Source organism: Pseudarthrobacter sp. MDT1-40-2 (assembly GCF_059383595.1).
Map to the genome: position 1 here is coordinate 1 of NZ_JBWZCL010000004.1, position 348,504 is coordinate 348,504.

The window sequence follows — 348,504 nt, forward strand, 5'->3', positions numbered from 1 at the left end:
CCCCCCCCTACCCCCCCCCCCCCCCCACCAAACCCAAACGCCTCCCCCCCCGCCACCCCCCCCCCCCCCACCGCCGTCGTGCGTTTAGTTCAGGTGTTGCCGGAGCACTAGCTCTGCGCGGATACCTTCTCGCGCTCGGCCGGCTTGTAGGACTCCCAGAAGGTGGCCCCGACGATGCCCAGCGGCTTCGGGTCAAACACCGGGTCCAGGCCCAGCTTCTGCTGCCGTTCGAAGTCCTTGAGCGCCTTAAACGCCGGCTCCTGCAGGACCAGGATGCCGATGATGTTCAGCCAGGCCATGAGGCCCACGCCGATGTCGCCCATCACCCAGGCGTCGGCGGCGGTGTTCACGCAGCCGTAGGCGACGGCGATCAGGATCGCCACCTGCAGTGCCATGGTGGTCACGCGGCCAATGCTGACCTTCAGACCCGGGATCAGCTTCTTAGACGAGGTGCCCACCAGGAAGCGCAGGTTGGTTTCCGCCATGTAGTAGTAGGCGATGACCGTGGTCAGGCAGAAGAAGATCAGCGTGATCGCGATAAACGCGGCACCGAAACCGGGGAAGACCGAATCGAAGCCGGTCTGCACATACTGCGGGCCCACGACGGCAGTTGCCGAAAGCAGGCCGCCTTCTTTCAGGATCCCGCCGTCCTCGGTGCCTCCGGAGAAGACGCGGTAAGCGCCGGTAGAGAGGATCAGGAAACCGGTAGCCGAGCAGACGAACAGCGTATCGATGTAGACAGCGAAGGCCTGGACCAGGCCCTGCTTCGCCGGGTGCGAGACCTCGGCGGCGGCAGCGGCGTGCGGGCCCGTACCCTGGCCGGCCTCGTTGGAGTAGACGCCGCGCTTGACGCCCCACATCACGGCAAGGCCAATGATGGCGCCGAGGGCCGAGTCCATACCCAGGGCGCTGCGGAACACCAGCGCGAGCATCTCCGGCAGCTGGCCGGCGTTAACGAACACGACGATCAGGGCCAGGACGATGTAGGCAATGGCCATGAACGGCACGACGAACGCCGCGACGCTGGCGATGCGCTTCACGCCGCCGATGATCACGAACGCCATGAGGATGACGGAGCCCACGGCAACGATCCACGGTTCAATGGTCCAGGCGCCGCTGATTGCGGTGGCCATCGAGTTGGTCTGGACGCCCGGCATCAGGACGCCGCAGGCCAGCACGGTCACGGCGGCGAAGACGTAGCCGTACACCTTGAAGAATTTGGCGCCCTTGGTGTGGGCGAACGCGCGGGAGAAGTAGTACGCGGGGCCGCCGCGGTACTCGCCGGTCAGCGGATCGCGGGTCTTGTAGATCTGGCCCAGAGTGGATTCGATGAACGACGTCGACGCGCCCAGGAAGGCCACTGCCCACATCCAGAACAGTGCGCCCGGTCCGCCGAAGGCGACCGCGGTGGCGACGCCGGCGACGTTGCCGGTGCCCACGCGGCCGGACAGGGACATTGCCAGGGCCTGGAACGAGGAGACGCCGGCGGCGGACTTCTCACCCCCGATGATCTGCTGGATCATGCCCTTGACATGCCGCACCTGCAGGAAGCGCGAACGGACGGAGAAGTAGACGCCGGTAGCGAGGCAGAGATAAACGAGCCAGTCGCTCCAGATCACGCCATTGATGGCTGATAAAACATCGCTCATAAGTGTGGGGTCCCTCCATGAAGAGCGCGGGTGATGCGGTGGATGCCAGGTGCTGCGCGCAGTCGGTTGACTCGGTGGCGCGCACCACACCAAAACCTGTGAAGTCTCTCACGAAGTTTTGTGCGGGTCCATTTGGGCTGCTATCCGCCCCACAAGAATGTCAGCGCAGGTGTGAAATCACGAGGCGGCCACCCGCGCAATGTACTCCGCCAGCGGGGCCAGCGCCGGCTGGGACGAGGCGTCGCCCACTGCGTCGGCGCCCACGGCGTTGGCCACGGCGAGCGCCTCGGCGTAGGGGAGTCCGGAGCCAAGTGCCAGCACCAGGGCGGCGCAGAACGCGTCGCCCGCGCCGATGGTGTTCGCTACCGTCACCACGCCGGCCGGCGCCTCTGCCACCTTGGTACCGTGCTCAAACATCGCCGCGCCGTCCTTGCCGTAGGTAACGGCCACCAGCCTCGCTTTTGCCAGGGCCGGGATCAGAGCGTATTCGGTCTCGTTGACGATCACCAGGTCGCAGCGCTCCAGCAGTTCCGCCGGCAGGTCCAGAGCCGGTGCCGCGTTCAGTACAAAGAAACCCTCGGACCGCCGGGCCGCCTCCAGCACCACGGGCACGCCCACCTCAAGCTGGCACAGCACCGTCTCCTCCGGGCGGAACGTCATGCCGTCCACGGAGAGCCGCGAGTTGGCACCAGGGCACACCACAATCTGGTTTTCCCCTTCGGCGTCCACCACGATCAGCGCGGTACCAGTTGCGTCGTCGTCGAGCATTGCCACGGCGGAGGCGTCCACACCAGCGCCGGACAGAGCCTCGATCATCAGGCGGCCGGAGGCGTCAGCGCCCACGGCGCCGATCATCCCCACGCTGCCGCCCAGCCGTGCTGCGGCAACGGCCTGGTTGGCGCCCTTGCCGCCGGGCTGCTGGTGCAGGACGCCGCCGCCAATGGTTTCGCCGGCGGTGGGAAGCCGGTCCGTGGTGGCGATGATGTCCAGGTTGATGCTGCCGACGACGGTGACGGCAGGAAGTGCGGTGCTCATGGAAGTCCTAACGGGCCGGGGTCTGAGTAAGAAATAGTGTACGGCACGGTTGTACTTGTGTGTCATACATGGTTGTATAACAACTCACGTCCCAGATGCAGGATCCTGCCTGCCAAACAAAGGAGTTTGATGTGAACACCCATACCTCGGTTGCCGCACCGCCACCGGAGACCGAAAAAGAAACACCCAAATTCGCCGGCCGCCGCGCCGCGCTGCTGATTTCCACCCTGCTGCTGGGCGTCCTGTCCTTCCAGCTCAACGCCAGCATGGTCACCCCTGCGCTGCCGCAGATCGCCGCCTCCTTCGGCCTGGGCGCGGACAGCGCAGCCCCGGTCCAGTCCATGTTCTTCCTGGCCGGCGCCATCGCCGGGCCGGTCATCGGACGCTGGAGTGACTTCATCGGCCGACGCACCGCCCTCCTCGTGGTACTCGGCATCATGGGAGCCGGCACCGTCCTCTGCATCGTCGCCCCCGCCCTGCCGCTGCTGGTGGCCGGCCGGTTCCTGCAGGGCGTCTCCAGCGCCGTCTTCGCCCTGGCCTACATTGTGCTCAGCGAAAACCTGAACGCCCGAGTCTTCGGCACCTCCGTAGGCATCATCGCCGCCATCAACGGCGGAGTGGGCGGGGTGGACGGCTACGTGGGCGGACTGATGGCCGAGACACTGGGCTTCCGGTCCATCTTCGTCGTCGTCCTGGTCCTGACGGCCGTCGCCGCCGGCTGCATCCTCAAAATGGTCCCGGGCGGGCGGCCCCAGGGCGTCCGCGGCGCCATGGACTGGTGGGGCGCCGGATCCCTCTCCGTGTTCCTGGTCTTCATCACCTACTTCGTTTCCGACGGCTCGGCCGCCGGCTGGACCGCGCCCAGCACCCTGGCCCTGCTGGCCGGCTCCATCGCCTCCTTCACCGCCTTCTGGATGATCGAGAAAAAGCGCAGCCACCCGCTGATCGCCGTCCACCACCTGCGCTCCCGCCAGGTCTGGCCGGTCATCGCCACCACCGTGCTGACCCTCGCCGGCATCTTCGCCATCATCAACTTCACCGTGGTGCTGCTCAGCCAGGACACCCTCAACGGCTTCGGCCTCAGCGCCTCCGTCTCCGCCCTGCTGTTCCTTACGCCCGCCGCGCTGATCGGCGTCTTCGCCGCACCGCTGGCCGGCTGGCTCGCAGACCGCCGCGGCTGGATCAAAACCCTCCGGATCGGCACCGGCCTCAGCCTGGCCTGCGCCATCACCGCCGCCACGTTCTCCCACAACCAAGTAGGCGTACTGATCGCCATCGCCGCCCTGGGCATCTTCTACAACGGCTTCTTCCTCACCGCCATCAACGGGCTCTCCGTCCTGCTCTCACCCAAGGAAGCCCCGGCCGCGCTGCCGGGCATCAACGGTGCCTCCTTCGGCATCGGGGCGAGCCTCGGCGTCGTGGTCGTTGCGCCGTTCGCCGCCCAGGCAACGTCCGCCGGCTACGCCACCGCCCTCTGGATCTCGGTGGGCATCACCGCCGCCGCCTTTATTGTCAGTCTCTTCGTGGCCGCGCCCAAGGGCGAAACGGTCTGACCTCCACACCCCGCACCAACCGAAACGAGAAACACAGCATGACCACCCCTCCCAGCAGCCCGATCTACCTCGACTGCGACACCGGGATCGACGACGCCCTGGCCCTGGCCTACCTGCTCGCCTCCCCGCAGGCGGACCTCCTCGGGATTGGCACCGTCAGCGGCAACGTCAGTGCCGCCGTCGGCGCCCGCAACACCCTGGACCTGCTCCAGCTCGCCGGCCGCGCGCACATCCCCGTCGCCCTCGGCGCACACGACCCCCTGGTGGGCGGCTTCCGCGGCGGCGCCCCGCACGTCCACGGCGCCAACGGCATCGGCGAGGTATCTCTGGAGGCATCCACCGTCCGGCTCGCGCCCGAATCCGCGGCACAGATGCTGGTCCGGCTCGCCCACGAACACCCCGGCACGCTCCGGATCCTGGCCGTCGGCCCGCTGACCAACATTGCCGAGGCCCTCCGGCTGGATCCGCAGCTGCCGCGGCTGGTCCACAACGTCACCATCATGGGCGGCGCCGCTTACGCCCCCGGCAACATCACCGCGGTGGCCGAAGCCAACATCGCCAACGATCCCGAGGCCGCCGCCGAGGTCCTTGCGGCCGACTGGGACGTGACCCTGGTACCGCTGGATGTCACCATGGCATCCGTCCTGGAAGAGAGCCACCGGCAGCAGCTGCTCGCCGCGCCGGGGCCGGTGCCGCGGGCGCTGGGGGAGATGCTGGGCTACTACTTCCGCTTCTACGAAAGCCAGTTCGGCCGCGCCTGCTCCGCCATGCACGATCCCCTCGCCGCAGCCATTGCGATGGGCGGCGTGGTTGCCGCGCTCGCGCCGGTGGTGAGGGTCGACGTCGACACCACCCAGGGTCCCGGCCGCGGCCAGACCATCTGCGACCTCCGCGGACGCTACGTGGGCTACCCGGAGCAGGCAGGCGCGCGTTGCCGGGTGGTGCTGGAGTTGGACAGCGATTTCGCGCCGCACCTGGTGGAGACCCTGCTGGCCTATTCGGTGGTTGAGCCTGCCGAAACCACGACGGCGGCACTCGCCTCAGCGGATTCGGTCGCCTAGGCCCGGATGCCGTCTAGTTCAAGCAAGGTAAATCCGCCGTCATCCTCCACGTCCTGCTGGCGGTGAGGTAGAGGACGGCGCCGGCTCACCCTGCCTGTCCGCCCTCGAGTAACTCCACAGAGAGCAGGTCACCCGTAGCAGTGCCTGGGAGGGCGTGGACGGCAAACACGAGTTCCCCGGAGGCTGCAGTCTTTGCCTCCGCGGGGACGGCGTACTCGGAAACCTCTGCGCCACGCTCGACGCCAGAGAGCAAAGCCTCGGTAAGCGGCACACCGTTGAGGCTGATTCGCTGCCCGCCTCCCGTGTCAGGCCGCATCCGTACCCGTACGGAGGCGGCCCGGCCGTCGGAGTCCTTCAGCAGGTAGGAGAACCAGCCCGTCGCGTTGCGCCAGTGCACCCCGTCCTGGCCGCCGGCTCGGGTGGCTTCGCCGGCAAAGAAGTGGTCGGACTCCGGCTGCTGCTCGCCCGCGGTCACGGCGTCGATGACGCCGCCCCCCTTGTCCGCTGCCGCATCAGTTGCGGCAAGCTCGGCAAGCCGCATCTCGGAGGAGCCGGTGGGCCAATACACGGTGTAGCGTTCGTCGTGGATCCCGACGAACGGCTCCAGCGTGAGCCGGACGGTTGTCCCGTGCCGGACGGCGGTCAGTTCTGCGGTGATGGCCTCCCGATCGGACAGTTCGACGGCGGCTGCGGGGTCTGCGGCAACCACCACGGCGGTGCCGGCCAGGGGTTCCTGTAATCCGGAGGCAACATGGCCCATTCGTTCGTCTTGCGCCTCGAAAGCATCCACACCGGCAGTCCCCTCCCTGGCGGCGAGAACTACGGGACCGTAGAGGAAGGAAACCCAGGGAGAACCATCGGGCAGGGCTTCGGCGCGAATCTCAGCCTGCAGCCGGACGGTGACTGTAGTGGTTCCCTCCCACATACGACAGATGCTGCCAGTGTTCCCGTGCACCGCCTGCACCTCCTGTGACCCTCCGCTGGCCGGCTGTACACCCAGCATCATTGCCGTGGCCCATTCCGGACGGCGGAGCTGCAGGGTGAACTCTGTGGGGCTGTCTGCTGAGACCGTCAGCCGGACGGTATCCGAATACGGGAAATCCGTCTCCATCCGGACCGTCACTCCGCGTTCGGCCCAGTTAAGCTCCGAGGCGATGTAGAGGTTCACTGCCAAGTTCCCGCCTTGGCGGCTGTAGATCAGCTCGCCGTAGCGGGCATGGTTCTCCAGTCCGGAACCCACGCAGCACCACATGGATTCGTGGACAGTGGAGTACACGCGGTAGTGGGACGGACGCATCGGCGTGAAGTACACAAACCCGCCACGCTCGGGGTGCTGGGAGGAGAGGATGTGGTTGAAGGTAGCGCGCTCGTAGAACTCCAGCGCTCCCGGGTCGGCGGTCCGCTCGAAGCGCAGCTTGGCCAGTTTCAGCATGTTGTAGGTGTTGCAGGTCTCCGGGCCCTGGACGTCCAGGACCATGGGCGTGAAATCGCGCGACGGGTGAAAATGCTCCCGTACGCTGTTGCCACCGATCGACACGGTCCGCTCACGGGTAACCGTCTGCCAGAAGAAGTCGGACGCCATGAGGTACTCCGGATCGCCCGTGGCCTGCGCGTACCGTTCGTACCCCACCACCTTGGGTATCTGCGTGTTGGCATGGAGCCCGTCCAGCCGGTCCTGTCCTGCGGCAAGGGGTTTCAGGATGGCCCGATGCGCGAAGCGCTGAGCCTCCCGCAAATACTCATCCCGCCCGGTCAGCTGGGCAAGGGATGTCAGGGTGTCATTCATGCCACCAAACTCAGTAATCAGGACTTCCTCGAACACGTCATCAGCCAGGCCGACGGAAACCGTCAGCCACCAGTCTGCAAGCCGGACCAGCATTTGCAAGGCGGATCCCAACCCCGCATACGTGTAGGCATCCAGAAGCCCGGCAAAGGTCTTGTGCAGGTTGTACAGCGGGACCCAGCGCCCATTCAGCGTGAACAGGTCCGCATCAACCTGCCCTGCACGGAGTTCTTCCCCGAGCTGCCGGCCGCCGGGAACTCCGCCCAGGTACCCGGTACCGGCCGCGTTCTGGCACTCTTCGAAAAGGCTCAGCACGTACTGTAGCCGTTCGAGCAACCGGGCATCGTCCGTCGCCGCGAACAACTGCGCGCACGCGGAGAGGTAGTGCCCGCCGATGTGTCCCCCCATGCCGTCGGATTCCCACCCGCCGTAGCCGGCCACCGTCGTCGTGAGTCCTGCTTCCCTGCGATACGGCGCGCAGAGGCGGTCAGCGTCAAGTGCCAGGACATAGCGGACGTCCGTGTCCTGCGCCCTTTTGAAATCGCTGGGCAGCAGCCGGACGCGGTCCAGGGGAAAGGACGACGGCGGCGCGGTGGTCTCCGCGAAGGCGGTGGTGTGGTGCATGGGAGGTGCGGCTTTCTCGGTTTGGGGCTCAAAGCGTGGGGGCGCGGGAGGAAGGGACGGCGTGGGTTTAGCCCTTGACAGCCCCTGCGACGAGGCCCCGGACATAGTAGCGCTGGACAGCTGCGTAAAGGAGAAGGCAGGGGAGCATGAGCAGCACCGCGCCCGCGATCACGTAGCCGTAATTCACCGTGCCGAACGCGCCGGAGGCGACGTTCTGGACGGCGACGGGCAGGGTGAACAGCTCCTGCTTGGTCAGGAAGGTCAGCGCTCCCAGGAAGTCTCCCCATGCGCCGAGGAACGCGAAGAGGAAGACAGTAACCGCCCCGGGGACAATCATGGGCCGCAGCACCGAGAACAGAATGCGGAGGGGGCCCGCGCCGTCGATTCGGGCCGCTTCCACCACCTCTGTGGGAATCTGGGCAAACGAGTTCCGCATGAGAAAGACGCCGAAGGGGAGGTTGAAGGTGAGGTGGAAGACGATGATGCCGGCCAGCGAGTCGGTCAGGCCCAAGGCGTTCATCTCCAGGAAAAGCGGGGTCAGGATGGCCTGGAAGGGGACCATCATGGTCAGCAGGATGAGCGCAAATGCCAGGTTGGATCCCCGGAACGGGAAGTTGACCAGGGCGTAGGCGGCAAGGGTGGTGATGACCATGCTCAGCACCGCCGATCCCAGCGCAATGATCAGGCTGTTCCAGATGTAGGAGCCTGCGCCGATGTTGTTGATGAGGCCTTCGTAGTTGTCGAAGGACAGGTCCGTGAAGGTCTGCCCGGTTGCCGGTCCTGCGATCTGGTCTCCGGGCTGGAGGGACCGGAGGATGGACCATAGGACCGGGGCCACGAAGACAAGGGACACCACAGTGCCAATCACCGCGTACAGTGCCGTCCTGAACCTTGCCCACGCCGGTGCCTTCTTGGTGGACGGGGTGTTGGTGGGAGTGTGGGGCCGCCGGGTGGTGACCGGCGGCGCCTGGATGGAAGTTGTCACGATATCTCCTTTGATCGGACGCGGACTACAGGGTTTCGTCAGTCGTCGCGCATGACGCGGAACTGCACCAGGGTGAGACCTGCTGCGATGACGACGACGACGAAGGACAGGGCGGTTGCGTAGCCCACCTGCAGGTCGCCGAAGGCCTTGTTGTAGACGTAGAGCATGGTGGTGAGGGTTCCTGTGCCGGGGCCTCCGCCCGTGATGATGAAGAACTGGGTGAAGGCGAGGATGGCGCCGATGAAGCCCATGATCGTTAGCAGCCCCAAGTACCGCTTGACCAGCGGAACAGTGACCAGGAATTCCTGCTTCCACCGGCCGGCGCCGTCGATCTGGGCGGATTCGTAGAGTTCCTCCGGGATGCCCTGCATGCCGGACATCAGGATGATCATGGTGAAGCCGGAGCCCACGTAGGCGCCCAGGAGGATAATCAGCACCGTGGCGCTCGTTCCGTCGAGGAGCCAGGCCGTGGGCGTGGCGGTGATGCCGAGCTTCAGGAGCAGCTGGTCCAGCGCGCCGCTGTCCGGCCGGAACTCCAAGAGAGCCACAAAGCTCAGTGACGTGATGCCGATGACGTAGGGCAGGAACACTGCTGTGCGGATGAGCCCGGCACCGCGGCGGTTGGACCGGACGAGCATGGCCAGCAGGTAGCCCACCGTGATCCCCAGGGCCGTGGAGGTTACGGCAAAACCCAATGTGTAGAGGATGGATCCCCAAAACACGGTATCGGCGAAGGCAGTGACGTAGTTGTCGATCCCGCTAAATCTAACCTCACCGACGAGGGGCCAGCTGGTCAGGGAGATGACCACGGCAAAAATCAATGGAACGATGACAAAAACAGCTACCAGCAGCACGGCCGGGGCGAGCATGAACATCCCGGTGTAGGAATCGCGGCGCGATGCCCGCCTAGGTGCCTGCCCTGTTCGGGGTTGGGCCTGTTGGGCGGTTGTGGTGTTCATACCTGGTTCACCTTCAATACTCGGGCAGTCTCTTCGTGTGCCCGCTGAAGAACGTCGTCGAGGGCGTTTTGGGTGAAGACTGCGTCGCGGAACATCGCAAGCCAAGGGGACTGCACGGTGTTGGTGAGCTGTGTGTAGAGCGTGGTTGGAGCGGCGAAGCCTTCGTTCATGCGCTCCATGCCTGGAACCATGAGCGGGAACTTCTCGCTGAAGCCTGTCTGGAGGATGTCGCTGCGGACCGGGTACCAACCCAGTGCCGCCAGTTCGGACTGCTGTTCCAGCTCGCCGACGAAGCGGATGAAATCCCAGGCGGCACCGGGATTCACCGCACCCCGGGGGATGGACAGCACCGCTCCGCCGGAAAACTGGGAAAAGTTTCCGTCGGGGCCCGGGAAGGCGCTGACGCCGAGCTTGCCCAGAAATTCGGGCGTAGCACCGCCGACCACCAGGTCGTAGGATCCCGGAAAGAGGCCCACAGTTCCGTTGAGGAAGTCCTGACCCCAGGCCTCACCGCCGTCAGCCTCCGCTCCCGGCTGGGCCAACCCTTCGGTGTAGAAGCCGCGGTAAAGCTCCAGCGTCCTGCGGAGCGGCTCATTGCCCCATACCGCCGCCTGCTGGTTTCCCAGCGGCCCGTCGTAGAACGGGCTCTGGTCCGCCCAGAAATGCGGTTGGATCACGTAGCCCAGGATGCCGGCGGAGTTGCCGGTAAAGGTCACTCCGGAAACCCCGTTGATGGACTGCACCGCCTGGGCATGCTCCAGGTATTCGGTGTAGTTGCTTGGGCCCTTGTCCGGGTTCAGCCCGGCTTTCCCGTAGAGCTCTTTGTTCCAGAATAGCTGCGAGACGTTAGACAGAGCCGGGAGCCCATAGATCTTTCCGTCGAAGGAGGCCACGTCCAGGAGCGGCTTGTTAAGGTACTGCGCGTAGGGAAGCTCGTTGATCAGCGGGGTGAGGTCCGTGAAGGCGTTCCGTGTGGTGAAAACGGGGGTAGTGACGGAGTCCGGGGCTACGACGTCCGGCACCGAGCCGCCCCGGATGGCTGTGGCCAGCTTTGTTGTCATCTGGCCCTCGGGCAGGACCGTGAGCTCGATCCTTACCCCCTGCTGGGCGCGGTGGTACTTGTCCACGATGAGCTGCGCTGGTTTGAAGGCCGTGGCCCGGCACCAGAAGCGGATGGTGCCGGACGGGTTTTTCCCGAAGTTCGCTGCAGCCACGTTCGTTTCCGGCAGGACAGCCGAGCATCCGGATAGGCCGAATGCCGCTGCCAGGGCTGCGGTTCCGAGCGTCAGAACGGAGCGGCGGCTGAAGTCCGGGCTGCCGCCGTTGCGGGTTTCCAGGGCACGGCGAAGTCCGGCCGGTGGGGAGTGCATCATTGGTCCCTCGTTGTGGTTGACGTTCGTGGAGCTGAATGGGTTCTTAGGTGGAATCGCGCACAATGAGCTGACAGGGCTGTGCTTCGACCCCGGGCCTGCTGTTGCCGCCAATGGCATCAATGACGCGTGCTCCTGCCACGCGGCCCAGTTCTTCAAGGTTCATGTCGATAGTCGTCAGGGCCGGCCTGCAGTTCACCGCCGCCGCTGCCCAATTGTCGAAGCCAATGATGGCGACGTCGTGGGGCACCACAATGCTTGCCTCGCGGAGTCCATCAGCTACACCGCGGGCGATTTCGTCACTGCCGCAGAGCACGATATCGACGGGTTCCACCCGCTGGCGCAGCATCTGGGCGGCCTGCCTACCCCAGGCCTCGGACCAGTTTCCGTAGAGTGGACGATCGCCCACCAGCGTAAGCCCGAACGCCGCGGCATGCTCCTGTACCGCTTGAGCGCGGATGCGCGCCGAGTAGTCCTGGCGCGGTCCTGCGACATATGCGATGTTCTGGTGGCCCAGATTGGATGCATGTTCCAGCGCCAGGAGCATGCCCTGCACTTGGTCCACCACCACGGACATGTCTTGAGGGTCGGAAGAATGTCCCATGACATAGACGATCGGGACCGATGTTGGGGGCAGGGGAGCGCGCGGGCCAGTGAGGTTGGTCATTACCACGATTGCATCTACGTTGCGGGAGGCCAGCGTCTCCACGCCGTGGCGCTCGCGGACCAGGTCTCCCCGGGAGTTGCTGATGAGCACGGACGCCTGGTCCGGGCCGAACGAGTCCTCAAGCCCGTACATGACGGGAATGCTGAAGCGTCCGATGTCGTCAGAGGTCACCAGCCCAATGGTGAGGACGTCGTTGCCGCTGCTTTCAGGAATTTGGGCCTCGAAACCGAGTTCCCGGGCGGCAGCCAGGACGCGGTCCCGAGTGTCTTCACGTAGCTGGCCCCGCTTATTGAGAGCCTTGGACACCGTGCCAATGGAGACACCGGAGGCACTGGCGACGTCAGCCATGGTGACCCTGCGGGACGTGAAGCTCACGGATCCTCCTGAATGCGAATGAGATGTACAACACATTCATCCTAGGTTGCGGAAAGTTTTCCTGTCAATAGGAAACATTTCCGTCGCACGCTAGGCCGGCTTCGCGAGCCCAGGCTGAGGCATGGTGGGATCACCGGCCTAACGCTCTTGCTGCAGGACTAAAGCTGCAGGGACGAATTTTCCGCGGCCTCAGGATTGAAGCGACTGCATTACGGAGAGGTGCCCGGCCCGCGCCGCGATCAGGCACTTGGCCAGGTAGAAGGGCCGGTTGCCCTGGCGGACGTACTGGGTGAGCACCAGCACCGGATCTGAGGGCCGCAGGTCCAGCAGCTTGGCGCGGCTGGGTCCCACCTGGCTCAGGCTGATCTGGCACTCGCCCGGGCCCGGAACCCGGCCCATCGCTGTGCTGAGCGTGGCCAGCAAGGTGGCTCCGCCGTCGTCCTTCAGGTCCAGGGGCGCGGCGGGGCCGGTGCCCAGGCTCACCGGCTGGGCGGAGACGTGCTCCTGCAGGTGGGCGATGGCCTCACCGTCCCGGATGAGCACGGACTCCCAGAGCCAACAACCGATGCCCGGTTCCACCCCGACTCCCGGGGCGACGAACTCAGACGCAGGCTGCAATTCCTTTTGGATCCGCTTGATCTCCAGGTGCTGCCCGGGGCCGCCAAGGACATCCTCGAAAGGCCGGATCCGTTCGATGCCGATGCGGGGGAGGGTGTCCGAGACAAACCGGCCTACCCCGCGCCGCGCCCGGATCAGGCCGTCCTCCTCCAGCAGCATCAGTGCCTCGCGGACCACCGTACGGCTGACCTTCATGTCCGCGCCGAGCTCGGTTTCCGTGGGGATCATGGAACCGGGCGTCAGGAGGTTGTTCCGGATGGCCTCGGCAATCCTCGAATACACCGCCACGCGCAGGGGTGAGCCGGGCTGGGCGGCCACCGGCCGGGACAGGAAGCTCGCGGCGTCCTCGTGCACGTTATGCCTCGCTTTGCTGCTGGTCTCAGGAATTCCCAGCCTACCGGTGTGACGCGTTTGTTGGACAACAACGCCGGCAGTGCCTGCACCCTGTTTTATCCCGGGGACTCACAAATGCCTGTGGCAGGATGGGCGCGTGCTATTCACCTCCTTTGCCGCCTACGCCCGCCTGGTACTGGACCCCGCCCACGTCCGGCACAGCGTCGAAGCGGAGCTGGAGAATGCGGAGTACCAGGCCGGAATTGCCACTATCGGCGGGCAGCGTTGGCGGATCCGAACGGCAAAAGTCACACCAACCAAGCCGGGAGCATTCGTTTCGGTCTGGCGGCGCGCGCAGGACGGCTCGACGGAACCATTCCCGTTCAATGAACCGGTGGACGGATTGCTGGTGTTTGTTGAGCACGAGGGCAGGTCCGGGGTGTTCCGGTTTCCGCGCGAGATGCTCGCCGGCCTCGGTGTCTCCAGCTCCGCCGCCGGCGGGGGCAAGCGCGGTTTCCGGGTCTACCCTGCGTGGTGCGGCGGGTTGAACCCTCAGGCGGCACGCACGCAAAAGGCGCAGGCGCACGGGTTCGCTGAACTGTCCGTCTAGGCGAACGCCTCCAGCCGCCCATCCGTGCCGCTTCACCCGCCGCCGGGCATTGATCAGCCAACGGGCAGCCATCGAATCAGAGAGAAAAATTCATGACAAAAGCAGGTGGCGGCAAACGCTCCGAAGAGCATCTGCCGCCACCTGCCGGGGCTTTTCCTGCGCGGGACCTGCCGCGGCGGAGGGTTACGGGTGAAGGCTGCTGCGGCCCCGGGTGAGGATCATGGCCAGGGCGATCATGCCGACGCCGAGCGCCAGGTGCAGGATGTTGTCGAAGCTGTTCAGGGGCACGAAGTTTCCGGCCGAATCCTGCGGGACCACCAGGCCGTAGACGAACAGGACCAGGTAGATGATGCCGCCGTAGAGCAGGAAGGACCTGGCACCGCCTGTGCTGCGGGCCAGCACCAGGCCGGCGACGCCGAAGAGCAGGTGGACGATGTTGTGCAGGACCGATACCTGGAACAGGCCCAGCAGCAGGGCCTCCGAGTGGGCGCCGGCGAAGTGCAGCTGATCGTGGTTGGCAGTGATGCCGGGGATGAAGCCCAGTACGCCGACCAGCAGGAACACGGCGCCGACGGCCATGGATGCCTTCTGGACGTTGGTGCGGCCGGTGGTGGTTCGGGAATGTGTGTGAGTAGCCATGGTGATCTCCTGGATGCGGTAGCTGTTTATGGAGCAGAGGCTTGTGTTCGCCAGCCGTTCCAAAGGGGTTACGCCATTCATTCGATGCACTCCGTAGAACGGATGGGTCATCGAGAAGAACTTTCTACAGTGGGGTTCCAAGGTGTAGCCGGAACAGCACAAAGCCCGGGTACCTGAGCCTCGTTGGAAGGCTCTGGTACCCGGGCTTCGAAACCCGCTACAGGTTCAGGCGTGCGCCGTCAGGCGTACGGCAGGCTAGGCGCCCAGCGGGGCTGCGGCAACCGTCGGCATGGTGGGTGATGGAGATCCGCCGTCAGGTTCCACCGTGATTCCCAGTGCGGCGGCGGAGCCGATTCCAGTGACTACGGCCGGGGTGGACAACGCCTCGGCTTCCATCAGACCCTGGGACACCGGCGCGGAGCCGTCTTCGGGGATCAACCACATCTGGTAAACCTTGCCCTCGGGCGGCGGCGGGACATCCTTCATCCGCAACACCACGGCGTCCCTGGATTCGGAGATCGCCACCGTCGCGGTACCGCCGCCGGATACGGCCACCGTCGCTTCGCGGACATCCTGCGCCTGCAGGACCTGGTTCACCGGATCGTTTTGGGTGACCACATAGGAGCCAATACCCAGCCCGCCCAAGGTCAGCACGCCGGCAGCAACAGCGCCGATCAGCCACTTTCGGGCGGCGGACGGGTTGCGTCGTTCTTCCCGGCGGTGCCGGGCCGCCTGCAGGTCATCTATTGGCTGATGTCCGGCGGCCGACGGCGGAGCATAAGCAGGTGCGGTGGCAGCTCCGTCGGCAGGTGTCACCGCAGCCGGCCTCCCTGAGGCGGCATCCGGTAGTTGTGCCAGGGCTCGTTCCAGCAGTCCGGCGGGCGGCTCTTCCTCCACGGCAAAAGCCCGCGCCAGCGTTTCCCGTGCCTGGCGGACCCGCTCGTTGAACTCTTCGCGCTCAGCCTGCGGGGCGGCCAAGATGTAGGTGTCAATCACATCGCGCTCGTCATGGTCAATGGCGTCCAGCGCATAAATCTCCGCCAGCTCTACCGCTCGGCCTGCCTCCAGGTCAGTGGCAATATCGGCGGCGAAACCGCGGAAGGCTGTACCGCCGTCGTTCGAGTCCATGCTGTTCATCTCAACTCACCTCCAAACAGGTCTTAAGCCGGATCAATCCATCCCGGATCCGGGATTTGATAGTTGGTATTGCGGAATTCAAGCGCTCGGCAACTTCCCGGTAGGTCAGGCCGCCGTAGTAGGCCAGCCGTACGGATTCCTGCTGCGTCTCCGTCAAGGTCCCCAGACAGCGCACCACGGCCTCGGCCTCGAGCCGGCTGCCCACCTCGTCGGAGACCGAATCGTGATCGATCTCCTGGCTGTTGGCTCCATACTTGGCCTCGCGGTCCGTGGAAGCCTGCGCGGAGCGGACCTTATCTACGGCGCGGCGGTGTGAAATGGTCATGAGCCAGGCCAGCGGAGTGCCCGCTGCCGCGTTGTAGCTAGCTGCCTTTTGCCACACCTGCAGGTAAACCTCCTGGGTGGCGTCCTCGCTAAGCTCCACGTCCACCAGGACGCGCCGCGCCATGCCAAAGACGCGGCGGGAAGTCAGCCGGTAAAACTCAGCAAAGGCTGCTGTGTCGCCGTCGGCCATCCGGGTCAGCAGCCCGCCCAGTTGCCTGTTCAGGTCCGGGGAGGCACCGGGCCCCGCGGGGACGGCGTCGGCCGAAGGCGCAGAGTTCGAAGCATTGGGAGTTTCCATCACTGTCCAGCATAGGACGCTCGCCTGTAACGTACTCACTTATTTCACCTGCCGCTCCATGTGTCTTGAGGGTTGTACAGGGTATTCGGCGCTGCGGGCCGTTTGGATCGGTGTGCGTGCGGTCACGAATCCAGTGCAGCGACAAAAACCGATCCAGCCTCGGGCGATGGAAAAAACTTTTTTCCATCCGGACCCATCCGACCGGAAACGTGATCCGAAGCACCTGTGTCCCCTTCCGGGGAAGCGACCACATCACTTGCAGTTGTATGAGGAGATTTTTCAAATGAACAAGACACTTCGCTACATGGCAGTCCCCACCCTGGCCCTCGGCGCACTGGCTCTCTCCACCGCTCCGGCCATGGCTCATGACGGTCCGCACTCCTACCAGTCCACCCTGGGGCAGATCAACGGCAGCTCGGCATCAGGAACCATCACCGTGGACGTCAACGGCAATGAAGCCCACGCGGTGCTGCAGGTCTCCGGCCTGGCCGAAACCTTCATGGACGCGCCGTACCCGCACGTCCAGCACATCCACGGCGGCGCCCAGGGCACCTGCCCGGACCCTTCCGTTGATGCAGACGGCAACGGCGTCATCTCCACCACCGAAGGCGCCCCGAACTACGGCGGCATCGTCACCACCCTCTCCACCAGCGGTGACACCAGCCCCGCAGCCGGCCTTGACCTTAAGGTCGCCGGTCAGGGCGGCAGCTACACCATCGACAGGACGTTCGAGCTGAACGCCGAAACCAAGGCAGCCCTCGAAGCCGGCACCGCCGTCGTCGTTGTCCACGGCCTTGATCCCGCCACACTGACCAAGGCAGGCGCCGAAGCCAAGAGCGATCTGGTTCCGGAACTGCCCCTGGCCGCTACCTCACCCGCTCTGTGTGGGACCCTGACCGAAGGAATGGCCATGCCTGTTGGCGGCGCTGACACCGGCGTCACCGAGACCGGTACCGACACCGGCACCCTGGCACTGGGTGGCGGACTGGTTCTGGCCGCACTTGCCGGCGGAGCCTACGTCATCCGTCGCCGCACCGCCGTAGCCTAAGCCCCTCCCAGGACTGGTTACCATGAGGAAGATTCCCGGCCGCCGCGGAGGCCCTGTTGCCTCCGCGGCGGCCGGGGCTCTGCTCCTGCTGGCGCTGGCCGGTTGCGGCAGCGCAATGCCCGACGCCGGAGCCGCGCCTACCGCCTCCGCTTCAGTTTCTGCGGAACCGGCTACGCCGTCGGCCCCCGCTCCCACCACCCCTCCACCTGCTCCGGCAGCCGCCCCCGCTCCGGCGAAGCCGCCTGTTCTGGCGGAATCGGCACCGGTCACGGTGGCTATTCCTTCGATTGGCCTCCGCAACGACCTGATCCATTTGGGTCTGCGGGAGAACGGCTCCCTTGAGGTTCCGCAGGATACCGGCAGCGGAGCACCCGCCAGCTGGTACACCGGGTCACCCACACCGGGGGAGCGCGGACCCTCCGTACTGCTGGGCCACGTGAATGCCTTAGGCGGAGCCAAAGGTGTTTTCGCGGACCTGCGGCAGCTGACGCCGGGGGCCGAGATCAACGTGACCCGCGTTGACGGCAGCGTTGCGGTGTTCACCGTGGACCGCGGGGCGCTGTACAGCAAAAACAGCTTTCCCACCTTCGAGGTCTACGGCAACACGCCAGGATCCGAGCTGCGGCTCATCACCTGCGACGGCTACGACGCCGCCACCGGCCTCTTCAACGACAACTACGTGATCTACGCCAAGCTCAAGGCCTGACAACACACTGTCCCCCCTGATTAGGGTGCGTGGCAAAGGATGGACATGGAAATGAACAACCGTAAGCACGCACTGGTCTTGTTGACCGCCGCGTCCCTGCTGCTCACAGGCTGTGCAGCAGGGTCCGGCGGAAATGGCGGGCACGACGGCGGACACGCTGCCCACGGCGCCGGCTCTGAGAGCCTCACCCCTGCAGGCTCCACCACGGCCGATGGCCCTATGGAGGCCTCCAAGATGGTTTGCGGGGACCAGGTGATGGGCAATGTAGTGTCCATCCTGGGCCTCGCCGAAGAACCGCACACCATCAATGACTGGGCCAACAGTACCTTCAGCTGCACGTACCACCTTGACCAGGGGGACCTGGACATCACCGTTCAGGAAGCCAAGGATGAGGCTGCAGCCCTTGAGTACTTTGACGCAATGCAGGCCCTGGCCAAGGAGGCCGAGCCCATTAAGGGGCTGGCGAACCTGGGCTTTCCGGCCTACGAAACTGCTGACGGCTCTGCGGTGTTCCAGAAGGACCGGATGATCCTGCAGGTGAACGCCTCCGACTTGCCCAACGAGCTGGGTCCGGAGAAAATCACCAAGAATGCCTTCGCCTACCAGCTGTCCACCACCATCCTCGGCTGCTGGATTGAGCACCCCTAGGGTTTGCGCTCTGATTCATTCCCCGCTGGAGGGGACGACGGCGGGCGACCGGTTCGAAACCGGCCGCCCGCCGTCGTGCTTCCTGCCCTAAGGCTTGGCCTTTTTACTTGGCCTGCAAGCCGGGGACGCCGTCGAGGATCTCGTAGGAGGCCTTGGTGGAGACGGGGGCACCTGGAGTGGTCACGTGGCTCACCACCCGGAAATCCGCCTGCATGAAGTCCTTGGTGATGGTGGTGTTCACGTAGCCGCGGTTGTCGTTGTAGAACTTCAAGTGCGGGTTCCACGCCATGACCGGGTCCACAGTGGATCCGGAGCCGTTTCCGGTGGACGTGATGGACGTGCACACCAGTTCGGAGCCGACCACCGGGGACTCGGGATCCTTGTAGTCGATTTTGACGTCGGCAGCCCAGTTGCGGTGCACGTCGCCGGTCAGCACGACGGCGTTACGCACGTTCGCGTCCACCCAGCCCTGCGTGATCCTCCGCCTGGAAGCGGCGTAGCCATCCCACCCGTCCATGGAGACGTCGTCGACTGCGGGATCCATGGCGCGGTCGCGTTCGGTGAAGAACACCTGCTGGCCGAGGATGTCCCAGCGCTGGGTGGAATTCTCGAAGCCGTTCAGCAGCCACTGTTCCTGCTCCGCGCCGGTGATGGTGCGGTTCTCGGCCAGGCGTTCGGCCACGTTTTTCTTCCAGCCGTCGCCGGCGAGCTGGTCATCGCGGTACTGACGGGTGTCCATCATGTGGAAGTTAGCCAGTTGGCCCCACTGGAGCGTGCGGTAGATCTTCATATCGAAACCGGCCGGCACCGAGGACGTGCGCAGCGGCATGTTCTCGTAGTACGCCTGGAAGGCTGCAGCCCGGCGCTGGCGGAAGCGCTCGGTGGTGTCGTTCAGCTGGTTGGCGTCACGGTTCTCCGGGATCTCATCGGCCCAGTTGTTATCCACCTCGTGGTCATCCCACACCACCAGCCACGGTGCCACGGCATGCGCTGCCTGCAGATCGGCGTCGGACTTGTACTGCGCATGGCGCTGGCGGTACCCGGCAAGTGTGGTGGTCTCCGGACCTTCGTGGTCGCGCGGATTGCCGCCGCCGATCACGTAGCTGTCCTTCTTGTATTCGTAGAGGTAGTCACCCAGGTGCAGGACCAGATCCGGGTGGTCCTGGGCCAGGTGGCGGTAAGCGGTGAAGTAGCCGTGCTCGTACTGTGAGCAGCTGGCGAAGGCCATGGCGAGGGCCGCCGGTGTTTCGTGCAGGGCGGGGCTGGTCATGGTGCGGCCGACGGCGCTGAGATGCCGTCCGGCGCGGAACCGGTAGTAGTACTCGCGGCCGGGCTGCAGTCCGCGCAGTTCCACGTGCACTGAGTGGCCGCTCTCGATTCGTGCGCGCTCGACGCCGCGCGCCACCACCTTCCGCATTCCTTCGTCTTCGGCGACTTCCCACGCCACAGTGACGCTGCGGTTGGGCATGCCGCCCAGGCCGTCCTCGGCGAGCGGGTTCAGGGCGAGGCGGGTCCAGAGGACAAAGCCGTCAGGCCACGGCTCGCCCGAGGCGATGCCAAGCGTAAAGGGGTCAGTTTTGAGGCCGGAATCTTCGGCGGTGGAAACCGCGACGGCGGCACCGGGTACCGCGGCGACGATGCCGGCGCCGAGGCCAACAGAGAGCAGGGACCTGCGTGAAATGTTTTCCATGGATTCGACCGTATGCAGGCAGATTGGACGCCTGCCGACGACCAAGTGAATCGAATATGAACGGAGGGCCAGCATCAGGATGGCGCGATTTGTGAAATTGCGGAGCCTCGTATTGGTGCTATTCGGTGTTCTTACGGGCGTTGGGTGAGCTTTGTTTTGGGCGCTTTGGGAGGCTTAGGAGGCAGGGTCGCGACATGCGTGAAAGCCTTGTTCACCCAGTCGGCCGTCTGTTCGCTGTAGTTCCCGTCCTGCCACGCTTTCGGCAGGCCGGTGTACTCTCCCAAGGGCCGCTCCTCAGGGCCGAAGGGAACGGTAGCTTCGCTGCTTTCCAGCTCTGCCCTGTCGGCGGGAGCCAGCCTGACGCCGACCACCGTGCCGAAAAGGCCGGCAAACATATTGCGGTTCACAAAGGCGCCCAGGTTGCCGAACATCGGCTTCACCACAACGTCCGGATGCTGAGGCATGGCCCGTAGGAAACGGTTCTTGTCTGCCTCGGACGCCTTGGGCATGTCCATCGTTGACTCCTTAGTGTGCCGCCGTCAGCCGCAGCTGTTGACCTGCCAGAAGAGTATGCCGAAGCTGCCGGTTCGGGAATAGGCTCATCCCTCCTCGGCACCGACCCCGGAAGTTAACCTCCCCGGCTATGGCTTCTGGGAGGAAGTCCTGTATAGTCATATTTGTTGTTGTGTTTATGCAGTGAGTAATTCAGGCAGTAAGCGCGGTCGAAAGTCCGCGTTCTTCTGAAGAAGCGGTTTTGAACACCCCACGCCGGAGGGCCCGAAAGTCGGGACTTTCCCTCCACCTTCAAGAAGGACAAAAATAATGGCTACTGGCACCGTCAAATGGTTTAACGCTGAAAAGGGCTTCGGCTTCATTTCCCCCGATGACTCCTCACAGGACGTTTTCGCACACTACTCTGCGATCAACTCCTCCGGCTTCCGCTCCCTCGAAGAGAACCAGAAGGTCTCCTTCGAAACCGAGCAGGGCCCCAAGGGTCCTCAGGCAACGAACATCCAGGCTATCTAATTTCCTAGATCTTCTGGAACCGTAAGGTTTCCGAGCAGGGCCGGTTCATTGCGAACCGGCCCTGCTTTTTGTTTAACTCGCAAGAGGGTGGGTGCGGGCAGAGCGCGACGGCGGCCACCACTATATTTTGCCTGCTTGACTTGCGCGCAGCGCCCGGGCTGTGGATAACTTTGAGAGGCCCAGCAGGCGCACGGTTACCCTTGCTTCAGCAGCTTTGCTTTTTCTACCTTGAGCTTTAACGGTCCTTCCGTTTCTCAATAATGTCTGGGGGACATTTATGAATATCCGTACTGCTCTTTCGTCCCGACCAAGAGGCCTGGTTGTGGCGTTCCTCGCCGCCGGCGCCTTGGTGCTGGCGGGCTGCCAGGGCGGAGAGGGCCCGGTAGCGGAGCCGACATCGACGTCGACTGCTGCCTCGGCGACTCCGACGCCTACGCCAACTCCGACCGCTGCCTACAAGCCGGCGGACGCTTCCGGCAAGGCCCAGAACGTTCCGGTTCCCGTGAAGCCTGCCCTGGCCGACGAGAACTCGAAGGCAGGGCTGGAGGCGTTCACGAAGTACTGGTTTGAGCTGCTGAACTACGGATACGAGACGGGTGACCTGACGAATTGGAGTGCTCTGTGGCGCTCCGGCTGCGACTATTGCTCCAACATCAAAGCGAACATTGATGAAAGTTATGAGCCAGGAGGATGGCAAGCAGGCGCTCTGATAACCCTAGGGAGCGTGGAGACGGAGTTCGCGCCTTCGAAACCTACGCAGCAAGTAGCCGTTCAGGTCATTCAGGAGCCCACCACTTATTATTCGCCAAGTGGTACTGAACAGAAGCCGGCAAGCTCAGCGGGCAATAGCGCTGTTGTGGTAATTGCGACCTACAACGGCGGCTGGTCGGTCGATGGCATGCACCCACTGCGATAGGGCCTGAGAGTGAAGTCCTTATTCTCATTCACTTTGGCGCTTCTGCTACTTGTACTTGCGACTATTGTCCCTGCCGTTGCCGAAGGGCCAGCCAAGTCCTCCTCAGGTGGACAATTCGACAACGCCGGTAAGGGCATAGTCGTTTGGACTCTGAACCCCGTGACGGGCGAAATGGTTGAAGCCGCCCCTGGCGCGCCAGTCAACGACGATCCCAATCGGTACGACTACATCTTCGCCTGCCAGGTTGGCGAAGACACCCTCCATGCGAATTGCGACAGAACACAATGCCCTCCGCGTGAGGATGGCACCGAAGGCACGTTGGTTATTTGGCGGTACGCGCCAAAATCCATTGCAAATCCAACCTGGACCGAGTGGACCGCTATGGGCGGCCCCACCTGCCTCTATGACAGCCAGCCTGAAGACGTTCTGCCCCGCATCGCCGCCCGAATTCTTGAGGACTTCCGCAATCTTCCAGTAGCGGCTGGCGTCATTTCAGCCCAGCCGTCCCCGCACACCCTCGTCGGTGCGGAGACCAACGTTTTTGCTAGCGCCGCTGAGCAGCAGTTCGACGTCACCATCCTCGGCCAGCAGGTCCACCTCACAGCAACACCCGCCCAGTACACGTTCAACTACGGCGACGGCACCACTCTCGGACCCAGTGCAACGCACGGCGGCCCCCTCCCGGAAGCTGAATGGGGAACCAAAACCCGTACCAGCCATGCGTACAGCACCACCGGTAACTTCGACGTCACCGTCACCACGTCATTTACAGGGACCTACTCCGTGAACAACGGTCCAGCGCTCCCGATCACGGGCACGGGTGAGTTTACGTCGGCTCCGCAGACGCTTCAGGTCTGGCGCTCGGTCACCAGGAACTACGCGGACGACTGCAACGTCAATCCGCTGGGTGAAGGCTGCCGGACCAGGTAACCTGCAATTCCCTCCGCCTATTCACCTTGCCGTCGCCACGGGTTCACCGGGCCCGGCCACGATAGGTGCATGACTGCTTTCAATCGCCGCACCGTCCTGAAGGGAGCGCTGGCAGCCGCCGGTGCCGCCGTCGTTCCTGCAACTGCCGCCACAGCAGCCAATCGCCCGCCGGCCGTTCCGCTGGTCCGCAACCGGCTCACCCTCCCGTACGGTATTGCCACGGGCGACGTCACCACCAGTTCCGGTGTGCTCTGGTCGCGTGCCTCCGGTGCGGGCCGGCTGGTGGCGAACCTTCTGGCCGTTGACGACGCCGGTACGCCCCTTCGCGGAGGCCGCGCCTTCCACCGGGTACTTCGCGGCACCACCGCAAGTGAGGCATCGGACTTCACCTCCAAAATCCTGGCTGAGCGGTTGCCCGGCGGCACCCGGTTCGACCTCTCTCTGAGCTTCGAGGACGCGGACGGCTACGCGGGCGAAACGGTGAAGGGCATGTTCACCACCGCCCCTGACATGTCCGCGATGAAGCGGGACAGGACACCCCGGCGCCAGAGCTTCGTCTGGTCCGGCGACACCGCCGGCCAGGGCTGGGGCATCAACGAAGCCATCGGCGGCATGCGCGGTTACGCTGCCATGCACGCCACCCGCCCGGATTTCTTCATCCACTCCGGCGACACGATTTACGCGGACAACCCCATCGCTGCCCAGGTCATCGAGCCGGACGGGCAGATCTGGCACAACCTGGTCACCGAGGAAGTGTCCAAGGTGGCCGAAACCCTCAACGAGTTCCGTGGCCGGCACCGCTACAACCTCATGGATGCCAACGTCCGGGCCATGTACGCAGAGGTTCCGGTCATCGCCCAGTGGGATGACCACGAGACCCACAACAACTGGTACCCGGGCGAGATCATCGCCGACGCCCGCTACACCGAGCGGAACGTGGACGTCCTCGCCGCACGCGGCCGCCAGGCCTGGCAGGAGTACCAGCCGATCGCCCAGCTCAGCGACGGCAGCACCGGCTTCGAGCCGGCCCGCATCTACCGCAAAATCTCCCGCGGCCCCCAGTTGGACATCTTTTGCCTGGACATGCGCAGCTTCAAAGACCCCAACACGGACGGCAAGGAAGCTGACCTCACCGCCATCCTCGGCCAGGAGCAGGCCGACTGGTTGATCAAGGAGGTCAGCCGCTCGCGGGCAACCTGGAAGGTGATCTCTGCAGACCTGCCGCTGGGGCTGATCGTGCCGGACGGCGCCGCACAGGAATCACTGGCCAACGCGGACAACGGCGCGCCGGCGGGCAAGGAGCTGGAGATCGCCCGGGTGCTCGCAGCGTTCAAGCGCAACCGGGTTAAAAACATCGTGTGGCTCACGGCCGACGTCCACTATTGCGCCGCCCACCACTACGCACCCGAACGCGCCGCGTTCCGTGACTTCGATCCGTTCTGGGAGTTCGTGGCCGGGCCCATCAACGCAGGTACGTTCGGACCAAGCGGCCTGGACGGCACCTTTGGTCCCGAGGTTGCGTTCTTCAAAGCCGGCGCCTACGCGAACCAATCGCCACGCACGGGTACCAGCCAGTACTTCGGCCACGTGGACCTGGACGAAGACGACGTCTTCACCGTTACCCTCCGCGACGCCACCGGCGCCGTCCTCTGGGGCAAGTCGCTGAACCCCGAGCGCTAAGTGTTACCGCTGCGTCCAACGCGGTCCGGTGGACGCAGCGGAACACTGCCCGGTCATCCTGCGTTGTACCAGCAGGTAGCTGTACCGGCAGATGTCCGTGTGTATGCGCTGCGGCTACCGGCCTAGCAGAGGAAGTTCATGGAGCAGAGAACCATCGTCATCACCGGAGCCAGCGACGGCATCGGAGCAGCAGCTGCACGTACGTTTTCCAAGGCTGGCGACAAGGTGGTGATCGTGGGCCGCTCTGAGACTAAGACCAAAGCCATCGCCACTGAACTGAATGCCGACTACTTCCTGGCAGATTTCTCTGAGCTGGCCCAGGTCCGTGCCCTGGCTTCGCAACTGCAGGAAAACTACCCGCGAATTGACGTCCTGGCCAACAACGCCGGAGGCATCATGGGTAAGCACCAGCTCACCATCGATGGCCACGAAAGCACTTTCCAGGTCAATCATCTGGCCCCGTTCCTGCTCACCACGCTGCTGATGGATAAGCTGCTCGCCAGCTCCGCCAGGATCATCAACACCTCAAGCGCCGCCAACGGCTTTGGCCACCTGGACCTGTCGGACCTCGCCTCCGAACGCAAATACAGCACCAACCGCGCCTACGGCACCGGCAAGCTGGCCAACATCCTCTTTACCTCCGAGCTCCACCGCAGGTTCGGCCCGGGAACCTCAGGCGGAAACTCAATTACGACGGCGGCGTTCCACCCCGGGGTGGTGCGCACCAGTTTCGCCAGTGAGTCCAGCAGCGCCATGCGGCATATCTACACTACGCTGCTCAATCGCTTCATGCTCAGCCCGGATGAGGGAGCGGACACCCTGATCTGGCTGGTCAACGGAACTGCCGGCACGGATTGGGTGTCCGGCGCGTACTACGCGAAGCGTGCCCTGGCGAAGGCAAACAAACAGGCTTACGACGCTGACCTCGCCCGCGTCCTGTGGGAGCGCAGCGCGGAGCTGGTCAGGGCCTGACCCCACGCTTCGAAAGGCGGCTGACCCGCAAGGGGTTTGCAGGGCCTGCCGTCCAGGGAATGGTCAGGAGGCCAGCAGGCCGTAGGTGCTGACGAGGTTCCCGTTGCTGGTGCGGTACTCATCGTGCAGGGTCAGCCTGGTCTGCGGATCGCCGGGTTCGAACAACCGGCGTCCGCTGCCGGCGATTACGGGATGCGTCATCAGCGTCAGTGAATCAAGCAGCCCGGCAAAGAGGAGTTGACGCGTCACTGAAATGCTCCCGCACACAGCGATCTCGCCGCCGTCGGACTCCTTCAACCTGGCCACGAACTCTACCAAGGGGGCATCCATCAGGTGCGAGTTCTCCCACTCGAGCGGGCCGGTCAGGCTGGTTGACGCGACATACTTGGGAACAGGATTGATGAAGCCTGCGAAGTCCTGGTCCACAGGAGCCGTAGGCCAGTAGCCGGCCCACTCCTGGTAGCTCACCCGGCCCAGCACCACACTGTCAACCCGGCGCATCATCTCGTCCATGCCGTTGCCCAGTTCGTCGTCGAAGGAATCGAACTGCCACAGGAAAGGATCGGACACCACGCCGTCCACCGAATGGAACAGGCCGGCTGTTAACTTACGCATAAGAATCCTCTACGGACGGGATCAACGGTCAGCTTCACCCTAAAGGGCCGCAGAGGTCCGCGGAAGGGGCGCAGCAACACCAGCCCCGGTACCCAGGCCGCGCACTGTCCACCCGGCAGCACGCCAGGCAGCGGCATCGAGGACGTTGCGGGCATCCAGTATCGCCCGGCGTCGCACCAGACTGCCTGCGGTGACGGGGGAGAGCGCCCGGTATTCATCCCATTCCGTCAGCAGCAGCACCAGCTCGGCACCGTCAAGGGCCCGCTGCGTTGACTGCTCGAAGCGCAGCTGCGGGAAGCGCATCCACGCGTGGTTGATGGCTTTCGGGTCCGTCACCGTTACATGGGCGCCGGCCTCGGCAAGTTGCAGGGCAACGTCCAGGGCGGGGGAATCGCGGATGTCGTCGGTATCTGGTTTGAAGGCCGCGCCCAGCACCGTCACCATCCGGCCGGAAACCGATCCGCCGCACAGCGAGGCTGCGAGCCCGGCCGTCCGTGAGCGCTGGCCCAGGTTGATTGAATCCACCACGCCCATCCACTCCTCCACAGACGACACACCCAGTTCAAGGGCCTGGGTACGGAAACTGCGGATGTCCTTGGGCAGGCAGCCACCGCCAAAGCCCAGACCGGCGTGCAGGTACCGGCCGCCGATCCGCGGATCCATGCCCATCGCCTCGCCCAGTTCGGTCACATCGGCGCCTGACGCGTCGCACAGTTCGGCCATGGCATTGATGAAGCTGACCTTCGTGGCCAGGTACGCGTTCGACGCCGATTTGATCAGCTCGGCCGTAGCGAAGTTGCACACCAGGCGGGGAATTCCGGCGTGCAGCAGCGGTTCGTAGACCGCGTCCAGCGCCGCAGTGACACCGCGCGGCGCTCCGCTTACAGGATCCAGTCCGGCGTCCTTCCCGCCGTCGACGCCGTACACCAGCCGGTCCGGCACCAGGGAATCCTTCACCGCTGTGCCCTGCCGCAGGAACTCCGGGTTCCAGCCCAGCCGCACGTCCGGCCGCGCCGCCAGGACCCCGCGCAACCGCTCCACGGTGCCCACCGGAACCGTTGATTTGCCGACGACGACGGCGCCCGCGGCCAGGTGCGGGAGCAGCGCCTCGGTGGCGGAGAACAGGTAGCTGAGGTCGGCGCCGTCGGACGTTTTGGACTGCGGCGTCCCCACGCACAGAAAGTGCACCTGGGCGGCGGCCGCGTCGGCGAAGTCGGTGGAGAACCGGAGCCGGCCGGTAGCGCGTCCTTCCCCGAGGAGCTCTTCCAACCCAGGTTCGAAGAACGGTGCGAAGCCGCGGCCCAAGTGGTCCACCTTGCCGGCGTCGACGTCGATGCCCACCACGGTGTGACCCATCGAGGCCAGTGTTGCCGCGTGGACGGCACCCAGGTAGCCGCAGCCGATAACGGAAATCCTCATGTCAGTTCCTCACGTCCTGCCGGGCAGGCAGCGAAGCCGCCTCCGGCTTGGGGAAGGCCGGCCCAGGGAAGACCGGCTTAGGGAAAACGGCCGTTCGAACTGCCGGACCGCCCACAGCGACCACATGCTCCTGCAGCGCACGTCCGGCGATCACGTCCTTGTAGTGCTCCACCAGGTCGGCGCTGAGGGCGGGCCAGGTCCGGCCCTGAACCGAATCATGGGCCGCAGCAGCGAAAGCCCGGCGCTTGGCGTCATCGCCAATCAGGTCCTCCACATGGCCGCGCAACGCAGCGAGGTTCCCAGGTTCGTAAAGCCAGCCCGTGCGCGAATTCTCCACGAGGTCCAAGGGCCCGCCCCGCCCGGTCGCCACCACCGGCACACCCGATGCCATGGCTTCCTGGATGGTCTGGCAGAACGTTTCGAGCTCGCCGGGATGGACGAAGAGGTCGAACGATGCCACGGTCCTGGCCAGCGCCTCCCCGCCCAGAAAACCGGTAAACACGGCCCCTGGCAACACTTCCTCAAGGGCAGTGCGTTGCGGCCCGTCGCCCACAATGACCAGTCTGGTGCCAGGTATCCCGGCCAGGGCGGCCAGGTCCTCCACCTGCTTTTCGACGGCGAGCCGGCCTACATAGCCGATGATCCGCTCACCGTCAGGGGCCACCGAAGCCCGCCAGCCGTCGTCGCGCTTGTCCGGGCTGAACCGCTCAGTATCAACCCCACGGCGCCACATTCCCACCCTCAGAATTCCCCGGCCGCGCAGCTGGTTCAGCGCGAACGTGGAGGGCACCAGGGTCCGGGTGGCCATCAGATGGATGTTCTCCACCCGGTTCCAGGCCCAATTCTCCAGGAACGGAACGCCGTAGCGGGCCGCGTAGCTGGGCACCTCGGTCTGATAAATGGCCACGCTGGGGATGCCCAGCTGGTGGGCGGCCTGGACTGCCCGCCAGCCCAGCACGAACGGCGACGCAAGGTGGACAACATCAGGTGCGTAGTCGGCAAGGATTCGCTTGACCCGGCTCACACCACCCATCGCCACGCGCACGTTCGTATACCCGGCCAGCGGAACAGCGGGCACCCGGTGGATAAGGGCCCCGGTAACAACATCGGAAGCGGCTGAATCCTGGGTGGATGGTGCGATCACCAGGACGTCGTCGCCCCGTTCCTGCAGATGGTCCAGTACCCGCAGGATGGAGTGCGTAACCCCGTTCATCAACGGCAGGAATGATTCGGCAACAATTGCGATCCTCACCCCTCCACGGTGCGATCCGGGGCTGACGCGGCGGGGGAAAGGGCGTGACGCCGAGGGAAAGCTTCGGTGAACAGCTGGCTTGGCCGGCGAGCAGGCGCGGGCCTTTCGCTGTCCTTCCAGAGTGGCCCATGGGCACTTCTCCCCACCGACAGACAGGGAATTCTCTGGTGAACTGGGACGATCATGACAGCCCGCCGAATCCTCCGCCTCCTGCTGGCGCCAGCCCTCGTGCTGCTGGCCGCCGGCTGCAGCGTCGAGGTCCCGATGCCGGCCAACGACTCAGTCGGAATGCTCCAGCTCAGCGACCAGCGTGCAGCAGTTCCGGCACCAGGTGCCGTCCCGCCGTCGGGCATTCCTTCCGTGACCCCGTCCGGCGCGCCCGACCTAACGGCGCCCGCATCCCGGCCGCTGAACCGGGCCGAGCAGATGCTGCCGCAGGTCAACATAAAACCGTGGGCAGGGAGCCTGCCGGTGGTGGTGCAGTCGCCGGCCAAGGACATGCAGTGTTCCATCGACAGGGACGGGGCCGCCTGCTACCTGCTGACCGAGGTTGCCCCGCGGCCGGCTGACCTGAAGGGTTTGTGCACGGGAACGGAGCAGTACTACGGCGGTTACGCAGTAGTCACGGGCCAGGCAGGGTCCCAATACGGCATCTGCGGGCACGGTGTATCGCCCATGGAGCGGGAAACGGCCGCAGGGCAGACGTTTGCCGGGCCCATGATTGACGACGGCCAGACTGTGCGGATTGGGAACATGGTCTGTGAACGCGCCCCGGAGTCCATGAAATGTGCTCACCTTCGGACCGGCCAGGGCTTCATGATCAGCGCCTCGGATTACGAGTTGTGGTAGATCGATCGTTGCCCAAGCGGCCCTCCTCAGAGGTGCGTTGAAGCCCCGGCCGTGGTCCCTTCCGTGACACCATGGAAACCGATGAAACTGCGTGCTGATCAAACCGGAGACCGTGGCCTGCCCATGCCCTTGTGGCTGCAGGGAGCCCTCGAATCCGCGCAGGCAGCCATCATCTCAGCCATTATGGTTGCCGCCCCGATTGCGCTCGTCTGGCTGACCGGCGGCTTCGCCAGCCAGCAGCCGGACTTTGTGGCCAGGCTGGCAGGCCAGGCGTGGCTGCTGATCCACGCGGTGCCGATGGAGCTCGCGGCCTTTGGTGGAGCGGCCACCGCCCAAGGCATGGGCGGAACGCTGTCCCTGGTTCCGCTGGGCCTGACCCTCCTTCCGTTCCTGCTGGCATGGCGCGCCGGCCGCAGACTGGCCCGCGCGTCCTACACCGACCAGCTGTGGCAGGCCCTCCTGGGCTCGTGGGCCGTCTATTCCGCCTTCGGAGCCGCCACCGGATTTGTCTGCCGGACGGCCGACGTCACGATTAATCTCTGGTTCGCCATGCTGATGCCGCTCATCCCGTTCGCGCTGGGGATGGTGGTGGGCGCCCGCCGCGAAGCCGGCTCGTGGAGCCGGCTAATCGGCGTCGATGCCGTGGACTGGATAGCGGCCACCAGCCAGCATTCTCGCTGGGCCGGTTCATACCTTTCCTCGGCGGCGAAGGCCGGTTTCGTGGCGGTCATGGCGGCGCTGGCACTGTCCTCGGCCCTGCTGGTAGTGGACCTGTTTGTCCACTGGAACCTGATCATCTCGGTCTATCAGGCGCTCGACGCCGGTGTTGCCGGGGGTGCCGTGCTTACCATGGCGCAGCTCGGCTTCCTCCCCAACCTTGCCGTGTACGCGTTGGCGTGGGTGTCCGGTTCCGGGTTCATGCTGGGCATGGGCTCGCAACTCGGGGCGCTTGGAACCGCAACGGGACCACTCCCGTCCATACCGCTGCTGGCCGCGATCCCGGCAGGAAGCCTGGATTACGGCTTCGTAGCGCTGGTGGTGCCAGTCCTGGCCGGAATGCTTGGCGGTTGGTGGTTCCTGCGCGAAGGTGAGAATCACTTTGACGAGTGGCTGGCTATCAAGGTGGATGCCCGCTGGTTCACCGCGTCCGCGTCCACCCTTGCCCTCGGGGCGATCATCGGGGTGGTTGCCGGTGCCTTGTCGGCGCTGTTGGCCTGGATCGCCGGCGGCTCGGTGGGCATCGGCCGGCTGACGCAGATCGGCCCGGACCCGGTGTGGATGGGGATCTGGATTGCTGCGGAAGTGGGTATCGGCGTCGTCATTGGCTATGCTGCCGGGCCGTGGCTCGAACGCCGGCAACTGGTCCAGGAGGCCGGGCTTCTTAACGCGTGAGCCGCCGTCGTGCAGGTCTCTAAAGTCAGCGGACCTGCGAGGGCAGCGCGTCTTCGAGCTGGATCCGGCACGTGGATGCAGCTTTTTGGGTCAGTGCCGAGCGGGCGCACTCCTGGTATTCGGTGATGGCCGTGAAGAACAGCGCGGTTACCAGCACCAGCAGCACCATAACAGCGGAGAGCACCAGGCCGGCGATAGTTCCGAACAGCACCAGCCGGGACTCTTTAGACCTGGCCGACCGCACCAGCAGGACGATTCCCAAAGCAATGCTCACCACCGTCAGCACGGCGGAAAGCCACAGGTAATTGACGTCCAGCTGGAAGATGAAAAACGAGCCCAGGACGGTCAGGATGAAGACCCGGAACAGCCTGTGGGTGGTCATCCGGGACGCCTTGGCAGCTTCGCTAAGCGGTTCTTTAGTGCGCGGGGAACCGGCCGGATCCGGGGTGTTGTTCATGTTTTCCAGCCTACGCGAGCCTGCCATTAAGCTTGACCAATGCGCATCGTAGTCCTTGTTTCCGGAACCGGCTCCAATCTCCAGGCCGTCATCGACGCCGTTCAGTCGGGAGAACTGCCTGTGCAGATCGCCGCCGTGGGAGCGGACAGGTCTGGCACGTACGGCGTGGAGCGGTCTGCGGCCGCCGGGATCCCCACATTTGTTGTGGACTTCAAGGACTATCCGGAGCGGGCCGACTGGAACGCCGCGCTGACGCAGGCCGTGGCTGCGTACTCCCCGGACGTCGTCGTGTCTTCAGGATTCATGCGGATCGTCAGCCCGGCGTTCATCGATGCCTTCCAGGGCCGGTATCTCAACACCCATCCCGCCCTGTTGCCGTCTTTCCCCGGCGCGCACGGCGTCCGCGATGCGCTGGCGTACGGCGTAAAGGTGACCGGCTGCACGGTGCACTGGGCGGACGCCGGCGTGGACACCGGGCCAATCGTCGCCCAGGAAGCTGTGGCGGTTGAGCCGAACGACACCGAGGAAACCCTGCACGAACGTATCAAGGTGGTGGAGCGGCGCCTGCTGGTGTCCACGTTGGCTGCACTGGCGGCTGAACCCTCCAGCTGATCGTGCTTACTGGCTGATTACTCCAGCCGCCGCTGCTTCGTTTCCGGCGAGAAGAACGCCATCCACATAACGGCAATGACCACCAGTCCGCCCGCCAGCACAAAGGATGTTGCCAGCCCCAGCTCAGGCCAGAAGTAGTTGGCAAACACCAGGGGACCAATTCCGGCCCCGATCCGGGAGAACGTGGAGGCCCAGCCAAAACCGGAACCGCGCAGTTCGGTGGGGTAGAGCTCGGAGACGTAGGTATACAGCACCGGGATGGCAATCTGGACCACAAAGCCGAACACCAGCAGCCAGAACACTGCGGCCGAGGGGATGTCCACCACAAAGGCCACGATCACCAGGGTCAACGCGGAGACTGGACCCGTGATGGCAAGGATCCACTTACGGCCAACCCGTTCCACCAGCAGGGCAGCAACTACAACGCCCAGAAGCCCGACGGCGGCCATGGACGCCGTGGTGACGAACGCCTTGTACTCGGCAAAGCCGGCGCCAATGAGGATCCGTGGCATCCAGGTCAGGGCCAGGTAGTAGACCAGCAGGATACTGAAAAACAGGGCCCACGAGGCGGCGGTGATTTTCCAGTTGAACGCCCATACAGCCCGCAGCTGCGTCCAGGCGCTTCCTGGCGAGAGCCGGGGGACTGACTGTGCGTCCGGCAGGCTGTAGGCGCGGGGAGCGGCGCCGGTTGCCTTGACCAGGCCATCAATGACCTCGGACGCTTCCTCCCGGCGGCCCTTGCGTATCAGGAACAGCGGGGATTCCGGGACGCTGCGCCGGACCCAGAACACCAGCAGCGCGGGCAGCACCATGACCAGCATGGTGAACCGCCAATCAGCGAACACGGCCATAATTCCGGCCGAGACAAAGCCCGCCAGAGCAGCGCCGATGGGCCACCAGCCGTCCATGGCCGTCAGGACCTTGCCGCGCTGCTTCCGCGGGGTGAACTCACCCACCAACGCGTAATCCACCGGAATGCAGCCACCCAGCCCGACGCCGGCCATGAACCGGAAGATGCAGAACCAGACGAAGTCGGGGGAGAACGCGCCCAGCACGGTGAAGAGCGAGAATATCAGCAAGGTGGCCGAGAACGCCTTTTTGCGCCCGATGGTGTCCGCGATGGTGCCCCACACAAATGCGCCCAGTGCCATGCCAATGAGATTGGACGTGGCGACCCAGCCGGCCTCACCCGGGGTCAGGGACCAGTGGCTGGACAGCAGCGGAATGAGGATACCGTTGAGCGTCACATCCCAGGCGTCAAACATAAAGCCGAGCCCGCCAATCAGGAAGATCCGCCCCTGAACCTTCCAGCGCCACGGCAATTCCTGGACAACCTGCTCACCACTGGGAACCGCGGTGTATGTGTTCATGTAAGCCTCCTGAGAAAACCCTAGCGCGAAGCCCTAGATGCGGGGATTCTGCTGGATGGCCTGGCGCAGGAAGCCGCCCGCCTGTTCCAGCGCAGAAACTGCCTGTCCGGGCTCGAAGTCCGCCAGCAGGACCAGGATAGCCGCCTTCACTGAACCTCCGACGGCGTCCAGGGCTTCTGCGGCAGCGCCCGCATCTACGCCGGTCGCCGCTTGAACGGTCCGCTGGGACCGGGCCCGCAACTTGGCGTTGGTGGCCTGCAGATCCACCATGAGGTTGCCGTAGGTCTTGCCGAGTTTCACCATGGAGAGCGTGCTGATCATGTTCAGCACCAGCTTCTGTGCGGTGCCGGATTTCAGCCGGGTGGAACCTGCCACGAACTCCGGACCCACCACCACCTCGATCGCAACGTCCGCTTCCTGCCCTATTGCCGAGCCAGGATTGCACGCCAGCCCTGCCGTAAAGGCACCGCGCGCGTTCGCTTCCTTGAGCGCGCCGATCACGTACGGAGTCCTTCCCGACGCGGAAATTCCGACGACGGCATCGCCCGGTCCCGCACCCGCCGCAGCTACGTCCGCAGCCCCCGCGTCGGCGTCGTCTTCCGCGTTCTCCACCGCCTGCTCCACAGCCTTGCGGCCACCGGCGATGATCCCCACCACCATCTCCGGCGGGGTTCCGAAGGTGGGCGGGCACTCACTGGCGTCCAGGATGCCCAGGCGCCCGGCAGTCCCGGCACCGATGTAGAAGAGCCTTCCGCCCGCCGCCAACTTCCCGGCCACGGCGTCCACGGTGCGGATGATGTCCGGCGCCGCCAGCGCAACGGCGGCAGGAACGCCGGCGTCCTGCGCGTTCATCGCTGCCACCAGCTGGGCTGTGTCCATGGTGTCCAGCAGGTTCAGCTCCGGGTTGGCGGCCTCGGTCTGCAGCCCGGCGAGCTCGGCGCGCAAGGCGGCCAGCTCGTCGGTCGGGGCGATGGTCCCTGGCTCCGGGACGTCAACGGTTTCAGGATTTTCCGTCACGGTGGATGTACCTTTCGTGCAACAGTTCGTGCCGGGTCGCGGCCAGGGCAGCACCGGCCAGTCCGTCGCCCTGGGCTGGTATGACGCCGATTCCCGCGTTGTTAAGGTCGGCGGCCAAGCGTCGGGCAAAGTATGGGGAATCCGCGACGCCGCCCAACAGCGCCACGTGCCGCAGGCTGCTGTCCGCGATCGACCGGCCGACAGTCTCTGTGAGGTGCCGGCAGGCTTCGGAGATGATGTGCCCGGCCACAGCATCACCGGACTCCGCCTCGGCCAGGACAAAAGGTGTGAAGCCGGCCATGGCCCGGTACGGGTTTTCCTGGCCGGCCAGCCACCCCGGCAGCTGGCTCAGCGCCGGGCGTCCAGGGCCGGGTAGACCGGAACCGTCAAGACCGGAGCCGTCAGGACCGGAGCCTGCCACGGCTGAGCCGAGATACTGCACGGCAAGACGCTCCAGAGAAGTGGCCGGGCCGCCGTCGAACGCTTCCAGCGCCGCGGACAGGCCCCGCTGGCCGATCCAGCGGCCGCTGCCGCGGTCCCCAAGCAGCGGACCCCAGCCGTCGCCGCGGTGCAGTACCCCGGCATTGCCCTGCCGCGGATCGGCCTCGAAGCGGAAGGATACGGCCCCGGTGCCGACGATCAGAATGGTGCCGGCTCCGCCGTTGAGTGCCCCCAGATGAGCGGCCGTTGCATCGGAGAGCACCGCGGCGGGGGCCTGGAAATGCAGGGCGAGCAGGCTGGCGAGTTCCCGGGACTGCGCCGTGCTGGCCTCTACGCCGGCCACCGCGGCACCCACCCCGGCAAGCCTCCCGGCCAAAGAACCAGCAACAGCGCCGGAGCCGTCCAGCTGCCCGGCGGCACTGGCAATCAGCCGGAACGCTGCCGCGGCGCCGCCGGAGATTCCCAGCCCGGCGAAGCCCTCGGCGCCTGCACTGCCCAGCACCGTGGAGGAGCCTGCGGTACCGACAACCCGCAGCTCCACGCGGCAGCGGCTCTTGCCAATGTCCGCTACCAGCACCAGGGGTTCGCGTGTCATCCACCCACCTTAGGGGGTGTGGGCCGGGGGATCCCGGCAACACGATAAACTGGGCGCATCCCCACCACCCGCGGCCGCAACCGCGTAAAAAGACGGAGACTTTTGTGAGCTTCACGCAGCTTGACCGTGTTCCCATCCGCCGGGCCTTGATCTCGGTCTACGACAAAACCGGTCTGGAGGAGCTCGCGCAGGGCCTGCACGCAGCTGGCGTTCGAATCGTTTCCACCGGTTCCACGGCCAAGAAGATCGCCGCGGCCGGGATCCCGGTCCAGGAAGTCGAAGAAGTCACCGGCTCCCCGGAAATGCTGGACGGCCGTGTCAAGACCTTGCACCCGCGCGTGCACGGCGGCATCCTGGCGGACCGCCGCGTCCCCGCGCACATGGAAACCTTGGCCGGTATGGAGATCGAAACCTTCGACCTGGTGGTGGTGAACCTGTACCCGTTCGTGGAGACCGTCAAGTCCGGCGCAGGCCAGGACGACGTCGTCGAGCAGATCGACATCGGAGGCCCGGCAATGGTGCGCTCGGCTGCGAAGAACCATGCCGCCGTCGCCATTGTTGTGGACCCCACCTTCTACGGTGACGTAATAGCTGCCGCACAAGAGGGCGGCTTTGATCTCGCGGCCCGACGCCGGCTGGCAGCCAAAGCCTTCGCACACACCGCAGCCTACGACACCGCCGTAGCCACCTGGACCGCCACCCAGTTCCTGGACGAAGACGGCGACGGCGTCATCGACTGGCCCGCCTACGCGGGCCTGTCCCTGGAGCGCTCCGAGGTGCTGCGCTACGGCGAAAACCCGCACCAGCAGGCTGCACTGTACGTGGACCGGGCCGCCCCGGTGGGCATCGCCCAGGCCGAGCAGCTGCACGGTAAAGCCATGAGCTACAACAACTTCGTCGACGCCGATGCTGCCCTCCGCGCAGCCTTCGACTTCTCCGAGCCTGCAGTCGCGATCATCAAGCACGCCAATCCGTGCGGCGTTGCCGTTGGTTCCGCGGACGCCGCGGATCCGATCGCTGACGCACACGCCAAAGCCCACGCCTGCGATCCTGTCTCCGCTTTCGGTGGCGTCATTGCCGCCAACAGCACAGTCACCGCCGGCATGGCCCGCACTGTGGCCGGCATCTTCACCGAGGTTGTCATTGCCCCGGACTTCGAGCCCGAAGCCGTGGAGATCCTGTCCAAGAAGAAGAACATCCGGCTGCTGGCCCTGCCTGAGGGCTACGGCCGCTACCCGGCTGAAATGCGCCAGGTTTCCGGCGGCATGCTGGTGCAGATGACGGACAAGGTGGACGCCGAGGGCGACGACCCCGCCAACTGGACCCTTGCCGCCGGGAAAGGAGCGGATGAGAAGACGCTCGCAGACCTCGCTTTTGCATGGACCGCCTGCCGGGCCGCCAAATCCAACGCTATCCTGCTGGCTGACAATGGAGCCGCTGTTGGCATCGGCATGGGCCAGGTTAACCGCCTGGACTCCTGCCGTCTCGCCGTTGAGCGGGCCAACACGCTGGGCGTCAGCGTTGTCTCCGATGCTGCTGCCGGCAGTGACACCCCGGGCGGCGCGTCCAATGCCGACGCCACCGACGCTCCCCAGCGCGCCCGCGGTGCTGTTGCCGCTTCCGATGCGTTCTTCCCGTTCGCCGACGGCCTGCAGATCCTTATCGACGCCGGCGTCCGCGCAGTGGTCCAGCCCGGCGGTTCCGTCCGTGATGACGAAGTCATCGCCGCAGCCAACGCTGCGGGCATCACGATGTACTTCACCGGGGCCCGGCACTTCTTCCACTAATCCCCACCGGCTCCCAAACCTCGCTCCGCTCGGCCTGGGTCCCTCGCCGGCGTGGGCCCACCACCGGCGTCCAGACACGCCGACGGCGGCTGCCCCCTGTCAAGGGGACAGCCGCCGTCGGGCATTAAGGGAAGCGGTTCAGTCGGTGGATTCCGGACCGTTTTCCGTGCGTGGCCGGTCCCGGTTTTCGGGCCGCACCTCGCGGGGTACTGCTTCAGCCATCCGCTCCGGCGTCCAGTACTCCCGTACCGCGTCCGGGTCCTGGCCTGTCTCGCTGGAGGTTACATCGCTGGAACCGGCAGGGAGATTGCGCTGGAACGGCTTTCGTCGCTGGTGGTCAGGCTGCGGCTGCATTGACGTAAACCTGCTGGATGGCCGTTCCCCAGTACGGGCCGTACATGGTGGTGGACCGGGTGCCGTAGCCGTAGCTGTTGACGGAGTTCTGGTAGCCGGAGGAGTTGGTTCCGATGAACCACGGGCCGCCTGAGGAACCGCCGGTCATGTCGCAGGGGATGCCCTGGGTGGTGCCGCCGGGGTTCACGGTGTCGTTGATCGCCTTGCCGGTGCAGCTCTTCAGTGACTGTCCATCGAAGGGGCTCGCGGCCGGGTAGCCGTACGCCTTGTAGGTCAGGCCGCGGGCGGCGTTGAACTGGACTCCGGAGGCGCCAACGGTATCGGAAAGCGTCTGGCCGTTCAGGGGCGCGACGACGGCGAACCCGGTGTCGTACTGGATGTCACCGTTGGAGCTCCACGCCGTGGGGGCGTAGAGCGCGCGTGCGGCCCACTTTCCGTAGGGGGCTGCGCCGTTGAGGTAAGCGGGGACGAACACGAAGTTGCTGGCAAACGCTCCCGGGCCTTCGTTGAGGCAGTGTCCGGCGGTGGATACGGTGCTTTCATTCGTGGAGGCCACTGAGTTGCCTGAACAGACGTAGTTCTGGCCGCCCAGGGTGAAAAACACCTTGCCGATGTGCGAAACCGGGCTTTCACTGGCGTTCAGCACGGGCTTGCCGGGGGCTGCCTTACCGTCCACCTTGCTGTTGGTGCCACTCTCGACTGTTGTCCCGCCGGCAGATCCCCTGCTGCGCTCCACTGCCTTGGCTGCCAGGACATCGCCGGGAACGGCGGATTTCATCCGCTCCGGCGTCCAATAGTCCGCGGCCGCCGTCGTGCTTTCAACGGTGGTGCTGGTGACGGAGGGTTGCGTGTCCTTCGTTGCGGGTGCCGCTGTGGCGCCACCTGCCGAACACAAGGCGAGGATCGCGGCAGTGGACAGGCTGAGCAGGCTGGTTGCCAGCATCTTGGAAGTCATAAGGTTTCCTGACTGTTAGGTGCAGCGGCCATCTGGATGGTAGGACCGCCGCGTGATGGACAGAATCTATCCCAGTGTGACAAACCTGTAAATAGTAGTGACATATCATGTAATTGCATATGGCTGGACTGGACCGGAGGCCGGGCGGCCCCGGAGCGCGAGTAACGTCACGTGATTAAGCCCATCGAACGGGCGTCTGCGGGGCCCGCTCGGGTAAGTTATACGTGGTGCATTAAGACCGGATTTCCATCTACAGCCGACCTCCAGGGAGACGCCCGCGCATGTCCAAGATCATCTATACGCACACCGACGAAGCGCCGATGCTCGCCACGTATTCATTCCTTCCGATCATCGAGGCCTTTGCTTCCACTGCGGGTGTGGCGGTGGAGACCCGGGACATTTCCCTGGCTGGACGCATCATTGCCGTCTTCGGTGACTACCTGACCAAGGAGCAGCAGCTGGGCGACGCCCTGGCCGAACTTGGCGAGCTGGCGAAGACGCCGGAAGCCAACATCATCAAGCTGCCCAACATCAGCGCTTCCATCCCGCAGCTCAAGGCAGCGATCGCTGAACTCCAGTCGCAGGGCTACCAGCTCCCGGACTACCCGGACAACCCGTCCTCGGATGAGGAAACGGCCATCCGCTCGCGCTACGACAAGATCAAGGGCTCCGCCGTGAACCCGGTCCTGCGTGAAGGCAACTCGGACCGCCGCGCGCCACTGTCCGTCAAGAACTACGCGCGCCAGAACCCGCACTCCATGGGCGCCTGGACCGCGGACTCCAAGACCAACGTGGCCACCATGGACAAAGATGACTTCCGCTCCAACGAGAAGTCGCTCGTCATCCCCGCCGATGGCACCATCTCCATCCAGCTGGTCCGCCAGGACGGCAGCGTCAAGGTGCTCAAGAAGGACTTCAAGGTCCTCGAAGGTGAAGTCATCGACGGCACCGTGATGCGCGCCGCTGCCCTGGATGAATTCCTCAAGGCCCAGGTAGCCCGCGCCAAGGAAGAGGGTGTGCTGTTCTCCGCCCATCTGAAGGCCACCATGATGAAGGTCTCGGACCCCATCATCTTCGGCCACGTGGTCAAGGCCTACTTCTTCGAGCTGTTCGAGACCTACGGCAAGCAGCTTGCCGCTGCGGGCCTTAGCCCCAACAACGGCCTGGCCGCGATCCTCAGTGGCCTGGAGGAACTCCCCGAAGACGTCCGTGAAGGTGTCCAGGCGCTGATCAAGAAGGGCCTCGAAGAAGGCCCCGCCCTGGCCATGGTCGATTCGGACAAGGGCATCACCAGCCTGAACGTCCCCAGCGACATCATTGTGGACGCCTCCATGCCCGCCATGATCCGCAGTTCCGGCCACATGTGGGGCCCGGACGGCAAGGAAGCCGATACCCTGGCGGTCCTCCCGGACAGCTCCTACGCGGGCATCTACCAGGTTGTCATCGATGACTGCCGTGCCAACGGTGCCTTCGATCCCACCACCATGGGTACCGTCCCCAACGTTGGCCTGATGGCCCAGGCTGCAGAGGAATACGGCAGCCACGACAAAACCTTCGAGATCCAGGAAGCCGGCAAGGTCCAGATCCTGGACGGCTCCGGCAACGTGCTGGTGGAGCACGAGGTTTTCGAAGGCGACATCTGGCGCGCCTGCCAGACCAAGGACCCCGCCATCCGTGACTGGGTCAAGCTGGCCGTCACCCGCGCCCGCGCCTCGGCGACGCCCGCAGTGTTCTGGCTGGATGAGACCCGCGCGCACGACGCCCAGCTGATCGCCAAGGTCCGCCAGTATCTGCAGGACCACGACACCGAGGGCCTGCAGATCGAGATCATGTCCCCGGTGGATGCCACAGCCTTCACCCTCGAACGCATCCGCAAAGGCCAGGACACCATTTCGGTGACGGGCAACGTGCTCCGGGACTACCTCACGGACCTGTTCCCCATCCTGGAACTGGGCACCAGCGCCAAGATGCTCTCCATCGTTCCGCTCATGAACGGTGGCGGACTGTTCGAAACCGGTGCCGGTGGATCCGCACCCAAGCACGTTCAGCAGCTCCTGAAGGAAAACCACCTTCGGTGGGACAGCCTGGGCGAGTTCCTGGCACTGGCCGTCAGCTTTGAGCACCTGGCCAGCACCACGGGCAATGCCCGCGCGCAGATCCTCGGCGACACACTGGACAAGGCCACCGGCACGTTCCTGCTGGAAAACAAGTCCCCCAGCCGCCGCGCCGGCGAGCTGGACAACCGTGGAAGCCACTACTTCCTGGCCCGCTACTGGGCCGAAGAGCTGGCAAAGCAGGCGGACGACGCCGGCCTGGCCGCCGCGTTCTCTTCGGTCGCCGAGGCACTGGGCAGCAACGAAGACGCAATCGTTGGCGAGCTCGCAGCGGTCCAGGGATCCCCGGTGGACATTGGCGGCTACTACCACCCCGACATCGCCAAGGTGGCCGCGGTAATGCGTCCGTCGGAGACCCTGAACAAGGTCCTCGCAACGCTCGGCTAGCAAGTAGCCGGCGCGGATCTTCGTCCGCGACACGCGAAAGCGCTGGTGACATCCGAATTCCGGGAGCCGCCAGCGCTTTTGCGTGTGTCAGGGAACGCGGAAGAACGCAGCCGCAGTCAGCGCCGGGCCGTCAGTGCTGGTCGTTCGGGTAACTGGTTCCCAGCTGGGCCCGCACGCCGTCGAAGAGGCGCATGGTGGCCAACGTGTCCTCCAGCGGCATGACCGGGCTTTCGGTGAGCCCCTGCTGGATGCACCGGGTGACTTCGCGGAGTTCGTACGTGTAGCCCTTACCCACGATGTCGAACTTTTCAGTCCGCCGCTCGCCGTCCCAGCCGACGGATACATGGATTTCCCTGGGGTTGTTGATGGAGCCAATCGCCTGCAGGTAGCCCTGGCTGCCGGCCACCGTGGCTGTCCGCGGTCCGTGCGCCAGGAGTGAGGACGTCAACTGCGCCTGGCCGCCGTGGTGGTAGCCGAGGGTGAGTGCATTCTGGGCGTCCACGCCGTCGTCGTTGACAAAGCCGGAGGCGCTGACCGTCTGGGGGAAGCCCATGGTGCCAACCGCCCACAGCAGCGGGTAGACCGTGATGTCCAGCAACGCTCCACCGCCGTCTTCCTTGGCCCACAGCCGCGCGGTAGGGGAGTACGGTGCAGGGAAGCCCAGGTCCGCGCTTACCCAGTGCACATCGCCCAGTTCGCCGGAAGCAGCAATCTGGAAGGCGCGCTGCATGCCGGGCACGAACCGGCTCCACACCGCCTCCATCAGGAACAGATTCCTGGCCCTGGCCAGGTCGATGAGCTCGCCCGCTTCCCGGCCGTTGATGGTGAATGCCTTCTCGCAGAGCACGTGCTTTCCGGCGTTAAGCGCGGCCTGGACAATCTCGTAATGTTGGGCGTGCGGTGACGCCACATAGACCACGTCCACGGCGTCATCGGCGAGGAGCCTGTCATAGCCGTGGACGCCGCCGTCGTTCCCGTACGCCGTTGCGAACCCCAGCTTCGAGGCGAATTCGTCCGCCTTCTCCTGGCTGCGGGAGCTGACAGCGTAGAGTTCAGCGTCGGACAGCAGTGCCAGGTCAGTGGCCACAGCATTGGCGATGCTTCCGGTGGCGATCACGCCCCAACGGAGGGTACGGCCGGTGGCAGAACGCGGGTCCTGGTCCGCTTGGCCCGAAAGCCATGGCGTTGCAATAGGTGAAGTCATGCGCCTATCTTGCCACTACAAGCCAGGGGGGTCCGGAACCGTGGGAAGCGGCGTTGGAAACCCCTTGACATAGCTGTCACAGCGGACGTAGAAATGAAGCGTCAGCAGAGAAATCGTTTTCTCGCTGAGAAGGTCTCCAACCCGAACACCCGCACCCACAAGGCATGTGGCCTATTTGGCATGCCGGAAAAAAGGCCGATGACGTCCCTGATCCGCAAAACTCCACCATCCCCACAGCCGTTTTCCCTTCCGCTGTTCCGCAAAAAGACGGCGGCCTGGGGAGCAGCCTGCACCGCCGTAGCCCTCGCCGCCGGGCTGGCACTCGCAGCGCCCTCGGTTGCCTGGCCTGGCGGGGGCATTATTGGTCCCGACGATGCCGCACCTACCGGTTGGGCCGCCGTCGACGGTGTCACCAACGGCGGTGCCGGCGCACCCGCCGCGAACCGGTATGTGGTGGAAACCTTCGCCGAACTCAAGACCGCCCTGGCCAACCATGGCGAATCCAAGGCTCCGAAGATCATCTACATCCGCGGCACCATCGATGGAAACCAACGGCCGGACGGTTCCATCATGGGCGAGCAGGACTACGCGCCCGGCTATGACATCCACAAATACATGTCCTGCTTCGGACCGGAGGGAAAGACCTGGAGCGACCAGACCTTCGATTACTGCAAGTCCCAACGCCAGCTCCGGCAGACCGGCAGCAACAATATGAAACGGCAGATCGAAGTGAGCCTGCCCTCCAACACCTCCATCATCGGGCTCGACGCCGACGCCGGATTCGTGGGAGCGAACATCGTGATCCTCAGTGCCACCAATGTGGTGCTGCGCAACGTCAGCGTGGAGGCGCCCGTGGACTTCTTCACCAGCTGGTCACCCGACGACGGCGACCTCGGCGCCTGGAATGCACGGTTCGACGCCGTCTCTTCCGTGACGTCGAATCATCTGTGGATTGACCACGTCACGCTGAGCGACGGCCGGTACCCGGACAGTGAAGCGCCCATCGGCTTCCACGGAAAGCCAGCCAACCGGCACGACGGACTCCTGGATCTCAAGGACGGCACGGACTACGTCACCGTCTCCAACAGCCGGATCATGAACCACGACAAGACCATGCTTCTGGGTTCCGGCGACGAGCACGTGGACAAGGACGGCGGGAAGCTGCGCGTCAGCTACATCGGCAACCTGATGGAAAACATCCAGCAGCGCGGGCCGCGGGTCCGCTTCGGCCAGGTACACGTGCTCAACAACTACTTCGTGGGCAGCACGGACCACCCGGACTACCCGATGATCAGCGAGGCCCAGGGCGGCAGCAGTTACTTCCTCGGTGCCGGCTACGCCTCCCGGATCTTCTCCGAGAACAACGCATTCGACTACGCCGGCCCCGGTACGGATCCGTCCGTGGCTGTCAGCAGCTACAACGGCCACCGGTTCTTCGACCAGGGGTCCTGGTTCAACGGCGCCGACGTGGACCTGAACGCGATCGCGGAGTCATCATTCGAAGCGAACAAGGCCAAAGCCCTTGCTGAAGCCGCGGAAAACGGCGCCGTGGCTCCGGACTGGACCGCCTGGGAATTCAGCACGGAAGTGGGCTGGCACCCGGCCTCCGTCTACGACTACAAGGCCTTCACGGAGTATGAATCAGTGAAAGACCACGCCCTGAAGTTTGCCGGCACCGGTGTGCTGAAGGTCAAGGCACCAGCGGGCCGCTAGCGCTGCCGCCGTCCTGCCCGCCCACCTCAAGCAGCAGAGCCCGGCTTCCCCGTGACAATTCACGAAGGGGAGGCCGGGCTCTGCTATGGGTACTGCCGAAGGGCTGATTGCTACTTGGTCAGCGGTCCCAGGATCGGATCATCAACGTAGGCCGTCTTCACGTTGGCCGAGGTGACGATCACCGGTTCCAGCAGGTAGGCCGGAACGCGTTTGAATTCGTTCTTGTAGTTGCGGTTGTCGTTGATTTCCAACGCCAAGCCAACCTGGAGGTCCTTGACCATGGTGACAGCGTGCTCCACCAGTTTGCGGGTGTCCTTGTTGATGGTGGAGTACTGCTCGCCTTCCAAGATCGACTTGACGGACTGCACCTCAGAATCCTGCCCGGTGACGACGGGAACGGACTTGCCGGCACTCTTGACCGAGGTGATGATGGCCCGGGCCAGGGAGTCGTTGGGGGAGAGGACGCCGTCCAGCTCACTGGCGGCGTAGCTGCCGGAGAGCAGCGAGTCCATCCGGCGTTGTGCGTTCTCCGGCTTCCAGTCCTGGGTTACAGCCTTCGTGAAGTCGGCCTGCCCGGACACAACCTTGAGGGTGCCGTCGTCGATCTTGGGCTGGAGGACGCTCATGGCGCCGTCGAAGAAGACCTTGGAGTTGGCGTCATCCGGGGAGCCCGCAAAGAGCTCGATGTTGTAAGGGCCGGCCTTCTTGGCTGCCATCCCTTCAAGCAGCGCCTGGCCCTGCAGTTGGCCCACCTTGAAGTTGTCGTAGGCGACGTAGTAGTCGATGGCCTTGGTGTTGGTCAGCATGCGGTCGTAGGCGATGATGACGGCGCCGGCGTCCTTGGCCTGCTGCAGCTGGGTTCCCAGCTGCGCGCCATCCACGGCACCGACCACAATGACCTTCGCACCGGAGGTGATCATGGTGGAGATCTGGTTCTGCTGCTCGGACACGCCGTTGTTGGCAAACTGCACGTTCGGCTTGAACCCGGCTGAGGTGAGGCCCTCGTTGAACAGGGTTTCCGCCAGGGTCCAGTTCTCGCTGGTCTTCTTGGGCAGCGCGACGCCGATCACGGAATCCTGCGGGAATCCGGAGAGCGCGGTGCCCGGCTTCGCCGCTTCAGCGTCCACGTCGGACCGGCCGCAGCCTGTCAGCGTCAATGTGGTGACAGCCGCGAGGACGGTCAGGGTTTTTGCGAATTTACGCATGTGGATTTCTCTTTCTTCGGTCCAATGGCGACCAGCTGTACGGGCCGCCGTCGCGGTCTATTTAGTGGTCCCTGCGGGTTCGGGAACGATGACCTCGGAGGTCTTGGTGGCTTCCGTGGCCGTGGTGGCCGGTTGGTTCGAGCGCAGACCGTTCATCATCATTCCGATGAGCGAGCGGCGTCCCTGGCTCTTGTTGTACACGTCGATGGCCACGGCGATCAGCAGGACAAGGCCCTTGATGATTGACTGCATGTCAGCGCCGACGCTGAGCAACTGGAGGCCATTGTTGAGGACGGCCATTACCAGGCCGCCAACAATTGAACCAATGACGGTGCCGACGCCGCCGCTGACGGCCGCGCCACCGATGAAGACGGCGGCGATCGCATCAAGTTCCCAGCCGACACCGTCGGCCGGGCCGGAACTGGTGGACCGGGCCACGAACATCATGCCGGCCAGTGCCGCCAGGATCGACATGTTCATCATCACCAGGAAATTGACCTTCTTGGACTGGACGCCGGAAAGCTCCGCCGCGTGGCGGTTGCCACCCACAGCGTAGACATGGCGGCCCAGGACGGTTTTGGTGGTGATGAAGACGTACAGGCCCACCAGGCCCACAAGGATGAGTCCGGAGACGGGGAATGATGTTCCGTAACGGCCGGTCGAGAACAGCCACGTGACGTAGAGGATGGCAGCTGCCAGGAGGGTCAGCCGGGTGATGGGAACCCAGATTGGATCCGTGACGGATCCCATGCGGGCCTCGATGCGCCGGGTACGGAACTCTGAGAACACCACTACGGCGATCAGCAGGAAACCGAGGATCACAGTGGGAGCGTTGTACCGGGCGAAGTCACCGATTTCAGGCAGGAAGCCAGCGCCCATGACCCGGAACGCGTCAGGCACGGGAACGGTGAGGGAGTTGCCGACGAACTGGTTCAGGCCACGGAAAAGGAGCATGCCCGCCAGCGTGACGATGAAGGCGGGGATGCCGACGTAGGCAACCCAGAACCCCTGCCATGCCCCGATGACGGCGCCGAGCACCAACCCCAGCACGATGCCCATGTACCAGGGGATGCCCCAGTCACGCATGGCAATGGCCACGACGATTCCGACGGCGGCAGCCACAGACCCCACCGAAAGATCGATGTGGCCGGCGATGATCACCAGTACCATCCCGATAGCCAGGACCAGGATGTAGGAGTTGCCGTTGAACAGGTTGATCATGTTGGTCGGCGTCAGGACTTTTCCACCCGTGAAGAACTGGAAAAACAAGACAAGCGTCACGAGGGCAATGATCATGCCGAACTGGCGGGTGTCACCGCCGAAGATCCTTTTAAGTGCATTCATAATGATTCCGTTCTGGGGCTTATGCGAGGTGCGCAGTGGGAGCAGCGTTGGTGCCGTTGCGGGGAACTGAAGTCATCAGGCGCATCAGGTTCTCCTGGGTTGCCTGTTCTTTATCCAGGACCCCTGTGATGGTGCCTTCAAAGATCGTGTAGATGCGGTCTGAGAGTCCAAGCAGTTCGGGTAGTTCGGAGGAGATCACGATCACGGCCTTGCCCTGCTGTGCCAGCTGCTGGATGATGCCGTAAATCTCGAATTTGGCGCCAACATCGATGCCCCGGGTGGGTTCGTCGAGAATGAGCAGGTCCGGGTCGGTGAACATCCACTTGGCCAGCACAACCTTCTGCTGGTTTCCACCGGAGAGCTTGGCAACGCCTTCGTTGACGGTGGGCGCCTTGGTCCGGAGGCTCTTCCGGTAGCTTTCCGCCACGGTGAACTCCTCGCGCTCGTCCACCACGAGTCCCTTGGTGATGGCTTTGAGGTTGGCCGAGACGGTAGTCGTCTTGATGTCGTCAAGGAGGTTCAGGCCAAGGCTCTTGCGGTCTTCCGTGACGTAGGCCAGTCCGGCCTTGATGGCCTGCGGTACGTTCCGGATGTGGATTTCCTTGCCGTTCTTGAAGACCTGGCCGGAAATGAAGTTGCCGTAGGAGCGCCCGAACAAGGACCGGGCCAGTTCGGTGCGTCCTGCCCCCATAAGCCCGGCAAAACCAACAACCTCGCCCCGGCGTACCGTGAAGCTCGCGTTCTTGCAGACCAGCCGGTCCGGCACCTGGGGGTGCGCGACTGTCCAGTTACGGACCTCGAACAGGACTTCCCCGATGTTGGGGACGTGCTCGGGGAACCGGGACTCCAGGGACCGGCCCACCATGCCTTTGATAATCCGGTCCTCATCCACACCGTCAGCCTTGACGTTGAGAGTCTCGATGGACTTGCCATCCCGGATGATGGTGATTTGGTCAGCGATCTGTTCGATCTCGTTCAGCTTGTGCGAAATGATGATCGAGGTGATGCCCTTGGCCTTCAGGCCCAGGATCAGGTCAAGCAGGTGCTGGGAGTCGGATTCGTTCAGCGCTGCCGTGGGCTCGTCCAGGATCAGGATCTTTACGGACTTGTTCAGCGCCTTGGCGATTTCCACCAATTGCTGCTTGCCGACGCCGATCTCCTTGACGGGGGTATCGGGATCGTCGCGGAGTCCCACCCGTGCCAGCAGGTCAAGAGAACGACGGCGGGCTTCCGCCCAGTCGATGACCCCGCGTCTGGCGGGTTCATTGCCCAGGAAGATGTTCTCGGTAATGGACAGTTCGGGGATGAGGGCCAGTTCCTGGTGGATGATCACGATGCCTGCGGCCTCGCTGGCCCGGATGTCCCGGAACCGCTGGACCTCGTTCTGGTACACGATGTCACCCGAGTAGGTTCCGTAGGGGTAAACGCCGGAGAGCACCTTCATCAAGGTGGACTTCCCGGCACCGTTCTCGCCGCAGATCGCGTGGACTTCGCCCGCCTTCACCTGAAGGGTGACATTCGCGAGGGCTTTCACGCCGGGGAATTCCTTGGTGATGGAACGCATCTCCAGGATGACGGGGTCTCCGTTGGTTCCTTGCGACATTGCCGTAGCGCCTCCAATGTATGACTTCGTTGTCGCCCCGCACATCGCGAAGGCCGTCTGAGGAAAAAGTAAACTTGATCAGGACGATTGGCGTCAACTCTTGAACGCACTGCCCGGATAACGATCGGGCGTCAGGAAGTTCGGAACCTTGCGTGCTGGAACACCAGGGCAGCTGCTCCCAGGGCCTCCGCACGGTCCCCGAGCGATGACGTGGTGAGGATCGTGGATTCGCCGATCACGGGCACGGCATGCCTGATCAGGCCGCGTCGGATGGGGTCCAGCAGCAGGTCGCCCAGGTCCGCCAGCGGACCTCCCACCACAATCACCTCCGGGTTGATCAGGTTGGCGACATTGCCAAGGGACCGGCCAACGGCAAGCCCGGCATCGTCCAGTACCCGCAGCGTCGCGGGATCACGGGCCAGGGCAAGCCTGACGAGGTCCGCAGGGGTTAGCTGTCCGCCCGAACTTCGGTTCAGGAGTTCGATCATGGTGGTTGTGGACGCGATAGTTTCCAGGCAGCCCCGGTTGCCGCAACGGCAGATCAGGCCCTGTTCGTTGATCGTCGCATGGCCTATTTCGCCGGTGATTCCGACTGTTCCGTAGTACGGTGCGCCGTTGAGGATCAGCCCGGCGCCAATGCCGGATCCGATCTTGATGAACAGCAGGTTGGTGACCGATCCGTGCTTGCCCCAGGTGACCTCTGACAGGGCGCCAAGGTTGGCGTCATTGTCCAAATACACCGGCATGTCAAGGGTTTCTTCGAGGTGGTCCAGGATATTGATGCCCACCCACTCCGGCAGGATGGCGCCCTGGGCGACAGTACTTGTGCGCCTGTCGATGGGGCCGGGGATGCCGACGCCGGCACCCACCAGGGCGTTCCGCTCTACACCGCAATCGGAGAGCAGGCGGGAGAGCAGCTGTACTGCCGCCTGGATGCCCTCCTCGGCGTGGTGGCCGAGCGGCAGTTCGACGGATTCTTCGGCGATGATGTGGTAGCTCATGGACGCCAGGACCACCCGAAGGTGCCGTCTTCCGAAGTCGATGCCCACCGCTACTGCACCATTGCTGTTGAGCCGGACGTTCAGCGCCCGCCGCCCCGAACTGGTGATGGGCTCAGTGGAGGCCAGCCCGGATTCCTGCATGATTTTCACGATGTTGGAGACTGTCGCTGTGGACAGCCCCGTCTGCCGGGCCAACTCCGCCTGGGTGGCTGGCCCGCCCATCAGCGCTTCGATGATCCGTTGCTGGTTGAGATGGCGCAGCGCGGACTGGGATCCGGGATTCCGGGCCCTGCTCCTCGTTGGGCGTGATGTGGCGGCCATGGAAAGAAGCGTGCCTTATTCGGCGGCTTGTAGTCAAGAAGTTAACGCATGGCGGGCGGGAGGTCGTCCTTGGGTGGGTGAAACGTCCTGCCCGGCCACGTTCCAGGTGCAAATGGACCCGGAAGAAGCCCGGAGCCAGTGGCTAGGCTTTGACGAGCGGACGCTTTTCCTGCGCCCGCCCCCGATGTCGTGAGGTGGTAACGGTGCTGCTGGCGCTGATGCAGGCAAACTCTGCCGTACTGGATATTGAAGCCAACTGTGCCGCCGTTGACGAGGCCGCCCGGGCCGCGGCCGCTGCAGGTGCCGCCGTGCTGGTCACGCCCGAGCTCTTCCCGGTGGGCTACGCTCCGCGGCGGCTCCGCGCCGAACTTGACCCCTCCCGGCTTCCTGCCATCAGGGACACCCTTGCCGGGATCGCCCGAACGCACCATGTCGGACTGGTCTACAGCCTTCCTGCCGTAACCCGCAGTGGAGAATGGAACATCAGCTCAAACCTCCTGGACGCGCGGGGCAACACGCTCCTGCACTACGCCAAAGTCCACCTTTTTGGCGAGGACGAGCGTGCCGCGTTCAGCCCCGGAACGGAACGTCCCGGCGTCGTTGACTTCAACGGACTCCGGACCTCCATGGTGATCTGCTACGACGTGGAGTTCCCGGAGGCTGTCAGGGCAGCAGCCGACGGCGGAGCGGAACTGCTCCTGGTCCCTACGGCGCTCGCCCACGGTTTCGAGTCCGTGCCGCAGGTCCTGCTGCGGGCGCGGGCGCTGGAAAGCCAGTTGGCCATCGCCTACGCCAACCATTCCGGTGTTGAAGACGGCTGTAGATTCCTTGGCGGCAGCGTCATCGCCGGTCCCGATGGCGCTTTGTTGGCAGCGGCAGGGGAAGGCAGCCAGCTCCTGTTCGCCGAGGTGGACGCCGACATGGCCGGCCGGGCCCGCGCGGCTGTTCCCTATCTGGCCGAGCGCCGCCCGGATCTCTACCGCGCCTGGGAGTCCTGAGGAAGCGGCTATTCCTGCAGCAGTACGTCAACGTACTGCAAGGCGATCCACAGTTCCGCCCGCGCCTGGGCCTGACCAAGATCCAGCTCAAGCAACTCTGCAAGGGCGGTGATCTGGCGGCGCACACTGTTCCGGTGCAGGCCCAGGGCCTTGGCCGTGGCGTCCCAGTTTCCGTTCTCGCCCAGCCACGACTTCAGCACCCTAAGCTGGGCTGAGCGGCGCTCGGGCTCCTGGTCCAGGACCGGTTCCAGCAACCGGCCGGCCAGCATGGCGCCGGCATCCTGGCCCAGTAATCCCGTGACAGTCCACGTGACCTCATCCACCCGAAGGCTCTTGCCGGTGCTTCGAACCCTGGACCGCAGGGACGTGGCCCGCTTGTAAGCAGCAGGCAGCTCTGCCAGCTCCGCGGGTTCCCCCACCACCAGGCGCCAGCCAAGCTGTTCCACCTCGTGCAGCAAGGCATCGTCCACCTTCAGCCTGGTCACCGCGGCAAACCCGTAGTCCGTCAGCTCCACCATCTTGGTGTCGAAGAGCCGCCGCCACTGGAGCAGTTCACGGACAGGGCCATCAGCTGCAGCGGGCCCTTGCTCCTCAGCACGCACGCCCTGGACCACCCTCAGCGCACCGGACCTGGTACCGGAGACGCTCTGGGCCAGCAGATCCTTCAGGATGTTCAGCTCCCTGCTGCCGCCCGAGGCGAGGCTTTCCGGATGGAGCAGCAGTGCCGTGGCAAGTTGGCTGGGCGCCAGCGATCCACTGGTGCGCTGGCGCACCAGCAGTTCGAGCAGTCCCACCACCGAGGACACTACGCTGTTCTGCGCCGGCGTCAGGGGCATATCGGTGCCCAGCACCAGTCCGCCCAGGGTGGCGTCCTTGGCACTGCGCAGCGGATGGCCGTACACCAGGGCGGAACCAGGAGTATTGAAGGATTCCGTTTCCACGCGCGGGCCGTTGCCGGTGAGCAGCCGTTTGAGCAGGGGCTGCAAAGCGGAAAGTTCGACGCCGGAACTTGCGCTGATGCCCCGCGCAACCGTTCCGGGTGGCGCTGCGGCCGCTGCCGCCCTGGCCCGCACCCGCCCGTCTGCCCCGATCAGCAGCGCCCACACCGGAACCCGCTGGGCCAGTGCAGACAAGAGTTCGTGTTCGGGCCGGGCTGACAGCACTGCCCGCATCAGCTGCCTGTTGGTCTCTGCCAGCTGCCGGAAGACCCGCGCATTTCCGGATTCCAGCAGCTGGGAAAATGCCAGTCCCAATGCTGCGAACGGCACGGTGTGGGGGATTCGCACCAGGGTCAGGCCGTGTTTCCGGCAGGCAGACACCAACCGTTCCGGCACATCGTCAAAATACGGCTCCAGCCCAAAACCGAGGGCCGCCACTCCGGCCTCCACAAGTCTGCGCACGTAGGCATCAGCAGTGTCCGCCGCGGCATCAACACGCCCGGTGCCGCCATCGAGGAAGGGCAGTCCGGCGGTGAGCACAAACTCGCCGTCCAGCAGGTAGGGCGTAGGATCCTCGAGTTCGCTGGGTTCCACCCAGCGCAGCGGCATCGCACCGTTGCCGCCGTCGACAAGCACCGAAAGGTCCGGCGGCAGGGCGTCCAGGAATTGCCCCAGGGTCACAGCGTCCAGCGGTCCCGAGACGGCAATAGAAGGGTCTGCTGCGGCGCCGGGCCCCCCGGGGGGCTCAACCGCAGCTGGTGCACTTTGTCTCATGACTGAAAACTATAGGTCACTTTGCACCTCCTTGAGATTCGGGTCACAGCCCTACTGTTGATGAGGGGAATTCGACCAACTACTCACGAACGGACGTCAACGATGACTGTGCCTACACTCTCCGGGCCGGCGCCGGGCAAAGCGACTGGACCAACCGGCCGTCCCGGACTGGCCGCCCAGCTGCTGCGCCGTAAGCCCATCGCCCAAATGGTCCGGGAAGCAGACAGCGGACACGGCGGACCGCGGCTGGTCCGCAGCTTCGGAGTCCTGCAGCTGACCATGATCAGCGTTGGTGCCACCCTGGGGACCGGCATTTTGGTGATCCTGGGCGAATCAGTCCCCCTTGCCGGACCGGCCATCTGGATCTCCTTCGCCATCGCCGGCCTCGCCGCCCTGCTTTCAGCGGTGTCCTACGCCGAAATGGCCGGAATGGTCCCGGTTTCCGGTTCCAGCTACTCCTACACGTACGCCACCATGGGTGAGGGTATGGCCTGGATTTGTGGCTGGTGCCTGGTCCTTGAGTACGCCGTGTCCGTTGCTGCGGTTGCCGTAGGTGCCGGGCAATACGTGAACGAAAGCCTCGCCGTGTTCGGCCAGGTCCTGCCGGACGCCATGTCCCAGCCCCCGGGCGATGGCGGCGTCTTCAACCTTCCCGCAGTTGTGATCGTGCTGCTCGCTACCATCTTGCTGGTGCGGGGCGCAAAGGAAAGCGCCTGGATCAACACCTCGATCGTTGTGGTCAAGGTGGGCATCCTGCTCTTCTTCTGCGCCGTGGCGTTCACCGCCTTCAACGCCGGCAACTTTGAGCCGCTGCTGCCCATGGGTGCTGCCGGTGTTTCCGCCGCGGCCTCCCGCGTATTCTTCTCCTACATCGGCTTCGATGCCGCCTCCACCGCCGGCGAAGAAGCCCGCAACCCGAAGCGCGACCTGCCCCGGGCCATCATGCTGTCCATGCTGATCGTCACCACCATCTACGTCCTGGTGGCCGTTGCCGCCATCGGCGCCCGTCCCTGGGGCTGGTTCGACGGCACCGAAGCCGCCCTGGTGAAGATCCTCGAGGAAACCACAGGACAGCCGTGGATTGCCCTGGTCTTCGCCGTGGGCGCCGTCCTGGCCATCGCCAGCATCGTGCTCACCGTCCTCTATGGCCAGACCCGCATCCTGCTCTCCATGTCCCGTGACGGGCTCATCCCGAAGGTCTTCAGCCGCGTCTCCCGCCGTACCGGCACCCCTGTTGCCGGGACGATCCTGGTGGGCACCGCCGTCGCACTGACCGCGGGCCTGGTTCCGCTGGGCTCCCTGGCCGACGCCACCAGCATCGGCACCCTGTTCGCCTTCGCCCTGGTCAACGTGGCCGTTATCTACCTGCGCCGCAGCCGGCCCGAACTGGAGCGCACCTTCCGCGTACCGCTCTTTCCGCTGACCCCTGTCCTTGGCGCCATCATGTGCGGCTATCTCATGCTCAACCTTGGCGCTGACACCTGGTTCGTCTTCGGCCTCTGGATGCTGGTGGGCGTGGCAGCCTATTTCGGCTACGGACGCCGGAACTCCAGGGTGGCGGCACTGGGCGACGACGAATACCGTGAGCTGAGCGGAGAAGCAGTTTCAACACCGTCCAACTCCAACCCCAAAAAGGCTGAGACTCCATGACCATCGCCACTGAACTGCCGGCAAGCGACCCGTCCAGCACCTCAACACTGCTGGCACCCGAGCCACCCTTTGACGGCGGGACTGCCGCACCGATCACCATGCTGAATCCGGACTTCCCGTTCAGCTATGACCACTACCTGGCCCACCCGGATGGACTGGGCACTGTGCCGCCCGAGCTTTACGGCACCGAGGTCGCAGTGGTTGGTGCAGGGCTTTCCGGGCTGGTGACTGCGTACGAGCTGATGAAGCTGGGCCTGCGCCCGGTTGTTTATGAGGCGGACCAGATCGGCGGGCGGCTGCGGACGGCCAGCTTCCCCTCGGCACCCAACGTCGTGGCCGACCTCGGCGGGATGCGGTTCCCCGTCTCAGGCAAGGCGTTCTACCACTACGTGGACCTTCTGGGCCTGGACACCCAGGACTTCCCGAACCCGCTGGCCCCCGTCACATCCAGCACGGTGATCGAACTTGCCGGCCAAAAGCACTACGCCGCCACCACCGAAGACCTTCCGCCCTTCTTCCGCGAGGTGGCTGACGCCTGGAAGGCGGCAGTCAATGACGGCGCCAGGTTCCAGGAGATGCAGGAAGCCATCCGCGCCCGGGACACCGCCCGGATCAAGGAACTGTGGAACGAACTCCTGCCGCTGATGGACGAACAGACATTCTACGGCTTCATCGCCGGCAGCGACTCCTTCAAGCAGGCCGGCTTCGCCCACCGTGAGGCCTTCGGCCAGGTGGGCTTCGGAACCGGTGGCTGGGACACCGACTTCCCCAACTCCATCCTCGAAATCCTCCGGGTTGTCTACACCGACGCGGACGACCAGCACCGGCTCATCAGCGGGGGAGCGCAGCGGCTCCCCGAGGCACTCTGGCAGCACTCGCCGTCGGACATGGTGTATTGGCCGGAAGGCACCTCCCTGGCCTCACTGCATTCGGGAGCACCCCGCGGGGCCGTGGGCCGGATCAGCCGCGATCCCAACGGCGACCTCCGGGTCGCCGAGCGCTGGGGCCGCGAAGCCAGCTACCCGGCGGTGGTGACCACCTGCCAGTCCTGGCTGCTGTCCACCCGCATCCACACCGAGGAAGCGCTGTTCCCGGCCGAGCTGTGGACGGCCATTGAGCGCTCGCACTACATGCAGTCCTCCAAGACGTTTGTGATGGTGGACCGGCCGTTCTGGAAGGACATCGATCCGGAGACCGGCCGCGAGGTGCTTTCCATGACGCTCACGGACCGGCTCAACCGCGCCACATATCTGCTCGATGACGGCCCGGACAAACCGGCCGTCATCCTGCTCTCCTACACCTGGAACGACGACGCCCTCAAATGGCTGGCGCTGGACGCGGACGAGCGCGTGGAACTGATGCTGCACTCGCTGGAACAGATCTACCCGGGTGTGGACATTGCCAGCCACATTGTTGGCCAGCCCATCACGGTTTCCTGGGAAGCGGACCCCAACTTCATGGGTGCTTTCAAGGCCAACCTGCCGGGTCATTACCGTTACCAGCAGCGGCTGTTCACGCACTTCAAGCAGGACAACCTGCCGGACTCCCAGCGCGGAATCTTCCTGGCCGGCGATGACGTCTCCTTCACGGCCGGCTGGGCAGAAGGCGCCGTCACCACCGGCCTGAATGCGGTCTGGGGAGTGGTGAACCACCTCGGCGGCTCCTCGGCTCCGGGCAATCCCGGTCCAGGCGACCTGCTGGACGAGATCGGCCCGATCAGCCTCGACTAACGGTGGTTGAGCTTGTCGAAACCTAGTGCATCTCCCGGTGCACGAGTGCCAGCTCCCGGTAGTGGGCCGCATTGTTGAGTACGCCGTCGTACTCTTCGTCGGTGAGCTGACGGCGTACCTTCCCCGGCACGCCGGCCACCAGGGACCGTGGCGGGATGATGGCGCCTTCCAGGACCACCGCTCCGGCGGCCACGAGCGAACCGGTGCCGATCACTGCGCCGTTCAGGACAGTGGCGCTCATGCCGATCAGGCAGTCGTCCTCCACGGTGCAGCCATGCACGACGGCGGCGTGGCCCACACTGACGCGCGCACCCAGGCTGCAGGGGAAGCCAGGGTCCGCGTGCAGTACCACGTTGTCCTGCAGGTTGGTGCCGGGGCCGACGCTGATGGCGGCGGTATCTGCGCGGACCGAAACGCCGTAGAAGGCGCTGGAGTCTTCGGCCATTGTGGCGTTGCCGATGATCGACGCGGAGGGTGCGATGAACACTGATTCGTGGATGTCCGGCGTGTGGCCGGCAAAGGGATACAGGGGAGCCATGTCCCCACCCTAATCCGGGGAGGGTGCTAGTTGAACACCACGGTCCGGTTGCCATCCAGCAGGACCCGGTGCTCGGCGTGCCACTGAACAGCCTGGGCCAGGGTGCGGCCTTCGACGTCGCGGCCCATCTGCACGAACTGCTCGGGCGTGCGGGCGTGGTCCACCCGAATGACTTCCTGTTCGATGATGGGCCCCTCATCCAGGGCTGCCGTGACGTAGTGAGCGGTGGCGCCGATCAGCTTGACGCCGCGGGCGTGCGCCTGGTGGTAAGGCTTGGCGCCCTTGAACGAGGGCAGGAACGAGTGGTGGATGTTGATGGCCTTGCCGGTCAGCTCGTTGCACAGCTCATCGGAAAGGATCTGCATGTAACGGGCCAGAACGGTCAGTTCGACGTCGTGCTCCGCCATGATGGCCCGCAGCTTGTCCTCCGCCTGCACCTTGGTATCCGGCGTCACGGGAATGTAGTGGAAAGGGATGCCGTAGAACTCGGCCAAGCCGGCAAGGTCGCGGTGGTTGGCCACGATCGCCGGGATCTCGATGGGCAGGGTGCCGGAGCGCTGCAGGAACAGGATGTCGTTGAGGCAATGTGCTGACCTGCTGGCCATCAGCAGGGTACGGACTTTCTGCCCCACCGGGAACAGGTTCCACTGCATCCCGAACGCCTGGGCAACGGGTTCGACGGCGGCGTGCAGCTCTGCATGCGACGCCGCCGTGGTTGCCTCCACCCTCATGAAGAAGTTTCCGGTGGCGGGGCTGCCGTACTGCTGGGAGTCCGCGATGTTGCAACCGGCAACCAGCAACGCCCCAGCCACGGCGTGGACGATTCCGGGACGGTCCGGGCAGGACAGGGTCAGTACGTACGCTTCGTTCAGTTGCTCATTACTCACACGTACCAGCGTACCCGCGCACGGCGACGGTTTTTGGTAGTCTGGGGACGTCGCAACTGGCGTTGGGTGGCTTACCACCAGGGAGCGGCAATCACGAAGACCACGGATCGTACGCCTGGGCCGAGGGTCATGTTTTGCCGGTGGATTCCTGCAGCAGCCGCGGCAGCCGCTTCTTAACGCCATTCCCGTCATCAAGCGGGCGTGGAAACGCGCCAACCGGTAGCCTGACCTAAGCAGTGCCCGTACCCCCAGCCAGGAGTTATTCGTGACCACTATCGCCACGTCCGCGTCCGTCAGCAACCAGTCCCTTGCCGAACTGGACCCCGAGATCGCGGCAGTCCTCAACCAGGAGCTTGGCCGCCAGCGCGGCACCCTGGAAATGATTGCCTCCGAAAACTTCGCCCCTCGCGCCGTGATGGAAGCCCAGGGCTCCGTCCTGACCAACAAGTACGCTGAGGGCTACCCGGGCCGCCGCTACTACGGTGGCTGCGAATACGTCGATGTCGCCGAGCAGCTGGCCATCGACCGCGTCAAGGATCTCTTCGGCGCCGAGTACGCCAACGTCCAGCCGCACTCCGGTGCGCAGGCCAACGCCGCGGCGCTCGCCGCCATGATCACCCCGGGCGACAAGATCCTGGGCCTGTCCCTCGCCCACGGCGGACACCTCACCCACGGCATGAAGCTGAACTTCTCCGGCAAGCTGTACAACGTTGCCGCTTACCAGGTTGAAGAAGGCGACTTCCGCATCGATATGGACAAGCTGCGCGAGCAGGCCATTGCCGAGAAGCCGCAGGTCATCATTGCCGGCTGGTCTGCCTACCCGCGCCACCTGGACTTCGAAGCCTTCCGGTCCATTGCCGACGAAGTCGGCGCACTGCTCTGGACGGACATGGCCCACTTCGCCGGCCTGGTGGCCGCCGGACTGCACCCCAGCCCGGTGCCGTACTCCGACGTAGTCACCTCCACCGTGCACAAGACCCTCTCGGGCCCGCGTTCCGGCGTGATCCTGGCCAAGCAGGAATGGGCCAAGAAACTCAACTCCAGCGTGTTCCCGGGCCAGCAGGGCGGCCCGCTCATGCACGTCATTGCGGCCAAGGCAGTGGCCTTCAAGATCGCCGGCAGCGAGGAATTCAAGGAACGCCAGGAGCGCGTCCTTGAAGGCGCCCGCATCATCGCCGACCGCCTGAACCAGCCGGACCTGGCTGAGGCAGGAGTCTCGGTGCTTACCGGCGGTACGGACGTCCACCTTGTCCTGGTGGACCTGCGCAATTCACAGCTGGACGGCCAGCAGGCTGAAGACCTCCTGCATTCGGTGGGCATCACCGTCAACCGCAATGCCGTGCCGTTCGATCCGCGCCCGCCTATGGTCACTTCCGGCCTGCGGATCGGTACCCCCGCACTGGCAACCCGTGGCTTCGGCGCCAACGAGTTCACCGAGGTGGCGGAAATCATTGCCAGCGCCCTGAAGTCCGGCCAGGCCACCGAGGTTGAGGCGCTTCAGGCCCGGGTGGACAAGCTCGCCGCTGACTTCCCGCTCTACCCGCAGCATGAGCAGTGGTAGGCGCAGCCGTGTCCAGCGCCACGATTCTTGACGGCAAAGCCGCTGCGGCACAAATCAAGACGGAGCTCGCTGAACGGGTGGCGGCGCTCAAGGCCAAGGGTGTTACGCCCGGCATTGCCACCGTCCTGGTAGGAGCCGATCCGGCATCGCACCTGTACGTGTCCATGAAGCACAAGCAGTCCGCGGCGATCGGCATGAACTCGATCCAGCGGGAACTTCCGGCAGATGCCACGCAGGCAGACGTGGAGGCGTTGATCGACGAACTCAACGCGGACCCTGCCTGCCACGGCTACATTGTGCAGCTGCCGCTGCCCAAGCACCTGGACACGGATGCGATCCTGGAACGGATCGATCCCATGAAGGATGCGGACGGGCTGCACCCCACCAACCTGGGCCGCTTGGTGCTTAACGTCAACGGCGAAATCACGTCGCCGTTGCCATGCACGCCGCGTGGTGTCATCGAACTGCTGGAGCGCAACGGCTACAGCCTCGCCGGCAAGCATGTTGTGGTGGTGGGCCGCGGCGTGACCATCGGCCGGTCCATCGGCCTGCTGCTCACCCGCCGTGCCGTCAACGCCACCGTCACCCTGACGCACACCGGGACTGAAAATATGTCCGAACTGCTGCGTCAGGCGGATGTCATCGTCGGTGCGGCCGGCGTCAAGCACATCGTCAAGGCTGCCGACGTGAAGCCCGGGGCAGCCCTCCTGGACGTCGGTGTGACCCGGGAAGTGGATCCGGAAACCGGCAAGAGCAAGGTGTACGGGGATATCGATCCCGCGGCAGCCGAGGTGGCGGGCTTCATCTCGCCGAACCCCGGCGGTGTGGGCCCCATGACCGTGGCGCTGCTGATGACCAACGTGGTGGAAACCGCGGAGCGCATGGTGGCGGAAGCCAGTCAGCGCTCACCTGAGTGAAATGAAGTGAACTGAAGTCCGACGGCGGCACCCGGCTGGGGTGCCGCCGTCGGACTTTGGCATGTTCGCCCCGGGTGGAAGATGGCCGAAGCGGGTCCGCCGGTTTGAGAGAATAGAGCCATGCAATCTGTGGGCACTTCAAAGTTTTCGTCCGGTACGGCCAAGGGCGGCATGTTCCGCATCGGCGGACTGGGCATGACGGTCTTTATCATCGCGTTCCTGGTGGCGGTCATCTTCGCCGCAAACCAGAATGACGTTGTTGGCTGGGTCGTGGCCATCATCGCGCTGTTCTGGCTGCTGCTGGCATCGTTTGTGGTGTTCAGCATCCAGAAAGCTGCCCGCAAGGCCGGCGCCAAGTTCAGCGAGGCCCAAAACGCGTTCAGTAGCGCTGCCGGCCGCGCGCCGTCGTCGGAGTCCTCGGACCATGGCGGCACCCGTGTGGTCTCGGAGGCCCGCGCTGACGGTGTACGGGATTTGAAGCTGGACCACTCGTTCAAGATCGTCCAGGTCCAGGTCCGCGTCATCAACGACGAACGGGCCAAGGGCGCTGCCGCGAACCAGGACACCATCTACAGGGCGCTGGAAACCATCGAGATTACGGCCACCAATGCAAGGGACATGATCAAGTCCTCGGGCGGCACTGACGAGCCGGTCAGCGGCACCATCATCGACTAGAGTAGAGCGGGTGAGCTCGGCATTGGAGAAGGACCACCTTCGGATCGCATCAGTCAACGTCAATGGCCTCCGGGCTGCCTACAAGAACGGCATGGCGGCGTGGCTGGAGCCGCGCGATGTAGACATCCTCTGCCTCCAGGAGGTCCGCGCGCCTGACGCGGTGGTGCGCCAGCTGCTGGGCGAGGGCTGGTATATCCTGCACGCCGAGGCCGAGGCAAAGGGCCGTGCCGGCGTGGCCATCGCTTCCCGGCAGGAACCCACGCTGACCCGCACCGGCATCGGCGACGATTACTTCGCCACGGCAGGCCGATGGGTTGAAGCGGATTTTACGGTTCCCACAATGTCCGGTACCCCTGCCCAGCTGACCGTGGCGAGTGCCTACGTGCATTCCGGTGAGGTCGGCACGCCCAAACAGACGGACAAGTTCCGCTTCCTGGATGCCATGACCACCCGCCTGCCGGAGCTGACCAAGCACAGCGACCACGCACTCGTGGTGGGGGACCTGAACGTTGGCCACACCGAACTGGACATCAGGAACTGGAAGGGCAACGTCAAAAAGGCGGGATTCCTGCCTGAGGAGCGTGCCTACTTCGACCGCTTCTTCGGCGAAGAGATCGGCTGGAAGGATGTGCACCGGGCCCTGGCGGGGAACGTCAACGGCCCCTACACCTGGTGGTCGCAGCGCGGCAAGGCGTTCGACACCGACACCGGCTGGCGCATTGACTACCACCTGGCCACTCCCGGGCTCGCGGCCGCGGCTGTGTCCGCGGTGGTTGACCGGGCGCCGTCGTGGGACACCCGCTTCTCTGACCATGCTCCGCTGGTAGTGGATTACCGGCTCTAGTTTTAAGGCACCTCCATGACGAGTTCCACCACAACAGAACCTGCTGCAGCTCCCGCGCCGGCATCTTCCACCAAGCTGGCCGCCGGCCAGAAGCACCGCGTCCTGTCCGGGATGCAGCCCTCCGCCGACTCCCTGCACCTGGGCAACTACCTCGGCGCACTGGTCAACTGGGTCCGCATGCAGGACGAGTACGACGCCATCTTCTTCATCCCTGATCTGCATGCCATCACGGTGCCGCAGGATCCCGTGGAACTGGCTCGCCGTACCCGCATCACTGCCGCCCAGTACATTGCCGGCGGTGTGGACGTGGAGAAGTGCACCTTGTTCGTCCAGTCCCAGGTACCCGAGCACGCGCAACTGGCGTGGGTATTGAACTGCATTACCGGAATGGGCGAGGCAGCCCGCATGACGCAGTTCAAGGACAAGGCGCAGAAGCAGGGATCGGACCACGCCAGCGTGGGGCTTTTCACGTACCCCATCCTCCAGGCCGCCGACATCCTGCTCTACCAGCCCCACGGCGTTCCGGTGGGCGAGGACCAGCGCCAGCACGTGGAACTCAGCCGCGACCTGGCTACCCGGTTCAACAGCCGCTTTGGTGAGACCTTCCAGGTGCCGGCGCCTTTCATCCAAAAGGAATCCGCCAAGATCTACGACCTGCAGAACCCCACGGCCAAGATGTCCAAGTCCGCGGAGTCGCCCGCAGGCCTGATCAATCTGCTCGATGATCCTAAGGTCACGGCCAAACGGATCAAGTCCGCCGTCACTGACACTGAAACTGAGATTCGTTTCGACCGTGACGCCAAGCCCGGTGTTTCCAATTTGCTGAGCATCTACTCCGCAATCGCAGGACGGCCGGTGGAGCAGATCGTTGCAGAATACCAAGGCAAAATGTATGGGCATCTCAAGGTCGATCTGGCGGAACTTGTCGCCGGCCACCTCGCCCCGATCCGGGAGCGCGCCAACGAGCTCCTGGCGGACCCCGCGGAACTGGACCGGCTCCTGGCACACGGTGCCGACAAAGCCCGTGAGATTGCTTCGGCCACCCTTCGTGATGTCTATGCCAAGGTAGGGTTCCTTCCCTATGGCGGCACCCTGGGAGTCCGCTAGCCCCATGACGTCCAACAGCAGTGCCGGCGAAGGAGCGAATGTAGGGGTCATTCTGGGCTTCCCGCCTGCCATCGCCGAAGAGCTGCAGCGCTGGCGGGCCTCCTTTGGCGATCCCATGGCCGACGTCATACCTGCGCATATCACGCTGGTCACCACCACGCTCACCGAGGACTGGGAAGCAACCCACCGCCACGTTCGTGAAGTTGCCCGCCAGCAGGAACCCTTTATGGTCACCATCGCCGGTACGGGCTCCTTCCGGCCTGTATCCCCGGTGGTATTCCTGAACGTAGAGGACGGCTTCGGGGCGTGCGTGGAGCTCCACGAGAAGCTCCAGTCCGGCCCGCTGGAACGTGAGCTGCCCTTCCCGTACCACCCGCACGTCACCATCGCCCATGACGTTGCCCCCGAGAGCCTCGATGAGGCCGAAACGGCGCTCCGTGACTACAGGGCCACGTTCCCTGTGGTTAGCATGGGACTCTACGAGCACGACGCGGATGGAATTTGGCAGTTACGGGAAGAGCTGGACTTTGGGACAGAAACGGACGACGACGCGCCATGGCTCGCAGACAGCGGCAAACCCACCACTACCCACTGAGCGGGCCAGGCTGAGGCTGGCGGTCATCCAGCGCAGGATTGACTGGGGCCGTGCCCGCAGGTCGGGCGCGGGATTCGCCGGTGAAGCCATGTCCTTGCTGCAGTGGCTCCTTGCCTCGCTCAACGCCCTCCGGCCAGTGCGCGCCTTGCAGCAGTACACCAGGCAACGCGGACCGCTGATGAGCGCCGGAATCGGCTTCACCATGTTCTTCTCCATTACGGGCCTCCTGACCACGGGCTTCTCCATTGCGGGGCTGCTCCTTCGGGGGCAGCAGGTGCTGCTCGACCGGGTCGTGGCCAGCGTGGCCGAGGCGGCACCCGGGCTGCTGCAGGTGAATGGCAGTCAGGGGCTGGTGGACCCGCAGGAACTGCTTGATCCCATCGGTTTGGGCTGGACCGTGGTAATCGCCGCCGTCGTTACCGTGATTACCTCGCTCGGCTGGCTGGCCCGGGTTCGGGAGGGCCTGCGCGGCGTCCAGCAGTTGCCACCGCTGACAGTGAACCCCATAATCCTGAAGCTGCGCGACGCCGGCATCCTGGTGCTGCTGGGCATTGCTGTGGTTGTCAGTTCGGGCGCATCGCTGATCTTCGGGACGGCTGCCGGCTGGGTGGCAGATTTCCTGGCGTTGGACGACGCTGTGGCCGGACCGTTGACTACCTCAATCAAGATCGGCGTGCCGCTGGTGCTTAGCTGGGTCACTGCCTTGTTAATGTTCAGGTTGGTGGCCGGTCTGAAGCTGGCCATGCGGGCGTTGCTGGAGGGCACAATCCTTGCTGCCATCGGAACCAGTGTCCTGCAGATCTTCAGCACTGAGCTGCTGGCAGGGGCGGGCAGGAACCCGGTGCTGGCGCCGTTCGCGATCATCATTGGCCTGCTTATTTGGTTTAACCTGGTCAGCCAGGTCTACCTGGTGGCCGGTTCCTGGGCCGCTGTCCGCCAAGCCGACCTGACGTCCGAAGCCGGCGGACCTGCCTCCGTGTGGGGGGCACGCCGGGTCCAGCCGGGACGGGTGCCCCAGGGTGGTGCCCCCGGAGGACACAAGGGGGCGGAAAACCGGCCGGAGTGGGCTACTGCCCGGCGTCGAGGTACTGGTCTGCCCAGGCAGCAATAATTCTTGCAGCCCGCGCTGCCTGCCCTTTGCCCGTCAACAGGTGGTCACTGCCCTCCAGTGAGACGAAGCTCCGAGGGTGTCGGGCCGTCTGGAAAATCGTGCTGGCATTCTCGATCCCCACGGTGTTGTCAGTGGGGGAGTGCAGCACCAGCAGTGGCCTGCGCAGGCCCTTGATGCACTCGGTCAGGTCCGCATTCTCCAGGTCCTCGACGAAGTGCCGGCGGATCTCCACACGCTTGCCGCCCAGGTCTACCTCGGCGCTGCCTTCGCTGTTGATGCGGTCCAGTGCAGCATCGAACACGTGGGCCACGTGCTTGGGCGAGAACGGCGCACCGATGGTGGCGACGGCGTCGAGCTCCGGGATTTCGCGGGCGGCTGCGAGCACGGCGGCACCGCCAAAGGAATGTCCGACGAGGAGGGAGATGGCCTTGCCGCTGTCACGCATAAAGCCTGCAGCCCGGACTGTGTCTGCCACCTTGTGACTGAAAGATCCCTCCGCCCAGGTGCCTGCAGATTCGCCCAGCCCCAGGTTGTCGAAACGGAGCATACCAACGCCACTGTCTGCCAGGGCCTTGCAGATCCGCGACGCCGCGGGGCTGTCTTTGCCCAACGTGAAGCCGTGCGAGAAGACCCCCCAGCCCTTGACCGGCCCCTCGGGCTGGTCAAGAATGCCGGACAGCAGCTCGCCGGTGGTGCCTTCGAACTGTACTTTCACGGAACGGGACATTGCATGCCTTTCAATACAGGGCCACTGAGCGCCCTAAGGGTGGAAAGCACGACGGCGCCGCGCACCAAAACTGGTGGGCGGCGCCGTCGTGCTTTCCCGTCACCGGGACGGAATCAGATCTTGCGCGAAAGGATTGCCTGCTTGACCTCGGCAATGGCCTGGGTGACCTGAATGCCGCGCGGGCACGCTTCCGAGCAGTTGAAGGTGGTGCGGCAGCGCCACACGCCTTCTTTGTCGTTCAGGATTTCCAGGCGCATGTCGCCGGCGTCATCACGGGAATCGAAGATGAAGCGGTGAGCGTTGACGATCGCGGCAGGGCCGAAGTACTGGCCGTCCGTCCAGAACACCGGGCAGGACGACGTGCACGCGGCGCACAGAATGCACTTGGTGGTGTCGTCGAACCGCTCGCGGTCCTCGGCGGACTGCAGGCGCTCCTTGGTGGGCTCGTGCCCGCGGTTGATCAGGAACGGCATCACTTCGCGGAAGGACTGGAAGAACGGCTCCATGTCCACAATGAGGTCCTTTTCCACCGGCAGGCCCTTGATGGGCTCCACTGTGATGGGCTTGGAGGTGTCAAGGTCCTTCAGCAGCGTCTTGCAGGCCAGGCGGTTGCGGCCATTGATGCGCATGGCATCGGAACCGCAGACGCCGTGAGCGCAGGAGCGGCGGAAGGAGACGCTGCCGTCGTGCTCCCATTTGACCTTGTGGAGGGCGTCAAGCACACGGTCCGTGCCGTACATGGTGAGCTCGAAGTCTTCCCACGTGGCGGCCTCGGAAACCTCAGGGTTGTACCGGCGCACACGCAGCGTGATGTTGAACGTGGGAATCTCCCCGCCACCACCAACGCCGGCGGGCAATTCGATTTTGGATGCTGGCTCAGCGAGTTCAGCGGTCATCTTAGTACTTCCTCACCATCGGCTCGTAGCGTGTGAAGACCACCGGCTTGGTAGCCAACCGGATACCCGCAATAGCCTCGGCAGAGCCGTCGGCCGGAGCGTGGTCATCCTTGTACGCCATGGAGTGCTTCATGAATTTCTCATCGTCACGCTCAGGGAAGTCCTCACGGAAGTGCCCGCCGCGGGACTCTTCACGGTGCAGGGCCGCCACGGTCATGACTTTGGCCAGTTCCAGGAGGAATCCCAGTTCCACGGCCTCGAGCAGGTCAAGGTTGAAGCGCTTGCCCTTGTCCTGGACGCTGATGTTGCGGTAACGCTCCTCAAAGGACGCAATGTCTTTGAGGACCTGGTTGAGGGTGTCGGCGGTGCGGAACACCTGCATGTTGGCATCCATGGTGTCCTGCAGGTCCTTACGGATCACAGCCACCTTTTCCGTTCCGGTGCCATTGCGGGCAATGTCCAGCAGCTCGACCGTGTAAGCCTCCGGGTTTTCCGGGAGCTCGACGAAGTCTGCGGTTTTGGCGTATTCGGCGGCAGCAATACCGGCCCGCTTGCCGAAGACATTGATGTCCAGGAGCGAGTTGGTGCCAAGGCGGTTGGAGCCGTGGACGGAAACGCAGGCCACCTCACCGGCGGCGTAGAGGCCGGGGACCACGGTGTCGTTGTCCTGCAGCACCTCGGTGGTGATGTTCGTGGGGATCCCGCCCATGGCATAGTGCGCCGTCGGGAACACCGGAACGGGTTCCGTGTAGGGCTCAACGCCAAGGTAGGTGCGGGCGAACTCGGTGATGTCCGGGAGCTTGGCGTCGATGTGTGCCGGCTCCAGGTGGGTCAGGTCCAGGAGGACGTAATCCTTGTTCGGGCCACAACCGCGGCCTTCCCGGACCTCGTTGGCCATGGACCGGGCCACGATGTCACGCGGCGCCAGGTCCTTGATGGTGGGTGCGTAGCGCTCCATGAAGCGCTCACCTTCAGAGTTGCGGAGGATGGCACCTTCACCGCGGGCCGCCTCCGACAGAAGGATGCCCAGGCCGGCAAGGCCGGTCGGGTGGAACTGGAAGAACTCCATATCTTCCAGGGGGATGCCGCGGCGGAAGGCGATGCCCATGCCGTCGCCGGTGAGGGTGTGGGCGTTGGACGTGGTCTTGAAGACCTTGCCCGCTCCGCCCGAAGCGAAGACCACTGACTTCGCCTGGAAGACATGCAGCTCACCGGTGGCGAGGTCGTAGGACACGACGCCGGCGACCCGCTTCTGCTTGTACGGGGTGCCGTCCTCGCGTACGGCGTCTTCCTCAACCGTCAACAGGTCAAGGACGTAGTACTCGTTGTAGAACTCGACATTGTGCTTGACGCAGTTCTGGTACAGGGTCTGCAGGATCATGTGGCCGGTACGGTCGGCCGCGTAGCAGGCGCGGCGGACCGGAGCCTTGCCGTGATCACGGGTATGGCCGCCGAAGCGCCGCTGGTCGATGCGTCCCTCCGGGGTGCGGTTGAACGGCAGGCCCATTTTTTCCAGGTCCAGTACGGCGTCGATGGCCTCACGTGCCATGACTTCAGCTGCGTCCTGGTCCACCAGGTAGTCACCGCCCTTGACGGTGTCAAAAGTGTGCCACTCCCAGTTGTCTTCCTCGACGTTGGCCAGTGCCGCGCACATGCCGCCCTGTGCCGCACCGGTGTGCGAGCGGGTGGGGTAAAGCTTGGTCAGTACTGCTGTTCGTGCCCGCTGACCGGATTCAATCGCTGCACGCATGCCAGCGCCACCGGCACCAACGATCACGACGTCGTACTTATGGACCTGCATACCAGACGCTCTTTCTCTCAAAATTCGCTATAAAACCACGGGCTGGCGTTGCCGGCACCGCAAAGTATTCCCCGGATAATCACTGCATGGAGACAGCGTGGCCGGGTCTTAGGCCGGGCAGAAGCCGCCCGGCAGCGGCACGCCATTCACCACGGGGCAGGGGTCGAAGGTGAAGATGACCAGGGTGCCAAGGACCACGATGACGATGGTGGCCGCGTAAAGGACAGTCTTGAGCCACATGCGCGTGGCATCCTTTTCGGCGTAGTCGTTGATGATCGTGCGGACGCCGTTGGTGCCGTGCAGCATGGCCAGCCACAGCATGGCGAGGTCCCAAATCTGCCAGAACGGATCCGCCCACTTCCCGGCAACAAAACCAAAGTTGATGGCATGGATACCTTCGCCTACCAGGAGGTTGACGAACAGGTGGCCGAAGATGAGGACAACCAGTACAACGCCGGAGAGCCTCATGAACAACCAGGCAAACATCTCAAAGTTGCCCCTCGAGGCACCCGTACGGCGGTACTGCGGATCGATCCGTCCGTTTTTGTTGTGTGCACTGCCGCCGTGCGCGCTGCGTGGGTTGGGAATCGTTGCAGTCATGGCTTAGTGGCCTCCAGAAGCGGCGAAAGCGAGGGACAGGTGGCGGATCGCGAAAGCCGCGATGGTGACGACCCAGAGTCCAAGGACAACCCACAGCATCTGGCGCTGGTACTTGGCGCCCTGCTTCCAGAAGTCCACTGCGATAATCCGCAGGCCGTTGAACGCGTGGAAGACGATTGCGGCGACCAGGCCGGTTTCACCCAGCGCCATCAGAGGGTTCTGGTAGGTGCCGATCACGGCGTTGTAGGCCTCCGGGGAAACCCGGACCAATGATGTGTCCAGCACATGGACCAACAAGAAGAAAAAGATCACGACACCGGTAATCCGGTGTCCAACCCAGGACCACATGCCTTCACGGCCGCGGTACAAGGTGCCAGCTGGTTTCGTCGGCACTGAATAAACCTCCCTGCAACACAGCGGCGCTGGCGTGGGATCCACGCGGGGGAAACGCCTGCTGCGAGAGCACTCGTAGCTCAAGCCTAAATCTAGGCTTCGCTCACAGCTTATTCAATTTAGGAACCCCTTGGTCACTGGCTGGCGGCCGGTTTTTCGGCGGTTTGAGACTAAAGACACATTTGGTGGCCGGGCAATGAGGGGGTATGGCCTGAGGGCAGCTTCACTTCCGGGGTCGTAGTGGGGAGTCGGCTAGAGTATGCCTTGATGACTACAGACAACACGACAGGCCAGCCATCACCGTTGGACCGCTTTATTGCGGTTATTCCGGCGGGCGGCGTGGGAACCCGACTCTGGCCACTTTCGCGTGCAGCAGCCCCCAAATTCCTTCACGACCTGACGGGCTCCGGCAGTACGCTGCTTCGGGCTACCTATGATCGGCTCGAACCCCTGGCGGGCAGCCGCATGCTGGTCGTCACCGGCACCGCCCACCGTGAGGCGGTTTGCAGGCAGCTTCCAGAGGTTAACGACGCCGATCTGGTGCTGGAGAGTGAACCCAAGGACTCCGGTGCCGCCATTGGGCTTGCCGCCGCCATTCTTCACCAACGCGATCCGGACACCATCATGGGTTCGTTCGCTGCAGACCACGTCATCAGCCCTGACGGGCTTTTCCAGGAAGCTGTGCGGGAAGCAATCCATACCGCTGCCACCGGCAAGATCGTCACCATCGGCATTATGCCCACACACCCGTCAACCGGGTTCGGTTACATCCGCGCAGGAGTAAACCTGAACGTGCCTTCGGCGCCCAGCGCGCAGGCGGTTGTCCAATTCGTGGAGAAGCCCGATGAGGACGTGGCCCGCCAGTACGTCGAAAGTGGCGAATACGTCTGGAATGCCGGGATGTTCGTAGCCCCCGTGGCCCTCATGCTTAAGCACCTTGAAGCCAACCAGCCTGAGCTGTTCTCCGGATTGCAGGAAATCGCCCAGGCCTGGGACACTCCGGCGCGGGACGAAGTAACCGCCAGGGTCTGGCCGGAGCTGCCCAAGATCGCGATCGATTACGCCGTCGCTGAACCCGCTGCCGCCGCCGGTGACGTAGCCGTGGTGCCGGGCACGTTCAGCTGGGACGACGTCGGGGATTTTGCTTCGGTGGGCCGCCTCAACAGTGCCCGCGAGGTCGACGACGTCACGGTCCTTGGTGTGGGCGCGCGCGTCTTCACCGAGAACTCCAGTGGCGTGGTGGTCTCGGACACGAAGCGCGTGATCGCACTGATCGGCATCGAGGACGTAGTCATCGTGGATACGCCCGATGCCCTACTGGTCACCACCATGGCTAACTCGCAGCGCGTGAAGGCGGCTGTGGCAGCACTCAAGGCCAGCGGCGACACTGACGTCCTTTAGTCCGGATCGTCAGTTTCAGCCCGGGTCCGCCCGGACGTAGCACCAGTTAGCGCGCCGTAACGCACCGCGTGTGATGCCGCCATTGGCGGGCGGCTCGCTAGAGTGTCTTAGTGCGCAATTACACTACCGAAGCCGAACCCACCGTCCTGGTGGGCCCGTGGCTGGAACCACTGCTGCCCGAGCTGATCGATTTCCGACGGGATCTGCACGCACACCCTGAACTGTCCTTCAAGGAATTCCGCACCACTGACAGGCTTGTGGCACGGCTAGCGGCCGCCGGCCTGAAGCCGCGCCGGCTTGAAGGCACGGGCGTTACAGTCGACATCGGCCAAGGCCCCATCGCCACGGCACTCCGCGGCGACATTGACGCTCTCCCCATCATTGAAGAAACCGGGCTGCCTTTCGCCTCCCGGAACCACGGCGTTACACATGCGTGCGGCCATGACATCCACACCGCCACCATGCTGGGTGTGGCACTGGTACTGCAGCGCATAAATCTGGAAGCCCCGCTGCGTGGCCGGGTCCGGATCATTTTCCAGCCCGCCGAGGAAACCATGCCCGGCGGAGCCCTGAGTTGCATCGAACAGGGAGTGCTGGAAGGTGTGCCGCGCATCCTGGCGCTGCATTGTGATCCCCGGATCAACGTTGGGCGGATCGGAACGCGTATTGGTGCCATCACGTCCGCGTCGGACACCATCAAAATTGAACTGAGCGGCCGCGGCGGCCACACCTCGCGCCCCCACCTGACTGAGGACCTGGTGTTCGCCCTGGCCCAGATCGCCGTCAATGTCCCGGCAGTCCTGTCCCGCCGCGTTGATGTTCGCAGCGGTGTCTCGGTGGTCTGGGGACAGATATCTGCGGGCTCGGCACCCAACGCCATCCCCGGGACCGGCTACATGGCCGGCACCATGCGCTGCCTTGACCGAGATGCCTGGCATGCCGCCGGCGAACTTTTGGACGAAGTCGTCCAACAGGTCGCAGCGCCGTATGGCGTGGAAGTGCGCCTGGAGCACACCAGGGGAGTGCCTCCGGTGGTCAATTCCGAGCACGAAACCGCGCTCATCGAGGCCGCCGCACGTGCAGAACTGGGTGAAGGTGCCGTGGTGCTGACTCCGCAGTCCATGGGAGGCGAGGACTTTGCCTGGTTCCTGGCAGAGCGGCCGGGCGCCATGATGCGGCTGGGAACCATGACTCCCGGCGGTGAGGAATTCGACCTCCACCGTGGCGACTACGTTGTGGACGAGCGTGCCCTGGGCTACGGCATCCAGGTCCTCACGGCCGCAGCCCTGCGCACCATCCGCGACCTCTAGCAGGACAGAGGGAACTTCCTTCCCTGCACCCTTGCCTCATATAAGTTGTGCCCAATTGAATTGCGCGTTAGCCTTCTTGGCATGACCGAAGCTCCCCGCCTGGACCGCCAGGTTTGTTTTGCCCTTTATTCGGCATCCCGTGCAGCAACAGCCCTGTACCGTCCGCTTTTGGAGGATTTGGGGCTCACCTACCCGCAGTACCTGGTGATGCTTGTTCTGTGGGAGGACCAGCCACGGGGCGTCAAGGAACTGGGTGGAGAACTGGGCCTGGACTCGGGCACGCTGTCGCCCTTGCTCAAACGCCTCGAGGCCCTGGGTCTGGTGGAACGGCGGAGGTCCGGAGAGGACGAACGGCGCGTGGCCATCCACCTCACCACTAAAGGTCAGGCCCTCAGCAGCAAAGCCGGCGGAGTTCCCCAACGCCTTGCCGAGGCAGCAGGGCTGTCCGCCGCCGAACTGGATCAGCTGCACAGCACCCTGGAACGGCTCACCGCGGCCCTGCACCATGCACGCTAGGCCTGCAAACCCCGCAGTGCCGCTTCCACATATTCCTACAGGACGGACTTTCCTTTGAAGACTCTTTACACTGCCCACGCCCTTGCTTCCGGCGAAGGCCGGGACGGCAATGCCCGCAGCAGCGACGGCAAACTCGATGTTGCGCTGGCCAGCCCCGTCGAACTTGGCGGGAACGGCGAGGGGACCAACCCGGAACAGCTGTTTGCCGCAGGGTACGCCGCCTGCTTCCACTCAGCCCTCCGGCTGGTAGGGCGGCAGGCAAAGGCAGACCTGACAGACTCTGCCGTGGCCGCACGTGTCCACCTCGGCCCCCTGGACGGTGGTGATGGCTTTGGCCTGGCAGTCGAACTGGAAATCGCCCTGCCCGAACTGGACCTTCCTACAGCCGAGGCCCTCGTGGCCAAGGCGCACGCGGTCTGCCCGTACTCCAACGCCACCCGCGGCAACATCACTGTTAGCATCAAGATCCTGGAATTCGCGGCATGAGCGCCAAACCAGGGCTGCCCGCCACGTCCCGTGAGATCCGGCTCGCCTCACGTCCGGCAGGCCGTCCCGTTCCGGAGAACTTCGCGCTGGCGCAATCGCCGGTTCCCGCGCTGGAGGAGGGCCAGATCCTGGTCCGCAACCTTTATATGTCGGTTGACCCCTACATGCGGGGCCGCATGAACGACGTCAAGTCCTACTCGGCCCCGTTCGCACTGAACACGGCGCTCGACGGCGGTGCTGTGGGTGAGGTGATCGCGTCCCGGTCCGAGGAACGCAAGGTGGGTGACGCCGTCGTTCATGCCCTGGGCTGGCGGGAGTATGCGGTCCTGGACGCCAGCAGCACCACCGTGGCGAGGACTGACCTGGCCCCGGCATCGGCGTTCCTTGGAGCACTGGGAATGACCGGGCTGACGGCCTACGCCGGCCTGCTCAAGGTAGCCGAATTTAAACCCGGCGACGCCGTTTTCGTCTCAGGCGCCGCGGGGGCAGTGGGTTCGCTGGTGGGCCAGATTGCCAAAGCCATGGGCGCGTCCAGGGTGATCGGCAGTGCGGGGACTCCGGAAAAGCTTGCCAGGATCCTGGAGCTGGGCTTCGATGCGGCGTTTAACTACCGGGACGCGCCGGTGCGGGAGCAGCTCAAAGCTGCCGCGGGTGAGGGTGGGATCGACGTCTACTTCGATAACGTCGGCGGAGACCACCTCGAGGCCGCACTCGCAACACTGAACGTGGGCGGCCGGGTAGCGTTGTGTGGCGCAATTTCGCAGTACAACTCCACGGAACCCGCTCCAGGACCGCGTAACCTGGCACTTGCGATCGGTAAGGAACTGACCCTGCGTGGCTTCCTGGTGGGCGGACAGCGCCAGCATCGCGCCGAATTCTCCGAGCGGATGGCCGGTTGGCTGGCGGACGGGACGGTTCGTTACGACGAAACCCTTGTGGACGGCCTAGAGAATGCACCCCAGGCCTTTATCGATCTCCTCGACGGCGCTAACACGGGCAAGATGCTTGTGCGCCTCTGACTCTCGATGGAGTAGTCCGGCCGCAACTGCTTGGTAACAAATTCTCATCGATCTGCGGATTCCCGGCAATGTGTGATAGGCCACGTGGCGCAGCGCACTACAGTGGCATTCATCAGTGCGCCTCGGCGCAGTGCTGCGAAGCCTCAGTGAAAACAGAATTTCAGTGCAGAAACGGACACTCATTGAATTCAGGTCGTAGCGCCACTCTCTTCATCATGGAGGAAAATTGAAGACATCACTGCGTGCCACCCTCAAGCGCGGTTCAACGGCCGGACTGGCCACCGTAGGTGCTACGGCACTCCTGCTCACGGGCTGTGGCGCAGCCCCGGAGACAGGCGGGCCCACCGAGGCCGCCAGCGACTACACCGGCTGCATCGTCTCCGACTCCGGTGGGTTCGACGACCAGTCCTTCAACCAGTCCTCCTACGAAGGCCTGAAGAAGGCCGAGGCGGACCTGGGCATCAAGATCAACCAGGTCGAATCGAAGACCAACAACGACTTCGAGCCCAACCTGCGAGCCATGGTCACTGCCGGCTGCAACCTGACGGTAACCGTGGGCTTCCTCCTCGGCGACGCCACCAAGACCCAGGCCGAGGCCAACCCGGACAGCCACTTCGCCATCGTCGACTACACGTACGAGACGCCGATCGAGAACGTCAAGCCCATCATCTATGACACCGCCCAGGCGGCGTTCATGGCCGGCTACCTGGCAGCCGGCACCACCAAGACCGGCACCGTGGCCACCTTTGGCGGCATCAAAATCCCCACGGTCACCATCTTCATGGACGGCTACGCGGACGGCGTGAAGTACTACAACGAACAGAAGGGCAAGGACGTCAAGCTCCTTGGCTGGAACAAGGAATCCCAGGACGGAAGCTTCACGGGCGACTTCGAGAAGCAGGACGTCGGCAAGCAGCTCACCCAGAACCTGCTGGACCAGGGCGCTGACATTGTGATGCCGGTTGCCGGTCCGGTGGGCCGCGGCGCAGGCGCAGCCCTCCTGGAGGCCAAGGCGGCCGGTAAGGACGTCAAGCTCATCTGGGTTGACTCCGATGGCTTCCTGACGGCTCCCGAGTACAAGGACATCATGCTTTCATCCGTGATGAAGCAGATGGGCGACGCCGTGGAGAACGTGGTCAAGGAAGACGTGGAAGGCAGCTTCAACAACGAGCCGTACGTTGGCACGCTGGAGAACGACGGCGTCAGCCTGGCCCCGTTCCATGACCTGGAGTCCCAGGTTCCCGCCGAACTGAAGACCGAACTCGAGCAGATCAAAAAGGACATCGTCGACGGCAAGCTGACCGTCGAGTCAGCCGCCAGCCCTAAAGGCTGACCAGCAACGCCAGGCGCCACCCCCGGTTGGTCACTGACCGACCGGGCGGTGGCGCTTTTCGTTGGGAACAAGTCCACTAGGCTGGTGCTGCAGCCGCATATCCTGTCCGGGTCACGGACGCTTCGAGAATGGTCACCAGTTGTGAAACTTGAACTCAGAGGGATCACCAAACGCTTCGGTTCCCTGCTCGCCAACGATCACATAGACGTGGTGGTTGAACCCGGACAGATCCACTGTCTGCTGGGCGAGAACGGGGCCGGCAAATCCACCCTGATGAATGTGCTGTATGGGCTGTATGAACCCACGGAGGGGCAGATCCTCATTGACGACGCCCCGGTTTCCTTCCGGGGCCCCGGTGACGCCATGGCGGCCGGAATCGGAATGGTCCACCAGCACTTTATGCTGGTCCCGGTCTTTACCGTCGCGGAAAACGTAGCGCTCGGTGCCGAATCAACCAAGGCCGGCGGCTTCCTTAACCTGGAAGACACCCGGCGCAAGATCCGGGAGATTTCCAACAAGTACGGGTTCGACGTCGATCCGGACGCTCTGGTGGAAAACCTTCCCGTGGGCGTCCAGCAGCGTGTTGAAATCATCAAGGCGCTGGTCCGCAACGCCAAGGTGCTGATCCTTGATGAGCCGACGGCTGTGCTGACGCCCCAGGAAACCGACGAACTGCTGGACATCATGCGCCAGCTCAAATCCAACGGCACCTCCATCGTTTTCATCTCGCACAAGCTCCGTGAGGTGAAAGCGGTCTCGGACACCATCACGGTGATCCGCCGCGGCAAGGTCGTGGGTACGGCTGATCCGTCGGCAGCTACCACCGAGCTGGCGTCAATGATGGTGGGCCGCGCCGTGAACCTCACCCTGGACAAGGCCCCGGCAAAGCCGCAGGAAACCACGTTCCAGGTCCGCGACCTCACGGTCATCGCCCCCAACGGTACTCACACGGTGGACGGCATCAGCTTCGACCTCGCCAGGGGTGAGATCCTGGCCATCGCCGGTGTCCAGGGGAACGGCCAGACCGAGCTGACGGAAGCCATCCTGGGCCTGCAGGACCGGGTTACCGGCTCTGTCACGCTGGACGGCAAGGAACTTCTGGGCTGTTCTGTCAAGGAAGTGCTTCGCGCCGGGGTTGGCTATGTGCCGGAGGACCGCAAGGTGGACGGGCTGGTAGGGACTTTTTCGGTAGCCGAGAACCTGGTCCTTGATCTCTACGACCAGGCTCCGTTCGCCAAAGGCATCAGCATGAGCCCGGTTAAGGTGCTGGAGAACGCCAAGTCCCGCATCGAGGAGTTCGATGTCCGGACCCCTTCGGCAGGAGCGGCGGCCGGAACGCTTTCCGGTGGTAACCAGCAAAAGCTGGTCATGGCCCGTGAGCTGTCGCGGCCCCTGCGACTCTTTATTGCTTCCCAACCCACCCGCGGCGTGGACGTAGGTTCCATCGAGTTCCTGCACCGGCGCATCGTGGCCGAGCGTGACCAGGGAACACCCGTCATGATCATCTCTACCGAGCTCGATGAGGTGATGGAGCTGGCGGACCGGATTGCCGTGCTGTACAAAGGCAGGCTTGTGGGCATTGTTCCTGCCGGCACCGGCCGCGACGTGCTGGGCCTGATGATGGCCGGCATCGGGCCCGAGGACGCCGCCCACGCCAAGGCGGCACATACCCACGCTGTCCACCCCGGCGCTGTCCGCTCCGACCCGCCGTCCGGAGCTGCCCCATCGGGCAGCTCCACCTCCACCGCCAGCGCCGAAGGAGGCGACCATGCCTGAAAAACGCCAGGATGCTGCAGACGATGCAGGTACACCGCAGGACACCGGCGCAACAGCGGAAGAAGCGGCCGCCGTCGTTTCCGTAGACACTGCCGGAGGTGCCATTGCACCTTCAGCCGTCCCCGCCACTGCACAGAGCGGGCAGCTGCCCGGCGGTGATGACAGCCTCATGCGGAAAATCTTCACGGGCAGCGGCATGGTTTCCGTCCTGGCAGTGCTTCTGGCACTGATCATCGGCGGACTCCTGATCGCGAGCACCGATGCAAGGGTGGCCGCTACTTCCAGCTACCTGTTCGCCCGGCCCACGGATTTCCTGGGAGCTGTCTGGAACGCCGCTACCCGGTCCTACATAGCGCTCTTCCAGGGGGCTGTCTTCAACCCCCGGGGCAATGGGGTTGCGTTGCAGTTCGCACCGCTGATGGAAACACTGACCATTGCCACACCGCTCATCACGGCCGGCCTCGGCGTTGCCCTTGCTTTCCGGGCCGGCTTGTTCAACATCGGTGCCCAGGGCCAGATCATCATGGCCGGCATCCTGGCCGCCTGGGTAGGTTTCGCCCTGCATCTTCCCGCGGGCCTGCACCTTCTCCTGGTCCTCGTGGCGGGCATCATCGGTGGCGCGGTGTGGGGCGGCATGGTTGGCCTGCTCAAGGCACGTACCGGTGCCCACGAGGTCATACTCACCATCATGTTCAACTACATAGCGCTGTATTTCCTGCGCTACCTGTTGAGCACTCCGGCATTCCAGCGGCCGGGCGTGTCCAACCCTATTTCGCCCATCCTGGACGCCTCCGCCGTGTATCCGCAGATCCTGGGCTCCCAGTACCGCTTGCATCTGGGCTTCATTCTTGCCATCGCCGCCACTGTAGGGGTCTGGTGGTTGCTGAACCGCTCCACCGTGGGCTTCGAGTTCCGCGCAGTGGGGGCAAATCCGCAGGCGGCACAGACTGCGGGCATCAATGTTCCGCGGGCCACCATCTTAGTGATGGCGCTCGCCGGAGGCCTGGCGGGCATGTCCGGCGTAGCCCAGGTAGCGGGTACGGAGAAGGTGCTCACAGACGGCGTGGCCGCAACCTACGGTTTCGACGCAATCACCGTGGCACTGCTGGGGCGTTCGACGCCGTGGGGGACCTTTGCTGCAGGCCTGCTGTTTGGAGCCTTCCGCGCCGGGGCTGTCCAGATGCAGATTCAGACGGGTACACCTATCGACATCGTGCTCGTAGTCCAGTCGCTCATCGTCCTGTTCATTGCGGCTCCGCCGCTGGTCCGGGCCGTCTTTGGATTGAACCCGCGTAAGAAGCGCAATAAGCCGCGCCAAACCGGATCCAATCCGGAATCCCGCCAGGCACAGAAAGCAGCAGCCACCGGAGGTGCAGCATGAGCACAACAGCAATATCGCCCGGCCCGGGGACACCCGGACCAGAGGCCGCTGAGACAGGGAAGCTTCAGTCCACTTCCGCCAAGCCCGTCACCTGGAAAACCCCGGTACTGCTTGGTGCGCTGGGCATTGTGGCATTGGTGATTTTCGGCCTGACGGCACCCAACCGCACGGCAACGTTCGGGATCTCCACGGGCAGTGATTTTTTCCAGTTGCCTGCGCTGGACGTCAATGCCCTTTCCGGCGGCATCGTCCTGTCCGCCCTGATGCTGGGGCTTGCCGCGTATTCCGTCTACCTGAAAATAAAAAACCGGCCCACGCCGGTCTGGGTGGTCATTGTCTTCGTCGTCCTGTTCGCGGCCGCGTTCCTTGTCTGGGTCGTCGGCGGCGCCCGCACTCCCAGCATCTCCCTGGCCGGGCTGATCGCCGGCAGCGTCACGCTGGCAGTTCCGCTGGTCTTCGGTTCCCTGTCCGGAGTGCTCTGCGAGCGGGTAGGCGTGGTCAACATTGCCATCGAAGGCCAGCTTCTGGGCGGCGCCTTCACGGCCGCCATCGTTGCCAGCATCACCCAGAACGCCTTCGTTGGACTGTTGGCTGCGGCCATCGCCGGAGCCATCGTTTCCATGGTGCTGGCACTGTTCAGCATCAAATATCTCGTCAACCAGATCATTGTGGGCGTGGTGCTCAACGTCCTGGTTTCCGGTATCACAGGGTTCCTCTTCAGCACGGTAATGCAGGAGAACCCCGGACGCTTCAACTCGCCACCGGGCCTGGGTGTCATTGATATCCCGGTGCTTTCCAGCATCCCCATCATCGGACCCATCCTGTTCAAGCAGTCCCTGGTGGGATACCTGATGTACGTGGCAGTGGCCGTGGTGTGGGTGGGACTCTACAAGACCAGGTGGGGCCTGCGGGTCCGGGCAGTGGGGGAGCACCCGCAGGCTGCTGACACCATGGGCATCAAAGTCAACGCCACCCGGTTCTGGAACGTGACGCTTGGTGGTGCCATCGCCGGCATCGGAGGTTCCTTCTTCACCCTGGTTGCCATCGACAGCTTCACCAAGGAAATCTCCGGTGGCCGCGGCTTCATTGCCCTGGCAGCCCTGATCTTCGGCCGCTGGAACCCCATCGGCGCGTTTTTTGCAGCCTTGCTGTTCGGTTTCGCAGACAACCTGCAAAGCATCGTCACCATCATTGGAACCCCCGTACCCAGCCAGTTCATGGCCATGCTGCCGTACCTCGTGACAGTCCTGGCCGTGGCCGGGCTGGTGGGCAGATCCAGGGGACCGGCCGCCAGCGGCATCCCCTACGTTAAGGGTTGACGGTCATGCCTGCTCCGTTGGCCCACGAGACGGCCATTGACTGGAAGGTGCTGGAGGCTGCGGCTAAAAGCGCCATGGAGAATGCCTACGCCCCGTATTCGAAGTTTCCGGTAGGGGCTGCAGCCCTGACCACCGATGGCAGGATTGTCAGCGGCTGCAACGTGGAGAATGCCAGCTATGGCCTGACTCTCTGCGCCGAATGTGCCCTGGTAGGCAACCTGCACATGAGCGGGGGTGGCCGGCTCCGGGCCTTCTACTGCGTGGATGGGGCCGGCAACGTCCTGATGCCGTGCGGCCGCTGCCGTCAACTCCTGTACGAATTCCGGGCTCCCGACATGGAGCTCATGACCACCCAAGGCATTAAGAGCATGGACCAGGTGCTACCTGACGCCTTCGGTCCCGAACACCTGGAGGATCCCCGGTGACTGACAGCAGCGCAGCCCACGCATCATCAAGCAAGACTGGCCACGAGGCCTTCGATGCCGTCGATATCATCCGCATCAAGCGGGACAAGGGCACTCTGAGCCCGGACCAGATCGACTGGACCATCGATGCCTATACGCGAGGTGCCATCGCGGACGAGCAAATGGCGGCCCTTAACATGGCCATTCTGCTCAACGGCATGGACGGCAACGAGATTGCGCGCTGGACCAAGGCGATGATTGCGTCGGGCGAGCGAATGGACTTCTCCAGCCTCCGCAGGCCCGACGGCGGCGTCAAAGCCACCAGCGACAAACACAGTACAGGGGGTGTAGGGGACAAGATCACGCTGCCGCTGGCGCCGTTGGTTGCCGTCTTTGGCGTGGCTGTTCCCCAGCTCTCAGGCCGCGGCCTGGGGCACACCGGCGGAACCCTGGACAAACTGGAGTCCATTCCGGGCTGGCGGGCGTCACTGAGCAACGACGAGATGCTGGCCCAGCTTCAGGACGTGGGCGCCGTAATCTGTGCTGCCGGTGCCGGTCTGGCCCCGGCGGACAAGAAGCTGTATGCCCTCAGGGACGTGACCGGCACGGTGGAAGCCATCCCGCTCATCGCCTCCTCCATCATGAGCAAGAAAATCGCCGAGGGAACCGGCTCACTGGTCCTGGACGTGAAGGTGGGCTCCGGTGCGTTCATGAAGGATGAAGCCATGGCCCGCGAACTCGCACGGACCATGGTGGAGCTGGGCAAGGATGCCGGCGTGAACACCGTTGCCTTGCTCACCAACATGAATACGCCGCTGGGCCTGGCGGCGGGGAACGCCATCGAAGTGGAGGAATCGGTGGAGGTACTCGCCGGCGGCGGTCCGGATGACGTCGTTGAACTGACCGTCCGGCTGGCCGAGGAGATGCTGGCCTGCGCTGGAGTGCCTGACGCCGATCCTGCCGCGGCACTGAAGGACGGCCGGGCGATGGACGTCTGGAACCGAATGATCGAAGCCCAGGGCGGCGATCCGCGGGCTGCGCTCCCGGTGGCTCGGGAATCAGAAACCATCTATGCACCGGCTGACGGGGTCCTGGTTGAACTCGACGCCTTGGCGGTAGGCGTCGCGGCCTGGCGCCTCGGTGCAGGGCGGGCAAGGAAGGAAGACGCTGTCCAGGCCGGCGCAGGAGTGCGGATGCATGCGAAACCTGGCGCGCTTGTGCGCGCGGGTGAGCCCCTGATGACCTTGCTGACGGACACACCTGAACGGTTCGACCGTGCCCGGCAGGCCCTGGAGACTGCCGTTGTTATTGCCCCGGAGGGTGCCAGGCCTGCCCAGCAGCTCATCATCGACCGAATCGCATAACAGCAATGCAGGCCATCAACGACTTCATTCTGGCAGGAGCATCCCAACCCTGGGTGCTGCTGCTGATCCTGGCCTGCTGCATTATTGACGGTTTCTTCCCCCCGGTTCCCAGTGAATCAGTGGTGGTAGGGCTGGCCGCCGTGTCAGCCAGCGCCGGCCAGCCGAACGCCGGCCTGCTGATGCTTGTGGCGGCTGCGGGGGCCTTCACCGGAGATAACATCGCCTACCTCATTGGCCGCAAGGTCGGTACCAAGCGGTGGCGCTGGATGCGTGGGCCCAGGATGCAGTCAGCGTTCAGATGGGCGGGAGGAGAATTACGCAAGCGCCCCGCCTCCCTGATTCTGGTTGCCAGGTTCATTCCCATTGGCCGAGTGGCAGTGAACCTCACGGCCGGGGCCACCGGATACGCCCACTTGCGGTTTGTGCTGCTGACGCTGCTTTCAGCTGTGCTGTGGGCAGCCTATTCAGTGTCCATTGGCTTGTTCTTTGGCAACTGGTTCAAGGACAACCACCTGCTGGCTGCAGTCATTGCCATTGTCTGCGCCGTGGCGCTGGGCATCATCGTAGACATTGTGATCAACAAGATTCGCGGGAAGGATCCCGTAGTGGACCGCATCCGCGACACAGGACCCTGATCAGGACCCTGGTGGGACCCTGAGCCGACCCTGGTTTCCCGGCGGCAGTCCACCCGCGTGTACACCCCTGGGAGGAGCCTGAAGCCCAGTAAATCAGCCTCCGGGCCGACGGTTTCACGACCCTGAGCCGATAGTTTTGGATGCAGTGTCCCGCGGTTGGAGCGTAGCGAACGACGTCCCTGCCGTGGGACACTGAATCACCCGTCAATTAGCTGTGGCAGCATCACTTTTCGCTAGGAGCGAGACCGCGTGGAGTTTATCAATGAGGCAGTGCTCCATGCAGCAGGACAATGGTGGATTTATCCCATCCTTCTGCTGTTTTTCTTTGTTGACGGCTTTGCCATGGTGGTGCCCAGCGAGACCCTCATCGTTGCCCTCGCGGCGTTCGCCCGGGTCAGCGGCGAGCCCAACCTGTGGATCCTTGGAACCACTGCACTGATCGGTGCCATCGCGGGCGACAACATGGCCTTTTTGCTGGGCCGCAAGATCGGGCTGGAACGCTGGAGATGGATGCGCCGGGCAAAAGTCCGGAAGGTGCTTGGCTGGGCCCGGTACGAGCTGGACAAGCGGGGCGCTGTCCTCATCTTCACCGCCCGTTACATTCCCTGGGGGCGTGTGGCAGTCAACTATGTGGCCGGGAGCACGGGGTTCTCCCACCGGCGGTTCTTCCTGCTGGATGCCTTCGCCTGCATTACCTGGGTGGGATATTCGATAGGAATCGGCCTGCTGGCCAGCTCCTTCCCCTGGCTGCACCACAACCCGCTCCTCAGTGCCGGAATCGCCGTCGTTTTCGCCATTGTGCTCGGGATCGCCCTGGACCACCTCCTGCGCTGGTGGCACAAGCATCTTGCCCGCAAGGACGCGGAAGTGGTGGACGAATGGCTCGACGGCGGCCAGGCCACCGCCCAGCCCACCGTCGCTTCGCCTACCCTGTTGGCCGCCGCCGCGGCAGAACCGGAGCCTGGCACCAAGTAGCGGCTGGCGTTAGTTGCCTGCCAACCCTAAGGTTGGAACGTGACTGAGCCAATAGCTGACACTGCCCCTGCCATCGATTTCGATTTGAAGAGCCTCCCGAAGGTCTCCCTGCACGACCACCTGGACGGTGGGCTGCGCCCCGCCACCATCATTGAGCTGGCGGACGCCGTAGGGCACCAGCTGCCCTCCACTGACCCGGTTGCGTTGGGTGAGTGGTTCCGTGAGTCCGCAAACTCAGGGTCTTTGGTCCGGTACCTGGAGACCTTCGACCACACAGTCGCCGTGATGCAGACCAAAGAAGGTCTCTTCCGTGTGGCCAAGGAGTTCGTGGAGGACCTGGCAGACGACGGCGTTGTGTACGGTGAGGTGCGTTGGGCCCCCGAACAGCACCTCCAGCAGGGCCTCACCCTCGACGAAGCAGTCGAGGCGGTGCAGGCGGGGCTTGAGGCCGGCACCGATTCCGTAGCCGAATCCGGGCGCGAGATCCAGGTGGGCCAGCTCATCACCGCCATGCGCCATGCCGACCGCGGCCAGGAGATCGCCGAACTTGCTGTCCGGCACCGCAACAGGGGAGCGGTTGGCTTCGACATCGCCGGCGCCGAGGACGGATTCCTGCCTTCCCGGTTCCGTGACGCGTTCACCTACCTTGCCCGGAACAACTTCCCGGCCACCGTCCACGCAGGCGAGGCCGCCGGACTCGAAAGCATCCAGTCCGCCCTGGTTGACGGACGCGCCCTCCGCCTGGGCCATGGTGTCCGGATTGCCGAGGACATCCTCGTGGAATTCGGCGACGATGATGATGAGGCGGGAGACCGTGGCCACGACGAAGAGGACATCGGCCTGGTGACCCTCGGAGACCTGTCCAGCTGGATCCGCGACCGCGGCATCGCACTGGAAATCTGCCCGTCCTCAAACCTGCAAACGGGAGCCATTGCCGGGTTTGGTGAAGGAATCGACAGCCACCCGGTGGATATGCTCTACCAGCTGGGTTTCAACGTCACCATCAATACGGACAACCGGCTGATGAGCGGGGTCACCCTGACTGACGAGTTCGAACTCCTGGTGGAGACTTTCGACTACGATCTTGACGATCTGCTCGAGCTGACCCTGAATGCCGCCGAAGCCGCCTTCCTGCCGCTGGAGGAAAAAGAGGCGCTGGTGGAGTACATTAACGACGCCTACGGCAGCCTTGGCTAACGACTTCGCTGGCACGTCCGGTTCAGCCGCGGCTCCCTCCCCTTCCGGGGCCGTGGCTGACCTGGTGGAGAAGATTGCAGCTTTGCGCGAGCGTTGTCCCTGGATGGGTGCCCTCACCCACGCTTCACTGGTGGAGTACCTGATCGAGGAAGCCTATGAAACGGCCGAAACCATCGAAACCGGTGGCCCGGATACCGAATTGCGCGGTGAGCTGGGCGATGTGCTGCTGCAAGTGGTCCTGCACGCGCGGCTCGCCGAGGAGCGCGGTGCATTCGACCTCGCGGACGTAGCCCGGGCGCTGGCGGCGAAGATGGTCCGGCGCAATCCGCACGTGTTCCGCCCGAACGGGACCCTGCAGGATTCGTTTCCGGCCACGGTCCAGGAGATCGAGCGCACATGGGACGCCGTCAAGAGGGAAGAGATGCCCGGACGCGGCAGCGCTTTCGAAGGAATCCCTGACTCACTGCCGGCACTGGCCAAAGCACAGAAGACGCTGGACCGTGCGGAGCGGTCCGGGACCCCGGTAGACCTGGCTGAGGCGCCCACCGCAGATACGGAAGAAGAACTGGGTGACTACCTGCTCGCCGTCGTCGCTTCCGCGCGTACTAAAGGTCTCGACGCAGAGCGTGCCCTGCGCGCCGCCATCAGGCGTGTAACGCTGGGCTCTCCGGATTAGTTTTGCCGTAACGCTGGACACTCTGGACTAGGCTAGTCCGTGACGAGGTGGTCCACCTCTCCCAAGTTTCCCAGTAGATCGCTTCCACCATAAGGAGCAAATTCATGGCGCTTATCGATGCCATCCACGCCCGCGAGATCCTCGATTCCCGCGGCAACCCGACCGTAGAAGTTGAAGTACTGCTTTCCGATGGCCAGATCGGCCGTGCGGCTGTTCCTTCGGGCGCTTCCACCGGTGAGCACGAAGCCGTTGAACTCCGCGATGGAGACAAGGGACGCTACCTGGGCAAGGGCGTACAGAAGGCCGTTGACGCTGTCATCGACCAGATTGCCCCCGCCCTGTCCGGATTCGACGCAACGGACCAGCGCAGCATCGACCAGGCCATGATCGACCTCGACGGCACGCCGAACAAGAGCAAGCTCGGCGCCAACGCCATCCTGGGTGTTTCGCTGGCGGTGGCTAACGCCGCTGCCGCCTCGGCGGACCTGCCGCTCTACAAGTACCTCGGCGGCCCCAACGCCCATGTACTGCCCGTTCCGCTGATGAACATCCTCAACGGCGGCTCCCACGCCGATTCCGACGTCGACATCCAGGAATTCATGGTTGTCCCGATTGGCGCCGAAACCTTCTCCGAGGGCCTTCGCTGGGGTGTTGAGGTGTACCACGCCCTCAAGGCAGTGCTGCAGGCCAAGGGCCTGTCCACCGGCCTGGGTGACGAGGGCGGCTTCGCCCCGAACCTGCCGTCCAACCGTGCCGCCCTGGACCTGATCCAGGAAGCCATCAAGAATGCCGGCTACACGCCGGGAACGGACATTGCCCTTGCCCTGGACGTTGCCTCCTCCGAGTTCTTCAAGGACGGCGCCTACCAGTTCGAAGGCAAGGCACTGAGCGCGAATGACATGAGCGCCTACTACGCCGAGCTGGTTGCAGACTACCCGCTGGTCTCCATCGAGGACCCGCTGGATGAGAACGACTGGGACGGCTGGAAGACCCTCACGGACACCATCGGTGACAAGGTGCAGCTGGTAGGCGACGACCTCTTCGTCACCAACCCGGTCCGCCTGCAGCAGGGCCTGGACACCAAGACCGCGAACTCGCTGCTGGTGAAAGTCAACCAGATCGGTTCGCTGACCGAGACGCTTGACGCCGTCAGCCTGGCGCAGCGCGCCGGGTACACCACCATCACCTCACACCGCTCCGGCGAGACCGAGGACACCACCATCGCTGACATTTCGGTGGCAACCAACGCCGGGCAGATCAAGACCGGCGCGCCGGCCCGCTCCGAGCGCGTAGCCAAGTACAACCAGCTGCTGCGTATCGAAGAAGAACTCGATGATGCCGCCCGCTACGCAGGCCGCAGCGCCTTCCCGCGTTTCAAGGGCTAATACCGGCTCAATCGACAGGCCGGTAGCTATGGTGGAATGACCATGGCTGCCGGTCTTGTTGTTGGATCGACATCCCGGCCGCCGGCTGGACCACGTTACAGGAGTGTCATGGCTACCCGCCGTCCCAACGTTCCCAGGGTTTCCCAAGCGGCCCGGGCATCCGATGCCGAAGAAGGCGCTGATGTCATCCGCGCCGATTTTGGTGCTGGTGCGCGGACTGTTGCCGGGAGGACCGAAGGCACGGCGGCAAATTCCCGGATATCGCCAGTCCGGGAGAGCACAGGCCGGGTTGGTACAGCACAGGAAAGCGAGTCCGGGAACGGCGGCTCCAAGAAACAGGAAGCATCGGGCACAGACACTGCGCCCCCTGAGGACCAGGACCCGATTCCTGCCAAAGCCTTCTCCGGCAGGATGCTGGCACTCGCCGTCGTGATGATCGCCATCACCGTCATGCTGGCACCCACCGTCAAGATTTACCTCGATAAGCGCGCTGAAATATCCGCCCTGAATGCCGACATTGCCAGTAAGCAGGCGGAGCAGGCGGAGCTCAACCAGCAGATCTCGCGGTGGCAGGATCCCAACTACGTCAAGCAACAGGCCCGCGACCGCATTAACATGGTCATGCCTGGTGAGACCAGTTACTGGGTGTTTGGCAGCGACGTTACGGCAGAGACCCCGCCGGATGCATCGGCCGGCGCAGCTGCCGGAAGTGCCATAGATGTCCCGTGGGTGGACGCCCTGTGGGAATCTGTCAGGCGCTCCGGCACGGACTGACCGGCGCACTGCTTCACCATCATTCCGCGGCGCCCGCCGCGTGTCCTGCGGCAAACCGCCGGATAATCCCGGGCAGGAAGGACAGCCATGGAACGGAACCCGGTACCAGCAGCAGAGGAATCGCGCCGCCCTACGCCGCACGATCTCGAGGTGCTCAGCCGCCAATTGGGCCGACCGGTCCGCGACGTCGTCGAAATACCTGCCCGCTGTGTCTGCGGGAATCCGCTGGTTGCTGCCACCGCCCCCCGGCTCAGCAACGGAACCCCGTTTCCCACGACGTTTTATCTGACACACCCGGTGATCACGGCTGCGGTTTCCCGGCTTGAGGCCGGTGGCACCATGAACGCCATGAACGAGCGCCTCGAAGCGGAAGACGCCCTGGCCGCCCACTACCGGGCCGCCCACGAGGAATACCTGCAGGCCAGGTCCGAAATAGGGCAACGGTCCGGCATTGGTGCCGTCCCCGAGATCGACGGCATTTCCGCCGGAGGCATGCCCACACGTGTTAAGTGCCTGCACGTCCTGGTGGGCCACTCCCTGGCAGCAGGTCCCGGCGTGAACCCGCTCGGTGACGAAGCCCTGGCCCTCATCACGGACTGGTGGACGGCGGACCGCTGCTACTGCACCGGAGCCTGGGACACCACGGGAGAGGCTCCTGACCGTGACCTGAGCAGGCATGGCCCGCAGGGACTCCCGGAAATTGTTGGCCGTCCTGCCCCTGTTCGCAAATCGGCTACAGAGAGGAATCACCAATGACACGTGTTGCAGCCATTGATTGCGGTACTAACTCCATTCGCCTTTTGATTGCGGACATTGAACGTTCCGAAGGGCAAAAGTTCCCGACGCTGACGGATGTGGTCCGTGAGATGCGCGTGGTCCGGCTGGGCCAGGGTGTGGACGCAACGGGGGAGTTTGCCGCAGAAGCGCTTGAGCGCACCCTCGCAGCAACGGCGGATTATGCTGAACTCATCAGGGAGCACCAGGCCACAGCAATCCGCTTTGTAGCCACCTCGGCCACCCGTGATGCCCGCAACAGGGAGATCTTTATTGACGGCGTCCGGGAACTCCTCGGTGTGGAGCCGCAGGTAATCTCCGGTGACGAGGAAGCCGCCCTTTCCTTTGCCGGTGCCAGCAGCGTACTGCCCATCGCCGACGGCGACCACGTCCTGGTCGTGGACCTGGGCGGCGGCAGTACCGAATTCGTGCTGGGCACCGCCGCCGGGGTTACCGCCGCGCTGTCTGTCGACGTCGGCTGTGTCCGGATGACCGAACGGCACCTGCGCAGCGATCCCCCCACTGCAGCAGAAATTGCAGCGGCAGAAAAAGATGTGGACGCTGCCATTGAATCGGTGAGGCAGGTGGTGCCGCTGGAGAAGGCCACCGCCGTCGTTGGTGTTGCCGGCTCCGTCACCACGATCACAGCGCATGCCTTGGAGCTGCCGGAGTACCTGCCATCGGCCATCCATGGGACCGGGCTGAGTATCAAGGAACTGCGTGCCGCCGCTGATGACTTGCTGGCCTCCAGCAGGGACGAACGGGCGGCGTTGCCGTACATGCACCCGGGCAGGGTGGATGTCATTGGCGCCGGCGCCTTGGTATGGCGGCGCATCCTGGAACGACTGGCCGGCCTGACCGATGGCAGGATCGATTCAGCGACAGCGAGCGAGCACGATATTCTTGACGGGATTGCCCTGAGCATCGGCTAACTGCATGTCAACCGGCCGGGTTCACCGCACGAGCATTGGAATTGAATGACCAGAGCACCAGGCCGGCTTCGACGGACCACAGCGTCACTGCTGGCAGCTGTTCTGGCGGGCGGCGGATTGCTGATCGGCAACGCCCTGCCGGCGGCCGCAGACGCACTGCGCGACAAGGAACACTGGCTGACCGGTTCCGGTATCACCAAGGCCTGGGAGGTTTCCAAAGGCGCGGGCGTCACAATTGCCGTCATCGACAGTGGTGTGGATGGTTCCCACCCGGACCTCAAGGGAGCTGTCGCCGGTGGCTACGATGCCTCCGGTGCGGGCAGCCCTGATGGCCTCAAGAGCATCGGCATCAAGCCGGAGCATGGCACCTTGGTGGCAACCATGCTGGTCGGCCGCGGGCACCAGCCGCCCCCCAGCACGGAAAGCCCCAGCCCCAGCCCCAGTGCCAGTCCGTCGTCCGTTCCGGCCCCCGGCCCCGGCGGGCCGGATGGCGTCATCGGCGTGGCGCCGGAGGCGCAGATCCTGGCTGTGTCCACGTGGCTGGGTTCACAGAATCCGGGCGGCAAGAGCGATCTGGACCAGATTCCCGACGCCGTTCGCTGGGCCGTGGACAACGGCGCGGACATTATCAATATCTCCCTTGGCAGCACCTCTCCTCAGTGGCCGCAGAGCTGGGACGCGGCTTTCCTGTATGCCGAGCAAAAGGATGTCGTCGTCGTCGCCGCTGCAGGCAACCGCGTGGGCGGCAACGTCCAGGTGGGCGCCCCTGCCACCATTCCCGGCGTACTGACCGTAGCCGGACTGGACAGGGCCGGCGTCGCAAGCGTCGACTCGTCCTCCCAGGGCATCGCCATTGGAGTTGCAGCCCCGGCCGAGGACCTTGTGGGCGGACTCCCGGGTGGCCAGTATGCGGAATGGGAAGGAACCTCCGGAGCCACCCCGATTGTTTCCGGGGTCGCCGCGCTGATCCGGTCGAAGTGGCCGGATATGCCCGCCAGGGACGTCATCAACAGGATCGTCAGCACTGCCAAGGACGCCGGCGCGCCCGGCAAGGATCCGCTGTACGGCTTTGGCGTCCTTGATGCTGAGGCGGCACTAACAGCGGACGTACCAAGGGTCAGCCAAAACCCGTTGGGGACGATTGCAGCATGGATTCAGGTGCACCGCCGGGGCCAGGCCCCCAGTGCATTGCCTCTGCCCACCTCCGATGCCGCACCGGCCCAGCCCACCTTGCCGGCCGCGACCGTCCCGGCCGCAGTACCGCCCTCCGCCCGCGATTCCATGGTCGCGGGCGCCGTGGTCATAGGTTTTGCAGCCCTGTTCGTGGTGATGATCGCGGTGGCCGCTTTCCAGTTGCGGCGGGCGTACCGGAACCCCGCACTGTTTCGGGAAGAAGCCGATACCGGCGTGGTGGAGAAGGTCGAAAACGTAAGGCAAACGTAGTTAGTGAAGATTTTCACAAAGTGTTGTACTCTTAAATTATGGCAACCACCCCAGAGCTCCAGGACCGTCCCCGGGTACTCGTCGTCGGCGGCGGATACGTCGGCCTGTACGTAGCACTCAAACTGCAGAAGAAGATCGCGAATGCAGGTGGCATCGTCACCCTCGTGGATCCACTGCCCTACATGACCTACCAGCCCTTCCTCCCCGAAGTAGCCGGTGGCAACATCGAAGCGCGCCACGCTGTGGTCTCGCACCGCCAGCACCTCAAGCAGACGGAGCTGATTCAGGGCCGGGTTGCCTCCATCGATCACGCCAACCGTACTGCCGTGATTTCTCCGGCGGACGGCGGCGCCAACTTCGAGATTCCTTACTTCGACGTTGTCCTGGCGGCAGGCGCCATCACCCGCACCTTCCCGATCAAGGGCCTCGCGGACAAGGGCATTGGCCTGAAGACCATCGAAGAGGCCGTGGCGCTGCGCAACAAGGTGCTTGACCGCATCGAGGTTGCCTCCGTCATGACTGATCCTGCGGCCCGCGCCAAGGCTCTGACCTTCGTTGTTGTCGGCGGCGGCTTCGCCGGCATCGAGTGCATCACCGAGATGGAAGACCTCGCCCGCGCTGCCGTTCGGAACAACCCGCGCATCAGGCAGGAGGAAGTCCGCTTCGTCCTGGTTGAAGCCATGGGCCGCATCATGCCTGAAGTCACCCAGAAGCAGGCCGAATGGGTCGTGGAGCACCTGCGCAGCCGCAATATCGAAGTACTGCTGAACACCTCGCTGGATAACGCAGAAACCTCCATCAAGCTCATCAACATGGCAGACAAGTCGCCTGCCCAGGAGTTCGAAGCGGACACCCTCGTCTGGACTGCCGGTGTGCAGGCCAACCCGATGGTCCGCTCCACTGACTTCCCGCTGGAGCCCCGCGGCCGTGTCCGCGTCCTGCCTGACCTCCGCATCGCCGGTGATGAAGGCATCATCGAGAACGCCTGGGCCGCTGGCGACATCGCCGCCGTTCCGGACCTCACGGGCAGCGGCCTCCCGGACGGCACTTGCGTCCCCAACGCCCAGCATGCACTGCGCCAGGCCAAGCGCCTCGCAAAGAACCTGTGGGCCTCCCGCTGGGAGAAGCCGCTCCACGACTACAAGCACAAGAACCTCGGCGCTGTCGCAGGTTTTGGTGAGTGGAAGGGTGTTGCCAACATCAACCTGCTGGGCCGCATCGGGCTCAAGGGCGGACTTGCCTGGCTTGCGCACCGTGGCTACCACGGCATGGCAATGCCCACCTTCGAGCGTAAGTTCCGCGTAATTTTCGGCTGGATTCTGTCCTTCTTCATGGGCCGCGACACCACGCAGCTCCTTGACTTGGACCGCCCGCGCGCTGCATTCGTTGCCGCTGCCACGCCTGCACCCAAGCCGGCCGCGGCCGCTCCGGAGAAGTCCGCCGAAGCGCCGGCAGCAGGGGCGCCCGGTTCTGCCGAAGCCACCAAGGTGGACGCACAACAGAGCGTACCTGCCAACGCAAAATAGCATCAGCCACTGATGTACGACGGCGGCCGCTCCCTTCGGGGGGGCGGCCGCCGCTATGTGTGGGCTGCTTTTAATCCGCCTGTCCTCCAAGTGTCCGGGCAGGCAGTTGCCTACACTGGCCTCATGATCGACGAAAAACAACTCGCTTCCCTGTTGTCATCCCTCAGACCGGCACTTCGCGCAGAGGAGTATGTCTACGCCAAGTGGCCGGAGGGCGAGCCGGTGGAAGAAGGCCTCGCCGCCGTTATCCGGGAAGCGGAAGGAACGACGGCGGTCCTTGCCAGGGAGCGGGCGGACCAGCTTGGCCTGGATTATTCCTTCATTGCCGCCTGGATCACCCTCGAGGTCCGGTCCGCCCTGGACGCTGTTGGCCTTACAGCAGCAGTCAGCAGCGCACTGACGGCAGCGCACATCAGCTGCAACGTCCTGGCCGGACTCCACCACGACCATCTCCTGGTGCCGGCCGCTGATGCCGCCAGGGCCATGGAGACCCTCCGTGAGCTGTCCGCAGCCCACTCGGGAGGCCAGCCTGCGCCTGACGCGGCGTCGCTGGTGCTCCGGAGCGAGGTGTCGGCAGACCGTCCGGCGATCCTTGAACTCGTGGGCCAGGCGTTTGCGGTGTCTCCCGCGACCGGCCAGCCCGTTGACGGTACACCCGTGGAGGTCGGCCTGCTGCAGCAACTGTTTGATGCTGAGGAATACCTTCCCGAGCTCAGCATTGTGGCTGAGGTGGGCAACGAGATTGTAGGCTACTCAATCAGTACCCGCGCCGTGGTGGACGGTCTGCCCTTGCTGGGGCTTGGACCGATTGGCGTGGTTCCCAGGCTGCAGCAGCACGGGATCGGCTCCGCCCTGATGGCGGAAACCATCAGGCGCGCCAACACCGCAGGGGAGCTTGGCATTGCCTTGCTGGGCAGCCCCGACTACTACGCGAGGTTCGGCTTTGTTCCTGCGGAATCGTTCGGGATTGCTGCACCGGACGAAGCATGGGGACGCTATTTCCAGTTCCTTCCGCTGGCACTCTGGCCCGGGGGAGTCAACGGTACCTTCCGGTTCGCGCGGCCGTTCGCCCGGCTCTGACGGGATATCATGGACGCGGCGCCCCAGTAGCCCAATTGGCAGAGGCAGCGGACTTAAAATCCGCGTGTTGTGGGTTCGAGTCCCACCTGGGGTACAAAATGTGTCCTTCATGCGCCGCGCCCTGATTTCCCCTAGGCAACGACTGTTATAAGGATGTGACCGTAGTCACTTATGTTCGGGGGAGAATTGCATTAGCTTGAGTTAAATCAGGAACACCTGACCCACCGCATCAAAGGCCGTTCGCACCTTTCGATCGAGGAGATTCTCAATGATTTCACTCCACCCGGGGGCACCCCGAGCAGCCAAGCTCACAGCGCTTGGCATCGGTTTCGCCCTTTTGGCTACTGCATGTGGTGGCACCACCACCCCCAGCGCCACCGAAACCTCCGCCCCAACGTCCGAATCAGGTATCTCCTGCCCGGCTCCGGGTGAGACTGCAGGCGGGTCGGCGCCCGCAACAGCCGGCGGGTCCGAAGCTGTTCCGCCTTCTACCACCACAGCCCCCGTTCCGCTGAAGCTCGGATCACTGCTGCCTACCACAGGTTCGCTGGCATTCCTCGGCCCGCCCGAAATCGCCGGCGTTAACCTCGGCATCAAGGAAGTCAATGACGCCGGCGGCGTCCTCGGCAGTCCGGTGGAAGTAATTCACCGCGATTCCGGCGATACCAAGACCGACATTGCCACGCAGTCAACCACCGCCCTCCTGGGCTCGGGAGTGAGCGCCATTATTGGTGCGGCTTCTTCGGGTGTTTCCAAGACTGTGATCAACCAGATCACCGGCGCAGGTGTCATCCAGTTCTCCCCGGCGAACACTTCCCCGGACTTCACCACCTGGGACGACAAAGGGCTGTACTGGCGTACTGCACCCTCTGACGTCCTCCAGGGAAAGGTGTTGGGCAACTACATGGCAACCTGTGGTGCGCAGACTGTCGGCATGATCGTCCTTAATGACGCTTATGGCACCGGCCTCGCCACCAACATCAAGTCGGCCGTTGAGTCTGCCGGCGGTCAGATCGTCGCTGAGGAGCTCTTCAACGAAGGCGACTCGCAGTTCAGCAGCCAGGTGGATGCCGTTATATCGGCTAAGCCGGATGCGATTGCCCTGATCACCTTCGACCAGGCCAAGAGCATTGTTCCGTTGCTGGTGGGCAAGGGCATTGATCCCACCCAGCTGTTCCTTGTCGACGGCAACACCTCGGACTACAGCAAGGATTTCGACCCCGGAACACTGAAGGGCGCGCAGGGCACCATTCCCGGTACGTTTGCCAAGGATGCCTTCAAGCAGTCCCTGCTGGCTATTGATCCGGCCCTGAAGGACTTCAGCTACGCCGGTGAGTCCTACGACGCCGTCAACCTGGTCGCACTGGCCTCAGAGGCCGCTGCGAGCACCAACGGCGTTGACATCGCCGCGAAGCTCAAGGAAGTCTCGGAGGGCGGTGAGAAGTGCAACAACTTCGCCTCCTGCGTGACTCTGCTCCGCAACGGTGAGGACATTGACTACGACGGCCAGTCCGGTCCGATCACCTTCTCGGACGCCGGTGACCCCACCGAGGCCTTCATTGGCATCTACGAGTACCAGGAAGACAACACCTACAAGCCCGTCAGGGAAGAATTCGGCAAGCTGTAACACCGCGTTCTGACTCTCAGGAACCCCCGTTCGGAGCAATCCGGGCGGGGGTTTCCGTGTTCCGGGGTGATCCTGCTTTGCCGGTTCCTTCTCTCCGGGCCCGCGCTGTCTTGCCGCCCATCGCCAGCAGGAAGCAAAGAAAGGGCCGCTCCATCAGTCGATTGGAGCGGCCCTGTCTGGTCTCGACGGGCCCCGTCTGGTCTGCCGGTAGCTGCGCCGGTAACGGCGTTGCTGGCGGAACCCTAGTTATCGTCCGCCAGTGTTCCCAGGTACAGCTGGATCACCTTCGGGTCCTTCATCAGCTCGCGGCCAGTGCCGGTGTAGGCGTCGCGGCCCTGGTCCAGAACGTAGCCGCGGTCGCAGATCTGCAGGCAGCGGCGGGCGTTCTGTTCCACCATGATCACCGATACGCCTGCACGGTTGATCTCATGGACCCGCAGGAAGGTCTCATCCTGTCTGACAGGGGAGAGGCCGGCCGAGGGCTCATCAAGAAGCAGTACTGCCGGATCCATCATCAGGGCACGACCCATGGCAACCATCTGGCGCTCGCCCCCGGACAGGGAACCAGCCCGCTGCGCCCGCCGCTTGGCGAGGTCCGGGAAGAGCCCGGCTACAAAATCGAACCGTTCCGCAAAGTCCTTGGGCCGTTGGAACATGCCCATCTGCAGGTTCTCTTCGATGGTCAACGAGGCGAACACGTTGTTATTCTGCGGCACGAACCCCACGCCCTGGGTAACCAGCTTGTTGGCTTTCAGACCGGTCAGGTCTTTCCCGCGGACCACTACGGTACCGGAGTGCACCTTGACGAGCCCGAACATCGCCTTGAGCAGGGTGGACTTGCCGGCTCCGTTGGGCCCGATGATGCCGATCAACTCACCCTTGCGGGCTTCAATGCTGCAACCGTTCAGGATGTTCACACCCGGGAGGTATCCGGCCACCAGGTTGGTGACTTTGACGACAGAGTCGTCAGCAGGTGCCGCAGCGGCGGCCGCTGCCGGGCTGGTGGCGCTCATTCTGCCTCCTTGCTGTGGCGGCGGTCCGGTTGTTCCGGATCCGCACGGTCGGGCCTTTCCTTGTGGCCCTGTACAACGGTGTCCACAGCGATGATTCCGGCATTATCGGTGCCGACGATCGATTCCTGGTCCGCTTCCAGTTCGGCCTCAAGTTCCTTGATGCCTTCGGCGTCGCCGAGGTCGACGTCGTGGTGGGCACCCAGGTACGCATCGATGACGGCAGGATCCTTCATGACCTCGCCGGGCGGTCCTTCCGCAACGATCCTGCCTTCCGCCATCACCACCACCCAATCCGCAATGTGCCGGACCATGTGCATGTCGTGCTCAACGAACAGTACGGTCATGCCCTCGGATTTGAGGTTCTTGACGTGGTCCAGCAGGGACTGGGTCAGGGCCGGGTTCACACCGGCCATGGGCTCGTCCAGCATCACCAGTTTGGGCCTGACCATCAAAGAGCGTGCCATCTCGAGCAGTTTGCGCTGTCCCCCGGAGAGGGAAGCCGCGTAATCGTCCTTCTTGTCATCCAGTTTGAACTTCTTCAGCAGGACCTCGGCCTGGGCCGTAATCTGCTTTTCCTGGCTGCCCCAGATGCCCTTGAACAGGGCCTTTGACAGCTTCTCGCCGGCCTGTTTCGACGCGCCCAGCCGCATGTTCTCCATAACCGTGAGCTTGCCCATGACCTTGGTCAGCTGGAACGTGCGCACCATGCCCATACGGGCCACCTTGTAGGAGGAAACGCCAGCCAGGCTGTTGCCTTCAAACTGCCACTTTCCACTGTTCGGAGTGTCAAAACCCGTCAGCAGGTTGAAGAGCGTGGTCTTGCCGGCACCGTTGGGGCCGATCAGTGCCGTGATCTTATGTCGCGGAATTTCGAGGTATTCGACGTCGACGGCGTTAATGCCGCCGAAGGTCCGGGTGACGTTCTCCGCCACGAGGATGGGATCGCGTTTCTTGCAGCCCGGAGTGTTCGCTGCTGCCGCGATCGGCCGCGAATCAGTCATGTAATCCACCGTGTCATCGGTGAAACCGTGTGTGGCGTTTTCGCCGCTGGTGCTCATGCGAATGCCAACTCCTTCTTATTGCCAAAGACGCCTTGCGGCCTGAATATCATCAGGAGCATCAGGGCGACGCCCACCAGGATGTACCGTAATTGGCCGGCCTGGACGGTGGTCAGCCAGGTTATTGCGCCGGATTCGATGAGTCCGTAGAGGAAACTCTGGGTCAGGGACAGGACTACCCAGAAAATCATGGCTCCGACGACCGGACCAAGGACTGTAGCCATGCCGCCAAGCAAGAGGCAGGTCCACAGGAAGAAGGTCAGCTCCGTTCCGTAGTTGGCGGGCTGTACGGCGCCGCGGGGAAGGGTGAAAATCATCCCCGCCAGGGCACCCAGCACGCCACCGATGATCAGGGCCTGCATCTTGTAGGCGTAGACATTCTTGCCGAGCGAACGGACGGCATTTTCGTCTTCGCGGATGCCCTTAAGTACGCGGCCCCAGGGACTCCGCATCAGAAGCCACACCAGGACGCAGCAGACGACCACGAGGGACCATCCCACCACCCTGATGAAGAAATCGCGGTTGTTCATGCCCAGATAGAGGCCCTCAGGGAACGGGTTGAGCAGGTAGAAGCCGCCCTCGAACGCGGCCAGGCCGTTGGCTGAACCGGTGACCGACGTCAACTGGTTGGTGGTCACGACGTACCGGACAATTTCTGCGGACGCGATGGTCACGATCGCCAGGTAGTCAGCCCGCAGCCGGAGCGTAGGGATACCCAGGATGAGGGCGAAGAGGACGGCACAAATGATCGCGACCAGCAACCCGACTAAGAAAGGGACACCGAACGTCAGCGTCGAGATGGCGAAGCCATAGGCGCCTACGGCCATAAAACCGGCCTGACCGAAGTTCAGCAGGCCCGAGTAGCCGAAGTGGACGGCGAGGCCAAGCGCCGCGAGTGCGTAGGCCGCCGTCGTGGGACTGAACAATTCACCGAAAGCACTGGAAAAAATGAATCCGTAATCCATGGCGGTCTCCTAACCAACACGCTCACGGCGACCCAGGATTCCCTGGGGCCGGAAGAGGAGGACAACGATCATGATGACAAGGGCGCCGACGTACTTGAGGTCGGCGGCGAGTCCGAAGACCGTGGTGAGCTCTACGAAGATACCCACCACGACGGAGCCGATCAGCGCCCCGAAGACTGTGCCGAGGCCACCAAGGGTGACGCCCGCGAAGATGAGGAGCAGAATCTGGGAGCCCATGTCGAACGTAACGCCTGGGCGGTAGTAGGCCCAGAGGATGCCCCCCAGTGATGCGAGGACACCGCCCACGATCCACACCAGCCGGATGACGCCGTCGACGTCGATACCGGAGGCGGCAGCGAGTGCGGGGTTGTCCGCCACCGCACGCGTTGCCTTTCCGAGACGTGTCTTCAGGAGCACTATGCCCAGGATGGTGATGACAATTGCGCTGATCAACAGGGACCAGAGGTTGTTCGGTGATATGGAGACAGGGCCGATCTGGACTTCCGCGCTTTGGGCGTAAGGCAGCTGCTGGGTGGCCCCGCCGAAGTACAACTGGATGACGTAGCGAACGGCAAGGGCAAGGCCGATGCTGACGATCATCATAGGGACCAGGCTCATGCCCCGGCGCCGCAGCGGGCGCCATAGTCCGGCATCCTGGGCGTAGCCGAAGAGGCCACCGCCCACCATGGCCAAAATAATGGTGAGCCAGAACGGCAGCCCGATGGCATTGAGCGTGAACACCAGGACAGCGCCCAGCGTCACCATCTCGCCATGGGCGAAGTTTGTGAGCCCGGTGGTGCCGAAGATCAGTGAAAGCCCGACGGCGGCAAGGGCCAGCAGGAGGCCGAAGCTCAGTCCTGCCACCAGGCGGTTGAGCAGGTTCTGGCCAAAGTTCTGATCCTGCACCACGATGCCCTCGCCGAAAGCGAAGATTACCGAGAGGTTGGATGTCTGGCTGAAGGTCACGGTGCGGGGATTTTCCTGGCCCTCGGCCAGTTCGATGCCCTCCGGGAGGGTGGACTCGTCCAGTTCCACCTCGTACGTTCCCTGGGTGGGAACACCGATCCGCCAGGAACCGTTCTCGGCAGATTCGGTTGTTCCGGTGAAATCGCCGCTCTTGGCAGTGATCGTTACGCCAGCGAGCGGTGCCCGGGTGTCATCCCGGAGGAATCCGCTGATGGCGTTTTGGAATGTCTGCTCCGCGGGGGATGGTGACGGGGCAGGGGACGTGGCCTGCGATGCCGGGGCGAGGACCAGCAGGATTGCGATGACCGAGGCCGGAAGGGCTACCAGCACCTTAAGCAATCCGCGGGGCCGCCGGCGGGGCGGGCCTTGGGGTGCGCTTCTCAAGTTGTTAACCTCCACATGGGGTGGAACGGGTGCGCCGGTGGGGACGCTGCGAACGGACGGCACGGACGGGGGCGACTCCCGCAGACAAATGTGAGAATCATCACCCCGCTTGGCTCATGGTACAGCCGCAAACGATGAAAAAAGCGCCGAAAATCTGCTGATAGATCGCGATCGGGTAACAACTGGGGGTTGGCGGAGCGGATCCTACGGGGAGACGCCGGCGAAACTTTTGTTGTTCCAGCCCGCGTCAGCAGTTGCGCGGTGAACTGGTGCATGGCCTGGAAGAGTCACATTTGGGTTGCGCTCACAATTCCCGGGAACCAATGGGCCCGGCAGGGCGTGGGAATTGGTACCGTGAACTATACGTTCGCTTAAGTACGGTACTTACGCTCTCTACGTCACCTATATGGAGGAAAACCGCAATGGCACTTGGCGGAAACCCGATCTTCAACGGAAAGAATTTCCGTGGAGCCACCCAGGCACCGCCTGTCCCGCAGGCTCCGTATGGCAACCAGGGCGGCTACGGCACCCAGACCCAGTACGGTATGCCGCCCCAGGCCATGAGCCAGGAGCAGCTGCAGGATCTTTACAACCGCCCTGCCGCCGGTCCGCTCGACACCGGCCGGATGAGCTACGACGACGTCATCATGAAGACCTTCCTGTGCCTCGGCGCGGTACTTGCCGGCGCAGCCGTCACTTTCGTAGTGGGCATGGGCCTCGCCAGCCTGCTGATGATCGTCGGCGCGCTGGGCGGCTTTGTGTTGGCCATGGTGAACACCTTTAAGAAGCAGCCGTCCCCGGCGCTGATTCTGGCCTACGCCGCTTTGGAAGGCCTCTTCCTGGGTGGCCTCACCCGTATCCTTGATGCCCAGTTTGAGGGCATTGGCCTGCAGGCCGTCCTTGGCACCCTCTCCGTGTTTGCCGTGACTCTCCTCCTGTTCAGGAGCGGCAAGGTCCGCGCCACGCCCAAGGCCATGCGCTTCTTTATGATCGCCATGGTTGGCTACGCGGTCTTCTCCGTCCTCAACCTCGTGCTGATGATGACGGGCCTCAATGACAACCCGTTCGGCCTGCGCAGCGGTATGGTCGGCATCCTCATTGGCGTCTTTGCGATCGGCCTTGCGGCGTTCTCGCTGATCATGGACTTCACGTCCATTGAAGCAGCAGTCCAGGGCGGAGCCCCCGAGCGCTTCTCCTGGACGGCTGCGTTCGGACTGACGGTCACGCTGGTTTGGCTCTACGTGGAGATCATTCGCCTCCTCGCTATTCTGCGTGGCGACGAGTAGTACTTTTTCCAGTAACGGCAATGGCCCCGCCTTCCCGGCGGGGCCATTCTTGTCTTTGTCGAATCTGCTTCTGTTGCACGTGCCTCCATTGCCATGCTGCTGGCCGGAGCCACGCTACTAACTGACCTGGTGCGCTCCGGCAGCGGGAGTAACGGTGAAGATATCCGGTTCCCTGTAGCCTGCATCAGCGAAAGCACGTACGACGGCGGCCCGGACTTCCGCTTCTGCCGCCACGGGGGTGAGGGCGATGGCAGCGCCACCGAAACCCCCACCGGTCATTCGGGCGCCGATTGCACCATGGCCACGGGAGACGTCCACCGCAAGGTCCAGTTCAGGGCAGGAAATCTCAAAATCGTCCCGCATTGAAACATGGCTCGCATCAAGGAGGGCGCCGATGGCTCCCGGTCCTTGGTTTGCCAGCAGCTCTGCGGTCTGCAGGACCCGATCGTTTTCCATCACCACATGGCGCACCCGGCGGAAGGTGACCTCGTCCAGCAGTCCGGACGCCTCCTCCAGGTCTTCCACGCTGACGTCCCGCAGCGCAGGGACCCCCATTACCTCGGCACCCAGTTCGCAGGAGGCGCGGCGCGAGGCATAACCGCCGTCGGCGTGTGAATGCTGCACCTTGGTATCGATGACCAGCATGACGAGGTTTGCCGGTTCAACCTCGAACGGCACCAGCTCGACATTCTGGTTGCGGCAGTCCAGGAAAACGGCGTGCCCCTTGGCGCCCCTCAGCGAGGCTGATTGGTCCATGATGCCCGTGGGCGCACCGACGAAGTCATTCTCCGCCTTCTGCGTCGCCAGGACCATCTCTTCGGCCTGCAGGCCGGCGCCGGTGAGATCGTTCAGCGCCGAAATAACTGCGCATTCGATGGCGTGCGAGGATGACAGCCCGGCACCCAATGGAACATCTGAGTCCAACAACAGGTCAATGCCGGGTACTACGATGCCGCGTTGCTGCAGAGCCCATATGACGCCCAGCGGATATCTGGTCCACCCCTTGGCCGAAGCGCTGTCCAAGGAGGCAGCGTCGGCCGTCGTCAGTCCCTGGCCGCCGTAAGTGGACAGCAGCCTGATAGTCGAATCGGTCCTGGTGGCCACGGCAACCCGTGCCGTTCTATCGATGGCGAAGGGCAGGACGAAACCTTCGTTGTAATCGGTGTGTTCGCCAATCAGGTTCACCCGCCCCGGTGCCTGCCAGACCCCATCGGGGAGCCGACCGAAAGTTTCCTCGAAACGGCGGATCAGAGCATCCGTGTCCAGCGGCGCAGGTACTGCACCCGCCTTGTTTTCATGACTCATGCCAGGGCTCCTTCTGGGGATTCTGTGGCCACAACCGGGGGATTGGCAGGGGTCACTGCCGGAACCTGGACGGACCGAAGCCGCTCAGCCACGGCTTCGGGAGTGGTGTCGTTGATAAAGGCTCCCATGGCGGCTTCTGATCCGGCCAGGAATTTCAGCTTGTCCGCCGCCCGCCTGGGCGAGGTGATCTGAAGATGAAGGTACCCGGACTGCCGCAACGCCGCGTCCGTCGGGGCCTGGTGCCACGCTGAGATGTAGGGCGTGGGGGTGGGGTAGAGGGCGTCAAAGCGCTTGAGCAGTTCCAGGTAGACAACCGCCAGTTCATCCTTTTCTTCGCCCGTCAGCGCGGCAAGATCGGCCACCTGACGGTGCGGGACCAGGTGAACTTCCAGTGGCCAGCGGGCGGCGAAGGGAACATAGGCGCTGAAGTTGGTGCCCTCCAGGACCATGCGGCTGCCGTCTGCGCGTTCTGAGCCGAGGAGCGAACCGGTCAGGGTGGAGCGGCCTCTGGCCTCATCATGGAACTTTTGGGCAGCTGCTGCCATCACTTCGGCGCGGGGGGTGACGTAGGGGTAGGCATAGATCTGCCCGTGAGGGTGGTGCAAGGTGACGCCGATGTCGGCGCCACGGTTCTCGAACGGGAAGACCTGCTTGATACCGGGCAGGGCGCTCAGGACCTCAGTGCGGTGCGCCCAAGCCTCAATGACAGTACGCGCACGGGTTTCACTGAGTCTGCTGAACGAGCCGGTGTGCTCCGGAGTGAAAGCCACAACCTCACAGCGGCCAAAAGCCGGTCCCGTCGTTCCCCATGCAGGATCCTGGGGAATGTAACCCACGGCAGGGCCAAGTGACGGAAACCGGTTCTCAAAGACCACAACGTCGTAGCTGGCTGCTGGAATTTCGGACGGATTTCCGGCAGTAGTGGGGCATATGGGGCACTGATCCGCCGGAGGCAGGTGCGTCCGGCTTTGCCGGTGGGCTGCAACGGCGACCCATTCCCGGGTCAGGGCGTCGTACCTGACCTCGCCGGGTTCACCGCGTGGCGGAAGGGTCCGCAGATCGGTGACGGACTCAGGAGTCCGGAGGGTTCGGGTTCCGGGGTCATCATAGTAAATGAGTTCCCGGCCGTCTGCGAGGCTGGTGGCGGTGATGTTGATCATGGTGCTTGTCCTTTGGGGGCGTGGCCGGGGAACTGGCAGCACTATAATTGTGCCATAAGTCACCACATGGAACATGCTTTCTACCAAAATGTAACATTTAAGATCAATAGATCACTGTTGGGTGTGAGGCCTGTCGAGCTGGAGCGGAACGGCAACGCGCTGTAACTTGTACCCATGACCCCTGCGACCTCCAATGCTGCGGCCCCTGCCGTGGCGACTCCTGCCGTAAACCGCCCTGCCACCGGGCGGCAATTTGAACTGGAGCGCGGTCAGGCCAGGGCCGTCATTACTGAGCTGGCTGCCGGGCTGCGTTCATACAGCGTCGCGGGCACGCTCTTCACGGAGACCTACGACGACGACCAGATTCCGCCTCGTGCCTGCGGCATTACACTGGCTCCCTGGGCCAACCGCATCCAGGACGGCCTCTGGTACCTCGATGGCCGCAAGCAGCAGCTCGATATCACCGACGTGGCCCGGAACAACGCCATCCACGGACTCTTGAGGAACGCGGCTTACACCGCTGTGGCGCAGCAAAGCGATTCTGTGACGCTTGAGGCCATTATCTTTCCGCAGCACGGGTACCCGTTCCTGGTCCGCCACCAGGTGGAGTATGCATTGGCGTCCGACGGTGGCCTCGTAGTGCGCCAGACCCTGATCAACGACTCTCCCAAGCGTGCGCCCTTCGTCCTGGGCGCCCATCCGTACCTGCGGATCGGCGACGTGCCCGTGGCCGACCTGGTGTTGACGGTGGACGCCGGCACCACACTGACCGTTGATGGCAGGCTCATCCCGCGCGGGGAAGAGCCGGTCAGCGGAGATCTTGATTTCCGTGCGGGCAGGCGCATCCGCAACATCCGCATTGACGCTGCTTTTACCGGCCTGACCTTCGAAGGCGGTATTGCCCGGCACACCCTGGTTGCTGACGATGGGCGCAGCGTGAGCCTTTGGCAGGACGAAAACTGCGCCTACGTCCATGTCTTTATTTCCACAGAGTATCCGGGCCGGGAACTGGTGGTGGCTGTTGAGCCAATGACGGGGCCCGCGAACGCCTTCAACAGCGGCGCTGGCCTCCGCTGGCTGGAGCCCGGCGCGAAATTCACCATGACGTGGGGCATTGATGCCGTTTCGCAAAGGGACCAGCCTGCGCAAGGATAGGGCTATGACTCCGGAAAATGCTTCAGAATCCATGCCAGGAGCCACACCGGGAGCTGCACCGAAGTTCGGGCCGGCAGGGCCGCTTCGGGTAGTCACCGACAGGCAGCTTGAACAGGACATCCCCTACGGCATCCGCATTGCGGCCGCCTGGGCCTGGCGCCTTGGGCTGATCCTGTTGATGATGGGCGCCCTGGTCTGGTTGTTGAGCAAGATCAGTTTCCTCATCATTCCGGTGATGGTCGCTGCCCTGTTGGCCGGGCTCCTGGCGCCGGTGGTGAACTGGCTGGCCGAGCAACGGGTTCCTAAGGGAGCCGCTGTTGCAATCACCATCCTCGGCTTCCTGGGCATCATCGCCGGTGCCCTGACACTGGTGGGCCGCCAACTTGTAACCGGCTTCGGGGAGCTGTGGTCCGAAGCCCTGGCCGGCATACAACAGATCCAGGGATGGATGGCGGACGGCCCGCTGCAACTCACGACGGCGCAGATAGACACCTACATCGAAGAGGCTGCCGCTGCCCTGCAGGACAACAGCAGCAGCATCCTCAGCGGTGCATTGTCCTTCGGCAGCACAGCCGGGCATTTTGCGGCGGGCCTGGTGCTGTCCCTCTTCATCCTGATTTTCTTCCTCCTTGAGGGGGAGCGGATCTGGGCATTCCTGGTCAGACTGCTGCCGCGAAAGGCGCAGGCAGCAAGTTACGGTGCCGGGCGCCGGGGCTGGGCCTCCATGGTCAGCTATGTCCGGATCCAGATGTTCGTGGCTTTCGTTGATGCCGTGGGCATCGGTGCCGGAGCAGCAATCATCGGCGTCCCGCTGGCGCTGCCGCTGTCCGTCCTGGTGTTCCTGGGCTCCTTCATACCGGTGGTTGGTGCGCTGGTCACGGGCGCCATTGCCGTCCTCTTGGCCCTGGTGGCTAACGGCCCTGTGAACGCGCTGATTATGCTGGCCATCGTCCTGGCAGTCCAGCAACTGGAAAGCCACATCCTGCAGCCCCTCGTCATGGGTAAGGCAGTCTCGCTGCATCCTGTGGCCGTCATCTTGTCCGTCGCTGCGGGGTCCTACCTCGCGGGAATTCCAGGGGCCTTGTTCTCAGTACCGATCCTCGCCGTAGCAAACACCTCAATTCGATATATCTCTGCCAGAACGTGGGAACATGAACTGGTGCCGGTAAACCCGGAGGATCCGCCAGCGGAGGCAACCCTGGGCACTATCCGGGAAACAGAAGGCCCCGGCGATGGCCGGGACGGCCAGGCCGCCGGAAACTCATCCACCAAAGGAGAATAGTTAGTGAATAACCTCGAGAGCCTGCCTGTCACACTGGACGATGTCCTGGAGGCGCAGAAGCTGCTCGAAGGCATTATTACCCGTACGCCCGTGGAGACATCGCGCGCGCTGGGCACACTGGTGGGGGGCGACGTCTTCTTTAAGTGTGAAAACCTGCAGCGTGCAGGTTCCTTCAAAGTCCGGGGCGCCTATGTCCGGATGGCCAAATTGTCTCTGGAAGAGAAAAAGCGTGGAGTAGTGGCGGCTTCGGCAGGCAACCACGCCCAGGGCGTTGCCGTTGCAGCTAAAAGCCTCGGAATCAAGGCCCGGATCTATATGCCCCTGGGCGTTGCACTTCCTAAACTTGCTGCCACCCGGAGCCATGGCGCAGAAGTCATCCTGCACGGCCACAACGTGGACGAGGCCCTTGCCGAGGCACAGAGATATGCCAACGAGTCCCGGGCTGTTTTCGTGCATCCCTTTGACAACGTGGAAGTGGTGGCAGGACAGGGCACCATCGGCCTGGAAATCCTTGAGCAGATTCCCACAGTCGATACCATCCTGATGGGCGTCGGCGGTGGAGGCCTGCTGGCGGGAGTGGCCATTGCCGTCAAGAGCCGGGCGAAGGAGCTGGGCCGAGATATCCGGATCATCGGCGTTCAGGCTGAGAACGCAGCTGCCTACCCGCCTTCATTGGCTGCCGACGCCCTGGTGCCGCTTAAAAAGGTATCCACCATGGCGGACGGCATAGCCGTAGGTCGCCCCGGCCAGTTGCCGTTCAGCATCATCCGCGAACTGGTGGACGACGTGGTCACTGTCAGCGAAGACTCACTGGCCCGTGCCCTGATCTTCCTCCTGGAACGCGCCAAGATGGTGGTTGAACCTGCCGGCGCCGTCGGAGTGGCGGCTCTGATGGACGGCAAGATCGAAAACCCCGGTACTACCGCCGTGATCCTGTCCGGCGGCAACATCGACCCCATGCTGATGCTTAAGGTCATCCAACGGGGCCTTTCCGCGGCCGGCCGCTACATGACCGTGCGCATGATGCTGGACGACCGTCCCGGCTCCCTGGCCACGATTGCCCGGATCATTGCGGAGAACGACGCCAACGTAACCGGGCTGGACCACACCCGTGTTGGCGGTGCCATCAGCATGGGCGACGTTTCCATCACGGTGAACCTGGAGACCAAGGGCCACGAGCACGGCGAACAGGTGCTGGGTGCACTGCGGGCCGAAGGCTTCCAGCCCATCGTGGTGCACTAGGGCCTGCCATGAAATTGCCGGGACCAGGACCCAGCGGGCCGCGCGCAGCCGCCAATACGGCAGGGCGCGCAAGAACGGGCTTGCTGGTGGTGGGATCTTTTGTGGCGTTGTTGTTTATCGTGGAGCTGATCAACTTCCTGACGCTTCGCAGCCTCAACATGATCTTCGGCCTGCGGCCGCGTACCCCGGACGGCTTACTGGACATCCTGACCTTTCCGTTGCTGCACGCAAATCTTGGCCACCTGACCTCCAACGCCCTGCCACTGATTATCTTCGGCTTCCTGGTTTTTTTGTCCGGGACAAGGGTATTTGTCACAACGCTGGGTTTGAGCTGGCTTGGGTCCGGAACAGCGGTCTGGTTGCTGGGCGGCGGCGTGACGATAGGCGCCTCCGGGTTGGTCTTCGGATTGTTCGCGTTCCTCCTGGTCCGCGGCTTCCTCAACCGGAGCTGGTGGCAGATACTGCTCTCGGCGGTCCTGTTCCTGACCTACGGGGGCATCCTCCTGGGCGCGCTACCCATAGTGGCCGGTTATGTTTCCTGGCAGGCTCATCTTGGCGGTGCCGTTGGTGGCGTACTTGCTGCACTGCTATTGAGGCCCGCCAGCCCAGTGGCGGCATCGCCACGCGCCTGATCCTGACTGATCTGCCGGAGGGCGCCGCATCCGCAGGGAGTGCCGGCAGGCGGCTTGCTTAAGCAAAAAAGTCCGGCAGCCCCGTATCGAGGGCTGCCGGACTTTCGTGCTGATGGGAAGTGGTGCTGCTAGCCGGTGTACGGCTTGGCAGAAATGATCTGCACGGGGATGTCCTTGCCGTTCGGGGCGGTGTAGGAGATCTGGTCGCCCTCCTTATGGCCAATGATGGCGGCACCCAACGGCGACTTGTCGCTAAAGACGTTGAGATCGGAATCGCCGGCGATTTCACGGGAGCCGAGCAGGAACGTCTCTTCGTCTCCGGCAATCCTGGCGACGACTATCATGCCTGGTTCCACCACGCCGTCGTCAGCCGGAGCAGCGCCGACCTGGGCGTCACGGAGCAGGGCAGTCAGCTGGCGGATACGGGCTTCGATCTTGCCCTGCTCTTCCTTGGCTGCGTGGTAGCCACCGTTCTCCTTGAGGTCTCCCTCCTGGCGCGCGGCCTCGATCTTCTGAACGATTTCCGCCCGGCCAGCGCCGGAAAGGTGGTCCAGCTCTGCCTTCAGACGGTCGAAAGCTTCCTGGGTGAGCCAGGCTGCGGACGGACTGTTGGTGGTAGACACGGACTTCTCCTCTAATGGTCTTACATGCAAGACACCCCGCCACGGTGGCCACTTGTGGAACTCAGTAACCAGCTCAGCGGGGTGAAGGTATTAGACCATTGTAGACAACACTGTGGATGAATCCCAATATCCAGGGGGCACCCGTCACATCAGGCGGCGGTGTCAGGCACCCAGCAGTTGTCGACCACGCCGGTGGCCGCCAGCGATTCCGTGCGGACCACTGCACGCTGCGCAACAGTCCGGCCGGAGTCGGTGCTGCCTTCAACCACACCTGCAGGGACGTCCACAACCTTCCAGCCCACAATCGCGTACTTGGAGTCCAACGCCTTCACCGCACACTTCACGGCAGTGCCCGGATCCCGGGTTACCTGGAAATCGATCTCCGTTTGAGTGGCGTCGGTGGTGCTGTAGCTGATGTCCTTGAAGGTCACCGAGTCGGTGGCGTTTGAGGTGGCGATCCACGCCATGAAGCCCACGCCTGCAGCGAGGGCGACGGCGGCTGTCACCTTTTTGCCCTTGGCGCTAAGGGTGCGCTTTTGACGGCCATAACGATTGGCTAGGCTAGTGTCTGCGGTCGGTGATGAAGCCGGACGATCCTGGGAAGTCACCACTCCAGTTTAGTGGGGATCTGCCCGCCTGAAATTCCACCCGCCACATGCAGCAGAGACAAAACCGGCGCCGTAGCGGCACCGGTAGCAGAAAGAGGAACCGCCCTATGACCGCGTCAAGTTCCACGCCGGCGCCGCTGCGCCTCCTGGCGGTCCATGCCCATCCCGACGACGAATCCAGCAAGGGTGCCGCCACGATGGCCATGTACGCGGCCAGCGGCGTCGAGGTTATGGTCGCAACGTGCACCGATGGTTCCAGGGGAGACATCCAGAACCCGGCGATGGAGAGCGCTCCGCAGCCAAAGCGGGACATGGCGGGTGCCCGGCGCCTGGAGATGGAGCGCGCGGCCCGGATCCTTGGCATCCGCCAGCAGTGGCTTGGTTTTGTGGATTCCGGGCTGCCCGAGGGCGATCCGCTCCCGCCACTGCCGCCGGCGAGCTTTGCGATGCAGCCCCTGGAGCGGGCAGCCGCCCCGCTGGTCCGCCTGGTCCGCCGGTTCAAGCCGCACGTGATCCTTTCCTACGATGAACTTGGCGGGTACCCGCACCCTGACCACATCATGGCGCACAAGGTTGCTGTTGAGGCCTTCGAGGCGGCAGGCGATCCCGCAAGGTATCCGGAAGCAGGAGAACCATGGGAGCCCGCCAAGCTGTACTACGACAGGGCGTTCAGCCCGGAGCGGTTCCGTGCCCTGCATTTTGCCCTCGAAGAGGCAGGCCTGCAATCGCCTTACGCCGAGCGCCTGGCAGCCTGGCTGGAGAGCGACCCCGAGGGCCACATGCCGCCACCGCCCGCGCACCCCATCACCACGCAGATTGACTGCGGAGACTACTTTGAGGCCCGCGACGACGCCCTGCGCGCCCATGCAACCCAGGTTGATCCGCTGGGATTCTTCTTTGCCGTGTCGCCGGAGATGCAGCGTCGCGTATGGCCCTGGGAGGATTACTCACTCATCGAGTCCCGCGTGGAAGCAGAGTTGCCGGAGAAGGATCTGTTCACCGGGCTAAGATAGAGACAGTTTTCTATGCTGCGTAGAAAATGAGGTTCCGTTCGGGGCCGCATTCATCGCGCCTGCGTCTTCCATCCTCCAGAAGGTATACCGTGCATCACATCTTCGTGTTCCTGACCGCTACGCCCTCGCCCAGCCCATCCCTGCGCCCGGGCATCAGCCAGGACGACATTACGCCGGGCACGCTGGGTTTTATCATGACGGCGTTCTTCGTACTGGCTACCACCCTGCTGCTCGTGGACATGGTCCGCCGCGTCCGCCGGGTCAGGTACCGCGCGCAAGTCGAAGAAGAACGCCTCGCAGCAGCAGCGGCAGCTGATGCCGCCGCTCAGGAAGCTGCGGATTCCGGGGCAACCCCAGGTGGGGCCGGCGCAGAAGGCATATCCGCGGAAGGGGCCCGCCGGGAAGGCGGGGAAGAAACCCGCCGTGAGGAACCCGGCGCCCGTTAACTGTCCTGTCCAGCGGGTACCGCTTGGCGCTGGCAGGCCGCCTTGGCGATGCCCGGTTTTCGATGGTGGTCACCGTCAGCGGTCCGTCAGGATCTGTCGGCGGCGGATTTTGGCCGCTGCGGTCAACTCGCTGGCGGCCTGGGAAGACCGCGACGCCGGTGGTTTCGGCCCCGCCTTCAAATTCCCGCCGTCGTCCGTCCTTCATGCTGCGGCAACTCTAGGTTGCCGGATGCCCCAGGACTGCCAGTGCGATAGCCACAAAATGTGCGGCGAAGGCTATAACGGTGAAGGCATGGAAGAGCTCATGGAAGCCGAAATGCTCGAAGCTGAAGTTGGGTTTCTTGAGCGCATAAAAAATAGCACCGGCAATGTACAGGGCGCCGCCGACGCAAATAAGGATGGCTGAAGCGGGGTTCGCCTCGAAGAATTCCGGCAGGTAGAACAATGCCCCGCAGCCGAGGGCGATATAGATGGGCACATACAGCCATCGCGGCGCATGGGTCCAGAGAACCCGGAACAGGGCGCCCAGAATCGCGCCGCTCCAGATGACCCAGAGCAGCAGTATCGCCTTGGGCCGATCCAGGAGTGCCCAGGCCAGGGGCGTGTAGCTTCCGGCAATGACCAGCATGATGTTGGTGTGGTCCAGCCGCTTGAGCACCATTCTTACTCCGGGGGACCAGTTGCCCCGGTGGTAGACGGCACTGACGCCGAACAACAGGAGGCCGGTGAAGGCGTACACGGCGCTGGCGACCCGCAGCCCGGCATTGGGTGCCAGAGCCACCAGCACCACGCCTGCCACCAGGGCCAGCGGCGCGGAGACAGCGTGAATCCAGCCACGCCATTTGGGTTTGATGGTGAGGAGTTCTGCGATCCGGGCCGCGGCATCGTCCACGGCTCCCGACCGCTCCGGTTCCCGTGGCCCGTGGCCTGCATCGGGAGGTAAGTTGGGCGGAATGCTGGTCATGCATTAAGCCTAACTTACGCCCGGGTAAGTTACTGGTGGGTAGGAATAGGGAGCCGGAAGCTAACGGTAGCCTAGAAGTAATTGCCCATCACACACCAGGAAGTCAGGTGAACCGCCGCGTGGAACTGCCCGGGCTCCTCTATGGCTTTTACGAGCGCAGGCTTCTCCGCAGCCTTTCCCGGGATCGGATTCCGAAACATATAGGCGTCATGGTGGACGGGAACCGGCGCTGGGCCAAGCAATTCAACGCTCCCACCAGCCAGGGACACCAGGCCGGAGCGGACAAAATTCACGAGTTCCTTGGCTGGTGCCAGGAACTCGGCGTTGAAGTGGTGACGCTGTACATGCTGTCCACTGACAACATGAGCCGTTCCTCAGAGGAGCTGGATTTGCTCATGGGGATCATCGCCAACACCTTGGACCGGCTGGACGGGGACTCAGATATTTCGGTACACGCCATGGGTGCACCGGAGCTGTTGCCCGATTACCTGGCTGAACGCCTCAACAAACTGACGGCGCGCACGCCGATCCACGAGAAGATCCACGTAAACGTCGCCGTGGGCTACGGCGGACGCAGGGAAATTGTCGACGCAGTCAGTGAACTCCTGCGCGATGCTGCAGACCGTGGCGTGGGACTTCGCGAGGTTGCCGATTCGCTGACGGTCGAAGATATTTCGCGTTTCCTCTACACCCGCGGACAGCCGGACCCGGACCTGGTGATCCGGACCTCTGGTGAGCAGCGGCTCTCCGGTTTCCTGATGTGGCAGAGCGCGTACAGCGAGTTCTATTTCTGTGAGGCCCTGTGGCCGGCCTTCCGCAAAGTCGATTTCCTCCGCGCCCTCCGGGATTACGCCGGCCGGCAGCGCCGCTTCGGATCCTGAACCCCGGCGGCTGCGTTTACCTCAAATTCACACGGCGGCAGCAAGAATCGCCGGGGGATGAAACCGGAAAGTAGGGCCGTTGGATTTACGTTGTATTCATCAGCAGGCACTAACGCCGGCTGATCGGGGAGGCCACTACATGGAGCGTATTCACGCACCTCATGTTGGGGAGGCCGCGTCCGGCCTCAAGGCCGAGCCGCCTCACCAATAACAAAGCCGGGCGGAAGCCCGGGGCTGGAGTCGATGTGGCTACTTCTGAAGAGCGTCCCACCGTTTCTACCGACGGCGGCAAGAAAGCTACCTCTCGCGCCAAGCGAGCCACCACCAGGACCGGTGCAGCACAAGATGATGCTGCGGCCGGTCTTTCTGTTTCCGGTCGGGACCCGGGCGTCCAAAGCTTCGTGATCGATACCTCCGTGCTCCTGTCCGATCCGCGGGCGCTGCTGCGCTTCGCCGAACACGAGGTGATTGTCCCGATCGTGGTGATTACGGAACTGGAGTCCAAGCGGCATGACCCCGAGCTTGGCTACTTCGCCCGCAAGGCGCTCCGGCTCCTGGACGATCTACGTGTCCAGCACGGTGGCCTGAACAAACCGCTGCCCATCGGTTCCGAGGGCGGCACCCTCATGGTGGAGCTGAACCACATCTCCTCCGAGGTGCTACCTGCCGGATTCCGCAGCGGTGACAACGACAGCAGGATCCTGGCCGTGGCCAAGAACCTCGCCAACGAAGGCCGTTCCGTCACTGTGGTTTCCAAGGACCTGCCCATGCGCGTCAAGGCCTCCGCCATGGGGCTCACCGCCGATGAGTACCGGAACGAACTGGTGCAGGACTCCGGCTGGACCGGCATTGCGGAACTGGACGCCACGGAGGACGAGGTGGGCACGCTGTACGGCCACGAACCGGTCTACATCCCGGCCGCGGCCGAGCTGCCTGTCAACACGGGCCTGGTGCTGCTGTCCAACCGCGGATCGGCCCTAGGCCGGGTGGGGGCAGACAAACAGGTCCGCCTGGTCAGGGGGGACAGGGACGTCTTCGGCCTGCATGGGAGGTCCGCCGAACAGCGGCTCGCCATCGACATGCTGATGGATCCGGGCGTCGGCATTGTCTCCATCGGCGGCCGCGCCGGCACCGGAAAGTCGGCACTGGCATTGTGTGCCGGCCTGGAAGCGGTCCTGGAGCGGCGGGAGCACCGCAAGGTGATTGTGTTCCGTCCGCTCTACGCCGTAGGCGGCCAGGAGCTTGGTTACCTGCCGGGTTCCGAAGCGGAGAAAATGAACCCCTGGGCGCAGGCTGTGTTTGACACCCTGGGCGCGTTGGTCAGCCAGGAAGTGGTGGAGGAAGTCATGGACCGCGGCATGCTCGAGGTCATGCCGCTGACGCACATCCGCGGCCGCTCACTGCACGACGCCTTTGTCATCGTGGACGAAGCCCAGTCACTGGAGAAGAACGTCCTGCTGACGGTGATGAGCCGCATTGGCCAGAACTCGAAGATCGTGCTCACCCACGATGTCGCCCAGCGCGACAACCTGCGGGTGGGCCGGCATGACGGCGTTGCCGCAGTGGTGGAGACGCTCAAGGGCCACCCGTTGTTCGGCCACATCACCCTGACCCGGTCCGAGCGCTCGCCGATCGCCGCACTTGTGACCGAACTGTTGGAGGGTGCGGAGATCTAGGTGCCGCCCGAAGGTCCGCTCTCCGGTGCACCGGAGGGCGGACCTTCGCCGTCTGCTCCGAGGAAACCAGCGGCAGCCTCATGGCCGGAAACCTGCAGGTTCCATTCGGGCCGCTTCAGGAGCGCCGGGGTGACGCGGACATGCTGGACATCGCGGGCCACGCCGTCCCAGGAGTGGCGGTGGATGCCGTTCAGCTCGTAGCCGAGTGATCGCGATACGCCAAGTGAAGCAGCATTCCACACTGCCGCATCAGACTCAGCCACCTCTGCTCCGAGCCAACCGAAGGCATAAAGGACCACGGCGGCGCGCATCTCTTTGCCCAGACCTTGGCCCTGCGCGGACTTTTTCAGCCAGGAACCGGTGGTGACGGTTTTCAGGCTAGTGAAGTTCCTGGCCGCGATGTCCTGGCAGCCGACGAATTCGCCGTTGTGCCAGATGCCCAGCAGCAGGGTCCAGGATTCAGGTGTGGACTCCGCACGGCACCGCCAGTACCACCGGGCCATTGCCGGTCCCAGTTCCCCGGCTGGAAGTTCGGCCCAGGGGATGCTGAAAGGACTCTTCCCGGCGTCGTGAATCCCACTCAGCGCAGCCTCTACGGCGGCCGGAATGTCGTCATCAGTTATCGGCCTCAGTAGCAGCCGGGGCGTGGTCAGGGTGAGGCCGTGAAGCGGCCAGATAGACGTCAGCGTGCTCATCCGTGAAGCCTAACCGTTCCTCGGGACTGCGGGTTCGCCGTGAGGCCGCCGGCCGGCCTACTCCGCCGGTCCGATGTCCCACGGGATGTGGCGCCGGACATCGGTCAGGTTCATCGACTCTGCCAGGAAGAGGTCGTCCAACATGTATTCGTCGACGGCCAGGATCTTCAGCCAATGCCCGACGCCGGCCGTGTCACCGTCCAGCGAACGGCTGGCGACGCAGACACCGGTCCCGGTGTCGATCCTGATCAGGGTGCGACCAGGATGCGCCAATGGCGCCGCGGGATCGGCGGGGGAATAGTTCCGGTCGGCGGTAACCACGGCCTCCAGTGCGGGCCGCCCCTCATCATCGACTTTCCGCAGGGCTTCCAGCTGCACCGGGTTCAGATGGGGAAACTCGAGTGGCGCGGGAGCGTTACCTGCGAGCTCTACGGGATCCAGCGCCGCGGCCAGCCTGCTGTTGCCGAAGGATGGCTCGCCATAGGCGGCTGCCGGCCGGCGACGGACCAGCCCCACCTCGTCGTAAACGGGCGCGACGAGGTGGGCAGGCAGAAGCCAGGACCTCTTCGTAGAGCTGACGTAGAAGTCATCCCGGGAATCGTTGATGCCGGTGGTGCTGTGCAACAGGAGCCCGTCCCGGCTTTCCAGCCGCAGTGCTCCAGGCCGGCGCAGCCAACCACGAACCAGGTTGTCGCCACTGCCGGGCAAGTCCAGGTATTCGAATCGCAGGCTGGTCCATTTCCACGGCGAGGAACGGCACAGGTTCCTGAAGGCCCCAACCAGGCCGGCTTGGGTGTTGCCGCCGGCATCGGCCTGTTCCGCTGCGCTGTATCGCCCCATATCCACAGCTTACGCGGGGAACCAACGCGCATCATGTGAAGCCCGGTAGCATCGCGAGAGTGATCCGACGACTCGTGGCCCTCTGGGAATCCAGCCCTCCGGCGTTCTGGCTGGTGCTTGCGGCGTGCCTGTATTTCCTCGTGATGGCCGCCCGGCTGACCGTGATCGATGTTCGGAGCCACCTCCTGCCAAACCGCATCGTGTTCCCCTCTTACGGTGTGGCCGGGGTATTACTGGTGGCTTCGGCGTTGGTGTCGGCCTTTGGCGGCTCTGGGAGCAACACGGCGATCAGCGGAGGAATTGCCGACGCCGGCGCCGCCCTTTTCGGGGTACCTTCGCTGCGCATCCTGGCTGGCGGCGCAGTCCTGTGGCTCCTCTACTTCGTGCTGCGCGTTATCTATCCGCCGGGTATGGGCTTCGGAGACGTGAAGCTCGCCGGCATCCTGGGAATGTACCTGGGTTATCTCGGCTGGGAGCACATTATGTATGCCACGTTTGGCGCTTTTCTGCTCGGCGGGCTGTGGGGGATCGGCATCATCCTGGCACGCCGCGGGACCTTGAAATCAACCATTCCCTTTGGCCCTTTTATGCTCCTGGGTGCCGCCCTGGCCATGCTCCTGCCGGCCGCTTGAGGACTGCCGCCACCTGCCTTGTTGCTGGAAAACATGCCTGACGGGTCCGGCAATACGATGGGTGGAGCGGCACCCATTCGCCATCTCTCGAGCTGCTCTCACTCGTCCTCCTCGGCCTCTGCATGAAGTGCGGGGGGCGGCCCGCCCTGCTGCGCCCGCACGTCGCTTCGAGTTTGACCGTCCTCAACGAAAGTAATCCTGATTTGGCTTCCCCACTCAAGAATCGACCCTGCGGAAGGATCTTGGGAGGTCACCCAGAACAGCCCCGGCCACGTACGCGAACGCAGCCCCGGCCCGTCAAGGTCCCCATCCGTGAGACCAAGCCCAATGTTCGCCGCCATCTCTTGCACAATATGCACGGGCTGCCCAATGAGATCAGGAACAGTCACCGTGCGGCGTTTAACCATCTCTGCAACTCCCGTGAGCCTGAACAGCTGGAACGGTGAAACCAAACCTTCTGCCCACCAGAATAACGCCGGTGGCTCAGCCGGGCTCCCGATTAACCTGAATCGGCGGACAGCCATGCAGTAAGAAGCCGGGCTGCCCATCCCAAAGGCACCCCGGCTTCGGTGCCGTTGGCGGAAGGTCAGCCGCGCCGGGAGACGAGGTCGTCGTCGTCCTTCCGTGCAGTTGCTTCAGCAGTGGCGGTGCCTGCAGCGTCTCCGGCCTCTGGCCTGCCGGCCGCCAGTTCAGCTTCCAGCCGGACAGCCTCCGCACCGCCGATTGCCTCGCCGCGCGCCACCATACCGGCGGTATCGGAGAGCGGAATCTGCTTCAGCGTGATCGCCAGGACCAGGGCCAGGGCAATGAAGGGCACGAGGTACCAAAACACCGGCGCCAGTGACTCCGCGTAGGCGTTCACAATGGCATCGCGCAACTGGCCGGGAAGCTGCGCCAACGCCTGCGGATCCAGGGTGCTGGTGGATTGCGCGGCCTGCTCGGCTGAGGCGCCGGAGCCCGTGAAGGCATCGGTCAGCGACGTGGACAGCCGGTTGGTGAAGATGGAACCGAACACTGCCACGCCCAGGGCGGCACCTACTTCGCGGAAGTAGTTGTTGGTGCTGGTGGCGGTGCCGATCTGGTCTGCCGGTACCGCATTTTGTACCACCAGGACGATCACCTGCATGATCAGGCCAAGTCCGGCACCGAACACGAACAGCTGGATGCAGATGACCCAGATAGGCGTAGCCGCAGAGAGGGTAGTCATCCACAGCATGGCGATGATGGTCAGTGCCGCGCCAAGGATCGGATACATCTTGTACTTGCCGGTCTTGGAAATCCGGATGCCCGAGTAGATGGACGTGCCCATCAGGCCGGCCATCATGGGCAGCATCAGCAGCCCGGACTCAGCGGCCGAGGTTCCGGAGGACATCTGCAGGAACGTGGGCACGAAGGCGATCGCAGCGAACATCCCGAGGCCCAGTGTGAAACCAATGGCGGTTGCGTTGACGAAGATCCTGTTCTTGAACAGGCCCAGCGGAATAATGGGATCCTCCGCGCGCCTCTCTGCCATCACGAACCCCACGGCGGACAGCACAAAGGCGGCGCCGAATGCCCAGGTCAGCGGGGAATCCCAACCCTCGTCCTTCTTGCCACCGAAGTCCGTGAAGAAGATCAGGAACGTGGTGGCGGCGGAAAGGAACAGCACACCCAGGAGGTCGATGCGCTTCTCCGCTTTTTTGTTGGGCAGTGTCAGGGCAAACCAGGCGGTAATAAAGGCCGCGATGCCGATGGGGATGTTGATGTAGAAGGCCCATTCCCACGTCATATGGTCAACGAAGAAGCCGCCCAGCAGCGGGCCGGCTACGGCGGAGAGGCCGAAGATGGCGCCCAGCGGACCCATGTACTTGCCACGCTCGTTGGCAGGCACAATGTCCGCGATGATCGCCTGCGAGAGGATCATCAGGCCGCCACCGCCTAGTCCCTGCAAGGCGCGGAAGAATACAAAGCCCCAGAAATCGGTGGCAAGAGCGCAGCCAACGGAGGCCAGCGTAAACAACGCGATGGCCACGAGAAACAGGTTGCGCCGGCCCAGGATGTCGCCGAACTTGCCGTAAATGGGCATCACGATCGTGGTGGCCAGAAGGTAGGCCGTAGTGATCCACGCCTGATGCTCCACGCCGCCCAGCTTGCCCACGATGGTGGGCATGGCAGTGGAAACGATGGTCTGGTCGAGGCTGGACAGCAGCATCCCGGCGATGAGCGCCGAGAAGATGATCCAGATTCTTTTCTGGGTCAGCAGCAGCGGCTGGGTTGCTTTTGAGGGACCTGCGGTGGTGGTCATGGTGTTCCTTCGGTGCTGGCGGGAAGGTTCTGCGGTGGAAGCGACTGGGCGAACAGGGTCTTGAGCGCCATGGCGTCGTCGAGGAGAATTTCGCGGAAAGTGCGGATGTTTGACGCCGAGAAGTACGTTTCGTGGGCATGGTGGGCCATCGCGCTGATCATGGTTACGGCCATGACAACTACTGGATGGTCGGCCGGAACGCCCTCGCGCTGCGCTATCAGCTGGCGTGATGACGCCTCGCGTTCGGCGCTGGCGCCCACGATCTTGGCTACGAGCTGCGGTTCTTTCTTGATCGCTGCGATCAACTGGCGGACGTCGGTGGCCGACTCGGAATCCACCTTGGCGGCCCAGATGTCCAGCGTGAGCTGGATGAGATCGGCCAGGAGCGTACCGGAAATGGTCCCCGGCTCACCACCGCCCTTGAGGAATTTGGCCATCAGTTCGCCGGGATGTTCGTCGTCGTGATGACCAAGGATGGCGTCCTCTTTGGACGGGAAGTAGTTGAAGAATGTCCGGCGGGAAATGCCGACGTTCCCGCAGACTTCCTCCACCGTGAAGCCGTTCAGGCCCTTTGTGGCGGTCAGCGAACGGGCAGCGGCGGTGATGGCCTTGCGTGTTTGCTGGCGCTTGCGCTCGCGGAGCCCGCCGTCAATGTTTGCACTCTTATCCACAAAGTAAAGTTTTGCACTGTATAACTCAGAGTGCAAAAGATTGGTCCTGTGTCATCTGACACCTTCTCCGGAAACGCAGACGGCGGCCGGTACCTCCCTGGGGAAGGTGCCGGCCGCCGTCGTGATTCAGGAGGCGGTCTGGACTATGCCTTGTGCGGCGGACGGGTCATGGACATGACGTCCAGCGCGGTGTCCAGCTGCTCTTCGGTCACTTCGCCGCGTTCCAGGAAGCCCATGGCAACCACGGTTTCCCGGATGGTGAGGCCCTCGGCCACTGCTTTTTTGGCGATCTTGGCAGCGTTTTCGTAACCGATGTACTTGTTGAGCGGGGTCACAATGGACGGCGATGCCTCGGCCAGGAAGCGGGCACGTTCCACGTTGGCGGTGATGCCATCAATCATCTTGTCGGCCATCACGCGGCTGGTGTTGGCCAGCAGGCGAATGGATTCGAGCAGGTTCGCAGCCATCACGGGGATGCCTACATTCAGCTCGAAGGCGCCGTTGGTTCCGGACCAGGCAATGGCGGTGTCGTTGCCGATGACCTGGGCGGCCACCATGATGGATGCCTCGCAGATCACAGGGTTGACCTTGCCGGGCATGATGGAGGAGCCCGGCTGCAGGTCCGGAATGGCGATTTCGCCAAGACCGGTGTTGGGGCCCGAACCCATCCAGCGGAGGTCGTTGTTGATCTTCATGAAGGAGATCGCGATGTTGCGCAGCTGGCTGGACGCTTCGATCAGGCCATCCCGGTTGGCCTGGGCCTCGAAGTGGTTCCGTGCTTCGGTCAGCGGCAGGCCGGTGTCGGTAGCCAGCAGTTCGATGACGCGCTCGGGAAAGCCTGCAGGCGTATTGATGCCCGTGCCCACTGCGGTTCCGCCCAGCGGTACCTCGGCAACGCGGGGAAGCGAGGCATTGATGCGCTCGATGCCGAAGCGGACCTGCGCTGCATAACCGCCGAATTCCTGGCCCAGCGTGACCGGGGTGGCATCCATGAGGTGGGTACGGCCGGACTTGACGACGTCCTTAAATTCAATTTCCTTGCGTTCCAGCGATTCTGCCAGGTAGGCAAGGGCGGGGATGAGGTCGTTGATGAGCGCGGACGTTGCAGCGACGTGGACAGAGGTCGGAAAGACGTCGTTGGAGGACTGCGAGGCGTTGACGTGGTCGTTCGGGTGAACCACTTTGTCACTGCCGGAAGCCTTGAGGGCACGCGTGGCAAGCTCTGCAATGACCTCGTTGGTGTTCATGTTGGAGGAGGTGCCGGAGCCGGTCTGGAAGACGTCGATCGGGAAGTCGCCGTCGTACTTTCCGGCGGCTACCTCATCAGCTGCTTCTGCAATGGCCTTGGCCAGCTCGCCGTCGAGCACCCCAAGTTCTGCGTTGGCCTGCGCCGCAGCTTTCTTGACCCGCGCCAGCGCTTCAATGTGCGCACGCTCCAGGGTCTTTCCGGAGATGGGGAAGTTCTCGACTGCACGTTGCGTCTGCGCGCGGTACAGGGCGTTCACGGGGACGCGGACTTCGCCCATCGTGTCATGTTCAATGCGGAACTCTTCAGTGGAAGTCATGGAGCTAGCTTAGGGCGATCCGGCATTCCATCGAAAACCGTGAACGGCAAACTACACCTCCGGCGGGACGCCGGTTTTAGAGCTCGCCGATTCCCGAAACCACGTTGACGCGGCCCTCTGCGAGGCTGTAGGACAGGCCCAGGACGGCCGCCCGGCCGCTGTCGATTGCGTCGGAAATCACACGGGAGCTGTCCACCAGCCGGTGCGACGTCTGTTTCACGTGCTCCACCACCATGTCGTTGACTTCGTGCTGTTCATTGCGCAGCGAGGTGAGGACGGATGGCGTAATCCGTTCCACGAGGTCACGGATGAAACCTGCCGGCATGTTTCCGGTCTCCACTGCGCTCTTGGTGGCACTGACGGCACCACAGCTGTCGTGACCCAGCACAACGAGCAGCGGCACCTCGAGCACGCCGATGCTGTACTCGAGAGAGCCCAGAACGGCGTCGTCAATAACCTGCCCGGCTGTCCGCACTACGAAGGCGTCTCCGAGGCCGAGGTCAAAGATGATTTCCGCAGCAAGCCGTGAATCAGAGCAGCCGAAAATCACGGCAAAAGGATTCTGGTTTTCCACCAGTGAAGAACGCCGTGAAGCGTCCTGGTTGGGGTGCGAGGACGCTCCGGCGACGAAGCGTTCATTGCCTTCACGCATGCGCCGCCAGGCGAGGGCGGGAGTCAGGTAGGTAGCCACCCGCCTACCTTACGATGCTGACGGGGCGGAGGGGGAAACCGTTACGGCGGGGGAAGCATCCATGGAAACCACGACGGCGGCAGCCAAGGTGGAGAATTCGTCAAGGCTGGCGGGGCCGGACAGCACAACGGTGGTGCCGTTGTGATCCAGGATCAGGTTCTTCTCGCCCTTGCCGGAGTCGCGCAATTCCCAGGTTTTACCGCCGGCATCACGGGTTCCCGTCACGGGTGCGTTCGCTGTTACCTGGGCTAACCAGGTGGGATTGGAAGCACGGGTCTGGACCAGCCCGATGAAGGAACTGGCGGGTGTCAGGTAGCCGACCTCCCAGGTGGGCACGCCGTCAGCAGTTCCTGTTTCCCAACGCGCGTAGTTGGGCCGGTACGAACCGTTTGTGTCCGGAGTAGCGGGTGTGAATCCTGCCACATCTGCGGCGTTTGCAGCCGTGCCATTGACGTCCACGGTGGAAACGAACCCGCCCGGATCCGGAGCGGGGTTCATCAGGACCACGGGCAGAAAGGCCAGGATGCTGACCGCAAGAGCAAGTATCATCCCGATTACTGAGGCGTTGGCGCGCTTAGCGGCGGCCGCCGGGATGACCGGCTTGATCTGCTGTTCCTGCCGCGCCGGCCGCCGCGCTGCCGGCTGGTCGGGGGACGATTCCTGCGTTTCACTCACCCTTCTATGATCGCCCATGCACGGGCTGATCCCACATTTCGCTCCGGCGTCATTCAACGGTGCCTGTTCCTGCCCGCGACTATGATCAGTAACAGAGGAATCACCGCGGCCACCAAAACCCGGCAGGCGCGGGCTCAATGATCGTCACTCGAAGAAGAGGTTTCCGTGTCACCTGCGCAATTTGACCAGCAGTACTCCACCATTTCCCCGTCACTGGCTGTGGGTAACGATGAGCCGGACCGCAACCTTGCGCTGGAACTCGTCCGCGTCACCGAAGCTGCCGCTATCGCCGGCGGCCACTGGGTGGGCTTCGGTGACAAGAACACCGCTGATGGTGCTGCCGTCGATGCCATGCGTTCCTTCCTTCAGACCGTGCACTTCAACGGTGTTGTGGTCATCGGCGAAGGCGAAAAAGACGAAGCCCCTATGTTGTTCAACGGCGAGCGGGTGGGCGACGGCACAGGGCCTGAGTGCGACGTGGCAGTGGACCCCATTGACGGCACACGGCTCACCGCCCTTGGTATCAACAACGCCCTGGCCGTACTGGCGGTGGCAGAGCGCGGCTCCATGTTCGATCCTTCCGCAGTGTTCTACATGGAGAAGCTGGTCACCGGTCCCGAAGCCGCTGACATGGTGGACCTCCGCCTCCCCGTCAAGCAGAACCTGCACCTCATCGCCAAGGCCAAAGGCGTCAAGGTCAACCAGCTTAACGTGATGATCCTGGACCGTGACCGGCACCGCCCGCTGGTAGAGGAGATCCGCGAGGCCGGTGCGCGCACCAAGTTCATCATGGACGGCGACGTCGCGGGAGCCATCGCGGCCGCCAGGTCAGGTACCGGAGTGGACGCCTTGATGGGCATTGGCGGAACGCCTGAGGGCATCGTTGCTGCGTGCGCGATCAAGTCGCTGGGCGGGGTCATCCAGGGCCGTCTGTGGCCCACCAGCGACGACGAGAAGCAGAAGGCATTGGACGCCGGTCACGACCTTGACCGGGTTCTGTCCACCAACGACCTCGTGACGAGTGACAACTGCTACTTCGCAGCCACCGGCATCACCGATGGCGATCTTCTCAAGGGAGTCCGGTATTCCAAGGACAAGGTCCTCACGCAGTCCATCGTGATGCGCTCCAAGTCCGGCACCATCCGTTTTGTGGACGGCGAGCACCAGGCCAGCAAGTGGGAAGGCTACGCCCGCCGGAGCTAGTTGTAGCTCCGCCCAGAGGGGGGCGCGGTACCTGTTCAGCGCAGGCACCGCGCCCCTTTCTCGTGGGGCCGTTGGTATAGGGTTGAAGCCATGAGTCTTGCCGTTGTGCCCTGTACTGACCGCGTCCTGTGGGACGAAATTGTCGACCGGTTCGAGGGGCACCCGCAGCAACTGTGGGGCTGGGGCGAGACCAAGGCCATGCACGGCTGGTCGGTGGACCGGGTGCAGGTCAACGATGGCGGCCAGGCCCTCGGAGCTGCGCAACTGCTGGTCCGGAGGCTGCCGTTCCCGTTCCGCTCTCTGGTCTATATCGCCCGCGGTCCCATGTGTTCGGCTCAGAATGCTGCGGCGGTGCTGGAGCGTCTTTCCGGGTATGCCTCCTCACGCCATGGTGCCGTTGCCCTGAGCATCGAGCCGGACTGGGATGCCGAATCGGCCTATGCCGATGCCGTTGCCGCCGCGGGTTTCAGGGCCTCGGCAAACACCATCCTGATCCCGCGGACGCTGATCCTGGACCTCACCAAGTCAGACGACGAGCTGATGGCGGATATGTCCAAGTCCACGCGTGCCAATATCCGCAAAGCAATGCGCAGTGAGATCCAGTTCCGCAAGGTGGCCAACGACGACGAACTGGAGCAGGTGCTTGCCGTCTATCACGAAACCGCGGACCGGGCCGGCTTCGGGATCCACGAGGACCAGTACTATCGCGACATCTTCCGGAACATGGGAGACGGCTCACCCATCATCGGGGCCTTTGACGGCGATCGGCTGCTCGCTTTTGTGTGGCTGTCGCGAAGTGGCACGACCGCTTTTGAGCTTTATGGCGGCGTGAGCTCCGAAGGCCAGAAGCAGCGGGTGAACTACGGCGTGAAATGGGCTGCGATGCAGTCCATGCGTGAGGACGGTTGCCGGCGCTACGACTTCAACGGACTGCTCAATGACGGCATCTCCGACTTCAAGAAGCAGTTCGCCAAGCACGAAAACCTGCTGATGGGCACCTGGGAGCAACCGCTCTCCCCGCTGTACCCGGCTTATACCAAGGCAATGCCCGCAGCACGGCGCGGCCTGCAGACCGCGCGCCGCCTGCTGCGTACCGCGGGGAGCCGGCTGCGGCCCGCCGTCCAACGGCTGGGCGGCGTGGCCGCTGGAGCACTGAAGCGGAGCTAAGCGTTCCGCGGCAAACCCGTGGTGACCGCGAAAGCAACTGCACGCCCGCTTGAATCAGCCACGGGATGGGCATTCACGGGTGCTTCCGCTGCGCCGATAAACGCGCTTTCGCCACGGTCCAGAAAGAGGTCTCCCGTGGGCGAATCAAGGTACATGGAACCTTGGGCGACTATCACCACTCCGGCTCCGGCCTGCACCAGCGGGACAGGCTTGTCTTCCGGGTTCAGCTCAATGCGCTGCAGCTGGAATTCATGGAACGGCGGCTGGTAAAGCTCCTGGCCCAGCGCGGTGGCAACAGGCTCCAGCCGGGGGACCGCCACGGACTCGAACCGGATAGTCTTCAACAGCTCAGGCACATCGATGTGCTTGGGCGTCAGGCCGCCCCGCAGGACGTTGTCCGACGCCGCCATCACCTCCACGCCCAGGCCACGCAAGTAGGCGTGGACGTTTCCAGCGGGGAGGTAAATGGCCTGGCCCGGCGCCAGCGAGACGCGGTTGAGCAGAAGGGAAATCAGGACGCCCGGATCCCCGGGATACTTCCCGTTGAGATTTACGACCGTTGAAAGTTCCGCCTGATAGGGGGACATTGGTGCGCCGGAGATCAGGGCCGCCGCCACCATAGCCGTAGCGTGAGAGACGGGTTCGCCACCCTTGATCAGTCTTTCGAAAGCGGTCCTGAGACCGTCAGCCTCAACCGGAGCGTCCAGATCATCCAGCAGTTCGGTCAACAGCTGCGGGATTTCCGTTTCAACCAGCTCAAAACATGCGGCGAGGTGGAGCAGGATCGCCCGGCTTTCCGCCGCCGGACGGAAGCCGCAAAGGGCTTCGAAGTCCGTCAGGGCGAATATCATTTCCGGTTTGTGGTTGTCATCCCGGTAGTTGCGGTCAGGCGCGTCGGCGGGAACACCGGCGTCGTTCTCCTTCTTGAATCCTTCACGGGCCTGCTCAAGGCTCGGATGGACCTGCAGGGACAGCGGGGCGTCGGCGGCCAGAATCTTGGTTAAGAACGGAAGCCTGGGGCCGAATTGCTGTATTGACGCCTCCCCCAGGAAGTGTCCAGGTTCGCGGGAGATCAGCGTGTCCAACGGTTCCGCCGAACCATCACCCAGCTGAACCGTCGAGGGCGAATCCGGATGCGCCCCGATCCACAGCTCCGCTTCAGGGCCGCCGGAAGCCGGACGTCCCAGGAAATCTGCAATCGCACTGGTTGATCCCCAGGCGTAGTCGCGCAGGACGTTTTCGATCTTGTACAAAACTGACATCCTTAGGGTTTTAGTGGAGAGGGTCAGAGCGGGGCGCACTGGCCGTTGCTGGCTACAAGCTCATGGATGGCCTGTTCGTCACCCTGGCGTTTCAGCTCGTTCAGCATTTCAGCCGTGATCAGCTCGCCACCGGGGGTGTGGGTGACGGGCGTAAAGTCGGACGGCGGAACGGTCCCGGGCACGGTAAGTGCCGCCCGTCCGCCCTGCGCCGAAAGCGCGCCCCCAGAGGCGCCGTAACTGACGAGTGAGTCAGGACCTCTGTTAGGAACCGGGGCGGCGGCAGGCGCAGTTCCGGAGGCTGATGCCAGCAACTCCCTCACTCGTTCGTGGATGATGTCGAAATCCGGTGCGGTGGAGAAATACGGTTCGAAATCAGGCGGGCCAATGGTGAGCCGTTTGGCCTCGTGATTCTTCGCTTTGATGGCCAGGTCTACAAAGCTCCCCAGCTGCCCGGAGGAGATGTTGGAATCAACCACCTTGGTGCCGGCACCCGCGATGTCCTCAAACTTGGCCAACAGGGTGCCAGGATCCAGCTGCCGCAACATCGCCTGCTGGACGCACTGCTGCCGGGAGATGCGGGCGAAGTCGTCGACATACTCGCGGGAGCGGCCGTACCAGAGCGCTTGATGGCCGTTGAGATGGGTTTCGCCGGCGGCGATCCAGCCCTCCGGCATACCGTAAGTGTTGGTGTCTTCATCCTTGATACCACTCATGGGAACCCAGCCGCCGGCCTTGACGCGGATACCGCCCATGGCATCAATCAGCTTGGCAAAGCCGTCCATGTCCACCAGGACGTACGCCTGAACGGTGATGCCCAGGGTGCCGGATACTGCCTCCATAGTGGCTTGCGCTCCGGGATCCGGCGCCTCGGGATAGAGGTCTGCGTATTGTTCTGTGACCTCGGTGTTGATGGCGTTGATCAGGCATTCGTCGCCGCAGTTATAACCGTCGGGATAGATCCCGCGCATCGGTGAATCCTCAGAGAACCGGGCGTTCTGCAGGTTGCGCGGGACCGAGATGATGGCGCTTTCACCGGTTCGGGCGTCGACGCTGAGCACGGACAAGCTGTCAGGGCGACGACCGGTCCGGTCATCGCCGGCGTCACCGCCCATCATCAGGAAGTTGTAGCGGCCATCAATCGGATCGATGGCCGGGCCGCTGGAAAAGATGTTGCCGATCGCGTTGCGGCTGACGTTCAGGAGATAGGCCGAGTAGCCCAGGGTTCCGCTGCTGATGAGCATGGCAGCCAGGAGGGAAACTCCGACGATGGGACGCATGCCAGGGGCCAAAAGGACCGGCCGAATAATGCGCAGGGTATTGATGAAGAGCAGCAGCCAGCCGATGGCCAGCACGACGAGGACCAGGATGATCAGGAGCGACGAAAAGGGATTGGTGATGATGTTGATGAACGCCGTACGGTTCATCAAAGCCAGCAGCAGAGCCAGGATGGACACTGCCCATACGGCGAACGTGACCTTTAGCGCCAGTCGGCCCAGTTTCCGGTCGCCGGCAACAATCTGGGCACCACCTGGAACCAGCAGCGTCAGGAGCAGCAGCACGAACGCCCGCTTGGTTCTGACCGGGTTCGAAGCGCCGGCGGGGTAACGGACGGGATCCGTCATGGCGCCGGGCACGCGGTTACCGCCGGTACTGCCGCCGGAGCGGTGCTCGCTGATCGTCATGCCTGCTCCCTAGGATTTTGCCCGGCCGCCAGGCTCGGCGTCGTTGGCAGCATCACCGAAGACCTCGCTGACCTTTTGCCTAAGGCTGGCGCCCTTGCGGGAAGCCACGTCATTGAGTTCCCGGGCGAACTCCAGCAGCGAAGCGCGAAGTTCGGTTGCGAGTTCATCAGTTCCTGCCGCGAGCATCCGCACCGCCAGCAGGCCGGCATTCCGGGCGCCCGCGATCGAGACAGTGGCCACCGGAACTCCCGCAGGCATCTGCACGATGGACAACAAGGAGTCCATACCGTCAAGGGTCTTCAGCGGTACCGGTACACCGATGACCGGCAGCGGCGTCACCGAAGCCAGCATGCCCGGCAGGTGTGCAGCGCCACCGGCTCCGGCGATAATCACCCGGATTCCGCGTTTGTGGGCGTTTTGTCCATAGCGGATCATTTCCACCGGCATCCGGTGGGCGGACACAACGTCGGCTTCAAACGGGATGCCGAACTCGGCCAGGGCGTCGGCGGCCGCCTCCATCACGGGCCAGTCCGAGTCGGAGCCCATAACAAGGCCCACCAGGGGAGCATTCGAGGTGCCTGCGCTGCCGGAGCCTGACGTCATGGTTTCTCCTCGGTATTCGGATTCTGCTGCTGTGAGTCGACAGACGCCGCGCTGCCGTCACGAATGATGGCTGCAACACGGCCGGCCCGACGGCGGACGTCATCGACGTCGTCAGGGGAACGGCCCACCAGGTTTACGTGGCCGATTTTCCTGCCGGGGCGCACTGATTTGCCATAGCAATGCACCTTGGCGGCCGGCTCTTGCGCCAGAGCCGTCGGGAAAGCGGAGAAGAGATCCTGGTTTTCGCCGCCGAGGAAGTTCTTCATCACAACAATCGGGCCCAGGATGTCCGTGGCACCGAGCGGGAGGTTGAGGACTGCACGGAGGTGTTGTTCGAACTGGCTGGTCACGGAACCGTCCTGCGTCCAGTGGCCGGTGTTGTGCGGTCGCATGGCAAGTTCGTTGATCAGGAAGCCATGTCCAATACCGGGAGTCTCGAATAGTTCCACTGCCATCACACCGGTGACGTTGAGTTCGTGGGCGATCCGCAGGGCAGCTTCCTCGGCGGCCGCGGCCACCTCAACGGGGATATGCAGCGCCGGGGCAATGACTTCATCGCAAACGCCATCCACCTGGATGGTGTGCACCACGGGCCAGGCCCTGGCCTCGCCATCCGGTGTCCGGGCCACCAGGGCTGACAGTTCGCGGCTGAATTCGACCTTGGCTTCGGCCAGGAGCGGGCTCATGGCATCGAACCAGTCCTGTGCCAGGGCAGCAGCGGCGGCGGAGTCAACAATCCTCACGCCTTTGCCGTCGTAGCCGCCGCGGGGCATCTTCAGCACCACGGGCCAGCCGTTCCGCTCGCCAAAGTCAACGAGGGCGGCGACGTCGGCGACTTCCGCCCAGGCAGGGTTGGGGAGGTCCAGCCGGTCGATAGCGGCCCGCATGACCAGCTTGTCCTGGGCATGGATCAGGGCGTCGGGTCCGGGCTGGACATTAACTCCTCCCGCAAGCAGTTCGCGAAGGTGCCCGCCGGGGACGTGTTCGTGGTCGAAAGTGAGCACGTCCACGCCGTCCGCGAATTCCTTCAAGGTCGCCAAATCCTTGTAGTCGCCAAGGGGAGCCTGGCGCACCGCGGACACAGCGGAAACATCCGGGCCCTCTGCCAGCACCCGTAGCTCGAAACCCAGGGCAGTAGCCGCGGGGGCCATCATGCGGGCCAACTGGCCGCCGCCAACAACACCTATTACTGGAAAAGTCACAAGGGTCAGCCTACAGAAAAGAGGCGCCGATCCCGTCTTCCGGCATGCACGGAGCGCATCTTTACAGTCCAAATACAGGAAGAGGGGCTAAAATGAGGTTTTTGGCCCGATGGCCCACAGCACAGAAGGCCATGGAGGGTCATGATCAATTCACTTGCAGATCGAATTCGCGGACTTGCCTCGCTTTTTTGGCGTGAAGTCGCCAAGTTCGGCGCGGTTGGCGGAGTGGCGTTCGTCATAGACAACGGGCTGACCTATTTCCTGATGCATGGCCCCATGACGGACAGCGAAGCCAAAGCACGCTTCGTCGGTGCCAGCGTAGCCACACTCTTTTCCTGGATTGCCAACCGCCTGTGGACCTTCCGGCACCGGCGGCAGGTCAACGTGATGCGGGAGTTCCTGATGTTCATCCTGATCAACGGCATCGGCATCGGAATATCGACCGGCTTTACTGCCCTCGCCAAATACTCCTTCAACGTCACCGATAAAAATATGTTGTTCGCCGCGGGCGTCGTGGGAATCCTGGTTGCAACAGTGGTGCGGTTCTTCGCTTACCGCTTCCTGGTGTTCAACAATGAACTCGACCAGGAGCCGGAGTTCTCGCATGACCACGCACTCATCGAACTCCACCGGGACGACGACGAAGAAAACACAGAGGAAGCCGAGCGGGCTGCCGAGGGCATGGCCGGCTCCCCGGCGAGGCCGGTCAAAGGTCCCGAGCAGGCCTAGCCGGCATCTGAACCGGTAACCCGTTCGGCTGCCAACAGGTTTTCTGTGACGGAAACGTCCGGGTGGACCAGGACTACCGAGCCATCCGCAGCCCAGGCCCCCAACGCTTTCCCGAGGGCCTCCTCCAAGCCGTCTGCCGCACGCACCAGCAGCCGGATTCCTTCAGGCTGGGGAGCGGCGAATCCGGACAGCAGTGCGGAGTGTGGGTACACCACGCCGCCGGAGTTGACTGCCGCTGCCGCTGGATCACCATCTACGTGGGGCATAAACACGTCGCCGTGGGAACGCACCTCCGACGAGAAATCGATCACACCACGGGGCAGTTCACCTGGCCACTTCATGGCGAGTGCAGGAAGGGCAACGGCGACGACGGCCGGAGCCTTAGGGGCCGATTCGGGGTCGGCTGTGACTGCAACCTCCGCGGCCGGATCTTCGCCTGCGGTGTCAAGCATGATTTCCATACCCAGCTGCCAGCCGGCGAGGCACCAGACAAGCGATTTCCAATGGGCGGGCATGTCCAGCAGCAGCCGCGTTCCCGGTTCAGCGTCAAGCTCGTCCTGGAGCAGGTTGCTGGTCTTGGCCACCCAGTTGTCCAGGACCCGGCCGGAGAGTTCAACGCGCTCACTGTCGGGGCCGTACCAGGTGAGCCTGGGGGAGGACGAGTTTCCGGAACGAAGGCTGGCCAGCAGGGCAGAAGCCGGGAGGGCGGCGTCGGGGATGCTCATTGTTTTATCCTGCCACGCAGGCCCTGCACGTACTTCATATTGCGTCCTGCCTCGGCGAACACCACGAATGGAGTTGTGATCTGCATCACGGGCGATTTCTTCTCGTTACCTCATCAACGTACTCTTCGCGGTCCGGAGTACGCGTCGTTTGGGGGATAGCAGGGTAATTGCGCGCTCCAGGGCCGTCATGATGTTGCATGCCGCGCGGCCGGCTTGAAAATATCCATGGCGTGGCGCGCCGGAATATTCGGCCTGTCGTGATTATTATCCCGGCGCGGCTTGACTCCCATCTAGTTACACGCGTGTAATTAGGTGCAGAACACCCTGACGTAACTACCGGCACACAACCGAGTGTCCATGTATCCAGTTTTGGGGCTGCAATACCAGGAGGGTCGCCATGGGGCAAGCAGAGCGTATCCAGGATGAAGCCGTCGTCGCAGGCCAGGCCGCGGCTAAGTACCATTCCCGTGGCGTACCGAGTGATTGGTACGTGGATCCGGCAGATCCGGGCGCGGCAGAGCGTTACAGCAGCAGTACCAGGGATGCGTTAGAGGACCAGGCCACGGCCTTCCTTGCCGCCCATGAGGCCTTGCTGGACGGCAACGGTGAGGCGGATCCGCTGGACCCCCCGATGGAGCTGCAGGCAACGCCTCGGCCCATAGCCCAACCCGTGTGGATAGGATTGCCGTCCGGCCAGGAGTTCGACGACGAAGGCGAACTCGGCTGGCAGACTGACGCGCTGTGTGCCCAGACCGATCCGGAAGCGTTTTTCCCGGAAAAGGGAGGATCCACCAGGGATGCGAAGAAAGTGTGCGGCGCATGCAATGTCCGCTCGCAGTGCCTGGAATACGCATTGGCAAACGATGAACGGTTCGGCATCTGGGGTGGCCTTTCCGAGCGCGAGCGCCGTCGGCTAAGGAAGAGAGCGGTCTAATTCTTCAGGAAGTCCACGTCACCGCCATTGTGGTAGCCCACAATGGCGGCGACTATCTCCCCAGAACCCTGTCTGCCCTGGCAGGCCAGACCCGACCAGTTGATTCGGTGATCGGCGTCGATGCCGCTTCCCGGGACAATTCGGCATCACTCCTTGAAAGGGCCTTCGGCGCTGCGCGCGTGGTGAGCTATGGCGGGAAGCCAGGATTCGGGGCATCGGTCCAGGCCGGACTTCAAGCGTTGTCGCCGAGGCGCCGCGACGACGCCCAGGACATTGGCAGCCACCACGGCAATGAGTGGATCTGGCTCCTGCATGACGACGCCGCGCCGGCACCGGAAGCACTCGCTGAGTTGCTGGCCGCCGTCGAGCGTGCTCCTTCAGTAACTGTTGCCGGCTGCAAGCAGCTGGACTGGGACGCTCCGCGTCGGCTGATCGACGTCGGCCTCTCCACCAGCCGCTGGGCGGAACGCCTCACCCTTATTGAGGCAGACGAACTGGACCAGGGCCAGTACGACGGACGCAGCGATACCTTTGCGGTAAATTCGGCAGGAATGCTGATCCGGCGGGACGTCTGGGAGCACCTGGGAGGCTTTGATTCCGCACTTCCGGGTACTGGCGACGACGTCGACTTCTGCTGGCGCAACCGGCTGGCCGGCCACCGGGTGGTAGTGGTCCCCAGCGCCAAGATCCACCACGTCAGCCACCGTCCCCATGGCCTGGGTACGCCGGCTGCCGCGCGAAGGGCCCAGGTGCACCTCAGGCTCAAGCACACTGCGCTGTGGAAGCTCCCCATCCACGCCCTGGGTGCCCTCCTTGGCAGTCTCTTTAAGCTTGTGCTCAGCATCGCAGTGAAGGATCCGGGCCATGGATTCTCGCAACTGCTGGCAACTTTTGCCGCGCTCGGCCGTCCCGGCGCCATCGCCCGGAGCCGTCGCAGTGCAGCGAAGACCCGGCGTATCCACCGTTCCGTTATCCGCAAGCTCCAGACACCTCGCCGTGAAGTATGGAACCACCGGCGCTCCCTGATGGAAGCGATAGGTGCTGAAGGTTCGCCCGCCGAACGGTATGGAACCGACCTCCTCTCCGACCAGCCCAGCGGTGACTCTGCCGACGACTTCGCGGCCCTGACCACCACGGACAAGGGCTGGGTGGGCACGGGAGCGGTGCTGGCCATTGGTGTTACTGCCGCCGCTTCGTTCGCCGGCCTTTCCGGGCTCTTCCGGGCGGATTCGGTAACCGGCGGTGCGCTGTTGCCCGTTTCCGGCAATCTGGCCGAGGTCTGGCACCATGCGTCGAGTTGGTGGATTGGCCTGGGGGCCGGGCTGCCGGGCCATGGTGATCCCTTTGGTTACGTCCTCTGGATGTTGGGCCTCCTGGGGGCCGGGGATGCCAATGGTGCCGTCGTCTGGCTCCTGTTCCTGGCCATGCCGCTGGCCGCACTGGGGGCCTGGTTCGCCGCCGGCGCCCTGACAAGGCGTCGAAGCTTCCGGTTTGCTGTTGCCCTGATCTGGTCTGCCGCCCCGGCCCTGCAGGTCGCGCTTGACCAAGGCCGGCTGGGTGCTTTGGTGGCGCATGTCTTGATGCCGCTCCTTGCCCTGGCGCTCCTTCGCGCTACCGGAAGCGCGGTGGGGCATGGCCGGTTCGCGCTGCCGGCCTCCGGCGAGCGTCGCTTTGTCGAGTTGCCGGCCATCAAGGCCGGCATCAACGGCACCCCGTCATGGACAGCCGCTGCCGCCGCCGGCCTGGTCCTCGCCGTGATCGCGGCAGGAGCTCCGTCGCTGCTGGGCCCGTTGATCCTGATTGTCGTGCTGGCGGGCCTCTTGCTGGGGCGTCGCGGCCGCACCGTATGGTGGGCGCTGCTGCCAGCAGCAGCACTTTTTGTTCCGTTCGCACTGTCGGTGCTGGACCGGCCCCGCGCCATGCTCGGAGATCCGGGCCTTCCGTTCGGGTTCGACCCTGCGCCGCTATGGCAGCAGATCCTGGCACAACCCGTGCGCTTTGACCTCGACGGCGGCCTTGCCGGGCTTCCCCCTTTTGAAGGCGGACCCTGGGCCATGGTGCTGGCCCTGATGATCGGTGCCCCGGTTCTGGTGCTCGCCGTCGTGGCGCTGTTTGTCCCAGGCAAGCGCACGCGCCTGGTCCGCGCATTCTGGGTGGCAGCACTGATCCTGCTCGCGGGCGGCTGGGCCGCCGGCCACGTGGCCACCGCAGTCAATGCCTCCAGCCTGGTTACCCCTTTCCCCGGACCGGCTGTATCTGCCGCAACGTTCGCACTGCTGGGGGCTGCTGTCATGGGGTGCGAGCGGTTGCTCGCCTTGTTTGCCAACAGCGTCAAGGGTACGACGCCGGCCCGGCCTTCCGGTGTGCCCAGGACCATTGCGGCGGTCACGTTGGTCGTTGCCCTGGCCGGGCCACTGCTGGGCCTTACCGCCTGGACCGCCCGCAGCATTCTGGAACCATCAGTACAAGCGGCAGCCGCACCCGGGCAACTCAGCCTTGGGACGCAGAGCCTGCTTGAGGCATCCCGCGGCAGCACTCTTCCGGCCACGGCCTCGGACCGGGGGGAAGGCCCTGAGCAGACACGCACGCTCGTGATCAGCACTTCCGAGGAGGGCAGTTACGGCGCCAGCCTCATGCGGGGTTCGGGCACCACCCTCGATGCACTCTCCACGGTGGCCTCCGCGGCCGTCATCATGGGAGAGCCAGGCAGCGAAAGTATTCGGGAAGATGATCAGGTGACGGCGGCATTGCGCGGTGTGGTTGCCACCATCGTGGCGGGCCAGAGCGTTGATCCACGCCCCGCCCTGGAGACCCTGGGGGCGGGATTTGTGGTCCTCAAATCCGACGACACCGCAGCCCAGCTGACCGCCAGCAGGATTGATGCGGTGCCGGGTTTGGTGGCCGTGGGCGAAACGGAAGCAGGCTGGCTATGGCGGGTCACACCCCTGAATGCCGCCGCCCTGCAGCCTGCCGACGTCGCGCATCGTGCACGGATTATCGACGCGGGGGGCTCGACCGTCACGCTGCTGCCCTCTGCTTTAGAGGACGTCGAGGCAGCAGTTCCGGAAGGGAGCGAGGGCAGGCTGGTGGTCCTTGCCGAGCGTGCCGATCCCCGCTGGACAGCCTGGCTGGACGGGCAGAAGCTCACCTCCACCACCTCCGGCTGGGCACAGGCGTTCACCCTGCCGGCGGCAGCCGGAGATCTGGTGGTCAGGTACCAGAACCCGTGGGCGACGGTCAGCGCGGTGGTCCAGTTCACCGTCATCGGGCTGACCATCCTCCTCGCGATTCCCATGCCTGCGCGGCGCCCGAACACCGGGCTCTCACGCGACGAAGGCTCACTGCGTAAGGAACGTCAGAATGCATAAGGACCCATCCGCAGACCCGGGCACTGCCCATCGCCGCGCTGCCGCTGAGCCTGCTGCTGTTGAGCCTACTGTCACTGAAGGCAGCAAGGTGAAGGCCCCGGGCAGCGAGGGCACCGGCAAGGAAAGCGCCGGGTCCCGGGAAGAGGCCGGCGCCGTTTCCGAGGCGAAGCTCGAAGGTGTTCCAGCCGCAACAAAACCCGCCCGGCGGTCCCGCCGTCAGAAGGCCGCAACGCGCGGGGTCCTCACCGGTGTGCTTTCCGCCATCGCAATTGTGGCGGCAGGCGGTGTGGTGGTAGCAGGCACTACAGTGGCGGCGCCCACTGTGGGGACACGTCCCCTGGAAGCAGCATTGGCGCCCGTGCCCGCCGGAATAACCCAAGCCGTTTGCCCGGGACCGGCCCGGCTTCTTGAGGGATCAGCCGACGCCACTGATCCGCAGTTCAGCCCCGAATCAGGAACTGCGGCGAGTGCCGTGGATGCCGTGGTGGTCAGCGCCCCGGGCGCTGCCCTGCCAGCCGGGCAGGTTGCCGGACTGGACGGAAGCGCCGCAGTAGACATCACCCAGGGGCCAGCCGCCGCGGCGCCGGAGGCAGCAGCAGTCTCGGCCGGTGTACTGGCAGGCCGGGAGGTGTCCGGTATCAGCGTTCTGGACGCCCAGGCCGTTGACAACAACCAAGCGTCCGCAGCAGCCCTGCTGCGCTACAGTGCCAGTGATGGAGACCTGCGCGGCATCGCAGCCGCCAACTGCCAGCAGCCGGCCAACGACTTGTGGCTGGTGGGCGCCAACACCAGCCTCGGACGCACGGCAGTCCTTACCCTTACCAACGCTTCCAGCAACCCGGCAACCGTGAACCTGGAACTGTTCGGAGCGGAGGGCCAGATACAGGCCCCCGGCAGCCGGGGACTGCTGGTTGCGCCCGGCTCCAGTCGTTCGATAGTCCTGGCGGGCCTGGCGCCCGGTGAGGAAGCGCTGAGCGTCCATGTGCGCAGTTCCGGTGGCCCGGTTGCCGCTGTTATCCAGCAAAGCGTATTGCGTGGCCTGCAGCCGGGCGGTGTGGACTATATCTCCCCTGGTGCGGGCCAGGGCGCCCGCCAGATCATGACCGGGGTGGACATCCAGGATGCGGCAGGAATTTCCGCCATGGCCGCACGGCCGGGATTCTCCGATGCCGGCCCTGTACTGTACCTGACCGTTCCCGGCTCCACGGACGCCGTCGTCGAAGTTAAAGTGTTCGGAAAAGACGGCCAGCAGGCTCTCCAGGCGGGCGGCGTGGTGACCGCCAAGGCCGGTTCCGTCACCGAGGTACCGCTGGCCGGAGTCCCCGCCGGGCACTACACGGTGGCCGCTTCTTCCGACGTCTCATTCGTGGCCTCCAGCCGGGTGACCCGCGGCGCCAACCCGGATGAGCCCTCGGACGTGTCATGGTCGCCGTCGAGCCTGCGGCTGGGCAGCCAGCATCTGGTTCCGGTCCCTTCATCGGGGGAGCGGCACCTGGTTTTCGGCGCGCTGGATGGCAGGGCCGCGGTAACGTACACCCCGGTCACGGCGGATGGCCGCATCCAAAATGCAGCCACCGCAGACATCGCAGGCGGTACCACTGCCACTATCACCATCCCGGGCGAAGTGGCCGGATCGGCAGTGACGGCCTATATCGTGTCAGCAACAGGCGACGCCGCCTACGGGGCGTTGGTGCTGCAGGACGGCAATGGCGTTTCCACCGTTGCACTCACCCCCGGCGCCGAAGGGCAGGAACACGTTCCGGTCAGGCTCGGTTACTGAGCGCCGGTACCGGGGCTCCGCTGTGCCTGTTCAGTAGCGACGGCGGTAAACCGGATCCAGTGTCTCCGGCGCCACGCCCAGCATTTCCGCTGTGTGCTCAATGACGACGTCGTGCACCAGGTCCTGGAGTTCCTCCCGGGTATCGCAGGCCTGCTCCACCACCCGGCGGTAAACAGTGATCAGCGGGCCGTCGGCCTGGCCGGCCGGGATGTAGGCGCCCATTGGCGCCGGTTGGCCGGCCGCCACCAGCTCCTCCAAGTTGGTCGGGATCTCATCCACCGCAAAGCGGACGCCATCGAGGGTCTTACCCCAGATGTCGTGCAGGCGCTGGGCTGAATCCATCACAAGCTCGTCGAAACGTTCCGCCCGGGTGCGGAAACCGGGCAGGGTGGGCAACATCAGTTCGCCGCGCAGCCCGCGGCCATGGCGGTTTCTCCGCTTGGTGCGGAAACTTCTGGCCGACGTGCCCGAGAGCGGATCCTGTTGCCCTGACCGCTCGTCAGCCAACCGGACCGTAAAACCTGAATCATGGTTCGATGACTGCATATACCGACTCTAATCCTGGGAAGGGGATTCCGCGACACTCCCGGGCCTCTGGGTTGCTGCGCCGTCGGTGTGCCATGGCATCTATTGCGGCAGGGGAGGGTACTCTGGGGTGTCGTGGGTGCCATTCGTCAGTGTTCCAGATCAGCCTGCCGCGAAGCGGCCGTGGCGACTTTGACGTACGTCTACGCGGACTCAACAGCCGTACTTGGTCCGCTGGCAACTTACGCCGAGCCGCATTGTTACGATTTGTGCTCGCGGCACTCGGAATCACTGACAGTGCCCCGTGGTTGGGAAGTGCTCCGCCTGGCCATGCCAAACACTCCCCAGCAGCCGGGCCCCGATGATCTGCTGGCGCTTGCCGACGCCGTGCGTGAAGCTGCGTCCAAGCCGTCTTCCACGTCCGCTGAGCGCCGTACGGGACCATCTCCCCTCGAAGCCCCTGCGCCCACGGAGGGCGTCCGTCGAGGCCATCTGCGGGCCCTGCGCGAACCCTCCTAAGCGCCGGATCGCGGTACGCTGATAGCTGCACACCAGTCCCCAACGGCCATCAGCCAGACCACGGCACCATGGCCCCCGCAGGAGCAGCAAGCATGCCCAAGATCAGCCCTGAACTGTTGTCCGTCCTTCGATGCCCGGTCACTGCTTCGCCGCTGAAGCAGGAAGGCGACGTCCTGGTCGCAACGAAGGCTGCTGCAGACGGAAGTGTTCCGCAGTACCGGATTGAGGACGGCATCCCCCTTCTCCTCCGGCCCGAACTTCTCCCCGCCGCCACTGCTGCGGCGTCGGACCAGCATGATCCCGCCACGGGCCAGGGCAGCTAGCCTCTCCCCATCCGCGCGTACTTGATTTCATTCAGCAAAGGAACTCCATGACTTTCGATTATAAAGTTGCCGACATCAGCCTCGCGGAGGCCGGCCGGCACCAGATCCGGCTGGCCGAGCACGAGATGCCGGGCCTGATGTCACTGCGCGCTGAATATGGTGCGGAACAGCCCCTCAAGGGCGCGCGGATAGCAGGATCGTTGCACATGACTGTGCAGACCGCGGTCCTCATCGAGACGCTTACCGCCCTGGGCGCGGAGGTCCGCTGGGCTTCCTGCAACATTTTCTCCACCCAGGACGAAGCCGCTGCAGCAGTCGTCGTGGGAACCGGCACCGTGGAGAACCCGCAGGGCGTTCCCGTCTTCGCCTGGAAGGGCGAGTCGCTGGAAGAATACTGGTGGACGGCTGAGCAGATCCTGACCTGGCCGGGCGCCGAGGCCAACCCTGAGCTCGGCCCCAACATGATCCTTGACGACGGCGGCGACGCCACCATGCTGGTACACAAGGGTGTTGAGTTCGAAGCTGCCGGCGCTGTTCCGGCCGTTGAGGCTACCGACTCCGAGGAGTACGGGGTCTTTTTGGAGCTGCTGCGCCGTTCGCTCGCGTCCGATCCGCAGAAGTGGACGCGCGTCGCGGCTGGAATAAAGGGCGTCAGCGAGGAAACGACTACAGGCGTACTGCGCCTGTACCAGCTTGCCGCGCAGGGCAAGCTGCTGTTCCCCGCCATCAACGTCAATGACTCCGTCACCAAGAGCAAGTTCGACAACAAGTACGGCATCCGGCACTCGCTGCCGGACGGCATCAACCGGGCCACGGATGTCTTGATGGGCGGCAAGGTCGCCGTCGTCTGCGGTTACGGCGACGTCGGCAAGGGTGCCGCCGAGGCCCTTCGCGGCCAGGGTTCCCGGGTAATCGTCACCGAGATCGATCCCATCTGCGCCCTGCAGGCTGCGATGGACGGCTACCAGGTGGCCAAGCTGGAAACCGTCCTGCCCATCGGAGACATCTTCATCACCACCACGGGCAACAAAGACGTCATCATGGCCGAGCACATGGCCGGGATGAAAAACAAGGCGATCGTTGGCAACATTGGCCACTTCGACAATGAAATCGACATGGCGGGCCTGGCCCGGATTCCGGGGATCCGCAAAGTCGAGATCAAGCCGCAGGTCCACGAGTGGGTCTTCGAAGGGGACACCGCCGACGACGAAGAGGCCCGCTCCATCATCGTGCTCTCCGAGGGCCGCCTGCTGAACCTCGGCAACGCCACGGGCCACCCGTCCTTCGTGATGAGCAACTCTTTCGCCAACCAGACCATTGCCCAGATTGAACTTTGGACCAAGCACGGGCAGCTGGAGGAAGAGCGGGAATACCGCAACCAGGTCTACGTTCTGCCCAAGATCCTGGACGAAAAAGTGGCGCGGCTGCACCTGGACGCCCTCGGCGTGGAGCTGACCGAACTGACCAAGGACCAGGCTGAGTACCTCGACGTTGACGTGGCCGGGCCCTACAAGTCGGAGCAGTATCGTTACTGAGGTGTGACGGGGACCGCCGCCGGCCTGGCGGACCGGAACGGGTGCAAGGCTTAACATTGTTCAATGACGTCTGATTCAAAACCACGCCGTTCCGGTCCCGCCGGGAAGATCGCGCTGATCGTAGCGCTGTGCCTCCTGGCTGCCGGTGGCGGCGTTTTCGCCGCCGTAGCCCCCGGATTCGCCGGTGCCGCGATTGAATCAGAGGCTTCTTCCCCGGTCCGGTCCGAGCCCGGCAAGGCCGCTCCTGTGGTGCCCCCGCTGAAGCTGGACGTTGAACCGGCGAACGGTGCCCGGCAGGTCAATCCCGCTGCACCCGTCACCCTCAAAGTAGGTGCCGGCAGCATCGAGAAAGTGACGCTCACCAGCACGGCGGGCGAGACAGTCAAGGGTGAATTCGCTGATGGCGGCAGCAGCTGGAAGACGGTCGATCCCCTGAAGTTCGACGCCGAATACAGTTACAGCTACGTGGTCAAGGACGGCGCAGGCCGGGAAACCAGCGCCACCCATTCCTTTAGCACCGTGGCGTCTACCCACGAAGCGGATGCCATTATCTACCCGCTGGACGGAATGAAGGTCGGCGTGGCCCAGCCCTTGCAGATCACGTTCAGCGAGCCGGTCCTGAACCGTGACGCCGTGGAAGCGGCCATCAAAATCACCACCACAGCCGGCCAGGCCGGCGCCTTCCACTGGTACAGCGACACCATGGTCCGGTACCGTCCGGAGACCTTCTGGGCTGCCAACTCCACCATCACCATGGACATGCAGTTGTTCGGCGTGGACCTGGGCAACGGACAGATTGCCAACTTCAACAAGGTGCATACGGTGAACATTGGCGACAAGGTTTCTGCGGTAGCCGATGCCGCAGCCCACACCTTTACGCTCAGCATCAATGACCAGGTGGTCAGGACCCTTCCGGTCAGCATGGGCGACGAACGCTTCCCGTCCGCCAAGGGCTTCGCCGTCTTGATGGAAAAGCGCCGCTACGACCACTTCCGGGCCGACAGCATCGGCCTGTCGCGTGACGACCCCGCCCACTACGGTGAGGTGGACGTCGAATACACCATCCGGCTGTCACTTAGCGGTGCCTACATCCACCAGGCGCTGGAGTCGGCGTATCCCTACATCGGGAACAAGAACGTCTCCCACGGTTGCATCGGCTTCTCTCCTGAAGGAGCCGCCTGGGTCTTTGACCGCATGACCACCGGGGACGTGGTGGAAGTGATTAATACCGAGGGTGATTTCGCTGCCTTCGAGGACGGCTTTGGCGACTGGAACATCCCCTGGGCCGAGTACGACAACTGACAATCAATCAGCGAAGGGCAGCCGCCGCAGCCTGGCGCCCAGTTCGTCGCTCCGCTCGTGGTCCCGGGAGAGCCTGGCCGTTTCCCGCCGCCGCCGTTCGGCCAGCACTGCTGCCAGGAAGTCGTGCGGATTGGTTCCGGGCGGGGGGAGCGGCGCAACATAGTGTGAAAGCTCGGTGGCCAGCGAGCGGACAGTCTCCTCGCGGGACAGAGGCGACATCCGGCCAGCCTGGCGGACGAACATCGCCGCCCGCCGGGCAGTCCCGTCCGGCACCCTGCCGATGTCCGCCACAGCGGCCCATTGCCGCAGGTGCGCCGGTACCGTAGCCAGGACGGTCGCTTCGACGGGGACTCGCCGGCGCAGGGAATACGTCCCGGCCATAACGTCTCCTTGCCGTCGGGACTTGTCACTGAAGAGCGCCACGGCGATGGCCAGCCCTCCGAAGGTGGCGTAAATCTCGAGGAATCCGGTGAGCCCGCGGATCAGCGCATGCCGGAACCGGATGGCCCCGCCGTCGTCCCTGACGATCCTGAGGCCCACCGCGAGTTTCCCCAGGGACAGGCCGCGGGTCAGCGTCTCCACTGCCACGGGGACAATAACCAGGAAGAACACCACGGCCAGGAGCATGAGTGCCTGGAATGCCGCAGGGTCCATGTCCTGGCCGGCAGACACCACCGTCAGGATGGCAGCAACCAGCAGGAGGACGTTGAGGACGACGTCAATCAGGAGTCCCAGGGCCCGTGCCCCAAAGGACGCCGGGCGGAGCTCAAGGGCCACCGCCTCACCGGTAATAATCGCGCTCACGTTCTCCCCATTCCCTGCTGTAGGGCCTGTCGAGAGGCCCGAATCCAATCTACGGCACCATTCCTATGGCAGTGCCGGTCTTCGGGTCTAGGCTGGAGCCGTGGATATGGATGCCTTCTCAGCCGTGAACTCCGGCACGTGGGCCAGACTGCATACGCTGGCCTACCAGCGCCGGCTCAGCGGTGCCGAGGCTGACGAACTGCTGCACCTCTATCAGTCCACCTCGGCGCACTTGTCCCTGGTCCGTTCGCTCGCCCCCGAGAGCGGCTTGTCGGCGTCGTTATCGGCCACCCTCGCCCAGGCGCGCACGCGCTTCACCGGTGCCCGGTCCAACTTCATGGAGGACGTGGCGGGGTTCTTCGCCATCGCGCTTCCGGCGGCGTTCTACCGGCTGCGATGGCTGACCGTGGCCTGTGGATTGGCTTTCTGTGCCATTGCCGCAGGTTATGCCTCCTGGGTGGCGGGTTCCCCTGATGTCCTGAGGGCGTTGGCCCCGGCTGACATGCTGCAGCGGTACGTCGAGGAAGACTTCATCAACTACTACTCGGAGAATCCGGCAGCATCATTCGCCGGCGCCGTATGGACCAACAACGCGTGGATCAGTGCGCAGGCAGTGGCGCTGGGAATCACCGGGATCTGGGTGCCGATGATCCTGTTCAGCAACGCCCAGGGCGTGGGAATCGCTGCCGGGGTTTTCGCCGCCGCAGGGAAAAGCGACGTGTTTTACAGTTACATCCTGCCTCACGGCCTGATGGAGCTGACAGCCGTTTTCATCGCCTGCGCGGCCGGGCTGCGGATCTTCTGGGCAATGGTCTCCCCGGGACTCAGGACCCGTGGCCAGGCTATTGCGGAGGAAAGCAGATCCCTGATCACGGTGGCGCTTGGACTGGTGCTGATCCTGCTCGTCTCGGGCCTGGTGGAGGGCTACGTGACTCCGTCGCCACTTCCGGTGTGGGTAAAAATCGCCATTGGCTCCCTGGTCCTGGCGTCCTATTGGCTGTACGTCCTTGTGCCGGGGCGAAGGGCCTTCCTGGCTGGCGCTACCGGGGGCCTCTCCGACATCGATGCCGGGCCACGGGAGCTCGTCGCCTGAAAGCGGCAGCCACCCGGCGGGAGGTGACGGCATGGCATCCCTGTCCTGTCCGGGCATCAACGGTAGGCTCTAAGGGAGAAAAAGTGGCGTTGCCTGCCTGTGCAGCAACGTAAAAGCCCGACGGAAGAGACGCTGCAGTGAACGACAAATCCCAGCCGCCAGGCAAACAGCCGGACCCGGTCCTAAACGCCTCGTCCGATGATGACGTTGCGTTTGACTGGATGAAGCCAAAAGTGGACACCTCCGCGAAACCCGGGCCGGTCGCCGTCGATCCCGCTCCCACCCGCGCGGACCGCAAAGCTTCGGAAGCCGCCGCCGCAAATTCGGATGCCACAGAGCCGGGCCGTACCACCTCAGACCCGGCACTGCCCACCGCCGTGAAGTCCGACGGCGCAACGAGCGTTCCGCCCACAGCTTCCGCTGGTGCCCACTTCAGTGAGCCCCTGCCCACCTCGGCCCTGCAAATCCGGCCGCCGGAGGCAGAAGTGGAACGGCGGAACGCGGAGCGCGAGAGCGCGGCAAAGGCCAAGCCCGTCCTGCCCCGCTTGATGCAGGTCCTGTTGGCCGTCTCCTTCCCCGTGATCCTGCTGGTCCTGGCTGTGCGTGCCGTGGCCACGCCACTGTTCCTCTGGGTGGAGTACTACCGGCCGGGCTTCCCGGGTGACGGTTACGGCTTCAATACTGATGACCGCATCACCTACGGGTCGTACGTCGTTGACTACCTCAGCAACTGGGCAGGCCCGCGCTACCTGGGCGACCTGGTAGCTCGAAGCGGTGAGCCCCTGTTCAAGCCAGAAGAAGTCAGCCATATGGCAGACGTCAAACTCGTGTTCCTGACTGCCCTGGCCGCTGGATTCCTTCTGCTGCTGCTCAGCACCGTGGCAATCAGTTACCTTAAGCGCCGCAGTACCGGGGGAGTCCGCCGTGGCCTGTTCGCCGGATCGATCATCACATTGGTCCTCATCCTGGGGCTTGGCACCCTGGCGGTGCTGGGGTGGCAGCAGTTCTTCACTGAATTCCACCGGCTGTTCTTCGCCAGTGGAACCTGGACCTTCGCCCTCGAGGACACGCTTATCAGGCTGTTCCCCGGCCAGTTCTGGATGGATGCGGGCATGGTGATCGCTGCCCTGGTGCTGGTCACCAGCGCAGTCACCCTGGTTCTCACCTGGCCCACGCGCCGGCGACGGGGCCTGCCGCCGCGCCAGGGCAGAAAGAACAAGAAGGCCGCAGACCCCGCTGGTACTCCTGCAGACCAAACCGAAGCCCGTGAGGCCGGGTGATAATGCGGTTCGCAGCGAGTCCTAGTTCAGGGGAACCGCGGGATTTCGCCCTGTGACGGTGAGGTAGCCGTCGCCGTCGAGGCTCCCCAGTTCGCCGGTGCGGATGAAGCCATCGGCAAATGCTGCAGCAGTCGCCGCCGCGTCGACATGGTACCCGGCGAAGACGCCAATGCCTTTGACCAGGATTTCGCCACTGGCGGTCACCCGCACAGTGGTTCCCGGAACTGGCAGCCCCACGGTTCCCGAGCGTTTCCGGGCCGGGGTGTTGACGGTGCAGGGCCCGGTGGTCTCATTGCGGCCGTAGCCTTCCAGCACCGAAATTCCGGCCCCGTCGAAGAAGCGGGCCGTCTCCGCGGACAACCTTCCGCCCGCTGCATAAAGACAGGCCAGATGCCCTCCGAGGGCCGAGCGCAGCCGCCGGTAGACCAGCGCTTCATAGACGGCGTGACGGAGCGTGAGCAACTTACCGGGACTGCCGGCACCGGTGCCCGGCGCCCCGGAAGCGAGTGAGTACTCGACGGCGGTGCGCGCGGCAGATGCGAACAGCCGCCGCCGGCCCGCTGTTTCTGCCTGCCGGGCGGCTTCTGCATAAATCGCCTCAATGAGACCAGGACCTGCGGCCAGCAAGCCCGGCTTGAAGGATCGCAGGTCGGTCGGCAATTCATTGGCGGTGCTGTGCCCCACCGTGATGCCGGCACTGAGGAGCATCAGTTGTGCCGACATTGCCAGCGTAGTAGCGGCGGGCAGGGAGATCAGCGCCCGGCCGCGGGGGTCAAGCCGGGTTTCCGGCAGCAGCGGCGCCGTGTTTTTCGCCAGCAAGGCAAGGTTTCCGTGGGTGATCCGACACCCCGGGACACCGCCTGACAGAGGCTTCGGCGAGGAACCGTGCACAGCGCCGTAAACGACCGACGCAACGTCGGCCAGCGTTGCGGTGCTGCGGTAGCGCTCGAGCTCGGCGTCGGAAACGCCGGTCCCTGCGGCGGCGAGGCTGGCCAGATTGGGCGCATCGCCGTCGTAATCCATCCGCACGGTACTGACAATCCGCTCAACCGGCAGGTCGGCCGTCCTGAGCACCTCTGCGACCAGGCCTGCCGTGGCGGCGTCCTCCACGAAGATCCGGCGTGCGCCGGAGTCCTGCAGGACTCTCTCGAGCTTCGCGGCCTGTGGTTCCGGATCCCTCGGTTCCGGGTCCAGCGGGACGGTGACACCGCCGGCAAACCACACGGCAAAGTCCACCAATGTGCGCTGATAACTGCTGGCGGACAGGATGGCCACGGGATCACCGGGGCTGATCCCGCCGGCGATAAGGCCCTTGGCCAAGGCGTTGACCTCCAGCACAAACTGCCGGGCGGAAACGTCTGCCCAACCGGTAGTTCCCTTGCGTGAGTAGAGTGCGTGCGCAGGGTTTCTCTCCAGCTGTTCCAGGACCAGCCGGGTCACGTTGGATCCGGGGTCCATCTCAACCAGCAGTTCCGTGCTTGCTTCTCTCACGCGGTTCTCCATTCCGCAGCCACGCCGTCCGGGCCTGGCTTGGTCGTCAAGGCTTAGGGCAATCGTGCCCTAGATCCAGGAGGGCATCCAGATCCGGAGACGCCAGTCCGTATAGCTGATGACCTCCGCGGTCCAGATTGGATAGAAGAACGCACTCAGCAGCAGTACCCCGGCAAGGAAGACGGCCACCAGGTACAGGCCGGAACGCCACCGCCAGCCCGGGCTATCCCGCGGGCCAAGCACCAGTCCCACGCAGTACGTCAGGGCAAGGACCAGGAATGGTTCGAAGGAAACGGCGTAGAAGAAGAAGGTGGTCCGCTCCGGATACATAAACCACGGCAGGTACCCGGCGGCCATGCCGGCAAGAACGGCCCCCGCACGCCAGTCCCGCCGGCCAGCCCACCAGAAGAGCAAAACTATCAACGCGATGGTGCCGCTCCACCAGATCAGCGGGTTCCCCACCGAGAGAATGGCCGACGTGCAGTCGGACAGCGTGCACCCAGGCGTTCCCTCTTTGGGCGACTGGTAGTAGAAAGAGGTGGGCCTGCCCATGACCAGCCACGTCCAGGCGGTGGCTTCATAGGGATGATCTGAGCTCAGGCCCTGGTGAAAGTTGAAGGCCTCAAGGTGGTAGTGGAACCAGGACCGCAGGGAGTCCGGCAACCAGCCCCACTCCCCGGACGGGTTGGTTTGGGCCCAGTTGCGGTAATAGGCGTCGGTGGATCGGAACCAGCCCACCCATCCGGCGGTATATGCCAGTGCGGCCACCGGAACCACGGACATGAAGGCCGGCAGCCCGTCCTTGATGACCGCTCCAGGAAACCAGTTCCGGATGCCGGCAACCCGGCGGGCACCGAGGTCCCAGCAGACTGTAAGGATGCCGAAAACTGCAAGGAAGAACAGTGCCGACCACTTGGTTCCCACGGCGAGTCCCAGGCAGAGGCCGGCGAGGACCCGCCACCAGCGGATGCCCAGCCAGGGGCCGGTAAGCAACTGCAGGGGAGTCGGTAAGCCGGTGGGGGAGGCAAGGCCCTGCCGCGTGAGCCGGTCCGCCAGGCGTCGCCTGCCGTCGTCACGGTCCACCAGGAGGGCGCCGAAGGCGGCCAGCACCCAGAACATCAGGAAAATATCCAGCAGCGAGGTGCGGGACAGCACCAGGTGGTGGCCGTCCACGGCCAGCAGCAGGCCCGCCACAGCGCCAAGGGTTATGGAAGAGAACAGCTTCTGTGCGATCAACGCCACCAGCAGCACCGACAATGTCCCGGTGAGGGCGGCCGCAAAACGCCAGCCGAAGGCATTGTCTGCGCCGAAGAGCCACATTCCGGCAGCGATCATCCACTTGCCAACCGGCGGATGAACCACATACTCCGGGGTGTCCAGCAGCACGCCGGGGTTGCCGGCATTGAAGGCATCGTTGGCCTTGTCCGGCCAGTTCCGCTCATAGCCGGCCACCAGGTAGGAGTATCCGTCTTTGACGTAGTAGGTCTCGTCGAACACCAGGGTGTTGGGTTCTCCCAGCCTGAAAAAGCGCAGGACGCCGGCCAACGCGGCGGTAAGGACCGGTGCCAGCCAATACCACAGGCGCAACGACGGCGGGTAGTCCCGCCAGCTCCGGATACTGCCGCTCAGGCGCTGGATCAGGGCCCCGGCCGTGAAGGCCGTACCGGGGTCCAGGATCCATCCTGAGGCCGGCCCGGTACGGCCGGCATGGGAGCCTGGGCCAGCGGGAAGGTTTACGGCCGCTGAGGAGTCGGGAACGGCAGGACCGCCGGCAGCAGTACCGGCGGTGGGCTGCCCACCGCCAGCACTGCCGGGTGCATTCGCCTCCGAGGTCTGGGTCACCCGCCCATGCTACCTTTTTGCGGCCCTGTTGCCCCGGCAGGACTAGTGTGGACGTGTGCACCGCAACTCCAACTCAGAACATGCCGGCCCTGATTCCGCTCCGGCCATCCCCGAAGACGGCGTCCGGGCCTTGCGCGACGACGACCTCCACGCAGTTCCGCAGACGGCCGTTGCCGGTGGGCCTGGCCGGATCGTGCTGGCCGCCACCCCCATTGGCAACACCGGGGACGCCTCAGCCCGCCTGGTGGAACTGCTGGCGACGGCGGACATTGTTGCGGCCGAGGACACCCGGCGCTTGCACCGGTTGGTCCAAAGCCTCGGCGTGACGGTGGCCGGTCGGATTGTGAGTTACCACGAACACAACGAAGCCGCCAAGACCGGTGAACTGCTGGATCAGGTCCGCCAGGGCAAGACACTGGTGATGGTGACCGACGCCGGCATGCCTGCCGTGTCGGATCCGGGCTTCCGGCTCGTGGAAGGTGCCGTGGCGGCCGGGCTGAAAGTCACCGCCGTGCCTGGCCCCTCGGCGGTGTTGACGGCGTTGGCACTTTCCGGGCTTCCCACCGACCGGTTCTGCTTCGAAGGATTCCTGCCCCGCAAGGCCGGCGAGCGTTCGGGCCGGCTGGCTGAGCTTGATGCAGAACGCCGCACCATGGTGTTCTTTGAGGCTCCGCACCGGCTGGAGCCCATGCTGCGCGCCCTCCGTGAACGCTTCGGACCGGACCGCAGAATTGCCGTCTGCCGTGAACTGACCAAGACCTACGAAGAGGTCCTGCGCGGCACTTTAGCCGAACTCCTGGACTGGGCCGAAAACAATGAAGTCCGCGGCGAGATAGCTGTTGTGGTAGGCGGCGCTCCAGAACGGGAACCCGGAACTCCGGAGGACCATGTGGCAGCCGTCAACGAGCTGGTCGCGAAGGGCGTACGGCTCAAGGAAGCCGTAGCCACCATCGCCGAGGATGTCCGGGTCAGCAAGCGGGAGCTCTATTCGGCAGTCCTCGCCGCGCGGTGACCCTGCTGTGCGATTGCACAGTCGTTGGGGTCCGGCATGGTGCGTGCAGGCGTAGACCCTGCGCGAACGGCCGCAGTACTGTGGCACTAAATCCACCCGGCACAGCTTGAAGAAGCCGGGTAGCCAGTCGATTCCAATGAGGGAGTAACCGTGACCGAGACTGCCACCCCTACTGTCAGTGCGGACCGCGAAAGCGAGCTGCTTGCCTCCGTGCCCACGGGCCTTCTTATCGATGGCAAGTGGCGGCCCGCGGCGTCCGGCAAGACGTTCGACGTCGAGGATCCCTCCACTGGCAAGGTACTGCTCAGCATTGCCGACGCCGGCCCCGAAGACGGTGCCGCTGCACTGGATGCCGCCGTTGCCGCACAGGAGTCCTGGGCGAAGGTACCGTCCCGCGAGCGCGGTGAAATCCTGCGCCGCGCTTTTGAAATGATTACCGCCAGGGCTGAAGACTTCGCCCTGCTGATGACCCTGGAAATGGGCAAGCCGCTGGCAGAGGCCCGCGGTGAAGTGACATACGGTGCGGAATTCCTGCGCTGGTTCTCAGAAGAAGCCGTGCGTGCCTTTGGCCGGTACTCGGTCTCGCCGGATGGTAAGTCACGCCTGCTGGTCACCAAGAAGCCGGTGGGCCCGTGCCTGCTGATCACACCCTGGAACTTCCCTTTGGCCATGGCCACCCGCAAGGTGGCCCCCGCCGTTGCCGCAGGCTGCACCATGGTGCTGAAGTCTGCGAACCTCACCCCGCTCACCTCCCAGCTGTTCGCTGCCGTGATGCAGGAGGCGGGTTTGCCGGCCGGTGTCCTGAATCTGATTCCCACCTCCACCGCAGGCGCCACCACCGGGCCTCTCATCAAGGACACCCGGCTTCGGAAGCTGTCCTTTACCGGTTCCACCGAAGTGGGCCGGCGGCTGATCGCAGACGCCGCGGACACGGTGCTGCGGACATCGATGGAGCTTGGTGGAAACGCGCCGTTCGTGGTGTTCGAGGACGCCGATCTTGACGCCGCCGTTGCCGGTGCGATGCTGGCAAAGCTGCGCAACATGGGAGAGGCCTGCACCGCCGCCAACCGGTTCATTGTCCACGAGTCCATAGCGGCCGAGTTCGCGGAGAAATTCGCCGCGAAGATGAAGGACATGACTACCGCCCGCGGCACCGAGCCCGAGTCCAAGGTGGGCCCACTGATCGATGCCAAGAGCCGTAACAAGGTCCACGAACTGGTCAGTGATGCCATTGCCAACGGTGCCGTGGCGGTCACCGGCGGCGGACCCGTGGACGGCCCCGGATACTTCTATCAGCCCACAGTGCTTAAGGGCGTCACCGAAGGCACCCGGATCCTGTCCGAGGAGATTTTCGGGCCGGTTGCTCCGGTGATCACGTTCGGCACCGAGGATGAGGCGGTGCGCCTGGCCAACAACACCGAATACGGCCTGGTGGCCTACGTCTTCACCAAGGACCTCAACAGGGGCATCCGGATGGGTGAACGGCTGGAAACGGGCATGATGGGCCTGAATGCCGGCGTCATTTCCAACGCAGCGGCGCCGTTCGGCGGCGTCAAGCAGTCCGGGCTGGGGCGCGAAGGAGGCCTCGAAGGCATCGAGGAATACCTCTACACCCAGTACATCGGCATTGCCGACCCCTACGCCAGCTAACCCTGACGCAGGCGCCGCAGGCCGTCGCGTGTTCCTTCCCAGGAACGCACGGCGGCCTTTGCCGTTCTGCGGATCAGGGCCGCGGTGCCGTGCAACGGGGCGGCGGCGAACTGCCCCAACCTGCTCATAGTCGACGGCGGTATCCACTCGGCGCGCAGCCGGGCAGCCTTGCCGGCGTTGGCACGCATGGTGTCCTGGACGGCCGCGATGGTTCCTGCTGTCCGCCTGGCTGCTGCCTCCCCGGCAGAAAGACCCGTCCCCTGGCTGGCGGTCGCGTCGGGATCAGATGAGGGCCGGCCATAGATAGTTGCCTCATACGCGCTGGTGAGGGCAAGCACGCCCTGGTGCCCGGCCTCATCCAATCCGCCTGGTTCGCCCAGTGCACCGGAGCTGCGGAGCCTGGCAGAGTAGTTCCGGGGCGTTTCGCTGGGTTGAGGTGGCACGCCGTAGTCCGTGCCGAGGTCCTCAAGTTCGGACCAGGCAGCGGTGGTCCTGGCCGCAGGACCGTAACGCCCCGCGCGCAGCCTCGATGAACGCAGGGCCCCGCGTGCTGCGCGTGGTGCGGCTGCGAGGAGCAGGATACCCATGGTGCCGGCCAGTGCCGCGAGCCACGGCCTGATGCCAGGACCTTCGTCAGCCACGGAACCGCCGCCACCGGGGAGCGGAAGAGCTGAGGCGCTCGGGGCGGGGACAGGGACTGCGGGCGTGGGGGCCACCAGGGCTTCGTCGTCCTCCAGCGACTGAGGAGAGCCCGGCGCGGCGGAGCTGGACGAGGCATAGGGAGGCAGGACCCCGCGGGACGGGGTGGGCTCGAACGGCACCCAGCCCAGGCCCTCGAAGTACAGCTCCGGCCAGGCATGGGCGTCGCGGGCGTCTACCTCATACTGTGCGATGCCGTCCAACCCTGCCACAGTCATGGTCTCGCCTGTCAACCGACCGGGGGCATAACCTACCGCGATCCGGCTCGGGATGCCCTGGACGCGGGCCATCACTGCCATGGCCGAGGAAAAGTGGATGCAATAGCCGCTTTTCTGGCCGAGGAAGTCCGCGAGTACGGACAGGCCGTTGCCGTCGTAGCCCGCCCGTGCCGGGGTGTCCAGCGAATAGGTGAAGTCCCCTGACCTCAGATAGCTCTGGATGGCAAGGGCCTTGGCATATTGATTGGCGGTGGAGCCGGCCACTAAATCGGCAGTGGAGCGCACGATCTCCGGGACCTCGGCCGGGACGTTCGTGAAATCCGGGGAGATGCCTTCCTGCGGTTGAGTGGAGCGCGCCAGCAGCTCGGCCGTAATCTGCGGGACAGATGAGACCACCGTGTATTCCTGGCCGCGGGTAGTGGTGTCGGAACTCCTGATGCTCAGCGTCATCGGGTCCCAGTCCCACTGCCCGGTGAGTCCTTCAACCGACTCCGGTGCATAGGGAACAGGAAGATAGGGGCTGGAGAAGTTGCCGGGATTAATTTCGGTGACGTTGCGCTGAAGCTCCTCCGGCACGGCAGTCCTTTGCCGGATCTGCGAGGTACCGGGCTGCCTGGCGGCTGGACGGTCGTCAGGTCCCCAGGACTCGCCGGAAAAATTGTCGATCGTTACTGAGCGCAGGTACGGCGGACTTGAGGCCGTGGTGCCATACGTGATCCGGCCGCTGCCGCTGGGAGCGCGGAGGCTGTTGCCGAGGGTGATCATTGGATTGAGGCCATTGCCGGTGCCCCAGGCATTCATCCGTGAGCCTTGCGGGAAGGTACCCCGGTCGAAGCCGGGAATGGCGACCGGCAGGACGAGCGTAGCTGCCAGCGCTGCAGCTCCGGTAAGCACCGCCCGCCGTGACTGTCCGGGATTCCGGGTGGTGTCCACTGCACCCCTGGCGCCGGCGTCGAACCACTGGCTGCAGGACAGGATCACGAGGTAGCCAACCGTGGCCAGCAGGAAAGCCGGCCAGCCCACGCTCTGCGGTTTGAGCATGGCGGGCACTACCAGAATGGCCAGCAGTGCGATTCCGCTGGTGGCGGGCATGCCCAGCGGAACGGCAAGGGCATCGATCAGGATGACCAGGATGCCGACGGCGGCACATGCGAGCATCACAATGCCGGCGTTGGGTGCCACCGGAGTGCTCTCGGACAAGATGGTCTCGCTGGCACGCTGCAGAAAACTATCCAGTGCCGACAGGGTCCCGCCGGTAGGGACAAATCCCGCCAAGGCCGTGCCGCGGAAGAACGTGAGCGTCAGGACGGCAATAAGGGCAGCGACGCCGCCGGCTGTGACCACGAGCGGACGGGCCCGCAATGATCGCAGGGTGGCCATGACCACGCTGACGACCAGGATAGTGGTCAGCAATGGCAGAAACCAGGCCCAGCCCCGCATCACGCCGTTGAGGGAGAGTGACGCCCCTGCCGTGGCCACCACAATGCCGACCGCCATGATCCATGGCTGGTACCCGGCACGGGGCCCGGCAGGCCGTGCAGGCCGCAACGTTTTTTGCGGCTCCTGCGGGGCCGCCGGGGAGTTCCGGGATCGTTCCGGGGCGAGGGTCATTTGGCCACCTCCGCACCACGGCGGACGTCCACGGCAGCGGGAGCCGCGGAACTGCCGGGTACGCCGTCGTCGAAATTCCTCCACGCGTCCTGCACCTGGGTGGAGGGCTGGAGGGCTACCCCCCTCCAGCCGCCCAGCCGGAGTGCTTCCAGGGCTTCTTCACAGTCGTCAGGGTTTTCCGTGATGAGCATGGCAAATGCATTGGCCCCGTAGCCCGCTCCGGCGGCCAGCGACCGTGCCTCGGCGAGCGAAATCCTGCCCAGCAGGGCAACGAGTGGTCCCCTCATGCGGTGGGCGGAGAGCTTGTCCATCAGCTGATCGGTGAAGGCGGCGGGCCCGTGCTCGTGGCCGGCCGGGGCTTCCCGCAGACCTGGCCGGTGATGACCGGTCAGGCCCGGCCGGTGATGACCGCTCAGCCCGATGGCGGCAAGGCTTTCTGCGATGCTCTGCAGCCCCGCGACGCCGGAAAACTCTTCAAGCTCCGGCTCGGGAGCCGACGGCGAGCGGCGGAACGCTGGCTCTCCTACAGGATCCAGACAACGCAGGGCATAGCTCCTATCCATCAAGTGGGCCGAGATGGACATGGCTGCCACGACAACCCACTCGAAGCAGCGGCTGGTCACGGGCTGGTCCGGTTCTGACAGGCCTGCGGCAGGACCGTCGGGAAACGCTGCCAACCGCTGGTCCAGAATGATGGTGGCCTCCGGAGTGGTAACCGACTCCTCCTGGCGCACCATCAGCGTTCCGTGCCGGGCTGTTGCTGCCCAGTGGACCCTGCGCATGGCGTCACCGTGGCGGTACTCCCTGGTCATGACGTCGTCTTCGCTGGGATTGGCCCGGATCCTGGTGGCCGTCACGCCGTCATTCCCGCGGGCCCCCGCCAGCCCCGTGGGCGGAAGTTCGACGGCGGCGGGCGTTACGGTGAGGGTGTCGCCGTCGTCAATGGCGTGGCGGTGCAGCGACAAGCCGAAGGGGTCCGTGAACTCGGCGGTCACCGGGCCGATCACGTACTGTCCCCGCCGTGTGGACCTGAGGTGGTACTCGTAGCGGCTGCTGCCGCCGGAAGCGGACCGGGCAGGGAAGCGGAACGCCGGTGACTGGCCGAAGCGGGGCGGCAGTTTCTCCTCCATCAGCGTGTGGCCGGATCCGTTGCCGGACTTGGCCACCGCGAGCTTCACAGTGGTGGTGGCGCCTGTCTCCACACTCTCCGGATCGAACTCACGGTACACACTGAAAGACGGCTTCAGGAGCCGGACACCGGCCAGCGAGATGAGCGGAAGCACCACCAGCAGCACAGCCAGTGTCAGCAGGTCCCGGCGGCCCATGACGCCGGCCGCGAGCAGGCAGGTGGCGCCGGCCAGCAGCAACCCCCAACCCCGCCGCGTAAACAGATGGCGTCGCACGATGGCCTCCTAGTGGCCCCGGCCGGCCGCGGCTCCGGCGACATTGGGAGCACGCCCGGCCTCCTGATCTACCGGCAGCCGGGCAATGATGTCGCGGATCACGCCGGCAGGGGTATCGCCTGCGCTTGCCGCCTTGCGGTCAAGGATGATGCGGTGCGAGAGCACGGACGCGGCAACGGAAACCACGTCGTCGGGGAGCACGAAGCTCCGACCGTCCAGGGCGGCCGTCGCCTTCGCCGCGCGCAGCAGCTGGAGCAAGGATCGGGGAGAGGCTCCCAGGCGCAGCAACGGCGAGGTTCGGGTGGCCTGGCCCAACGCGACTGTGTACTCCTTAACCGCCTGCGAGACGTAGACGTGCTGGACGGCCACGATCATGGCGGCGACATCGGCGGCGCTGACTACAGGACTGATGCCAGCCAGGGGGGAAGTGGACTGATGGGTCTCCAGCATTTCGATCTCCGCCGCCATATCCGGGTAGCCCATCGAGATCCGGGCCATGAAACGGTCCCGCTGTGCTTCAGGCAGCGGATAGGTACCCTCCATCTCGATCGGATTCTGGGTGGCCACTACCATGAACGGCTCGTCCAATTTGAAGGAGTGGCCGTCCACGGTGACCTGGTGCTCCTCCATGCATTCGAGCAGGGCAGACTGGGTCTTGGCAGAGGCGCGGTTGATTTCGTCGCCGATGACGATGTTCGCGAAGACAGCGCCTGGCCGGAACTCGAACGCGCGGGACGACTGGTTGTAAATGGACACGCCCGTAACGTCCGAGGGAAGGAGGTCCGGGGTGAACTGGATGCGGCTTACCGAACAATCGATGGTGCGGGCGAGGGTCTTGGCCAGCAAAGTCTTACCGACTCCGGGGACGTCCTCCACCAACAGGTGGCCCTGCGCCAGGAGGACTGTCAGCGCCAGGCGGGCTGCGTCCGCTTTACCATCAATCACGGTGCCGATGGCGGTAAGGATCTGTTGGCTCGCATCGTGGAACGCTTCGGCTTCCATGGCCTGGACAGGGGCGTTGGCCCCTGTTGCCTGCGGCGCCCGGGCCTGGTGGCCGTTGCTGCGCGCGCGTTCCTCTGCCGGGGAAGATTCGACCGTGATTCCTTGGTGCGGGTCCATCCGTAACCTTTCATCCCTGCAAGCGCCTGGGACGCGGCTATGAGCCAGCCGATGCCCATCGGTGGGCACACGCCATTCCTGATACCAGACTACTAACACAACTGCCCCGGCTGACAGGTAGTTCCGGAATTCCGGTTCCGGATTCCGCCGGGTCAACAGGTAGTTTGGTTCCCATGTGTGATTCCAGCGTTCCCGTTCCCTACCGCCGGCTGACAGCAGGGACTGGCCAGGAAACCGCGCAAAACGGGCAAAACGGGCAAAACGGGGAAAACGCAGGCAAAAAACAGAAGAACGGCTACCCGCCGGCGCCCGAGCCGTTGCCGGTACCCGTGATGGATAATCACACCCACCTTGATTTTGGTACGCCGCAGGAGGGCCGAGGGCATTTCACGGTAGCGGTGGCGGAAGCCCTGGATGCTGCCGCTGCCGTGGGGGTCCAGGGCGCCGTGCAGGTCGGTTGTGATCTGGAATCCTCCCGCTTTACTGTCCAGGCCGTCGACCAGGACCACCGGCTGCTGGGCGCCGTTGCCCTCCATCCCAATGATGCTCCTGACTACGCGGCCCGCGGCGAGCTGGAATCAGCGCTCGCGGAAATCGAGGAGCTGGCCCGCCACCCCCGGATCAGGGCCATCGGCGAAACCGGGCTGGATTTCTTCAGGACCACAGGCGAACGGCTCGCTGACCAGCGCTATTCGTTCCGCCGCCACATCGACATCGCCAAGCGGTTGGGGCTCACCCTGCAGATCCACGATCGTGATGCCCATGACGACGTCGTGCAGGTTTTGCGTGAGGAAGGTGCACCCGAACGGGTGGTTTTCCACTGTTTTTCCGGCGACGAATCCCTGGCCAGGATTTGCAATGACGAAGGCTGGTACATGTCCTTCGCCGGAACGCTGACCTTCCGGAACGCCGCCAACCTGCACGCCGCCGTCGGGATCGCGGAGCCCGGACTGCTGCTGGTGGAGACAGACGCCCCGTTCCTCACGCCACACCCGTTCCGCGGCCGGCCCAACGCCAGCTATCTGGTCCCGCATACCGTCCGGTCCATGGCCGAATTGACAGGAATCGAGCTGTCCGACCTGTGTACACGGATTGGCGAGAATTCCGTGCGGGCGTACGGATCGTGGACGTGAGGCGCGGCCAGTGAAACCTGAACGTTATAAATACCCGGTATAGCGTTTTCTTGGCCCCTTTATAACGCTTCGGTTACAGTGAGTAACTATTAGCCGGGGTCGGGGAAGGCCTTCGGATAATTCACTTCACCCGTAGCTCACGAAAAATGGGCTTTAGCTGACTCTGCCCGGGTGCTGTGTGGCGGCGCACTGGTGCCCCGGACATCCCTTTTTAGGGTGCGTGCGCCGGGACACTTTTGCGCGTTCCCCGTGCCCGGATGGTCCTAGAGTTACGGACAATCGTGGTCAAGCTATTTACATCGGACGGAAAGTTCAGCGCCCTCAAAGTCGGTACCCAGCTGGTAGTTCTCCTGGCCCTCGTGGTGGGCCTGGTGGCCTTCGTCGGGAACAACAAGACAGTGACGCTGAACGTCGACGGCAAGGTCAGCTCGATCCAGACCTTTGGCGGCACTGTTGGCCAGGTGGTCAAGAGCGCTGACGTTGAACTGCAGCCCGCAGACCGGGTTTCCCCGGCCGCCGATGTATCAATCCGTAACGGACAGGTCATTAACGTCAACCTGGCCAAGGTGGTGACGGTCAATCTGGATGGTTCCAGGAAAACCGTAAACACCACTTCGCCGGACGTTGCCGGACTCGTCAGCGAGCTCGGCGTAGCCAGCAGCTCCGAAGTTTCGGTCCCTGCGGAATCGCAGCTCACTGTCCAGGGTTCCTTTGTTTCAATCTCCACCCCCAAGAACATCACCCTGGTTGCAGACGGTGCATCATCCACCCTCACCACCACCGCAGTCTCGGTCGGCGACGTCCTCGAAGACGCCGGTCTGGTCCTTGGTGACAATGACCGCACTTCGCAGCCCGTGAACGCCCCTGTCGTGAACAACATGGTGGTCAAGGTTTCCCGTGTGGATACCAGCCAAACGGCAGGAATTACCGAGGACATCCCCTTCGAGACGCTGAAGACGGACAGCGCCGAGCTCTTCGTCGGCGAGGAAGAGGTTTCCCAGGAAGGCGTCGCCGGCAAGGTGGACAAGAAGTTCAGCCTGGTGATGGTAGACGGCCGTGAAGCCTCCCGCACCCTGGTCTCTGAAACCGTGACTGTTCAGCCCGTGACGAAAAAAATCACCGTGGGTACAAAGGCCAAGCCAGTGGCAGCGAAGGCACCGGCCGCCAGTAACACCGGGGCGGCCGCACCCGCCATGATGAATGAGGCCATGTGGGACGCCATCGCCATGTGCGAATCCACCGGCAATTGGTCCATCAACACCGGCAACGGCTACTACGGCGGCCTGCAGTTCGACATCCAGACCTGGCTCGGTGCAGGTGGCGGCGCTTACGCCCCCAACGCCAGCCTGGCCACCAAGGCCCAGCAGATTGACATCGCCAACCGCGTGTACGCCCAGCGCGGCCTCCAGCCTTGGGGTTGCGGTTGGGCGGCCAAGGGATAATTCCCGGCCGCACGCCACCAGGGACCGATCCGGCAACGGACCGGTCCCTGGTTCGTTAATGCAGCTCCCGCGGTCCGGCGCTCACCATGCCGCACGCTGAGGGCGGGATAGGATACCTAAGTGACTGAACCGATCCCCGCCGCGCCCGCACCCCTGTTTGGTGCAACCGATATTCGCAGGCTGGCAGAGGAAATCGGTATCCGTCCCACCAAGACACTCGGCCAGAACTTCGTGATCGACGGCAACACCATCCGGCGGATTGTGGCCGCTGCGAACATTGGTCCGGATGAAACGGTGCTCGAAGTAGGCCCCGGCCTTGGCTCCCTGACGCTGGGGCTGCTGGATGCGGCCCGTGAGGTGGTCGCCGTCGAAATTGATCCCGTGCTCGCGGGCAGGCTTCCGGCCACGGTGCAGGAATGGCGGCCGGACGCCGTCGAACGCTTCCACCTGGTGCAGTCGGATGCCATGCGCGTCACCGAACTGCCCGTGGAACCGAGCGCCATTGTGGCCAACCTGCCCTACAACGTTGCTGTGCCTGTAGTCCTCCATCTGCTCCAGCATTTCCCTGGACTGCGGCACGGACTGGTGATGGTCCAGGATGAGGTCGCGGACCGCCTGGCTGCGGGGCCTGGTTCAAAAACGTATGGGGTGCCGTCGGTCAAAGCCGCCTGGTACAGCTCCATGCGCAAGGCCGGGGTTATCGGCATGAACGTTTTTTGGCCCGCGCCGAAGATCCACTCCGGCCTGGTGGCTTTCACGCGACGTGAACCGCCGGTCACTACTGCATCGCGTGAACAGGTCTTCGCGGTGATCGATGCCGCCTTTGCCCAGCGCCGGAAGACCTTGCGGGCTGCACTTGCCGGCTGGGCGGGAAGCGCCGCCGAGGCTGAGCGCTGCCTGCTAGCTGCAGGCGTGGATCCGACGGCGCGTGGCGAAGTGATTGACATCGCCGCCTTCGCCCGTATCGCTGAAGCCCGCAACGGGGACGCCGGGTGAGCGCACTCCGGGGCAGCTTTGCCCCACGCATGGTGCGGGTTAAGGCGCCCGGCAAGATCAACGTTTCCCTGGATGTAGGGCCGTTGCGGCCGGACGGCTACCACTCCGTGGCCAGTGTGTACCTGGCAGTGTCACTGTATGAGGAGGTGGCTGCCTCCAGCACGGAGACCCCCGGGATCACCGTCAGTATCAGCCCGGCCAGCACCCTTGACCTCGACGGCGTCGACATTCCGCTGGACTCCGGGAACCTCGCCTACCAGGCGGCAGCGATGATGGCCGAGGTGTCGGAAAACCCCACCGGCGTGCACCTGGAGATTACCAAGCGGGTGCCGGTCGCCGGTGGAATGGGGGGCGGCTCTGCCGACGCCGCGGCAACATTGCTGGCCTGTGACGCACTGTGGAACAGCGGCCTGTCCAGGGACGAGCTTGCCAGGCTGGCTGCCGAGCTCGGCGCGGACGTGCCGTTCGCGCTCCTGGGCGGTACCGCCGTCGGCCTTGGTGTGGGTGATGATCTCTCCCCGGCCCTTGCCCGCGCCCAAACCGACTGGGTGCTGGTAGCGGCGGATTACGGGCTGTCCACACCGGCGGTGTTCAAGACCCTGGACCGGTTGCGCGATGCCGAAGGGCTCGGCATCGAGGAGCCCATGGCCGTTGATCCCCAGGTCCTGCAGGCGCTGCGCGACGGCGATGCCGAACGGCTGGGCACCGTCCTGGTGAACGATCTGCAGCGGGCGGCGATTGAACTGGCCCCGGACCTCCGGAACACCCTGGGGCTGGGGGAGTCCCATGGGGCGGTAGCGGGCATGGTCTCGGGATCCGGGCCCACCATAGCTTTCCTGGTATCGCATCCCGCAGCGGCCGAAGCCCTGGCGGAAGACCTTGGCCATTATGGCCTGAGGGCCATGGCAGTGCACGGGCCGGTTCCCGGTGCCCGGATCATCTCCGATATCCTGCTGTAGAACGTCAGTACCGGTTCTCCGTCTTCCGGACCCGGCGCCTCCACAGCATTGCCCCACGATTCCTGATGATTCCTGAAGCACAGATTTCCTGATCACAGCAGAAAGCAGTTTCCCTTTGGCACACCTTCTTGGCGGCGAAAACCTCATGGTTTCCTACGCAACCCGCACCGTCCTTGACGGCGTCACCCTCGGCCTGGAAGAAGGGGACCGGGTAGGAATGGTGGGCCGCAACGGCGACGGTAAGTCCACCCTGATGCGGCTGCTGTCGCAGCGGGCAACCCCGGACTCGGGCCGGGTTACCAAACGCGGCGACGTCGACGTGGCGTACCTGGACCAGGGAGACGTCCTCGACGGCGACCTGACGGTAGGTGCTGCGATCGTCGGCGACCAGGCTGATTACGAATGGGCCCGGAACCCGCAGATCCGCGAAGTGATGGGCGGTCTCGTTTCCGACGTCGACTGGCACGCCAACGTACACGCCCTTTCCGGTGGCCAGAAGCGCAGGGTAGCCCTGGCCAAGCTCCTCATCGGCGATCACGATGTCATCATGCTGGACGAACCCACCAACCACCTCGACGTCGAAGGTGTTGCCTGGCTGGCGAAGCACCTGAAGACCCGCTGGCGTGCCAACCAGGGCGCATTCCTGGTGGTCACCCACGACCGATGGTTCCTGGATGAAGTGTGCACGCGCACCTGGGAAGTACACGACGGCATCGTGGATCCTTTTGACGGCGGCTACGCGGCCTATGTGCTGGCCCGCGCCGAACGTGACCGTTCGGCCAGCGTCGTGGAATCCAAGCGCCAGCAACTGGTCAAGAAGGAGCTCGCCTGGCTGCGCCGCGGCGCACCGGCCCGAACCGCCAAGCCAAAGTTCCGGATCGAGGCTGCCAACGAACTCATCGCCGACGTCCCGGCGCCCCGCGACTCAATGGCCCTGAGCAAAATGGCCACCGCACGCCTGGGCAAGGACGTCCTGGACCTGGAGAACGTCAGCCTCGACCTCCGGGGCGGCGAAGGCGCCAAGCTCTTTGACAACATCACCCTGAGGCTTGCACCGGGGGAGCGGCTCGGCCTGGTGGGAGTCAACGGCGCCGGCAAGACCACCCTGCTGAAACTGCTCAACGGCGAGATCACGCCCACCTCAGGCAAGGTCAAGCGCGGCAAGACGGTGGTCACCGCCGTCCTCACCCAGGAAGTGAAGGAGCTCGACGACGTCGCGGACCTCCGCGTGATTGAGGTCATTGAGCGCGAGAAGCGTTCATTCAACGTGGGTGGCAAGGAATTCAGCGCCGGACAGCTGGTGGAGCAGCTGGGCTTTACCAATGAGAAGCAATGGACGCTTGTAAAGGCGCTCTCCGGCGGTGAACGACGCCGGCTGCAGCTCCTGCGCCTTTTGGTCGGTGAGCCGAACGTCCTGATGCTTGACGAGCCCACCAACGATCTGGACACCGACACCCTCGCCGCAGTCGAGGATGTCCTGGACGGCTGGCCGGGCACGCTTGTTGTGGTGAGCCACGACCGCTACCTGCTGGAGCGCGTCACCGACCACCAGATGGCGCTCCTGGGCGACGGCAAGATCCGCGGCCTGCCCGGCGGTGTGGACCAGTACCTCGAACTGCGCGAATCCGCGCTGGCGGGTTCCACTGTGTCCGGCGGCGGCAACCCGGTGATGGGTGCCAGCGGCAGTGCGGCCGCAAACACGTCAGGTGCCTCAGAGTCTGCGAAACGCGACGCCCGCAAGGCCAAGAACCGCATCGAACGCCAGCTGGGCAAGCTTGAACAGCAGGAGAAGAAGCTTCACGACCAGATGGTCAAGAGCACCAGCGACTCAGATTTTGACGCCCTGGCCGAACAGAACAAAAAGCTCAAGGACCTCGCAACAGAACGCGAGGCCCTGGAACTCGAATGGCTCGGAGCCCTGGAGGTCCTGGGCGAGTAGCACGCCCGGAAGGGGGTTGGCAGGTGCCCGGCAGCGTGCGTCAAAGCGACGAAGGAGCAGCACGCCGAGGACGGCTGCACCCCGACACCCTTTACCCGCTCAGCAGCTCCGGGTCCTTCTTGAGGCCAGTGAGGCCGTTCCAGGCGAGGTTGACGAGGTGGGCGGCGACTGTGTGTTTGTCGGGTTGGCGGCTGTCCTGCCACCATTGGCCCGTCATGGCCACCATGCCGACGAGCATCTGTGCGTACATCGCCCCGTCCTGGGCGCTGAGCCCGCGCCGGTCGAACTCATCCGACAGGATGTGCTCCACCTTGGCGGTGACGTGGGACAACAACGTCGAAAACGCACCTTCGGGCTGTGACGGGGGAGCATCCCGCATGAGAATGCGGAAGCCGTCCGTGCGCTCTTCGATGTAGCCAAGAAGCGCAAGTGCTGCCCTTTCCACCAGGACGCGGGGTTTGGCTTCGGTTGAGAGGGCGCCGGTGATGGAGTCCAGCAGGATGATGAATTCGTGCTCAACCACCTGGGTGTAGAGCCCCTCCTTGGAACCGAAGTGCTCATAGATCACCGGTTTGGAGACGCCTGCCGTTGCCGCGATCTCCTCGATGGTGGTGCCGTCCAGGCCTTTGGCGGCGAAGAGTCCGCGGCCCACTTCCACCAGTTGCTGCCGGCGCTGCGGCCCCGTCATCCGGATGCGCGCACCTTCTGTCCTGCGGGAAGCGCGCAGGGGAGCGGCTACGCGGCGCCCGGGTGTTTCAGCCATCATTCGCACCGTTCTGTCATGTTTCCACCCTGCCATCATCCCGTACAAAAGCACCCTTCCGCCGGCCATGTCGCAGGCATCCCCGGGGGCATGGCAAAATAGGTTCTTGTGCCCGGCGCATCTGCGTTCCAGGCACAGTCCGCTCTGGTGTAATGGCAGCACCCCGGCCTTTGGAGCCGTGGAGTATAGGTTCGAATCCTATGGGCGGAACTGGCGTAAGGCCGTCCAGTAGGATGGAGCCGGCGCAGTCAGCGGTGGGCGACTTCCGGATGACGGATGCTTCCAGCGCCAGTGCAACCGAGCAAGGAGAGCCTGTACGTGAGCCTCGAGTCCACCGGCCCAGCCGCCGTCATTGTTCTAGCTGCAGGTGCCGGTACCCGGATGAAATCCCGTACCCCTAAGATCCTCCACGAAATTGGCGGCCGTTCCCTTGTGGGTCACGCCCTTGCGGCCGCCCGGAGCCTCCAGCCGCAAAACCTGGCCCTGGTGGTCCGGCACGAACGCGACCTGGTGGCCGAACACCTGCGCAGCCTCGACCCCGACGCCCTCATTGTTGACCAGGACGACATACCGGGCACCGGCCGTGCCGTTGAAGTCGCACTGAACGCGCTCGACGCCGCTGCGTCCAAGGATGAAGCGGCCGGCAGTGCGGTGGCCGGCACCGTTGTGGTCACCTACGGTGATGTCCCGCTGCTGACCGGAGCACTGTTGCAGGAGCTGGTTTCTGCGCATCAGGCCGGCAATAACGCCGTCACCGTCCTCACTGCAGTCCTTGACGACGCCACCGGCTACGGACGCATCCTCCGCGCCGCCGACGGAACAGTCACCGGAATCCGCGAGCACAAGGATGCCACGGACGAGGAACGTGCCATCCGGGAAATCAACTCCGGCATCTACGCCTTTGATGCCCGGGTGCTCCGCGAAGCCCTTCCAAAGGTCACCACAGATAACAGCCAGGGCGAGAAGTACCTCACAGACGTCCTGGGGCTCGCCCGCGAAGCCGGCGGCCGGGTTGCTGCAGTAGTGACCGAGGACCGGTGGCAGGTGGAAGGCGCCAACGACCGTGTGCAGCTCTCCGCGCTCGGCGCCGAACACAACCGCCGTACGGTAGAGGCCTGGATGCGCGCAGGCGTCACTGTCGTGGATCCGGCAACCACCTGGATCGATTCCACCGTCGTGCTCGACGAGGACGTCCGGATCCTTCCCAACACCCAACTGCACGGCCTGACCACGGTGGCGCGTGACGCCGTCGTGGGTCCTGACACTACGCTCACGGACGTGCAGATCGGAACCGGGGCGAAGGTGGTCCGCACCCACGGTTCCGGATCGGTCATTGGCGACCACTCCGCCGTCGGGCCGTTTACGTACCTGCGGCCCGGCACTGTGCTGGGTGAGACGGGGAAGATCGGCGCGTTCTATGAAACGAAGAACGTCACGATCGGCCGTGGCTCCAAGCTGTCCCACCTCGGGTACGCCGGCGATGCCGAGATCGGTGAGGACACCAACATCGGTTGCGGCAACATCACAGCCAATTACGACGGCGAGAAGAAGCACCGGACGGTGATCGGCTCGGGCGTTCGGACCGGTTCAAACACTGTTTTCGTAGCTCCCGTCACGGTTGGCGACGGCGCGTACAGCGGCGCCGGAACGGTGATCCGGAAGGACGTGCCCGCCGGCGCACTCGCGCTGTCCCTTGCAGCGCAGCGAAACGCTGAAGGCTGGGTGGCGGCCAACCGTCCCGGCAGCCGCTCCGCGGAACTGGCTGCAGCAGCCTCCCAGGAATCCCCCACCCCGGCATCTACAGAACAGGGCAAGTAACAATGAGTGAAATTACGGCGCGCGGCGAAAAGAAGCTGGTGCTTGCGGCCGGACGCGCACACCCGGAACTTGCACGTGAGATTGCCAAGGAACTCGACACCGAACTCCTCCCGGTGGACGCTTATGACTTCGCCAACGGAGAGATCTATGTGCGGGCCGGCGAAAGCGTCCGCGGAACCGATGCCTTCGTGATTCAGGCGCACCCGGCTCCGCTGAACAACCACCTCATGGAACAGCTCATCATGATCGATTCGCTCAAGCGGGCCTCCGCCAAGCGCATCACGGTGGTGTCGCCGTTCTACCCCTACGCCCGCCAGGACAAGAAGGGCCGCGGCCGCGAACCCATCTCAGCCCGGCTGGTTGCGGACCTGTACAAGACTGCCGGCGCTGACCGCATCATGAGCGTGGACCTGCACACCTCGCAGATCCAGGGTTTCTTCGACGGCCCGGTGGACCACCTGATGGCCATCCCGCTCCTGGCGGAGTACATCCGGACCCGCGTCGACGCCGAAAACATCACGGTGGTTTCCCCGGACACCGGGCGCGTCCGGGTAGCAGAACAATGGGCCGAACGACTCGGCGGCGCACCATTGGCCTTCGTCCACAAGAGCCGTGACCTCACTGTTCCCAACCAGGCCGTGTCCAAAACCGTTGTAGGCCAGATTGAAGGCCGTACCTGCGTCCTGATTGACGACATGATCGACACCGGCGGAACCATCTCCGGTGCCGTCCAGGTGCTTAAGAACGCCGGCGCCAAGGATGTCATTATTGCTGCCACGCACGCCGTGTTCTCCGATCCCGCCGCCCGTCGGCTGGCAGAGTCCGGTGCCCGCGAAGTGGTGGTCACCAACACCCTGCCCATCACGGCTGACAAGCACTTCCCGCAGCTGACCGTCCTGTCGATCGCACCGCTGATCGCCCGCGCCATCCGTGAAGTATTCGACGACGGTTCCGTCACCAGCCTCTTTGACGGCAACGCCTAGCATTTCCCGGCAGTTCCCCAGCAGGGTGGGGCCGGTTTCAGCAACCGGGCCCCACCCTGCTATGGTTTAACCCGAAACCTTGGCGAGGGAGAGTATCCCGGGAAACCGGCGTGCATGTCTCCGTAATCGACTGGGTCTGAATCTCCTTCTGGTAGGGCCGCTCCGGCCCGGCGTTGAAGGTCGTAAACAGACCTCCGCCCTTGCCCGGCTAACCACTGAAGCATCCAAGGAGAAAATATGTCTGAGCAGAAGCTTGCCGCAGAAGTCCGTTCCGAGTTCGGCAAGGGCTTCGCCCGCCGCGCCCGCGCAGCCGGCCGCATCCCCGCCGTCATCTACGGTCACGGCGAAGCGCCCATCCACATCACCCTGCCTGCCAGGTCCACCACCCTGGCCGTCCGCGTTGCCAACGCCCTGCTGTCCCTGGACGTTAACGGCGAAGAGCACCTGGCCCTGGTCAAGGACATCCAGCGCGATCCGATCAAGCAGATCATCGAGCACATTGATCTCCTGACCGTCCGTAAGGGCGAAGTTGTCACCGTCGAAATCGCCGTGCACCTGGTGGGCGAGCTGGCTCCGGGCACCACCCACAACCTGGAGCTCACCACCATCTCGGTTGAGGCCGACGCCACGGAGCTGCCCACCTACATCGAGGTCAGCATCGAAGGCCGCACCGCCGGCGAGCACATCCACGCTTCGGACCTGCCGCTGCCCAAGGGCACCGTCCTGCTGACCGACGCCGACGCGCTGGTTGTCAACATCTCCGAGGCCAACGCGGCCGAGGAAGAGCCTGCAGCCGACGAAGCAGCCGAGTAGTCTGCCCGGCTTCCAGTCAGAACTGTCGGCAATGGCCGGGTCCCACGGGGCCCGGCCATTGCTTTGCCTGTCCCGATGGCTTTCTGATTGCTTTCCCAATTGCTGCGTTCCCGACTCTTAGGATGGATCCATGACTGACACCTGGCTGATTGTGGGACTCGGTAATCCTGGCCCGGAATACTCCGGGAACCGGCACAACGTGGGCCAGATGGTGCTGGACGAACTCGCGTCCCGCGTCGGCGGCAGCTTCAAGAGCCACAGAACCCAAAGAACGCAGGCGCAGGTACTCGAGGGACGGCTGGGGATCGGCGGGCCCCGGGTTGTGCTGGCCAAGCCCATGACTTACATGAATGTTTCGGGAGGTCCGGTCGCAGGGCTGGCCAGGTTCTATGACATTGCCCCGGATCACGTGGTGGCAGTGCACGATGAAATCGACATTCCCTTCAGTGCCGTCAAGCTCAAGACCGGCGGGGGAGAAGGCGGTCACAACGGCTTGCGGGATATCTCCAAGGCGCTTGCGACCAAGGATTATTTCCGGGTACGGGTGGGGGTAGGGCGTCCACCGGGACGGATGGAGACAGCTGACTATGTGCTGCGGGATTTCGGATCCCAGGAGAAGAAGGAACTGCCCTTCCTTCTGGATGAAGCGGCCGACGCCGTCGAACTTCTACTGCGCGAAGGTCTGCTTGCCGCCCAGCAGAAGTTCCATCCCGCCAAGGTGTGAAGTGACTGCTCCTGTCACTACGGGCGCTTCGGGGGTACTGTACTCCTAGGCGTGGGGGAGCATGTCATCGTCCTCCCCGCAGTACCTTTAGGGACGAGTTGTATGACAGTCGAACCACTCAACTGGGGACGTGGGTCTACTCAACGATCCGTGCTGCCGTCCCCGGCAGCTGCACTGAACGACGATGCACAAACCTGGTCTGTGACTGCCCGCAGCGCCGAGGTACAGGCAATCCAGCGTGCGCTCCGTGAACCCGGGTCCGTGGGGGTGGCGCTGACCGGTGCGCGTGGAGTGGGGAAATCCTCGCTGGCCAGAACTGCGATTGCCGAGCTGGGCGCGGACATCTATGCCGTCCAGCTGCGGAGTAATCCCGCAGGGTCCAGGACTCCGTATGGTTGCCTGTCGTTTCTGCTGGCCCGCTTGCCAGCATCATCCATGGCCTCACCCACCGCGATCCTCCAGGGAATCACTTCCCTGATCCGGCAGGACGCTGCTGGCCGGGAATGCGTCATCACCCTTGACTCCGCCGCTGATATTGACAACATGAGTTCCGGGGTCCTGCTTAACATCCTGCTGACCGGCACCGCCCGTGTTGTCGCTATCGCCCCCGAGGTCGGGGCTCTCCCGGCCGATTTCCATTGGCTGCTCAGCGAACGGCGGTTGACGGAGGTCCGGCTGGAGAACCTCAATGAACCACAGACGCGCCAGGTTCTGGTCTCCCTGCTCGGCCACCATGTCGCGTCGTCGCTGGTGCGCAGCTACCATTCCCTCGTCGGCGGTAACCCCCTGTTGCTGCGGGCGCTGGTTTCCGAACAGCTCCAGTGCGGCAACCTGGTGCTGTCGGATGCCGTCTGGACCCTCCAGGACAAAGTGGTCCTCTCCGGTGCCACCAGACTGGAGGATATTGTGCGTTCCCGCTGGGCCCGGGAACGGCCGGAGTGCCGTGAAGTCATCGAGATGCTGGCCTGCTCACGCCGGATTCCGCTCGTGAAGCTCACCGACCTCTTCGGCGCGGACATTGTCGCGGACATGGAGGACACCGGCGAGATCGTCGTGGGCACCAGCGAGGCCCGCTGGGTGACGCTGCAGGCGCACTACCTTGGTGAAGTGGTCCGATCCTGGTTGAGCATCGCCAGGCAGCGGGAACTGCGGAGCCGCCTGCTGGATGGCCAGGAACCGGACATTTCAGCGATGTCACACGAAGACCTGCTGGATTTCGCCTCGTGGACGCGGGAGTGTGAGGCTGGCCTGGTGCCGGGGCTGGCGATCGCCGCGGCGGAGGCCGCGGTCCAGCTGTTTGATCCGCGCTTTGCCCTCTCCTGCCTGGAAGATCTTGAAGACTCAGATCCGGAATGGATTGCCGGCCAGCGCTGTAAAGCTGCCGCCTACCTGCAGCTTGATCTGCCGGAGCGGGCCTGGGCGGAACTTGAAGCCATCCCTGCCGCGCAGTCCGCCGCGCTGCCGCCGCTGGAACTGGCACTTTTGACGGAGGTCCGCTGCAGGGTGTTGGCCTGGCTCCCTGGTCGCTGCGGACAAGTGCCGGATGTGCTCAGGCAGGCGAGGCAGCAGCTGGGTATTGAACATGGTGATGGCGGCGCTGCCACCGCCACCTGGCCGGCCCCCATGGCAGCGGCAGCAAACCGCCTGAAATACGCAGAATTCGAATACAAGGCATTTGTTGGGGACTTCGCCTCGATGGTGCCGGACCTGGAACGTGCAGCTGATCCCCAGATCACTGCAGATCCCTGGTTCCGCACCCACTCGTCCATGATCCTGATGACCGCACTGTCCATCACCGGCCGGGAAATGGATGCCCTCGAACTGATGGAGACCATCGGGAGGCAGCTCAACGACTTGGGCTACGAGCCCGGCTTGCGGGAGAGCTACTCTCTGCACCGCTTCCACGTCCTGCTGAGCGCGGGCCATTGGCGGCGTTGCCTGGAGGTGGCAAATTCAGGCGGCGAGGCGGCTGTTTTTGTGCTGCCCCAGCACGAAGCGCTGCCGGAACTGCTGACCGGCATCTCGTACGTCTACGCTGGGCGCGGAGCGGCGGCCCTTGACCCGCTGCTGTCCGCCATTGCCCAGCTCGAACCACGGCCGGGGAACTGTATGCTGCGGGAGGCCTACGCGGCGATTGCCCTTGCCTACGCACAGCAGGGAAAGGCCGTCCAGTCCCGCTCGTACCTTGACAGGTTGGGCGCGCTTTCAGGTCCGGTCCCGTTTATTGCCCTGTGCGTGATCGAATTCTGCTCATTGGTGGCATCACGCTGGCTTGATGATCCTTCTGCAGCAAGCCTGCTGGAGGCCTCGGCCCGCGAGGACATGGAAAAAGGACGTTATACCCGCGCCGGTATCAGCCTGCTGGCTGCCAGCGTTGACGGAACCGGGCGGCAGTTTGCCCTGATGGAAGAGACCGCCGGCCACCGGCAGGGTCCCCTTGCGGAAGTATCCCGGCTTCTTGCGATCGGCAGCCGGAGCCGGGACGCCAAGGTGCTTCTCGAGGCAGCGGAACTTGCTGCGGGCCTGGAACTGGACGCGGTAGAGGCGCGCTGCGTGGCCTTGGCCCTGGATTGTGCGCGGCAGGCGGGGGACACGATGTCCGCACGGACTGCCCAAGCGCGCCTGGACAAGGTTTCCGTCAGCCTGGCCGCCCTTCCCTTTGTTCCCAGGAGCGGCAATCCGTTGCTCACCGGCAGGGAACGGCAGGTGGCCCGGCTGGCCATGAACGGAGCCTCCAACCGCGAGATCGCCGAGGAAATGGGCGTCTCCGTCAGGACCGTGGAAGGGCATCTGTACCAGGTTTTCACAAAACTTGGTGTGACTTCACGGGGTGATCTGCCTGGACTCGTCTAAGGGCAGGAAATCCGGTGATGCCGCCCGGGCTGCCTGGCGCACCATAGCAGGCAGGCGGGAGGCAATCGACCGTGCCGGCGGACTGATGGCAGGACGCACCCCGCAGGCTGTCCTGGTGATGGCCGGTCCCGGCATCGGCAAATCCATGTTCCTTGACGCCGTGACCGAAAGGCTCGGGACCTCGACGATCGTCGAGCGCATCCATGGCAGCCCTTCATTGAAACATGTTCCCTTCGGAGTACTGGCCCCCTACACCTCAGAACTCACGGGCGAGGATGCGGCTTCGCCGGTGGCAGTGCTGCGGTCGGTGTGGGCACATTTCCAGCAGTTGAAAGGCGGACGTGAGGAGCCGCTGGTCCTTGTGGTGGACGACGCACACTATATTGATGAATCCAGCGCAGCCATACTGGTGGACATGGTAGCGGCCGGCTGGTCGAGCGTCATGGTCGCTGCGCGTCCGCGGCCCGGACTCCCGCAGCCGTTAAACCAGTTGTGGTACGACGGCCTCGCGGAGCGGATAGACCTCCATCCGTTGGACCATCAGCAACTGGGTGAGGCCTTGGCGGCGGCTCTCGAAGCAACCGTTCCGGCTCCCATCACTGAAGCATTCTGGCAGGCCACGGAAGGCAACCCCCTCTTGGCGGGCTGTCTGCTGAAGGATGCCCGAAGCGCGGGAATCCTCGTTAAGCGCAACGAACTCTGGCACCTGCAGGGACCACTGCCGGCCGACGGGCCGGAACTGACTTCGCATGTGGCAAGGGATGTGGCCCGGCGTTCCGCTGAGGAACAGGAAGCGCTGCGGCTGATTGCCCTAGCCGGACCCGTGAACCGGCGCTCGATTGAGGAACTTTACGGGGCGGAGGTGGTCCGTGAGCTGATCGACCAGCATCTGGTGGCGGACAACGGCGGGTACCCCGCCGAACTGCAGGTCCGCCATCCCATCGTTGCCGAGGCAATCAGGAAACAGGTAAACGTCTCCCGGAGCCTCCACCTGCGTCTGAAGCTGCAACGCGGACCCGTCATTCCTGAAGGAAGTGATGACGCGCACCTCAGGGACGTCGAATGGGCCCTCGAATGCGGCCAGTCCGTCGCGGACCCTGCCCTCCTGCGGGCAGCCATCATCGCCCTGAAGTCGAACAAGAGCTCCGTAGCGGTGCGGCTGACGGGCAGGATGACAGCCGGTCATAAAGGCCCGCTGGCCCGCGCTGTTTCAGCCAGGGCCCGGTTCAATATGGGGGATTATGCGGCGGCGAGGACGTTGCTGGAGCATGCATGGACCGGCCTGGGACCCGGGGAGACCGTGGCTGCCGCCATGCTGCGGACGGCGTCGTACATGGCGGGCGGCCTGCCCCCTGAACAGGTTTTGCAGCCAGCCACCGACCTTCCGGCCGGAGTGGACCCCGACCAGGCCCGCACGATGGCACTGGCTTCAGGCGACGCCGTGGCAGCTGACGGGGAACCCAGCCAGGACCCCGCGTCACGCGTCCTGGAACGGGCCCTCACGGCGGAACAGCTCGCTGACGGCGGGAGGCTCCAGGAGGCGCTGGAGCACGTGGTCGAGGCTGCGGCTGCTGCGCCGACGGTCGATAACACACTGTACTTTTTTGAAGAATTCGTGGTGTTCCGTGCCGTCTATGTGTATCTGGGAATGGGCGAGTGGGCGGCCGTTGACAGGGAACTGCAGGGCTATAGCAACCGCCACGGCAGCGCGCAAGGGCTCTTCGACGGAACCATGGATGCCCTCCGCGGCTACTCCTGCATACGCCAGGGAAAAATAGAGCAGGGCGGCCAGGTGCTCCAGCCTGCAGCGGAATCGCTACGGCACACCGATCCCCTGCAGCTGTACCGGTTCTCCGCATCGCTTGCCTTCTATGCAGCTGCCCGGGTGGGGGACAAGGGCCAGGCACGCCGTCTGGCCGCGGACATCGCCGGCATCGGCCATCTGGACCGTCCCGGTATAGGGCTCAGGGCGGAGGCCTATCTCAGCGCCGGCAGCGAGTACCTCGACCGTGACGGCAAGGGGCTCGCCGCACTACGCGAACTCTGCACCAGGCCGGAGGTAACAGCCCGGCCGGCGGTGCAGCTCGAATGCCTGCTCCTGTGCACCGAGCTGGGGGAACAGCCCGTGATGCAACAGATTGCGGGGGTGGCGGCCGGCATGGATGGCCGTTGGGCGGCAGCAGTAGCCGGGTTGGCCGGGCAATGGATCGGAAACGATGCCAATGCGTTGTTGGAAGGAGCCAAACGGCTGGCCGCTGCAGGCTTTGTTAACCTGGCCCGCGAGGCTTACGTCCGGGCCGGGACGCTGTTCCTGGGAGCCGGTGACACCCGCCGGTACCGCCAGTCAATGAGCCTGCGCGAGAAATGTGACGACATCCTGGGCCTGAAGTTTCGTGAGGGCAATAGCACCCCTGGGCCCCGCATCAGGCTGACGCGGCGCGAACGCGACATTGCCGAACTGGCCGCCCAGGGGCTGTCGGACAAGGACATTGCCCAACGCCTGATGGTTTCGGTCCGAACGGTGGAGGGCCACTTGTACCGCGCCTACGTCAAGCTCGGTGTGCGGAGCCGCGACGAACTTTCGCCTGTGCTGCCCGTGCACGGCCGCTAGTGCACCGCTTCACACCGCCCGGTCCCTCGCCGGTCGTCAACGAAACCAAGTATTGCGTCGTTTCCGGACCCCAAAAACGAGTACCGGGTACTCGTGCCGTGCGGGCGGCAGCACGGAAGACTGGAGAAGCACCGACGCGTGCCCCAGGCACGGGGTGTGGTACGGGAAGGTGCGGACCCGTCCGGTACGTCAAATGTACCCGGCGCACTAGTTCCCCGGCCCTGGCGGGCCGGGATCTGGACGGGGCCGGCGGCGTCAGAGTCTTCTGAGACCGAGACTCTCCCCCCAGCCGTCGTCGGCCCCTTAATCTTTGCAGTTGCCATCATTTGCTTCAGCAATTGCCGAAGAGCCCGACGGCGGAGCTCGCGCTGCCTTCCCGTGGGACAATTGAGTGTCTTCCAACGGCACCAAGGAGTTCGTTTTGGCCCTCGTTACCACCCCCGCCACACTTTCGCACGCAGCCGCCGATCTTGACGACGCCGAGGTGTTGCGGATCAGAAACGATTTTCCCGCCCTGCAGCAGACGATTGACGGCCAGCCTCTGGTCTACCTGGATTCCGGCGCCACATCCCAGAACCCCATCAGCGTGATGGAAGCGGAGCAGGAATTCTACGAACAGCGAAACGCTGCCGTCCACCGTGGCGCTCACCACCTGGCTGTGGAAGCAACAGACGCCTTCGAGGAGGCCCGGCAGACCCTCGCCGATTTCATGTCGGCCGGTTATGAAGAAACCGTGTGGACTTCCAATGCCACCGAAGGCTTGAACCTGGTTTCATATGCTTTGTCCAATGCCGCCCTCTGGGCGGCGCAGGGCAGGGGAGACGAGAGGCTCCGCTCGCTGGCGGTCAGCCCCGGTGACGAGATCGTCGTAACGGAAATGGAGCATCACGCCAACCTGATTCCCTGGCAGGAACTGGCCTTCCGGACCGGGGCAACGCTCCGCTACATTCCGGTGGACGAGTCCGGTGCCCTGCTCATGGATGAGGCGGCACGCATTGTGGGTCCCCGGACCAAGGTCCTGGCCTTCACCCACGCGTCCAACGTCCTGGGTACCATCAACCCGGTAGAGCAACTGGTATCGCTGGCCCGGGACGCCGGGGCGCTCTCCGTTCTGGACGCGTGCCAGTCCGCTCCGCACCTGCCCCTGGACGTCAAGGCGCTTGGCGTCGATTTCGCGGTGTTTTCCGGCCACAAGATGCTGGCACCCACGGGGATCGGCGTGCTCTACGGCAAGCAGGAACTGCTGGATGTCCTGCCGCCCTTCCTGACCGGCGGCTCCATGATTACCACTGTCACCATGGAGCGGGCGGAGTATCTTCCCGCCCCACAGCGCTTTGAGGCCGGCACCCAGCGGATTTCACAGGCTGTGGCTTTGGCCGCAGCTGCAAACTACCTCAACGAAACCGGACTGGACCGCATCCACCGGTGGGAGGCGCGGCTTGGACAAAGGATGGTGGCCGGGCTTCAGGACATTCCCGGCATCCGTGTGCTTGGCCCGTCGGCAGGCCAGGACAGGATCGGCCTGGCCGCCTTCGACGTCGACGGTGTTCACGCGCACGACGTGGGGCAATTCCTGGACTCACGCGGTATCGCCGTCCGGGTGGGGCACCACTGTGCCCAGCCGCTGCACCGCCGCTTCGGGTTGACTGCCACCACGCGGGCCAGCGCGTACCTTTACAACACCACTGCCGACGTCGATGCTTTCCTTGATGCCGTTTCCGGCGTCCGATCCTACTTCCGCGTGTAAGGACCCTGTATGAGCCTGGACCAGCTGTATCAGCAGATAATTCTTGACCATGCCAAGGCCCGTCACGGGAGCGGCCTGGCAGGGGTGGATGTCCCCGCCGGTACTTCCAGCGGGCAATCGCACCAGCTTAATCCTGTCTGCGGGGACGAGGTGACGCTGCGCGTGGCGGTCAAGGACGGCGTGGTGTCCCAGGTTTCCTGGGACGGTGCCGGATGCTCGATTTCGATGGCCTCGGCGTCGGTCCTCAGCGACATGGCTGAAGGAATGACCGTCGAGGAGTTGAGGTCCGTCATCGGAACGTTCCGTGAAGTGCTGCGATCCCGCGGGAAGATGGCTGCCGATCCGGAGGTTTTGGGCGATGCCGCGGCCTTCGAAGGGGTGGCCCGCTACGCCGCCCGGGTAAAGTGCGCCATGATCTCCTGGGTCGCCGCAGAGGATGCCCTCAACCAAGCCTCTTAGGCCGCCAGGAGGCCAATCACTCCGATGGCCAGAACGGCCGCTGCCAGGATCATGGAGACGCTCACCAGCACCAGGTGCACTGTCAGGAATTTTGTGGCCTTGCCGGCCGAATCCATGGCGCGAGGATCCTTCATCACCCGGCGCAGGAACTGAGGCCAGACGATCAGCGACCACAGTCCTGCCAGGATGAGGACAATCGTGGGAAATACGGGGATAGTCACGGACTAGTGGCTTTCGAGCCAGGCCTGGGCCTGCTTGGCCTGCAGGTTCAGTGCCTTGGCAACCATTGGCTCGGCAGCATCAGCAATCTTGCTGCCCAGGAACGGTACCGATGACTTCACAGTGCCCTCCAGATCCACCCGGGTTCCGCCAGCCTCAGCCACGAGCCGCTGTACGGCCGAGACGTCCACAGGAGCACCGGCAATCTTCACCGTGATGCTGCTTTGGCGTGAACCGTCGGCACCGGGGGCCTCCCAATTTTCTGCCTGGGTCACTTTCAGATGCTCGCCCACAAACTTCCGGGCCATTTCGGGAAGGCGCGTGGTGGGCAGGGTTCGGACGATGGTGGCGGTGAACGCCCCGGCAGTGTCGCCGGAGACGGTGAAGGAATCCAGGACCCCGCCCACCAGCTGGCTGACATGGCGCTGGAAGTCCTCGTTCACCAACACTGCCGTTACATCGTTGACGGGGTGCGGGATGCTGGTGGTTGCGCTCAGGGCCATGAAGTCCTCCTGGGACGTCGGGAACGGTTTGGACTCCCCATATCCTACGGCGTGTCCGGGCTCTGCCCGGAATCCGGAAGCCGCTGCGCCGCTGCAGTGATATTGCGCGCCATGGCGGGAAAGATCAGGCTGTGGAACGGCAGGACCGCCAGCCAGTACAGCTTGCCGCTGAGGCCCTTGGGAAAGAAGATGGCGCGTTGCCGGTAGCGGCTGCCGTTCCCGTCCGGTTCCACGGACAGCTCCAGCCAGGCCCGGCCGGGGGCGCGCATCTCCGCACGCAGCCTAAGCAGTCTTCCCCTGTCGATGCTTTCCACCCGCCACCAGTCGACGACTTCACCGGCGGCCAACGTGCCGGGATGACGGCGGCCGCGCTGAAGACCGGCGCCGCCCGTGAGCTTGTCCAGCCAGCCACGGATACGCCACGCCAGCGGCAGTGAGTACCACCCGTTTCGCCCGCCGATGCCCTCGATAATGGTCCAGACTTTGGCAGGGTCCACATCATCATGGAAGGTCCGCTCATCGGTGTAGACCTTATGCCCTGCCCAGTCCGGATCACTGGGCAGCGGATCTGCGGCAGCGCCGGCGTTGGCCCAGGTGGTCTGCACCTGGGCGTCACGTTCCTTGTCCAGAGCCAAGGCAACTGCCTCGCGGTAGGGGGTGAGGCCGCCGTCGGGCTGTGGAATGTAGCGGTCAATGTCGTGCTCGTCGGAGACGGCGTCGTGTTGCAGGGACTGGACCAGTGGCAGGGCCATGGACAACGGGATGGGAGTGGTCAGGGCAACCCAGAGTCCGGCAAGCTTAGGGGCCGGAACCGGCAGCGCCAGCACCATCCGGCGGGGCAGGCCTGCTTCTGCTGCATACTCGCGCATCATGCCGGCATAGGTGAGCACCTGCCGGCAGCCGACGTCGAACGTGCGGTTGACGGGGCCGTGGACTGTGGCTGCCGCCGTCAGGTAGTACAGCACGTCACGTACCGCGATGGCCTCGATGCGGTTCCGCACCCAACTTGGTGCCGGCATGACCGGCAAGGCCTCGGCAAGGTGCCGGATCATCTCGAACGAAGCCGATCCGGAACCTATGACCACCCCGGCCTGGAAAACGATGGCGTCCACGGGGCCATCCAGGAAGATGGTGCCCACGGCCTCCCGGGACCGCATATGGGTGGACAGTTCCACACCGGATGGGTGCAGCCCGCCCAGATAAACGATCCTGTCCACTCCGGCAGTGGAAGCGGCCTCTGCTGCCGTTAGCGCCATGGCCTTTTCACGCGCTTCAAAACCTGATCCGGTGGCCATCGAGTGCACCAGGTAATAGAAGACGTCGACCCCGCTCAGTGCTTCCCGCAGGGCACCGGAATCGTCCAGGCTGCTTTCGACGAGCTCCACGTCATGACGCCACGGAACACCGGCAATCTTGTCCGGAGAACGCACGAGGACTTTGACACGGTGCCCCGCCTCAAGGAGCTTAGGCACCAGCCGGCCGCCTATGTAGCCCGTGGCGCCGGTGACGAGGACGGTCCGGCCGCTTTCTGCGGACCCAGCGTATTTTGCGGACCCAGCGTCTTCCGCGGATTCAGCGCCGCTAAAGGTACCGTTACCGGAGGTGGTGTTCATGGCAAATTCCTCGCTTCTACCGCCGGATGCCGCCAGGGCAGGCGCGTAGGGCAACCTTAGCAATAAGCGTCCGTCAGCCCACGGCGCAACCGTTCCGGCGACGCGCAGGGCGGGGGTAGGCTGGGATGACCCGGGATTCGAAGAGAATTTCGGGTTTTCGCGTTGCCTGCGATCAGTTGACTTACCAGGAGCTTTGCCATGAGCCTTGCCGGCCCGCCCACCACCGTTCCGTCGCTGGACGGACTGCGCCGCGTTCTCGCTGCGGACCGGACCTTCGCCCGGGTCCGCGCAGAAGCCAGCCGTGGATTCGACGTCCGTGGACAGGATTACCAGATCAGCGCACCCCCGGGACTGCGCGCCGCGCTGCTGGCTGAAATGGCCGATGGCCTTCGGGACGGCAAACCAGGAGTGGTCCTGGCCGTTACGGCTACGGGACGCGAAGCAGAGGATCTCAGCGCCGCACTCCGCGCCTATCTTCCGTCCGGCTCGGTGGCGGAATTCCCCAGCTGGGAAACCCTCCCGCATGAGCGCCTGTCGCCGCGGTCGGACACGGTGGGCCGCCGGCTGGCGGTCCTGCGACGGCTGGCACATCCGGACAGCCCGACGTCGGCCGGAACCGATCCGCTGCGGGTGGTGGTCGCGCCGGTGCGCGCCGTTGTCCAGCCGATCGTTGCCGGGTTGGGGGACCTGGAGCCGGTCACCCTGAAGACCGGGCAGGAGGTGCCGTTCTCTGACGTGGTCCGCAGCCTCGCCGATGCCGCCTATGCACGTGTGGACATGGTGACGCACCGTGGCGAGTTCGCAGTGCGCGGCGGAATCATCGATGTCTTTCCGCCCACCGAGGACCATCCCATCCGCGTCGAGTTCTTCGGCGACGAAGTGGACCAGCTGCGCTGGTTTGCCGTCGCGGACCAGCGCTCGCTGTCCGGCCCCGGTATCGTCCATCCCACGGAGCTGCATGCCCCGCCCTGCCGTGAATTGCTCATCACGCCTTCGGTGATGTCCCGTGCGGCCGCTTTGAAGACCCAACTGCCCGCCGCCGCGGACATGTTGACCAAAATCGCAGGCGGCATCGCCGTCGAAGGTATGGAATCCTTGGCTCCCGTCCTGGTGGACGCCATGGTGCCCCTGGTGGACCAGCTCCCGGCCGGATCCATCACCGTCGTCATCGAGCCGGAGAAGGTGCGCACCCGCGCCCACGATCTTTCCGCTACGAACGAGGAATTCCTGGAAGCGGCCTGGTCAACAGCGTCCGACGGCGGGACCGCACCTCTTGACCTTTCCACTGATCTGGGGTCCCACGCCGCGGAGGCGCTGCACTCAGCCAGTTTCCGCACCCTGGCGGAGACGCGCAGCACCGCGCTGGCGCACGGTGTCTCCTGGTGGTCCGTCACCAGCCTGGCAAGTGATGAGGAACTGCTGCCGGAAATCGATGTGCTGAACCTGCATGCCCGCGAACCGCGTGGCTACCAGGGCGACGTTGCGGAAATGATGGAGTTCATAGGGTCCCATGTCCGGGACCAATGGCGGATCGTGGTGGCGACCGAAGGCCCCGGCCCCGCCCAGCGCCTGGCGGAACTATTTCATGATGCGAATATTCCGTGCGCACGGGTGGACGCCCTCACCGAGGAGCCACAGCCCGGCATCATCGAGGTGACTACAGCCGCCGTCGGACGCGGTTTCGTCATGGAGAGCCTGAAGACGGGACTGCTGACGGAAGCTGACCTGCTGGGCAGGACATCGGCCGGCTCCACCAAGGACATGCGGCGGATGCCCTCCAAGCGGCGGAACGCCGTGGACCCCCTGCAACTGGTAGCGGGCGATTTTGTTGTCCACGAGCAGCACGGAATTGGCCGGTTCGTTGAACTCATCCAGCGGAAGGTTGCCGGCGGTGGCGACGGCGTCCGTGAATACCTGGTCCTGGAATACGCGCCGTCGAAGCGCGGCGCCCCGGGGGACAGGCTCTTTGTCCCGACGGACCAGCTGGACCAGGTCACCCGCTATGTTGGCGGAGACACACCTGTGCTCAGCAAGATGGGCGGCGCGGACTGGGCCAGCACCAAGACCAAAGCCCGCAAGGCCGTCAAGGAGATCGCCGGGGAACTGATCAGGCTGTACTCGGCCCGGATGGCCTCGCGGGGCTACGCGTTCGGCCCGGACACGCCCTGGCAGCGCGAGCTTGAAGAGGCGTTCCCGTATGTTGAGACCCCTGACCAGCTGACCACCATCAACGAGGTCAAGGCCGACATGGAACGGGAAATCCCCATGGACCGCCTGGTCTCCGGAGATGTTGGCTACGGGAAGACCGAGATCGCGGTGCGGGCGGCTTTCAAAGCGGTGCAGGACGGCAAGCAGGTGGCGGTCCTGGTACCTACCACACTCCTGGCGCAGCAGCACTATGAGACCTTCACGGAACGGTTTTCCGGCTTCCCGCTGCGGGTCCGCCCGCTGTCCAGGTTCCAAAGCACCAAGGAGGCCAGGGAGACGGCTGAAGGCGTGAAAAACGGCGCTGTGGACGTGGTGATCGGAACGCACCGGCTGCTGTCCAAGGACTTCCAGTTCAAGGACCTGGGCCTGGTGATTGTGGATGAGGAACAACGCTTTGGCGTGGAACACAAGGAAGCGCTGAAGAAGATGCGCACCAATGTGGACGTCCTGGCCATGAGCGCAACCCCCATCCCGCGCACCCTGGAGATGTCACTGACCGGCATCCGTGAAACTTCCACGTTGGCCACGCCACCGGAGGAACGCCACCCGGTCCTGACCTACGTGGGTCCGTACACGGATAAGCAGACCTCCGCAGCCATCCGGCGTGAACTGATGCGCGAGGGCCAGGTGTTCCTGGTCCACAACCGGGTGTCCACCATCGAGCGTACGGCCGCGAAGATCCGGGAACTGGTTCCCGAGGCCCGGGTGGAAGTTGCCCACGGGCAGATGTCCGAGAGCCGGCTGGAGCAGATCATCGTGGACTTCTGGGAGAAACGCTTTGACGTCCTGGTATGTACCACCATCATCGAGACCGGACTGGACATCTCCAATGCGAACACGCTGATCGTGGACGGCGCGGACAAGTACGGCCTTTCCCAGCTGCACCAGCTGCGCGGCCGGGTGGGCCGCGGACGTGAGCGCGCGTACGCCTACTTCCTGTACCCCTCCGAGAAGCCGCTGGGTGAAGTGGCGCTGGAACGGCTCAAAGCCGTGGCAGCGCACAACGAACTTGGTGCCGGCATGCAACTGGCCATGAAGGACCTTGAGATCCGTGGGGCCGGCAACCTGCTGGGCGGCGAACAGTCGGGCCACATCCAGGGCGTCGGCTTTGACCTGTACATCCGCCTGGTGGGCGAGGCTGTGGCCGAATACCGCGGGGAAGCCGAGGAAAAGGCTGCGGAAATGAAGATTGAGCTGCCGGTCAACGCGCATTTGCCGCACGACTATGTTCCGGGAGAGCGGCTGCGGCTGGAGGCCTACCGCAAGTTGGCCGCCGCCTTGACCCTGGAGGCCATCGAGGAAGTTCGCTCGGAGCTGGTGGACAGGTACGGCGAGCCGCCCCTTCCCGTGCAGAACCTCCTTGCCGTCGCGCTCTTCAGGGTAGGTGCCCGTGAAGCCGGCCTCACGGACGTTGCGCTCCAGGGCAACTTTGTCCGCTTCTCCCCGGCACACCTTCCGGAATCGAAGGTCATGCGGCTGAACCGGATGTACCCGGGAGCGCAGATCAAGCCGGCGATGGATGCCGTGTTGGTGCCAAAACCCAAGACAGCCCGGGTGGGCGGCCGGGACCTGCAGGACGCCGAAATCCTGGAGTGGGCCAACAACGTCATCAGCAATATTTTCAGCGAGGCGCCTGCTCCCGCTGCTGCTGCCTCCGGCATGAAGTCCGGGTCCTAGCCCGTGATGGGTGGACACCACGCCGCGTCGGGAGCCGCGGCGTGGGTTGCTGTTGCCTCGACGGGGCCGTACACGCTGGGCTGGTACCCGCTGGACGCTATGGGAATCGTGATCGGCGCGATGGCCACCGCCGGAGCGGCTCTGGTTTGCGACTGGGACCACCGCTCCAGCACCGTTGCCCACTCGCTGCCGCCGTTGTCCAACATGATCGCTGTGGGGATCGAGAATGCCAGCGGCGGGCACCGCCAGGGAACACACTCCATCCTGGGGGCGGCAGGCTTTGTGCTCCTGGCAACCATGGCCGGGCAGTTCCAGCTGCACACCCGCTGGGGATTGCTCTCCGTGGGAGCCGGCCTGCTGTGTATGTTCATGATCAACATCGCGGCCAAAGCACTGAAGCTGTTCCCCAAATCAGGGTGGATCAGCAACTGGGTCTTCGCGCTGCTGATGGCAGGGCTGGTCACCTGGTACGCGCCGGATCAGTGGACCTGGTTGCCGCTGTCCATGCTGATCGGGGTAGGGGTGCACATCATCGGCGACTTGATTACCACCGGCGGCGTCCCGCTGCTGTGGCCCATCGTCATCAAGCCGCCGCGCCTGTTCCGCAAAGTTCCGCTGCTGCGTCACGTCTGGCGGCCCAATGGCGCTTTGTCTCTGCCGCTGCTGGGCAGGGCAGGTTCCCGGAGGGAATGGCTGCTGCTGATTCCAGTCAGCGCCTACGCCATGGTGGGGATGGCTATGGCAGGATGGGAGGTGACCCGGGGCCTGTGGGCTTAGTGCTCGCCCGCGGAGTCGGAGCGGCCCATGATGGCCTGCGGGATCCAGAAGGCCAGGAACACCAGGAGCAGGCAGGCGCCCATCGGCCAGACGGTGTCCAGCGTCAGGAATGTCAGCACGTAGATGCCGGCCAGGAACAGGGCCATCATGATTACAAAGGACACGACGGTGGGCGCCAGTTTGTTCTCGTTCTCAGGGGTCTGGACGGTGTTGTTCTGGGACATTCTTTCCTCCTTGGCCCCGCGGGGCTCAAAATCTGGCCTAACCGGCTGCTGTCAGTACCCGGATGTACCTTGTTCACCCTTGACGATTGCAATGCCGGAGCTGGCGCCAATACGTGTTGCACCAGCAGCAATCATAGCCTGAGCGTCCGCAAGGGAGCGCACTCCGCCGGACGCCTTGACGCCCAGCTCCGGCCCTACGGTACGGCGCATCAGGGCGACGTCCTCGACCGTTGCTCCGCCCCCGTTGAAGCCCGTGGAGGTCTTGACGAAGTCCGCCCCTGCCTCCACTGCCGCCTCACACGCGAGGACCTTCTGCTCGTCGGTCAGGAGGCCCGTCTCGATGATGACCTTAAGGATTGCGTTGCTGGAGTGCACGGCTTCCGCCACGGAGGAGATGTCATCCACCAGGGCGCCCTTGTCGCCGGCCCGCGCCGCCGCGATGTTGATGACCATGTCCACCTCGTCAGCCCCGTCCAGCACCGCGCCGCGGGCTTCAAAAGTCTTGACGTCCGTGGGCGTGGCACCCAGCGGAAATCCCACTACGGAGCATGTCAGTACGCCGCTGCCCCGCAGGGCATTCTTGACGGTCTTGACCCAGACCGGATTGACGCACACTGACTTGAACGAATACTCAGCAGCCTCTGCGCAAACCTTAAGGACGTCGGCCTCGACGGCCTCCGGCTTGAGGAGGGTGTGGTCAATATAGGTGGCAATTCCCGCGGCTGCGCCTGTGTCGCTCATGGCTTCCTTTCCGATGGGCCAGAGTGGCCGGATGGCTTGCAAACCACGGGTCACGTGGCTGTTCCGCTGACCATCTTGCCATAGGGCCGCTCCGGACCGGGCGTCCCGCCGAGGCTGCGGACGACCGCTAAACGGGGCCGGGGAGTCGGGTCGTCAGGCGGCCGCCGGAATCCGCTGCGTCGGAACCGTGCCCATCAGTTGGGCCGCGCAGGCTCCTGCCGCGGAATCTGCGGCAACCAGCAGTCCCAGCCGTACGCCGTCGAACGCCGCGGCATCGCCGATGGCCCAGATCCCCGGAACCGAGGTGCGGAAATCGTGGCCGATCACAATACCGCCATCTGCGGCGGTTACAAGGCCGGCGGTCGCCGCCAGCGCATCGTGGGGAAGCCGGTCCTCCGCGATGATCACCAAATCACCGAGCATGGTGCTGCCGTCATCAAAGCGGATCCCTGCCGCTTCCAGCGGGGAGCCTGCCAGGGAAGCAACGACGGCGGCCGGGCGGGCACTGGTGCGCACCGGCCGTACACCACGGGCGCGCAGGACAGCCTCCGCCTGCCCGGCTGCGGCACCGGTTCCGACGAGGATTCCCAGCGGGCGCCGGCCCAGGACCCTGGTGGCCTCCTTCACGGCACCGCTGATCGCGGTGGCGTCGTCAATGGTTGAGTAGCTCAAGCCGCGCCCCGCGCCCTCTATGGGGGTATGCACGGGTGCGGAGCCGGTAGCAATCACCAAGTGGTCGTAATTGACTTCCAGCCCGCCTTCGGTGGTCACACACTGCGTTGCCGGGTCGATGTGCGTTGCCGGCTGCCCGAACCGGACGGAAACCCCGGGGAGCACCGCAAGCTCCAACAGCGCGTCCGGGGCGTCATCACGGTTACTGAGGATGGTGATGGTGCCGGTGAACTGTGCCCGGTGCAGGTGGCTCACCAGGGCCTGGGCGGCGGGACCTGCGCCGGCAATCACGATCCGCGGGATTGTGCCAGAGGCAGGAACAGACGTAGAAACAGGTGTAGGAGCCGTGGCACGGGTCGAAGGAATCGAAGGAAGGGAGGGTGTTGGGATGGACATGGTTGGCCCTTTCACTGGTGCAGCCATCATGTGGCCTTGGAACGTGATGGTTCCAGCGTAGGGATCAGCTTTTTCCGGGGTGTTTCGCGTGTGTTGCTTCTCGGAGCAGCCGCGTTCGCCAGTATTTACCCACCGGTAACACTGGGCGTGACGTGGATCTCAGGGGCGCTAGACGCGGAGCCGGTAACCGCGCTTGACCACGGTTTCCACCAGTTTGCCGTCAGGCAGTGAGGAGCGAAGCCGGCTGACCGTCATGTCCAGTGCATGTACTGAACCCCGCAGTTCGAGCAGTTCGGACAAGGATTCCCGGGACAGGACGGAACCGCCTGCGCCGAGCAGGGCGCGCAGGAGCAGCAGTGGCGCAGGCGCGAGGTCCACCGGCTCACCATCGATCCGCAGGCTACGGCCGCGGAGTTCAATGCTGCCGGACCGGGTGTCCAGGCGGCGGACGTGGTTCAGGGCCAGGTGCTCGCAGACCAGCCGGATCAGCGCGCCCATCCGGTACCGTTCCGGAACCAGCGGTTTGATACCGACGCCGAGGAGTGGCTGCGCGGTGACGGGACCTACGACTGCGGTGGTCACAGTGGTCTTCAGGCTCTCGATGAGCTGCTGATACATTCCCATCTCGTGCGCAGTGCTCCAGAGCGCGTCCACGGCGGGAGCGCTGGTAAAGGTCAGGACGTCGAGGCTGCCGTTGCATGCGGCCTCGATCAGGCGCGGCAGCCGGTCTTCGCCGTCGGGTTTGACCCAGCGGTACGGCGTTACGGTGAGGACGTTGGCACCGGACATCCGCAGCCGCTCAAGCTGCCTGACATCCGTGTAGCCATGTAATTGAACGGCTACGGTCTTTCCCCGGACACCTTCCGCCAGCAGCATGTCCACCAGGGTGGCGGTGGTTTCGTCGCTGCTGATGCCGACGTCGGCAAGGCCGGCCGCGCGAACAGCCCCACGGGCTTTGGGCCCCCGAACAAACATCCGGCAGGCGCCCAGGGTTTCGAGGAGTTCCTCGCCGATTCCGAAGGTGTCCGCGGCTTCACACCAGCGGCGCATCCCATAGGCAGTGGTGGCGATGCAGATGTCGGGGCGGGCAGCGATGATGGCCTTGCTGTCCTCGATGAGGCTGATGTCCTCCTGGACGGGGGCAATTTTCAAGGCCGGAGCATGCAACACCTCGGCGCCACGGCGTTCGAGTGCTTCGATCAAGTCCCGGGAGCGCCGGTGGGACGTGACGCCGATGCGGAAGCCTTCCAGCGGCGCATCCGCTGCCTCGAGGGCGGAGGCGGGGGCGTCCGGCACAGGGGAACCGGCAACAGGGTCAAGGGGGGCAATGGCGTTCATCGGGTCCAATCTATTCACGCGCCGAGCAAGGAGGCGGCAAGCCTGTCTAAGTCTGCTGAGCTGTCAGCGTGTTCGCGATTTGCTTCGGCGACCCGTACTACCTCGCCGATCACCAGGACGGCGGGATTGGAGCAACCTGCGGCCGCGGAGGTGATGGTGCCCAGGTTGGCAATGGTGGTCCGCTGGCCCGGCCGGTAACCGCGTTCGACCACAGCCATCGGCATGTTGTCGCGCATGCCGGCCTTCCGCAGGCCGGCTGCCAGCTGGTGGAGGGTACCAATGCCCATCAGCACCACAATGGTGCCGCCCAGGCCGGCGAGGTGGTGGAGCTCGTCCTTGGTGAGCGGGGCGTGGCCGGACACCACCGTGAACATATGGCTGACTTCCCGGTGTGTCACGGGGATGCCTGCGGCGGCGGGAACCGAAATGGCGCTGGTGACACCGGAAATAACGCGGACCTTGACGCCGGCGGCGACACAAGCTGCCACTTCCTCGCCGCCGCGACCGAAGACATACGGGTCACCACCCTTAAGCCGGACTACGTTATTACCGGAAAGGGCGCTTTCCACCATCAGCTTTTCAATGTCCGACTGGCCCACCTTGTGGTGGCCGGGACGCTTGCCCACATCGACGAGTTCCGCCGTCGTAAGCCGTGACAGTGCCTGGTACGGGGCCAGTCGATCGTAGAAAACAACGTCAGCATCGCGTAGTGCAGCTACCGCCGCCACGGTCAGCAGGTCTGCGGTACCCGGGCCGCCGCCCACCAGCGTGACCTGGCCGGCGGAACCGGCCGCAGGTTCGGCGGCGACCGGAATACCGGCAGTACGGCAGCGGTCCAGCAACGTCTCCCACCCCGTTTGGCCGTCGTCGACGGCGGCAACCAGGAAGGGCCGTTCGGGAAGCGGACCGTCGTGCTCGCCGCCGTTCGGGGAGCTCAGCCGGTAGACGACCGCGCCGGCAGCCTCATAGCGGCGCACGGCCTGGCGGGCAGCCAGGTCTGAACCGGTGACCAGGACGTCGCGGCCGGAGAGATCGATGCTGAGCTGCATGGTTATGCCTCTGTTCCGTCGTTGGTGCTGGGCCGCATCGGGATGGATGCGCCGACCAGGACCGGCTGTTGGCCGATGCGGGCTTTTTCCTCAGGCGTGGCCGGACGCATCTGGCCGCGTTCGTCGGAGACAAAGGTGATGGATTCGTCCTTCTGGTCGGGGGCGTTGACGAAGGACCGGAAGCGGCGGAGCCGCTCGGGATCCTTCAGGGTGTCGGCCCACTCGTCGACGTAGGTGTCCACGTGCCGGGCCATTGCAGCTTCCAGCTCGTCGGCAATACCGAGGGTGTCCTTTACTACGACGTCTTCAACGTGCTTGATGCCGCCGTCGAGCTCTTCCTGCCAGCGTGCGGTGCGTTGCAGGCGGTCAGCCGTGCGGATGTAGTACATGAAGTAGCGGTCGATGTACTTGATCAGCGTTTCATCGTCGAGGTCCTTGGCCAGCAGCTGGGCATGCGCCGGGGTGGCTCCGCCGTTGCCGCCAACGTAGAGGTTCCAGCCGTCAGCGGTGGCAATCACGCCGACGTCCTTGCCGCGGGCTTCGGCACATTCGCGGGCACAGCCGGAGACGCCCATCTTGAGTTTGTGCGGGCTGCGGAGCCCGCGGTAGCGCAGCTCAAGGTTGATGGCCATGGCCACCGAGTCCTGGACGCCAAAGCGGCACCAGGTGGAACCGACGCAGGACTTCACCGTGCGCAGGCTCTTGCCGTAGGCCTGGCCGGACTCAAAGCCGGCGTCCACCAGTTCCTTCCAGATTTCCGGAAGCTGCTCCAGGCGGGCCCCGAACATGTCGATGCGCTGGCCGCCGGTGATCTTGGTGTACAGGTTGTACTTCTCGGCCACGGCGGCGATCACGCCAAGCTTCTTGGGGGTGATCTCCCCGCCGGCAATGCGCGGCACTACCGAGTAGGTGCCGTCCTTCTGCATGTTGGCCAGGGCGCGGTCGTTGGTGTCCTGCAGGGTTCCCCGGCCGGCGTCCAGTACGTAGGCGCTGTTCTGGCTGGCCAGGATGTTGGCGATGGTGGGCTTGCAGATGTCGCAGCCGTGGCCGGTGCCGTACTTGGCCATGATCTCTTCGAAGGAGGTGAGGCCCAGGACGCGGATGGCGTCGAACAGTTCCTGGCGGGACAGGGCGATGTGCTCGCAAAGGGCTTTGGAAACCTCGACGCCGGACTTGGTCAGCTCGCCTTCGAGGAGCTTCTTGAGCATCGGCACACAGGAACCGCACTGGGTTCCGGCGCGCGTGCAGGCCTTCAGTTCGCCGAGTTCCTGGACCGGGGCGTTGCCCTCGCAGGCGCCACAGCCATTGACGGCGTCGCGGATGGCTCCGGCGGTGACGTTGTTGCAGGAACAAAGCGTTGCATCATCCGGAAGTTCGGTGTCCGGGGCGTCACCGCCGCCGGCAGCCGTGAGGTACGCGCCGGGTTCTGCGGGCAGTTCGCGGCCCAGCAGCGGGCGGAGGCTCGTGTAGGGAGCGGCGTCGCCGACGAAGATGCCGCCCAGGAGGGTCTTGGCATCGTCAGTGGTGACGATCTTCTGGTACACGCCGCGGGCAGGGTCCGCGTAGACGATTTCCAGGGCATGTTCGGTCTTGGCGAAGGCGTCGCCGAAGCTGGCCACATCCACGCCCGAGAGCTTGAGCTTGGTAGCTGTATCGAAGCCGGGGAACTGGGCCTGGCCGCCATGCAGGCGGTCAGCCACAATCTCGGCCATCGCGTTGGCCGGGGCCACCAGGCCCAGGCACATGCCGCCGAAGTTGGCCACTTCACCGATGGCGAAGACGCCCGGAATCTCGGTTTCACAGAAGTCGTTGATGACAACGCCGCCGCGGGGGCCCAGTGAGAAAGTTTGCTCCTCGCCTTCGGCGGCGCGGAAGAGCTCATCCCGCGGCCTGACGCCGATCGCGACGATCACCAGGTCGGCGTCGATGATCCGGCCGTCAGCCATGAGGACCCCGGTGACCTGGCCGTCGTCGTCGGAAAGAACCTCGGAAGGGAACACTCCGCTGTGGACTTCGAAGCCCTTGGCCTTGATCAGGCGGCCCATGGCCTGGCCGGCGCCCTCGTCCAGCTGGGTGGCCATCAGCCACTGGGCGCCATCGATGACGATCGGTGTGGCGCCGAGCTGCTCGGTGCCGGCAGCGGACTCGAGGCCCAGGAGGCCACCGCCGATGGTGACTGCCTTGACCTTGCGGCCAAGCTTTTCGGTAAGGCCGGCAATAGCCTTGTTGATGGCCCAGACGTCTTCAAGCGTGCGGTAAACGTGCGTGTGCTCGGCACCCGGGATGGGCAGTCGGGCCGCGTTGGAGCCCGTTGCGACTACCAGGGCATCATAGGCAAAGGTGTTGCCGGCCGCGGTTTCCACGCACTTGGCTTCATGATTGATCTTGACCACGCGCTCGCCGGTGCGAAGTTCCAGGGCCTCGTGGTCCCACATGGTGGCCGCACCCAGCGTGAGGTCATACTCCATGTCGGTCAGGGCCTTGCTTAGTGCCACGCGGTCGTAGGGGAGGTGTGTTTCTTCCGTGAGGACCGTGACATGCCAGCCGTCGAGGCCGCGGGCATGCATGGCGTCCGCAAAACGGTGGGCCGCGGGGCCGCCGCCGGCGACGACGATGCGGCGCGGTGTCTCTGTGCTTGGTGTCTGTTCGGTCACTGTGGGCCTTTCGCAACGGATGCGGGCAGGTACGCCGCAGCCTTCTCTGTTCGAGCTTGTCAATCCAGACTAGGCAGCCGCAGTTTCGCTTCAGTTTCCCTTTTGTTTCGTGAACTTAACTTCTGCATCACGAACGCATTTCTGGTCGAGTGAGGTGTCTTTTACGCAATGGACACATTGGCAGCATCAGTGTGAAACACCCGGCGCCTACCTTGGTGGTACTGCCGGACTTACGGCCAGGCTTAGCACTTCAACCAGAATTTGCAGGGAAGGAGCCGTCATGACGGCAACACTGGAACACGAGGAACTGACTGCCAACGCAGCAGTCGCAGCAGTCGCAGCCACGGGGTGGCAGCGCGTGTGTGCAGTAGCTGACCTTGAGCCGGCCTGGGGTGAAGCTGCCCTTGTGGATGGCCGCCAGGTGGCGCTGTTCCGCGTCGTCTCCGGCAATTCCGAGAGCGTCTACGCGGTTGACCAGCGTTGCCCCGCCACCGGGGCACACGTCATGGCCCGCGGTATCCTCGGCTCGCGCGGCGAGCGGGCCACTATCGCCTCGCCGCTGCACAAAGAGGTTTACGATCTCCAGACCGGCGAGTGCTTCAACTCGCCGGACCTGCGCCTGGCAACGTTCAGCACCAGGGTTGTTGACGGCTTTGTTGAGGTAGCGGCTTAGGGACTGCAGCCGGATAAGCGTCGCCGTGCTTGTTGGGCGCCGTTGTGCGGCTTTAGAGCCCCAGGGCCTCACGGACATCGGCGAGCACCGCATCCAGGGAAGCCCTGGCACTCAACCGTACTGCGGGCAGTTCCGCGGCCGATTCCACACCCTGGATGACCTCGAGGTAGCACTTGAGCTTGGGCTCGGTGCCACTGGGCCTGATGATCACGCGGGTCAGGTCGCGCGTCACATACAGCAGGCCGTCTGTGGGCGGCAGGTCACCGCTGCCCTCCGCGAGATCCACTGAAACCTCCACGGCCGAGCCCGCGAAGGACTCCGGGGGGCTCACCCGCAAGCGGTTCATCATGGCATCCAGCAGTCCCAGGTCGCCCACACGGATACTGAGCTGATCGCTGGCGTGCAGGCCGTGGACCAGGTACAGGGCGTCGAGGGTGTCGAACATGGTCCGGCCCTCCGCTTTGGCTGCCGCCGCCAGTTCCGCGACCAGCAGCGCGGCCGAAATCCCGTCCTTGTCCCGCACCAGATCCGGTGCCACGCAGTAGCCAAGGGCTTCTTCGTAACCGTAGAGCAGCCCGGGAACCCTGGAAATCCATTTGAAACCGGTAAGGGTTTCCTGGTGGGCGATGCCTGCATTTGCGGCCACGCGGGCCAGGAGCCGGGAGGAAACAATGGAACTGGCGAAAACTCCGGAGACCCCGGACTCGCCAGAGATGCCTGCCTCGCCATCACCGGATTCGCCACGGAGGGCGGCCAGTCGCGCAACAATGTGGGCGCCGAGCAGTGCGCCTACCTCGTCACCTCGGAGCATCCGCCATTCGCCGCTCTCCGGGTCCTTGGCGGCAACGGCCGCCCGGTCCGCATCGGGGTCGTTGGCCAAGACAATGTCCGCATCCAGCCGCTCCGCTTCGGCCAGTGCCAGGTCCAAGGCGCCGGGTTCCTCCGGATTGGGGAAGCTTACGGTAGGGAAGTCCGGATCCGGCAGGGCCTGCTCCCTCACCAGGGTGACATCATTGAAACCCGCGGCAGCCAGTGTGGCTACCGCGGTTTCACCGCCTACGCCGTGCATGGGAGTGAGCACGATCCGCAGGTCCCGGGCCGGGAAGGTGGACGGCATGGCCAGTGTGGCGACCGAGAGCCGGTAGTCCTCAACGATGGAGGGGTGCAGCACGGTCCACCCGTCGCGGGCGAGCGGGATCGACTCCAGGCTGCCCACGGCACTGATTCTTGCCGCAATCCGGGTATCGTACGGTGTGACGATCTGGGCACCCCTGCCGTTCTCCTCCACGGCGTGGCGGCCCAGGTATACCTTGTAGCCGTTGTCCTGCGGAGGGTTGTGGCTTGCGGTCACCATCACGCCGCCGTCGCAGTCCAGTTCCCGTACCGCGAACGCCAGCAGGGGAGTGGGCAGCGCCGAGGGCATCAGGAACGTTTCGATACCGGCGGCGGTGAAGATCGCGGCAGTCTCCGCAGCGAAAACGTCGGAGTTGTGCCGGGCGTCATAGCCGACGACGGCGCGCGGCCGGCTTCCGGGCCACGCGGCGGCAACTGCATCGGTCAGGAACGCCGCGAGCCCGGCGGCAGCCCGGCGCACCACCACACGGTTCATTCTGTTGGGCCCGGGTCCCAGGGCGGCGCGGAGTCCGGCTGTGCCGAATTCCAGCGTGCCGTTGAAGCTGTCCGCCAGTTCCTGGGCGGCGGCCGGCTCACCACGCTCCGCCCTCGGGATCAGTTCAAGGAGCTCCGCGGCGGTCTGCGGATCCGGATCCTGGGCAGCCCAGTCGCGGGCTGCGCCGATCAGGAGAGAGTCGGCATCGGAAGAAGTCATGGGACCACGCTATCGTCGTTGGGGACGGGTAGCCGTCCGGCCACCGCCGGGCAGCCACATGGTGACGTCCGTCTGCTGATGTCTTGTTGCTGGCTGCAGAAAACGCTAGAGCCGGCCGATGATCTCCGCCAGCAGCTTGGAAATCCGCGCACCAGCAGCCTTGCCGGCGTCGAGCACTTCCTCGTGGCTCAGCGGAACGGGGCTGATTCCCGCAGCAAGGTTGGTGACCAGGGAGATACCGAAAACTTCCATGCCCGCGTGGCGCCCGGCAATTGCCTCCAGCGCTGTGGACATACCGACGAGGTCTGCCCCGATGCGCTTGGCGTACTGCACTTCGGCAGGTGTCTCGTAGTGCGGGCCGCTGAACTGGGCGTAAATCCCTTCGGCCAGGGTGGGATCTACCTCCCGCGCAAGGGCGCGGATGCGGGAGGAGTACAGATCCGTGAGATCCACAAACGTGGCGCCTTCCAGCGGCGAGGTGGCGGTGAGGTTGATGTGGTCGCTGATCAGTACGGGCGTACCGGGCTTCCACTGCTCGTTCAGGCCGCCACAGCCATTGGTGAGCACCAGGGTTTTGCAACCGGCAGCTGCTGCAGTGCGGACGCCGTGGACCACAGCGCGGACACCCTTGCCTTCGTAGTAGTGCGTGCGTGCGCCCAGTACCAGGGCCCGCTTGCCGTCCTGGGTGAGCACGGAACTGATGGTGCCGACGTGTCCGGCAACGGCAGGGGCATGGAAACCGGGAACTTCGTCGGCGGACAGGGTTGCGGTGGTGTCACCGATAAGACCGGCAGCCCCGCTCCAGCCGGAACCCAGGACCAGGGCGACGTCGTGCTGGTCCACTCCCGTTTCCTCGGCGATGTATTCGGCGGCGGCGCGGGCGGCTTCGAAAGGATCCGTTTTGAGGAACTCTGTATTACTCACGGGTATAAGCTACCGTGCCGCCGGCGCTGTGCCCAGCAGGAGGCCTGACTCCCTTAGCCGGATTCTTGGTGCTGGGCGGGCCATAGGAGAGAATGGATGATTGTGACTACGCATCCTGATTTCAGCCCATCCCGGATCGCAATCCTGGGCGGTGGCCCGGGTGGATACGAAGCAGCCATGGTCGCAGCCTCCCTGGGAGCGCAGGTCACCATCATCGAACGGGCAGGCCTGGGTGGCTCTGCTGTGCTGACTGACGTGGTCCCCTCCAAGACACTCATTGCCACAGCAGACCTGATGACGCGCGTGGCAGAGGCCGGCGAGCTGGGCGTGAAGTTTGACGTCGATGGCGGCGACGTTGTACCTGTCATGCGGGCAGACCTCAAGCACATCAACCACCGGTTGTTGAACCTGGCCCGCAAGCAGTCCAGCGACATCCACGATGCATTGGTGCTCCAGAATGTCCGCATCCTGATCGGCTCCGGCAAACTGCTGGACAACCACACGATCGAGGTCCTGACCGCAGACGGCGTGGAGACGGTCGAGGCGGACGCCATCCTCCTGACCATGGGCGCCCACCCACGTGAACTGCCCACCGCGCGGCCGGACGGCGAGCGCATCCTGAACTGGGCACAGATCTACAACCTGGATGAATTACCGGAAGAACTCATTGTGGTGGGCTCCGGCGTCACCGGGGCCGAGTTCGCCTCCGCCTATAACGGACTGGGCTCCAAGGTCACCTTGATTTCCAGCCGTGAGCGCGTGCTGCCCGGTTCGGACGTGGATGCGGCCGAGGTTTTGGAGGAAGTATTCGAACGCCGCGGCGTGCGGGTCCTGTCCGAGTCCCGGGCAGAGACCGTCGAACGCACCGATAACGGCGTTGTGGTGACCCTCAGCGATGGCTCGACCGTGACGGGCAGCCACTGCCTGGTCTGCGTCGGTTCCATTCCCAACACGGCCGGCATTGGCTTGGAAGAGGCGGGCGTTGCATTGTCCGACAGCGGACATGTGAAGGTGGATGGCGTTTCCCGAACTACCGCCCCCAACATCTATGCGGCCGGCGATTGTACCGGCGTGCTGCAGCTCGCCTCCGTGGCCGCTATGCAGGGCCGGATCGCGATCGCCCATATCCTTGGCGACACCGTCACCCCTATCAAGCTGCATCAGGTGGCTTCGAACATTTTCACGTCGCCGGAGATCGCTTCTGTGGGCGTCTCGGAGGCCGACGTGGTTTCCGACAGGTACCAGGGCGACATCATCAAGCTATCCCTGCGCAGTAACGCCCGCGCCAAAATGCGCAACCACCGCGATGGCTTCATCAAGATCATCGCCCGTAAGGGTTCCGGGACGGTGATCGGCGGCGTGGTGGTAGGACCCAACGCGTCCGAGCTGATCTTCCCGATCGCCATTGCCGTCAAACAGAAACTCCATGTGGACGACCTTGCCAGCACCTTCACCGTCTACCCGTCCCTGACCGGCTCCATTTCGGAAGCGGCCAGGCGCCTGCACGTGCGCTTATAGGGCGGAAGTCTGGACCCCGCGGGCGCGCATGCATAGACTCCTCGCAGGACCGGCTGGTCATGGGTACCGATGCAAGGAGGAACCATGGAACTCAACGATGTGAAATGGAACGAGCAGGCCCGGGAAAAAATACTGCTCGATGCAGACCGTGCGCTCCAGGAGGCGGTCAGCACAGCAGCAGAAACCATGGCCGGAGCCGACCGCGAGGAAATTTATAAGTTCCTCTTTGAGAGGCTGAAAGACCAGTTCGTCGATTTCAAGCCGGGTCCGGACCTATCGGAGTATGCGGACGCCGTGGCGAACGGAGAGTTCAGTCCGCATACCTCCGCAGGCCCGGGAAGCTAGGACAACGGCTATGACGACGGCACTGGTACGGCCCCGCAACGGCAAAATTCTCGCAGGGGTTTGCGCAGCCCTTGCGGCCCGCTTCGGGCTGCCTAAGTTCCTGGTGCGGCTGGGCTTTCTGATTTTTGGTTTGGTGGGCATCGGCGAGTTGGTCTACATAGCGCTGTGGATCATGATCCCCAAGGCCCCGCTATAGGGCATTTCTTTCAGCCCCTGGCAGGCTTACACTGATGCCAACTGCGGAGGTTGGCCATGGAGAGTCCCCAAACGGTGGTAAATGCTGCGGAGCGCGATGGTGTTCTGCCGGGAGGGCCCAGGGAGCGGTTCGCCGGCTACGGCATCATGGGCGTAACCTTCAGTACCGGCTACATCCTGGCACTGCGCCGTTTTGACCGCTCCTCAGTCGGACCCGCCTACACCTCCGTATGGCTCCGGGACCCGGCAGGCAAGTGGTCCATTGTCAGCACTGTGGCACCTGAGCTCTCCTGTGCGCGCTATTTCAGTAGCGGACTTGAGCGGTCACCGGTGGCGCAGGTGTCCATCCGGTGGAACGGGCCGGCGTCTTTCACCGTCCGCGTGGAAGGTCCTGCGGAGCTCACCTGGGACGTTGGCCTGTCCGAAACGTCCGTCACGCGGCTGCTGTCCGGAGCTTGCAGCGCCGTACCGGAGAAGCTCTGGCAGAACAGTATGTTTCTCAGCGCCATGGGGTTGATGGCCGGGCCCCTGCTGCAGGCGGGGAAGATCGGGCTGACCGGCAAAGTTCCCAACCGGCAATCGTTCCAGGCCCGCCCACTGCGCATCTGGCTCGTTTCATCCTCGACGGCAAGGCTTGATGGTAAGGACCTGGGCACACCATCCCCGCTTGCACTGCAGGACCGGCTGGGTGACTTCTGGATTCCGCAGAGGGGCATTTTTATCATCGGTTCGTCGCTGTTTGACCAGTTGGATCCGCACCACCACGAAGTGGTTCGGTAGCGAGTGGTTCGGTAGCGAGTGGTTCGGTAGCGAGTGGTTCGGTAGCGAGTGGTCGGGCCGCCGGTTCAGGCGACGGCTGCCTGGAAGTGCTGCTCGATCATTGCCTTGATGTCGTCGTGGCAGCCGCCACAGCCGGTTCCGGCGCGTGTTGCCTTGGACACCTCTGCAACGCTGGCACAACCTTCTTCCAGGGCGTTGCGGATGCTTGCGCCACTGACTCCTGCGCAGCGGCACACCGTACCGTTGGGATCGCGGGGGCCGCTATCCGCAAGCTGGTCCGGCCCGTCCAGCCGCAGCATCAGGGACCGGTCAGCGGGAAGCTCGGAGCGCCGTTCGAACAATCCAACCAGTTCCGCGGCGGTCCTTGGCATGCCTACTGCGACCAGGCCTTCCAGCACGCCGCCGCGGGTGGTCATTTTGACGTACCGGCCGTGCTCGGGGTCGGCCCACTGGGCCACCTGGAGGCGTTCGCGGCCATGTCCCACGCCGGCGGTGAGTGCCTCCTCGTCCCACGGCTCGGCGTTGTTGCTGCCTGCGACGGCGAGGTTCATGCCGTTGGCCTTCAGGACGATCACGCCGGGAAGTTCCTGCGGCAGGGGAGGCTGGGTCTCGGCCGCCGCCGGATTGCTGCCGGCAAGCAGCAACAGATGCTCCGCGAGCCATTCGGCCTGCCGCCAACCCGGGCCTACAAGCCCCAGCGGCCCGGTGGCGCTGCGGCATTCGATACAGGACTTGTCGGTGCAGCGGACCTCGGCGCAGTCGCCAATCGCGAAGATGTGCGGTTCGTGGTGGGCCTTGAGCTGGTGGTCCACCAGGATGCCGGTGCCGGTGCTCAGCCCGGCACCCTCGGCCAGTTCTGTCCGGGGCCGTACCCCGCACGACAGCACCAGGAGATCTCCGTCGATGGCGGAACCGTCATCGAGCAGCAGTGCCGAGAAGCCGCCGTCGGCCGCGTTGTGTTCCACTCCGGTGGAACGGGCATTGCCTGCAATCCGTACGCCGCAGCGGCGAAGACTGCTGGCCAGCACGGAACCGCCGCCGCGGTCGATGTTGCGGCCCAAGGGGTGGGGGCCGTTGTGGACCACGGTGACGGTGGCGCCCTCCTCGGCGGCTGCCAAGGCAATCTCCAGTCCCAGTACGCCACCGCCCAGCACCACCACACGCCTGTGGCCCTCGACGGCCTGGCGGAGCTGCCCGGCATCGCGGAGATCGCGCAGTGCCGTAACACCGGCGGGGAGCACCGGGTGGGCGGGATCGGGGTTGATGCCGGTCAGATTCGGAATGACGGGCCGTGAGCCGGTGGCGAGGACCAGCCGGTCAAAGTGCACTTCTGAGCCATCCATCAGCAGTACCCGTTGCCGGGGACGGTCGATTCGCCGGACGTGGACGCCCAGCCGAACGTCAACACCGTCCGCAGCCAAGGCCTCGGCATCGGCAAGGGCCAGGGTGTCGGCGGTGGTGTGCCCTACACCAACGGAACCGATCAGGACCCGGTTATAGGCAGCCACTGGTTCTTCACCAATCACCGTGAGGGTAACGCTGCCGTCGCGGACGCCCGGGAGCAGTTCGTCCACGAGCCGGGCGGCCACAGGCCCAAAGCCCACCACCACAATCTGTTCGGTCATGACGCCTCCATCGTTGCGGGAACGCGGTCCGGTGCGGCTGATTGAGTTGCTGCCAGCCTGACGTGGACGGTGTTGAATTTGAACTCCGGCATTCCGGAGATTGGATCCGTGGCGGCCTCGGTGAGCCGGTTGGCGCTTTCCAGTTCAGGGAAGTGGAAGGGCAGGAAGACGGTTTCCTGGCGGATGGCCGTGCTGAGTTCGGCCTTGCACAGCACCTCGCCGCGTGTGTTCGCAATGGAGACGTAGGCACCCTCGGTGATGCCGAGCCCCGCTGCGGCAGCCGGATGGATCTGCACGGTGGCTTCGGGCCTCGCGGCCAGCAGATCGGCCACCCGCCGTGTTTGCGAGCCCGACTGGTAGTGCTCCAGCAGCCGCCCGGTGATGAGAGTCATGGACTTGCCGATGGCCGTTGTGCCGGCGGCAGTTCCGGCAGCCGTTTCAGCCGCGGCAGGTGCGGAACCCGTACCGGAAACTGCAGTGCGACGCCGGGGAGTCACCGGGGTGAGCACCGCCCTGCCGTCCGCATGGGCGAAGGACTCCACGAACAGCCGGGGCGTTCCGCTGCTGCCGGCCGGGTAGGGCCAGTAGGCCGCCTCGCCGCGGTCAAGTTTGTCGTAGCTGATGCCCGAGTAGTCAGCCAGGCCGCCGGCGGATGCCATCCGGAGTTCCTCGAAGACCGTTTCCGGGTCCTCGCTGAAGGTGGAAGGCGCGTCGAGGGCCTCGGCAAGCCGGGCCATGATCCAGAGTTCGCTGCGCGCACCGGCAGGGGGTTTGATGGCACGCCGGCGCCGGAGAACCCGGCCTTCAAGGTTGGTCAGAGTGCCCTCCTCCTCGGCCCATTGCAGGACGGGGAGCACCAGATCGGCTTCAGCGGCAGTCTCGGACATGAAAAAGTCACACACCACCAGGAAGTCCAGGCTGCGGAGTCCGGCGATTACGGCATTGGCGTCCGGGGCGGCCACAGCGATATTGGAGGCGTGCACAAAAAGGCAGCGGACGCCGTCGGGCTTTCCCAGTGACTGCAGGAGCTGGACTGCCGGGAGGCCGGGACCGGGAATGCTCTCCTCCGGAACACCCCAGACGGCAGCCATATGCGCACGCGCCGCGGGGTCTGTGATTTTACGGTAGCCGGGGAGCTGATCGGCTTTCTGCCCGTGCTCGCGGCCACCTTGGCCATTGCCCTGGCCGGTGAGGGTGCCGTAGCCGCTGCGGGCGGAACCGGGAAGGCCCAGCAGCAGGCTGAGGTTGATGGCGGCGGTCGCGGTGTCGGTGCCGTCAATGTGTTGTTCCACGCCACGGCCGGTGAGGATATAGCTGCCGCCTTGGCGGGTGCCGGCAGCCAGCCTGCGCGCGGCCTCGCGGATAAGGTCGGCAGGCACTCCGGTGAGGGACTGCACCCGTTCCGGCCAGAAGGCGTTCACACTGCGGACGACGGCGTCATGGCCGGAGGTGCGCTCCTGGAGGTAGCTGGAGTCACTGAGGCCTTCATGGATCACCACGTGGCTGATGCCCAGCAGGAGGGTGAGGTCAGTTCCGGGAAGAGGCTGCAGATGGAGGCCGCCGCCGTCGGCCGTGAAGGCGGCTGTAGCGGAACGGCGGGGATCCACTACGATCAGGCCGCCGTTGTCGCGGGCGCCCTGCAGGTGCTGGACGAAGGGCGGCATGGTCTCTGCCACGTTGGAGCCAAGGATCAGAATGGTACTGGCAGTTCCCAGATCTGCGAGTGGAAAGGGCAGGCCCCTGTCCACCCCGAAGGCGCGCATGCCCGCGGCTGCTGCCGAAGACATGCAGAACCGGCCGTTGTAATCGATCCTTGAGGTGCCAAGGGCAACACGGGCGAACTTGCCCAGGAGGTACGCCTTTTCATTGGTGAGGCCACCGCCGCCGAATACACCTACGGAATCGGCTCCGTAGAAGGCTTGGGTTCTTTGGACCTGGTCCGTGACCAGGGCCAGAGCCTGGTCCCAGCCGATGGGACGGTGGACGCCGTCGGCGCCGCGAAGCAGTGGCTCGGTGACCCGGCCGGGATGGTTCAACAGGCTGGCGGAGGTCCAGCCCTTGCGGCAGAGGCCGCCGCGGTTGGTGGGGAATTCGCGTCCGGTGACCTCCAACAACACCGGAGGCGCGGCGGGAACCGGGTCGCTAGTGGAAACTCCCGCAACGGGCGCTGACCCCGGCTGTGCGGCCGGGGTCAGCGCCTTGGTGGACGTCAGCGTCATGGCGCACTGCAAGGCGCAGTAAGGGCAGTGCGTGGCGGCGCTTTTGGCCATGTTAGACGTGTCCCATCGCGTTTCGGCTGGCATTGCGGATGTAGCAGGCCCAGCACACGGTCAGCATCAGGATGTAGGCGCCGACGAATCCGTAAAAAGCTGGGGTGTAGGAGCCGCTGGCGGAGTTGGAAGCGTTGAGTACCTGGGGAATAACGAACCCGCCGTAGGCGCCGATTGCGGAAATCAGGCCCAGGGCAGATGATGCCAGGCGCTGGGTAGCCACTGAGTCTGCACCGTTGCGTGCTGCCCGGCTGGACGTCGCAAAGATGATCGGAATCATGCGGTAGGTGGCACCGTTTCCGAAGCCGCTGGCGGTGAAGAGCAGCAGGAAGAGGAACAGGAAGAGCCAGAAGTTCTTGACTGGCAGGGTCCAGATCATGGTGAGCGTGATGATTGCCATGGAGGCGAAGGCGGCCACGGTCATCCGGGCGCCGCCCATGCGGTCGGCCATCCGGCCGCCATAGGGGCGGGCCAGGGAACCCACCAGCGGGCCAAGGAACGCCAGCGACAGTGCCACGGTGCCCACTCCGATGGTGGAGAAATCGGGGAAATAGTCCTTGATGAGCTTGGGGAACACGCCGGCGAAGCCGATGAACGAACCAAAGGTGCCAATGTACAGCAGGGCCATGATCCATAGGTGCGGTTCCTTGAGCGCAGCCACCGAGCCGGCCACGTCACCCTTGGCGTTGGTGAGGTTGTCCATGTACTTCCAGGCACCGAATGCGGCCAGGAGGATGAACGGTACCCACATCAGCCCGGCCATTGGCAGGTTGACGGTACCGGCGGCCAGGAGGGTGATGACGATCGGCACGGCGAGCTGTGCGACGGCGGCACCAAGGTTGCCACCGGCAGCGTTCAGGCCCAGCGCCCAGCCTTTTTCGCGCGCCGGGTAGAAGAAGGTGATGTTGGCCATGGAGCTGGCGAAGTTGCCGCCGCCGAAGCCAGCCAGAGCCGCGACCAGCAGGAGCGTGCCAAAGGGGGTGTCAGGGTTGGAAACGCAGATGGCGAGCCCGATGGACGGGATCAGCAACAGGAGCGCCGAGACGATGGTCCAGTTCCGGCCGCCGAAGCGGGGCACCATGAAGGTGTAGGGAATGCGCAGCGTGGCACCTACCAGGCTTGGCATGGAGATCAGCCAGAAGATCTCGGACGTGGACAGAGTGAAACCCGCCGCCGGAAGCTGGACAACAACAATCGACCAAAGTTGCCAGACGACAAAACCCAGGAACTCGGCGAAGATGGACCAGTTCAAGTTCCGGCGCGCAATGGAGCGGCCTGCGGTTTCCCACTGTTCGTGGTTTTCCGCGTTCCAGTTGGCGATCCAGCGTCCCGGCCGGAATTCAAGTGCGGGGACGTGGCCTACGGTTGCGCCTGTGGCTGGCGCGGTAGCTGACTCGGTGGCACGATCAACAGTCACGGTGTCCCTCCTTTGAGGATTGATTGGGAAAAGTTGTTTCCTCAAAGGTAGGCAGCCGGCGTTTCGTGGACGGTCCCGGTTTGTTAACGTGCTGTGACATTTGCCTATCGGCGCCTTCGGCCCAATGTTAGAAGTCAGCCGACCCGCAGGCGCGAATTGAGGCTGCGATAGCTGCACGCCAGATTGGCGCACTTGCCGTCGCGCCTGAACTCAGAGGTCCATTACGTGGGAGAGATGACTGCTCAGTTCATCTGAGAAAGCGGGACAGTCCCGAAACGCCGCTCTCCGAGTGACGCAACTGCCGGATGACCCGATTCCATCCCACAGAACTCAGTACGCGGCGAACCAAATCGGTACCTGATATTGCGTATATGCGTGGTTCAACAGGTTTGACCCGGTGCCGGGACCGACCGACGTCGGTCAGTGCAGGCCCTGCGAGCAGCGCCATAAAGAGGAAGGCTCCCTGCGCAACGACGGCAAAGACCAGCTGTCAGGCCCTTATCTACTGTCTGGGTGGGTGAGAATCGAAATGATGATGTTGATGAGCCCGGCGATGGCTTCTTCGGTTGGAAGGGACTGGCGTGCGGCGGCTTGAGCCAGTGCCTCCGCAGCTCCCACGATCGCGATCATGGAAGCGGTTGGAACCCTGCCGGTTTCCGAGAAGGGGTTTAGAGCACTCCGGCATAGGTCGATGTAGGCCGCTTCGGTATCACGTTTGAGCTGTTCGAGGTCGGGGGATCCTTCGAGTGCACCGAGGATTCCAGCCAGTTGGCGTCCGTGCGCTATGACGCACTCCACATGGGATTGAGCAATCGCCGTTGCCTGACCGCGCACCGTGGGCTCGGCGTCCGCAAGGGACCGCTCCAGCTTTTGCGTCTGCAGGGCGTCGAACTCAAGGTACATAGCTATTAGCAGCGCAGAACGTGAGGCGAAGTGGTCATACACAACGGGTTTGGTGATGCCAGCGCGCTCAGCAAGACGGCCAAGAGTCAGGGAGTCGGTTCCGCCGTCCTCGAGGACTGACCAGGCGACGTTCATCAGCTGTTCGCGCCGTTCATCCTTGCGCATCTTTCCTGATGCCATGCTTCCCCTCACCCCGTTAGGTCTATCTTCAGATACTAACCTACTGTTGGTAACCTACCGATGGTAGGTTGGAGGCCATGAGGGTGCCCCGGACTAATCAACCAGGAGATGTAGTGACCAAAGCGCTGATCGTGATTGCCCATCCGGACCAGAACTCGTTGACCCATTACGTCGCAAAGGAACTGCAAAGCGCGTTCGGTTATTACGGGATGTCCAGTGAGGTGGCAGATCTTGCAGCGGAAAACTTCGATCCGCGGTTCACTAAAGAAGACCGTTCGTCGTACCAGCAGGTGACAACGTTGCCGGTTGATGTGGTGAGCGAACAGGAACGAATCGATCGGGCTGATCACCTCATCCTGGTCTTCCCGGTCTACTGGTGGTCGATGCCGGCTCTGCTGAAGGGTTGGATAGACCGTGTCTTTGTCAGTGGATGGGCGTTCGAACAGCCCGAGGGGAGTTCGTTGAAGCCCAAGCTGGGCCGGTTGTCCGTGCACCTTGTCCCCATCGCGGGAAGTGACGCTGGTGCGTATGAGCGGCACGGCTACCGAGCATCGATCAGCAGGCAGATTGAGCATGGCGTCATAGACTTCTGCGGGGCAAAACGTGGATTAACCACCTACCTCTATGAGTCCGAGACAAAGGGGCGGTCGGTCATTGCCCAAGAGGTGAGCTCGCTTGCCAGGGACATCGCTATCAGAGTGAGCCAGCCATCGTTGAGTGCTGTACCCTCCGCTTGAAGAGTCCACATAGTGGACTTTTTGTCCGCAGCTTGGACCGCGGGAACTAATATTGAACTCTAACTATTTGCGGCCCGGAAAGCGGAAGCAGCCCGGCCTGACGTCAAGAAAGCGTTTTTCATGTCATCTACTGAAACGACAGCCGGGCAGGGAACGCCAGCGCCGGTTAACTCGCGTGGGCGGGTCATCGTCGCGAGCCTGGTCGGCACCACGGTTGAGTTCTACGACTTCTATGTTTATGCCACGGCCGCCGTGCTTGTTTTCCCGCGCCTGTTCTTTCCGGGCCAGAACGAAACCACTCAGCTGCTAAGCTCCTTCGCCGTCTTTGGCGTTGCTTTTGTTGCCCGCCCCCTCGGCTCCATCGTGTTCGGGCACTTCGGCGACAAGTTTGGCCGCAAGGGCACCCTGGTGGCATCGCTGCTGACCATGGGCATTGCGACCTTCCTCATCGGTTGCCTGCCCACGGCGCTGGTTCCGGGCTGGGAGTTCTGGGCGCCGGCGCTGCTGGTGGTCATGCGGTTCGCCCAGGGCCTGGCCCTTGGCGGGGAGTGGAGCGGCGCGGCATTGCTGGCCACGGAAAACGCTCCTGCCAACAAGCGCGCCATCTACGGGACTTTCCCGCAGCTGGGCGCTCCCATCGGCTTCATCATCGCCAACGTCATCTTCCTGGTCTTCAGCTACGCACTGTCCCCGGCGGACTTCGAGTCCTGGGGCTGGCGTGTTCCGTTCCTGCTGAGCGCGGTGATGGTCATCATCGGCCTGTACGTGCGCCTCAAGCTGATTGAGACTCCTGCTTTCACCAAGGTGCTTGAATCCAATGAAGTAGCCAAGCTGCCGCTGGGCCGGGTCTTCAAGTCCAGCTGGCGCCAGCTCATCCTGGGCACGTTCATCATGCTGGCTACCTATGTGCTGTTCTACCTGATGACCACGTTCACGCTGACGTACGGCACCCGTCCGGCTTCCCTGGACGCCGCCCGTGCGGCCGCCGAGAAGGCGGGCAAGCCGATGACTGAGGCTGCTGCGGCTGCCTTCGTGCCAGGCCTGGGCTACACCCGCAACGACTTCCTCTGGATGCTGATTGCCGGCGTCGTGTTCTTTGGTATCTTCACCCTGGTGTCCGGTCCGCTGGCCGAGAAGTACGGCCGCCGCAAGATGCTGATGGCCGTCACTGCTGGCATCTTTGTCTTCGGCCTGCTGTTCGTGCCGCTGTTCAGTGGCGGATTCGTGGGCACCATGGCACTGCTGGTCCTCGGCTTCTCACTGATGGGCCTGACCTTCGGTCCCATGGGTGCACTCTTGCCGGAACTGTTCCCCACGAACGTGCGGTATACCGGCTCAGCTGTCAGCTACAACGTTTCCAGTATTCTGGGCGCGGCTGTTGCACCGTTCATCGCTGTGGCCCTGTGGGAGCTGGCTGACGGCAGTCCGGTGCTGGTCGGTATCTACCTGACCAGCATGGCGGTGCTGACGCTGATTGCCCTGTACATCAGCAAGGAAACCCGGGACCTGGATTACACCAACAACGTGTCCTGACCCGGTCAGCTGAAGATGCCCGGCGTGTTCCTTCTTGGGAAACATGCCGGGCATTTTTACTTCGCGTAGCGTTCCACAAAATTCCGCAGGACTTTCATGGGCTCTGTGACTGTGCTCAACCTGGCTTCCCTGATCAGGTCCTCGGCTGCTTCGGGGGCGAAGTACCCCGAGTGCCGGTAGACCCGGATTCTGGTCACCAGGCCATCAGCATCAAGTTCCGGGTGGAACTGGGTGGCGTAAAGATTCTGTTTGATCCGGAACATCTGGACAGGGCAGGACGCCGACGTCGCCAGCAGCACTGCATGGTCCGGAAGGCGGGTGCACGCTTCCTTGTGGCCGACGAAGGCGCTGAACTCCCGGGGGAGGCCTGCCAGCAGTGGGTCGGTGCCGCCGTCGTGGTTGATCCTGACCTCTACGGCTCCCAGCGGTTCGCCAAAGGTCCTGTCAATCACCGCACCCTGATGGGCGCCCAAGGTCCCTACTCCGTAGCAGGCGCCCAGGAACGGGAAATCCTCAGCGACCAGCGTGTCCAGAAGCCCTGATAACTCCCGCTCCACCCGCTGCTGGGTTGCCGACTTGGACTCCGGAGGATCGCTGGAGGTAAACGGGCTGCCGCCAACGATGATGCCGGAGACGGTGTCCAGGTCCAGGCGGGGCATGGGGCCAGAGTCGAGCCTGATGCGCAGCAACTCTTTAGGTTGCAGTCCGCAAAAGCGCAGGTAGGCCGCGTATTCTTCGTCCGCGGCGGCTTCCTCGGGGCGGGAAGCCAACAGCACAAAGGGCAACAACCTGCTCACCACCCTTCAGTCGGGAGACTGCCTCTTAGGTAACCGTAGCGCGTCGTGCCTGTGGATGGGCATTGGTGTCGGCATGACGGTGGGCCAGCTTCCAGAAGCCTTCTTCCCGCCGGAAGATGCTGGTTACCCGCAGGGCAAATTCCTCTTCCGCCTGGCCGGCGCCAACCCGGGCACGGAAATGTTCAGTCTCCACCAGATACGCGGTGTCCTGCGCGTGATACGCCGTGATGGTCTCAAACCCCAGCATCTCGCCGTCTGCGTAGTAGCGGGACGCCTGGTCAAGGCGTGCCTCTACCTGCGCCCAACCACGGGCGATCCCACCCAGGGGATTGGCCAGGGTGACGTCGTCGAGCCGGGAATAGAGCTCTTTTACGGCCTGCGGGTTGCCCCGCATGATCTCCGGGATGGCCACGTGATAGCGGGCAACTTCTTCTTCAAAACTTGGTGCAAGCACGTGCTGGTCTCCGCCTTAGTCTTCGATAGTGGCAATGACGGCACCGGCAGCCACCGTTTCACCGGCGATGGCACTCAAGCCGGTGATCGTTCCGGCGCGGTGGGCGGTGAGCGGCTGTTCCATTTTCATGGCTTCCAGCACCACCACGAGGTCGCCCTCGGCAACAACGTCACCGTTGGCTACGGCAACTTTGACGATGGTGCCCTGCATGGGAGACGCAAGGGAGTTGCCAGTGGCGGCTTCGGCGGGGCCGGCGGAGCGGGTGCGCTTCTTGGACTTCCCTGCCTTGGCTGCGCTTGGGCTGGCCATTGCCAGGGAACTGAGCGATGCGGGAAGCACCACCTCAAGGCGCTTGCCGCCAACCTCGACGACGATCCTCTGGCGATCTGCGGCGTCTGCCGCTTCTGCGGTCCCCTCCGGAGTCCAGGCCGGAAGGACGTTATTGAATCCGGTCTCGATCCAGCGGGTGTGGACAGCGAAGGGGCCGCTTTCCGGCGCAAAGGCGGGGTCGGTGACCACGGCGAGGTGGAACGGGATAACAGTGGGGATGCCCTCCACCACCATTTCCTCAAGGGCACGGCGTGAGCGTTCCAGGGCCTGGCGGCGGGTGGCGCCGGTGACAACCAGCTTGGAAAGCATGGAGTCGAAGTTGCCACTGATCACGTCACCCTGCTCAACACCGGAGTCTATACGGACACCGGGGCCTGTCGGGTTCCGAAGCGTCCGGATCGTTCCGGGCGCCGGCATGAAGTTGCGTCCCGGATCCTCCCCGGTAATGCGGAACTCAAAGGAGTGGCCGCGGATTTCGGGATCGTCATAGCCGAGTTCCTCGCCACGGGCCAGCCGGAACTGCTCGCGGACGAGGTCGATCCCGGTGACTTCCTCCGAGACGCAGTGCTCCACCTGAAGCCGGGTGTTGACCTCAAGGAAGGAAATGGTGCCATCCTGCCCCACCAGGAACTCGCAGGTGCCCGCACCGAGGTAGCCGGCTTCCTTGAGGATGGCCTTTGAGGACTCGTAGAGCAACCGGTTCTGCTCTTCAGTCAGGAACGGGGCCGGAGCCTCTTCGACAAGCTTCTGGTTGCGGCGCTGCAGCGAGCAGTCACGCGTGGAAACCACCACGACGTTGCCGTGCGCATCTGCCAGGCACTGGGTTTCCACGTGGCGCGGGGCGTCCAGGAACCGTTCTATGAAGCATTCGCCGCGTCCGAAGGCGGCCGTGGCCTCGCGGACGGCAGACTCAAACAGTTCGGGGATTTCATCACGGGTGCGGGCCACCTTGATGCCCCGGCCGCCGCCGCCAAAGGCCGCCTTGATGGCAACGGGAAGGCCGAACTTGTCAACGAACGCCAGGATTTCCTCGGCGGATTCGACCGGATCAGCAGTGCCGGGAACCTGTGGAGCGCCCACTTTTTCCGCGATATGCCTGGCCTGGACCTTGTCCCCCAGAGCGGAGATGGCTTCGGGGGAGGGGCCGATCCACGTGATGCCGGCCTCGATGACCCGGGCTGCGAACTGCGCGTTTTCAGCCAGGAAACCGTAGCCCGGGTGGACGGCGTCGGCGCCGGAGCGGACAGCGGCGTCGATAATCTTGTCCATCACGAGGTAGGACTCTGCGGCCGTGCTGCCACCCAGCGCGTACGCCTCGTCAGCAAGACGTACATGCAGTGCGTCCTGGTCTGGGTCTGCATAAACGGCGACGGAGGCGATGCCTTCGTCGCGTGCTGCCCGGATGATCCGGACGGCGATTTCACCGCGGTTGGCGATCAGCACCTTCGTGATTTTTGATGGTGCCTGGGGGCCGGACTGCTCCGAAATTGCTGACAAGGCGTCTCCTTCTTTCTTCAGGGAGCCTAGCGCTATTTTGAGGGTTCCGCCGATGTTACTTGCGGAATCCGCGCGTGCAGCGGTCATCCTTTGTAGGGAAGCTACAACTTTAGCTGAATTGATCCCTTCAGGCGGAGGTCCACAGTTCTGTGATGCCGACGCCGGCCTGGGCCAGCAGCCTGCGCAGGGTGGAGATGGAGAGGCCCACCACGGCATGGGGATCGCCATCGACCTTGCTGATGAAGGCGCCCCCCAAGCCGTCGATGGTGAAGGAGCCGGCGCAGTGCAGCGGTTCCCCGGTGGCAATGTAGGCGTCGATTTCGGCTGTAGTCATGTCTTCAAAGGCCACCTCCGCCGAGGCAACTGCACCAAGCGTGGCGCCGGAGCCGAGCCCGGAGCCGGTGTCCCTGCAGTCAATCAGCCAGTGCCCGGTGTGGAGGACCCCTGCGCTCCCGCTCATCCTGAGCATCCGTTCGCGCGCCACAGCTGCCGTGTACGGCTTTCCGTGTGCCTCGCCGTCGAACTCGAATACCGAATCGCAGGCAACCACCAGGGCGCCATCCGCTTCCGGAAGCGCCGCCACCGCTTCACCCTTGGCCCTGGCCAGCAGGAGGGCGGTGTCATGCGGGTCAGTCACCCCGTACCGCGCCTGGACGGCGTCCTCGTCCACATCGGACACCATCACGCTGTGGGCTATGCCGGCGTCGGTTAGCAGTTTAGTGCGGGCGGGGGACTGGGAAGCGAGAATGAGCCGGGTCACGTCAAACAGCCTAGTGGACCCGTTGGGGCTGGGAATCCGCGGGAACCTGTTGATGGCTGAGCCGGGCTCCCTCCACGTCCACATCCGGCAGGATCCGCTCCAGCCACCCCGGCAGCCACCAGGCCCTGGCTCCCAGCAGGTACATCACGGCCGGGACAATGGTCATCCGCACCACGAAGGCATCAAGCAGCACCCCGAAGGCCATGGCAAAGCCAAGCGGCCGGACCATGGTCAGGTGGCTGAAGATGAAGCCGGCGAACACGCTCACCATGATGATCGCCGCAGCAGTCACCACGGCGGCTGCATGCCGGAAGCCCAACTGCACGGCATGTTTGGCCGGCTGTCCATGGACGTAGGCCTCACGCATTCCGGATGCGATAAACACCTGGTAGTCCATAGCCAGGCCAAACAGCACGCCTATCACAATGATGGGCAGGAAGCTCAGCACGGCACCGGGATTGGCGACGTCGAACACCCCTCCCAGCCAGCCCCACTGGTAAACGGCTACCACACCACCGAAGGCAGCCGCGAGGGAGAGGAGGAACCCGCCGGTGGCCAGCAACGGAACCACAACGGACCGGAAAACCAGCAGGAGCAGGACCAGGGACAGCCCGACCACGATCAGCAAGTAGGGCGGAAGGGCGTCTGCCAACTTGGAGGAAACGTCGATGTTGCCGGCCGTCTGCCCGGTCAAACCGATGTGGACGCCCGTCTCGTCTTCGATCTCGGCGTTGCGTTCCCTCAGTTCGTCCACCACCTGAACGGTGTTTTCACTGGCTGCTCCCTCGCTGGGGATCACCTGGAACACTGCCGTCCGACGGTCTTCGCTCAATGCCACGGGGGCTGCAGCCACTACGTTGTCCAGACTGCGGAGAAGGTCTGCGACGTCGTATTGCAGATCCTGCGCTGCGGGCTCATCGAGTCCTTCGGGGAACTCGCCCACCACCACGATGGGTCCGGTCATGCCTTCACCGAAACTCCTGGCAGTGAGCTCGTATGCCTGGTAGGCCTCAGAGTCCACGGGCTCTGACCCGCCGTCGGGCAGGGCGAGCTGCAATTGCGTGGCAGGAATCGCCATGGTGGCCAGGAGGGTCACGCCGGCGACCAGTGCCACGACGGGATGACGCGTGACGATGCCGCCCCAGCCGCGGGTGCTGAGGGCTTCATCGCGTGCCTGGTCTTCCTTCGCATGGCCGGGAACGGCGTTATGGGCCTCGGCCCTGGCCCACGCCCGCCTGGACACGACGCGGCGTCCCAGCAGCGCCAGCACAGCAGGGGTAAGCGTCAGCGCCACGGCTACCGCTACGGCCACGGTGGCGGCTGCGGAGAGGCCCATGACTGCGAGGAAGGGAAGGCCGGGGACCACCAGGGCGGCCAGCGCGATGATGACGGTGAGACCTGCGAAAAGGACGGCGTTTCCGGACGTGCCGGTGGCGCGGGCCACCGACTCCTCGAGGTCCATCCCGGCCAGGAGCTGCGTCCGGTGCCGGTTGACGATGAACAGGGAATAGTCGATGCCCACGGCAAGGCCCAGCATGAGACCCAGCATGGGGGAAATAGAGCTCATGCTGATGGCGCCGGAAAGGGCAAACGTGCCACCCACGCCCACAGCCACACCGACTACCGCCATCAGCAGCGGCAGGCCGGCGGCGATTAGCGTTCCCAGCATAATGACGAGCACCAGGGCCGCAATGACGATGCCGATAATTTCAGCAGCACCGAAAAGCTCGGAGATGTCTTCCGTAATTTCCTTGGATGCGAAGGCTGTGACGCCTGCCCCGGATACGCTGTGTGCGATCTCCTGCACCTCATGGCGTACCTCAGGCGTAAGGCCGTTGATGGAGGAGTTGAACTGGACCTGCGCTATGGCCGCCATGCCGTCTTCGGAGACAAAACGCAGCCCCGCGCTGGCTTCGGCCTGGCGCTTGCCCAGCTCCAGCTTGGCTTTCGAAGCCTCAAGCTCCGCAGTTCCGGCTTCGTATCGAGCCTGGCCTTCCGCAAGGGCGGCCCTCTGCCCGCCCAGCTGGGCTTCGATCACCGCGGCCGGAGCTCCGCTGGCGGTCAGCTGCTGTTCGGCTGCCGCGAGCTGGGCCGCGCCGGCATCGAGCCGGGCCTTGGCGGCGTCGAGTTCGGCCTGCCCCGCCGCGATCTGTGCCCCGCCGTCCGCGATCGTTATCACCGCGCTGTCCAACTGTTCCTGAGTGGTGAACGGATTGACGGTGCCACGAACGTCCGGAAGGGCTTCCAGTTCAGTCAGGGCGCCTGCGACGGCGGCGCGGCTCTCCGCGGTGAAACCTCCGGCTGGCGCCTCAAAGACGATGCTTGCCGAGCCGCCGGAGGCGGACGGCAGCTCCTCCTTCAGCTTGTCCGCCATCTGCTGGGTTTCAGTGCCGGGTATCTGGAAGTTGTTGGACATGGTGCCGTGGAACGCCGTGGCGGACCCGCCGACGGCCACCAGGATGGTAAGCCAGAGCGAAATGACCAACCAGCGGCGACGGTAGGAAAATTTGCCAAGTCGATAAAGCAGGAGTGCCATGTCAGAGCCGTTCTTTTCGGGAAGGTGGCGAAGGGGAGGGGCTGGTGGTCAGCTGGCGCGTGGTGCGGCCCGGGGGCCAGCGGGGGCGGAACGCGTGGTGAATCCGCCGGACAGGAGGCTGATGGATTCGATCAGGAGTGCGCGCAGAGTTGCCAGCGAATCGGGGGAAAGGTCAGCTCCGCAGCGGGCGAACCAGGTGTCGAACGCCGCCTTGCCGCAGCCCATGACGGAGCTTGCCAGGGCGCGGACGAAAAGGTCGTCCGCCTCGGCGCCCGATTCGCGCAGGCGATCCTGGATGGCGTCAATGATCTGGACGGTGCAGGCATCCCAGGCCTCAAGCTCCGAGCGGAATATCCCTGGACTGGACTGGGCCAGGCTGTGGAACTCCGCGATGGGAGCGACGGTCATGGGGTCGGCGAGCTCGGCCAGCGCTGCCCGGGCGGATTCAAGGATGGGCTCATCAGCCGGCCGCAAGCGGAAGCGGACCAGGACGTTGTCCAGGAAACCGTCGGCGACCGATGCCAGCGCTGCTTCGATGCCGTTGAAGTAGTTGAAGAAGGTGCGCCGCGAAATGCCGGCAGCGTCAGAGATGTCCTCCGCGGTGAAATTGCCGTGGCCCTTGCTGCGCAGCAGGTGCAGGGCAGCGGTGGCGATGGCCTGGCGGGTGGCGGCCTTGTTAAGTTCCCGCCGGGATGGTGCTGCTGACGGCGGCTGAGCGGCGGAGTCCATATGTTTACACTATGTGCAACTTTGCACTACGCGCAAGTTTGTACGTTTGGCGGGACCTGCTGGATCAGCAGGAACGGAAAAAGGAAGTCCCCGGGAACTTCCCGGGGACTTCCTTTGCGCAATAGCTCGGTTAGGCCTTGACGTCCGCCAGCTCGCGGCCCGAGGCAGCGGAACCCGTGCTGGCACCAGGACCGGCAGCCGGCTCTGAAGCATCAGCGTCATCGTCCACGAACGGTGAGCCGTTACGCGGAGCGTTGTAAAGCGCTTCGTCCAGGATGCCCTGCCGGCGCGCCACGATGGTCGGAACCAGGGCCTGGCCGGCCACGTTCACCGCGGTGCGGCCCATGTCCAGGATGGGATCGATGGCAAGCAGGAGTCCGACGCCGGCCAGCGGCAGCCCCAGCGTGGAGAGCGTGAGCGTGAGCATCACCACGGCGCCGGTAGTTCCGGCAGTAGCAGCTGAACCGAGAACGGACACCAGTGCGATCAACAGGTACTGGGTGAAATCGAGCTGGATGCCGAAGAACTGGGCCACGAAGATAGCTGCGATCGCGGGGTAAATTGCCGCGCAGCCGTCCATCTTGGTGGTAGCACCGAGCGGTACGGCGAAGGAGGCGTAGGCGCGGGGCACGCCCAGCGAGCGCTCGGTGACCCGCTGGGTCAACGGCAGCGTGCCGATCGAGGAACGTGAGACGAAGGCCAGCTGCACTGCCGGCCACACGCCGGTGAAGTACTGCTTGACGGACAGTCCATGGCTGCGCACCAGGACCGGGTACACCACGAACAGCACCAGGGCCAGGCCAATGTAGATGGCGATGGCGAACTTGCCCAGTGAGCCGATGGTGTCCCAGCCATAGACGGCCACCGCGTTGCCGATCAGGCCGACGGTGCCCAGCGGGGCAATTCGGATGATCCACCACAGGACCTTCTGGATAACGGCCAGGGCCGAGGCGGTGAAGTTCAGGAACGGCTCGGCAGCCTTGCCCACCTTGAGGGCGGCAATGCCAACGGCGATAGCGATGACCAGGATCTGCAGGACGTTGAAACTGAGTGAGGTGGTAGCGCCGGTTTCGGCGACCGTGGTGCTTGCGCCCAGGCCCAGGAAGTTTTTGGGGAAGAGTCCGGTGAGGAAGGCCCACCAGCTGCCCACCTTGCCGGGAGCGTCGCCTTCGCTGGTGATGCCGGTGTTGGCGCCCGGCTGGAGCAGTACGCCCAGTCCAATACCGATCAGCACTGCAATCAGCGAGGTGATAGCGAACCAGAGCAGAGTGTTCCAGGCCAGGCGGGCCGCATTGGAGACTTCACGCAGGTTGGAGATGGAACTGACGACGGCGGTGAAGATCAAGGGCACGACGGCGGTCTGCAGCAGCGCGACGTAGCTGGACCCGATGGTCTGCAGGGTTGCGCCGAGGGCGTTGGGATCGTCCTTGGTGCTGCCGGTGTACTTGGCCAGGAGGCCCAGGGCCAGGCCGACAATCAGGGCCGCGATGATTTGGACGCCGAAGGATCCGGCCCACTTGGGCAACTGGAAGCCGGACGTTCCCGGTTTTTTAGGGGTGCTGGTTGATGTGCTCACCTGAACACGCTAGGTCCAACCCCCATACCACTACTAACGAACGTTGAGAAATGTTACGCCCGGCCAGGCCCGACCCAACGTGAATTCCCCAGCAAAAAGCCACCACAAGCCACTTTTATGAAGATATTCCCCGCGCGGGTGTGTTAAAAGTCTCGCTGCAGCTAGGGCCCGGAAGTCACGCATCCGGCAGCGTGCGTCAAGCGACGAAGGAGCAGCACGCAGAGGTGTGGGCCTTCCGGGCCCTCTAACGGCAGAGGGGACTAAAGCAACGCCCGTCGGAGGGTGTCTAGGCCTACGGACCCGATGTTCAACGCCCGGGTGTGGAAGTCCTTGAGGTTGAAGCCGGGGCGGGCTTCGAGTTCGGCGCGGATTTCTTCCCAGAGCCGCTGGCCGATCTTGTAGGACGGGGCCTGGCCTGGCCAGCCGAGGTAGCGGGTGAACTCGAAGTTGAGCTGGCCTTCGCTGATGGGCAGGTTGGCGCGGAGGAACTCATAGCCCTTCTCCGGCGTCCAGGTTCCGGAGCCCCAGGCGGAAGGAACCTCCAGTTCAAGGTGAACGCCGATATCGAAGACAACCCGGGCGGCACGCATTCGCTGCATGTCGAGCATTCCCATGTGGTCGCCAGGATCGGACAGGTAGCCCAGTTCCTGCATGAGCTTTTCAGCGTAGAGTGCCCAGCCTTCGCCGTGCCCGGAGGTCCAGCAGACGTTGCGCCGCCACTTGTTCAGCAGTTCCCGGCGATAGGTGGCTGTTCCGACCTGGAGGTGGTGGCCGGGAACGCCTTCGTGGTAGACCGTGGTGGTCTCGGCCCACGTGGTGAAGGTGTCTTCGCCGGCGGGGACTGACCACCACATCCGGCCGGGTCGGCTGAAGTCGTCGGAGGGGCCTGTGTAGTAGATGCCGCCCTCGTCGGTGGGAGCAATCCGGCACTCAAGAGTTTGCATTGGTTCGGGGATGTCAAAGTGCACGCCTGCCAGTTCGGCTACGGCCTTGTCGGAGAGCTCCTGCATCCAGGCCTGGAGTGCAGCCGTGCCCTGAAGCCGGCGGGCGGGATCATTGTCCAGGATTTCTTTTGCCTCGGCGACGGTGGCTCCTGGCTTGATGGCTTCTGCCACGGCCTGCTGCTCGTCGATCAGGCGCTGCAGCTCCTGCACGCCCCAGGCGTAGGTTTCCTCCAGGTCTACCGTGGCACCGAGGAAGTTGCGTGAGGCCAGCGCATAACGATCGCGGCCCACAGCGTCCTTGGCCGGGGCTACCGGCAGGAGTTCGTCACGAAGGAATCCGGCAAAGTCAGCGTAGGCACTCCGGGCGGCGGCAGCGCCGGCGTCGAGCGTTTCCTGAAGAGCGGAAGGTAACGGCTGTCCGGAGATTCGGGCCTGGGCAGCAAGCTTGGTGAAGAAACCATCCTCGGCGGCGTATTTCCGCGTCTGCTCAATAACTGTTTCCACCTGGCGTACAGCGGAAACCCGCCCGGCCTCCTTGCCGGATCTCAGGGCGGCAATGTACCCGGCCAGTGCGGCGGGCACATTGTGGGCACGGCCGGCGATGTGCTCCCAGTGTTCCGGCGTCTCCGTTGGCATCAGGTCGAAGATGGCACGGATTTCCTGGGCGGGGGACGCGATGTTGTTCAGGTCGGCGGCATCCCAACCGGATTCGTGGATTTCCAGCAGGAGCCCCAGCCGCTCGCCCATGGCGTCCAGGGTAACGGCGTCAACGTCATCAGCCGGCGCCAGGCCGTCCAGTTCGGCGAGCGTCTTCCGGGCCTCGTTGGCCAGTTCGGCAATTCCGGCGGGGGAGTAATCGGGGTACTCAGTCTCACGGCCAGGAATACCCAGCTCCGTGGCGAAGCTCGGATTGAGCCTGATCAGCGTGTCTGTGTACTGGTCCGCGACTGCGTCAATAGGTGTCCGGGGGCGCGCAACAGGTGCAGCAGGGTTAGTCATAAAACGAGACTAATGGCGGTGCATCCCCCTGTGCAGGCCCGCCACGCCAATAGCTGGGCCCGCGCCGCCAAGGTTCCCTGGCCGCACGAAGCGAGGTTAGGGAGGCGGCGGGGATCAGCCGCGGCTGCGCCGCCATGCTCCCGGACCGGGCGTGGGCGCGAGCCGCAGCTGCTGACGACGCACCCAGTGCCGGGTGGTGGGCCGCAATGGTGGCGCAACCTCGCTTTCCTGCAGGGAAGCGACGACGACGGTCAGCGCCGCCAGCTCCTCGGGGGTGGGATTGCCTTTGACGACGGAGAGGACGGGCGGGGCGAGCGCGCCCCGGGGTCCGGCAGACTCAACGGTTTCGCCAGGCTCGGTTTCGGCAGGCTCAATCACCGGTTTACGGGACGTCACAGCGGGATGTTCCCGTGCTTTTTGGTGGGCAGTGACGCGCGTTTGTCACGCAATACCCGCAGTCCGCGGATGATCTGCGGGCGTGTTTCTGAAGGGGCGATCACTGCGTCGACGTAGCCTAGCTCGGCTGCCTGGTACGGGTTGAGCAGCTCTTCCTCGTACTGCTTGATCACTTCTGCACGGCGGGCCTCGACGTCCCCGCCCGCTTCGGCGACTGCTGCGAGATCGCGGCGGTACAGGATGTTCACAGCTCCCTGGGCGCCCATGACGCCGATCTGTGCAGTGGGCCAGGCCAGGTTCAGGTCTGCGCCCAGTTTCTTGGAGCCCATCACAATGTAGGCTCCGCCGTAGGCCTTGCGGGTAATGACGGTGAGCTTGGGGACTGTGGCCTCGGCGTAGGCATAAAGGAGCTTGGCGCCGCGACGGATGATGCCCTGGAATTCCTGGTCCTTGCCGGGCAGGAAGCCGGGGACGTCCACCAGGGTGATGATGGGAATGTTGAAGGCATCGCAGTTCCGCACAAAGCGGGCGGCTTTCTCGGACGCGGCAATATCAAGGGTGCCTGCGAACTGCAGGGGCTGGTTGGCGACGATACCAACGGTGTGACCTTCGATCCGGCCGTAGCCGATGATCACGTTCGGGGCGTACAGGGACTGCATCTCCAGGAAATGGGCATCGTCCACCAGCTGTCCGATCAGCGTGCGCATGTCATAGGGCTGGTTGGCGGAGTCCGGGATGAGCGCGTCCAGGGCGAGGTCGTCTTCGTCGATCTCCAGTTCCTGGTCGTGTTCGGTGACCGGCGGCTCCGAGAGGTTGTTGGAGGGCAGGAAATCCAGGAGTTCGCGGACGAATTCCAGGGCGTCAGCCTCATCGGCCGCCAGATACGTGGAGGTTCCCGTGGTGGCGTTGTGCTGCCGTGCACCGCCCAGGGTTTCCATATCCACGTCCTCGCCCGTTACGGTCCTGATGACGTCCGGGCCGGTGATGAACATGTGTGAGGTCTTGTCCACCATCACCACATAGTCAGTCAGGGCAGGGGAGTAGGCGGCGCCGCCGGCGGAGGGGCCCATGATCACCGAGATCTGCGGGACCACTCCGGAGGCGTGGACGTTGTTGCGGAAAATATCCGCGAACATGGCCAGCGATGCCACGCCTTCCTGGATGCGGGCGCCGCCACCGTCCAGAATGCCCACCACGGGGCAGCCGTTACGGAGCGCGAACTCTTGTACTTTCACGATTTTTTCGCCGTTGACCTGGCTCAGTGAGCCGCCGTAGACGGAGAAGTCCTGGCTGTAGACGGCAACGGGCCGGCCGTCCACGGTGCCGTAGCCGGAGACCAGGCCATCGCCCAGAGGCTTCTTCTTTTCCATGCCGAATGCTGTGGAACGGTGCACAGCCAGGGCATCAAACTCCACGAACGAGCCCTCGTCGAGCAGCAGGGCAATCCGCTCGCGCGCCGTATTCTTACCCCGGGCATGCTGCTTCTCGATAGCTTCCGGCCCCGATGGCTGCTCGGAACGGGCCTGGCGGTCGCGGAAGTCGGCAATCTTCCCAGCTGTGGTGGTCAGATCGTGGCTCATCAGGGGTCTCCGGCTCTGTTTCGGGTTCAGTGCAGTTCTTCAGGGGCAACACGCGCATAAAAACGTGGTTCACGGCGGGATTAAGTAGCTTGTGTACAAGCTCCCGAACTCCGGTACGCGCCTGTTGGCTAGTCTAATGACGCTTGATGCCGGGGCCGCTGTAGAAATCCTACAATTTTGTGGCGTTCGGCCCTTTCGGCTGCGCGGACCGGATGTTACTCGTCAGTAACATTTGTCCGTTACAGTATGCCTATGACTGCCAGCAACGATGCTCGAAGTACCCTCTTCCCGTCTACGGCCACACCATACCGGCCGAAGGGATCGCTCAAGGGCCGCACCATCCTGATGTCCGGCGGCAGCCGGGGGATTGGCCTGGCGATTGCGCTCCGCGCCGCACGCGACGGAGCAAACATCGTGATGCTGGCCAAGACCGGCCAGCCGCACGCCAAGCTGGAAGGCACGGTCTTCACCGCGGCCACGCAAGTGGAGGAAGCCGGCGGCCAGGCGCTGCCGCTGGTGGGAGACGTCCGGAACGACGACGACGTGGCGGCCGCAGTTGCCGCAGCCCTGGACAGGTTTGGCCGGATCGACGTCGTCATTAATAATGCCTCCGCTATTGATCTCTCCCGCACTCCTGACGTTGACATGAAACGCTACGACCTCATGCAGGACATCAACGTCCGGGGTACCTTCCTGCTCTCAAAACTGGCGCTCCCGGCGCTGCTGGCATCCGGCGACGGGCAGATCCTGACGCTCTCTCCACCCCTGAACCTGGATCCCAAGTGGGCCGGCGAACACCTCGCCTACACCATGGCCAAATACGGCATGAGCCTGACCACGCTGGGCCTGGCGGAGGAATTCAAGGACCAGCCGCTCAGCGTTAACTCACTCTGGCCCTGCACCCTGATCGACACGGCCGCCATCCGCAACATGCCCGGCGGCAGCAGGATCGTCCAAGCGGCGAGGGGGCCGGAGATCATGGCCGATGCCGCGCATGCCATCCTCACCGGTGCCCATGTACCGCCCGGCGCCGGGCGCGAAACCGGAAGATTTTATACAGACGAGGAAGTTCTCGCGGGCGCCGGTATCAGGGACTTCGCCCCCTACAGCCTGGGAGCGGCCGAGGACCAGCTGGTACCGGACATCTTCCTCTGACGCCGCGACTGAGCCGAGTCGCTAGGATTCTGTCTATGGATGACGCACAGAACCCCGGCCCCGAGACCACAGCCGGCTCGGGTCCCGCCGGTTCTGTCCCCGCCCGTTCCGCCCTGGACAGGGCTGCGCTTACTGCCCCGGACTTCCTGGCAGCACACGGGATCAGCAGCCTCGCCGTGGTCGAGACCACCGGCTCCACCAACGAGGACCTGCTGCGTGCCGTGACCGTCGAGCCAAAAGCCTGGCCTGACCTGTCCATCCTCACCGCCGAACACCAGAGTTCAGGCCGCGGCCGTCTGGCCCGCCACTGGGAGGCTCCGCCCCGCAGCTCGATTGCCGTGTCAATGGTGCTGCGGCCTGTTAATTCCCAGGGGCTGCCGGTTCCCACACACAGTTATTCCTGGTTGTCGATGGTCGCAGCACTGGCCCTTCGCGAAGCCCTGATGGAAACCGCGGAGCTTCCGGCCGAGATCAAGTGGCCCAACGACGTCCTGGTCCACGGCCGGAAGATCTCAGGCATCCTTGCGCAGCTGGAGCCCCTGAGCGGACCTGGCGTGCCAGCCGTCATTTTGGGAACGGGTGTCAACGTCACGCTGACTGAACCGGAACTGCCGGTTCCCACCGCCACCTCGGTCCTGCTGGAGCAGTCAAGGGCGACTGACCGCACCGAACTGCTTAGGAGTTATCTTTCCCGCTTCGCCGCCCTCTATCGCGCGTTCTGCAATGCCGACGGCGATCCTACGGCAGGGCTTGCGGGTGGCCCTTCGTTGCACAAGCGGCTGGAAAGCGTGATGGTCACCCTCGGCCGGCAGGTCCGGGCCCAGCTGCCCGGCGACCACGAAATCATCGGCCATGCGACCCGCCTGGACCCGTACGGCTCGCTGCTGGTGGTGGATGAGGCCGGGCACGAGCACGTTATCACCGCCGGGGATGTTGTACACCTCCGTCCGTGGTCGCGTGAGGCCGGCGGCGAAAGTGGTTATGCGTAAGGACTTGCTTGCAGGCGAGCAGGTCATTGTCCTTACCCGGCCCCAACCGCGGGCGTTGACCGTTACCGCCGTCGTCTTTATCCTCACGCCGGCCCTGGTCGCCTTTGCCTGGGCCTGGATTCTCAGGGGCGGGGCGGCAGCGCTCCTTCCTGTGGTTTCCGGACTGGAGTTCTGGCTGGTGGCCGCCTGCGCGGTGCTGGGGGCCTGGATCTGGCTTGGCTTCTGCCTCCCGCGCCTGATGCGCTGGAGTGCCACGCGCTACATCCTGACCAGCCGTCGGGTCATCCACCGGTCCGGCACCGTGCGGCGGCACGACAGCCAGCTTTCCCTTGCCGCGGTCCGCAACGTGTCGGTCAGCCAATCGCTCCTTCAGCGGGTATTGCACTCGGGGAATATATCCTTGGAGTCCGGCTACGGCGGGAGCCTGGGGCTTCCGGACATGCCGGAGGTTGCCCGGTTTCGGAATTTCGTCCTCGAAGCCATCGATGACCTTCCGGAAGAGGAATTCATTGAAGTTGAACGGATGAACAGTCCTGCCGAAGGGGCAGAGCCATGGGATGGGAGAGCAGGTGGAGACAATGAGCGATGAGGACCTGAACGACGCCGGCACGGAAGTTACGCCCTTAGCGCCCCCTGCTGCGCCCGCGGCTGACGATGTTGTTCCCGGGAACCTTCCGGAACCAGCGCCCGCAACCGGCACAATCTCCGCAGAGCGGATGGCTGCCAAGGCCCTGGAAACCCGGTTGCTGGGCGGTGAACGCAAGCTGCGGCGTCGCGAAGTAGCTGCCGGTGCGGGGCTGTCGCTGCTGTCCGCACGCAAACTCTGGCGTGCCCTCGGCTTCCCCAATTACAGCGACGAGGACGTGGCCTTCACCGAACGGGACCAGGCGGCGCTCAGCACAGTGGTGGATCTGGTCCGCGCGGAAAAGCTGACCGAGGAAGCTGCCATTTCCGTTACCCGGGCCATCGGGCAGATGACTGACCGCATGGTCGTGTGGCAGATCGAGGCGCTGATCGAAGACATGGTCCACGAGCAGGGTGTAACAGACGCCGTAGCGCGTAAACAGTTGGTGAACGATCTTCCCGCGCTGGTCGATGCGCTGGAGGAGATGCTGGTCTACTCGTGGCGCCGCCAGCTCAATGCCGGGGTCCAGCGCCTTGCGGTGCGGGCCGAAGCCGGATTGCAGGCCAGCGAAGAAGGCCGCGAAGGGGACGAAGATGACGCCCCGCTGCCGCTGGCCCGCGCGGTGGGCTTCGCAGACCTCGTCTCCTACACCAGCCTTTCGCGCCGAATGAATGAGAAGACGCTTGCCCGGCTGGTGCAGCGCTTTGAGAACAAGTGCGCCGAGATCATCTCCGTGGGCGGTGGCCGGCTGGTGAAAACGGTTGGCGACGAAGTCCTTTACATTGCAGAGACACCGGCAGCGGGTGCAGAGATTTCGCTGGCATTGGCGCAGGCGTTCACCGAGGATGAAATCCTTCCAGAGGCCCGCGTGGCCATGGTCTGGGGCCGCATCCTGTCCAGGCTTGGCGATATATACGGTCCCACAGTCAACCTCGCTGCCCGGCTCACCTCGCTGGCCAATCCCGGCACCGTCCTGGTGGACTCCATGACGGCCGCCGCCCTGGAGAACGATGAGCGCTTCGTCCTGACGCCCCAGCCTGCCGAGGACGTCCGCGGCTTTGGTGAAATCCACCCGGTCCTGCTGGCCCGCGGGCGGGGTAAGGGCCTGGTCCTGGACTGAGTCTGAGGTCGCCTCCGGAGTTTATCCAATTGGTGGTGATCGAGTATCGTTGTACCTGTTGAGCCGAAGCCGGCAGGGTCCCCGACCACGCGGGGTGGCGATTTTTTGGGGGAATTGACGCATGAAATTCCGTGGTGATGCGCGCGCCCGAAACCGTGACGAACGGGCGGTCCGCGGGCGTAGTCGGTCCCGCTCGCGACTGATGGCCATGACTGCTTTCGGGATCTCCGGCGTTGTGCTGGTCACGGCTGCAATCCTGTACCCGGGGTTCAAGACCACCGAGGTTGAAGTCAACGATGGCGGCGTGTGGGTGGTTTCAAAGTCCCGGAACGCTGTGGCTCGGCTGAACTATCCCTCCCGCGTCCTCGACGGCGCCGTGACCCCGGCCAGCACCACCTTTGACATCCTTCAGCATTCCGGCGACGTCTTCGTGGACGACGAATCGGGGTCAACTCTGAACCAGATTTCGCCTGCGAATATGCGCCTGGGCGGAGACAAGGAGCTCCCGGGGGCCTCTGATGTGAGTTTCGGCGCCGAAGTCATCTCCGTCACCGACCCATCGTCCGGGAACGTGTGGGCGGCATCGCCGTCGACCATTAGTGGTTTTGATGAGGAAGCTTCTGAGCCGGTGTATGTGGGTTCTGAGGGTGTGGTGTCGGCGGTTGGGTTTGATGACCGGATTTATTCGGTGGATCCTGAGTCCGGCGAGGTGACTGTTACCGAGGTTGATGCGTCCGGGGCGGCGGTGTCAACGGATTCGTCGACGTGGAGCGGGCTTAAGGGTGCTGGCGATATCCAGTTGGCTGTGGTGGGGGATAAGCCGGTGGTTCTTGATGCTGCCCGGGGCAAGTTGTTTTTGCCGGGTGGGCGGGAGTTGGCGTTGGCTGAGGCTCATGATGCGGTGTTGCAGCAGTCCGGCCCGGAGTCGGGTTCGGTGGCTTTGGCTACAAAAAAGGCGTTGTTGTTGCAGCCGTTGGATGGTTCCACTGCCAGGACGGTGACGTTTGATGGGGAGGGTATTCCTGCGGCGCCGGTGCAGTTGGGCGGGTGTGTGCATGCCGCGTGGTCCGGGGCGAACAAGTATGTGCGTGACTGTGCCAATCATGCTGACGATAAGAACGTTGATGTTCCGAAGGCCAGTGCGTCGCCGTCGTATGTTTTCCGGGTGAATCGGGATCTGGTGGTCCTTAATGATGTGAATTCCGGGAATGTGTGGCTGGTCAACCAGAACATGCAGCTGGTCAACAACTGGGAAGACGTCATCCCGCCAAAGGAAACCTCGGATGACGCGGACAAGGACTCGGCAGACGAGGTCCAGCAGACCGTGCTGCCGGACCGCACCAAACCCAACAGCGCTCCGGTAGCCAATCCCGACGCCTTCGGTGTGCGCGCCGGCAGGACCACCATCCTGCCGGTTCTGGATAACGACACCGATCCCGACGGCGACATCCTCACCCTCCGCCCGCCCGCTGAGCTGCGGGCCGGAGCACTGTCAACGATCTACGGTGCAACGGGCTTCCAGATTGCCGTCCCGGCAGACAAGACCGGCGGTGATACCTTCCAGTACACCGTTGACGATGGACGCGGACTTTCAGCAACCGGCGCCGTCAACCTCACCATCGTGCCACCCGGCGAAAATTCAGCGCCACGCCAGAAACCGGGCAGGAGCACGTCCCTGGTGTTGCAGGCCGGCAAAAGCCTGACGCACAATATCCTGCCTGACTGGATTGACCCCGACGGCGATGACCTGTTTGCTGTGTCGGCCACAAGTTCTGACCCCGCCGACCAGGTGAAGATCAGGCCGGACGGGCAACTGTCTTTTCAGGACTCTGGCGCCTCGCCGGGCCGGAAGGAGCTGACTGTCGCATTGTCGGACGGACGGGACACAACCGAGGGAAGAATCACCGTTGACGTGCGCCCGGCCGGGGCACTACCGCCCATCGCCAACGCCGACCACGTCACGGCGGTAGCCGGGATGGACACGGTGATCACCCCGTTGACGAACGACACCGATCCCCAAGGCGGTTCCCTGCGGCTGGCGCAGGTCACGCCGGACGGCCAGAGTACGGCCACGATCGGCGCGGACCAGCAGACCTTCACCTTCAATTCGGCCAGCATCGGCGCGCACTACATCACGTACCTGGTGACCAACGGACCGGCCAGTGCGCAACAGCTGGTCCGTGTTGACGTTGTTGCCGGGAATGACCAGGGTGCCCCTGTAGCAGTTCGGGACATGGCGTTGCTGCCCACCGGCGGCAGCGTCCTGGTGGACGTACTGGGCAACGACTCCGATCCCGCCGGCGGGGTGCTGGTGGTGCAGTCAGTCACCGCGGACTCCAGCCTCCCGGTTGCTGTTTCGGTGCTTGACCACTCTGTCATCAGGCTGACGGATATCCGGGCGCAGGGGCAATTGAGCCTGAAGTACACCATTTCCAACGGGCGCACCTCCGCCGTCGGGGAGATTTCGGTGCTGGTGGTGCCGGCGCCCACCAAGCTCGAGGCACCGCAGGCCAAACCGGACGAGGCCACCGTGCGCGCCGGAGACGTCGTATCAATCCCGGTCCTGGAAAACGACGTCGATCCCAACGGCGGCGAATTGACCCTCCTTCCTGAGCTGGCGCAGCAACCCGATGACCAGGACGGGCGCACCTTCGTGTCCGGCAACTCTTTGCGTTTCATCGCCGGCGAGACGGCCAAAACGGTCTATGCCATCTACAAGGTCCAGAACCAGTCCGGCCAGGTTGATTCACAGCAAGTCACCATCCGGATCCAGCCGCGCGACGACGAACGAAACTCCCGCCCCGAGCCCCGAAACCTCCAGGCCCGGCTGGTGTCCGGAATGACCGTCAAGATTCCCGTGCCACTGGACGGCATCGACTCTGACGGCGACTCCGTGCAGCTGATCGCCATCGACAAGGCTGCCACCATGGGCACCGCAGTGGTGCGCGACGGTTACCTGGAATTCACCGCGGCCGGCAACGCCGCTGGTACGGATACCTTCACCTACCGCGTCCGGGACCGCATCGGTGCCGAGAATACCGGAACCGTCATTGTCGGCATCGCACCGCCCGAGGCCAGTAACCAGAAACCGATCGCCGTTGACGACGCCATCGATATCCGCCCGGGACGAAAGGTTGAGGTTGACGTGTTGGCGAACGACTCTGATCCTGACGGTGATCCCATTGCCCTGCAGGCCAACACCTTTGAAGCTGAACCCGAGCTCAAGGTGGACGTCACGGAGGGTTCGAAGGTGCGTTTCTCGGCGCCGTCCACCCCTGGGCACGAGAGCATCGGGTATCAGATCCAGGACGACAAAGCGGCGCAGGGCAATGCCGTGGTCAGGATAACCGTCAGCGCGGACGCCGAACTGAAGCGGCCCGTTGCCAAGGACGACAGGGTCACCCTCTCTGAAACGCTGGGCAAGACGGCCGTTGATGTGCCCGTTCTGAAGAATGACGTCGATCCGGACGGCGTCATGGATGACGCCAAAATCAGCCTGCCGGCTGCCAACCCCAACGCCCGTCCGGGCGGCGCAGGGAACGTGGTGGTGGACCTCACCCCTGAAGACCAGATCATTCCTTACACGGTGACCGATGTCGACGGACTGACGTCCACTGCCATCATGTGGATTCCGGGCCAAGGGGCGCAGTACCCTACGTTGGCCAAGACTGACCCGATCGAGGTCGTGGCCGGCAAGGAAATCACCGTGGACCTGGACGAATACGTTCGGGTCCGCGAGGGAAAGCGGCCGCGGATCACGGTTGCAGAGTCCGTCAACGTCCAGGGGGCCTCCGCCGAGAACGTCATCGTCGACGACGGTACGGCTTTGCGGTACGCGGCCAACGACGATTACGTGGGCCCCGGTTCCATCACCTTCGAGGTCACTGACGGCAGCCGGGCGGATGACCCTGACGGCTTGAAATCCACCCTGGTCATCATGACCAACGTCCTTCCCGATCCTGACGGCAACAACCCGCCGGTGTTCCGTGGTGCATCGCTTGATGTTCCCAAGTCGGAGGAGGGAACCCTGGACCTGGCACCGCTGGCCTCCGATGTAGACGAACGGGACCGCGGCAACCTGGCCTTCGAGCTCGACGGCGGGTTGCCCGCCGGTTTCAGCGCCGGTCTGGATGGCAGTGTGCTCACCGTCCGCGCAGAGAACTCAGTGGGAGTGGGCGTCGTCGGAAACATCCAGGTTCGCGTGACGGACGGCAGGTCACCGGCTGTCTCTGCCACCATCCAGGTCCGGCACGTGGCCTCGAACCGGCCGCTTCCGGTGGCCAATGACGACGCCGTGGAGAAAGCCAACGCCGGAAAGACGGAGAGCGTGAACGTCCTGGCGAACGACTTCAATCCCTTCAGCGACACGCCATTGAAAATTACTGGAGTCACGGTGGAGACGGGCTCTGCCTCCGGGCAGCCGGCCGTCTCCGGTGACTCGTTGGTGGTAACGCCGGCACAGGACTTCAAGGGCGTTATGGTGATCCGCTACACGATCGCGGACAAGACCGGTGACTTGTCCCGCCAGGTTGATGGCCGGCTGCGGCTGACTGTCCGGGCCGCTCCGGACGCTCCGTCTGCCCCTACTGCCACCGATGTGCGAAGCCGCACCGCCGTGTTGAAGTGGGCGCCGCCGTCGGACAATGGCGCTGCCATCACCGGATATAAAGTGACATCCAATAACGGCTTCTCACAGGATTGTGCCACCACAACCTGTACCTTGAGCGGCCTCACCAACAATGTGAAGTATGTCTTCACTGTCCTTGCCATCAACGAGGTGGGGGACTCCAAGCCGTCCGCAGCGTCGAACGAAATCCGGCCCGATGAAAAGCCCTCACCACCGGAGGCGCCTACGGTCAGGGCCGGAGACAAGGACCTGGTAATCGCTTGGCCGGCCGCCAAAACCGAGGGCTCGCCGGTGAAGCACTACAACCTGGAGATTTCACCGCCACCCACCAGTGGAGTCGCCGTCAAGAACGAGGTAGCGGGCCTGAACTACACCTGGCCGGGACTGACAAACGGGGTGAAGTATAAGGTGCGGGCCCAGGCGGTCAATGAGTTGGGTCCCTCGGACTGGGGCACCTACTCCCTGGAAGACCACCCGGCGGGCATTCCTGCGGCACCGCCTGCGCCTACCTCATCGGTGGTGGACTCGGTGGGCAGCCAGAATCAGCTCAAGGCGGACTGGGCAGAGCCGAACACCAACGGTGATCCCATCAAGGCCTACTACGTCACCATGAGCGGAGGCGGTGCCGCACCGCAAACGCAGACCGTTTCCGGCGCTGTCCGTTCTGCGGTGTTCACGGCACAGAATTCCGAGACGGCGTACACTTTCACGGTCCAGGCCGAAAACAAAGCGGGCAAAGGTCCTGTCAGTGCCGCTTCCGCTCCCAGGCGCGCCACCGGCAAGCTGGCTCAAGTCACCGGGGTGACTGCCACGCCTGCCGCCACCGGGGGCGCGGGCCGGGAAATCACCGTCAACTTCAATCGACTGAACGACCAGCAACGCAACGGTTCAGCGGAGAATGAAGTCAGCTACCGTTACAACGCCGCAGGCAGGTCCGGTCCTGTCACTCCCGGGGCAACGATTGGCGGGTTCACCAACGGCCAGGCCGTGGCGGTCACCGTTACTGCTGTTTCCAGCGTGGCTCCCAGTTCGGATGCCAGCACCCCGTCCCACGTCACTCCGTACGGCTCGCCGGGTACCCCGGCCGCGTCCGGACAAGACGGCGGGATCAACCAGCAAACCGTGACCCTCAATTGGTCCTCGCCGTCGACAGCGACCAACGATGTTGCAGCCACCAAAATCAGCATCAACGGTGGCGGCTGGGAAACAGTGGCGGCATCGGGAAGCCGCACGGTCAACACCGGCGGCTGGGAACAGTCGGCGTCTATTGCGGTGCAAACCTTCAACTCGTTGGGCACTGGAAGCCCGGTAGTAACGGCCAGCGCACGCTCGGGTAGGCAGGGAGTCTGGGAGACCACGATGAATCCGGGGACGGGAGTTCAGCGTTCATGCTCCTTCACCTTGGGTGGAGCCAACTACAACCCGGACAATTTCACCTGCGATGGCGTGGGCGGCAATAACCCACCGTGGTTCTACACAGCGGACCAAGGCAGATTAGTGGTGCGTTGCTACATCGACCAGACGGACCACTGGACGGGCATGGGCCGATGGTGGCGGATCGAATCCGGTTCCTACCGGAACGTAGGCCGCTACATCATCGCAAGTCATACCCACTTGCCGGATCCCGCGGCGTTGGGAGCACCACCATGCTGACGTCCTTGGAACCATGCGCAGCTGAACCCGTGGGAACAACTGCCCATCGCGGCGTTTGGTGGCCTTGGGTAGGCTTGCGGACGGATCAGAACTCCATACGGGGTCTTGCACGGACAGGCAGGCCCTTGGGCTGCAAAAAATTTGAGGAATTCGTAACGCTGTGACAACTCTGCTGGGGAAGCTTGGGCTGAAAAAGCGCCACAACAAACTCATATCTGGCACCGCCTTTGGCGTAGCCGTCGGATTCCTGGTAGCCGGCGCCGTGCTGTACCCGGGGTTTAAGACCACTGAGGTAGAGCTGAACGACGGTGGCGTGTGGGTGGTTTCCAAGTCGCGGAACGCTGTGGGTCGCCTCAACTACCCGTCCCGGGTCCTGGACGGTGCAGTCACTCCGGCCTCCACATCTTTCGATGTCCTGCAGAACGGCCTGGATGTCCTTGTTGATGATTCGGCGGGATCGACGCTCAACCAGGTGTCCGCAGCCAACCTGCGCCTGGGCGGCGACAAGCAGCTCCCGGGGGCCTCTGATGTGAGTTTCGGCGCCGAAGTCATCTCTGTGACTGACACCGGCTCGGGCAAGGTCTGGGCTGTTTCCCCGTCCACGGTCAATGGTTTTGATGAGGAAGCTTCTGAGCCGGTGTATGTGGGTTCTGAGGGTGTGGTGTCGGCGGTTGGGTTTGATGACCGGATTTATTCGGTGGATCCTGAGTCCGGTGTGGTGACTGTTACCGAGGTTGATGCGTCCGGGTCGGCGGTGTCAACGGACTCGTCGACGTGGAGCGGGCTTAAGGGTGCTGGCGATATCCAGTTGGCTGTGGTGGGGGATAAGCCGGTGGTTCTTGATGCTGCCCGGGGCAAGTTGTTTTTGCCGGGTGGGCGGGAGTTGGCGTTGGCTGAGGCTCATGATGCGGTGTTGCAGCAGTCCGGCCCGGAGTCGGGTTCGGTGGCTTTGGCTACGAAGAAGGCGTTGTTGTTGCAGCCGTTGGATGGTTCCACGGCCAGGACGGTGACGTTTGATGGGGAGGGTATTCCTGCGGCGCCGGTGCAGTTGGGCGGGTGTGTGCATGCGGCGTGGTCCGGTGCGAACAAGTATGTGCGTGACTGTGCCAATGATGCTGATGATAAGAACGTTGATGTTCCGAAGGCGAGTGCGTCGCCGTCGTATGTTTTCCGGGTTAACCGGGATCTGGTGGTCCTTAATGATGTGAATTCCGGGAATGTGTGGCTGGTGAACCAGAACATGCAGCTGGTCAACAACTGGGAAGACGTCATCCCGCCGCAGAATGAATCCGATGAGCAGGACCAGGAATCGGCGGATAACAACACCATCAATGTCCTCCCGGACCGGACCAAGCCCAACCGGCCGCCGGAAACCAAGCCGGACAGCGTGGGCGTCCGGCCCGGCCGCACCACGGTGATGAGTGTTCTGGATAATGATTCGGATCCGGATGGTGATGTTCTCACTGCATCGGTCGGGACTTCCGGTCCTGCCAGTGGCACGCTGCAGAGTATCTACGGCGGTACCGCTTTTCAGATCAACGTTCCGGCGGACGCCAAAGCCGGCACTGAAACGTTCAGCTACACGGCCGACGATGGCCGTGGACTCTCGGCCGCGGGCCAGGTCACGCTTAACGTGGTGGGGCCGGAGGAGAACCACCCCCCGCAGTTCAAACGTGGCGGCAACGCCACCACACTTTTGGTGGAGCAGGGCAAAACCGTCAGCCAGAACATCCTCACGGACTGGATGGACCCCGACGGCGACGACCTGGTGCTGCTCGATGCCAAGGCGGACAACGAACAGGACCAGGTCAAAGTACGCCGTGATGGCCTGCTCACCTACCAGGACTCCGGAGCCACCGCCGGCAAGAAGAACGTCACCGTTACCATCTGGGACGGCATAACTACCGTCACGGGAACCGTGGTGGTCAACGTCCAGCCGCCGGGTGCCCTGGCGCCCGTTGTGAACGCTGACCACGTCACGGCTGTGGTGGGCCAGGACCTGGTGATCTCGCCGCTGAAGAACGACGTCGACCCCAACGGCGGTGCCCTCCGCCTGGCCCAGGTGGAAGCCAGTGGTCCGGCCGACATCGGTCCGGTGACCGATGGTGGAACGTTCACGTTCAACAGCACCTCGACCGGTCCCATGTACCTGACGTACATCGCCAGTAACGGGCCACAGAGTTCGCAGGGGCTGATCCGGGTGGACGTCGAATCCGGCGAGGATGGCGGCGATCCGGTGGCCGTGCACGACGTGGCCCTGATGCCGGTGGGTGGCAGCGTTCTGCTGGACCCACTGGCCAACGATTCCGACCCGGCCGGCGGCGTGTTGGTGCTCCAGTCCGTGAAGGTACCGGAAAATTCCACAACTTCCATCAGCGTGATCGACCACAGCGTCATCCGGATCACGGATCTTGGCGCCACTGCTGAGCCCTTCCGGTTCGAATACACCATGTCCAACGGCAACAAGTCCGCTACCGGCAGCGTCGCCGTGGTGCCAGTGCCCGCGCCGGCCGTAGTGGAGGCTCCACAGCCCAAGCCCGATGAAGTCAACGTCCGCGTTGGCGACGTCGTGACCATTCCGGTGCTGGAGAACGACACCCATCCGCAGGGCCAGGAACTGAGCGTGGACCCGGTCCTCCCGCAGGGCATTGACGAGGTGGATGGCAAGGTGTTTGTTTCTGAGAACACCGTCCGGTTCATCGCCGGGCCGCTGCCCAAGACTGTCCGGGCCATCTACAACGCTGTTGATCCGCAGGGCCAAAAGAGCGCGGCTGCCGTCACGATCCACATCCTTCCGCTGGAAGGTGCCGAGAACTCGCGTCCGCAGCCGAAGAACCTGACGGCCCGCGTCGTGGCCAGCGGAACGGTGCGCATTCCGGTGCCGCTGGACGGCATCGATCCCGATGGCGACTCCGTGCAACTGACCGGCATCGACAGCACGCCATCCATGGGCACGGCCAGCGTCGGCAGCAACTTCATTGACTTCACCGCAGCCGGTGACGGCTCCGGCACTGACACGTTCCGCTACAAGGTAGTTGACCGGCAAGGGGCAACGAACTCCGGCACCGTTACCGTCGGTGTTGCTCCCCGCGGGGACATAAACCAGAACCCGACGCCGGTTGATGATGAGGTTAAGGTCCGGCCCGGGCGCCAGATCGCCGTCGATGCCAGCGGCAACGATACCGATCCCGACGGCGATCCGATCCGGATCATGACGGATGGCATCATCGGTGACGCATCCCTGGAAGCCACCGTCAGCAAGGCCAGCGGGAGGATCATCCTCCGGGCCCCGGCGGAAGAAGGGACCGTCAACCTTCAGTACACGATCGCCGATGATCGTGATGCCACCGCCCAGGCGGCAATTACGGTCGTGGTGGACAGCACTGTTCCGCTGAAAGCCCCGATTGCCCGCGACGACCGCGTCACCTCGGCGCAAACCCTGGGCAAGACCGCGGTCGACGTTCCGGTGCTGAAGAACGACGAGGATCCGGACGGCGTCGGCGAAAACCTCAAGATCAGCACCGAAGCCCTCACTGCCAGGCCGGGCACCGATGGCAACATGATCGTGGAACTGACAGAGGGTCCGCAGCTTATTCCGTACACGGTCGAAGACGTGGACGGCCAGAGCGCAACGGCCATCATTTGGGTACCAGGCCTGGGCCAGCAGGTTCCCACCCTGTCCAAGGATGAGGTCCTGGAGCTGGTTTCGGGCCAGTCAGTGACGATCGATCTGAATGAATGGGTGAAAGTCCGTGAAGGCCGCACACCCCGGATCACGCAGGCGGACCGCATCAAGCTGATTGGCGGGAACGGCAGCGATCCATTAGCCAGCCCCACCTCGTTGAAATACACCGCTGGCACCGAGTACGTGGGACCGGGTTCCCTCAGTTTCGAAGTCACCGACGGCACTTCCGTCGATGACCCCGCCGGGCTAAAATCAACCCTCAGCATCCGCACGAAGGTGCTCCCGGACCCGAACAAGAACAACCCGCCCGCCCTGCTTGGCGCGGGGTTGACCGTGCCCAAGGGTGAGACCCGAAGCCTGGATCTGTCCCGGCTCACCGAGGATCCTGACAAGGATGACGTCGCCAACATGAAGTACCGGCTTGAAGGCGGCAACACTAACTCGTTCGACGTCAGGCTGGACGGCAAGGAGCTCAAGGTTTCCACCGATGCCGGTACCGCCACCGGGGTCACCGGTAGCGTGCAGGTCAAAGCGACGGATCCCCGCGGCCTGGAGGCTACCGCCACTTACCAGTTGTCCGTCACAGCCTCTGACCGGCCCAAACCGGTGGCAAACGATGACGTGGAGGACAACGCTGCGGCAGGTAAGCAGGTGTCCATTAGCGTGTTGGCCAACGACACCAACCCTTTCCCGGAAACGGCGCTGAAAATCATCGAGGCAACCGTGGAGACCGGTCAGGGCACGGCAGTCGTGGCAGGAGATTCCGTCCTGGTGACGCCAGCAGGCGGTTTCTCGGGCTCCATGATCGTGGCCTACACAGTGCAGGACAAGACCGGCGAGGTCTCACGCCAGGCCACCGCCCGCGTTCGGCTCAGCGTGAAGGACAAGCCCCTGGCTCCGGGCACCGCCCAGGCCCAGAGCGTCGGGGACAGGACGGCCTTGCTCACCTGGACGGCGCCCGCGGACCGCGGTTCGCCCATCACCGGTTATACCGTGTACGGGGAGGCCGGCTTCCAGCAGGCGTGCCCGGCCAACACCTGTACCCTGACCGGCCTGACCAACAACACGAAATACCACTTTGAGGTCACCGCCACGAATGCCTTCGGGGAATCTGACCGCTCACCGGCCTCTGCCGAGGTGCGCCCCGACGTCAAGCCCGAGACCCCGCTCGCTCCAGCCACGAAGTTTGGCGACAAGGAGGCCACCATTACGTGGACGGCCCCTCTCAGCAAGGGTTCACCCATCAAGGGCTACGACCTTGAGATCTCGCCGGCCCCGCCCGGGCAGAATGCCCAGGTCCAGAACCTGACCTCCACCAGTTACCTGTGGAAGGGGCTCCAGAACGGCGTTTCCTACAAGGTACGCGTCCTGGCCAGGAACGACGCCAAAGAACCCTCGGAATGGAGCCCCTACTCAGCTGCCGTTGTTCCGGCAGGCCCGCCCATGACACCCGCCGCACCATCTGCCAGTTCGGCGGCATCAGTGGGGCCGGAAAGCCAGATGAAGGTTTCCTGGACGGCGCCCAACAACAATGGTGACGCCATCTCCGCGTACACCCTGACCACGCTTCGAGGCGGCGCCGTTGTCTCCTCGCAGCAGGTTGCCGGCACCTCCCAGAACGTGACGGTGGACAACTCCGAGGCGAACTACACATTTACGGTTTCGGCGACGAACAAGGCCGGAACCAGCGAAACCAGCGCACCTTCGGCGCCGGTACGGGCTGCCGGAAAGCCGGGCATGGTCAGCGGCGGCAGCGTGCAGGAGAACGGCACCAGCGGCCAGCTGGTGGTGAAGTTCACGGAGCTTACACCTGCGCAGCGGAATGGTTCCACGTACGACGAAATCCAGTACAGCTACACCACCAGCAGCGGCAGCCGGGGCGCCATTCCCCGCGGAGGCGGCACTATAGGTGGCGAGCCCAATGGCACGAACGTCACGGTGAATATCATTGCCTCCTCCACCAAGACCGGGCAGGCCGGCGATGCCCAGGCGGTTGGTACCGCCAGCCCCTACGGCCCACCGAACGCCCCGAACGTTGATGGCGGAAAGTCTTCTCCCGAAGACACAAAGGTCTATTGGACGTGGAACAACCCCGCCACCAATGGTCGGCCTCTCGACTACTACGAAGTTCGTGTCAACAACGGTGGTTGGGAAAATGTTGGCAAGCGCAATTCGTTCGAAGTGAATACGGGTGGCTTCAACGAGGTCCGGAACCTTGATGTTCGTGCTTTCACCGTTGTCTACGGCCCGGCGGGCAGTGCCAACTCAACGTCAGGCAACCCGCCGCCGCCGCCGGTCAAGAACACGGTAAAGGTTCACAGCAGCACAGTGAACAGCTGTACTGACGTGTCCGGCCAACCCAGCGGCTTCGACGATTCGACCGCGAACAAAACGTGCTGGGGTAAGCAAGGCGGCGGAGACGACGCCCCGTTCCCGTGGCTCAACCGCCACGACGCGGCTGTAGAGGTCGACAGATGCGGCAGCCCATGGGGTACCAGCGGCTGGTACCACATCACGGGCGGCGCCTACAACGGTCGTTGGGTCCGTGCCGACACCGTGTACTTCGCCTCCGGAAAGTCACCGTGCTAGGCACCAGGCGACCGCAACCCGACAACCCCCCCCCATGCAATGCAGCAGAAACTAAGGAATCAGCCATGACAATGACAAGCGAGCAGGCCACCTGGTTTGCAGGCACCTTCGAGAAACTGGTGGCAAACGTTGGCAAGGCGGTGTTGGGCAAGGAGCACGTTATCCGCCTGACGTTCACCGCCATGCTCGCCGAAGGCCACGTTCTCTTCGAGGACGCACCCGGTACCGGCAAAACCTCCCTGGCCCGGGCTCTCGCAGCCACCGTGCAGGGCTCGAACAACAGGATCCAGTTCACCCCTGACCTCCTGCCGTCCGACGTCACCGGCGTCACCATCTATGACCAGAAAACCCAGAAGTTCGAGTTCCACAAGGGGCCGATCTTTAACAACATCGTCCTGGCGGACGAAATCAACCGGGCCTCGCCCAAAACACAGTCCGCTCTCCTGGAAGTCATGGAAGAGTCCCGGGTGACCGTGGACGGAGTAACCTACGAGGCCGGCAGGCCTTTCATGGTGCTGGCCACGCAGAACCCGATCGAGCAGGCCGGTACCTACCGCCTTCCCGAGGCCCAGCTGGACCGCTTCCTGATCAAAACCTCCATAGGCTACCCGGACCACGCCTCCACGGTTCAGCTGCTGGGCGGGGCCAACCTCAAGAACCGGGCCAGCGACCTGACTCCTGTCATCACCACCCAGGCCGTGGCGGACATGGCAGACCTCGCGGCAACGGTCCACGTGGACACCGCCGTACTGGAGTACATCTCCCGGCTGACCGAGGAGACGCGCAACGCTCCGGAGAGCCGGCTGGGTGTCTCGGTGCGTGGGGCCCTGGCCATGGTCCGGGCCGCCAAGGTCTGGGCCGCGGCCCAGGGCCGCAACTTCGTCCTCCCGGACGACGTGAAGGAACTGGCGCCCGTGGTCTGGACACACCGCTTCGTGATGGATCCGGAGGCGGAGTTCTCCGGAGCCACCCCTGAGGTGATTCTGGCCCGCGTCCTGCGCGACGTGGCAGCACCGCAGCAACGCGCCACCGCCTGACCCGCACGTCCACGTAGTCCCATGCCAGCACGAACGAAGGTCCATCTATGTCCAGCAGCACACCGCTGACCCGGCTTGCTGAGCGCGCCAAGCAGCCGTTCAGCAAGGGCGGTGCCGTGTCACGCCTCGGGGAACAGCTGCGCCGGCCGTTCGTCCGTGACGGCCGGCAGACCCGGCTCCACCCCGCAGCTGTCTGGGCAGAGGCCAGCAGTACGCTGGGCCTGGTTCTGCAGCCGGGCTGGCAGAGGCTCCGGGAACTGTGGCTCCGCTACGTCTGGCCTGTACTCTCCGTGGTCAGCGTGCTTGGCTGGTCGGTGCTGGCAGCGTCCATCCTGCTGTGGAGCATGGGGGAGGCTTTCGGGTGGCAGGAAGCCAAGGCCGCCGCCGTCGCAGCCTTCGTGTTGTTCGTCATCGCCATTGGCTTCATCCTGGGCCGTTCGTCCTACGGCGTCGTCCTGGATCTCGCGCGTACCCGGGTCGCCGTGGGGGACAGCGCTGTGGGAAGCATCGCCGTGTCCAACACGTCCGCCCGTCCGCTGCTGCCGGCCGCCCTGGAACTGCCGGTCGGCGCTGCCACGGCATTGTTCCACCTGCCCCGGATGAAACCGCAGCAGGTGCACGAGGACCTCTTCACCATTCCCACCGCCCGGCGGGCAGTCATCTCGGTGGGGCCGGTCCGCTCGGTACGGGCGGACCCGCTGCACCTGCTGCGGCGCCAGGTGCTGTGGACCGAACCGGAGGATCTTTACGTCCACCCGCGGACGGTTGCCCTGGCCGGTTCCGCCGCGGGCTTCATCCGGGACCTGGAAGGCATGCCCACCACGGATCTCTCCAGCGCTGACGTGTCCTTCCATGCCCTTCGCGAATACGTGCCCGGTGACGACCGCCGCCACATCCACTGGAAGACCACAGCCCGGACCAACAAGCTGATGGTGCGCCAGTTCGAGGAAACCCGCCGCGCGCACCTCGCCATCTCGCTCTCGATCAATACTGACGAGTACGACTCCGAGCACGAATTCGAGATGGCCATTTCCGTGGCGGCCTCCATCGGCCGGCAGGCGATCCGCGAACAACGGGATCTGGACGTGATCACGCAGAAGGGCCCGTTGCGCTGCGAAACCGGCCGAAACCTCCTGGATGATATGACGAGGATTGTGGGGGCACCCCACCGCCGCTCCGCCGTCGACCTCGCCCGCAGCGTGGCTGACACCGTGCCCAACGCCTCGGTGGTCTTCTTTGTGGTGGGCCAGCGGATAACCCCCACCCAGCTCAGGAGCGCCGCCGCGTCGGTAGCTCCCGGCGTCCGCGCCCTCGCTGTCCGGGTGCAGGCCGGCGCGGCCCCGTCCCGGGCCAACATCGCCGACCTCACCGTCCTGACCGTGGGCGACCTGGACGATCTCGGCATCATTCTTCGAAAGGCAGCAGCATGAGCACCGCACCCGGACTCCGGCCCAGGCGCGCCAACCGGCAAGGGGGCCTGCCCTCCTTCCAGTCGCCGTTCACCGACGGCCGTCCTGCCTGGCATATTGTGCTGGACGCCGTTGTCCTGGTGATTCTGCTGGGACTGGGCGTGCTGGGCTTCAGCCTGAGCTTCGGCGGCAACCCGTACTACCTCATTTCCGGTTTTGGTGGCATCCTGCTGGGCCTGGCTATTGCCGCAGTCAACGCGCACTTGCGACTGGGGCTGCTGATCACCACCGCCCTGACCCTGGGCGCCTACCTGGTTTTCGGAACTGCGCTGGCTGTGCCGGATTCGGCCATCGCCGGTTTTGTGCCCACCCTGGATTCGCTGCGGATTCTGCTGCTGGGTGTGGTGTTCTCCTGGAAGGACATGCTGACGGTTGGTGTGCCCGTTGGCACAGCCGGCGGCGTCCTGATCGTGCCCTTCCTCAGTTCGCTGGTCTCAGCCCTGGTTGCCGGCGTTCTCACCTGGCGGCTGCGGACCCCGTACTGGCCGTTGCTGCCGGTGCTGGTCCTGTTCGTCACCGGCATCGCTTTTTCCACCAACGCCTCGTTCCTCACTGTTGAGCGCGGCATTGGACTGACGGTGGTGGCCATTGCGTGGGCCACCTTCCGCCGCGATGAATTACGACGCCGCGACACCAGGAAAATCTCCGTCAACAGCCCCCAGGCGGACACCGCCACAGCCCGGCGCGCGCGGCTGCGCAGGCTCGGCACCGCAGCCGGCGTCATCGCCGCCAGCGTTGCCGTCACGGCATTGACAGCACCCCTGATCACCGCAGCGGATGACCGGAAGGTGCTCCGCAACGTCGTCGTACCGCCTTTCGATCCCAAGGACTACATCACACCCCTGGCGAGTTTCCGCACGTTCGTAAAGGACCAGAAGGACGACACCCTGTTTGTGGTCAAAGGGCTGCCCAAAGACGCCCGGGTGAGGCTCGCCGCCCTGGACGCCTTCGACGGGACCAACTACAACATGGACCCTAACGGTTCCGGCAGTTTCAGCAAGGTTGGCGACACCGATTCACTGAACACCCTGGCGGATGCCTCGGGGGTGGTGGGCACGAATGATTACACCCTGGACATCACCATCGCCGACTACCAGGGTTACTTCCTGCCCGGCGGCCGGCAAACCACCGGGATCAGCTTTGACAGCGCCGGTTCGCGCGCAGCTTCCGGCCTGTACTTCAATGCCGGGACGGACACCGCAGTAACCACCCAGGGTGTGGCACAAGGCGATTCCTACAGCGTCCAGGTTTCGGACCCAGTCAAACTCGAACACGGACAGCTCACCCAGTACGACTTCGCCAAGGTGACACTGCCCGAAGCATTCGAAGTCCCGCCAGTGGTGGGTTCGCAGGCCAACGACCTTTCCGTCGATGCTCCCACGGCAATCGACCGGATCCGCCAGATTGAAGCCCACTTCCAGAAGACCGGCGCGTTCAGCAACGGCCTCATTTCCGAAGGCCAGCTGCCCAGCGTTTCCGGACACAGCTCGGCCCGGATCCGCAGCCTGCTCACGGCCAAGCAAATGCTGGGCGACGACGAACAGTACGCCGTCGCGATGTCCCTGATGCTTCGCCACCTGGGCATTCCCTCCCGTGTGGTGATGGGTTTCTACCCGGACCCCACCAGCCCGGAGAACGGGGCAAGCGAGGTCAACATTACGGGCAAGAACGTCCACGCCTGGGTTGAAGTAGCGTTCGAGCGTGTGGGCTGGGTGCAGTTCGACCCGACACCTCCCAAGGACAATGTGCCTATCCCGCCGGACCCGGAAAACAAGTCCAAGCCCAAGCCGCAGGTGCTGCAGCCACCGCCCCCGCCGCAGGAGCCAGCTGACTTGCCACCGGACTCTTCTCCCGATGCTTTGGACGCCGACGAGAAGAAGGACAACCCCTGGCTGTTCTGGGGACCGCTCCTGGCCGCGATCGGCATCGCCATGATTCCGTTGGTGATCCTGGCCATTCCGCTGATCCTCATCGCCGTGCTGAAATCCCGGCGCCGTAAGGCCCGGTTCGCGGAGGGTCATCCGGCCCAGCGCGTTGGCGGCGGTTGGAACGAAGTGGTGAGCCTGGCCACTGACGTCGGGGCCGGCGTGGACCACAGGGCAACGCGCCGTGAAAGTGCGGCAGTCCTGGCGGACGCGTTCCCGCAGACCAGGACGAACACGGCTCTGCTGGCCAACCGGGCCGATGCCGCGATCTTCGGCGCCGGCCAGCCCAGCGAACAGGAAGTCAAGGAGTACTGGGCCATCGTGGACTCCTCGCTGAAGGAGATGACGGGCAGCCTCGGATTCTGGCGCCGGCAGGCGGCAAAGTTCTCCCCAAGGTCGCTGTTGGCGGACGGCCGTGCGGCCATGGCGGCGCGGCGGGCAGGCAGGGGGCAGGGTTCCGGTTCCGCTCACAGGCTAAAAGCTGGCGGTAAGGTTGCAACTGGTCCGTCCGATCCGGGCCCCAGCGCGGCCGGCAATACATCCGACAGGAAGAGTCCCCCCGAACAATGAGCCAGGAAGCCGAGCGTTGCGTGCGCTGCCAGCAACTGATCCGCCCCGGCGCCGCTTTTTGCACTGCGTGCGGCTCCCCGCTGAGCAACCGAGCGGCCCGTAACTCACGAAATGTGGACTCCGCGCACCGGAACCATCCGGACCGCGGCACTGAGCATCCGGGGCAGAATCCCGGTAATATCCCGGTAACACCGGCCGTGGCGGTCCCGACGCTGGCGGGTCACAGTCAGGGGCATGGTCAAGTGGGAGGAATGAACGTGGCTACGAAGCTCGAGCTCGTACCGGCAGCGGCGCCTAAACGGTTGGGAGCAGCGGTCCTGGACTGGCTGCCGCCCTTCGCCGTGCTGGTGCTGGCCTTCGCCATCGGCTTCGCGGGGGTGACCCGGAGCCAAAGCGGCGGCTTCATTGTCTACGACACAAGTTCGCTGGTGCTCTTTGGCAGCATCGGCGTCGGCATTGCGCTGGTCTATGCATTCGTCATGATGGGACTGGAAGGCCGTTCCGGCGTCACTCTCGGCAACCGGCTGATGGGGATCCGCAGTGCCGACAGCGACGGTTTCGCGCCCGGCGCGGGTCCGGTCTTCGTCCGCGGCATCATCACCGGAGCGGGAGTCTTCCTTGCCCTGATCGCCGCAATCCTGGTAGTGATCTTCCGCTGGTTCGATGCCGCCCTGATCATCCTTGGGCCCCTTTCCCTGCTGGCCGTGGCGTGGGCCGTGCTCGTCGTTATTTCCAATTCCTGGGACCGGAACAACAAGCTTCGGGGCTGGCACGACACCGCCGCCAAAACGCTCGTATTTGACATTAAGGCCGGGCGGAATCCTGTAGCTACCGGCGGAATCCAAGGCCCGTACAGTTTTGCTCCCATGGATCTTCCCCCGGTCCAGGCCGTTGTTTCTCCCGTAGCCGGTGCCCGGCCAGCCCCGAGCGTAATCAACGCCCAGGCACCCGTCGACGGCGGCACGTGGGTACCGCCCAAGGCGTCGGCCACAGCCGCCGGGCACGTACCGGTTGCGGCGGCGGTCCAACCGGCGGCAGTCCAACCGGCGGCAGCAGTCGTGGCCACGCCCGTTCAGGTTTTCCAGCCTCCACGGGCCCAAGCCGCACCCCACCCTGACGACGACCTTGACCGTACGCAGATGCGCGGAGATGCCGCCGCAGTAAAGGCTCCCGTGGCCGTACTGCGCATCCGGCTCGATGACGGCAGGGATTTCCAGCTGGACCGCAACGTCCTGGTGGGCCGGAACCCGGTGGCCCAGGGCGGCGAGCAGAGCGCCATGGTCCTGGCGGTAACCGATCCCGGCCGGTCCATCTCCAAAACGCACCTCCACCTCCTCACCGATGGGGCCGGAGTGTGGGTTACTGACCGTAACTCGACCAACGGCAGCGCCGTCAGTACACCTGACGGAACGCGTTCACCCCTGCAGCCGGGCGTTCCGGTGTTTGTCACCCCCGGTTCCACGGTCCACTTCGGTGACCGGTACTTCGTTGTTGGCCAGTCATGACGGCGGGCGCAGCGGAGCCAGCCGCAAGCAGCCATGCCGGGTTGAGCCTGAGCTATGGCTACGGAACTGACCGGGGGCTGAGGCGTGAGCTTAACGAAGACTCCTTCATAGCCTCGGATCCGGTGTTCGCGGTGGCCGATGGCATGGGCGGACACGAGGCCGGTGAAATTGCCAGCGGTATGTGTGTGCGCGCCCTGGCCGCCATGCCGCAGCTGGCCAAGGGGGAGCGGAGTGTCACCGCCGGGGTGCTGCAGCAGTACCTGGTGCGCGCTGACCAGAGCATCCGGGAGGCAACAGGGGCCAGGGCCGGGACCACGCTGACCGGCGCCGTCGTGGTTGAACAGATGGGCATGCCCTACTGGCTGGTCATGAACATCGGTGATTCGCGGACGTACCGCCTCAGCCAGGGGCGGTTCAGCCAGGTCAGCGTGGACCATTCCGAGGTCCAGGAACTGGTGGACGCCGGAAATATCACCATGGAGGAAGCCGCGGTGCATCCGCGCCGCCATGTGGTGACCAGGGCACTTGGTACCGGTGACGAGACCGAGGCGGATTACTGGTTGCTGCCCGTCGAAGAGGGTGACAGGATCCTGGTCTGCTCCGATGGCTTGAACGCTGAGCTCACGGACGAGCACATGTTCCGGATCCTCAGCACCGTGGGCCATCCGCAGGATGCCGTCGATGCACTCATCCAGGCGGCCCTGCGCAACGGGGGACGGGACAACGTCACCGTCATCATCGTGGACGCCAAGAACGTACTGAACGACGCCGGGATTGCCACCACCGCGCCGCGGCCCGCGGTTGACGCCGAGGAAGGCACTACGCTGCCGCGGACCCAGGTGCTGGCCGCGGACACTGGTCCGGATACCCAGGCTGAACCTGATGCAGCAGAGGAGAACCGTGATGACCGCTAACTATGGTCCCGGCCCCTGGGTGGGAATGGTGCGTGGCCGGACTGCCGTGCTGTTGGAGCCCGGAACCTCGCCTGAGCTGGTGTTCAGCCTTTGGGACTTGCTTGGAAATGGCCCGGAAGTCCATGAAGTTTTGCACGCCGTCACCACCGGGTTCGGCGGGTCGCTCACTGATATGCCGTCCTTCGGCATTATCGGATTCAAAGACTCGCTGCGGGTCTTCCTCCGCGGCGACATAGACCTTGAAATTGCCGGACCTGACGGTGGAAAGGAACCGGAGGACCGAAGCGGACTGCTGCGACTCAATGGCCGCAATGTTTCCACATGGGCCGAGCGTTGGCTGGCCGAACCCGGCAATTTCCGGCTCTCATTCCCAGACGTTTCGGCAGATGCTGCCTGGCCGCTTGTTGAAGGACTGGTCCAGCTGGGTGCCCTTGCCGTCACGGTGGGTGGTACCTCGTCAGGAGCAGAGGTTGTGGAGCGGAACTCCGGTGCGCACCGTTCTGCCGGCGCGTTATTGGGCAGCCAGGGCGCCGCGCCTGTCCGCGCACCTGTTGAAGCTGCACCATCAGCAGCGCCTGCAGCGGAGCCGGAGCCGGACTCCGCGCCGGACCGGCAACCGGACCTCGACTCCGGGGCCACCCCAGCGGAACCCTCCCTGGTGGAGCCGGAGCTGGAGTCCCCTGAACTGGACTCTCCCGTACTGGACACCGCCGTGACGGAAGCTGCCGCTTCGGAGACCGCCCTTCCGGAGCCTGACACCGAACCTCCTGCAGCCGAAGCTCCCGCCACCGAACTTCCTGTGTCGTCATCCGACGCCCGCGAAGTCTCGGCCGAAACCATGATGGCGCTCTCTGACGAGGATTTGGACTACACCGTCGCGCCTGCTGACGTGCACACCAGCACTGCGGATACTGAGGAGGCTGTTCCTTCCCCACCGGACGTGGCAGAGCCGGTCCACGAAATGACCGGCAATTACGATCACCTCTGGGAAAAGACCGTGGCCCGCAGCATCGAAGACGCCGCCGTCAGGGAAGATCCTGAGGAGGAAGAAGAGCCGGCCGGGGAAGAGTCCGCAGAAGAAGTTGTTGCAGCTGCCCCTGTTGACGCAGGCGCGGCGGTGCCCTACCCCGTCAGCGACCCTGCAGTAGGGCCTGCCCAGGCCAGCCAGCCTGGTCCACCGGATCCCGAACAGGAACCGGGGGCGGGCTCCGGCCTGATAGATTCCGTTCCCTGGCGGACCTCCAGCAGTCCTGCCGCGCCCTGGGCTCCACCAACTCCAGAGCCGGTAGTGGCGCCCCAACCTGTCCCGGCTCAGCCCGCACAGGCGCAGCCTGGCGGAGCCTGGCCTGCACCGCCCCAGGCTGCGCAGCCCCACTATGCGGCATCGTCCTTTGACGAGGACCATGACGGCCAGACCATCATGAAGGGCGACCTCGCCGGCATGATGGCCCACCCCGCGCCTGTCGTCGCCGATCCAGCAACAGGGCCCATGGTGCTGGCAAGGGTTTGCGACCAGGGCCACGCCAATCCGCCTACGAATGCCCAGTGCGCCTCCTGCGGCCGGCAGCTGCCGGCCGACGCCATCCAGGTGCCGCGTCCGCGGCTTGGCGTCATGCGGATTTCCACCGGTGAAGTGGTGGAGCTGGACCAGTCGCTGGTCATCGGACGCCAGCCTTCGGTCTCCCGCGTGCAGGGCGGCGGCATGCCGCGGCTGGTTCAGGTTGCCAGCCCGAGCGGCGATATTTCCCGCTCCCACGTCGAAGTGCGGCTGGAAGGCTGGCACGTCATGCTGTGCGATTTGAAAGCCACCAATGGCACGGTCCTGGTCCGCCAGGGCCAGCCTCCGCGTCGCCTCGCCCAGAACGAGATGGCCATTCTCCTCGACGGCGACATCGCCGAGCTTGGCGACGATATCTCTCTGCGGTTCGAGGAGATCCGGTGAGTTCGAAACGCCCCATTGCTCCACCGCCCCATATCCCGGGTTTCACCTACATCAGCCTGCTCGGATCGGGTGGCTTCTCTGATGTCTACCTCTACGAGCAGGACAGGCCGCGCCGCAAGGTTGCCGTGAAGGTGCTGCTATCGGACCTCAAGACCGAGGGCGCCCGGCGCCGGTTCGAGTCCGAGGCCAACCTGATGGCGCAGCTGTCTTCGCATCCTTACATCGTCACCATTTACGAGGCGGAGGTCACTGAGGACGGGCACTCCTACCTGGCGATGGAGTATTGCTCCCGGCCCAGCCTGGACGTCAGGTACCGGCGGCAGCGGTTCAGTGTGGACGAGGTACTGGCTGTTGGAATCCAGGTTGCTTCCGCAGTGGAGACTGCACACCGTGCCGGCATCGCGCACCGCGATATCAAGCCCGCAAACATTTTGGTGACCGACTACAACCGGCCCGCGCTGACGGACTTCGGAATCTCCGGCACGCTGGGCAGCGATGCGGATGAGGATGCCGGTATGTCCATCCCATGGTCCCCGCCGGAGCAGTTCCGGGATGGGGCAGTGGACGGCGTCATGGTGGATGTCTGGGCTCTCGGTGCCACCCTCTACACCTTGCTGGCCGGCCGTTCGCCGTTTGTGATGCCGGGTGCGGACAACTCCCAGCGCGAGCTCATCTCTCGGATTACCTCCATGCCGGTTCCGCGGCTGGGCAGGGCCGACGTGCCGGCATCCCTGGAACTGGCCCTTTCCACTGCCATGGCCAAGTCACCCGCGTCGCGTTATTCATCGGCCCATGCGTTTGCCCTGGCCCTGCAGCGGATCCAGGCGGAACTCAATCTTTCGGTGACGCCCTTCGAGGTCCTGGAAGAACCCAGCCACGAGGAAAGCCACCCGGACGACGGCTTCGAAGAAACCCGTGTCCGCAGCATTGCCGCGATCGATCCCGAACGAACGGGCAGCTCGCCCACCTTTCCTGCCCGGACCAGGCCAAACGCTCCCGCGCCTGCCGCCCCGCCCGGTGCCGCCGTTGCACCGGCGCCTGGCCGTTCCGCTGCTCCTCAGGTTCCCGGGCAACTGTTCGACGGCGGCACGCCAGCCGCCGGCGCGCCGCACGCCGGTGGCCAGGACGCTCTGGCCCGGAACCTGGTTGTCCCTAACCCGCGGACACGTGATGACTGGGCACATGCAACCATGCTTCGCAGCAGCACTGCCGCCGCACCACCTGAGTTCGACGAAGCAACAATCCAACGGGGTGCGCCGTCAACAACCGGCAGTCCAGCCGCGGGCCAGGCCGGTGACTCCCGCTGGAGTTCGGCAGGACCGGAAATCGATGCCACCGTCAGCAGGGCTGCGCTGCCGGAGGAAGCAGCGACCGACCAGGCGCCAGCCCCTGAGGCCCATCCGTCCCACCGTAACCTCTGGCTGGCCATCACGGGCGGCACCCTGCTGGTGCTCGCCGTCGTCGTCGGAATCATCGTTGCCGGCAACGCACCCGAAACGAAGGCTCTGCCCCAGGAAACCGTTAGCAGGCCCCCGGCCGACGCCCTGGACAATGGCACCGTTCCGGACGTCAGCGGGCTGGCCGGCAGCATCGGAGGAGCGGGGAAGGTGACCTTCACCTGGACCAATCCGCAGCCGAAAGACGGTGACACCTACAAGTGGCGGGTGTACGCGTTGACCGGCAGCGGTGAGTTCCAGTCCACGGAGGTGCCCACGGCAGAGGTTGCGCTCAACCCTGCCGAGCCCACGTGCATCCAGGTCATCCTGGTGCGAAGCGACGGCGCTTCTTCACCGCAGGAGCAGGATTCCATCGCCTGCGTGCGGCCTTGAGCGCCTACTTGAGCAGCGACGTCAACACAATGAGAGAGGTATCCGGCATGGGGGATCTAAGCCTGGATTTCTGCGGCGAATGGTACGAACCGTCCGACGAGGACATTTTCAACATTGGCCGCGAGGGGGACCTGGAAGTAGATGACAACCCGTACCTGCACCGGCAATTCCTCCAGATCGCCCGCTACGACGGCATCTGGTGGCTGAGCAACGTCGGCAGCATGCTGTCTGCGACCGTGGCCGACGCCTCGGGCGGCATGCAGGCGTGGCTGGCGCCGGGAGCCCGCATCCCGCTGGTCTTCAGCCACACCAACGTCATTTTCACTGCCGGACCTACCACCTATGAGTTTGCCGTGCACTTGCGGACCCCTTCGTTCCGCCAGCAGTCACGCGACGATGACAGCGACGGCGAAACCACTATTGGTCCGGTGGTTTTCACGGACTCGCAGAAGGCCCTGATCGTGGCACTGGCCGAGCCGATGCTGCGCCGCGAAGGCACCGGCTTCAGTGCCATTCCGTCCTCCGCGGAGGCGGCCAGGACCCTGGGCTGGGCTCTCACCCGATTCAACCGCAAGCTGGACAACGTCTGCGACAAACTGGACCGCGTGGGCGTTGTGGGCCTCCGCGGCGGAGGCGGCAAGCTCGCCACGAACCGGCGCGCGCGCCTCGTGGAACATGCCGTCACCTCGCACCTCGTCACGGCCGATGACCTGTACCTGATTGAAAAAATGAGAGGGGTCGACGAAGGGTGAGGATCCGACTCACGCTCCGCCGCGAACCGGCCGAAGCAAAGAACCTGGCAGTAACAGTGGACGGCCTGGCCACGGTTGCCGACATCGCCGTCCAGTTGTGGGCCGCCGATCCCGACCGCAAGGGCACACCACCGCCGGAAGGCCTGTCCCTGCGCATCGATGAAGCCTTCGTTGCAGGTGGTATGCGCGGCCTGGTCCTGGAGCGCAGCGACAACCTCCTCGAATCCGGGCTGCGGCCGGGGTCGGTTGTGTCCCTCACCCAGGTGAGCGAGCAGTTCAACGTTCCCGGGGCCAGCCGGGGGCCGGCCGCGGCGACCTTACGGGTGCTGTCCGGTCCCGACGTCGGGCAGGAATTCTCCCTGCCGTCCGGTACCAGTTACATCGGCCGGGACCACGACGTCGACATCCGGCTTTCGGACCCGATGACCTCCAAACGCCATGCGCGGATCACGGTGGGGGAGACGGTGGAAATCGTGGACACGAATTCCGCCAACGGCCTGCTGATGGACGGGCTGCCGGTCACCCGGGCCACACTGAATTCCTCGGACACCGTGACCCTGGGCGACACCACCGTCACAGTAGTGGCGCTGTCCCGGAACCAGGCGGCAGCTCCGACGTCGCCGTTGGTAGATTTCAACCGTTCGCCACGGGTGGTTCCGCGGTTCGACCCCATCAAAAAGATGCTGCCCGCCGGACCGAAGCGGCAGGACCACCACCCGTTCCCGTACATCATGCTGGTCGCCCCGCTGTTGATGGGTGCAGTCATTTTCGCCATCACCAGGAACGTGCTGTCAGTGGTGTTCATGGGCATGATGCCGCTGTTCATCATTGGCCACTATGTGGACCACAAGATGCAGAACAAGCGGGAGCGCAAGGAACAGGTCAAGCATTTCCGCGAATCCATGGCTGCCTTCCGTGAGGACATCACGGAGCTCCAGCAGGTGGAGCGTGCAGTGCGGCTCCAGGAAGCGCCATCGGTAGCCGACACCGTTGACTCGATCTACAAGCTGGGCCCGTTGCTCTGGACCCATCGTCCTGAACATTCCGGGTTCCTGGGCCTGCGCTTCGGGCTGGGAACCAGCCCCTCCAGGATCAACTTCGAGGAAGCCAATTCCAGCGACACCGAAGTCGAATTCACCCGCGAGATCCAGGCCTGCATCCGGCAGTTCCAGGACATCGAAGGTGTTCCGGTCGTCTCCCAGCTCCGCTCAGCCGGGTCCTTCGGCATTGCCGGGTCCCGTGGGCTGGTGGACGATGTCGCTCGTGGCATGGTGCTGCAGCTGGCAGGGCTGCATTCCCCGGCCGAAGTCGCAATCACTGCCATCACCTCCGCCCAGTCCCGCGAACGCTGGGACTGGCTGCAGTGGCTCCCCCACGTCGGCTCGGGCCACAGCCCGTTGGCCGGTGACCACCTGGCCGCGGGCTCCGCGGGCGGCTCTTCACTGCTGGCCCGCCTAGAGGACCTGGTCGCGTCCCGCGAAGCGTCGGCGCAGGGGCCCCGTCCGCTTCCGCGGCCGGCGATCGGCCAGGAGAGCGTTCCTGTTCCGGGACCCGTCCTTCCTGTGGTGCTGGTGATTGTCGAGGACGATGCGCCGGTGGACCGCGGCCGGCTGACCCGGCTGGTGGAACGGGGCCCGGACTCCGGCGTCCACGTGATGTGGGTTGCCGCCGATATCCAGTCCCTGCCTGCAGCGTGCCGCGACTTTATGGCCGTTGACGGCGATCACGGCACCACGACGGGCCAGGTCCGCCTGGGCCGGCACACCTACCCGGTCAGCTGCGAGAGCGTTGACGCCGAACTGGCTGGACAGCTGGCGCGCATGCTGGCGCCGGTAGTCGACGTCGGCAAGCCCCTTTCGGATGATTCTGACCTTCCCCGGGCGGTGTCCTACGCGACGCTGATCGGCAAGGACTTTATGGACAACCCGCACGCGGTGGCGGACCGGTGGAAAGAAAACAACTCGGTCCACGCGTTCGCGGTACCGAACCGGAAAGACAACGGAACACTCCGTGCCCTGGTTGGTTCCAAAGGCGTTGAGCCCTTGTACCTTGACCTGAAGAACGAGGGCCCACACGCCCTGGTGGGCGGCACCACGGGTGCGGGCAAATCCGAATTCCTGCAGTCCTGGGTGATGGGCATGGCCGCGGCCTACAGTCCGGACCGGGTCAGTTTCCTGTTTGTGGACTACAAGGGCGGTGCCGCCTTCGCCGACTGCCTGCACCTGCCCCACACCGTGGGCCTGGTAACCGACCTCAGCCCGCACCTGGTCCGCCGTGCACTGACCTCGCTTCGCGCCGAACTGCACTACCGCGAACACCTGCTCAACCGGAAAAAGGCCAAGGACCTGCTCGGGCTCCAGCGGGAAGCCGACCCGGAGGCTCCGCCATACCTGATCATCATCGTGGACGAATTCGCCGCGCTGTCCACCGAAGTGCCCGAGTTCGTTGACGGTGTGGTGGACGTTGCCGCCCGTGGGCGTTCGCTGGGCCTGCACCTGATCCTGGCCACGCAGCGGCCTGCCGGCGTGATCAAGGAGAGCCTGCGCGCCAACACCAACCTTCGCGTTGCCTTGCGGATGGCTGATGAGGACGACGCCAGCGACATCCTGGGCGTCCCCGACGCCGCCTACTTTGACCCCTCCATTCCCGGCCGTGGTGCCGCGAAAACCGGCCCCGGCCGGATCCAGGGATTCCAGACCGGCTACGCAGGCGGCTGGACCACGGAGAAGCCGCAACGCCCGCAGATCGACATTGTGGAGATGGCGTTTGGCTCCGGACCCAGCTGGCAGGAACCAGCCCCGGAGAAGCCTGCTAAGGAAGAGCCCGCCGGCCCCAACGACATCTCCCGGATGACGTCCAACATTGTCCGTGCCGCGGAAGTCCTGGCCATCAACCCGCCGCGCAAGCCGTGGTTGAACGAGCTGGCCGTGACCTACGATTTCTCCAAACTGCCCAACCCGCGTACCGATGAGCGGCTGCTGCTGGGCGTCGCTGACGATCCTGCCCACCAGGACCAGCCCACGGTGTTTTATGAGCCCGACCGGGACGGCAACATGGCCATCTACGGCACGGGCGGATCAGGCAAGTCAGCAGCCCTTCGCGGGATCGCCATCGCGGCCGCCGTGACCCCGCGCGGCGGGCCGGTGTACGTTTATGGCATCGACTGCGGCTCCTCCGGGCTGAAGATGCTTGACGGGCTGCCGCACGTTGGTGAAATCATCAACGGCGACGACGTCGAACGCGTGGGCAGGCTGCTGCGCTGGCTGCGTGACATTGCCGATGACCGGTCCGCGCGTTTTGCCGAGGTCCGGGCCTCCACCATCGTCGAATACCGCAAGCTGGCGAACATGCCGGACGAAAAGCGCATCTTCATCCTGGTGGACGGAATGTCCGCCTTCCGGGAGGCTTACGAATACAGCCGGCTGTCCGCGTTGTGGGATATCTTCCTGCAGCTGGCAACCGACGGCCGGCCCCTGGGTATCCACCTTGTAGTATCCGGTGACCGCACCAACTCCGTTCCGGCGTCGTTGCTGGCTTCCATCCAGCGCAGGCTGGTGCTGCGTCTGTCCTCTGAGGACGATTACATCTCCATGGACATCCCCAGGGATGTGTTGAGCCCGGCCTCACCGCCAGGACGTGGCATGCTGGGCGGCTTCGAAGTACAGCTTGCCGTCCTGGGCGGCAACTCCAACCTGGCGCTGCAGGCCCGCGAGGTCAACAGGCTCAGCGAGGCGATGCTGCGCCAGGGCGTCGAGCCTGCCCCCAAGATCCAGCGTCTTCCGGAGCAGGTGGACCTGGACATCCTGCCCACCGGCAGCACCGACCTGCCCGTCATCGGAGTCGACGACGAGACGCTGCAGCCGGCGGAGATCCTGGCCAAGGGCACTCTGCTGCTTGCCGGTCCTCCAGGCGCCGGGCGCACGGTGGCCCTGGTGACCATGGCCTACGCGATGCGCCGGTCCAACCCCGACACCGAGCTGGTCTACATTGGTTCCCGGCGCTCAGCCGTGGCGTCGCTGCGGCTCTGGAGCCGGTCTATCGTGGGCGCAGAGGACCTTGAGGCAACCGTGGAAGAGCTGATGGAACACTCGGTGGCCAATCCGGGCCAGCTGGCTTTCTTCATCGAAGGCCTCACCGAGTTCACTGATACCGGAGCGGAGTCGGGGCTGGAACAGCTCGTCTCGGCCTCGATCAAGGCAGACCAGTGGGTGGTAGGCGAATCCGAGACCTCCACCTGGTCTTCAGCCTGGTCCCTGTCCCAGCCGTTCAAGTCCGGCCGGCGCGGCCTGCTCATCAACCCTGGGGACATCGAAGGAGACAGCCTGCTCAACACCTCGCTGGGCAGGATCAGCACCGACTTCATTCCGGGCCGCGGCTACATCGTGGGCCGCGGAAAGGTCCGGAAACTGCAGATCGCCCTGCCTCCGGAAAACCGCTCATGATCCCTTGCCGGAGCCAGGTCCATTTGCTCCCTCGCCACAAGGTGTAGCAGACTACACCAAAATCATGTCAGCTGCGGAGGGGGGCCGCACGACGTCGAAAAGGTCTCCATGAAAACTCCTTTCGTCATCCGGAGAGCAGCCATGTCCGGGTTGGCCGCCGTCGTCCTTGCCCTGTCGACGGGTGCGGTGGCAGCGGCTCCGGCAGTGGCCTTTGAATTCTGCATTGGGCCCTGTCCGCCTGATGACAAGAAGAATCCTCCCCACGACCCGCCAGGTAAATCAAAACCCCTTGACCCCCAGCCCGGGCCTTCCGCAGAGCCGCCCGCGCCGCCACCGGCCCCCGCACCAGCACCGGCTCCGCCACCGGCGCCGGTACCGGCGCCCGCACCAGTCCTGCCGCCGGCCCCCGAACCCGCTCCGTCAACGGAAGCGGCCGTGGCCTCCCCGGAGCCGACAGTTGAAGAGACGGCGACTCCTTCTCCCGCGCCGACTGCCTGGACACCTTCATCAGGGCCCAGCACGGAATCAAACTGGAACAAGCCGATCAAGAGGTCGGCTGAGCCAAGCAATGAGGCAGCGTTGGTTTCCTTCGACGCGCCGGGTCACGGACTCGGCGGTCTGATAGCCATCATGGGCGGCGTCTTCCTGGTGGGAGTTGCCGGCTTGGCCTTCGCCTGGTGGGCGCGGAGCCGGTTCTCCAGCCACTAATGTCGGGCCCTTAAGGCAAGATAGGTCTGTGAGCACAGCACCAGGAACGTCCCCAGCAGCCGCAGCAGCCTCCGGATCCGAAGTGGTTCCGGCCGGGTCGCTGCGGGAGGAATACGAGAACGTGGCGGACCTGGTCCGTAAGTACCGATTTGCGTACTACCAGGAGGACACCCCGCTCGTCTCAGACGCGGAGTTTGACGCCCTCTTCCGCCGCCTTGAGGAACTTGAGGCGCTGCACCCGGAGCTGGTGTCCAATGATTCCCCCACCCAGGAGGTGGGCGGCGAAGTTTCGGCTGCTTTTGCCGCCGTGGAGCATCTCCAGCGCATGTACAGCCTGGAGGACGTCTTCTCGCTCGAGGAACTCGAAGCCTGGATGGTCAAGGCGCAGGCCGGAATCGAGCGGGTGGGCGGCGTCCAGGGTGCCTGGCTGACCGAGCTCAAGATCGACGGCCTTGCCGTCAACCTTCTTTACCGGGACGGGAAACTGGTCAGGGCCGCCACCCGCGGTGACGGCACCACCGGCGAAGACGTCACCCATAATGTGCTGACCATCAAGGAAATCCCGCAGCAGCTCAAAGGCAGCGGCTTTCCTGCCGAGATGGAAGTCCGGGGTGAGGTCTTCATTCCGTCCCGGGCGTTCGCGGAATTTAACGAGGCATTGATCGCCGAGGGCAAGGCGCCGCTGGCCAATCCGAGGAACGCCGCCGCCGGCTCCCTGCGGCAGAAGGATCCGGCCGAAACCGCCAAGCGCCCGCTGCGGATGTTTGTGCACGGCATTGGTGTCCGCGACGGCCTTCCAACTGCCAGCCAGTCCGAAACCTATGACCGGTTGGCCGAATGGGGTTTGCCCGTCAGCCCGTACTCGCAGGTCCTGGGCGGGCTGGAGGACGTCCTCAAGTTCATCGCCGAATACGGCGACAAACGCCACAGCCTGCTGCACGAGATCGACGGCATCGTTGTCAAGGTCGATGACTTCGCCACCCAGCGTGCACTGGGCTACACCTCGCGGGTTCCCCGGTGGGCCGTTGCCTACAAGTACCCGCCGGAAGAAGTACACACCAAGCTGCTGGACATTGCAGTCAACGTCGGCCGCACAGGCCGGGTCACTCCCTACGGGGTGATGGTGCCGGTAAAGGTTGCCGGGTCCACCGTGGAAATGGCCACCCTCCACAACCAGGAGGTAGTCAAAGCCAAAGGCGTTAAAATCGGCGACGTCGTGGTACTCCGCAAGGCCGGAGACGTCATCCCGGAAATCGTGGGACCGGTCCTTGCCTTGCGCGATCAGCAGGACCCGCCCGTGCGCGACTTCGTGATGCCAACGGCATGCCCGTCCTGTGGCACGCCACTGGCACCTGCCAAGGAAGCCGACGTCGACATCCGCTGCCCTAACGCACGGTCCTGCCCGGCGCAGCTGCGTGAGCGGGTTTTCCACCTTGCCGGCCGCGGCGCCTTCGACATCGAGGCGCTTGGCTGGGAAGCTGCCATCGCGCTGACCTCCGGTCCCGGCCCTGATCCGGCCACTATCGGCGGCTACCCTAAGCCGGAGGGCCCGGGGCCGCTGGAAAACGAGGCCCGGATCTTCGACCTCGCTGCGGACGCACCGGACCCGGAACTGCGGGACAGCCTGGCGGACGTTAATGTCTGGCGCGAGAAGCGGGCCAAGGGCATAGGCACGGGGGAGTGGGAGCTGGTTCCCTACTTCTGGACCAAGCCCACGGCCAAAGCCCCTTCAAAGCCGACGGCATCCACCGAGAAGCTGTTCGCCGAAGTGCAGAAGGCCAAGACCCAGCCGTTGTGGCGGGTGCTCGTCGCGCTGTCCATCCGCCATGTGGGACCGCGGGCCTCGCGGGCGCTGGCCATCCGCTTCGGCACCATGGATGCCATCCGCAGCGCCTCCGAAGAGGAACTTGCCGGCGTCGACGGGGTTGGTCCCACCATCGCCGCAGCCCTGGTGGAATGGTTTGCCGAGGACTGGCACCGCGAAATTGTTGATCGCTGGGCGGAAGCCGGAGTGCGCATGGCTGACGAGCAGGACGAATCGACGCCGCGCACCCTTGAAGGGCTGACCATCGTGGTCACCGGCACGCTGCCCAACTTCAGCCGCGACGAAGCCAAGGAGGCCATCCTGACGCGCGGGGGCAAGGCGTCGGGCTCCGTTTCGAAAAAGACCGACTACCTGGTGGCCGGTGAAAGTGCCGGCACCAAGCTGGACAAGGCCGAGCAGCTGGGGGTGCCTGTCCTGGACGAGGACGGCTTCCGGAAGCTGTTGACGGAAGGCCCCGCACCTACAGAACCTTCCGCCGAAGAAGCAACCGAAACCGACGACGACGGAGCAACCGAATGAGCGAACCTACCCCTGAGTCGCTGCTTGCCGTAGCCCGGGACGCTGCCCGGGCTGGAGCCCTGGTCCTGGCCGGCCGCAGCACGGCAGGACTGGAACCCACCAACAAGGGGGAAGCCGGTGACTGGGTTACAGATTTCGATATGGCCGCGGAGAATGCCGTGCGGGGAGTCATTACCGGAAAGCGCCCGGCGGACGCCATCACCGGCGAGGAACACGGCACCACCCAACCGGAGAATCCCAGCGGCTACCGCTGGTCCATCGACCCGCTGGACGGGACCACCAATTTCATCCGCAACATCGTCTACTACGCCACCTCGGTTGCCGTAGCAGATGCCGACGGCACGTGGCTGGCTGGAGTGGTGGATGCGCCCGCACTGGGCAGGGTCTACTACGCCTCCCGCGGCGGCGGGTCCTGGCTTGAAGAAGGCGGCATCCGGACGCAGCTCACCGGGCCGCAGCCCGGCAGGAAGGGCCAAATCCTGGCCACCGGTTTCAGCTATGACCCTGCTGTGCGGAGCGAACAGGCGGCACTGCTGGGCGGCCTGATGGACGGTTTCGCGGACGTGCGGCGTCTGGGCTCCGCGGCGCTGGATCTCTGCATGGTGGCTGACGGGACCCACGATGCCTACGGCGAGCGCGGACTCAATGAGCACGACTTTGCGGCCGGAGCGCTGATAGCCGAGGAGGCTGGGTGCTGGGTTCGCCGGCCTCGCCTCACCAGCCCCCTGGACGGGGGACCGGACCACGGCCACCGGTTGGCGGCCTGGACCTGTGCGGCCACACTGGAGTTGTCCGGCAAGTTCCCGCTCTGACATGATCCGGACCCTGGCCATAGCCAACTACCGTTCGATCCGTGACCTGTCCTTGGAACTGCACGGGCTAGACGTGGTGACCGGGGCCAACGGGAGCGGAAAATCCTCGCTGTACCGGGCGCTGCGCCTGCTGGCCGAGTGCGCCGCCGGCAACATCGTCGGCTCGCTGGCCAGGGATGGCGGGCTGGAATCGACGTTGTGGGCAGGGCCGGAGACCATCAGCGACGCCATGCGGCGCGGCGACGTTCCGGTCCAGGGCACAGTGCGGCGGGAGCCCATCAACCTCAAATTAGGGTACTCCGGGGATGCTTTCGGATACCTGGTGGACCTCGGTATTCCCGTGCCCAGCGGGGCAGGCTTTGACGAAGTAACCGGCAAGCCCAGGCCTTCCGCCTTTGCCCGTGACCCCGAGATCAAGCGGGAGCAGATTTTCTCCGGGCCCGTTGCCCGCCCCGGAGCCCTGCTGGTGGACCGCAGGGGCGGGCACGCCAGGCTCCGGGGACAGGACGGCGAATGGACGGAATTGTCCAGGCGCCTGGATACCTTCCAAAGCATGCTCACCGAAGTATCCGACCAGGACAAGGCACCCGAAGTCGCGCGGGTTCGGGACTCCGTGCGGTCCTGGCGCTTCTACGACCACTTCAGGACGGATGCTGAAGCTCCGGCGCGGCAGGCACAGACCGGTACCCGCACCCTGGTGCTGCACCACAGCGGCAGAGACCTCGCCGCCGCCCTGCAGACCCTGCGGGAGGTGGGCTTCGAACGGAAGCTGGACTCCGCCGTCGGGCACGCCTTTCCTGGCAGCCGGCTGGAAATTGCCGTGCAGGACGGCCGGTTCAGTGTGGAACTGCACCAGCCGGGCATGCTGCGCCCCATGAAGGCGGCGGAGCTTTCGGACGGAACATTGCGCTTCCTGCTGCTCACTGCGGCGCTGCTGACCCCGCGGCCGCCCGAGCTCATGGTGCTCAATGAACCTGAGACAAGCCTCCACGTTGACCTGATGCCGGCTCTTGCCCGGCTGATCGTCGAGGCCAGCGCCAACAGCCAGATGATCGTGGTGACCCATTCAACGGCACTTCTCCGGGAACTCCGCCTGAGCGGAGCAGCCCACGAACATGAGCTGTACAAGGACGTGGGCGAGACCAAAATAAGAGGTTTGGGATCTCTTGAGAAACCGCAGTGGAGTTGGCCGAAACGCTGAGCCGTGGCGGACGCAGACGCCGCCGCCCTGGGGCTGAAGCGGTCCAGGACCGGCGAATCAACCGGTGAAGATGATAGTTCGGTCACGGAAAGTGCTTGTTTCGCCGGTTCGCGGCCCCGGCGCGACTACCATTGATAGGTGCATCCGCAGATCATTGTCCGTCCAGCCGTTCCTTCCGATTTCGAGGCCGTAGCCCGAATAACCCGCGACTCCTACCTTGCCGCCGGATACTTTGAGGACGCTGACCACCCGTACATGCGCCAGGTCCAGGACGTTGCAGCCCGCGCCGCGGAGGCTACCGTCTGGGTGGCGGAACGAACCGGCCAGGTTGTTGGCTCGGTAACGCTGGCTCTGGCGGGCGAACCCTACGCTGATATTGCGCTGGCGGACGAACTCGAATTCCGGATGCTGGTGGTGGACCCGGCGGTGCAGCGGAGCGGCGCCGGCAAGGCCATGGTGGAAGCCATCATTGACCATGCGAAGTCCCTGGCCGGGGTGAAGGCCGTGGCTCTGACTACCGGGATGAGCTGGGAAAGCGCCAGGGGGCTCTACAACAAGACCGGGTTCGGCCGGGCTCCGGAACGTGACTGGTTTGTTCCGGACACCGACATAAAGCTGCTGGTTTACCGCCGGGAGGTCTAGCGCGCCTAGGGTAGTGCCGACTCATTCAGCACTGAAAGGCACCAGCATGCGAAAGACATTCGGCACCGGCTCCGTGTGGGAACAGACCCTTGGCTACTCACGCGCCGTCCAGGTGGACAATACTCTTTACATTTCCGCCACGGCAGCCAGCGGTGACGATGGAATTGTTGGCGACGACTTCTACACCCAGACCCGGTTCATCCTGCAGAAGCTGGACGCTGTCCTCGCCGATGCCGGCTTCAGCTTCAGCGATGTCGTGCAGTCCAAGCTGTACCTGACGGACATCAGCCAGTGGGAAGAAGCGGGCCGTGCGCACGGCGAGGTCTTTGGTGAGATCCGTCCCACGCTGTCCGTGGTCCACGTGCTGCCCTTCCTGGATCCGAAGATGCTGGTGGAAATCGAGTTGGTGGCCCAGAAGTCCGCCAGCTAGGACCCCTCCTGCCGGGCCGGAACGCCGTAGCGGTGTTCCGGCCGGCCGGTGGTTCCGTAGCGCAGCTGAATTTCGACGGCGCCGTCATCAGCCAGCGAGGACAGGTACCGTTGGGCTGTGGCACGGGAGACGCCAACCCGCGCCGCCACCTCCGCCGCTGAGTACTGTTCGCCGGGCAGCAGAGATTCCAGCACGGCCGCTTCCGTGGCGGACCGGGGCTTGGCTGACGGCGTCACGTCTCCGGGTATGAGGGCCCGTTTTGCCCGTTCCACGGTTTCCTGGTCCAGCGACCCTGCCTGGTTGAGGATCCGCCGGTACCGGGCATAGGAGCGCAGCTGTTGGGACAGGGATTCCCCGGTAAACGGTTTGAGCAGGTAGCCCAGTGCGCCGCGGCGGAAGGCGATCCGCAGTGAAGCCCCGTCCGAGGCTGCGCTGAGCATGATGGTGTCCACATCCAGCTGGTGCAGCAGGTCCAGTCCCGAGGCATCCGGAAGGTAGACGTCCAGCAACACCAGGTCGGGCCGCAGCGAGTGGATGGCCTGCAGCGCCAGCGACGCGCTACCCACCGGCGCCAGGGCCATAAAACCTGCAACCGAGTCCACGTAGGTGGCGTGGAGCTTGGCCACGTGGAAGTCGTCATCCACGATCAACACCCTGAAGTCCTCAGGCATTGCGATCCTCTCCCTTGAAGCCGTTGGTTTGAGCCCCGTTATTCAGCCTGGTGACTCCCGGCAGCGTGGCCATGAACACGGCGCCGGGCCCGCCGGGTTTCCCCGGTTCCAGGACCCGGACGTCCCCGCCGCGGCGCCGGGACAGCGAGCGGGCCAGAGCCAGCCCCAGGCCCTGGCCGCCGGCGGCACGCACCGGGCCTGCCGCCGTCGTAAACCCTTCGGCAAAAACCTGCTCGGGATCGGCTCTCAGCGTGGCGCCCAGCCCATCACCGGAATCGGCGACGACGATGTACAGCACTCCGCCTGCAGCGCCGCCCTCACCGGGTTCGTCCAGCAGCTCCACCTCCACCCACCGGTCTGTGGCGGAACCGGCGACGGCGGCGTTGACCGCATTGTCCAGCAGGTTCCCCAGCACAGTAGTGACGTCCTGCGGCTCGCTGACCTGGCCCCGGACCAGGGTCTCCGGGCCGATCCGGAGCGTAACCCCCCGCTCGTGGGCCTCAACGCCCTTGGCCCCGACGAATGCCTGCAGGTACGGATCCTGGAGCAGTTCTGCCTGGTCAACAGGAAACTTCAAAGGGCCCGTAGCAGCCAGCCGGGCCAGATACTCGCGTGCCTGGCGGTGCTGTCCAATGCTGAGGAAGCCGGCAATGCTGTGCAGCTGGTTGGCGAACTCGTGGCGTTGGGCGCGAAGCGCTGTGGACATGGTGCCGACTGCGTCCAGCTGCCGGGTCAGCTGCTGCAGTTCCGTCCTGTCCCGCAGCATGAGTACCCAGCCCAGGTCCTCGCTCCCGTGGAGGGCCTTGCGGGCACTGGCCACAATCACCTGGCCCCCTGCCACCAGTTCCAGGGCATCTGCTTCGCCGGCCTCGGGCCGCGTCAGCGACTTCAGGATCTCCGGGACCGGCGCGTCCGCCCACTGGGTTCCGGCGAGGTCGGGCAATGCCAGCAGGCGCTGCGCGGCGGCGTTGAAGACGCTGACCCGGCCGTCCGACGAAACACCGATCACGCCGTCGTCCACACCCTGCAACACCGCCACCTGGTCGTGGACCAGGGTGCTGATTTCCTCTGGTTCCAGGCCGAGCGTGAGGCGTTGCAGCCGGCGCCGCAGCAGGAAAGAAGCCAGCACGCCGGCCAGCAGGGCGGCCAGGGCGGTGAAGGCCACCGGGCCGATGTCCCGGGCCAGGCTCTGGCCCACGGTCTCCATCGAGTATCCAACGCTCACCTCACCCACCACCGTCTCAGATTCCGGCGCGTACACCGGCACCTTAGCGCCGGCGGAAGGCCCCAGAGTCCCGATATTCCGGGTGGTCACTTCCCTTCCGGCGAGGGCCTCGGCGGGGTCTGTGCTGACCTGCTCGCCCAGCCTCCCTGCGTCAGGATGTGCCAGCCGCAGCCCGGTCTCGTCTGTCAGGACCACAAAAAGCGCCCCCGTCCTGGCACGGGCACCCTCGGCAACGGCCATCAGCGGTCCCGCGGCCAGTTCCGCTGCCGGGGGAGTGCCGGGTTGGCTGCTGATGGCGGCAACATCAGCCCTGACCCGCGGGTCTGAAGCCACGGTCCTGGCCAGGGTAAGCGCTTGGTTCTCAGCCTCGCGGCCGGCACGGTCATAGCTCAGCCAGGCGTGGACAGCTGCGCTAAGCAGCACCACCAGCAACACCACGCCGAGTTGCAGGAGCAGGGTCTGGGTGGAGAACCGCAGGGGCTGCCGGGTTGCGGAACTCCTCATGGTCCTCCTTCGCCAGCCGTGAGCACAATGAGCAAAATGCTCCCAATAAGCAGTATGCCAATCAATTGAGCCAAACGCCCAGCCGTGATGCCCGCCACCCTACAGTCTGTAGCACGCGTCACACTGTAGTGTCGCCGTTCATAGAAGGAGCCGGCCGTGCTGGTATTACTTGGATTCGCCATGATCGCGGTATTCATGGTGCTGATCATGACGAAAAAGTTGACGCCAGTGTTGGCATTGATCATCGTCCCCACCGTTTTTGGCCTGTTCGCGGGGGCCGGGCTTGGCCTCGGCGACATGGTCATGGAGTCGATGAAGTCCATGACTTCCACCGCGGCCCTGCTGATGTTCGCCATCATCTACTTTGGCCTGATGATCGACGTCGGGTTGTTTGATCCGCTGGTGAAGTTCATCCTGCGCAAACTGGGCAACGACCCCGCCAAAGTAGTGCTGGGAACCGCACTCCTCGCCGCCGCCGTTTCCCTGGACGGGGATGGCTCCACTACCTTCATCCTCACCACCGCAGCCATGCTGCCCATCTACCTCCGCCTGAAAATGAGCCCGGTGGTCCTGACCTGCGTGGCCGGCCTGGCCAACGGAACCATGAACATCGTGCCGTGGGGCGGTCCCACTGCCCGGGCCGCCACCGCCCTGGAAATCGACGTCAATGACGTCTTCGTTCCGATGATCCCGTCCCTCATCGGAGGCATCGCAGTCGTCCTCGCATTCGCCTGGCTGCTCGGCCTGCAGGAGCGCAACCGCCTCCGCGCCACCATGCCGGAAATCTGGGGTGTGCCGTCCACGGCAGGGCCTTTCACGGGGGAAACGTCCGACGGCGGTGCTTCCGCAGCAGGAGCCGGCAGCGGCACCGGGAGCAATACCTCGCCTGCCCGTGGAGCCGGAGGCCCCGCCACAGGCGGTTCCGTTGCTGTCCTGGATCGCACGGAAACGCTCGTTGACGAGAACGACACCGCGATGGCTGACACCGCCCTGGATCCCAACCGGAAGACCCTTCGTCCCAAGCTGCGGTGGTTCAACCTCGGCCTCACCGTAGCCGTCATGGCAATGCTTATCGCAGATCTCGTACCCCTGCCCTACGTCTTCATGGTGGGTTCCGCGATTGCGCTTTTGGTCAACTTCCCGAGCGTGAAGGAGCAAGCGGAGCAGTTGATTGCGCACGCACCGTCGGTAGTGGCAGTGGTCAGCATGGTTCTGGCGGCCGCCGTCCTGACCGGCGTCCTCACCGGCACCGGAATGGTGGAAGCGATGTCCGCCTGGCTGGTCCACATCATCCCGTCCAGCATGGGCCCGTTCCTTGCCGTGATCACCGGTGTGCTCAGTATCCCCATGACGTTCTTTATGAGCAACGACGCCTTCTACTTCGGCGTCCTGCCGGTGCTGAGCGAAACGGCCGGCCATTACGGAATCAGCGCTGCCGAGATGGCCCGCGCATCCATCACCGGCCAGCCCTTCCACATGCAGAGCCCGCTGGTCCCGGCAATCCTGCTCCTGGTGTCCCTGGCCAAGGTTGACCTTGGTGATCACCACAAGAAGGTGCTGTGGCGCAGCGCCGTGGTGTCCCTCGTGATGCTGGGAATCGGCATGCTGACCGGAGCCATCGGCGTCGGCTGAGCGGCTGCCGCACAGCACGTCGGTACCGGCCGGACGCACTAGACTGGATCGGAAACCAATTCGAACGTGCAGGGGAGATCCATGGCTGCGATCAACCGTGAGGATGTTGCGCATCTGGCGCGGCTTGCTCACATCGAGATGAGTGCTGAAGAGCTGGACAGGATGGCGGGTGAACTCGCCGTCATCGTCGAGTCCATCAAGTCAGTGAGTGAGGCTGCCGGCGACGACGTCCCGGCAACGTCGCACCCCATCCCGTTGACTAACGTGTTCCGCGAAGACGTTGTGGGCCACACCTTCACCGCTGAGCAGTCGCTCTCCGGCGCACCGGACGCGGCGGAAAACCGCTTCAAGGTACCGGCAATCCTGGATGAGGCGTAACCATGACTGAACTGAACACCCAGGACGCGGCCGCGCTGATCCGTTCCTCCGCCGCCACCCTTGCCGGCAAGCTGGCTGCCGGCGACGTCTCCGCCGTCGAAGTGACGCAGGCACACCTAAACCGCATTGCCGCCGTCGACGTTGGGGACCGCGGTGTCAACGCCTTCCTGCACGTGAACACGGAAGAAGCGCTCGCCGTTGCCGCGGAGGTTGACTCCATCCGTGCCGCAGGCGGCGCTGAAGCCGACGAGCTGCATGCGCTGGCCGGCGTTCCCATTGCGGTCAAGGACCTGATTGTCACTGTCGGCCAGCCCACGACGGCGGGCTCGAAGATCCTCGAGGGCTGGCACAGCCCGTACGACGCCACGGTGGTCAGGCGCCTCCGTGCTGCCCGGATGCCCATCCTCGGCAAAACCAACCTGGACGAATTCGCCATGGGTTCCTCCACGGAACACTCGGCGTACGGACCCACCCGCAACCCCTGGGACCTGGACCGGATCCCGGGCGGTTCCGGCGGTGGTTCCGCTGCCGCCGTCGCCGCGTTCGAAGCTCCGCTGGCCCTGGGTACGGATACGGGCGGTTCCATCCGCCAGCCCGGAGCGGTTACCGGCACGGTGGGCGTCAAGCCCACCTACGGCAGCGTTTCGCGCTACGGCGCCATCGCCATGGCGTCCTCACTGGACCAGATCGGTCCTGTTTCGCGTACTGTCCTGGACTCGGCTTTGCTGCACCAGGTGATCGGCGGGCACGATCCTTTCGACTCCACCTCGCTGCCGGACCCGCTGGGAGATCTTGTGGCCGCCGCGAGCATCGGCAACGTCGAGGGACTGCGGATCGGCATCATCAAGGAACTGCACGGCGAGGGCTACCAGGCCGGCGTCGAAAACCGCTTCAAGGAGTCGCTGGAGCTCCTCAAGGGCGCCGGCGCGGAGATCGTCGAGGTTTCCTGCCCCAACTTCCAGTATGCGCTGGGCGCCTACTACCTGATTATGCCGTCGGAAGCGTCGTCCAACCTGGCAAAGTACGACGGCGTCCGGTTCGGGATGCGGGTCCTGCCCCAGGATGCGCCACTGACTATTGAGCGCGTCATGGGCACCACCCGCGCCGCCGGTTTCGGCGACGAGGTCAAGCGCCGCATCATCCTGGGCACCTACGCCCTCAGCGCCGGCTACTACGATGCCTACTACGGTTCCGCGCAGAAGGTCCGGACCCTGGTGCAGCGCGACTTCGAGGCCGCCTTCGCCAAGGCTGATGTGCTGATTTCCCCCACGGCGCCCACCACGGCGTTCAAGCTGGGCGAGAAGCTGGATGACCCCCTGGCCATGTACCTCAACGACGTCGCCACCATCCCGGCCAACCTGGCCGGCGTTCCCGGACTTTCCCTCCCCGGTGGCCTGGCCGACGAGGACGGACTGCCTGTAGGCATCCAGTTGCTGGCCCCGGCCCGCCAGGACGCCCGCCTCTACCGGGTAGGTGCTGTCCTTGAATCCCTGCTTGAAGCCAAATGGGGAGGCCCGCTGCTGGACCGGGCCCCGGACCTTGCAGCCGAACTAACGGTCCCCGCTGCTGCCACCCACGGAGGTTCACACTGATGACTGACGCAATCCTGAGCTTCGAAGAGGCCATGGCCAAGTACGACCCCGTGCTGGGCTTTGAAGTCCATGTGGAGCTGAACACCAAGACCAAGATGTTCTCCTCCGCGCCGAACGTCTTCGGCGACGAGCCCAACACCAACGTCAACGAAGTGGACCTGGGCCTGCCCGGTGTCCTTCCAGTGGTGAACAAGACGGCCATCGAGTCCTCTATCAAAATCGGCCTGGCGCTGAACTGCAAGATCGCCGAAAGTTGCCGCTTCGCCCGGAAAAACTACTTCTACCCGGACACCCCAAAGAACTTCCAGACGTCCCAGTACGACGAACCGATTGCCTACGACGGCTACCTGGACATCGAACTCTCCGACGGCACCGTCTTCCGCGTGGAAATCGAACGGGCCCACATGGAGGAGGACGCCGGAAAGCTGACCCACATGGGCGGGGCGGCCGGCCGCATCCAGGGCGCCGACTATTCACTGGTGGACTACAACCGTTCAGGTGTGCCCCTGGTGGAAATTGTCACCAAGCCCATCGAAGGAGCCGGGTCCCGAGCCCCGGAACTTGCCAAAGCCTACGTGGCGGCCGTCCGGGAAATCGTGAAGAACCTGGGGGTTTCCGACGCCAGGATGGAGCGCGGCAACGTTCGTTGCGACGCCAACGTATCCCTTCGTCCGCACGGCCGGGAACGGTTCGGCATCCGGTCCGAAACCAAGAACGTCAACTCCCTGCGCGCCGTCGAACATGCCGTCCGTTATGAAATCCAGCGCCACGCCGCCGTCCTGGATGCCGGCGAGCCGGTTGTCCAGGAAACCAGGCACTGGCACGAGGACACCCGGACCACCACGTCCGGCCGTCCCAAGTCCGACGCCGACGACTACCGCTACTTTCCGGAGCCGGACCTGGTGCCGGTCGTGGCTTCGCGCGAATGGGTTGAAGAACTCCGCGCCACGCTTCCCGAGCCGCCGGCTGAGCGCCGTAAGCGCCTGCAGGCAGACTGGGGCTATTCGGACCTGGAGTTCCGCGATGTGGTGAACGCCGGCGTCATGGACGAGATCGAGGAGACAATTGCTGCCGGAGCTTCGGCCACCGTGGCACGCAAGTGGTGGATGGGTGAGATCGTCGGTCGTGCCAAGGCAGCTGACGTTGATCCCGGCCAGTTGGGCGTCCAGCCTGCCACGATCGTGGAACTGAGCAAGCTGGTGGAGGCCGGCAGCATCAATAACAAGATGGCCGTCGAGGTCCTGGATGCCGTCCTGGCCGGTGAGGGCACGCCGGCCGAAATCATCGACAAGCGCGGCCTCGCTGTCGTCTCGGATGACGGACCCCTTCTCGAGGCAATCGATACCGTCCTGGCTGCCCAGCCGGACGTGGCGGACAAGATCCGCGGCGGCAAGGTGCAGGCTGTCGGCGCGATCGTGGGCGGCGTGATGAAGGCTACCCGCGGGCAAGCGGACGCCGGCCGCGTTCGAGAGCTGATTCTGGAGAAGCTGGGCGTCACCGTCTAACACCCAAAGCCAGGTAGCTCGCACTTAACGCTCTCAAAGCAGTCTTTGACGACGTTAAGTGCGAGCTACCTGCGCTTAACGGGCGCCACGGCCAGTTCGGTCATGACCGCCCGCAACCCGTCGCAGACCGTCAGGACGGACTGGCGCTTCAGCGTCTCCGGCCGGGACAGCACGTCGATCTTCCGCAGCGCGTTCACCCCGGTCAACGGCCGCAGCACAACGCCCGCGTCGAGCACCCGGCGCGAGGTGAAACGGGGGAGCAGGCCTATAGCGCCGCCGTCGGACACCAGTGCCGCGACTGTGGAGTAGTCGTTGATCCTGTGCAGCACTTTCGCGGGCCGCCCGCTGACGGCAACGACGGCGGCCAGCACGTCAGCGGGCGAGTAACCCGGGCGGCTGGTCACCCAGGGCTCCGCGACGACGTCATCAGGCGTCAGGATGGAGCGGTCCAACAGCGCGTGTCCGGCCGGGAGCGCAACGTCGAGTGGTTCGTCGGCCAGCGGGATCACGGTCACTTTTTCTTCCGGCCAGGGCGGGCTGTTGTCCAGCCGGTGGGCCAGCACCAGGTCGTAGCGGGCGGTCAGTCCGGGGAAATCCTCCTGTGCAACGTCCTCGTCGGCCAGGCGCAGTTCCGGGGTGGTCCCGTGCGCTCCAAGCACGCCAAGAAGCGGCGCGAAAAGTGCCTGCCCCGCACTGTGGAAGGCGCTGATGGAGACCGGCATTCCCGGGGATTCGTGATACGCGCCGATTGCTGCCCGCGCATCTGCCATGGCATTTACGACGGCGGCACCCGCCTCGGCGAGCACTCGCCCGGCATCAGTGAGGACCAGTACCCTGCCTTCCTTGCGGGTGAGGGGAACGTCCACTGAGCGCTGCAGGAGCGCCAACTGCTGCGAAACGGCCGACGGCGTGACCATCAGGGTTTCGGCTACAGCCTTGACGCTGCCCAGGTCACCGAGTTCGCGAAGCATCTGAAGCTGGGAAATTTCCATTAGCGAATACTAAACCGTTGCTTCAGTAAATATCGTTTGTGCTTAACCCTGCAGGGGGATTCAATGGTCTCACCACGGCAGCAGAGCGGCTGCCCCCTGCACGTTAGGAACCCATGAAGGCTCTCTACAAGTCCGGCCCGCATGCCGGCTTCGAACTCGTTGACCGTCCCGAACCCGAAACAGGGGCAGGCGACGTCAAGATCCGGGTTATGACCACCGGCATTTGCGGCACCGACCTGCACATCCAGTCGTGGGATGCCTGGGCGCAAGGCATCATCGAAGCTCCGTTGATCGCCGGCCACGAATTTTACGGCGAAGTGGTGGAGGCAGGTGCGGACGTCCGCGACGTCAAAGTGGGCGACCGGGTATCCGGGGAGGGCCATATTGTCTGCGGGATCTGCCGGAACTGCCGGGCAGGGCGGCGCCAGATGTGTATCCATACGGTATCAGTGGGCGTGCAGCGTGACGGAGCCTTCGCCGAGTTCGTGGTGATACCGGAGACCAACGTCTGGGTCCACCAGGATGCTTCAGTCACCCCCGAACTCGGCGCCATCTTCGATCCCTTCGGCAATGCTGTCCATACTGCGCTGAGTTTCCCCCTGGTGGGCGAGGACGTGCTCATCACCGGGGCCGGGCCCATCGGGCTGATGGCTATCGCCGTAGCCCGCCACGCCGGAGCACGGAAGATCGCCATCACCGACGTCTCCGCACCCCGCCTGCAGCTGGCCCGCAGTCTCGGAGCCGATCTTGCCATCGACGTTTCCACCACGAGGGTCAACGAAGCGCAGCAGTCGCTGGGCATGCGTGAGGGTTTTGACATCGGTCTGGAAATGTCCGGCCACCCCACGGCGCTGCCTGAGATGATCGACAATATGAACCACGGGGGACGCATCGCCATGCTGGGCCTGCCCAGCCAGTCCATAGACATCGACTGGGGCAAGGTGGTCACCCACATGCTGACCCTCAAGGGAATCTACGGCCGGGAAATGTTCGAGACCTGGTATGCCATGAGCGCCATGCTGTCCTCCAACCCCGCCCTGCACGCCACGATCTCGGCAGTGGTGACGGACAAGCTTTCCGCCACGGAATGGGAACGGGGCTTTGACATCGCCCGCGCCGGCACCGGCGGCAAAGTTGTCCTCGACTGGACCGAACTCTAAGGAGCACCATGTACACGTCACTGAAGGACGAGCTCGAGGAAGAGTTGGCCGGCCTGCGCACTGCCGGCCTGTTCAAGACTGAGCGCCACATTGATTCACCCCAGGCCGGCCACATCAGTGCCGGACAGCTCGGCGCCCCGGCCCGTCCGGTCCTTAACTTCTGCGCCAACAACTATCTGGGCCTGGCCGACCACCCGGAGATCATCGCGGCGGCCAAGAAAGCCCTGGACTCGCGTGGATTCGGGATGGCCTCGGTCCGCTTCATCTGTGGAACCCAGGACCTGCACCTGGCACTCGAAGCAAGGGTCTCCCGTTTCCTGGGCACCGAAGACACCATCCTTTTTTCAAGCTGCTTCGACGCCAACGGGGGAGTCTTCGAATCACTCTTCGGCCCGGGGGACGCCATCATTTCCGATGCCCTGAACCATGCCTCGATTATCGACGGCATCCGGCTCTGCAAGGCCAGCCGCTACCGCTACGCCAACCGGGACATGGCCGAGCTTGAGGCACGGCTGATCGAGGCAACTACCGGGGTCAACCCGGCCCGCCGCACGATCATTGTCACGGACGGCGTTTTCTCCATGGACGGCTACCTGGCCCCGCTGGAAGCGATCTGTGACCTCGCTGACAAGTATGGCGCCCTGGTCATGGTGGACGACTCGCACGCCGTAGGCTTTATGGGCTCCACCGGCGCCGGCACTCCTGAACACGCGGGAGTCTCCGATCGGGTGGACATCTACACCGGCACGTTCGGCAAAGCCCTGGGCGGAGCGTCGGGCGGCTACGTCTCGGGCCGCAGCGCCATCGTGGCCATGCTGCGCCAGAAGGCCCGGCCGTACCTGTTCTCCAACTCATTGGCCCCCTCGATCGTCGCGGCGACCCTGACGGCCCTGGACATGGTGGAGAACTCGGGAGAGTTGCGCAGCCGCCTCTTCGAGAACGCGGCCCTCTTCCGCAGCAGGATGATTGAGGAAGGTTTTGAGCTGCTTGAGGGTGAGCACGCCATCATCCCGGTGATGTTCGGCGACGCCGTCATGGCGGCCAGGGTGGCGGACCGCATGCTGGATGACGGCGTCTTCGTCACCGCCTTCAGCTATCCCGTGGTCCCGAAGGATGCCGCCCGCATCCGCGTCCAGTTGTCCGCCGCCCACAGCCCGGAAGACGTGGAGCGCTGCGTCCGGGCATTCGTGGCGAGCCGTGCGGCTATTGCCGGCCAGGGCAGCTAGAAAGTACGACGGCGACGGGCCCTGTTCTGCGAGGATGTTGCCATGGCGGCGAATTATGACGTGGTAATCGTTGGCGGCGGCATTGCCGGACTCTCCCTTGCTTCGGCCCTGGCGGGGGAGTGTTCTGTTGCCGTGGTGGAGGCCGAACAGGAGCTGGCCTACCACTCGTCCTCCCGCTCCGCCCGCCAGCTCATCCCCAGCTACGGTCCGGACATCGTGCAGGAGCTCACCCTCCGGACCCTGGAGCTGATGGCAGCACGGGACGCCGAGCTGAAATCCGGCCACGTGTTGTCGCCGCGTGGATTTATGCTGATCGGTTCGGTGGCAGACGTAGCGGCCAAAGCCAGCGGCCAGATGGAACCCATCAGCCACCCGGCTGCCATGGCACTCTGCCCGGTCCTGCGTCCGGAATGGTTCGAAGCCGCCGGCTTCGACTCGGGTTCGTTCGCCTGTAACGCACCCCTCCTCATCGAGGATCATCGGCAGCGCGCCATGGCCGCCGGAGCTGACATCATCACCGGCGCCCCGGTACATTCTGCACAGCCTCTCGGCAGCGGTTGGCAGATCGGGGCCGGGCAGGAAGCACTTCATGCCGGAGTGATGGTCAATGCTGCCGGAGCGTGGGCTGACGAACTGGCTGTTATCAGTGGTGTGGAGCGGCTGGGCCTGCAGCCGTACCGGCGCACCGCGGCCATCGTCGACGTCGAAAATCCCCTGGCTCCGGCCTCACCGATGGTTGCCGCGGCGGATGACACTTTCTACTTCCGGCCGGAGGACGGCGGTGTGCTGATCTCCCCGTCGGAGTCCCAGCCCAGCGGTCCGGAGGATGCCCGGCCGCGGGCGGCGGACGTCGACGGCGTGGTGAACAGGCTTAACCAGGCAACCACGTTGGGGATCACGGGTGTTCGCCGCGCCTGGACCGGCCTGCGTACCTCGCCTGCAGATGGGATACCGGTGGTGGGCTTCGACGCCGAGGCACGCGGCTTTTTCTGGTTGGCCGGCCAAGGGGGCTACGGTTTCCAGACGTCCTCGGCGATCGCCGAATTCGCGGCAAACCTAATCCTCGGCCGCGGTGCCGGTGGGGGTGCGCGTCCGGAATCCCGGACGGCACAACTGCTGGGTCCGGCCCGGTTGTCGATCCGACGCTGAAGAATGTCCCTATGAGCACTCTGATCAACAACATCGGCGAATTGATGACCCAGGATGCCGACGGCCGCATCCTCCACAACGCAGCGGTGGTGTTTGAGGGCGAACGCATTTCCTGGATCGGTTCCGCAGCCACTGCCCCGCCGGCGGACGAGGCCGTGGACGCCGGCGGCCGGGCCGTCCTGCCGGGGTGGGTGGACTCCCACACGCACCTGGTGTTCGCCGGCGACCGCACCGCCGAATTCACCGCCAGGATGGCCGGAGAGGAATACACCGCAGGAGGCATTGCGGTGACCACGGGCGCCACCCGGGCCACTTCCGACTTCGATCTGACCCGCCTGCTGCTGGGCCGCGTGGCGGAAGCAGCCTCGCTGGGCACCACCTACATCGAAACCAAGACCGGCTATGGGCTGGACGTCGAGCACGAGGCCAGGAGTGCCCGGATCGCATCCACCGTGGTCGACGAGGTGACGTTCCTGGGCGCCCATCTCGTTCCTAAGGGTATCTCCGCCGAGGACTATGTTGACCTGGTCTGCGGTCCCATGCTGCAGGCCGTCCGGCCCTACGTTTCCTGGGCCGATGTCTTCTGCGAAACCGGAGCTTTCGACGCCGAGCAGTCCCGGCGGGTCCTTGAGGCCTGCAAGGCTGCCGGACTTGGCCTGCGTGTGCATGGCAACCAGCTGGGCGAGGGACCGGGTGTCCAGCTGGCCGTCGAGTTCGCCGCTGCCAGCGTGGACCACGTCAACTACCTGTCAGACGCCGATTTCGACGCCCTCGCCGGCAGCTGGTCAGGGGGCAGCCGCGGGACAGTAGCAACATGCCTCCCGGCCTGTGACCTGTCCACCCGCCAGCCGTTGGCTCCCGCCCGCCGTCTCCTCGATTCCGGTGTTCCGGTGGCACTGGCCTCCAACTGCAACCCGGGCACTTCCTACACCAGTTCCATGGCCTACTGCGTCACCACGGCGGTGCTGCAGATGGGCCTGTCGGTAGCGGAAGCAGTGCGCGCTGCCACGTACGGTGGCGCGCTGGCCCTGCACCGGGAAACGGGTGAGGACGTTGATGGTGCACGCGCAGTGGGTTCGTTGGCCGTGGGACACCGGGCGGACCTGCAGATGCTTAACGCACCGTCAGCCACGCATCTTGCCTACCGGCCGGGGATGCCACTGACTTACGCGGTCTGGCGCGCCGGCGCCCGTACGCCCCTGCACGCCGGCCAGTCCAGGCGCTGAGCTGCTGCCGGGCCTGCCCGGTGCCATTTTCGTTCCCCCGGTTGCCGTCACTTCGGCGTCCGCAGCTGACTGCTGCCCATTTCTGAAATGTTCGCCATGATTCTTGTTAGATAGTTCTTGCTCGTTTACTGTTTGTATCAGTCAGAATACGTCATCGACGTTTCATTCTGACGTCACTTACGGCCGTTAAGGAGCACTCTCATGACGCAAGGCACGCCAGGAGCATTCATGGAGGAGGAACTCACCTCCCAGCCCGAGATGTGGCAGCGTGCCATTGCCCAAGCGGCACGCGAGGAGCTCCTGCCCGCGGACGGCGAGCGCGTGGCGGTGGTTGGCTGCGGCACGTCATGGTTCATGGCCCAGAGCTACGCCCAGGCGCGCGAATCCAAGGGCAAGGGCCTGACCGACGCCTTCGCCGCCTCGGAAGCCTTCCTGAACAGCAACAGCCCGGTACGTACTTACGACGCCGTTATCGCCATTACGCGTTCCGGCACCACCACGGAAGTACTCGAGCTGCTGGGCGCGCTCAAGGGGAAAGTCCGCACCATTGCCCTGATCGGTGACCTCCAGTCGCCCATCGTCGGCCTCGCCGATGCGGTGATTGGGCTGCCTTACGCGGATGAGCAGTCCGTGGTCCAGACCCGCTTCGCCACTTCGGCCCTTGCCTACCTGTTGGCCAGCCTGGGGGAGGACCTGGACGAGGCGGTGGCCGAGGCCCGTGCCGCCGTCGTTGAACCCACCTCGCCAGAGCTCCTGGAAGCAGGGCAGTTCACCTTCCTTGGCCGCGGCTGGACGGTTGGCCTGGCCTATGAGGCGGGCCTGAAGATGCGTGAAGCAGTGCAGGACTGGACGGAATCGTACCCGGCCATGGAATACCGGCATGGCCCCATTTCCATAGCGTGCCCGGGGCGGGTTACCTGGCTTTTCGGAGAGCAGCCGGAGGGCCTGGACCAGGACATGGCGGCCACCGGAGCGCTTTATATCAACACCGGCAAGCACCCTTTGGCCGAGCTTGCCCGGGTCCATAAGGTGACCCTGGACCGGGCCCGGGCCCGTGGACTCAATCCGGACCTGCCGCGCAACCTGACGCGTTCGGTTATCCTCGGCGACTCAGCCTAGGAAGCGGCATGATCCTTGGTGCCGCAGAGTCCGCAGTGCTCGCGTTCGACGTCGGCGGCACGGATCTTAAAGCGGGCATTATCAATACTGACGGCAGCGTCCTTGGGATGCGCCGGGTTCCCACCCCGCGCGATCCGGACCGCCCGGCCGACGCCATCCTGGACCGGCTGGCCGAACTGGCCGGGGACCTGGCAGCCGAATTTCCTGAGACCACGATTGCGGCAGCGGGCGTCATTGTGCCGGGAATCGTAGATGAAGTGGCCGGCATTGGCAGCTACTCGGCCAACCTGGGCTGGCGGAACTACCCGTTCGCCGCAGAGGCAGGGCGCCGGCTGGGAGTCCCGGTGGCCTTTGACCATGATGTCCGCTCGGCCGCTGCAGTGGAACACCGGTATGGCGACTCGCGGGAATTTGGCGACGTGGTGTTCATGGTGGTCGGCACCGGCATCGCGGCGGCTGTTTTCTCGGGTGGGCACCTGGTGACTGCAGGCGGCTTCGCGGGGGAACTGGGACATGCCCTGGTACCGGTACCGGACGGTGCCGGCAGCACCATCCTTGAAGCCGTAGGTTCCGCCGGCGGCATTGCCGGACGCTACCGCGCGGCAACGGGTGAAGTGGTGGCCGGGGCCAGGGACGTGCTGGAGCGCGGACGCTCCGGAGATGCTGTGGCGGCCCGGATCTGGGCGGATGCAGTAGACGCGCTGGCGTTCACCATCTGCCAGTGTGTCAGCATCATCGGCACCGAGGCAGTGGTGATCGGTGGCGGCCTGGCTGAAGCCGGCGAGGAACTCCTGGAACCCATCCGGAAGCGCGTGGACGCGTCATTGAACTTCCACCGCCGTCCGGTGATCCTCCGAGCCAGGCTGGGCCAGGACGCCGGGCTTCTCGGCGCCGGCCTGAACGCCCGCAAGCTGCTGGCGGACCCGGGGCGGGCGCGCCGTAAAGGGGGCGGTCGGTGAATCGGATTATTACCGTGACTCCGAACCCTGCGGTGGATGTGACCTATCACGTGGCGGGAATCGTCCCTGGCGGAAGCCACCGTGTGGAGGCGCCGCAGAGCCACGCCGGAGGCAAAGGCATCAACGTCGCCAGGGTGGCCCACCAATTGGGCAGCAACGTCCTGGCCATTGCGCCTTGCGGTGGCAGCACGGGCACGGAATTTTCTGCGGACATTGCCGGTTCCGGAGTTCCGCACCGTCTGGTCCAGGTGCAGGTTCCCATGCGCCGCAGCGTTGCCTTGGTGGACACCGAGGGCGGGCAAACCACCATCTTCAACGAAGCCGGCCGGCCGCTCCGGCCCGAGGACTGGCGGAGGCTGGCAGACGCCGTCGTGGCCGGTCTCAGCGGTGAGGACGGTTATCCGCCCGGCGTGCTGGTGGGCGCCGGAAGCCTCCCACCAGGGGCGCCTGCCGATTTCTACGCTTCGCTCGTGGCACTGGCCGCAATGGCCGGGATTCCGGCGATCATCGACACCTCAGGGCCAGGTATCCTCTCGGCTGCGGCAGCCGGTGCGGACCTCCTCAAGCCCAACATCGACGAACTGCTTGAAGCTACAGGTGAAACAGACCCCGTCCCTGCCGCCCGGAGGCTCCTTGCCCTCGGCGCCCGGCGCGTGCTGGCAAGCGCCGGGGAACAGGGGATGCTCCTGTTTGATGCAGCCATGCCTGGCCAGTACCTCACGGCACGGCTTCCCAAGCCACTGACCGGCAACCCCACAGGGGCCGGAGACGCGGCCGTGTCCGCTGCCGCCGTCATGCGGGCCCGCGGCGATACCAACGCCGAGGCACTTCTCCGGGCAGCGACGGCCTGGTCCGCAGCCGCCGTTCTGATGCCTGCCGCCGGTGAGATATCACCGTCGTTCCGGGACTTTGAAAGTCAGCTCATTCTGTCCCGGAAGGACACCGTATGACCCTGGTCAATACCCGTGAGCTGGTCCAGGATGCTGCCGCCCGTGGCACCGGACAAGGAGCGTTCAACATTATCCACCTCGAAACGCTGGAGGGGTTGGTAGCCGGTGCAGAGGCGGCTGGCCTGCCGCTGATCCTGCAGGTCTCCGAGAACTGCGTGGCCTATCACGGCGGGCTTGAACCTCTCGCTGCAGCAGCACTGGCAGTCGCCAGGGAAGCGGCGGTTCCGGTGGCGCTGCATCTAGATCACGCAGAGTCCGAAGAACTGGCGGTGCAGGCGGTGGAGCTGGGGTTCGGATCGGTGATGTACGACGGCGCCAGGCTGGCATATGCGGCAAACGTCGCCGCTACCCGGCGCATCGTGGAATACGCCCACGCCAGGGGTGTTTACGTCGAGGCGGAGCTGGGCGCGATCGGCGGAAAGGACGGCGCCCACGCGCCCGGGGTGCGGACGGATCCGGCCGAAGCGGCGCAGTTCGTGGCAGCTACCGGTGTGGACGCGCTCGCAGTAGCAGTTGGCTCTTCGCACGCCATGACCCGCCGCGACGCCACACTGGACCTTGCCCTGATAGCCAGGCTGCGGGACGCATCGGCGGTTCCGCTGGTGCTTCATGGCTCGTCCGGAGTGCCAGATGACGTGCTCGTGGCAGCAATTCGCGCCGGCATGACTAAAATTAATGTATCCACTCACCTCAACGGGTTCTTCACGCGCGCCGTGCGGAACTACCTTGACGGCCATCCGGACGTGGTGGACTCGCGGACGTACTTAAAAGCAGGCCGGGAAGCATTGGTGCCGGAGGCCGCACGCTTGTTAACACTCTTTGCGAAAACCACATAGTCCACACCCGGAGGTAGTGATGACACGCACCGAAAGACTCACCGCAATCCTGGATCTCCTGGCTGTTTCAGGCCAGGTGGACGTTGAGGACATTGTCACGCGCCTCGGGGTTTCGCCGGCAACAGCGCGCCGCGACCTGGACAGCCTGGCCAAGCAGCGGCTCCTCAGCCGCACCAGGGGTGGGGCAACCACGGGAGTGGTGTCCTATGACCTTCCCGGCCGGTACAACAGGGACGACCACGCCCAAGCCAAACACCAGATCGCACTGGCAGCCTCGGCCCTGATTAAGCCCGGCGCGGTGATCGGACTCAGCGGTGGAACCACCAGCACAGCCCTGGCGCAGGTGCTTGCCACCCGGCCGGACCTGAACACCACCTCCCAGCGGGCAACGCTGACGGTGGTTACGAATGCCATCAACATCGCCTCCCAGCTGGCTGTCCGGCCCAACATCAAGATCATGGTCACCGGCGGGATCCTCAACCCCCGCTCCTACGAGCTGGTGGGGCCCTACACGGACATCATCATGGAGAAGGTAGCGCTGGATATTGCCTTCGTTGGAGTCAACGGCATCGATCCGGAGTTCGGACCCACCATCACTGATGAAGGCGAAGCCTCCGTCAACGCCCTGATGGCCCGGCGTGCGTCAATTTCCTACGTCCTGGCTGATTCCTCGAAGGTGGGGAAGAGGGCGTTCGCTACCATGGCCGGCTACGAATTCCGCCGGTTAATTACCGATGCCGGGATATCCGCCAGCGACAAGGAAGCCTTTGAAGCCGGGGGCACCGAGGTGATCCTGGCTCCCACCGACTCAGAGCAGGACTGACCCGCCTCTGCCGGCGCTCCCACACCACCGGCATAAAGCTCCTTCAGCGAACTGCCGGGTAGAACAGGCAAGATGGGAACATGCTGGTTACGTCCCGCCGTCGGTTGCGGTTTGAAGTCTGGATTGTCCTTGGCCTCTCGCTGGGCCAGTCAGCCGTGTATTCAGTGGTCCAGTTGCTGGACAAGATGAGCCGGGCTCCCTTGGCGGAGGGAACGTCCACCCTGAACCGCTCGCAAAGCAGCCGGGAGTACTTTGACCTGACCTACCAGCTGCTTGACATCATCTTCGCGCTGGTGCCGGTGGCGCTGGTGCTGTTCTTCCTTAGCTCCGAGCGGCAGGGATCTGTTGCGGGCCTGGCCCCGGGTGCTGTCTCAAGAACTGCCCCGGGCATGCCTGCCCAGCCGACTCCGGGGCTGGAGAAAGGCAATTTGCCGTCGGTATTCCGCCGGCTCGGCATGGACGCCACCAGGCCATGGCGGGACCTCCTGCAGGGCGCCGGCCTCGCTGCGCTGATCGGGATTCCTTCGCTGGGCCTGTATGCCGCCGGCAGGGCGCTGGGAATCACCACGGCCATCATCCCCAGCGCGCTGGACGCCTATTGGTGGACCGTTCCCGTTCTGGTCCTCTCCGCTGTCAGGCACGCGCTTGTTGAAGAGGTCATTGTGGTGGCGTATCTCCTGGACCGGTTCGGCCGGTTCGGCTGGAGCGTGCCGCTGGCCATCCTGCTGAGCTCCGTGCTGCGCGGCAGCTACCACCTCTACCAGGGCTTCGGGCCGTTCATCGGCAATGTGGTGATGGGCGTTATCTTCGCCTGGCTATACACCAGAACCGGGCGGGTCATGCCGCTGATTGTCGCCCATGCCCTGCTGGACATCGTGGCATTCGTGGGGTTCAGCCTGATAGGGAGTGCGATGGGGCTCGGCTGAGTTATCGCTAGGCCCGTTAAGCGAATCGGCCGCCGGCTGCGGGTGGCATCGTTGGCACCCGCAACAGGCGGCCGAAGTATTGGAGATGGTCAGATGGTCACGGCGCCGGATGCTGTTTCGAACGTGACAGACAGGATACCGGGGGTACCGTGCGGTGCCATCCAGTCGACGGAAACGTCCTCAAGTGGCTTCTCCACCGGTTCGCCCAGCCACTCGGTGACGCGTTCGGCGGAACCGGCGATGGTGAGGCTGGACATCTTAACGTTGCTCTCGTACGCATTGGACGGGTGCAGGGCGGGATCACCCTCCCACTTGAGCAGGTACGGCACCTGGGGATCGGCAATGAGTCCCAGGATTCCGATCTGCTTCCATACGAGTTCGCGGCCATCCGGGAACTTGCGGTTGCCGTTCACGGCGGAGCGGCCCAGCCTGGCCTCAAAAGGAGTCAGGTCCTCCACTTCGACGCACCATCCCATCCAGCCGCCGCCGGCGGCGGAGCGGGCGCGGACGGCCTGGCCAAAGGGGGCCTTGTCTGATGCAGGGTGGTCAAGCACTTCCACTACTTCTAGGTACTTGTGGCCGGCCAGCGGAAAAATCATGTTCCGGGTGCCAAAGCGGGGGTGGACTCCGCCCTTCACAGCGTCGACCCCCAGTGCAGCGGAGATGCGTTCGGTGGTGGCAGCGAGGCCATCGTGTTCACAGGCGTAAGAGACGTGATCCATGCGCATGCCTTCATCTTGGCACTTTGTGATCGGGCTCTCAGCTAAGGGTACCCTTAGCGGCTTACTCGTCTAGGCATTGGGAGAAAGTTCGTCACAATTCTGGTCATCCTACTGACTGCTTCCTACACTGGGTCCAGGTCATGAGTGCCAGCGTTTTGCCCCGGCTTGCTGGCCGGCAACCCTCCATCCGCGGTGGGGTGCCCCGGGTGAAGACCGGGCTGTCCGGCAACCGCCGGGTGGCAAGCGCGCCCCGGCCCATGATGGGACCGGGCATTCTCCAGGAGCTTTAATGTCCAATGCATGGTCCTTCGAAACCCGCCAGATCCACGCAGGCCAGGAGCCGGACGCCGCAACCGGCGCCAGGGCACTGCCCATCTACCAGACCACCTCGTTCGTCTTCCCGTCCGCCGAAAGCGCGGCCAACCGCTTTGCCCTCAGCGAGCTTGCACCGATTTACACCCGGATCGGAAACCCCACCCAGGACGCGGTCGAACAGCGCATCGCCAGCCTTGAAGGCGGTCTTGGCGCCTTGCTGCTGAGCTCCGGCCAGGCGGCGGAAACCTTTGCCATCCTCAACGTCGCCGAGGCCGGCGATCACGTGGTGGCCAGCCCCAGCCTCTACGGCGGCACGTACAACCTCCTGGCGCACACGCTCAAGCGCTTCGGCATCTCCGTGACGTTCGTAGAGGATCCGGACAACCTGGACCAATGGCGTGACGCCGTCCAGGACAACACCAAGCTTTTCTTCGGCGAGGTCGTGTCCAACCCCCGCCAGGACGTGTTGGACATCGAAGGTGTCGCTGCCGTGGCGCATGCCGCCGGGGTGCCGCTCATCGTGGACAACACCCTCTCCACGCCCTACCTGATCCGTCCCATCGAATGGGGCGCCGACATCGTGGTGCATTCCGCCACCAAGTACCTCGGCGGGCACGGCACGGCAATCGCCGGTGTCATCGTCGATTCCGGGAACTTCGACTTCGGCAAGGACCCTGAGCGCTTCCCCGGATTCAACACCCCGGACCCCAGCTACAACGGCCTGGTGTACGCCCGTGACCTCGGCGTCAACGGCATCCTCGGCGCCAACCTGTCCTACATCCTCAAGGCCCGCGTCCAGCTGCTCCGCGACCTCGGTTCTGCTGTGGCTCCGTTCAACGCCTTCCTCATCGCCCAAGGGCTGGAAACACTGAGCCTGCGCGTGGAACGCCATGTTGCCAACGCCACCGCCGTGGCGAACTGGCTGGAGGCGAGGTCCGACGTCGAATCGGTCGCCTATGCCGGCCTGCCGTCCAGCCCCTGGTTCGAGCGCGGGCAGAAATACGGTCCGCGCGGAACCGGCGCAATCGTCGCCTTCAACCTTGCCGGTGGGGCCGAGGCAGGCAAGGCGTTTGTTGATGCGCTGGAGCTGCACTCCCACGTGGCAAACATCGGGGACGTACGCTCCCTGGTGATCCATCCGGCATCGACAACCCACAGCCAGCTTTCCCCGGAGCAGCAGGCAGTAGCCGGGGTGACCCCCGGACTGGTCAGGCTCTCTGTCGGCCTGGAGCACATCGATGACATCCTCGCAGACCTTGAGTCCGGCTTCAGGGCAGCCAAGGAAGCCTGAGTTCCCGCAGCACAAAGGCGGAGCGTACGTCAAAAACGTCATACGCTTCGCCTTTTTGCTGCCCTGTTTCGTAGAATCGTGGCAGGTCATGAGTGCCAGCAACAGCCCCGGCTTGCTGGCCGGCAACCCTCCTTCGCGGCGGGGTGCCCCGGGTGAAGACCTGGCCTGACGTCAGCCGACGCCAGGCAATCGCGAAGAAAAGGCACCACTCATGACGATTACCGTCTCCCGCACTGCCGCTGCCGGCGCAGTACCCGCCGCCGGGCAGCTTGACGGGACCCTCCGCTACCACTCCATCGGCGGGCTGGACCTCGAAGGCGGAGGCCACCTCCCGGACGTCATCCTGGCTTATGAGACCTGGGGCCGGCTCAATGAGGACCGAAGCAACGCCGTCCTCATCGAGCATGCCCTGACCGGCAGCACCCACGTCACCCGGGGCGGCAGCGACGAAGAAGGCTGGTGGGAGCAGCTTGCCGGTCCCGGGGCGCCGGTGGATACGGACCGTTTCTTCGTTGTGTCGGTCAACATTGTGGGCGGCTGCTACGGATCTACTGGTCCCGCGTCGCCTGCTCCGGACGGCTTGCCCTGGGGTTCCCGCTTCCCGTTAATAACCCTGCGTGACAGCACCGAGGCGGAAGCGCGGTTGGCGGACCAGTTGGGGATCGATTCCTGGTACGCCGTGATCGGCGGATCCATGGGAGGCGCCCGCGCCCTGGAATGGGCAGTGACGTACCCGCAGCGGGTCCAACGCTGCGGCGTGATCTCGATCGGAGCGGCCAGCACCGCCGAGCAGATCGCTTTTGCTCAGGCGCAGACGCTGGCCATCCGCCAGGATCCCCACTTCAGGGGCGGCGACTACTACGACGGTGCGCAGCCCGAAGCCGGGCTGGCTCTGGCACGCAGGATCGCCCACATCACCTACCGTTCGGCACTGGAACTTAACAGCAGGTTCGGGCGGGAGGCGCAGGAGCCGGAATCTCCCCTGCAACAGCAGGCGTTGGGGGAGCGGGGCCGCTACCAGGTGGAAAGCTACCTTGATCACCAGGGAACGAAGCTGGTTAAGCGGTTCGACGCCAACAGCTACATCGCCATAACAGAGTCCCTGATGAGCCACGACATATGCCGGAACAGGGGCGCCCTGCCGGATGTCCTCCGGCGGGTGACTGCCAAATTCTTCATTGCCGCTGTAGATTCCGACCGGCTGTATTTCCCGGAGCAGTCCCAGGAACTGGCCAGGGCACTGCCTGGCAATGTTCCGGTGCATGTCATCTCAGCGCCCATTGGGCATGACGGCTTCCTGACGGAAATCGGCCAGCTGGACCGGGAGCTACGGAAGCATCTCTCGGCCTAAGCCCGGCCAGGCCAAGACGGCAGGAACGGTCCGCTAGCCCTTCATGATTTCGTCACGCTGGGCCATATAGTCCTCCATGGCCAGTTCACCGGCACTGAACTTCGCGTCGAGCTCCGCAAGCTTCCGGGCGCGGTAGCCCTGTGGAGCGGACGGAACAGCAGGAGCCGGCGGCACCACGGGCGGCTGGGAGTCCCGTGGATTGGGTGTTGCCTGCTGCGGGGGAAGCTGTTCAGCCGCCGGCGCATCCTGCCACGCGGGAATGATGGGCGGCAGGTCTTGCCGGGGCTGGATCTGGCGGTAGGGACCTGCGAAGTAGTCCTGCTGCGTGTAGCCGTCCCGGTGCTGGGGCTGCCCGGGGGCGCCAGGGCCGTTGGCCGGGCCGCCGAATTCGCTGGGCGCGCCGGGCCCGCCGAAGTACCGCTCGTTCCGGCCCTTGGTGGAGCGCCGGTACCAGCGCATCAGGAACGGGATCAGGATGGACAGGATAATAATCCAGAAAAACAGGGAACTCACGGTGCCTGACCTCTCATCGGTGTACTCCCAGTTTAGTCCCGCAGAACTGTCCCGGAGTCTCTCAGCGGTGAGCCACCTCGTCGCTTCCCTTCGGGCCTTCCCCCGAACCCAGGGGAACACCCGGACCAAAGACCGGGCCCGGCGTCGGGCGTTTCGCGGTGATTCCGTCACCGGAGGAGCGGTTCCGTAGCCTCCGGAGCACCCATGGGACAAAGTACTCCCTGGCCCACACGAGGTCATTGGAACGGGCCTCCCGCCAACTGCGCGGTGGCAGCGGCTTCGGTGCCAGCGGCTCCAGCGAGTGCTGGACGTTCAGCGAATCCAGCACCATGGCCGCAATAGTGTGGTGGCCCAAAGGGGAGAAGTGCAGCCGGTCGACGTCCCACATCTGCGGATCGCTCAGCTGGCGCAACGACCACATATCGGCAATGACCGCGTCGTGGCGCGCGGCGACGGTGCGCAGGTTTTCGTTGTAAATCGCCACCTTGCTGCGGACCCGGCTCAACACCGATGATCCGGTGTCGGGGCCATTGAACAGGACCACGGTGGCGCCGGTCGTGACCAGGATCTGCACCACCGAGTCCAGCTTCGCGGCCAGGGCGTCAGGGTCGCCGCCGGGCCGGATGAGGTCGTTCCCGCCAGCAGAAACCGTCACCAGATCCGGCTTCAGCGCGAGACAGGGTGCCAGCTGCTGGTCCACAATCTGCTGCAGCAGGCGTCCGCGGACGGCCAGGTTGGCGTAGGCGAAGTCTTCATGGCCCCTGCTGAGTTCCTCTGCCACACGATCGGCCCAGCCGCGATACGCTCCGGGCCGGGAAGGGTCGGGATCGCCAATCCCTTCCGTAAAGGAATCCCCGAGGGCAACGTAGCGGCTCCAGGGATGGGTTGGGATGGCTTCCAAATCGCTCACGCCCCTATCCTGCCTTCTACACTTCAAGCTACGCCACCGTAGGTTGTTACCCGCGGGTAACTGTAAGAATGGGAACCATGACAAACGCCCACGTATTTCCTGATCCAGTTGTTGTGTGGTCCCAGCCGGAAGCCGACCGCGCAGGGAAGCCCCTGCTGGTGCTGCTGCACGGTTATGGTGCCAATGAACACGACCTGCTGAGCCTCGTGGACATGCTTCCCGCCGGGTTCGCCGTCGCCTCAGTGCGTGCGCCCATAGCCATGGGCGCAGGATTCACCTGGTTCCCGCTGACAGGCAACGTGGACTACTCGTTGGACGCAGTGAAAAAGGCGGCAGAGCACGTGCAGGACTGGCTGGATACAGTCAGGGGCAACCACCCCTCAGTGACCCTGCTCGGATTCTCTATGGGCATGGCCATGGCCACCACGCTGCTGCGCTTCCGGCCCACGGACTATGCCGCCGTCGTCGGACTTTCCGGGTTCGTGGTGAATGCGGGCGGGGATCCTGACTTCCGCGACGACCAACTGGACGGAAAGGTGCCGTTATTCTGGGGCCGGGACCAGCAGGATCCGGTGATCACGGCGGACAAGATCGAATACACGATGGGCTGGGTCCGGAACCACGTCAAGCTCACTAAGGTGCTGTACACCGGCATGTGGCACGGCATCAACCAGCAGGAAATCGGCCACGTGTCGGAGTTCCTCACCCACGAGGTCCTGAAACCCTGACGACGGCGGCCCGGCAGGGGAGGCAGTGCCTTCTCCGCCGGGACGACGGGTCAGTCCGCGGCGGGAGCGGAGATACGCACCGTCCGGCCGTTGACAGTGACGGTATCGCCGTCGTGCAGCTGGCGGCCGCGCCGCTCATCGATCTCGCCGTTGACCTTTACCAGCCCGTTCTTTATCAGCTCGGCCGCTTCCACTCCGTCTTCCACCAGGTCAGCCAGCTTCAGCAGCTGGCCAAGCCGGATCATATTGTCCCGCAGAGGAATTTCTTCAGTCGTGTTTACTTCATTGGTGTCTTCATCCATGCCCATACAAACCATCATGCCCGAGACCTGGTCCCGCCCGTGACCGCGCGTGCACTCCCTGCTTTGGCCGGCCTGCCGCTCGCAGTGGCAGCCGGGCTCGCCATCCCTGTCCAGGCCAGGATCAACGGGGCGTTGGGCGTACGGCTCAATGATGGCTTGGGTGCCGCCGTCGTCAGTTTCAGCACGGGGCTGCTGCTGATGCTGGTGGTTTCGTTCGTGTTGCCGGCCGGGCGGGCAAGCCTGGTCCGCGTCCTGCCGGCCATCCGGAACCGGGCCTTTCCCCGCATCTACGTCCTGGCCGGCACCATCGGTGCGCTGTTCGTCTTTGCCCAGTCCTTCACGGTCGGGATCATCGGAGTGGCACTGTTCACGGTGGCGACAGTCACCGGCCAGACGGTCAGCGGACTCCTGGTGGACAGCATGGGGATCGGGCCGGCCGGCCGAAGACGCCTCACACGGATCCGGCTCCTGGGCTGCTTCCTGACGGTTGCGGCCGTACTGCTGGCCGTGTCGCCGCGGTTAGGGACCGTAGGTGCCGGAGGTGCTGCAGTGGCTTCCGACGGCGGTCCGGAAGCAGGCGGGCTGGCTGCCCTTCTGCTGGTGCTGCTTTTGCCGGTGCTGGCCGGTTTCATGATGAGTTTTCAGCAGGCAATGAACGGTACGGCCACCATGCACTACGGCAGCCCACTGGCCGCCACCCTGATCAACTTCGTCACCGGAGCCGCGGTGCTCTGGATCGCATGGCTGGTTAAACTCGCAACCACAGGCGCCGGCAACCCGCTGCCGGGGGAGTGGTGGTATTACCTTGGCGGCCCCACGGGATGCATCTTCATTGGGATAGGTGCCCTGCTGGTCCGCAGCCTGGGCGTCCTGCTCACCGGGCTGGGCATGATCGCCGGCCAACTGGTCGGTTCCCTGGCCCTGGACCTGGTGATTCCCACAGCCGGAACTGTGGTGGCACCGGCAACAGTGGCCGGCACCCTGCTGACGCTGGCGGCTATTGTCCTCGCCACACTGCCCTGGCCGCGGGGAGCTTTCAGGCGCCGTGGGCCGGTAGGCTAAGACACGCAGGTTTTCTGCAGTATGTCCCACGCACCTCCCCGCCTGCATTTCGCCGGATCCGGGGCCAGAACCACGGACCGCACCCAGCGGCCCTGTAGAAATCGGAGTCTCCTTATGGCAGCAAAATCCGTCCTCGACCAGGTCATTTCCCTCTCCAAGCGGAGGGGCTTCGTGTTCCAGGCCGGTGAGATCTACGGAGGCTCGCGTTCTGCCTGGGATTACGGGCCCCTTGGTGCCGAGCTCAAGGAAAACATCAAGCGCCAGTGGTGGCAGTCCATGGTCCGTGGCCGTGAAGACGTAGTCGGCCTGGATTCCTCGGTGATCCTGCCCCGCCAGGTCTGGGAAGCCTCCGGCCACGTGGAGGTCTTCTCCGACCCGCTGGTGGAATGCCTTTCGTGCCACAAGCGCTACCGCGCGGACCACCTCGAAGAAGAGTACGAGGAAAAGAAGGGTCGCCCCGCGGAAAACGGGCTCAAGGACATCGCCTGCGCCAACTGCGGTACCCGCGGTGAATGGACCGAGCCCCAGGAGTTCTCCGGGTTGCTCAAGACCTTCCTTGGTCCGGTAGCCAACGAAGAAGGGATGCACTACCTGCGCCCGGAAACCGCGCAGGGCATCTTCGTCAACTTCAACAACGTCCTCACCACGGCCCGGAAGAAGCCGCCGTTCGGCATCGGCCAGATCGGCAAGTCCTTCCGCAACGAGATCACGCCTGGAAATTTCATTTTCCGCACCCGCGAGTTCGAGCAGATGGAAATGGAATTCTTCGTCGAGCCCGGCACGGACGAAGAATGGCACAAGTACTGGATGAACGAGCGCATGTCCTGGTACACCGGGCTGGGCCTGCGGGAAGAAAACCTCCGCTTCTTCGAGCACCCGCTGGAGAAGCTGAGCCACTACTCCAAGGGCACTACGGACATCGAATACCGTTTTGGTTTCCAGGGCTCGGAGTGGGGCGAGCTGGAAGGCATCGCCAACCGTACGGACTTCGACCTCTCCACGCATGCGAAGGCCTCGGGCACGGACCTGAGCTACTTTAACCAAGCCACCAATGAACGCTACGTTCCGTACGTGATCGAGCCGGCCGCCGGCCTGACCCGTTCCTTCATGGCCTTCCTCATTGACGCCTACACCGAGGACGAGGCCCCCAACGCCAAGGGCGGCGTTGACGTCCGCACCGTCCTGAAGCTGGACCCGCGGCTGGCTCCGGTCAAGGCTGCTGTCCTGCCGCTGAGCCGCAATGAGGACCTGTCCCCGAAGGCCAAGGCATTGGGCGCCCAGCTACGCAAAAACTGGAACATCGACTTCGATGACGCCGGTGCCATCGGTCGCCGCTACCGCCGCCAGGATGAGATCGGCACGCCGTTCTGCATCACCGTCGACTTCGACACCCTCGAAGACCAGGCCGTCACCATCCGTGAACGGGACACCATGGCGCAGGAACGCGTGTCCCTGGACAAGGTGGAAGGCTACCTGGCCGCACGACTGATCGGCGCCTGAGCAATGGGCATTGAATACCGTGAATGGCGCGACGGCGATGACCTCGCGCTGCTGGAAATCTGGGGCGATCCGGAAACCCACCAGGCGGGCCAGTTCCGTGGGGCACTCACCGTCTCCTCGTCCGGCTCTGCAGGTTCCCCGTGGCGCCGCTGCATTGTGGCCGAGGACGTGGTGGACGGCATCGGTATCCCGGTGGCGGCCGGCGTCGTCTATGAGGCATCCCTGCACCCCGAGCGCCTGTGGGCCTACATCGAGGTGGCGCGGGACCACCGCCGTGCCGGCGTCGGCGCCACGCTGCTGACCATGCTGCGCCGCGAAGCGCAGGAGTCGCCGTCGGGTGTTTCGCGGCTGCGGGCCAAGGTGCAGCCGGGAACTCCGGGCGCCGCCTTCGCTGAAGCTTTCGGGCTGACGCCGATCCAGCGTTCGCGCCTCGTTGTGGTGGATGCGGCGGCCCTTCGCCTGCCGGTCTTCCCCTCCTCCGGTGACGCCGGGGGCGGACTGACCAACGACGAAGACGCCGGCTCCGACGTCGTGATGGACCTCGCCACCGGCTCGGTGGAACTCACTGATGTAGTGGGCCGGTATTACAGCTCCATCCACGGCTGGGATTCTCCCGGTGCGCTGAGCATCGGGCAGGTCCAAAAGCTGTTCCTGGACGAGCTCACCGGAGCGCATGGCGCGATCGTGCTGCGCGCGCGGCCCGAATCAGCCTTCGGAAGCTCCGTCGCCCCTACCAAAAAGGGCCGGATCCGTGCCTTTGCCGTGAGCTACGCAGAGGCAGGCCAGGTGGAAGAAGCCCCAGGGACGGGGCAGCCCACGGACGTCTTCATCGGCCATGAGCCTGATCTTGATTCCGAGGACGCTGCGGAGGCTGTACGTGACCTGTTGTCGCTGATCGCATACCAGCACCCGGTCATGGTGGAACTGGATGACTCGATGACTGCCTTGCGTGCCGCCGTCGAACCTTTGCTTGCAGGTGGAAAGGCCCGGCTCGCGGTGCCTGAAACGCTGATCGTTTCCGACTGACCCGTCACTATCCAATGTCAAGCGTTAAGAGGTCAAACAACTGATGGGTGCAGGACACTCGCACGGCCACGCCGAAGGCCCGGAACTGACTGTCCGGTCGCTGGCAGTGCGGCGGAAGGCGAACGTTGTCCTGGCCGTGATCCTCATTCCGTTGGCCCTGCTGACCCTGGCCGGGATGGCTATGTTGTGGCCATCCGGCAGCAAAGAAGGAATGACGTTGTCCAGCCCGTACTCGGCTGCGCCAGGAGTCACCTTCGACACCGGCAGGGTCCAGCGGGTGGCCACCGAGCCGTGCGTCGAGACGATGCCAACCACGGACCCCAATGCTGCCCCCAGGCCACAGGGCTCGGACTGCCTGTTCGCCTACACCCAGCCGGACGCCGGCGGCAGCCCGGTCAAGGTGGTGATCAATCCGGACGTGGCCAAATCAGGAGGGGTTTCTGCCGGGGACGACATCCGGTACCTGAACCTTTCCAACGCCCAGGGCGTCACCGAATCCCAGGGCTCGCCGGCGTATATCTTCGTTGACTTCGTCAGGACCCTGCCAATTGTCTTCCTGGCCATCCTCTACGCCGTGGTGGTGATAGCGGTGGCCCGGTGGCGCGGCTTCAGGGCCCTGGTGGGGCTGGTAGGTGCCTACTTTGTGCTGGTGAGTTTCATGCTGCCCGGCCTGGCAGAAGGGAAACCGCCGCTGCTGTTGGCCCTTGTTGGGTCCACTGTGATCATGATCGGGGTTCTGTACTTTGCGCACGGGTTCTCCGCCAGAACGTCCACGGCACTGCTGGGAACGATCTTCGGCCTGCTGATCACGGCATTACTGGCCGCCTGGGCCACCGATGCCGCCAACCTGGTGGGTGTCGGCAGTCATGATGCCACCACGCTGATCAATATCTCCGGCAACATCTCCATCTCCGGCATCATTTTGTGCGGACTGATCATTTCAGGATTGGGCGTGCTCAATGACGTCACCATCACCCAGTCCTCGGCCGTCTGGGAGCTGTATGAACTGGCCCCGGAAACCAGCGCCCGCAAGCTCTTCACTTCCGCCATGCGGATCGGCAGGGACCACATCGCGTCCACGGTCTATACCATCGCTTTTGCCTACGCCGGTGCCGCGCTGCCGGTACTGATCATCGTGATGCTTTACGACCGCCCGTTGGGGGAGACCCTTACCAGCGCCGAGCTCTCTGAAGAAGTGATCCGGACACTCGTGGGTTCGGTCGGGCTGGTGCTGGCCATTCCGGTCACCACGCTGATTGCCGTCCTGGTGGTCAAGGCCACCGGCGCCAGCACCGGACTTTCCGCCCTGTCCTCCAGCCCGCCGTCGCCATCGGGAACGTCAGTGGCAACGGCGTCGGGAATGGAAAGGCCACTTCCCCCGGGAATTAACGACGCCGGATCGTTGGCCGCCGCTGCCGGCTCCGGTCAGGAGGGGGAACAACCGCGGCGCCGCGGCCGCCGGGCCGACCGGCGGGAGTAACGGGCTGCCCGATTTGCCCGGCTTTGCGACAATGGACAGGTGACTGTTGTAGCAACCCCTCCCGCCCCCAAGCTGGAACTCCCGCCCCTTAAGCTCGGCCCCATCACCGTGGACACCCCGGTGATCCTGGCGCCCATGGCCGGCATTACCAACTCAGCCTTCCGTCGTTTGTGCCGTGAATACGGCGGCGGCATGTACGTGGCCGAGATGGTGACCTCCCGCGCCCTGGTGGAGCGGACCCCGGAATCCCTGCGCATCATTTCCCACGACGAGGATGAGGCGGTCCGCTCCGTCCAGCTTTACGGCGTGGACCCGGTGACAGTAGGAGCCGCGGTGCGCATGCTGGTGGAGGAAGACCGTGCAGACCACATCGACCTCAACTTCGGCTGCCCCGTACCTAAGGTGACCCGGCGCGGCGGCGGTTCGGCGCTGCCCTGGAAGATCGACCTCTTCACATCGATCGTGCAGACCGCCGTGAAGGAAGCCGGCAAGGGGAATGTTCCGCTCACCATCAAGATGCGCAAGGGCATCGACGACGACCACCTCACCTACCTCGACGCCGGCCGGATTGCCCGCGACGCCGGCGTGGCCGCCGTCGCCCTGCATGGCCGCACAGCCGCACAGTTCTATTCAGGGCAGGCCGACTGGTCCGCGATCGCGCGTCTCCGCGAGGCCCTGCCGGACATTCCGGTGCTGGGCAACGGCGATATCTGGTCCGCCGAGGACGCTGTCCGGATGGTCCGCCAGACCGGAGTGGACGGCGTGGTGGTGGGCCGCGGATGCCAGGGCCGGCCATGGCTGTTTGGTGATCTGCAGGCGGCGTTCGAGGGCAGTGATACGCGGTACAAGCCAAACCTGGCCAAGGTGGCGGAGAGCGTCTACCGGCACGCCGAACTGATGGTTGAGACCTTCGGGGACGAAGGCAAGGCCCTGCGCGAGATCCGCAAGCATATGGCTTGGTATTTCAAGGGCTACGTGGTGGGCAGCGAGCTCCGCACCAGGCTTGCCCTGGTGACCAGCCTTGAGGTGCTCCGTGAAACCCTGGACCAGCTGGATCTGGAATCACCGTATCCCGGGGCTGACGCTGAAGGTCCCCGCGGCCGGGCAGGTTCGCCCAAGAAGCCTGCGCTGCCCAAGGACTGGCTGGAATCACGGGCTCTGAACTCTGAACAGTCGAGGGATATCTCCGCCGCGGAGCTGGATGTTTCCGGTGGCTGATACCGGAACCGCCAGCCAGCTGCTGGGATCCGCAGTGCCCGGTTATGAACCGCGTGACTCGGAGCGCTGGGTCAAGGAATCGGCCAAAACCACTTACCGCTCCGATTTCGAACGTGACCGGGCCAGGGTGCTGCACTCCTCAGCCCTGCGCCGGCTCGGAGCCAAGACCCAGGTGGTTGCGCCGGATACTGACGACTTCGTCCGCACCCGGCTGACGCACAGCCTCGAAGTTGCCCAGGTGGGCCGGGAACTGGGCCGCACCCTTGGCTGTGATCCGGATGTTGTGGACACCGCCTGCCTCAGCCATGACCTGGGCCACCCTCCCTTCGGCCACAACGGCGAGTCGGCGCTCAATGAGATGGCGCAGGCAATCGGCGGCTTCGAAGGCAATGCCCAGACGTTGCGGCTGCTGACCCGCCTGGAACCCAAGGTGCTGGACGCCCAGGGCCTGCCTGCCGGACTTAACCTCACGCGGGCAAGCCTGGATGCGGCATCAAAGTACCCGTGGTCTGCCCTTGAGGCGCCGGTGATCCACGGACAGCGCACCAGCAAGTTCGGTGCCTACGAGGACGACCTCCCGATTTTCAACTGGATCCGGGAGGGAGCCCCTGAGCGCCGTACCTGCCTGGAAGCCCAGGTCATGGACCTGGCGGACGACATCTCCTATTCAGTGCACGATGTCGAGGATGCGATCGTGGCCGGGCATTTCCAGCTCCGCTGGATGGACAACCCGGACCATCGCGCCCGGGTAGTGGGATACACCAGGCAGTGGTACCTGCCCCACAACGATCCAGCTGCCATCGACGCCGCCCTGGCCCGATTGGAAGCAACCGATGTGTGGGTCCCGGAGGCGGATGGCAGCCGCAAGTCCATGGCCGCCCTGAAGAACATGACCAGTCAGTTGATAGGCCGGTTCTGCCAAAGCGCGCTTGAAACCACCCGCGCCGCTTATGGTCCGGAGAACCTCACTCGTTACAACGCGGAACTGATGGTTCCGGACGAGACCGTGTTGGAGATCGCGGTGATGAAGGGCCTGGCCACCACCTTCGTGATGACCACCGAACACCGCCAGCCCATCTATGAGCGCCAGCGCGAAGTGCTGCACGCGCTGGTGACTTCGCTCAACGCAACAGGGGACAGGCACCTGGAGCCGATGTTTGCAGCGGACTGGCGGGAGGCGCCGGACGATTCAGCGCGCCTGCGCGTTGTCATCGACCAGGTGGCATCGCTCACTGACGCTTCTGCGCTGGCCCTGTACGAGCGCCTGGTAGGCAGCCTGCCCTCGCTGTGGTGAGCGCTTTTGTGTCTGCAGGCGGAGCTAGGATGGCTACGTGGCCGGCCTGATCAAACGTGAAGACATTGAAGAAGTACGCCAGCGGACGGACATCAAGGAAGTCATTGACGGTTACGTCACCCTGAAGGGCGCCGGACTGGGCACGTACAAGGGCCTGTGCCCCTTCCACGACGAACGCTCGCCGTCGTTCACTGTTCGTCCGCAGGTGGGCCGTTACCACTGCTTCGGCTGCGGCGAGGACGGCGACGTCATCTCCTTCGTCCAAAAGCAGGACCACTCATCCTTCTCGGAAGCCGTGGAGAAGCTCGCGGCCCGGATCGGCTACGAGCTTCGCTACGAAGACGGCGGCAGCGGCCCCAGCCGGGAGGAAGTGGGCCGGCGCCAGCGGCTGCTGGACGCCCATAAAATTGCTGCCGAGTTTTTTTCCGCGCAGCTGCTCACCGCCGGCGCCGCTGAGGGCCGCAGTTTCCTGCAGGGCCGTGGTTTCGACAGGGCTGCGGCCGAGCAGTTCGGGGTCGGCTATGCTCCGCAAGGCTGGGACGCGCTGCTCAAACACCTGCGCGGGCGCGGGTTTACTGAGGCGGAATTGAAGCTGACCGGCATGTTTTCTGAAGGCAATCGTGGCATCTACGACCGTTTCCGCGGGCGCCTGATCTGGCCCATCCGGGATATTGCAGGGGACACCATTGGTTTCGGCGCGCGCAAGCTTTACGAGGATGATCAGGGCCCCAAATACCTGAACACCCCGGAGACCGCCCTTTACAAGAAATCCCAGGTGCTCTACGGGATCGACCTCGCCAAGCGGACCATTGCCAAGGAACGCCAGCTGGTGGTGGTGGAAGGCTACACCGACGTGATGGCCTGCCACCTTGCGGGAATTACGACGGCGGTGGCCACCTGTGGAACTGCCTTCGGTGCTGAGCACATCAAGATCGCCCGGCGCCTGCTCTCCGATGATGGAACAGGGGGCGAGGTGATATTCACCTTCGACGGCGATGCTGCCGGCCAGAAGGCGGCCCTGCGGGCCTTTGAGGAGGACCAGCGGTTTGTCGCCCAGACCTACGTAGCCGTTGAACCCTCCGGCGCTGATCCCTGCGACCTGAGGCTGAGCCGAGGGGACGAGGCCGTCCGGGAGCTTATTAACACCCGCAGGCCGCTCTTCGAGTTCGCCATCAAGGCGTCCCTGCGCCGGCACAACCTTGACACCGTGGAAGGCAGGGTGGCCGCACTTCGCGAGGCCGCTCCGGTGGTGGCGCAGATCCGTGACGCCAGCATGCGGCCCGCCTACGCCCGGGAGCTTGCGGGGTGGCTGGGAATGGCGGTGGAAGAGGTAAACCGTGCAGTTGGAGTTGCCATCAAGCGGTCCGGAACTCCGGTGCCGTCCGGCACTCCAGCACCGACGGGTGCTGCCGCAACCAACGGGCCGGGCCAGCACAGCCAGCGCCCAATGAGAACCGCTCCCGGCGTTGCCGACGCGCCGCCGTCGGGAGCCGTTCCCTCCCTCCACCGGCCTGATCCACGGGACCCCGTGGCGTCCATGGAACGGCAGGCCATCGAGGTAGCCCTCCAGGAACCCTCAGTCCTTGGCGGCGGCAACTGGGAGCGGTTCAGTGCTGCCCGGTTCGCCACCCCCGTCTTCCAGGCCATCCATGACGCCATGCGCGCGACGGGGATAGGCATCATCCATGATCCCGCCCGGTGGGTGGAACAGGTGATGCACGAAGTCCCTGAGCCGCTGCGCCCGCTGGTGTCCGAGCTCTCGGTGGTGCCTCTGCCCGCCAGCAATGAGGATGCCGTGCAGCGGTACTGCCGCGATATCCTGGCACGGCTGTTCGAGCTGCAGATCACCCGCATCAAAGCCGACAAGATGGGGCAGTTGCAGCGGCTTGATGCTGCAGCACATCCTGAAGAGTTCCAGCGGCTGAACCGCGAGCTGATGATCCTTGAGATGGAGCGCCGGACCCTCCGCTCGGACACCTGAGCGCCCGGAGCGCCATCCCGTTGGCCGGGCCCGGGAATATCAGTTCGATTTCGTACCTGGTCGGGTGTTTGCTAGGCTTGTATCCGCTTCATTCCTCCTTAGCTCAATTGGCAGAGCATTCGACTGTTAATCGAAGGGTTGCTGGTTCAAGTCCAGCAGGAGGAGCGGCAGTCCCCGTTCCGGGTTCCGGAACGGGGACTTTTTTTGTAGCCCGGGGGTAACTCCCGCCTTCGTTTGCGCCGATTTCCCATAGCCGCAGAACCTTTGCTAATGTCATACCTGCTTCATTCCTCCTTAGCTCAATTGGCAGAGCATTCGACTGTTAATCGAAGGGTTGCTGGTTCAAGTCCAGCAGGAGGAGCCAGGGCAAAAACCCCGCTTCCATTCCTGGAAGCGGGGTTTTTTCATTGACCAAATAGCCGTGCGTTTTCCTTGCTGTCGCTGGTCCGCTACACAAAGTCCATTTCCACCTGCAGGAAGCGTTCCGCCTCGGTGACGGCGGCGGCGAAGGCCCCGTACTCGGTGGGTGGCTTCCGCGGCTCCCGGGGATACCACTCGTGGAGTCCGGAGTACACGCGGACGAATCCGGCATCCGGCGGCGCATAGAAGATGGCGAAGCGCTGGACAGGCCATTCCGGTGTGGTTTCGGGGGCAACCAGGAGGGCCGCTTTGAAGGCCGGATTGAACCATTGCGCTATGGGACGGCGCCGGTCCTCCGTGAAAAGCCCGCCGGCGAAAAGGGCCGCTGACTGCGGGCTGGTTTGGGCGCAAAGCCGATCCCACCACAGAGGCAGAATATGGTCATCACAGCGCTGCCACGTGGCCGGATGCGGCGGATTTTCCTGCCGGTTGGGCACCCTTCCATTTTACCGTCGCAGCCCATACCCCCAGCAAGACCCTCACCCAGCGGCAAGAGTGTGCGGGCGCCGGCGTCAGTCCCTGCTCCACGGGCCTGGGTTGAGCCGATACAGCAAGGCAGAGCCAACCAGGGCGCCAAAGATCATCCCGTAGCCTGGGCTGCCTGCAAGCCTTCCAGCGAAGAAACCGGCGATGCCGCCCAGGACTGCGCCGAGGAACAGGCCGCGCGGGTTGCGGTGCAGCTTCCTGGGAGGGGTCTGCCGGGCCGTCGCAGGCTGCCTGCGCTTGAAAATGTTCATCATGGATCGCCTGCTGCCGCGTAGGAGGGGTATGCCGGACCCATCCTAGATGAGTTGCTCCTGTCGGCGGGGCAGCCCGTTCCGGCAGGCGGCAGGCGGGCCGTTGGCAACCCTCGCGAAAAGCCGGCGAACGCTGAATGATAGTTTTGTGGGCGGGACTGTGCACCGGCACGAGCCCGGCACCTGCGGAGGCAGAAACAACGATGGATCCAGTTAGGCGGTACCGATGAGCGGACGTCACAGCGGGCGCACAGGCCAGGGACTGCGCTTTACAGCGCTGCCCGCGACCCTGCGGCTGATCTTCAGGCTGGCCCCCCGCCAGCTCAATGATGAAATTGCCTTCGCCAAAGCAGAACTAAAGCGAAAGGGCGTTCAGCTCGGAACTGCTGCGGTCTTCCTTGGTGGGGCGCTGGTTTTCGTCGGACTTCTGGTCATTGCGCTGGTGGTGGCTGCCATCATGGGGCTCGCAGCCATCATGCCGGCCTGGCTCGCCGCACTGCTCGTTGCAGCATTCTTCCTGGTCGTAGCCGGAATCGCGGCCCTCGTGGGGGTGTCCAGGTTCAAGAAGGCGATGCCGCTGATGCCGGAGGAGACCATCCGGGGCATCAAACACGACCTCGGCGTGGCCAAGGAGGGTTCGGCGTTCAACGCCGCCGTCCTGGACCCCAAGAGCCCCGAGGCAAAGGCTGCCAGGGCCGCCAAGAAAGAGGCCGCAGCAAAGGAGAAGGCCGAAAAGGAAGCCACGGCAGCTGCCCAGGAGAAGGAGCTTCCCCCGGCAAGCGAGGCCGAATTGCATCGCAGGCTCTCAATGCGCCGTAACCACCTCAGCGACCTCCGCGACGATCTCGGCGAGGAACTGGACGTCAAGACTCAAGTGGGTGTTGTCAAGGAGGCCGCCAACCTGCAGCTCAAATCCGGGCAGCACCGGCTTCAGGACAGCAGGGAACTCCTTGCCGGGAGCGTCCGGAACCTGGGCGGCTCCGAAACCCTGAACCGCCGCTGGAAGCCACTGCTGGCCCTGGCGGCCTCGGGAACAGCGCTGGTCGTCCTGCTCCGCAGGCTTTTCAAAGGCCAGTAACAGGCTACGGGCAACAAGGCACCAACAACCGCCCGGAGCAACGTGCGGCAACAGCTATGAATAATGGGGGAGTGATGAGATTCATCGGTGCCGGCGCTCGTCCGGGCTACGACCAGGTCGATCATGACCTGGTCTTCACCGTGCCCAATTTCCTCACAGTCCTTCGTTTCATGGGCGTCCCGCTGTTTATGTGGTTGATCCTGGCACGGCAGGACTACGGACTGGGGATAATTGTGCTGGTGATCATGGCCGGGACCGATTGGGTGGACGGCTACATCGCACGGCGCTTCGACCAGGCCTCCAAGCTGGGCCGTGTGTTGGACCCCCTGGCGGACCGGCTCGCCCTGATCACCGTGGCCGGCACCCTGGTGGCCGCAGGGGTGGTCCACTGGCTCTACCTGCTGGCCCTCATCGTTCCGGACGCTGTCCTGCTGGTCATGACGCTTTCCTACTTCCACGGCCATCCCGATCTCCCGGTCAGCGCGGTTGGGAAAGTCCGTACCGCGCTCCTGCTCGTAGGAACGCCCCTGCTGCTGTTGTCCAAGCTGGAGACAGCGGCGGCCGGCGGGCTGTACACCGCCGCCTGGATTGTCCTGGGGCTTGGCCTGGTGGGCCACTGGATTGCGGCCTACAACTACTTCTGGGCAATCCTGCGGAAGGGACGGCAGCTCCGCGCCGCCCGTTCCGCGCGGCACCCCGGGGCCGGTGCCAACTGATGGTGTGGCTCGCCGTCGTACTCGCCGTCCTGGGTGCGTTCTGCCTCGCGTTCGGTGCCCAGCGCCAGGGGAGTGCCGTCAAAGCCGATACGGGAGGCCTGGCACTGAATTCCGCGGGATTCCTGCGGCTCCTGCGTAACCCCCGGTGGGTCTTCGGCCTCCTGCTGTTATGTGTCGGCATGGCCTTGAACGCCGTCGCCCTCGTCTCGGCGCCGTTGACCGTGGTACAGCCGATCGGTGCGATCGCACTGGTGATCACCACCGTGGTGAACGCCAAGGACCAGGGCATCACGATCAACCGGGCCACGGTGGTCGCCATCTCGGCCTGCGTCACCGGCTCGGCACTCTTTGTGTTGCTGGCCGTGAACGCGACGCAGGAAAACCATCACGTCAACGCCGAGAACGAGCTGACGATCGTGCTGCTGCTGGTCCTGGCCGTTGGCTTCTTCGGTTCGCTCGCCGTGGTTTTCAAGCAGCGGATGAGCGCCTTCATTTACATTCTCGGTGCGGGCGTGCTCTTCGGATTTGTAGCGGTGCTGACCAGGATCATCGGCAAACACCTGCTGGATCCCAACGGACTGTTCCTGGCCAACGTGCCGTGGTACAGCGTGGTGGCCATCATTGCTGCCGGCGTCCTGGGTTCGTGGTTTGTCCAAAGTGCCTATTCGGGCGGGCCGCCGGACCTGGTGATCGCTGGGCTTACAGTCATCGATCCGATTGTGGGCATCGCCATCGGCATTACTATCCTGGGAGAGCTGCGCGCTGATGTCCACGCCGTGCTGGCGATTGCCATGGCCACAGCGGCCTTCATTGCTATCGTTGGTGTCATCGCACTGTCAAGGCACCATCCCGAGGTCACCAAACGCAAGAAAGAAGCGCGAAAAACCGCCGGCAGTCCGAGCCACTAGCCGATACTTCATCAGCGGCCCGGCGAACCACGCCAACGGCCAATGGGCGGCGGGCGCATCAGCCCCGGCGCCCTGACCACCAGGAGCACTTTACGTGACGACGCCCGCTAGCCAGCGCCCCCTGACCATCCTGATCGCAGCGGACACCTACCCGCCACACGTCAACGGCGCCGCCCAGTTCGGTTACCGCCTGGCCAAGGGAATGACATCCCGGGGCCACGACGTCCACGTCCTTGCCGGCCGTGCGGACCGGGGTAAACCCTTCAGCGAGTTCCGCTCCGAGGCTACCGTCCATCGGCTCCGCTCACACAAAGCCTTCACCCACGAGTACTTCCGGCTCTGCCTGCCCTGGGAGATCAAGAAGGACATCAGCCTGCTGTTCGACCGCATCAATCCTGACGTGGTGCACATCCAGAGCCACTACATGATCGGCGAACAGGTGCTCTATGAAGCCGTGAGGCGTGGCGTCCGCGTGGTGGCCACCAACCACTTCATGCCAGAGAACCTGAACCCGTTCCTGCCGTTTCCGCAATGGTTCAAGAACATTGTGGGCAAAGTTTCATGGCGGGACATGGGACGGGTCATGGGGCAGGCGGACGTCATCACCACGCCCACGCCGCTCGCAGCCAAGGCTATGCACGACCACGCTTTCCTGGCCAAGGTCCTTCCCCTGTCCAACGGCATAGACTCCGCTGCGTATGAGCTGAAGCCAGGCGAAGAGATCGAGCCCCACCCGTACCCCACTGTGCTCTTTGCCGGCCGGCTTGCCGAGGAGAAACATATCGACGTATTGATCAAGGCCGTAGCCGCGACGCCGGCGGAGCTCAACGTCCACCTCGAGATCGTCGGCGGCGGTGAGGTCCGTCCCGCCCTCGAATCCCTCGTGGAGCGGCTGGGGATGCAGGACCGCGTGAAATTCCTTGGGCTGGCCAGTGACGAAGAGCTCAGGGAGGCCTACATCAAAGCCGATCTGTTCTGCATGCCCGGCACTGCGGAGCTCCAGTCCCTGGTCACCCTGGAGGCTATGTCCGCCTCCACCCCTGTGGTGCTGGCCAACGCCATGGCCCTGCCGCACCTGGTCAGGGACGGCGAGAACGGCTACCTCTTTACACCGATGGACAGCGCGGACCTTGCCGAGAGGATCACCACCATCCTGGAGCTGCCGGACGCAGAAAGGGCAGCAATGGGCAAAGCGAGCCGGGCAATGGTGGAGCCGCACAGTATCGACTCCACTCTGCGAACGTTCGAGGACCTCTACCGCGGAGCCGGCTTCGAAGACAAGGTGGTCTGAGGCGGCCGTCCCGTTTGCTAGAGTGTTTTTGCCCCTGACGCAGGCGGGCCGCCGATGTGCGGCCCGGATGGGGCGGAGGGGCTATAGCTCAGCTGGTTAGAGCGCGGGACTCATAATCCTAAGGTCCTCGGTTCAAGTCCGAGTAGCCCTACAGCAGTAAACCGAGGAATATTCCAGTTCTTGGAGGGAACCCGGGCAGTGCATCATCTGCCCGGGTTCCTTTTCTTTTTCCCGGGCGTGAGGTATGTTACTGGTCAGTAACATACCTCTTGCCGTTCCGGGTTTTCCGGTCAGTGCTGATCCTTGTGGAGGAACGCCATGTCCAAGTCCGCTCCCGACATCAACAACCTTCCTTACGCGGACGGCGATTTTTTCGCCTTCGAGCAACTGCTCAGCGAGAAGGAACGCGACAGGCTTGCCGAAATCCGTGAGTTCCTGGCCCGTGAGGTCAAGCCCATTGCCGTGGACTACTGGAACCGCGCCGAGTTCCCGTTCGAGCTGATCCCGAAGCTGGCCGACATCGACCTGGTCAGCCCTGTACGGCGCCAAGGCCACTCGAACCTTTTTGCCGGGCTGGTGCACGCCGAGGCCACCCGCGCAGATACCTCGATCGCTACCTTTATGGGTGTTCACGATGGCCTCTTTACCGGTTCCATCGAGGCATTGGCATCGCAGGAACAGCAGGACGCCTGGCTCCCGGACATCTACTCGCTGAAGAAGATCGGTGCCTTTGGGTTGACCGAACCCCTGGGCGGATCGGACGTGGCGGGCGGTACCCGTACTACTGCCCGCCGGGACGGTGACAACTGGGTGCTCAACGGCGCCAAGCGCTGGATAGGCAATGCCACCTTCTCCGACTGGGTGGTGATTTACGCCCGCGACATTGCCGACAACCAGGTCAAGGGTTTCCTGGTGGACACCAGGCTCCCCGGCTACTCCGCCACGAAGATCGAAAACAAGATCTCCCTGCGCACCGTCCAGAACGCGGACATCACGCTCGAAAACGTGGTGGTGCCGGACTTTTTCAAACTGGCCCACGCCAACAGCTTCCGCGACACCAACAAGGTCCTCAAGGTCACCCGCCTGGCCGTGGCATGGCAGGCGGTGGGTCAGCAGCTGGCTGCTTTCGACGTAGCCCGCCGCTACGCCGTTGAGCGCCACCAGTTCGGCCGGCCCCTGGCCTCCTTCCAGCTGGTTCAAAGCCAGCTTGTCCAGATCCTGGGCAACGCGGTCAGCTCCATGGGCATGATGGTGAGGCTGTCCCAGCTTGAAGATGCAGGGCAGGCCAAGGATGAGCAGTCCGCCCTGGCCAAGGCTTTCACCACGGCGCGCATGCGGGAGAGCGTGGCAATCGGCAGGAGCCTGCTGGGCGGAAACGGCATCGTGACGGACTTCGAGATGGCCAAGATCTTCGCGGACGCCGAGGCCATCTACTCCTACGAGGGCACGCACGAGGTCAACACCCTGGTCACCGGGCGGGCCATCACGGGGATCTCCGCCATCGTCTGATCGGTGGCGCCTGCGCCTGCATCTGCCCTATCCGGTGCTGGATGGCGGTAGCAGGATGGACGGCCGGAGATCAACGAAGAAGCCCAAAGGATTGATGTATTCCTCTACCTGCCTGACGCCCCAGTGCACGCAGGGAATGCCTGCGCAGTGACCGGAATCCACGGTGCCAATCGTGTCCCCGGCCGCTACCGCGGTTCCTACGGCGAGGGAACTGGAGACCGGTTCAAAACTGCTCTTCAGCCCGCCCCCGTGATCCACGGTAATAACGGGACGGTCCACCACGGTGCCCGCAAAGCTCACCGTGCCTGCCGCAGGCGAGGTGATCGTGGCGCCGTCGGACGCTGTTTTGAGGTCCACTCCGCGGTGGCCGCTAAGCCATGGCTTAGCCGGCGGATCAAAGTCCCGGAGCACGGTGCTGCGCAGGTCCGTGGGCCTGGGTCCGAGCGGCCATTCCCAACCTGGCCTGGGTGCCGGGACGGCCGGCTGTGCCGAAGCGGCAGGCGCCGACAGTACCAGGATGGACAATACCGCGAGCAGGATCTTCGGGCTGGACGTCATAGTTCCAGCATTGGATGGTTGGCGAAGCCCGGTAACCCCGACCTGCCCGTATGTGGATATCCCGCCGGTTCGGGACGTTGCGCGCGGCCCGTTCATGCCGCCGTTCACGGCCTGGCTCATGGCCTCCGGGGTGCGGCTGCTGTAGTACACTGGGTGGAGCAGTTTGCTGTGCCCTCAACGCTTTTCAAGAAGTTTTGTTTTCGAGAGCTTTCCTTGAAAAGTGTCGGCACGTCTCATTCAGAGGTGTGGGGGAACAGCAGCTGACTACGCGTATCCACACCTCCTCCTATGAAGCCCCCGGGTTCAGGCAGGGGAGGGTTGTGCCTCCTACGGTCAATGCCTTGCGGTGTTGAGGGGAAGCGCAACGGATGCCAGGAGCTGCGCCCAAACCGGGCAACGCTAAACAACCGTCAACTATTGGCAGGGTAAGAGCGGCCATCGGCCCTCTCATGAATGACCTGCCGGAAGGAGCGTCGGCATGCCCGTCGTAACTATGCGCCAGCTGCTTGACAGCGGCGTCCACTTTGGACACCAGACCCGTCGTTGGAACCCGAAGATGAAGCGATTCATCTTCACGGAGCGCAACGGCATCTACATCATTGACCTGCAGCAGTCGCTGTCCTACATCGACCGTGCCTACGAGTTCGTGAAGGCCACCGTTGCACACGGCGGCACCGTCCTCTTCGTCGGTACCAAGAAGCAGGCCCAGGAATCCATCGCCGAGCAGGCCACCCGCGTCGGCCAGCCCTACGTCAACCAGCGTTGGCTCGGCGGCATGCTGACCAACTTCTCCACGGTTTCCAAGCGTATCCAGCGCATGAAGGAACTCGAAGAGATTGACTTCGATGACGTCGCAGGTTCGGCTTACACCAAGAAGGAACTGCTGCTCCTTCGCCGCGAACTCACCAAGCTCGAGAGCAACCTCGGCGGTATCCGCAACCTGACCAAGGCACCCTCCGTGCTCTGGATCGTGGACACCAAGAAGGAACACCTTGCAGTTGACGAGGCCAAGAAGCTGAACATCCCCGTTGTTGCCATCCTGGACACCAACTGCGATCCGGACGAAGTCGATTTCCCGATCCCGGGTAATGACGACGCCATCCGCTCCGTAAACCTCCTCACCCGCGTTGTTGCCGACGCCGTTGCCGAAGGCCTTATCGCCCGCAACCAGCGCGCCACCGGCACCACCGAGGCTCCGGAAGAGCCGCTGGCGGAGTGGGAGCGCGAACTCCTCGAAGGCAACAAGACTGAAGAGGCTGCCCCGGCAGAAGAGGCTGCAGCACCGGCCGCAGAAGCTGAAGCTGAAGCCGAAGCACCGGCTGCTGCCGAGGCTCCCGCCGAAAGCGCCAAGTAACAACTCAATCGGGTTTTCCCGGGCCTGTCCGCAGTGCCCGGGTCGCTGACAGGATGGCCGCTCACCTGGTGAGCTGCCGTCCTGTCAGTCCGTACACACCATAAATTTCTAGACAGAGGGGTTCACATGGCGAACTACACTGCCGCAGACATCAAGGCACTGCGCGAGCGCACCGGCGCTGGCATGATGGATGTCAAGAAGGCTCTCGACGAAGCCAACGGCGACGCTGAGAAGGCCATTGAGATCATTCGCATCAAGGGCCTCAAGGGTGCCACCAAGCGCGAAGGCCGTTCCACGGCTGAGGGCCTGGTTGCTGCCAAGGTTGAAGCCGGTGTTGGCGTAATGGTAGAGGTCAACTGCGAGACCGACTTCGTTGCCAAGGCCGACAAGTTCATCCAGCTGGCCGACAAGGTCCTGGCCGTTGCCATCGAGTCCGGCGCTGCCGACCTTGAGGCACTGCTTGCCACCGACGTTAACGGCAAGCCGCTTTCCGAGGTCGTCATCGAAGAAGGCGCAGTCCTCGGCGAAAAGGTTGTTGTCCGCCGCATCGCCCGCATCGAGGGCGCAACGGTTGACGCTTACCTGCACAAGACCTCCAAGGACCTGCCGGCACAGGTCGGCGTTCTGCTCGCCGTAGACGGTGAAGGCGAAGCCGCGGCCACCGCAGCACACGACGTCGCCGTCCACGTCGCAGCCATGGCGCCGAACTACCTCAGCCGCGAAGATGTTCCGGCCGAACTGGTTGAGTCCGAGCGCCGCATCGCCGAGGAGACCGCCAAGGCTGAAGGCAAGCCCGAGGCCGCCCTCACCAAGATCGTTGAAGGCCGCGTGACGGGCTTCTACAAGGGCGAGGTACTCCTTGACCAGGCATTCGCCAAGGATGCCAAGAAGTCAGTAGCACAGGTCCTCTCCGAGGCCGGCGTGAAGGCCACCGCCTTCGCACGGTTCCGCGTAGGCTCCTAGTTCTCTCCGCAGAGGGGCGGCCACTTCGGTGGCTGCCCCTTTTGCATGCGCGGCGGCCTCCGGTCCGGACTCCCGGTGGGACCTTTAGGCCGCGCTCAGGATAATCTTTTCAGAGTTCATCAACCGGAAGGCATCATGGAAGCCGACAACACTGCAACCCAACCTGAGAAGAGCAGGCGCCGCGTGCTGCTCAAGCTGTCCGGCGAGGTCTTCGGCGGGGGCAAGCTCGGTGTCGATCCCGAAACCGTCCGGGCCACCGCGAAGCAGATTGCGGCCGCCGTGCCGGAGGTGGAAGTTGCCATCGTGGTGGGCGGCGGAAACTTCTTTCGCGGTGCCGAACTGTCCCAAAGCGGCATGGACCGCTCGCGAGCCGACTACATGGGCATGCTGGGGACGGTAATGAACTGCCTGGCGCTGCAGGACTTCCTGGAGCAGGCCGGCGTTGAAACCCGTGTCCAGAGCGCCATCACCATGGGCCAGGTGGCCGAGGCTTACATTCCCCGCCGCGCTATCCGCCACATGGAGAAGGGCCGCGTCGTGATCTTCGGCGCAGGCGCCGGGCTTCCCTACTTCTCCACCGACACCGTGGCCGCGCAGCGCGCGCTCGAGGTTCATGCCGACGTCGTGCTGATGGCCAAGAGCGGGGTGGACGGCGTCTACACCGCCGACCCCAAAAAGGACCCCAGCGCCAAGAAGCTGGACGTCCTCAGCTACGACGAGGCGCTGCGCCGGGACATCCGGGTGATGGACCAGACGGCGATGACCATGTGCAAGGACAACAACCTCTCCATGGTGGTGTTTGGCATGGAAGGCGAAGGAAACGTCACCCGCGCCATCCTGGGCGAAGAGCTGGGCACCTTGGTGACCCCTTAGCACCGGCTAGGATAAATTCAGGAAGTTCCGCCCATTTCTAGAGGAGAAACCGTGATCGAAGAAACCTTGCTCGAAGCCGAGGACAAAATGGACAAGGCCGTTGAGGTAGCCAAGGAAGACTTCGCCTCGATCCGCACCGGCCGCGCCAACCCGGGCCTGTACAACAAGGTGCTGGTGGACTATTACGGCTCGCCGACGCCGCTGCAGCAGCTGGCCTCCTTCGCCATCCCTGACGCCCGGACCATCCTGATCACGCCCTTCGATAAGACCGCACTGCGGGACATCGAGCGTGCCCTGAGCGACTCCGAGGTGGGCGCCAACCCGTCCAACGACGGCAACGTCATCCGCGTGACCATCCCTGAGCTGACCCAGGAACGCCGCAAGGAGTACGTCAAGATCGTCAAGTCCAAGGGCGAGGACGCCAAGATTTCCATCCGCAGCATCCGCCGCAAGGCGAAGGAAACCCTCGACCGCCTGGTCAAGGACGGCGAGGCCGGCGAGGATGAAGGCACGCGTGCGGAAAAGGAGCTGGATGCCTTGACCAAGTCCCACGTCGACGGAATTGACGAGCTCCTCAAGCGCAAAGAAGCCGAGCTGCTCGAGGTCTGATGAATCAGCCAGAGCAGGGGCCGGGGCAGCACTCGCGGCTACGAACGAGGCCACCCCGCGTCAACCCGACTCCCAAGGCCGGCCGGGACCTTCCGGCGGCGATCGGCGTCGGGCTATTCATGCTCTTCATCGTCCTGGGTGGGCTGCTGTTCCTGCCGCTGGGTTTTGTGGCGGTGACTGCCGGGTTTGCCATCCTGGGAGTCTGGGAAGTGTTCCGCGCCCTGGAAGCCAATGGCACCCGCATGCCGATCGTCCCGGTCATGACCGGTACCGTGGCAATGCCTTTTGCTGCTTACTTCGGTGGGCTGGAGAGTCTGCTCTTTGCCATGCTGCTCAGCTGCGTGGCCGTGTTGCTGTGGCGGTCCATCGAAAGCCCTGTGGGATCGGCCAAGAGCATCTTCGCCGGGGTCTTTGCCCTTGGCTGGATTCCTTTCCTGCTCGGCTTTGCCTCGCTGCCGCTCCACTCCACGGACGGTCCGGCAGCCATGGGGTTCTGGCCCGGCGGCGAGATCCCGCACGGTGCCTGGCAGATTGTGGTGCTCCTGCTGCTGGTGGTGGCCAACGATACCTTCGGCTACCTCCTGGGCGCCTCTTTCGGCAAACATCCCATGGCGCCGAAGATCAGCCCCAAAAAATCCTGGGAAGGCCTTGCCGGCTCAGTCGCCGGAGCCGTGGGGGTGGGCATGCTGGCAACTATCTTCCTGCTCGACCGGCCATGGTGGATGGGCATCATCCTGGCGGTGGGCTTGGTGGCGGCGGCCACGGCGGGAGACCTTGCCGAATCAATGGTTAAGCGCGAACTGGGCGTTAAGGACATGAGCAGCATCCTGCCGGGCCATGGTGGCGTGATGGACCGTTTGGATTCGATCGTTTTCGCGTCGCCCGTAGCGTATGTCCTCTTTGTTCTGACCGGTGCCTGATGATCACCGGCCGACCACCTAGAATGATTCCCACCGGTTTGGGCCGGGAAGCGAAAAAGGAATGAAATCAACAGTGAGCAGTCAACGGCAGGTTTCCGCGTCCTTTCAGCGTGTGCCACGTTCTGAGTATGGCTACAACGCCAGGCAAGTGGATCAGTTCCTGCAGCGTGCCCGGGTTTCGCTCGAAACCCCTGAGGCGGCCGAGAACGCTGTGACCAGCACCGAGGTACGTTCCGTGGCCTTCGACCCCGTCAAGGGCGGGTATTCGGCGGCTGTGGTCGATGCGGCCCTGGACCGCCTCGAGGATGCCTTTGCCCGGCGGGAACGGGACGAACTGATCGCTGCCAGTGGCGAGGAAGCCTGGCTGCGCAACATTGGCCAGCTCTCCGGAATTCTCCGTGGCCGGCTGCACCGCGCGGACGGTGAGCGTTTCCGCAGGCCCTCAAATCCGAAGGCACGCAGCTACAACACCACCGACGTCGACAACCTGTGCCGCGAGCTTATCGGCTACCTCGAAGAGGACAAACCTTTGAGCGTAGACAGTATCCGGCGGGCCGTGTTCCGCCCTGCCAGTGGCGCCGACGGATATGAGGAAACCCAGGTTGATGCCTTCCTGGACCGGGTCGTTGAACTGATGGCTGCCATCGATTGACAGGCCCGCTTATGCAGGGCTTGGTGAGACAGGTGTGTGCCGTGCCCACACGTCGGTATACCGGCGGTAACCCTTGTAGCTGGAATACGCCAGGAAGGCCACCCCGCAGACTGTTCCACACGCAACGGCCAAGCCCATCGGCGCGCGGATTGCAGTGATCAGGACACCGGTCAGGATGGCAAGCAATGTCGAGTTGGCGGTAGCCATGAAGATCATGCTGCTGCCCGCCACATGGCTGAAGCTGCTCCGGCTTTCCAGGAAATCATAGGTCTGCTGCGCCCCGGGCCGGTCATCATGTGATGATGCCATCAGGTACTGTGCCACGCCCGGGTCCAGAGCCACGTACGCTGCCCGCAAACGGTTCATGGCCAGGACGTACATCAGGTCCTCCACCGCCACATTGACCACACGCACCTGGGTCAGCAGGCCCATAGCGGCGTCCACTATCAGCACAATGACTGCAAGCATCAGGAACGGTCCAGTGAAGCCCGTTGCCTGTCCCACCAGGGCAAGGCTGACCAGGCTCGCGGACGTGAACATCAGGAACATGCTGATCCGCGTCAGTACCTCGGCCTGTGCTGTGCTCCGCGAGGCGAGGAGCCCCCAGTGCTCGGTTGCCAACAGCTGTGCCCGGGCAGGGGAGGGCTGTTTCGGGACGCCGTTGGGAGGGCTTGCACCGGAGATGGACATGCCGTCATTGTGCACCCACAGCCTTCGGTGTACCAGAGTCCCGTCACCCGTGGGTGTACCGCGATTCAGCGCTTAGTGGCCAGCGGGCGCTCCGGAGTGTGCAGCCGGGTCATCACCCGGGTAAGGGTCCGCGGTACCCGGCTTTTGGTGGCACGGGAGGCCAACACCATCACCGCAAAGGCCGCGGGTACCGTCCAGGCGGCCGGCTGCGCCAGCCACACGGGCGTTGACGACGCCTCCAGGAGGGCGCCGGCCACCATCGCCCCGCCGCACAGCAGGCCACCTGTCAGCATTCCGCTGATGGCTCCCGTGTCGGTGAGGCCCCGCCACCAAATCCCCAGCAGCAGGACAGGACAGACGGTTGACGCCGTAAACGCGAACACCATCCCCACGCTGCCGGCCAGAGCCAGGGAATCGGTGAGAAAGGCAAACCCGAGCGGCACCAGGGCAGAGAGCACCGCGGCCAGCCGGAAGCCGCGGACGCTGCCGCCCAGGACATCCTGGCTGATCACCCCGGCCAACGACACCACCAGCCCTGAGGTAGTGGACAGGAACGCGGCGAAGGCGCCGGCCACCACCAGGGCGGACAGCACCTCCCCGGCGACACCGCCCACCAAGTGACCGGGCATCAGGAGGACGACGGCGTCCGCGCGGCCCGTGCGGGCAAGCTCGGGCGCGAACATTCGGGCCGCCAGGCCCAATGCCGTCGGGAAAAGGTAGAAGAAGGACAGCAGGCCCAGCACGATCAGGGTGGTCCTGCGCGCTGACTGGCCGTCAGGGTTGGTGTAAAAACGCACCAGGACGTGAGGCAGGCCGAGCGTCCCGAACAGCAGGGCCACCAGCAGCGAGACGTTCTGGTACAGCCCGCCCGGCTGCTGCCCTGTGGGGTTAACCGCAGCAGGCGCTACCGGCTCGGTCCCGTTGCCGGCCAGGACCAGGAGGATAAAAATAACGGGAACGGCAAGGGCGGTCAGCTTGAGCCAGTACTGGAAGGCCTGGACGAAGGTGATGGAGCGCATCCCGCCTGCCACCACCGTCAGGCAAACCACCACGACGACGGCCACCGGGCCCACCCAGGACGGAAGCCCCGTGGTGGCCCGGATGGTCAGGGCGGCGCCGTGCAGTTGCGGCACGATGTACAGCCAGCCAACCACCACGACGACGGCACTCGTCACCCGTCGCACCAGCCGGGAGTCCAGCCGGGCTTCAGTGAAGTCCGGGATGGTGTAGGCGCCGGAGCGGCGCAGCGGGGCGGCCACGAAGAGCAGCAGCATCAGGTACCCCGCGGTATAGCCAATAGGGAACCACAGGGCGTCGGTCCCGGAGAGCAGGATCAGCCCGGCCACGCCCAGAAAGCTGGCAGCGGAGAGGTACTCGCCACCGATGGCCGAAGCGTTCCACCAGGGCCGCACGGTCCTGGACGCTACATAGAAGTCGCCGGTGGTCCTGGAGATGCGGAGCCCATGGAAGCCAATGACTGCTGTAGCGAGGGAAACCGCAGCGAAGGCGGCAATGGCAACGGCCGGGTTCATGGTGGCACCATCACCGGTTCTCAGCGAGGTCGCGGTACCGGGATTCATTCCGGTTGGCTGCCCGGATAAAAAGCCAGGCGCTGAGCGCTATCACGGGGTACAGGCCCATCCCCAGCAGCAGCCAGTCAAACGGGATTCCGGCAATGGTGGTACCGGCAAGCCCCGGCACAAAGGCAAGCAGTGCCGGGAAGCCGCCCAGGATCACCAGGAAGCCGATGGCCACCACCATGGCCAGCCGGAGCTGCGAACGGATGAGCGAGCGGACGAACAGTTGCCCTACCTCGCTTTGCTCGGCTCCGTCGTGGGGTTCCGGCGTCGTCCGTGCCGCTGATTGCGGGGCGACCACCCTCACGCGGGTCATGGCTGCGGCCGGACTCGGGTGGTTTCCAGCTTTTCGCGCACGGTGGGCAGGTGCCGGCGGCTGATAGGCACCCCGGCGCCGGCCACTGTGACGTGCGGGCCGTCCGCGGAAAGCCGGATCTGGCTGACGTGCTTGAGGGACACCAGATAGGAGCGGTGCGTCCGAATGAACCCGGCGTCAGCCCATTGCTGTTCCAGGTCCGCCAGCGGAATACGGACCAGGTAGCTTGATTCGGCCGTGTGCAACCGGGCGTAATCTCCCTGCGCCTGGACATACATGATGTCATCACGCCGGATCATCCGGGTGGTGCCACCCTGGTCCACGGTGATCATTTCGACGGCGGGAGTACCGCCTTCGCGCAGCAGTTCCGCGATTCTGCCAATGGTCCGGGTGAGCCGTTCCGCCCGGAGGGGCTTGAGCAGGTAGTCGATGGCGGCCAATTCAAACGCCTCCAGCGCGCAGTCCTCGTCGGCGGTGACGAAAACCACCAGGGGCGGCCTGGCGCGGCGGGAAATGGCCCGGGCGATGTCCAGGCCGGAGACAGCAGGCATATGGATGTCCAGGAACACCGCGTCGGGGGAGTGGGTGGCGAGGAGGCGCAGGGCCTCGCTTCCGGAGGACGCGCGGTGGATGGTGCCCACCCGGTCATCCCTTCCCAGCAGGAAGGCAAGTTCTTCGACGGCGGGCAACTCGTCATCTGCGACGAGGACATTGATCATCCCTCTACAGTAACCGGATCAGGGGCCGGCTTCAGGCGTCGTGGCCAGGCTGGGACTTCGGTACGCGCAAGGTAATAAGGGTTCCTTCGCCGGGCGCCGTCTCAATCACCAGGCCGTGGTCATCGCCGTAGACCTGACGAAGCCGCACATCGACGTTGCGCAACCCCACATGGTCGCCGTCGCTGTGCCCGGCGAGCAGGGACCGCAGGTAATCCGGGTCCATTCCCACGCCGTCGTCCTCGATCCTGACTTCCGCGAAAGCACCTGAATCATGGGCACTGATGCTGATGTGGCCCGGCCCTTCCTTCGCCTCCAGTCCATGCCGCACGGCATTTTCCACCAGCGGCTGCAGGCTCAAAAACGGAATCACGGTACTGAGCACCTCAGGTGCCACCTGCAGGCTCACCTGGACCCGCTCACCAAACCGGGCGCGCTCCAGGAGGAGGTAACGGTCGATGCAGCGCAGTTCTTCGGCGAGGGTGGTGAAATCGCCGTGGCGGCGAAACGAGTAGCGGGTGAAGTCGGCAAACTCCACCACCAGTTCGCGGGCGCGGGCAGGATCGGTATTGATGAAGGAGGCGATGGCGTTCAGCGAGTTGTAGATGAAATGCGGGCTGATTTGGGCGCGGAGGGCCCGCACTTCAGCTTCCATGAGCATGGTCCTTGATGCGTCCAGTTCAGCCAGTTCCACCTGGGTGGCCACCCAGTCGGCCACCTCTCCAGTGGCCCGGGCCAGGCCCGCGCCGGCCTGTGGTGCGAATGCGGCCACGCAGCCCACCACCCGGGAGCCGGCGCGGATCGGAGCGATCACCGCAGCGGGTGCCGGTGCCGCGGCTGTATCGCCCCATGCGCCGGGCTGCAGGACGGCGGATCGGCCCTCACGGAGCACTTCTTCCGCCAACTCCATGAGGTGCGGCCGCAGTTCATCGTGCGCTCCGTCCCATGCCAGCACTCCGGTGGCGTCGGTGATCGCCAGAGCCTCGCAGCCCAGCAGGGCCCGCAGTTGCCGGCTGGCCTTCGCGGCGCCGGCCGGATGCAGGCCGGTGCGGAGGTGTTGCCCCGCCCGTGACGCAGCGTGCAGCGTGTTGTAGGTGGCCCGCTCGGCATCGCTGCCCAGGTCACGGAATGAGCGCAGCACTTTCAACCCAATGCCGGCGACGGCGGCAATCGCCAAGGTGATCAGGGCGATCGCGGCGGCGGTGAACAGTGGGGAGTCGGCCATGGGGACAGCGTAGTCGGCATGCGCTGTGATGGCCGCAGCGCTTCCGCCCGGGTTCGCCGGTATCAGCAGGTGCCATGCCGCTCGCCGCAGCGCCGGGACCGCTTGGCGACGGCCGGCTGCAGCCCGATGAATATTGCCTGCCTCACACGGCACAGTGATTGCAGTCACATTGGCGGTCGTATGGGCGTGGAGCCCCCGCCGCTTCGGCTCACGCAACACTCAATGAGGAGGAACGATGGGTAGCGATGCCCCCACTCCGGACGCTGCGGCGTCCGTGGACTTCGTGCAAGTCCAGTCGACGGAGCAGTTCCAGAAACTGCGCAAACGTCACCGCAGCTTTGTTTTCCCCATGGCAATAGTGTTTCTGCTGTGGTATTTCGCGTATGTGCTGTTGGCTGACTACGCAGTGGACTTCATGTCCATCAAGGTATGGGGCAACGTCAACGTCGGCCTGCTTCTGGGGCTGCTGCAGTTTGTCTCCACCTTCGCCATCACCAGCTGGTATGTCAGTTACTCGAACCGCCGCCTCGATCCGATTGCAACGGAGATCCGGCAGGGAATAGAGGGCCACCAGTTTGATAAAAACGGCGCCCGCCTGAGTGGAGGAAACAAATGATCGCCATCCCGGTTAAGGTCGACGTCGCTGCCCTCCAGGAGACAACGCTGCTGAACATGGGCATTTTCGGCCTGTTCGTGGCCGTCACCATGGTCATCGTGTTCCGGGCCAGCCGCAATAATAAAACTGCAGCGGACTACTACGCCGCAGGCCGCTCCTTCACCGGATCGCAGAACGGCACCGCCATTGCCGGCGATTATCTCTCCGCAGCATCGTTCCTGGGCATCACGGGCGCCATCGCCATCAACGGCTATGACGGCTTCATGTACTCCATCGGCTTCCTCGTGGCCTGGCTGGTAGCCCTCCTGCTGGTAGCTGAGCTGCTGCGCAACACGGGCAAGTTCACCATGGCCGACGTGCTCTCCTTCCGGCTCCGGCAGCGCCCCGTCCGCATCGCTGCGGCCATCTCGACGCTGGCCGTCTGCTTCTTTTACCTCCTGGCCCAGATGGCGGGTGCAGGCAGCCTCGTTTCGCTGCTCCTTGGCATCAGTGACTGGGGAGGCCAGGCCCTGGTCATCACGGTTGTTGGCGGCCTCATGATCATGTACGTCCTCATCGGCGGCATGAAAGGCACCACCTGGGTCCAGATCATTAAGGCCATCCTGCTGATCGCGGGAGCCGCCGTCATGACGTTCTGGGTGCTCGCAATCTACGGCTTCAACCTCTCCGCCCTGCTGGGCGGCGCTGTGGAGACGGCGAATAATCCTGCCGTCCTGAACCCCGGCCTGCAGTACGGCAAGTCGGACGCCTCCAAGCTTGATTTCATGTCCCTAGCCCTGGCTCTGGTGCTTGGCACCGCAGCCCTGCCGCACGTGCTGATGCGCTTCTACACCGTCCCCACGGCCAAGGAAGCCCGCAAATCGGTGGTCTGGGCAATCTGGCTGATTGGCCTGTTCTACCTGTTCACCCTGGTCCTGGGCTACGGAGCCGCCGCACTGGTAGGCGCAGACACCATCAAGGCAGCGCCGGGCGGCGTCAACTCTGCTGCTCCGCTGCTGGCGTTCTTCCTGGGCGGTCCGCTGTTGCTGGGCTTTATCTCGGCTGTGGCATTCGCTACCATCCTGGCCGTGGTGGCCGGGCTGACCATCACCGCCGCCGCCTCGTTTGCCCACGACATCTATGCCAACGTCATAGCCAAGGACAAGGCCGACGCCGACACTGAGGTTAAGGTTGCCAGGCGCACCGTTGTGGTAATCGGCGTGCTCGCCATCGTCGGCGGTATCTTCGCCAACGGGCAGAACGTCGCCTTCCTGGTGGCGCTCGCCTTCGCCGTAGCGGCTTCGGCCAACCTGCCCACCATTGTCTACTCGCTGTTCTGGCGCCGCTTTACCACCCAGGGTGCACTCTGGAGCATGTACGGCGGGCTGATCTCGGCAATAGTCCTGATCACCTTCTCCCCGGTGGTCTCCGGTTCGGCCACCTCCATGATCAAGGACGCCAACTTTGCCTTCTTCCCGCTCAGCAACCCGGGCATTGTTTCCATCCCGCTCGCGTTCCTGCTCGGCTGGCTGGGAACCGTCCTGGACAAGAATCTCGAGGACACCACCAAGCAGGCAGAGATGGAAGTCCGCTCCCTGACAGGTATCGGCGCAGAGAAGGCCGTGGACCACTAAGGACCGGCAAGAGCGCAGCTACCAAAGCGAAAGCGGACACACACCAACCGATGCGGGGCCGCTTTCGTCCTGCACGTGGTGCGGGTCAGTCTGCGGAGCCAGTTTGCGGCTACTGGGGCGGCAAGAGCTTGATGTTGATCATCTTCAGCTCGTCAACGCCTTCGAATCGGTATTCCAGTTCAATCGTGGTGTCGCCACAGGTGATGACCCCGGCAATGTCCGCGGACTTGGTGCCGTTCTCTGTTGCGGCGCTGACGTGGTTGTACTCCGGCCGGCAGTTGCCGTCCATTTCCAGGCTTGCAATGCCTGCCACGAATTCCTCCTGGGGGAGTTGCTCCTGCAGGGCAGGATCGAGGTAGTCGTAGGCTTCGTCCGACTTGCCGGCGATGACCAGTTCGGTGAAGTCTTCCGCGAGTCCCTTCGCCTGGCCCGTGGCACCGCCGGCAAAGTTGAGCAGGACCACTACCCCTACTGTCACCAGGACGATACCGGCACCCACAATGCCGAGGACAACATAGAGGCCCTTGCGGCTTTTGCGAGGCGGCTCCTGTCCGGGAAGGCCGAAGGGCGGCGGTGGCGCAGACTGCATGTACGGCGGCGGAGTGTAGCCTCCCGGTGTGTCGTACCCAGGGTCCTGGGGGGAGTGGTGCGCGGGAGGTGGAGTCGGGCCGGGGTCGGAAGGGCCGGGCTGGTACGGTTCCTGGGGACTGCTCAAGATGGAGCCTTTCCGGCGGGATCGGGGGTATCCGCCTGATTGCTGGGACCGCCAGGCCCGCCGCACTTGTTTCAACGTGTAACAGCCTATAGCCCCCGGTGGTACTGCACTTGCTATCCTTGGCCGCGGTCCAGCAGCGGCTGGACCCTGAACGGAATCATTTCCCGCATGGCCAAGGCTGTGTCCGTACGGTCCACGCCGTCGCACGCCAGGATTTTTCCGTTGATGCGGAAAAGATCCTCGGCGTCAACCGCCACCACCCGTAGCAGCAGGTCTGCCGAACCGGTCAGTCCGTACCCTTCGAGAATCTCGGGGATGCAGGCAAGGTCCTTCGCCAGGCCGCCCAGCTTCTGCTGCTGGACGTGGACGGAGATAAATGCCATCAACGGGTACCCCAGCGACGCCGGATTGATACGGCGTTCAAAGGAAAGGAAGACCCGTTTCTTCTCCAGCTGCGCCATCCGCGCCTGGACAGTATTGCGGGACAGGCCCAATTTCTGCGCCAGGGCCACTACGGTCCTGGCGGGGTCCTTGGCCAGTGCCGAAAGCAGGCGCGTGTCCGTGCCATCCAAAGCTTGCATAATGCGCAAGGCTAGCACGGTCAATTGCCACGAAACAGGGCACATTGCTCAGTGGTGACAGGATCGGTTGTACCTCTTGTTCATTGTGAGTAGGGTCACAAATAGCGGGTAAAGGTGCCCGGCAGACCTGCCGGCGGTGGGATCACAAGTCCTTTCGCGGCTGGTCACCAAGGACGTCGGAGGTTGACGAACGTGATCGCAGAACGCAAGGGAGCCCCACACCCGGGGCTGGTCCAGTTGATAACTCCGGACGGGGAGCGCGTCAGCCATCCCGAGTACGATCCATGGGTCCAGGACGTTGGCGACGAGCAGCTGCTCGCGCTGTATACGGACATGGCGATCGTCCGTCGGATCGACACCGAAGCAACGGCACTCCAACGCCAAGGTGAGCTTGCCCTCTGGCCGCCCCTGCTGGGACAGGAGGCCGCGCAGGTAGGTTCGGCACGGGTGGTGCGCCCGCAGGACTTCATCTTCTCCAGCTACCGGGAGAACGGAGTGGCGTGGTGCCGTGGAGTGGAGTTGGCGGACATTATCCGCATGTGGCGGGGTAACGCGGCCTCCGGCTGGGATCCGTATACGGTAAATATGGCCGCCCCCCAGATCATTATCGGAGCCCAGACGTTGCATGCCACCGGCTACGCCATGGGTATCCAGTTCGATGGTGCCGACACCGCCGCCATCACCTACTTCGGTGATGGTGCCACGAGCCAGGGCGATGTTAACGAGGCAATGGTTTTTGCAGCCAGCTTCCAGGTCCCCGTCGTGTTCTTCTGCCAGAACAACCACTGGGCCATTTCCGAGCCCGTGGCGCTGCAGTCCCACACCCGCATTGCTGACCGGGCTCCGGGCTTCGGTATCCCGTCAATGCAGGTGGACGGCAACGATGTGCTGGCGGTAATGGCGGCCACCCGGATAGCCATGGACCGCGCCTGGCACGGCGGGGGGCCCACCTTCATCGAAGCCGTGACCTACAGGATGGGGCCGCATACCACCGCTGACGATCCCACCCGTTACCGTGACGCCAACGAACTTGAGGACTGGGCTGCCAAGGATCCGTTGAAGCGCGTTAAGGCACTGCTGGACAGGAAGGGCATGCTCACCGACCAGCTGCTGGATGAAGTGGAAAGCAAAGCCGCTGCCGTGGCCCAAAAGCTGCGCAAGGCCTGTCTGGAGATGCCGGATCCCGCACCGTCGGATGTCTTCCGGCACGTGTACAGCACCCCGAACTCCTGGTTGGACCGCCAGGAAGAGCATTACTCCCGCTATCTGGCCTCCCTCGGTGATCCCGCGGCGGCCACTCCGGCTGAAGGAGCCACGCGATGACCACCATGACCTTCGGTGCTGCTATTAACGCCGGACTCCGCAAATCCCTGGAAAACGATCCCAAAGTTGTCCTGATGGGGGAGGATATCGGGACCCTTGGCGGCGTCTTCAGGATTACTGACGGCCTGCAGAAAGACTTCGGCCGGCATCGCGTCATCGATACTCCACTGGCCGAATCGGGAATTATGGGTACCGCTGTGGGGCTCGCCTACCGTGGCTACCGGCCGGTGGTTGAAATTCAGTTCGACGGCTTCATCTACCCGGCCTTTGACCAGATTGTGTGCCAGGTAGCCAAGATGCACTACCGGACCCGTGGCGCAGTTACCCTTCCCATCACCATCCGCGTTCCCTTCGGCGGAGGGATCGGCTCACCCGAGCACCATTCCGAATCGCCCGAGGCCTATTTCACGCATACTTCCGGCTTGCGCGTGGTCAGCGTGTCCAACCCGCAGGATGCCTACACCATGGTCCAGCAGGCCATCCGCTGTAACGACCCTGTCCTGTTCTTCGAGCCCAAGCGGCGCTATCACGACAAAGGCGAGGTGGATCTGGGCGTCGACCCGGCGACTGCGCCCGATATGGGCTCGGCTGCAGTAGTTGCCACTGGAAGGGACGTCACCCTGGTGTGCTACGGGCCGCTGGTGAAAACCGCCAGGGACGCCGCGCTGGCTGCCGCTGACGACGGAATCTCCATTGAAGTAATTGACCTGCGCTCGCTCTCCCCGGTGGATTACCCCACCGTTGAGTCCTCGGTGCGGAAAACGGGCCGACTGGTGATCACGCACGAAGCCGGCCAGTCCGGCGGTGTCGGCGCGGAGATTGCCGCCAGCATCACCGAGCGCTGCTTCCACTACCTGGAATCGCCGCCTGTCCGGGTCACCGGCTTCGACATTCCCTACCCCTACTCCAAGCTGGAGATGCACCACCTGCCTGACCTGGACCGCATCCTGGACGGTGTGGACCGGGCAATGAACAGGCCTAACTCGTTGAGCGGCCTGGAAGGATGAGTGCCACCATGATCAAGGAATTCCGGCTCCCGGACCTGGGCGAGGGCCTCACTGAATCCGAAATCCTCAACTGGCGTGTGAACGTGGGCGACACCGTCACGCTTAACCAGGTGATCGCCGAGGTGGAGACCGCAAAAGCCGTGGTCGAGCTGCCATCGCCTTTCGCGGGCATCGTTACCGCGCTGCACGAGGCCCCTGGGACAGTCGTGGAGGTTGGAAAGCCTATTGTCTCGTTTGAGGTAGCTGACGACGGCGGGGCAACCGGCCCAGCCGCAGGAGGCGCAAACGGCACCGGAAATGCCCGAGAAGACGATAGAGAAGGCAAAACAGGAAGCAACGGCTCAGAAGGTGCGGCAAAACGGGAGCCGAACCTGGTGGGGTACGGGGCCGTACTGGAGCACTCCGGCCGGCCGGTACGCCGCCGTCGTGCCGGTATTGCTCCGGTTGCGGTTGCGGCTGCGGCTCCGGCTGCGGCAGGACCAGCCCCGGCTCCCCAGGCAGTTGAGTCCCTCGAAAGGCCCCGGTCCACACCGCCCGTCAGGAAACTGGCCCGGGATCTCGGCGTGGACCTCACCGCGGTCACCGGCACGGGAGAACGCGGGTTGATCCTCCGGGAAGACGTACTGAAGGCCTCCGGCCGGACGGCCCTGGAGGGTCAGGATGCTGCGGCAGACGGGCAGCGTGAGACGCGCACACCCATCAAGGGGGTCCGTAAAGCAACAGCCTCCGCCATGGTGGCCAGTGCCTTCACCGCCCCGCACGTCACCGAATTCCTCACGCTGGACGTCAGCCCGGCCATGGAACTTCTGGACAGGCTGAAGTCCGGCAGGGAATTTGCCGGCGTGAAACTGACCCCCCTCACCCTGGTGGCCAGGGCCGTGCTGATTGCGCTCAAACGGAACCCGGCGCTGAACTCTGCCTGGGACGAAGCAAGCCAGGAGATTGTCCAGTTCAATTACGTGCATCTTGGCATCGCCGCCGCGACTCCGCGGGGGCTGCTGGTGCCGAACATCAAGGATGCGGATGCGTTGTCCTTCCAGGATCTGGCCGCCGCCCTTGGTGAACTGGCAGAGACTGCCAGGGCGGGCAAGACCAGTCCTGCGCAGCTCACTGGCGGCACCATCTCCATCACCAATATCGGAGTCTTCGGAATCGACGCCGGTACGCCCATCCTGAACCCTGGCGAGGCGGCTATCCTTGCCGTCGGCGCGGTACGCCGGATGCCCTGGGAATACCGGGGCAAGGTCAGGTTGCGGCAGGTCCTGACGCTGAGCCTCTCGTTTGACCACCGCCTGGTGGATGGCGAACAGGGCTCACGCTTCCTCGCCGACGTCGGGAACCTCCTGGCCGATCCGGCGCTCGCCCTGACCATGGCGTAGCAGCGGGACGGCGCTGGCTTTCAGGACACAGTCGCTTTCAGGACACTGTCATGTTCAGGACACCGTCAACGCAGCCAATGCCATCCGTTCCAGCACCGGGGCGGCGGACTTCGCACCAATCCGCCGCCCATGGGCCCGCACTGAATGCGGCGTGGAGTTAATCAGGCCGAAGGCGGCGTGTGCGCGCATCCGCAGTTCCGCAGCGTCCAGGGCCGGGTGGGTGAGGGCGAGGACCTCCACCCACAGCTCCACATACTGGCGCTGCAGCTGGCGGACCCGGGCCTGGTCTTCGGTTGAAAGGTTGCTGAGGTCCCGGTCCTGTACCCGGATCACGTCCGGCTGGTTGAGCGCAAACTCCACTTGGAAGGCAACCAGGCCTTCGAGGGCGCTGGCGCCGTCACGGGCGGCGGACACCACATCCTGCCCGCCGGCCAGCAGGTCCTGGCTGACGGTCAGGAGCAGCGCACCCAGGACTGCCTGCTTGCCAGGGAAATGCCTGTAGACGGCCGGACCACTGACGCCTGCGGCAGCGCCCAGGTCCTCGATGGAGACGCGGTTGAAGCCTTCCCGGGCAAAGAGCGCGGCGGCCGCGGAGAGCAACGCCTGCCTCCGGTTCTCCTTCGCTTGCCCGCGCTGGGTCAAAGGAGCGCCGGCCTCGAAGTGGGGAAGTGGTGCGGGCATCTTTCCTCCTGGGAGCTGCACAGTCCAGGTTTCCTTGTGGTGGACTTCACAGTTAATAGAGACTAACCTGAATTACAGTTACTCGTCATTAACCGAAATTGCTGCAAGGCCAGCCCGCACCGGCTGACCAGGCAGGGAGGACGTTCGTCAATGGAGACAATCGCCAGCCGGGTGGACCCTGGCAGCCCGGACTTCGCAGCAAACTCCAAGGCTCAGGCGGCGCTGGCCGAAGAGTTACGCGGGCGGCTGCAGGTAGCCGCACAGGGAGGTCCGGCGGCGTCCCGGGAGCGGCACCTGGCGAGGGGAAAGCTGCTGCCCAGGGAGCGGATCGAGCAGTTGCTGGACAACGGCAGCCCCTTCCTTGAAATTGCCCCGCTGGCGGCCAACGGCATGTACAACGACGAATCTCCGGCAGCCGGCGTCATCGCCGGGATTGGCATGGTGCACGGCCGGCATGTCCTGGTCATCTCCAACGACGCCACCGTCAAGGGTGGAACCTACTACCCGCTGACCGTCAAGAAGCACCTCCGTGCCCAGGAAATAGCCTTGGAGAACCGGCTGCCCTGCGTCTATCTCGTGGACTCGGGAGGCGCCTTTCTGCCCAGACAGGACGAAGTGTTTCCGGACCGCGACCACTTCGGCAGGATCTTCTACAACCAGGCCCGGATGTCCGCCGCCAAAATCCCGCAGCTGGCAGCGGTGCTGGGCTCCTGTACCGCAGGGGGCGCGTACGTGCCCGCCATGAGCGATGAAACTGTTATTGTCCGCAACCAGGGCACCATTTTCCTCGGCGGTCCGCCGCTGGTGAAAGCCGCGATCGGAGAAATCGTCACGGCGGAGGAACTGGGCGGCGGCGACGTGCATTCCAGAATTTCCGGCGTCACCGACCACCTCGCGGAAAACGACGAACACGCCCTGCAGATCATCAGGGACATCGTGGCTACCTTGCCCCCACCGGCAGCTCCTGCCTGGGACGTGGTGCCCGCCGTCGAACCTTCCGCGGACCCGGCTGAGCTGTACGGTGCAGTGCCCGTGGACGTGAACGCGCAGTACGACGTCCACGAGGTGATTGCCCGGTTGGTGGACGGCAGCAGATTCCACGAGTTCAAGAAGGAGTACGGCACCACTTTGGTGACGGGCTTCGGCCGGCTGCACGGGCACCCGGTGGGCATTGTGGCCAACAATGGCGTGCTGTTCAGCGAGTCTTCGCTCAAGGGGGCGCATTTCATTGAACTCTGTGACCAGCGCGGCATCCCGTTGCTGTTCCTGCAGAACATCTCCGGATTCATGGTGGGCAAGGACGCCGAGCAGGGCGGCATTGCCCGCAATGGCGCCAAGATGGTCACCGCGGTGGCCACCGCCAGGGTCCCCAAGCTCACAGTGGTGATCGGCGGCTCCTTCGGCGCGGGAAACTACTCCATGTGCGGCCGGGCGTATTCGCCTCGGTTCCTGTGGATGTGGCCGGCAGCGCGGATCTCCGTCATGGGCGGCAACCAGGCTTCCAGTGTTCTGGCTACCGTCAAGAGGGACCAATACGACGCCGCCGGCAAGGAATGGTCCGCCGAGGAGGAGGAAGCCTTTAAGGCCCCCATCCGGCAGCAGTACGAGGACCAGGGCAGCCCTTATTACTCAACGGCCCGGTTGTGGGATGACGCCGTGATCGACCCCGCAGACACGCGGACCGTCCTGGGACTGGCGTTGGACGTCGTCTCCCACAGCCCGCTGCCGGAGACTTCCTTCGGCCTGTTCAGGATGTGACAGGATGAGCCACACATCACGTGCAACCAGCCAGGCCGATGCCCTTTTGGACCCTCCGTTCCGCTCCGTTCTGGTGGCGAACCGCGGCGAGATCGCCTGCCGGATCATCAGGACACTGCGCAGGATGGGTATCCGGTCCGTCGCCGTCTACAGCGATGCCGACGCCGGTGCGCGCCACGTTCTCGAAGCTGACACCGCCGTCAGGATCGGCCCTGCTGCGGCCGCAGAGAGTTACCTCAACATTGACGTCCTGGTGCGTGCCTGCAAGGAGGCCGGCGCCGAGGCCGTCCATCCCGGCTATGGCTTCCTGAGTGAGAACGCCCTTTTCGCCGAAGCTCTCCAAGCTGCGGGAGTGACCTTCATTGGTCCGCCGGTGCATGCCCTCACCGTGATGGGGGACAAGATCCGTTCCAAGAACCATGTGGCCGGCTACGGCGTGCCGGTGGTTCCCGGAATCGCGAAACCGGGGCTCAGTGACGCCGAACTGGCTGCGGCGGCTGACGAAGTGGGCTATCCGCTGCTGATTAAGCCCTCCGCCGGCGGCGGCGGCAAGGGCATGCATGTAGTGCTGCAGCCGAAGGACCTTGGTGCTGCGCTGCTCACGGCGCGCCGGGTGGCCGCTGCAGCTTTCGGGGACGACACACTGTTCCTGGAGCGGCTGGTGGCAACGCCGCGCCACATTGAGGTCCAGATCCTGGCGGACGCCCACGGAAATGTCATCCACCTGGGCGAGCGGGAATGCTCGCTGCAACGCCGCCACCAGAAGGTGATCGAGGAAGCCCCCTCACCGCTGCTGGAGTCGCTGCCCTCCGGCGAAGCCATTCGCGCCAGGATCGGGGAGGCGGCCTGCCAGGCGGCGCGCAGCGTCCATTACGCAGGGGCCGGAACCGTTGAATTCCTGGTTTCGGACCAGGCGCCGGAGGAGTTTTTCTTTATGGAGATGAACACCAGGCTCCAGGTGGAACATCCGGTCACGGAAATGGTTACCGGCCACGACCTCGTGGAATGGCAGGTACGGATTGCCGCGGGGGAAGAACTGACGGTGCTGCAGGCCGACGTCGAACTCCACGGCCATGCCGTCGAGGCGCGGATCTACGCCGAACGGCCGGACCGCAACTTCCTCCCCTCAGCCGGTACGGTGCTTTTGCTGGAGGAACCAGACGGTTCTGCACGGGAAGGTTCTGCAGGGGAGGGCACCGCAGGGGAGGGCACCGCATGTGTGGGAGCGCCCGGGAGGTCCGGAGCGCCCGTGGTCCGGGTGGACTCGTCCCTCTTGCCTGGACTGGAGGTGTCATCCAGCTATGACCCCATGCTGGCCAAAGTGATTGCCTGGTCCGGGAACAGGCAGGCGGCGCTGGACGCCCTGGACGCAGCGCTCGCGGGCTACACGGCGCTGGGCATCGAGACCAACGGTGAATACCTTCGGCTCCTGATCAATGATGCCGACGTCCGCGCCGGCAGGTTGGATACCGGGTTGATCGAACGCAGGCTGCCGGAACTCGCGTTCCGCGAGGTCTCAGAATCCGAATTCATCGCAGCCGCACTGTACCTTCACGGCGAGGAACAAGCGGCACGGGCCCAACTGCGCCCTGCCGCAGCGGGTCCCTGGCATCACGCCGATGGCTGGCGGATCGGCGGACGGGCGCCATGGCGGGTCAGCCTCGCCGCTTCAGAAGGGGAGGCTGTGACCGTCACCGTCATCGCTGATCCCGCTGAATCAGGTCCCGGTACCGTCCGGGTGGGTTCTGGCAACGACCGCCGCGCGTCCCTGCGGCTCACCCGGCCGGGACATGCAGTACTGACTGTCGACGGCGAATCTCACAGTTATGCAGTCGCCGCAACGTCCACGACCGGTGCAGGAACCCGTGGTACCGGAATGCGCGAAGTGTTCCTGGGCAGCGGCGGCTGGTCCTGCCGCCTTGAGAGCCTGGACAGGGAGGCCAGGCTCGCGCGGCTGCTGGCCGCTATTGAGCGTGGGGCCGGTGCCGCTGATCCGGAAGTCCGCTCGCCCATGACGGGGACGGTGGTGTCGCTTGCGGTTCAGGATGGCCAACACGTGACCGCTGGGCAGGCGCTGTTGTCCGTCGAGGCCATGAAGATGGAACACCAACTGGCTGCAGAGCTGACAGGAATGGTCCACCTCAACGTCAAACCTGGTGATTTAGTCAGGGCAGGCCAGGTGCTGGCCAGGATCCACCCGGATACAGCAACGGTCCCGAGTGACACGCAGAACGCACTTCCGTTCATTCCAGAAGCCACCAATGCCAAGGGAGACCAGCCATGACAGATTTCCAGCTCAGCGAGGAATACCAGGACCTCAGCGACACTGTGCGGGCCTTTGCGGACGAAGTAGTGGCCCCCGTGTCAGCCCACCACGACGAAACGCACACCTTCCCCTATGAAGTGATCTCGCAGATGGCGGACATGGGACTGTTCGGCCTGCCGTTCCCTGAGGAGTACGGCGGCATGGGCGGAGACTATTTCGCGCTGTCGCTGGCGCTGGAACAACTGGGCCGGGTGGATCAGTCAGTCGCCATCACCCTTGAAGCGGGGGTGTCCCTGGGCGCCATGCCCATCCACCGCTTCGGCACCGAAGCGCAGAAGCAGGAATGGCTTCCGCTGCTGGCCTCCGGAAAGGCGCTCGCAGGCTTCGGCCTCACCGAATCCGAGGCCGGTTCCGATGCAGGCGGTACCAAGACAACCGCCAGGCTGGACGGCGGCACCTGGACCATCGACGGCACTAAGGAATTCATCACCAACTCCGGAACGGACATCACCCGGCTGGTTACGGTGACGGCGGTCACCGGACGGGAAGAACGCCCGGACGGTACGGTCAAGAAGGAAATTTCCACCATCCTGGTGCCCACGGGCACTCCGGGCTTCACGGCGGAAAAGCCCTACAACAAGGTGGGTTGGAACGCCTCGGACACCCACCCGCTCACGCTCAAGGGAGTCCAGGTCCCGGAGTCTAACCTGCTTGGCGTGCGCGGCCGCGGATACGCCAATTTTCTGTCCATCCTTGATGAGGGACGGATCGCGATCGCCGCCCTGGCCACGGGAGCCGCCCAGGGCTGCGTCGATTTGTCGGTGAAGTACGCCAAGGAACGCACTGCCTTCGGCCAGAACATTGGAAAGCACCAGGCTGTGGCCTTCAAGATCGCCAGGATGCAGGCCAGGGCTCACACTGCCCGGCTTGCCTACTACGATGCGGCCGCCCGGATGCTGGCGGGCAAGCCGTTCAAGACCGAAGCGGCCATCGCTAAGATGGTCGCAGGTGAGGCAGCCATGGACAACGCGCGGGACGCCACCCAGGTGTTTGGCGGCTATGGCTTCATCAACGAGTTCACCGTGGCCCGCCATTACCGGGATTCAAAGATCCTCGAGATCGGTGAAGGTACCACGGAAGTCCAGCTGATGCTGATCGCCCGCGAGCTGGGTCTCTAGGTGGAACCTGTCGAGGCCCCCGAAAGGAACAACAATGATTAACAAGGTTGTTGCAAGTGCCGAAGAAGCTGTCGCGGACATTCCCGACGGCGCCTCGCTGGCGGTGGGCGGATTTGGCCTCTGCGGTATTCCTGTCACGCTGATCGACGCCCTGTACAGCCGCGGCACCAAGGATCTGGAGACCGTCAGCAACAACTGCGGCGTGGACGATTGGGGCTTGGGCATCCTGCTCAAAGAGGGCAGGATCCGGCGGACCATCAGTTCCTACGTGGGGGAGAACAAGGAGTTTGCGCGGCAGTACCTCAGCGGTGAGCTCGAAGTGGTCCTCACCCCGCAGGGGACCCTGGCGGAAAAGCTCCGGGCGGGCGGTGCCGGCATCCCCGCTTTCTACACCAGGGCTGGGGTGGGCACCCAGGTATCCGAGGGCGGCCTGCCGCAGAAGTACGACTCCAACGGCGGAATTGCTGTTGCCTCGGCACCGAAGGAGGTCAGGACGTTCAACGGTATCGATTACGTCCTGGAGGAATCCCTGACTCCGGATTTTGGGCTCGTCCATGCCTGGAAAGGGGACCGGCACGGCAACCTGGTGTTCCATGCCACCGCGATGAACTTTAATCCGCTCTGTGCCATGGCCGGGAAAATCACCATTGCAGAAGTGGAGGAGTTGGTGGAACCCGGCGAACTGGACCCTGAACATGTCCACATCCCGGGGATCTTCGTCCAGCGCGTGGTCCTGGCGGCCGACACCGAAAAAAGGGTTGAAAAGCGGACGGTTGCCGTGGCGCAAACCGCCAGCACAACCGAGGCAGGAGCATAACCATGACTCTCCCGGAACAGAACGTGCAGCCAGGCCGGCCTGAGTCGGTGCGGCACGAATACCGCCGCGCCCAGGCAGCCGATGAGGAAAAGAAAGGCTGGTCCCGAAACGAACTTGCCGCGCGGGTGGCCAAAGAACTGCGCAACGGACAGTACGTCAACCTGGGTATCGGCATGCCTACCCTGATTCCCAATTACATTCCCGACGGCGTCGAAGTAGTGCTCCACTCGGAGAACGGCATCCTCGGCGTCGGCCCCTATCCCACGGAAGACGCCGTCGATCCTGACCTCATCAATGCCGGGAAGGAAACTGTGACGGTGAACAAGGGGGCGGCGTTCTTTGATTCGGCTACCTCCTTCGGCATGATCCGCGGCGGCCATGTGGACGTTGCCGTCCTGGGCGCCATGGAGGTGGCAGAAAACGGCGACCTGGCCAACTGGATGATTCCAGGCAAGATGGTCAAGGGGATGGGCGGCGCCATGGATCTGGTGTTTGGTGCCGGCAAGGTGATCGTCATGATGGAACACGTTGACCGCAACGGCAAGCCCAAGATCGTGCAGCGTTGCTCATTGCCCCTCACCGGCAAAGGCTGCGTGGACCGGATCATTACCGATCTCGCCGTGATCGACGTCGTGACGGACCCCTCCGGCTCCCGGCTGGTGCTCCGTGAACTGGCCCCGAACGTGACGCTCGAGGAAGTTGTGGCAGCCACCGGTGCCGAACTCTTCGAAGAAGACCACGAGCTGACCGTATGAAGCGCGTCATTGAACAGCGTGGCCTCTACTTCGAGGAACTCGAGGAGGGCGTTGTTTATGCGCACCGGCCGGGACGCACGGTGACTGATGCGGACAATATGCTGTTCACCACCATGACCATGAACACCCAGGGGCTGCACCTGGATGCGGCCTGGAGCGCCCGGCAGCCGTTCGGGCAGCGGCTGGTCAACTCGATGTTCACCCTGGCCACTGTCGTCGGCCAATCCGTCACGCAGCTGACCCAGGGAACCATCATTGCCCAGCTCGGCCTCACTGACGTGTCCTTCCCGCATCCGCTGTACCTCGGGGACACCCTCTACACGGAATCAGTCGTCACCCGAAAGCGGCCGTCAGCATCCCGGCCCGGCCAGGGCGTGGTCACCTTCCAGCACACCGGCCGAAACCAGGACGGCGAGGTGGTGGCGTTGGCAACCCGGAGCTGCCTGATGTGGACTGAGGCGGCACATCGTGAAGCTGCCGGCGGATGAAGGGCACAATACAGGTATGACGTTTCTGATGGGACCCGCACTGCTTTTCTGCCCCGCCGACCGGCCGGAACGGTTCCGCAAGGCTGCCCAACGGGCGGACGCCGTCATCCTGGATTTGGAGGATGCCGTGGCCCCCGCCGATAAGAAACGGGCGCGAGGTGCCATTCTGGCGCAGCTGGGGACTACAGGAGAAATCCCCGAGCTTGAGCCAAGCCGCACCATCATCCGGGTTAATCCGGCCGGCACCGGAGAGTTCGAGAAGGACCTGCACTGCCTCGCGCACACTCCCTACCGCACAGTCATGCTGGCCAAAACCGAGGATCCGGCACAGCTGGCCCGGCTGGAGGGTTACCACGTGATTGCCTTGTGCGAGACTGCGGCGGGCATCCTCAATGCCCCGGCAATTGCCGCCGCGCCTAACGTGGTGGCCCTGATGTGGGGCGCCGAAGACCTCCTGGCGTCCCTGGGAGGCACCTCCAGCAGGCAGGCCTCCGGCGGTTACCGGGATGTTGCCCTGCACGCCCGCTCCGCCGTGCTGCTGGCAGCCCGCGCCCATGGCAAGGAAGCCGTGGACTCGGTCTATGTGGATATCCCGGACCTTACCGGACTTGCGACAGAAGCCGCAGACGCCGTCGCCTCCGGTTTTGGTTCGAAGGCCTGCATCCACCCCACGCAGGTGGCGGTAGTACGGGCCGCCTATGCCCCGTCGGAAGCGGAAGTGGCCGCGGCCGCCGGGCTCCTGGACGCTGCCCGGACCGCAGGCTCGGGGGTCTTCCAATACCAGGGCCGGATGGTTGACGGACCTGTCCTCAAGCATGCGGAGGCAACCCTTAAGCGGGCCGCCGGCCAGGTGCCGCCAGTGGGGCAGTGACGGCGGCGTTCCGGTAAATACGGGATACTTAGTTAATGCAGCCACGCAGAATTGTCCTTCTCGGCTCCACCGGCTCCATCGGCACCCAGGCCCTTGACGTCGTCGACGGCGCCCCGCACCTTTTCGAGGTAGTGGCACTCAGTGCCGGAGGCGGGAAGCCCGAACTCCTGGCCAGGCAGGCTGTCCATACGCGCGCCACAGTAGTCGGCATGGCCGGCGGCGACGCCGGCCGGCTCCACCAACTGATCGAGGAAGCGGCGGCGGCCGCTGGCTTGTCCGGCTATCGTCCCGAGATCCTGGTAGGCCCTGATGCTGCGGCCAGGGTCGCAGCTATTCCGGCAGACGTGGTACTCAACGGGATTACCGGTTCCATCGGCCTGGCGCCAACCCTTGCGGCGCTCAAGTCCGGTGCAGTGCTGGCGCTGGCCAACAAGGAGTCCCTGATCGTCGGCGGTGCACTGGTTACCGCCGCCGCTGCGCCCGGGCAGATTGTGCCTGTGGATTCGGAGCACTCGGCCATCGCGCAGTGCCTGCGCGCCGGCCGCGCCGATGAGGTGGAGAAACTCATCCTCACCGCATCCGGCGGGCCCTTCCGGGGCCGGACCCGTGCTGAACTCCACGATGTCTCGCCGGCCCAAGCCTTGGCACATCCGACCTGGGACATGGGGCCCATGGTCACTACCAATTCGGCGACCCTGGTCAACAAGGGGCTGGAAGTCATTGAGGCGCACCTGCTGTTCGATGTCCCGCTGGATCGGATCGAGGTTGTAGTCCATCCCCAGTCGGTGGTTCACTCCATGGTGCAGTTCGTGGACGGCTCCGTCATTGCCCAGGCCTCGCCGCCGGACATGCGACTGCCGATTGCCCTGGGGCTGGGCTGGCCGGACCGGGTGCCCAGGGCTGCGAAGGCATGTGACTGGACCACGGCCGCCACCTGGACTTTTGAGCCGCTCGATGCCGTGGCCTTCCCCGCCGTCGGGCTTGCCAAAGATGCGGCGAAGCAGGGGAGTACCTTTCCCGCGGTCTTCAACGCCGCCAACGAGGAAGCCGTCCTGGCCTTCCACGACGGCCGGATCAGATTCACGGACATCGTGGACACCATCGACGCCGTCCTCAGCGAGCACACAGGATCCTCCGGGTTGACGGTGGAATCAGTACTGGATGCTGAGAAGTGGGCACGCTCGCGGGCCCAGGAACGTTTAGCCCTCAGCAGTCTCTAAGGAAGCAGCAGAACAACACATGACCCCGGTTCTTCTTTTTATTCTCGGCGTGGTCTTTGTGGCCATCGGCATTGCCGTGTCCATCGCCCTGCACGAGGTGGGCCACCTGCTGCCCGCCAAGCTGTTCAAGGTGCGGGTCACCAAATATATGATCGGTTTCGGACCCACGCTGTGGTCCCGCCGCAGGGGCGAAACCGAGTACGGCATCAAGGCCATTCCGCTGGGTGGCTACGTGTCCATGATCGGCATGTATCCGCCCAACAAGGACGACGGCGGCGTCCGGCCCTCCAGTACCGGAATGTTCCAGACACTTGCCTCCGAAGCCCGTTCCGTGGCTCATGAGGAAGTCGGTCCGTCGGACGGGAACCGTGTGTTCTACAAGCTTCCGGTCTGGAAGAAGATCATCGTGATGCTGGGCGGCCCGGCCATGAACCTGCTCATCGGCGTGGCGCTTACGGCCGTGCTGCTGATGGGCTTCGGTGCGGCCACGGCCACCACCACCATCTCGGATGTTTCCAAGTGCCAGGTGGCGGAGGGGCAGACGGTGGACCCGGACTCCGCTGACTGTCAGCCAACCCCGGCCGCCGCCGCCGGGCTGCTGCCCAACGACGTCGTTACCTCCTTTGACGGCAAGGCCGTCACCGAGTGGAGCCAGCTCACTGAGTGGATCCGCGCAGCCGCCGGCCGTGAAGTGGCCATTACCGTGGATCGGGCAGGAACAGAGATTTCCACCACGGTCACGCCGGTACTTTCCGCCCGCCCGGTGGTGGGTCCGGACGGACTGCAGGCCATGGACGACGCCGGGCAGCCGTTGTACCAGGACGTCGGCTTCCTCGGAATTGGTGCGAAGACCGAACTGGTTCCCCAGCCGGCGTCGACCGTTTTGCCCATGGCGGGCGAGAACATCCGGCAGGTCGCGGGTGTGATCCTGAACCTTCCGGCCCGGGTAGTGGGGGTGGCGCAGGCTGCCTTCAGCTCCGAACCCCGTGACCCCAACGGGCCGATCAGCGTGGTAGGCGTGGGCCGGGTGGCCGGGGAGGTCGCCGCCATGGAGGAAATTCCCGTGGACGCCAGGGTGGCAACGCTGGTGGGACTGCTGGCCGGACTCAACTTCGCGCTCGCCGTGTTCAACCTGGTGCCACTGCTGCCACTGGACGGCGGACACGTGGCCGGTGCCCTGTATGAGGGCGCACGCAGGCTGGTGGCCCGGTTGTTTGGCAGGCCGGATCCCGGGGCTTTTGACATCGCCCGGCTGCTGCCTCTGACGTACGTTGTGGCGGTCCTCCTGATGGGGCTGAGCGCGCTGCTGATTTACGCGGACATAGTGAAGCCGATCAACCTGTTCGGATGATTTCGATCCTATTTTGATTGATACCGATCAATCAGCCATATCTGATTGATTGTTCGAGATAAGCCGCCTACGGTTGATCCATGTACGTTCTTACCATCGATCAACGCGACAGCAGATCAGACCGGGACCGCGTTCCTGGCCTACTGTCTGAGCTGGAACAACTGGGGTACCCCGGTTTTGAAAGGTCAGTAGGCGACGAACTCCAGGGTGTTGTCGACGCTGCCGCGGACGCTGCCGCTATAGCCTTCCACGCCCTCCGGAGTGGCCGTTGGTACGTGGGGATCGGCCTCGGTGAGGCAGTAGTGCCCGTCGGCGGAAGCCCCCGTGAGGGGATCGGCTCCGCCTTTGTTGCCGCACGCAAGGCAGTCGAACTCGCCAAGGTGGCAGGCAGTCACGTTCCGTTGTCAGTGGTGCCAGGCATACTGGTCCGGACGGAGGGGGAGTCGAAAGTGGTAAAGGGTGCAGCTGGTACAGCAGCGGAGGAGGCCTGCGCTGATGCCCAGGCGGTGTTGAGGCTGATCGGAAAACTCCGTCAGGAGCGCACTGCCGCGCAGTGGAAAGTAGTGGATACCATGCAGGAGTTGGAAGCTGTTAAGTCCCACGCTGTTCAGAAACAGGCCGCGGAACGGCTGGGGGTCTCTGTGCAGTCCGTCAGTCGCACCCTGCTCCGGTCCGGGTGGCAGGAAGAGAAGGCGGCACGTCCGGCGGCGGCCCGGTTACTCGATTTCGCCCACGAGGCAGTGCTCCGCACCACTGCTGAGGCCGGGAGGAACTGATGGATGCTGCGTGGCTCGATGCTTTCTGGGTTGCCGGTGCGCTCCTGGCAGCCGGCTTTGCAGGCTGGCCGGTGACCGTCCTGGTTTTCCGGCTGGCACGGACTATCGATGAGAAAACCGACGAGCCCCTGCCGGCGGCACCAGATACATCAGCCGGAATGGATGATCCTGCGGCGGACGTCACCGTCGATGCTGAACGCTCCGGACGTAACGGATCCGCTGGGCCCGAAGACGTCAATAAGCCATCAATCGAACTGCCGCCTGCCGTGCCAGTAACTAAGACCATCCTCCGGGGCGGTGCCATCATCGGGGTACTGGAACGGCTTGCCGTCGCACTGGCAATCCTGGGCGGGCAACCGGTGGCCATTGCCTACGTCGTGGCCATCAAGGGGCTGGGCAGATTCGCCGAACTGAAGGAAACCCCGGCGGCCGCAGAACGGTTCATCATTGGCACGCTGACCTCCATGCTGTGGGCTGCCGGTGTGGCTGCGGTGGTCAAAGTCGTTGTCCTGGGCTGATCCGGGCAGTAGCTGCAACAGGGGTTGCCTGCACCCCCGGAGCGTCGGCGCAACCGGTCCGGATCGGCGGAGTGGGCGCCGGGGCGTTAGGGTATCCATATGACTGTTTTTGCCGTTGAGTATGTGTACACCGCCGATTCCGCAGCAGCCCGAGATGAGGCGCGTCCGGCTCACCGGGAGTGGCTGGCTGGCCTGGAAACAGAGGGGCAGCTGCTCACCAGCGGCCCGTATGGGGACGGCGCCGGGGCGCTGCTCATCTTCAAGGCGGCCGGTGAATCGGAGTTGACCGAACTCCTGAAGCAGGATCCCTTCGCAGGCGCCGGTGTCATTGCAGGCATCCGGACCACAGAGTGGAAGCCGGTCATCGGCCTGCTGGCCCCGCACGCTTCCTAAAGCCGAATCTTCTTCCAACCGTTTCACCAATCAAGGAGTCCACGTGACCTCGGTCAGCCTGGGAATGCCGGCAGCCCCGCCACCCGTTCTCGCCCCCCGCCGCAAGACGCGGCAGATCAAGGTTGGTTCGGTCGGTGTTGGTTCCGATTCGCCGATCAGCGTCCAGTCCATGACAACGACGCCCACCACCGATATCAACGCCACCCTTCAGCAGATCGCCGAACTAACAGCCTCGGGTTGCGATATTGTCCGCGTGGCCTGCCCATCCGCGGATGATGCTGCAGCACTGCCGATCATCGCCCGGAAGTCCCAGATCCCCGTGATCGCGGACATCCATTTCCAGCCCAAGTATGTTTTTGCCGCCATCGAGGCAGGCTGTGCAGCTGTCCGGGTCAACCCGGGCAACATCCGGAAGTTTGATGACCAGGTCAAGGAAATCGCCGCCGCCGCACGCGACCATGGCACCTCCATCCGTATTGGCGTGAATGCAGGCTCACTGGAGCCCGGCATCATGAAAAAGTACGGCAAGGCTACGCCTGAGGCCCTCGTTGAGTCGGCTGTCTGGGAAGCTTCCTTGTTTGAAGAGCATGGTTTCCACGATTTCAAGATCTCCGTCAAGCACAATGACCCCGTGATCATGGTTGCCGCCTACGAAATGCTCGCTGAGCAGGGCGACTGGCCGCTGCACCTTGGCGTCACCGAGGCGGGCCCGGCCTTCCAGGGCACCATCAAGTCGGCCACGGCCTTCGGTGCCCTGCTGTCCCGTGGCATCGGCGACACCATCCGCGTTTCGCTGTCCGCACCGCCCGTAGAGGAAATCAAGGTAGGCAACCAGATCCTGCAGTCGCTGAACCTGCGCCCGCGCAAGCTTGAGATCGTCTCCTGCCCGTCCTGTGGCCGTGCCCAGGTTGACGTCTACACACTGGCCGAGCAGGTCACCGCCGGGCTGGAAGGCATGGAGGTCCCGTTGCGGGTAGCCGTGATGGGCTGCGTAGTGAATGGACCAGGCGAAGCCAGGGAAGCAGACCTCGGCGTCGCGTCCGGCAATGGCAAGGGTCAGATCTTTGTGAAGGGTGAAGTCATCAAGACTGTGCCTGAGAGCCAGATTGTTGAGACACTGATCGAAGAGGCAATGCGGCTGGCGGAGGAGATGGGGGAGTCCGATGGCGAAGATGCTGTCAAGGGCGGCCCCGTGGTCAGCGTCTCGTAGGGGCGCAGCGGCGCCGGGAGGCGCCGTCGTACGCGTCCTGGGAGACGGGGACACCGCAGCGTTGGGGGAGTTGGCCGGCCGGGATCCGGTGGCCAATGTCTTCATCCTGGCGCATCTGGCAGCAATAGGTACTGCTGCCCCCACCAGCGGCGGTGCCTCCATCTTTGGATTGTTCGACGCCGGCACCCTGGTGGGTGCGTGCTGGTCGGGCGCGAACATCGTGCCCGTCGGGCTGGCTCCTGAGATGGCGCCACTCATCGCTGCGGCCGCCGGCCGGTCAGGGCGGCGTTTTGCGTCCGCCTTCGGCCCTGCCCCTGCTGTCCTGGCAATCCATGAAGGCCTGCACGAACTGGGACATACCTCCCATGAGGTGCGGGCAGAGCAGCCCCTCATGATCATTGAAGGCCCGCCCCTCGTTGCTTCCGACCCCGCAGTCCGGCAGGGGACCATGGCCGACTTTGACCGCATCCTGCCGGCGTGCGTCGCGATGTTCGAAGAAGAAGTGGGTTACTCGCCGTTCCTGGGTGGCCGTGATTTCTACAGCCGCCGGGTCGAGGGCCTCATCCGTCAGGGCCACTCGATGGTTGTGATGAGTCCTGCCGGTGAAGTGGTTTTCAAGGCGGAACTTGGTGCCGTGACGGCGCAAGTCACGCAGGTCCAGGGTGTGTGGATGAATCCGCGCTACCGCGGCCGCGGGCTCGGCGCCGCCTACATGGCCGCCGTGGTGGAGTTGGCGCAGAAAGTAGCCCCCGTGACCAGCCTCTACGTCAACGACTACAACTTCCGGGCACGCGCCGTCTACCAGAGGGTCGGTTTCCGCACGGTGGGCACGTTCGCTACAGTTCTCTTCTAATTGAGGCAGGTGCCCAAGACCTCACGGCTGTTGCCCCGCCGTCGGGAGTTCCCCGGTCAGGTATCTCTGGATGGTGGGGGAGAGCATTGCCACCACCTCGTCCGGGGTGAGGGAGGCGAGCGGTTCGAGCCGCACGATATACCGGGCCATCATGAGCCCCACCATCTGGCTGGCCACGAGGCTTCCGCGCAGCGCCACCTCAGCCGGACTTCCCGGTACCCCTGCCATTACCCGGGTAAGGATGCTCCTGGTGACCGTCTCCCGCAGCAGGGCCGTCCGTGTGCGGGAACCGATGGTGCCGCGGAAGAAGGCGATGAGCCCGTGGTGGGCAGGGCTTTCCCACAGCCGCACTACTGCCCTGACCACCGCTTCTGCCCGGACGGCGGGGTCAAGCCCGCTGACGCCGCGCAGCACCTCCGCAGGATCGGCGGGCAGTGCGACGCTGAGGGCAAAGAGCTCCTCTTTGCCCGTGAAAAAGTGGTGCACCATGGCCGGGTCCACGCCTGCTTCCCGGGCGATTTGGCGCAGGCTGGTGCCGTCATAGCCGTGTTCGGCAAACAGCCGGCCCGCTGCGGCCAGGATGTCATCCCGTGAGCCCACAGTCCCGGAGCCTCCGCTGCGGCGGCCGCGCCGGGCACCAGGAACCAATGCCTCCGGCGGGGTCATGAGGTGCGCCGCCGGAGTGTCAGGGAGGCCAGTACCAGCACCAACAGGACGATGGCAGTCATGATGGCGGTGTCATTCCACATGGCCTCGGTAGCCTCGGCGTTCATGGCGATTTCGGTCAGGGCTTCCACCGAAAACGTCAGCGGCAGCACATGTGAAATTGCCTCAAGGACCTCGTTCATCTGATCGCGGGCCACAAAGAGTCCGCAGAGCAGGATCTGGGGAACCACCACCACGGGCATAAACTGCACGGCCTGGAACTCGGTCCGCGCGAAGGCCGAACACAGCAGGCCCAGTGCAACACCCAAAACGGAGTTGATGACGGCGATCATTACCACCAGCGCCGGGCTGCCTTCGATGTCCAGGTCGAAGATCCAGTAGGCCACGGCGGTAGCCACCAGGGACTGCAGGGCGGCCATCAGCGAGAAGGCCAGGCCATAGCCGAACAACAGGTCGGCTTTGTGGATAGGGGTGGTGAGCAGCCGTTCCAGGGTGCCGGACGTCCGTTCGCGCAGCATAGTGATGGAGGTGACCAGGAACATCACCACAAACGGGAAGATGGCCAGCATCATCAGGCCTACGCGGTCGAAGGTGCGTGGCACGCCGGGGGGCAGTACTTCATTCTCGTAGAGGTAGTACACGGCGGTCAGCAGCAGCGCAGGTACCACCAGTATGAGGGCGATGCTGCGGTGGTCATGCCTGAGTTGCTCCAGCACCCGGCGTGCGGTGGCCAACATCATGTGCACGTTCATGGCTGCGCCCCCGTCACTTCAGAACCGGATGCTTGACCGGACAAACCCGCCGCGAGCGACGGGTTGAGGATGATGTTCAGGAACGCCTGCTCGAGGTCCTGGCTGGCGCCGCGCCTGCTCAACTCCACGGGCGTCAGCTGGGCCAGGAGTCGTCCTTCGCGCAGAAGCAACAGGGAGGCACAGTGACTTGCTTCCTCCATCACGTGACTGGAGACCAGAAGTGTTGTCCCGGCGTCGGCCATGGTGCGGAAGCGGTCCCAGAGCTCCGCGCGCAGTACCGGGTCCAGTCCCACCGTCGGCTCGTCCAGCACCAGCAGCTGCGGCCTCGCCACCAGCGCGCAGGCGAGGGACACCCGGCTCAGCTGGCCGCCGGAAAGGTCGGCGGTCTTCTGTCCCGACTGTTTCTTCAATCCGACGGCGGCAATCGCCTCTGCGGTATCGGCGCGGCTTTTGCCATGCATGGCTCCGAAGTAGCGGACGTTCGCCTCGACGCTGAGGTCCGGGTAAACGCTCGGTGCCTGGGTGACGTAACCGATCTGGTGACGCAGTGCGGGATGGCCCGCAGGCCTGCCCAGCACCCGCACGGTGCCACTGTTGACTTTCTGCACGCCGACTATGGCACGCATCAGCGTGGTCTTGCCGCTGCCTGATGGTCCAAGGAGGCCGGTAATCATGCCGCCCGGGATCGTGAACTCCAGCCCGTCAAGGACCCTGGAGCGGCCGCGGCTGACCTCCAGGTTACGCACTTCGACGGCATCTGCGGGTTCATTGGACGGAAGCGTTGCGGAGCCGAACATGGCCACCTCCCGGCGGGAAACAATTCATCAAGTGATGAATTAAAGCTAGGACTGGTGGATTACGGCGTCAAGGGCAAGGTGGTACGTAGTTCTGCCGGGTCTGCAGCGGACTGTTGCGGGGCGGGCTTGCCGGTAGATTAGTACCCAGAAGAAACGCCGGCGCTGCCTTCCGCAGCATTCCCCCAGAAATGGATGTCCACCCGTGGTCACAAGACTGTCCCACCTTTTCCTCCGCACGCTGCGCGAAGATCCTGTCGATGCCGAGGTGGCCAGCCACCGGCTGCTGGTACGCGCCGGCTACATCCGCCGGGCGGCACCCGGCATCTACACCTGGTTGCCGCTGGGCCTGAGCGTGCTCCGCAAGGTTGAACAGATTGTCCGCGAGGAAATGAACGCCATCGGCGCCCAGGAAGTGCACTTCCCGGCACTTTTGCCCCGGGAACCGTATGAGGCCACCAACCGCTGGGTGGAGTACGGCGAAGGCCTGTTCCGCCTCCAGGACCGCAAGGGTGCCGACTACCTGCTGGCACCCACGCACGAGGAAATGTTCACCCTGCTGGTCAAGGACCTGTACTCGTCCTACAAGGACCTGCCGCTGAGCCTCTACCAGATCCAGAACAAGTACCGTGATGAAGCGCGTCCCCGCGCGGGCCTGCTCCGCGGCCGCGAGTTCATCATGAAGGACTCCTACTCTTTCGACGTCGATGATGCCGGGCTGGACGCCAGCTACGCCGCGCACCGTGCCGCCTATGTGAAGATCTTCGCCCGGCTCGGCCTCGAAGTTGTTCCCGTTGCCGCTACTGCAGGCGCCATGGGTGGTTCCAAGAGCGAGGAATTCCTGCACCCCACTGAGATCGGCGAAGACACCTTCGTCCGGTCCGCTGGGGGTTATGCGGCCAACGTGGAGGCAGTCACCACCGTGGTCCCGGAGGCCATCGATTTTACGAATCTTCCGGCCGCGCAGGTCCTGGACACCCCAAACACTCCCACCATCGAGACCCTGGTCACCGCAGCCAACCAGTTGGCACCTCGCAGCGAGGCCGACGGCGGCGCCTGGACAGCCGCGGACACCCTCAAGAACGTGGTCCTCACAGTCACGCTGCCCACCGGGGAACGGCAGATCGTGGTGATCGGGCTTCCCGGTGATCGCGCAGTGGACCTGAAGCGCGTTGAAGCGAACATCGGTTCCTTCCTGCCCGTCGCCGGAGAGATCGGCCTTGAGGCCGCGGGTGACGAGGACCTCAAGAAGAACCCCCTGATCGTCAAGGGGTACCTGGGCCCGGGCCTGACGCCGGAGGAACCGCTGCTGGGCCTGGAAGGCGCCACCAAGCTGCTCTACCTGGTGGATCCACGTGTCGTTTCCGGAACCAGCTGGGTGACCGGTGCCAACGAGGACGGCAAGCATGTGTTCGGCCTGGTCGCAGGGCGCGATTTCACCTGGGACGGCGTCATCGAGTGCACGGATGTACGTGCCGGTGACCCCGCTCCGGACGGCTCCGGCCCGCTGGAAATTGCCCGCGGTATTGAAATGGGGCACGTGTTCCAGCTCGGCCGCAAGTACGCCGAGGCATTGGACCTGAAGGTCCTGGACCAGAACGGCAAGCAGGTGGTGGTCACCATGGGCTCCTACGGCATCGGCGTAACCCGCGCTGTGGCCGCCTTGGCGGAGGCCAACCACGACGACCGCGGACTCGTGTGGCCGCGCCAGGTGGCTCCCGCTGATGTCCATGTGGTGGCCGTCGGACGTGGCGAGGACATTTTTGCTGCAGCTGAAAAGCTGTCCGCCGAACTCGATGCCGCCGGACTGGACGTCATCTTCGACGATCGTCCCAAGGTGTCCCCTGGCGTGAAGTTCGGTGACGCCGAGCTCGTGGGCGTCCCCACCATCCTGGCCGTTGGCCGGGGTCTGGCCGACGGCGTAGTGGAAATCAAGGACCGTCGCACCGGCGAAGCAGAAAACATTGCAGTGGATCAGGCTGTCGATTACGTTCTGACCGCCGTCCGCGGCCGGTGATTTCCGGATTCGAGGCGATTGAACCAGCCACCCTCCTGCTGATTGTGGTGGCCGGCCTCGCCGCGGGCTGGATAGATGCTGTAGTGGGAGGCGGTGGACTGCTCCAGCTTCCGGCCCTGCTGCTGGTACCGGGTATTACCCCGGTCCAGGCGCTGGCTACGAACAAGATGGGATCGATTTTCGGTACCACCACGAGTGCCGTGACCTACTACGGCCGGGTGAAGCCCGATCTGTGGACCGCGGTACCCATGGCTGTGATCGCCCTTGCGGGAAGTTTCGGGGGCGCCATCCTGGCTGCCCAGCTGCCGGCCAGCGTCTTCAAGCCCATCATTGTCGTGGCGCTGGTGGTGGTGGCCGTCTTCACCGCGTTGAAGCCCGACGTCGGCGATATCACGCTGCTGCGCCACGACGGCAAGCGCCATTATGTGGTTGCCTGCCTGATCGGTGCGGTCATCGGTTTCTACGACGGCCTGATCGGCCCTGGTACCGGATCCTTCCTCGTCATAGCGCTCGTGTCTGCCATGGGGTATGCCTTCCTGGAAGCCAGCGCCAAGGCCAAAATCGTGAACATGGCCACTAATGCAGGGGCGCTGCTGTTCTTCCTGCCCCATGGCTCGCTGCTGTGGGGACTGGGGCTGGTCCTGGGTGCGGCGAACATGGCGGGCGGCTACCTGGGTGCCCGCACAGCTGTTAAGCAGGGGAGCCGCTTCATCCGGCTGGTTTTCCTGGTGGTGGTGGCAGCGCTCATCCTGAAACTCGGCTATGACGTGTGGGTGGAGAATTTCGCCTGACGTCCTGTTCCGGGAGAAGGTGGGCTGCAGGCTGTCAGTGGATGTCTTCACCGGGTTCCGGGAGCGACTGTGGTGCAGGAAGGCCATCAAGGGTTCGGCCCGCCAGCGTGCTCGCCACCCACAGTGAGCGGAGGAAATCTCCTTGATGGTGCGGACTGGGAGCATAGCCGAGCGCGTTGCCCACCTCCCTCGCGACACTCCATTGCCTGGCCACGTCGGCGTCGAGGCCCGCCGCCGCGCTGAAGTCCCGGCAGCGTTCCAGCAGTCCTACTTCAGGGTTGTCCCGGGGAAGTTCGCTGAGGCGGTTCCACAGCAACGGGGCCACCGCGAACTCTGCCTCGCCGATCATGGGCTGGGGATCGATGACAGCGTAGCCCTCGCCGTCGAGGCGGCCCAGCACATTGAGGAAGTGGAAGTCCGCGTTAACCAGGACGTCGTGCGCTGACCGCCGGCCAACGACGCCCCGCGTCTGACAGACCTCGAGGGCGGCCTCAAGCAGCCATCGTGGAAAAGGGCGGCCCAGCGTTTCCCACTCCGCCGGCATCTCATCGCTCCATTGTTCGGCGCGGACAGCAATATGGTCTAACTCCCGCCATTGCGGCCGTTCGTCGGGAACCAGGCTCAGTTGCCGCATCAGTGCGCCCCATACAGGAACTGCACTGTCCATGGGAACAGACTGCAGTGACCGTTCAGCGTCCAGGCGCTCAAGCAGCATGGAACAGCTTTGGGGGTCGGATTCAAGAAGGTGTGCAGCGCCCTGCCCGTTCCACAGCACCAAGGCGTGGCGTTCAACCTGCGCCTCGTCGTGCGGGAACGCGATTTTAAGGGCGGCGGGCGTCCCGTCCTGACGGATCACGGGCAGCACCAGGCCGCCGTGGCCGTTCCACGGCAGGACGCCGGGAGCCAGGTCCGGGGTTAGCTCCCAACGCTCCAGGCACCCTTCGACCAGCCCGGGCAGAGCTGCCAACCAGTCACGCCCCTCGCGGTTGCGGCTGTAGCGCGCAGTGAGGAAGGGCGGTATCGGCACGTAGGCAGGCTGGCTCATCGGTCCCAGCGTAATCGGTCCCGGCGTAGGGCAGTCAGGGTCAGCGGGTGGAGCCGCTGCTGGGAGTTCCTCCGGTGGGGATTGCGCCAGCGGGAACCGGAGGCAGGGCAGAGGCATCGACGGCCAGGCCCGGGAGCGCTCCGGCATCCGCGCCCCAACGCTCGGCCCGCTGCGCCGTCTCCAGCAGCGCCTGAACGGCCCATTCGCGGGTTGGTCCGTCGCTGAAGGCTACGAGGTCGCCGTAGACGGGCAAGGCGCCGGCCTCCAACGAGCCGAGCCCGTTGACGGGAGCGGCGAGAAATTCTCCGCCCAGCGCGTAGCCGGGAGCTGCCGGGGTCACTTCCAGGCAATAGGCGGCCAGGAGCGAGGCGGCGTCTTCCGCCAGGTCCCGGTGGCGTGACCAGTCGTCTGCCGCAAGGATTGCAGCGTCTCCGGAGAGCCGCGGCAGGGCCACCTGATATCCGTACCCGCCCTGGCGTTCACTTTCGAGGACGGCAGCCAACGCGGCAGGCATGCCGGATGACGCCGGAGCCCGGCATTGCGCCGAAGGTATTGCTGCTGCTGTGCCGCCAGTAGGAGCCGCGTTTGCCGGAGCAACAGCTGGGGAGGCTGCGTCTGAGCCGTCCGTGGGCTTTCCCGGGGTCTCGCCGGGCTCAGGCACCTCAAGGCCGGGGAGGGAAACGCCGGACTCCGCTGCCAGTGATTCGGCCTCCAGCAGCCGGCCGGTACCGGCGGCAACCAGCAGCCGCGCCGTCCCGCCGTCGGATGCTTGCGCGTCGCTGAGCAGCTCGCCTGCGCTGGCTACCAGCTCTGCCAGGAATGCCGGAATCGACGACGGCGCCGGAGCTGTTGGTGCCGGCGCCGGGGCAGAGCCGGGGGCTGAGCCGGAGAAGGGCGTGTCCGTTGCTACCGGGAGCGGGCGGTAGAGGGCCTGCCCCTGCAGAGTCAGCAAAGTCACAGTCCTGCCCAGCTGCGCTGATCCCGCCGACTGGGCGGCCGCGTCAGTCGCCAGGGCGGTCCCGGCCGAACGCAGTCGCTCAGTGGCTGCATAGGCGTCCGCCAGCGCCTGCTCGGAGAATGTCGGTGCCGGTGGGGGCGCAGGTTCCTGCAGTGTAAGCACCATGCCGCTGCTGAGGATCACTGCGCACGTAGCCACCAGGATCCCGGCACGGAGAAGTCCTCCCCGGGGGTTCGTTTTCCTGGCTTTGCTGCTCACAACATCCCATGTTGTCACGTTGGGAAGGCAGCCCGGTGCACCAAGGTTCCAGGAAAATCGCTACGCTAGTACACACAACATCATCTATCGGAAGGCGGCCGGCATCGTGAGCAATGCAGAAGCCACGGCCTCATCGGACCCTACCGGATCGGGCACGGCTGAAGCCGCACCCGCATACAACCCAGAGGCAGCGCGCCTGCGCGCCCTCTTCGAGCCCGCAGTGGAGGCCAGCCGGCTGTACCTGGAGGACGTGTCCATTACCGTAGCCGGGTCCCACCGCACCGTCCACGTCGTCGTGGATTTGCCGCAGGAGGAAACCGGGGGAGTGAACCTTGACGTTATCGCGGAGATTTCGCATGCCCTTTCGGACATCCTGGACAACGATCCCGCGTCGGACGGCCGCCCCTACGACCTCGAGGTGTCCTCGCCCGGCGTTGGCCGGCCGCTGACCGAGGTGCGCCATTGGCACCGGGCGCGAGGCCGCATGGTCAAGGTCAACGTCAGCCAGGGCGACAACGTGACCGGACGAATCCAGTCGGTGGACGATTCCGGCGTCACGTTGATCCCGGAAATTGCCGTCAAAAAAGGCATGAAGCCGCGGCAGGGCGACGCCATCAAACTTCCTTTCGACAGGATCCGCAATGGAAAAGTCGAGATCGAATTCAGCCACCTCGATGAGGCTGGTCTGGACAATGAGCACAATGGACCTTCTGAGGAGGCCTGATGGATATTGACATGAGCGCGCTGAGACTTCTGGAGCGTGAGCGCGAAATTCCGCTGGATCTCCTGATTCCCACCATCGAGCAGGCACTGCTGGTGGCCTACCACAAGTCCCCGGGAGCCTTTGAAAAGGCCCGGGCCGAACTCGACCGCAAGAGTGGCAAGGTGACCATCTGGGCAGTTGAAATCGACGACGACGGCGCCCCGATCGGTGAGTTCGAGGACACCCCGGCCGGGTTCGGCCGCATCGCGGCAAGCACCGCACGCCAGATCATCCTGCAGCGTCTTCGCGATGTTGAGGACGACAATGTGCTCGGCGAATTCAAGGGACGTGAAGGCGAGCTCGTCGCCGGCATGATCCAGCAGGGCAACAACCCGCACATGATCCAGGTAAACCTCGGATCAGTGGAGGCGCTCCTGCCGCCGCCCGAACAGGTTCCGGGCGAGAAGTACATCCACGGGCAGCGGCTGCGTGCCTTCGTGGTGGACGTCCACCGCGGCACCAAGGGTCCCTCCATCACGCTGTCCCGCTCGCACCCGGGCCTGGTGCGGAAGCTCTTCGAGCTGGAAGTTCCGGAAATTGCCGACCGTTCCGTGGAGATCGTCGCACTGGCCAGGGAAGCCGGGCACCGGACCAAGATTGCCGTTAAGGCCAACATCCCCGGTGTTAACGCCAAGGGTGCCTGCATCGGTGAAATGGGCAGCCGGGTCCGGGCGGTCATGACGGAGTTGAACGACGAAAAGATCGACATCGTTGATTACAACGAGGACCCCGCCACCTTCATCGCCAGCGCACTGTCGCCGTCGCGTGTGAATTCTGTCACGGTCCTGGATGAAGCCGCCCGCTCCGCGCGTGTTGTCGTGCCGGACTACCAGCTCTCGCTGGCCATCGGCAAGGAGGGGCAGAACGCCCGCCTGGCCGCTAAGCTCACGGGCTGGCGCATTGATATCGTCTCCGACGCCGCGCCGAAGGACGCCCAGCGCGAGGCATAACGCACTGCCCCGCGGCTCCGGATGCAGCCAGCCCAAGCCGGCCGCATCCGGAGCCGCGACGCTCCGCGCCCCGCACGTTCGTCAAGGCAGGGCCTTGAGGGGCTAGAATAGAAGGTAACCGCGCCCAAGGGCCGGTATTCGTGTGCCGTCCAACCGTAGGCGGCACCTGGTACGTCAGGAAGAACCATCGCAGTCAGTGAGCAGTCGAACCGCGAATATTCTCCCCAACGCACTTGCATCGGATGCCGGAAACAGGGGTTGCGGTCCGAGCTGATCCGGCTTGTCGCCTCACGCAGTGACTCCGTCACTGTTGTCGTGGATGAACGACGCCGGCTGGCTGGCCGGGGTGCTTGGCTGCACCCCAGCGAACCGTGCCTTGCATTGGCCGTTAAACGACGGGCTTTCGGAAGGGCGCTTAATGGCGCCCACCGGATTGCCGACGTCGAGCGGCGGATCCTGGCAGGCACGGCCACTGCGGACGCTCCGGTGCCCGCAGAACCAACCGTCCAACCTGAAAGCGGGTCAGAAATCTGATGGAAACCCGATGAGTTCCCAGCGATGAGTGCGTAACGATGACAACTTTGTTGCGCTCTGCAATGGGCCTTCCAGCTGTATTTGCGGCGGAGGCCCGCAGTAAGAAGTAGACGGTTCGTGCCTGGCTCGGTGCGGACCGAGACAGGAGAAATGTGGCCAAGGTCCGCGTACATGAGCTTGCTAAAGAGCTCGGTATTACTTCCAAAGATGCAGTGACAAAACTGCAGGAACTGGGCGAATTCGTTCGCTCCGCCTCTTCCACCATTGAGGCCCCCGTTGTGCGTAAACTGCGCAACGCCTTCCCCGACGCCGCGGCGAAGTCCGCAGCGCCGGCAGCTGCGCCCAAGGCGCCTGCCCCGGCACCAACGCGGCCGGCAGCACCCCAGGCTCCCGCCCCCAAGAGTGAAGCTCCGGCAGCTGCTGCACCGTCGGCACCTGCCGCTGCTGCTCCGTCGGCACCTGCAGCTGCTGCACCGTCGGCCCCTGCCGCTCCGGCAGCACCTTCAACCGGCGCCCCCGCAGCACCCGCAGCAAGCCTTCCATCAGCAACCGCTCCCTCCACTGGCGCCAAGCCTGGTGCTCGTCCCGCTCCGCGGGCCGAAACGCCGGCGGCCCCCGCCCGCCAGGGTGGATCGGGTGCCCGTCCAGGCGGTCCCCGTCCGGGCAACAACCCCTTCGCTACGTCCCAGGGCATGCCCCGCGGCCGTGGCGGCGACGGAGAGCGTCCTCCCCGTCCCGGCAACAACCCTTTCGCGCCGTCCCAGGGCATGCCCCGCCCCGGTGGCAGCCGCACTGAAGGCGAGCGTCCCGGTGGTCCGCGTCCCGCGGCCGGTGCCGGTGGCCCCCGTCCCGGTGGCGCTGGTGGTCCGCGTACCGCGGCTGGTGCAGGCGGAGCCCGTCCGGGCAGCCCGCGTCCAGGCGCACCGCGCCCAGCTGGTGCCGGCGGAAACCGTCCTACTCCGGGCATGATGCCCAACCGCACTGAGCGTCCAGCGCCCGCTGGTGCAGGTGCTGGCCGTCCGGGTGGCGCAGGGCGCGGTCCCGGCCGTCCTGGTGGTGCCCCCGGTACCGGTGGTGCACCAGGTGCCGGCGGCGGGGCTCCCGCCGGTGGTGGCTTTGGCAAGGGCGGCCGCGGTCGTGGCGGCACCCAGGGCGCCTTCGGCAAGGGCGGCGCGGGTCGTGGCAAGCAGCGCAAGTCCAAGCGTGCAAAGCGCCAGGAACTTGAGCAGATGAGTGCCCCGTCGCTGGGTGGCGTGAGCGTACCCCGCGGCGACGGCAACACTGTCATCCGCCTGCGTCGTGGCTCCTCCATCACGGACTTCGCCGACAAGATCGAGGCAAACCCCGCCGCACTGGTAACCGTGCTGTTCCACCTCGGTGAAATGGCAACGGCAACGCAGTCGCTGGACGAGGAGACCTTCGCGCTGCTGGGCGAAGAACTCGGCTACAAACTCCAGGTTGTGTCCCCGGAGGATGAGGAGCGCGAGCTGCTCTCCGGCTTCGACATCGACTTCGATGCCGAGCTGGAAGCCGAAGGCGACGAGGAACTTGAGTCACGTCCGCCGGTTGTCACCGTCATGGGTCACGTTGACCACGGTAAGACCCGCCTGCTCGATGCCATCCGCAAGTCCGACGTCATGGCGGGCGAGCACGGCGGCATCACGCAGCACATCGGTGCTTACCAGGTCACCCACCTCCACGAGGGCGAAGACCGCAAGATCACCTTCATCGATACCCCGGGCCACGAGGCGTTCACCGCCATGCGTGCCCGTGGTGCGAAGGTCACCGACATCGCCATCCTGGTTGTCGCAGCGGACGACGGCGTCATGCCCCAGACCGTTGAAGCCCTCAACCACGCCCAGGCGGCCAATGTGCCGATCGTGGTTGCTGTGAACAAGATCGACAAGGAAGGCGCCAACCCTGAAAAGGTTCGTGGCCAGCTGACCGAGTACGGCCTGGTTCCCGAGGAATACGGTGGCGACACCATGTTCGTTGAGGTCTCTGCCCGCCAGAACCTCAACATCGACGAGCTGCTCGAGGCAGTTCTGCTCACCGCAGACGCCGCCCTGGACATGCGCGCCAACCCCAACAAGGACGCCCGCGGTATTGCCATCGAAGCAAACCTGGACAAGGGTCGAGGTGCTGTTGCTACCGTCCTGGTGCAGTCCGGCACGCTGCGCGTCGGCGACACCATCGTTGCCGGCACGGCCCACGGCCGCGTCCGTGCGATGTTCGACGACGACGGCAGTGCCCTGACCGAGGCCGGCCCGTCCCGCCCCGTGCAGGTACTGGGTTTGTCCAACGTGCCGCGCGCCGGCGACACCTTCTTCGTAACTGCTGACGAGCGCACCGCACGTCAGATCGCAGAGAAGCGTGAAGCAGCCGACCGCAACGCCGCCCTGGCCAAGCGCCGCAAGCGAATCAGCCTCGAAGACTTCGACCAGGCAGTGGCCGATGGCAAGATCGACACCCTCAACCTCATCCTCAAGGGTGACGTGTCCGGTGCCGTGGAAGCCCTCGAAGACGCCCTGCTCAAGATCGACGTCGGCGAAGGCGTGCAGCTGCGCGTCATCCACCGCGGTGTTGGTGCCATTACGCAGAACGACGTCAACCTGGCAACAGTGGACAGCGCCGTCATCATCGGCTTCAACGTCAAGCCGGCCGAGCGGGTTGCCGAACTGGCAGACCGCGAAGGTGTGGACATGCGCTTCTACTCCGTCATCTACGCAGCAATCGATGACATCGAGATGGCCCTCAAGGGCATGCTCAAGCCGGAGTACGAGGAAGTGCAGCTGGGCACGGCCGAAGTCCGCGAAGTATTCCGTTCCTCCAAGTTCGGCAACATCGCAGGCTCCATCGTTCGCTCGGGTGTTATCCGACGCAACACGAAGGCACGCATCAGCCGCGACGGCAAGATCATCGGTGACAACCTCACCGTTGAGACGCTCAAGCGCTTCAAGGACGACGCCACCGAGGTCCGCACGGACTTCGAGTGTGGTATCGGTCTTGGCTCGTACAACGACATCAACGAAGGCGACATCATCGAGACCTTCGAGATGCGTGAGAAGCCGCGCGTCTAAGTTGTTCGTTATGTAGGTTGGGGCCGCCGGGATTTTCCGGCGGCCCCGCCACGCACTCCGCGATTGAGGGGGCCCCGCCCCTACGACGGACGGCCAGCGATCTGCGATCGTTGGCCGTCCGTATCCGGCAGGCCCGATGCCACTCCCGGGCCCCCTCAATGCTGCGCGCGCAGGTGCCAATGTCACCTGCGCACCCCGATTTTTCTCGTTCAATTTTAGGAGTTGTTCATGGCTGATCCCGCACGGGCTGCCAAACTGGCGCAGCGGATCAAAGTTGTTGTTGCTGAGGCCCTGGGCCGGAAGGTTAAGGATCCTCGTCTGGAGGGCATCACTGTCACCGATGCCCGCGTGACTAACGATCTGCAGCATGCCACCATCTACTACACCGTCCTTGGTGACCAGGCCGTACAGGCTGATGCTGCCAAGGGGCTGGAGAAGGCCAAGGGCGTTCTCCGCCAGGAAGTCGGCCGCAACATTACGGTCCGGCTGACCCCTACGCTCGAATTTGTGGCGGACCGGATTCCGGAAGTTGCTTCCAACCTTGAGGAACTGCTTCGTGAAGCCAAGAGGCGCGATGCCGAGGTTGCTGCGCTGGCGGAGAAAGCCAAACACGCTGGCGATCCCGACCCGTACCGCAGCTCCGATGACGTCGATGACGAAGCTGGCGAAGACAGCGCCAAGTGAACATATCGGCGGAAACGTCGCCAGCTGATTGAAGGCCGGGACCGGATGGTCCGGGCCTTCTGTCATCTGGTTAGGATTTAGGCATGAGCCACGGGAATGAACAAGGCGACGTCAAGCAGTACCTCGAACGCGCCGTCGAGCTGGCGGTCCGGAACGTTGCTGACGGCGGCGGACCGTTTGGTGCGTTGGTGGTAACCGCAGACGGCCGTGCATTTGAAGGAACCAACCGGGTTACCCGCGACAACGATCCAACAGCCCATGCCGAGGTCGTAGCTATCCGGACAGCAGCAGCTTCGATGTCCAGCTTCGACCTGCACGGGTCCGTGTTGTACACCAGCTGCGAGCCGTGCCCGCTCTGCCTCGCGTCAGCGCTCTGGGCCAGGATCGACCGCGTGTACTTCGCGGCAGATCGTCATGGCGCCGCGGCGGCAGGCTTTGACGACGCCGTGTTCTACGACTACTTTGACGGAACCCGCCCGGAACTGCTTCCTGTGGCACACGAAGAGGTTCCGACGTCGGACGTTCCCTTTGAAGCGTGGCGCGCCAACGTGTCCCGAACGGACTACTGAACCGGGCCGGCACCCGGGGCCCGCTCAGGCAGGTTTCGCCTGCGCCGGCAGCTTGTTGACGCCGTCGAGCAGTTCCTGCCGTGAGCCGCAGAGGGCTATTCGTATCCAGCCCTCGCCGATCGAGCCGAAGGCGGTACCGGGAGCAACGGCCACACCCGAGTCAGTCAGGAACCGGCGGGCCCAGGCGCGTACGTCGCCTTCGCTGGCGTGGGAAACGTCCGCCCAAAGGTAAAAGGCTCCCTGCGCGCCGAGGTAGGGGATATTCCGGGCATCCAGCACCGCCGACGCCGCATCCCGGTTGGCGCGGTAGTGCGCGTGGGCGAAGGAGACGTAATCCTGCGGCCCGGTCAGCGCCGCCAGCGCAGCATACTGCGACGGCGACGCGACGCAGGAAACGATCGCTTCCATCGCGTTGTTCATGACCTTCTCCAGTCCCGGAGGACAAATCAGTGCCCCAATCCGCAGCCCGGTAAGGCCATAGGTCTTGGACAGCGTCAGGGATGTGAAAACCCTTGCCTGCCCGGGAAGGTCACTGTCGAAGACGGCCGGACTGACATGCGGCACGTCGTAGGTGAAGGCTTCGTAGCATTCATCCGAGATGATCCAGAGATCGTGCCGGCGGGCCAGGTCCACCAGCTCACGGGTCAGCTCTGCGTTGAGCACGGCGCCCAGCGGATTGGAAGGGGAATTCAGTACCAGTACACGGGTCCGCTCCGTGATCAGCTTCTCGAGGTCACTGATCCGCGGCTGGAAACCGTGCTCCGGATAGAGCGGGTAACGGACCGGCGACGCGTGCAGCAGGCTGGCGGTCATTACGAAGGTGGGATAGCCGGGATTGGGGATCAGGACCTCGTCGCCGGGGGACAGCAGCAGGCTCATCGCGAAGTGGAGTCCCTGTTGCGCGCCATCCACCACGTAGACGCGGTCCGCCCCGATGCTTGTCCCGCTGCGCTCCCGGAACCGTGCGGCGAAGGCCTCCCGCAGCGACGGAATGCCGGCGTTGGGTGTGTAATTGGTCTCATCCCGTTCAAGGCACGCCATCCCGGCTTCGAGCACGTGGCGGGGGAGCGGAAACCCCGGCTCGCCGATGCTCAGGACTATCGCACCGGGCGTCTGCCAGGCCTGCTCGGTAATCTCACGGATCTGGTTGACAGGCAACTCGCTGACGGCGGCGGAGAGCTTGGGCATAGCAGCCATCCTAAGCTGCGCGGCGGCCGGCCCTTCCCGCGCGCATATACTGGGAGGCGTGCTTTCTGGACTGGTGATAGTGGACAAACCGCAGGGATGGACCAGCCATGATGTGGTTGGCCGGATGCGGCGGCTTGCCGGTACCCGGAAGGTGGGCCACGCCGGAACCCTGGACCCCATGGCTACGGGAGTCCTGGTGGTCGGCATCAACAAGGCCACCCGCCTGCTGACCTACATCGTAGGCACCTCCAAGACCTATACCGCCACGATCCGGCTCGGCCAGTCCACCATCACTGACGACGCCGAGGGTGAGGTAGTCAGCACCGTCAGTGCCGCCGGGGTTGAGGATGCCGCGGTCAGGGCCGGCATAGCTGCCCTCACCGGTGAGATCCAGCAGGTTCCCAGTAGCGTCAGCGCTATCAAAGTCAATGGTGAACGCGCTTACGCCCGTGTCCGGTCAGGTGAAGAAGTCAAACTGGCCGCCCGTCCCGTTACCATCCTCCGATTCGAACTGGCCGCTATCCGGCGCTCCGCCGATCACCAGGCGCTGGATCTGGACGTTACCGTCGAATGTTCGTCCGGAACCTATATCAGGGCCCTCGCCCGTGATCTTGGCGCCGGGCTGGGGGTCGGCGGCCACCTCACGGCGCTGCGCCGGACGCACGTCGGGCCGTACTCCCTGGAGCAGGCGCACACCCTGGAACAGCTCGCGGAACACTTGGACGTCCTGGAAATGTCGCAGGCAGCCAGGGCCCTGATGCCCAACCGTGAGCTGAGCGACGAGGAAACCCGCGAGATCTCTTTTGGCCGCCGGATCGCGGCCGGCCCTGCAGCCGGGACGCCGGAGGCTGCGACCGTTGAGCGTCCGGCCGCGGCTTTCGCCCCCGACGGCCAGCTCGTGGCCCTGCTCGCCGATTCGGGTACCTCGGCCAAGCCGGTCCTGGTTTTCGCTCCCGACACCGCTCCTGACCCAGCTGGAGCGGTCGAGTAGTAGTGGACGCATACTTTTACATCGTCCTGGTGGTGGGGTTGGTCTCAACGCTGCTGTGCCTCGGCGCCGGCATTCTGAAGAAGGCCCCCAACGATGCCACCATCCTCTCGGTCATTGGCGTCGAAGTGGCCCTGCTGGTCTACCTGGTGGGGTCCATTGTCCGGGTGATAACGGGGGAGCCCATCGCCGGAGAGGCCTGGGAGTTCTGGGGCTACATGGCCACGGCGCTGCTGCTGCCCCCGGCAGCTGTCTACTGGTCTGTCCTGGAACGGACCAGATGGAGCAATTTCGTGCTGGCCGCCGTGGGAGTCACGGCGCTCGTCATGGCTGCGCGCATGAACCAGATCTGGTACTGAACCTGTAACGGCATTGAAAGTGGAAGAAGGAAACACTCCGGTGGAAAAGAACCAGTCGGCATCCGCGCCCTCCGCCGAAGGCGCGTCTGCACAGCCCCGCGACACCCGGAACACCGGCCCGGGCCGGCTGCTCATTGCCGTGTACGCGGTCTTCGCGATTTCCGCGACGGCCCGTGCCGGTTATCAGATCCTGACGAAGTTCAGCGAAGCGCCCCTCGCGTATCTGCTCTCGGCGTTTGCCGCCGTCGTCTACATCATTGCCACCGTGTCCCTCGCGAAACCGGGCCGCATGTGGTTCCGTGTCTCCGTTGCCGCGGTGCTGGTGGAACTCGTGGGGGTCCTCGTGGTGGGCGCGCTGAGTATCTTTGACTCCGTCCAGTTCCCCCACGAGACCGTGTGGTCGCTGTTCGGGCGGGGTTATGCGTTCGTTCCGCTGCTCCTGCCAATCCTGGGCCTTGTCTGGCTCTACCGCAGGCGTCCTTCGCGATAGTGGCCGGGCACCCTGCACGCTTTCAGCCCGGGTAAGCGGGGCAGCATTTACGGGTAACCTTAGATGGTTCCGGGGCTGGACGTGCTCCGGAATTCCGGAATTGCGGAAAACGGTGCAGCAGTCGAATGAACCAGTAGTCAGCAACACCGAAGTACTGAATGCAGTATCGAATAATGTTTGTGAAGGCGTAGAGGCGAGGGTGATGGTCCACATCTGGAACGATCCGTCCGAGGTCCCGGCGGACTTCGGTCCTTCCGTTGTTACTTTCGGAAACTTCGACGGCGTCCATCGCGGCCACCAGCAGGTTCTCTCAGAACTCATTCGCGCGGCGCGCCTTACCGGATCACGGGCCGTGGCGGTCACCTTCGATCCCCATCCGGCGTTTATCCACCGGCCGGAATCGGCTCCGCAGATGATCATGGGACTCCAGGACAAGCTTGTGGCACTGGGGGAGCTCGGCCTGGATGCCGTCCTGGTGGTCAAGTACTCGCTGGACCTCGCCAGCCTCACCGCCGAGCAATTCGTGGGCCAGTACCTGGTGGACACCCTGCATGCCCGCCACGTGGTGATCGGCCATGATGCGCGATTCGGCCGCGGCAATTCAGGCGACCTGGAAACCATGAAGGAACTCGGCCGGAAGTTCGACTTCGAGGTCCAGGTGATCAGCGAATTCGGCTCCGAAGGCTACCCCCTGCACGATGACGGCGGCACGGACCGCCGCTGTTCCTCCACCTGGGTGAGGGAGGCCCTGCGGGACGGCGACGTCGCTACTGCTGCCGCTGTCCTGGGCCGGCCGCACCGGATGCGCGGAGAGGTGGTCCACGGGGCAGCCCGCGGGCGCGCCCTCGGTTTCCCCACCGCCAACCTTGCCGGCACGGCCACCGGACTCATCCCGGCAGACGGCATTTACGCCGGTTGGCTGGTGGACCAGGCAGGCGCACGCTGGCCGGCAGCCATCTCCGTGGGTTCCAATCCAACATTCGACGGCGTAAGCCGCCAGGTGGAAGCGCACGTCATCGACCGGCCTGACGAAGCCGTGGAAGACTTCGACCTCTATGGCCAGACTGTTGTGGTGGAGTTCGTCGAGCGTCTGCGCGGCATGGTCACCTACACCGGCCCCGATGCGCTGGTCGAGCAGATGAAGCTCGACGTTGTACAGGCGCACGCCATCCTGAGTGGCAGCTAAGTCGGCTGTTTCGACAAGATTGCAGGCGTGCCGGTAAACTAAACGTTGGATCCGGCTGCAGTCCGTGGCGGCTGGCTCCTGTTGCGCGCACGGTCTTTTGGTTTAGTCCTGAAGTCCGGCGTGCGCGATCCCGGCAGCGACCTGCTGATTCGGGCCACACGGCACATCTCTAGGAGTTATTGTGGCACTTGACGCCGCTGTAAAGCAGTCCATCATCAAGGATTTCGCAACGTCTGAGGGCGACACCGGTTCGCCCGAGGTCCAGGTTGCAGTCCTGACCCAGCGGATCAAGGATCTGACTGAGCACATGAAGGAGCACAAGCACGACTTCCACACCCAGCGCGGTCTGCTGGCCATGGTTGGTCGTCGCAAGCGCATGCTTGGCTACCTCAAGAAGACCGACATCGAACGCTACCGTTCGCTCATCGAGCGCCTCGGCCTGCGCCGCTAGTCGTATCGGGAGCGGCCCGTTCCCACCCGGAACGGGCCGCTTTCTTCAAATGAAAACTCAATAGGAGGATCAACCGCATCACGCATTCGCGGTCCTCGGTAGTGATCCCCGGGAACGGCTTCCTTGATTGAAGCCCTGGCCCGTGGGTCTCGATCGATGACCGGGTGCAGTGCAGGCCAGTAGACAGATGCTGGCCTGGGTTGATGCGGCTGGACTTCCGTGAATCAAGAAACGGAGGTGACTCTCTTGGAGGGTCCCGAAATCCAGTTCTCAGAAGCAGTTATTGACAATGGCCGCTTTGGCAAGCGTGTAATCCGCTTTGAAACCGGTCGCCTTGCCAAGCAGGCAGCCGGCGCAGCCATGGTGTACATCGACGATGACACCGCGTTGCTGTCCGCTACCACTGCGGGCAAGCACCCGCGCGAAGGATTCGACTTCTTCCCGCTGACGGTCGACGTCGAGGAGCGTATGTACGCTGCCGGCCGTATTCCGGGCTCGTTCTTCCGCCGCGAAGGCCGCCCGTCCACCGAAGCCATCCTGGCCTGCCGCCTCATGGACCGTCCGCTGCGCCCCGCGTTCGTCAAGGGCCTGCGCAACGAGGTCCAGATCGTGGTGACCGTCCTGTCGATCAACCCGGACGAGCTCTACGACGTGGTGGCCATCAACGCCTCCTCCATGTCCACGCAGCTTTCCGGCCTTCCGTTCTCCGGCCCCATCGGCGGCGTCCGCGTTGCCCTGGTTGCTGACGAGACCGGCTCACAGTGGGTTGCTTTCCCGAAGCACTCCCAGCTGGAAAACTCGGTCTTCAACATGGTGGTTGCCGGGCGTATTGCCGGTGACGATGTCGCCATCATGATGGTCGAAGCCGAAGCCACGGACAACTCCTGGAACCTCATCAAGGAACAGGGCGCCACCGCTCCTACCGAAGAAGTTGTTTCCGAGGGCCTCGAGGCTGCAAAGCCGTTCATCAAGGCACTGTGTGACGCACAGTCGGACCTGGCTGCCCGCGCTGCCAAGCCCACCGTCGAGTTCCCGGTCTTCCTCGACTACGAGGACGACGTCTACGCCGCTGTGGAGTCTGCTGCCGCCGACAAGCTGGCCGCTGTCTTCCAGATCGCTGACAAGACCGAGCGTAACGACGCAACGGATGCGCTCAAGGATGAAGTCACTGCTGCCCTGGCCGGCCAGTTCGAAGGCCGCGAGAAGGAACTGTCCGCAGCATTCCGCTCGGTCACCAAGCAGGTTGTGCGCCAGCGCATCCTGAAGGACCAGATCCGCATCGACGGTCGTGGCCTGACGGACATCCGCCAGCTCACCGCCGAGGTCGAGGTTCTGCCCCGCGTCCACGGTTCTGCCATCTTCGAACGCGGCGAAACCCAGATCATGGGTGTCACCACGCTGAACATGCTCAAGATGGAACAGCAGATCGACTCCTTGTCGCCGGTAACGCGCAAGCGCTACATGCACAACTACAACTTCCCGCCGTACTCCACCGGTGAAACCGGCCGCGTCGGCTCCCCGAAGCGCCGCGAAATCGGCCACGGTGCCCTTGCGGAACGCGCAATCGTTCCGGTACTGCCCTCCCGTGAGGAATTCCCCTACGCCATCCGCCAGGTGTCTGAAGCCCTCAGCTCCAACGGTTCTACGTCGATGGGTTCCGTTTGTGCCTCCACCCTGTCGCTGCTGAACGCCGGTGTGCCCCTGAAGGCCGCCGTCGCCGGTATCGCCATGGGCCTGGTCTCCGACCAGGTTGACGGCCAGACCCGCTACGCAGCGCTGACTGACATCCTCGGCGCCGAAGATGCTTTCGGTGACATGGACTTCAAGGTTGCCGGTACCGCAGAGTTTGTGACAGCCATCCAGCTGGATACCAAGCTCGACGGCATCCCCGCTTCCGTGCTGGCAGCAGCACTGAAGCAGGCCCGTGAAGCCCGCCTGCACATCCTTGAGGTCCTCAACTCGGCTATCGACACCCCGGACGAGCTTTCCGAGTTCGCTCCGCGCGTTATTGCCGTGAAGATCCCCGTGGATAAGATCGGCGAGGTCATCGGCCCCAAGGGCAAGATGATCAACCAGATCCAGGAAGACACCGGCGCTGACATCTCCATCGAGGATGACGGCACGGTCTACATCGGCGCAACCAACGGTCCGTCTGCCGATGCGGCACGGTCCGCCATCAACGCCATCGCGAACCCGCAGGTTCCGGAAATCGGTGAGCGGTACCTGGGTACGGTCGTCAAGACCACCACCTTCGGTGCCTTCGTTTCGCTGACTCCGGGCAAGGACGGCCTCCTGCACATCTCCGAGCTGCGCAAGCTTGCCAACGGCAAGCGCGTGGACAACGTCGAGGATGTTGTGTCGGTGGGCCAGAAGGTCCAGGTGGAAATCACCAAGATCGACGACCGCGGAAAGCTGTCGCTGTCTCCCGTCGTAGCTGAAGAGGAAGGTGCCGAGCCCGAAACCGAGCGCGTGCACGCAACCGATCCGGCCGAGGGTGTTGACTCGGAGTAGTTCTACCCGGGTGTGAATCAGCACTCGAACCTGGCGGGGACGGGGGAGTTTTCCCCCGTCCCCCCTCTCTTCCTATGGCAACCAAAACCCTCTTCCACACCCTAAAGGGC

At 64.3% G+C, this 348,504-nt stretch carries 299 protein-coding genes, 5 tRNA genes and 3 riboswitches; of the genes, 190 read left to right on the forward strand and 114 right to left on the reverse strand.

The window, feature by feature from the left end; translation table 11 throughout:
- Nucleotides 1-107: 107 nt before the first annotated feature.
- On the reverse strand, nucleotides 108-1,649 hold the full coding sequence (locus AC50X5_RS12475) for an alanine/glycine:cation symporter family protein (protein WP_494976411.1): 1,542 nt from the start codon (nucleotides 1,647-1,649) through the stop codon (nucleotides 108-110).
- Between the two features lie 177 nt (nucleotides 1,650-1,826).
- Nucleotides 1,827-2,684, reverse strand: a complete 858-nt coding sequence (locus AC50X5_RS12480; protein ID WP_494976412.1) for a ribokinase — start codon at nucleotides 2,682-2,684, stop codon at nucleotides 1,827-1,829.
- Between the two features lie 131 nt (nucleotides 2,685-2,815).
- Here AC50X5_RS12480 and AC50X5_RS12485 point away from each other — a divergent pair, with 131 nt between their 5' ends.
- The gene (locus AC50X5_RS12485; protein WP_494976413.1) at nucleotides 2,816-4,237 is read left to right on the forward strand and encodes an MFS transporter; all 1,422 of its coding nucleotides are present in this window, start codon (nucleotides 2,816-2,818) and stop codon (nucleotides 4,235-4,237) included.
- A 38-nt stretch (nucleotides 4,238-4,275) separates the two neighbouring features.
- Entirely contained in the window at nucleotides 4,276-5,298 is a 1,023-nt protein-coding gene (locus tag AC50X5_RS12490; RefSeq protein ID WP_494976414.1) for a nucleoside hydrolase, read from the forward strand.
- 85 nt (nucleotides 5,299-5,383) lie between these two features.
- On the opposite strand, the gene AC50X5_RS12495 is transcribed toward AC50X5_RS12490, so the two are convergent.
- The 6 genes from AC50X5_RS12495 to AC50X5_RS12520 all read right to left on the reverse strand — a co-directional run bounded on the left by AC50X5_RS12495 (nucleotide 5,384) and on the right by AC50X5_RS12520 (nucleotide 13,033).
- Nucleotides 5,384-7,705: a beta-L-arabinofuranosidase domain-containing protein gene (locus AC50X5_RS12495; protein WP_494976415.1), complete on the reverse strand. Its 2,322-nt coding sequence runs from the start codon at nucleotides 7,703-7,705 to the stop codon at nucleotides 5,384-5,386.
- A gap of 67 nt (nucleotides 7,706-7,772) precedes the next feature.
- On the reverse strand, nucleotides 7,773-8,690 hold the full coding sequence (locus AC50X5_RS12500) for a carbohydrate ABC transporter permease (protein ID WP_494976416.1): 918 nt from the start codon (nucleotides 8,688-8,690) through the stop codon (nucleotides 7,773-7,775).
- A gap of 38 nt (nucleotides 8,691-8,728) precedes the next feature.
- Nucleotides 8,729-9,649 carry a carbohydrate ABC transporter permease gene (locus AC50X5_RS12505; protein WP_494976417.1) on the reverse strand — a complete coding sequence of 307 codons (921 nt, stop codon included), beginning with the start codon at nucleotides 9,647-9,649 and terminating at the stop codon, nucleotides 8,729-8,731.
- A complete protein-coding gene (locus tag AC50X5_RS12510; RefSeq protein ID WP_494976418.1) occupies nucleotides 9,646-11,022 on the reverse strand; it encodes an ABC transporter substrate-binding protein in 1,377 nt (458 codons plus the stop codon). Before AC50X5_RS12510 ends, AC50X5_RS12505 begins: the two co-directional genes overlap by 4 nt.
- A 43-nt stretch (nucleotides 11,023-11,065) precedes the next feature.
- Nucleotides 11,066-12,061, reverse strand: a complete 996-nt coding sequence (locus AC50X5_RS12515) for a LacI family DNA-binding transcriptional regulator (RefSeq protein WP_494976419.1) — start codon at nucleotides 12,059-12,061, stop codon at nucleotides 11,066-11,068.
- 189 nt (nucleotides 12,062-12,250) lie between these two features.
- Nucleotides 12,251-13,033, reverse strand: a complete 783-nt coding sequence (locus tag AC50X5_RS12520) for a GntR family transcriptional regulator (protein ID WP_494976420.1) — start codon at nucleotides 13,031-13,033, stop codon at nucleotides 12,251-12,253.
- Between the two features lie 136 nt (nucleotides 13,034-13,169).
- Between AC50X5_RS12520 and AC50X5_RS12525 the strand changes: the two genes are divergently transcribed.
- On the forward strand, nucleotides 13,170-13,622 hold the full coding sequence (locus AC50X5_RS12525; protein WP_494976421.1) for a MepB family protein: 453 nt from the start codon (nucleotides 13,170-13,172) through the stop codon (nucleotides 13,620-13,622).
- Nucleotides 13,623-13,805: 183 nt separating this feature from the next.
- Here the strand turns inward: AC50X5_RS12525 and AC50X5_RS12530 are convergent, their stop codons facing one another.
- The 3 genes from AC50X5_RS12530 to sigK form a co-directional block, all read right to left on the reverse strand.
- On the reverse strand, nucleotides 13,806-14,261 hold the full coding sequence (locus AC50X5_RS12530) for a DUF4383 domain-containing protein (protein ID WP_494976422.1): 456 nt from the start codon (nucleotides 14,259-14,261) through the stop codon (nucleotides 13,806-13,808).
- Nucleotides 14,262-14,516: 255 nt separating this feature from the next.
- Nucleotides 14,517-15,398, reverse strand: a complete 882-nt coding sequence (locus tag AC50X5_RS12535) for an anti-sigma factor (RefSeq protein WP_494976423.1) — start codon at nucleotides 15,396-15,398, stop codon at nucleotides 14,517-14,519.
- A 1-nt stretch (nucleotide 15,399) separates the two neighbouring features.
- The gene (gene sigK / locus AC50X5_RS12540; protein ID WP_494976424.1) at nucleotides 15,400-16,020 is read right to left on the reverse strand and encodes an ECF RNA polymerase sigma factor SigK; all 621 of its coding nucleotides are present in this window, start codon (nucleotides 16,018-16,020) and stop codon (nucleotides 15,400-15,402) included.
- Nucleotides 16,021-16,303: 283 nt separating this feature from the next.
- Between sigK and AC50X5_RS12545 the strand changes: the two genes are divergently transcribed.
- Genes AC50X5_RS12545 through AC50X5_RS12555 form a run of 3 tightly spaced genes read left to right on the forward strand, consistent with a single transcriptional unit; the run spans nucleotide 16,304 to nucleotide 18,422 of the window.
- The gene (locus AC50X5_RS12545; protein ID WP_494976425.1) at nucleotides 16,304-17,068 is read left to right on the forward strand and encodes a hypothetical protein; all 765 of its coding nucleotides are present in this window, start codon (nucleotides 16,304-16,306) and stop codon (nucleotides 17,066-17,068) included.
- A 22-nt stretch (nucleotides 17,069-17,090) separates the two neighbouring features.
- The gene (locus AC50X5_RS12550; protein WP_494976426.1) at nucleotides 17,091-17,774 is read left to right on the forward strand and encodes a sortase domain-containing protein; all 684 of its coding nucleotides are present in this window, start codon (nucleotides 17,091-17,093) and stop codon (nucleotides 17,772-17,774) included.
- Nucleotides 17,775-17,819: 45 nt separating this feature from the next.
- Nucleotides 17,820-18,422 carry a hypothetical protein gene (locus tag AC50X5_RS12555; protein WP_494976427.1) on the forward strand — a complete coding sequence of 201 codons (603 nt, stop codon included), beginning with the start codon at nucleotides 17,820-17,822 and terminating at the stop codon, nucleotides 18,420-18,422.
- Between the two features lie 103 nt (nucleotides 18,423-18,525).
- On the opposite strand, the gene AC50X5_RS12560 is transcribed toward AC50X5_RS12555, so the two are convergent.
- Both AC50X5_RS12560 and AC50X5_RS12565 read right to left on the reverse strand, forming a co-directional pair.
- A complete protein-coding gene (locus tag AC50X5_RS12560) occupies nucleotides 18,526-20,112 on the reverse strand; it encodes an alkaline phosphatase D family protein (protein WP_494976428.1) in 1,587 nt (528 codons plus the stop codon).
- A gap of 131 nt (nucleotides 20,113-20,243) precedes the next feature.
- Nucleotides 20,244-20,627 (reverse strand): TfoX/Sxy family protein, encoded by a 384-nt coding sequence (locus tag AC50X5_RS12565; protein ID WP_494976429.1) that lies wholly within the window; start codon nucleotides 20,625-20,627, stop codon nucleotides 20,244-20,246.
- Nucleotides 20,628-20,934: 307 nt separating this feature from the next.
- Here AC50X5_RS12565 and AC50X5_RS12570 point away from each other — a divergent pair, with 307 nt between their 5' ends.
- From AC50X5_RS12570 to AC50X5_RS12590, 5 genes are all read left to right on the forward strand, one after another.
- On the forward strand, nucleotides 20,935-21,138 hold the full coding sequence (locus AC50X5_RS12570; RefSeq protein WP_011690916.1) for a cold-shock protein: 204 nt from the start codon (nucleotides 20,935-20,937) through the stop codon (nucleotides 21,136-21,138).
- 322 nt (nucleotides 21,139-21,460) lie between these two features.
- Nucleotides 21,461-22,054 (forward strand): DUF6318 family protein, encoded by a 594-nt coding sequence (locus AC50X5_RS12575; protein ID WP_494976430.1) that lies wholly within the window; start codon nucleotides 21,461-21,463, stop codon nucleotides 22,052-22,054.
- Nucleotides 22,055-22,435: 381 nt separating this feature from the next.
- Nucleotides 22,436-22,984 (forward strand): hypothetical protein, encoded by a 549-nt coding sequence (locus AC50X5_RS12580; protein ID WP_494976431.1) that lies wholly within the window; start codon nucleotides 22,436-22,438, stop codon nucleotides 22,982-22,984.
- A 69-nt stretch (nucleotides 22,985-23,053) separates the two neighbouring features.
- The gene (locus AC50X5_RS12585) at nucleotides 23,054-24,664 is read left to right on the forward strand and encodes an alkaline phosphatase D family protein (protein WP_494976432.1); all 1,611 of its coding nucleotides are present in this window, start codon (nucleotides 23,054-23,056) and stop codon (nucleotides 24,662-24,664) included.
- A gap of 138 nt (nucleotides 24,665-24,802) precedes the next feature.
- Entirely contained in the window at nucleotides 24,803-25,636 is an 834-nt protein-coding gene (locus AC50X5_RS12590) for an SDR family NAD(P)-dependent oxidoreductase (RefSeq protein ID WP_494976433.1), read from the forward strand.
- A 63-nt stretch (nucleotides 25,637-25,699) separates the two neighbouring features.
- Here the strand turns inward: AC50X5_RS12590 and AC50X5_RS12595 are convergent, their stop codons facing one another.
- Genes AC50X5_RS12595 through AC50X5_RS12605 form a run of 3 tightly spaced genes read right to left on the reverse strand, consistent with a single transcriptional unit; the run spans nucleotide 25,700 to nucleotide 28,922 of the window.
- Nucleotides 25,700-26,251: a dihydrofolate reductase family protein gene (locus AC50X5_RS12595; RefSeq protein WP_494976434.1), complete on the reverse strand. Its 552-nt coding sequence runs from the start codon at nucleotides 26,249-26,251 to the stop codon at nucleotides 25,700-25,702.
- Between the two features lie 39 nt (nucleotides 26,252-26,290).
- A complete protein-coding gene (locus tag AC50X5_RS12600) occupies nucleotides 26,291-27,670 on the reverse strand; it encodes a UDP-glucose dehydrogenase family protein (RefSeq protein ID WP_494976435.1) in 1,380 nt (459 codons plus the stop codon).
- Between the two features lies 1 nt (nucleotide 27,671).
- Nucleotides 27,672-28,922 carry a glycosyltransferase family 4 protein gene (locus tag AC50X5_RS12605; RefSeq protein ID WP_494976436.1) on the reverse strand — a complete coding sequence of 417 codons (1,251 nt, stop codon included), beginning with the start codon at nucleotides 28,920-28,922 and terminating at the stop codon, nucleotides 27,672-27,674.
- 183 nt (nucleotides 28,923-29,105) lie between these two features.
- On the opposite strand from AC50X5_RS12605, the gene AC50X5_RS12610 reads away from it, so the two are divergent.
- Both AC50X5_RS12610 and AC50X5_RS12615 read left to right on the forward strand, forming a co-directional pair.
- Nucleotides 29,106-29,771: a hypothetical protein gene (locus tag AC50X5_RS12610; protein WP_494976437.1), complete on the forward strand. Its 666-nt coding sequence runs from the start codon at nucleotides 29,106-29,108 to the stop codon at nucleotides 29,769-29,771.
- 81 nt (nucleotides 29,772-29,852) lie between these two features.
- The gene (locus AC50X5_RS12615) at nucleotides 29,853-31,163 is read left to right on the forward strand and encodes a cell division protein PerM (RefSeq protein WP_494976438.1); all 1,311 of its coding nucleotides are present in this window, start codon (nucleotides 29,853-29,855) and stop codon (nucleotides 31,161-31,163) included.
- A 25-nt stretch (nucleotides 31,164-31,188) separates the two neighbouring features.
- On the opposite strand, the gene AC50X5_RS12620 is transcribed toward AC50X5_RS12615, so the two are convergent.
- Nucleotides 31,189-31,620 (reverse strand): hypothetical protein, encoded by a 432-nt coding sequence (locus AC50X5_RS12620; RefSeq protein WP_494976439.1) that lies wholly within the window; start codon nucleotides 31,618-31,620, stop codon nucleotides 31,189-31,191.
- Between the two features lie 39 nt (nucleotides 31,621-31,659).
- Between AC50X5_RS12620 and purN the strand changes: the two genes are divergently transcribed.
- A complete protein-coding gene (gene purN / locus AC50X5_RS12625; RefSeq protein ID WP_494976440.1) occupies nucleotides 31,660-32,232 on the forward strand; it encodes a phosphoribosylglycinamide formyltransferase in 573 nt (190 codons plus the stop codon).
- 17 nt (nucleotides 32,233-32,249) lie between these two features.
- Here the strand turns inward: purN and AC50X5_RS12630 are convergent, their stop codons facing one another.
- From AC50X5_RS12630 to AC50X5_RS12640, 3 genes are read right to left on the reverse strand one after another with little or no spacing between them, the layout of a single operon-like run.
- Nucleotides 32,250-33,602, reverse strand: coding sequence for an MFS transporter (locus tag AC50X5_RS12630; protein ID WP_494976441.1), 1,353 nt, complete (start codon nucleotides 33,600-33,602; stop codon nucleotides 32,250-32,252).
- Nucleotides 33,603-33,635: 33 nt separating this feature from the next.
- The gene (murQ, locus tag AC50X5_RS12635; protein ID WP_494976442.1) at nucleotides 33,636-34,619 is read right to left on the reverse strand and encodes an N-acetylmuramic acid 6-phosphate etherase; all 984 of its coding nucleotides are present in this window, start codon (nucleotides 34,617-34,619) and stop codon (nucleotides 33,636-33,638) included.
- A complete protein-coding gene (locus tag AC50X5_RS12640) occupies nucleotides 34,603-35,655 on the reverse strand; it encodes an N-acetylglucosamine kinase (protein ID WP_494976443.1) in 1,053 nt (350 codons plus the stop codon). Before AC50X5_RS12640 ends, murQ begins: the two co-directional genes overlap by 17 nt.
- A 104-nt stretch (nucleotides 35,656-35,759) precedes the next feature.
- On the opposite strand from AC50X5_RS12640, the gene purH reads away from it, so the two are divergent.
- On the forward strand, nucleotides 35,760-37,442 hold the full coding sequence (gene purH, locus AC50X5_RS12645) for a bifunctional phosphoribosylaminoimidazolecarboxamide formyltransferase/IMP cyclohydrolase (RefSeq protein WP_494976444.1): 1,683 nt from the start codon (nucleotides 35,760-35,762) through the stop codon (nucleotides 37,440-37,442).
- A gap of 138 nt (nucleotides 37,443-37,580) precedes the next feature.
- Here purH and AC50X5_RS12650 read toward each other — a convergent pair whose 3' ends face one another.
- Together AC50X5_RS12650 and AC50X5_RS12655 are read right to left on the reverse strand one after the other, a co-directional pair.
- Entirely contained in the window at nucleotides 37,581-37,796 is a 216-nt protein-coding gene (locus tag AC50X5_RS12650) for a hypothetical protein (RefSeq protein ID WP_494976445.1), read from the reverse strand.
- Nucleotides 37,780-38,751, reverse strand: coding sequence for a trypsin-like serine peptidase (locus AC50X5_RS12655; protein ID WP_494976446.1), 972 nt, complete (start codon nucleotides 38,749-38,751; stop codon nucleotides 37,780-37,782). The genes AC50X5_RS12650 and AC50X5_RS12655 overlap by 17 nt, the downstream gene beginning before the upstream one ends.
- Nucleotides 38,752-39,032: 281 nt before the next feature.
- On the opposite strand from AC50X5_RS12655, the gene AC50X5_RS12660 reads away from it, so the two are divergent.
- Complete coding sequence (locus AC50X5_RS12660) at nucleotides 39,033-41,252, forward strand: NADP-dependent isocitrate dehydrogenase (protein WP_494976447.1); 2,220 nt, start codon at nucleotides 39,033-39,035, stop codon at nucleotides 41,250-41,252.
- A 130-nt stretch (nucleotides 41,253-41,382) separates the two neighbouring features.
- On the opposite strand, the gene AC50X5_RS12665 is transcribed toward AC50X5_RS12660, so the two are convergent.
- Complete coding sequence (locus AC50X5_RS12665; RefSeq protein WP_494976448.1) at nucleotides 41,383-42,456, reverse strand: Gfo/Idh/MocA family protein; 1,074 nt, start codon at nucleotides 42,454-42,456, stop codon at nucleotides 41,383-41,385.
- 198 nt (nucleotides 42,457-42,654) lie between these two features.
- On the opposite strand from AC50X5_RS12665, the gene AC50X5_RS12670 reads away from it, so the two are divergent.
- Nucleotides 42,655-44,169, forward strand: coding sequence for a pectate lyase family protein (locus tag AC50X5_RS12670; protein ID WP_494976449.1), 1,515 nt, complete (start codon nucleotides 42,655-42,657; stop codon nucleotides 44,167-44,169).
- A 110-nt stretch (nucleotides 44,170-44,279) separates the two neighbouring features.
- Here the strand turns inward: AC50X5_RS12670 and AC50X5_RS12675 are convergent, their stop codons facing one another.
- From AC50X5_RS12675 to AC50X5_RS12690, 4 genes are all read right to left on the reverse strand, one after another.
- A complete protein-coding gene (locus AC50X5_RS12675) occupies nucleotides 44,280-45,374 on the reverse strand; it encodes a substrate-binding domain-containing protein (protein WP_494976450.1) in 1,095 nt (364 codons plus the stop codon).
- Nucleotides 45,375-45,431: 57 nt separating this feature from the next.
- Entirely contained in the window at nucleotides 45,432-46,718 is a 1,287-nt protein-coding gene (gene mmsB / locus AC50X5_RS12680; protein WP_494976451.1) for a multiple monosaccharide ABC transporter permease, read from the reverse strand.
- Nucleotides 46,719-46,737: 19 nt separating this feature from the next.
- Complete coding sequence (mmsA, locus tag AC50X5_RS12685) at nucleotides 46,738-48,321, reverse strand: multiple monosaccharide ABC transporter ATP-binding protein (RefSeq protein WP_494976452.1); 1,584 nt, start codon at nucleotides 48,319-48,321, stop codon at nucleotides 46,738-46,740.
- 131 nt (nucleotides 48,322-48,452) lie between these two features.
- The gene (locus AC50X5_RS12690) at nucleotides 48,453-49,643 is read right to left on the reverse strand and encodes an ROK family transcriptional regulator (RefSeq protein ID WP_494976453.1); all 1,191 of its coding nucleotides are present in this window, start codon (nucleotides 49,641-49,643) and stop codon (nucleotides 48,453-48,455) included.
- A gap of 203 nt (nucleotides 49,644-49,846) precedes the next feature.
- On the opposite strand from AC50X5_RS12690, the gene AC50X5_RS12695 reads away from it, so the two are divergent.
- The gene (locus AC50X5_RS12695; RefSeq protein WP_494976454.1) at nucleotides 49,847-50,641 is read left to right on the forward strand and encodes a nitrilase-related carbon-nitrogen hydrolase; all 795 of its coding nucleotides are present in this window, start codon (nucleotides 49,847-49,849) and stop codon (nucleotides 50,639-50,641) included.
- Between the two features lie 8 nt (nucleotides 50,642-50,649).
- On the opposite strand, the gene AC50X5_RS12700 is transcribed toward AC50X5_RS12695, so the two are convergent.
- Complete coding sequence (locus AC50X5_RS12700; RefSeq protein ID WP_494976455.1) at nucleotides 50,650-52,353, reverse strand: PucR family transcriptional regulator; 1,704 nt, start codon at nucleotides 52,351-52,353, stop codon at nucleotides 50,650-50,652.
- Nucleotides 52,354-52,455: 102 nt separating this feature from the next.
- Between AC50X5_RS12700 and AC50X5_RS12705 the strand changes: the two genes are divergently transcribed.
- Together AC50X5_RS12705 and AC50X5_RS12710 are read left to right on the forward strand one after the other, a co-directional pair.
- Nucleotides 52,456-54,003 (forward strand): amino acid permease, encoded by a 1,548-nt coding sequence (locus tag AC50X5_RS12705; RefSeq protein WP_494976456.1) that lies wholly within the window; start codon nucleotides 52,456-52,458, stop codon nucleotides 54,001-54,003.
- A complete protein-coding gene (locus AC50X5_RS12710; protein ID WP_494976457.1) occupies nucleotides 54,000-55,733 on the forward strand; it encodes a flavin monoamine oxidase family protein in 1,734 nt (577 codons plus the stop codon). Before AC50X5_RS12705 ends, AC50X5_RS12710 begins: the two co-directional genes overlap by 4 nt.
- A 22-nt stretch (nucleotides 55,734-55,755) precedes the next feature.
- Here the strand turns inward: AC50X5_RS12710 and AC50X5_RS12715 are convergent, their stop codons facing one another.
- Both AC50X5_RS12715 and purU read right to left on the reverse strand, forming a co-directional pair.
- Nucleotides 55,756-56,271: a gamma carbonic anhydrase family protein gene (locus AC50X5_RS12715; RefSeq protein ID WP_494976458.1), complete on the reverse strand. Its 516-nt coding sequence runs from the start codon at nucleotides 56,269-56,271 to the stop codon at nucleotides 55,756-55,758.
- Nucleotides 56,272-56,297: 26 nt separating this feature from the next.
- Nucleotides 56,298-57,158: a formyltetrahydrofolate deformylase gene (gene purU / locus AC50X5_RS12720; RefSeq protein ID WP_493985057.1), complete on the reverse strand. Its 861-nt coding sequence runs from the start codon at nucleotides 57,156-57,158 to the stop codon at nucleotides 56,298-56,300.
- Between the two features lie 42 nt (nucleotides 57,159-57,200).
- Nucleotides 57,201-57,286, forward strand: a riboswitch (ZMP/ZTP riboswitch).
- A gap of 137 nt (nucleotides 57,287-57,423) precedes the next feature.
- Here purU and glyA point away from each other — a divergent pair.
- The 7 genes from glyA (at nucleotide 57,424) to AC50X5_RS12755 (ending at nucleotide 63,968) form a co-directional block, all read left to right on the forward strand.
- Complete coding sequence (gene glyA, locus AC50X5_RS12725) at nucleotides 57,424-58,719, forward strand: serine hydroxymethyltransferase (protein WP_494976459.1); 1,296 nt, start codon at nucleotides 57,424-57,426, stop codon at nucleotides 58,717-58,719.
- A gap of 8 nt (nucleotides 58,720-58,727) precedes the next feature.
- Nucleotides 58,728-59,636 carry a bifunctional methylenetetrahydrofolate dehydrogenase/methenyltetrahydrofolate cyclohydrolase gene (locus AC50X5_RS12730; protein ID WP_494976460.1) on the forward strand — a complete coding sequence of 303 codons (909 nt, stop codon included), beginning with the start codon at nucleotides 58,728-58,730 and terminating at the stop codon, nucleotides 59,634-59,636.
- 120 nt (nucleotides 59,637-59,756) lie between these two features.
- On the forward strand, nucleotides 59,757-60,311 hold the full coding sequence (locus tag AC50X5_RS12735) for a hypothetical protein (RefSeq protein ID WP_494976461.1): 555 nt from the start codon (nucleotides 59,757-59,759) through the stop codon (nucleotides 60,309-60,311).
- Nucleotides 60,312-60,321: 10 nt separating this feature from the next.
- Nucleotides 60,322-61,155: an exodeoxyribonuclease III gene (locus tag AC50X5_RS12740; RefSeq protein WP_494976462.1), complete on the forward strand. Its 834-nt coding sequence runs from the start codon at nucleotides 60,322-60,324 to the stop codon at nucleotides 61,153-61,155.
- A gap of 15 nt (nucleotides 61,156-61,170) precedes the next feature.
- Complete coding sequence (trpS, locus tag AC50X5_RS12745; RefSeq protein ID WP_494976463.1) at nucleotides 61,171-62,262, forward strand: tryptophan--tRNA ligase; 1,092 nt, start codon at nucleotides 61,171-61,173, stop codon at nucleotides 62,260-62,262.
- 4 nt (nucleotides 62,263-62,266) lie between these two features.
- Nucleotides 62,267-62,857 carry a 2'-5' RNA ligase family protein gene (locus tag AC50X5_RS12750; protein WP_494976464.1) on the forward strand — a complete coding sequence of 197 codons (591 nt, stop codon included), beginning with the start codon at nucleotides 62,267-62,269 and terminating at the stop codon, nucleotides 62,855-62,857.
- Nucleotides 62,858-62,894: 37 nt separating this feature from the next.
- Complete coding sequence (locus AC50X5_RS12755; RefSeq protein WP_494976674.1) at nucleotides 62,895-63,968, forward strand: YihY/virulence factor BrkB family protein; 1,074 nt, start codon at nucleotides 62,895-62,897, stop codon at nucleotides 63,966-63,968.
- On the opposite strand, the gene AC50X5_RS12760 is transcribed toward AC50X5_RS12755, so the two are convergent.
- From AC50X5_RS12760 to sdhC, 5 genes are all read right to left on the reverse strand, one after another.
- Entirely contained in the window at nucleotides 63,925-64,695 is a 771-nt protein-coding gene (locus AC50X5_RS12760; protein WP_494976465.1) for an alpha/beta hydrolase family protein, read from the reverse strand. The two genes, AC50X5_RS12755 and AC50X5_RS12760, sit on opposite strands and share 44 nt — an antisense overlap.
- 113 nt (nucleotides 64,696-64,808) lie before the next feature.
- Nucleotides 64,809-65,591: a succinate dehydrogenase iron-sulfur subunit gene (locus AC50X5_RS12765; protein ID WP_494976466.1), complete on the reverse strand. Its 783-nt coding sequence runs from the start codon at nucleotides 65,589-65,591 to the stop codon at nucleotides 64,809-64,811.
- A 1-nt stretch (nucleotide 65,592) separates the two neighbouring features.
- Nucleotides 65,593-67,392 carry a succinate dehydrogenase flavoprotein subunit gene (gene sdhA / locus AC50X5_RS12770; protein WP_494976467.1) on the reverse strand — a complete coding sequence of 600 codons (1,800 nt, stop codon included), beginning with the start codon at nucleotides 67,390-67,392 and terminating at the stop codon, nucleotides 65,593-65,595.
- A 108-nt stretch (nucleotides 67,393-67,500) separates the two neighbouring features.
- Complete coding sequence (locus tag AC50X5_RS12775) at nucleotides 67,501-67,992, reverse strand: succinate dehydrogenase hydrophobic membrane anchor subunit (RefSeq protein ID WP_463937222.1); 492 nt, start codon at nucleotides 67,990-67,992, stop codon at nucleotides 67,501-67,503.
- A 3-nt stretch (nucleotides 67,993-67,995) separates the two neighbouring features.
- Nucleotides 67,996-68,385, reverse strand: coding sequence for a succinate dehydrogenase, cytochrome b556 subunit (gene sdhC / locus AC50X5_RS12780; RefSeq protein WP_494976468.1), 390 nt, complete (start codon nucleotides 68,383-68,385; stop codon nucleotides 67,996-67,998).
- A 267-nt stretch (nucleotides 68,386-68,652) separates the two neighbouring features.
- Here sdhC and AC50X5_RS12785 point away from each other — a divergent pair, with 267 nt between their 5' ends.
- From AC50X5_RS12785 to AC50X5_RS12900, 24 genes are all read left to right on the forward strand, one after another.
- Nucleotides 68,653-69,786: a mannose-1-phosphate guanylyltransferase gene (locus AC50X5_RS12785; protein WP_494976469.1), complete on the forward strand. Its 1,134-nt coding sequence runs from the start codon at nucleotides 68,653-68,655 to the stop codon at nucleotides 69,784-69,786.
- A 110-nt stretch (nucleotides 69,787-69,896) separates the two neighbouring features.
- A complete protein-coding gene (locus AC50X5_RS12790) occupies nucleotides 69,897-71,096 on the forward strand; it encodes an amidohydrolase (protein WP_494976470.1) in 1,200 nt (399 codons plus the stop codon).
- 81 nt (nucleotides 71,097-71,177) lie between these two features.
- Nucleotides 71,178-71,612, forward strand: coding sequence for a MarR family winged helix-turn-helix transcriptional regulator (locus AC50X5_RS12795; RefSeq protein ID WP_494976471.1), 435 nt, complete (start codon nucleotides 71,178-71,180; stop codon nucleotides 71,610-71,612).
- Nucleotides 71,613-71,666: 54 nt separating this feature from the next.
- Complete coding sequence (locus AC50X5_RS12800) at nucleotides 71,667-72,098, forward strand: organic hydroperoxide resistance protein (protein ID WP_494976472.1); 432 nt, start codon at nucleotides 71,667-71,669, stop codon at nucleotides 72,096-72,098.
- A complete protein-coding gene (locus AC50X5_RS12805) occupies nucleotides 72,095-73,117 on the forward strand; it encodes an NADP-dependent oxidoreductase (RefSeq protein WP_494976473.1) in 1,023 nt (340 codons plus the stop codon). The genes AC50X5_RS12800 and AC50X5_RS12805 overlap by 4 nt, the downstream gene beginning before the upstream one ends.
- Nucleotides 73,118-73,343: 226 nt before the next feature.
- Nucleotides 73,344-74,450, forward strand: a complete 1,107-nt coding sequence (locus tag AC50X5_RS12810) for a BMP family lipoprotein (RefSeq protein ID WP_494976474.1) — start codon at nucleotides 73,344-73,346, stop codon at nucleotides 74,448-74,450.
- A gap of 141 nt (nucleotides 74,451-74,591) precedes the next feature.
- On the forward strand, nucleotides 74,592-76,226 hold the full coding sequence (locus AC50X5_RS12815) for an ABC transporter ATP-binding protein (protein ID WP_494976475.1): 1,635 nt from the start codon (nucleotides 74,592-74,594) through the stop codon (nucleotides 76,224-76,226).
- Nucleotides 76,219-77,607 (forward strand): ABC transporter permease, encoded by a 1,389-nt coding sequence (locus AC50X5_RS12820; RefSeq protein WP_494976476.1) that lies wholly within the window; start codon nucleotides 76,219-76,221, stop codon nucleotides 77,605-77,607. Before AC50X5_RS12815 ends, AC50X5_RS12820 begins: the two co-directional genes overlap by 8 nt.
- The gene (locus AC50X5_RS12825; RefSeq protein ID WP_494976477.1) at nucleotides 77,604-78,926 is read left to right on the forward strand and encodes an ABC transporter permease; all 1,323 of its coding nucleotides are present in this window, start codon (nucleotides 77,604-77,606) and stop codon (nucleotides 78,924-78,926) included. Before AC50X5_RS12820 ends, AC50X5_RS12825 begins: the two co-directional genes overlap by 4 nt.
- A 5-nt stretch (nucleotides 78,927-78,931) precedes the next feature.
- The gene (locus AC50X5_RS12830; RefSeq protein WP_494976478.1) at nucleotides 78,932-79,351 is read left to right on the forward strand and encodes a cytidine deaminase; all 420 of its coding nucleotides are present in this window, start codon (nucleotides 78,932-78,934) and stop codon (nucleotides 79,349-79,351) included.
- On the forward strand, nucleotides 79,348-80,694 hold the full coding sequence (locus tag AC50X5_RS12835; RefSeq protein WP_494976479.1) for a thymidine phosphorylase: 1,347 nt from the start codon (nucleotides 79,348-79,350) through the stop codon (nucleotides 80,692-80,694). The genes AC50X5_RS12830 and AC50X5_RS12835 overlap by 4 nt, the downstream gene beginning before the upstream one ends.
- Nucleotides 80,695-80,699: 5 nt before the next feature.
- On the forward strand, nucleotides 80,700-81,329 hold the full coding sequence (locus tag AC50X5_RS12840) for a DedA family protein (RefSeq protein WP_494976480.1): 630 nt from the start codon (nucleotides 80,700-80,702) through the stop codon (nucleotides 81,327-81,329).
- Nucleotides 81,330-81,578: 249 nt separating this feature from the next.
- On the forward strand, nucleotides 81,579-82,304 hold the full coding sequence (locus AC50X5_RS12845) for a DedA family protein (protein ID WP_494976481.1): 726 nt from the start codon (nucleotides 81,579-81,581) through the stop codon (nucleotides 82,302-82,304).
- A gap of 39 nt (nucleotides 82,305-82,343) precedes the next feature.
- Entirely contained in the window at nucleotides 82,344-83,501 is a 1,158-nt protein-coding gene (locus AC50X5_RS12850; protein WP_494976482.1) for an adenosine deaminase, read from the forward strand.
- A 103-nt stretch (nucleotides 83,502-83,604) separates the two neighbouring features.
- Nucleotides 83,605-84,177 (forward strand): MazG nucleotide pyrophosphohydrolase domain-containing protein, encoded by a 573-nt coding sequence (locus tag AC50X5_RS12855; protein WP_494976675.1) that lies wholly within the window; start codon nucleotides 83,605-83,607, stop codon nucleotides 84,175-84,177.
- Nucleotides 84,178-84,281: 104 nt separating this feature from the next.
- Nucleotides 84,282-85,562, forward strand: coding sequence for a phosphopyruvate hydratase (gene eno / locus AC50X5_RS12860; protein ID WP_494976483.1), 1,281 nt, complete (start codon nucleotides 84,282-84,284; stop codon nucleotides 85,560-85,562).
- Between the two features lie 108 nt (nucleotides 85,563-85,670).
- The gene (locus tag AC50X5_RS12865; RefSeq protein WP_494976484.1) at nucleotides 85,671-86,336 is read left to right on the forward strand and encodes an FtsB family cell division protein; all 666 of its coding nucleotides are present in this window, start codon (nucleotides 85,671-85,673) and stop codon (nucleotides 86,334-86,336) included.
- Nucleotides 86,337-86,423: 87 nt separating this feature from the next.
- Nucleotides 86,424-87,092: a DUF501 domain-containing protein gene (locus AC50X5_RS12870; RefSeq protein ID WP_494976485.1), complete on the forward strand. Its 669-nt coding sequence runs from the start codon at nucleotides 86,424-86,426 to the stop codon at nucleotides 87,090-87,092.
- Nucleotides 87,089-88,042, forward strand: a complete 954-nt coding sequence (locus AC50X5_RS12875; RefSeq protein WP_494976486.1) for a Ppx/GppA phosphatase family protein — start codon at nucleotides 87,089-87,091, stop codon at nucleotides 88,040-88,042. Before AC50X5_RS12870 ends, AC50X5_RS12875 begins: the two co-directional genes overlap by 4 nt.
- 45 nt (nucleotides 88,043-88,087) lie before the next feature.
- Nucleotides 88,088-89,485 (forward strand): S8 family serine peptidase, encoded by a 1,398-nt coding sequence (locus AC50X5_RS12880; protein WP_494976487.1) that lies wholly within the window; start codon nucleotides 88,088-88,090, stop codon nucleotides 89,483-89,485.
- Nucleotides 89,486-89,523: 38 nt separating this feature from the next.
- Nucleotides 89,524-91,011, forward strand: coding sequence for an NAD(P)/FAD-dependent oxidoreductase (locus AC50X5_RS12885; protein ID WP_494976488.1), 1,488 nt, complete (start codon nucleotides 89,524-89,526; stop codon nucleotides 91,009-91,011).
- 123 nt (nucleotides 91,012-91,134) lie between these two features.
- Entirely contained in the window at nucleotides 91,135-92,091 is a 957-nt protein-coding gene (locus tag AC50X5_RS12890; RefSeq protein ID WP_494976489.1) for an N-acetyltransferase, read from the forward strand.
- 20 nt (nucleotides 92,092-92,111) lie between these two features.
- Nucleotides 92,112-92,185: transfer RNA gene (locus AC50X5_RS12895), tRNA-Leu, on the forward strand.
- A 174-nt stretch (nucleotides 92,186-92,359) separates the two neighbouring features.
- Entirely contained in the window at nucleotides 92,360-93,718 is a 1,359-nt protein-coding gene (locus AC50X5_RS12900) for an ABC transporter substrate-binding protein (RefSeq protein ID WP_494976490.1), read from the forward strand.
- A 242-nt stretch (nucleotides 93,719-93,960) separates the two neighbouring features.
- On the opposite strand, the gene AC50X5_RS12905 is transcribed toward AC50X5_RS12900, so the two are convergent.
- From AC50X5_RS12905 to AC50X5_RS12920, 4 genes are read right to left on the reverse strand one after another with little or no spacing between them, the layout of a single operon-like run.
- Nucleotides 93,961-94,731, reverse strand: coding sequence for an ABC transporter ATP-binding protein (locus tag AC50X5_RS12905; RefSeq protein WP_493985089.1), 771 nt, complete (start codon nucleotides 94,729-94,731; stop codon nucleotides 93,961-93,963).
- Nucleotides 94,728-95,789, reverse strand: coding sequence for an ABC transporter ATP-binding protein (locus tag AC50X5_RS12910; protein WP_494976491.1), 1,062 nt, complete (start codon nucleotides 95,787-95,789; stop codon nucleotides 94,728-94,730). Before AC50X5_RS12910 ends, AC50X5_RS12905 begins: the two co-directional genes overlap by 4 nt.
- Nucleotides 95,786-96,754, reverse strand: a complete 969-nt coding sequence (locus AC50X5_RS12915) for a branched-chain amino acid ABC transporter permease (protein WP_494976492.1) — start codon at nucleotides 96,752-96,754, stop codon at nucleotides 95,786-95,788. The genes AC50X5_RS12910 and AC50X5_RS12915 overlap by 4 nt, the downstream gene beginning before the upstream one ends.
- Before the next feature lie 9 nt (nucleotides 96,755-96,763).
- Complete coding sequence (locus tag AC50X5_RS12920; protein WP_494976493.1) at nucleotides 96,764-98,104, reverse strand: branched-chain amino acid ABC transporter permease; 1,341 nt, start codon at nucleotides 98,102-98,104, stop codon at nucleotides 96,764-96,766.
- 422 nt (nucleotides 98,105-98,526) lie between these two features.
- Between AC50X5_RS12920 and AC50X5_RS12925 the strand changes: the two genes are divergently transcribed.
- Nucleotides 98,527-99,390, forward strand: coding sequence for a Bax inhibitor-1/YccA family protein (locus AC50X5_RS12925; protein ID WP_494976494.1), 864 nt, complete (start codon nucleotides 98,527-98,529; stop codon nucleotides 99,388-99,390).
- Between the two features lie 117 nt (nucleotides 99,391-99,507).
- Here AC50X5_RS12925 and galK read toward each other — a convergent pair whose 3' ends face one another.
- Together galK and galT are read right to left on the reverse strand one after the other, a co-directional pair.
- On the reverse strand, nucleotides 99,508-100,695 hold the full coding sequence (gene galK, locus AC50X5_RS12930) for a galactokinase (RefSeq protein ID WP_494976495.1): 1,188 nt from the start codon (nucleotides 100,693-100,695) through the stop codon (nucleotides 99,508-99,510).
- Complete coding sequence (gene galT / locus AC50X5_RS12935) at nucleotides 100,692-101,855, reverse strand: galactose-1-phosphate uridylyltransferase (protein WP_494976496.1); 1,164 nt, start codon at nucleotides 101,853-101,855, stop codon at nucleotides 100,692-100,694. The genes galK and galT overlap by 4 nt, the downstream gene beginning before the upstream one ends.
- A 174-nt stretch (nucleotides 101,856-102,029) precedes the next feature.
- Between galT and AC50X5_RS12940 the strand changes: the two genes are divergently transcribed.
- From AC50X5_RS12940 to AC50X5_RS12955, 4 genes are read left to right on the forward strand one after another with little or no spacing between them, the layout of a single operon-like run.
- The gene (locus AC50X5_RS12940) at nucleotides 102,030-103,010 is read left to right on the forward strand and encodes an aldose 1-epimerase family protein (RefSeq protein WP_494976497.1); all 981 of its coding nucleotides are present in this window, start codon (nucleotides 102,030-102,032) and stop codon (nucleotides 103,008-103,010) included.
- Nucleotides 103,011-103,014: 4 nt separating this feature from the next.
- Entirely contained in the window at nucleotides 103,015-104,292 is a 1,278-nt protein-coding gene (locus AC50X5_RS12945; RefSeq protein ID WP_494976498.1) for an AI-2E family transporter, read from the forward strand.
- A 3-nt stretch (nucleotides 104,293-104,295) separates the two neighbouring features.
- Nucleotides 104,296-105,534 carry a threonine ammonia-lyase gene (gene ilvA / locus AC50X5_RS12950; RefSeq protein ID WP_494976499.1) on the forward strand — a complete coding sequence of 413 codons (1,239 nt, stop codon included), beginning with the start codon at nucleotides 104,296-104,298 and terminating at the stop codon, nucleotides 105,532-105,534.
- An 8-nt stretch (nucleotides 105,535-105,542) separates the two neighbouring features.
- Nucleotides 105,543-106,166, forward strand: a complete 624-nt coding sequence (locus AC50X5_RS12955) for a rhomboid family intramembrane serine protease (protein ID WP_494976500.1) — start codon at nucleotides 105,543-105,545, stop codon at nucleotides 106,164-106,166.
- A gap of 128 nt (nucleotides 106,167-106,294) precedes the next feature.
- On the opposite strand, the gene greA is transcribed toward AC50X5_RS12955, so the two are convergent.
- Nucleotides 106,295-106,789 (reverse strand): transcription elongation factor GreA, encoded by a 495-nt coding sequence (greA, locus tag AC50X5_RS12960; protein WP_494976501.1) that lies wholly within the window; start codon nucleotides 106,787-106,789, stop codon nucleotides 106,295-106,297.
- A gap of 149 nt (nucleotides 106,790-106,938) precedes the next feature.
- A complete protein-coding gene (locus tag AC50X5_RS12965) occupies nucleotides 106,939-107,295 on the reverse strand; it encodes a DUF4307 domain-containing protein (protein ID WP_494976502.1) in 357 nt (118 codons plus the stop codon).
- Between the two features lie 209 nt (nucleotides 107,296-107,504).
- On the opposite strand from AC50X5_RS12965, the gene mca reads away from it, so the two are divergent.
- Both mca and AC50X5_RS12975 read left to right on the forward strand, forming a co-directional pair.
- Complete coding sequence (gene mca, locus AC50X5_RS12970; protein ID WP_494976503.1) at nucleotides 107,505-108,410, forward strand: mycothiol conjugate amidase Mca; 906 nt, start codon at nucleotides 107,505-107,507, stop codon at nucleotides 108,408-108,410.
- Between the two features lie 89 nt (nucleotides 108,411-108,499).
- Entirely contained in the window at nucleotides 108,500-108,856 is a 357-nt protein-coding gene (locus tag AC50X5_RS12975; protein WP_494976504.1) for a hypothetical protein, read from the forward strand.
- A gap of 217 nt (nucleotides 108,857-109,073) precedes the next feature.
- Here AC50X5_RS12975 and trhA read toward each other — a convergent pair whose 3' ends face one another.
- Nucleotides 109,074-109,727: a PAQR family membrane homeostasis protein TrhA gene (trhA, locus tag AC50X5_RS12980; protein ID WP_494976676.1), complete on the reverse strand. Its 654-nt coding sequence runs from the start codon at nucleotides 109,725-109,727 to the stop codon at nucleotides 109,074-109,076.
- Nucleotides 109,728-109,939: 212 nt separating this feature from the next.
- Between trhA and AC50X5_RS12985 the strand changes: the two genes are divergently transcribed.
- Both AC50X5_RS12985 and phoH2 read left to right on the forward strand, forming a co-directional pair.
- Nucleotides 109,940-110,701 carry an isoprenyl transferase gene (locus AC50X5_RS12985; RefSeq protein WP_494976677.1) on the forward strand — a complete coding sequence of 254 codons (762 nt, stop codon included), beginning with the start codon at nucleotides 109,940-109,942 and terminating at the stop codon, nucleotides 110,699-110,701.
- A gap of 245 nt (nucleotides 110,702-110,946) precedes the next feature.
- Complete coding sequence (gene phoH2 / locus AC50X5_RS12990; protein ID WP_494976505.1) at nucleotides 110,947-112,377, forward strand: RNA 5'-3' helicase PhoH2; 1,431 nt, start codon at nucleotides 110,947-110,949, stop codon at nucleotides 112,375-112,377.
- Here phoH2 and AC50X5_RS12995 read toward each other — a convergent pair.
- Both AC50X5_RS12995 and AC50X5_RS13000 read right to left on the reverse strand, forming a co-directional pair.
- Nucleotides 112,374-113,072: a GNAT family N-acetyltransferase gene (locus tag AC50X5_RS12995; protein ID WP_494976506.1), complete on the reverse strand. Its 699-nt coding sequence runs from the start codon at nucleotides 113,070-113,072 to the stop codon at nucleotides 112,374-112,376. The genes phoH2 and AC50X5_RS12995 overlap by 4 nt on opposite strands.
- A 57-nt stretch (nucleotides 113,073-113,129) precedes the next feature.
- The gene (locus tag AC50X5_RS13000) at nucleotides 113,130-113,912 is read right to left on the reverse strand and encodes a hypothetical protein (protein ID WP_494976507.1); all 783 of its coding nucleotides are present in this window, start codon (nucleotides 113,910-113,912) and stop codon (nucleotides 113,130-113,132) included.
- 59 nt (nucleotides 113,913-113,971) lie between these two features.
- Here AC50X5_RS13000 and AC50X5_RS13005 point away from each other — a divergent pair, with 59 nt between their 5' ends.
- A complete protein-coding gene (locus tag AC50X5_RS13005; protein WP_494976508.1) occupies nucleotides 113,972-114,544 on the forward strand; it encodes a prepilin peptidase in 573 nt (190 codons plus the stop codon).
- Between the two features lie 98 nt (nucleotides 114,545-114,642).
- On the opposite strand, the gene AC50X5_RS13010 is transcribed toward AC50X5_RS13005, so the two are convergent.
- From AC50X5_RS13010 to AC50X5_RS13035, 6 genes are all read right to left on the reverse strand, one after another.
- On the reverse strand, nucleotides 114,643-115,092 hold the full coding sequence (locus AC50X5_RS13010) for a PASTA domain-containing protein (RefSeq protein ID WP_494976509.1): 450 nt from the start codon (nucleotides 115,090-115,092) through the stop codon (nucleotides 114,643-114,645).
- 38 nt (nucleotides 115,093-115,130) lie between these two features.
- Nucleotides 115,131-116,828: a DHA2 family efflux MFS transporter permease subunit gene (locus AC50X5_RS13015; protein WP_494976510.1), complete on the reverse strand. Its 1,698-nt coding sequence runs from the start codon at nucleotides 116,826-116,828 to the stop codon at nucleotides 115,131-115,133.
- On the reverse strand, nucleotides 116,825-117,499 hold the full coding sequence (locus AC50X5_RS13020) for a TetR/AcrR family transcriptional regulator (protein ID WP_494976511.1): 675 nt from the start codon (nucleotides 117,497-117,499) through the stop codon (nucleotides 116,825-116,827). Before AC50X5_RS13020 ends, AC50X5_RS13015 begins: the two co-directional genes overlap by 4 nt.
- Nucleotides 117,500-117,642: 143 nt before the next feature.
- Complete coding sequence (locus tag AC50X5_RS13025) at nucleotides 117,643-119,064, reverse strand: class II fumarate hydratase (RefSeq protein WP_494976512.1); 1,422 nt, start codon at nucleotides 119,062-119,064, stop codon at nucleotides 117,643-117,645.
- Nucleotides 119,065-119,140: 76 nt separating this feature from the next.
- Nucleotides 119,141-119,755, reverse strand: a complete 615-nt coding sequence (locus AC50X5_RS13030) for a carbonic anhydrase (RefSeq protein WP_494976513.1) — start codon at nucleotides 119,753-119,755, stop codon at nucleotides 119,141-119,143.
- A 9-nt stretch (nucleotides 119,756-119,764) separates the two neighbouring features.
- Entirely contained in the window at nucleotides 119,765-120,430 is a 666-nt protein-coding gene (locus tag AC50X5_RS13035) for a DUF4245 domain-containing protein (protein ID WP_494976514.1), read from the reverse strand.
- 165 nt (nucleotides 120,431-120,595) lie between these two features.
- On the opposite strand from AC50X5_RS13035, the gene glpX reads away from it, so the two are divergent.
- A complete protein-coding gene (glpX, locus tag AC50X5_RS13040; protein WP_493985113.1) occupies nucleotides 120,596-121,633 on the forward strand; it encodes a class II fructose-bisphosphatase in 1,038 nt (345 codons plus the stop codon).
- A 90-nt stretch (nucleotides 121,634-121,723) separates the two neighbouring features.
- Nucleotides 121,724-122,800 carry a lipid II:glycine glycyltransferase FemX gene (locus tag AC50X5_RS13045; RefSeq protein ID WP_494976515.1) on the forward strand — a complete coding sequence of 359 codons (1,077 nt, stop codon included), beginning with the start codon at nucleotides 121,724-121,726 and terminating at the stop codon, nucleotides 122,798-122,800.
- On the opposite strand, the gene manA is transcribed toward AC50X5_RS13045, so the two are convergent.
- Genes manA through AC50X5_RS13065 form a run of 4 tightly spaced genes read right to left on the reverse strand, consistent with a single transcriptional unit; the run spans nucleotide 122,797 to nucleotide 127,549 of the window.
- A complete protein-coding gene (gene manA / locus AC50X5_RS13050) occupies nucleotides 122,797-124,053 on the reverse strand; it encodes a mannose-6-phosphate isomerase, class I (protein WP_494976678.1) in 1,257 nt (418 codons plus the stop codon). The two genes, AC50X5_RS13045 and manA, sit on opposite strands and share 4 nt — an antisense overlap.
- Before the next feature lie 32 nt (nucleotides 124,054-124,085).
- Nucleotides 124,086-125,744, reverse strand: coding sequence for an LCP family protein (locus tag AC50X5_RS13055; protein ID WP_494976516.1), 1,659 nt, complete (start codon nucleotides 125,742-125,744; stop codon nucleotides 124,086-124,088).
- Nucleotides 125,745-125,753: 9 nt separating this feature from the next.
- Nucleotides 125,754-126,347 (reverse strand): 5-(carboxyamino)imidazole ribonucleotide mutase, encoded by a 594-nt coding sequence (gene purE, locus AC50X5_RS13060; RefSeq protein WP_494976517.1) that lies wholly within the window; start codon nucleotides 126,345-126,347, stop codon nucleotides 125,754-125,756.
- Nucleotides 126,344-127,549: a 5-(carboxyamino)imidazole ribonucleotide synthase gene (locus AC50X5_RS13065; protein ID WP_494976518.1), complete on the reverse strand. Its 1,206-nt coding sequence runs from the start codon at nucleotides 127,547-127,549 to the stop codon at nucleotides 126,344-126,346. The genes purE and AC50X5_RS13065 overlap by 4 nt, the downstream gene beginning before the upstream one ends.
- Before the next feature lie 141 nt (nucleotides 127,550-127,690).
- Here AC50X5_RS13065 and AC50X5_RS13070 point away from each other — a divergent pair, with 141 nt between their 5' ends.
- A complete protein-coding gene (locus tag AC50X5_RS13070; RefSeq protein ID WP_494976519.1) occupies nucleotides 127,691-128,278 on the forward strand; it encodes a GtrA family protein in 588 nt (195 codons plus the stop codon).
- Here the strand turns inward: AC50X5_RS13070 and AC50X5_RS13075 are convergent.
- Nucleotides 128,275-129,003, reverse strand: coding sequence for a TIGR03089 family protein (locus tag AC50X5_RS13075; protein WP_494976520.1), 729 nt, complete (start codon nucleotides 129,001-129,003; stop codon nucleotides 128,275-128,277). The genes AC50X5_RS13070 and AC50X5_RS13075 overlap by 4 nt on opposite strands.
- Nucleotides 129,004-129,400: 397 nt before the next feature.
- Here AC50X5_RS13075 and AC50X5_RS13080 point away from each other — a divergent pair, with 397 nt between their 5' ends.
- The 3 genes from AC50X5_RS13080 to AC50X5_RS13090 are packed head-to-tail and all read left to right on the forward strand — an operon-like array spanning nucleotide 129,401 to nucleotide 135,085.
- Nucleotides 129,401-129,937: a WhiB family transcriptional regulator gene (locus tag AC50X5_RS13080; RefSeq protein WP_494976521.1), complete on the forward strand. Its 537-nt coding sequence runs from the start codon at nucleotides 129,401-129,403 to the stop codon at nucleotides 129,935-129,937.
- A 29-nt stretch (nucleotides 129,938-129,966) separates the two neighbouring features.
- The gene (locus AC50X5_RS13085) at nucleotides 129,967-133,305 is read left to right on the forward strand and encodes a glycosyltransferase family 2 protein (RefSeq protein ID WP_494976522.1); all 3,339 of its coding nucleotides are present in this window, start codon (nucleotides 129,967-129,969) and stop codon (nucleotides 133,303-133,305) included.
- Nucleotides 133,298-135,085: a DUF5719 family protein gene (locus tag AC50X5_RS13090; RefSeq protein WP_494976523.1), complete on the forward strand. Its 1,788-nt coding sequence runs from the start codon at nucleotides 133,298-133,300 to the stop codon at nucleotides 135,083-135,085. The genes AC50X5_RS13085 and AC50X5_RS13090 overlap by 8 nt, the downstream gene beginning before the upstream one ends.
- Before the next feature lie 30 nt (nucleotides 135,086-135,115).
- On the opposite strand, the gene AC50X5_RS13095 is transcribed toward AC50X5_RS13090, so the two are convergent.
- Nucleotides 135,116-135,631, reverse strand: a complete 516-nt coding sequence (locus AC50X5_RS13095; protein WP_494976524.1) for a metallopeptidase family protein — start codon at nucleotides 135,629-135,631, stop codon at nucleotides 135,116-135,118.
- Nucleotides 135,632-135,745: 114 nt separating this feature from the next.
- On the opposite strand from AC50X5_RS13095, the gene AC50X5_RS13100 reads away from it, so the two are divergent.
- The 4 genes from AC50X5_RS13100 (at nucleotide 135,746) to AC50X5_RS13115 (ending at nucleotide 139,289) form a co-directional block, all read left to right on the forward strand.
- Entirely contained in the window at nucleotides 135,746-136,129 is a 384-nt protein-coding gene (locus AC50X5_RS13100; protein WP_463937278.1) for a DUF3499 domain-containing protein, read from the forward strand.
- 92 nt (nucleotides 136,130-136,221) lie between these two features.
- Complete coding sequence (locus AC50X5_RS13105) at nucleotides 136,222-136,452, forward strand: Trm112 family protein (RefSeq protein WP_463937279.1); 231 nt, start codon at nucleotides 136,222-136,224, stop codon at nucleotides 136,450-136,452.
- A gap of 47 nt (nucleotides 136,453-136,499) precedes the next feature.
- Nucleotides 136,500-137,987, forward strand: coding sequence for an adenosylhomocysteinase (gene ahcY, locus AC50X5_RS13110; RefSeq protein ID WP_494976525.1), 1,488 nt, complete (start codon nucleotides 136,500-136,502; stop codon nucleotides 137,985-137,987).
- Nucleotides 137,988-138,050: 63 nt separating this feature from the next.
- On the forward strand, nucleotides 138,051-139,289 hold the full coding sequence (locus tag AC50X5_RS13115; RefSeq protein WP_494976526.1) for a L,D-transpeptidase: 1,239 nt from the start codon (nucleotides 138,051-138,053) through the stop codon (nucleotides 139,287-139,289).
- Nucleotides 139,290-139,292: 3 nt separating this feature from the next.
- Here the strand turns inward: AC50X5_RS13115 and AC50X5_RS13120 are convergent, their stop codons facing one another.
- A complete protein-coding gene (locus AC50X5_RS13120; RefSeq protein ID WP_494976527.1) occupies nucleotides 139,293-140,093 on the reverse strand; it encodes an RDD family protein in 801 nt (266 codons plus the stop codon).
- Nucleotides 140,094-140,193: 100 nt separating this feature from the next.
- On the opposite strand from AC50X5_RS13120, the gene AC50X5_RS13125 reads away from it, so the two are divergent.
- Nucleotides 140,194-141,186 carry a stage II sporulation protein M gene (locus AC50X5_RS13125; protein ID WP_494976528.1) on the forward strand — a complete coding sequence of 331 codons (993 nt, stop codon included), beginning with the start codon at nucleotides 140,194-140,196 and terminating at the stop codon, nucleotides 141,184-141,186.
- A 137-nt stretch (nucleotides 141,187-141,323) separates the two neighbouring features.
- Nucleotides 141,324-142,466 (forward strand): TIGR01906 family membrane protein, encoded by a 1,143-nt coding sequence (locus AC50X5_RS13130; RefSeq protein ID WP_494976529.1) that lies wholly within the window; start codon nucleotides 141,324-141,326, stop codon nucleotides 142,464-142,466.
- Between the two features lie 21 nt (nucleotides 142,467-142,487).
- Here AC50X5_RS13130 and AC50X5_RS13135 read toward each other — a convergent pair whose 3' ends face one another.
- Nucleotides 142,488-143,957, reverse strand: a complete 1,470-nt coding sequence (locus AC50X5_RS13135) for an AMP-binding protein (protein ID WP_494976530.1) — start codon at nucleotides 143,955-143,957, stop codon at nucleotides 142,488-142,490.
- A gap of 69 nt (nucleotides 143,958-144,026) precedes the next feature.
- Nucleotides 144,027-145,799 carry a dolichyl-phosphate-mannose--protein mannosyltransferase gene (locus tag AC50X5_RS13140; protein WP_494976531.1) on the reverse strand — a complete coding sequence of 591 codons (1,773 nt, stop codon included), beginning with the start codon at nucleotides 145,797-145,799 and terminating at the stop codon, nucleotides 144,027-144,029.
- Nucleotides 145,800-145,929: 130 nt separating this feature from the next.
- Here AC50X5_RS13140 and rsmI point away from each other — a divergent pair, with 130 nt between their 5' ends.
- A complete protein-coding gene (rsmI, locus tag AC50X5_RS13145; protein WP_494976679.1) occupies nucleotides 145,930-146,811 on the forward strand; it encodes a 16S rRNA (cytidine(1402)-2'-O)-methyltransferase in 882 nt (293 codons plus the stop codon).
- Between the two features lie 150 nt (nucleotides 146,812-146,961).
- A complete protein-coding gene (locus AC50X5_RS13150) occupies nucleotides 146,962-148,461 on the forward strand; it encodes an NAD-dependent succinate-semialdehyde dehydrogenase (protein WP_494976532.1) in 1,500 nt (499 codons plus the stop codon).
- Here AC50X5_RS13150 and AC50X5_RS13155 read toward each other — a convergent pair.
- Genes AC50X5_RS13155 through AC50X5_RS13165 form a run of 3 tightly spaced genes read right to left on the reverse strand, consistent with a single transcriptional unit; the run spans nucleotide 148,458 to nucleotide 153,511 of the window.
- Nucleotides 148,458-150,989: a transglutaminase TgpA family protein gene (locus AC50X5_RS13155; RefSeq protein ID WP_494976533.1), complete on the reverse strand. Its 2,532-nt coding sequence runs from the start codon at nucleotides 150,987-150,989 to the stop codon at nucleotides 148,458-148,460. The two genes, AC50X5_RS13150 and AC50X5_RS13155, sit on opposite strands and share 4 nt — an antisense overlap.
- Nucleotides 150,986-152,392, reverse strand: a complete 1,407-nt coding sequence (locus tag AC50X5_RS13160) for a DUF58 domain-containing protein (protein WP_494976534.1) — start codon at nucleotides 152,390-152,392, stop codon at nucleotides 150,986-150,988. Before AC50X5_RS13160 ends, AC50X5_RS13155 begins: the two co-directional genes overlap by 4 nt.
- Nucleotides 152,393-152,401: 9 nt before the next feature.
- Entirely contained in the window at nucleotides 152,402-153,511 is a 1,110-nt protein-coding gene (locus tag AC50X5_RS13165; RefSeq protein WP_494976535.1) for an AAA family ATPase, read from the reverse strand.
- 173 nt (nucleotides 153,512-153,684) lie between these two features.
- On the opposite strand from AC50X5_RS13165, the gene AC50X5_RS13170 reads away from it, so the two are divergent.
- The 5 genes from AC50X5_RS13170 to AC50X5_RS13190 all read left to right on the forward strand — a co-directional run bounded on the left by AC50X5_RS13170 (nucleotide 153,685) and on the right by AC50X5_RS13190 (nucleotide 159,980).
- Complete coding sequence (locus AC50X5_RS13170; RefSeq protein WP_494976536.1) at nucleotides 153,685-154,644, forward strand: TatD family hydrolase; 960 nt, start codon at nucleotides 153,685-153,687, stop codon at nucleotides 154,642-154,644.
- 281 nt (nucleotides 154,645-154,925) lie between these two features.
- Nucleotides 154,926-156,086, forward strand: a complete 1,161-nt coding sequence (locus tag AC50X5_RS13175) for a resuscitation-promoting factor (protein ID WP_494976537.1) — start codon at nucleotides 154,926-154,928, stop codon at nucleotides 156,084-156,086.
- Between the two features lie 120 nt (nucleotides 156,087-156,206).
- Complete coding sequence (gene rsmA, locus AC50X5_RS13180) at nucleotides 156,207-157,082, forward strand: 16S rRNA (adenine(1518)-N(6)/adenine(1519)-N(6))-dimethyltransferase RsmA (RefSeq protein ID WP_494976538.1); 876 nt, start codon at nucleotides 156,207-156,209, stop codon at nucleotides 157,080-157,082.
- A 29-nt stretch (nucleotides 157,083-157,111) separates the two neighbouring features.
- On the forward strand, nucleotides 157,112-158,041 hold the full coding sequence (locus tag AC50X5_RS13185; RefSeq protein WP_494976680.1) for a 4-(cytidine 5'-diphospho)-2-C-methyl-D-erythritol kinase: 930 nt from the start codon (nucleotides 157,112-157,114) through the stop codon (nucleotides 158,039-158,041).
- A gap of 115 nt (nucleotides 158,042-158,156) precedes the next feature.
- A complete protein-coding gene (locus AC50X5_RS13190) occupies nucleotides 158,157-159,980 on the forward strand; it encodes an ABC-F family ATP-binding cassette domain-containing protein (RefSeq protein ID WP_494976539.1) in 1,824 nt (607 codons plus the stop codon).
- 91 nt (nucleotides 159,981-160,071) lie between these two features.
- On the opposite strand, the gene AC50X5_RS13195 is transcribed toward AC50X5_RS13190, so the two are convergent.
- Complete coding sequence (locus AC50X5_RS13195; RefSeq protein ID WP_494976681.1) at nucleotides 160,072-160,668, reverse strand: TetR/AcrR family transcriptional regulator; 597 nt, start codon at nucleotides 160,666-160,668, stop codon at nucleotides 160,072-160,074.
- A gap of 213 nt (nucleotides 160,669-160,881) precedes the next feature.
- On the opposite strand from AC50X5_RS13195, the gene AC50X5_RS13200 reads away from it, so the two are divergent.
- The 9 genes from AC50X5_RS13200 to sufU all read left to right on the forward strand — a co-directional run bounded on the left by AC50X5_RS13200 (nucleotide 160,882) and on the right by sufU (nucleotide 172,751).
- Nucleotides 160,882-160,953 (forward strand) — tRNA-Gln (locus AC50X5_RS13200).
- A gap of 66 nt (nucleotides 160,954-161,019) precedes the next feature.
- Complete coding sequence (gene glmU / locus AC50X5_RS13205) at nucleotides 161,020-162,561, forward strand: bifunctional UDP-N-acetylglucosamine diphosphorylase/glucosamine-1-phosphate N-acetyltransferase GlmU (protein ID WP_494976540.1); 1,542 nt, start codon at nucleotides 161,020-161,022, stop codon at nucleotides 162,559-162,561.
- A 2-nt stretch (nucleotides 162,562-162,563) separates the two neighbouring features.
- On the forward strand, nucleotides 162,564-163,544 hold the full coding sequence (locus tag AC50X5_RS13210) for a ribose-phosphate diphosphokinase (RefSeq protein ID WP_494976541.1): 981 nt from the start codon (nucleotides 162,564-162,566) through the stop codon (nucleotides 163,542-163,544).
- Between the two features lie 237 nt (nucleotides 163,545-163,781).
- The gene (locus AC50X5_RS13215) at nucleotides 163,782-164,357 is read left to right on the forward strand and encodes a 50S ribosomal protein L25/general stress protein Ctc (RefSeq protein WP_493985142.1); all 576 of its coding nucleotides are present in this window, start codon (nucleotides 163,782-163,784) and stop codon (nucleotides 164,355-164,357) included.
- A 130-nt stretch (nucleotides 164,358-164,487) separates the two neighbouring features.
- Nucleotides 164,488-165,081, forward strand: a complete 594-nt coding sequence (pth, locus tag AC50X5_RS13220; RefSeq protein ID WP_494976542.1) for an aminoacyl-tRNA hydrolase — start codon at nucleotides 164,488-164,490, stop codon at nucleotides 165,079-165,081.
- Between the two features lie 102 nt (nucleotides 165,082-165,183).
- Entirely contained in the window at nucleotides 165,184-167,934 is a 2,751-nt protein-coding gene (locus AC50X5_RS13225) for a LuxR C-terminal-related transcriptional regulator (protein ID WP_494976543.1), read from the forward strand.
- Entirely contained in the window at nucleotides 167,912-170,545 is a 2,634-nt protein-coding gene (locus AC50X5_RS13230; protein ID WP_494976544.1) for a LuxR C-terminal-related transcriptional regulator, read from the forward strand. The genes AC50X5_RS13225 and AC50X5_RS13230 overlap by 23 nt, the downstream gene beginning before the upstream one ends.
- Before the next feature lie 421 nt (nucleotides 170,546-170,966).
- Entirely contained in the window at nucleotides 170,967-172,292 is a 1,326-nt protein-coding gene (locus AC50X5_RS13235) for a SufS family cysteine desulfurase (RefSeq protein WP_494976682.1), read from the forward strand.
- Between the two features lie 9 nt (nucleotides 172,293-172,301).
- Complete coding sequence (gene sufU / locus AC50X5_RS13240) at nucleotides 172,302-172,751, forward strand: Fe-S cluster assembly sulfur transfer protein SufU (RefSeq protein WP_494976545.1); 450 nt, start codon at nucleotides 172,302-172,304, stop codon at nucleotides 172,749-172,751.
- Here the strand turns inward: sufU and AC50X5_RS13245 are convergent.
- From AC50X5_RS13245 to AC50X5_RS13255, 3 genes are read right to left on the reverse strand one after another with little or no spacing between them, the layout of a single operon-like run.
- The gene (locus AC50X5_RS13245; RefSeq protein ID WP_494976546.1) at nucleotides 172,748-172,972 is read right to left on the reverse strand and encodes an SCO4848 family membrane protein; all 225 of its coding nucleotides are present in this window, start codon (nucleotides 172,970-172,972) and stop codon (nucleotides 172,748-172,750) included. The two genes, sufU and AC50X5_RS13245, sit on opposite strands and share 4 nt — an antisense overlap.
- Nucleotides 172,973-172,975: 3 nt before the next feature.
- Complete coding sequence (locus AC50X5_RS13250; protein WP_494976547.1) at nucleotides 172,976-173,473, reverse strand: DUF2505 domain-containing protein; 498 nt, start codon at nucleotides 173,471-173,473, stop codon at nucleotides 172,976-172,978.
- 44 nt (nucleotides 173,474-173,517) lie between these two features.
- Nucleotides 173,518-175,086: an SDR family oxidoreductase gene (locus tag AC50X5_RS13255; protein WP_494976548.1), complete on the reverse strand. Its 1,569-nt coding sequence runs from the start codon at nucleotides 175,084-175,086 to the stop codon at nucleotides 173,518-173,520.
- A 198-nt stretch (nucleotides 175,087-175,284) separates the two neighbouring features.
- Here AC50X5_RS13255 and mfd point away from each other — a divergent pair, with 198 nt between their 5' ends.
- Entirely contained in the window at nucleotides 175,285-178,971 is a 3,687-nt protein-coding gene (mfd, locus tag AC50X5_RS13260; RefSeq protein ID WP_494976549.1) for a transcription-repair coupling factor, read from the forward strand.
- A 6-nt stretch (nucleotides 178,972-178,977) separates the two neighbouring features.
- A complete protein-coding gene (locus tag AC50X5_RS13265; RefSeq protein ID WP_494976550.1) occupies nucleotides 178,978-179,748 on the forward strand; it encodes a metal-dependent hydrolase in 771 nt (256 codons plus the stop codon).
- Here AC50X5_RS13265 and AC50X5_RS13270 read toward each other — a convergent pair.
- The 6 genes from AC50X5_RS13270 to nirB all read right to left on the reverse strand — a co-directional run bounded on the left by AC50X5_RS13270 (nucleotide 179,745) and on the right by nirB (nucleotide 186,822).
- The gene (locus AC50X5_RS13270; protein ID WP_494976551.1) at nucleotides 179,745-179,972 is read right to left on the reverse strand and encodes a hypothetical protein; all 228 of its coding nucleotides are present in this window, start codon (nucleotides 179,970-179,972) and stop codon (nucleotides 179,745-179,747) included. The two genes, AC50X5_RS13265 and AC50X5_RS13270, sit on opposite strands and share 4 nt — an antisense overlap.
- A gap of 51 nt (nucleotides 179,973-180,023) precedes the next feature.
- Nucleotides 180,024-180,713, reverse strand: coding sequence for a deoxyribose-phosphate aldolase (deoC, locus tag AC50X5_RS13275; RefSeq protein WP_494976552.1), 690 nt, complete (start codon nucleotides 180,711-180,713; stop codon nucleotides 180,024-180,026).
- A 153-nt stretch (nucleotides 180,714-180,866) separates the two neighbouring features.
- Nucleotides 180,867-181,781, reverse strand: coding sequence for an FAD-dependent oxidoreductase (locus AC50X5_RS13280; protein WP_494976553.1), 915 nt, complete (start codon nucleotides 181,779-181,781; stop codon nucleotides 180,867-180,869).
- A gap of 168 nt (nucleotides 181,782-181,949) precedes the next feature.
- On the reverse strand, nucleotides 181,950-183,119 hold the full coding sequence (locus AC50X5_RS13285) for a uroporphyrinogen-III synthase (protein WP_494976554.1): 1,170 nt from the start codon (nucleotides 183,117-183,119) through the stop codon (nucleotides 181,950-181,952).
- Nucleotides 183,120-183,133: 14 nt separating this feature from the next.
- The gene (gene cobA / locus AC50X5_RS13290; protein WP_494976555.1) at nucleotides 183,134-184,168 is read right to left on the reverse strand and encodes a uroporphyrinogen-III C-methyltransferase; all 1,035 of its coding nucleotides are present in this window, start codon (nucleotides 184,166-184,168) and stop codon (nucleotides 183,134-183,136) included.
- Between the two features lie 2 nt (nucleotides 184,169-184,170).
- A complete protein-coding gene (nirB, locus tag AC50X5_RS13295) occupies nucleotides 184,171-186,822 on the reverse strand; it encodes a nitrite reductase large subunit NirB (RefSeq protein WP_494976556.1) in 2,652 nt (883 codons plus the stop codon).
- Nucleotides 186,823-187,102: 280 nt separating this feature from the next.
- Between nirB and nirD the strand changes: the two genes are divergently transcribed.
- The gene (gene nirD, locus AC50X5_RS13300; protein ID WP_494976557.1) at nucleotides 187,103-187,495 is read left to right on the forward strand and encodes a nitrite reductase small subunit NirD; all 393 of its coding nucleotides are present in this window, start codon (nucleotides 187,103-187,105) and stop codon (nucleotides 187,493-187,495) included.
- Between the two features lie 52 nt (nucleotides 187,496-187,547).
- Here the strand turns inward: nirD and AC50X5_RS13305 are convergent, their stop codons facing one another.
- Nucleotides 187,548-189,323 carry a phospho-sugar mutase gene (locus tag AC50X5_RS13305; RefSeq protein WP_494976558.1) on the reverse strand — a complete coding sequence of 592 codons (1,776 nt, stop codon included), beginning with the start codon at nucleotides 189,321-189,323 and terminating at the stop codon, nucleotides 187,548-187,550.
- Between the two features lie 105 nt (nucleotides 189,324-189,428).
- Nucleotides 189,429-190,247, reverse strand: a complete 819-nt coding sequence (locus AC50X5_RS13310) for a purine-nucleoside phosphorylase (RefSeq protein WP_494976559.1) — start codon at nucleotides 190,245-190,247, stop codon at nucleotides 189,429-189,431.
- Between the two features lie 102 nt (nucleotides 190,248-190,349).
- Here AC50X5_RS13310 and AC50X5_RS13315 point away from each other — a divergent pair, with 102 nt between their 5' ends.
- The 4 genes from AC50X5_RS13315 (at nucleotide 190,350) to AC50X5_RS13330 (ending at nucleotide 193,085) form a co-directional block, all read left to right on the forward strand.
- Entirely contained in the window at nucleotides 190,350-191,765 is a 1,416-nt protein-coding gene (locus AC50X5_RS13315) for an NAD(P)H-quinone dehydrogenase (RefSeq protein WP_494976683.1), read from the forward strand.
- An 84-nt stretch (nucleotides 191,766-191,849) separates the two neighbouring features.
- Nucleotides 191,850-192,110 (forward strand): hypothetical protein, encoded by a 261-nt coding sequence (locus AC50X5_RS13320; RefSeq protein ID WP_494976560.1) that lies wholly within the window; start codon nucleotides 191,850-191,852, stop codon nucleotides 192,108-192,110.
- Between the two features lie 10 nt (nucleotides 192,111-192,120).
- Nucleotides 192,121-192,306 carry a PspC domain-containing protein gene (locus AC50X5_RS13325; protein ID WP_494976561.1) on the forward strand — a complete coding sequence of 62 codons (186 nt, stop codon included), beginning with the start codon at nucleotides 192,121-192,123 and terminating at the stop codon, nucleotides 192,304-192,306.
- 56 nt (nucleotides 192,307-192,362) lie between these two features.
- Entirely contained in the window at nucleotides 192,363-193,085 is a 723-nt protein-coding gene (locus tag AC50X5_RS13330; RefSeq protein ID WP_494976562.1) for a hypothetical protein, read from the forward strand.
- Between the two features lie 65 nt (nucleotides 193,086-193,150).
- Here the strand turns inward: AC50X5_RS13330 and AC50X5_RS13335 are convergent, their stop codons facing one another.
- From AC50X5_RS13335 to AC50X5_RS13350, 4 genes are all read right to left on the reverse strand, one after another.
- Entirely contained in the window at nucleotides 193,151-194,710 is a 1,560-nt protein-coding gene (locus AC50X5_RS13335) for an FAD-dependent oxidoreductase (RefSeq protein WP_494976563.1), read from the reverse strand.
- A complete protein-coding gene (locus AC50X5_RS13340) occupies nucleotides 194,707-196,980 on the reverse strand; it encodes a molybdopterin oxidoreductase family protein (protein ID WP_494976564.1) in 2,274 nt (757 codons plus the stop codon). Before AC50X5_RS13340 ends, AC50X5_RS13335 begins: the two co-directional genes overlap by 4 nt.
- Nucleotide 196,981: 1 nt before the next feature.
- The gene (locus AC50X5_RS13345) at nucleotides 196,982-198,397 is read right to left on the reverse strand and encodes an MFS transporter (protein WP_494976565.1); all 1,416 of its coding nucleotides are present in this window, start codon (nucleotides 198,395-198,397) and stop codon (nucleotides 196,982-196,984) included.
- Between the two features lie 498 nt (nucleotides 198,398-198,895).
- The gene (locus tag AC50X5_RS13350; RefSeq protein ID WP_494976566.1) at nucleotides 198,896-199,480 is read right to left on the reverse strand and encodes a TetR/AcrR family transcriptional regulator; all 585 of its coding nucleotides are present in this window, start codon (nucleotides 199,478-199,480) and stop codon (nucleotides 198,896-198,898) included.
- Between the two features lie 113 nt (nucleotides 199,481-199,593).
- On the opposite strand from AC50X5_RS13350, the gene AC50X5_RS13355 reads away from it, so the two are divergent.
- On the forward strand, nucleotides 199,594-200,217 hold the full coding sequence (locus AC50X5_RS13355; RefSeq protein ID WP_494976567.1) for an NAD(P)H-dependent oxidoreductase: 624 nt from the start codon (nucleotides 199,594-199,596) through the stop codon (nucleotides 200,215-200,217).
- 120 nt (nucleotides 200,218-200,337) lie between these two features.
- Nucleotides 200,338-201,750, forward strand: a complete 1,413-nt coding sequence (locus AC50X5_RS13360; protein ID WP_494976568.1) for an MFS transporter — start codon at nucleotides 200,338-200,340, stop codon at nucleotides 201,748-201,750.
- 56 nt (nucleotides 201,751-201,806) lie between these two features.
- Here the strand turns inward: AC50X5_RS13360 and AC50X5_RS13365 are convergent, their stop codons facing one another.
- The 10 genes from AC50X5_RS13365 to AC50X5_RS13410 form a co-directional block, all read right to left on the reverse strand.
- On the reverse strand, nucleotides 201,807-202,538 hold the full coding sequence (locus AC50X5_RS13365) for a glutamine amidotransferase (RefSeq protein WP_494976684.1): 732 nt from the start codon (nucleotides 202,536-202,538) through the stop codon (nucleotides 201,807-201,809).
- A 34-nt stretch (nucleotides 202,539-202,572) separates the two neighbouring features.
- Nucleotides 202,573-203,001: a YybH family protein gene (locus tag AC50X5_RS13370; protein WP_493985170.1), complete on the reverse strand. Its 429-nt coding sequence runs from the start codon at nucleotides 202,999-203,001 to the stop codon at nucleotides 202,573-202,575.
- A 15-nt stretch (nucleotides 203,002-203,016) separates the two neighbouring features.
- Nucleotides 203,017-204,828 carry an acetyl/propionyl/methylcrotonyl-CoA carboxylase subunit alpha gene (locus AC50X5_RS13375; RefSeq protein ID WP_494976569.1) on the reverse strand — a complete coding sequence of 604 codons (1,812 nt, stop codon included), beginning with the start codon at nucleotides 204,826-204,828 and terminating at the stop codon, nucleotides 203,017-203,019.
- Between the two features lie 127 nt (nucleotides 204,829-204,955).
- Nucleotides 204,956-205,588, reverse strand: a complete 633-nt coding sequence (locus AC50X5_RS13380; RefSeq protein WP_494976570.1) for a Maf family protein — start codon at nucleotides 205,586-205,588, stop codon at nucleotides 204,956-204,958.
- A gap of 10 nt (nucleotides 205,589-205,598) precedes the next feature.
- Entirely contained in the window at nucleotides 205,599-208,124 is a 2,526-nt protein-coding gene (locus tag AC50X5_RS13385) for an MMPL family transporter (RefSeq protein WP_494976571.1), read from the reverse strand.
- Between the two features lie 48 nt (nucleotides 208,125-208,172).
- Nucleotides 208,173-208,853 carry a TetR/AcrR family transcriptional regulator gene (locus AC50X5_RS13390; RefSeq protein WP_494976572.1) on the reverse strand — a complete coding sequence of 227 codons (681 nt, stop codon included), beginning with the start codon at nucleotides 208,851-208,853 and terminating at the stop codon, nucleotides 208,173-208,175.
- Between the two features lie 130 nt (nucleotides 208,854-208,983).
- A complete protein-coding gene (locus AC50X5_RS13395) occupies nucleotides 208,984-210,429 on the reverse strand; it encodes a dicarboxylate/amino acid:cation symporter (RefSeq protein ID WP_494976573.1) in 1,446 nt (481 codons plus the stop codon).
- A 260-nt stretch (nucleotides 210,430-210,689) separates the two neighbouring features.
- Nucleotides 210,690-212,372, reverse strand: a complete 1,683-nt coding sequence (locus AC50X5_RS13400; protein ID WP_494976574.1) for a DUF885 domain-containing protein — start codon at nucleotides 212,370-212,372, stop codon at nucleotides 210,690-210,692.
- 114 nt (nucleotides 212,373-212,486) lie between these two features.
- Entirely contained in the window at nucleotides 212,487-212,768 is a 282-nt protein-coding gene (locus AC50X5_RS13405; protein ID WP_494976575.1) for an acyl-CoA carboxylase subunit epsilon, read from the reverse strand.
- Nucleotides 212,765-214,348 carry an acyl-CoA carboxylase subunit beta gene (locus AC50X5_RS13410; protein WP_493985177.1) on the reverse strand — a complete coding sequence of 528 codons (1,584 nt, stop codon included), beginning with the start codon at nucleotides 214,346-214,348 and terminating at the stop codon, nucleotides 212,765-212,767. Before AC50X5_RS13410 ends, AC50X5_RS13405 begins: the two co-directional genes overlap by 4 nt.
- A gap of 252 nt (nucleotides 214,349-214,600) precedes the next feature.
- Here AC50X5_RS13410 and AC50X5_RS13415 point away from each other — a divergent pair, with 252 nt between their 5' ends.
- From AC50X5_RS13415 to AC50X5_RS13515, 21 genes are all read left to right on the forward strand, one after another.
- The gene (locus AC50X5_RS13415) at nucleotides 214,601-215,503 is read left to right on the forward strand and encodes an SDR family oxidoreductase (protein ID WP_494976576.1); all 903 of its coding nucleotides are present in this window, start codon (nucleotides 214,601-214,603) and stop codon (nucleotides 215,501-215,503) included.
- Between the two features lie 35 nt (nucleotides 215,504-215,538).
- The gene (locus AC50X5_RS13420; RefSeq protein ID WP_494976577.1) at nucleotides 215,539-216,492 is read left to right on the forward strand and encodes a biotin--[acetyl-CoA-carboxylase] ligase; all 954 of its coding nucleotides are present in this window, start codon (nucleotides 215,539-215,541) and stop codon (nucleotides 216,490-216,492) included.
- Nucleotides 216,485-217,081 carry a PH domain-containing protein gene (locus tag AC50X5_RS13425; RefSeq protein WP_494976578.1) on the forward strand — a complete coding sequence of 199 codons (597 nt, stop codon included), beginning with the start codon at nucleotides 216,485-216,487 and terminating at the stop codon, nucleotides 217,079-217,081. Before AC50X5_RS13420 ends, AC50X5_RS13425 begins: the two co-directional genes overlap by 8 nt.
- Nucleotides 217,071-218,237: an adenylate/guanylate cyclase domain-containing protein gene (locus AC50X5_RS13430; protein WP_494976579.1), complete on the forward strand. Its 1,167-nt coding sequence runs from the start codon at nucleotides 217,071-217,073 to the stop codon at nucleotides 218,235-218,237. The genes AC50X5_RS13425 and AC50X5_RS13430 overlap by 11 nt, the downstream gene beginning before the upstream one ends.
- Nucleotides 218,238-218,445: 208 nt before the next feature.
- Nucleotides 218,446-224,517: an Ig-like domain-containing protein gene (locus AC50X5_RS13435; protein WP_494976580.1), complete on the forward strand. Its 6,072-nt coding sequence runs from the start codon at nucleotides 218,446-218,448 to the stop codon at nucleotides 224,515-224,517.
- Between the two features lie 160 nt (nucleotides 224,518-224,677).
- Nucleotides 224,678-230,791, forward strand: coding sequence for an Ig-like domain-containing protein (locus tag AC50X5_RS13440; protein WP_494976581.1), 6,114 nt, complete (start codon nucleotides 224,678-224,680; stop codon nucleotides 230,789-230,791).
- Between the two features lie 65 nt (nucleotides 230,792-230,856).
- Complete coding sequence (locus AC50X5_RS13445) at nucleotides 230,857-231,828, forward strand: AAA family ATPase (protein ID WP_494976582.1); 972 nt, start codon at nucleotides 230,857-230,859, stop codon at nucleotides 231,826-231,828.
- 47 nt (nucleotides 231,829-231,875) lie between these two features.
- Nucleotides 231,876-233,258 carry a DUF58 domain-containing protein gene (locus AC50X5_RS13450; protein WP_494976583.1) on the forward strand — a complete coding sequence of 461 codons (1,383 nt, stop codon included), beginning with the start codon at nucleotides 231,876-231,878 and terminating at the stop codon, nucleotides 233,256-233,258.
- Complete coding sequence (locus AC50X5_RS13455) at nucleotides 233,255-235,792, forward strand: transglutaminase TgpA family protein (protein ID WP_494976584.1); 2,538 nt, start codon at nucleotides 233,255-233,257, stop codon at nucleotides 235,790-235,792. The genes AC50X5_RS13450 and AC50X5_RS13455 overlap by 4 nt, the downstream gene beginning before the upstream one ends.
- Nucleotides 235,793-236,049: 257 nt before the next feature.
- Nucleotides 236,050-237,297, forward strand: coding sequence for an RDD family protein (locus AC50X5_RS13460; protein ID WP_494976585.1), 1,248 nt, complete (start codon nucleotides 236,050-236,052; stop codon nucleotides 237,295-237,297).
- Nucleotides 237,294-238,211, forward strand: a complete 918-nt coding sequence (locus tag AC50X5_RS13465; protein WP_494976586.1) for a PP2C family protein-serine/threonine phosphatase — start codon at nucleotides 237,294-237,296, stop codon at nucleotides 238,209-238,211. Before AC50X5_RS13460 ends, AC50X5_RS13465 begins: the two co-directional genes overlap by 4 nt.
- Entirely contained in the window at nucleotides 238,201-240,153 is a 1,953-nt protein-coding gene (locus AC50X5_RS13470; protein WP_494976587.1) for an FHA domain-containing protein, read from the forward strand. The genes AC50X5_RS13465 and AC50X5_RS13470 overlap by 11 nt, the downstream gene beginning before the upstream one ends.
- The gene (locus tag AC50X5_RS13475; RefSeq protein ID WP_494976588.1) at nucleotides 240,150-241,982 is read left to right on the forward strand and encodes a serine/threonine-protein kinase; all 1,833 of its coding nucleotides are present in this window, start codon (nucleotides 240,150-240,152) and stop codon (nucleotides 241,980-241,982) included. The genes AC50X5_RS13470 and AC50X5_RS13475 overlap by 4 nt, the downstream gene beginning before the upstream one ends.
- A 47-nt stretch (nucleotides 241,983-242,029) precedes the next feature.
- Complete coding sequence (locus AC50X5_RS13480; RefSeq protein ID WP_493985323.1) at nucleotides 242,030-242,734, forward strand: hypothetical protein; 705 nt, start codon at nucleotides 242,030-242,032, stop codon at nucleotides 242,732-242,734.
- The gene (locus AC50X5_RS13485; protein WP_494976589.1) at nucleotides 242,731-247,176 is read left to right on the forward strand and encodes a type VII secretion EssC family protein; all 4,446 of its coding nucleotides are present in this window, start codon (nucleotides 242,731-242,733) and stop codon (nucleotides 247,174-247,176) included. The genes AC50X5_RS13480 and AC50X5_RS13485 overlap by 4 nt, the downstream gene beginning before the upstream one ends.
- 108 nt (nucleotides 247,177-247,284) lie before the next feature.
- Nucleotides 247,285-247,884 carry a hypothetical protein gene (locus AC50X5_RS13490; protein WP_494976590.1) on the forward strand — a complete coding sequence of 200 codons (600 nt, stop codon included), beginning with the start codon at nucleotides 247,285-247,287 and terminating at the stop codon, nucleotides 247,882-247,884.
- A gap of 28 nt (nucleotides 247,885-247,912) precedes the next feature.
- Nucleotides 247,913-250,228 carry an NAD-dependent DNA ligase LigA gene (gene ligA, locus AC50X5_RS13495; protein WP_494976591.1) on the forward strand — a complete coding sequence of 772 codons (2,316 nt, stop codon included), beginning with the start codon at nucleotides 247,913-247,915 and terminating at the stop codon, nucleotides 250,226-250,228.
- On the forward strand, nucleotides 250,225-251,040 hold the full coding sequence (locus AC50X5_RS13500; protein ID WP_494976592.1) for an inositol monophosphatase family protein: 816 nt from the start codon (nucleotides 250,225-250,227) through the stop codon (nucleotides 251,038-251,040). The genes ligA and AC50X5_RS13500 overlap by 4 nt, the downstream gene beginning before the upstream one ends.
- A 1-nt stretch (nucleotide 251,041) precedes the next feature.
- Nucleotides 251,042-252,241, forward strand: coding sequence for an AAA family ATPase (locus AC50X5_RS13505; protein WP_494976593.1), 1,200 nt, complete (start codon nucleotides 251,042-251,044; stop codon nucleotides 252,239-252,241).
- Nucleotides 252,242-252,379: 138 nt separating this feature from the next.
- Nucleotides 252,380-252,883 carry a GNAT family N-acetyltransferase gene (locus AC50X5_RS13510; RefSeq protein ID WP_494976594.1) on the forward strand — a complete coding sequence of 168 codons (504 nt, stop codon included), beginning with the start codon at nucleotides 252,380-252,382 and terminating at the stop codon, nucleotides 252,881-252,883.
- A gap of 46 nt (nucleotides 252,884-252,929) precedes the next feature.
- Nucleotides 252,930-253,313: a RidA family protein gene (locus AC50X5_RS13515; protein WP_494976595.1), complete on the forward strand. Its 384-nt coding sequence runs from the start codon at nucleotides 252,930-252,932 to the stop codon at nucleotides 253,311-253,313.
- Here the strand turns inward: AC50X5_RS13515 and AC50X5_RS13520 are convergent.
- Both AC50X5_RS13520 and AC50X5_RS13525 read right to left on the reverse strand, forming a co-directional pair.
- Complete coding sequence (locus AC50X5_RS13520; RefSeq protein ID WP_494976596.1) at nucleotides 253,310-253,984, reverse strand: response regulator; 675 nt, start codon at nucleotides 253,982-253,984, stop codon at nucleotides 253,310-253,312. The two genes, AC50X5_RS13515 and AC50X5_RS13520, sit on opposite strands and share 4 nt — an antisense overlap.
- Nucleotides 253,977-255,713, reverse strand: a complete 1,737-nt coding sequence (locus AC50X5_RS13525) for a sensor histidine kinase (protein WP_494976597.1) — start codon at nucleotides 255,711-255,713, stop codon at nucleotides 253,977-253,979. The genes AC50X5_RS13520 and AC50X5_RS13525 overlap by 8 nt, the downstream gene beginning before the upstream one ends.
- 156 nt (nucleotides 255,714-255,869) lie before the next feature.
- Between AC50X5_RS13525 and AC50X5_RS13530 the strand changes: the two genes are divergently transcribed.
- From AC50X5_RS13530 to gatB, 4 genes are all read left to right on the forward strand, one after another.
- Nucleotides 255,870-257,345, forward strand: a complete 1,476-nt coding sequence (locus AC50X5_RS13530) for a CitMHS family transporter (protein ID WP_494976598.1) — start codon at nucleotides 255,870-255,872, stop codon at nucleotides 257,343-257,345.
- Between the two features lie 81 nt (nucleotides 257,346-257,426).
- The gene (gene gatC, locus AC50X5_RS13535) at nucleotides 257,427-257,723 is read left to right on the forward strand and encodes an Asp-tRNA(Asn)/Glu-tRNA(Gln) amidotransferase subunit GatC (protein ID WP_463937357.1); all 297 of its coding nucleotides are present in this window, start codon (nucleotides 257,427-257,429) and stop codon (nucleotides 257,721-257,723) included.
- Nucleotides 257,724-257,725: 2 nt separating this feature from the next.
- Nucleotides 257,726-259,315, forward strand: a complete 1,590-nt coding sequence (gene gatA / locus AC50X5_RS13540) for an Asp-tRNA(Asn)/Glu-tRNA(Gln) amidotransferase subunit GatA (RefSeq protein ID WP_494976599.1) — start codon at nucleotides 257,726-257,728, stop codon at nucleotides 259,313-259,315.
- A complete protein-coding gene (gatB, locus tag AC50X5_RS13545) occupies nucleotides 259,312-260,820 on the forward strand; it encodes an Asp-tRNA(Asn)/Glu-tRNA(Gln) amidotransferase subunit GatB (protein WP_493985324.1) in 1,509 nt (502 codons plus the stop codon). The genes gatA and gatB overlap by 4 nt, the downstream gene beginning before the upstream one ends.
- Nucleotides 260,821-260,885: 65 nt before the next feature.
- Here the strand turns inward: gatB and AC50X5_RS13550 are convergent, their stop codons facing one another.
- On the reverse strand, nucleotides 260,886-261,812 hold the full coding sequence (locus tag AC50X5_RS13550) for a LysR family transcriptional regulator (RefSeq protein WP_494976600.1): 927 nt from the start codon (nucleotides 261,810-261,812) through the stop codon (nucleotides 260,886-260,888).
- A 113-nt stretch (nucleotides 261,813-261,925) separates the two neighbouring features.
- Between AC50X5_RS13550 and tdh the strand changes: the two genes are divergently transcribed.
- The 10 genes from tdh to AC50X5_RS13600 all read left to right on the forward strand — a co-directional run bounded on the left by tdh (nucleotide 261,926) and on the right by AC50X5_RS13600 (nucleotide 272,186).
- Nucleotides 261,926-262,972, forward strand: a complete 1,047-nt coding sequence (tdh, locus tag AC50X5_RS13555) for an L-threonine 3-dehydrogenase (RefSeq protein WP_494976601.1) — start codon at nucleotides 261,926-261,928, stop codon at nucleotides 262,970-262,972.
- Nucleotides 262,973-262,980: 8 nt separating this feature from the next.
- Nucleotides 262,981-264,198 carry a glycine C-acetyltransferase gene (locus tag AC50X5_RS13560; protein WP_494976602.1) on the forward strand — a complete coding sequence of 406 codons (1,218 nt, stop codon included), beginning with the start codon at nucleotides 262,981-262,983 and terminating at the stop codon, nucleotides 264,196-264,198.
- Nucleotides 264,199-264,240: 42 nt separating this feature from the next.
- Complete coding sequence (locus tag AC50X5_RS13565; RefSeq protein ID WP_494976603.1) at nucleotides 264,241-265,347, forward strand: NAD(P)/FAD-dependent oxidoreductase; 1,107 nt, start codon at nucleotides 264,241-264,243, stop codon at nucleotides 265,345-265,347.
- 11 nt (nucleotides 265,348-265,358) lie between these two features.
- Nucleotides 265,359-266,573: an imidazolonepropionase gene (hutI, locus tag AC50X5_RS13570; protein ID WP_494976604.1), complete on the forward strand. Its 1,215-nt coding sequence runs from the start codon at nucleotides 265,359-265,361 to the stop codon at nucleotides 266,571-266,573.
- A gap of 201 nt (nucleotides 266,574-266,774) precedes the next feature.
- Entirely contained in the window at nucleotides 266,775-267,692 is a 918-nt protein-coding gene (locus AC50X5_RS13575) for an SIS domain-containing protein (protein ID WP_494976605.1), read from the forward strand.
- Nucleotides 267,693-267,700: 8 nt separating this feature from the next.
- On the forward strand, nucleotides 267,701-268,651 hold the full coding sequence (locus tag AC50X5_RS13580; RefSeq protein ID WP_494976606.1) for an ROK family protein: 951 nt from the start codon (nucleotides 267,701-267,703) through the stop codon (nucleotides 268,649-268,651).
- A 14-nt stretch (nucleotides 268,652-268,665) separates the two neighbouring features.
- A complete protein-coding gene (locus AC50X5_RS13585) occupies nucleotides 268,666-269,601 on the forward strand; it encodes a 1-phosphofructokinase family hexose kinase (protein WP_494976607.1) in 936 nt (311 codons plus the stop codon).
- Nucleotides 269,598-270,437, forward strand: coding sequence for a class II fructose-bisphosphate aldolase (locus tag AC50X5_RS13590; protein WP_494976608.1), 840 nt, complete (start codon nucleotides 269,598-269,600; stop codon nucleotides 270,435-270,437). Before AC50X5_RS13585 ends, AC50X5_RS13590 begins: the two co-directional genes overlap by 4 nt.
- A gap of 19 nt (nucleotides 270,438-270,456) precedes the next feature.
- The gene (locus tag AC50X5_RS13595; RefSeq protein WP_494976609.1) at nucleotides 270,457-271,260 is read left to right on the forward strand and encodes a DeoR/GlpR family DNA-binding transcription regulator; all 804 of its coding nucleotides are present in this window, start codon (nucleotides 270,457-270,459) and stop codon (nucleotides 271,258-271,260) included.
- A gap of 80 nt (nucleotides 271,261-271,340) precedes the next feature.
- Nucleotides 271,341-272,186 (forward strand): CPBP family intramembrane glutamic endopeptidase, encoded by an 846-nt coding sequence (locus tag AC50X5_RS13600; RefSeq protein WP_494976610.1) that lies wholly within the window; start codon nucleotides 271,341-271,343, stop codon nucleotides 272,184-272,186.
- Between the two features lie 89 nt (nucleotides 272,187-272,275).
- On the opposite strand, the gene AC50X5_RS13605 is transcribed toward AC50X5_RS13600, so the two are convergent.
- Complete coding sequence (locus AC50X5_RS13605; protein WP_494976611.1) at nucleotides 272,276-272,914, reverse strand: VOC family protein; 639 nt, start codon at nucleotides 272,912-272,914, stop codon at nucleotides 272,276-272,278.
- A 130-nt stretch (nucleotides 272,915-273,044) separates the two neighbouring features.
- Nucleotides 273,045-273,160, forward strand: a riboswitch (SAM riboswitch).
- 37 nt (nucleotides 273,161-273,197) lie between these two features.
- On the opposite strand from AC50X5_RS13605, the gene AC50X5_RS13610 reads away from it, so the two are divergent.
- Together AC50X5_RS13610 and metX are read left to right on the forward strand one after the other, a co-directional pair.
- Complete coding sequence (locus tag AC50X5_RS13610; protein WP_494976612.1) at nucleotides 273,198-274,514, forward strand: bifunctional o-acetylhomoserine/o-acetylserine sulfhydrylase; 1,317 nt, start codon at nucleotides 273,198-273,200, stop codon at nucleotides 274,512-274,514.
- An 84-nt stretch (nucleotides 274,515-274,598) separates the two neighbouring features.
- Nucleotides 274,599-274,712, forward strand: a riboswitch (SAM riboswitch).
- A gap of 13 nt (nucleotides 274,713-274,725) precedes the next feature.
- Nucleotides 274,726-275,865, forward strand: coding sequence for a homoserine O-acetyltransferase MetX (gene metX / locus AC50X5_RS13615; RefSeq protein WP_494976613.1), 1,140 nt, complete (start codon nucleotides 274,726-274,728; stop codon nucleotides 275,863-275,865).
- A 33-nt stretch (nucleotides 275,866-275,898) separates the two neighbouring features.
- Here metX and AC50X5_RS13620 read toward each other — a convergent pair whose 3' ends face one another.
- Both AC50X5_RS13620 and AC50X5_RS13625 read right to left on the reverse strand, forming a co-directional pair.
- On the reverse strand, nucleotides 275,899-276,378 hold the full coding sequence (locus tag AC50X5_RS13620; RefSeq protein ID WP_494976614.1) for a hypothetical protein: 480 nt from the start codon (nucleotides 276,376-276,378) through the stop codon (nucleotides 275,899-275,901).
- A gap of 61 nt (nucleotides 276,379-276,439) precedes the next feature.
- Nucleotides 276,440-277,288 (reverse strand): SGNH/GDSL hydrolase family protein, encoded by an 849-nt coding sequence (locus tag AC50X5_RS13625; protein ID WP_494976615.1) that lies wholly within the window; start codon nucleotides 277,286-277,288, stop codon nucleotides 276,440-276,442.
- A 77-nt stretch (nucleotides 277,289-277,365) separates the two neighbouring features.
- Between AC50X5_RS13625 and AC50X5_RS13630 the strand changes: the two genes are divergently transcribed.
- Entirely contained in the window at nucleotides 277,366-278,016 is a 651-nt protein-coding gene (locus AC50X5_RS13630; protein ID WP_494976616.1) for an alpha/beta hydrolase, read from the forward strand.
- A 50-nt stretch (nucleotides 278,017-278,066) separates the two neighbouring features.
- On the opposite strand, the gene AC50X5_RS13635 is transcribed toward AC50X5_RS13630, so the two are convergent.
- Nucleotides 278,067-278,318 carry an RNA-binding S4 domain-containing protein gene (locus tag AC50X5_RS13635; protein WP_494976617.1) on the reverse strand — a complete coding sequence of 84 codons (252 nt, stop codon included), beginning with the start codon at nucleotides 278,316-278,318 and terminating at the stop codon, nucleotides 278,067-278,069.
- Between the two features lie 39 nt (nucleotides 278,319-278,357).
- On the opposite strand from AC50X5_RS13635, the gene AC50X5_RS13640 reads away from it, so the two are divergent.
- The 9 genes from AC50X5_RS13640 to AC50X5_RS13680 all read left to right on the forward strand — a co-directional run bounded on the left by AC50X5_RS13640 (nucleotide 278,358) and on the right by AC50X5_RS13680 (nucleotide 288,243).
- Complete coding sequence (locus AC50X5_RS13640; RefSeq protein ID WP_494976618.1) at nucleotides 278,358-279,380, forward strand: DMT family transporter; 1,023 nt, start codon at nucleotides 278,358-278,360, stop codon at nucleotides 279,378-279,380.
- A gap of 114 nt (nucleotides 279,381-279,494) precedes the next feature.
- Entirely contained in the window at nucleotides 279,495-280,880 is a 1,386-nt protein-coding gene (locus AC50X5_RS13645; protein WP_463937379.1) for a glycine--tRNA ligase, read from the forward strand.
- A gap of 3 nt (nucleotides 280,881-280,883) precedes the next feature.
- Entirely contained in the window at nucleotides 280,884-281,906 is a 1,023-nt protein-coding gene (locus tag AC50X5_RS13650; RefSeq protein ID WP_494976619.1) for a GNAT family N-acetyltransferase, read from the forward strand.
- Between the two features lie 43 nt (nucleotides 281,907-281,949).
- Nucleotides 281,950-283,386: a YibE/F family protein gene (locus tag AC50X5_RS13655; protein WP_494976620.1), complete on the forward strand. Its 1,437-nt coding sequence runs from the start codon at nucleotides 281,950-281,952 to the stop codon at nucleotides 283,384-283,386.
- Nucleotides 283,387-283,425: 39 nt separating this feature from the next.
- Nucleotides 283,426-284,604, forward strand: coding sequence for a tRNA dihydrouridine synthase DusB (dusB, locus tag AC50X5_RS13660; RefSeq protein ID WP_494976621.1), 1,179 nt, complete (start codon nucleotides 283,426-283,428; stop codon nucleotides 284,602-284,604).
- Entirely contained in the window at nucleotides 284,588-285,898 is a 1,311-nt protein-coding gene (locus AC50X5_RS13665; RefSeq protein WP_494976622.1) for a deoxyguanosinetriphosphate triphosphohydrolase, read from the forward strand. The genes dusB and AC50X5_RS13665 overlap by 17 nt, the downstream gene beginning before the upstream one ends.
- Before the next feature lie 37 nt (nucleotides 285,899-285,935).
- Nucleotides 285,936-287,879 (forward strand): DNA primase, encoded by a 1,944-nt coding sequence (gene dnaG / locus AC50X5_RS13670; RefSeq protein ID WP_494976623.1) that lies wholly within the window; start codon nucleotides 285,936-285,938, stop codon nucleotides 287,877-287,879.
- A gap of 92 nt (nucleotides 287,880-287,971) precedes the next feature.
- Nucleotides 287,972-288,044, forward strand: a tRNA-Asn gene (locus AC50X5_RS13675).
- A gap of 123 nt (nucleotides 288,045-288,167) precedes the next feature.
- Nucleotides 288,168-288,243, forward strand: a tRNA-Asn gene (locus AC50X5_RS13680).
- An 85-nt stretch (nucleotides 288,244-288,328) separates the two neighbouring features.
- Here AC50X5_RS13680 and AC50X5_RS13685 read toward each other — a convergent pair.
- Nucleotides 288,329-288,736, reverse strand: a complete 408-nt coding sequence (locus tag AC50X5_RS13685; protein ID WP_494976624.1) for a hypothetical protein — start codon at nucleotides 288,734-288,736, stop codon at nucleotides 288,329-288,331.
- Nucleotides 288,737-288,811: 75 nt separating this feature from the next.
- Nucleotides 288,812-289,039: a hypothetical protein gene (locus AC50X5_RS13690; RefSeq protein WP_494976625.1), complete on the reverse strand. Its 228-nt coding sequence runs from the start codon at nucleotides 289,037-289,039 to the stop codon at nucleotides 288,812-288,814.
- Between the two features lie 223 nt (nucleotides 289,040-289,262).
- On the opposite strand from AC50X5_RS13690, the gene AC50X5_RS13695 reads away from it, so the two are divergent.
- The 6 genes from AC50X5_RS13695 to AC50X5_RS13720 all read left to right on the forward strand — a co-directional run bounded on the left by AC50X5_RS13695 (nucleotide 289,263) and on the right by AC50X5_RS13720 (nucleotide 294,538).
- On the forward strand, nucleotides 289,263-290,114 hold the full coding sequence (locus AC50X5_RS13695) for a phage holin family protein (RefSeq protein WP_494976626.1): 852 nt from the start codon (nucleotides 289,263-289,265) through the stop codon (nucleotides 290,112-290,114).
- A gap of 74 nt (nucleotides 290,115-290,188) precedes the next feature.
- On the forward strand, nucleotides 290,189-290,830 hold the full coding sequence (locus AC50X5_RS13700; RefSeq protein WP_494976685.1) for a CDP-alcohol phosphatidyltransferase family protein: 642 nt from the start codon (nucleotides 290,189-290,191) through the stop codon (nucleotides 290,828-290,830).
- The gene (locus AC50X5_RS13705; protein WP_494976627.1) at nucleotides 290,830-291,738 is read left to right on the forward strand and encodes a DMT family transporter; all 909 of its coding nucleotides are present in this window, start codon (nucleotides 290,830-290,832) and stop codon (nucleotides 291,736-291,738) included. The genes AC50X5_RS13700 and AC50X5_RS13705 overlap by 1 nt, the downstream gene beginning before the upstream one ends.
- Before the next feature lie 94 nt (nucleotides 291,739-291,832).
- Nucleotides 291,833-293,029: a glycosyltransferase gene (locus AC50X5_RS13710; RefSeq protein ID WP_494976628.1), complete on the forward strand. Its 1,197-nt coding sequence runs from the start codon at nucleotides 291,833-291,835 to the stop codon at nucleotides 293,027-293,029.
- A gap of 77 nt (nucleotides 293,030-293,106) precedes the next feature.
- Nucleotides 293,107-293,180: transfer RNA gene (locus AC50X5_RS13715), tRNA-Ile, on the forward strand.
- Nucleotides 293,181-293,347: 167 nt separating this feature from the next.
- Nucleotides 293,348-294,538 carry an acyl-CoA dehydrogenase family protein gene (locus AC50X5_RS13720; RefSeq protein ID WP_494976629.1) on the forward strand — a complete coding sequence of 397 codons (1,191 nt, stop codon included), beginning with the start codon at nucleotides 293,348-293,350 and terminating at the stop codon, nucleotides 294,536-294,538.
- A gap of 27 nt (nucleotides 294,539-294,565) precedes the next feature.
- Here the strand turns inward: AC50X5_RS13720 and AC50X5_RS13725 are convergent, their stop codons facing one another.
- Nucleotides 294,566-295,096, reverse strand: a complete 531-nt coding sequence (locus AC50X5_RS13725; RefSeq protein WP_494976630.1) for a M23 family metallopeptidase — start codon at nucleotides 295,094-295,096, stop codon at nucleotides 294,566-294,568.
- Between the two features lie 478 nt (nucleotides 295,097-295,574).
- Here AC50X5_RS13725 and rpsB point away from each other — a divergent pair, with 478 nt between their 5' ends.
- The 6 genes from rpsB to AC50X5_RS13755 all read left to right on the forward strand — a co-directional run bounded on the left by rpsB (nucleotide 295,575) and on the right by AC50X5_RS13755 (nucleotide 300,467).
- The gene (rpsB, locus tag AC50X5_RS13730) at nucleotides 295,575-296,450 is read left to right on the forward strand and encodes a 30S ribosomal protein S2 (RefSeq protein ID WP_494976631.1); all 876 of its coding nucleotides are present in this window, start codon (nucleotides 295,575-295,577) and stop codon (nucleotides 296,448-296,450) included.
- Between the two features lie 126 nt (nucleotides 296,451-296,576).
- On the forward strand, nucleotides 296,577-297,413 hold the full coding sequence (tsf, locus tag AC50X5_RS13735) for a translation elongation factor Ts (protein ID WP_494976632.1): 837 nt from the start codon (nucleotides 296,577-296,579) through the stop codon (nucleotides 297,411-297,413).
- A 135-nt stretch (nucleotides 297,414-297,548) separates the two neighbouring features.
- Nucleotides 297,549-298,286, forward strand: coding sequence for a UMP kinase (pyrH, locus tag AC50X5_RS13740; RefSeq protein WP_494976633.1), 738 nt, complete (start codon nucleotides 297,549-297,551; stop codon nucleotides 298,284-298,286).
- A 51-nt stretch (nucleotides 298,287-298,337) separates the two neighbouring features.
- Complete coding sequence (gene frr / locus AC50X5_RS13745; RefSeq protein WP_330186893.1) at nucleotides 298,338-298,895, forward strand: ribosome recycling factor; 558 nt, start codon at nucleotides 298,338-298,340, stop codon at nucleotides 298,893-298,895.
- Complete coding sequence (locus AC50X5_RS13750; protein ID WP_494976634.1) at nucleotides 298,895-299,815, forward strand: phosphatidate cytidylyltransferase; 921 nt, start codon at nucleotides 298,895-298,897, stop codon at nucleotides 299,813-299,815. The genes frr and AC50X5_RS13750 overlap by 1 nt, the downstream gene beginning before the upstream one ends.
- Nucleotides 299,816-299,876: 61 nt before the next feature.
- Complete coding sequence (locus AC50X5_RS13755) at nucleotides 299,877-300,467, forward strand: DivIVA domain-containing protein (RefSeq protein WP_494976635.1); 591 nt, start codon at nucleotides 299,877-299,879, stop codon at nucleotides 300,465-300,467.
- Nucleotides 300,468-300,476: 9 nt separating this feature from the next.
- On the opposite strand, the gene AC50X5_RS13760 is transcribed toward AC50X5_RS13755, so the two are convergent.
- The 5 genes from AC50X5_RS13760 to AC50X5_RS13780 all read right to left on the reverse strand — a co-directional run bounded on the left by AC50X5_RS13760 (nucleotide 300,477) and on the right by AC50X5_RS13780 (nucleotide 304,991).
- The gene (locus tag AC50X5_RS13760; protein WP_494976636.1) at nucleotides 300,477-301,157 is read right to left on the reverse strand and encodes a hypothetical protein; all 681 of its coding nucleotides are present in this window, start codon (nucleotides 301,155-301,157) and stop codon (nucleotides 300,477-300,479) included.
- Between the two features lie 65 nt (nucleotides 301,158-301,222).
- A complete protein-coding gene (locus AC50X5_RS13765) occupies nucleotides 301,223-302,689 on the reverse strand; it encodes a sodium/solute symporter (protein ID WP_494976686.1) in 1,467 nt (488 codons plus the stop codon).
- 10 nt (nucleotides 302,690-302,699) lie between these two features.
- Nucleotides 302,700-303,050, reverse strand: coding sequence for a DUF485 domain-containing protein (locus AC50X5_RS13770; RefSeq protein ID WP_494976637.1), 351 nt, complete (start codon nucleotides 303,048-303,050; stop codon nucleotides 302,700-302,702).
- Nucleotides 303,047-303,769, reverse strand: coding sequence for a LytR/AlgR family response regulator transcription factor (locus AC50X5_RS13775; RefSeq protein ID WP_494976638.1), 723 nt, complete (start codon nucleotides 303,767-303,769; stop codon nucleotides 303,047-303,049). The genes AC50X5_RS13770 and AC50X5_RS13775 overlap by 4 nt, the downstream gene beginning before the upstream one ends.
- 31 nt (nucleotides 303,770-303,800) lie before the next feature.
- A complete protein-coding gene (locus AC50X5_RS13780; protein WP_494976639.1) occupies nucleotides 303,801-304,991 on the reverse strand; it encodes a sensor histidine kinase in 1,191 nt (396 codons plus the stop codon).
- 235 nt (nucleotides 304,992-305,226) lie between these two features.
- Here AC50X5_RS13780 and AC50X5_RS13785 point away from each other — a divergent pair, with 235 nt between their 5' ends.
- Nucleotides 305,227-305,607, forward strand: coding sequence for a DUF485 domain-containing protein (locus AC50X5_RS13785; RefSeq protein ID WP_494976640.1), 381 nt, complete (start codon nucleotides 305,227-305,229; stop codon nucleotides 305,605-305,607).
- Nucleotides 305,604-307,220 carry a monocarboxylic acid transporter gene (locus AC50X5_RS13790; protein ID WP_494976641.1) on the forward strand — a complete coding sequence of 539 codons (1,617 nt, stop codon included), beginning with the start codon at nucleotides 305,604-305,606 and terminating at the stop codon, nucleotides 307,218-307,220. Before AC50X5_RS13785 ends, AC50X5_RS13790 begins: the two co-directional genes overlap by 4 nt.
- A 109-nt stretch (nucleotides 307,221-307,329) precedes the next feature.
- On the opposite strand, the gene AC50X5_RS13795 is transcribed toward AC50X5_RS13790, so the two are convergent.
- Together AC50X5_RS13795 and AC50X5_RS13800 are read right to left on the reverse strand one after the other, a co-directional pair.
- A complete protein-coding gene (locus tag AC50X5_RS13795) occupies nucleotides 307,330-307,935 on the reverse strand; it encodes a hypothetical protein (RefSeq protein WP_494976642.1) in 606 nt (201 codons plus the stop codon).
- Nucleotides 307,936-308,048: 113 nt separating this feature from the next.
- The gene (locus AC50X5_RS13800) at nucleotides 308,049-308,516 is read right to left on the reverse strand and encodes an Lrp/AsnC family transcriptional regulator (RefSeq protein WP_494976643.1); all 468 of its coding nucleotides are present in this window, start codon (nucleotides 308,514-308,516) and stop codon (nucleotides 308,049-308,051) included.
- 192 nt (nucleotides 308,517-308,708) lie between these two features.
- On the opposite strand from AC50X5_RS13800, the gene pdhA reads away from it, so the two are divergent.
- The 3 genes from pdhA to AC50X5_RS13815 are packed head-to-tail and all read left to right on the forward strand — an operon-like array spanning nucleotide 308,709 to nucleotide 312,225.
- A complete protein-coding gene (pdhA, locus tag AC50X5_RS13805; protein WP_494976644.1) occupies nucleotides 308,709-309,839 on the forward strand; it encodes a pyruvate dehydrogenase (acetyl-transferring) E1 component subunit alpha in 1,131 nt (376 codons plus the stop codon).
- Complete coding sequence (locus tag AC50X5_RS13810; RefSeq protein ID WP_493986349.1) at nucleotides 309,836-310,846, forward strand: alpha-ketoacid dehydrogenase subunit beta; 1,011 nt, start codon at nucleotides 309,836-309,838, stop codon at nucleotides 310,844-310,846. The genes pdhA and AC50X5_RS13810 overlap by 4 nt, the downstream gene beginning before the upstream one ends.
- An 8-nt stretch (nucleotides 310,847-310,854) precedes the next feature.
- Nucleotides 310,855-312,225: a dihydrolipoamide acetyltransferase family protein gene (locus tag AC50X5_RS13815; protein WP_494976645.1), complete on the forward strand. Its 1,371-nt coding sequence runs from the start codon at nucleotides 310,855-310,857 to the stop codon at nucleotides 312,223-312,225.
- A gap of 54 nt (nucleotides 312,226-312,279) precedes the next feature.
- Here the strand turns inward: AC50X5_RS13815 and AC50X5_RS13820 are convergent, their stop codons facing one another.
- Nucleotides 312,280-312,906 (reverse strand): SACE_7040 family transcriptional regulator, encoded by a 627-nt coding sequence (locus AC50X5_RS13820; protein WP_494976646.1) that lies wholly within the window; start codon nucleotides 312,904-312,906, stop codon nucleotides 312,280-312,282.
- A 150-nt stretch (nucleotides 312,907-313,056) separates the two neighbouring features.
- On the opposite strand from AC50X5_RS13820, the gene AC50X5_RS13825 reads away from it, so the two are divergent.
- The 14 genes from AC50X5_RS13825 to AC50X5_RS13890 all read left to right on the forward strand — a co-directional run bounded on the left by AC50X5_RS13825 (nucleotide 313,057) and on the right by AC50X5_RS13890 (nucleotide 327,360).
- The gene (locus AC50X5_RS13825) at nucleotides 313,057-314,664 is read left to right on the forward strand and encodes a carboxyl transferase domain-containing protein (protein WP_494976647.1); all 1,608 of its coding nucleotides are present in this window, start codon (nucleotides 313,057-313,059) and stop codon (nucleotides 314,662-314,664) included.
- A 4-nt stretch (nucleotides 314,665-314,668) separates the two neighbouring features.
- Entirely contained in the window at nucleotides 314,669-316,948 is a 2,280-nt protein-coding gene (locus AC50X5_RS13830) for an acetyl/propionyl/methylcrotonyl-CoA carboxylase subunit alpha (RefSeq protein ID WP_494976648.1), read from the forward strand.
- The gene (locus AC50X5_RS13835; RefSeq protein WP_494976649.1) at nucleotides 316,945-318,108 is read left to right on the forward strand and encodes an acyl-CoA dehydrogenase family protein; all 1,164 of its coding nucleotides are present in this window, start codon (nucleotides 316,945-316,947) and stop codon (nucleotides 318,106-318,108) included. The genes AC50X5_RS13830 and AC50X5_RS13835 overlap by 4 nt, the downstream gene beginning before the upstream one ends.
- Nucleotides 318,109-318,142: 34 nt before the next feature.
- On the forward strand, nucleotides 318,143-318,925 hold the full coding sequence (locus tag AC50X5_RS13840; RefSeq protein WP_494976650.1) for a CoA transferase subunit A: 783 nt from the start codon (nucleotides 318,143-318,145) through the stop codon (nucleotides 318,923-318,925).
- Between the two features lie 2 nt (nucleotides 318,926-318,927).
- Nucleotides 318,928-319,680, forward strand: coding sequence for a CoA transferase subunit B (locus tag AC50X5_RS13845; protein WP_494976651.1), 753 nt, complete (start codon nucleotides 318,928-318,930; stop codon nucleotides 319,678-319,680).
- Nucleotides 319,677-320,168: a MaoC family dehydratase gene (locus AC50X5_RS13850; protein WP_494976652.1), complete on the forward strand. Its 492-nt coding sequence runs from the start codon at nucleotides 319,677-319,679 to the stop codon at nucleotides 320,166-320,168. Before AC50X5_RS13845 ends, AC50X5_RS13850 begins: the two co-directional genes overlap by 4 nt.
- Before the next feature lie 16 nt (nucleotides 320,169-320,184).
- On the forward strand, nucleotides 320,185-321,039 hold the full coding sequence (locus AC50X5_RS13855) for an HpcH/HpaI aldolase/citrate lyase family protein (RefSeq protein WP_494976653.1): 855 nt from the start codon (nucleotides 320,185-320,187) through the stop codon (nucleotides 321,037-321,039).
- Nucleotides 321,040-321,074: 35 nt separating this feature from the next.
- Nucleotides 321,075-322,259, forward strand: coding sequence for a 1-deoxy-D-xylulose-5-phosphate reductoisomerase (dxr, locus tag AC50X5_RS13860; protein ID WP_494976654.1), 1,185 nt, complete (start codon nucleotides 321,075-321,077; stop codon nucleotides 322,257-322,259).
- 19 nt (nucleotides 322,260-322,278) lie between these two features.
- Entirely contained in the window at nucleotides 322,279-323,610 is a 1,332-nt protein-coding gene (locus tag AC50X5_RS13865; protein ID WP_494976655.1) for a M50 family metallopeptidase, read from the forward strand.
- A gap of 80 nt (nucleotides 323,611-323,690) precedes the next feature.
- A complete protein-coding gene (locus AC50X5_RS13870; protein ID WP_494976656.1) occupies nucleotides 323,691-324,386 on the forward strand; it encodes a MarR family transcriptional regulator in 696 nt (231 codons plus the stop codon).
- Entirely contained in the window at nucleotides 324,386-324,904 is a 519-nt protein-coding gene (locus tag AC50X5_RS13875; protein ID WP_494976657.1) for a hypothetical protein, read from the forward strand. The genes AC50X5_RS13870 and AC50X5_RS13875 overlap by 1 nt, the downstream gene beginning before the upstream one ends.
- Nucleotides 324,905-325,003: 99 nt before the next feature.
- Complete coding sequence (locus AC50X5_RS13880) at nucleotides 325,004-325,297, forward strand: YciI family protein (protein WP_463937420.1); 294 nt, start codon at nucleotides 325,004-325,006, stop codon at nucleotides 325,295-325,297.
- A gap of 43 nt (nucleotides 325,298-325,340) precedes the next feature.
- Nucleotides 325,341-326,507, forward strand: coding sequence for a flavodoxin-dependent (E)-4-hydroxy-3-methylbut-2-enyl-diphosphate synthase (gene ispG, locus AC50X5_RS13885; RefSeq protein ID WP_494976658.1), 1,167 nt, complete (start codon nucleotides 325,341-325,343; stop codon nucleotides 326,505-326,507).
- Nucleotides 326,470-327,360: a GNAT family N-acetyltransferase gene (locus tag AC50X5_RS13890; protein WP_494976687.1), complete on the forward strand. Its 891-nt coding sequence runs from the start codon at nucleotides 326,470-326,472 to the stop codon at nucleotides 327,358-327,360. Before ispG ends, AC50X5_RS13890 begins: the two co-directional genes overlap by 38 nt.
- A 21-nt stretch (nucleotides 327,361-327,381) precedes the next feature.
- On the opposite strand, the gene AC50X5_RS13895 is transcribed toward AC50X5_RS13890, so the two are convergent.
- Genes AC50X5_RS13895 through AC50X5_RS13905 form a run of 3 tightly spaced genes read right to left on the reverse strand, consistent with a single transcriptional unit; the run spans nucleotide 327,382 to nucleotide 329,575 of the window.
- On the reverse strand, nucleotides 327,382-328,026 hold the full coding sequence (locus AC50X5_RS13895; RefSeq protein WP_494976659.1) for a TetR/AcrR family transcriptional regulator: 645 nt from the start codon (nucleotides 328,024-328,026) through the stop codon (nucleotides 327,382-327,384).
- Nucleotides 328,023-328,766 (reverse strand): ABC transporter permease, encoded by a 744-nt coding sequence (locus AC50X5_RS13900; RefSeq protein ID WP_494976688.1) that lies wholly within the window; start codon nucleotides 328,764-328,766, stop codon nucleotides 328,023-328,025. The genes AC50X5_RS13895 and AC50X5_RS13900 overlap by 4 nt, the downstream gene beginning before the upstream one ends.
- 8 nt (nucleotides 328,767-328,774) lie before the next feature.
- Nucleotides 328,775-329,575: an ABC transporter ATP-binding protein gene (locus tag AC50X5_RS13905; RefSeq protein ID WP_494976660.1), complete on the reverse strand. Its 801-nt coding sequence runs from the start codon at nucleotides 329,573-329,575 to the stop codon at nucleotides 328,775-328,777.
- A gap of 202 nt (nucleotides 329,576-329,777) precedes the next feature.
- On the opposite strand from AC50X5_RS13905, the gene AC50X5_RS13910 reads away from it, so the two are divergent.
- The gene (locus AC50X5_RS13910) at nucleotides 329,778-331,589 is read left to right on the forward strand and encodes a proline--tRNA ligase (RefSeq protein WP_494976661.1); all 1,812 of its coding nucleotides are present in this window, start codon (nucleotides 329,778-329,780) and stop codon (nucleotides 331,587-331,589) included.
- Nucleotides 331,586-332,380 (forward strand): sulfite exporter TauE/SafE family protein, encoded by a 795-nt coding sequence (locus AC50X5_RS13915; RefSeq protein WP_494976662.1) that lies wholly within the window; start codon nucleotides 331,586-331,588, stop codon nucleotides 332,378-332,380. Before AC50X5_RS13910 ends, AC50X5_RS13915 begins: the two co-directional genes overlap by 4 nt.
- 34 nt (nucleotides 332,381-332,414) lie before the next feature.
- On the opposite strand, the gene AC50X5_RS13920 is transcribed toward AC50X5_RS13915, so the two are convergent.
- Both AC50X5_RS13920 and AC50X5_RS13925 read right to left on the reverse strand, forming a co-directional pair.
- A complete protein-coding gene (locus tag AC50X5_RS13920; protein WP_494976663.1) occupies nucleotides 332,415-333,425 on the reverse strand; it encodes an aminoglycoside phosphotransferase family protein in 1,011 nt (336 codons plus the stop codon).
- Nucleotides 333,426-333,465: 40 nt separating this feature from the next.
- Entirely contained in the window at nucleotides 333,466-334,659 is a 1,194-nt protein-coding gene (locus tag AC50X5_RS13925) for a ferritin-like domain-containing protein (RefSeq protein ID WP_494976664.1), read from the reverse strand.
- Nucleotides 334,660-334,747: 88 nt separating this feature from the next.
- On the opposite strand from AC50X5_RS13925, the gene rimP reads away from it, so the two are divergent.
- From rimP to AC50X5_RS13955, 6 genes are all read left to right on the forward strand, one after another.
- Nucleotides 334,748-335,365 (forward strand): ribosome maturation factor RimP, encoded by a 618-nt coding sequence (gene rimP / locus AC50X5_RS13930; RefSeq protein WP_494976665.1) that lies wholly within the window; start codon nucleotides 334,748-334,750, stop codon nucleotides 335,363-335,365.
- The gene (gene nusA / locus AC50X5_RS13935) at nucleotides 335,365-336,354 is read left to right on the forward strand and encodes a transcription termination factor NusA (protein WP_494976666.1); all 990 of its coding nucleotides are present in this window, start codon (nucleotides 335,365-335,367) and stop codon (nucleotides 336,352-336,354) included. The genes rimP and nusA overlap by 1 nt, the downstream gene beginning before the upstream one ends.
- Nucleotides 336,355-336,591: 237 nt before the next feature.
- Nucleotides 336,592-336,888 carry a YlxR family protein gene (locus AC50X5_RS13940; protein ID WP_494976689.1) on the forward strand — a complete coding sequence of 99 codons (297 nt, stop codon included), beginning with the start codon at nucleotides 336,592-336,594 and terminating at the stop codon, nucleotides 336,886-336,888.
- 152 nt (nucleotides 336,889-337,040) lie between these two features.
- Nucleotides 337,041-339,968, forward strand: coding sequence for a translation initiation factor IF-2 (infB, locus tag AC50X5_RS13945; protein WP_494976667.1), 2,928 nt, complete (start codon nucleotides 337,041-337,043; stop codon nucleotides 339,966-339,968).
- A 228-nt stretch (nucleotides 339,969-340,196) separates the two neighbouring features.
- Entirely contained in the window at nucleotides 340,197-340,652 is a 456-nt protein-coding gene (gene rbfA, locus AC50X5_RS13950) for a 30S ribosome-binding factor RbfA (protein ID WP_494976668.1), read from the forward strand.
- Between the two features lie 83 nt (nucleotides 340,653-340,735).
- Complete coding sequence (locus tag AC50X5_RS13955; RefSeq protein ID WP_494976669.1) at nucleotides 340,736-341,221, forward strand: nucleoside deaminase; 486 nt, start codon at nucleotides 340,736-340,738, stop codon at nucleotides 341,219-341,221.
- A gap of 24 nt (nucleotides 341,222-341,245) precedes the next feature.
- Here AC50X5_RS13955 and AC50X5_RS13960 read toward each other — a convergent pair whose 3' ends face one another.
- On the reverse strand, nucleotides 341,246-342,409 hold the full coding sequence (locus AC50X5_RS13960; protein ID WP_494976670.1) for a pyridoxal phosphate-dependent aminotransferase: 1,164 nt from the start codon (nucleotides 342,407-342,409) through the stop codon (nucleotides 341,246-341,248).
- 58 nt (nucleotides 342,410-342,467) lie between these two features.
- Here AC50X5_RS13960 and truB point away from each other — a divergent pair, with 58 nt between their 5' ends.
- The 6 genes from truB (at nucleotide 342,468) to AC50X5_RS13990 (ending at nucleotide 348,394) form a co-directional block, all read left to right on the forward strand.
- Nucleotides 342,468-343,400 carry a tRNA pseudouridine(55) synthase TruB gene (gene truB / locus AC50X5_RS13965; RefSeq protein ID WP_494976671.1) on the forward strand — a complete coding sequence of 311 codons (933 nt, stop codon included), beginning with the start codon at nucleotides 342,468-342,470 and terminating at the stop codon, nucleotides 343,398-343,400.
- A gap of 2 nt (nucleotides 343,401-343,402) precedes the next feature.
- A complete protein-coding gene (locus AC50X5_RS13970) occupies nucleotides 343,403-343,756 on the forward strand; it encodes a hypothetical protein (protein WP_494976672.1) in 354 nt (117 codons plus the stop codon).
- Between the two features lie 40 nt (nucleotides 343,757-343,796).
- Nucleotides 343,797-344,246 (forward strand): hypothetical protein, encoded by a 450-nt coding sequence (locus AC50X5_RS13975; RefSeq protein ID WP_494976673.1) that lies wholly within the window; start codon nucleotides 343,797-343,799, stop codon nucleotides 344,244-344,246.
- Between the two features lie 202 nt (nucleotides 344,247-344,448).
- Nucleotides 344,449-345,432 (forward strand): bifunctional riboflavin kinase/FAD synthetase, encoded by a 984-nt coding sequence (locus tag AC50X5_RS13980; protein ID WP_494976690.1) that lies wholly within the window; start codon nucleotides 344,449-344,451, stop codon nucleotides 345,430-345,432.
- A gap of 181 nt (nucleotides 345,433-345,613) precedes the next feature.
- On the forward strand, nucleotides 345,614-345,883 hold the full coding sequence (rpsO, locus tag AC50X5_RS13985) for a 30S ribosomal protein S15 (protein WP_463937439.1): 270 nt from the start codon (nucleotides 345,614-345,616) through the stop codon (nucleotides 345,881-345,883).
- A gap of 246 nt (nucleotides 345,884-346,129) precedes the next feature.
- Nucleotides 346,130-348,394 (forward strand): polyribonucleotide nucleotidyltransferase, encoded by a 2,265-nt coding sequence (locus AC50X5_RS13990; RefSeq protein ID WP_494976691.1) that lies wholly within the window; start codon nucleotides 346,130-346,132, stop codon nucleotides 348,392-348,394.
- The last annotated feature ends 110 nt before the right edge of the window (nucleotides 348,395-348,504 follow it).

Excerpts from the sequence above, each read along its gene's own strand:
- AC50X5_RS12565 (WP_494976429.1), bottom strand. The coding sequence starts at position 20,627 with ATGGACATGCCCAAGGCGTCCGAGGCAGACAAGAACCGTTTCCTACGG.
- AC50X5_RS13890 (WP_494976687.1), top strand. The coding sequence starts at position 326,470 with ATGCTGTCAAGGGCGGCCCCGTGGTCAGCGTCTCGTAGGGGCGCAGCG.
- AC50X5_RS13760 (WP_494976636.1), bottom strand. The coding sequence starts at position 301,157 with ATGTCCATCTCCGGTGCAAGCCCTCCCAACGGCGTCCCGAAACAGCCC.
- AC50X5_RS13645 (WP_463937379.1), top strand. The coding sequence starts at position 279,495 with ATGGCAGCAAAATCCGTCCTCGACCAGGTCATTTCCCTCTCCAAGCGG.
- AC50X5_RS12715 (WP_494976458.1), bottom strand. The coding sequence starts at position 56,271 with ATGGCTCCCCTGTATCCCTTTGCCGGCCACACGCCGGACATCCACGAA.
- sdhA (WP_494976467.1), bottom strand. The coding sequence starts at position 67,392 with ATGCAGGTCCATAAGTACGACGTCGTGATCGTTGGTGCCGGTGGCGCT.
- AC50X5_RS12820 (WP_494976476.1), top strand. The coding sequence starts at position 76,219 with ATGCCTGAAAAACGCCAGGATGCTGCAGACGATGCAGGTACACCGCAG.
- gatA (WP_494976599.1), top strand. The coding sequence starts at position 257,726 with ATGACTGAACTGAACACCCAGGACGCGGCCGCGCTGATCCGTTCCTCC.
- AC50X5_RS12600 (WP_494976435.1), bottom strand. The coding sequence starts at position 27,670 with ATGAGGATTTCCGTTATCGGCTGCGGCTACCTGGGTGCCGTCCACGCG.
- galK (WP_494976495.1), bottom strand. The coding sequence starts at position 100,695 with ATGAGTCATGAAAACAAGGCGGGTGCAGTACCTGCGCCGCTGGACACG.
- AC50X5_RS12995 (WP_494976506.1), bottom strand. The coding sequence starts at position 113,072 with ATGAGCACGCTGACGTCTATCTGGCCGCTTCACGGCCTCACCCTGACC.
- AC50X5_RS13850 (WP_494976652.1), top strand. The coding sequence starts at position 319,677 with ATGAAGCGCGTCATTGAACAGCGTGGCCTCTACTTCGAGGAACTCGAG.
- AC50X5_RS12690 (WP_494976453.1), bottom strand. The coding sequence starts at position 49,643 with ATGGCCGCCACATCACGCCCAACGAGGAGCAGGGCCCGGAATCCCGGA.
- pth (WP_494976542.1), top strand. The coding sequence starts at position 164,488 with ATGACTGACACCTGGCTGATTGTGGGACTCGGTAATCCTGGCCCGGAA.
- AC50X5_RS12945 (WP_494976498.1), top strand. The coding sequence starts at position 103,015 with ATGACTCCGGAAAATGCTTCAGAATCCATGCCAGGAGCCACACCGGGA.
- AC50X5_RS13280 (WP_494976553.1), bottom strand. The coding sequence starts at position 181,781 with ATGTCCATCCCAACACCCTCCCTTCCTTCGATTCCTTCGACCCGTGCC.
- AC50X5_RS13505 (WP_494976593.1), top strand. The coding sequence starts at position 251,042 with ATGATCCGGACCCTGGCCATAGCCAACTACCGTTCGATCCGTGACCTG.
- AC50X5_RS13705 (WP_494976627.1), top strand. The coding sequence starts at position 290,830 with ATGGTGTGGCTCGCCGTCGTACTCGCCGTCCTGGGTGCGTTCTGCCTC.
- eno (WP_494976483.1), top strand. The coding sequence starts at position 84,282 with ATGGCGCTTATCGATGCCATCCACGCCCGCGAGATCCTCGATTCCCGC.
- AC50X5_RS12505 (WP_494976417.1), bottom strand. The coding sequence starts at position 9,649 with ATGAACACCACAACCGCCCAACAGGCCCAACCCCGAACAGGGCAGGCA.
- AC50X5_RS13575 (WP_494976605.1), top strand. The coding sequence starts at position 266,775 with ATGACGCAAGGCACGCCAGGAGCATTCATGGAGGAGGAACTCACCTCC.
- AC50X5_RS12555 (WP_494976427.1), top strand. The coding sequence starts at position 17,820 with ATGGAAATGAACAACCGTAAGCACGCACTGGTCTTGTTGACCGCCGCG.
- AC50X5_RS13360 (WP_494976568.1), top strand. The coding sequence starts at position 200,338 with ATGTCATCTACTGAAACGACAGCCGGGCAGGGAACGCCAGCGCCGGTT.
- AC50X5_RS12925 (WP_494976494.1), top strand. The coding sequence starts at position 98,527 with ATGGCACTTGGCGGAAACCCGATCTTCAACGGAAAGAATTTCCGTGGA.
- AC50X5_RS12630 (WP_494976441.1), bottom strand. The coding sequence starts at position 33,602 with ATGAACACATACACCGCGGTTCCCAGTGGTGAGCAGGTTGTCCAGGAA.
- purN (WP_494976440.1), top strand. The coding sequence starts at position 31,660 with ATGCGCATCGTAGTCCTTGTTTCCGGAACCGGCTCCAATCTCCAGGCC.
- metX (WP_494976613.1), top strand. The coding sequence starts at position 274,726 with ATGACGATTACCGTCTCCCGCACTGCCGCTGCCGGCGCAGTACCCGCC.
- AC50X5_RS13610 (WP_494976612.1), top strand. The coding sequence starts at position 273,198 with ATGTCCAATGCATGGTCCTTCGAAACCCGCCAGATCCACGCAGGCCAG.
- mca (WP_494976503.1), top strand. The coding sequence starts at position 107,505 with ATGACCGCGTCAAGTTCCACGCCGGCGCCGCTGCGCCTCCTGGCGGTC.
- AC50X5_RS13265 (WP_494976550.1), top strand. The coding sequence starts at position 178,978 with ATGGGTGGACACCACGCCGCGTCGGGAGCCGCGGCGTGGGTTGCTGTT.
- AC50X5_RS12915 (WP_494976492.1), bottom strand. The coding sequence starts at position 96,754 with ATGGATTACGGATTCATTTTTTCCAGTGCTTTCGGTGAATTGTTCAGT.
- rbfA (WP_494976668.1), top strand. The coding sequence starts at position 340,197 with ATGGCTGATCCCGCACGGGCTGCCAAACTGGCGCAGCGGATCAAAGTT.
- AC50X5_RS13580 (WP_494976606.1), top strand. The coding sequence starts at position 267,701 with ATGATCCTTGGTGCCGCAGAGTCCGCAGTGCTCGCGTTCGACGTCGGC.
- AC50X5_RS13700 (WP_494976685.1), top strand. The coding sequence starts at position 290,189 with ATGAGATTCATCGGTGCCGGCGCTCGTCCGGGCTACGACCAGGTCGAT.
- AC50X5_RS12660 (WP_494976447.1), top strand. The coding sequence starts at position 39,033 with ATGTCCAAGATCATCTATACGCACACCGACGAAGCGCCGATGCTCGCC.
- AC50X5_RS12615 (WP_494976438.1), top strand. The coding sequence starts at position 29,853 with ATGAAACTGCGTGCTGATCAAACCGGAGACCGTGGCCTGCCCATGCCC.
- mmsA (WP_494976452.1), bottom strand. The coding sequence starts at position 48,321 with ATGTCGCAAGGAACCAACGGAGACCCCGTCATCCTGGAGATGCGTTCC.
- AC50X5_RS13905 (WP_494976660.1), bottom strand. The coding sequence starts at position 329,575 with ATGTTCGGCTCCGCAACGCTTCCGTCCAATGAACCCGCAGATGCCGTC.
- AC50X5_RS12840 (WP_494976480.1), top strand. The coding sequence starts at position 80,700 with ATGCAGGCCATCAACGACTTCATTCTGGCAGGAGCATCCCAACCCTGG.
- AC50X5_RS13920 (WP_494976663.1), bottom strand. The coding sequence starts at position 333,425 with ATGAGCCAGCCTGCCTACGTGCCGATACCGCCCTTCCTCACTGCGCGC.
- AC50X5_RS13470 (WP_494976587.1), top strand. The coding sequence starts at position 238,201 with ATGACCGCTAACTATGGTCCCGGCCCCTGGGTGGGAATGGTGCGTGGC.
- AC50X5_RS12785 (WP_494976469.1), top strand. The coding sequence starts at position 68,653 with ATGACTACAGACAACACGACAGGCCAGCCATCACCGTTGGACCGCTTT.
- AC50X5_RS13045 (WP_494976515.1), top strand. The coding sequence starts at position 121,724 with ATGAGTCTTGCCGTTGTGCCCTGTACTGACCGCGTCCTGTGGGACGAA.
- AC50X5_RS12775 (WP_463937222.1), bottom strand. The coding sequence starts at position 67,992 with ATGACTGCAACGATTCCCAACCCACGCAGCGCGCACGGCGGCAGTGCA.
- AC50X5_RS12750 (WP_494976464.1), top strand. The coding sequence starts at position 62,267 with ATGACGTCCAACAGCAGTGCCGGCGAAGGAGCGAATGTAGGGGTCATT.
- AC50X5_RS13445 (WP_494976582.1), top strand. The coding sequence starts at position 230,857 with ATGACAATGACAAGCGAGCAGGCCACCTGGTTTGCAGGCACCTTCGAG.
- AC50X5_RS13695 (WP_494976626.1), top strand. The coding sequence starts at position 289,263 with ATGAGCGGACGTCACAGCGGGCGCACAGGCCAGGGACTGCGCTTTACA.
- sufU (WP_494976545.1), top strand. The coding sequence starts at position 172,302 with ATGAGCCTGGACCAGCTGTATCAGCAGATAATTCTTGACCATGCCAAG.
- AC50X5_RS12760 (WP_494976465.1), bottom strand. The coding sequence starts at position 64,695 with ATGTCCCGTTCCGTGAAAGTACAGTTCGAAGGCACCACCGGCGAGCTG.
- AC50X5_RS13490 (WP_494976590.1), top strand. The coding sequence starts at position 247,285 with ATGAAAACTCCTTTCGTCATCCGGAGAGCAGCCATGTCCGGGTTGGCC.
- AC50X5_RS13550 (WP_494976600.1), bottom strand. The coding sequence starts at position 261,812 with ATGGAAATTTCCCAGCTTCAGATGCTTCGCGAACTCGGTGACCTGGGC.
- AC50X5_RS12580 (WP_494976431.1), top strand. The coding sequence starts at position 22,436 with ATGGGCGGCCCCACCTGCCTCTATGACAGCCAGCCTGAAGACGTTCTG.
- AC50X5_RS12865 (WP_494976484.1), top strand. The coding sequence starts at position 85,671 with ATGGCTACCCGCCGTCCCAACGTTCCCAGGGTTTCCCAAGCGGCCCGG.
- AC50X5_RS13350 (WP_494976566.1), bottom strand. The coding sequence starts at position 199,480 with ATGGCATCAGGAAAGATGCGCAAGGATGAACGGCGCGAACAGCTGATG.
- AC50X5_RS13960 (WP_494976670.1), bottom strand. The coding sequence starts at position 342,409 with ATGCCCAAGCTCTCCGCCGCCGTCAGCGAGTTGCCTGTCAACCAGATC.
- AC50X5_RS13835 (WP_494976649.1), top strand. The coding sequence starts at position 316,945 with ATGACAGATTTCCAGCTCAGCGAGGAATACCAGGACCTCAGCGACACT.
- AC50X5_RS13775 (WP_494976638.1), bottom strand. The coding sequence starts at position 303,769 with ATGATCAATGTCCTCGTCGCAGATGACGAGTTGCCCGCCGTCGAAGAA.
- AC50X5_RS13385 (WP_494976571.1), bottom strand. The coding sequence starts at position 208,124 with ATGGCACTCCTGCTTTATCGACTTGGCAAATTTTCCTACCGTCGCCGC.
- AC50X5_RS13055 (WP_494976516.1), bottom strand. The coding sequence starts at position 125,744 with ATGACGATCAGCGAGCACCGCTCCGGCGGCAGTACCGGCGGTAACCGC.
- AC50X5_RS12765 (WP_494976466.1), bottom strand. The coding sequence starts at position 65,591 with ATGACCGCTGAACTCGCTGAGCCAGCATCCAAAATCGAATTGCCCGCC.
- AC50X5_RS12735 (WP_494976461.1), top strand. The coding sequence starts at position 59,757 with ATGCAATCTGTGGGCACTTCAAAGTTTTCGTCCGGTACGGCCAAGGGC.
- AC50X5_RS12875 (WP_494976486.1), top strand. The coding sequence starts at position 87,089 with ATGACACGTGTTGCAGCCATTGATTGCGGTACTAACTCCATTCGCCTT.
- AC50X5_RS12805 (WP_494976473.1), top strand. The coding sequence starts at position 72,095 with ATGAGCGCCAAACCAGGGCTGCCCGCCACGTCCCGTGAGATCCGGCTC.
- AC50X5_RS12480 (WP_494976412.1), bottom strand. The coding sequence starts at position 2,684 with ATGAGCACCGCACTTCCTGCCGTCACCGTCGTCGGCAGCATCAACCTG.
- AC50X5_RS13330 (WP_494976562.1), top strand. The coding sequence starts at position 192,363 with ATGGAGAGTCCCCAAACGGTGGTAAATGCTGCGGAGCGCGATGGTGTT.
- AC50X5_RS13410 (WP_493985177.1), bottom strand. The coding sequence starts at position 214,348 with ATGAGCCACGATCTGACCACCACAGCTGGGAAGATTGCCGACTTCCGC.
- AC50X5_RS13390 (WP_494976572.1), bottom strand. The coding sequence starts at position 208,853 with ATGGACTCCGCCGCTCAGCCGCCGTCAGCAGCACCATCCCGGCGGGAA.
- AC50X5_RS12595 (WP_494976434.1), bottom strand. The coding sequence starts at position 26,251 with ATGCGTAAGTTAACAGCCGGCCTGTTCCATTCGGTGGACGGCGTGGTG.
- AC50X5_RS12585 (WP_494976432.1), top strand. The coding sequence starts at position 23,054 with ATGACTGCTTTCAATCGCCGCACCGTCCTGAAGGGAGCGCTGGCAGCC.
- AC50X5_RS13195 (WP_494976681.1), bottom strand. The coding sequence starts at position 160,668 with ATGACGGGGCCGCAGCGCCGGCAGCAACTGGTGGAAGTGGGCCGCGGA.
- AC50X5_RS12490 (WP_494976414.1), top strand. The coding sequence starts at position 4,276 with ATGACCACCCCTCCCAGCAGCCCGATCTACCTCGACTGCGACACCGGG.
- AC50X5_RS13105 (WP_463937279.1), top strand. The coding sequence starts at position 136,222 with ATGCCCAAGATCAGCCCTGAACTGTTGTCCGTCCTTCGATGCCCGGTC.
- AC50X5_RS13830 (WP_494976648.1), top strand. The coding sequence starts at position 314,669 with ATGAGCCACACATCACGTGCAACCAGCCAGGCCGATGCCCTTTTGGAC.
- AC50X5_RS12885 (WP_494976488.1), top strand. The coding sequence starts at position 89,524 with ATGGCAACCACCCCAGAGCTCCAGGACCGTCCCCGGGTACTCGTCGTC.
- AC50X5_RS12620 (WP_494976439.1), bottom strand. The coding sequence starts at position 31,620 with ATGAACAACACCCCGGATCCGGCCGGTTCCCCGCGCACTAAAGAACCG.
- AC50X5_RS13800 (WP_494976643.1), bottom strand. The coding sequence starts at position 308,516 with ATGCAAGCTTTGGATGGCACGGACACGCGCCTGCTTTCGGCACTGGCC.
- AC50X5_RS13765 (WP_494976686.1), bottom strand. The coding sequence starts at position 302,689 with ATGAACCCGGCCGTTGCCATTGCCGCCTTCGCTGCGGTTTCCCTCGCT.
- AC50X5_RS12590 (WP_494976433.1), top strand. The coding sequence starts at position 24,803 with ATGGAGCAGAGAACCATCGTCATCACCGGAGCCAGCGACGGCATCGGA.
- AC50X5_RS12825 (WP_494976477.1), top strand. The coding sequence starts at position 77,604 with ATGAGCACAACAGCAATATCGCCCGGCCCGGGGACACCCGGACCAGAG.
- sigK (WP_494976424.1), bottom strand. The coding sequence starts at position 16,020 with ATGGAAACTCCCAATGCTTCGAACTCTGCGCCTTCGGCCGACGCCGTC.
- AC50X5_RS12905 (WP_493985089.1), bottom strand. The coding sequence starts at position 94,731 with ATGAGCGCCACCAGCCCGGCAGCGGCCGCCGCTGCGGCACCTGCTGAC.
- AC50X5_RS13865 (WP_494976655.1), top strand. The coding sequence starts at position 322,279 with ATGACCCCGGTTCTTCTTTTTATTCTCGGCGTGGTCTTTGTGGCCATC.
- AC50X5_RS13185 (WP_494976680.1), top strand. The coding sequence starts at position 157,112 with ATGGTGCGGGTTAAGGCGCCCGGCAAGATCAACGTTTCCCTGGATGTA.
- AC50X5_RS13430 (WP_494976579.1), top strand. The coding sequence starts at position 217,071 with ATGAGCGATGAGGACCTGAACGACGCCGGCACGGAAGTTACGCCCTTA.
- AC50X5_RS13600 (WP_494976610.1), top strand. The coding sequence starts at position 271,341 with ATGCTGGTTACGTCCCGCCGTCGGTTGCGGTTTGAAGTCTGGATTGTC.
- AC50X5_RS12900 (WP_494976490.1), top strand. The coding sequence starts at position 92,360 with ATGATTTCACTCCACCCGGGGGCACCCCGAGCAGCCAAGCTCACAGCG.
- AC50X5_RS13630 (WP_494976616.1), top strand. The coding sequence starts at position 277,366 with ATGACAAACGCCCACGTATTTCCTGATCCAGTTGTTGTGTGGTCCCAG.
- AC50X5_RS13115 (WP_494976526.1), top strand. The coding sequence starts at position 138,051 with ATGACGTCTGATTCAAAACCACGCCGTTCCGGTCCCGCCGGGAAGATC.
- mfd (WP_494976549.1), top strand. The coding sequence starts at position 175,285 with ATGAGCCTTGCCGGCCCGCCCACCACCGTTCCGTCGCTGGACGGACTG.
- AC50X5_RS13465 (WP_494976586.1), top strand. The coding sequence starts at position 237,294 with ATGACGGCGGGCGCAGCGGAGCCAGCCGCAAGCAGCCATGCCGGGTTG.
- AC50X5_RS13815 (WP_494976645.1), top strand. The coding sequence starts at position 310,855 with ATGATCAAGGAATTCCGGCTCCCGGACCTGGGCGAGGGCCTCACTGAA.
- AC50X5_RS12550 (WP_494976426.1), top strand. The coding sequence starts at position 17,091 with ATGAGGAAGATTCCCGGCCGCCGCGGAGGCCCTGTTGCCTCCGCGGCG.
- AC50X5_RS13455 (WP_494976584.1), top strand. The coding sequence starts at position 233,255 with ATGAGCACCGCACCCGGACTCCGGCCCAGGCGCGCCAACCGGCAAGGG.
- AC50X5_RS12535 (WP_494976423.1), bottom strand. The coding sequence starts at position 15,398 with ATGAACAGCATGGACTCGAACGACGGCGGTACAGCCTTCCGCGGTTTC.
- AC50X5_RS13340 (WP_494976564.1), bottom strand. The coding sequence starts at position 196,980 with ATGGCCAAAAGCGCCGCCACGCACTGCCCTTACTGCGCCTTGCAGTGC.
- AC50X5_RS13515 (WP_494976595.1), top strand. The coding sequence starts at position 252,930 with ATGCGAAAGACATTCGGCACCGGCTCCGTGTGGGAACAGACCCTTGGC.
- AC50X5_RS13725 (WP_494976630.1), bottom strand. The coding sequence starts at position 295,096 with ATGACGTCCAGCCCGAAGATCCTGCTCGCGGTATTGTCCATCCTGGTA.
- AC50X5_RS13285 (WP_494976554.1), bottom strand. The coding sequence starts at position 183,119 with ATGAACGCCATTGCCCCCCTTGACCCTGTTGCCGGTTCCCCTGTGCCG.
- AC50X5_RS12675 (WP_494976450.1), bottom strand. The coding sequence starts at position 45,374 with ATGCGTAAATTCGCAAAAACCCTGACCGTCCTCGCGGCTGTCACCACA.
- AC50X5_RS13810 (WP_493986349.1), top strand. The coding sequence starts at position 309,836 with ATGACCACCATGACCTTCGGTGCTGCTATTAACGCCGGACTCCGCAAA.
- AC50X5_RS13690 (WP_494976625.1), bottom strand. The coding sequence starts at position 289,039 with ATGATGAACATTTTCAAGCGCAGGCAGCCTGCGACGGCCCGGCAGACC.
- dxr (WP_494976654.1), top strand. The coding sequence starts at position 321,075 with ATGCAGCCACGCAGAATTGTCCTTCTCGGCTCCACCGGCTCCATCGGC.
- gatC (WP_463937357.1), top strand. The coding sequence starts at position 257,427 with ATGGCTGCGATCAACCGTGAGGATGTTGCGCATCTGGCGCGGCTTGCT.
- AC50X5_RS13215 (WP_493985142.1), top strand. The coding sequence starts at position 163,782 with ATGTCTGAGCAGAAGCTTGCCGCAGAAGTCCGTTCCGAGTTCGGCAAG.
- AC50X5_RS13250 (WP_494976547.1), bottom strand. The coding sequence starts at position 173,473 with ATGGCCCTGAGCGCAACCACCAGCATCCCGCACCCCGTCAACGATGTA.
- AC50X5_RS13010 (WP_494976509.1), bottom strand. The coding sequence starts at position 115,092 with ATGGGCAGCCCGGCTTCTTACTGCATGGCTGTCCGCCGATTCAGGTTA.
- AC50X5_RS13480 (WP_493985323.1), top strand. The coding sequence starts at position 242,030 with ATGGGGGATCTAAGCCTGGATTTCTGCGGCGAATGGTACGAACCGTCC.
- AC50X5_RS13520 (WP_494976596.1), bottom strand. The coding sequence starts at position 253,984 with ATGCCTGAGGACTTCAGGGTGTTGATCGTGGATGACGACTTCCACGTG.
- mmsB (WP_494976451.1), bottom strand. The coding sequence starts at position 46,718 with ATGAATGCACTTAAAAGGATCTTCGGCGGTGACACCCGCCAGTTCGGC.
- AC50X5_RS12665 (WP_494976448.1), bottom strand. The coding sequence starts at position 42,456 with ATGACTTCACCTATTGCAACGCCATGGCTTTCGGGCCAAGCGGACCAG.
- AC50X5_RS13820 (WP_494976646.1), bottom strand. The coding sequence starts at position 312,906 with ATGCCCGCACCACTTCCCCACTTCGAGGCCGGCGCTCCTTTGACCCAG.
- AC50X5_RS13565 (WP_494976603.1), top strand. The coding sequence starts at position 264,241 with ATGGCGGCGAATTATGACGTGGTAATCGTTGGCGGCGGCATTGCCGGA.
- AC50X5_RS13525 (WP_494976597.1), bottom strand. The coding sequence starts at position 255,713 with ATGAGGAGTTCCGCAACCCGGCAGCCCCTGCGGTTCTCCACCCAGACC.
- AC50X5_RS13000 (WP_494976507.1), bottom strand. The coding sequence starts at position 113,912 with ATGGGGCGATACAGCGCAGCGGAACAGGCCGATGCCGGCGGCAACACC.
- AC50X5_RS13855 (WP_494976653.1), top strand. The coding sequence starts at position 320,185 with ATGACGTTTCTGATGGGACCCGCACTGCTTTTCTGCCCCGCCGACCGG.
- ahcY (WP_494976525.1), top strand. The coding sequence starts at position 136,500 with ATGACTTTCGATTATAAAGTTGCCGACATCAGCCTCGCGGAGGCCGGC.
- AC50X5_RS13320 (WP_494976560.1), top strand. The coding sequence starts at position 191,850 with ATGGAACTCAACGATGTGAAATGGAACGAGCAGGCCCGGGAAAAAATA.
- AC50X5_RS13155 (WP_494976533.1), bottom strand. The coding sequence starts at position 150,989 with ATGACCCTCGCCCCGGAACGATCCCGGAACTCCCCGGCGGCCCCGCAG.
- AC50X5_RS12870 (WP_494976485.1), top strand. The coding sequence starts at position 86,424 with ATGGAACGGAACCCGGTACCAGCAGCAGAGGAATCGCGCCGCCCTACG.
- AC50X5_RS13875 (WP_494976657.1), top strand. The coding sequence starts at position 324,386 with ATGGATGCTGCGTGGCTCGATGCTTTCTGGGTTGCCGGTGCGCTCCTG.
- AC50X5_RS12855 (WP_494976675.1), top strand. The coding sequence starts at position 83,605 with ATGGGTGCCCTCACCCACGCTTCACTGGTGGAGTACCTGATCGAGGAA.
- AC50X5_RS12705 (WP_494976456.1), top strand. The coding sequence starts at position 52,456 with ATGACTGTGCCTACACTCTCCGGGCCGGCGCCGGGCAAAGCGACTGGA.
- deoC (WP_494976552.1), bottom strand. The coding sequence starts at position 180,713 with ATGAGCGACACAGGCGCAGCCGCGGGAATTGCCACCTATATTGACCAC.
- AC50X5_RS13450 (WP_494976583.1), top strand. The coding sequence starts at position 231,876 with ATGTCCAGCAGCACACCGCTGACCCGGCTTGCTGAGCGCGCCAAGCAG.
- AC50X5_RS12475 (WP_494976411.1), bottom strand. The coding sequence starts at position 1,649 with ATGAGCGATGTTTTATCAGCCATCAATGGCGTGATCTGGAGCGACTGG.
- hutI (WP_494976604.1), top strand. The coding sequence starts at position 265,359 with ATGAGCACTCTGATCAACAACATCGGCGAATTGATGACCCAGGATGCC.
- AC50X5_RS13790 (WP_494976641.1), top strand. The coding sequence starts at position 305,604 with ATGATCGCCATCCCGGTTAAGGTCGACGTCGCTGCCCTCCAGGAGACA.
- AC50X5_RS13655 (WP_494976620.1), top strand. The coding sequence starts at position 281,950 with ATGGGTGCAGGACACTCGCACGGCCACGCCGAAGGCCCGGAACTGACT.
- AC50X5_RS13080 (WP_494976521.1), top strand. The coding sequence starts at position 129,401 with ATGGGGCAAGCAGAGCGTATCCAGGATGAAGCCGTCGTCGCAGGCCAG.
- AC50X5_RS12530 (WP_494976422.1), bottom strand. The coding sequence starts at position 14,261 with ATGGCTACTCACACACATTCCCGAACCACCACCGGCCGCACCAACGTC.
- AC50X5_RS13225 (WP_494976543.1), top strand. The coding sequence starts at position 165,184 with ATGACAGTCGAACCACTCAACTGGGGACGTGGGTCTACTCAACGATCC.
- AC50X5_RS13635 (WP_494976617.1), bottom strand. The coding sequence starts at position 278,318 with ATGGATGAAGACACCAATGAAGTAAACACGACTGAAGAAATTCCTCTG.
- AC50X5_RS13665 (WP_494976622.1), top strand. The coding sequence starts at position 284,588 with ATGTTTCCGGTGGCTGATACCGGAACCGCCAGCCAGCTGCTGGGATCC.
- AC50X5_RS13785 (WP_494976640.1), top strand. The coding sequence starts at position 305,227 with ATGGGTAGCGATGCCCCCACTCCGGACGCTGCGGCGTCCGTGGACTTC.
- AC50X5_RS13025 (WP_494976512.1), bottom strand. The coding sequence starts at position 119,064 with ATGACTTCCACTGAAGAGTTCCGCATTGAACATGACACGATGGGCGAA.
- AC50X5_RS13415 (WP_494976576.1), top strand. The coding sequence starts at position 214,601 with ATGACTGCCAGCAACGATGCTCGAAGTACCCTCTTCCCGTCTACGGCC.
- tdh (WP_494976601.1), top strand. The coding sequence starts at position 261,926 with ATGAAGGCTCTCTACAAGTCCGGCCCGCATGCCGGCTTCGAACTCGTT.
- AC50X5_RS13595 (WP_494976609.1), top strand. The coding sequence starts at position 270,457 with ATGACACGCACCGAAAGACTCACCGCAATCCTGGATCTCCTGGCTGTT.
- AC50X5_RS13755 (WP_494976635.1), top strand. The coding sequence starts at position 299,877 with ATGAAATCAACAGTGAGCAGTCAACGGCAGGTTTCCGCGTCCTTTCAG.
- AC50X5_RS13255 (WP_494976548.1), bottom strand. The coding sequence starts at position 175,086 with ATGAACACCACCTCCGGTAACGGTACCTTTAGCGGCGCTGAATCCGCG.
- AC50X5_RS13750 (WP_494976634.1), top strand. The coding sequence starts at position 298,895 with ATGAATCAGCCAGAGCAGGGGCCGGGGCAGCACTCGCGGCTACGAACG.
- AC50X5_RS13870 (WP_494976656.1), top strand. The coding sequence starts at position 323,691 with ATGTACGTTCTTACCATCGATCAACGCGACAGCAGATCAGACCGGGAC.
- AC50X5_RS13170 (WP_494976536.1), top strand. The coding sequence starts at position 153,685 with ATGTGTGATTCCAGCGTTCCCGTTCCCTACCGCCGGCTGACAGCAGGG.
- AC50X5_RS13075 (WP_494976520.1), bottom strand. The coding sequence starts at position 129,003 with ATGAGCATCCCCGACGCCGCCCTCCCGGCTTCTGCCCTGCTGGCCAGC.
- AC50X5_RS13015 (WP_494976510.1), bottom strand. The coding sequence starts at position 116,828 with ATGACCACCACCGCAGGTCCCTCAAAAGCAACCCAGCCGCTGCTGCTG.
- rpsB (WP_494976631.1), top strand. The coding sequence starts at position 295,575 with ATGCCCGTCGTAACTATGCGCCAGCTGCTTGACAGCGGCGTCCACTTT.
- AC50X5_RS13420 (WP_494976577.1), top strand. The coding sequence starts at position 215,539 with ATGGATGACGCACAGAACCCCGGCCCCGAGACCACAGCCGGCTCGGGT.
- AC50X5_RS13210 (WP_494976541.1), top strand. The coding sequence starts at position 162,564 with ATGAGTGAAATTACGGCGCGCGGCGAAAAGAAGCTGGTGCTTGCGGCC.
- AC50X5_RS13825 (WP_494976647.1), top strand. The coding sequence starts at position 313,057 with ATGGAGACAATCGCCAGCCGGGTGGACCCTGGCAGCCCGGACTTCGCA.
- AC50X5_RS13400 (WP_494976574.1), bottom strand. The coding sequence starts at position 212,372 with ATGACTAACCCTGCTGCACCTGTTGCGCGCCCCCGGACACCTATTGAC.
- AC50X5_RS12880 (WP_494976487.1), top strand. The coding sequence starts at position 88,088 with ATGACCAGAGCACCAGGCCGGCTTCGACGGACCACAGCGTCACTGCTG.
- AC50X5_RS13270 (WP_494976551.1), bottom strand. The coding sequence starts at position 179,972 with ATGTCCCAGAACAACACCGTCCAGACCCCTGAGAACGAGAACAAACTG.
- AC50X5_RS13895 (WP_494976659.1), bottom strand. The coding sequence starts at position 328,026 with ATGACCCCGCCGGAGGCATTGGTTCCTGGTGCCCGGCGCGGCCGCCGC.
- AC50X5_RS12670 (WP_494976449.1), top strand. The coding sequence starts at position 42,655 with ATGACGTCCCTGATCCGCAAAACTCCACCATCCCCACAGCCGTTTTCC.
- AC50X5_RS12940 (WP_494976497.1), top strand. The coding sequence starts at position 102,030 with ATGACCCCTGCGACCTCCAATGCTGCGGCCCCTGCCGTGGCGACTCCT.
- AC50X5_RS13070 (WP_494976519.1), top strand. The coding sequence starts at position 127,691 with ATGATCAATTCACTTGCAGATCGAATTCGCGGACTTGCCTCGCTTTTT.
- AC50X5_RS13560 (WP_494976602.1), top strand. The coding sequence starts at position 262,981 with ATGTACACGTCACTGAAGGACGAGCTCGAGGAAGAGTTGGCCGGCCTG.
- AC50X5_RS13840 (WP_494976650.1), top strand. The coding sequence starts at position 318,143 with ATGATTAACAAGGTTGTTGCAAGTGCCGAAGAAGCTGTCGCGGACATT.
- AC50X5_RS13770 (WP_494976637.1), bottom strand. The coding sequence starts at position 303,050 with ATGACCCGCGTGAGGGTGGTCGCCCCGCAATCAGCGGCACGGACGACG.
- AC50X5_RS13305 (WP_494976558.1), bottom strand. The coding sequence starts at position 189,323 with ATGACTTCTTCCGATGCCGACTCTCTCCTGATCGGCGCAGCCCGCGAC.
- AC50X5_RS13780 (WP_494976639.1), bottom strand. The coding sequence starts at position 304,991 with ATGGCCGACTCCCCACTGTTCACCGCCGCCGCGATCGCCCTGATCACC.
- purE (WP_494976517.1), bottom strand. The coding sequence starts at position 126,347 with ATGACGTCAGGCTCCGGCAGCGCAGGCACCTCGAATGCTCCCCTGGTG.
- AC50X5_RS13095 (WP_494976524.1), bottom strand. The coding sequence starts at position 135,631 with ATGCAGTCATCGAACCATGATTCAGGTTTTACGGTCCGGTTGGCTGAC.
- tsf (WP_494976632.1), top strand. The coding sequence starts at position 296,577 with ATGGCGAACTACACTGCCGCAGACATCAAGGCACTGCGCGAGCGCACC.
- AC50X5_RS12830 (WP_494976478.1), top strand. The coding sequence starts at position 78,932 with ATGCCTGCTCCGTTGGCCCACGAGACGGCCATTGACTGGAAGGTGCTG.
- cobA (WP_494976555.1), bottom strand. The coding sequence starts at position 184,168 with ATGCAGCTCAGCATCGATCTCTCCGGCCGCGACGTCCTGGTCACCGGT.
- nusA (WP_494976666.1), top strand. The coding sequence starts at position 335,365 with ATGGATATTGACATGAGCGCGCTGAGACTTCTGGAGCGTGAGCGCGAA.
- trpS (WP_494976463.1), top strand. The coding sequence starts at position 61,171 with ATGACGAGTTCCACCACAACAGAACCTGCTGCAGCTCCCGCGCCGGCA.
- AC50X5_RS12610 (WP_494976437.1), top strand. The coding sequence starts at position 29,106 with ATGACAGCCCGCCGAATCCTCCGCCTCCTGCTGGCGCCAGCCCTCGTG.
- AC50X5_RS13425 (WP_494976578.1), top strand. The coding sequence starts at position 216,485 with ATGCGTAAGGACTTGCTTGCAGGCGAGCAGGTCATTGTCCTTACCCGG.
- AC50X5_RS13325 (WP_494976561.1), top strand. The coding sequence starts at position 192,121 with ATGACGACGGCACTGGTACGGCCCCGCAACGGCAAAATTCTCGCAGGG.
- AC50X5_RS13900 (WP_494976688.1), bottom strand. The coding sequence starts at position 328,766 with ATGATGTTGGCCACCGCACGCCGGGTGCTGGAGCAACTCAGGCATGAC.
- AC50X5_RS13650 (WP_494976619.1), top strand. The coding sequence starts at position 280,884 with ATGGGCATTGAATACCGTGAATGGCGCGACGGCGATGACCTCGCGCTG.
- AC50X5_RS12640 (WP_494976443.1), bottom strand. The coding sequence starts at position 35,655 with ATGACACGCGAACCCCTGGTGCTGGTAGCGGACATTGGCAAGAGCCGC.
- AC50X5_RS12910 (WP_494976491.1), bottom strand. The coding sequence starts at position 95,789 with ATGAGCACCAGCGGCGAAAACGCCACACACGGTTTCACCGATGACACG.
- AC50X5_RS12560 (WP_494976428.1), bottom strand. The coding sequence starts at position 20,112 with ATGGAAAACATTTCACGCAGGTCCCTGCTCTCTGTTGGCCTCGGCGCC.
- AC50X5_RS12650 (WP_494976445.1), bottom strand. The coding sequence starts at position 37,796 with ATGCAGCCGCAGCCTGACCACCAGCGACGAAAGCCGTTCCAGCGCAAT.
- AC50X5_RS13845 (WP_494976651.1), top strand. The coding sequence starts at position 318,928 with ATGACTCTCCCGGAACAGAACGTGCAGCCAGGCCGGCCTGAGTCGGTG.
- AC50X5_RS13880 (WP_463937420.1), top strand. The coding sequence starts at position 325,004 with ATGACTGTTTTTGCCGTTGAGTATGTGTACACCGCCGATTCCGCAGCA.
- AC50X5_RS13980 (WP_494976690.1), top strand. The coding sequence starts at position 344,449 with ATGGTCCACATCTGGAACGATCCGTCCGAGGTCCCGGCGGACTTCGGT.
- AC50X5_RS13500 (WP_494976592.1), top strand. The coding sequence starts at position 250,225 with ATGAGCGAACCTACCCCTGAGTCGCTGCTTGCCGTAGCCCGGGACGCT.
- AC50X5_RS12795 (WP_494976471.1), top strand. The coding sequence starts at position 71,178 with ATGACCGAAGCTCCCCGCCTGGACCGCCAGGTTTGTTTTGCCCTTTAT.
- AC50X5_RS13335 (WP_494976563.1), bottom strand. The coding sequence starts at position 194,710 with ATGACCGAACAGATTGTGGTGGTGGGCTTTGGGCCTGTGGCCGCCCGG.
- nirD (WP_494976557.1), top strand. The coding sequence starts at position 187,103 with ATGACGGCAACACTGGAACACGAGGAACTGACTGCCAACGCAGCAGTC.
- AC50X5_RS13435 (WP_494976580.1), top strand. The coding sequence starts at position 218,446 with ATGACTGCTTTCGGGATCTCCGGCGTTGTGCTGGTCACGGCTGCAATC.
- AC50X5_RS12495 (WP_494976415.1), bottom strand. The coding sequence starts at position 7,705 with ATGCACCACACCACCGCCTTCGCGGAGACCACCGCGCCGCCGTCGTCC.
- AC50X5_RS13590 (WP_494976608.1), top strand. The coding sequence starts at position 269,598 with ATGACCCTGGTCAATACCCGTGAGCTGGTCCAGGATGCTGCCGCCCGT.
- AC50X5_RS12510 (WP_494976418.1), bottom strand. The coding sequence starts at position 11,022 with ATGATGCACTCCCCACCGGCCGGACTTCGCCGTGCCCTGGAAACCCGC.
- AC50X5_RS12655 (WP_494976446.1), bottom strand. The coding sequence starts at position 38,751 with ATGACTTCCAAGATGCTGGCAACCAGCCTGCTCAGCCTGTCCACTGCC.
- galT (WP_494976496.1), bottom strand. The coding sequence starts at position 101,855 with ATGATCAACATCACCGCCACCAGCCTCGCAGACGGCCGGGAACTCATT.
- AC50X5_RS13090 (WP_494976523.1), top strand. The coding sequence starts at position 133,298 with ATGCATAAGGACCCATCCGCAGACCCGGGCACTGCCCATCGCCGCGCT.
- AC50X5_RS13605 (WP_494976611.1), bottom strand. The coding sequence starts at position 272,914 with ATGCGCATGGATCACGTCTCTTACGCCTGTGAACACGATGGCCTCGCT.
- AC50X5_RS12545 (WP_494976425.1), top strand. The coding sequence starts at position 16,304 with ATGAACAAGACACTTCGCTACATGGCAGTCCCCACCCTGGCCCTCGGC.
- AC50X5_RS12890 (WP_494976489.1), top strand. The coding sequence starts at position 91,135 with ATGATCGACGAAAAACAACTCGCTTCCCTGTTGTCATCCCTCAGACCG.
- AC50X5_RS13720 (WP_494976629.1), top strand. The coding sequence starts at position 293,348 with ATGTCCAAGTCCGCTCCCGACATCAACAACCTTCCTTACGCGGACGGC.
- AC50X5_RS12710 (WP_494976457.1), top strand. The coding sequence starts at position 54,000 with ATGACCATCGCCACTGAACTGCCGGCAAGCGACCCGTCCAGCACCTCA.
- AC50X5_RS12955 (WP_494976500.1), top strand. The coding sequence starts at position 105,543 with ATGAAATTGCCGGGACCAGGACCCAGCGGGCCGCGCGCAGCCGCCAAT.
- AC50X5_RS13955 (WP_494976669.1), top strand. The coding sequence starts at position 340,736 with ATGAGCCACGGGAATGAACAAGGCGACGTCAAGCAGTACCTCGAACGC.
- AC50X5_RS13165 (WP_494976535.1), bottom strand. The coding sequence starts at position 153,511 with ATGGACCCGCACCAAGGAATCACGGTCGAATCTTCCCCGGCAGAGGAA.
- glmU (WP_494976540.1), top strand. The coding sequence starts at position 161,020 with ATGCTTCCAGCGCCAGTGCAACCGAGCAAGGAGAGCCTGTACGTGAGC.
- pyrH (WP_494976633.1), top strand. The coding sequence starts at position 297,549 with ATGGAAGCCGACAACACTGCAACCCAACCTGAGAAGAGCAGGCGCCGC.
- AC50X5_RS12700 (WP_494976455.1), bottom strand. The coding sequence starts at position 52,353 with ATGAGACAAAGTGCACCAGCTGCGGTTGAGCCCCCCGGGGGGCCCGGC.
- AC50X5_RS12570 (WP_011690916.1), top strand. The coding sequence starts at position 20,935 with ATGGCTACTGGCACCGTCAAATGGTTTAACGCTGAAAAGGGCTTCGGC.